The sequence below is a fragment of the Natrinema zhouii genome, from assembly GCF_013456555.2.
Classification (GTDB): domain Archaea; phylum Halobacteriota; class Halobacteria; order Halobacteriales; family Natrialbaceae; genus Natrinema; species Natrinema zhouii.
In genome coordinates, this window is record NZ_CP059154.1 from 57,672 (window position 1) to 506,012 (window position 448,341).

The window sequence follows — 448,341 nt, forward strand, 5'->3', positions numbered from 1 at the left end:
CGACATCCTGGGTCCTTGATTTGAAGATTCCGAGATAGCCTATGAAAACACATCTATGCTCTGACCTATAATAAGAAATCTCAATCTGACAATAGATCGAACTGGGAGAACGGTTTGTTGAAATCGTTTCGAATTAGCTTTTCAACATTGATTTCCGCTCCCAGCTCATCGACCTCGTGTGCGACCCGCGTAATGTCCTCAGTGTTCGTCCCGACACCCTCAATATAGATGTTCTCTTGGCCCGTCATGAATTCACGAACCTCGATCACCCCGGGAATACCGAGCGCGTCTCGTGTCATTTTCTCACGCTGACTGACGGGTGCCGTACACGTGAACGCGAAGTGCAGATCGAGGCCGGCTTCACGGTAATTGATATCGACGCTATACCCGTTGATGATCCCCTGTTCCTCGAGTCGTTCGATTCGGTTTCGAACGGTGTTCCCCGAGACGCCGACCTCGTTGGCGATGTCGGTGACGTTGTTGCGAGCGTTTTCCTGAAGGAGATGGAGGATGTGTTTATCGACATCGTCGAGCGATGAATCTACCATGTCAGTTCTTCCGGAAGGGCACTGAAGAGAATTTTTCTAGCAAGAACTAACGGTCACGTTATCGTGATGGTCTTCCCCCAAGGTCTATCGGACGATAGCGGACCAAACGTTCCTGACGCTTGGAGACAATCGATTGTTACGACTCGAGATCGCGCTGTCGGCCCTTCGGCACCATCGAGCGCAGTTCGCCGTGGACGTAGAGGCCGATGCCGAGGGGTTCGCACTCACCTCGCTCGACGGCCTCTTCTCGCGGGCTTCGCCCGCTCGAACTGTTCGAGGCGCTGCGCGCCTCGCTTTCGCCGTCTCGCACTGATCGGTCCTCGGACCCGGCCCCGACTTCGTGGGCGGCGATGAGATATCCCCAATCACCGTCCCACTCGAGTTCCTGGTCCTCACCGGTCGCGAACCGCCGGGCCTGCTCGCGCTCGAGTTCGATCACGCACTCGGTCGCGTGCTGGCCGAAGCGCTGGACGAAGTCCGTCGTGGGCTTCCAGTGTTCCTGTCTGGTCCGCAGGCAGGTCATGCCGATCGCTTCGATTCTGATCGGCGTCGGCGCGTCGCCGGCGTAGATCCAGATTTTGCCCGCGCCCTTCTCCCAGAACGTGTAGTCGGCGAACGTCTCAGGAGGAATTCCGAACCGATCGGCGAAGAGATCGACGACCTCCTCGCGCGTCGCCCGGCCCTCAACGGTTCGCTCCGCTTCAGTCGCGGGTAATCGATCGAACCGCTGACCGTCGTTCGTCTCTGAATAGCCGGCGTCGCGGTCGTCGCTCATTCGGCGGTCACCTCCAGTTTCGCGACGAAGAAGCCGCCCGTGTCGTTCTGGTGTGGGTAGATTCGTGCCGCGTTCACGAGACTCGAGTCGAACGTCTCGCCGTCCCACTCGGTCAGCCCCGGCGAGTGCTCGAGGCCAAGGTCGAAGTCGACGACGCGACAGGATTCGGTGTCAAGTGCGTGCTGGACGATGGCTTCGTTCTCCTCGGGTGCGAAGGTACACGTCGAGTAGACGACGGTCCCGCCCGCGCGAGTGGCCTGAATCGCTCGGCGGATGATCCCCTTCTGGATGCCCGCGACGGAGGAGATGTGGCCTTCCGACCAGTTGTCGAGCGCGTCGGGGTTCTTCCGGATCGTTCCCTCGCAGGAACAGGGAGCGTCGACCAGCGTGCGGTCGAACTCCTCGAAGTCGAAGCGCTCGAGCGAGTAGTTGCGCGCGTCGGCGTTGGTCACCGCGAGGCTGGTCGCACCGAGTCGCTCGGCGTTGAATCGCAGCGCCGAGATGCGCCCGAGGTTGTTATCGTTCGCGACGACCGTTCCCCGATCGTCCATCAGGGCCGCGATCTGGGTGGCCTTCCCGCCGGGGGCGGCACAGCAGTCCCAGACCCGCTCGCCGGGCTCGGGATCGAGAACGACCGGCGGCACCGCCGAGACCTCCTCCTGGCCGTGGGTAAAGCCGTGAAAGGAGGTCCACGTCGACCCCGGTGAGTCGGTCTCGAGGGTCAGAACGCGGGGGTTCCAGTCGGCCTGCTCGTAGCTGACGCCCTCCGCCGCGAGGGCCTCGAGCGTCCGCTCGACCGAGGCCTTGATCGTATTGACGCGGACGGCGTTGCCCAGCGGCCGCTCGCAGGCCGCCAGAAAGGCGTCGAAGTCGTCGATGATCGGTCGATACCGCTCGAGTGGCTCCATCGAGCGCGGATTCGAGCGCGCGGCGCTTGTGGGTTTCGAAGGCGAGAGAAACGGATCGTCCTGCGGTCGCGGCTGTATACCGCTGCATATCTCAGCGGATCTCTCAATAGACCTCCTAGAAACCGCTTTCAGCGAGGGCGAGAGACGTGCATTCGTATGTCAACGGGTTCACCGAGCGACGACGAATCGGCGCGAACACAGGCGATCCCGGAGTCGCGGGACCGTTCGACCGAGTGTCCCCTCTGTCAGCTGACCGGTGAGAGCCCGGATCACGTCTATCGCCACCTCCAGGTCGGCCACCGGAAGAGCGCGATCGCCGACGCGCTCGTCGACGCCGTGTCGGCTCGCGAGGAGGCACCTCTCTCCCCCGAGTGAGGGCGTCGAGCCGTCGGTGACGACGCCCGGTCGTTCGCATCGTCGTGCCGCCCTCGATTTTATGTCGCTGACAGTCATCGGTCTGAGCATGGCAGAAATTCGGATTCAGGGACCGGAAGCGGCGCTCGAGAACCCGACGCTCGTCGAGGGGTTCCCGGGCGTCGGCCTCGTCGGAAAGATCGCGACCGATCACCTCGTCGAGCAACTCGAGATGCGTTACTACGCGAGCGTCCACTGCGAGGGACTCCCCAGAATCGGCGTCTATCGCAGCGGTGACCGAACGGCGCGTCCCCCGGTGCGCCTCTACGTCAGCGAGGAACACGACCTCATCGCCCTCCAGAGCGACGCCCCGATCGCCTCGCAGGCCGTCGAGAGCGTCGCGGACTGTCTGACCGGCTGGATCGTCGATCAGGGAGCGACACCGATCTACCTCAGCGGGCTCCCCGCCGAGCGCGACGGCGAGGACCGACCCGCCCTCTACGGGATCGCGACCGGCGACGGCGGCGAGCGACTCGAGGCAGCCGATATCGCGATTCCGCCGGAGGACGGCGTCATCACGGGACCGACGGGAGCGCTCATTAACCGCGCCGCACAGGAGAACTACGACAGTCTCGGTCTCGTCGTCGAGTGCAGTCCGCAGTTCCCCGACCCCGAAGCCGCGAGCGTCCTGCTCGAGGACGGCGTCGGCCCGGTTGCGGACCTCGCGGTCGACGTCGGGGAACTCACCGATCGCGCCGAGGAGATCCGGGCGAAACGGGAGGAGTTGGCCCAGCAGATGCAGGCGATCGGCCAGGACGAGAGTTCGCAGGCCCAGCCGTTGCGGATGTACCAGTAGTCTCGCTCGATCACAACCGTTTATCTATAACAGTCCCTATGTCTCTGGCATGAATATTACAGACGCGCGCGCGGAATGCGACGCCGTCCTGGATGCCATCAGCGAAACCGTCATTGTGGACCGCGAGTTCCTCGAGACCGTCCTGCTCGGCGTCCTCGCACGGGGCCACGTGCTCCTGGAGGACGTGCCCGGAACCGGAAAGACGCTGACCGCGAACAGCCTGGCGTCGGCGCTGGGGCTGTCGTTCTCCAGGATCCAGTTCACACCGGACCTGCTACCGGCCGATGTCACCGGGACTCACGTGTTCGACGAGTCGGACGGGACGTTCGAATTCACGGCGGGACCGATCTTCGCGAACGTCGTCCTCGCGGACGAGATCAACCGCGCGCCGCCGAAGACCCAGGCCGCCCTGCTCGAGGCGATGGCGGAAGGACAGGTCACCGTCGACGGCGACACGCATCGGTTGCCGCAGCCGTTTTTCGTGATCGCGACGCAGAACCCCGTCGAGCAGGCCGGTACCTTCCAGTTGCCGGAGGCCCAGGTCGATCGCTTCCTCGTGAAACAGTCGATCGGCTATCCCGACGCGGACGGCGAACGGGAGCTGTTGCAGCGTCGACTCGGCCGCACCGACCGGAGCCCGAGCATCGACCCGGTACTGGACGGCGACCGCGTCCAAGCGCTCCGGACTGCCCCCGAGTCGGTCCGGGTCGACGACGACCTCGTGTCCTACATCGCCGCGATCGCCCGTGAAACCCGCACCCGCGGCCAGGTCGACGTCGGGGTCTCGCCGCGGGGGACCCAGCGCTTGCTCGAGGCGACGCGGGCCCGCGCCGTCATCGCCGGTCGCGACTACGTGACGCCCGACGACGTCAAACGCGTGGCTCGTCCCGTGCTGGCCCATCGACTCGTTCTCACTGCCGACGCCTCAGTCGACGGGGCCTCGAAGACGGCGATCGTTGACGAGGTGCTCGATTCCATCCCCGTCCCGACCCTCGAGTAGCGAGTGGCGATACCGACGGCTCGAGTGACTGCCATCGGTCAACGCGCCGTCGAGAACGATTATCGCTGTAACGCCGCCAGCAGGAGCAACGCCCCGAACAGCATGGCGATCACGGCCGCGACCGGCTGTCCGCTTGGACCGGCGACGAAGACCACGTAGCTCCCGACGGCGGCGACCAGTCCGACGAGGACCGTCGCGCCGACGTGGGGAAGTTCCGCCCTGGCCGTCGTCGCCTCCCGTCCGAGCTGCTCGCCGATCCCGATCGCGTGATGGCCAGCGTCCCATGCCAACACGGTCGCGGTAACGCTCGCGAGCATCGGCACCGGTGGGACGCCCTGAATGCCGCCACCAAGCAGCCCCGCGAGCGCGACGCCACAGCCGATCGTAACGGCCCGACGGGATCCCATCCAGAGACCGACACCGACGATCAACAGCGCAGCGACACCGCCGGCGAGCACGAACGATGAGTAGAGGGCGCTCGAGGCCACCCCGAGGCACAACGCGACGATCGAGAGCCCGCCGGTCAGGACCGCGGGTCTGTGATCGGGGTCGACCGCGTCGACGGCATCGGTCACGCCGACCACCGCCGGCGACTGCGCTCGAGCGTCGCCGCCAGCGATTCGTCCGTCGGCCAGTCGACGACCCGAATGCCCGCCGCTCTGAGCGTCGAGACGCGGACCGTTCGCTCGACCGCCGCGAGTCGTTCGCCGGGCGTGTCCCGCCCCGTCGGATCGGGGCTGACGACCGTCACGAGGTGGCCGTCGACCTCGAGCAACTGGGCGATGCGGACGATCCCGTCGTCGCAGAGCGGCGCGAACAGGATCACCTGGGAATCGGACGGCAGCCGCGAGCGGAATCGCTGGTGCTGGACGCGAAGCATGGCCGTCGACGACTCCGGCGGGGTCGGCGCGAACGCCGGATCGGTCGCGAGCAGTCGCCGGGCCGTCGCTCGATGGTCGCGTCCCGATCCCGGCGATAGCCAGCACTGATGCGGTCCGTAACTGGCGAGACCGACGCTGTTCCCGCCGGCGACGAGCGCGTCGAAAACGGCGGTCGCCGCCTCGGTGCTGCGACCGACCGCGTGGCGGGCCGTCTCGTCGGGACGACGGTACACCGCGGTTCGCGTATCGACGACGAGCATCACCGTCGCCGACCGCTCCTCGCGAAACGTCACCGTCGTCAGCTCCTCGCCGCGGGCCCGGCGGTTCCAGTCGATCCGAGAGAGCGGATCACCGCGGCGGTATTCCCTGGTCGCGTAGAACTCGAGGCCCTCGCCGCCGACGTCCGTCTCGACGCGACCCGTCAGCGGCAGCGTCAGCGACCGCAACGGGAGGTCGGCCGCCGTCTCCGCGGGGGGACAGCGGAGTTCGGTGTCGACGCGGATCCGCTGGACTCGCTCGACGGCACCGGCGAACCCTCGCGCGACGGCGACGACTGGTTCGAACGCGTGGGCCCCCTGGTAGGGGGTCACCGCGTAGGAGAACGTCTCCGTCTCGCCCGGCCGGAGCGCGGTCCCGTGTCTCGGCGATCCCTCGGTAACGACCAGTTCCGCCGGGACACCGTCGACGAGACGGAGGTCCGGAAGGATCTCGTCCCCGTCGTTGCGGACGCGCACCGTCACGCGAACCGGCTCGCCCGGCTCGGGGTCGTCCTCGAGTTCCCGGGTGATCGACAGCACCGGCTCCGGTGCCCGACTGGTCCGGGCGTAGGCCGCGTACGTGATTCCGACGACCGACGCCAGCAACAGCGCGGGCGCCGTGACGATGATTCCGACGGCCCCGAACAGCAAGGCGACGGCGGCAACGCCGGTCCAGCGATTCGTCTCCAGCGTAGTCGAATGGACGACGGATTCCCCAGCGTCCGTCGTCCCGGCATCGGTGTCGGATCGAGTATCAGCGTCGGTATCCGATCCAGTATCGGCGTCCGAGTGAACGCCGGTACCGGAGTCGGCGCCGGCTTCGGAGCGAGTGCCAGTCTCGATACCGACGGACTCGCCGCCGTCCGCTCTCTCGCCTCGAGCGTCAGTCGACCGCTGCTCGTCACGTCCCCTCATTCGTCGTCTGTCACCCCCGCGATTCGCGCGATTTCGGCTGCGGCGCGCCTAGCGCGGCGGGGACGGTTGCGACGTAGCGTCGCTCGGAGCCGGACCCGCCACGGCGTCCAGTCGGGCATGGTGTTCGTGAACTGCGCTGCCGCCCACGGATCGTCGGTCCAGGTTCCGTTCTCGAGCGCTTCTCGGGCCTCGTCCTCGGTCAGCCCCTCCGCGAGTACCAGCGCGTCGATGGCCGCCCGCTCGAGTCGCTCGCGCAGTTCCCTGCCCTCCCGTCGGTATCCCACCTGTCCCGAATCGATCGTCGCGTCGATCTCTTCGCCGGGGGTCGGAAGCGCCTGTGGCCGTTCCGGCGTCGGCAGTTCGGTCTGCCTGACGTCGGAGTGGCGCCGACTCTGTACCGTTCGAAGCCCCTGCAGGAGCGCGATCACGCCGATCAGAGACACGAACGACTCTCCGAGGCCGAGGGGACCCGTCAGTTCCGGGACCGCCACGAACGCCAGACCGATCAGGACCAGTCCGGCGCCGGCTATCGCGTACTTGTTCATGGGTACTCGTTCGTCATGGTGTGTCTCCGTTCGAGCGGTCGCGGTCGTCGTCACCGTAGGTCGCTTCGATCCGCCGCAGTAGCTCGACGGCGCGACGCTCGCGGTCGTCCGTGATGGGACGGTCGCCGTACCGGACGTCCTCGAACATCGTCCGCAACTCCTCGACGTGGGAGGGATCCAGTCCCGCGTCCCGCGCCGCGGCCGCGAACTCACCGGGCGTGCTCGAGGCGGGCCGATCGACCGCGAGCGGCTCCGTCAACTCGTGCCACGCTCGGTAGATGTCGTTCTCGAAGTCGTCTCCCGACTCGATCCGATCGGCGGCCTGTCCGGCCGCGCGGCCGAGGGCGCTTCGCTGAACGGCGTCGTCCGGTTCCGCGGACGATTCAGCCGATTCCCGGCTCTCGCTGCCGGTGTAATACAGCGCCGCGAACGCCCCGACGACCGTCACCAGCAGAACGGTCAACACGAGCAGCGAGGGCAGTGTCGGGCCAGGAACGGTGCTATCGCCGTCGCCACTGCCGAACGGACCGCCGGATCCGTTCTCCGCGGTGGGCGACAGATTAGCTGGAGAAGTCGGCGGTTCGATGGTCTGCGTCCCACAGCCGCTGGTGAGGACGATGAAGACGAGCACGGCCAGCGGGAGCAACGCGACCGAGAGCAGAATCGTCAGCTTGGCATCGTACGATCGCGTCGCCAGCGCGGCGATACCGACTGTCCCCAAAACGAGTCCGAGAAGTCCCAACCTCGAGTCGAGGAACCCGACGCACAGCCCCTGAAGACCGTACTGGATGTCACTCCCGGGGCCGGAATCGACCTCGGACGGCTCGTCCGATTCGTCGACGTCGCTACCGCCGCCGTCGGCACCGCCGAACCCGCCGCCGCCACCGTTCTCGACCATCGACGGTAACGTCGCCGCTGCGAGCACGATAGCGAGACAGCACAGGAGGGCGATCAGGACGACTCGACCCGTCTCTCGGTCCACACTCTTTCTTTCTCGTAATACCTAAAATAATTCACTCTTGTCCGGAGAAACCACGATCGCGCTCGAGTCACGGTACCGGTCGTCGAGTCGCCAGAGCGAAACCGCCGGCATACCGCCCGTTCCCGCCGTCGAGCCGCTCGTTGTCTTTCCGGAAGGCGCTACTGCAAACACAACCCCTTTTCGCGTTCTGTCCCTTGCCTCGCACATGAGAACGCGAGACGCCGAAGCGATCGCTCCCGGCACGTGTCCGACCATCAACGGCATGCCGATGCTCGGCCTCGGAACCTGGCAGAACGACGACCCCGAGCAGTGCGCCGAGAGCGTACAGACGGCCCTCGAAACTGGGTATCGACACATCGATACCGCCCAGGCCTACGGCAACGAGGCGGCCGTCGGCGAGGGCATTGCCGCCGCGGACACCGACCGCGAGGAGGTCTTCCTCGCGACGAAGGTCTGGCCCGAGAACCTCGCACACGACGACGTCCTCGAGACGGCGCGGGACAGTCTCGACCGGCTCGGCGTCGATTCCGTCGACCTGCTGTACGTCCACTGGCCGTCCCGGACGTACGACGCCGAGGAGACCCTCTCGGCCTTTTCCGAGCTCTACGACGAGGGGCTGATCGAGAACGTCGGCGTGAGCAACTTCCAGCCCGAACAGCTCGAGGTCGCCGTCGACGTCTGTGACGCGCCGATCTTCGCGAATCAGATCGAGTTCAGTCCGCTGCTCCCGCAGGAGGAGATTCGGGAGGCCTGTGACGACTACGATATCGAGGTCGTCGGCTACTCGCCGTTAGCCCGCGGGCAGGTCTTCCAGCAGCCCGAGATTCAGGACGTCGCCGAAAAACACGGCGCCAGCGAGGCCCAGGTCAGCCTCGCCTGGGCGCGCGAGAAGGGTGTTACCGTGATCCCGAAGGCGAGCGGTGCGGACCACATCGGCGACAACTGGGAGTCGCTGACCGTGGAACTCGATCGGGAGGATATCAACAGGATCGACGCTATCGACGAGACGAGCCGTCAGGTCGATCCCGGTTTCGCCCCCTGGAACTGATCGGCGACCCCGTTCCGTCGAGCACCGCTTTCATCGCTTTTTCCGAGCGAAGACGCGGCGTCACGAGACGAACGGAAGTAGCGTCTGGAGATATGTATGCTCGGAAGAATAAGCAGGAAAGTTTACGGTACACCGGCTTTTTGGCTCGCGTATGTCTACCCGCTCGCGAAGCGGTGGCGGTGGTGGGTTCGTCGGCGCGATTAGAGCCGACGTCCAGCGGTTACACGGTGCCTGGATGGAGATCGTCTTCCCCCGGCAGCGCGGCCGCGGCCACTCCGTCATGGGCAAGTGGAAGCCCGAGACCCTCCCCCAGAAGATCGGCTATCACGGCTGGAGCGTCCTCGGGGTCATCGGTCTGCTCGTCCTCTACCCGCTTACCGTCATCGGCCTCGCAACCCGCTACTATGCGGCGAAACTCGACTCGACGCGAACCCGTCTCGGCATCGTCGGCGTCACCGGCATCGCACTGCTCGGCTGGGGCCTGCTAACGATCGCCTGGGGTGCGATGTCGTACATGGATCAGGTCGAAATCCCACTCGAGGCGGTCCTCGCGGTCGCAGCGGCGAGCGGCGTCGCGACGGTTTCGACTGCGCTCGCCGCGACGTTCTCGAAGGTCGGCGGTCGCGCCGTAACGGTCGTTCTCGCGTACCCGTTCGCGATGACGGCACTGTTCCTGCCGCCCGTCGTCGCCGCGCTCGTGACGCCGTCGCTGCACCCGTACATCCTCGATCCGAGCTACGACTTCGCCGTCTGGGCGCTCGACAACGTGCTGTTCGTCGGCGGTCTGAGCGACTATCTGCGCGGCAACTTCACCCTCGAGGGGCCGGCCTACGCCGCGATGTGGGTCGGGATCTCGTTCCCGCTGGGCTGGTTCCTCGGGACCGTCGTCGCGCTGGCGAATCTGGTTCGGCCGTCGCAGTAGTTCGGTCGCCTCGTTTTCTTTTCCGTCCACCCGTCGTGAACGGGCTTTCCGATTCCCGATATCATTAGGCGTCCGCTTCCCAAGAGTCACGTATGGAGTTTGACCTCCCAACGACTGCGGCCGCGTTTATCGCCGTCATCGCAATCGGCGTCGTCGGCCTGATCGCCGCGCCAATGATGGCGATGGACACCGTATTGATGATGGTCGCACCGTCGATGCTCGTGTTCGGCCTCATCATGCTCGGACTCGGTATCAAACACGGTGAGTACCGGACGACAGGCCGGTAGTGACGGACAGGGAACTCTCTCGAGACGAACAGTCCCCTCGTATCGCTGGACTCGTATTGCCACTCCTTCGAGCGAACGAAAACCGAGAAATCGGTAGTTGCGTGTCAGTCAACGATCCACGGCGAGCGGCCTACATGTAACCCAGATCGCGCAGGCGCTCCATCAGGTCTTCCTTGTCCTGGGCGCGGCCCGCACGCTCGGTCGTTCCCTCGAGGTCCTGCAGCCAGGCGGGATCCTCGTTGGCCTTCTCCGTACTGACTTCGCTGCCCAGCGAGCGGAAGCCGGCGAAGTACTTCGGCGAGATCGGGATGTCGTCTTGCTCGACGCCCTCGGGGAGGTCGTCGTCGGCTTCGGGGACGTAGCCCTCGTCGGGGAAGTTCTCGACCGTGTCCGGCACCGCGAAGTTCCAGAAGGCGTCCCAGACGGCCGCCTCGTCGAACTGCAGGATGGGCTGGATGCGGTCGTGGGGCGGGTAGATGTCGGGATCGTGGCGCGGCGAGAAGAACGTCTCGTCGGCGCGGGCCTCCTGTTCGTCCCAGCGGACGCCGGAGATGACGCCGTCGATGTCGTGCTCCTCGAGCGCGTCGTTGAGCGCGACCGTCTTCAGCAGGTGGTTGCCGACGTAGGTGTCGAGCAGGAACGGGAACGTGTCCTCCTCGTACTCGAGGATGTCCTCGACGTGGTGCTGGTTGTGCTCGGAGAGCTCGGAAATGTCGATGTCGTCGCCGGGCTCGAGGCCGTGTTCGTCGACGTACTCGCCGACGTCCTCGTTTCGCGCGTAGATCACATCGAGGTCCCACTCGTCGGCCCAGTGGTCGACGAAGTCGTGGATCTCGTCGAAGTGCTGGTAGTGGTCGATGAAGACCGCCTGGGGCACCTCGAGATCGAAGCGGTCGGCGACCTCTTTGATGAAGTACAGCGTGAGCGTCGAGTCCTTGCCGCCAGTCCACATGACCGCCGGATTCTCGTACTCCTCTAAGCCATCGCGGGTGACTTCGATCGCCTTCTCGATCTTGTCCTGGATATGCGTGTAATCCTCCGGATCTTCGCCTTCGCCGTCGGAATAATCGACGTCTACGTACTCGGGGAAGTTCTCGGCCATCTCGTAATTAGATATAATTAGGAGAGGTAAATTCTTTGGGTCGCCGGAAAGCTCTGTCGGCATTCCGGACCGCGTGACGGTGTCTCTAGGCTGCCGGCGATCACTCCTCACGGGAGGGTTTCGCTCGCACAGTGGCCTGTACCGGCCACCTGCAACTCGAGTACTGGGTGCGGCACGTCGCGGCGTCTGAGATCTCGGCAAATTTCCCCGCTCGAGACGGCTCCGCCCAACGAGACAGTACGCTCAATTCCGACATGTCCCTGTTGGACGGACCGTCAGGACGACTTGAGTCGGTGTTGACAGCCGTGGCAATACGTCATCCCTGATCGATTCAATGTTCCACACGCCGGGCACCGGACGGTCGACGAACGGTCGGCCTCGACGCCCATCTCGTTGGCCAACACGGCGAGTACGTCATCGTGCTCCGTAATGTCGTGAACGTCGCTCCCTCTCGTCCGTGCCCACTCGTTGATCAGGTCGTCGTCCCGCAGCCGCTCGAGTCCCCGGACCAGTCCTAGAAAGCAAAGCGTCGGTGCGATCATGACGAAGATCGCCACGCCGAGACGACCGAGGAGCGCGTACGGTCCTGGTTCGTCCATATCCGTCGTTCGCCATCGGGCATACAAATCTCTATCGCTGGTAATGGGGCGTTGTGGGTGTCCTCGCGTAGGATTCCGTTTCTTGCGTGAAGACGAAATCGAGAGTCACGCGGCGGGGGCCGCTTGGTAGAGTCCATCGCCATCGGCTGGTAGAACGTTCCGTAGCGGGTTTCGGACGGCCTCGAGGGAGAAATAGCCTCTCCGGTCTGCGATGGCGCTGTTCGCACTCGACTATTCACAGGATCCAGTACTGGCCGATCGCTGACGTCGCCGCTGTTCACTCGGCGTCTCGGCTCGAGTCCTGATCCGACCTCAGTCCGTAATGAACTTGTTGTCCCGCCAGTTGACGCCGCCCTCGCCCGAGCCGCGGTCGCGTGGCCCTTCGACGACTTCGATGTCGGCGGGTCGGGGCTCACCGTCGACGATTCTGGTCGCGTTGAGATCCCCGTCGCGCTCCGAGATCGCGGTCAGGGTACCCTTTTCGGCCGCTTCGGCGATCTCACAGAGGACGAGGAACATCTCGTATTGCAGTAGTGAGTTCTGGAGGACGGTCTCCCGATCGCCCTTGAAGGCGGCGAACTCGACGAGTTCGGATTCGATCTCTTCTTCCTCGTCCTCGTCCCAGCTGAAGGACTTCTGTCGGCGCTCGTCGGGATCCTCCTCGTAGACCCGGTTTTCCGTGACGCTCGCCTTGAGCTGTGCCGTTGGCGTGTACTTGCTTACGGACTGGTCCTCGGCGACGGCCTTCAGAATGAGGGTGTTGTTCCGTCGCGTGATTTCGACGTCGGTGATTCCGTCAGGGAACTTCGCCTCGTCGATGTGCTCGCGAAGGTCTTCGAGGGGCAGTTCGAGTGTCGAGTGCAGCCGATATACGTGTCTGGATTCCTCTGTTGACATTGTGGGGAAGGTGTGTACGGCGATAGTCGTGGTCTTCTAGTATGCGGGCGTGACTTATATGACCTGCTATTAAATCTATGAAATATCAGATTCGATTAACGAACGGCGTATTCGACCGATTACGCCGCGTTGAGTGTCTCAGCGAGTTCGTCGCGCTCCTCGAGTTCCTCGAGGATGTCGGACCCGCCGACGAATTCGCCGTCGACGAACGTCTGCGGGATCGTCTCCCAGTCGCTGCGTTCCGACAGCGCCTGACGGAACTCGTCGAGTGACTCGAGGACGTCGACGGTCTCGTACTCGTCGCGGTGCTCACCGATCAGGCCGAGCGCCTTGCGGGAGTAGCCACACTGGGGCATCAGCTCCGTCCCCTTCATGAAGAGAACGACCTCGTTCTCCTCGAGTGCCTCGGCGACCTGCTCGTTGACCTCCTCCTGATCGAGACCCTGATTCGGTGGGAATTCCATACTCGTTCGTACGACAGTGAGCGGGATATGCCTTGCGTCATCATCACTCTCGATATCGGGGCGTCGCCGGTCGACTGATCGAACGGAGCGGACTCGCAGGTGGTAGGTGGTATCGCGGGTGGCGGGGTGTCGGCTCAGTCTGCCGATGCGGAGGACTCGAGGACATCCACTTTCTCGGCGCTGTAGCCGAAGACGTTCCGGTAGCCGTTCGACGACATGAGGACCGGATAGAACGATTCGGCTGCGACTTGCGCTTCGCCGTCAGCCGCGGCGAACGGTGCGCCGGCCTCGACTTCCGTGAAGTTGTCGACGAACACTTCGTAGGTGTCGGCCTGGTCCTTGCGGATGACGTCGGTGAGCCGATAGACCGGCAGATCGCGGCGGACGGTATCGCCGGGCAACGCCCCCACTGCGGTGAGAAACGCCCGTGTCAGTCGGTCGGCGTTTTCGGCGGCCGTCTCCGATCCCTGCAACCCGCACTCGACTTCGATGGTATCGATCGCGGAGAAGAGTCGCCCCTCCGCGAAGTTACTCGTCTCGACCATCGCCGCCACGGGTAGCTGCGGAACGATGTCTTTGGCCGTCTCGTTGACTCCGTTGACGATAGCGAAGGGATCAGCGTGGCTCTGGGTGGAGTGCATCGAGAAGGACAGACAGCCCTCGAGCTCGGTGACGAGTTCGTGTGCGAGCCGGCCTTCGTGTGTCTTTGCGTTCGGATCGCCGGGGAACGCGCGGTTGAGATCCTCGTCGACGAACCGCACCTGTCGCTCGAGCGCTTCTTCGTTAGCGACGATGAGTTTGACGGGGCGTTCGACGGCGGGACGGTCGTCGAGGAGTCGCTCGACGGCCCGGACGCCACAGGGTTCGTCTCCGTGGACGCCCGCGACGACTGCGATTTCCGGCGTTCCCGACCCCAGCTGTGCAACTCTCATTACTAGTTAGTTCGGCTGAAAGGGGAAAGGCGATTCGGTTGTTCACAGTGTCGATCAACTGATACCTGTCTCCGACCGTCCACTCGAGGAGCCGAACCACGATACACTCCAGACTGTGTCACTCCTCGAGCGCCTCGACGTACTCGTAGTCGGCGGCTCGAGCGATCGGTCGGTCGTCGTCCAGTCGAATCCGCCAGTCATCGATCCGTGTCGGCTCCTCGAGGGCGTTCGTCAGCGCGGTTCGGACCGCGAGCACGTCGACGCCGTAGTAGTCGTTCGGGACGCCGTGGAGGTACTGCAGCGCCGTCTCGAAGAGGCTCCGCATCCCGTCGTCGTTCTCGAAGTCGACGTGTTTGTAGGCCCCTGCGGCTACCTGGACCATCCCGTGGCAGAACTTGCTCTCCGTGGTGCCGGCTCCGTAGTTGTACCACTCCATCTCGAAACAATCGTGGGACTCGTGGAACGCACCGTCGTTGAACAGCCGAACGCCGTGGTCGGTCGCCCGGCGCAGCGTCGCGTGCTCCCAGCGACCCGCGGACGGGTCCCAGCCCGTCGGATTCCCGGCCGGTGGCTCGACGGTGGGGTCGCGGGTGTGGTCGTCCATGCTCGACTCGAGGGCCGTCGGGCGGGTAATTCCGTCGGTCAGGCCGGGGGTACCGCTTCGGAGCCCCGTCTCGACACGTTCTGTTACCGGTGAGGAATCGACCCGGAACCGGACGGGAATCGGACGATTTAACCCCTGCGAGGCTCTCAGACAGAGATGCGTGCGAGGGTAGCCAAGCGGTCAACGGCGGCGGACTCAAGATCCGCTCTCGTAGGAGTTCGTGGGTTCGATCCCCTCCCCTCGCACTCACCACAGTGCGCGGCAAGACGGAGCGTCTTGCCCTCGCAAACTTCTGATGACACTACTCTCGCTGAGTTGCGTCTCCGAACCCGGGTATGCTATCGGGCTGGGGGCTCGAGGCGTCCGTCACTGAAGTATCAGTTATCGAGTCGGTAGCCGACGGGTAGCACTCCTCGAGCCGTTCGGTTCCGGCACGATCGAGTCGCCGGAAAGTGTCCGGAGCGAAACCGGCCAGCGAGTCACCATCACGACCACTTTTCAGCCCGGATCACCGAGGAGAGCCAATGACCGAAGCCAGACCGGATCCCGACCGAGCGGCCGTCGCTGTTCGCGCGGCGGGCGAGGGTGCTGCCGTCGCGGCCGACTCGTTTCGAACCGAGCTCACCGTCGAGGAGAAAAACGGGAAGACCGACGTCGTGACGCAGGTCGACCGCGACGCACAGGAGACCGTCATCGAGACCATCCGCGAGGCGTTTCCGGACGATCCGGTCGTCGGCGAGGAGGAAGACGCGCTGAAGGCGGTGCCCGAAACAGGGCCGGCCTGGATCGTCGACCCCATCGACGGGACGAACAACTACGTCGACGGGACTCGAGCGTTCGGGACTGCCGTCGCGGCTGTCGTCGACGGCGAGCCAGTCGGTGCCGCGTTCGACTGTCCCGCCCTCTCCGATGTCTACCGCGTCGGCCCCGAGGGGGCGTTTCGAAACGATGACCCGCTGTCGGTCAGCGACTGCACAGACCCCGAGGTGGCTACCGTCTGCCCGACGTTCTGGTGGGACTTCGACCAGCGCGATCAGTACGCCGCGGCCACCCGCGCCGTCGTCGAGCGGTTCGGCGACATGCGCCGCTTCGGCTGTGCCCAACTCGAGCTGGCGATGGTCGCCTCGGGCGCGCTCGAGGGGACGATGACCAACCTCCGAGCGAACTCGTGGGACACCGTCGCCGGCGTCCAGTTGATCCGCGAGGCCGGCGGCGTCGTCACCGACCTCGAGGGCGACCGCTGGCGACACGATAGTACTGGACTCGTCGCCTCGAACAGCGGGATCCACGACGAACTGCTCGCGGCGGCTCGCGAAATCGAGGGCTAAGTGGCTTATCGGATGTGGTCGGGACCGACGGTCTGCGGGGAGGAGTTCCGATATCGCCATTCACTGGCTGCGTGAATGGAACAATAGGTTCTGGTGGGAGAGGATGAAAAGAAGTGTTCTGCTACCATGGCAACACGGGATCGCCACGCCCTCCCCATCCGATTCACTCGGTCGCTCCGCTCCCTCGCTCATCCCTCGCGTAATATCGTCAGCGAGGCGCTCCCGCTGGTCGCACCTCGCTGACAGCGCGCGCCACCGCACGCCGGTTGACCAGTCCGAGTGATGCGTTCTTCTCTTCTACTGAGACTCGTCGCCGAACCCAGTCGTATGGAACAGTCACGCGCGTTGAAAATCGGAAACGGTAAGCGCCCCCCACTACGGGATTCGGTATGGACGACTTCATCGACCGGTTCGGGGCCGAGCGGGTCTGGGCCGCGACCGTCGCGAGTCTCGCCGCCGTAGTGGTCCTCGGCGCGCTCCTGTTCCCACAGCGAGTCTACGCCGAGATCATCTGGCAGTACTTCTGGGGCCCCGTCGTCGCCGACGCCCACAGCTGGAACTGCGCCACGTTAGTCGACGGCCAGGCGGTGCCCTGTAACGATGCCCCCGCTAACGCCGGCCCGACCGCCGAACCCGGCTACACGTTCGTCTCCTACGCCGGCTACATCCCGACCCTGGTTCTGATGCTGACCGGGGTCATCTTCCTTATCCGCCGCCTCGAGATCGAGCGCTACCGCGCGGGCTTCTTCGCGCTGTTCCCGCTCATGCTCTTCGGCGGCGCGCTACGGGTCGTCGAGGACGCCAACGCCGCGGCCTACCAGTACACCGGAGAGATGGCCATCGAACTGCCGTGGTCCGGCTTCATTATCAGCCCGCTGATCTACTTCACCGTCTTCTTCGTCGCCCTGTTCGCGGTCGTGGCCTCGGTCTGGCTCGAACGCAACGACTACGTCTCGGGGTACGAGTACCCCTTGGCCGGGATCGGAACCGCCGCGCTGACGGTGACGCTCCTCTTTCTGGGCTATACGGCGGCGACGAAGCAGTATTCGGAATTCTACCCGCTGGTTCCGCTCGTTATCCTCGTCGGTGCGACGCTGACGACGGCGATCACGTGGGTCGCACTCGAGCGGTTCGCGCCGGAACTGAACCGCGGGACCGGATACATGGGGATCGTCGTCATCTGGGCGCACGCGGTCGACGGCGTCGCGAACGTGATCGGCCTCGACTGGGCGACTTCGCTCGGACTCCCGGCCAACCTCGTTCCGAAGCATCCGATCAACCGGGCGATCGCGAACACGACGGCCGACGTGCTTCCGGCTAATATCGTCTCGATTACCGGCTCGGCCTGGCCGTTCCTGCTCGTAAAGGTCGCCGCTGCCGTTTTCGTCATCTGGATCTTCGACGAGACGGTCTTCGAGGACAGCCCGCGCTACGCGATCTTGCTCATGATCACCGTCGTCGCCGTCGGTCTGGGTCCCGGCACTCGCGACATGCTGCGTGCGACGTTCGGTGTCTAATCGGCTCTTTCGGTTTTCGTCTCGAGTTTCCCATCTTTTCAGCCACTGCGTCGTCCGACGGCGGCCCCGCTCGAGCGGCGACGTGAACGGGGGCTTTAATCGCTCGCGGCGGGAACTGGCGTTCATGACCGATACGGACGGGTGGTTCGCGGCCGTCGACCGCGACGATCCCGACGCGATGGCGGCCGCGATTCGCGAGGGACGCGCCGACGGGCCCCGCGACTGGCCCGCCCTCGCGCTCGAGGCGGAGTTCGCGAGCGACGAGGACGAGTACTATGACGCCCTCGGGGAGGCGACCACAGCTGCGACGCGGGCCGCGGTGACCGAGCGCGAGCGGGCCGACGACCGCCAGCTCGTCCACGCAGTGCGGGCGATGGACGACTGCGATCGGACGGCCAACGAACTCGCCGAGCGACTGGCCGAGTGGGCCGGCACCGTCGACCCCAAGGCGGGAACCGGCGTCGAGTACGCTCGCAAACTGGCACGCGGCGAGACGGACGACGACCTCGAGGAGCCCGCGATTCGCTCCCTCGCCGAACGAGTCGCCGACCTCGCCGACGAGGCGGACGAACTCCGAGAGTTCGTGCAACGCCAGACGCCGGCCGTCGCGCCGAACCTCTCAGCGCTCGCCGAGCCCGTGCTCGCGGCCCGGCTAATCTCGCTCGCAGGGGGGCTCGAGACGCTGGCCAAGAAACCCAGCGGGACGATTCAGGTTCTGGGGGCTGAGGACGCGCTGTTCGCCCACCTACGGGGTCACGCGCCCTCGCCCAAACACGGGATCATCTACACGCACGACGCGGTTCGGGGCACCCACCCCGAGAACAGGGGCTCCGCGGCGCGCGCGGTCGCGGGCAAACTCGCCATCGCGGCCCGCGTCGATCACTACTCGGGCGAGTCGAAGCCGGAACTCGAGGCCGAACTCGCAGATCGGATCGAGACGATTCAGGCGCGGACGGTGGACGATGATGCGGGCACTGACGATGGAAGTGCCGATACTGGAGGTGCCGACGATGAGTGAGAACCTCCCGGCGGGCGTCGAGCGCCGCGCGTTCGACGGGACCGAGCGGCTGGCGACTCGAGGGGTGCCCGTTTACGGCGAGCCGACGGACGGCGAGTGGCGTGCCTGGAACCCGAACCGGTCGAAACTGGGTGCGATGCTCGAGCTGGGAATGGAGACGGGCCTCGAAGGCGGCGAAACCGTGCTCTATCTGGGTGCCGCGAGCGGGACGACAGTGAGCCACGTCGCCGATTTCGCCGGGCCGACCTACGCCGTGGAGTTCGCCGCGCGGCCGGTTCGGGATCTGCTCGAGGCCGCCGAGAGTCGCGATCGGCTCTTTCCGCTGTTGAAAGACGCCCGAAAGCCCGAAACCTACGCCCACGTCGTGGAGTCCGATGTCGACGTGATCGTCCAGGACGTGGCGACGCGGGGGCAGGCGCGGGTGGCGCTCGAGAACCGGCGCTTTTTGGCCGATGACGGGCGGCTACTGTTGGCTGTCAAGGCACGGAGTGAGGACGTGACTCGAGAACCGTCGGCCGTGTTCGAGGACGTTCGCGAGGAACTTTCGGAAGGGTACGAGATTTTGGAGACGCGGGGACTCGAGGCGTATCACGCGGATCATCTCGGGATCGTCGCGCGACCACGGTGAGTCGATCGGGTATCTCATTTGGTTACGTGGTGACCATGTTCTCCACATCGCCTCCGTTTGCATAACCTGAGAATCAGGCATTACAGAACGTGAGTCCACCGAAATACCCATATCGCCCTAGCTCTCAGACAGATACCGTATGGTCCGCTATGCCGAAGAGCCCTGCGCCGACTGTAATGGAAAGAAGATTCGACGGACGGACGGATCGGTGTGGTGCCCAAACTGCGCGTTATTCGATCCGCGTCAGCAGGCCACATGAGACGGTCGGCTGCGAGGGACAGCACGGTAGAGGCGTGAGCGACGTCCGACGCGATCCGCGGAGGGGCTGAAACGACTGTTAGATCTCGTGTGAACCGCTATCGCTCTCGCTCACCACACGACTAGAGACCGTGAACGAACGACGGGGGAGTCATGACCCTCCCCTCTCGTTCACTCGGTCGTCTCGTTCTGTTCCTCCTCGAGCGTGATCAGTGCGTCGTCAATCACTGGCTCGCCGTCAGTGATGTAGGGGTCGTCAGCCTCGGGGAACTCGTACGTCTGGTTGTCGTTGGTGTCCTGGTGGGCCATCGCGATCAACACCTGACTCTCCTCGAGGGACTCGTTGAGCTCGACGGTCACGTTCTCGTGCTCGCCGGAGTCGAGGTAAGTGGAGTTACCCAGGACCTCCCCGGGCTCGTACTCCTCGGACATGTTGGTCACGGTCTCGTTCTCAGTGGCGTTCTCTCCGTCCGTCGCGTTCTCGTCAGCAGGCGCGGCCGCGTGGACGACGGCGAAGCCGCCCTCGGGTAGCGTCGTGTTATTGACCGCGACTGCCGTTCCGTTCGACGTCTGGTTCTCGAACGTCACTGTGGCCGTTTCGTTTTCCGTTTCGTTCTCCGTCTCGTTGTCTTGGGTTGCCGTGCCGGCGTCGGTCGCGGCGAACGCGATGCTCGCCCCCGAGAGGAGGACGAGCGCCGCGATGACTGCGACGCCGATGGTTCTTGCACGTGACATTGCATCGATGGTACCGCCGTAGTTCGGCAAAAATCGGAAGATTCGTTCAGACGCTTCGGCGCTAGAAACGCTCGAATTCGGTAGAAGGGACGAGAGAAGTAATCGGATTCTTCCGATCGTTAGTCCCGCAATCGTATTTGTAATATCATATTCTATTGAAACGCCTTCTCGAGAGACACACTGGACTCACAGCAGTGTTCGGGGTGAGAGACAGTAGCCACCGACAGTTACTGCATATCCGATCGCACGACAGGAGTGCGGTTCGGAGCGATGCGCGGTTCGGAGCGAACACAGTGAGCGAGAACCGCGGGGATACGAACGGTGAGCGAAGCGAGCCGTGAGCGTGCACCGTGAGCGAGTGCCGCGGACTGCGCGATCGGCGTGTGAATCGTTCAGTTGCTACTATAACGGAGTACTGAACTGCTCCTCTCTTCCGGCTAACCCGGCGGACCTTCGAGACGATCCCGTGATAGTCAATCTCGGGTGTCGTCAGGACGCCTCGAGCGTGCAGCGCTGTCGGTGGCATCGTCGTGGGGCCGCGGTGACTCGATTGCCGTCTCAGTTGGTCACGTGGCGACCGTGTTATCCGTATCGACTCCGTCCCTGTAGCGCAAAAATTCGGCATTACAGAACGTGAGTTCCCCGAAATATCTATATCGTTCTCACTCCCAGACGGATATCATATGGTCCGCTATGCCGAAGAGCCCTGTGCCGACTGTTGTGGGAAGAAGATTCGACGGGCAGATAGTTCGGAGTGGTGCCCGAACTGCGCGCTGTTCAATCCGCGTCAGCGGGCGACGTGAGATGGTCAGCTGCGAGGGGAAGAGGAGAGCAGTGAGTGGCATCGGACGCAACCCGCTGCGCGCTCCGTTTCACGCCAACCGAATCCCGAATGTTTCCGGACCAGCGCGCGAAGACGGACTGGGTCGACGATGCGTTGATCGGAAGACCGATAAGATCCTCGCGGAACGGAGTCACTAATGACAGCAGCGTCACCCGGACGGCTCACTCGTTCGACCAGTCTCCGGGACCATCCCGAACTGGTGGCTGTGGTCGTGGTCGCATCCGTCATCGCACTCATCGCGATCCGGTATCTCGTCGTCGACCGTCTCGAGATAGACGCATCGACCTCGTACATGGCCGGCGCGTTCGTCGGGCTGTTGATCGCCCAGTTCATACGGCGCCTCTGTGACTGGTACGGCGTCGAGTGAGAAACTGCCAGCAGCTAGCACTGAGAACGGAGTGTGCTGCTGTCGGCCGCCGGCCGGCTCGAGACCGCAGCGTCGAGTGCTCCGGCGAGAGACGGCCCGCGAGACCCTGATTCCGTCCTCTCATCGTCGACCCAATCGACGAGTCCGTAATCGACGATCCGTCGTCTGCCCCGGTGACTGCCGGAACCGAAAACCCCGCTCGACTCCCGGAAGCATTGGCCGCCTACGGAACTGAAACAACCCGAGTATTGCTAGGCACAGCAACGACTCACCCGTGGCGCATCCGATACGAACGATCAAGCGGTACGCGAAGGAAACGACGGATGACCTGTGGGCCGGCGGGCGCGGCTGGATTCTGCTCGCCGTCGGCGCCGGGTGGGCGCTCTCTATCGGCGTTCGGTTCGTCTATCCCGCGCTCGTCCCCTACTTTCAGGACGACTTCGGGATCGGCCTGACCACGACCGGACTGCTGTTGACGCTGCTCTGGGGGGCGTACGCCATCGGTCACGTACCCGGCGGATTCCTCGGCGACCGGATCGGCGAGGGTACCGTGGTCGTCCTCAGCACCCTCATTTCGGCCGGAACCGTCCTCGTCGTCGCCACGGCGATAAACGTCTGGATGCTGTTCGCGGGAACGATCGTGTTCGGCCTCGCGACCGCACTGTACGGACCGACTCGGTTCACCATCTTCACGGACATCTATCCGAATCGGGCCGGCTCGGCCATCGGGCTGACGATGGCCGCGGGCAACCTCGGAAACACGGTCTTTCCCGTCGCGGCGGCCGTTATCGCTTCCTACACCACGTGGCGGTACGGGATCGGTTCGTTCAGCCCCCTCTTTCTCGGCGTCGCCGTCGGACTCTGGATGGCGGTTCCGAACCGCACGTCAGGTGGGGGAAGCGCGGTCGACGAACTCTCGAGCGACACGCTCGCGCGGATCAGAAGCGGGATCACTCGCGAATCCATCCCGATCGTCGTCGCGATTCAGGTGACCGCCTCGTTCGTGATACAGGGATTTTCCTCCTTCTATCCGACGTACCTCACGGTGACGAAGGGATTCTCCCCGGCGGTAGCAGCGACGCTGTTCGGACTGTTCTTCGCCGTCGGGGCGGTTATACAGCCCTTCTCGGGAACCATGCTCGACCGTCTCGGGGCGCGTCCGACGCTCGTCCTGTATTTCGGCGGCTGCGTCGCCGGGCTGTGGTTGCTGCCCTTCGTCGACGGTCTCGTCCCGCTCGTCGCGGCCACGGTTCTCATCAGTAGCTGGAACGGGTGCGGCGTCGTCACGCAGACGTATATCGCGGACTCGCTCCCCGACGATATGCAGGGAACTGGACTGGGGACGTTGAAGGCGGGCTGGATGGTCGTCGGTGCGACGTCGCCCCTGCTCATCGGTACGCTCGCCGATTACGGCTCGTTCGACCACGGATTCCTGCTACTGGCTTCGGTCGGGACCGTTGGATTGTTGCTCTCGATCACTCGGCTCTAGGCGCGGAACGGACCAGTTCCTCTCGATTTCGTTCCGTTGACGACGTTCGAATGCCGACGGTGATGGATGCCGTAAAGACGACGCTCGAGCCCGTCTCGCCCCTTTATCAGTCATCCACGGACCTCGAGGAGCACCGACGAGCGGGACGCTAGTCAGGCACTTTCCGACGCTAATCCCGGCGATATGCGGGAAGAGGTGCGATAAAGAATATATGCACCCCCGTGGTACACGGCCGTGGTATGTCAGAACACCCCACTATAGGCGACACTCTCGAGCAAACCGTCGACCGCCATCCCGAGCGTGATGCGATTATTTACCCGCGAAAGGACCAGCACTGGACCTACGCGGCGTTCAATGAGCGGGTAAATCGGCTGGCCAACGCCTTGCTCGAGGCCGGGATCGAGAAGGGGGACCGGGTCGCGACGGTGCTGTATAACGGCTCGGAGATGGCACTCACCGTCTACGCGTGCGCGAAGATCGGTGCCGTCTTCACCCCGTTGAACTTCCGCCTGCCAGCGGGAGAGATCGAGTACATCGTCACCGACGCCGACGCTGAAATGGTCCTCTTCGAATCCGAAACGCGGGAGGCCGTCGAGGGGGCGCGACCGAATCTCGGGTCCGTTTCGGAGTACGTGTTCATCGACGACGACCGCGCTGACGTGCCCACCTACGCGAGCGGATTCTACGACATGCTCGAGTCCGGCTCCGTCGACCGGCCCGACGTCCGCGTCGACGAAGACGACGTCTACGCCTTCATCTACACCTCGGGAACCACGGGTCGTCCGAAGGGGGTCGTCCACGAGCACCGGAACATGGTCGAACACGACCTGCTCTGTATCACGGAGATGAACATCACCCGCGACGACGTCGGCCTCTCGATGATGCCGCTGTATCACTGCGCCGAACTCCACTGTAACCTGTTCGCGCGGGTCCACCGCGGCGCGGCGAACGTAATTCACCACGAGTTCGAACCGGAGGCGGTGCTCGAGGCGATCGAGGAGTACGACGTGACGGTCCTCTTCGCGGCACCGACCGCCTGGAACGCGCTCGCGATGACCGCCGCCGAGTCGGATGTCGATGTCTCGTCGCTCCGGCTCGGGCTCTACGGGGCGGCCCCGATGCCCGAACAGGTGCTCGAGAACTGCATGGAACACCTCTGTGAGGAGTACGTTCAGGCGTACGGCATGACCGAACTCGGACCCGCGGCCGCCTTCCAGTCGCCGGCCGATCAGCTCCCGAAACAGGGGTCGGCCGGACTGGCCGCGCTCAATCACGAACTGCGCGTGGTCGAACCCGACGCGGCTCCGGATCGGGCGGTCGACGAGGGAGAGATCGGCGAGATCCTGCTCGCCGGCCCGTGTACCATGCGCGAGTACTGGAACCGTCCCGAGGCGACCGAGCGCTCGCTACGCGAGGCCGACGGGTCGACGTGGTACTACACCGGCGATCTCGGCTACCGCGACGACGACGGTTACCTCTACGTCGTCGACCGCAAGGACGACATGATCGTCTCCGGCGGCGAGAACGTCTACCCGGCCGAGGTCGAGGACGCCCTGTTCGGACACGACGCCGTCGAGGAGGCGGCCGTCGTCGGCGAACCCGACGAAGAGTGGGGCGAGACGGTCGTCGCCTACGTCGTCGCCGACGACGACAGCACCGCGGCGGACCTCGACTCGTTCGTCCTCGAGAGCGACCGGCTGGCCGACTTCAAGCGACCGCGGACGTACTACTTCGTCGACGAACTCCCCAAGAACCCCAGCGGCAAGATCCAGAAGTTCAAGCTCCGCGAGGACGAGGCCGACCTCGAGCCCGAGTCCGAAACCGTCGCGTCCTGATCGATCGACGACGGTCCCGGATCGTCTTCGGGCGTGGCGCCTGCCCTAGAACACCAGTAGCAGTCCCAGCACGACGGCCGAGACGTACAGCGTGATGACGCCGGCGTATTTCGCGAACTCGAGCCAGTCGAACCCCGAAATCGAGAGAATTCCGGCGAAGACGAAGCCGAGCCAGAGGTTCGAGACGCCGGCCGCGTACATCACCGAGACGAGTGCGGCCACGAGATCGACGTCGGCGGCCGCGATGGCTGGTCCCTGGATCACCCAGACGGAGCCCGGATCTGGAACGAGCAGCCCCAGGGCGAACGCGAGGGGGTACGAGGCCACGGCTGGTATCTGGGTGCCGGCGATGACGTCGCCGATCGGGCCGTAGAGCTCGGCTTCCGAGAGCAGGGCGACCACGCCCGCGTAGAACAGGAACGGGATCGCCACGTGATTCGTCCACCGCGTCGCGTCCCGCGTCTTCGACTTGAAGGCCATCGGCGGCCCCTGCACAGCCAGCCCGAGGATCATCAGCGTGAAGGCGAGCCACGGCAGGGTCAGCGCGCCGCCCGTCGCGAAGTGCCAGCCCGCCGACGCGAGCCCGATGACGACCGCGAGCAGGCTGATGCTCTCGGCGTTCTCGAGCCGATCGCCGAGTTCCCACGACTCCTCGTCCCGTGTCGGCGAGTAGTGGGCGAGCGTCTCGGCGATCGAGCCCTCGAGAATTCGATTTCGAGCGTCGAGTTCCCTGATGTCGGTGTCATCACTCGGAGCCAACGCCACCAGTACGAGCGGGATGGTAACCACGAAGAGCACGCTCGAGAGCAGGTTGACCGGGTGAAGGACGAACTCGGACATGGCGACGGAGCCCGCGTCCTCGAGCATGATGTTCGCCACTCCGCTCTCGTCTGCCATGAGCAACGCGCCGGGACTGGAGAGGCCCTGGTTCGCGACGACGAGCGCCGACAGCCCGCCGGTGAGGACGAGCGGGTAGTGAACCGCGATTCCGCGCTCGCGGGCGCGATGACAGAGTCGCTGGCCGACGAGAACGCCGCCGACGAGACCGAGCGCCCAGTTGAGCCATCCCAGCGACAGCGAGACGAAGGCGGTCGAGAAGACGATCCCCCGCTGACTCGCGGGGAGGACGGTCGCGAGTCGATCGAACAGCGCGCCGACGCGGGGCGATTCCACGACCGTCGCGGAGAGGAGCCAGAAGAGAATCAGGAACATCTGGAGCGAGAACAGGTCGTAGAACCCGGTTCCGAACAGCTCGAGCTGGGTCATGGGCTCGAGGAAGGGGACGGTCACGACCAGCGCCAGCACCGCGAGCAGGAGCCCCGTGACGAGCGATTCGGGGAAGTACTTCCCGAACGCCGGGACGAACGCGTTTCGGTCGGTGTCGGTCGCGGTCGGGGTGCCGCCGTCGGTACCGACGGCACGCTCGCGGTCGTCGTCGGAGGGGGAGTCGTCGGCCATCGTGATCACCCCACGACCCCCATCAGGAGCGCACCGCCGCCCATCACGAACCCGACGAAGACGAACAGAACGGCGACGTAGCCCATCATGTCGCGGATGGTGAGCCCGGCGATACCGAGCACCGGGATGGCCCAGAACGGCTGCACCATGTTCGTCCACTGGTCGCCCATCGCGAACGCGATCAGCATGTGGTTCATCTGGGTGCCCGGGATCTGCTGGGTAGCCGAGGCGTAGACTTCGCCCATCACCGTCCACTGGCCGCCGCCGGAAGGAACGAAGAAGTTGACGATGCCGCCGGAAATGAATACCAGCAGGTACCACGTCGTCTCGGTCGCGTACTGCGCCGCGGTGTTCGCGATCAGTTCGACCAGCCCCGAGTAGACCATGATGCCCATGATTCCGCCGTAGAACTGGAACTGGATGATGATCTGGCTGGCACCCTCGATCGCCTCGCGAAAGACGTCGACGTAGCTCCGCAGCGACGCGTGAGCGAGGAAGCCGAGGCCGAACATCGCGGAGATGAGGACGTTGATGTTGAGCACGTCCATGAACGGCTCCGTCGCGAACAGCGTCGCGAGGTAGATCCAGATGAGCAGCCCGGTCCCGACGCAGATGACGCTGCTATCGAGCAGGAACGCTTTCATTCGTGTCTCTCGAGCGTGGTGGGGCGCAGCGGTCCCTCCGCCGTCGGCGGCCGTCGGCTCGCGTGCGGCCCGCAGCGTCTCCTTGGGAACGGTCGTGATGTTCTCCCTCTCGGGAGCCATCAGCGGCATCAGGACCACGACGACCGCGATGACGCCGGCGATGAGCAGGAGGTTGAACGGGTGGAAGATCGTCTCGGAGACGGGAATTACGCCCATACTCTCCTCGGCGAAGTGGCCCTCGGTCGCGACGAGCAACAGCGACGCGGCCGACAGCCCCTGATGCCACGGTAACAGCCCGGCGTAGGCGGCCGCGACGAGCAGCGGGTAGTGAACGTCGACGTCCTTCTCTGCCATCGAGATGCCGACCTCTCGGGCGAGGATCGCGCCGGCGATCAACACGACGCCCCAGTGGAACAGCCCCAGCAACTGTCCGCACAGCGCGACGACGAACACCGCTCCGGTCTGGCTGTCGGGAACGGACGCGATCCGGCGAAGGACGCGTTTCACCGGCGGCGAATCCGCGAGCGCCCAGCCGGTCAGCAGCGCCAGCGTCGACTGCGTCGAGAACGTGATCACCTCCCAGAATCCCTCGCCCCAGTGGGCCGCGACGCCGCCGGGTCCCGTATCGGTGACGACGACCGCGATCGCCATCGTGAGGAACGTCAACAGCAGCGCGAAGATGAACGCATCTGGGAGGTATCGCTTGACCAGCCGGCTCGCGACGTCGCCGAGCCGAGTGAAAAAGTCGCGGACCGCTCCCGGCTCGCTCGAGGCTGGGGCACTCATGGTTTCCTCCGCTGTACTGGACACATCCCAGACCGTTTCGGAACCGGTCGCCGTTGGCGCTCGGTATCGAGCAACGACATAGATACTACCACGCAGATATAAGTAGAGTGAAAAAGTCTGTGTCAAAATACTTTATTACCCGACGAATTCGAGAGGCCTAGATCCAGTAGCCGCGACCAAACGGGCGGCACAGCGCCACCCTGCTGCCGGATCCGACCCCGGACGGGTCGTTCCGAGTCCCAACCGTATTTATCGCCGCGGACAAAACGGTGAGACGATGGAACGCGGGTCGAGAGAATCGTTTACGCGCATGGGGACGCTGGGGATCGAGGAGGAGTGCTTCGTCGTCGACGCGGACGGCCGCCCGACCAGCGGGACCGACGAACTCGTCTACGAACACGACCCGCCCGAGATCCTCGAGGGCCGGCTGGATCACGAACTGTTCAAGTTCGTCATCGAGACGCAGACGCCATTGATCGAGTCCCCCGACGACGCCCGCGACTCGCTGCTCGCGATTCGCGAGGCGCTGGTCGAACACGCTCAGAACTACGACTACCGGATCGCCGCCGCCGGACTCCACCCGCTCGCGAAGTGGCAGGAGCTCGAGCACGCGGAGAAACCCCGCTACCGCTCGCAACTCGATCGGATTCAGTATCCACAACACCGAAATACGACCGCCGGGGTCCACATTCACGTCGGCGTCGACGACGCCGACAAGGCGGTCTGGATCGCCAACGAACTGCGGTGGTACGTGCCGATCATGCTTGCGCTCTCCGCGAACTCGCCCTACTGGAACGGGTTCGATACCGGACTCCAGTCCGCCCGCGCGAAGATTTTCGAGGCGCTGCCCAACACCGGCATACCGACCCACTTCGAGGACTTCGAGGCGTTCGACCGGTTCGAGCGACTGATGCTCGAGACCGAGTCGATCAACGACCGCGGCGAACTCTGGTACGACGTGCGGCCCCACACCGCCCACGGGACGGTCGAACTGCGCACCCCGGACGGACAGGCAGATCCCGACATCGTGCTGGCGTTCGTCGAGTACGCTCACGCGCTCGTCGAGGCCCTCGCCGAGGAGTACGAAGACGGCGCGAGCGGCCACCGACACCGCCGGGAACTACTCGACGAGAACAAGTGGCGGGCGATCCGCCACGGGCAGGACGCGTCGTTCATCGACCGCGACCTCGAGGGAACCGTCGAGTTGGGCGAACTCGTCGACCGCGAGTGCGAGCGCCTCGACATCAACGGCATCAGAGACGTGTACGAGCGGGAAAACGGCGCGGACCGACAACGCCGTCTGCTCGAGGAAGAGGGACCCGACGCGCTGTGTGAGTCGCTCATCTTGCAGACGCAGTAGGTTCGTGGCGGTCGCTCGAGGGGTGAGCGTTCGCAGATACCTTTCGTAGCGCCGATCGTGAGTTCGCGTGCACGATCACCGATCGGTTCGTCTCGATTCGGATACCACGGGAGAGTCGTCCGTCGCGGTCTCGTTCAGTCGTCCGTCGCACTCACGGACTCGTCACCGAACTCGGCCGGTGCGTCGGCCCAGACGCCGTTCGTGAGATCGATCGCGTCGTTCCACTTCGCGACGACCGTGGTCACTGCAAGGTCGCCCGCGATGTTGTTCATCGTCCGAAGGCGGTCGAGCAGCGGATCGATACCCGCGATCATCCCGATGACCTCGAGCGGGAGTCCCACCTGCGTCAACACCGCAGTCATCATGACGAGGCTCGCACTGGGGACGCCCGCAGTGCCGATACTCGCGAGGAGTGCGGTAAGCAGGATGGCGAACTGTTCGGCCAGCGTCAGGGAGACGCCGACCATGTTCGCGGCGAAGACGGCGACAATGCCGAGGTACATCGACGTTCCGTCCATATTGATCGTCGCGCCAAGCGGGAGTGAGAAGCCGTACACGCGCTCTTCGACGCGGAGGTTCTCGTCGGCGTCCGACATCGAGACGGGAAGCGTCGCGGTAGACGAGCGGATACTGAGTGCCGTGATGAGCGCCTCTTTGATACCACGCAGGAAGTCCAGCGGTGACGCGCCGACTGCCCCTCGGATGAGCAGGAGGAGATAGACGAGGGTAATCTGGAGGCCGACAGCGATCACGAGAGTCATGGAGAGAGAGAAGTACGCCCGAATCGCTTGCACGCCGACTTCTCCGAACAACGCTGCCATGAGCGCGAACACACCGAGGACGCCGAACTCCATAATTCCCCAGACGATTTTGAACATGACCTCTGCTCCGGCATCGACGATGTCAAAGATGGTGTCGATGCCGTTCCGGACCGCCGAGTCCGGTTCGACTTCCGCTCGCACCATCGTCATCCCGAGGCCGAAGATGAGCGTGAAAAAGATGATCGCAAGGATGTTCCCCTCAGCTATCGCAGCGAACGGATTCTCGGGGACGATATTGAATACCTGGTCCACGAACGACGGTGTCTGTTCGGTCTGGACGTCCGTCTCCTCGATGGTCATCCCCGTACCGGGATCGATGAGATTGCTCACACCGAGTCCCATCGCGATCGCAACGACCGTCGTGACGATATACAGGAGCACGACCTGCCCGCCGACCCTCCCCAAGTTTTTCGGGGAGAGTTCTCGCGTCGCCATCAGCAGTGTGAAGATGATGATGGGGACGATGATCATCTCGAGTAATCGGACGAACAGATCTCCGACCGGCTGCAGTGACGTTGCCGGCTGACCGGCTATCAGTCCAACGAGAGCACCGAGAACGAACGCTGCTCCGATTCGATAAACGATTGGAACTGACCGGTATTGTTGCCATGCCGAGCGAAATAATCCAGCCATATCCTTCAATATGAAGATTTGGAATCAGGTAATAATACTTCCGAATTAGAACAATTATATTCACAGTGTTATAATAAATAGTTACTACCATTCTGTGGAGAGAAATAAATCCGTGGTAGAATACGCGATACGACGTTGATTTTCGGCTGTATACTGTCAACAAGCGGTAGACAGAATTCGGCTTACGTGGGAGGTCGAACTCGCCGGTCGTGTTCAGGAAAGCTGGTTCCAGACCAACGCGAATGCCGTGTGACAATACGTCGAAACCTTCACGCCCACTCCGTCGACCGTTCCTGAACACTGTCGAGTTAGCCCCACAAAGGTTTAACTCCGCTCGAGGCCTCATCCTGTACGAGAACCCACATGAGTTCCGACGACACAGACGAGCATCCGGTCGATACCGACGACGGAGACGAATCGCTCGAGGGACCGGACGACTTCGTCGAGCGCGAGGCCGGCCGAAACCCGGCCGTCGAGGAGCTCGACCAGCGGATCGTCGACCTGCTCTCGTGGATCCTGGACACGGAAACCCGCGCGAAGATCTACGTCTACCTGCTGGCGAATCCCGGAAGTACCTCCGAAGAGGTCGCGAAGGGGACCGGTCTCTATCCCAGCACGGTCCGCGAGGCGCTCGCGGAACTCCACGAGGAAGACCGCGTCTCGCGCGAGAAACGCGCCAGCGAGGGGGCCGGGAACAATCCCTACGAGTACACCGCGATCCAGCCCAGCGAACTCGTCGGCGGCGTCGTCGATCAGGTGCAACAGGAGCTGAACACCATCTTCACGCTCGATCGCGTCCTCGACCGCGAGGGCGATCGCGACGCTCGAGCCGAGCTCGAGGAGCACGTCGAACCGGTGAAGATCACCGTCGACGACACGGCACCGACGAGCGACGACGATTCAGCGATGGATGCAGATCCCGATACCGACCCGGACGCCGACGTTATCGAGTTCGAGGACGACATGCAGATCGACACCGTCGATACCGAATCCGACGAGGGCGACAACGGCGAGAGCCACGAGAGCAGCGAGAGCGACGATACCGGCGAGAACGGTGACTCCGACAGCCGCGGGACCGACGAATAGCCCGCGCCTGTTTGCCGTCCGTTTCCGCAGTGCTACCCCTCGAGTTCGAGTACGTCCGGCCGCTCGAGTTCGAAGTCACGATCGACCGCGGAGACGGTCGTCGTCGGCCAGCGACCCGTCGCCGTCAGCGTCTCGATTTCCTCGTCGGTGACCAGTGCGGTATCCTCGCTTTTCGCGCCCTGAACCGTCGGATTCCACGCGTAGGCCATCGGTGCTTCGACCGGCGCGTCGTGGCTCGGCGTAGCGATCCACTCGCGACCGGCAAAGCCGGCGGCCCCGCCCTGATGGTGGTGCTCCCACTCGCCGTCGTAGCCAACCGCGTCGTAGGCCTCCTGAATGGCACCGAAGACGTCACCAGCGGTGCCGTCGCCGTCGGCATTGCCGGTACTGCCGCGGCTCCCAGCTGCTGCTTGTGTTGCGGCCAGCGCCGTCGTCTCCACGCGAGCGGCGGCCTCGTGGCGCTCTGCGAGCCACGACGGGGGATCGAAGGCGACGGTCCGCGTACAGCTCGCGTGGAGGCCGGCCTGTTCGGCGGTGACTGAGACGAGCGCGTACTCGCCGAGTTCGGCGTCGGTCGGCGTGTAGTGTCGGTACTGCTGGACCCGCTCCGAGCCGCCCACGAGGACGACGGGAGCCTCGATGTCACGGGCCGAGAGGGCGACTCGCAAGGCCGACGCGACCTCGTGTTCCGTATCCTCACGCCGGAGTTCCCTGCAGACCGATTCGACGGCGGACGCCGTCTGCCCGCCGAGCTCGCGGTATCGCTCCCGGTCGCGCTCGGTCAGCGGCTGCCGCAGCGCGGTCGGATCGACGCGCTCGAGTCCGGGAACTTCGATGTCGATCGCAGCCCGTTCGTCCCCGACGCGCTCGGTGATGGCTTCGGCCAGCGACGACGCGTACCAGGGGAACTGCTCGACTGTGACCTCGTTTCGGTCGAAGTCGGGCAGCTCCTCGGCGACGATGCGCTCGGCTTCGATGTTGTTCGCTACAATCGTGATCTCGTCACCGTCGTAGCCGACGGCGGCGACGCCGGTGTCTCCCTCGCGGTCGATAACGTTGTTTCCGCCAGTGAGCCACGCAAACGAGTTCGGCCGGGCGAACCAGACCGAATCGAGCCCGTTGGACTCGAGGAAGGCCTCGAGTCGCTCGCGTTTGTCCATGTCGGGTGCTGGCAGGGACGGTTCTTGAATGCGGCGAACACCGGGCCGTCGGTCGGCGTGAGCATTCGAAGCGAGCGAGCACACCTCGAGCCGAAGCCGGTCGCTCAGCCGTCGTCGACGAACGCCCGATCCCCGTCGAATCGGACGACTCGGTCAACCTAAGTACGGGCCGTCCTAACCCTCGACAGAACGCCCGTGTCGTACGACAATCACGCGCCCGACTCGAGACTTCGGTCGTTGATCGATCGGTTCAGCTATCCGCACCTGCTGACCGCAACGCTCGCGCTGGTCGCGGCGACGATTCTGCTGGGCGTCGCGGCGAAGGCGACCGGTTCGGGGCTGGCCTGCGAGGCCAACTGGCCCCGGTGTGACGCCGGGCCGTACAACCTGCTCCCGGGGAGCATGCCGAGTTTCTACGAGTGGTTCCACCGCTTCGTTTCGATGTTCGCCGGGTTCGCGATCGTCGGCTCCGCGCTCGCAGCGTGGCGACTCCCCAATGTCGACCGGCGGGTCACCGGACTGGTCGTGGCCGGAATGGTCCTGACGCCGATTCAGGTCGCGCTCGGCCGCGAAACCGTCCAGCAGTACACGATGGACATCCTCTCCTTGCACTTCTGGACGGCCGTCACCATCTTCACACTCTTTCTGATCGCCACCGTCCTCGTCTGGGCACCGCGACTGACGGGAACGCACGTCACCGGCGCGCTCGCGCTCGGAATCGTTGCACTGCCCGCACATGTCGCCCTCAGCCCGGTCGTCGGCGCCGAGATTTCGAGCTACTCGCCGACGATGCAACTGATCCAGTACGCCGTGGCTCTCACGCTGCTCGGCGCGGCCATCGTCGCCGCGCTGATCGGTCGCCGGCGATTTACGGGACGGGCCGTAACCTCCCTGCTCGCGGCACCGCCGATCGTGGTTGTCGTTCTCTTCTTCGGTCGACAGGCGGCGAACCCCGCCGTCGAGATTCCGTATCTCGCCGCTGCCGTCGCGCTACTGGCGACGTTCGTCGCCGGAATCGTGCTTACGCGACGGGGATCCGCCTCGAGCGAGACGTCAGACACACTCTCACCGTAGCGTTGGAGTCGCGTTGCGAGGGATGAATCAGCCGAAGACGACGACGATTCCGATTCCTGCGAGAACGGCGACGACGCCCAGTCCGAGCAGTCCGTAGTTGGCGATCGGGTTCGCAGCGGTCGTCACCGAGAGGGAGTATCGACGGCGCGAGACCGGCCAGAGCGGACGGATCCCCATTGGCGTCAGCGCGTCCGCGAGGAGATGAGAACCGATCGAGATGACGCCGACGAGGAACGCGAAGCTCACGACCCCGGCGTCGACGAACGCGGAGGAAGCGTCGATGAGAGCGGCGGTCAGAGCTGCGAGCCCGGCTCCGACGAGGAGCGCGAATAGAACCGTGTGGGTCGGGCCGCGGTGTTCGATCAACGGGAGCCGGTGGTCGTAGTCCGGCAGCGTCGACAGGGCGACACAGACGAGGCCGCCGACGATCGCGATCTCGCCGTATCCACCCATCGTAACGACGGTGCCAAGCGGCGCGTACGCCGCGAGCGCACCGCCGTAGTGCCCCACCTGATACATGTACGACACGAAACACGCGAATGGAGTATAAACCCACCGCCATCCGACTGAGCGGCGCTCCCGGCTCGATAGCGGGTGCGAAAGCCGGACGACTTCCGGATCGGTCCGCCGCGACCGCTGGGGTTTTTGCCGCTGACGACGTTCTCCCGGTCGTGCGAAACGTCACCGACAGGACGAGCAACCCGTTCGGACTCCGACCGCCGTTCGACCGTTCCGACCCCGGTGATCGAACAGCCGTCTTCGGCTACGGTGACGCCAACGCCGATTTTCACGTGATCGGTGACTACCCCGGCATCCACGGGGGCGAATCCACCGGCGTCCCGTTCACCGAAACCGAGAGCGGGCTCGCGGTCCAGGACGTCCTCCGCGAGGTCGGCTTCGCGAGCGGACCCCGTGACGAACCCGTCCTCGAGAACTGCTTTCTGAGCTACGTCCACATGTGTAGCCTGCCGGACGGGGAGCCACCGACCGCCGAGGAGTATGCCGACCTCGAGCGCTTCTTCGACGCCGAACTCCGCGCGATCAACGCCCATATCCTCCTGCCGGTCGGAGCCCGGGCGACCGACCGCGTCCTCCGGGAGTACACGACCCAGCGACGACGGTTCGACCTCGAGATGGGAGCGCTCCACGCCGCCGAGATCCGCGGTCGCGGTTTCATGGTCGTCCCGATCAAGGATCCTGTGGAGTGGGTCGACGGCGATCGCGAGGCGATCGTCGCGCGACTCGAGGCGCTACTGGCCAGCGATTACCGGCAGACGAAGGGAATCGCGACGACGGTCGGGTGAGCGGTCCAGCACCGTTCGACCGAGCGGGAACCGGAGCGCTCGTTACGAGTCAATTTTCGGCGCGAAGACGAGCAGCGCCGTACTATCATCGATCGCGTGCGGGGAGATATCCTGATCGCCGTCGAACTGGGCGATATCTCCCGATTCGAGGGGATAGACCTCGTCGTCGAGCGTGAGTTCGATCTCCCCCTCGAGCAGGTGAAGAATCACGTTCGACTCCGGATGGCGATGCGCAGGTACGCGATCGTCCGCCTCGAGGCGTAATCGCACCGTTCGCGGTGTCCGTTCCTCGAATACTTCGGCGTGTGGCGTCGCCTCGAGTTCGTCTACCGACGTGATCGCTGGCATGATCGAACTGTGATGATTCTCCCAGTTGTACTTTCGGATGAACTCGTTCGGGGCGATTGGTACTGACTCGATGCTGTTCGAGAGCGACTGCCGATCGTTTCCGCTCGGACGTCTCGGCCCGACCGGCGTAACCACTAATCGTCTTCGCCATACACACTCATGCGTATGCAGGTGATCAATCCGGCGACCGGCGAGCGAGCGGAAACGGTCGAGGAGCACGACGCGTCCGACGTTCAGGACGCCCTCGAGCGATCGACGGCGGCGTACGAGGAATGGCGCGAACGTCCGATTCGAGAGCGCGAGGAACTGCTCGCAGCCGCGGGCGATGTCCTCCGCGAGAACGAACGCGAGTACGCGGAAACGATGACCCGCGAGATGGGCAAACCGATCTCGCAGGCGCTCGCCGAGATTGAGAAGTGTGCCTGGGTCTGTGACCACTACGCCCAACACGGGAGCGCCTATCTCGAGGCGGACTCCCATCCGAGTCCGCCGGGATCGGACGTCGAAACCGTCTACGATCCGCTCGGCCCCATCCTGGCGGTGATGCCGTGGAACTTCCCGTTCTGGCAGGTCTTCCGATTCGCGGCTCCGCACCTCACCTCGGGGAACGTCGGGCTGCTCAAACACGCCTCGAACGTTCCCGGCTGTGCGCAGGCCATCGAGGACGTGTTCCGCGAGGCCGGCTACCCCGAGGACGTCTTCCAGTCGTTGCTGATTCCGTCCGACCTGGTCGATGACATTATCGAGGACGAGCGCGTCAAAGCCGCGACCGTCACCGGCAGCGGTCCGGCGGGTCGCGCGGTCGCCTCGACGGCCGGCGACCAACTCAAGAAGTCCGTCCTCGAACTGGGCGGGAGCGACCCATTTGTCGTCCTCGACGATGCCGACATCGAGGACGCGGCCGAGACGGGCGCGTGGGCGCGCAACCAGAACGGCGGGCAATCGTGTATCGCCGGAAAGCGGTTTCTCGTTCATACCGACGTCTACGACGAGTTCCTCGAGCGGTTCGTCGCCGAGGTCGAATCGCTCACTGTCGGAGACCCGATGGACGTGGACACGGACGTCGGCCCGCAGGCCCGCGAAGACCTCATGGAAACCCTCCACGAACAGGTCGAAGCGAGCGTCGAGGCCGGTGCTCGAGTGCTCACCGGCGGCGAGCCGATGGACCGCGACGGCGCGTTCTATCCGCCGACGGTGCTCGCCGACGTCCCGGAGGGGTGTCCGGCCGACAGCGAGGAGACGTTCGGCCCCGTCGCCGCCGTCTACGAGATCGACGACGCGGACGGACTCCTCGCGAAGGCCAACGACACGGAGCTCGGTCTCGGCGCGAGCGTCTGGACGACTGACCGCGCACGCGGTCAACGCCTCGCCCGCGAGATCGACGCCGGCTGCGTCTACATCAATCAGCTCGTCAAATCCGATCCGCGCGTCCCGTTCGGCGGCGTCAAGGAGTCGGGCTACGGCCGCGAACTCGCCCGGGAGGGGATGCTCGAGTTCGTCAACCGAAAGACGGTCTGGACCGAGTAACCGACCGATTGCGAGCGCGGACGACGAGATTCGGGTGGTGTTCCTCGCTTCCGGACTGATACCCGCCAGGCGTGGGTATCGGCGGTCCGCCGCGGATTCGTTTAAATAGTAACGGTGAACATGTTCTCGAGACTTCCCGATCCGTAAGAACTAGCTCGACCCGTTATACATCGATACTTCGTAGGATGAGTTGTTATGAGTGATCGTATTGGTGCACCCGGACTGGGGCTATCGCGACGCGAATTCGTTGCTGCGACTGGCGGTGTGGCAGCGCTAACTGGCATGGCGGGCTGTATGGGTCAGGGGACTACACAGGATTCGGAGCTGTCGAATTCGTCCGAGGAGTCCTCGAGTGACTCCGGATCCGATCTCCCGTGGACGAGTTCCCCGGAGGTCGTGCAGGTCGACGAGCAGGGCGACAGCGTCACTCTACGGTCGGTGACGTCCCGACACGCCGTCCATCCGATGGATTCGATGGGCGGTCCGATAGAGCTCCCGAGCGTCTGGGCGTTCCAGGCCGACGACGGGAAGCCGAGCGTTCCGGGGCCGATCCTCCGGACGACCGAAGGCAACGACATCGAGGTGACGCTGGACAACTCCGACGCCAACATGCCACACACGCTGCACTTCCACGGCTCGCAGAAGACGTGGGAGAACGACGGCGTCCCGACGACGACGGGTGTCACGGTCAACGCCGGTGAGAAACACACGTACACCATCCCTGCGAACGTTCCGGGGACGCACCTCTATCACTGCCACTACCAGACCCACCGCCACATCGATATGGGGATGTACGGCATCTTCCGCGTCGACCCGAAGGGGTACGAGCCCGCGGACAAGGAGTACTTCTTCACCCTCAAAGAGTGGGACTCCCGCGTGAACCGACAGATGGCCGGCGAGGACGTCGACTACAGTCCCCGCAATCGCAATCCGGACGTGTTCACGATCAACGGAAAGAGCCTCCCGCGAACGCTTCACCCCGAAGACGGCTCGCCGATCATCGTCGACCACGGCGACACCGTTCGCCTCCACATGGTCAACGCGGGCTACATGTCCCACCCGATGCACACCCACAACCACCGGTTCCGACTCGTCGAAAAAGACGGCGGTCAGATTCCCGACGTGGCCCAGTACGAACAGGACGTCATCAACATTGCTCCCGCGGAACGATACACGGTCGAGTTCAAGGCCAATGCCGACCCCGGCATCTACCTCATGCACTGCCACAAGGTCAACCACGCGATGAACGGGAACTCCTACCCCGGCGGGATGGTCAACGCCATCGTCTACCGCGACGTGATGGATACCGACATCTTCGCGAACCTCATGGAGTACGCGGGCTACGAGGGCTGATTCCTCGAGCGATAGGACGCCCCGACATAGCTCCGTTCCCCAAAATAGCTCCAATCCAATCGTTTCCAATCGTTTTACGGTCGGCCTTTCGTTTCCGTCCGGCCATCCGATCCGCTGGGTGCCGGTTGCACGGCAGTAGCGAGCCGTCGACGGCCGGCCACGGTGATATTGTATCGGCCACAGCCGATCGAACGAATGTCTCCGTCATCGCGGAGGCGGTCGCACGCGTGTTCGACCGTTACCGGATGCTCGTCGACCGCCGCGGCGAGATCAACGACGTAGCGCGGAGCGCCATCGGCGAGCACCTCGAGTAGCTCCCGCTCGAGTTCGCGTCGGCTCATCGTCGGTCTCGAGTCTCCTCGTAGGCCGCCAGCAGTTCCTGGTATCGGTTTCGGACGGTGACCGAACTGACGCCGGTCTCGTCGCCGATGGTCTCCTGTGTGACCCGTTCGTTCGTCAGCCGCGCTGCGCCGTAGATCGCTGCAGCCGCCAGCCCGGCCGGGCTTCGACCGCTATGGAGGTCCCGCTCCATGGCCGCCTCGAGAATCTCTCGAGCGAGCCGTTCGGCGTCGTCGCTGATCTCGAGTTCGGAGGCGTACTGCGGGAGGTAATGGATCGGATCGGCGGGTTCGATCTGCAGGCCCAGTTCTTCTGAGAGATAGCGATACGCCCGCTGAACGGGGAGCTTCTCGACGCGACTCACCGAGGCGAACGCGACCAACGTCCGCGGCGTGCCGTGTTGCCGGGCGGCGGCGTACAGACACGCGGTCGTCATCGCCTCGATCGAGCGGCCGGGGAGCAGTCCGTCCTCGACGGCTCGGCGATACAGGACGCCGGCCGTTTCGCGACACGGCTTCGGCAGGCCGAGCGCCGACGCCATGCGTTCGAGCTCGCCGAAGGCCTGTTTGAGGTTGCGCTCCTGTGCGCTTTTCGCGGTGAATCGCTCGTTCCACGTCCGCAACCGGCGAAGCTGTTCGCGCTTTCGCTCCGAGAGATGGTTGCCGTAGGCGTCCCGATTCTCCCAGCCGATGGTCGTACTCAGGCCCTTGTCGTGTCGAAGCGGCGTCACCGGCGCACCGACCCGTCGTCGGTCGGTGGTATCGTCGAACGCCCGCCACTCGGGACCGTAATCGATCTCGTCCGCCTCGAGGACGAGGCCACACTCCCCACACGTCCGTTCGCCGTGTTCCTCGTCGTGCTGGATCGAGCCCGCGCATTCCGGACACTCGGATCCCCGTCGCTCAGGAGCGATCTCGCGCTCTCCGTTCCGGATCGATCCCTCGTCAGCCGTATCGACGATCGTCTGACTCATTGGTCTGTGTTCGCCGGAGTGCGTTCCGGCCGTGTGATTGCCTCGCTCGGATTTCCGTGGAGCAACGGTATCAACGACCTGTGGATTCCCAGACCCTGGGAACGGTCGGCGTCGTTCTTCTACTCCGGAATCGTGCCGTTCGACTTCGAGAGGAACAACGTTTATTCGCTCCGAGACGACAGCACAGACAGATGGATCGCGACGGGGACCGGACCGAACGAACCGAGTACGACGACGGTTCCGGCGTCGATACGGACCGCGAGACCAGCGACGACCGCGTCGAACTCGGGCTGGCGTTGCTCGCTCGGCTCGAGCACGAATCGCTCCCGCTGGCCGCGGTGATCGATCGGATCGAGACGGTTACGAGCGATCCGACGGTGATGCGGACGATCCTCGACCGTGCCGAGCTCCGCGGTCTCATCGAACGCGACGACGGGATCGTCCGCCCGAAGAGCCGTCAGTACGTCCGCTTCGAGCAGGACGTGATCACGAAAGAAGGCGAGTTCACCTGTCAACGCTGTGGCTCCGGGCTCTCGACCGGCTACTTCATCGATCTCGAGGCGGGCGAACTCGGCCCCTTCGGCTCCTCCTGTATTCGAAAAGTGACTGGACGCGACGATTAGCGGCCCTGCCGGAGTTCCGCGATCAGCTGCTCGATCATCTCTCCCTGTTTCTCGATGACCTCGCTCTGGCGCTCGACGGCCACCTCGAGCGCGTCGAGGCGCTCGAGGAGTTCGGGGTCGGTCTCGGCTGTGGCCTCGGCGGCGTCAGCGGCAGCTTGCGCCGTGGGATCGTCGACACCGGCTACCGCGTCGATATCGTCGTCCGCCTCGAAGAGGGAGCCGGTCTCCGCGGTTCCCACCGAGTCGTCACGGTCGCGGTTCGCCGGTGCCGACGCCTGCGACGTGGGCTGTCCGCCGTCGCTCCCACCCGACTGTCGTCCGGATTCGGCGGTCGCAACGCCGTTCGTTTCGCCGCCAGTGAGCGGATCCGCGGCTCCCGAATCGGTCGCGTCGCGAGCCCTCTCAGCGCTCGCATCGTGATCGTCCGGTTCGGGCGGGTTGGCATCGAGCGGGTCGACGCCGCCGCCGAAGTCGACGGACGCCCCACGACCGGCGTCGGTGTCGTCGTCTTCGTCCTCGCCGACCGTCTCGTTGAGTTCTTCGAGCGAGCCGACGTCGTGGTACTCGAAGAGGGCTCGCTGGAGCCGTTCCCGGAGATCGTTCGCCTGCTCGTTCGGCGCTTTGATCCGCTGGGGGCGTCCGTCGACGGTGAGGACGATCTGGGTGGCGACGCTGCCGTCCTCGAAGGCCAGCTTGGTCACGTCGTCGAAGTGGTACTCCTCGTAGTCGCCGTCCCAGACCGCACCGCCGATGTGCTTGACCAGTCGATCGCTCGTGATGATTAGGGTCAGCTCGCTGAACCGATAGGTCTTGACGACCGTCTCGCCGGGATCAGTGATTCCGTTACCGTTTAACACGCCGGCGAGGACGGGATGGAGCACGTCGTCGGTCGCACTCGAGGGAATCGTAAAGGTTCGTTCCCCGTCGAGTGCGTACTCGAGCGTGAACTTCGTCTTGCGCCGACCTTCGGAGAGCGTCAGTCGGTCGGCGTCGTGGGGGTATTCGTCAGCCGATTCGTCGCTCAGGAGGCCGTCGGCGCGGTAGACGATGGTCCGTGAGGGCGTAATGAAGAGCTCGTCGTCGCTGCCGAGAGAGACTCGCGCCGCAATCTCCTCGCCATCGAGAGTCGCGGTGACGATGCCGGGAACGCTCATGTCCTGCCGTTCGTAACACCGTATGATAAATCCGTGGGTCGACGTTGCACGGCGGCCTCGAATACAAAGCTTAAAGAAATGCACCCCACTACTCGTAACCGAGCCCGGGTGGCTTAGCTGGACATAGCGCCGCACTCATAGGGTTCAGAGATTCGGTGCGGTTTCGCCTTGGAAGCCTCCGTGTCCCTCGAGGACTCTGCCGAGCCTCGAACCTGGGACATGCGGAGATCGAGGGTTCGGAGCCCTCCCCGGGCACTCATCAAATTCTTCACATGACCACGTAAGAACCCCCTATAGTGGGCAGTCTGTACCGTATACTGGCGGTGTAGAAGCGCCGAAAACCATCGGATCGATCGAGACGACTGTTACATCTGCAGTCGCGGGAACCCGGACATCCTCGAGCGACACCACATCGTCCCGAAGCGGTTCGAAGGATCTGACGCCGACACCAACCTCGTTGACCTCTGCCCGTCGTGCCACCGTGCGATCGAGTCGCTCTACGATGAGCGATTCTGGGGCAAAGTTGGGTCGATCAGCGAGGAGAAGCAACTCGACCACATCGCCATCGACCTGCGAGCAAACCGTCGGTGGTCGGCACACTCAATCGAGCCGGATACGGCCTTGAGGAGATCTATCGAGCGTTCGAAGCCGCTCGTGGGAACGGGAACCTGTTCCAGATCACGGACGACGATGGTCGTACGTGGGGTCGGGATCAACAACCGATGGAAACCCCGTGAAAAGATCGAATCGAACCTCTCGAGAGTCGACGATCCGCGAGAGGAAGTGATCGGACTGGCGAACGACCGCGTCCAGCAACTCCGACTCCGGAGCGAGAATGATGAGTGACTTCTGCAGCCCGATCAACCACCATGATTGGGAAACGCGCCAGCATCCCTATTTAAGGGATAGCTAGTCATGCAACACGTTTCCGGCCCCTGGGTGTGGGGTGAAAGCGAAATTTCTGTTGATTGGGGCCGGTAAAGCGTACTCCATATTATTGGAAATAACTAATGCTTGCACAGTAGTCGCTGGATATAACGCTCTGCGATCAGTTGATCTAGGGACTAATCGCCCCGTCTCACAGTCTGAGAACTCTACGCGAACCGAAGGGGGTGATGACTCGTGACGACCGGCTACGTGGTCAACCTCGACAACGGCCATAACGGCTACTGCGTTGAGAGTCTCATCGGCGTCACGTACTGCGGACGGACGTTCGACCCCGAGGACGTCGATCGCGAACTCTACGCGATCAACCGAGGCCACGATCACCCTCACAACACGCTCTGTTTCGACTGCTCGAAGGTCGACTCGCGAACAGTCCGTGGTGCAGTTCGAGGTGAGAAAGCGTGAGCGTCTTCGAAGACAACCACGAACTCTGGCGAAACGCCCTCGAGCATGACGACGTCGCGATGATCTCCGGCCCACCGTCGATCGAGACGCTCCTGGAGGCACGCGACCACTTCGAGCAGCTGGGCAACGAGATCCACGACGGCGTCCTCGTCATCTCGATCGCCATGGCCCATGAGATCCCGCGGGGCTGGGTCGAGATCACGGGCCCGGCAGTTCCGTCGAACCACGAAGAGTTCCGGCCGTTCGACGACATGATCACGATCACCGAGCGAGTCGATGGCCGCGAGGCGTTGATCTGCCGGTCGGATGCCATCCGTCTGGACATGGAGATCCACGAGCCAGACGGCGTCGCGATCGACTTCGAGCAAGGTGGGTCCAATGACTGAACAACTCCCGTCGGTGATAACCGATCTCCTTCCGGGCGCAAAGCTCGTTTACAAAATTCTCGAGTACGAGGGTCCGCTAACGTATTCGGAGATCGTCTCCGAAACGAGCCTTCTGGAATCAACTGTGACTGATTCTCTCGATCGGCTTCGGAATCGCGATGCTGTGGTAAGTCAATACTGTGCCCACGATGCTTGGGTACACACTTATTCGACGGAATAAATCGATCGCACCGTATCTATTTAGGTAGGAATGTGTAATATCCTATTATGCAGCTCATTGAATCGATCACTCGGTTTATTCAGACAGCCCATGGAGTAGCGATGGATGGCGTCATCGCTTCTGGTCTCTGGCTGCTCTTCTTCAGGCTGACCGAGCACTTGATCCCTGCGGTTGCAGATGTGCTACCACATCCACGGAGCATCTCCCGATTCAATGAAAAGTTGGTTGGAGTCCTCCTCAACCAATTAGGCCCAAAAGTCGATGCCAGAACCCCTTCACAGACAATCACGGCCCCTCTACTTCTGTCTATAATCGGAACAATAGTAATTATCTCGATGGCTGTCGTTCAAATATCGTCTATGTCGGTAGCATGGGGTGGTGCCATAGTAACGTACTCCGCCATGGGCCTCACAATGCCGCTGGAAAACCTCTTCATGAGTATCGTAGTCTTATCCGCGTTATTCGCGGGAAGTGTTATGTTAGAAGCAAATCGACAAATTCAACGAGGCGTCCTTTACTCCTGAGATAGTTATCTAAAAAACGCCGAATATCGGTGTGGTCTGTTAGTTTATAGAACTATTATCACCTACTGTGACTGTAACGGTTGTCTCTACTTCGATCCCCGACCGAGGCAACAATGATATCGGGGGTCGGCTGACAGCCAGCGGATTCTCCTACCATGTTCATCACAGCTCACACCGTCGCCGAGGACCCCAGCGAGCAGCCGCCCCGATCGTTCGAACACGCGCTACGCTTGCTGATCCCATTCGATCGCGTCGACGTGATCGAGGAGGCCACAGAGGACGATGCCTGAACACGTCCCGAAGGAACTTGAGGCGATGCCGCCGACGGCAAAGCTCGTCTACAGGATCCTCGAGTACGAAGGGAAGCTCACCCAGCAGGAGCTCCGCAGAGAAACACTCTTGGCCCAGCGGACGGTCTACAATGCACTCCGGGACCTCAAGGAGCTCGACGCGATCGACAGTCACCCCAACTCACAGGACCTCCGTCAAACCATCTACTATACGAACAGTAGTTGATATCCCACTCTTTATACAGGATCTTGTTCCCTGTCTTTTCATAAGCATATACTCGCTTACCGCAAGATAATAGTCATTGAGAGATAATTTACTATAAAATGGATAGTAGCGCGGATAGGAATATCTCCATAGACCAATCAGAGGAAAGGTGGGACGTATTTTATGAAGAATTATGTAGAAGAATTGACCATCAGATATCGGAAAACTCCAGATTAGAGAATCAATCATTATTCATACTAAGGATAATACTGGCTACAATTGGACTCATTTTAACATCTTTTTCAGTAATCGCTTCAACGGGAAATCTCAATTCGGTGTATTCAACAATCAATTCTGTCGACATTACTAATATTTCAAGTGATATAGTAGCTATGCTGCCCTATTTTGGCGAAAACCAGAGGGAACTGGTAGTGGTCATTTTGACCACAATTTTTCTCGGTTATTTCATTAAATGTATCTTCTATCTCTTTATCCAGGTTCCAAGATATTCCTACAAAGTTCTTCAACCAACTGTTTTGGAACCGTCATCAGCTGCTCCAAAAATGGAAGCGTATTATAAAGAAGGTGTTGAGATGGAAAACATAAAACATTCAATCATAGAGGAATATTCAGACTTAGCTGAATCTAACCGGAACAAAATCGCATCTACACGAGCTAATTGGGAAAATTGTTACCGGGCAATTCGCAAAGGCACTCTCATATTGGGAATTTTTTCATTCTATCATTCGTTGTGTTCATGCTCGAGGCTATGATTCTAATGATGATGATCCCTATTTGGAAAGGAACCAACTTCATCTCAGAGATCGTATCTGGATTTAACCTTCCAAAGCTTCAAAGATGAGTTCTTATTCTTGAGACGTTTCCTGTTTTGAACAGAGTTCTACTTTTTTGCCGGCTTTAGAGGTTCAGGCAAATACTAAGAGGTAGAAGAGACTGCTGCTTCCTCACTTTTTAAGCGCAACAATCACTATACCTGATAATAACCCGTTTCTCCTGGAGTCGTTGGTAGCGGCCCGGGATCCCCATAGCCGTGTCTGTCCACACAACCACCCCAGAGCGTCGAGTGCGGACAGTGCAGCGATCAGTTCATCCTCCTCGCGGTTGAGGGCTCGTTCTGTTCGCCGGAATGCCACAACGAACACCGCCGCGAGAAGCTCGCAGATGGCTTCTTCGAGACTCTCGAGCACGGTTATCGCTTCTGCTCGACTTGCGGCCGGCAGCTCAAGGAGATTGAAAAGCCCCCGGAGCGCAACTCCGCAGGGAAGTCGATCACCAGCGCCGCGATCGGCTGGGAACACGTCACCGACCACGGAGAGTTCGGCATCAAGTCACATATCCGTGACGACGATCTCGACGTCCCCGATCTCGACTTCGAGGACGACCGACTATGATCGAGAACCTCACCGATATCGACGGCATCGGCCCAGCGATAGCTGAGGCGCTCGAGGAGGCTGGCTTCGAGACCGTCGACGATGTCCTCGTATTCGCTCGAGTTCATCGAAAATCATGAGGGCCGGGATGTTCTTGACTGCAGTCACCAGCGCAGTGATTAATTATTCGGCGTGTTCAGTGAGTTCCAGGAACGGGGAAACTATCTCCCGATCGACTGCTAGTTCCAGGAGTTCAGTTTCCTCCTCGTAGTGGACGAGACCGACATCACACAGGTATGGCAGGTGTCGGTGGTGAAGGTCAACGAGAATACGCTGATACCAATCGTATGATGGGTTGTTTTCCTTGAGCGAGATGTATTCGGCAAGGTCCCCGAGATGGATTGCCGCTGGTTTCTGAGCGAGATAAGTAAGCGCATACTGCCGCCGTTCTGCTGCAAAGGCGGCGAACAGCTCTGTTTTGGAAATGTTCGGTGTACCGGTCTCTGTGTCCTGTGAGGTTTGTGTATGCGGCTTCATGATGTCTGCGTACTTCACCTACATGCTGTTAACCGACCATGTCTCGCGTCGCGACTTCAGCAGAGTACACCGCGGTGTATGCTGGACACCCACATAACCTTTGTTGTGGGATGATTCCACTAGAAAAGAAACTGTGCGGTTCTTCTACTGGTTACTCCTCGAGGAACTCCGGTTCATAAGGTGATTCGTCATCGCTTTCGTGCTGTTCGATCGTAACTGACCAACGTGGGGCATCAGCGATAGGGAGTGTGATGTCCCAGGTACCTTCAATGACGGCACCTTGGCCAAATGCGGTTGCAAGAAGGTTGACGAGATCGTCTTCGAATGTATCCGTTATATCAGGGGAAGATGGAGGGTTCATGATGCAGGATGGAATTGCTGCCCCAATTCCTATACAGTTCAGGCTTGGCAGAGGGATAATGTTGTCTCTCCGCACGGAAGCACGCTAAGACATGCACGTCTCTCGAAGTCGACAGTGAGAAACCGCTTTGATTCCCGATCGAGAAAGCCGGGAGCCCACAAGGCCCGTTGGTGAGTCGAGTGCGATTGTCAATGTGGTTTATTTATCAATTAATTTATATATCTAGACATTATAGACGACGTGTAATAATACGTAGCTTAACTAGATCAGATCTCTAAAGAAGTGGATTTCAACAGAGCCGAAAGACCGTGTTTTCACGGTACCGTGCGCGTACCCGTCGGCTTTCATTGGATCCGTCCCGAGGTTCAGGGGCCACTTCAGAAGGTCTTCGCAGTGGGATCGATAGTCGTCCAGTTCCCGCTTCGACAACTGCTCTTCGGTGAACCCGGGAACGAGCTTGATGCCTCAACTGACATTGGTACAACAACTCCCTGTGATCGCACGACGACGTGGCTTTTGGGCAATACGGTGAATCGCGTTGGTTCTAACGGTGGACATGTGTTCGACTCCAGAGAACCAGAAAACCACCAGAAAGCGAGAGGAAGGAGTGCTCCGACTGGGATTCGAACCCAGGTCATTGCCGTGAGAGGGCAATATGATTGGCCGGACTACACCATCGGAGCGCAACGCGCCGTCTCGTTCCAGGCCCTGTCTTGCTGCTCGACAGGACATCGGAGCGGGCGTCGTCTCTATTCAATCGTTGCTCGGTACGATGTTTAAGGATTCCGTTTCGTTGCAGGGCTGTCGATCCCTGACACGCCAGAACGGGTCATTGATCAGTGGGTTGTCGGTGCCCGTCACTCCTCGAACGGTGACTTGGTCGCTTCGGGTTCGAAGCCCTCGAGGCTGATGATGTTTTCGCGGCCGACGCGGAGCTTGCTGATGGTGCCGTCGTCTTCCATATCGGAGAGCAGCATGCTGACCTTGGATTTCGACCAGCCGGTTTCCTCGACGATCTTGACCTGCTTCATCCGGCCGCCGTTCTCGCGGATGAGCGTGACGACGCGGTCCTCGTCCGTCATGAGTTCCTCGTCGGTGAGTAGCTCGGACTCGGCGGGGGACCCGGCGTTTGCATCGGCGGCTGCCGACGGCGTCGCCGATTCGTCGACGGAATCGCTAGCCGCGTCGGCGGTCCCATCAGCACCGGGCCCGTGTCGCCGGTACCAGACCACGGCTGCGATGGCGATGCCTATCAGGAGGAGTGCACCGACGAGATACCAGCCCAGTCCGATACCACTCATCGTCGCGAGCAGTCCGGCCTCGCCACCTCCGAGCGCGCCGGGGCGGTCGAACACCGCCCTAGGGCGGCCGTCGATGAACTCTCGCTGGCCGTTCCACTGCACGGAGTCCGCCTCCTCGATCGAGGTCCCAGCGTACTGTCCGTCGTCGGGCTCGATAGATCGGAACGTGAGGTCGCCGCCCGCCTCGATCACGATCGCCTGATTGGATGCGAGCGGGATGTTTTCGAAGACGTCACCGACGACGATCCGGTCCGGTTCGACGGCGGCGAACCCCTTCCAGGTAAACGACATTTCGACGATGCCCGTCGCGGTGGATTGGTTGCTAGCGCCCGTCGCGGTGAAGCGCTCTTCGACTTGCGCGGAGCGTCGGAAGTTCGTCGCTTCCATCTCCCGGCCGGTCTTCTGTGTGCCGATTTCGGTCAGCGTTCGTGACTGATTGGTGAACCTGTCGTACAGGTCCGTCTCGTTGGCTTCCAACTCCTCGGCGAAGCGCTCGAAGTTCTCCCTGGCGGCGGTCGCGTTGTCCTCGTTCGCAAACGACCGTTTGTACCTGAACGTCCACGTCGCACTGGCGTTCTCGTGAACGGTGATTTCGAACGTCGTATTGTCGAAATTCTGCGCTTCCTGAGCAACGAGCAGGCTCCCGTCCGACGGGGCGGCCATCTCCGCGGGTCGGGTTTCCATCGATGTCGGCTCCGTGGCCGACGGCGCGGCGGATCCAGTGTCGGCCATCGTGATCGGTCCGCTTACCCCGGCCACGAGAGCGAGGATGAGGAGAACGACGAATCCGACGGAGCCCGGCCGGTTCATTCGTCTACTCACTACGTGCCGGAGCTAAAAATCCTTGTGAATACTCGGATGGACGTGAATCGCGTCGCTGAACGAGCGAATCGCGTCACTGAATGATTGATCGGTGGAAGTGTCCCCGCGGGCAATCCGTCCAAAACCCTCGAAATGCCACGTACCGATATGTGCTCACCGCTCGCCCCGACTCGTGTCGATAGCCCCAAATCACTCGACCGTGTAGCGCCGGCCATGATCACGAATCTGGCGGCAGGCGTCCAGGCGTTTACGAGCAACGTCTTTCTCGTCTCCGGCGACCGGCCCGTACTCGTCGATACCGGTGCGAACTTCGACGTCGTCGACGCCGTCCGCGATCGAGTCGACGACATCGACGCCGTCATCCTGACGCATACGCACCGCGATCACGTCGGAAACCTCGAGGCGGCCAAAGACGCATTCGACGTCGACGCGTGGGGGTACGACCCCTCGATCGACGGTGTCGACCACGCGATCACGGACGAGGAGACGGTCCAGTTGGGCGACGACGACTACGTCGCGCTCCACACGCCGGGACACAAGGACGACCACCTCTGTTTTCACTCGAGCGACGCGAGCGTGCTGTTCGCGGGTGACCTCGTCTTCCAGAACGGAAGCTTCGGCCGGACGGACCTCGAGGAGGGCGATCGGGCGACCCTGATCGAGAGCATCGATCGCGTGCTCGAGCGGATCGACCCGGGGCTCGAGGCGATGCACACCGGTCACGGACCGAGCGTGACGACCGATCCCTACGAGCACGTCGAACTGTCGGCGCAGATGGCGCGACAGGCGTAGGTTCGGCTCGTCCGGTCTGGCGTTTGAGGGCTAAACTCTCGTTTGAGCGTCGGTAGACGCGTCGGAGAGCGTTAGACCGATACCCGTCCGACGGCGTCGAGTAACTCGTCGTAGGCGTGCTCGTACGCGCGGGCGATCCGTGCGGGATCGTCCCGTGCGTCGCTGTCGAGCGGTGGCAGCCGGACGCGCTCGAGCGGATCGAGATACTCGAGCACGTCGGGAACGCGTTTCTCGAGCGTTCCGTCGCTGGGGCTCGAACTGGTGATCTCGCAGGCCCGGCAGTAGCGATCGCCGGCATATATCCGGACGCGACCGGGTTCGACGGCCGCGACGGCGTCGATCGACGCCGGGTCCAGCGATGTGAGTGGGCGCGCGATGTCGCTGTAGGATTCGACGACGGCGATCTCCGTCGTCTCGATTTCGTCGGCCAGTCGTTCGAACGCGGGAACGTACTCCCGTTCGGCGAGGGCGTTGAGTTCGTCGACGGTCTCCACGGGAATCGCGTCCGCGAGCGGGAGCGCGTCGGCGACCGCGTCCGGTAGCTCGGCGGTCGTGTTGCGGACGAATAGCGGATCGTCGGCGCTGCGACCGATTCGGTCGACGACGAACTCTCGATCGGTCCGGCCGAGCAGGCCGCTTCCGCCGCCGGGTGCAGGTCGCCAGAGCCGGTGAACCGGATTGAGCCGTTCGGGCGGCCGCCCGCGACCGTCTGCTGCCGAGAGCCGCGCCGCGTCCTTGCCGTAGAGTCGCCCGTCGGCGAGTGCTCGCCGGCAGTCGTCGTGGTCGAACCAGAAATCGTTGCCGGCGCGGGGCTTGTAACCGACCGCGCCGGTCCGATCGAGCAGGCCGGCCGAGAACGTGGTCTTGCCGGCGTCGACGCGATCGGTACCGACCACGAGGAGCATCATTCCTTCAGGCCGTAGTAGCCGGGTTCGTCGTCGGACCGCGGCTCGGCGACCACGAGGTCATCCGCATTGGTCATGACCCAGGGAATCGCCCAGTCGAGCAGGACGTCCTCGGTCTCGGGCTCGATTTCGGCCTCGGGCTCGAGTCCCTGCAGGAGGCGCGCGATCTCATAGACGGTGTACATCTGGTCGTCCTCGAGTAGTTCTGCGGGCGTGTAGAAGTCACACGGCGGCAGCTCCTCGAACTCGGATTTCGGAACGGGCATACTCCCTCGTATCGGCGGCCGGTGCCTAAATGATTCGTTCGCGCTCGAGAACGCGCGATCGATACCGGATCGCGCCCGAGAGCGGTGGCCACAGTACTTTACACGGTTGCGACGAGAATCAGTGTGATGGCAATCGACCACGGCGTCATACTATCTCTCTATCTGCTGGCGACGGTGGTCAGTCTCGCGCTCAGTATCGTCGTCTGGCGCCACCGGGAGAAACCGGGGGCCATCCCGTTGGCGATATGTCTGTGTGCGACCGCACTCTACTCGGGACCGCTAGTTGTTGCGAGTGCCGTCGACGATTTCGCCGTCTCCCAGCAGATGGTCCGACTGCTGTACGTCGGGGTCGTGATCTCCGTCATGATTTTGCTTCGCTCCCGATCGCTGTACCGCGGACAGGCGGCGGCCGTGCTCGGGGCGACGCTGATTCCGTTGATCACGAGTGTCGCGGACGTCATCGGTCTATTCGACTTCGATCCGACTCCAATCGGGTTCCTTCTCGCTGGTATTCTGTTCACTGTCGCGATACTCCGGTACCAGTTGATCGATATCCTCCCGATCGCACGTGACCGCGTCCTCGATACCGTCTCTGACGGCGTCTTCGTCGTCGACACTCGGGATCGGCTTATTGATGCCAACCCTGCCGGGCGAGCCCTAATTGAGGATATCGAGGGCTCGCCAATCGGAACGGACGTCGACTCGCTGTTCGACGGCCTTCCCGAGTTACGCGACGAGTATCATGATCTCACGGCGCGTCAGGTTGGGGCTGAACGGGAACGAACACTGTTGGGTGGCCACTACCACGTCCGAACGACGCCGATCGAGGACGACCGCGATCGCCACGTTGGCTGGCTGTTTATCGTCCGCGATATCACCGAGCGCAAACGCCGAGAAACGCAGCTGCAGCGGCAGAACGAATGCCTCGAGCGGTTCGCTGACGTAGTCTCCCACGATCTGCGGAACCCGCTGAACGTCGCGGACGGCTACGTCGAGCTGGCCCGCGAGGCGGACGATCCCGAACCGTCTCTCGACGAGGTCGAGCGGTCTCACGATCGGATGGCGTCGATTATCGAGGACGTACTCGCGCTGGCCCGCGACGGCGGCGACGTCACCGATCCGGCGCCGACCTCGCTGGCCGCCGTCGCCGAAGCCGCGTGGGAGAACGTCGACACCGGTGAGGCGACCCTCGCAATCGTGTCGGACGCGACGGTGCTCGCGGATGCCGATCGGGTCACGCGCCTGCTCGAGAACCTGTTTCGCAATTCGATCGAACACGGTACTCCGGACGGAACTGAAGCGGGTGATGAATCGGCCCGGTCGGCGATCGAGGTCGAAGTCGGACGTATCGAAGCGAGCGCGGGTGATCGGTCGACGGGGTTCTACGTCGCCGACGACGGGCGCGGTCTCCCGGCCGACAGCGATCGGGTCTTCGAAGACGGCTACACGACCGACCCGGACGGCACGGGGTTCGGTCTAACTATCGCCGAGGGTATTGCGACGGCTCACGGCTGGACTGTCACCGCCGGCGAGAGCGAGCGCGGCGGTGCCAGATTCGAATTCCGCGGGATCGATTCGCCCTCCGCCTCGAGCCCGACGGATCCCGTTTCCGGAGCCGACATCGAGCCCGATTCTCTACTGGACTGAGCGGCTCGTTCGATTCGCTCCCATCGGACAGCACTCGTGATTCGTCCCGCCTCTCCCGTCATTCGTCTCGCGTCCCACCGTCCAGATAGTACCGGATCCGATCGCGACTCGACTCGGCCACCTTCACGAACTCAACGACGCGCTCGCCGTCCGTTCGGCGATCGGACTCGAACTCGAGGGTCAGTGATTGCTCGCGCAGGTGTTCGAGAAGTGCGTCGATCGTCTCGGGATCGCCCCTGACCGTGTGTCGTTCCCCGACGGTTTCGCCGTCCGCCACGTCCCGAATGGTCGAGACCATCGGCTCGAGGATCGACTCGCCGAGCGCGTGCGCCCGCGCTCTGAGCCGAGCATCGGTTTCGTCGAACTCGGCCGCCTGAAATGCGTCCCGAACGACTCGGGAAAAGACGAAGTCCCGGCCGTGATCGAAGGGAAGCGAGAAGGCGTACGCGAGCTCCTCGTGGTGCTGTGATTCGGTCGTGTACTTGACCATCGACTGCCCGTCAGCCGATTTCAGGACGACGCCCTCCCGTCCCACCGTATCCAGTTCGTCGATCGCCGCTTCGACCGTCGTACTCGCGATCGATGGCTCCATCCGTCCGAACTGCTGCGGTTGTCCGAATCCGTACTCCTCACAACAGGACCGTCGATCGGCGACGGCGAGGGGCGCACCGGACTCGCGGTCGCGGATGTCGAACACGCGGAACTCGTTGGTGTCGATGCCCTCGTAGTCGTGGGTCGTATACGGCGTCTCCGGCCCGATCAGTTCGGTACAGAGGACTTTCGCCGGATGGCTCGAAAAGAACTCTTCGAGCGGGAGGCGCTCTCGCGCTCGCGCCGTCGTGTACGGGCAGACGTAGCCGCTTCTGGTGAACGCGAGGGGCTCCTCGGAGCCCGCTCCGACAGCTGCGATGCGGACGTTGAACCCGTCGAGTTTCTCCTCGATCGCGACCGTCTCGCTCTCCTCGAAAAACGAGGGAATACCGGGCTCGAGAACGAGAATCCGCGGAACGCTCGGATAGCCGCGAACGACGACATCACTCTCCTCGACGATGACGGTTCCACGCTCCACGCCGTGGCGAGTCGCGGTGAGCACGTGGTGCGTCCGGCCGGCCGCCGACCGCTGCTCGAAGTGCTCGAAGAGGTCGGCGGCCTCCTCCGTGGTCGCCCCGAGTCGCTCGAGGTACTCGTCGCGGTCCATACGTCGTCCGACCACGTTCCCGATGAAAAACACCCGGTCGATCACCGATCGTCGATCGGTTCGGCCATCCGCCGCGCCGAATCGATCGCGGGATGAGGTCTATGTGGATTCCCGTTCAACTGACGACTATGCCCGGGGAACTGCCGCGCCAACAGTTCGTCCTCGACACGTCGCTGTTCATCACCGAGGAGATCCGTCGGGACGACGAATCGCTCGAGGACGCCGTGATTCGCTTGCTCGATCTCGTCGCGACCGCGCGGCTCGAACTCAACATCTCCTGTTACGTGCCGCCGTCGATTCACGACGAACTCGCGACGATGCTGCGCGAGCGGGACGTCGACGACGCCGTGTTCTCGCGGCTCGACACGTGGGTCGTTCGCAAGAGTCCCGACCGGTACGGCGTCACGATTCCGGCGAACATCGTCTACAACTTCATCGACGAGATGAACGACCGCGTGGACCGCGGTCTCCGCGTCTCGGAGAAGGCGATCCGCGAGGTCGAACAGCTCGATCCCGAGGCGCTTGCCGGCGGCTCGAACGCCGATGACGGGCGCGAGGAGTACATGACCGACGCCGATCGCATTCTCTCGGACATGCGTGACAAGTACCGTCGGGCGCTCCGGCAGGGCGTGCTCGACTCCCGCGAGGACTTCGACCTGCTGGTTCTCGCTCGAGAGTTGGACGCCGGCGTCGTCACCGAGGATCGGGGCATCATCTCCTGGGCCGACGAGTTCGGCCTCCGGTACGTCCGCGGGGGGCAGTTTCCGACGCTGCTCGAGGAGTACCTGCGGGCGACCGGCGTCGCAGACGACGACTGAGAACGTGGTGTGAGTCACCAGACCAGCCACTCGAGCGCGCAGACGAGGGCGGCGAGGAACACGTGTTCGCCGTCGACGACGAAGCCGTAGTACAGCGGGCCGCGCTCGGGCGTCGCGAAGGGAACGTACGCACAGACGTAGGCGTTCATCGCGAGCACGACGAGGAACTCGCGCGGTATCACGCCCGTCGCTACGAGGGCGACGACCGCGGCGGCGACGGCAATGGTTGCGACCAGCGACCCCACGCGCGTCGCTCGCGGGCCGAATAGGTTCGGAACCGTCGGAATGCCCGCTTCGCGGTCGCCCTCGATGTCCTTCACGTCGAAGATCACCGCGGCGATCGTGATCATGACCGTCACGTAGGCGAACAGGAACAGGATCTCGAGCGACGCGAGCCGGTCGTAGTAGTAGCCGACGCCCAGCGGGATCGCGCCCCACGCGAGGCCGACGACGAGGTTCTTCACGAGAAAGGTCCGTTTGACGCCGCCGAGGGAGTAGATCAGCGCGACCGCGAGCGGGAGGAACAGATACGCGGCCCCCGAGAGACCGAGCGCGACGGCGATCCCGATCGCGGTGACGTAGAGAACGATCCCGGCCGTCAGCCAGAGGCGGCCGTACCGCTTCGTAAACGCCGCGCGCCGCGGGACGTTTTGCTCGTCTTCCTCGAGATCCGTGAACCGATTGACGGTGTAGACGAACATCGTCGCCGCGAAGACGATGAACAGCGGCAGGGGATCGAGCGGGAGGTCCGCGAGGAGTATCGTCGTGACGGCCACGCTAACCGTCGCCAGCGAGATAAAGAGATTGCTGTGGACCAGAAACCGCAGCACGGCCGTTATCGACGACAGCCACCCCGACGATCGATGCGTTGCGGTAGAGTTGGTCACAGGGGTGGCCTCTAGGGGTCGTTCGGAGAGGCGAGCATTGAATGCTATGCTGGAGTTCACCGATCGACTCGACCACGAACCGTCCGGCTCCCAGTGCTGGCGGGCCGGGTGTGAATTTATGACACGGGGACGGAAACACAGTCGATCCGCTTGAGCCCCGGAGACGTCCGAACCGAGACCGAGCGGCTATCCAGTGACGATATTGAAAATCGACCACTCGTGCCGTCTCTGCGGGGTCGAGTTCGAACGTGTGGTTGCATCTCACCCACCTTCGATTGAAAATCCACACAAAGAAAGGAGAACGAGAACACGCTACGGGAGTACCAGCGGGAGTGTCGTTGATACATGTCGATGGATACGGGTAGCGAGTGGAAACTGGCAGGATTTAAGCAAGGTCGGAACGGCCGTTCGAATGGTATGAAATTACACGAGTACCAGGCGAAGCAGGTCTTCGCCGATGCCGGGGTACCGACGCCGGACTCGAAGCTCGCGTCCGACGTCGACGGTGTCGTCACCGCGGCCGAGGAGATCGGCTATCCAGTCGCGGTCAAGGCACAGGTACAGGTCGGCGGCCGGGGGAAAGCCGGCGGGATCAAACTCGTCGACGACGCGGACGAGGCCCGCGAGGCGGCCGAGTCCATCCTCGGAATGGATCTGAAGGGGTATCACGTGGATCGCGTCCTCGTCGAGGAAGCGGTCGACTTTACGAACGAACTCTATGTGGGGATCACGATGGACCGCGGCGAGGGCAAACCCGTCGCGATGGTCTCGACCAAGGGCGGCGTCAACATCGAGGAGGTCGCCGAGGAGGATCCCGACGCGATCGCTCGGGAACACATCGATCCCGCCTTCGGGATGCATCCCTACCAGGCCCGGAAGGCCGTCTACGACGCCGGCGTCGACCAGTCTATCGCGCGCGACGTCTCGAGCGTCCTCACCACGCTCTATCAGCTCTGGGACGACAAGGACGGCGCTGACGCCGAGATCAACCCGCTGATGGTCACCAGCGACAACGAGGTCATCGCGGCCGACGCCGTGATGAACATCGACGAGGACGCGCTGTTCCGCCAGCCCGAACTCGCCGAGATGGAGGAGGAAGCGGCCGGCGGCGGCGACGAACTCGAGCAGAAAGCCGACGAGTACGGCTTCGACTACGTTCGACTGGACGGCAACGTCGGCATCATCGGCAACGGTGCCGGCCTCGTGATGACGACGCTGGATCTGGTCGACCACTACGGCGGCGAGCCCGCCAACTTCCTGGACGTCGGCGGTGGCGCGAAGGCCGCCCGCATCGCGAACGCACTCGATATGGTGTTCTCGGACGACAACGTCGATTCGGTCGTCTTCAACATCTTCGGCGGGATCACCCGTGGCGACGAGGTCGCCCGCGGGATCAACGAGGCGCTCGAGCAGTTCGACGAGATCCCCAAGCCGGTCGTCGTTCGACTGGCCGGGACGAACTGGGAGGAAGGCATGGAGATTCTGAACGAGGACCTCGTGACGGTCGAACAGACCCTCGAGGACGCGGTTCAGCGTGCTGTCGAGTACGCTGGGGAGGTGAACGACCAATGAGCGTACTAGTCGACGACGACACGCGCGTCGTGGTACAGGGCATCACCGGCGGGGAAGGCAAGTTCCACGCCGAACAGATGATGGAGTACGGCACCAACGTCGTCGCCGGTGCAGTCCCCGGCAAGGGCGGGCAGGAAGTCAGCGGCGTGCCGGTCTACGATACGGTCCACGAAGCGGTCGACGAGGAGAACGCGGACACGTCCGTGATCTTCGTCCCGCCGGCGTTCGCCGGCGACGCGGTCTTCGAATCGCTCGACTCCGATCTCGACCTTGCGGTCGCGATCACGGAGGGCATTCCGACCCAGGACATGGCGCGAGTCAACAAGCGCCTCTCCGAGACGGACACGCGACTCATCGGCCCGAACTGTCCCGGCCTCATCACGCCCGGCGAGGCCAAGCTCGGCATTCTCCCCGGGAACATCTTCTCCGAGGGGAACGTCGGTCTGGTCTCCCGCTCTGGGACGCTGACCTACCAGGTCGTCGACAGCCTGACCAACCGCGGTATCGGGCAGACCACCGCCATCGGTATCGGCGGCGACCCGATCATCGGCACCGACTTCGTCGACGCCCTCGAGCTGTTCGAGGACGATCCCGACACCGACGCCATCGTCATGTGCGGTGAGATCGGTGGCGAGGACGAGGAAGAGGCCGCCGCGTTCATCGACGACTACGTCGACACACCGGTCGCGGGCTTCATCGCCGGTCGGACGGCCCCGCCAGGAAAGCGGATGGGCCACGCCGGTGCGATCGTCTCCGGCTCCGGGACCGGGACCGCGGAGAGCAAGATCAACGCGCTCAACGACGCCGGCGTCCCCGTCGGCGACACCCCCGAGGAAGTCGCCGACCACATCGAAGGCTTCCTCGACTAACGCCGCCTCGCTCTCGAGGCGGTCCGTGACCGACGCTGCGGGCTCTCTGTCTTTTCTTTCTCTCGTTTCGACGACTCGAGCGAATCCGTTGCTCGAGTGGCGAGTCGGATTGCAATTACCCGTCCGGAGTCGTCGACCCGTCGCTCTCCCGCAGTACGGTCTTGGGCGCGTCGCTCGTCAGCATCTCGTATGCCAGTCTGGATCGAGTGCGACAACTGTGGGGACGAGCACACGATTCCGGAGCGGGCCGACGAACCCGGCGGTGGGACGTGCTGTCCCAACTGTGGCGGGCGCCCGTACACGGTTCGGCGGGCCGATATCGTGTGGCACCCCGATCCGTAGCGTCTCGAGCGCACCACAGTTGAGCGCACAGAAACGGTCACTGATAGAATAGTCGATCACAGAACGGTCAAGCGCCCAAAAGGGGCGAGCGCACAGGAACGAACGCGTCTCGGTCGAACGAGTGCTTCCGTGACCGATTTCGAGGTCAGTTAGAAGAGCCCGCTGAGGATATTGCGGACTTTGGCCAGGAGACCGGCGGGGCCGTCGTTCGCTTCCGTGCGATCCGAATTGGCCTCGCTGTCGTCTCCGTCGGCGGCGGGTTCGGACGCGGTGTCGTCCCCCTCGAGATCGGGATCCACGTCGTCGCTCTGGTTCGCGTCGGCATCAACGCTCGAGTCCGCCTCGTCGATTTCGTCCGTCTCGGTATCGACGCTCGAGTCCGAAATCGTCTCGAGCCCGTCGTCGGAGCTGCGCTCGGTCGTCGACGTCGTGGCGGATTCGGCTGCTGCCCCGGTGTCGTTCGCGAAGGATTCCTCACTGTCGACGTCAGTGTCGTCCGTGACGGACTCGGCCGCGTCGGGTTGCTCATCGGGACCCGCAACGTCGGTTACGTCGTCGGACTCTCGGGTAGTCGTGTCCGCACTCGCCTCGAGCGGGCCTTCGTCACCCGTTACCGGATCGTCCGTCTCCGTATCATCCGCATCAGAACCGTCCATCTTCGTATCATCCGCATCAGAATCGTCCATCCTCGTATCATCCGCATCAGAATCGTCCGTCCCTGCGTCGTCCGCATCGGGATCGATCCAGAGGAACTCACCGTCGGTCTCCTTCGACCGGCCGGTGAGCAGCAGATCCGCGAGTTCGTCGTCGTCGGCCAGTAGATCCGCATCGACCGCCGCGTCGGGTTCGGGGTCCGGCTCGTCCGCGCTCGCGATGATGTCGTCCGGACTCTCGTCCGCGAGAATATCGTCGGCATCGCTCTCGTCGCCGGCGTCCGTCCGGAGCTGATTGAAGACGTCGGCGGCCGTTTGGTCTTCGACGGCGTCGGACTCCTCGCTGTCGTCGGTTTCGGCCCATTGGTCGCCGTCCGACTCCGCGTCCGACTCGATCTCCCCGAAGAGATCGTCGACGCTCGAGCCGACGTCGAACCCGTTGTCAGCCGACTGCGTGTCTGTTGTACTATCGGTCATGGACTCCTTCTCTGCTAGTATATTATCACGAGTCTTTAATTTTTGGAATTTTTTCAGTCACGTGAGATGAGAGTGATGACGTATTAGTGTACTGGCCATCAGCAGGGGTCGACGCGCGAAACGGTTGACAATCACCCACTGAAGCGCCGTCGAAGGTGTTGGTTCTGGAAAATCCGCTCCAGTGGGGCTGACTCGCGATTCGGGTATCGGGCCTTGAATCGAGTACGATGACTTTCTGGACCTCGGTGACGTCCCGAACACTGGAAACGAGCCCCTCGTCGTTCGACTGGTCGTTCGTTTCAGACACCAGGCCCGTATGGCTACCAGATACCATTCAAAAACTGTCTTCGCTAGCTCCAGACGAACGGTCACCAGCGGTTCGGCAGGGAGAGTCCACGGGAGGGCTCAGGTGCGATCGACGAAGTCGACGATGTGGTCGGCGATTTCCTCGCCGGCGTCCTCCTGCAGGAAGTGTGCGGCTTCGTCGATCCATACATCGGGCTGTTCGGTCGCAGTCGGAATGTGGTGTCGAAGCGGATCGCGGTCGTGGGACGTGATCGGATCCTCCTTCCCGAACAGGACGAACGCCGGTTTCTCCCACTCGCCGAGGCGATCCTGGGTTTCGGCGAGCAGCTCCGCCCCGGGATCGTCGGGTGACTGCGGGACGAGGCCGGGAAACGTCCGCGCGGCGGCCATGTATCGCTCGTCGGGGAACGGCGCTCGGTAGGCGTCGACCACGTCCGCCGAGAGATCGCGGTAGCAACCGTTTCGGACCAGTCTGCCGATGTCGAGGTCGTCAGCTGTCGCGACCATCTCGGCGAACTCGTGCCACCGCTCGCTCATCTCCTGGGACCCGTCCGGAACGCCGGTGTTCATCGGTACGAGACGGGCGAATCGTTCGGGCTCGTGCACCGCGAGCGGGAGCCCGAGGACGCCGCCCCAGTCCTGACAGACGAGCGTGATGTTCGTCAGGTCGAGCTCCTCGACGAACGTCTCGAGCGCGTCGTAATGCATCTCGACGGAGTACTCGTCTCGATCCTCGTACCGGTCGGAACGTCCACAACCGATCAGATCGGGGACGATCACGCGGCCGCGCTCGGCCAGCGTGGGCATCATCTTCCGGTAAAGGAACGACCAGGTGGGTTCGCCGTGCAGACAGAGAAACGTTTCCTCGACTTCGTCGCCGTCCGCACTGCCGCCGGTTTCCACGTACGCCATCCGTAACTCGCCGACGTCGACGTACTGCGGTTCGTAGTCGAAATCCGGCACGTCCCCGAATCGCCCCTCTGGAACACGAACGACCATACGCCGTGATATCACATACCACTATTCAAAGGTTGGGGAACCGATGTGAACGCTGTAAAAATTGTTCGAAACGACCGTTTCAACAGTAAACTCCACTCGTGGCTACGTGCCGGATTCACCCGAAGCGGACCGATCGAGGAGTATCCGACAACAGACACTACTATCCAAAACCATTATATTATCGTCAACCTATTCTAGTATTGTGGTTTACGAGACTGGAAACGAGACGGTCGACGACGCACTCGAGCGGGTCGTAGCCGGCGAGCAACTCGATCGGACGGACGGCATCGCGCTGCTGGCCCAGCCGGTCGATGCGCTCGCGGCGGCCGGCGCAGCCGTGCGCGATCACTTCGGCGACGGCACGGTCGACGCTTGCTCGATCGTCAACGCGAAGGCGGGCAACTGCGCCGAGGACTGCGGGTTCTGTGCGCAGTCGGTCCACTTCGACACCGGCATCGACACCTACGGCTTCCTCGGGCCCGAGAAGATCCTCGAGGCCGCAAAGCGAGCCGAACGCGACGGTGCCCAGCGCTTCGGTATCGTCGTCGCCGAGAAGGGCGTCTCGAAGAAGAACCGGCCCGAGGAGTGGGAAGAAGTCCTCGAGTCGATCCGACTCGTCCGCGACGAGTGCGATCTCGAGGTCGACGCCTCGCTCGGAATTCTCACTGAAGAGGAGGCCGCGATCCTCGCCGAGGAAGGGATCAATCACTACAATCACAACATCGAGACCTCCCCGCGGTACTTTCCCGAGATCGTCGGCTCTCACAGCTTCGAGGACCGGGTGGAGACGCTCGAGGTAGCCAAGGCGGCCGGGATGGACCTCTGTGCCGGCGTCATCCTCGGGATGGGCGAGACGCCGACCGACCGCGTCGAGGCCGCCATCGCGCTGCAGGATATCGGCGTCTCCTCGCTGCCGGTGAACGTCCTCAACCCGGTCGCGGGGACGCCGCTGGCTGAGCGGGGCGTCGAGATCAGCACCGAAGAAATCGTCGAGACAGTCGCGGTGTACAAACTGCTCCACCCCGACGCGCGGGTCCGCCTGACCGGCGGCCGCGAGGTCAACCTCGAGCCCGACGAACAGCACCTGCCGCTCGAGGCCGGCGCGGACGGCATCCTCACCGGCGACTACCTCACGACCGAGGGCCAATCGCCCGGCGACGACCTGGAGATCGTCGAACGCGCCGGTCTGGAGCCGAATATGGACACAAACGAGTTCGATCCCGAGGCGGTCAAGGCCCGCCACAGCGACGCTACAGAATCGTCGACCGACGGGACGGCGAGTACGGGCGCAGAACCGAGCGACGACTGACGACTATTCAGTAGATCCACCACGATACCCATGGACGAAATCACGTTTGCGGTACTCGGAACCGGCGGAATCGGCCGACGAGCACTCGAAGTGAGCCAGTACAAGGACACGCTGACGCCCGTTGCAGCGTGTGACCGCCACGGCGTCGCCGTCGATTTCGACGGCCTCGACGTGGACGAACTGCTCGCTGCGACGGAAGGAAATATCGACAGCGAACCGCGAGACGACGAGGTTGTGACGGACGGCGGAGCGGCGACGAGCACCGCTGAAGGCGGCGTCAAACAGCACGGCGAGGACAGGGGCGTCGTCGCCTCGAGTCAGGCCAGACCCAGCGAGGACCCCATTCAGGCGATCATCGACCACGGCGACCGGATCGACGCCGTCCTACTCGCCCTGCCGAACTACGAACACGACTTCATCCCGCGGACCGCCGACCGTTTCGCCGAGGGCGGCTACGCCGGGGTCGTGATCGACGTGCTCAAACGCTCGCGCGTGATCGACATGCTCGACGACCGCAGCGAGGCGTTCGAGGAGAGCGGTATCACGTTCATCTGCGGCGCGGGCGCGACGCCCGGACTGCTGACCGGCGCGGCCGCACTCGCCGCCCAGTCGTTCGTCGAGGTCACGGACGTCGACATCTGGTGGGGAGTCGGCCTCGAGTCCGGCTACGAGGACAACCGCGGCACCGTCCGCGAGGACATCGCCCACCTCCCCGAGTACGACATCGAGACCGCCCGCGAACTCTCCGAGGACGAGATCGAGGCGATCATCGACGACCGCGACGGCGTCATCGAGTTCGAAGACATGGAACACGCCGACGACGTCCTGCTCGAGCGCGCCGGCGTCTGCGACGCCGAGGACGTCTCAGTCGGCGGGATTCTCGACGTTCGTAACGACGAGAAGCCGACGACGACGACGGTCCGCGTCACCGGGAGGACATTCGACGGCGAGACGGCGACGAACACGTTCCGGCTCGGCGACGAGACGAGCATGGAAGCCAACGTCAACGGGCCCGCACTGGGATACCTCAAAGCCGGCGTCCGGCGGAACCGCGCCGGCGAGTACGGCGTCTTCGGTCCCGCCGAACTAATGCCGGGCTTCTGACCGATATGGACGCGATCGTTTTCCGCGAACGGAGAGTCCCGATCTCTCCGATACCGTCGCGTATCGGCCCGCTCGAGGCCAGAGCCAGCAGACTCCATCGACCGATCGGAATCGTGAAAGTCAAACCGTGGCGTTGAGTCCGTTTAGCCGAATGGCCGACCGCGGGTTCGACCTCAAGGCACGGATCGAGACCCTCGAGGCAAACGATTTGAAACGCGCGCTCTCGCCCGTCGATCGGGTCGCCGAGCGCGGCTACTTCGCCGAGCCGTCGGGTAGCGAGTTACCCGTCCTCGAAGCGGCCGAGGCGCTCGTCTTCGCCTCGAACAACTATCTGGGGCTGACCGACGACCAGCGCGTGCAGGACGCGGCTCGACAGGCCGCCGCGACCGTCGGTACGGGCGCCGGGGCGAGCCGGCTCGTTACTGGCGACACGATGGTCCACCGGGACTTGGAGCGCGCGCTCGCCGAGGTCAAGGGAACCGATCGCGCGCTGGCCTTTTCCTCGGGGTACGCCGCGAACGTGGGGACGATCACGGCGCTCGAGCCGGACGTCGTCTTCTCCGACGAGCTCAATCACGCGAGCATCATCGACGGCTGCCGACTCGCTGACGCCGAAACCGTCGTCTACGACCACTGCGACGCGGCGAGTCTGCGATCGAATCTCGAGGAGCGAGCCGACCGGGCAACTCAGGCCGGTCGCGAGCCGGCCGACGAATCGTGGCTGATCGTCACCGATTCGGTGTTCAGCATGGACGGGACCGTGGCTCCGCTGCGGGCGATCTGCGACGCTGCGGAGGAGCACGGCGCGTGGGTAATGGTCGATGAGGCCCACGCGACGGGCCTCTACGCGAACGGCGGCGGCGTCGTGCAGGCCGAGGGGCTCGAAGAGCGCGTCCAGATTCAGATGGGGACGCTCTCGAAGGCGCTGGCCAGTCAGGGCGGCTACGTCGCCGGCAGCGACGAACTGATTGAATGCCTGATCAACGACGCGCGCGCGTTCGTCTTCTCGACCGGGCTCGCGCCGCCGGCCGCCGCGGCCGCGAGCGAAGCGCTGCACGTCGCCCGGCACAGCGACGCGCGCGAGAAACTCTGGGCGAACGTCACACATCTCCGCGACGGCCTCGAGTCGATGGGCTTCGAGGTCTGGGGCGACTCCCAGATCCTCCCGGTGGTCGTCGGCGACCGGATGGATGCGATGACTCTCGCTGAGGGAATCTGCGAGCGCGACGTCGTCGCGCCGGCGATCCGGCCGCCGACGGTCCCCGAAGGGACCAGTCGGCTCCGCGTCGCCCCGATGGCGACCCACGATCGGGACGACGTCATCGACTGCCTCGAGGCGTTCCGGGCGGCGGGCGAGGAGACGGGGCTGTTATGACCGATGCCCGACCGACCGCAGTCGTCGGTACCGGAACGGACGTCGGGAAGACGGTCGTGACGGCCGGGCTCACCAAGCTGCTCCGGGCCGAAGGGTACGAGGCGCGGGTGATCAAGCCGGCTCAGACGGGCCATCCGCCCGACGACGACGCCGGGTTCGTCGCCGCGGCCTGTAACGATCCCGAGGCGGCGACCTGTCCGCACTTCCTCGAGCCGGCGCTCGCCCCCAGAGTCGCGGCCGAGGTGGCCGACGAGGAACTCGAGTACGAGACGATCCGCGCGGCCTGCGAGCGCGAGCTCGAGGGAACGCCGGTCCCGATACTTGAGGGAATCGGCGGCCTGCGGGTTCCGCTGGCCGGTGACCGGGAGGTGATCGACCTCGTCGCCGATCTCGAGGCCGCGGCGGTCCTCGTCGCGCGCTCGGGGCTCGGAACCCTCAATCACACCGCGCTCTCGATCGACGCGCTCGAGGCTCGCGGAATCGATATCTGTGGCATCGTCGTCAACGAGTACGCCGGCGAGACGGTTGCCGAACGGACGAACCCGGACGAACTCGAGCGGATGACCGGCTATCCGGTCGAGACGGTTCCATCACTGGACGAGGACTCGAGTGACGGGGTTTCCGAACCACGGATCCTCGCTGCCGGCGTCGTCGATGCGTTGTCGCCGGCGTTTCGCGATCGACTCCCGGTAGAAATTCCCTGATGGATCCCCGCGATCAGGCGGACGGTGCCGGTCGCTCTTCGTCGACGGTCGTCGGCTCGCGTTCGGACGAAATATCGGTTACCGCCGCGTCGAGTTCGACCAGATAGGAGACAAGTTCCGATTTCCGGTGTTCCACCTCGAGGTGGACCCGGAGATCCTTGTGGTCGTCGTACCTCTCCGTGCAGAGCGGGCAGCTATGTGTGTCTGTCATTCGTCACTCACCATGCGAGACTCTCATCGTTCATCGACGTAATAGTGTCGATCATCCTATGTATAGATATGTTCGCGATGAATAAAATGCGCCAGCGGGTTTCGGCGTTCTCGCACTCGTTCGTCCGACCCTGTGTCGTCGACGAACGACGAGCGATCGTCCCCGCTCAGAAAAAGTCACTCAACCCTGACTGATCGTCGTCGGGTTCGTCGGTTTCCGCCGCGTCATCCGATGCCGACTCGGTACCGCTCCCGTCGTCCGCCCCCGTGGCTGTGAGCGCCTGCTGCTCGTCGGACTCGTCGCTCTCCTCTTCGCTCTTGCCATCGACAGCGGGTCCCTCACTGTCGGCACTCGAGCGTTCCGCCTCGAAGAAGGCGTTGCCCGAGTGCTCGACCGCCGCTTCGGCTTTCAGCTCCGCGGCGTCTTCGACGATCGATTCGACCTTGTTGGTGTCCTTGCCGCTGCCGGTGACGAACGAGACCTCCGACTCGTCGAGATCGTAGGCCGCGGCCATCCGAACGGTGAGATCGCGGTTGTTGCAGTGGTGGGTCATCGCCGAGAGGAACGGGAGGATTTCCCGGCGGACCGTGGCGACGCTCGTCCCCTCCCGTTCGGCGATGCGTTCGGCGATCGAATCGCGGGTGTTTCGGGTTCCCTTGGTTCGACCGAGTTTCGACCAGTAGCTCGGCGGCCCGTAGCGGGTCCAGCCGCCCTTGTCGCCGCGGCGCGAGGCGGCCACGCCGGCGGTCATGTTGTCCGTCGCGTAGCGCCAGTAGGAGTAGTCCTGTGTGGCGCGCACCCGACCGAGCCAGCGGTCGGCGTTCGAGAGGAATCCGTAGGCGTCGGCCAGCTCCGCTCCCTCGTAATCCTTCGGAACGTTGTCCTCGATCCAGTTGAGTAGCTTGTCGGGAGTCTCGTCGACGTCGTAGGAGGCTCGCAGCGCGCCTTCGGCGTCTTTCTCCTTGATGAGTTCGTCGAGAAAGTCGAAGATGCCCTCGGTGGTGTCGCGCTCGCTCGTCACCACGTCCTCGACGGTCAGCCGCTCGGCCTCCTCGGCGACCGCCTGTAGGTCGTTGACCGCCGAGCGCAGGTCGCCGCTCGTCGATTCGGCGATCTTCTCGAGGGCCTCCTCCTCGAATTCGACGCCTTCGCGCCGGCAGATGTCCCGCAGCACGGGGACGATCGAGCGCTTCGAGACGTCCCGGAACTCGATGGTCTCGCAGGCGTTGCGCAGCGAGTTGCTCATGTCGTAGAATTCGTTGGCCACGAGGACGATCGGCTGGTTCGCGTCCTTGACGACACGCGTGACCTCTCGAGAGCCGCCGTAATCCGCGTTGCCGTGGAAGTTGTCCGCCTCGTCGAGGATGACCAGCCGGCGACCCGCTTCGCCCGCGGTGAGGGTCCCGCTCTTGGCGGCCTCGCCGGCGATCTTCTCGATGACGTCGGCTCCCCGGCTGTCGCTGGCGTTGAGTTCCATCACGGGCCACCCCATGTCGCTGGCCAGCGCGTGGGCGGCGGAGGTCTTCCCGACGCCGGGGCTGCCGTGGACGATCACCGACTTGCGGTGGTCGTCCCAACTTTTGGCCCACTCCTCGAGTTTGTCGCGGGCCTTGTTGTTGCCGCGTACCTCCGACAGCGTCGTCGGGCGGTACGTCTCCGTCCAGTCGGTCATTGGAGACAGGTTGGTGCGAGTCGCGTTTAGGGATTGCGGAGCGTCACTCCTCGCCGGCCGTTTTCAGGTCGAGATGGAGTACGGATGAGCTGCGTTACCCTCGAGAACCACCACTCGAGCAGACAGTCCCGCACCCTACCTCTAAGCGACTGGCCCCGCTGTGTTTCGATGATGGCGGCGTTCATCGACCTCGTCACGCGATCGCTCCGCGAGGAGACGCGAAACGAGTTCGACCGGCGCGTCGACGAGCAGGCCGCCCGTCTCACCGACGCCCTTCGGGCGGGGCGACTCGACAACCCCAGCTTCGGGCTCGGCATCGAACTCGAGGCCTACGTAGTCGACGAGGAACACCGACTCGCTCGAGTCCCGGACTCCCTGTTCGGGAGCCGCTGTGAGAGGGAATTCGGCCGACACAACGTCGAACTCCACACCGATCCGAACCCGTTCGACGGCGACGGAATCGAAACACAGGCGGCGACGCTCCGGCGGGACTATCGAGCCGTCCAGCGCGCCGCCGACCGCGAAGGGCTCGAGGTCGTGCTGGATGCGATGTGGACGACTCCGCCGCCGGACGGCAGCGACGACTACCTTACAGCCGTTCGCGAGAGCGAGGGGATGACGATCGCCGACAACATGACGCGGTCGCCGCGATACTGTGCGATCGACAACGACATTCTGGCGCGAGCCGGCGGATCGATCACCCTCTCGGTTCCGGGCGTCGAGCGCGCGTTTCCGTCGATCCTGTTCGAGTCGCTGGCGTCCTCGATCCAGCCCCACGTCCAGATTCCCGACGTCGAGGCGTTTCCGCGCTACTACAACACCGCGATCAGGACGCTCGGCCCGGTGCTCGCGCTCGCAACGAACTCGCCGCTGCTCCCCCCGGAGCTGTACGAGATCGACGATCCGTCCCGCTTGCTCGAGGAGACGTATCACGAGCTCCGGATTCCGGTGTTCGAGCAGTCCGTCAACCACGAATGGGAGAAGGTTCGCTTTCCGAACGGAATACAGGAGACGGTCGATACCGTCGACCGGCTCGTCGCCGACGGGACGTGCGCGCCGTTTCTCCGCGAGTGGCTCGAAGACGGGACTCGCGAGACGTTCGCGGCCCGGTTCTGGGAGCTCGATCACAAGCGGGGAACGTACTGGCGGTGGCTCCGCGCCGTCATCGGTGGACAGCCGGTCGAGCAGGGAGACCACTGGTCGGTTCGAATCGAATACCGACCGCTTCCCACGCAGCCGACCATCGCGGAGAACGTCGGCTTCCAGGTCCTGGTCGCGGGGCTCGTCCACGGCCTGTGTACGGCCGACCATCCGCTCTCGAGCCTCGATCGAGACGTCGCCGAACGAAGCTTCTACGCCGCCGTCGAAGATGGGCTCGACGCCGAGCTCGCGTGGGTCACCGCGGACGGTGATCGAACGACCGATCCGACCGTGATCTACGACGAACTCTTCGAGTTCGCTCGTCGCGGCCTCCGCGAGCAGGGGGTTTCGTCGGCGACCATCGAGGAGTACGTCGGACTGCTCGAGGCGCGCTGGACCGACCGGACGACTCCGAGCCGATGGAAACTGGCCCGCGTCGCGGACTATCTCGATGATGGCAAGCGATTCGACGACGCCGTGCACGAAATGCAAGCCGACTACGTTCGTCGAGCTGCGACCGCCGAACCGCTCGTTCAGTGGTCCTGAGTTGGGAGACGACCAGCGCTTCGTTCCAGCCGATTTCTTCGGTGCGTACTGCGGGCGAACGCGTCGGGACTAGGTGAGTCCCGCTCCGCTTTTGCCCAGTTACTCCCTTCCGTAGACGAGAACGGACCGCTCGGCCGCATCGTCGTCGGATTCGACGCGGACGGGGAACTCGTGATCGTTGTCGATATGGGGCGTTTCGTACCCCGTCGAGAGCTGGGTCCGCTCGCCGGCATCGAGGGACAGAGATCGCCGTTCGACCAGTTGTGCGCTGTCACCGACGAGTAGTTTGAGATCCTGCGTGCCGGCGGCCCCACCGGTGTTTTCGACCGTCACGCTCACCTCGAGGAACTCGCCGGCGTCGATCGGTGTGTTCGTCTCGAGCGAGCCGACTTCGAACGTCGCGTCGCCGCTGGTGTTGCTGTCGTTACTGTTGCCAGTGTCGGGCTCGATTTCGCTGAGACACTCGCCGGCGCGCGGATTCTCGTGCGTGGGTGACACCCGCTCGTAGTCCGCTCGCTTCGTCGTCAGCGACGTGAGGACGGTGCCGGTACTGCCGTAGTCCGGCACCTCGACGGTGATCTCGTCGGACCCCGCGCGCACGTTCGACCCGTCCGCGATCTCGAAGACGACCGTTCCCGAGAACGGGGCGGCGACGTCCTCGCCGAAGGTGATGCCGTCCTCGAGGATGGTGTCGCCGATGAGGCCGTCCTCGGCGTAGAACCCCGTGTTCGCGTAGGCGACGTCGCCGGCTTCGAACGTCCCGGTAACCGTCGCTCGAGAACAGGAGTCGAAGGTGACGCTCCGTTTCGTTTCGCCGTCCGAATCGTCGTCAGCCGCATCGCTTTCGTCCGAATCGTTGTCCTCCGATTCGGTGTCATCGTCCGTGCCGGTGTCGTCGGCCGAACTGTCGTTTTCCGCACCGGTGTCGGTCTCGTTCGTGCCCGAGCCAGTATCGGAACCCAGGCCCTCGGAACTCTCGTTCGTTCCGTTCTCGTCGCCCGTTTCGTTCTGGCTCGCGTCGAGACAGCCTGTCAGCCCGATTCCGACGCCGGTGGAAACGATGAGTGTTCGGCGGTCCATATCTGGACCAGTCCGTCCCGCACCATAAAGTGTCGCAAATATGTTATGTCCGATTACAGTCATCGATCCGGACGTGATGGTTCGGAGTGGCGTTCAGTCAGCTCGAGGCGAAACTCGTGGCTAGGATCTCAGTCCGTGGACCCCTCGGCCTCCGGAACGCCGTCACTGACGGTCACGCTCGAGATCCGCGTTCCCTCCACCTCCTCGACGGTCACCTCGTAACCGTCGGCTTCGATCGCGTCGCCGACCTCGGGCGAGCGGCCGAGCCGGCTCAGGACCAGTCCGCCGATGGTGTCGAACGCGTCGCTTTCGAAGTTCGTTCCGAGGGCGTCGTTCACCGAGCCCAGCGGGACACTGCCGTCCATCGCGTACCGGCCGTCGGTGAGTTCCTCGATCGACGGCTCCATCGAGGCGACGTCGAACTCGTCTTGAATCTCGCCGACGACCTCCTCGATGACGTCCTCGATCGTCAGGATCCCCTCGAAGGCGCCCCACTCGTCGATGACGACGGCCATCTGAATGTTTTCCCGGCGGAAATCGGCCAGTATCTCGTCGATTCGGCGGGTTTCGGGGACGATGAGGACCTCTCGAGCGAGGTCGCGTGCGGTCGGTTCGTCGGCTCGGTCATCGTCGGCCCGGTCATCGGCGTCTCGGTCATCAGTGGCCCGTTCGCCGTCGGAGCGGCCATCGCTCCCGTCTGCGTTCTCGATCGCTTTGAGCACGTCTTTCGCGTGGACGAAGCCGATGACCGGCTCGTCGTCTGTTTCGTCGACGACGGGGAATCGGGTGTAGGTCCCGCTCGCGGCGACGCCCCGGAGCTCCGAGAGGGGCATCCCGGCGCGGACGGTCGCCACGTCCGGGCGCGGGATCATCACTTCGCGGGCGATCGTATCGCCCAGATCGAAGACGGCCTCGATCATCTCGACTTCGTCCGCATCGACGGCTCCCTGTTCGCCCGACTGCGAGACGATGCGCATGATCTCCCGGGGCGTGTGGCTCTCGTCGCGTTCGGAGGCCGGCGCGACGCCGATGAGTCGCGTGAAGAAGTTCGCCGTCCCGTTGAACACGATGATGCCGGGGAGGAAGACGTAGTAGAAGAACTTCATCGGCGCGGCGACGAACAGCGCGATGCGTTCGGCGTCCGCGATGGCGAGCGTCTTCGGTGCGAGCTCCCCGAAGACGACGTGCAGGAAGGTGATGACGCTGAACCCAATGGCGATCGAGACCAGGTGCAACGTCCCCGCGGGCAACACCGGCCCTAACACGGGCTCGAGGAGCGAGGCGATGGCGGGTTCGCCGACCCACCCCAGTCCCAGCGAGGCGATCGTGATGCCGAGTTGGGTGGTCGCGAGGTAGTCGTCCAGGTTCTCCTCGGCCTCCTGGACCAGCTTCGCCGACGACCGGCCCTCCTCGACGAGCGTCTCGATCTGGGTCGATCGGATCCGGACGTACGCGAACTCCGCGGCGACGAAGAAGCCGTTCAGGAAGACCAGAAAGAAGGCGAAGAGGAGCCGCCCGACGGAAAAGAGGACGTCTACCATCGCGGGCTCGGAGTCGGGTCCGTTCGGCCCGGTGGGTTCTCGTCGGATTCGATTCGTGCTCGAGGACCGATTCGACGGGTCCGTCTCGTCGATCCGCCGGGGCGGCTATCGATCGGCGGGTGGGACGAACCGGTCGTCCCGTCGCCGGTGACTGTGATCATACGGATAGGTTGGCACACGAGTCACAAAACCGTGGCGCTGGCGACTGTGGGTTTGGTTGGTTCGCTCGAGAACGCGCTCAGATATCACTGATGGAATCTAGGGATCCGTAAGTCCGCTAGGGTGAGACCGATGTAGACTGAGAGTTCAGGAAAACACTTTCACTTACACTCTGCTATTTAATCGGTTTTATCACTGATACAATATATGTAGTAGATAACTCTTGAGCAAAAACACTATCAATTGAGAGGGATCATATCATACAATGTCACAACAGTCTTTCCAAGAACAAAATCCGCTATTGAAAGAGAGTCAATACTCTGGGAAAATATTTTGGCTCAATCGGCCGACCGGCTATACTCTTAGTCTGGAAAAATTATGTGATCAGATGAATGGACAAGATTTCTATGATGATATCTCTAGCGAGATAGATCGTGAAAATACATTCGTTCCAGAGGTTTTCGAGAAGAACAACCGGATTGTAAGGACAACAAGTATTGATAAAGCCCGCATTGCAAAAACTGACGAAGCGAAAATCTTAATCGGATCAATTACATTAGATGACGTCTCAAAAGTAAAATATCGTGATCAAAACATCCTTGTTCTTGGAACTACAGAAGCTGATTTCTTAGTTTTTGAATTTGATAGCCACTATTACTTTACAGTTCTTTCCCGACGTGAAACTTCAGAAAGCGTCGCTACTATTTTGCAAAGAGAGTATGATAAATTTGGATCAATGGTTAATCCAACTAGTTTTCCATCTGGATCAATAGAACGAATCAGGGAAAGTCTTGATGCCCAACTCCGGGACACAACGATTTCAGATTATCCTGAGGAGACTATTTCGCGTATTCAAATCACGGGTCAAGATTTGGAGGATGAAGAGGAGTTCAAACGTCAACGACGCCGTGGAAAAATCAAGACACATATGATTCAAACAGATATATTAACACCAGACGATAACGCTAAGACCATTAGCATCTCCCGTGATGGTCTAGTAAGAGTATATTCAAACGCCTCAATCGGAACATATGTTAATCTACTCACTAACCACATTCTACCAAATATACGCCGAAAAGTCGAATCATCTCCGTCAGTAAACGTATATCAAGGAACAGATGATGCCGAAAGCATATTCACTGATATAAATACAGAAGAGGACTGATAAATGCTCAACATTGGACTGGATGGTGGTTTAAGTGTTCTTGGGCTTGGTGTAGTCGCCTGGTTAGCTAGTAAAATAGTTGATCGAATACTTGATTGGGCTTTTGGAAAAAAGATCATTGAGCGCTGTATTAAGGAAGTCCGATGGAGAGTCCGTGCTTTCAAGACTCGAGGAGATCCACTTAAGATAACCTATGAAATCAAGTATTCACCAACATCCAACTACAGCGTCCGAGAGACTAAGAAAATAGTTTCTGAAGGTCTAAAGACAGCAGGAGAACATAGCAAAGGCCGTGCCGAGATCGATACGTTGGCTTGGGATGAACAGAGAGGTGAAAATGGGTTTGTAGAAATTGATTATATTGAGTGTGATTACCCATTCCAAATGGAAGTTTCTCTTATAGAGGATTTAGATAACTTGAGAGAGACCTTCTCTCAGCTCGGAGGAAAGAATAGTAGAATCAATCCACTTTAGTATCGACTTTAGCTTTGCTTTCGCAAATTTAGAAGAAACCATACAAAATCTAGGTGCTTTCGCGAGTTTTCTCCAGAAAGGGATGGAAAAGCAAGTCGAGGGGACATTTAGTCAAGGGCAGTTTGTAATCTATCCAGTTGAAAGTGATCTTACCCTTGACGAATGGATAAGGAATGAAGGCTTTGACGTGAGCCTTCTTCTTGCCAATACAGAGAGGATGACTCAAAGGACTGAAGTTGAGTTCTTCTCTGATAGAGCAGAAATTCATCCACCTCATTTAGAAATTGATTCAGAGACAACTCGTCATATTCGATTATTAATACTGAATTACTATTTGCAGAAAGAATGACGTCTGCCTAATAACTATTACACTAACATATTTCGTCCTTGATTACCAACATCCTGTAATATGCTCAAAGCGGAGATTAAGCAGGAAAATTTGCAGCAGATAATAGATTCATTATTCTTAGTCGATGAAGTGATGATTAATATATCTGAGGATGGGTTCACTACACGTGCTATAGATGAAGCAGCAGTTGCCAAGGTCGAACTAACTGTCAACTCGTCCGCATTCGAGAAATATGAAGCAACAAGCAGAACGCTTGGTGTTAGCTTAGAATCGCTGCAAAAAGTGGTGAACAAATCAGAGAAAGGGGATATGATTCACTTGAAATTAGTTGAAGAAGAGAAGACACTTAAAGTGAGGATATCTGAACATGAGTATTATTTAACACTCATTGATCCACGAACTATGGAACAACCCGGAAGTTTACCTGATCTTGAGGGATCTCTTCAAGTATCATTGGCTGCAGACAATTTCCAAAAAGGAGTTCGGGCCGCTAAAACCTTTTCAGACAAGATGACCTTCCGAACAAATTCAGAAAATAAACTAATTTTGGAATCTTCTGGTGATGATAATAAAACACGAACAACATTCTCAGAGGAACATTTCATTGAATCAAATTTAGGAACTGCAGATTCCGCATTTGGTTTGGGTTATTTGGATGGAATTCAACAGGCACTCAATGACACATCGTCAATTCGCTTAGCAATGGGCGTAGATCGCCCGGCACATATGGAATTTGATATTGCTGGTGGTGCAGGTAGAGTACAATATTTTATAGCACCAAGAGTCAGAAATAACTAATTATACGAAAGAGACTGCAACTCAGCCCGCTACTGGAAGAACGTACAGAGAAGACCGACGGGATTTGAACCACGGTCGCAGCGAAGCTGCTCCCTGATTCAAATCCCTCCGCTTGCATACCTGCCGCTCGCGAATTTGCTCGCGGCAGAGGAATGGGGTCGGAGGGATTTGAACCCCCGATCTACTGATATCTCCGGTGCGCCTCGGAACTCCAGAGGGTCATCACACGAGCACTGATCAGGTGCCCGATCAGTATATCAGTCTGGAGTGTCGTCCCGGGCGCGTTGCCTCTGGAGTCAGCCGCCATGCCTGGCTTGGCCACGACCCCTCGAGTCTCCGTTGGGCGATCCGACCTAAAGTGGTTTCGATTCGGTATAGAACCGCACTACAGCCACGGGGCCCGTCCCGCGGTATCCGTCCCGTCGTCGCCCGGATACGTCTCGGGCTCCTCGTCGGCCTCCGCGGCCGGCGGCTCGCTCGAGGCCTCGCTTTCACCGCCGTCGGCCACTGCGCCCATCTGCGCGGCCGCAGCGCCCGACTCGGTTCCGGAACTCGAGTCCGCGTCGGAGCCGCCCCACGGGAGGTCGACGGCGAACAGGGCGGCGACGATCAGCGCCGCGAGCGGGGCCTGTCCGAAGGCCATCCCGAGCAGGGACAGCGGCAGCAGCCCCAGCGCGACCGCGCTCCCGAAGCGGAACCGGTCGATGTCCATGTACTCCCGCAGGTACGGCCCGGTGAGGGCGATGGTCAGCGCGAACGCCACCCCGACGGCCGCCGCCAGCGTCGCGTGCACGACGAGGGCGGGATCGGTCATCACGACGAACGTCGCCCCTGAGGGATCGATACTCGCGACCAGCCCCAGGCCGATGACGACGATCGGGTTGGGGAGGTAGTCCCCGATGGTCGCGCTGGCGGTCTTGGCCGCGATGGCGGCGATCACCAGCGCCGCGAACCGCTCGAAGATGACGATATCGAGCACGCTCGCGATCGCCGGCGCGAGCGCGGCCTGGACCGCCGCGAGCAGTATGAGCGGGATCCCGACGAGCAAGACGACGATCGCCTGTTCTCGAGGCGTCCCGTCCATCTCCGCCAGGATCACGGCGACGGTCGCGCTCCCGCCGAAGATCAACAGGCCGACCTGAAACGCGCCCAGCGGCTCGTCGAGCGCGCCGGCCAGGATCAGCGCGGGGAAGACGCCGTCGACTAACGGCAGCATCATCACCAGCGCGAGGAGCCGTGCGTCACCGCCGACGATGCGCTCCATCTGGAGCGCAACTGGGTGCTGTGACGTACTCATCGGTCAGGGCCGATGGCCGTGACCCGAGGCCTGTGGGCGATATGACGGGCGATCCCGTACCGACCGGTTCGCACACCAGTCGATCGCATTGGGGTTGGGGCCTCGTGCTGTGAGTTTCTGTGTAAAATTCCCGAACTTGGCGACGAAGTCGAAACTCGTCCGGCCATCGGTTCGGGCGGTGGCTGCACTCACAGCGTACATACCCGAAGACACGAGCGGACCGTCAATAAACGTTGCGTGGGACTGCATTCCACGATCAGACAGTGTTTCAGCAGTAGCGCGCAGATCCGTACGAAAACGCACAGATCTGACACGGATGTGGGCACTCGTCGCTGGAATCGACGCGATTTGTGACACCGATTGCGACTCTCGCGCGGACGAAACGCCCGGGCGGGAACCCGGTTGCTCGAGGGCGAGTGCGGACGTCACGAGCGAGACCGATCCCGGAACACCGCTCGAGCGATGCCAGACGATGCGTGCTTGAGACGGGTGCCAGCGCGGCTAGACGATTCATCCACTGAGGCCCCCGTCAACCGTTATCACCCGTATATATCTCGCAATACTTTTTGCTCGGGGGTCCGGACGGTTTACATGGCGAACGACGTTCCAGAGCAAGAGCCCTATTCTTCGAAACTGCAGGTACCGGAAGCGCTAACCTTCGACGATGTCCTTCTCCGCCCCAAGGAGAGCCGCGTCGAACCCGACGACGCGGACCTCACGTCGAACGTCTCGAAAAACGTCGAGGTCTCCGTGCCCATCCTCTCGGCGGCGATGGACACCGTCACCGAGAGCGGCATGGCGATCGCGATGGCCCGCCACGGCGGCCTCGGCGTCCTCCACCGCAACATGAACATCGACCAGATGGTCGAGGAGATCGAGCGCGTCAAGAGCGCCGACGAACTCATCATCCCCCTCGATTCGGTCGTCACCGCCGATCCCGAGATGTCCGTCCGCGAGGTCGACGAGCGGATGGCTCGCAAGGGCGTCGGCGGCGCGCCCGTCGTCAACACCAACGGCGAGGTCCTGGGGATCATCTCGAGTACGGACATCCGGCCCCACCTCGAGGTCAACGAGGACGATCCGGTCACCGAAGCGATGACCGACGAGGTCATCACGGCCCCCGAGGACGTCGACTCCCGCGACGCCTTCGAGATGATGTACGACCACAAGATCGAGCGCGTCCCGGTCGTCGACGACGAGAACCTGCTCGTCGGCCTCGTGACGATGCAGGGCATCCTCCAGCGCCGCGAGTACAAGGAGGCCGTCCGCGACGATGACGGCCGCCTCTGCTGTGGCGTCGCCGTCAGCCCGTTCGAGCAGAATCGCGCCGAGGCCGCCGACGAGGCCGGCGCGGACGTCCTCTTCATCGACACCGCACACGCGCACAACCTGAACGTCGTCGAAGGCGCTCGCGAAATCAAGGAGTCCGTCGACGCGGACGTCGTCGTCGGCAACATCGGTACGCGAGAGGCGGCCGAGGACCTCGTCGACTTCGCGGACGGCCTCAAGGTCGGCATCGGCCCGGGCTCGATCTGTACCACCCGCATCGTCTCTGGGTCGGGGATGCCACAGATCACGGCCGTCGCGCAGGTCGCCGACGTCGCGAGCGAACACGACGTGCCGGTGATCGCCGACGGCGGCATCCGATACTCCGGCGACGCGATCAAGGCGGTCGCCGCCGGCGCGGACGCGGTCATGCTCGGCTCCTACTTCGCCGGCACGGAGGAGGCACCGGGCCGCGTCGTCACGATGAACGGGAAGAAGTACAAACAGTACCGCGGCATGGGATCGGTCGGCGCGATGAAGTCCGGCGACAGCGACCGATACCTCAAGGACGAACCCGACGAGGACGACGAGTACGTCCCCGAGGGCGTCGAAGCCGCGACGCCGTACAAGGGCACGCTCAAGTCCGAACTCCACCAGCTCGCGGGCGGCATGCAGTCGGGCATGGGCTATGTCGGCGCGGAAACCGTCCCCGAATTCAAGGAGCGCTCGGAGTTCGTCCGCGTCTCCGCGGCCGGCCAGGCCGAGAGCCACGCCCACGACGTCGTCATCACCGACGAAGCGCCGAACTACTCGCCCGATAGCGAGTAACGGACGCCGTTCCTCATTCGACGTCGGTTCACGCTAACTCCGTCCGACGAATTTTCCCCGTCGTGGTCGTTGGCAGCTCGTCGACGAACTCGATTTCACGCGGGTACTCGTACTCGGCGAACCGCTCGCGGACGAGGTCGCGGATTTCGCGACGCACTTCCTCCGAACCCGTCTCTCCACCGACTAGCTGCACGACCGCCTTGATGATCTCACCGCGGGTTTCGTCGGGAACGCCGACGACGCCGACCTGCTCGACGGCGGCGTGCTCGAGGATCGCCTCCTCGACTTCGCGGGGCGCGACGCGGTAGCCGCTCGTGATGATCAGATCGTCGTCCCGCGAGACGAACCAGAGGAATCCCTCTGTGTCGCGTTTCGCGAGGTCGCCGGTAAGGTGCCACTCCCCGAGCGTGACTGCAGCCGTCTTCTCGGGGGCGTTCCAGTACTCCTCGAAAATCACCGGATCGTCGCCGCGCCTGACCGCGATCTCGCCGATCTCGCCGGGTTCCACGGACTCGCCGCTATCCGGGTCGATGACGGCCACGTCGTGTCCGGGAACGGGTTTCCCCATACTGCCCGGCTTCGCGGGGAACCAGTCGCGACAGTTTGCAACCAGCAGGTTCGCCTCCGTCTGGCCGTAGAGTTCGTTGATGACCGTCCCCGCGAGCGCCTCGTCGGCCCACTCGAGGATCTCGCCCGTCAGCGGTTCGCCGCCCGAGCAGATCGCCTCGAGCGAGAGATCGTATCGCTCGCTCGGCTCGTCGATTTCCATGAGCATCCGGATCGCCGTCGGTGGAATGAACGCGTCGGTCACGTCGAACTCCGCGGCGATCTCGAAGGCGGTTTCAGGGTCGAACGACCCCATCGGATAGCCGACGACGGGCCGGCCGTAGTGCCACGCGGGGAAGACGAGATCGCCCAGTGCGCCGATCCACGCCCAGTCGGCGGGCGTCCAGTAGATCGAGTCGCCGCGGACGTCACGCTCGAAATACATGGAAAACGCCGGGCAGTGGCCGACCCAGACGTCGTGCGTGTGGAGAACCCCCTTCGGATCGCCGGTGCTCCCGCTCGTATACATGATGATCGCGGGCGTGTCAGCGTCCGTCTCGACGGGCTCGTACTCGTTCGAGCGGTCCGCAACGGCCGCCTCGAATGTGTGGACGGTCGCCGCTCCGACGAGATCCACCGCCGGATCGGCGTCGACAACCAGCACGTGCTCCAGCGCGGGACAGTCCGGCGCGACGGCCCGGATCGTCTCCCACTGGGCGGCGTCGACGACGGCGATTCGCGCCCCACTGTCCTGTAGACGATAGCGCAGCGCATCGTCGCCGAACAGCACCGACAGGGGGAGCGACACCGCTCCGCGTTTCCAGCACGCGAGGTGCGTGAGGACGTTCGCCGGTTTCTGTGGAACGACGACCGCGACCCGGTCCCCGTAATCGACACCCATCGACTCGAGGGCGTTTGCGACGGCGTTCGACCGCCGATCGAGGTCGTCGAAGGTGCGCGTCTCGCGGCGGCCGTCCGGGAACGCCTGGAGGAGTGCCGGCCGGTCACCGTCCGGGTGCTTGCCCACCAGATCGGTTGCCGCGTTGAACCCGGCCGGAACGTCCCACTCGAACGACTCGCGGGCCGCTTCGTACGAATCCGCCTCGAGCATAATGTGCCACGACATACCACGACGTACAACGAAGTCCGAAATAAACGGTCGGGAGAGACACAACTGACGGAGTGGTGACCCAGCGTTAGAGACGAGGGAACCGCGGCGTCTCGACGGTCACGTCGACCTCCTCGAGTCGCGGATCCGATCCCAGTTCGGTCACGAGTTCCCGCTGCGAGTCTGCGGTTCGCGACTGGAACAGGGTCCATTCGTCGGACTCGATGCCGCCGTCCGTCGCCCGCCATCCGACGACGAGTCGGGCCCGGCGAAACCGCGTCCCGGTAACGAGGTGAATTTTCTCGAGGAACTCGAGCGGAACACCGAAGTTCCGCTCGTCGAACGTCGCGATCGCTTCGGGGGGCAGATCTGCGACCACGGCCCGACCGCGCTCGCCCATGTCCGCCCGCAGGAGCAGCGAGCGGTAGGATTCACCGACGAAACACCACAGCAGCCGTTCGTCGGTTACCACGAGCTCCCAGAACTCGATCGAGTTCGGCCGCTGGCGGAACCAATGCGTGAGTCGAGCGATAACGGTCTCGTCTGGCATCGTCGTTTCGGTTACTGTCGGTTCCGGATCGGTGCGTTCGGCCGTCGTTCGGGGTATGCGGTCGGAGCTCATGTGATCAGCGCTCGAGCAGTGCGTGGAGATCCGCGGGTAGTTCGCTTCGGTGCTGGGTCAGCAGTGAGACGCCGATGAACAGGACGATCGCGACGAGGAGCGCGACGGTTCCGACCGGAAACACGTCGGGGAACGGATAGAAGCGCATGATGAAAGACGCAACTCCACCGTAACCGGCGACGTCTGCAGCCATCGGAACGGCACTGTAGAGAACGTTGACGAAGAGTCCCCCGAGAATAGCGACGATCGCGCCCCACTTCGTCGCTCCCTTCCAGTTCATTCCGAAGACGGCGATCGGGACGAACGCCGCGGCGAAGAAGCCCCAACCGATCGTCCCGAGGATGCCGACCAGCGCGTCAGAGAAGTAGACGACACCGGTCGCGAGCACCGTCAGGCCGGCCAGCGCCGCCTGCGTGACCCGGAGTTCCGTCTTGTCGTCATCGATCGGTTGTCCCATCGCTCGCGGAATGTCCCGAGAGATGGCCGCCGCGCCGATGTTGAGAAACGAGTCGCTCGTCGACATGATCGCAGCCAGCAGCGCCGCGAGGATGAGCCCGGCGACGATGCTCGGCGTGTACTCGAGGACGAAGACGGGGCCGACCTCGCTCGCGCTGAACGTCTCCTGAATCTCGCCGGCCTCGACCATCGAACGCATCGAGAGCCCCGCCGAGAAGGCGATCAGGCTCGAGACCGCATAGGAGAGGGCGGCAATCGGCGCGCCCCACTTCAGAATCTCGAGGTTGCGGCTCATGTAGAACTTCGTGATCAGATGCGGCTGGCCGGCGGCGCCGACCGAGAAGAGGATCCACCACGCGATAGCGACGAGAACGGCCGTCGTCGCCCCGCCCATCGCGCCGAACGGCGAAACGAGGGCCGGGTCGGCGGTCGCGAGATTGCGGGAGATGGTCTCCATCCCGCCGCCGAAGGACATCGCATAGGCGAAGACGAACACCGCACCGGTAATCATCGTCAGTGCCTGCAGGAAGTCGGTCCAGACGCCGGCGATCATCCCGCCGAGCATACTGTACAGCAGCAAGACGAGTGCGCCACTGACGAGGCCCCAGAGGACCGGAATTCCGAAGATTGCGCGCATGACGAACTGGAGCGCGGCGAGGTTGGTCGCCAGGTAGGCGATGACCCCGACGACGACGGCGAGGCCGGTGAGTCCGCGGACCCAGTCACTCTCGTATCGAACGTACATCCCGTCGGCGAGCGTCAGGACATTTCGGATGTCTGCGAGCAGGCGCAATCGTTTTGCGAGGACGACCCAGGTGATGAGAAAGCCCAGCGGAGCGGTAAAGAAGATCCAGAGAGACGTCGTTCCGAACTGGTAGACGAGTTCCGGGCCGCCGACGAAGCCGAATCCGGACTGGATGACCGAGAATGCGGTCATCGCCAGGACCCAGGTCCCGATGCTCTTACCGGTGATGAGGAAGTCGCCGGTCGTCTGCGTTCGCATGTACCCCCACGCGCCGATCAGGACGACGATCAGCAGATATGCCGCCCCGAACGCGAGGATGACCGGATCGTCCGCGACGGGGATTCCCTCGGACTGCAGCGGAACGAGCGGGACCGCGGCTGCGTCAATCATCGTCACCCTCTCCGTCAGCCGTTCCGTCGAACCCGTCGGTGCTTATCGTCCTGTCGATCTGCTTGGGTGCGAGGGGGAGTTCAGTTCGTTGCTGTCGTTCCCGTGCCTCGTCGATGATATCGCCGACGATCGCTTCGCTCCCGATTCGATCGAAGAGCAGTGAGTAGTAGATCGCCATAAATGCAGGGGCGAGCCAGAGGAGTCCGAAGTAAACGAGCGTCGGTATCGGGACACCGAGGACGTACGAGTAGCTGGTGACATCCGGGTTCCAGAGCAGCCAGATCCCCGTGAGTCCGACGAGAAACAATCCGGCGAGTCCGGCGACGAGACCGGTGTACGGCTCGAATACCGATCCGCGGTGTTCGATCGATGCGGACGCTACCACGGCGAGGATGAACGCCGCCGCAACGTACGAAAACGTTCGGTACAGTTCGAGACTCGCGGTGACGAGTGCCCCCACTGCGAGCAGACCGATCGCCGCCATCAACGTGTTTCGTGGCATGGCCGTCTCTCTCAGTCGTGGTCCCGGATGTCGCCGGTTCCGTCCCGCTCGAGTTTGGTCGTCCGTATCGGTCCGGGACGACGTGTGGGTACTCCCCGATCATCGCATCCACGACGCGTAGTAACACCGATCATGATCCCATATCGCACACGAAACGACGACCACCTATTTTACTAATTCGACAGTATCGTCGAGCGTCGCGAGTAAGTACAGCGTATCGACGATCCGGGCCGCGCCGGTCCGCCAATGATCGGTTCCGAAGGGTATCGAGTCGATCGATAGGGGTTGCAGTCCCATCGGTGACGGTGTTCCCGGCCGATACGTTCCGACGACATCCGTGACCCTATGGATCCATCTCGGGCGTGCGAAACGCCCCTTCGTCCGTCTCGGGATCGTACTCCTCGATCGCCGTTCGAACGATGGAGAACACGCCGCGCTTGCTCCAGCGGGCGGTATTGATCTGGAGGTCGTAGAACGTTTGGTCGGCGATGTCGATCTCGTAGTAGGACTGATAGCGGCCGGCCTCGCTGACCTCGCGAACGCGCATCTCCGCCTCGGTTTCGATACGGTCGTCGATCCGCTCGAGGCGGACGTCTTCGGGCGCGTCGAGCCAGATCCGCAGATCGGCGCGATCGCCGGCTAACCAGCCCGCCAGCCGGGACTCGAGGATGAACGGTTTGTTGGCCATCCCCCACTTTTCAGCGATCTGCTGGAGTCGCTGGTCGAGCGCACGGTCGATCTCGTCGGAGCCGTCGGCCTTCGCAGTGAGCTGGTTGAGGTTCATGTCGCGGTCGTCGGCGAGTTCGCGGAAGATGTCGCCGCCGGAGACGTACGGACAGCCCATCGCGTCGGCGAGGCGTTCACACAGCGTGGTCGCCCCACAGCCCGGCGGCCCGGAGACGGTAATGAACAGTGACGTGTCGATCCCCTCTGGTGAACCGTCTGTTGTGGCCATACGTTGCCCCACTCGCTCCCCCGTCAAAAGGGTCCGGCAACGACCGATCACTCAGCGCTCCCGAGCACGATGTCCTGTCAGCGAACGCGGGCCCGATTCGCGACTCCTCGAGTCCGTTCCCCACAGCCGGTCTCAGGTGGTAAACGAGTTGCCACACTCGGAACACGTCAGCCGGAAGTCCCCCTCGTCGGTGAGCTCGAGGCCGTGTCCGATCTCGGCCTCACAGGTCTGACAGTAGACCATCGACTCGAGCTGGTCCCAGTCGTGTTTCGATCCGGGAGCGCCGAAGGCGAAGCCGACGACTCGCTCGTCGGTGTCGTTGTAGCCGCGCTGGAAGTCCCCGGGCGCGAACCGGATCACCTCGTCCTCGTCGACCGTCACCTCACCGTCCCCGCTCGCGGTTTCACCGCTCGCGTCGGCCGCGTCGCGTTGCGACGCGCGCGTCTCGAACGTCGCGGTCCCCGCCTGGACGTAGAAGACCTCCTCCTGATCGTGATGAGTGTGAAGGCCGCCCGAAAAGGACTCGCCGGGCTCGAGTTCGAAGTAGTTCATCGCGAAGTCGGTAAATCCGAGTGCGTCCGAAATCGGCCGTCTGACCGAGTGGACATCCATCGGATTGGTTTCGATGTCGACGTCGTCGATAGCGACTTTCTCCATAGCTCGACGTTCGGTTCGGGACGCAAAAATCCCGTGGATGATGTTCTCTACCGCGGTCGGTTCCGTCGGCCCGACCGATCGGAATCGGAACTGGGGCCGAACAGCGGTGTTTCGACCCGAACCAGCGTCACCGACCGACCGCCGATCCGACGGAGGCTGCCCGGCCGGCCGGAAGAGAAACGCATACAGTCGTTCGACTCCGACGAGTAGACGTGAACCGTCGGACGGTACTTCGAACCGCGGGGGTGGCCGCGACGATCGGGCTCTCGGGCTGTACGGATGCGCTCCAGGAGCACTACGAGGGCACGCTCCAGGGCCTGGTCCCGATCGAGATCCACAGCGAAGCCGAAAATCACTACGACGTCACGCTCGAGGCGTACAAGCCGGAAACGAACCGTCAGACCTACGACGAGAGTTACACGATCACGGCCAATCAGTCGGTCTCGCCGCCCCATCTCGAGGCGAGCGAGCAACACTTTCGCGTGACCAAGTTCGAAGGGCAGAGCGAGGAACAGACCACCGAGGAGGCGACGATCACGCAGAACACCAAGTCTGTGACCGTCACGATCACCGACGACGATCTGACACTAGAACTCAGCAGCGACGACGGCGAATCGTCCGGGCCGACCGCTGAACCCGGAACGGACGGTCCAGAGACGGATGGACCGGAGACGAGTGATCCCGAACCGAACGAGTCCGCAGGGAGCGACGGCGGACCGAACGAGACTGATTCTGCGACGGATACCGACGAATAAGACTGATTCTGCGGCGGGTTCCGACGAAAAACGCGATTCGATATCTGCTCCCAACGAGCGATCGCCCCACGTTGGCGAACCACTCCGCACTCAGGGATACGGATGAAACGCCCGCTCGAGGTGCGGCTCGAAACCGAGGTCGTCGGGTACCGTCCGCGCGCGCTCGCCGAAGAACGGCTCGTCGGTAAACAGCGGCTGGGCACCGGGGACGACGACCCGGACCGCCTCGAAGCCGATCGCTTCGACGTCCCGGGTCGTGAGACGCGCCGCAAACGGCGTCAGCCCGGTGTCGGCCGTCCGCGAACACAGTGCTTCGAGGCGGTCGAGACCGGTCGGGACCGGATCGGGACCGACGCTCGCCGCGGGAACCGTCCGATCGGCGTCGACGAACGCCCGCGTGTGCTCTGGGAACGACGCGTACTCGCCGATCGCACCCCCGGCGTCGGCCGCCTCGTCGGGGCCGAGACTGCGCAGTTCCATCCAGTTTTGCAGCGCCTCCTCGAGCGCGCTCCTCGCGGCCGCCGCGGCGTCGAGCCCGGCCGCCGAGCCGACCGCGAAGGCGGGCCACGCGTCGTCGTCGGGCGAAATCGACTCGCCGTCCTCGAGCGCGTCCGGCTCGCGATGGACGGCCACGGCGACGACGGGGACGTCGATGTCCTGCGTGACGAGCAGCGGCGTTACTGACAGCCCCTCGCTTCGGGCGCGGCGCTCGAGCGTCGCGAAGGCGTCCGTTTCGACCGACAGTCCGAGCGGTTCGAACGTCGAGTACCACGCGAGCATCGTCGCGTCGCGCTCGATCACTTCCGTCAGTCCGGACACCAGCGCGTCGACCGTCGAGGAGCCGAGTCCCAGCCCGGTCGTGATCGCCGGAACCAGCGACGCGCCGGGCTGGGGGAACTGGACGGCCGCGGCGGGCAGGTGTACCGGCTCGCCGGTCTCGAGCGCTTCGCCCGGAACCCAGCGGTGTTCCGCGGCGGCGTCGTAGGCGGGTGCGTCGTCCGGCCGGACGAGCGCCGTCGGGGGAACCGCGTTCTCGAGGTCGTTCTCACTCGCGCGAACGAATTCGGAGTCGCGGTAGACCCCGGCGCAGTAGCGCTCGAGGCCCTCGCCGACGGCTTTCATCAGCGCGGCGTTCCAGTCGTCGGCGACCCCGGCGGCCTGTCGCGGCGCGCTCGCGTCGCTGAAGGCGGTCGTCTCCGCGACGGTCGCCAGATAGTAGGGCGCCGGGAACGACTCGACTTCGGCGATGCTCGAGACGGGGCCGACCCGGTCGTCGATCGCCCGTTCGGCGCGTTCGACCGCCGCATCGAGGCCGAGCGTCTCGGCGTCGCGCTCGAGCGACCGATCCCGTTCCGCCTCGGCGCACGCACAGCCCGGAACGGGAAGGAACTCCCGGCGGGCGTACGGGACTTCGCGAACCTGCCCGACGATCGACCGCTCGTCGCCCGAGAGGACGCCGACGCACTCTCGGCCGGCGACCGCGCCGGCGAATCGTGCCCCGGCGCGATCGGCTTGCGGGGCGTCGGCTCGCTCCTCGAGATTCGACGCGACGCGCGCGCGGAGACACTCGAAGCAGCCGGTTGCGGGCGCGAAGCCAGAGACGGCGGCGTCGACGTCCGAAATCGGGTGGCCGCCGACGCCGCCGATCTCGACGGCGATCCAGGGTGTTCTCCCCTTGAGGGCGGCCTCGTTCGCCCGGTCGAACGCCGCCGAGCCGGCGACGTCGCTGACGACCGCGAAGCGAGCGTCGGCGAGATCCGCGGGATTGGCGTCACGAACGCCGATATCGACGTCATCGAGTGCGGCGACGACCGCCTCGCGGACGGGATCGTCACCCACGACGTGGACTTGCATACCTCTCCCTGCTGGCGCGGGCGGCAAAAGCGCCCCGCTCGAGCGCGGCTGGGACGACGGCCGGCTCGGCGGGTGGCGACGAGCCGCGGCCGGCACTCAGTCCTCGGTCACGGCCGCCGAATCGACGTAGACGAGTTCGTCCGCCGACTCGAGCAGCCGCACGCCCCACGTAACGGTCACGGGGACGAGCGCGGTCGTGAAGACGGCGATGAAGACGAGTATCGAGAACATTTCCGCGTCGATGACACCGGCCTCGTAGGCGACCTGCGCGATGATGACCTCGACGGTCCCGCGGCCGTTCATCCCGAAGCCGACGACGAGGCCCTCGCGGGAGGTCAGCGACGTCGGCAGCGAGAACAGCCAGGAGCCGATGATCTTCCCGAGGAACGCGATGGCGACCAACACTGCGAGCACGACGAACGAGTCGAAGAAGACCCCGAACGTGATCTGGAAGCCGACCGTGACGAAGAAGACGGGCGCGAACAGCCCCATCGCGAGGTCGTACATGACCGTATGCATGTGCTCGTAGAGGCCGGGTTCCACGTCGGCCTGCCGGAGGAACATTCCGGCCATGAAGCCGCCGATGATCATGTGCAGGTCCGCGAGCGTCGCGAGCTGTGCGAACAGCAGGGAGACGAGCAGCGCGAACGTGAACGCGGTCGTCCGATCGACGAACCCGTACCGCTCGCGCTGGCGCTCGATGTACCGCCACGCGATCGGCAGGAAGCGGTAGCCGATCACGAGCGTCACCGCGAAGAAGCCGATCGCTTGCAGGAGAATCACGCCGATTTCGTTCGGATCGAGCCCGCCGGCGGTGACGTAACTATCGACGCCGGCGAACGCGATGAGCACGCCCACGTCGGAGGCGAGCGCGCCGCCGAGCAACACGTTCGCGATCCGGGTGTCCAGCAGCTCGAGGTCGGCGAGGATCCGGGACTTCGTCGCGAGCGACGTGGCGGCCATCGCGAGCCCGAGGAAGAGCGCCGCCCCGACGGAGACGCCGAGCCAGACGCCGGCCGCGTAGCCGAGTCCGAACGGGATGACGAAGGCCCCGAAGGCGATCAATAGCGACTGGGGACCAAGCTCGAACAGTTCGCGGAGGTCGACCTCCATGCCGACGTAGACCATCAGGAGGAACACGCCGAGTTCGGACAGCACCGAGAGCAGTTCCGAGGGGTGCAAGAGCCCGAGCAGTGCGGGACCGAAGGCGATGCCGGCGAACAGCTCCCCCATCATCGTCGGATAGCCGAGGCGCTCGGCGAGCGCGCCGAACACCCACGCGACCGAGAGGACGAGCAGCAGACTCAGAATATCGATACTAACGGTTTCGACCATCGGTCACCACCCCCTGTCGTCACTCGCGTAGCCAAAGTGCTGTTTCCGTCGGCCGACTTGCCAGTGTGGATGGTTCGTGGACTGTCCCATCGGAATTCGGCTCGGTCGATTACGTCGTCGCATGGGCACTTCACTGAAGGGGGTGGATCATCAGTCGTCGGTGCTGGCCTCCGTCTCGCCGACCTCGAGGTCGTCGCCGATCGCCGGTCCCGTCGGTCCCTCGGTGACGTCGGCCGTTCGCCACGTCCCCCGTCGGTACCAGCCGTAGGCGAGGCTGGCACCGACCACGTTCGAGACGGCGAACGCGAGCCAGATTCCGCGGTACTCCATCGTCGTCTGCGAGAGGAGCGCGGCGATCGGGAGGCGGACGACTGCGTAGGTCACGAGGACGATGGCCGCTGCGGTGAGCGTCTTCCCGGTACCGCGGAAGCTCCCGTTGTAGGAGCGCATCACGCCGATGAAGCCGAACGACGGGGCGACGTACCGGAGGAACGTCGTCCCGATTTCGACGACCTCCGGATCGGTGGTGAACACGGCGATGATCGGCCGGGCACCGATCCACGCGACGACGCCCAGCGCACCGAGGATAACGAACATGGTGCGGGCGGCGAAGTCGGCGGCGGCTTTCGCGCGGTCCGGTTTCTCGGCCCCCATGTTCTGACCGGTCATCGTTTCGACGCCTCGAGCGACCGCCACCGCCGGGAGGAAGATGACCGAGAACACGCGCGTTCCGACGCCGTAGGCGGCGACGACGGTCGACGGGAACAGTGCGACGATGACCAACAGCAGGTTGATCGACAGCGCTCGTCCCATCCCCTCGATCGACGCCGGAAACCCGATCCTGACGAGCTTTCGGGCGTACGAGAGGTCCGGTCGCATCTGGCGGAGTCGAATCCGGACGCCGCGCGTCCCGCGGAACATGATCGCCAGTCCGACGACGAGCGCGAGCCCGCGCGAGAGGACCGTCGCGATCGCGGCGCCCTGAATCCCGAGTTCGGGGAACGCGATCGTGCCCACGAGCGGTGCGTTCTCGACGACCGTCCACCCGAAAATCAGGAACGGGTCGAGGATAACGTTGAGAACGACCGAGCCGAACATCACCAGCATCGGCGTGATCGTGTCCCCGTAGCCCCGCATCAGCGCGATGAAGACGAAGAAACCGAACATGAATGGCATCCCGGCCGAGATGACCTCCATATAGTCGGTCGCCAGCGGCAACACGTCCGGCGACGCGCCGAGGAGTCCGAGCAGTTCCTCGACGAAGACGTAGCCGACCAGTCCGAGAATCCCCGCACCGAGCAACGACAGGGCGACGGTCTGCGAGGCGGCGTACTCCGCCTCCGATTCCTCGTCCGCGCCGATGTGCTGGGCGACGAGAACGCTCCCGGCGACCGACAGCCCCATGCCAACCGAGATGAGCAGGAAGACCATCGGGAACGCGAAGCTGATCGCCGCCAGCGCGTCCGTGCTGTACTGGCCGAGCCAGAACGTGTCGATGAGGTTGTACGCCGTCTGCATCAGGTTCGTCACCACGATGGGCAACGACAGGTAGAACAGCGGCTTCGCGATCCCGCCCTCGGTCAGATCGAACTCCTCCCGGCCCTTGAACAGCCCGGACAGTCGACCGAGACGACGCGAGAGCCACCCCACGAGTCGGTCGAGAACGCTCATTCGCCGGCCTCCGAATCCCCGTCAGTCGTCGGTGCGTCCTCACCGACCGCCCCGTCTGGTCGCAGGGTTTCGTCGATGTACTCGTGGACGTACTGGCGCGTCCGTTTCGGCGGGCGATCGACCGCGGCCGCTCGCGTCTGTGCGCCGTGAAACAGCGTGACAAGGAAGTCGGCCGTCTCGTCCGGATCGATATCCGCACGGAACTCCCCCGCCTTGAGGCCATCCGCAACGAGGGTCGCGATGCGCTCTCGAAGCGCGCGGTCGAACGCCCCGAGCTTTTCCTGGTATACCTCGTTGTACGGCGCTTGGGCCTTGATCTCGAGGATTGCCGTCCGGAACTCCTCGGCGGACTCCTCGTCCGCCGGCGTCAGCAGTTCCTCGAGGAACTCGTGGAGTCGTTCGGCCGGCGTCTCGCCGGAAATCGTCTGGGTTCGCTCCTCGAACCTGTCCAAGAGAAACTCCAGAAACGACTCGAGGAGGTCCTGTTTGCCCTCGAAGTGATAGTGGAGGGTACCCTTGCTCTTGTCCGATTCCGCAGCGATATCCTGCATCGTCAGTTCCGCATAGCCGTGCTTACAGAGCGCGCGATACGTCGCTTCCATAAGATCGTCAATCGTCTCGTCGGTCATTCAGTGGGTATCGAAACTTACTGACTGGCCAGTCAAAAGTCCTTCGTAACCGGTGGATTACAGTCGGTCAGTTGGACTGGTGAGCCGGGCCCGGAGAAGCGGATGTGACTGGATCGGTGAACCGTGCCAGTGGACGAGAACATCGAAATACGGGGGGATCGACTGTCGGCGCTGAACGGTAGCAATCGGCCAAAAGTCAGCGATCGATAGCGAGGACGGTTACTCCTGTTCGCGCAGTCGCTCGAGGACTTCTTCGGCGTTTTCGACGGCCTGTTCCTTCTTCGCCGGGTAGGCCTCGACCTTCCCGCGGAAGGTGATGCCCTGTCCGAGGCGGACGTCTCCGGCGAAGGCCGCCTGCTTGTCGAGGCGCAAGAAGAGCTCGGTGTTCTCGGTGACCCGCTCGTCGAGTTCGTCGATCAGTTCGTCGAAGGACTCGAGGTCGGCCAGCCGCGAGAGGACGTGGCGGACGTCGTCGGCCCTCTCGACGCGGGCCGAGAGGACGAGGATGCGGTCGCCGTAGTGGCCCTCGCTCTCCGCGCGCTCGATTTCGAACGGCTCGTCGTCGCCGTCGGGGAGGAAGGTTCGGAGCGCCTCCTCGACGCGCTTTTCGTCCTCGGTGGCGTAACAGAACGTCCGTAAATCGACGTAGTGAAGCGGGATTTGTGGCATCTGCGATTCGAAATTCGGTCTGGTGGGCGCGGTGGTGACGGTCGCCGAGACGGCTCGAGAGGTGAACCGACCCGCGAGCGGAATCTATTCTTCGTCGGCGTCTGCGTCTGTCTCCTCGTCGACGTCGTCGGCCGCCTCGAGGTCGTCCTCGGGAACGCCGGCCTCCTGGCCGTCGTCGAAGCTGATGGTGTAGGTGACGTCGCCGAACATCGACTCCATCGTCTGGGAGACGGTGCCGGTTTCGCCGTCGAACTCGCTGTGCTCGTCGTGGAGGACCACGCGGTCGTCTTCCTCGAAGCTCATGGATGGTGATTCCCTGTCTGCGTGTAAAAAGGGACTGATTCGCGGCAACGCGGGACGTCACGCGCGAGCGTCCATCGACCGCAGTCGAGAGATCGTCCTTACAGGCGTTCGCTCGAGCCGTCACCTCGCCGATCGCGCCACCACTCGTAGCCGGAGCCGACGGCGGCGGCGATGCCGCCAGTGCCGGCGAGGAACGGCGCCCAGTAGACCCAAAAATCGAGGCGCGGCGCGATGACGTTGCCGATCGCGGTCCCGATGGTATAGATCAGATATCCCGGGAGTGCGAGCGGCGAGAAGAGCCGCGTCTCGAGCCAGCCCAGTCCGAACGGAACGACCAGGAACGCGAACGTGGCGAGCGTCGCCGGACTCGTCGCGATCCGACGGAGCGAGAGACCGCCGCGCTCACCGTCGGTGGCCGCGCGTCGGTTTCTACCGGTCATGCGTCACCTCCGAGTTCGAGCAGTCCGTGCAACTCGAGGACGTGTGCGGCCGCCAATCGCGACATTTCGACCATCGTGGAGTGGTCGAGCAGGAACTCGGTGGTTTCGAAGATATAGGCGCTCGCCCCGAGTTCGCGTGCGGCGTGCTGGAAGAGCAACGGCCCGGAGAGGGTGCTCTCTCCGGGCGTAAACCTATGGAACGGCAAATACCACGGAACGGCATCCTCGTTGAGGCGGTCGGCGAGCCGCTCGCCGTGGGCGTCGGGCGAGTGAAAGATCGCCTGGCCGACGAACTCCTGATGGAGGCCGTAGATTCCGAGCGATCGGTGGAGGTCGAGCACGACGTCCGGCTGATAGGATTCGACGGCGTCCCAGATGCCCGCTGCGAGTTCGCTCTGGGGCCCACGGTCGGCCGGAAACTGTCGATTCAGGTTGCCGTCGACGCCGCGGCGATCGTCGTTCTCGACGGCCACGCGATTGGTCTCGGGAACGACGACGAGCGTCCCCGCGTCGGGATGCCAGTCGGAGATTTCGCGAGCGGCCTCGATCCCGTTCCGTTCGTCGCCGTGGACGCCGCCGAAGACCATCGCGGTCGGCCCGTCGTTCGGCGCGTCGAGCTCGTACAGCGACGTCTCGTGGTCGGTTCCCGAAAGGATCGTCTCCGTGTTCGAACTCCCTTCACCGGTACCGGACGGCTCGCGAGCCGCCTCGAGCAGGCGCTCGTTGCTCGGTGGCCGGCTCACAAGACCTGACACGGCGATCCCTGCGAGCACGCTCGCACCGCCGGCCAGATACGTCCGACGTCTCATTGGATGGGAGAAGAACGGATGACCTAAAATCCCTTCTCATTCGTGACGCGAACAGTGTCAACGGAAACCCAGGTCAACGCCGGCTGTTCGTCGCTTACCGCATGTTTTCGAGCGCGGCGGCGGTGTCCGACATGAGCCACGCGTCCTCGCTGTCGACGCGTTCGATACTGAGCGCGAAAAACGACTCCCGTCCGTTATCGACGGTGATGCGGTAGCCGTGACTCCGTACCGGACCGGTCTGTGCAGCGGTGTTCGATTCAGCGGGAACCACACGTTCCCCTTGGGCGGCGCGCGTATAACGGACTCGAATCGAGTGGCCCGTGAAGCCCGATCAGTTGTCCAGTTCCTCGAGCAGGGTGTCGGCCGCGGCACTCGAGGAGCCGGGGCCGCGGGCGGTGATGAGGTCGCCGTCGACGGTGACGCTCGTCTCGGACTCGAGTTCGGCGTCCCAGTTGCCGCCCGCTTCTTTCACTTCGTCCTCGACCCAATAGGGGAGCTTGCGGCCGTCGGGCATGCGGTCGGCCTCGTCGACGATATCTTCCTCCCATTCGTTGGGGAAGCCGGTTACGTCGCGGCCGTTGACGATGAACGCGCCGTGGCTGTCGCGGGCGAAGCCGAGCATGCCGACGGCGTGGCAGACGACGAGCGCCTTGCCGTCGTCCTCGACGATATCGCGGAGGAGTTGACGGGCGTGTTTGTCCTGATTGATGTCCCACTCGGTGCCGTGACCGCCGGGGAAGACGACGGCGTCGTACCCCTCGGCGTCGGCCTGTGCGGCCGGGATCGGATCGTTCAGTCGCTCATCGGTCTCGGCGACCTCCCGGACGTGTTCGGCGGTCTCCTCGCCGACCTGCTCCGGATCGAGCGATCGCTCGTCGACGACCGGCGGATCGCCCGACGGCGTCGCGACCGTGATCTCGACGCCCGCCTCGGTGAGCGTCTCGAGGGGCTCGACGCATTCCTCTCCCCAGTACCCTTCTTCGCTGACGACGAATAGTGCGTCCGTCATGCACGTCGTTACGTCCGGAAGCGTAAAAACGACCAGCCCACCCATCGGTTCTGCCGCTATTTTGCTGGGAAAATATTGAATTCACTGACAGTAACCGTCACTGAGGGTGGCCTTTTTCGCTGTCGAACGCCTCTGTTAGACAGGTGATAGCATGGCAGATCGACCTCGCCCGTTCGATGGGATCGACGAATTGCTCGACAGACTAAACCGGCGGATCGAGACGGCGGCACGGTCGTGGGAAACGGGGATGGACAACCGGAGCCAGCTCGATCTCTCGATGGGGGGCTCGGCGTCGAGTCTCGATCTCGCTGACGAGGGAGACGAGTTCGTGGTCACCGTCGACGTCCCCGGCTACGAGAGCGACGACCTCGAGTTACGGCTCTCCGGCGAGACGGTCGCCATTTCGGGTGAACGCGAGCATCGGGCGGAAAGCGGCGGTGACGACGAGAACTACATCCGGCGCGAACGGAAGACGAAATCGTTCAGCCGACAGGTTCGACTGCCCGAACCGGTCGACGCCGACGCGGTGCAGGCGAGCGTCAACAACGGCATTCTGACGATTCGACTTCCGAAACGCGAGCCCAGCGAGGAGGGTCACTCGATCAATATCGAGTGAGACGCTGCGAGCCGTACTGGCCGGTCGATGTCGGCGTCAATCGTCGAGGTTCAATGCATCGAAGAACCGTTTGGTGAGTCGCGAGCCGACGAACTCGAGCAGTTCGTCGGTGTCCTCGTCATTATCTGCGAACAGTCCGAGTTCGATCCGACCGCCGGCCATGTCGTGGTGGCCGCCGACCGCACCGAGTTCGTCGAACGCCGCGATGAGCGTCTCCCCCATGTTGACTCGCGGATCGATCGAGCGCCCGCTCAGACGGATCGCGTCGCCGACGATGCCGTAGGCTAACACCGTATCCACGCCCTCGAGATTGAGTAGATAATCCGCGGCCTGGGGCAGCGCGTCGGTCTCGGTCGTCTTCCCGACGCTCGCGATCAGCGCCGACCCTCGACGCTCGCGGCTGGCGATCGCTCGGCCGATCGCGTCGAGCGTTCCCGGGGTGAACGCACTGCCGTACAGTTGTTCTAAGATTTCGAGGTCTGCCTTCGGATAGACCGCCAGCGCGGCCTCGTACTCGCGTCGCGTGGGATCGCGGACGAAATCCAGCCGCTCGCGATGGAGGGCGAAGAGCAGCGCCGAAGCGAGCCGTGACGACAGGTCGACGTCGAGCTCGGACAGGTATTCGACGAAGATGGTCGCCGTCGCGCCGTACTCCGTTCGAACGTCCTCGAACGCGGCGTTGGCGGACTCGCCGGGATGATGGTCGATGACGATATCCGGGGTCACGCTCGTCGGAATTTCGGTGTTGGCTCCCGGTCTCGTGTGGTCGACGAAACTGACGCTCTCGTACTCGTCGACCGCAGTCTTCGAAAGCGTCTGCAGGGAGATGTCGAGCATGTTGACGAACGCGCGGTTCTGCTGATGCGAGATCTCGCCGCCGTAGGTGATCGTCAGCTCTCCCACGTCGTGGTCGTTCGCGATCGCCTCGAGCGCGAGCGCGCTGGCGAGACAGTCCGGATCCGGGTTGTCGTGGCAGACGATCGCCAGCGAGTCCGTCGCCTCGAGGACGGACACGAGCTCTGCCGCTCGGGACATACCTGAGATACGATGACGAGACGTTTGAATGTCGCGTCGCCTCTCACGGAGTACGAGCGGTCGCCGAATCTTCGGATGCGTTTTCCGCATCTGCCAACCGGTTAGTTGTGAGAACGTATTCCCGTGGTACGCTAAACACATAATTATAATATTTCCGACAGGTTATTACGTGCGAGAGAGTGCCTCCACTGTATGGGTCTTCGAAATTTCGATCCGGCTGTTCTTGCAACAGCGCTCGCAACGTTCGTTTCCTTCCTCGGAATCGGGATCGTCGATCCGATTCTGCCCAGTATCGCGCGTGAGCTGGGTGCGTCCCACTTCATGGTGATGTTCCTCTTCACGAGCTACCTCCTGGTGATGGGCATCGCTAACCTGGTTGCAGGTGCGCTTGCCACGCGAATCGGGAGCAAAAACACGATGCTCCTCGGGATTGCAACGGTTGCCGTTTTCGCGGGAGCGTGCGCGCTCGTGTCGACGATCGAATCCCTCGCGATTCTCCGCGGCTTCTGGGGACTCGGGAACGCGCTGTTCACCACGACGGCGCTCGCCATCATCGTCGGCGTGGCCGGCGGGAGCAGCGAGACGGCGATCACCCTCTACGAGGCGTCCCTCGGCTTCGGCATCGCCTGTGGGCCGCTCCTCGGCGGCCTGCTCGGTGCACAGTCGTGGCGACTGCCGTTCGCGGGGACCAGCATCCTGATGATTATCGCGTTCGCTTTCGTCGTCACCACGGTCACCGAACCGGACGCCGAACGCCAGCAAGGGATTCGCGACGTCGTCGGGACGTTCCGCCATACGGGCGTGCTCACGAACGCAGTCATCGGCATGCTCTACACCTTCGGCTTCTTCACGTTGCTCGCGTACACCCCGCTCGTCCTCGGCCTCGGTGCGCTCCGGATCGGTCTCGTGTTCTTCGCCTGGGGGCTGTTCGTGATCGTCGGATCGGCCGTCCTCTCGCCGCGCCTGAACCGGCGGTTCGGGACGCCCGAGGCAACCGGTGGCGCGCTCGCCGTCTTCGCGGGAATTCTGTGTCTGATGTGGCTTTCGAGCGCTACCGGGGTGCTCTCCGGACTCGTCATAATCGCCGGACTCCTCTGTGGAATGCTGAACGCGAACCTGTCGACGCTCGCGATGGGAATTTCATCCCACAGCCGGTCCGCCGCTTCGGGAGCGTTCAACAGTCTCCGGTTCACCGGCGGCGCGTTCGCACCGATCACCGCAGGGTATCTCGGCCAGCACTACGGTGCGACGGTCCCATACTTGCTCGGCGCGCTCGTCGTCGGAGTCGGACTCGTCGTACTGCTCGGTCGGTTCAGCGCGTTTCGGTTCTCCGAACCGGAACCTGCCACCGGCCACTGATAGTGTCCCGGTCGCAGCCTCTCCGACGATAACTGAACGCGAGAGGCGACTCGGACGGCAGAAACGTACCGGTGACGTATGGATCGATCAATACATTGCCTGTACGTACCGATGAAAGAACCGAATCCCTCACCTGCGACGGATTCCAAGAGATTCGGTTGTAATGCTTCTCTCTGCCCGCGACGACGAGTCTCCTCACTTTCGAGCGCTCAGTCTCCCGTCAGCGCCTCGCTCGCCGGTGCGAAATCGATCTCGGTCCCGCGCCCCTCGTCCCGTGCGCGCTCGTAGAGCAGGTATGCGGCCGCGACCGTCTCGATACCCGTCCCGCCACTGTCGAAGACCGTGATCTCGTCGTCGCTCGTTCGACCGGAGGCGTTTCCGGCGACGATCTCACCCAGCTCTGCGTGAATGTGATCCTCCGTAATGGCACCCTCCTCGAGCGCCCGCATGAACGACCCGGCGTCGAACGTCGCTCGCTCGCGGAGGTCGGGGACGTACGTCGCGTTCGCGACCGTCGTCGTATCCAGTTCCCGCTTGTCCGGCGAGTACTGCCCCATCGCCGTGACGTGCGTGCCGGGCTCGAGGTCGTCGCCATCGAAAACCGGCTTGCTCGCCTTCGTCGCGGTGATCACCACGTCCGCGCCGGTCACGGCGGCCGCGCTCGAGTCGACCGCTCGGACCGAGGCCTCGAGCGACTCGTCGAAATCGTCGGCGAAGGCCTCGCGATTCTCGGGCGTCGGCGAGTAGACGCGGACGTCGGCGAAGTCGCGGACCGTCGCGGTCGCGCGGAGTTGACCGCGCGCCTGGGCACCGCTGCCGATGACCGCGAGGGTGTCGGCGTCCGCGCGAGCGAGTTTGTCGACGCCGACGGCGCCGGCGGCGCCGGTCTTGTGCGGGTTCATGCTCGCACCGTCGAGCAAGGCGAGGGGCGCGCCGCTCTCGGCGTCGAACAACGGCGTCATGAACCAGGCGTCGGCGGCACCGAAGCCCGCGCTGTACATGTAGCCACCCATCGCCCCCGTTTCGGGAAGGATGGCGGCGTAGCTCGTGAACATCCCCTCGGGGTCGGCACGGAAGAACTTCGATCGCGGCTGTGCGGACGCGCCGTTTCCGCGCTGGCGATAGCCCTCGCGAACGGCATCGACGTATTCGGTCGGCGACGCGAGGTCGGCGACGGCGCTACTGCTCAGAAACAGCGTCTCGGTCATGTCCGATACGAGGAGGCGGAGGGTGGAAAAGAAACCGGAAGCGGATATGGAACGGAGAGCAGAGCGAAAACGGGAAGCAAAGCAGAGAAGAACGAACGGTGTTAGTCCGCGTGCGGGGGTCGCGCAGACCGAGACCGGGGCTCGTCGGCGACATCGGCCGGCGTATTGACGAACATCGCGTGCCCGATGATCGTCATCGCGACCAGCGAACCGACCGGTACCGCCGCAGTCAACGAAATGCCAACGAAGGTCAGGGCTGCGGTGATGCCGAGCAGTGCGACTGGGATGAGGCCGAGAACAATGTCGTAATATCCAGTCATAATGTATCCTATAGTATGTGGAATAACCATATAAGTGTTTCCCATAATCGGCTCGTGGTGGACCCATCCCCAATCGATATCCTCAGAATCAGATTTTCATAACTTATGGATAGGTTATTAAATGACGACGAACTCCCCCACGTTCGAAGATATTGTGATACTGATAAAAAATGAGGAAGTCTAAGATAGGTCTATAGGGGCTAGAAACGTGTTTGTAGGAGTAACCCAAAATCCATTCGTGCTGTCTGACGTTCGGTATCGGCCTGCAAGAACGGAGCCGGTCACGAACGACGTGACTTACCTCGACCGTGATAGGTACAGCGCGTATCCGAGTCGCCACCCGAGCAGGGCGACCAGAACGGTTCCGGTGATGACGACCGGAAACGGCCAGGTGGTGCCGCCCTCAAATAGTGGCGATCCACGAAGCATGAGGCCGACGTTCGCCGCCGCGATCCACGTGACGGCCGTTAGACGGAAGTCATCAGTTCCGGCGAACCGATTGCGCGTGTACACGCCTGCGAGCAGTGCGACGCCGACCCAGCCGATCACGAACGGGACGACGGTCTCGAGCGATGCGAGCGGTTCGGCGATCGGATTGCCGCCGTGTTCGACGTTCCCGAGGAGAACCAGGGCGACGACGATCACGAGGTCGACGACGCCCGTAACGACTCGTTCGCGGTCGACCGAACCGTCTCGAGAGCCGGTCTGAACTGCCGTGTCCATATCCGGTATTCGACAGCGAGATTATATTGGTTTCCCGATTCGGATCGACGAGAACGGACCTGACAGGAGAGGAGGAACTCGGCGACAGTGAGTCGCCGAGCACCGTCCAACGGACGGAGCGTCTCCGTGCGAGGGGTGCCTCGCACGATTCATCGCTCGATGGTCGGGCACTTTGTTATCGGTACCGTTCAGGGTCGGTCACTGAGCGAGGCGATTCCACCTCTCCGAGTAAGTAATAGCTACATCGGACGGTTACAGTAGTTCCCGATCGGACGATGCCGCGAAATGGATACCTATCGTGACTGTCAGCAGAAGAACTAATATAGGACGAACCCGAACCGATGTCGTGATGGCTGTCGTCGGCGACGATCAGCCCGGCTGTGACGGCTGTGGTCGAACGGTTGCACTCGAGGAGCTAACGACAGTGACGATGCCGGACGGCAACCAGGTCGTCTGCTGTCCGAACTGTGAGCCACACGCCAGAGCGATCGCCGAAAAAGGCGGTTCGCTCGATCAACGTCGTGACACGTGTGACGGCTGTACTGACACCATCCTCGTCGCCGAACTCGAGGACGTGGTGCTCGACGACGGAACCGTGCTGACCTGTTGTCCGTCGTGTGCCAGTGAAGCGCCGAGTCGTGACAGTGACGCATCGTCCGATCCTGACGACACGTCAACTTCCGACGCCTCGGTACCCGACTCCGGCCACACCGCCGATGCGGGGACGGACCTGGATCACCGCCGCTGTAGCCAGTGTCGCGAGCGGGGCTCCGAGGAACGCTTTCTCGTCACGACGATCGACGAGCGTACCGAACGGCTGTGTGCCGAGTGCAAGGCCGATGCTGAGGAGCGCGGTATCGTCGCGGCTGTGGAAATGCGAAAGACTAGGGCTCGCGAGGTGCTCGGCGTCGACGCCGATGCGACTGACGACACGCTCCGCGAAGCGTATCACAGTCAGGTCAAACGCGCCCATCCCGACCGATCAAGCGGTAGTATGTCCGCGTTCCAGCTCGTTACGGACGCTTACGAGCGGCTCCGGGACGGCGATTGACGTTCGATCCCGTCCTCGCGGCCCATGAAGCCGATCGTCGCCGGGTTGAAGTAGTACGTCGATTCACAGTCTGCACACGACGTCGTCAGATGTTTTCCGTGGGAGTGGAGTTTCCAGAGCTTCGTCTGTCCCTGCTCGAGTTCGAGCGTGACTGGATGGCCGCAGTCGGGGATCGTGCAGGGAAAGCGGATGTACCAGTTCGGGACGGAGAGCGCTCCCAGCGGCGCGAGCTCGCTCCGGAGCCGGGAGAGCAGGTTGAAAATCGTCACCGAGAGGTCCGTCCGATCGATCGTCACCCCCTCGACGTCGCCGATGTATCCGCGGCGGCTGACTCCCTCGTCGCGAAGCGGGACGATGGGGATTCCTTTGGCTACCGCATAGCCGATCTCTTGATCGATCCACGTGTTATTGACCGCGTCCTCCGTCAGCACCGCGACGACGACATCGCTGTTGGCGAGTCGCCCCTCGAGTCGCGTTCGCGATCGGCCGGACTCGATTTCTTCGAGCGCGAGATGGACGCCGAAGGGGAAGTTCTTGACCGTCGTGAACAGGTCCTGAACGAGTTCGAGATCACCGGGCGCGTGGGAAACGTACACCTGTTCTTCGGTCATGGAATCGTCTACGATAAGGAGGTGTGTCAACCGTTATTAATCTACCCCTGGGTAGTATTTAACTGCGGTTCTATTGCACCTGGTGATTTCTTACGGTATTTAGAACGCGCTGGGAAAACTCGAGTTGCGAAAGATCCGAACCGAGGCGCTCGAACCACTCGCGTTCGGCGTACCACCAGCCGCGGATGTCCCCATCGGTCGTCAGCGACGTCACCTCGAGGCGTCCCGGCGTCCACTCCCGTTCGTCACCGATCGTCAGCAGCGCCCGCAACACCGCGCCGACTTCGTCTCTCGTGACGCCGGGTGCCTGGGCGACGGCTTCGTACTCGAGTTCGATTCCGGCGCCGTCGTCCGCGGGCGATTCGTGCTCGTCCATCCACTCGAACGACGTTACGTAAATGCCGTGGCTCATCAGCCGATTCTCGAGCGCCACGGATACAGGTCGCTCCCCCGCTGCCGGATCACGTTCGGCGTCGGTTCCGTCGTCGATCATACCCCTTCCTTCGACGGAGAGGGAGAAAAGTCGGTCGGCGACGTGCGCCCGTTGCTCTATCTGCAACTCGTACCCCGATTCAGAGCGGCGCGACGAGATCTTCGAGGGCCGCTTTCGGGTCGTCGGCCTTCGCGACGCCGCTGGCGAGGAGGACGCCCTCGGCACCGAGATCGCCCGCCGCAACGACGTCGTCGCCCGTACTGATGCCCGCCCCACAGAGGACGGAGACGTCAGAGTCGACGTTCGCGGCGGCCTCGACGGCGTCTTCGACCACGTCGGGATCGGCCTGACTGACCGGTGTGCCGGTTCCGATGAGTGCCGGCGGCTCGACGGCGACGGCGTCCGGCCCCAGCGCCGCCGCAGCGCCGATCTGGGCCGGATTGTTCGCACAGACGACCGTCTCGAGGTTCGCTCGCTCGGCCGCTCGGACGGCACCGTCGATGTCCGCCAGCTTCGACCGTCGCTCGGAGTGATTGAGCAGGGTACCGACCGCGCCCGCGTCGGCGACGCTCTCGGCGAGGGTATGGCCGGTGTTGCTCCCGTGTTCGATCGGGTCGACGTGCTGGGCCCACGTCTCCGCACCCGTCTCGGCGACTCGCTCGAGATGAGCCGCCTGCGGCGCGATTGCCAGACGCGCGTCAGTCGTTTCGTTGACGTCACGGACGGCTTCCGCGACGGCGATCGGATCGCACGGATAGGTCTTCAGGTTAACGAGGACGAACATATCGGCAACCCCACCCGCACGAAAGAAATAGCTTGCGAGTCGGCGATGCGATCGAGGACGGGTGCCGGCGGTCCGTCTCATACGAACTCCTGTCCGTCAGTTCCGGCGCACTCGTGACCCGCCAGCGGGTGCGCCGGTACACAGGTACAGCGGACCGTCTCAGTCCTTGCGCTTGACGACGTCGCCCAGCGTGTAACTTCCCGTCGAGGAGCCGCCGGACCACTCCGAGTCCTCGCTGGAGCTTCCCTCGGCGTTCAGATTGATCTCGAGGAAGTCCTCGAGTTTGGTCTGTACCTGATCGCTCGGCAGGGTGTCGCCGCGCTCGATCTTGCGGACCAGACTGGCCTTCTCGTTGAGTTCGTTCGCGAGATCGGACTGACTCAGCCCCTTGTCCTCGCGAGCGTTACGCACGCGCTCGTCGTAATCGGTCGCGAGTTCGTCCATGTCGTCGAACATGTCCGACCGGCGCTGACTCGAGCCGCCCGAACTCGAGGAACTCGCGCTCGAACCGGTGGACTGGCCACCCCCACTCGACGAGGACGAACCCGAGCCGGTCGAGTACTTGGTCGACGCGCTCGAACTCGAGGTATCTTTGACTTCAGTGCCGAAGTCCGTGCAGTCCGAACACACGTCTAGCTTCGCGCCCTCGACTTTGATGGTTTTCGGGGACGACGTCTCGGCCCCACACATCTCGCACTGAACCATGTCCGTCTCTATATTCCGATGAGGGATAAAGGATGCGGCGCGGTTCCGTCCCGTAAAACGGCCCAGTTAGCGGGTGAAAACGCCGATTACTCGAGTGCGGCCCACGAGTAGTAAAAGCGCTGCAGCGCGGTCAGATGGCCGACGACCGCGAGGAAGACGAGCAGTAAGCCAACGAGGGTGAAATCGCCGACGATCGGCCCCGAGAGCGGGTAGGCCAGGAAGCCGGCGATGCCGATGATCGCCAGCCGGTCGGCCCGACCGACGAGCCCGCCGTAGACCCGGTCGAGGCCGACGGCCTGTGCCTGCGTTCCGAGATAGGAGGTCATCACGACGCCGGTCACTGCGGCAAAGCCCAGCAGGTAATCCTCGAGTCCCGCGGCCAGTCCGGCGATGACGACGATGTCTGCGTACCGGTCGAGGACGTGATCCAGCAGGTCGCCGCCGGCCGAGGCGACCTCCTGTTCGCGTGCGAGCGCACCGTCGATGATGTCGAGCCAGCCGTTCAGAAAGACCAGCGTCGCCGCGACGGCGTACCAGATCGGGTCCTCGAGTCCGCCGAGCGCGAACGCCACCGCGGCCAGGATCGCCATCCCGAACGCGACCACGCTCACGCCATCGGGCGTCATTCCGATGCGATCGAAGCCCTTGACGAACGGATCGAGGAACCGCGACACGTACGGGCGGAACTTATCGAGCGTCATGTGAGATACCCCATGTAGTCGACCTCGCCAGCACTCGGTTCGCGCTCGTCCGTCACGACCGCGACGAGTTCGTCCGCGACGCCGGCGGGCTCGCGCTCGGTCGTCTCGATCTCGTAGACCGACTCGAGGCCGTGTTCCTCGACCGCTTCGGATAGAATGACGTCCAGGGCCTCGCTCTCCGCGTTCTCCGCCGCCTTGGCATCTGTCTCGCCACGCTCGAGTAATCGGTCCTCGAGCGTGTCGGGGCGACACCGCAGGACGGCCACCCGATCGACGTCGAAGTGATGGGCGAGATGCGATTCGATCACGATGTCGTCGCGGCCCTCGAGCCACTCGCTCAGCGCCTCGAGGTCGGCGACCTTGCTCTCGCGGTCGGCGTCGACCTCGGTGTAGAGTTCCTCGTCCTCGAGGACTCGGTTGAGGTGGATTACCTCGAGGTCGGGCGTCAACTCGTCGTCCGTTGCGTCATCGGAATCGGCCAGCCGGGACTCGAGCAACTCGGTCGCGGTCGTCTTCCCGGTTCCGGGAGTGCCGGTGACGGCGACTCTCATTGATCGGCCACCTCCGCATCCGGGTCGTCGGCCTCGTCCGTCTCGAGTCCGAGATCGTCGAGGACGTCGTTGAGTGTTGCGACAGCCTGTTCGGTCTCCTCCTCGGTACCGCAGGTGATGCGGATACAGCCTGGGAGGCCGAAACTCGAGCAGTCGCGGACGATGATGCCGCGTTCTTGCATCTCCTCGGCGACGGCCGCGGCATCGCCGACGTCGACGAGGGCGAAGTTGCCCTCGCTCTCCCAGACGTGAGAATCGATCTGCTCTCGCATGTATGCGCGAGCGTCGCGCGCCGTCTCGACGGTGCGTTCGACGTGTTCCTCGTCGTCGATAGCAGCGAGACCCGCCCGGCAGGCGAGCTCGCTCGCCGCGAAGGGGGTGTTCACGCGGGCGTAGGCGTCGGCCCACTCGTCGGGGACGACGGCGTAGCCGAGTCGGACGCCGGCCAGCCCGTAGGCCTTCGAGAAGGTCCGCAGGACGGCGACGTCGTCGCGGGCGTCGAACCCGTCGCGGCCCTCGAGCAGGGCGATGGCGCTGTCTCGGTCGGCGAACTCGCCGTAGGCCTCGTCGACCACGACCAGCGTCTCGTCGTCGGTTTCGTCGGCGAGGCGCTCGACTTCTGCGAGCGGCATCGTCGAGCCGGTTGGGTTGTGTGGGCTGGTGACGAAGACCAATCGATCGCCGTTGTAGGCCTCGAGAACGGTCTCGGCGTTCTGGGCGAAGTCGTCGTCCTTCGAGAGTTCGTACTCGCGGACGTCGCCGTGGTGGTACCGGGAACTCATTCCGTAGTAGGCGAAGCCGGGCGAGGGGACGAGGACGGTGTCACCGGGTTCGATGACGGCCCGGTGGAGGTAATCGATCGCCCCGTCCCCGCCGTTGGCCAGCCAGACTTGCTCGTCGGTGACGTCCCAGCGGTCGGCGACGGCGCTCGTGAGGTCGGCGTGGGCGGCCTTCGGGTAGGAACTCACGCTCGAGGCCGTCTCGCGGATGGCCACGGCGGCGGCCGGCGAAGGGCCGTGCGGGTTCTCGTTCGAGGCGAGTTTGACGAACTCCGAGGGGTCGCGCCCGAGTTCGCGGGCGACCTCCTCGATGCCTCGACCCGCCTCGTATGCGACGTGATCGGACAGGTCGCGCGGTTGCATACGCGAATCCTGTTTCCCGTGGCTCTTAAGGGTGCTTACATGTGGTCAGTCGCTCTCGTTGACTGTCCACAAACTACCGTGCCTGCTCCCGTCCGAGGACGATTCTCTCACCCGGTCGCGTCGATTCGCGGCCGCGTTAGCCCGCCCGTTTCAGTATTTGCGGGACGACCGTAATCTCGAGCACTGCGAGACCGAGCACGAGCCATCGCATCGTTCCGTCGAGGAAGGCGAAGGCAACGACCGTCAGTATCGCGGCACTGCTGAGGCCCATACCGTAGCGGATCGCTGGACTGTCGAACACGGAGGACATACACAGTAATAATTGTCCTCTCTAATATATTATTTTATATTTAATTATCACCGACAGGTAGGCTCGGCGAGCCGCGATTACTGTGGCTGCAACCGCTCGAGGCGCTCGAGCGAATCCGCATCATCCGGGTCCTTGTCGGACCGAACTCCGACGAACCGCGGGAATCGCAGCGCGTACCCCGACGAGTACGTCGGCGAGGACTGGATCTCCTCGTAGCCGACCTCGAAGACGACCGCTGGCTCGAGTGCCGATCAGTTATCTTTACAACCCCAACCGAACGCCGTCCAGCCGCCATCGGCAGTGAGCACTTCGCCGGTGACGAAGTTGTCTCCCGAAGCGAGGAACTCGACGCAGTTCGCGACTTCGTCCGGCGTTCCAAACCGATCGAGCGGTGTCCGATCCCTGATGTCCTGTTCGTCGAACCCCGTCTCGTCTTGTGCCTGTTCGACCATCTCCGTCATGATGTACCCCGGTGCGAGCGCGTTCACGTGAATATCGTGCTCCGCCCACTCGACGGCGAGACACCGGGTGAGATTGTTGACGCCTCCCTTCGTCGTATTATACGGCGTTCGATCCTGTTGGCCCATACTCCCCATCATACTCGAGATGTTAACGATCTCACCGCCGTCGCCCTGTTCGATCATCCGGGCTCCGGCCGCCTGCGCACAGAAGAAGGGTCCCGTCAAGTTCACATCGATGACCTGCTGCCAGTCCTCGGGTGTCAGCTCCTCTGCAGGACCGCGGATGTTAATACCCGCGTTGTTTACCAGAACGTCGAGACGACCGAACCGGTCGACGGTTTCATCGATCAAGTTTTCGACGGACGATTTCTCGCTCACGTCGACTTCGACTGCGTGAGCGGTGCCCGCTTTCCCTTCGAATTCGTCGACGACCTGTTCACAGTCGTCGAGCGATCGCGAACAAATAACGACGTTATCGCCGTTTTCCACGAACCGCTCCGCGATACTCCGTCCTAATCCTCTCGTCGAGCCCGTTACGATAACCGTTTGCGTATCCGGTTTACTGGCCATGGTATAACCGATCCCCATGCAAACATCCTTAATTATTTTGATAATGAAACGAATATAGCGGTAGTTCGTGTGAATGATACTCGAGACGAGTTCGATGCTCGATTCGGGGAACGAATCGAGCGACTCGTCCCCCGTCGTTCAGTGACCACGTAGTCGCTCCAGTCGTTCGAGCGAGTCCGCGTCGTCCGGATCCTTGTCGTGACGCACGCCCTGAAACCGCGGGAACCGCAGCGCGTACCCCGACGAGTAGGTCGGCGAGGACTGGATCTCCTCGTAACCGACTTCGAAGACGACCGCTGGCTCGAGGTCGACTTCCTGACCCTCTTCGGCCGCGATGTGGGGCTCGAGCAGCTCCGTCAGCTCCGCGAGTTTCTCGTCGGTGATCCCGGTCGCGACCTTGCCGACCGTCTCGAGGGTATCTCCCGCTCGTACCGAGAGTTCGAAGGTCCCGAGGAAGGTCGCGCGCCGACCCTCTCCCCATTCCGCGCCGGTCACTACGCAGTCCAGCGTCTCCACGTCCGGTTTGCGTTTGCGCCAGTGCTTGCCGCGCCGGCCCGGCGAGTACGCGGAGTCGGGATCTTTGAGCATGATCCCCTCGTGGCCGGCCTCGAGGGCGTCGGCGTCGATCGACTCGATCTCGTCGGGATCGTCGGTGCGCCAGAGTAGCGAGAGTCCCTCGATATCCTCGTCGTCTGCGGATTCGGGGTCGGAATCGGCGCCCACCAACACCGACCGGAGCCGATCGTGTCGAACCGTCAGCGGGTCTGCGAGCAAGTCCTCCCCGTCGGCGTGCAGACAGTCGAAGAAGACCGGCCGCACCGAGACGTCCTCGCGGGCCTTCGCGACGTCGTGTTTCCGCCGGAAGCGCTTGAGCACCTCCTGAAACGGTAGCGGGCTCCCGCCTTCGTCGATCGCGACGACCTCGCCGTCGAGGATCGCGGGCTCCTCGAGCGTCTCCTCGGCGAACTCGACCACTTCGGGAAGCGCCTCGGTGACGTCTTCCATGTTCCTCGAGAAGACGCGCGTCTCCGCCGCCGACTCGCCCGCCGGCCCCGAATCACCGGGATCGTGGTGCAGTTGTATTCTGGCCCCGTCGTACTTCCACTCGACCCCGGTCTCCTCCCACTCCTCGAGCGCCTCCGTTACCGTCCCCGCCTGCGCGAGCATCGCCTGAACGGGTCGGCCGACCGCGAGGTCCAGCGCGTCGAGGCCGTCGACTCCCTCGTCCCGCGCGATCCGTGCGACTTGCCCGTAATCGTTCGAGACCTGCAGCGCGCGCTCGACTCGATCCTCGGGAACGTTGAAGGCCGCCGCGATGGCGTCCCGAACCGTCCCCTCGCCGACGCCGATGCGCATCTCCGAGAGCACGATTCGGGCGAGGTAGCGCGCTTCCTCGCTCGAACAGCGGTTGAACAGCCCGAAGAGCAGGTCGACCTTGCGATCCTGGCTGCCCGATCCCTCGGCAGCAGCGAGCTCCTCGAGGGTGTCGTAGACCTCGCGAACGGTGAGGCCACCGCTACTATCGCCGCCGGAATCGTCAGCGCCCCCGCCGGTGAACGCACCGAGTCCCTGCTGGCCGCCGAAATCGTAACTCGCCGCCACGTCGCCGATCTCGCCGATCTCCGCGAGACGGTCCTCGACGTCGTCGCTACTCACGTTCGTCCCCGCCGCGCGGGCGATCGCCTCGTAACACGCGCTCGGTCCGATATCGAGCGTCGTCGAGTCCCAGGCCGGAAACACTCGTCCCTGTGCGAAGCGCGCGACGATCTCGAGGGTCTGCGGTTCCCCCGCAGCGCCCGAAGAACGTCGTTCCTCGCTCTCGTCTCCCGCTTCGGCGAGCAGTTCCCGAACGTGAGCCACGATCTCGAGGTCCGCAGGCTCGGCGTCGATCGTCCCGGCGCGGTCGGCGAACGTGGCGAACTCCATCGCCGGAGTGTATCGTCGCGGCGAGTAAAACGGTTCTGAGACGAGCACGGATCCGACTGCTGATCGACGAGGTGCCGAAAAATGGTACCGGCCTTGGGTCGACTGTGATCCGGCTATGCGCTCTGCTCGGCGGTGTTACTTGCATCCTGAGAGATCGACAGCTCGCTATTGCCACCGTCGAGTACGGTCGCGGTCTGGATACCCGTGTTACTGGCATCCTGATCGGCGGTCTGTATCACGGGCGAATCAGCGTCGGAACTGGCGGTCTGTCCGGCGAGATTGCTCGCATCCTGATCGATAGTCAGGATCGCCGAGCCGTTCTGGACCTCCGCCCCCTGTTCGGCGGCGTTGCTCGCGTCCTGGTTGGTTGTCTGTTCGGTTCCTTCCTGTGCGGCCGCGGGACCGACGAACCCGGCGATCATCCCAACGGCGAGCACGACGGTCAACGTTGCGATCAATCTGGTTCTCATGGTGAAACGGCAGTGAGCATCAATCGACGGACTCTATTAAGCACACTACTGGAAATACCCATTGGTTATCTAACGATTTCAGGTCGATGTCGATACCGAACGCAGGAGTCGAGTTCGTCCTGCATCAGGTGCATGATAGCAGGACCGAACGGCGATGTCGTCGAAAACGCGCCTCGGACGTTCGCTATCGGTGCCGACGGGGAACTCCTATCAGGAGACGGTACCCGTTGTGACGAGAAACGTGCTTTCAAGGCGTTTGCGCGCGCACCCCGAGGTATGCCAGAGGAGGAACTCGCCGAACGGGTCGCGGCCGTCCTAACGGTCGATCCCGACGACTTCCGGGAGCAGGCCGAAGCGGACGCCGAGGTGATCAAAGACGGCGTCGAGGAGGGAGTGTTCGACAACCCGCAGGCGATCATCGGCCTCGAGTACGAGTTCTACGCGGTCAAGGCCGACGACTGTACGCTGCGGCGAGTTCCGCGTCGACTGCTCGAGCTAATCGGCTTCGAGAAGGAACTCGGACTGCACAACGCCGAGATGACGACGAGTCCCCAGCCGTTGAACGCCCACGGACTCTCAGCGCAGGAGTCGGAGGTAAAGTCCCGGCTCCGGACGGCACTCGACGTGACCCAGTCCGAGCGAATGCGACTGGTCAGCGACGGAATTTGGACGATCCCACCCGAGGGCGAGGAGGCGGGAACCTATCTCACGGACAGCGTCGAGCGGACGGCGGTCACACCGGACGGAACCGATCGTCCGATTCGTATCGCGACGAACATGAGCGACTCCGCCCGGTACCACGCGATGGCCAACACCGAGCAGGCCGACTCTGCTGGAATGTGTATCGACGCGCCACACGTCTCGTTGCAGGACGATACCGTCATGCCCGAGAGCCTCATCACGTCGATCCAGCCTCACTATCAGGTGGCCCACGCCCCCGACCTTCCGACCTACTTCAACTACGCGCTGCGGATCGCGGGACCGCTGCTCGCACTCGGCGTCAACTCCCCGTTCTTCCCTCCCGATCTGTACGACGAGGACGCGACCGCCGATGAAATCCTTCAGGATGGCTGGATGGAACACCGGATCAGTATCTTCGAGACCATGCTCAACGATCCCACCACGGGAGAAGGGAAGGTTCGCTTTCCACGCGACCTCACAACCGTCGACGAAGCGATCGATCGGATCGCGGCCGACGATACGATCGTCCCCATGCCGGTCGAGGCGGGCGAGCGCTTCGACGACCAGTTCCCCCACTTCAGCCGCAAACACGGGACCTACTGGCGCTGGGTCCGTCCGGTCTTCGGCGGGCCGACGCGCTCGGCCGCCAACGCCCGCATCGAGTTCCGACCGATCCCCGCCCAGCCCACGGTCCGCGATTCGGTCTCCTTCCTCGCCGCGTTCGCCGGCCTGATGGAGAGCCTGACCCGCCTCGAGCATCCCGTCGTCGAACTCGACTGGCAGCTCGCCCGCGAGAACTTCTACGACGCGATGGTCGACGGGCTCTCGGCCGAACTGACCTGGATCACCAACGACGGGAAGGAGACGACCGATCGGCTCGCGCTCTACGAGGACCTGCTGGCCCACGCCGAGGACGGCCTGACCAACCGCGGGCTGACCGAGGAGGATGCCGCGAAGTACCTCTACCCGCTCCGGCGGCGCGTCCGACAGTGCGTGACGCCGGCCAGTTGGAAGCGCGAGCAGGTCCGGGCGGCGCTCGAGGATGGCGACGACCTCGCCGACGCCATCGAGGGGATGCAACAACGGTACGTGGCTCAGCAGTCGGAAACGTTGCTCGAGGGGAGCTTCGCGGACTGGATCGGCGACTAACGACCGAGTGTGGTCAAACGGAGCGTCTGCGATGTCGCCGTCTCGATCCGACTCCGGTCGCGATGTAGCGCATACTATTGAAGACGATCGACCGCCTATACTCCGGCGGAGTCACGAATACCTGAGAGCTATCGCCGTTCAACGCAGGTGATCGAGCCATGGAATCCATGGAGGAACGCGTCTCAGGATTCGAGGTCAGTGGATCGTGGACGGACGTCGTCGAACTGGGCGAACGGATCACGGAAGCAATGAAGGACGCCGGCGTACACGACCCCGATCAGGCCTCCGGTGCCCACTTCGCTCGCGCCTTCGAGGAGTGGGAGAAGTGGCGTCTCAAGGCCCACGAACGACTCGACGAAGAGATGAGTTCGAAGACGTCGGCGCAGGCGAGCGTCGACGAAGGTGCCGGCGAGCGGTCGGGGACGTCGGCGAGCGCGGACCTTCACAACGCCGGCGAGAAGTTAGAAGCGGCGTCGGACGAACTCCGCGACGACGAGTCGACCGAAGCGATAGACCGAATGCAGGAGTCGCTCGGGCACGCGAAGCGCGCCGTCGATACGACCGGCCGGCAGACGCTGCGCTCGATCGAGGACTCGGTCTACCAGGACGTGATGACCCAGTTCGCACCGTACCACTTCGATAACGAACTCGTCAGTGCCAACATCCGGCAAACGAACCGGCTCGAGGACGGTGACGAGTTCGTCTTCGAAGTCAACATCAACGACGACGAGTTGAAAGCAGCGGTCAGCGATACCCTGTCGGAGTACGAGGAGAGCGTCGATCGCTGGCACATCGATATCCCGAAAGACACCTCGAGTCTCGAAGCGGCCGAAAACGCCGATGTTCCCGGATAACGGACCGTGAGACCCTCGGTATACTTTCCGAGGCGCCGGACACGCGCATCTCACGCGGGACTCGACACACCGTCTCGAGTTCCCTCGAATCGGCCGAAAGCGATTAAGTAGCCTCGCTCGAGAGTTGTGCGTATGGTAACCTTCCTCTCCGGGGGCACCGGAACGCCGAAGCTGTTGGACGGTGCAGCTGCCGCGTTCTCGCCGGAGGAGACCACGGTCGTCGCCAACACGGGCGACGACATCGAGCTCGGCGGGCTCTTCGTCTCGCCGGATGTCGATACGCTGCTGTTTCAGGGTGGTGGGATCCTCGACCGAGAGACGTGGTGGGGAATCGAGGGCGACACGCATCGAACCAACTCGGCGCTGCTGGATATCGCGACGGCCGCGGGGCTTCCCGACGGCCCGCAGTATCTCCCCGAGGAGCGACAGACCGCGGGCCGGCGACTCGCGAACTGGCGACGGTTTTCGGGGGTCGCCGAGTTCATGACGATCGGTGACCGCGACCGGGCCGTCCACATCACGCGGACGAGCCTGCTCGACGAGGGGAAGACGTTGAGCGAGGCGACCGAGCGGCTCGCGAGCGCGTTCGGACTCACGATCGATCTCTTCCCGATGAGCGACGATCCGGTCGCCAGCCTGGTTCACACGGACGAGGGGCTCATGCACTTTCAGGAGTACTGGGTCGCCCACCGCGGCGAGCCGACCGTCGATACCGTCGAGTTCCGGGGCTCCTCGAACGCCGAGCCCGCACCGGGCGTGCTCGAGGCGCTGTCCGATACCGTCGTCATCGGCCCGTCGAATCCGGTCACCAGCATCGGGCCGATGCTCGCGCTGCCCGGCGTGGCGGACGCACTCGCCCAGGCCACGGTGGTCGCCGTTTCACCGTTCCTCGGCGACGACGCCTTCTCGGGGCCCGTGGGCGATCTCATGGCGGCCGTCAATGCGGAGCCCAGCACCGCCGGGCTCGCGACCGCCTATCCGTTCGCGGACGCCTTCGTGATCGACGAGAGCGACGACGCGGACTTCGACCGGCCGACGATTCGAACGGACATCGAAATCGACTCCCGCGAGGACGCCGCACGAGTGATTCGTGCGGTCGACGACGCGATCGAGCGCGTGAGCTGAGATGACCGGACACGTCCCGTTCGCGCCGCCGCTCGCGCTCGCGAGCCTCAGCGGCGAGGCCGACGCCGACTGGGCGCGAGCCGGTGCTGACTACGCGGGTGCAGCGTTTCTCGGCGGAATCGCACTCGACGCCGACTCGAGAGCGGCCGCACGCGACCTCGTCGAACGGGATCGGAACGAGTTCCTGCCGGCCGATCCGCTCGCGTTCATCGACCGCGAACTCGAGGCGCTCGCCGACGTTCCGATCCAGCCGGCGTTCAACGTCCGGAGTGCGACCGTCGAACCGATCGCGGAGGCTGCCCGCGTCTGCCGGGATCGTGACGCCTTCCTCGAACTCAACGCCCACTGCCGACAGGACGAACTCTGCGCCGTCGGCTGCGGCGAGACGCTCCTGCGGGACGGCGACCGGCTCGCGGGATACGTCGAACGAGCGGCCGACACCGGCGCGACCGTCGGCGCGAAGGTCCGCGCCGAGGTTCCCGGCGTCGACCTGCCGGCACTGGCCCGAACTCTCGAGCGCGCGGGGGCTGACTTCGTTCACGTCGACGCGATGGACAGCGAGTCGGTCATCGCCGACGTTGTCGACGCGACCGACCTGTTCGTGATCGCCAACAACGGCGTCCGGGGCGACGAGACCGTCCGCGAGTACGTCGAGTACGGTGCCGACGCGGTCAGCGTCGGTCGGCCCAGCGACGATCCGAGAGTGCTCGAGCGGGTTCGTTCGGCCGTGGATCGGCAGTTCGGGCTCGAGACGGTCCGATAGCGGATAGCGATACCGTCACGGGGCAGGCGATCTACGACCGATACGAGCGCTACTCGGAAGTGAAACTCTCTCTATCGGTCATCTGGGGAAAGAGTTCGAGGAGTAAGCCGATCACGCCGACGAGAAACGCAAATATCAGGACCTACTCCAGCTCCCTCTGCACTGAGTTCGAGGACCCCTCCTAACAACATCACGAGTATCGCAAACCGCTGAAGTGCAGCGCCGATCATTACCGAGAAACTGATCGCATCTGGTCAAATCAGTTGTGTTTCTAACCAGTCGATCGCAGTCGCTATTCCGTTTCGAGGCCGCGGGCGAGCAACTCGACGGGATGTGCCGGCTGATCGTACCCCTCGAAGTCGCCGATCTGCGTCCGGCAGGAAGTTCCGGGTGCCACGACAGTCGTCCCGTCACGTTCGCCCGTCTCTGATCCACCGCGCGTGGAGCCGCGGTTCCGGCTCTCCTCGAGTTGGTCCCGCAGTAACGAACCGATCGCCTTCGAGAGGTCGTAGTGTTCGGCTTCGTAGCCGAAACTCCCGGCCATACCGCAGCAGCCGGAGTCGACGGGATCGACGGCGTAGCCCGCGCGTCGAAGGACGCCGACCGCGTGGTGGTCCGCGCCGCGAGCTTTCTGGTGGCAGTGGCCGTGAAACGTCAACTGCGCCGCTGCGGTCTCGCCCTGGTCGAACGATAGCTCCTCGTCGAGCCGGTTCCGATCGAGGTACTCGCAGACGCCGAAGGCGTTCGCTGCGAGCGTATCGACCCGGTCGTCCCCGAGCAGCGAGCGGTACTCGTCGACCACCATCGCGGCGTCGGAGGGTTCGACGAACAGAACCGACCAGCCGCGCTCGAGATAGGGCTCGAGGTCCTCGAGCAACGCCGCTCCCTCTTCGGCGGCGACGTCGAGCATCCCCGTGGAGTACGCCGCACGCCCGGTCGGCCCGAGATCGGGAATCGCGACGCGGATGTTCGCGGCCTCGAGCACCTCGACGGCGGCCTTCCCGACCGCCGGATTGGAGTAGTTGGTGTCCGTGTCGGGGAAGAGGACGACGCCCGCAGTGGCCGACTCGGAATCGACGCGAGGACCTCGCTTCGCTCGCGGCGCTGCCGCTCGCGTTTCCGAGGCTCCGAAGGAACCTCGCGACTCGAACCAGTCGACCAGCGACTCCCGCCGAAACGTCGGCAGCGTCCGGTCGGCCGCGATCCCGGCCGTCTTCTCGAGGGCCGTCCGCGCACCCGGCAATTTCGTGGCGCGGTTCGCCAGCGGCGCGAACGCGCTCCCCAGCGCCGCCAGCCGGTCGATGTCCGCGAACAGCCGCTCCCGGTGGCTCGTCCCCTCGCGGTCGTGGTACTGGTGTTTGACTTCGGCCTTGAGCTTCGCGAGGTCGACCCCCGTCGGACAGTCGCTCTGACAGCCCTTACAGCCGATGCAGAGGTCGAGCACCTCCTCCTGGAACCGCTCGCCGTACAGTTCCTCGGGATCGATCTCGCCGCTGATGGCCGCCCGGAGCAGGTTGGCTCGCCCGCGCGTGGTCGCGATTTCCTCCTCGGTCGCCCGATACGTGGGGCACATCACGTCACCGTCGGTCTGCCGGCAGGTGCCACAGCCGTTACAGAGCTCGACGACGTGCGAAAAGCCGCCCTCGTCGTCGAAATCCAGCGTCGTCCGCGGCTCGAGCGAGGTGTAGTCCGGACCGTATCGCAGATGTTCGCGGATATCCGTCGGCTCCTCCTCGCGGTAGACGACCTTGCCGGGGTTCATCCGCCAGTCCGGATCGAAGGTCGATTTGAGGTCCTGAAACGCGTCCCAGAGCTCGGGGCCGTACAGCTTGGGGTTGAACTCCGTCCGCGCGAGGCCATCGCCGTGCTCCCCGGAAAAGGAGCCGTTGTGCTCGTAGACGAGATCGGTGACGTCGTCGGCAATCGCACGCATCTTCTCGACATCGCCGCCCTCCTTGAGGTTCAGGACCGGCCGGATGTGGAGCGTACCGACCCCTGCGTGTGCGAAGTACGCGGCCGTGGTGTCGTGTTTCTCGAGGATCTCCTGAAAGCCCGCGACGTACTCGGCGAGTTCCTCGGGCGGGACGGAGGCGTCCTCGACGAAGGGGTACGGTTTCGGATCGCCCTCCATGCTCATCAACAGCGGAATCGCGGCCTTCCGGAGCTTCCAGAGCTTCTCCTGTTTCGCCGGCGTGAACGCCTCTATCGACCCGAACGCGCTCCCGCCCCCGACGAGATGGTCCGTGGCCGTAGCGATCGCGTCCGACAGGTCGTCGACGACTTCGGAGTCGAACTCGAGCATCAGCGCCGCCTCGGTCCCCTCGGGGATCGGTTCGGCGTACTCGGCGTACTCCGCCGACTCGGCGGCCAGCCGGAACACCTCCCGATCCATCAGCTCGACCGCGCTGGCCTCGAGCGCGAGGGCCTCGGGAACGGCGGTCAGCGCCTCGAGCAGGTCGTCGTAACAGCAGACGACCAGCGCCGTCTCGTTGGGTCGGGTCACGAGCGAGAGCGTGGCCTCGACGACGACGCCGAGGGATCCCTCGGCACCGACGAGCAGTTTCGAGAGATTCACGACTCGATTTCCGTCGGCGTCCGTCCGGATCACCTTCTGCAGATTGTAGCCGCTGACGCTGCGCTTGAGTTTCGGGTACCGCTCCTCGATCTCCTCGGCGTTGTCCTCGACCAGTCGTCGAACCGTTCGATAGATCGCGGCCTCGCGGTCGTCCGTCGAGACGATCCGGTCCCACTCGGGACTGTCGAGAACGATATCTCGTGTCCGGATCTGCGAGCCGTCCGCGAGGACGACCTCGCACTCCTCGACGTAGGCGTCCGTGATGCCGTAGCGAACCGAGTGCGCCCCCGTCGAGTTGTTCCCGATCCCGCCGCCGATCGTCGCCCGGTTCGAGGAGGCCGGATCCGGCGCGAAACGGAGCCCGTACGGCTCGAGCGCGGCGTCGAGATCGTCCTGGACCACTCCCGGCTGGACGACGGCGGTCTGCGCGTCAGGATCGATACTCTGGATGTCGTCCATGTGTCGGGACAGATCGAGGATCACGCAGCCCGGCCCGACCGCCTGCCCGGCGAGCGAGGAGCCGGCCCCTCGTGGTAACACCGGCGCGCCGTGATCGGCCGCGACACGTACGGCTGTGCGAACGTCGTCGGCGTCCCGCGGAAAGACGACGCCCGCGGGTTGTGCGCCGTAAATGCTGCCGTCCGTCGCGTAGAGGACGCGCGTGTACTCGTCGAATCGCACGTCACCGTCACAAGCGGCCCGAAGGTCGGCTGCGAGGGCCTCGCTTCCGTCTCTCGCTTCCGTCTCGAGCGGCGGTTGCTGTCGCTCTCGATCCTCGACCGTCGCGTCGACGCTGCTGTCCTCGGCGGCCATGTGCGCTGTGTGGTCGTGCCACATCCAGTTAAAGTATGGTAGTCGGTTACAGCGCGTGCGTCGGCCGACGACTGAACGTTCCGATCACTCATCGGTCGGCGGTTCCTGCTGCTCGAGCGGTCACACCCGCTGTCGCGTCCGCTATCCGCGAACGATCCGCAAGAAAAATTCGGGGTTGACTAACTCGCGCTTACTCGAAGTGATTGAGGCAGGTCTGGTACTCCTCTTCGGCCTTCTCCCAGTTGACGACGTCGAAGAAGGCGTCGATGAAGTCTCCGCGGTCCGGACCGTAGTCGTAGTAGTAGGAGTGTTCCCAGACGTCCAGCGCGAGGACGGGGTGGGAGCCCCAGAGTGCGCCCTGGTCGTGCTTGTCGACCGCGATGTTGCGAAGCTGCTTGGCAACCGGGTCGTATACGAGCAGTGCCCAGCCACCGGCGGCGCCGGCAGCGGCCTCGAACTCGCCCTTCCAGCCCTCGTAGGAACCGAAATCCTCCTCGATGCGGTCGGCGAGGTCTCCCTCCGGCTCGCCGCCGCCGTTGGGCGACATGTTCTCCCAGAACAGCGTGTGGAGATAGTGGCCACAGCCGTTGTGGGTAACATTCTTGAGGGCGCCGGGCGTGGAGCCGAAGTCACCCTCCTCGCGATTTTCCGCGAGGGTCTCCTCGGCGGAGTTGAGGCCGTTGACGTAGCCCTGATGGTGGGTATCGTGATGCCAGGTCAGTACCTGCTCGGACAGTGACGGTTCGAGCGCGTCGTAATCGTACGGAAGTGGTGGAAGTTCGTGATCAGCCATAGTGTGCACCTCACGTTCTGTATCGGTATCTCGCCTGTTAAGTTTTGAGGAGTGAGACGATATCACACCTCATAAAGTCACGGCCGTCTCGTCGTGCGATTTACCGACACTTCACTCCTCCCACCACGAACTGGGTATTAAAGCTTTCAACGATCGGTGGCCGATTGCTCCCCCAGCTGCCGTTCGTGGTTATCGGCCGATTCGGTATCCCCGCGATTACGCCGTTTCCTTGTGGTAGGCGTGCTCGAGCCACTCTTCGACCGACGGCTGGCTCCAGTATCGCACCGTCCCGCTTCGCCGATCGTGCTCGAGGAGTCCCGCATCCTCGAGCTTCGGCAGATGGACGTGCTGGAGTTCCGTTCGCACGTTCGTCTGCCGGTCCGTCGAGCCCCCCTCCTCCTGACCGGTTGTCGTTCGTGTATTGGCCGTTGTCTCTCCGTCGACGTCAGTCGCCTCCTCGAGAGCGATAACGTTCTCGACGAGGGTCTCAATCGTTGCGACGCCGTCCGGTTGGTCGTTGAGATAATAGAGCGCGTACCGCCGTCGACTATTCGAGAGGAGATTGAAGACGAGATCAAGCGACGGTGTCGCCTCCGATGTCAACCCTGTCCCCTCTCCCTCCGTTTCACGCATCCCCGAACCACCTACCGTGTGTTACCATTCGAAACCACCATGGGCCTCTTCTACAGCCGACACATTAGATGTTACGTCTCCCTAGAAAAATAGGTGTATTAAATACGTCGTTATTCCAAAGTAGTACAACTGGGAGAACGTCCGCACCTTGTCTACTATACACTCGTCTCACCGGTCGATACACGAGGCATCTCGACGGTCGCTCGAGACGCGTTCAACTGAGCGGAAAAATTCCGATCGAGAGCCGTCGTCCGATCGCGTTCAGTTACTCGTAGAGCCACTCGGCGTCGTGCTGATCGTAGTCGATCAGCTCGTCGTCGTCGAAGTGGATCCCGATTTCGCGTTCGTTCGCGCCCTCGTCCTCGTGGTCGGCGGCGTGAACGACGTTCCGACCGAGATCGAGGGCGTAGTCGCCCCGGATCGTTCCGGGATCGGCCTCGAGCGGGTCGGTCTCACCGATCATCTGACGGACCTGACGGGTCGCGTCCTGGCCCTCCCAGACCATCGGGACGACCGGTCCCGACGTGATGAAGTCGACGAGGTCGTCGTAGAACGGCTTGTCCTCGTGTTCGCCGTAGTGTTCCTCGGCCCGTTCGCGGGGCATGGTCTCGACCTTGATACCGACGAGCTTGAGCCCGCGGTCCTCGAGTCGGGAGACGACGGTGCCCACGAGCCCACGCGCGAAGGCGTCGGGCTTGACCATCACGAAGGTGCGCTCGTGATCGCTCATGCTTCCTCAGCTTCGGTCTCGGCTTCCTCGGCTTCGGATTCGGCTTCTTGCGTTTCGGTTTCCTCGGTTTCGTCGACGGTTTCGTCCCCGGCGGGCACGTCTTCGTCGTCTTCGTCGACGGCGTCGGTTTCCGTCTCGAGGTCCTCGTCTTCGCCGGCCTCGACCTGCTCGGTCTGGTCGACTTCCTCGTCAGCAGGCGTGTCAGCCTGTGCTGGACCCTTGCTGCGACGACCTTCTTCGGTCCACTCGAGGTCGCGCGGTTCGCGCCCGAGCTTGAAGTTTTTCTCCGCCTTGGAGTCGACGAAGTGGAGCACGGTACCGTTCGTCTGGACATACATGATGCCCGTGCCGGGTTCGATCTCTTCGCCAGTGTAGTCGCAGGTGCGTTTCTCGACCATTATTGTCCTCCGATGGAGTCGGCCTCCCGGGCGGTCTCGCGAAGCTGCAGTACGTCTCCTTCGCGAACCGGTCCGAGACAGTTGCGGGTAATGATACGTCCCTGATTCTCGCCCTCCTTGATTCGGCATTTGACCTGCATGGCTTCGCCGTGCATGCCGGTCTTGCCGACGACCTCGATAACCTCGGCGGGCGTCGAGCCGCTTTCTTCCTCTTCAGCACTCATCTCTGATCACCTCAGTCGAGGTCCTCGACCTTGTTGGCGATATCCTCGACGTCGTCTTCGGCTTCGCCGGTGTCGACGATCGCCGCGGCGGCCGAGCCGACCTCGAGGCCGGCGGCGTGGCCGACGTCGTCCTGCGTCTCGATGAAGACGACAGGAATGCCCTTTTCCTCGGCGAGTTCGGGGAGGTGCATGACGATCTCCTCGGGGGAGACGTCTTCGGCGACGTAGACGAGCTCGGCGTTGCCGCGCTCGATCGCCTTTGTGGTTTCGTTCGTTCCTTTCTTTACTCGGCCGGTGTCTCGTGCGACCTCGAGCGCCTCGAGGGCGTCGTCGGCGAGGTCGGCTGGGATCTCCGTGGTTACGTAAACTGACATTGGTTGTTCACCTCTCCTACACGTGGGCTCGCGCTCCCCTGCCGTCCGGGCACTGGGTACCCGTGCCGGGCCGATCCCGGCGGAAGTCCTGTGAAGCTAGGAGCATCATCAACCCCGCGTAGGGTGTACCCACGAATAGCGCTGCCCCCCTTAAAAGCGTGTTCAAACGTCTGAGGCTGTGGGAGGCCACCGCACGGACAGTTCGGACTCGTGAATCGTTCACCGTGAGCGCCGATACACGAATTAAATATTCAATGACACGAAGTACTGTCGCGGTTCGTTGCCTATTACTCTCGAGGCACCAACGCGAACACATGGACGTCGATCTCGTCGGCCTCGCCGAGTCGCTCGTCGCGGAAGCCGAACGGGCGAACGAGCGCCGACTGCTGGTTCTCTCCGGCCCTCACGAACGGGGGTACGATGCCCTCGAGTCGATCCTCGATACGCTCCCGGTCGGGATCACCGAGACGACGCTCGTCGGTCCCGACGACCGACTCCGCTGCGAACAGATTCCGCAGGTCAACGCGGGCGACCTCCTCGGGACGACGCGGGACGTAATCGCCATCGACGCTCACGAGGAACTCCAGCCGAACGCGCTCGGGAAAGTCGTCGGAGCGGTCGACGGCGGGGGGCTCCTCGTGTTACTCGTACCGCCGCTCGAGGAGTGGCCGAACCGCCGAGACGGGTTCGACGCGTCGCTGGCCGTCCCGCCGTTCGAACTGGACGACGTCACCGGCCGATTCAAGCGGCGGCTCGTCGAGACAATGCGAGCACACCGCGGCATCGCGATCGTCGATCTCGAGACCGATCGGGTCGAGTCCGACGGGCTAACCGATCCAGCACCGAGGCGAGCGAACGATACACCGACGCCGCCGCCGGACCACCGATTCCCGGCCGCCGCCTACGAGGCTTGCCTGACGACCGATCAGGTCGATGCCGTCGCCGCGTTCGAGTCGCTGTTCGAACGGGAGCGGGCAGTCGTGCTCGAGGCCGACCGCGGTCGCGGGAAGTCCAGCGCTGCGGGGCTCGCTGCGGGCGCATTTGCTATCGCCGGCGAGGACGTGCTCGTAACCGCGCCCTCATCCCGGAACGCGAGCGAGCTGTTCGAACGGGCGAGGGAACTCTGCGAGACGCTCGAGGGCGGCGCAGCCGAGGACAAACCGGCAGGGGACTCACTCCGGATCGAGACCGCGGCCGGCGGCTCGGTCCGTTTTCTCGAGCCGAGCGCGGCCATCGCGGCCCTCGAGTCGGCCGATATCGTCGTCGTCGACGAGGCCGCCGCGCTCCCGGTCGCCACCCTCGAGTCGCTGCTGGCCGCCAACCGCGTCGCCTTTGCGACGACGATCCACGGCTACGAGGGAGCCGGCCGGGGGTTCTCGGTCCGTTTCCGGGATCGACTCGCCGAGAGCGACCACGCGGTGACCGACTGTACGCTCGTGGAGCCGATTCGCTACGCGGCGGGCGACCCCGTCGAGGTGTGGGCGTTTCGCGCCCTGTTGCTCGACGCGCGTCCGCCCGTCGAACCGCTCGTGGCCGATGCCGTCCCCGAATCGGTCGACTACCGGCGACTCGAGGGCGACGACCTGCTCGCCGACGAGAGTCTGCTCCGCGAGGCCTTCGGGCTGCTCGTCCTCGCACACTACCGGACCGAGCCGAACGACCTCGCGCGATTGCTCGACGCGCCGAACCTCGAGGCCCGAGCGCTCGTCCACGACGGTCACGTGGTCAGCGTCGCCCTGCTTGCACGCGAGGGCAACCTTTCGGCGGAGACCCGCGCGATGATGTACGAGGGGGGTCGCGTCCGCGGGAACATGCTACCCGACATCCTGACGAGCCAACTTCGGGACGAGGCGGCGGGCGAGCCGGCGGGACTCCGTGTCGTCCGCATCGCGACCCACCACGCAGCGCGCTCGCGGGGGCTCGGCTCACGGCTGCTCGAGCGAATCGGGGAAGAGTTCACCGCCGGGGAGGGAAGCGACGACAGCGACGCGACGGGTGGGATCGACTGGCTCGGAACCGGCTTCGGCGCGACTCCCGGCCTCCTCGAGTTCTGGCGCGAGAACGGCTACCGGACGGTCCACGTCTCCACGACGCGCAACGACGCCAGCGGCGAGTACTCCGCGCTCATGCTCGCGCCGATCAGCGACGCCGGGCGAGCGTTACGCGACCGCCACGCCGACTGGTTCGTCCGGCGGTTCGCCGCCCTCAGTTCGGACGCGATCGACGACCTCGAGCCCGATATCGCCCGCGCGGTGCTCCGAAGCGTCGACGCCGACGCTGGACCGCCGCTCACACTGACCGATCACGAGTGGCGCGTCGTCGCGGGTGCCGCCTACGGACCGGGGTTGTTCGACGTCGATCCCGGCCCGTTCAGGGATCTCATCGTGCGGTATTTCGTCGACGATCCGGCCGCCGTCGATCTGACCGGTCGCGAGGAACGGTTGCTCGTCCTGCGCGCCCTTCAGGGACGGGACGCGGAGCGCGTCGCTGAACGGCTCGAGTATCACTCGTCGGGACAATGTATGCGAGCGCTCGGCGGCGCGTTCTGTCCGATAGTCGACCACTACGGGACAGATGTGGCGCTCGAGGTCCGCACCCGATTCGTCGACGAGTGATGCAATTATCGCCGTCTCCGCGATGTTCGAGCAGACACCGGTAACACGGAGAACGAGACGGGAGCGGGTCCGCGAGAGCGGTGACGCGATCACCGAGCGGCCGTATCGATTCCCTCACGGTCGGCCTCTTCCACAGCCGGTATCGTGAACGAGAACGTCGATCCGCCGCCGGGGCTCGACTCGACCCGAATCTCTCCGCCGTGACGTTCGACGATGCGTCGACAGAGCGCGAGTCCGATCCCCGTCCCGGAATGATCCTCGCGACTGTGGAGCCGTTGAAATACTTCGAAGATTCGATCGGTGTCGTCGGGATCGATGCCGATCCCCTCGTCGCGGACCGACACGTCCCACATCGCACCGCTTCGTTCGGCAGCGATCCGTATCCGAGGGGGTTCGTCGCCGCTGTATTCGATCGCGTTGTCCAACAGGTTCTGCAACACCTGCCGCAGTTGGCTGCGATCTCCCTCGACGCGGGGAAGCGATTCGGCCGTAATGTCGGCGTCGCTCTCCTCGATCTGGAGCCGGAGATCGGCCCGCACGTCCGACAGGACCGCATCCAGATCGATCGGCTGAAACGGATCGCCCTGCGTTTCGACCCGGGAGTACTCGAGCAATGCATCGATCATCTCGCGCATCCGCTCGGCGCCGTCGACGGCGAACTCGATGAACTCTCGAGCATCGTCGTCGAGGGCGTCGGAATATCGCTGTTCGAGGAGTTGCAGATAGCTCGTGACCATCCGCAACGGTTCTTGTAAGTCGTGGGAGGCGGCGTACGCGAATTGCTCCAACCGCTCGTTGGATTCCTCGAGTTTCTGCTGGTACGCCTTGCGCTCCGTGACGTCGCGGAAGTAGATCGACAGGCCCGTTTCGGAGGGATAGACGTTGAACTCCAGCCACGTGTCGATTTCCGCGACGTAGCGCTCGAACGTGACCGTTTCCTGGGTGTCCATCGCCGTCTCGAACTTGTCGCGATAGACGTTCGGTGCTTCGGGAAGTACCTCCCAGATCACCCGATCCAGTAACTCCTCTCTGGACCGTTGCAGGAGCTCGACGGCCTGGCCGTTGAGGTGCGTGAATCGCCACTCGTCGTCGAGCGCGTAGAAGGCGTCGGAAATCCGATCGAGAATTTCACTCAACTCGGTCTCGAGTTCCGTCTTTCGCTGCTCAAGCTGTCGCTCGCGCTTTTTGAGTTCGGTGATATCTTCGCCGGTCGTGATGACGCGTTCGATCGTCCCGTCGGTATCGAAGAGGGGAACGGCGTTGAGGCGAAATCGCATCCGTTCCCCGCTCGGTGGATCGATGATGATCTCTTCGTGGAGGACCGACTCGCCGGTCGCCAACGCGCGTGCTGACGGCGTTTCGGTCGGAGCGACCACGTCGCCGTCCGCATCGTAAATCTCCCACTCGTCGGCGTTATCCGGATTCTCGATGATTTCCTGCTCGGAGAGGCCGAGTGCCTCCTGGGCTCGTCCGTTCGCCAGCACGGTATTGCCCTCGGCATCCTGGACGGCGATCGCGATCGGTGCCGTTCGCAACAACTTCTCAGTCTGCTTGTACTCGCGGCGGAGTTGTTGCTCGCGTTCCTTCTGGTCGGTGATATCGTCTATAGAAGACACGACTCGGTCGGCGACGCCTCGCTCGCCCTCGACCGGAGCGGCATTGATCGAGAGCCACCGACGGCGACCGTTCGGAACATCGGTTTGGCACTCGTAATTGTAGATGGGGTCGCCGGTTTCGACGACTCGCGTCCATGGATACTCGTCGAGCGGAATCGGCTCTCCCTCGCTGTCGTAGATATCCCACGAGTCGACGGAGTACTCCGTGAGTTCGGATTCGTCGCTGTCGATCCGCTCGAGCGCTCGCTGATTCGCTCCGATGAACTCTCCGTCGAAATCGATCGTGTAGATACTGACCGGGACGGTTTCGAGGATCCGCTCCGTGAGGTCGCGTTCCCGGCGCAGTTGCTGTTCGTACTCTCGTCGCTCGGTCATGTCGCGCGTGACTTTCGTGAATCCCTGAAGCGTGCCGTCTTCGTTGCGAATGGCGGTGATCGTGACCGACGCCCAGAACCGCGACCCGTCCTTACGAACGCGCCAGCCTTCGTCCTCGACGCGGCCCTCCGTCGCGGCGGTTTCGAGGTTCCGTTCGGGCACTCCTTCGTCGATATCCTCGGCAGTGTAGAACGTCGAGAACCGTTCGCCGACGATTTCCGATTCCTCGTAACCCTTGATTCGTTCCGCTCCGGCGTTCCAGCTACTGATCGTACCGTCGGCCTTGAGCATGAAGATGGCGTAGTCTTCGACCGCGTCGACGAAGGCAGCGAACTCGCTTCGGTCGGAGCGGGGACCGATCGCCGCGCTCTCGTCGGGGCTCCACCAGACTCGGCTCGCCTCGTCGATTCGTTTCGATCGGAGTTCACCGCGCTCTGCGAGTTCCGTCAAGGTGGCCCGTGCAGCGTGTCGCTGGCAGTCCAGATCGGTGGCGACTTCCGCGGCAGTAATCGGTGTACACGGATGGTCCACCCGCGCGAAAAGATTCCGGACGTCGTCTCGAGTAACGCCCGGCGGTGACCCACTCATAGTGTCTAGCATTCGGTAGGGTTTACAAATGTGTACCGTTCGCAGGGATCGGCGTCCTCGAGCAGTCGATACAACGCGCCGACGATGATCGCTCCGCACTGGTGGGTCAGATTCCAGATGTTCGTTCCCCGACACGTATACCGTTCGCTGTCTGCCCACGACCGACTCCCGACGACCGACTCCGCCGGCACCCTGTGGATCCGTGAACTCGTTTCAGCGACCGACATACCAGTATCGAAGGCAGTACGCCTTTCCCGTGGTCCGTCGTCGCCACCGGTATGGTCGATCTCGTTACCGTCGCCGCGATCGCGTTGCTCGTCGGAGCTATCGTCGGGGCGGCCGTCCCGATGGTTCCGAGCGGCCTCCTCTCGCTCGCCGGACTCGGCGTCTACTGGTGGGGGGCCGGGCTCGCGGAACTGAGCGCTCTCACCTTCGTCGTCCTCGTCTTCATCGCCGTTATCACGACGCTCGTCGATTTCTTCGGCGGCTCGATCGCCGCGCGGGCCGGCGGTGCCTCCTGGCTGACGACCGCTGCCGCCGCCGTCGTCGGCATCGTCCTCATGGTCGTCACCGGCCCGCTGGGGCTGCTCGTCGGCCTCTTCGGCACCGTCTTCGTGCTCGAGTTCGTTCGAAACGGCGAACTCGAGGGGAGCACGCGATCGGCGGTCTACACGACGATCGGCGTCCTCGCGTCGACGGCGGTCCAGGTCCTGTTGACGGTGTCGATCCTGCTCGGCTTCGTCGTGGCCCTCTTCGTGCTGTGACCTCGGGGAAACACTGAAGCAGTGGGTATCGTTCACACAGACGGATGGAGTGTTCCGAGTCCGACTGCGAGCGCCCCGCTGCGGTCGAGTTGCACATCCCCTGGGACGAGAACCGACTGGTCTGTGCCGCCCACGCCCGCGTGCTGGGCCGTCAGGACGGCGTCGTGGCCGATCCGGATCCCGAACGGGGAGACGCGTTGCTCGAGGAAGAGTAATCCGCCGACGTGCGAGCACCAAATCGGGAACTGATCGGTTCGGGGACGGTCACTCGACGAGCGACGGAACCGTTTAGGGATGCGCGTAGTACGCGACCGTCTCTTCGTCCTCCTCGTCGTGCCGATCGATTCTCGCGAACCCGACCCGTTCGAACTGCACCATCTCGTCGGGAGCGAGGTCGCCGACGCCCGGTTCCGCGTGGCCCCGAACGTCGCCCTCCATCGTTCGCATGCGGACGGGGACGCGCTCGTCGGCCGGCACCCAGTGGACGACGTCCACGTCGCCCTCGCGGACCACGTCGATGTCCTCGGCGGTGTACTGGAGGACGTCGCGGGTGAACTGGAAACAGCCCAGGCCCTTGAGCCAGATGCGACCCTCGCGTTCTGGAAGGTCCTCGGGCTCGAGCATGACCGAATCGCCGACGGGAATTTCGCGAACGCCGCGCTCTTCGTGGTTGGGATGGAGCGGCGGATTCGCCTCGTCGGGCGGGCTCCCGCCGAGCGGGATCTGGTTGCCGTCGCGGACGAGGAACCGGCGGTCGGTCTCCTCGTCGATCAGGTCGCGGTTGTTCGCGTAGATCGAACTCATCGCGAGGTCGACGTCGGTGGTCGAGGTCCCGAGGCCGACCATCGATTCGACGATGGCCTCGCCGCGGATGCCGCGCCGGCGCAGGCTCTTCAGCGTCGGCGCTCGCGGGTCGTCCCAGCCGTCGAGTGCGCCGTCGTCGATCAGTTCCGAGATGGTCGACGTGCTCATCTTCACGTCGTAGTCGTCGAGCTGGACGTGGCCCCAGTGGATGACCTCCGGGTACTCCCAGTCGAAGTAGTCGTAGACGAACTGCTGGCGCTTCGCCGAATCCTGCAGGTCGATCCCGCGGATGATGTGCGTGATCTCGAGCAGGTGATCGTCGACTCCGGACTGGAAGTCGAGCATCGGCCAGCAGCGGTACTCGCTGGCCGCCTCGCGGGGGTGGGGCGTGTCGATCATGCGGAAGGCCACCCAGTCGCGCAGCGCCGGGTTCTTGTGCTCGATGTCGGTCTTGACCCGCAGGACCATCTCGCCGCTGCTGTACTCGCCGTCGACCATGGCCTCGAACTCCTCGAGCACGGTCGACTCGCCCTTCTCTCGGTGGGGACACGGCTCGGCCGAGTTCTTCAGGTCCGAGAACGCCTCGCCCGAACACGAGCAGGTGTAGGCTCCGCCCATCTCGATCAGGTCGCGGGCGTGGTCGTAGTAGGTCTCGAGGCGATCGCTCGCCCTGTAGGTCGCGTTCGGCTCGAAGCCGAGGTAGTCGAGGTCCTCGAGGATCGCGTCGTAGGCCTCGAGATCCGGCCGCTTGGTCTCGGGGTCGGTGTCGTCGAACCGGACGCAGAACCAGCCGTCGTAGCGCTCGCGGTAGGTGCCGATAACGGCGGGCATCCGGGCGTGGCCGACGTGCCACGGGCCGTTCGGGTTCGGTGCACACCGCATCCGGATCTCATCGTAGTCGTCGGCGTTGGGCAGGTCAGGGAGGTCGTGTTCGTCTTCCTCCTCCTCGGCCTCGATTTCGGCGAGTTCCTCGGGTGCCAGTTCCTCGAGGCGGGCGCGCTTGTCCGCGTACGAGAGGTCGTTGACCCGACCCACGACGCCGCCGACGACGCCGGGGACGGCATCGGAGTGTTCGCGAAAGTCGGGGTTGTCGCCCATCAGCGGCCCCATCACGGCACCGACAGCGGCGTCGCTCTCGTGTTTGACGGCGTTTAACAGCGCGTGCTTCTCGGCCTCGCGCTCGACGCGCTCGCGTAACTCGTCGTCCATTACCGATCGGTACTCGGTCCCGGCCCAAAACCTCCGCGATGTCCGCCAGCGGATCAGTTCTCGACGGTCGGTTCGTCGTCCCCGTCGTTGCCCCCCGTCTCGTTCGTTTCGGTAGACTCGTTTCTCTCGAGCGGATCCGTCGCTCTCGTCCGTTTCAGCCGACTCGATTCGCTGGCGGCCCGTATTCGACGACAGTACACCGTCGAGACAGCCGGCAGTGACGGCGATCGCTGCGGCTCCGGTTGCGCCGAGCAGCGATCGTCGCGAAAACCCGGAATTTGGCGGCCCGTGTTGCATACCCTCGAGTGAAAACGGACCGTGAACCCGTTCTCGGCCCGTCCGACGGCCTAGTAGCCGCGTTCGATCAGGTAATCCGCGAGTTGACAGAGGAGGTCGCGGGCCTCGTTGTCGGGTAGCATCTCGAGTCGCGCCTTCCCCTGCTCGACCAGCTCCTGGGCGGTCTCGTTCGCGTAGGCAATCGAGCCGGCCGCCTCGAGTTCGGCGACCGCCTCGTCGATCTCGGCTTCCGTGACCGCATCGACGTCGTCGGTGTCGACCAGTCCGTCGATGTCGACGCCTTGCTCGCGGGCGTGGACGGTGATCAGCGTCTGTTTGTTCTCGACGAGGTCGCTCCCCCGCTGTTTGCCCAGTTCCTCGCTGGGGACGGTCAGATCGAGCACGTCGTCTTGAATCTGGAACGCGCGGCCGATATCGAGCCCGTAGCCGTAGAGTTCGTCGATCGTCTCGTCGTCGGCCCCCAGCAAGATCGCGGGGAGACACGCCGAAGCGGCGTACAACACGGCCGTCTTCTGCTCGACCATCTCGAGGTACTCATCGGGCGAGACATCGGCTCGCTGCTCGAAGGTGACGTCCAGCGACTGCCCCTCGCAGATGTCCGTGCAGGTGGTGGCGAGGACGGAGAGCGCATCGACGATGCGATCCGACTCCGCCCCCGTCTCGAGCATGATCTCGAAGGCCTTCGAGTAGAGCGTATCACCCGCGAGGATGGCCGTCTCGAGATCGTACGCCTTGTGGACGGCGGGGACCCCTCGCCGGAGGTCGTCATCGTCCATGATATCGTCGTGGATCAGGGTAAACGACTGGATGACCTCGACACTGACCGCGGCGGCCATCATGTCCACCGGACTCCCGCCGTTGAGCGAGGGGAACGACCGGTACTCCGCCGAGAGCGGCTCGGTATCGGTCAGCGCCTCTCCCGTCGTCAGGAGGACGGTCGGGCGTAGCCGCTTGCCGCCCGCGTCCAGCAGGTACCGAGAGGCCTCGTAGAGCCGTTCGGGTCGCTGGATCGGTAACTCCTCTGGAATCGCGTCGTTGACCTGCTCGCGGCGCTGCCGGACCGCCTCGAGCACCGCCTCTTCGCGTGCCTCGGGACTCGTCATATCAGTCTACTAATTGGATGAGATTCCCGTTGCGCGTGACGTGGAGATCTCGGCCCATCTTGTACCCCTCGCTCTCACAGAGGTTGACGTAGCTCGAGTAGCCCTTCATGTCCTGGTGAGCGGGGATGATGTTCTGGGGCTGTAGTGCGTCGAGCATCTCGTAGTGACCCTCCTGGTTGAGGTGGCCCGAGACGTGGATGTCGTCGTAGACCCGTGCGCCCTGCATGCCGAGTAGCTTCTCGGCCTGATAGCGCTGGCCCTCGTTGGTCGGCTCCGGAATCACGCGGGCGGAGAAGACGACCTTGTCGCCGTCTTCCAGTTCGTATGGGGTCTCGCCGCGAGCCATCCGGGTGAGCATCGCGCGAGGCTCGCCCTGGTGGCCGGTGACGATGGGCAGGTAGTCGCCCTTGCCCTCGTTCATGATCCGCTTGAACGTGCGATCGACGGATTTGCGGTGGCCGAACATCCCCAGATCGGAGGGGAAGTCGACGAAGTCCAGTCGCTCCGCGGTCCCGGAGTACTTCTCCATCGATCGACCCAGTAGAACGGGCTGGCGACCGATATCGTCGGCGAACTCGACCAGCGACTTCACGCGGGCGATGTGGCTCGAGAATGTGGTGGCGACGATACCGCCGTCGTAGTCCTCCATGCTGTAGAGGACGTCCCGGAGGTGTTCGCGCGCGACGTTCTCGGAGGGCGTGCGTCCCTTCTTGTTCGCGTTCGTACAGTCCTCGATGTAACAGAGGACGCCCTCGCCCTCGCGACCGATCTCGCGGAAGCGCTCCATGTCGATCGGGTCGCCGATGACTGGCGTGTGATCCATGCGCTTGTCCAGCCCGTAAACGACTGCGCCTTCAGGGGTGTGGAGAACGGGGTTGATCGCGTCGATGATCGAGTGCGTGACGTTGACGAACTCCAGTTCGACTGCTCCGGAGTCGCCGATCGACATCGTCTCGCCGGCCTCCATCTTGACGAGGTCGTTCTCGACGCCGAACTTCTGTTCGCCCTCGATCTGCTGTTTGACCAGCTCGATCGTAAACGGCGTGGCGACGACCGGCGCGTCGTACCGGTGGGCCAGTTTGCTGATCGCGCCGATGTGGTCGAGGTGGCCGTGGGTCGGCACGATGGCCTTGACGTCGCCCTCGAGGTCGCTCATGATCCGGTCGTCCGGGATCGCGCCCATGTCGATCAGATCGAGACTGTGCATCCGTTCGGTTTCGACGTTGTCGTGGATCAGGACCTGCGAGAGGTTCAGACCCATGTCGAAGATAACGACGTCGTCGCCTGCGCGGACGGCAGTCATCTGCCGTCCGACTTCTTCGTAGCCGCCGATGGTTGCGATTTCGATTTCCATGGTTCCTTGTACTGAAAGCCGCTGAATGGACTCTCACCGAAATGGTCCGCGGACTCCCGGTTGTGCGGCCCCGGCGTCTTGCAGCGCGTCGGCCATCCCGCTATGCGCCCGGTACGACGGTGGCTCCGTCTTCGATAGCTCGCGACATCGCAAGCCCCGAACGCACTTGCCCGCGGGTTTCGCTACTGCTTCCTACACGCCCGGGTGTTAAAAACGCAGTGGGTTCTCTCGACCGGCGTAGTGTCGCCCGTGCTGTCGGTTTAGCGCGTTTTGGGCCCGCTCTCAGTTTCCTTTTGACACCGCAATTCATTTGCCGGTCGGCCCGAAATCGGTTTCAATAGCTATGATTTCGGAGGGACCGTCGTGTACGTAATCATCGTCGGGGCCGGCGAGGTCGGTCGTTCGATCGCCGCCAACCTGGAGGACACCCACGACGTTGCCCTGATCGATAGCGACGGCGACGTCACCGAGGAACTCACGTACTCGCTCGACGTGCTCACGATCCGCGGCGACGGAACCGACCTCGAGACGCTCCGCGAGGCCGGTCTCGAGCAAGCGGGGCTCGTCATCGCCTGTACGGATAACGACGAGACGAACGCGGTCGTCTGTGGCGCGGCGAAGGCCGCGGGCGACGTGTTTACCATCGCACGAGTGCGTCGCCGGACGCTGCTCGAGACGTGGCAGGGCTCGAAGGGAGCCTTCGGCGTCGATTTCATGGTCTGTACCGACCTCCTGACCGCCCAGGCCATCTTCCGGATTTCCGGGTTGCCGAGCGCGCACGACGTCGACACGTTCGCCGGCGGACTCATTCGCATGGCCGAGTTCGACATCCCGGTGGACAGCCCGATCGCAGATCGAACCGTCAGCGAGGCCGACTGTTACGATTCGCTCACGTTCGCCGCGATCTTCCGGGACGACGAGATGGTCGTCACCAGAGGTGACACCGTTATTCAGGCCGGGGATCGGGTCGTCGTGATCGGGAGCCCGGATTCAATCAACGACTTCGCCAACGAAGTCGCTATGACGCCCGAAGAAGCGGAGGAAGTCGTCATCGTCGGCGCCAGCGAGATCGGATATCAGACCGCCCGGGAGTTCGAGGACCACGGCTTTCGTCCGCGGCTGATCGAACGGGATCACGACCGGGCCCGCGAGGTCGCCGAGTCGCTCCCGAACACGATGGTCATGGAGAGCGACGCGACCAATCAGGAGTTCCTCGCCCGCGAGCACGTCGGCGAGGCCGACGTCGTGATCGCCGCCCTCGACAGCGACGAGAAGAACCTCCTCGTCTCCCTGCTCGCCGACCGCCTCGGCGTCGACCGCACCGTCGCGATCATCGAGAACCCCGAGTACGCCGACCTCTTCGAGACCGTCGGCGTCGACGTCGCGATCAACCCTCGAGAGGAAACCGCGGAGGAAATCGTCCGTTTCACCCGGACGGACAACACCGAGAAGGTGGCGATGCTCGAGCACGACCTCGCGGAGGTCATCGAGATCGAAGTCGGCCCGGAGAGCGTCCTCGTCGACCGAGAGATCGTCGATGCGACGAACGACCTCCCGGAGGGCGTCGTCATCGGTGCGATTTCGCGGGACGGGACGCACATCACGCCGCGCGGCGAGACAGTCGTTCAGTCCGGCGACCACGTGATCATCTTCGTCGCCGCGGATGCTCTCGACGAGGTCGTCGAACTGATCTAGGACTCGAGGGGGCACTCGAACTCTCCCTTCCGAAGGGGGTCGAACGGTCCCTAGTTGCGGACACCGCGGTAGAGGACGTATGCGGTGAAGAAAACGACATAGGAGAGTGCTAGTCCGGTAGTAAGGATCGATCGTCCAACGAGGGCGATGAAGAGGATCAGGAGCGGACCGACGAACAAGAGCGAATCGAAGACCCGATCTTCGGCACCCGATTCGAGCAGATCGCCGACGATCGGGAGGTCGTTGACCCTCATCGGTAGATCCCTCCGCGGCGGAAGACCGCTCGCACCATCACGAGGACGGGAATAATCTCGAGGCGACCGATCCACATGTTAAAGAGGAACATGATCTTCCCGAGCGTCGGCAGCGATTCCGGACCAGTGATCCCCGCGGAGAGGCCGACGTTCCCCTGTGCGCTGGCGACTTCGAAGATCACGTTCTCGAGCGTGTACGCTCCCTGCGGGAGTAGCAAGAGGAGAACGAACGTGCCGATACCGAGGAAGACGAACCAGAGGAACGCGATGATCGCTGCTTCCTCGAACTCTTGGCGCATTTCCCGTTCGTCGAGGCGGCGACCGTTGATTTTCAGTCGCCGGACGGCCGTTTCGGGGTAGAACACGTCCGAAATCCGGAACCTGATTCCCTTCAACAGCGTGAGCGCCCGGATCAGTTTGATTCCACCGACCGTCGATCCGGCCGCACCGCCGACGATCATGCCGAACGTCACGGTGAGCTGGGCCTGGGCCGTCCAGCGTCCCAGTGCCACGTTGGTCGCGTCGACGGCGGTCTGGAAACCGGCGCAGGTGGCGGCCGAAACGAACTGGAACGACCCGTACCGGAACGCGGTGAACACGGAGTCGTACGTGTCGCCGACGTACACTAATGCGGTGAGAGCGAGTGTTCCGAGGCTCATGTAAATGAACACCCACCGGGTCTGCAGGTCCGCGTAGAGGTTCCGTAGATCGCCCTGCAGAATGAGATAGTGAATCGGGAACGCGATACTGCCCAGCAGCATAACCGGCAGCAGTGCGAAGTCGATAGCCGCACTGTCGTAGGTGGCGATCGAGTTGTCGGTGATCGAGAACCCGCCGGTCGCCAGGCCCGTCATCCCGTGGTTGATCGCACCCCAGATCGGCATCCCGACGGTCCAGAGGAGCAGGATCGAGACGAACGTAAAGAGGATGAAGATCCACCAGATCGTCTGGACGGTAGAGACGATGCTCGGATGGATCCGCTCCGAGCGGGCCTCGCTCTCGTAGAGGGTCAACGAACCGCTCCCGGGACGCGCGAGAATCGCCGTCGTGAGGACAATCACGCCCACGCCGCCGATCCACTCGATGAACGAACGCCACCACTGGAGGGTCCGTGGCAGGACCTCCTCGTTGTCGGTCATCGTCAGCCCCGTGCCGGTAAAGCCGCTCATGCTCTCGAACAGTGCGTTGAGCGGATCGGTAAACGCCGCGAGCGTCGTCGTCTGGGAGGGTGCCCCCAAGAGCGTCGGCGAGAACTCAACGGTCCACGCGATGAGATAGAAGGGCAACGATCCGAAGACCGCGACGCAGAACCACCCTGCCGCGGCGATAATCATCCCGTGTAGCTTCCCGGGTTTGGTCGCCTCTCGAAATCTAGTCGTGAAGAAATAGCCGATGGCCAACGGAACCAGTCCGGAGACGATCAGTGCAGGAATCGCGTAGTATTCGCCCCAGACGATCGGAATGAGAAGGGAGACGAACATCAGGCCGGCCAGCGCCTCGAGCATTCGCCCCAGGTCCCGACCGATCGTTTCTATCGCCTCTTTCATGTGTCGCTCACTGCCCGACCCGGGATCATATACGCGTTGAAATCCCGCCGGTGTACGCGAATTCTGGCATCCGATACCGACCGGCGCGACCGACGGTTACGGAGCCGTCGTCCGCTCGATTCGGTCGTCATCGTACCCGGTCTTCTGGATGGCCGAATACATCCGTAAGCGACGGTTCTGCCCCGAATGCCGAATACACGGTGAGTAAATCGTCGGCCTCGATACGCGTATTTCCCCGCGGCGTAATCGGTGGATCTTCTCCTTCGCGTTCGATAGCAACGATCAGGACGTCCTCGGGGAGGAGATCCTCGTCCGCTGCCTCGATGAGATTCTTCCCGTCGATCGGCGCGTTTTCAGTGACGCGGATCTCGAATACCTCCGCTTCCTCTCCGATTCGCATGTAGTCGACGATCGCCGGGCGAGCCACCGATCGGTAGAGATACTCGGCGATGAGCTCCTGGGGGTTTTCCATCGTGTTGACGCCGATCTGGCGGAACACGTTCATGTGCTGGGGGTCGTGAACGACCGAAACGATATTGGGAACTTCGTGTTCCTGCGCGAGCAGACAGACCATGATGTTGGTCGCGTCCCGGTCGGTCGTACTGATCATGGCGTCCGCGTTCTCGATTCCAGCGTCTATAAGCGCGTTGTGAGCCGTCGCATCGTCGTTGAGAACCAGACAGTCGTATTCACCGGCGATCTCGTCCGCTCGTTCGGGATCGTTTTCGATGACGACGACCTCATTTCCCGACTGGGTCGCGATGTCGATGAGCGGCAACCCGATATCGCCCGCACCGACGATGACGATATACATTGCGTCGGTGTTCTTGCGTGACGATTGAAAATATATCGTTTCAGTGACCTCGATCGTCCCCCGTGACCTCGTGACGGGAGCGAAGCATCCGTCGATCGTCCAATCGATGCCGGATTACGGATGACGGGCCGCTCTCGCGAGTATAATCATTTCCACGGTGGACGCCGCCGCTGTCGCCGCCTCGATTGTTTGCTGGATTCCGCCAGAATCCGTTCGATCGCCCAGCCAACCCACAGGAAGATGATCGTCATGAAAACGGCCATTTCTAACCGGATGACCGATCCGTACCGAACGGCGAGAACGAGGGCCGTGATCGCCACCGCAGTGGCGACGACGCCAAATACGTCGTAAAAGGAGTGCGGATGACGAACGCTTGGTAACCGAACGCTCATGAGTCAACGTACGCACAGTTCGTATATATATCCTCGTCTCAGAGCGGAGTGTCAGAGACAGCTGCTCCGAGACGATCGATCGCCGACGTTATTCGCAGCCACCCGGACGAGAGCGCCGTCGCGACGGAGTAGCGCCTTACGATGGATTAATACGATCAAATCAAAATGCCATTAGATACCGTGTCCAGACGTGACTGCGCAAACGGGGTGTTCTATGCGGCTCCGAACTGACTGGCGCGCCAGCATCGCGCTCGTCGGAACCGTCTTGAAGTATCTCGCGGTCCCATTGGTGATCCCACTCGTCGTGGCGCTCGTCTACAGCGATCCCGTCTTCCCGTTCGTCGCGACGATCGCCCTCACGATCGCCGTCGGCCACGGCCTCGAGCGACTCAGTCCCGATCCGGACCTGCAGGTTCGGGAGGCAATGCTGTTCGTCGCGATCACGTGGCTCGCCGTCGCGATCGTCGGCGCAGTCCCGTACGTGCTCGCGGGCTGGGGTACCGAATCGACGCTCGCCCATCCCGTCAATGCGCTGTTCGAATCGATGTCCGGCTTTACGACGACAGGGGCGACCGTTCTCGGGAAAATCTCGCTCGAGCAACATTCACACGCCGTGATGATGTGGCGACAGCTGACCCAGTGGCTCGGCGGGATGGGGATCATCGTCCTGATGGTCGCGATCTTGCCGGAGCTCGCGGTCAGCGGCGCACAGCTCGTCGAGTCCGAAGCGCCGGGACCGCAGCTACAGAAACTCACGCCGCGAATCGCCGAGACGGCCCGCATCCTCTGGCTCGTCTACTTCGCCTTTACCGTCGTCTTCATCGCCATTCTCTACGGCCTCCATCTCGCGGGGATGGCCCCCAACATGGGGCTTTACAACGCCATCGCCCACGGGTTCACGACGCTCCCGACAGGCGGATTCTCGCCGGAAGCGAACAGCGTCGCGGCGTTCTCCGCGATCGTCCAGTGGACGTTCATTCCGTTTATCGTCATCGCCGGGACCAACTTCGCCCTGTTCTGGCACGTCTTCAGCGGCGAGCGACAGCGCTTCGTTCGCAACTCCGAGTTCCGCGCCTACATCGGAGCGATCGGCGGGTTGACAGTGCTGCTCGCGGCGATTCTCTATACCGGTGCCGCACCGTCACTGGCGGAACTCGGCGGCGTGACGGAGGGGACGTTCGAGAACTCGCTGCGACAGAGCGCCTTCCAGATCGCGTCGCTGTTGAACTCGACCGGCTACGCGACCAGCGACTTCGCCGAGTGGACCTCGACGGGCAAAATCGTGCTCCTCTTCGCGATGCTCGTCGGCGGCTGTGCCGGCTCGACCGGTGGTGGCGTCAAGGTCGTCCGGTGGCTAATCGTGTTCAAGATCCTGCGTCGGGAGCTGTTTACGGCCTCCCATCCCGAGGTCGTCCGGCCGATCCGCCTCGGCGGCAACGTCGTCGACGAGAACGCCGTTCGCGGCGTGCTCGGATTCACGTTCCTCTACCTGTTCATCTTCGGTATCGCCGCGCTGCTCATCGCACTGGATGCCAGTCGAATCGGGTACTCGCTGACGCCGCTCGAGGCGTTCAGCGCGAGTCTGGCGACGATCGGGAACATCGGTCCCGGATTCGGATCGCTCGGCCCCTTCGGGAGCTACCTCGCGTTCCCGACGAGTTCGAAACTCCTGATGATCTTCCTCATGTGGATCGGCCGCCTCGAGATCATCCCCGTGCTCGTCATGTTCACCGGCGGGTTCTGGACCCGCTGAGAGAAGCGCGTGGTAGTTCCCTTCCGTCTTCTGTATCGCCGTCAATCGATCGTCGTTCCCGGGTTCTCCCCCTCGAGGAACGACTCGAGCGCGTCGAGGCCGAAAATCGACGCCTCGGCCTCGAGAGCCAGCAGCGTTCGGACCTTGCCTGCCATCCCGCCGGTCACGTCGGTCGCGTTGCTGGCTCCGAGCACCGCGGCGACCGCGTCGAAGTCGTCGATCCGATCGATCACTGCGTCGTCTTCGTCCAGTACGCCGGAAACCGTCGAGCAGAGACCGACACGGTTCGCAGTGAGGTCGCGAGCGAGTGCCGTGACGAGCTCGTCGCCACTGATCACCGTCGCACCCGCGCCGGCGTGGGCGATCATGTCACCGTGGAGGACGGGAACGAACCCCTCCTCGAGCATCGTTTCGATCTGCCCGGTCGCCAGATCGAGTTGGCCCTCACCGTCGCGATGAGCCGCCGAAAACGGGTGGACCGGTACCGCATCGATGTCCCGCTCGAGCAATCGACTCAGAACGAACTGGTTCAGCGTTTTCATCGCCCCGTGGATGTCCAGCACTGCGCTCGCGTCGTGCGTCCCCTCGGTCGTACTGACGCCGTGTTCGCTGGCGTTGTAGTGGCCGAAGCTCCCGCCGCCGTGGACGACGACGAGGTCCTCGAGCCCCGCCTCGAGCGCCTGTGCGACCGCGTCGGCCGCCCGCTCGAGGGCCGCGCCGTCGAGCGTTTCCGGCCGATCCTTCTCGGTGATGACGCTGCCGCCGAGTTTCAGGACGATCATTCGAGCCGCTTCACCCCCTCGTCGGCGAGTTCGGCGCGGAACGCGTCCTCACAGCCCGGCGTAAAGGAGAGAGCCGTCTCGGTCTCGGGCGTCGGGTCCAGCGCGACGATGCAGCCGCCGCCGCCGGCACCGGTCAGCTTCGCGCCGTATGCGCCCGCGTCGCGGGCCGCCCAGACCATCGTCTCGAGCGAGCGCGATGAGACCCCCAGCGCGGAGAGCAGACCGTGGTTGAAGTCCATCAATCGACCGATCTCCTCGATATCGCCGTCCGCGAGCGCGTCTTCGCCGTTCCGGACGATATCGCCGATCGCTTCGACCGTGTCGGCCGCGAAATCGTACTCCGAACGGAGCTCGCGAACGCCGGCGACCAGCTGGCCGGTATCGCCCGCCCCACCGTCGAAGCCGATCACGATCGGCAGGTCCGGGGCCTCGAGCGTGCGACAGTCCTCGCCCTCGACGCGGACCGCACCGCCCGTCGTCGAACAGAACGTGTCGGCTCGAGAGGCCTGGCCGTCCTGCACGTGCGATTCCGTCTGATAGGCCCGCTCGGCGAGTTCCTCGGCCTCGAGGGTGACGCCCAGTTCTCGAGTCGCGGCGTCGATCGCGGCGACGACGACGGCCGCAGAGGACCCCAGTCCGGCACCGAGCGGAATGTCGCTCTCGATCGTCACGTCGAAGCCGGCCTCGTCCTCGCCGGTGACGTCGCGGACCTGCTCGATCGCGCCGTCGACGTACCCCATCGCGGCGCTGACCAGTGATTCCGAAACGTTGATGTCGGGTCCGTCCTCCGTCGTCCCGTCGTACTCGACCGTGAACCCGTCCAGACTGAGATCGTCCGCCCGAACGCGGAGTTTGCCGTCGTCGCGTCGTTGCACGCCGACCCGTGCCCGCCGCTCGATCGCACACGGGACGGCGGGCTCGCCGTAAACCACCGCGTGCTCCCCGAACAGGTATACCTTCCCGGGAGCGCTCGAGAGTGTCATGCCCGGCCGTTCGTCCGAGGGCAAGTAATACCTGTCTGTGTCGTCGCCATCGTCTCCACGGCTCGGTTGGCAACCGATCAGAGTCGGACTGTTGCTCCCACAGATGACCGTCGGTCAAACGGAGTTCGATTTCTCGAGTGAATTCGTTGTCGGGCGATTTTAGCTACTGTATGGGTGATGCTGGCTCAGATCACGAACTGCTCACACCGACCGTCACCGTAACGGCGTCGAGGACGGTCGCGTTCTCGCCGCATTCAATCCTGATCTCATACGTTGCAGGCGGTTCGTCCGGAAGTGGTGGGTTGACAGAAACTCCGGTGTGATACCTGTTCGGATCGAGGCTGTAGACCCCGTCCCATTCGAGCGAGCCGTTTTGGCGCTCGTACACGACGAGGGAGTACGTCGCGTTGTCGGTCGCGTTGATCGAGTAGTCCATATCGAAGCGAGCACCATCTAGCTGGTTGATGGTATCGACGGAGACGCTATCGATCACGTCGCCGGTCGACGGGTCGCTGATCGTCGACGTGTACTCGCTGCTGCTGCCGCTACAGCCGGCAACGAAAAGTGCGCTGACGACCATCGCAGTTGCGACGACGATCCGCCAGTCCCGGTTGGAGGGTGCCGAGGACATTGTTATTGTCTTCTAACAATTATGTATAAGTCTTATTATTCTACTGATTTATGAGGCCCGATTTAAACTCCCGTTTGGTAGCACTCGTCGGGTCGATCGGATACAGTTTCAGCTGTCTCACGCCGTCTAAGCAGAATATCTGCCGCTTGTCGGATTGCCGGAGATAGCACTCGAGAAAGAGACGGCGCGAAAACGAACAGCGTCGGTATCGATACCGTTAGACCGTACTCTCGAAGTCCTCGAGCGAGTAAGACGGTTCGGCACCGCGTCGATCGAGGACCTCGTTGGCGAGGAGCCAGTAGACGACCGAGAGGGCTTTTCGACCCTTGTTGTTCGTCGGGACGACGAGGTCGACGTTACTGACCTGGTTGTTCGAGTCACACATTGCGATGACCGGGATGCCGACCGTGATGGCTTCCTTGACGGCCTGCGCGTCGCCGATCGGGTCGGTGACGACCAGCACGTCCGGCTCGATGTAGCCGTCGTACTTCGGGTTCGTCAGCGTTCCCGGGATGAAGCGGCCGGTGCGGGCGCGTGCGCCCACTGCCTCGGCGAACTTCTCCGCCGGGAACCGACCGTACTGGCGCGAGGACGTGACCAAGATCTGCTCCGGGTCGTAGTTCGCGAGGAAGTCGGCGGCCGTGCGGATACGGCTGTCAGTCTTCGAGACATCGAGCACGTAGAGACCGTCGGTTCGGACGCGGTGGATGAACCGACTCATGTCCTCGGTCTTCTGTTGGGTCCCGATGTGGACACCAGCGCCGAGATAGTCCTCGACGGGGATCAACAGGTCCGCCTCCTCGTCGGACATAACGTCGTCGTCGAGGGTCGGACCGGCGTCTTCTTCCTCGGCGTCGTCGTCGGCTGGTTCAGCGTCGACCGCGGGGGCTCCCTCGGTGTCGGCGGGCTGTTCGTCTACTGGCTCGACATCCTCCTCGGCGGCGGGGCCAGCCCCTTCGGCTGGCTCCTCGTCGATTTCCTCCTCGGCGGCGTCGAGCCCTTCCTGGGTTGCGTCGTTTTCTGTCATGTCGCGTCGTCTGCGATTCGAATGAGCTCGTTGAGCTTTGCAGTTCGCTCGCCACCGACGGTACCCGTTTTGATGAAGGGAGCGTCGGTCGCAACGGCGAGGTGTGCGATTGTCGCGTCTTCGGTCTCGCCCGATCGGTGGGAGACGACCGAGTCGTAGCCGTTCTCCGTCGCGAGTTCGATCGCGTCGAACGCGTCCGACAGCGTCCCGATCTGATTCGGCTTGATCAGGATGCTGTTGGCCGCGCCGCGGTCGATACCCTCGACGAGACGGTCGGTGTTGGTGACGAACAGGTCGTCACCGCAGATCAGCGTCTGATCGCCGACTTCGTCCGTGAGGTCGGCGAAGGCGTCGTAATCGTCCTCGTCGAGGGGATCCTCGACGTAGACGAGGTCGTACTCCTCGACGAGGTCGGCGATGTATGCGATCTGCTCGTCCGTATCGCGGCTCCGGTCGCTGTACTCGTACGTTTCCGACTCGGAATCGTACAGTTCAGCGCCGGCGACGTCCAGTCCGAAGCCGATATTGAAGCCGACCTCGTCCTGGACCAGCGAGACCGCCTCGGCGACGATTTCGAAGGCCTCGCCGTCGTCGATCGACGGTGCCCACGCGCCCTCGTCACCCTTGCCACAGGGAACGCCGCGTTCCTCGAGCAGGTCGGCGACGGCGGCGTGGACGGCCGCGTTCGCGAAGACTGCATCTTCGACGCTCGGTGCGCCGACGGGTGCGGCGAGGAACTCCTGAATGTCGGTCGCGTCGGCGGCGTGTTCGCCGCCGCCGACGACGTTACCGAGCGGGATCGGGAAGTTCTCGCCGCGGAACGTGCCACCGAGGTGCTGAAAGAGCGGCGCACCGAGCACGTCGGCACCGGCTTTCGCAGCGGCCATCGAGATCGCGACCGCGCTGTTGGCACCGATCTCCGAGAAGTCGTCCGTGCCGTCGGCAGCGTGGAGTGCGGCGTCGATGTCGCGCTGGTTGCCAGCGTAGATCTCGCCGACGAGCCGGGGAACGGCGCGTTCCCGGGCCGCGGCGATCGCCTCGCCCGGCGGCCGTTCGACGGCCTCGTACTCGCCGGTGCTGGCACCGCTGGGTGCCGCGGCGCGCCCGAAGCCGCCGCTCTCGGTCACGACATCGGCTTCGACCGTCGGATTCCCTCGCGAGTCGAGGATCCGACGCAGCCGGATGTCGGTGATGAGCGTCATTTCCGGTCGTACCCCCGCTTGACGGTAAAGGGCAGCACGCCGGCGTCGTACTCCTCGGCGGCGATGAGGATCGGTTGGGTCTGCTCCGTCTCGATCAACACCGGCGCACCGTAGGAGACCTGCAGCGCTCGAGCGCCGAGGATGCGTGCCTTCTCGTAGCGGTTGTGCTGTTGTTGTTGCATTGTTACTGGTACGGGGAGACGACGTCGACGAGGTCCTTGTGACTGACGAGCATGCGCCGACAGCAGTAGCGATCGACGCCGAGCTCGTCGAGGACCATCTCGGGATCCTCGTCGCCCTCGTTCGCTCGCTCGTCGAACTCTTCCCAGTGTTCGGCGACGACGTTGCCACAGGTGAAACACCGGACCGGTACCATCATACTTGAATCACCTTAGCGGTAGGACTTCTGGTAGCGCGCCCGAGCGCCCGGGCCGCCCCACTTCTTCGGTTCGGACTGGCGAACGTCGTTGACCAGCAGCGAACGGTCGAACTCCATGAACGCGTCGCGGAGTTCGGCGTCGTTCGAGTGCTGGACGATCCCGCGTGCGACGGCGGTACGGACGGCATCCGCCTGACCGCTGATGCCGCCACCCTCGACGCGGACATCGATGTCCATCTCGCCGCGCAGGTCGTCGCCGACGATGCGGAACGGCTCGAGCATCTTGAGTCGGGACGTCTCAGGTTCGACCAGTTCGACCGGTTGCGAATTGATTCGAACGCGACCCTCGCCTTCGCGCACCGTGGCGCGGGCGACGGCCGTCTTTTTCTTACCACTCGTGTTGGTTACCATGTGACGTTAGCACCTAACTGTTCGGACACTTCGTGTAGGTGGACGAAGCGGATGTTCGACAGCCGATCCAGTGACGTCCCCTCGAGCACTTCCGTCTCGTGGTCGTCGTCGTTCTCGTAGGGGTTGCCGACGTAGACGCGGACGCTGTCGAGTGCCTCGCGGCCACGGGTTTTCTTGTACGGCAACATCCCGCGAACGGACCGCTTGAAGATCGTGTCCGGTCGTTTGGGATAGTAGGGTCCGCGGTCCGAACCCAGTTCTAGCCGCGTGCGGTACGTCTCGAAGATGTCTTCCTCGTCGCCGGTGATGACTGCGTCCTCGGCGTTGACGATCGCGACGCGGTCGCCGTCCAGCGCGCGCTGGGCGACCTCGCTCGCGACCCGACCGAGAATACAGTCCTGTGCGTCGACGACGAGATCTGCGTCGAACTCTGCGAGACTCATCGAATCACCCGGATGTTGGACCCTTCGGGGTTGTCCTCGAGCGCTTGCTCGAGCGGTACCGGTTCGCCGACCTGGTCGATCTTCGTCTCTGCGGACGAAGAGAACTTGACGGCGGCGACGGTGACGTTCTTCTGTAGTGCGCCGGATCCCAGCACTTTGCCGGGAACGACGACAGTCTCTTCTTCGCGTGCGTACCGCTCGATGCGGCCCAGATTCACCTCAGCGTGGGTGCGTCGGGGCTTCTCGAGTCGATCCGCAACGTCTCGCCAGACGTCGGCGTCCGTTTCGCGGGACGTCGACTTCAGCTCGGCGATGAGATCGTTGAGCCTCGGATTAGTCTTGCTACTCATTGGTTTCCTCCAAATACTGCAACTGCTGGAACGTCGACGACGCGAGATACTGCGCCGTCGACGGTGGAATCGATTTGAGAGAAGTGATGCAGGGAGCAGGATTTGAACCTGCGGACTCCTACGAGACAGCGCCCTGAACGCTGCGCCGTTGGCCTGACTTGGCTATCCCTGCTCGCACTTCCGTCTACCCGTCGCCCCTTCAAACCCCTTTCGATTCCAGCAGGCACGCTGTCGCCGGTCTCGTTGCTCACGGCGTCGGCGAGCGGCGTGCCTTGATCGGGTTGGGGGCGTCGGTTCATGTCTAAAGCTGTACTGCGTCTTCGAGTTCGGTTGCACGCGTCGCGAGCGTGTCCGCGGCCCGCGTGACCATCTCCTCGATCGGGAACGAGCCGTCCGTCTCCACGTGGAAGACGAACGCGTTCGGCACGTCCTCGATTCGGACTTCCTTGCCCGGGTAGCGGTTCGAGAGGTCGTGATCGAACTCGCTCGTCGACACGAGTTCGCCGTCGTCCTCGATGACGCCCCGGATGATCCGACTCTCCTCGTCCTCGAACTCGGGGAGATCACCGTCGACCTCCACGCGCTGGAGGTGTCGGTAGCCGACCGCGACCCCGCCCTGATGTTTGGCGTGGTCCTTGCCGCGGTCGATCACGGCGTCGGCCTCGGCCTCGAGGCGCTGGTCGTCCTTGAGTTCGATAATCGGAATGTTCTCGTCCGCGGGTTGGACGAGTTCGTCGCTCGAAACGAGATCGCCGGAGTAGGCGGTGTCCGGCCCTTCGACGTCGATCGAGAGCGTAACGGTATCGTCCTCGGCGAACTCGCCGACTGGCGGCGTCGTCAGCGGGACGAGCCCCAGTCGGAGCGCGAGTTGCTCGTCGAACATGACCGACGAGTTCTCGACGAACCGGACGGTGTCGATCGCCATCGTGGGTACGTCGGCGATCATCGCGCGGCGGATGCCGTTAGCGAACGCGGGCGTCACGCCGCGAACGAGGAACCGCGCCTCACGATCCTCGCGTTCGACGAACTCGACGTCGTACTCCTCTGTCATGGTCTAGTAGCCGCCCTTGCCTTTCGGTGCGCGCGATCCGTCGTGGGGGATCGGCGTGACGTCCTCGATGCGCCCGATCTCGATGCCCGAGCGGGCGAGCGCGCGAATCGTTGCCTGCGCGCCGGGACCGGGGGATTTCTGGAGGTTGCCGCCGGGGCCGCGCACGCGAACGTGCAGGCCCGTAATGCCGGCCGCTTTGACCTCTTCGGCGACGGACTCGGCCATCTGCATGGCCGCGTACGGCGACGCCTCGTCGCGGTTCTGCTTGACCGCCGTCCCACCGGAGGACTTGGCGATCGTCTCCGCGCCCGTGAGGTCGGTCACGGTCATGACGGTGTTGTTGAACGATGCGTGTACGTGGGCTACGCCCCATTTGTCGTCGTCCTGGCTCATTGGTTACCCTCCGCGCGTTCGGGGTGGAGTTCGTCCGCGAACGGACTGGTCTCGTCGAAAGCCACCAGATCCTCCTCGTCGATGTCGACGACGTAGGACGGAACGCGGTGGCGCTGTCCGTCGACCACGATGTGGCCGTGGATGATGAACTGGCGGGCCTGCTGTGGCGTGTTCGCCAGTCCGGTCCGGTAGACGACCGTCTGCAGACGGCGCTCGAGAATGTCCTCGACCTCGAGCGACAGGATGTCGCCGAGTTCGTCCGTCTCGTTGAGGATGCCGACTCGTTTGAGTCGGTTGAGGAACTCCTCGGAGCGACGAATGACGACTTCGTCGTCCTGCGCCTGGCCGAGCAGCTCTCGAGCCTCGCGCCGGTAGGAGCGAAGCTCGGACTGTGCTCGCCAGAGCTCTTCTTTGTTCGAGAGCCCGTAGCGGTCGACGAGGGAGTGTTCGGATGCAATGCGCTCACCCTGGTAGGGGTGGTTCGGCGTCTCGTATTGCTTGGTGTCAGTGCCGAGTGGCATTATTCACCCTCGTCCTCTTCTTCTTCGGCTGCGGCTGCGGCCTCTTCGGCCTGTTCTTCGCGGATCTCTTCGACGTTGACTCCGATGGTGCCCTCCGTTCGGCCGGTGGACTTGGTTCGCTGACCGCGAACCTTCTGGCCGCGCTTGTGGCGAGACCCTTTGTAGGAGTCGATCATCTTCATCCGGTTGATATCGTGCTGTCGGGTCAACTGGAGATCGTTGCCGATCTCGTGGGTTGTTTCGCCGCTGTAGAAGTCGCCCTGACGGTTGTTGAGCCAGTCGGGGACATTGTCGGCGTAGTTCTCCACGGCCTCGATGACGCCGTCGATGACGTCGTCGTCGAGTCGGCCGAACGTCGCCGTTCGGTCGACGCCCGCTTCTTCGGCGATGAGTCGGGCGGTCCGTCGACCGATCCCGTTCATCTCCGAGAGCGAGCGCTCGACGGACTTCGTCCCATCGAGGTCAGTTTGTCCGATGCGGACGAAGTAGCGGAGGTCTTCGTCGTCTTCTTGTTCTTGAGGTTCTTCCGCGCTCATGTATCGTGTATTGGTCTCTGGTCTGCGTGCGGTGCAAATCGACTGGCGGGAAAACGCCAGTGAGGTGTCCGACGTTGTGGCGGGGATTTGAACCCCGGAGGCTTGACGCCACATGGTTAGCAACCATGCGCCTTGGGCCGCTTGGCTACCACAACACCGTCTGTCTATCATCGCCCGTGTGGACTCGGGGATCACTCCCCTACACGTATTGCACCCGGACCTACCCCCGTCGACTACTTAAGGGCAACGAAAGGTGGCCGCCTATCGTTCGAGCCGATACCACCGTTGATCCCGTTCGAGTCCCGATGATTCGACTCGAGCAAATGCCGGAACGAACGTGAGTAAAAGGTGCCGCGGGCGGAATCAGGCTCCGGCGTACTCTTCGATGTACTTCTCGTTGACTTCCCACTGCCCCTCCTCGTTCTGGATCATGTATTCGCCGTAGTAGGGGACCCGGTCCGCGACGGTATCGCGAAAGGCCTCGCGGATCTCCGATTTAGTCATCTCGCCCATCGACTTGAGATCGTCGTTGCGGTTGAGACAGCCCTTCAGGTAGCCCTCGTGGGTGACCCTGACCCGATGGCAGTTCGCACAGAACGTCGGGTTCTCGACGGGATCGACGATTTCGACCATGCCACCGCTGTTCCCCTCGTCGCCGCCGATCCAGTAGCGCTTCCGGTCGTGCATCTCCCGGTGTTCGATCTCGTCGGCTTGCTCGGCCAGCCAGTCGTGGACTCGCTGGATATCGATGTTCCACTCCGGCTTCCCCGTCAGCTCGGGCATGTACTCGATCAACTGGAGCTGGAGCCCGTCGTTTTCCGCGACGTGATCGACCATCTCCGGTACGTATCCCGCCGTGTGCTCGAAGACGACCATATTGAGCTTGACCGGGTCCAGCCCCGCCTCGAGCGCCGCCTCGACGCCCTCGAGGACCTTCTCGTAGGCCCCGCTCTTCGTCACCGCGGCGAAGTCCTCCGGATCGAGCGCGTCCTGGGAGACGTTGACCCGCTCGAGACCGGCGTCCACGAGCGCCTCGGCGCGGCCGGGGAGGAACGTGCCGTTCGTAGTCAGCGAAACCTCCATCTGATCGGGCGTCCGCTCGATTATCTCCTCGAGATCCTGTCGCAGCATCGGCTCCCCACCGGTGAACTTGACCGCGTCGACGTCGAACTCGGCGGCGACCTCGAGAAAGCGAACGACGTCGTCGGTCGACATCTCGTCGTCCTGCGGATCCATCGGTCCGCGAGTGTCCCCGAGACCTTCGTTGTGACAGTAGACGCAGTCGAAATTACACCGATCGGTGAGAGAGACGCGAACCCCGGAGACCTCCCGCCCGAATTCGTCGGTGAGCATGCTACCGAGTTGCAGCCGGATCCGCTTAAACACGCCGGGGATTTCGAGGTCTCGTAACCTATTTTGGTTACCGAATGCTGCCTATGAGTGTCGGGTGTCGTACAGTATCTGGAATTTCCATGGCTCGACAGGAGCTGGAACTCCGAACGGAACGAGTAGCCGCACGGAACTATCACTCTCCCAGCCGACGGAAGACATACTTCGCTCACGCTCGAACGAGGCGCATATGGATGAGGACATGCTCGCGGACCAGCGTCGCCTCGTGGAACTCATCGAAGCGGAGGGATGGGACGTCACCGACCTCGAGCTCTCGGCTTACGACAGCCCGTGGGCCGACGAGGACGACCCCGAAGCGACCGTGACGATCACTGCGCGGAAACCGTACGAGAGCGAGGACGACGATGACGAGGACGACGAGAGTCCGTATCGGCTGAAGTAGGGACCGGATCCGATTCCGGCAGAAACTCCGTCTTTACCAAGGCCGTGCGAATCGAGATCCGTTACCCCTTGATGTTACAGACGGGGAACGTCCGTGCCACCTTGTCGCCGATACCGAGTTCGTCCGAGACGCGGACGACCTCGTCGACGTCCTTGTAGACGCCCGGCGCTTCCTCGGCGATCGTGGCGCCGGACTGGGCCTTGACGTAGATCGCCTGCTGGTCCTCGAGGTCCTGCTGGACGTCGCCGCCCCAGAACTCGTTTTTGGCCTGGGTGCGGCTCATCAGTCGGCCCGCACCGTGAGCAGTGGAGCCGAAGGTCAGCTCCATCGAGTTCTCGCCGCCGCGGAGGACGTAGCTGCCCGCACCCATGCTGCCGGGGATGATCACCGGTTGGCCGACGTCGCGGTATGTCTTGGGGACCTCGGGGTGGCCCGCAGGGAACGCTCGCGTGGCACCCTTGCGGTGGACGTAGAGCTCGCGTTCGTCGCCGTCGTCGTTCACGACGTGGGTCTCTTTTTTCGCGATATTGTGGGCCACGTCGTAGAGTAACTCCATCTCCATCGACTCCCAGGATCGATCGAACACCCGCTCGAAGACCTGCCGCGTGCGGTGCATGATCAGCTGTCGGTTGACCCACGCGAAGTTGATCGCCGCGTTCATCGCGCCGTAGTAGTCCTCGGCGAGTTGTGATCCCGCGGGCGCGGCCGCGAGTTCCTTGTCGGGCAACTGGTCCAGCAGTCCCTTGTGTTGTTGCTCGATCTTTCGGAGGTAATCGTTGCAGGTCTGATGGCCAAGTCCCCGGGAGCCACAGTGGATCAACACGACGATCTGGTCTTCCTCGAGCCCGTAGGCCTCGCCCACGCCTGAATCGAAGACGTCGGTGACGCGCTGGACCTCGAGGAAGTGATTCCCCGAGCCCAGCGAACCGATCTGGTTCTTCCCGCGGTCCTTGGCCTTCTGGCTCACCTTTTCGGGGTCCGCGCCCTCGCGCATTCCCTCGTCCTCGCAGTGCAGCAAGTCGTCCTCGACGGCGTGGCCGTTCTCGAGCGCCCAGTCGACGCCGCGGGCGAGGATTTCGTCGATCGCATCGACGCCAGCCTCCACGATCCCGCCGCCGCCGAGCCCCGACGGAATATTGGCAAACAGCGAGTCGACGAGCTCCTCCTCGTGGCCCTGCACCTCGTCGTAGGTCAGGTTCGTCCGCATCATTCGGACGCCGCAATTGATGTCGTAGCCGACCGCTCCCGGCGAAATACAGCCGTTCTCGGCGTCGAGTGCGCCCACCCCACCGACCGGGAATCCGTACCCCTGATGGGTGTCGGGCATACAGATCGCGTGGTTGGTAATTCCCGGCAGATGCGTCGTGTTTTTGATCTGCTCGAGCGACTTGTCTTCCTTGATCTCCTCGAGCAGTGCCTCGCTCGCCAGTACCCGCGCTGGGACGCGCATATCGCCCTCCTGGGGAATCTCCCAGACGTACTCGCGCACCCGCTCGAGCGTGATACCGTTAGCGTCGAAAGTGGTCATACGCGAAACTCGGACCGCAGTGATGAAAGATGTTCGTCTCGCGTCGCGAATCCTCCCGGCAGTCGATTCTCGCGTCGCCGGATCCACCGACCGGTCAGACGTCAAAGACGACGTACGCCTCCCAGCCGTCGTCGGTTCGCTCGAGGCGCATCTCCGAATACGTCACGGCCTTCACTTCGCGGGCGTCGACCGCGGCGAGCGGGATGCCGCGGGCGCTGGCCTCGAGTTGCCACGCGGCCTGTCCGTCGTCGCCGACGGATGGGTCGATCGATTCGACGCGATTGTCGATGGGAAGTTCCGATCGGGTGTCTCGCAGGTAGATCAGTTCGTCGAGGTAGTCGAACAACAGCGCCTCGCGGTTCTCGGCGGTGACCGTCACGGAAAAGCGATCGCCGACGCCGGTCGGAATCTCGTCGCACGACGCGGCCGCGAGACCGTCGGCGACGGCTCCGACTGCCGCCTCGAGCGAGTCGCCGGTCGCCGCCACCGCGACGTCGGCCGTATGATCGCGGAGTTCGAACCCCATCTCGACTATCGATTGTTCGACCGGCCTCCTATGTCCGTCGTTTCGGTCGCGTCCCACGATGTTTCGCTCACGGATCCCGGTCACGCTGCTGTCGTCGCCGCACATGTCACAGGTGTCTGACGTTCCGAAGCGTTGGCTGCCGGTGGAATTATATTGACGACGATGGTAGGCTGTGATAGTGAGCGTCAACATCGACAGTCGCGTCGTCGCCCCGGGGAGCGACGATTACGTCGACGAAGCCTGGCAGCTAAAGGAGGAGATCAACCGTCAGGAGGATGTGCTCAAACAGCGGTACGACTTCTTCACTGACGCGTATCGCCGGTCGAAGGTACACTGTTACGTCCAAGACGGAAACCTCATCGGATTCGCCGCGGTTCGACGCGACGGCTACATTCTCTTTCTGGCCGTGGACCCCGAGTACCGCGGTCAGGGGATCGGGAAACGACTCGTCGCCCACGTGGCGGAGGACCACGACACGATCACGTGTCACGCCCGGACGAGCAACGAGAACGCCCTGCAGTTCTACGAATACCTCGGCTTCGAGATCAAGCGGCGGATCGACAATTACTACGAGGACGGCGGCGACGCCTACTACCTGAAACTCGGCTCGGACGTCGGTATCGCCGACCGAATTTCCGACCTGATTCGACGCTGACTTCTCCTGTGACGACAGCCGTGGCTGTTAGCGCCGCCTCTGCCGAGCGCGACTGAGCCACTGGGACGGCTCCGCCATCGATACCGCCGACAAACGAACGCGTTACGACGTCACCGTCTTCACCCATCTAAACCGACTCCCTCGATCGATGCAGCAAGCGGAGCGACCGCGTATCGACATCGACTACCGACGGTCTCGACTGTGGAACTCCTCGTGGATTTCGAGCCCTTCGGGAGTTCTGATGAACTCCGCGATTGGCCGCTCGTCTCCGCAGTGCTCGCAGGTGAACTCGTTTGCGGGAGCCGGCAGGTCGGCCGGATTGCGCTCCCACTGTTCGCTACAGGACGGACACTCGAGCGGTATCCACGCCTCTCGCATACGGTTGACCGTTCGCGCTGATCCGTAATAACGCCGACGCCGGTCGACGTCGATACCGAAACCCTCGCCCTCGACGGCCGACGTCACGGATCCGACGTCCCGAAACGGGCTCGAGAACGCGCAACGCCTGATTGTGACGAGCGACGCCGGCTTCCACCCCCGGACCTCGAACGGCCGACCACCGAATTCGTTTCTTTCGGCAGGGTTATAGCCCCCCACCCACGACTACTCGAAGCGCATGGAGGAGCGAACGAGGGCCTATCTTCGGGGGCGATTTCGAGATCACTACCGGCGGACAGAGATCACGCCGCCGCCCGCGGCCAACGAACGCGAGTGGGGGTTCATCCCCTGGACAGACGGCCCTGACACGACGATGGTCCGCCACCGTTCGCTCCTCGAGCTGGGCGATCTCTCGGAGTTTCTCGTCCGAAAACGCCCACGACACGTGTATTTCTCCGCGGGGCGCTTTCGCGACCCCGGCGCGAGTTCGATGCGCGAGAAGGACTGGCAGTCCGCGGATCTCGTCTTCGACCTCGACGCCGACCACCTGCCGACCGTCACGCTCGGCGAGGACACGTACGCCGAGATGCTCGCGAAGTGTAAGGACGCCCTGTTTCGGCTGCTCGAGTTCCTCGAGGACGACTTCGCCTTCGAGGACCTCGAGATCGTCTTTTCGGGCGGTCGCGGCTATCACGTCCACGTTCGCGACGAAAACGTGCTGCACCTGGAGCGGGAACACCGCCGCGAGATCGTCGACTACGTTCGCGGCATCGGCCTCGAGTACGAGGAACTGATCGAGACCGAGACCGTCGCCGGATTAGGGCGGAAGACACCCACGGAACGTCGCACCCTGCAGATCGAGGGCGGCTGGGGCGCTCGGACGCACGACCATTTCATGGCCTTCGTCGACGAGCTACTGGCGCTAGAGGACGACGACGCCCTCGAGCGGCTCCAGGAGTTCGACGGTATCGGCGAGGGGAAAGCCAAAGCGACGCTGAACGCGGCTCGCAATAATCGGGAGCAGCTCGAAGCGGGTAACGTGACTGTCCACACTGCGATCTCGCAGTTAGCCGAGCGCTTCGCCGCCCGAGCGGTCGAACGCGACAACGCACCGATCGACGAACCCGTCACGACCGACACGAATCGGCTCATCCGACTGCCGGGGAGCCTCCACGGCGGGAGCGGGCTGAAAACGGTCCGTCTCGAGCGCGACGAGATCGCCCAGTTCGATCCGCTGGTCGACGCCGTCCCCGAGACGTTCACGGGCCACGAGATCACCGTCGACGTTACCGACGGCGGCGAGATCGAACTCGGTGGGGATAGCTTTACGGTCTCGGAGGGAGACCAGTCACTACCCGAGTACGTTGCCGTGTTCCTGATGGCACGCGGCCGCGCCGAGAAGGAGAAAGAATGAATCTAGACGAGTTGCGTTCGGTCCAGAGCAAGGAGCGCCAGAAGGACAGCCTCCAGAATCTGCGCCCCTCGTTCTACCAGGAGGTCGGCGACTACATCGCCGACCTCGAGGCCGAACGCGACCGCGCCGCCGAGCGGGCCGACGACCCTTTTTCCGCGCCCGAGGTCGGTCGGCTGACCGACGAGATCGAGACCGCCAAGGATGTCGTCGAAGCGATCTACGAGCGGCGGATGGGCAAACTCGTCAAGCAGGCCAGCCTCGCCGCGGCCGGGATGCCGGCCGACGACGAGGGACTGACCGCGGAGGAGGCTGACCTGTTCGACGATCTCGTCGAACGCATCGGATCGAACAAGACGCGCGTCTTGGATGTCCTCGAGGGCCTCGAGACCGCAACACCCGATTCGGGAGCGGACGCTCCTGAGTCCGATGCCGACTCGCAACCCGGAGGACCCTCATCCGGTCGATCTCCCGCGGACGACTCTCCACCGGCAGCGCCCGATGAACGGCCGGTGGACACCGATTCCGTCGCCGGCGAGGATCCGCAAGCGGACGCCTCGAGCGGCGTCTCCCCCGCGGACGTCATGGGCGGTGACGGCCCGTCGATTGGTGGCGCAGGCGGGGACGATGGGGGGCCCGCACCGAAGTCGACGGACGCCGGATCCGTGCAGTCGACGGATCACTCGAATGTTGACGATCGGGATGACTCGAACGCTGTTCCCGGCTCCGACCCTGCCACTGGTTCTGACTCGGTATCAGCGGCTTCCGGCGCTGATCAACACGACGGCGAGCAGGCCGACGATATCGACCGGGCGACCGTCAGAATTACCAGCGATATCGGCGCTATTCTCGGCGTCGACGACCGCGAGTACACGCTGGCCAGCGACGACGTCGTCACGCTCCCGGAGCAAAACGCCGCCCCGCTCGTCGAACGGGAGGCGGCCGAACGCCTCGAGTAAACGCGTCTCGAGTGAGCGCCTCGATTTCTGCTGGAAGTCACGGCGTCGGAGTGTCTCGCCGTGTGAAACCGTAACGTATACAGTAGCCGTCGCTAACTCCCGTGCATGCTCGATGTCGGCGACGAAGCACCGGAGTTCGAACTGCTAAACCACCGCGGCGAGACGGTCAGACGCGCCGATTTCGAGGGGAAACGGCTCGTCGTCTACTTCTATCCCCGTGCCAACACGGAGGGTTGTACCACCGAAGCCTGCGAGTTCAACGATGCGCTCTCGCAGTTCGCGGACCGCGACGCCGCGGTCGTCGGGATCAGCGACGACCCCGTCGACGACCTCGCCGACTTCGCGGCCGACTACGACCTCGAGTTCGATCTCCTCTCCGACGAATTCGGCGAAGTCGCGACGCTCTACGACTCCTACGGCGAGAAACAGATGTTCGGCAACACCTTCGATGGCGTCTTCCGAAACACCTACCTCGTGGGTCCGGACGGGCGGATCGAGGCGGTCTACGAAGGCGTCTCCCCCGACGGCCACGCCGACGAGGTTCTGGCGGACCTCGAGCCAGTCGACGCCGCGCACTGAGCGGAAACCGCTTATGAGTCGGCCGTAGAGAGCGGTCCAACGCCTCCAGGTAGTGGTTCCACGGTTAGTGGTCCGAATCTACGGACTCGCTCGGACCGAGAACGCGGACGCGGCCGTCATCCGTGATCCGAAGCAGGTACTCGTCGAGAGAGAGTTCGACGGTGACACTGCTGTCGTGTTCAGTCTGCGTAACGAGCGCATCGAGGGCGTCCGGGTCGATGTAATCGTACAGCGTGAATCCCAGTTCGGTCGTACAGTCGACCGGATCGGTATCGAGCGCGGCCGAGATCGCGTAGACGGTGGCGATACTGGCCGGCATTCCCTCATCGTGTGCGCGTTCAGCGAGGACCGGCCGGTCCCCATCCGCGGGATCCCGATTCGGATCGGACATTATCCACGTTCCCACTCGTCATCTGTTCGTCGGGTATCAGTCTCCGGATCATTGTCTTGGAGTGGTCCTTCCATTACCCGTGGTACCGAATCTGCCACTACGAAAGTTCGCCTTGAATAGGAGAGTTCAATCGACATACCCCGCTCGAGACGCTATCGCGGCACTGATCGTCGCCGCTGTCGGTCAGCGGAGACGCGCTCGGCCGACGACTTCCCGCGTTGCGCTCCGTACTGTCTACCAGCGGCCGCATGCTGGTTACAGGAGGGGGTACTTTTGAGCGCCGACCGTCAGCAGAAGTACACCCAGAACCGGTGATCGGCCGGACATTCGACAGTCGTATGATCGCCGTAGAGTGCGACGGAACGCCTGACCTCGAGTTCTACATCCCCGTCAGGAACCGAAACGGCCGTTTCCTGCTCGCAGTACGGACACGGTATCGCTGCCGTCTCTCGGCGTTGCGTTATCGCCATCGTTATTCTCCCATCTTGGTTGCCATATGCTCGAAGACTGCCGTGTGATCCTCGTGTGGGCTAAACAGGATGAACTCCGTGTCCTCGTCTACCCAGAGCGTGTGGCCCGGCGGCCAGTAGACGAGATCACCGGCTCTGTTTACTTCCTCTGACTCGTCGGAATACCGGACGGAAATCGCTCCGTCTATTACGTACCCCCAGTGTGGACACTGGCACGTGTCTTCGTGAAGCCCCTCCAACAGGGGCGTGAGATCGGTTCCCGCGCTAAGTTGGAAATGTTCCGCGGCCAAATTATCGTACTCGGTTGCCGCACCGAACCCGGTCTGGTGTTGTACCACCGCGTCCGGCGTTTCCATGACGACCGTCAGCTCTTCTTTGGATTGATGCATTGTTGTCCCTCGAGTTCCGCGGGGAGAGCTACGAGTCAGCGGGATATGTAGGCACCTAGCGGTAATCGGCCAGTCACTGACCGCCGTGCAGACGATGACCGATAGTCACCAACTGCACGTCTCGGCCCTGTTTAGACGCAGAATGATGGTAGCTTTGTCCCACTGCTGAGAGTCAGGTGGTCAATTTCCCTGTACAGTACAGTCATTTTCCCATAAAATACATACACTCCGACTTGAAACGGGCACTCGTATGCCCTCCAGACGAGCGTTCCTTAGCACGGTTGGAACTGGCGTACTGCTCGCCCTTGCTGGATGTCTGAGCTCTCCCCAGCGAGTCAAAGGGTACGTACAATTCAAAGTAATCGACGGCCTCATAGAGGAACCGGGCCAGACTACAGAGATCCCGATCATCAACGTCGATGCCAGTTATGAAAACGCAACACCCCCGGATCTCGTCCACCTCAACGAGGAGTGGGCAGACCACTTTCCGATACCCCGAATGCCGACCGTCTCGGATTCTCTTCACGACACGCTTACCGAACAGTTCAATTCTGTGCGCTATGTGATCGGAACGACCAGTCCGGAGTGGGCCGAAGACGACGCGTCGCTCGGTAGTTTTAACGTTGCGACGACACGGGAGAATTTTAATCGAGTACAAGTTCACTCCGAGGTTACCGCTTCGTCTGATGGCACATACCTCACAATCCACTCGGTTGGCGGACTATGGAATTTCGATCCGAACGACTGATAGACGCTCTATATTGCCCGGCGTTAGAGAGCGAGTTCGATATTTCTCACAGTCGCTTTCAGAACGAGTTCACTGAATCGCCCGACCCAAGTTCTGCGTTCAGTTCTCATCGAGACGGAACACGGTGCACCGGCTGGAACTAATTGCAAAGAAGAACTGCTATTCGCGAACCGGACGACGGCTGGCCGCAGCCGTCGACCTTACTGGAAGGTGCGGCCGAGCTGTTCGTCCTGTCCGGGTTCGGCCTGCTGGAACTCCTCTTCGAGCTCCTCGTACTGCTCCCGGGTTTCGGGGGCGACGCTCGGGTTGACCTCCTCGAGCGCGTGCTCGAAGTGCTCGCGGCCGATGCGGACGTTGCCGATCGTGTCGGCCATCTCCTCGGGGTCGACCGAGTTGATGAACTCGCGGCTGGCGGCCATCGAGGCCTCGCGGCAGACCGCTTCGATGTCGGCACCGACGTAGCCCTCCGTCCGACTGGCGAGCCACTCGAGGTCGACCGATTCGGCCAGCGGCTTGTCGCGGGTGTGGACGTTGAAGATCGCCTTGCGAGCGTCCTCGTCGGGGACGGGAACGTGGACGTGACGGTCCAGGCGTCCCGGACGGAGCAGCGCGCTGTCGATCAGGTCCGGCCGATTGGTCGTGGCGATCACGACGACGTCCTCGAGCTCCTCGAGGCCGTCGAGCTCCGTCAGGAGCTGGGAGACGACGCGTTCGCCGACGCCGGAGTCACCCTGGCGCTGGCCGCGTTCGCCCGCGATCGAGTCGATCTCGTCGAAGAAGATCACGGTCGGTGCGTTCGACCGCGCCTTCTCGAAGACCTCGCGGACGCCCTTCTCGGACTCCCCGACGTACTTGTTCAGCAGTTCGGGGCCCTTGATCGAGATGAAGTTCGACTGGGCCTCGTTGGCGACGGCCTTGGCGAGCAGGGTCTTCCCCGTGCCCGGCGGGCCGTACATGAGGACGCCCTTGGCGGCCTGCATGTCCATCTGCTCGAACACCTCGGGGTAGTCGAGCGGCCACTGGATCGTCTCGCGGAGCTGCTCTTTCGTATCGCCCAGTCCGCCGACGTCGTTCCAGGTGACGTCGGGGACTTCGACGAAGACCTCGCGCATCGCGGAGGGCTGGATACCCTTGAGCGCGTCCTTGAGGTCTCGCTCGGTCACTTCGAGCGACTCGAGGATGTCGGCGTCGATCTCCTCGGACTCGAGGTCGAGTTCGGGGCGGATGCGACGGAGCGCGTTCATCGCGCTCTCGCGGGCCAGCGACTCGAGGTCGGCACCGACGAAGCCGTGGGTGTTCTCGGCGTACTGATCGAGGTCGATCTCCTCGTCCAGGGGCATCCCTCGGGTGTGGACCTGCAGGATCTCCTTGCGGCCCTCCTTGTCGGGGACGCCGATCTCGATCTCGCGGTCGAAGCGACCGCCGCGCCGGAGCGCGGGATCGATCGCGTCGACGCGGTTGGTCGCGGCGATGACCGTGACGCGGCCCCGTTCCTCGAGGCCGTCCATCAGCGAGAGGAGCTGGGCGACGACGCGTCGTTCGACGTCTCCGCCGGCCTCCTCGCGCTTTGCCGCGATGGAGTCGAGCTCGTCGATGAAGACGATCGAGGGCGCGTTCTCCTCGGCGTCCTCGAAGACTTCGCGGAGCTTCTCTTCGCTCTCGCCATAGTACTTCGACATGATCTCCGGGCCGGAGATCGTCTCGAAGTGGGCGTCGATCTCGTTGGCGACGGCCTTGGCCATCAGGGTCTTCCCCGTGCCCGGCGGGCCGTGCAGGAGGACGCCCTTCGGCGGCTCGATCCCCAGTTGCTGGAACAGCTCGGGGTGGCGCATCGGCAGTTCGATCATCTCGCGGACCTGGTCGAGTTCGTCGTCCAGGCCGCCGATGTCCTCGTAGGCGACGTTCGGAACGCCCTCCGCGGAGGTCCCGGTGCCGGACTGGACCTGTTCGGCGGGCGTCTCGGAGATCTCGATGCTCGTCGAGTCCGTGATGACGACGGTGCCCGACGGCGAGGTGCTCGCGATCTTCAGCGGGACCGACTGGCCGGAGCTGGCCATGGGCCCGAACGAGAGCGAGAACGGTACCGTCTGACCCTCGGTGACGGCTTGCCCGCTCAGTTTGTCGCGGACGAGCGGACCGATGTCGCCGCGGATCCGCAGGTTCTGGGGCAGCGCGACGGTGACCGATTGCGCGGGTTTGACGTCAGCGGGTTCGATGGCGACGTTGTCGTCGATCCCGACGTCGGCCTCCTGGCGCAGGCGGCCGTCGATTCGGACGATTCCCCGTCCTTCGTCTTCGGGGTAGCCGGGCCAGACGCGAGCGACGGCCTGGCTGTCGCCTTTGCCCTTGATGACGATGTAGTCCCCGTTCTCGAGCTCGAGTTCGTTCATGGAGACGCGGTCGATCGCGGCCAGTCCGCGGCCGGCGTCCTTTTGTTTGAGTGGTTTGACAGTGAGTTTCATAGTTCCTCCTCCAGTTCGACAGTGAGAACGCCGTTTTTGATAAACGTGTGCGGGTTCTCGCTATTTGCAGGGAGTTCAATTTCGTACTGATCGTCGGCGAGGACGACGATAACCGTGTCGTCGACGACGTCGACAGACGCATCGGCCTCTTCGGTGCCGAAGTCGACAGCCATCACCGTGCTGTCGTCGTATTCGTATCGACGGGCCACCTGCCCCTCTTCGGGGGTGAATTGTTCGAGAGTCATGCTGTAACTAACCCAAGGTAAGCTCCACTACTATATAAATATTTCGCCGATAGACCGCATGAAGGCAGTGTATCGACTGGATAATCGATTGTTCGTAGTTCACGGCCATAGTGAGAGTCCCCGCGGTTATTCGATCGGTCCGGTGGTATTCATTGGTCCGGAACGATCATATCCTCGTTGCTGGCGTACTCCGGTTCCCACCGAATCGAGTCTTTATGCCGGTTCCGGTCGTGTCGTTCCGTATGGAATCGGTAACACATCACGGTCGGGAGACGGCATACGATGTCGTCGACCGGGGCGGTGACGGACCGCCGATCTGTTGTATTCACGGGAGCGGTGGGTCACGCGACGTCTGGGACGGCCAGCGACCGCTCGCGGACTACGCTCCGGTCGTCACGGTCGATCTCAGTGGCCACGGTGACTCGGACGATATCGATGCCAGCGCGGGCTACTCGACGCTATCGGCCTACGCTGACGACGTCCTGGCCGTCGTCGAGGCGACCGACGCGGCGGTCCTCGTCGGCAACTCGCTCGGCGGTGCCGTCGTCCTCCAGATCTTGCTCGAGCGCGAGTTCGATCCCGCAGCGGCAGTCCTGACGGGAACCGGCGCTCGGCTCGGCGTGCTCGAGGATCTACTGGCGTGGCTCCGGTCGGATTTCGAGCGCGCAGTCGAGTTCCTCCACGGACCGGATCGGCTCTTTCACGACCCCGACTCGGGTCTCCGCGAGCGATCGATGGAACGGATGTACGACACCGGCCAGGCGGTCACGCGCCGGGACTTTCTGACCTGCCACGAGTTCGACGTCCGCGATCGCGTCGACGAGATCGATACTCCCACGCTCGCAGTCTACGGGGAGTACGACCAGTTGACGCCGCCGTGGTTTCACGAGTACCTCGCCGACGAAATCGACGACGCCGGACTCGCCGAGATCGAGGACGCCGCACATCTGGCGATGGTCGAGCGGCCGGTCGCGTTCAACGCGGTCATCGACGAATTCCTGTCGGAGATCGATGTCGACCGAAACCGAGACTGGTACTGAGGCTCGACTCGAGACGGCTGTCGGACAGGTGGTGACGGATCAGTAGATGTCCTCGAGATCGCTCTCCTCGTGACTGTGTTCGTCGGCGGGGAACTCGCCGGATTCGACTGCCGAGACGTACTCCCCGACCGCGGATTCCATCTCCTCGCGGACGTTCCCAAACTGTTTCGAGAAGGAGGGCGACCACTCACTGAGCCCGATCGCGTCGTCGACGACGAGCACCTGTCCGTCGCAGTCTGGACCGGCACCGATCCCGATCGTCGGGATGTCCAGCGCCGCCGTCACGTCGGCCGCGAGGTTCGACGGCACGTGCTCCAAAACGAGCGAGAACGCCCCGGCCGCCTCGTGGGCCTCGGCCAGCTCGAGGATGCGCTCGGCACCGTCCTGATCCGTTCCCTGCCGCGGATAGCCGCCGTACTGATTGACGTGCTGGGGCGTCAGTCCGAGGTGGGCCATCACGGGGATCCCGAGCCGGACTAGCTTCTCCGTGAGATCGACGGTGTGAGGACCGCACTCGAGTTTGACCGCGTGAGCGTCGGCCTCCTTGAGCATCCGGCCCGCGTTCTCGACGCTCGCCGCCTCGTCGACGCCGATCGAGAGGAACGGCATGTCGGCGACGACGAGAGCGTCGTCCGTCGAGCGGGCAACCGCGGCCGTGTGACGGGCCATGTCATCGACAGTCACCGGGAGCGTCGTCTCGTAGCCCAGACTCGTATTCCCGAGGCTGTCTCCGACGAGGATAACGTCGACGCCAGCCTCGTCGACGACCGCCGCCGTCGGCGCGTCGTAGGCCGTCAGCATCGTGATCGGCTCTGCACCAGCCTTCGCTCTGAGATCCCGCACGGTAGGCATACCCATAGGTTGGCCCCCCACGATTAAACGTCGTTGCTCTTGGACCGATATCGCTCGAGTCGTCCGCTGGGGCCGCACCCGCGGCGCTTAAGAGGGACCGGTTGCCATACTCACGCGTGCCAGAACACGTCGAAACGACCTCGCCCGATGGCGTCGATTACGGCTGGGTGATGCAAACGACCTTCGTCGTCACCATCGTGGTCGGCGCACCGGTCGTCGCGCTGCTGTCGACGACGACGCCCCTCCCGACGTGGGCCGCTCGGGTCGAGTTCGCGATCCGGGTTGGTGCCCCCGTCTGGTTGCTCACGTCGGTCGTGGTCTTCGCGTACGCCAGACGAAACCAGACGTAACCGACTCAACCATTCGGACGGACAGAACGGTCTCAGTCACCGGACGGTCCGTCGCCGACGTACTCGAAATCGATACCCGCACGGTCTGCAGTCCGCTGGTCCCGCAGGGAGTCACCGATAAAGAGCGCCCGCTCCGGTTCGACCTCGAGTTCGCGGACGGTCGCGAGCAGCGGTTCGGGGTCCGGCTTCCACGTCCCGACCGTATCCCGGCCGACGACCGCGTCGACCGCCGCGGTGAGCCTGTGTTCCTCGATCGCGATCCGGCAGGCCCGCTCGCAGTTCAGCGAACAGACGCCCGTCGGCAGCGACCGCTCGAGCAGGTCGTCGGCGTGGACGAGGCGATCGGAGGTCCGCGCCCCGTCGTGTTCGTGGGCCGCGATAGCTGCCTCGACCTCGGTGGCCAGTCCCACATCGGCCGCGGCCTCGAGCAGCTCCCAGAGACCATCGCTCGGCGGTTCGACGTTCGCGCTGTCGTACACCTCGCGGACGTCGACGGCGACGGCGTTCCAGTCGACGTCGAGATCGACGAGGGTTCCGTCCAGATCGTAGACGACGGCGTCGTACTCGGTCACGGCCGCTGATACGCGCGGGAGGCGAATATACTGTTCGCTGTGTTGCGCCGCGATTTTCGATCCGGCCTCACTCGAGCAGCTCTCGAGCGATCACCGTCTTCTGAATCTCGGTTGTCCCCTCGTAGATTTCGGTGATTTTGGCGTCACGATAGAGCCGCTCGACCTCGCCCTCGGTGACGTAGCCGTAGCCGCCGTGGATCTGGACCGCCTCGTTCGTCACGAACATCGCCGCCTCGCTCGCGAAGTACTTCGCCATGCTCGCCTCGAGCGCTGCGCTCCCCGCGGCTCGCTTCCGGGCAGCGTCTCGCGTCAGCAGCCGCGCGGCCCGAATCCGGGTCGCCATCTCGGCGAGTTTGTGCCGGATCGTCTGGATGTCCGAAATGGGGCCGCCGAACTGGTCGCGCTCCTGACTGTAGGCCATCGCTTCGTCGAGCGCACACTGCGCGAGGCCGACGGACTGGGCGGCGATGGCGATCCGGCCGCCGGTGAGGATGTGAAACGCGGCCGAGAGCCCCTTTCCCTCCTCCGTGAGCCGGTTCTCGGCCGGAATCCGGACGTCGTCGAAGGTCAGGCTCGTGGTGTCGCTCGCGCGCAAGCCGAGTTTGTCCTCCTTCTCGCCGACGGTCAGCCCGTCGACGTCGCCCGGGACGAGGAACTGCGTCACTGTCGACGGATCGTCGCGGTCGGTCTTCGCGAAGAGGACGTAGACCCCCGCACGCTCGCCGTTCGTGATCCACTGCTTTTCGCCGTTTATGACGTATTCGTCGCCCTCGCGCCTCGCTTCCGTCGACATCTCCGCCGGATTCGAGCCCGCGTGTGGCTCCGAGAGCGCGAAGGCACCCACCGGTCGACCCTCGGCCATCTCGGGTAGCCACCGCTCTTGCTGGGCGTCGCTCCCGAACTCAGCGAGACAGGAGGTCGCGAGCGAATGGACTGAGAGGGCGGTCGCCACCGAGAGCATCCCATAGGCGACCTCCTCGTTAACGATAGCGGCCGTGACGGGGTCGGCATCGTAGCCGCCGTACTCCTCGGGAACAGTCAATCCCGTCAGATCGAGGTCGGCGAGCCCGTCCCAGACGGCTTCGGGAAACTCCTGATTCCTGTCGGCCTCGAGCGCGGTCGGCCTGATCTCCTCGCGCGCGAACTCCCGGACGACCTCGCGGACCGCTTCCTGTTCCGCAGTGAGTTCCATAGCGGCTATTGGACGGCCGTCGCAAAAGTCCCAGTGTCGGAATCCGGGCGCGAGCGCAACGGACGAAACTCAGAGTCCCTCGAGTTCCAGCGCCTGAAGCTCCTCGCGCATCTCTCGAGCGGAGTCGTCGTCTTTCAGCCGAAGCGGACTCCGCAGCGGGCCGGCGTCGAAGTCCCGCATTCGGAGCGCGGTTTTGACGCCGGACATGTACGCGCCGCCGCCTTTGAACGCGTCCCGTACGTCGAAGACCGTACTTTGTAGTTCGCGCGCACGCTCCTCGTCGCCCGCGTCGTAGGCCTCGTAGCAGTCGACGACGAGTTCCGGGAAGACGTTCGCGACCGCGCTCACGAGACCCGAGCAGCCGATCTCGAGGCCGGTGAAGAGCAGCGAGTCCGACCCCGCGAGGAAGGTCAGATCGGGATGAGCGTCGATCGCCTGCGCGAGCCACGGCACGTCCTTGCTCGAGTCTTTGACGCCCGCGAGGTTGTCGATGGTCGCGAGGTCGGCCAACGTCTCGAGGGACAGTTCGTTGCCGGTCTTGCTCGGGATGTGGTAGACGTAGACCGGCAGGTCGACGGCCTCGGCGACGCGGCGGTAGTGCTCGAGGGCCCCCTCGTGGTCCAGCGGGTAGTAGTACGGCGTGACGACGACGATGCCGTCCGCACCGACGGATTCGGCGTGTTCGGCGTGGGCGACGGTCCGATAGGTGCTCGGCGCGCCGACGCCGGCGATGACCGGGACCTCGCCGCCGACCTCGTCGACGACCGCTTCGACGACCCGGTCGCGCTCCGCACCGGAGAGGAGGGGGAACTCGCCGTTGGTTCCCAGCGGGAAGACGCCGTGGACCCCGCGGTCGACGACGAAGCGGGCGTGGGCTGCCGTCGTCTCGTAATCGACGGACTCGTCAGTCTGAAACGCGGTGACGGTCGGCGGCACGACGCCATGAAGCGACAGCGGATCGGCAGTTCCGGGCTCGTGAAACGACATGCACACCCCTCCGCCGGGCACGGCCAAAAAACACCTGCCGACAGCTCGGCTCGTTCGTCCGGTCGGCGGGACGTCGCCGGTCCTGAATCGATCGGTCGTTGCTCGTTGTCCGTTCCTCGCTGGCGCGCTCGAGCGCTAGTCCGGCGTCGCGACCTCGCCCGACGGATCGTCCAACTGTTCGCCCGCGAGGACGCGGTTCGCCCGACGGAGCCGCTCGGAGAGCGCCTGATGCGAGATATCGAGTTCGTTCGCGAGCTCCTCGAGCGAGATTTCGCGCGGGACGTCGTAGTAGCCCTGTCGATACGCCTCAGCGATCGCCTCCTGCTGGGGCTCGGTCAGCGCCGCCGTCGTCTCGAGTTCCTCGTCCTGTCCGGCCTCGACCATGCGTCTCACGTCGATCCGGACACCGCGGTCTTCTATAGCCGAGACGGCGTCCGACAGCTCCTCGCGGTGGGGAAAGAGGAGCCGAAGCGTCCACTGGCCGTCGGTCACCTGCGCGTCGAGAACCGTCCCGCTGTGCGTGTAGACGCAGTCACAGACCGACTCGACGTCCGCCGCGTACTCGAGGCGGTAGAACAGTTCGCCGTCCTCGGTGTTCTCGAGCAGCTGTCGGTGCTCGGCCACGGTCGGATCCGCCTCGAGGGTCGCCTCGAGTTCGTTGTGGTCGACGTTCGAAAACCAGACGAGCGGGACGGTCCGGGCCGGCCCCTCCGCGACGACGCTTTCGACGCGGACGTCGAGGGTCGGTAGTTGCTGGAAGGTCTCTGCGAGTGCGAACTCGTCCGTCGAAAGCGATAGTTCTGCGATCGTCGTCATTAGGTGGTCACCTCGTAACGGTTGCTCGAGTCCGGTCTGCGGCCGACGCTGCTGTCGTGTCGGGGCTGGAACTCGATTCGTTTCATAAGTATCCAGCCGATCCGCTCTGTGTCGTCGCGAACGTGTCGTCCGAAACGACTGTGAGGGCGCCGCTGACGACTACGCTCGTCCGGATCGTGCTGGTAGAACGGAGGTCTCGAATACGCATGATGAGCGGGCCTTTACACGCTGGCCGTTTAAGTGAGCACGTCACCCCTCGTGGACGTCAAAATACTGTAGTGGATCTGAACTCGGACGGTTTCGGTCGGACAACGGCCTCGATCGGGCGACGGTTTCACTCGAGCGACATTCGGTCGAATGCTAATTCGGATCAGGCGACGTCACTCACCCGAGACGAGCCAGCCGATTGAGTGCGTACACCGTCCGGAGCACGTCGACGCTCTTCCCGCGATCGAAGACGAGTTCGTCCGTCTCGAGGACGTGCTGAAAGGTCTCCTCGGAGGCGTGTTCCGGGGCGGCTGCGATCCCAGCATCGGTATCGGCGACCCACTCCATCACGCGCAGATCGCTCTTGGAGTCGCCCATCACGAGCGCGAACGGGTCGTCGACCCCGAGCACGTCCAGCGCGCGTTCGACGCCGACCACCTTGTTCAACTCGAGGCTGCCGATCTCGGCCGCGTCGGCCTCGTAGTAGGCGACGTCGATTCGCTCGAGGGTCGCCGCGAGCTCGCCGGGAACGTCGTCGGCCGCGAGATCGGGGTACGCGCCTTCGCCCTCGAGGACCGCCCTGATCTCGGGGTCCTGTGCGGCGTAGAAGGCGCGGGTCCAGTCGATGATTGTTTCCCCATTCAGTACCGTCTCACCGCGGTCATCGGCTGCCGACGGCTCACTCTCGCCGCTCGTCTCGTCGTCCGCTTCCTCGAGCACCCGTCCGACGGCGTGGGCGAGCAGGTCGATGAGGTAGACCAGCGCCTCGTCGATGATTTCGCGGGCGTCCGCGGATCCCGTTTCGTAGTTGGGTTTCATCGTGACGTTGAACTCGTTGCCCTGGAGGTGACAGCCCCGCCGGAGTCCCTCGGGTGCCTCGGGCAGGACGCGCGACCGGACGTCGTCGAAGACGGCCCGGATCGACTCGTCGAGATCTTCGTAGAGCAACTGTTTCGTCTCCGCGCCGTGGCCCGGCGTGAACACGCCGGTCCCCGCCTCGTAGACGATCGAGAGGTTCCCCGAGTGGACGATCTCGCTGCCCAGCCCCTGGATCGCGAAGCCCTTGACGTTCTCGAGGGTCTGGCCCGTACAGATGACGATCGGCACGCCGGCCTCGTGGAACTCGGTCAGGAGGTGCAGGGTCTCCCGGGGGATCTCGTTGTCCGTCCCGCCCGCGGAACGCAGCGTTTCGTCGACGTCGAGCACGAGGACGTTCACCGCCCGGCCGTACTTCGCCTCGAGATCGAGCGCGGTGAAGGCCTGATCCCGGGTCGCGCGGGCGGCGATCTCCGCGAACGTCTCGCCGGCCGCGAACGCCGACCGGATCTCGTCCTTGCGATCCTCGAGTTCCTCGGTCGCCTCCTGCCAGTGGTCGAGCGCGACCCGCGAGTCGACCGCGGGGAAGACGTCGACGAACTCCTGATACTCCCGCAGCGTCTTCGTGTCGTGCTCGTCGTAGAGCCGATAAACGAGATCGTACCGTTCCATGTGGGCTACAGGCATGGGCAGTCGGATAATCGTTTCCGGTCACGGACGGTTCGCCACTCGATCGGTCCAAGCAGGTCGCTCTGACGGGTCCGAAATTCGAACGTGTCGATGTTTACTCGGAGAGGAATAAATATTTATCCTCACGGTTCTTACTAGGGTGTATGAAAGCCATTGTCGTCCAGCCCGGAGCGGGGAGCCCGGTGGTCGTCGAGCGACCCGTTCCAGAACCAGCGTCCGGCGAAGCGCTCGTACGGATCTGTCGCGTCGGTGTCGACGGGACCGATTACGAGGTCATCGAGGGGAGCCACGGCGGCGTTCCCGACGGAGACGATCAACTGGTACTCGGCCACGAGGCCGTCGGCGTCGTCGAAGACGCGAACGGAACCGAACTCGAGGAGGGCCAGTACGTCGTCCCGACGGTTCGACGGCCTCCTGCGGGCGTCGAGACGAACGAGTACTTCGAGCGCGGTGAGCCGGATATGGCTCCCGACGGCGAGTACGTCGAACGCGGTATCGTCGGCGCACACGGGTTCATGGCGGAGTACATTACGAGTCCGGCAGCGGATCTCGTTCCGATTCCGGCCGAGTTAGCGGAGTGGGGGTTTCTCGTCGAACCGATCAGCATCACCGAGAAGGCAATCGAACACGCTCGCGCGACGCGCTCGGCGTTCGACTGGCGGCCCGAATCCGCGCTCGTCCTCGGTACCGGTTCGCTGGGGCTGTTGACCGTCGCGATGTTCGCGACGACGCTCGACTACGAGCGAGTCTACTGTCTCGGCCGGAAAGATCGGCCGCACCCGATGATCGACATCATCGAACGGCTCGGCGCGACCTACATCGACTCCCGCGAGACGCCGGTCTCCGAGATTCCGGGCGCATACGAGCCGATGGACGTCGTCTACGAAGCGACCGGGTACGCGAAACACGCCTTCGAATCGATCGACGCGCTCGCCCCCAACGGCGTCGCCGCCCTGCTCGGCGTCCCTAGCGACTGGTCGTTCGAGGTCGACGGCGGCCGACTGCACCGCGAACTCGTGCTCCACAACAAGGCCGTCGTCGGCAGCGTCAACTCCAACCGCCGTCACTTCGAAGCGGCCATCGACACCCTCGACGCGCTGCCCGACTGGACCCTCGAGTCGATCGTTACCGGTATCTACGGCCTCGAATCGGTCGACCGGGCGTTTCCGAAGGCGACCGCGCGCGTCGCGGCCGCCGGCCACGCGTCAGCGGGGGCTCCGGATGACGACACGACTATAAAAACGGCGGTCGAATTCAGGGACATATGAAAAACGTCGACGACCTGATCGAGAGCGCGGCCGAGCTCGCAGCCCGGGGCCTCTCGAAGGGCGAGATCGCAGACGAACTGAACGTCTCCCGGGAGACCGCGAGCTGGCTCGTCGAGCGCAGCGGAACCACCCCGCAGGCGACCGAACAGCCACCCCAGCGAACCGATGAGACCGCCGGTCCGAGCGGTCCACAGGACATCCACGTCGACTGGTCCGCGATCGGCCGGGACAGCAAACGGATGAGCGCCATCGCCGAGGCGATGGCCGACATGCTCGCCAAACACGGTGAGGACGTCGATCTGACGATCGGCATCGAGAAGGCCGGTGGTCCCATCGCGACGCTGGTCGCCCGCGAACTCGAGACGGATCTCGGAACGTACACCCCCGCGAAACACCAGTGGGAGGAGGGCGACATCGAGGATCTCGGCGGCACCTTCTCCAGAAATTTCGCCGGCATCCGCGATCGCGAGTGCTACATCGTCGACGACACCATCACCAGCGGCACCACCATGCGCGAGACGATCGAGGCGATCCGCGCCGACGGCGGCAAACCGCTCGCCTGCATCGTCCTCGCGGACAAACAGGGCCTCGAGGAACTCGAGGGTGTCCCGGTCTACTCGCTGTTGCAGGTCATCAGCGTCGGGACAGACGAGTAGCCGACGCAGTCGCTGGATCGGATTCTCGATGCGATAAAAACAGGAGTGGAAACGGCGTTCAGCCTAGCCGTGAATGCCCATCGCTTCGATCTGCTCCTGGTACCGGTTCCGGATCGTCACCTCGGTCACCTGTGCGACGTCGGCGACCTCGCGTTGGGTCTTCTTCTCGTTGCAAAGCAGCGACGCGGCGTAGATCGCGGCCGCGGCGTAGCCCGTTGGTGACTTGCCTGAAAGCAGTCCTTTCTCGGCCGTCTTCTCGATGATCTCGTTGGCCTTGGTCTGGACCTCTTCGGATAGTTCGAGTTCAGAACAGAAGCGCGGGACGTACTTTTTCGGGTCGACGGGTCGCATCTCGAGGCCGAGTTCCTGCGAGATGTATCGATACGTGCGACCGATTTCTTTGCGTTCGACGCGTGAGACTTCCGAGATTTCTTCGAGGCTTCGCGGAATTCCCTCCTTGCGACAGGCGGCGTACAGCGCCGACGTCGCGACGCCCTCGATCGAGCGCCCGCGGATGAGGTCTTCTTTGAGCGCGCGTCGATAGATGACCGACGCGACCTCGCGGACCGAGCGTGGCACACCGAGTGCAGAGGCCATCCGGTCGATCTCGCTGAGCGCGAACTGGAGATTCCGCTCGCCGGCGTCTTTGGTTCGAATGCGTTCCTGCCACTTGCGCAGCCGGTGCATCTGGCTGCGCTTTTTCGAAGAAATCGAGCGGCCGTAGGCGTCCTTATCTTTCCAGTCGATCGTCGTCGTCAGCCCCTTGTCGTGCATCGTCTGGGTCGTCGGCGCGCCGACGCGGGACTTTTCCTGCCGTTCCTGGTGATTGAACGCCCGCCACTCCGGGCCGGGGTCGATCTGTTCCTCCTCCACGACGAGCCCACAGTCTTCGCAGATGAGCTCTCCCCGGTCGGAGTCCTTGACGAGATTGTCCGATTCACACTCGGGGCAGGCACGTACCCCCTCTTGATCCTCGGTCTCGTCCGTCTCGCGCGTTCGCTCCCGCTGGCGGGTGGACCGTGTCATCGCACTTTTATAGTAGTCTCAGTATGGTATATAAATGTTTGGTCCGCTATTTCGACCGTCGGCCCGTATTGCTTGAAAACGGCACAGACAAGCGTTCACTCCTCACTTTTACGATACGGAACCGGAAAGTCTTTATCCGACTCTGGCCGATCACGGACACGAATGCCGGTCATCGAGTGCGACGTCGAGGCAGCTCGCGAACGACTCGAGGAGGCGGGCGTCACCGTCGACTCGGGAAACACTGACCACGAGCGCTGGCGGGCGAGCCGCGGCGGCGCGACGGCCGTCGCCTACGATAATAAGGTCGTGATTCAGGGGTCGGACCCGCGAGATATCGAGGCGTTGCTCCGCGAGGGCGGCGGGCGCGCCCACGTCTATTTCGACGGTGGCTCCCGCGGGAACCCGGGTCCCGCCGCGATCGGCTGGGTGATCGTCACCGGCGACGGAATCGTCGCCGAAGACGGCGAGACGATCGGAACGGCTACGAACAACCAGGCCGAGTACGAGGCGCTGATCGCGGCGCTCGAGGCCGCGAACGATTACGAGTACGACGAGGTTCACATCCGCGGCGATTCGGAACTCATCGTCAAGCAGGTCCGCGGCGAGTACGACACCAACAACCCGGAACTCCGCGAGAAGCGCGTCACCGTCCACGAACTGCTGCAATCGTTCGACGAGTGGACTCTCGAATACGTCCCTCGAGAGGCCAACGACCGCGCGGACGGCCTCGTGAACGAGGCGCTGGATCAGGCCTAGGGTCACTCAATTCAGGGCGGATACGTTTCATTCTGGACCAACCATCCGGCGTGCGGTGGCGCGCGCTGTGGCGCGGTGAACTGCGAGGCCTGAACGAAGTGAAGGCCTCGATGGTGTGAGCGGTGACCGCAGGGAGCCGCGAACCACCGGTGAGCCGCGGCCCGAAGCTGCGCGAGGGATGAGCGAGTGCAACGAGCGAATCGGCTGGGGAGGGCGTGGCGAGTCCCTGTTGCCACGATAGCAGGACACTTCTCCTCACGATCCCCAGCAGAACCTACTGCACCATTCACTACTCGATCGTATTCGCGCCATATCGGAGCTGAATCAGCAAGGGGAAAACCGCTCGAGTGCGTACGCCCTCCTATGACCGATCCGAACGCAGTCGAGGCCGACGGCGAGGACAACCAACAGGACGGGGACGGTGCCGACAACCTGAAAGACACGGACCTTCCGAGAGAGGTCGTCGATGAAGTCGAACGACTGACCCGACTCGAGCGCACCGCGGTCGACGAAAACGAGGTCGAGGCCTACGAAACCCGGTCCGAGGAACTGCTCGACGAGCACGACTTCACGTCCCGCATCCGCGACGATGACGGCGACGATGTCCTGGTCCTCCATCCCGAGGAGTGGCACGAGGACGGCGTCATCAGGACCGACTGTATCGAGGACATCGACCGCGCAGTGGAGATTCTGCTCGAGGGGACCGGGGATCCGGACGACTGGGAGTCCGTCGACGAGCACAACCGAGACCTCGTCGCGGCGGTCAGGGAGGATCACGGCGACGTCCACGGCGACAATGCGGCGATGCTGGCCGATTTCGCGGGCAATCACTACGCGAAGCCGATCGAGTCACTGACGAGCGACGAGCTCGCGGAGTTCCGGCGGGAGTACGTCGTCAGGAACACCTGGCCAACCGAAAAACAGCAAAATGTGCTCGAGGACTCGATCGAACTGATCCTCGAGACTGCTGGGTCGGTCCCAGACTCCGAGCGTTAGTAGCTGTTCTCGACGATGTCGCTGATCTCGTCGGCGCGGTCGTCACCGGTGACGACCTTCGAGAGGGTCCACTGGATGCCGTCGAGGACGGCGTCGTAGCCGTCGTCGGTCAGCGAGTACTGGTTCGTTCGTTTGTCGAGTTCGCTCTTCTCGACGAGGCCCAGGTCGACGAGCTCGTCGAGGTTCGGGTAGAGTCGTCCGTGATTTACTTCCGTCCCGTAGTAATCCTCGAGCTCTCGCTTGATCGCAAGACCGTACATTGGCTCCTTCGCGAGGATGACGAGGATGTTGTTCTGGAAGGCGGTGAGTTCGCGTGCAATACTCTGTTCGCCGGTGATTGATTGTGCCTCTGACATACGTGTGCAAATGTCACCAGACTATTTAAGACTTGTCAACTAACCCTTCGTATCAGCCGGTTGTACAACCCGTTTCCGGCCGCTACAGTGCCGGGCACCGGTGGATGTGCCCGATTCGTGTCTCTTGTAGATCTGGCAACCGTCGCATAGTTAGTGACACTCGATTACGAAAGTACTTTTTGATCGACCGTCGACTCTCCGGTACATGGTCAACCTCTGGGAAGACCTCGAAACTGGACCGAATCCGCCAGAAGAGATCTACGCCGTCGTGGAGTGTCTCAAGGGCGAGCGAAACAAATACGAGTACGACAAGGACGTCCCGGGCGTCGTTCTCGACCGCGTACTGCACAGCAACGTCCACTATCCGAGTGACTACGGCTTCATCCCGCAGTCGTACTACGACGACGAGGATCCCTTCGACGTGCTCGTGCTCGTCGAGGATGCGACGTTCCCCGGCTGCATTATCGAAGCCCGTCCCGTCGCGCTCATGAAGATGGACGACGACGGCGAACAGGACGACAAGGTCATCGCCGTTCCGAGCGAGGATCCGCGCTACGATCACATCGAGGACCTGGACGACATCCCACAGCAGGAACTCGACGAGATCGACGAGTTCTTCTCGAGCTACAAGAACCTGGAGGAGGGCAAGGAAGTCGAAACGCAGGGTTGGGAGGACAAACAGGCCGCCTACGACGCGATCGAACACGCCCAGGATCTCTACGACGAGAACTTCTAGAGCCGAACTGTCGACTGCAGTGCGATCGGCGGTGCGGTCCGTTTTCCCGTCTCGGCACCACGTCGATTCTCGAGAGTTATCTTCGACCGACCGGGACATGCATTATGAGCATGAGTAATTTTATCCCCGCTCCCGCCGTAGTTCTCCTTGTATGGCAGCATCCGATTCCGCCTCACAGGCGTCATCGTCGGCCGACGACGCAGCCGAGTCCGCTGCAGGCATGGCCCACCCCACTGTCGTCCCGACCAACTTCGATCCCGATGACTCGAGCGGACGCAGCGCGGAGTGATCCACGCACACGTAGCGCGTAACAACACTGACGAGCTGTCGGTCCCCGTCGTCCCGGATGGGTGACCACTGCGTTCACGACGACTGTCCGGCGGTGTCGCGACTGTCGTGTCAGTCATTCGCAAAACTCTGTCCCGAAACGAACCTTCTTGTATCCGGTTGAACTACGTCCGTTCATGGGTCTGTTCGATCGACTGCGGGGCGACGGCGACCCCCGAGTCGCGTTTATTGGGGTCGACGGCGTGCCGTATAGTCTCCTCTCGGAGAACGAGGAACTGTTCCCGAACTTCGCTGCGATCGCCGACGACGGGACCGCCGAGGAAATCTCGAGCATCGTTCCGCCGGAATCCAGCGCCTGCTGGCCGTCGCTGACGACCGGGATGAACCCCGGTGAGACGGGCGTCTACGGCTTTCAGGACCGAGAAGTCGGCACCTACGACACCTACGTCCCGATGGGTCGGGACGTCCAGGCCACCCGCGTCTGGGACCGCGTTCAGGAGAGCGGCCGCAAGGCGACGGTGATGAACGTTCCCGTCACCTTCCCGCCCCAGCGCGACGTCCAGCGGATGGTCTCGGGCTTCCTCTCGCCGGGCCTCGACAAGGCAGCCTACCCCGACGACGTCCGCGACTACCTCGAGACGCTGGACTACCGGATCGACGTCAATCCGAAACTCGGCCATCAGGACGACAAGTCCGAGTTTATCGAGGACGCTCACGCGACGATCGACGCGCAGTACGAGGCCTTCCAGCACTACATCGAGGAGGACGACTGGGACCTCTTCTTCGGCGTCTTCATGACGACCGACCGAGTCAACCACTTCCTCTTCAAGGACTACGAGCGAGACGGCGAGTACAAGGAGGAGTTCATCGAGTTCTATCAGAAGGTCGACGACTACATCGGCCGCCTACGCGACTCGCTGCCGGAGGACGTCACCCTGATCGTCGCCTCCGACCACGGCTTTACCAGCCTCGACTACGAGGTCCACTTCAACGAGTGGCTCATAGAGGAGGGCTGGCTCTCCTTCGGAACCGACGACCCCGAGGAACTGAGCGACATTTCCGACGACGCGAAGGCGTACTCGTTCATCCCCGGGCGCTTCTACATCAACCTCGAGGGTCGCGAACCCCGCGGGGCCGTTCCCGAGTCCGAGTACGACGCGGTCCGGGACGAGCTCAAGGCCGACCTCGAGGCGCTCGAGGGGCCCGACGGTAACAAAGTGGTCGACCGTGTCGTCGAGAAGGAGGAGGCCTTCCGCGGCGATCACGACGACATCGCACCCGATCTGGTCGCGATCCCGAACAACGGCTTCGACCTCAAGTCCGGCTTCAAGGCCGACTCCGAGATATTCGCCACCGGGCCGCGCGACGGGATGCACAGCTTCGACGATACGTCGCTGTACATCGATCGCCCGGACGCGACGATCGAGGACGCCGACCTGTTCGACATTACGCCGACGATTCTCGATCTGATGGAGGTCGAGTACAGCCGCGGCGATTTCGACGGCGCGAGTCTGATCTGAAGCGGCGACCGGTTCGACTCTGAGCGGCGATCGGTTCGACCAGCGGCACTTATTTATTCGGTGACAGTAATGCGATACGATGAACGATTCCGCTATCGTCGCAAGCTGTCTCGCCGGTGCGATCGTACTCGCCGGCATCGTCAGTGCTCTCACGGAGAGTCCGGCTGTTCTCGGGCTGACGGCAGTCGGAATCGCGATCTATCTGGCCGTCGGCGTTGGAATGCCCCAGTACGTGCTGTCGCGTCGAAGCGGCTCGTCCCTCCAGCTCGGGCTGGCCGCGTTCGCAGTCATCGGCGCGGTGATTGCGACTGCCGTCGAAATCGCGACGGGGTCTCTGCACGAGGAGTCCGGCATCGGACTCGTTTCGATCCTGCTCGTCGTCCTCCTCGGCAATGCGATCGGTGCCGGGGCCCGCGAATTCCGAGCGGGGTATCGCTCGGAATCGTAGCACCGTCACTCGAGGCTCGAGCCAGGACGAAACGCGACCCGCGACCGTTCCACAGCGCCGCTGTGCCGATCCGATTCGATCCCGTTTTCCGGCCGGCAACGAACCGCTCTCCATGGACGAGGTCATTCACGCTCGCGGCCACGAGAACGTCAGCGCCGAGCACGCGAGCACCTTCGAGGTGACGACCGACGACTATCTCACTCCGGCGGGCGACTGCATCCTCGCGATCGATGCCGATCGCGCGCCGGCGGACTTCGACCCCGAATTCGTCGCGGCCTGCCGAGACGCCGGCGCGACGATCACGGTCACCGTCGAGGCCGACGGCCACACGGCGTCCGTGACGGGACGCGGCGATCCGGCCCTCGAGTTCACGAGCGAGCGCAGCGCGGTCGGTCGGACGAGCGACTACGTCGACGATCGAACGATCGTGCTCGGAGCCGAGTTCGCCGCTGAGGGGTTCGACCGCGACCTCGTCGCAGCACTGGCCGACGGGGCCGAAGCGACGGTGACGATTTCCGTCGAGTGATCTCGGTCGCAGTACGGAACCGGTGGACTCGAGTCGGAACCGTCCGTCGCGGTTTTGGTCGCTGAGTCCGAACGGACGGCTATGAGCGACGATCCGGAGCCGACCATGAACATCAGCGGCGGCAGGGAAGGCGGTGGCGCGGCCGCTGAATTCGATCCCGCGACGGCTGACACTCGAGCGGAACGCGTCGTCGATCGGCTGGGCGAGCTATATTGGCAAAAGACCTACGGCGGACAGGACGCCTTCACCTGCCTCGTCCGGACGATTCTGAGCCAGAACACCAGCGACAAGGCGAGTCAGCCGGCCCACGACGCGCTGCTCGAGCGGTATGGCGGGAACAATGTGGATCTCGCCGGATCGCTCGCAAGCGCCGAGCAATCGATTCTCGCCGAAACGATCAGCGGTGCGGGGCTGTACAATCAAAAGTCTGAGACGCTCATTGACACCGCGGAGTGGGTCCTCGAGGAGTTCGGCTCCGCCGCGGCGTTCGACGCCTTCGTCAAGGACGAGGATCCCGAAACGGTTCGCGAGACGCTGCTCGAGGTCCGCGGCATCGGCCCGAAGACCGCCGACTGCGTCCTGCTGTTCGCGGGCGGTCGAGGCGGCGTTTTCCCCGTCGACACGCACGTCCACCGGATCTATCGGCGCATGGGGATCGCCCCGCCGAACGCGGACCACGAGGGGGTTCGGGCCGTCCTCGAGCGCGACGTGCCCGCGGCCAAGTGCGGGTTCGGCCACACGGCGACGATCCAGTTCGGTCGCGAGTACTGCACAGCGCGGAAACCGGCGTGTCTCGAGGATCCTGACGCCTGTCCGATGGCCGATATCTGCGATCAGGTTGGGGTCTACCCCGCGACGGATGAAGTCATCGACCCAGCCGAGACGCTCGAGTGACCGACTGACGGTCGAGTACGACGGTCCTGCGTTCGATAGCGTTCGAAGCCGTGCGTCGACGGCCAGTCACTGACTTTATACAACGCTGGTTGGAGAACTGAATCAATGGTTGCCTTCACGGAAGCGGAACGGGACGCGGTGTACAAGACGATCTACGCCCGGCGCGATATCCGGCGGTTTCGCAACGAACCAGTTCCGGACGAAATCCTCGAGCGACTGATTCGGGCCGCACACCACGCCCCGAGCGTCGGCTTTTCGCAACCGTGGGACCTCGTCGTCGTCAGCGACGACGGGACGAAATCTGCGATCGCCGAGATCGCGGCGCGCGCCATCGCAGCCGCCCGCGAGGGCTACGAGGAACCGGAGAAAAGCGAGTTCGCCGCGCTGAAACTCGAGGGGATCCGCGAGTCTCCGGTCAACGTCTGCGTGACCTGCGATCCGACCCGCGGCGCGCCCCACGTGTTGGGTCGCAGTTCGATGAGACAGACCGACGTGTACTCGACCTGTCTCGCGGTGCAGAACCTCTGGCTGGCCGCTCGAGCGGAGGGGGTCGGCGTGGGCTGGGTGAGCGTCCTCTACCCACACGAGGTTCGGGAGACCCTCGGAATTCCACCGCACGTTAAGCCGGTCGCGTACCTCTGTCTGGGCTATCCCGAGGACGGCTTCCCCGAGGAGCCGGTCCTCCAGCAGGAGGGCTGGCGCGATCGGCTCGAGGTGGAACCGCTCGTCCACGAGGAACGATGGGAGGACGAGCGGACCACCGACGACGGATAGGAGAGGACACTACTCAAGCCGTCACCTGCGTATCCCGGACGAACGTTTTTTCGCGTTGTTTTCGTACTGCCCGCAAGCGGTTGCTCCCGGCCGCCCACCACGATGGACGAGACACTTCGTCGTTCGCTCTACGATTTCGGCACGCTCGTCAAGATCTACGCCTTCTTACCGGCGCTCTCGACCGTCGTCGCGATCGCGTGGGGCGAGTTCTACGCGATTCCCGCCTTCCTGCTGACCGCCAGACTGGCGGCCGGGTTCGGCCTCGGTTTCGAGACCGTGTTCGACGCCCCGGAGGACGCGAACAGCATGTCCTCGGGCGTCATCACCGTTGCCGTCGGCTGGTTCGTCGCCGGCCTCCTGAGCGCCGTGCCGCTGTTGCTGGTTGCCTGGACGGTTCGGCTCCAGCCGCCGCTGGTCGCCGTCCCCGGAATGACGGGCTCGCTAGAGACGTTCCTCGCGCCGATCGACGCGGTTTTCGAGGGGATGAGCGGCGTCACGGGGACGGGATTCAGCATGGCGACCGATCCGGGTGAGCTACCGCGAAGCCTGCAGTGGTGGCGTTCGCTCGTCCAGTGGATCGGCGGCATCGGTGTTATCGTGCTCGCGGCGGCGTTCGTCAGCAGCGAGGAGAGCGATTCGTTTTCGGCCATTCACGGGAACATGGCACCCACGGAGGCGATTCGCTCGACGACTGCCGGGACGGCTGCGGCGCTGTGGTGGCTGCTCGCCCTGTTGACCGTCGCGAGCGCGCTCTTGCTCTGGCTCGTCGGAATGACGCCCTGGGCCGCGCTCAACCACGCGATGACTGGCGTCACGACCGGCGGGTTCACGATTACCGGCTCGAGTATCGAGTCCTACGACGACCCGATGATCGAACTCGCGTTGTTGCCCGTCATGATCGTCGGCGCGGTGTCGTTCAGACTCCTCTTTTTCCTCTTTCGTGGCGATCTCGACAAGGTCCGGGGAGACGCCAGACGACGTGGCTATTCGGCGCGCTCGGACTCGGAGCGGTCACGGCCGTCGGCTCGCTCGTCGTCACGGCCTCGTATCCGGACACCACTGCGGCGATCCGCTACGGCGCCTTCCAGCTGGTCTCGGGGCTGACCTGTACCGGGTTCCAGACCGATACCGGACTCGGCAACTCGTGGGCGGCCCCGGGATTGCTGGTCGTCACGCTGTCGATGATCGTCGGCGGCACGGCCGGCTCGACCGCCGGTGGCGTGAAGATCGTCCGCGTCCGCCGGATCCTGCTCGACGCATCCGAGCACGGTATGAGCGTCTACGAACCCAGCGACTCGAGTGCAGACACCGCTGGCGGTGCCTCGGCCGAGTTCGATACCGCCGCCGTCATTGCCGTGCTCTGGTTCGTCATGCTCTTCGTGACGAGTCTCGTCGCCCTGCTCGTCCTCCCTGCCGAGTACACGACCGCGAACGTCCTCTTCGAGGTCGCAAGCGTCCAGGGGAACGTCGGACTGAGTTCCGGAATCGTCGACGCGACCAACCCGACTTCGTTCAAGGTCGCGTTCGTTCTCGCGATGTGGATCGGTCGCCTCGAGATCATCCCCGTGCTCGTCACGGCCACACTCCTGTCCGAGGAGGTGTTCTGAGTGGTCGATTTCGAGCCGTTCCTCGAATCGCCGTTCGAGGAGGCCTCGAACGTCTCCTTCGAGGCGCTGCTCCTGTTCGGCATCGGACTGCTCGTAGCGGTGGCCGTTCTCGGCAGGTCGCCGGCGACGATGGCTGCCGTAGTCGTCTATCTCTGCTTGATTCCGGGCTACGTCGGCTACCGCGGCTGGATCTGGGACCGAGAAACGGCGACGACCGACGACCAGAGCGAGACGGACGATGAATCCAATATAAACGACGAGGACGTATCAGACACCTGATTCACCACTCCATTCCATCTCTTTGGTCTCGCTCGATCGATCCATCTGCGTCGGCCGACTCGAGTGCGCGCCTCGATCAGGAGGCGCGCGCTCGAGTCACGGGGAAGGGCAGGTCACCTGGCGCGGCGCGCAGATCTGCGCGCCGCGTTGCGGACCTGGCGGCCTGCGGAAATCGAAGATTTCCGGGCGACCGGAGCGCCGCAGGCGCTCCGGTAGAATTGAAAAGGGCGAGCGATCGCTGCCAAGCGATCGCGTGGGAGCTCAAAAATCGCTTCGCGATTTTTGGCTTCTCGAAAACGCTTCGCGTTTTCGGAGACTTTCAGAGGAAGCGGAAGGTCTCGAGGTTCTTCGGCGCGAAGGTGCGCATGTCGTAGTCGTGGTAGAGCGCCGAGGAGAGATCCTGCGTGGAGCGCTCGTCGCCGTGTACACAGAGTACCTTCTCGGGGCGCGGATTCATCGTTTTGACGAAGTTCTCGAGGCCGGCGCGGTCGGCGTGGCCGGAGAAGCCGTCGACGGTTTCGACGCCCATGTTCAGCGAGAGGGTGCCGCGACCGTCGCCGCCGCCCATAGCGCCGACTTCGCTGGTCGGAATCTCGTCCCAGCCGTTCTGGATGCGTCGGCCGAGGGTTCCCTGGGCCTGGTAGCCGACGAAGACGAGCGTCGAGTCCGGGTCGGGGCCGAGATGGCCGAGCCAGGACATAATCGGGCCACCGGTGACCATCCCGGAGGTCGAGAGGATGATGCAGGGTTCGCCGTCGGCGACCTCCTGACGTTCCTCCTCGCCGGCGTCGATGTGGTTGAACTGCTCGGCGAGGAACGGGTTCTCGTCCTCGTGGAAGATGCGGTCTCGCAGGTCGTCTCGGAGATACTCGGGGTAGGTGGTGTGGATCGCCGTCGCCTCCCAGATCATCCCGTCGAGGTGGACCGGCATCTCGGGGATGTCGCCGCTGCGCATCGCCTCCTCGAGGACGAGCATGATCTCCTGGGATCGACCGACCGCGAAGGCCGGAATAACGACCTTTCCGTCCTTTTCGTAGGTCTCCTTGATGACCTCCTTGAGGGTCCGCTCGGAGTCGGCCTGATCGGTCTGGTAGTCGTTACGACCGCCGTAGGTCGACTCGAGGACGAGCGTCTCGACCCGCGGAAAGTCGTTGACAGCGCCGTTGAACAGGCGGGTATCGTCGTAGTGAATGTCGCCCGAGAAGGCGACGTTGTAGAGGCCGTCACCGATGTGGAAGTGCGAGACGGCCGAGCCGAGAATGTGCCCGGCGTTGTGGAAGGTGAGTTTGACGTCCGGCGCGATGTCGGTGACGTCGCCGTACTCGAGGGGAATGCAGTGTTTGATGGCCTCGCGGACCTGTTCGCTCTCGTAGGGCGGGCTTCGGCCTTCCTTAGCCGCGACGTCGAGGTAGTCGAGCGTCAGCAGCCCCATCAGATCCCGCGTGGGCTCGGTACAGTAAATCGGGCCGTCGTAGCCGTACTTGAACAGCAGCGGAATCAGCGCGGAGTGGTCGAGGTGGGCGTGTGTGAGGACGACCGCGTCGATGGTCTGTGGCCCCGCTCCGAGTGCTTCGGGCGCGTGGAGATATGGTACTTCGCCCTCCGCACCGGGTTTGTCGCCGCAGTCGACGAGAATCCGTGTCTCGGGCGTCGAGAGAATGAACGACGCGCGGCCGACCTCGCGACAGCAGCCCAGCGTCGTGATGCGGACGTACTCGTCGTCGGACATCTCCTCGCGGTGGATCTGTCGGCCGACCTTCTCGAGGATATCGCGGCGGTCGTCGCGTTCCTGTTTCAGAAAGCTACGGACGTTCGAGACGGTCGAGGATTCGATCGGCGGCGTGCGGACGACTTCGGGCGTCCAGCCGACGGTCTTCGTTATTTCGCGGAGCGTCGACCCGTGACGGCCGATGACCATACCGGGCTTTTCGGCCTCGATGACGACTTCGCCGGTGTCGGCATGAAAGTCGAGATCGGTGACCCCTGCGTCCTCGGGGACGACGTTCATGATCTCCTCGCGCGCCTGTTCGGGTCGCGAGAGAACGCTGGGATCCGGCCGGACGGTGATCCGCTTGCGTAGCTTGCTCGCGAGCTGCCGAATGAGGTCTCCCTGCTGGGCGAACTTCTTCGGGTCGCGCGTATAGACCACCAGTTCTGGGCCTTCGTATTTCACCGAGGAGACCGAGATATCGCTCGGTAACTCGCTCGTGATCTGTGCCTCGAGATCGTCGAGTTGCTGCTCTACAGTGCTCATAGGTCGCCAATGTGGCTTGCGTGAACTCGCCGTCCGGGATCGAGTGCGCCGCCGGATGGGGCAGAATTGATAGGAGACCAGCGACGGATTGCAGTGTCGTGACGACCGTTGACCGGTGGCCGCCACGACATATGTGAGCGTTGTCCGAACGGGACAACGTAGCTCACACTCCGTCTCGTCTCCCGAATCATTGTATCCAACTCCATACCTGATGAAGACGCCCCCGGATCGGTTATCCTGGTACGTGCGGGACAATTCCAGGGAGAACCCGCTTACTCGAGGCTATTCTTTGCGTAGTATAAAAGCCTTCGCAAAACATGACCACAGCGGCAGTATACCGTCGGCAGCCAGTTACTGAACGCCCCACTGTGTCGTGATCACAACGCAGTCACATTCAGAGCGTGGTATGGTTCCATCGCACTCGTCGACGGCGCAGTTGTGACCGATGGTACAGCGTTTTGGTGACCGGTACCGTCTTCTCCGGTATCCCATCCCATGCACATCACGCCTGCTCGAGTCCGTGAGGAACGAAACTGGGTCGTCGACCGCGCCGATCGGATCGTCCCGCTCATCAACGACGTCCGCGCCGACCTCGGCGAGGTCTTCGGGACCGACGTGGACGCAGTAACAGCAGACCAGTATCGCGAGGAAGTCGACGCCGTCTTCGCCGACGGCGATCTGGCCGTCAACGTCGCCGTTCTGGTCGCAATCCTCAGAGACCTCGACGTGGAAAACGATTATCCAGGGTTCGTCGTCGATGAACTCCTCGGGCGGGAACTGGCTGCGACGATCGCCGGCAACCAGCCACTGCGGACGCTCGGCGAAGCGACCTTCCACTACGCCGATATCCAGGTCCACGGCGACGCGAGCGAGAACGCCGGTATCGACGATTGCGAGGCGGCGCTCGCTGCCGGCTTTCAGGAGCGACTCCCGGGCTGGAACTGGACCGAACGCGAGAGTCCGTTCGCTCTCGAGCGATAATTCAGGGGAAGGAGTAGCCGACTGTTGGCCGGTGGTCGAGTTACTCGGCCGTCTCGTTGCCGGAGTCGGGAGACTCGTTACCGGAACCGATCGTCTCATTACCGGAACCGGATTCGTCGGTCACGTTGCCGGAGTCGGAACCGTTCGTCTCGTTGCCCTCCTGTGCTTGCTGCTGTTCTTCGACTATCGCCTGTTGTTGCTCCTGGCGCTGCTGTTGCTGAACGAATAGTTCGTACTGCTCACCGGGATAGATGCCGCCGACGGCGCCGTTTTGAAGGGCATCCATGATCTCATCGTCGGGCCCCGTAACGCGGAGCAGTCCGTACTTCGGCTCCGACTCCTCGACCGAAATGTCGTTCTCGCCGGCCGATTCCTCGAACGACGTCGTGGCTTCTTTCGTCAATTCGCGTCGTCTCTCCTCGAACTCCTGGGCCGCCTCCTGATCGCTGAGATTGCCGTCGTCGATATCGGCTTGGATCTCTTCCTCGAGACTGGTCAGCTTCTCCCGGTCCGGCGTGACCGATAGCGTGACCGCGTTCGTCTCCTCGTCGTTCGACTGCCCCATCGAATCGAGTTGCGAACAGCCCGCGAGCGATGCGGCGACGCCGGTACCGGACAGTGCGAGGAACCCGCGACGGGTCGATAGGTTCGACATCGTATCGTGCGCGGGGACGAACGTGGATATACCTTCTGCGTTGGGCGGATTCGAGCCCGCCGAATCGCCGCGAATCCGCCCGACAGCGGGGTCCTTTTATCCGTCCCGGCGCTAGTACGGCCAGTGACGGACCCAGAGCACGCTCACCGAACGGAAACCCTCCAGGGGCCGACGCCGACGGCGGCCCGCGACGTGATCGCCCGCGGGATCGATCGCGACGCCATCGTGACCGTCTACGGGCGGTGTACCGTCGATTACGACGGCCGGGCGACGAGTTACCTCGAGGCGGGGGATCGCCACGTCATGCTCAAACCCGACGGCGCGGCGCTGGTCCACACCGACGAGGGCCAGCAGCCGGTCAACTGGCAGCCGCCGGGCTGTGCCCACGACGTGTCCTGTGCGGACGGGACGCTCGTCCTCGAGAGTCTCCGGTCGACGCCGGATGAACGGCTGTGTGTCAGGTTTCAGGAGGTGCTGCAGGTATCCGCGTTCTCGGGTACGGACGAGAACGAGCTCGCGCTCGTCGGGACCGAGGAGGATCTCCGCCAGCGGATCCTCGAGGACCCCGACCTACTCGAGACGGGGTTTACGCCGCTTGCGACCGAGCGGGACACGCCGGCCGGTGCGGTCGACATCTACGGCGAGGACTCGACTGGCCGAGCGGTCGTGGTCGAACTGAAGCGCCGCCGCGTCGGCCCCGACGCGGTGAGCCAGCTCCGGCGCTACGTCGACGCCCTCGAGCGCGATTTACACGCCGATGCGGCCGTTCGCGGGATACTGGTCGCCCCGTCGGTGACCGATCGCGCCCAGCGGCTCCTGACGGACCACGGCCTCGAGTTCGTCTCGCTCGAGCCGCCGGCCGAGTGATTTCGTTGCAACGCTGGGTCGAGTCCCGCTGCTCCGTCAGGCCGGATACGTTCCCTCGAGTTGCGCCCGTTCGATGACGTGACCGTCAATCGCCGACCCGAGGTCGTCCGCGCCGGCGTCGGGTCCGAGTTCGAGCGTCGTATCCAGCGCGAACAGTTTGAATCGGTAGGTGTGCTCTCTGTCCGGCGGATTCGGGCCGCCGTAGCCGGTCTCGCCGAAGTCGTTCGTCCCTTCTGTCGCGTCGTCCGGTGACCAGCCTGCCGAAATCGTCGTCGTCTCCGGCGGAATATTCCAGACGAGCCAGTGCTCCCACACTTTCCCGGCAGGCTCTTTCGCGTCGGGGTCGTCCACGATCAGCGCGAGCGAGTCGGCGTCGTCCGGAACGCCGTCGATCTCGAGGGGCGGGTTGACGTTGTCTTTCGTGTAGCCGTACTCCTCGGGGATTCGATCGCCGTGGTCGAACTCCGGGCTCTCGAGTGTGAGGTCTCCCATGTCGATCAGCTCCTTCGTGTAACGCCAGCGTTGGCCGTTCACCACCGGAATAGAAGAACCTTACAGCTCCTCGGGATGACGACAGTACCACCGGGGTTGTTGCAATCGAATTGGTTCCGGTCAGCGCAGATGTTACCGGCGAACAGTGAATATTATGATTCCCAGCACCAGCAGCCCGATTCCCCACATCCACGACTGCCCCGGAAGATACGATAGCAGTAGCGTGACGATGCCCGAGGTGATGAGCGACCACCCGATCGTTGTTCGATATGTCATGAATACCACGACAGCAGCGGGATAGTTGTGTATTGTGCTGGTCACTGCAGCCCGACAATGCACCAAACCAATGTCATTTTTCAGATCGGGTACACACTATTCGAGTATGGAGAACGATCCGAGGATCCGACGATATCGGCCGGAAGACGGCGATCAGGTCCGTGAACTGCACGAAACAGCCATGCGAGATGCGGGGGTCTACGTCGACACCGCTTCGGATACCGATCTCGAGCGAGTTTTCGAGACGTACGTTGACGGTGATGGGGAGTTCCTCGTCAGCGAACTAGACGGAAGTATCGTCGCGATGGGTGGGTTTCGTCCAGTGGAAGAGACGGACTACATCGCGAAGATCGTTCCCGACCTGATGGATGGCGCAGTCGAACTCACTCGAATGCGCGTCGACCCCGACTATCAGCGACGAGGATACGGTCGACGGATCTACGAGGAACTCGAGTGGCGCGCTCGATTACAGGCCACTCCCCAGATCGTACTCGACACGATGGCGAAACAAACCGCAGCGCGTCGACTCTACGAGGCACAGGGCTTCGAAGAAGTCCACCGCGAACGGATCGAGGGGTTCGACGATCCTTTCGAACTCCTCGTCTACCGGAAGCCGCTGGTCGACGACGGCTGAGGAAAGCGCCAGCCTCACTCCTCAAGCAACTGCTTCAGCCGATCGAGTTCCGTCAGCGCCTCGACGGGGGTGAGGTGTGCGAGGTCGAGCGCGCGGAGTTCTGCGGCTACGTCGGTCGGTACGTCGCCCCCATCTGCAGTAGCCGTCGACGCCGATCCGTCGTCCGGCTCGAGCGCCGTATCCTCGACCGTCTCGGCATCCGCGTCGGCGTCGGCGCCCGCCTCGAGTTCGCTGTCGTCCGCGTCCGCAACCAGATTCCGCGCGCGGTCGACGACGGAGCCGGGGACGCCGGCCGCGGTCGCGACCTCGACGCCATAGGAGCCCGTCGCCGCGCCGGGCGCGATTTCGTGGTGGAAGACGACCTCGCCGTCTACCTGATCGACCTCGAAGTGCAGCGTGAACGCGGCCTTGAGGTCGTCCGCGAGTTCGGTCAGCGGGTGGTGGTGGGTCGCGAAGAGGGTCGTCGCGCCGACCGCGTCGTGGAGGTGCTCGGTGATCGCCTGCGCGATGGCCGTCCCGTCGGCCGTCGAGGTGCCACGTCCGACTTCGTCCAGCAGGACGAGCGAGTGCTCGTCGGCTTCCCGCAGGATCGTCGCGAGTTCGTCCATCTCGACCATGAACGTCGATCGCCCGCCGGCGATGTCGTCGCTGGCACCGACGCGGGTGAAGATCCGGTCGACCGGCGTGATCCGGGCCGCGCTGGCGGGGACGAAGCTCCCGACCTGAGCCAACAGGACGATCTGCGCCACCTGACGCATGTAGGTCGATTTTCCGGACATATTCGGCCCCGTGATTACCGCCAGCCGCCGATCACGCTCGAATCGGGCGTCGTTCGGGACGAACGATTCCTGCGTGCGCTCGACGACGGGATGGCGACCGCCCTCGATCTCGAGGGTCTGGCTCCCATCGCGCTCGACGATCTCCGGCCGGCAGTAGTCGTACTGGGCCGCAGCGCTCGAGAGGGAGACGAGCGCGTCCAGCGTCGCGAGCGCCTCGGCGAGGTCCTGAACGCGTTCGACTTCATCCGCGATTTCCCGGCGGACCTCGCAGAACAGTTCGTACTCGCGCTCGTCCGCGCGCTCTTCCGCGCCGACGATCTGATCCTCGCGCTCCTTGAGCTCCGGCGTGACGAACCGCTCGGAGTTCTTGAGGGTCTGGCGGCGCTGGTAGTCGTCCGGTACCGACTCGAGGTTCGGGTTCGTCACCTCGATGTAGTAGCCGTGGACCGAGTTGTAGCCGACCTTCAGCGAGCCGACCCCCGTCCGCTCGCGTTCGCGCTCCTCGAGGTCGTCGATCCACTGTTTGCCGTCGCGGGCGGTCCCGCGCAGTTCGTCCAGATCGTCGTCGTACCCCTCGGCGATGATGTCGCCCTCGGTGATCTCGATCGGCGGCTCCGAGACGATCGCGTCCTCGATCAACTCGCGGACGTCCGTCAGCGGATCGAGCGCGGCGTGGAGCCGCCGGAGGCGGTCGCAGTCGGCATCGGCGAGTCCCTCGCGAACGTCGGGCACCACGGCGAGGGTGTCCCGCAGCGAGCGCAGGTCTCTGGCGTTCGCTCGCTCGCGGGAGATCCGTCCGATCAGTCGCTCGAGGTCGTATACCTCGCGCAGCCGGTCGTGCAGCCGCTCGCGCGTCTGGACCGCGCTCGTGAGTTCCTCGACGGCGTCCAGCCGCGCCTCGATCCGATCGGGCTCGAGCAGCGGCCGCCGGAGCCAGTCTCTCAGTTTCCGGCCGCCGAGCGCGCTGGCGGTCTCGTCGAGCACACCGATGAGCGTCGCGTCCTCCTGGCCGTGGACGGCCCGGGGTTCGAAGAGCTCGAGGCTCCGCAGGGCGACGGCGTCGAGCAGCAGGTACTCCCGCGGATCGTACCGCGTGAGGTGGGTGATGTACTCGAGGTGTGCGTCGTCGGCCTCGGTGTCGATTCCGTCGTCGTTCGTCTCGGCGTCGGCTTCGCCCGTGTCGGCTTCGTCGTCCGTCTCACCGCGCTCGCCCTCGTGTGTGCCGCCGCGAACGTACTCCGCGTAGGAGAGTAACGCGCCGCAGGCCCTGATTTCGGCGTCGCTCGCGAGCAAGGCGTCGGGGTTCCGGAAGTACGTCGCGAGTTTCTCACCCGCGCGGTCGCGGTCGAACGCCACCTCGTCGTACGGCGTGACCATACAATCCGTCGGGAAGACATCGGTGGGTGCCTCCGGTCCGACGACGGCCTCCGCGGGAGCGAATCGGCTCACCTCGTCCGCGACGGACTCCCTCGAGGTGGAACTCGTCGCGAGGAAATCGCCCGTGGAGACGTCGAGCAAGGCGAGCGCGAGTTCGCCGTCGCCGCTGCCGGAGTCGGATGCATCCCCGCGGGCAATCGCGGCCACGAAGTTGTTGTCGTCGCTCGCGAGCAGTTCGTCCTCGGTGAGCGTCCCCGGCGTAATAACCCGGGTGACGGCTCGCTCGACGACACCCGACGTCTCGCCGGGCTCTTCGACCTGATCGGCCACCGCGACTCGATAGCCCGCCTCGAGCAGCTCCTCGATGTACGACTCGGCGTTATCGATCGGGATACCGGCCATCGGGTACTCGCCGGTGTTGTCCTCGCGGCTGGTCAGGGCGATCTCGAGCAGGCGCGCGGTGCGTTCGGCCGCGCCGCAAAACGTCTCGTAGAAGTCCCCCACCTGGAAGAGGACGATCGCGTCGTCGTAGCGCGCACAGAGGTCGTGATACTGCGCCATCATGGGCGTCAGCTCGTCGCGCTTTGTGGCCATCGCCTCGGGCGGGCCAAGCGCCGGATCCATACCCGAATTCGGCCGCCCGACGCGGAAATACCTTGCTGGATTGGGCGCGTTCCGCACTCGAGAGCCTAGCTATCAGTTTCATGATTGTAACGAAATGGGAAACGGTAGTACGATCTGTCGTCCCTAGTCTCACGACAGCTATGGAGTCGGATTCGGATCAGTCGGTCACTCGAGGTCCGACGCCGCCGTCTCGAAGTACAGTTCGGCGTGGTTCGCACAGCTTGGATTGAAGGAAGCGTCGCAGGCCGGACACCTGTACTCGGCCTCGAGGTAGTCGGGAACGGTGAGTTCGGTCCCGCAGTCGCCACACAGCACGGACGGCTCGTCGAACCGGGCTCGAGGCCACGGCACGGCCTCGTGATCCGTCATTTCTTCGTGGCAGCGAAAACAGGGATAGTAGCGCTCGCAGCAGGCGAATTTGAATGCGACCACGTCGCGGTCCGTGTCGTAGTGGGCACACCGGGTTTCCGGACCGACCTCGACGCCGTGGACCGTGTGGCCTCCGATCGATTGCACGAGTGACTCGACGGCTAGGGCATGCTTCGGTTTTGTGGTTGGATGGGACCTCGATAACGAGTATTGTCGAGTCCGTTTAGGAGGGGAGAGATCAGGCTATGACCGAGCGGTAAGTACAGGTAGTGCTATTATCGGAGCACCCCTCGGTATCTCTGAATACTGTCAAAAACCTCGTGCTGCATACAGAGGGTGTATTCAGCAGAGTACGTATATTACCGGTCAGATTTTGTGAAGGGCTCAAGTGGAGCTGATTGGGTGGAGAGATGTGTATCCGTGAACCCGGACTCGAACTTGAGACCATAGCCGAATACTCGATCAGCGCCGATATGTCCAGCCCAAATTAGTGCGATGAGAAGAGCTATTCGGCTATCTGCCCAGAAACCGAAGGCACCGAGTACGAGCGGTAGTGTGTACGTGTGCACGATATTGTAGCTCAGACTTCCGAATCGCGGGCCTGCAAGATACCCGATCATGGACAAGTCAGGGGACAGCGCCAGAACTACCAGCATCCAAATTGGCCCGTCAAGCGTGAAATAGCTCCCCAACGCGATCCCCAGTGCGGCCAATCCTTCGATACGTAAGAGTGTCCGTGGCTCCATATGGGTCATCTTCTATCAGGGACGTGAAAAATATAGCAGGTCAATTGCTGACTATGCGCGTTCTATTCAGCACAGCCTCAGCAAATTATCTGGCAGCCGTCAGTAGACGTATGCGAGAGACAGTGGGTGAGTTTAGCACGACAGGTTCGCTTGTTTCGACACGAAACCTTTGAAACAACCACTCAGTAGACTTGCTAATCCAGTGCTTCGGTTACATTTCAAACTCAGTATTTATCCGGTTCCAACCACTGAAACCGATAATGGGACTCGAAAATCCGGAACAGCAGTTGCTGGTCGAGTACGAAATTCCGGAGGATGAATCTGTGAGTATGGCAGCTATCTATGCTGTAAGTTCACTAAAAGAGTGCGAGCCGTGGGAGTTGAGTCCATTATATAGGACGATTGATCCAGAAATGCTGGATGATCTATGCAAGTCACAGCAGAATGGGATCGTCAAATTCGTCTACAGCGACTTTCACATTACTGTTGAGCAGGGCGAGTATCTTTTACTTCGGCCAGCAGATTACGAGTGACTGTCACATTTGCGCTCTGTCTCTTGCACGATGCTACGAACATCATCTGAAATTGGCAGGAATTCCAGCAGTCAGTTCGCACACGTAGTTATGCGCGCTGTTCAGCAACCCTACGAGTAAATAGAAGATGGTGAACCACTGTTCCACTTCAACTGTCCTTGGGGTTGTACGTCGATAGAATCTGATCCCCGAATATGCACACGAGCTATCGATCGTTGTGTGTATAGTAACTCGAGATTGCCTACTGTCCCAGCATTGTACTGGCTCTACCGGCAGAATGTATAACCAGATACCGCTTAAAACCCCCGAAAAACCGAGGAATAGCGGGTCGTGTTCACGAGTATCGCTGCAAAAAGGAAACAACAGTGAGCGACAGTCGGCGTCGTCACTCGAGCCGGGACGACCGCGTTTCGAACCCGCGCTCGAGCGCGACTCAGTTACTCAAACTCGGTGGTATCGCCGCGGCGGTAGCGGTCGAGTCGGCGGTAGCCGTGGACGGTGGCCTCGGTGTCGAGTTCGATCTCGTAGCGGCCGATGATGTCCTGGGTGTCGGGGACGGCACGGCGTTCGACGACCTCGACGACGGCGCGCCAGCCGTCGTCGGTCGGGGAGATCTCGCTGACGCCGTCGAACTCGTGGCCGATGAGTTGACCGGCGGTCGACTGCACGGTGTTTCGGACCGCGAGGATGCCCGCGATCTCCTCCTGTTCGACGTCGGCCGCCTCGTCGACCTCCTCGGGATCGGTCTTCTCATCCGCAGTCATCGTGGTCGTCCCACGGGATCTGGGCTGCTCGACGTCGCCGCTTTCGGCCGTGTCGTCCGGTTGGTCGGCCTGTTCTTCCTCTTGGGCTGTTTGACTGTCGCTCACTGTTTGATCACTCTCGTCGTGTTGGTAGCAGAATCCGTTGTCCTGGGCCGGCCGTGAGCAGCGCTCGCCGTCCGTGGTGAGTGCCTTGCACTGCTCCTGTGATTGCGTGTCGGCTTCGGCCATTGGCCTGGGTTTGGTTCGTTCTGTCGTTCGTTCGGATCGGTCCGATCGCCGCCGTGTGGTTAGACCGTTTCGGTGATCTGCGATCGCAGGTCGTCGATGTCGCCGCCGTTCTCGCCTGCGATTTTCGGCGCGAGGACGTCCGTGAAGACGTTCGCCAGCGTCTCGTCGTCGAATTTACCGTCTTCGTCGTTTTCAGTGTTACCGTCGAAGACGGTCAGCCCCTTCGCGGCCGTGATCGCCGCGCGCGTGCCGACGACGATCTCGAGGTCGTCGCGAAGCGCTCGCGTCGTGTCGACGATGGTCGCGATCTCGTCTTCGGAGAGGTCGACGTGGGCAGCGACGATCTCGCGTTCGGTCTCGTCGTCGTAGTAGTCGACGTGGACGCCGATGAACCGATCGAGCAGCGCGTCCTGCTGTTCGTGGACGCCGGCGTACTCCACGTCGTTGGACGTGAGGATCGCCCGGAACTCCGGGTGGACGTCGATCGTCCGATCGTCGCCGTGTTTGCCCGGGCGCTCGAGGACGCCCTCCTCGAAGACCGAGAGGAGCACGTTGTGGGCGGCGGGATCGCTTCGCGAGAACTCGTTGTAGACGAGCGTCGCGCCCTCTCGCACCGCGACGGACAATGGGTTGTCTACCCAGCGTTCGCGGACGATCTCAGTCTTCTTGCTGACCCCGCTGACGAACTGATCGTTTTCTTCGTAGCGCTCGCCGCCGGCGTGGGAGCCGACGAGCGCGGCGGTGTCGACCGCTTCGTCACCGTTGAGCCAGACGACCGGCCGGCCGCGCTCCGCCGCGGCCGACAGCGCGAGGGCCGTCTTCCCGCAGCCCGTCGGTCCGATCAGGTGGACCGGCTGGTCCGCCTCGAGCCAGCCGTTGATCCGATCGCGCAGCGACCGAACCGCGTCGGTTTCGACGAACGGTTCGGGGACGACCGTTTCGGGATCGGAGAGGGGGCTGTCGCCGTTTCGTTCGCCTGCGTTCGATGCCGTTCGCGCGAGCTGTTTCTTCGCTTTGCGACCGTCCTTCTGCTCGCGGCTGGCCGTGATCTTCTTGCCACGGACCTTGCGCTTGCGCGAAGTGTCGTCGGCCATGGAGTGTTATTCCGCCGATTTCGGCGACGATTCGGGGCGGGGCTCGACCTCGAGCTCCTCGAGTTCGTCGAGGTCGCCCTCCGCCGTGGCTTGCTCAATTTTTGCGATCTCCTCCGCGTAGTGGAGGAAGGTGTCGACCGAGGCGACCACGACGCGGGCCTCGATCGTCAGCAGTTCGATCCCGACAACTGAGATGCGCGCCCAGACGTCGATGACGACGCCCTTGTCGAGGACGCGATCGAGTACTTCTGCCAGGCTCGAGGAATCGGGTGTTCGTTGGGACATAACACCTCCCCCTTGAGCGCCGTCTCGTAACACGGCTTGCGCTGCGTCTGCAAGTCTCCCTATACCAGCGGCCATTCGTCGGCGACGTGATTAGGCGGAGTAATACGGAAGGTTGCGTCTGCAAGCACCACGATAACCCGCAGCGGAACCGAACAGTCCGTGACGATACTCGAGTGCTCGTCACGGCGGCGCGCGATACCCGCGAGGAGCACAGCTATCGCAGCCCATGTCATCCAGACGTCCCATCACCGACCGAGCCGACGGATTACGCACGCGTCTATCGACCCGTGGGTCTCGGCAGCAGGTTCGTCGCGGGCGTCGGCTACTGGGCTCGAGTCAGCGACAAGGCAACGATATGACTAGTCAGCGAGTGATCTATCAATGAGCAATCGGTACGTCTACGGTATCGTCGAGTCGGACACCGTCGAATTCGAGACGGACGCAGTCGCGGGTGCCGAACGCGTTTATACGATCTCACACCGGCGACTCGGTGCCGTCGTCTCGGACATCGACACGACCGATCCCGAGGAGACGGACGAGGACGCCCAGATCCACGACGACGTCCTCCGGGAGATCATGGAGTACGACGGCGGAACGACCATCGTCCCCATGCAGTTCGGGATGGCCTTCGAGAGCGATCGAGCGCTGAAGAACGTTCTGCGCGGCGCGCGGCCGGCGTTCCGACGCGCGATGAACGATATCGAAGGCAAAATCGAACTCGGGCTCAAACTCGTCCGCGAGGAAGACGCCGACGTCGACCGCGAGACGATCGAGGCAGACGTTGCGGACCGTCTCGAGCCCATCGCCGCACAGTCCGTCGAAAACGACCTGTTCAGCGACCGGCTCGTCCTGAACCGCTCGTATCTCGTCGATGAAGACGAGCGCGAGGCGTTCGACGACGCGATCGCCGACTTCGAGGACGACCACGACGAGCTGATGGTCCAGTACACCGGGCCATTCGCGCCCTACAGCTTCGTCGACGTGAAAATCGGAGCTAAACAGTAACCATGTTCATCCTCGACGACCTCCTGTTCCGGCCGTTCGTCGGCATCGTCGACGCACTCCACTCCATCGCGCTCGACGAGATGTACGACGTGGAGGCCCTCGAGGCTGAACTCAAAGAGAACCAGCTACTGTACGAACTCGGCGAACGCTCCGAGGCGGAGTACCAGCGTCGCAAGGAAGAACTCGAGGCGGAGCTCGAGACCGCCCGCGAAGTGCACGAGCGGCTCTCGAGCGGCCGCGTAGAGGTGAAACGATAATGAGCGAACAACCCCCAAACGACGACCACGACGAATCGGACGACGATCGATCCGACGAGCACCGGACCGATGAGAGTCAGGTCGACGAGGACGATCACTGGCTCTCGAGCCTGCTGTCCGCCCTGGAATCGCTCGACGACGGCCCGGCGTCGACCTCAGGGCGGCGACGGAGCGACCGGACGGTCTTCGATTACGACATCTCGATCCGATCGGCCGACGATCTCGCGGACGAGTCACCGCTCGATCGGGATCGGTTCGGCGGGGACAGGTCGCGAGGTGGGAACGGCGATCGATCGCGGAAGCGCCGTATCCGATCGTCGGGTTCCTCGAGCGATCACCGCGTCGCGACCCGGAGCCGCGACGACGAACTGCTCGTCACCGCGGACGTCGCCGGTGCCGATCCGGACGACGTCACGGTCGGCTTCGACGACTCGATGCTCGTCATCGGTGTCGAGGAATCCGAACTCGATCGTATCGAGGTTCCCTGGCGGGAGACGGAATCGCAGGCGACAATCAAGAACGGAGTGCTGACCGTCCAGATCAGGCCGGAGCCGACGGAACGGACTGGCACTGAGAAGACGGACACTGCGGAAACGGAGGATGACGAATGAGTGACGCGGAATCCGAGGAGACGTTCGACGCGCTACTCGAGGACGCGACCGAGAGTCTCGGTCGACTCGAGGAGACCCTCGACGAGAGCGACGCGATCGACGATCTCGACGACGACACCCTCGAGACGGTCGTCGGCGACCTCGACAATCTCGTTCGGGTCGCCGAGGAAGTCGGCGAGTTACTCGAGGCGATGGATCTCAGCGACCTGCCCGAGGCGGTCGACGGGGACGAACTCCTCGACGCGATCGAACTCGGCGAGATTCCCGACGTGCTGGCGAACGAGGACGAAGGCGTCACTGAACTCGTCGACTTCACGGAGCTGTTCGACGCGATCAACCTGCTGAACGCCTGGAACGCCGCGGATCTGACCGATCTCTGGGAGAACAAACGTGAACTCGACGATGCCATGGACGATCTCGAGGACGGCGACGATGCCGGAATGGTCGAGGACGCCGTATCGGACGTCGCGAACGGCAACGAGGATGGCGATGGCCTGCTCGGAGACGAAGACGGGGACGGTGTGCTCGACACGGGAATGGACGCCGGCTCTGCTGCGAAGCAAGCGCTCGGTGACATCGACGTCGCCGAGGATCCGGAAGCGTATCAGGCAGCTATCCAGCAGCAGGCGATGGAAGGGATCGACGCCTTCCGGTCGGCGCTACTCGAGACACACGAGAAGTTCGAGCGACTCTACGAGTTCAACCGCGAGAAGATGCGCCGGCAGGACACGAGCACGAACTCGCGAAATCCGACGGCATCGTCGACGATTCCGACCGAACGAAACGATCTCGGTGGCGGTGCGCGCTATTCGACGGTGCCACAGGAGGTCAAGCTCTCGACCGCACCGACGCGGAAACGGATCTACGGCCGCCGGTTCGAACTCGAGCGGGAACGACAGCGGAGAAACAACAATGACTGACCCAACACTGCGGCGACTGAACGGCTGTGAGGGACGGACGACCACCCAGCGTTCGACGCCCGTCGGAGGTGATCGCGATGGTCGATGAGTTCCAGCCCAGTCGGCAGAAGGCCGACCTCGCCGAGGTCGTCGAGATGCTCCTGGACAAGGGAATCGTCATCAACGCCGACATCGCCGTCTCGATCGGTGACACCCAGCTGCTCGGCGTCCAAGTCCGGGCCGCGATCGCCTCCTTCGAGACCGCGGCGAAGTACGGCCTCGAGTTCCCCGAGGGGACGGACATGCGCCGCGTCGCCGAGGCGGTCGACGATCCCGAACTCGCGGAGACGGACCGACCGAATCCGGTGATCGACTCGACTCGAGGCGTCAACGTTACCGCCGATGAAGACGACGCTGACAGCGAAGCGAGCGCCGATAGCGGCCAGAACGACGCAAGCAAGAGCGGACGCGACGCAGACAGCGACGACTCGACCGAGAGCGAGCTGGCCGTCGGCGACGAAGAACTGGTGAGCGAACGGCTCGGTGCCAGACCGAATCCAGATCGACCGACCAGCGGCGGATTCGACCTGCTCAGTGACGAGTCGGACTCCGAGTCTGCGTCGGAGTCCGACACGGACTCGAGCGAGAACGAAACGGCATCAGCCGACGAGGAGTCAGCGGAGAACGAGGCCGCCCCAGAGGCGGAGCCGGAATCGGAGGGCGAGGAGTCATGACGGCGATCGACGTCGGCGACGGCGAGGACGCGCGACAGGGGCTCGTTACCCTTGTCATAACCGTTGTTGAAATCCTAATCGACGCCCTCGAGCGCGAGGCGGTCCGTCGAATGGAGTCTGGGAACCTGTCGGACGAGGAGATCGAACGCCTCGGAAGCCAGCTCGCAACGATCGAGGCCGAGATCGAACAGCTCAAAGCGGACGAGGAGATCGAGGACGGCGTCGACGATCTCCGGGGCGATCTGGACGGACTGGTCAACGACGCGATCGAACAGCTTCACGGCGAGCCGACCGCCACGCAGAAACCCGGCTACTCCGTGTTCGGAGGTGAGGGCGAATGAGCTCCGATGGCACGAACGACGGTGACGGTGCCGCCGAGAGACTCGAGGCGTTCGACGAGCAGCCGGCCGGCGAGGGAGCCGAGACACCGGCTATCGACGAGGGTCGCTACCTGTACTGTATCGTGCGGACCGACGAGGACGCCAGCCTCGAGACGACCGGCGTCGACGGCGAGCCCGTTTCGGTTATCGTCGAAGACGGAATCGGAGCCGTCGTCCACGCCTGTGAGGGGATCTACGACTCCGCGGACCTCGCACAGATTCGGCGCTGGCTCGTCCGCCACCAGACGGTCGTCGACGAGGCGGGACAGGCCTTCGGGACGCCGATCCCGTTCCAGTTCGACACGATCCTCCGGGGCGACGACGCCGCGGTCCGCGAGTGGCTCCACGAGGAGCGAGACACCCTCGAGCAGGCCCTCTCCGGGCTTGCAGACCACTGGGAGTACCGCGTCGAGGTCGTCGAAGTCGATCCGATTAGCGACGAGGCGCTGATCGAACGCGACGAACGACTGCGCGAACTCGACGAGCAGATCGGCGGCTCCGAGGAGGGAACGGCGTTCCTGCTCGAGAAGAAGTTCGACCAGCGGCTGACGGAGATTCGAGCCGCCCGTCGGGAATCGCTAACCGCCGATCTCGAGGAGCGACTGGCCGCCGAAGCGCGGGAGGTCCACGCGCTCGAGCGGTCGCCGAGCGCGAAACTCTCGGACGAGATGGCCGGTAGCGAGTCAGGGTCGGGCGGGGACTCGAGCGACGAATCGGGCGAGTCCGGCGATGGCGAAACCCTCTGCCGACTCACGTTGCTGGCCCACGAGGACGACGAGGGGGCCATCGGCTCGATACTCGACGACGTGGCGGCACACGAGGGCCTCGAGGTCCGGTTCACAGGCCCGTGGCCGCCGTACACGTTTGCACCGGAACTCGGCGGTGACGGGAACGCTGCGGACGAACGGGCGAACCCACAGCCATGAGACCGCAAAAGAACGACGACGCGCTCGTCGACGTGCTCGACGTGTTGCTCAGAGACGGCGCGATCCTCCGTGCCGACGTGATCGTCTCCGTCGCGGAGATTCCGCTGGTCGGGATCAAGCTCACGGCAGCCATCGCCGGCATGGAGACCATGACCGAGTACGGCCTCTTCGAGGAATGGGATGCCAGCCGCCGGAACGCGGCCGTCAGCCGACGACAGTACGACCGGTCGGTGCCCGACGAGGACCGTCCCGCGTTCGACGAGCTCGGTGTTGGAGCCTCTCACGAGGAAACAACGGACGGAGACGACGCGACGAACTGACTGGAAACCGGAAATACGCGACCAGCGAGACGGGAGAACCCGAACAGCGAGAACCGAGAGCCGCCACTGTACTCATGGACGGTCGATTCCGAGTTGGGCTGTAGACTGCCTGTGCCCCCGAGCGGGGGCCGGCAGTCAGGCGTACTTCGGGCGTTCGGTCGTGTGCTCGACCTCGCCCGTGACGGTCTCCTCGTCGCGATCGTCGTCGTAGACGTACTGGCCCGTTGCCCCACACAGGGTACACTCGTACGTTTCGGAGATTTCGTTGATCATTTCGCCGTCCTCGAAGTAGACGCGACTCTGCGTGATCTGCAGGAACTGGGCGGTCTCGCAGTTGGTGCAGGCGATCATATCCGATCGATAGCCAGCACCAGTTGTAGTTATCCGGCTTGTAACCGAAAGGCACGGACGACTATGAGGGTCTTACCGGGCTAGCGCTCTCGAATTGGGATCCGAGCACGTCCGCCCAATACTCGTGGCCACTCGAGCGGGAGTAATCGCGCTGTACCCCGGGTTGGCAGCGAAATCGACGCGATAGGCTGGCGACCGATCCGCGGGCGAAAAACCGTTTTTCCCGCGAAACGGGACGGTTATCGTGTCACTTATCGCCGTGAAAACGGGCTCGCAACGACCGCTGTTAGAAGACGGTTCGGAGCCGAGCGAAACGACACCGTCTCGCCGGTTGCACACCATTCGACGACCCGCCCATCGGCGACTACACCCATCGAGGAGGGCACGAACCAGCTTCACTGATCGACGACGACGCGCTCGCCCGTTCGTGCTGACTCGTATGCCGCTTCGGTCAAAGCCGTCACCCGAAGCGCGTCCCGAACTGTTGCCGGTGGCTCAACTTCCTCAGTGACACTTTCGAGGAACGCGTCGGCCCGGGTTCGCTCGCGACGGGGGTCGATGTAGGGAACGTGCTCCCCGGCGTCGGAATCGATCTCCAGGACCTCCCGCGGTCCCCACTGCGTTCCCTCGAGGTAGACCGCACCCTCGTCGTCCCAGAGGTGGATGTGCTCGCGGACCGATGGCGCGTCGCCGTGACACGAAACCGTCCCGGTCGCACCGTTTTCGAACCGGATGTCGAGGTGAGCGCGACGGTCGACCCGCCCGGCGTCGTCGTGGAAGTCCATGCTCGCGGCGACGGACGCTGGCTCGAGGCCGGTCGTCCAGAGGATGCCATCGAGGACGTGGCTGCCCGTGTCGTAGAGAAAGCCGCCGCCGGACAGGTCCGGATCGAGCCGCCAGGTTCCTCGCGAGTCGTCGATCCACCCCTGTGTAATCGAGGCGGTCAGCCATTCCGGTTCGCGCTCGACGAACCGTTCGCGAGCCGTTCGAAACGCCGTCTGGAGGTGGCGCTGGTAGCCGACCATCACGGTCCGATCGCTTCGCTCGACCCGATCCGCGAGGTCGCGGGCCTGCTCGAGGTCGGTCGTCAGCGGTTTGTCGCAGTAGACGTGACAGCCGCGATCGAGGGCGGCGACGACTTGCTCGTAGTGGAGGGTGTGTGGCGTGCCGACGAGCACCGCGTCGAGGGGTGCCTCCGCGAGCATCGTTTCGTACTCGGCGTACTGCCGATCGGCGGACACACCGAATTCGTGGCCCACTTCGTTGCGAAGTGTCGTATCGAGATCGCAGACCGCACTAATAGTCGCGTCCGGGCGGCGGTGAAACTGGCCACCGACGGTCGTCCCGATGTATCCCAGTCCGACGATACCGATCCGAATCGGCCGTGAGCCCTCGTCGTCGCTCATACGACCCTAAACAGGCTGCAGTCCCATCCCTCTAGAGGCGTCGCAAGCAAGCACCCACTGCCGGTCGACCATCGCGGACCGAGACCGGACGATCGGCTGGTCGTCTGTTTGCGTCTGTCTGGTCGTCCACTCGCGTCCGGCCGTCTACTCGAGCCCCTTTGGTCGCCTGCTCGAGTCCCTCCGCCCATCCGCTCGAGCCGATCCACTCATCCGATCGGGTCGATCCGGCTCGGTTTGTCGGTGTGAGAAAGGGAGTAGACGGGAAACGATCGGTTCGTCGCTCGGTAGCAGGGTGCTACGCGGAGAGTAGCCGGTGCCTGCGTGTGGTTCGGAGTTGCTACCAGGGACCAAGCGGCTGCATAACAATGGGTAACACGGGAAACATCCGATCTGCGGGGTTGCAAACCCCCACCGGGTACACGCTCGGCCCATCTGTGCGCTGACCGGCCGATTGCGTGCGTTCTGCCCGGATCGCTCGGACGTGGACTCGCCCCCGCTTCGAGTACGCTCATGTCTCTCACGCCCAGGGCGGTTCCCGCCCGCCCGGGTTTCACGAACCATGACCCAGACAGCGACGGCTCGCAGAGTCACAGCCCGTTAGTGGCCGCAGAGAGAGGAAATCGACCGCAGTTCGTATTCAGAACTCCGTGATGACCGGAATCCCGACCGTTTCGTAGTCGTCCATCGAGGCCAACGTTTCGGGTGCCTCCTCGAGCGAGAGGGTTTCACCGATGATTTTCTCGGGTTCGAGGGTTCCCTGGGCGATCAGACTGAACAGTTCGTCGTAGCGAACCAGCGGCATGCCGAAGGAGCCGTGGAAATCGATCTCCTGCATCGTCATGACATCGACGGGGAGGTCGATCTGCCCCTGTTCCTCGCCGGTCGTGAGCCCGACCTGCACGTGACTACCGCGCGTCCCGAGGCTTTCGACCGAGTTCTGGCAGGTCTCGGCGATACCCAGTGCGTCGATCGAGACGTCGGCACCGCCGTCGGTGATCGCCTTCACCGCCTGCGGTGCGCTATCGACCTCGGTACTGTTGATCGTCTCGACGGCGCCGAGTTCCTTGGCTCGCTCGAGTTTGCTGTCGAGGACGTCGATCCCGATCGGGTGTGCGCCCAGCGCCCGGGCGATGTGGATCGCGGAGAGTCCGACGCCGCCACAGCCGTGGATGGCGACCCAGTCGCCGGGCCGCAGACCGGCGCGGTCGGCCAGCGCGTGGTAGGCCGTCATGAACCGGCAGCCGAGACCGGCCATCTCCGTGTAGCCGACGGTATCGGGGAGTTTGACGCAGTTGAAGTCGGCTTCGCGAACGGGGAACGCCTCCGCGAACGCACCCTGAGAGTACTCCGACAGGCCGAGCGGAAGCACCGTCTCGCAGTTGTTCGCCCGCCCCTCCCGGCAGTGGGGGCAGGTCCCGTCACCGAGGTGAAACGGCACCGCGACGCGGTCGCCTTCCTCGAGCGTTTCGACGTCCGACCCGACTGCGGAAACGACGCCGGCCGGTTCGTGGCCGAGAATCTGGCCTTCGGGAACGCCCGCACCGACCCAGCTCCAGTCACCCTGCCAGAGGTGCCAGTCGCTGCGACAGATCCCACACGCCTCGGTTTCGACGATGACCTGATCCGGTGTCGGTTCCGGATAGTCGACGTTCGTGACCGCGAGCGGTTCGCCATGTTCCTCGAGTACGGCTGCTCGCATAGCTCAGTGGTTCAGCGGGGCAGTACAAAAAGAGTAGGCAGTGTGACCCGAAAGTACGGACGGTGGTCGGCGGAGGACGCTTCCACCGACCGTCTATGCGACCAGTTCCGAGCCCTCGGCGGAGAGCTCGACGGTCACGTCCTGACGCGTCTGGTCGCTGATCTGATCGATATTTCGCGTCAGCACCTCGAGAACGTCCTCGGGTTCGGGATAAACGAGCAGGTTTCCGTCCCCGTCTTCCATCACGAGCTGCGTGTCCGTGAGCGTCACCTGCTCGTTCTCGATTCGCGCGACGATCGCGGGCAACGCCTCCGCACCGCCGACGTCGCCTTCCTCGACTTTCGCGATATACAGCGAGTCGAGTCCGATCAGATCCTTGTACTCGCGGACGCGTTCCGCACACGCGACCATATCCCTCGTGATCGCCGTCTTCCGTTCGTTTCCGTGCGTCCCCTCGTAGCAGTGTTTGCAGACCCTGAGTTCCATCCGCATACACGGTGGTTCGCTCGCGGACTGCAAGCAATTTTTGCAGGAAATGGTGTCATTCCCCAAATTGCACGTATCGATACTTTCGTATTCGGTGTCGAAACACCGGATACCGTCCGTCCCGATCGGTAGTCGATCCGGAGAGTCACCGATCGGTTACGATTCCGGGGAACTGTTAAAGACCGCTCGGAGCGTATGTGCCAGTCAATGGCACGCGATGAACCAGCGCGCCTCCTCCGGGTGGATCTCTCGGCTCGCTCCGTCACCAGCGAACGGATACCGGAGGCGTGGCTCGAGGCGTACGTCGGCGGGAAGGGCTTCGGCGCGGAGTGGCTCGCCGCGGTGGGCCGGGAGTACGACCGCGAAGCGCTCGCGACCGCCGGCGAGCGAATCTGGACGCTCGTTCGACTCTTCAACGTCCGCGAGGGGTTCGATCGCACCGACGACGCGCTGCCGGACGCGATACTCGAGCCGAGTGCGGCGAGCCCGGACGACGGGCGATCGCTTGACGGAAACGCACTCGATACCGAGCGGATCCAGACGCTACTCGAGCGATATTATCGGTATCGAGGGTGGGACAGTGAGGGGCGACCGACGCGAGAAACGCTCCGTCGACTCGACCTTGAGGCCGCGGTCGACGACGCGACGGCCGTCCCCGAATCCGATCGTGACCCGGCCCGCACAGAGCGTCCCGCAGCGGTGAACGACGATGACTGACCGAATCGATCTGGACGGCCTCGAGACCGATGCCGACGAGGCAGCCGACGAAGGGACCGTCGGCGATCCGGTCTGGCGCGATGACACCGCCGGAGACGCCGCGACCGATCCCGACTCGCCGGCGGAGTTCGGCTCCGCCGGCAGTCGAGACCGTGCGGGAGTCGAGAGCGACGAGTCCGAGACGGAAAGCGACGAATCGGATCGCACTCGAGCGCCCACGCCCCACGTTCCCAAAACGGGCGACAAAACGCCGGCGGGGATCCCGAAACGAGGCGGTGATACCGACGGAACCGCGAGCGAGACGACCGACGGCCGGTCCAGCCAGACCGCTTCGCCGGAGACGCCGCGCCCGATGGGGTCCCAACCGAATTCGGGGTCGGAGCCGGCGTCCGGTCCACACGGCGGCGGTACGGACGAGATGACGATGGCGCTCACCTACGCAGCCGTGCGCCGGCTCGAGCACCCGCGGCGAGTCTTCGGCGACGCCGGCGGCTGGGCCGACTGGATCGGTATCGTCGGCGACGTCCCCGCACACGTCGTCCAGAAGTTCCAGCGAGAACACGGGATCGATGCCGACTTCTTCAACGGGACGGGGACGGACCCCGGCGAGCGCCTCGCCGAAATCGACCGAAATTCGATGTTTTACGCCGATCGGATGGTCGTCGTCGGCATCGCGGGCGAGGACGAACCGATCGCCGACGCGGCCGACTGGGAGTTCGTCCCCCTCGCAACGGCGGCCGAGAAAGCGGCGTGGGAACTCGAGACGGAACCGTAGATTGTAGCGAGATGCCGTCACCGATACGAGCGGTGGCGGAACCGGTCGGTATCGGTGATAGTCAGCATCGAGAGTCCGTCAGGGAAGCCATTTTACGCTGCGTGTGGTTGCCACGCACATGGGGATCCGCACTGCGATTGATCACAATCCGCTGCTCGCGTTCGGCTTGCTGATCGCCGCCGGTTGGACCGTCCTGGTCGGACTGCAGATCTTCACCGTAATGGGGAGCGTGACCGGCGGCAACTGGGTCGGGCGACACGGCCTCGGTGGCCTGATGGGACTGATCGTTCTGGCGGTCTTCCTCGGCGTCGTGATCGCCGCCTTCGGGGCCCTCAGCGAACCGGAACCGGCACCCGAGGAGTGGCCACCCGAGTAACGCCGTCGATCCGTCCCCGTTACTGACCACCAAGTAAACGCGACCCCGACACATCATGTATTACGAGTGCACTCGATGCGGCCACCTGGATCGATTCGGTCACCTCGAGCCCGACGAGGCGTCTCGCCCCTGTCCTCGTTGCGAGAATCACACCCGCCGGGAACCCGCGTTCGACGGAGAGGGGGTGTCGCCGTGACCCTCTCGATCACCGTCAGCGACCGGTTCCGCGACGCCGCGACGGCGTGGGGAGACGACCGGCTCATGGACGAGGAGGCGGCGCTGGAAACGAAAGCCGAGCAGGCCCTGCTCGAGATCGAACACCTCGTCTCGGGCGCGAACGAGGTCGAGTTCGACGTCGATGCCGCGAGCGGCGAGATCCACCACGAACCGACCGACGACCTCGAGGGGTACCTCGAGCGGCAGTCCGACGAGTTCGGCCTCGAGCCCGACGCGGTGCTGGCGCTGCACGTCGACCTGTTCGCGAGCGCGTTCCTCGACCGGGACGGTGGATCCGAGTCGTCGTCGGACCGGCCGGACGATCCGCGTCCGTACTGAAAATCGCGGCTAGTCGTCCCGTTGCCATCCTCCGACCGACGACGAGACGTATAGGCGAATCACGACAAAAGCCTAAGGCTATCAATCGTGCACATACAGCTATGACGCACACCGACTGGCGACCGGATCCGGAACTCGACAAGAAACGCGACAGGGAGGTCTGGACGCACACCGCGCCCCACCACATCAACGACGGCGAAATCGACGGCGATATTTCGTTCAGCGACGAGGTTCTCGAGCCGTTCGTCGACGACGAAGATACCGACGGCGACGAGTAACCGTCGCAACTCGAGCCGAGACGCGGCTCAGCCCATCTGCATCGCGATCTCTTCCTCGAACGCGATACAGCCCTCGAGCAGCGCCGCGACGGCCTCGTAGAACCGCTCGTCGGTTCGTTCGCGGACGTCTGCGGCGAGGTCGTCGATCCACTCCGAGAGGTGCTCCTCGTGGAAGACCCGCTGGTAGCCGAACGTTTCCACGTCTCCGCTGCGCTGCCGGCGAATCAGGTACCGGAGAAAGGCCAGTTCGACGGCGACGTAATCGTTCTCCTCGGGATACTCGTCGGGCGGCGACCAGCCGGCCGCGCCGTAACTCGCCTCGACGGTCGCCAGTCCTTCGCCGCGAAAGTCGGTGTCCTCGCGGTAGTAGGTCTCGTGGGGGAGGACCGGCGGTCGCGGGCCGACGAACAGCCGCGTGAACTCCCGCTCCAGGTCGTCCCGAACGGCGTCGGCCTCACGATCGCGGTTCTCGTCGATGAACGCCTCGAGCGCCGCGAATCCCCGATCGAGTCGGTCGCTGACGCTCGCGTCGGGGACCAGAACGTCCCCCGACAACAACGTCTCGACGAACGCCTCGGTCGGGACGTCCGCGAACGCGTCGATCAGGAAGTTCACCAGCTCGAGTCGGGCGTCGTAGAGGGCCTGTTGATCCATACTCATGATATCAGTCACCTCGGTCGTAGAGCAGTTGCGCGCGGCAGTCGCCGCAGTACTCGAAGATGCTCCCCTGTGCGCTCGGCGCGATGTCGGCGACGAGGTCGCCGACTTCCGCCTGGATCTTCCGGGCCGATCCCTCGCTCGCGAACGGCTTGCCGCAGTGGCGACACTCTCGCATCTCGCCGTCGAAGACCTCGGTCCAGGCGGGATCGTCGCCGTCGCGGTTCTCGGGCAGCAGTGACCGGTCGAGGCCGTCGCGCATCGTGATGACGTCCTCGACGCAGCCCTCCTCGCAGCACCCGCAGTTGACGCACTTCTCGTGGTTGAACTCGAGGGAGGCGTCTCGCTCGTTCCGGCGGATCGCATCGGTCGGACAGAGGTTCGAACAGGTCGGCGTGAGCGTACAGCCGTCGGCGACGTCCATGCGGCCGAAGTCTTTGAGACCGCGAATCACCTCGCGGGCCGGATCGACGTGCTCGAGGATCGCGCGAACGCTCTCGAGTGTCCAGCCGTGACTGTCGAAGGCGGGGTTGTCCCGGTCGGCGTCGATCTCCCCGGTCGCCTCGTGTTCGCCGACCGGAATCGGTGAGGTCGCGAGTTCGACGGCGAAGGTCGACATTTCCTCGACGAACTGGGCCGGTTCGTCCGGGTCGGGGGCGAAGAAGCCGATTCGCTCGCCCAGCTCGAGGTCCCTCGTGGCGCGGTTGAGCCGATCGACGAGGTCGGCCTTCGGCTCCGGGCCGGAGTGGTGACAGTCGCCGCCGCAGCCGACGATTGCGACGCCGTCCGCTCCGCAGGCCAGCGTGTGCATCGCGTGGGCCTCGCCGACGGTGTCCGTGCAGTTCACGCGAACGGGGAGGATCGGCGGGTACTCGATGGCCGCTTTCCCCGCAGCGGCTAACCGGCCGTACTCGGCGAGCGCGTCGTCGGCTTCCTCCGAGCAGACGAACGCGACGATGGCGGCGTCGATGTCCGACCCCGAGCGGTTCAGGAGCCATCCGCCCTCGTCGTCGGTCGGTCGGAGTAGCGCCTCGACCTCGCGGGCGAACCGCTCGTTCGACGGCTCCCGGAGCATCGTCGCCCCCGTTGGACAGGCGCTGGTACAGGCCCCGCAGTTCTGACAGGCCGCCTCGTGGAACTCGACCTCGTCGATCCGCGCCCGCTCGACTGCGTCATGGGGGCAGGCCTCGACGCACTCGTTGCAGCCCGGCTGGCTCGAGTTCCCCGCCGCGCAGACGTCCATCTCGAGGTCGAGGTGGGCCGGTTTCTCGACGCCGCCGAGCAGGTCTTTCACCGCGGCGATCGTCGCCGCATCGATTGGCGCGGTGTAGAAGCCGATCCGGCCGCCCCGCGTCGAACGGGTGGCCGCCGGGTAGACGATCTGGTCGAACTCGAGCGTCCGCTCGGTTCCCGTCATCTCGATCGCGTCGGTGGGACAGACGTCGGTCCACGCTCCGTCGGGCGCGTCGGGATCGATATCGACCGGGTAGCGCGTGACCATTCCGTCGGGTCCCTCGTGGACGCACTTCATACAGGAGATGCAGTCTTCCGTGACACGGGACTCGAGGCGGACGGTGAACTCTCCGAACCGTCCGTCGACGTCGACGACGCGTCCGCGCTCGATCGTCACGTCGTCGAGATCGGCCGCAGCGTCGACGTACTCGTCGCCGTCGGCGATCAGCGTTACGTCGGCGTCGTCGGAAAGCGCCGCTGCGGTCTCCGAATCGGCGACGACCGCGACGCGTTCGCCGGCCTCCTGGGATATCGTTCGGGAGACCGATTCGGCCTCGAGGCCCGCGTATCTGGCGTTGACCAGCCGTGCGGTCTTCGCCGTGGCACCGGCTTCGTCGTGGACCCACCCGGCGCCCTCGCGCTGGTCGACGAACGAGACCGCCTCCGAGTGTAACCCCTGCTGTTCGGCGACCCGCTCGAGCTTCCGCTGGGACCGCGACTCGGGACACGTGACGATCAGCTGGTCGAGGTCGTACTCGTCGATCACCTGCTCCATCGCGGGGAGGCCGTCCGCACAGAGCAGGCTCGAACTCGCCGCGACGTCGACGTGTTCGATCCCCTCTCGGACGCCCTCGAGATCGATATCACAGGTGTCCGCACACGAGCAGACGAAGCTCCCGACTCTCATCCTGTCGTGGTATACCGTGGCAATACAATAGTATTCCGTACGAATATGGTGAATGTACGGTAGAATACCAATACTACTCGGACTTAATCACGTATTTCGTTTCTTAACCGACGGAACGCTAGATCGAATACAAATTACCGAAAACCGTCCTTAGCAAATATTCATAGACCCCTTCGGTGAAGTGCGAACTATGGGCATGGGTACTGTGAACAAGGTGTTGCGAACGGATATCCGTCGAGCAGCGAGGTATCGCGTCCCATGAGTGCGGACGGCGACCCGGTAACGATCGACCTCGACCGTCGATCGTTCATGAAAGCGAGCGCGCTCGCCGGCGGATTGTTCCTCGGCGGCGGCGTCACCGGGCACGTCCTCAGTCAGGAAGAAGAGGGCGAGGACGGCGTCGTCGACGACGCCGACACGTCGAAGGTGATCTGCAACTACTGTGCCGTCGGCTGCGGCTTCAAGGCCGTCAAGGACGGCGATTCCTTCACGGCGATGGAGCCGTGGTTCGAGAACCCGATCAACAACGGCTCGCTCTGCTCGAAGGGCGCCGGTATTCTCGAGACCGAACACTCGGTCAAGCGGCTCAAACATCCGATGCAGAAGGTCGACGGCGAGTGGCAGAAGATCACCTGGGACGAGGCGTACACCGAGATCGCCGAGACCTGGGCGGAGACCGTCGACGAGTACAGCCGCGAGAGCGTCATGCTGCTGGGCAGCGCCCACCACGCCAACGAGGAGGCCTACGCCATCCGGAAGCTCGCGGCGTTTATGGGCACGAACAACGTCGACCATCAGGCGCGGATCTGCCACTCGCCGACCGTGACGGGACTGGCGAACACCTGGGGGTTCGGCGCGATGACGAACACGATCAACGACTACCGAAACTTCGACCTGCTCATCATCCTCGGACAGAACCCCGCCGAGTCCCACCCGATCGCGATGCAGCACATCCTCGAGGGCCAGGCCAGGGGTGGAACGATCGTCTCCATCGACCCGCGCTACACGAAGACGTCGGCTCACGCCGACTACTTCTACCGGCTGCGGCCCGGCACGGACGTCGCACTGGTCATGGGCCTACTCAACTACGTTCGGGATCGGGACGGACTCAACGACACCTTCCTCGATGAGCGAGTGATGGGCTGGCCCGACGTCGAACCCGAACTCGATCAGTACGACCTCGAGACGGTCTCGGACATCACCTGGATCGATCGGGGAGATCTCGAAGAGATCGGCGACCTGATCATCGAGAACGCGCCTCAGATACAGGTCGAGTGGGCAATGGGTGGCACCCAGCACAACAACGGGACGCAGAACATTCGCTCGTACGCCCTCTTCAGCCTCGCGACCGGGAGCGCGGCGCGTTCGGGGGGCGGTCTCCAGGTCATGCGCGGCCACGCGAACGTCCAGGGGGCGACCGACCTCGGCGTCGATGCCAGCATCCTCCCGGGCTACTACGGCGTCGATTCGCCGGGATCGTGGGAACACTGGGCGGACGTCTGGGACCGGAGCCCGTGGACCAGCGGGAGCACCTCTTTCGAGGAGCTGTACGACAAGTTCGAGATGATGCCGGAAGACATGTGGAGCGGCATGGAGACGCCGGCCGAGGCCGAGGCGGGGGGTGCGGGCGTCGACGTCGAGGAGGAGGAAGAAGGCGAAGGCGGCGAGGGAGCGGAGAGCGCAGGCGGTCAGGGAGACGAAGAGGAGGGCGAAGAGCAGGAAGGCGAAGACGACGAAGAGGGCCTGAACCAGGAGGCACCGATCGACGTCGACGAACGGTCGATGATGTTCCAGATCGGGCTGACCGTCGCCCGCTGGTACGAGGCCGCGCTCGGGCAGGAGGACCGCCTGCTCGAGTCGAACCTCTACCAGTCCGACCCGCTGAAGATGGCGTTCTTCTGGGGTCACTCGGCGAACTCCATCAGCGAGATGGACAAGATGAAGCGAGCGATGGAGTCGCTGGATCTGATGGTCGTCGTCGACGTCTTCCCCTCTGTCGCCGGCACGCTGCCCGACGATGCGAACGTCATCCTGCTGCCGGCCTCGAGCCAGTACGAACACGTCCGAACGGTGACGAACTCCCACCGCTCGGTCCAGTGGAGCGAGCGGGTCTCCCCGCCGGCGCACAACTCCAGGCCGGACCTCCGAATCATGCAGGAACTGGCACACCATCTGGGCTTCGGCGAGCACTTCGACTGGGGGAGCGGTCCGGAGGTCCACAACGGGCAGAGTTCCTACGAGGACGCGCTCAGAGAGATCAACCTCGGGACTCGATCGATCGGCTACCAGCAGTCGCCCGAGAAGCTCCAGCAACACCAGGAGTACGACTGGGCGTTCAACACGGACAACCTGCGGGCGGACACCAACGGACTGCCTGTCGACGGGGACTACTGGATGCTCCCCTGGCCGTACTGGGGCGACGACCACCCCGGATCGCCGATCATCTGGACGAAGGAGGCCGACCCCCGCGACGGCGGCCACGACTTCCGCGAGAACTGGGGCGTCAGAGCGCCGACCCCCGACGAGTGGAACGAACTCGGCATCGACAAGGACTATCCGCTCTGGCAGACCTACAACCGGGATGGCCTGGATGGACTCGATCTGATCGCCGGGTCGTTCGAAGCACCGTGGTGGGACGGACAGGAGATCAACGGCGTCCCCTCGTATCCGAACTACGCGACGATGCTGCCGGACGATCCGGCCAACGCGTCGACACAGACGCTGCCCGTCGAGTACGCGCTCGACGAGTCCGAGTCGGTGTACACCGCTGCACAGGCGCTCACCGATCAGTACGGGGACGAGGTCGACATCGACCCCGCGGCCTACGAGGAGTACGACTACGCTCAGCCCGACCCGCCGACGGGTCGCGGAAAGGCGCGCGGGGTCGTCTGGAACTTCCTCGATACGGTGCCCGTTCACCGGGAACCCGTCGAGAGCCCGCGTCCGGACCTCGTCGAGGAGTGGCCCGCCAACGGCGAACAGATCAACTTCTGGCGACTCGACCAGAACAACGCGTCGGTCCAGGAGACGGCGACCGAACGGGTCCACACCGAACTCGGCAGCGACGCCGAGAGCGGCCGAACGGTGATCTTGACCTCCGGCCGACAGGTCGAACACCAGGGCGGCGGTGCCGAGACGCGGAACAACGAGTACACCGCCGACCGCCAGCCACACATGTACGCCGAGATCAGCCCTTCGCTGGCCGAGGAACTCGACGTCGTCGGCGGCGACGATCACGTCGTCGTCACCTCCGCCGACAAGGGGTCGATCCTGGTGAAAGCGTACGTGACGAACCGGGTCAACCAGGAGGAGGTCTTCCTCCCCTACCACTGGGGCGGCGTTTTCCACGGCGAAGACAGGTCTGGTAACTGGCCCGAGGGAACTACGCCGCTGGCCATCGGCGAGAGCGCGAACATCATCACCCCCAGCGGGTTCGACGCCGAGACCCAGATGCAGGAGACCAAATCGGGCGTCGTTCACGTTCAGAAGGCTACGCAGAACGTTGTCGACGACCTCGAAATGGAGTTCATCGACTACCCGCAGGACGAGCACGGGCTCGGCGCACAGAAACGATACGACGTCCGCGAATGGGACATGATCGACGGAGGTGACACACCGTGACACAGGACGACCGATCCGGACAGGTGATGAGTCAGGGCGTGATGAGCACCGGCGAGGGGATGCGGATCTTCCCCGACGTCGAGGCCTGCATCGACTGCGGCGGCTGCGTCGTCGCCTGCAAGCGTACCTGGGACCGCGAGATACACAACCAGCGAATCGACATCACGACGATGGCCGAAGGGCAGGCCGGGCCACAGGGTGAGAACGCGAACAAGACGGATCGACTCGCTGCCGGTGAACGGCCCGGCGAGACGAGCCTCCCGATGCAGTGTTATCACTGCGAGAACGCGCCCTGCGTCTCCGTCTGTCCGACCAACGCGCTCCAGAAGGAAGACGACGGATTCGTGACGGTGACCGAAGACCTCTGCGTGGGCTGTCAGTACTGCCTGTCGGGCTGTCCGTTCGGCGCGCCGCAGTTCCCGGACAGCAACGAGGGTACGGCCCAGCTCTTCGGCACCGGCGGCATTATGGACAAGTGTACCGGCTGTCGCGAGCGCCAGGAGGTCCAGAAGGGACCGGCCTGCGCCGAGGAGTGTGCGACCGACGCGATTCTCGTCGGCAGCGCGGGCGAAATCGCCGACGAACTCGAGGCCCGCGACAGCGGCCCCTTCTTCAACGAGGAGGCCATGGAGATCATCTTCGGGGCGAACGACGCCCAACTGTTTAGTGACCAATGAGCGACGAACGACCACCCGATGGATCCCACGAGGGCGACGACGTCAAGGCCGCGAGGGACCGGGAAAAGACGACGGACGCGGTCGATCGAGCCGATCGCAACACAGCGGAGAACGGTCCGGGAGACGACGATCACGTCGGGGAATCGACCGACGAAACACGACCGGATCCCGACCGCGATCCGGGATCCGGAACGGGAACCGGAGGCGATAGGGGTGGCCGATGGGATCGGATCGCCTTCGTACTCAGCGCCGTCATCGGACTCGCGCTGGCGGGCGGTGCCGTCGCACTGGTCTCCGGCCGCGCACCGTTCTTCGAAGACCTGCTTCGCGTCCGGCCGACTGTTCAGGGCGGCGGCGTCGGCGCGGACTGGGTCTTCGGCAACACGGAGTCGGTCCTCGAGATCGCGATCGCGATCGTCCACTTCGCGGACGTCGTCGTGGGGATCTTCATCCTCCTGATGGTGTTCGTTCACTGGGCGGCGTTCCGGCGGCTGGCCGCGCGGATGCGGCCGCCGACGGCGACGGCCAGCGAGCGGGAATCGGCCGCGGCGACCGACGGCGGTGAGCCGAGCGGAACGGGACGGTCGTCGGCGGACTCGAGGGCCACCGCGGAATCCTGGTCGGACTCGACACCGAACGACGATCCGACTCGGTCCGACGGGGGTGGGCCCCGATGACGAACCTCGACCACGGAAAGTTCTCGCGCGTGACCACCACGTTCCACTCGTTGCTGGCGCTGACGGTGTTCTTCCTGTTCTTTACGGGATACGCCATCGCGTTCAACACGGAGCTGTGGTGGATGGTCGAACTGATGGGGGGCAACCGGGGCGTGCTCCTGATCCATCGGCTCGCGGGCTTCTCGCTGATCCTTCTGACGGGGTTCTGGGTATCTTACATGCTCCTGCGGTCGACGAGCCGGTCTAACTTCCGCAAGGTGCTGCCGAATCTCCGGACGGATCTGGCAGCGTTCATTCAGGACGTCAAGTTCGCGCTGGGGCGAGCCGACGAACGCCACCCGGCCGCCCGCCAGTTCGCGGGCTACAAGGCCGACGAGGTGCCGCTGCTGTCCTACGTCGGCAAGGGCGTCATCTGGATCTTCACCGTCGAACTCCTCCTGCTGATGATTTCCGGGCTCCTGATCTGGCGGAAGACCTGGCTGATCGACTTCTATAACTCCCAGTCGGTCGTCATGGCCTTCGTTGCCTTCCACGGCCTCCTCGGGGTTATCATGCTGATGGGCGTGATGTTCCACACCTTCGAGCACGGTTTCCATCCCGCCTTCTATCCGGTGGAGATGAAGGCCTTCCTGCCGAAGGACCGGACGCCGAACTTCCACGACGACCCCGACGAGTACGAGACCACCGGGATCGAGCGGCTCCGGCTTCGCCCCTCGTGGCGGTGGGCGACCAACGTGATGGCCGTGTTCGTCGTCGTCGGTATCGTCAGCGTGATGATGGCCAGCCTCTCGTACGGCGGCTATCCGGTTCCGGACCGATTGCAGTTCAACGAAGGGAGCGTCCTGCGAACCATCGGCGTCAACATCGGCATGCTCGTGTTACTCATCGGACTCGTGCTCTCGATGTACGGCAACGTCCTCCGAGCGCGATACATGCGCACGCGCAGGGAGACGGCCGAGCGTGCGACCGCGGCCGACGGCGGGGAATCCGACGCCGGACGAGACGGTGGCCTCGAGGACGGAACCCGAACCGAAACTGACGGTGGAACGGGAGCGACCGACGTTCGAGCACTGGGCGACGGGGAAACGGACCACAGTTCCGACGAGTAACTCCATCCCCGATTCGTCCGATTTCCAGTCACAGCCGGTTCGGACTCGAGACGACGGTCGATAGCAGCCTCCTGCTCCGTTTCTCGCGACTCGAGTCGCTTTCATCGCGTTCCAGTCGGATTTTCGACCGATCCAGCGGGGATTTAGGTAATTTCGAAGCGTACGTGACCACATGGCGGAGACACTGTACTCGATCTACGCCGTCGCGATCGTGATTGTGGCCGTCGGCGGTCTCCTCGGGGTCGTCTTCGCGACGCCGGATCTCGAGGGTCGCTCGGAGTACCGGTTCGAGGCACTCGCAGTCGTCGCAGCCCTCTTCGTCCTCGCGATGGTCGGCGGGTTCGTCCTGTAACGCGAGTCGAACCGAACCTGACGAACCCGTCGACCATCGCAATCGATAGGTCGTCCCGCTGACCGAAGTAGTGACACGCGCATTTCTTTGAGCGTGTATTTATATGATATCCCAGAACAATTAAATTATCCCAGAAGGGACAATTCGATCACATCGGGGCGTTTCCTCGCCGTTCAGATCCGGCGTCTGTTACGCAATCAAGTCCGATCGAAACCGGACACTGATACCGGCTGAAACGGCAGTAGTGGCGGAAACGCCGTTCGATGGCGGATGACGCGAGTACTACTCCGGATCAACAGCAACTCAAATCGTTGTAAACCGGTGACTGAGGTGAAACACCAATCGAACGAATCCGGCTCTCGTCGGTGATCCGTTCGAGATAACGCCGCTCGATTCGCGTCTGCTCAGTGTCGGTATTCAGAGTGGTTCCGTCAGACACCAACGATATTAGCAATCTGAGCGGGTGTATTTCGACAGCGGAATCACGAGTCGTGGGTCCGTAGAACCGCACTTCATCCTCGAAGTACGACCGAACACCTCTCCCCATCCTCACGCTGGCTGAGCGCCCCGATTGGGTCTCGTCTTCCATGACCGAAACTCTTTGATTTCTGACGTAAATAATCACGAATAACAGGATTGGATTAGTAACATACTTCTTATGCTACTCTCGAATGGACAGTATTTGTATATTTAGCAGCCGAATAGCTGATGATCTAAAGTTGTATATTAGATACAAACGATTTTGAAAGCAATCTATTTATTCCCCTATTTATTACCAAAGTCTAATATAATGGTATATTTGTGATGGTCTATCACTCACCATTTCAATTACTGAATCAGACTGCGACAGCTACCATTTTTCAATACTATTTGAATTTTAGACAACACTTCCAGTAAAGCGCCAACCATGGAATTACAATCATAGGTCCGTAATTCTCATGGAGCGGTGTCGTTCATGTCCTTTCGCACCGAAGCCATCACTGATTTCTTGTCTACGCCTCACCGACTGAACCACGCGATCGCCGCGCTCGAGCCGAGACAACCGTTTTCGCAGGACTCAACGGAGGTTATGTAATACCGAACACAGGGCGAGCGTTCGTCGTGCTCTCTCGGTCGAGCACCCGAACTTTCGACCCTTCCACGCTGAACACGCCCTTCAGCCGCCCCTCTCAAACCGACTCGAGTCGAACTACCGATTCTCGTCTGGTCTCGAGGACGTTCGCTCGCTATCTGAGATTTCTATACCGAAACAGCCGTTCGTCTTTAATGAACATATCTGTTTTCCCCTGATGAACGTTGTGAGAAGACACCGCACAGAGCTGCGGCGCCTCGGCTTCGTTTTGTCGCCGCTAATTCCGAACGTTCAGTTAGCAATCGGATCTGTCTGTTCGTGAATGATGAACACACAGATATTTATAGGAAACGCAGGATAGCTAGCATATGGGCAAACGAGCCAACAATCCAGTCAAATCGGTCGTCACGACGTTCGATATTCTCCAGACGTTGCGTCGGCTCGACGGAGCCGGTGTGACCGAACTCGCGAACGAACTCTCCCTGCCGAAGAGTAGCGTCTACAACTATCTCAGTACGCTCGAGCAGGAGGAGTACGTCGTCAAGGACGACGGGAAGTACTACCTTGGCTTGCGGTTTCTCGACTTCGGTCGATACGTCCGGCAGCGCGACGACCTCTACGAAACCGCTCGCCCGGAAATGGAATCGATCGCCGACGAAACCGGGGAACTCGTCAACTTACTGGTCGAGGAACACGGACAGGGCGTCTACGTCTGTCGGACTCGAGGCGATCAGGCCGTCAACGTCGCGGCGAGCACCGGCCATCGGGTTTCGCTGCACAACACGGGGCTCGGAAAGGCGATTCTTGCACATCTCCCCGAAGAACGGGTCGACGCGATCCTCGACGGTCACGGGATGTCGGCCGATACCGAGCACTCCATCACCGATCGGGACGAGCTCAAGTCCGAACTCGACGTGATACGGGATCGCGGCGTCGCGTTCGACCGCGAGGAGCGGATCGGCGGCCTCTGTTGTGTCGCGGTCCCGATTCTGGATCGCGATCGCAGGCCGATCGGGGCGCTCAGCATCGCCGGACCGACGAGTCGAATGAAAGGAGAGCGCTTCGAAACCGAACTCCCCGAACTCCTGGAGAGCGCGGCGAACGTGATCGAACTGAACATGACGTACTCCTGACTTCTCTGGGAGCGGAGCCCTCGCTAGTCGACTGCGCGAAATCCCGTTCAGCAATGACGAACGTTCAATTCACGTTCGACGCCACGCAACGACGCCGTCAGCCGTCGTTCGCTCGAGAATCCCGCGGTCGACGTGGACGGCGAAGTGACCGGACAAGGGATATGCGAGGTCGACGTCGAGTCCGTAGCTACCGCGACGGTCGACGACGGCGTCGACCGCCTCGCGCAGGGTGATCGTTCCGCACTCGTCGACGAGCATCGGTATCAGCGCGTCCAGTTCCGACGCAAAGGCCAGCGATTCGTCGAGGAAGTCCTCGACTCCGGTTCCTTCGAAGACCTCGTAGTGGGTCAGCGACAGCGCGTCCGGGTCGAGGGTCAGGAGCAGGTCGATCGTGTTCTCGTACGCAGGAGCACGGTAGTATGGCGGCGGCTGAATGTAGTCGCCGTCGACAGTACACACGCCCCGGCCGAAGACCGCGTCGCCGCCGATCACGATGTCGTGGCCGGGATCGTAGAGCGCGAGGTGGCCGCGCGTGTGCCCGGGCGTGTGCAGGACCTGGAGTTCCCGATCCGCGAGCGACAACCGCTCCCCGCCTCGAAGTCGCAGATCGATCCGCTCGCCGGGCCCCATCATCCCCTCGAGCCATTCGCTGGTGTCGTCGTCGTACGTGATTCCGTGCTCGCCGGCGAACATCCCATACCGCTCGCGCATGATCCGGTCGGTGCGCTCCATCAGGTCCGCGTCGGCGTCGTGGGCCGCGAACGTGACCGACGGCGCGTGCTCGCGGAGTTCGTGATTGCCGCCGTGGTGGTCGGCGTCGGCGTGGGTGATGACGGCGAGCGAAACGTCCGCGAGCGACCAGCCCCGGTCCTCGAGGAACGGCCGATACACCGTCGTCGGCGCGTCAATGACGCCGGGATCGACGATGATCGGGCCGTCGGCCCCCTCGAGGACGTGATAGCCGTGCAGTTTGTCGTCGATGACGGTCTCGATCCGATAGATTCCGGGCGCTAACGTCCGTGTCGCCATCTCTCGCATTCGTCGACTGATATTTATCGAGTGGCTACAAAAATGTTGGTCAGGTCAGAACGCGCTGTCGGCGAATCCGCCGTCGACTGTGACAACCTCCCCGGTTACGAACGATGCAGCATCGCTGGCGAGGTAAATCGCCGCGCCCACGATCTCCTCGCGGTCGGCGACCCGGCCGAGCGGGGTTCGATCGTCGATTCGTTCCCGCTTCTCCGTCCCGTCGGCGTACGTGTCCGCGTTCTGGGGCGTGATGACGAAGCCCGGTGCGATCGCGTTGGCTCTGATCTCAGGAGAGAGTTCCTTCGCGGACGCCCGCGTGAACGCTTCGACGCCGCCCTTGGCCGCGGTGTACGCCGGCAGGTTCGCCATCGAGAGCCGGGCCGACAGCGAGGAGATGTTGACGATCGAGCCACCCTCGTCCATCGACGGTGCGAACGCTTGGGTGACGCGACGGACCCCGTCGAGCGCGACGTCGGTGACGAAATCCCACTCCTCGTCGGAGATCCCCCGAACGGTCGCGCGCGAGATCGCGCCCTGCGACGCGACGACGATATCGACGCCGCCGAACTCCTCGACGGCCGTCTCACGGACGCGCTCGAGCGACTCGGGGTCGGTCACGTCGCACGTAACCCTCTCCGTCTCGACGCCACGATCCTCGATCGCCGTCGCGGTTTCCGCGACCTTCGACTCGTCGCGACTCGTCGCGATGACGTCGGCACCTTCCGCCGCGAAGCCGAGGGCGATCGCCTGTCCGATACCACTGGTCCCGCCGACGACGACCGCACGTTTGCCGTCGACGGTCACTGGACTGTGTTCGTAGTTGACCATACGGCTACCGTAACTGTCCGTCCCTATTACGTTTACCGTCCTAGGGCACACCGAATCGGGAAATCCCACAGAATTATAACTGCCCGCGAACGACCCGAAGACATGCGCGGATTAGCAAAGACCAGTCGGAGTCAGGGAGCCATGGAACTCGTCGACCGCGAGCGGCCCGAACCCGGTCCGGGTGAGGCGCTGATCGAAGTCGACTACGCGGGTCTCTGTGGGAGCGACGCGGGGATCTACGAGTTCGAGTCGGCGTTCGAACGGATGGAACTGCCGACTGTCATCGGCCACGAGTACACCGGGCGGATACTCGAAATCGGCGAGGACGTCACGAAGTTCTCGGTCGGCGACCGCGTCGTCGAACGTCCGATTCGCGGCTGCGGCGACTGTTACCAGTGCGAGATGGGTCAGGAGAACGTCTGCCAGAACGCCGTGATCACCGGCGTCGACCACGACGGCGCGTACGAGGGATACATCGCCGTTCCCGAGACGGCTCTCCATCCTGTCCCCGACGAGATGAATCCCAAACACGCAGCGCTCGTCGAACCGACGAGTATCGGGGCTCGAGCGGTCATCCAGAACTCGCGGGTACATCCCGGCGACCGCGTTATGGTCGCCGGCCCCGGTCCGATCGGCCAGTTGACGGCACAGATCGCACGGGCGCAGGGCGGCGACGTCGTCGTCGCCGGCGTCGGGTCGGACACCGAGTACCGACTCCCGCTTGCGGAAGAGCTCGGATTCCCCACGATCAACGTCGAGGCCGACGACCTCGAGGCGCGTCGCAACGAACTGACCGACGGCGTCGGCTACGACGTGGTCTTCGACACGACCGGCCATCCCTCCGGGCTGACGATGGCGGTCGACGAAGTCCGGAAGGGCGGCCAGATCGTCCTCGTCGGTCAGACCGGCGAGACGACGATGCCTTACTCTCCGCTCGTGCGCGCGGAGATCGACCTCCAGTGTTCGTACGCCTCGATGTACGAGGACTTCGAACGCTCGCTCCGGCTGATCGCGTCGGGCGATGTCGATCACGCGACCTTCCTCGACGACCGGTTCAGTCTACTCGAGGCCGACGAGGCGTTCGAAACCTTCATCGCGGGCGGGACCTGCAAGCCCGTCTTCGACGTGTCGGTTCTCCGCGACTGAGGGGCCGCGGGAAATTTTCTCGGCAAGCGATATCGTTTCAGACGGAAGTTTTAGTAGCACCTGCCGTGATTCACGACTGTCGATGGATTACAGACAGCTGTCCGACCCGAACGCAGAGTATACGATGCGCGACCTCTCCGCGGAGACGATGGGCGTTACCAACGCCCGCGGACCGCGCGACGTCGAGATCACTGACGTCCAGACGACTATCGTCGACGGAAACTACCCGTGGACGCTGGTACGCGTTTACACCGACGCCGGGCTCGTCGGCAACGGCGAATCTTATTGGGGTGTCGGCGAACGGGAGATCATCGAACGGATGGCTCCGTTCATCGAGGGCGAGAACCCGCTCGACATCGATCGACTCTACGAACACCTCGTCCAGAAGCTCTCCGGCGAGGGCTCGATCTCCGGGAAAGCGATCTCCGCGATCTCCGGCATCGAACTCGCACTGCACGACGTGGCGGGGAAGATTCTCGACGTGCCTGCCTACCAGCTGATCGGCGGCAAGTACCGCGACGAGATGCGGATGTACTGCGACTGCCACACCGAGGAGGAGGCCGATCCCGACGCCTGCGCCGACGAGGCCGAGCGCGTCGTCGAGGACCTCGGCTACGATGCCCTGAAGTTCGACCTCGACGTCCCCAGCGGCCACGAGAAGGACCGCGCGAACCGCCACCTTCGCGGCCCCGAGATCGAACACAAGGCCGAAATCGTCGAGAAGGTCACCGAACGCATCGGCGACCGCGCCGACGTCGCCTTCGACTGCCACTGGTCGTTCAGTTCCGGGAGCGCACACCGCCTCGCCGAGCGCCTCGAGGACTACGACGTCTGGTGGCTCGAGGACCCGATCCCGCCGGAGAACCACGACGTGCAGGAGGAGGTCACCAAGCGGACCTCGACGCCGATCACCGTCGGCGAGAACGTCTACCGGAATCACGGCAACCGTCGACTGCTCGAGAACCAGGCAGTCGATATCGTCGCGCCGGACGTGCCCCGCGTCGGCGGGATGCGCCAGACGCGCAAGATCGCCGACCTCGCGGACATGTACTACGTGCCGGTTGCGATGCACAACGTCTCCTCGCCGATCGGGACGATGGCTAGCATCCACGTCGGCGCGGCGATCCCGAACTCGCTGGCAGTGGAGTACCACTCCTACGAACTCGGCTGGTGGTCGGACCTCGTCGAGGAGGACATCATCGAGGACGGGTACGCCGAAGTGCCGGAAAAGCCGGGCCTCGGTATCACGCTCGACGACGACGCCGTCGAGGAGCATCTGGCCGACGGTGTTGAGATGTTCGATGCGGCGTAAGCCGAAATCGAGTTCACGAAGCAAAGCTTCGTGTCGTTTGACGAAGCGTGAAGATCGCCTCGAGCCGGTCTCCCTCGTGTCCGACGATCCTCGTCGCTGAACACTCAGCCCGACTCGACTACTGAACGCGCTCGCGAGGGCCTGTCCCGCGCTGTCGCCTTCGCAACAATCGCTTTTCCCGGACCCGCCGTCGTCTGCTATTCGCTCGACGCCGGTTTCCGATTCGGCGTCCGACCTAACTACTGCTATGATCGAGATGCGTTTTAGTACGCCTGTGACGGTAGTTTTATATATTTGTGCAGGTATTCACCAATAGACATGGTTGATGATAACACAGGAGTCACCGGTATCGATAGACGAACGTATCTCACGGGTATCGCAGCGGGCGGCGCACTCGGCCTCGCGGGTTGTCTGGGCGAAAGTTCCGATGAGTTCGAAGTACTACACGGTTGGACGGGCGGCGATGGGAGAGCGGCGATCAATGCACTCACCAGCGGATTCGAGGATGAACATTCGGACATCGACGCGAACTTTCAGGCCGTCGGCGGGGACGGAAACGTCGACCTGAACGCGACCATCATGCGCCAGTTGACGAACCAGAACGTGATGAGTTCGTTCGCAAACTGGCCGGGAAAGAACTTGGAGCGGTATCGTGACAGCCTGATGGACCTCGAGGAGGACGTCTGGGAGGCTGAGGGCTACAAGGAGGTCATGCAGGATCGCGTCATCGATTACTGTACGTTCAACGATAAGATGCCGGTGGTGCCGATCGGCTCCCATCGGATGAACAACCTGTTCTACAACACGTCCGTCTTCGAGGAGGTGGGCGTCGACGCCGAGAGCCTCAGTAGCGTCTCTGATCTCATGGACGCACTCGAGCGGATCGACCAGCGAACGGACGTCACGCCGTTCTCGCACGCGATGGTGGCTCCGTTTACCGGGCTCCAGACGTGGGCGCAGATACTCACGAGTCAGAGCGGCGTCGACGCGTACATGAACTTCATCGAGGGCAACGGCGACCGGGACGCAATGATCGATGCGTTCGATGTCCTGCAGGAGATCCGGGAGAACTACATTCCGGGGGACGCGTCCTCGATCGGTTACACGGATGCCGGACAGAAGATCATCGGCGATCTCGGGACCGACCAACCGCCGGAAGCCGCGTGTATTCACGGCGGTAACTGGCTGTACGGAATGTTCCGCGACGACGACAGCTTCAACTACGGCGAGGAGTGGGACTGGATCCCCTTCCCCGGGACCGAGGGCGTCTACTTCTATCACGTTGACTCGTTCGTCACGCCGACAGACAATCCCACCGAGGAGGAAACGATCGAGTGGCAGAAATACGTCGGGACCAAGGAGGCCCAGATCGAGTTCAACAATCCGAAGGGGTCAGTGCCGCTCCGGACCGACATCGAACCGGACGAGCTGACGGACTTCTTATCGATGACTTACGATCACCTCACCGACTCGGAGGAGTACCCGCCGACGATCGCCCACGGTCTCGCCGTCGAGCCCGAGGTCCTCGACCGGTGCAAGAGCGTGATCGGGAACAACTTCCAGAACCCGTACAACGCCGAAGATGCGGCCGACGGGCTGCTCGAGGCAGTCTCTCAGTAACACACCGAAACGGAGAATTTCACTAACAGAGTAAATAATAGTCAATCCAATGGCAACACAGGACACGTCGGAACCGACAGCAGCACCGACCGAGGAGGTGGTAGACTGGCAAACGAAGCTCAGGTACTTCCTGAACAGCGACTTCGTCCGATCGTCGCCGTACTGGGGAATCCCCTTCATCCTCATGGGGATCGCCGTTTACGGCGGTATCGGGTACAACGTCCTCATCTCTCTCACCGACTACGCGGGGATCAGCCAACCGTCGTACGACAGTTTCGACCTCGAGATGTACAGGACCGCGCTGGCGAACGAGGCGTTCCGCGAGGCCGCGATAAACAACCTCATACTGCTCGTGGCCTTTACGACGGTGTCCCTGGTGCTGGGGCTGTTCCTGGCGATCCTCCTCGATCACGGGATCAGGTACAAGGATAAGATTCAGACCGTTTACTTGCTGCCGATGGCACTGTCATTCGTCGTCACGGCACAGCTCTGGCGCTGGATGTACAACCAGGAGAGCGGGTTCCTCAACGTCATCGTGACGGGACTGGGGTTCGAGCCGGTCGACTGGCTGGGAAATCCGAAAATCGCGCTCGCGTCGGTCATCTTCGCGCTGGTGTGGCAGTTCAGCGGCTACGCGATGGTCGTCTATCTGGCGGGCCTCCAGTCGATCCCGTCGGACCAGTTCGAAGCGGCGAAGGTCGACGGTGCGAGTACGACCCGAACCTACCTGCGGATCATCGTCCCGCAGCTGAAGGAGTCGTCGGTCAGCGCCGCCGTCGTTCTGATGGTGTTCGCGCTCAAGGCATTTACCTTCCTCTACGCGCTCGTGGGACAGTACCGACCGCCGAACGGGACCGACATCATGGCCACGCTGATGGTCCGCCAGGCGTTCAAGTTCGGTAAATGGGCGTACGCAGCCGCGATTGCGACGATGTTGCTCCTGTTAGCATTGAGCGTCATCGCACCGTATCTGGCGTACCAGCACCGACAGGGGAGCCTCTAACGATGTCACAAGCAAGCTCCGATTCGAACCTCGACGTCGCATCGCTCGTGGAGAACGTGAATCTCAGGCGAGTCGGCCAGTACACGCTGGTCGTCTTCTTCCTGGGATTCTTCTTCGTCCCCCTCGAGACGGGAATCATGACGGCACTGAAGACCAACGAAGGTGTCGCGCGTTCGCTCCCGTTCGCACCGCCGGTCGGTGAGTCGGTCACACTATCGAACCTCCAGTTCGCGCTCGAACGGCTCTCGAGTTCGTTCGTAAACTCGCTGCTGATGGCGATTCCTGCGACGATACTCAACGTGTTGCTGGCGAGCATGGCCGCGTACGGCCTGACGATGGTGAGCTGGCGGGGCCAAATCGGGATGCTGTCGCTGTTTCTGGTCGGCGTCTTCGTGCCGTATCAGGCCGTTCTGGTGCCGCTGTCCCGGTTCTGGAACAATATCTTTCCGCTCGCGGACATGCTGGAGCCGACGTTCGCACTGATACCGCTGCTACAGGGGTATCACTCGCAACTCGTGCCGCTGATAATCACTCACGTCGCGTACGGGATCCCGATCTGTACGATCCTCTTCCGGTCGTACTACAAGGGAATGCCAAACTCGTACGTCGAAGCGGCCAAGATCGACGGAGCGAGCATCACGAAGATCTACCGACGAATCGTGCTGCCGATATCAAAGCCGATGTTCGGCGTGGTGTTCATCTATCAGTTCACCCAGATTTACAACGAGTTCCTGTTCTCGTTTACGCTCATTACGGGGTCGAACGCGGCTGCAGCACCGGTCACGTTGTTGTTGCCGGCAGTCGGCGCGTCGACGTCCGGGATCGACTACGGGATTCGGATGTCGGCGGCGTTCCTCGCGGCGTTGCCGACGATCATCCTCTACGTCGCGTTCGCCGAACAGTTCGCCAAAGGACTACGCACGGAGAGTGGATGACCGATGGGACGAATTCAACTCGATCACTTGACGAAGCGTTTCGGAGACACGGTCGCCGTCGAGGACGTGACCCTCGACGTCGACGACAGCGAGTTCCTCGTCCTCGTCGGCCCCTCGGGCTGCGGGAAGTCGACGACGCTGCGTATGATCGCCGGCCTCGAGTCGCCGACAACGGGGAACCTCTACATCGATGGCGACCACATGAACTATCGCGTCCCCCAGAACCGGGACATCGCGATGGTGTTTCAGGATTACGCCCTTTACCCACACATGACGGTCCGGGAGAACGTCCGGTTCGGACTGGAAGAGGAGGAAGGCTACACCGACGACGAGATGGACGAGCGGGTCGAAGCGGTCGCGACGGATCTCGGTATCGAGGACCTTCTCGACCGCAGACCCGGCGAACTCTCGGGCGGCCAGCAACAGCGTGTCGCGCTGGGCCGGGCGATCGTTCGCGATCCCGAGGTGTTCCTCATGGACGAACCCCTCGCAAACCTCGACGCGAAGCTCCGATCGCAGATGCGGGCGGAACTCCAGAACCTCCAGGACGATCTCGACGTGACGACGGTCTACGTCACGCACAACCAGACGGAGGCGATGACCATGGGCGACCGGATCGCGGTGCTGAACGACGGTCGCCTGCAGCAAGTCGGCGAGCCCCTGGAACTCTACCATGAACCCGCAAACCGGTTCGTCGCGGGGTTTATCGGCGAACCGATGATGAACTTCATCCGGGGGCATCGGTCCGACGAAGGGTTCGTCGGCGACTTCCTCGCGTACTCGTTCGACGAACGGCTCGAGGCCGCCAGCGGTAAGGGAGACGATCTCGTTCTCGGGATTCGACCCGAGGCGATCGACGTTCGACGGGCGGCCGACACGGCGTCGACGGCGCTCGGCGATCACGAGTTCCGGATGACCGTGACCGTCACGGAGACGCACGGGAACCAGAACGTGGTACATCTCGCACAGTCGGACGGTGCACCCGACCACGACGTCTTGCAGGCGGTGACAGACGGCATGCACGTCGTGGAGTCGGGCGAATCAGTCGTGATCACCATCGATCCCGACAGGGTCCACGTCTTCGACGGGACGAGCGGCGACGCGCTCTGTAACCGACGGCTCGAAACCGAACGCGAACTCACACAGGTGTAACATGGCAAGCGTAGAACTCGACGACGTAACTAAGGTGTACCGAGGCGGTGAAGCGAGTGTCGTCGCGGTCGAAGACGTCGCGGTCGAGATTCCCGACGGTGACTTTCTCGTTCTGGTCGGCCCCTCCGGCTGTGGCAAGTCGACGACGTTGCGCATGATCGCCGGTCTCGAGACGGCCACTGACGGCGAGATCAAACTGGGTGACAGGACGATCAACGACGTCTCCGCGCAGGACCGCAACATCGCGATGGTCTTCCAGTCGTACGCTCTGTACCCGCACAAGACCGTTCGAGCGAACATGGCGTTCGGGCTCGAGGAGTCGACGGATCACTCCAGTGCAGAGATCGACGAGACGGTCGAGGAGACGGCGGCGCTGATGGGGATCAACGACCTGCTGGATCGCAAACCGGGCCAACTGTCCGGCGGCCAGCAACAGCGGGTTGCGCTGGGCCGGGCGATCGTCCGCGATCCGGACGTGTTCCTGATGGACGAGCCGCTTTCGAACCTCGACGCGAAGTTGCGCGCGGAGATGCGCACGGAGCTCCAGCACCTCCAAGAGCAACTCGGCGTGACTACCGTCTACGTGACGCACGACCAGACGGAGGCGATGACCATGGGCGATCGGATCGCGGTGTTGAACGAGGGGGAACTCCAGCAGGTCGGCACGCCCCTCGAGTGCTACCACGAACCGAACAACCTGTTCGTCGCGGAGTTCATCGGCGAACCGTCGATGAACGTCTTCGACGGCCGTCTCGAGGGGGACGCGATCGTGACCGATTTCTTCGAGTATCCGGTGCCCGCGGACGTGAGCACGGATCGCGAGGACGGAAGTGGTCTCGTTCTCGGGATCCGGCCGGAAGATATCCTGGTCAACGAACGAGACGCTGGTGACAAGGGACTCGAGGCGGACATCTCCGTCGTCGAGCCGATGGGGAACGAGAACACGGTTCACCTTCGGTTCGCCGGTGGGGCGGACGGAGACGAGTTCCTCGCGACGACGGAGGGGATTCCAAACGTCAGTGCCGGTGATCGCACCACCGTCGAATTCCCGGCGGAAGCGATCCATCTTTTCGACGCCGAGACCGGGGCGGCGGTGAAGAACCGACGGCTGTCCTTTACGGACGCGGCCGACGGCACACGTCCGTAAGCGTCTCTCTCTCTCTCGCAACGGACGGCTTACGGCCGGTCCGCGATCGACTCCTACCGAGACGACGGTCCCCGGGATCGTCCGCGGTGAACGAAGTCGAATACGTGACGCTTCTCGTTCCATTTCGGTCGGACTGCCGTCTCGGCAGTACCGGTTTCGCGACGGAGACAGGACAGTCAAAGCGGTGAAAACCTGGCCGTTCTCAGGCCAGCGGCAGGACCGTCGAAAACGCGAGGGTGCTCAGCAGTCCGACGAGACCGATGAGGATGGTCGCGACCGTCCACGTCTTCAGCGTCTCGGCCTGCGTGAGGCCGCCGACCTCCTTGACGATCCAGAACCCGCTGTCGTTGTACCACGAACAGAACGACGCGCCCGCGCCGATGGACATGACGAGGTACGCGACGTTGACGTCGAGCCCGCTTGCTAACGGACCCATGATACCAGCGGTGGTGACGATCGCGACCGTCGCCGACCCTTGGACGACGCGGACGCCCGCGGCGATCACCCACGCCGTCACGAGCAGTCCGAGACCGACCCCTTCCAGGCCGTTCGCGATATACTCGCCGGCACCGGCCGCCTGGAGCATCGCACCGAACGCGCCACCGGCGGCGGTGATGGCGGCGATATTGCCGCCGCTCTTGAGCGCGTCCGTGAGCTCGTCGGAGAACGTATCGCTGTCGAGATCGCTCATCCGGTAGTACGTAAGCGCCGCGGCGAGCGCGGCCGCCGTGAGCGCGAGGTTCGGATTACCGAAGAAGCCCGTGATATTCCCGATCACCACGCTCTCCCCGAGATTCGGAAGACCGAAGAAGCCCATGAGATCCCCCACGGTCGCGTCCCCTCCGAGGAGCGTCTGGGCGGTCGTGTCCGCGGTCACGAGGAGGACGGCGAGAAGAATCGGGAGTAGCGACTCAAGCACACCGGGGAGCTGACGCGTTTCGATCTGATTCTTCTCCTCGAGCTCTTCGACGGTCGTCCCCATCGTGTCGCGGAGCGGAATCTCTATTCGTTGGTTGATCCAGTACCCGTAGCCCAGTCCCGAGACGAGCGCGGTCGGGAAGCCGACGAGGACGCCGACCATGATGGTGCTCCCGAGGTTAGCGTCGAACTCGTCGACGGCGAGCAGCGGTCCGGGGGTCGGCGGAACGAACCCGTGCGTGACTACGCCGGCGGCCCCCATGGCGACGATGTACAGCGCGTAGTTCTTCCCGTCACGCGCGCGAGCGGCCCGCGCCAGCGGTGCGAGCAGGTAAAAGACGTTGTCGAAGAACACGGGGATGGACATGATGAAACTGCTACCGAACAGCGAAACTTCCGTGTTATCCTCGCCGAAGACACTCGTGAACGCCCGCACGATTCGATTGGCGGCTCCGCTCTCGACCATCGCCTTGCCGATGATCGCCGCCATCAGAATGGGGATACCGATCCCGGCCATGTTATCACCGAAGGCCGCCGCGAGCTCCCCGGGCACGTCGGCGAATGCGATCGCCGGCGCGACGACGCCGACCGTAATCCCTGCGACGACGAGCGAAACGAACGCCGGGAGGTCGAGGACGACTAGCAGGAGTACGATTGCTACGATGCCCGCTATGAGCGAGACGAGTGGTGCCTGTCCGCCTAACTGTAGTACTGTGGTACCGAACATCACACACATATATATAACCATTATACTTCATTGTTTCTACTATCCTTATAGTAGTAATATGTAACACCAATCCCACCAACGACGGCCGCTACCCGCAGATGAGCGTTCGAGACGTTCCCACAGTTCCTTCGAGATGCGAACAAAAGCGGACGTACAGTGGATCAGGACAGTCGTTCGAGCAGCAGTCTCGTCGATCGCTCTACGGCGACGGGGCCATCAGGACATCGGTTCCGATTAGACTTCGACGACCGGGTTCGTGAGTTCGCCGATCTCGTCGATCGTGATACGGACCTCGTCGTCGGGCTGGAGCGTGAAGCCGTCGTCCGGAACCAGCGAGGTACCGGTGAGCAGGACGCCGAGTTCGGGAACGACGTCGTGGTCGCGCCAGTACTCGACGAGTTCGTCGCAGGTGCGAGCCATGTTGCCGATCGAGGTCTCGCCCTCGTAGAGGACCTCGTCGTCTCGAGTGATCTCCATCGCCATCGTCAGCTCGTGGGGGTCGCCGACCTCGGCGGCGGAGGCGACACAGGGACCGATCGAACAGCAGCGCTCGTACATCTTCGCCTGAGGCAGGTACAGCGGATTCTCGCCCTCGATCTCCCGGCTACTCATGTCGTTGCCGATCGTGTAGCCGACGATCGAGCCGTCGTAGAGGACGATACCGAGCTCCGGTTCGGGAACGTCCCACGCGGAATCCGCTCGGATCCCGACCGCCTCGCCCGGCCCGACCGTTCGGCTCGGCGTCGCTTTGAAGAAGATTTCCGGCCGTTCGGCCTCGTAGGCGTGGAGGTACATCTCCGGCATCCCGCTTTCGGCCTCGCGCGCCTCCTCGCTGATCTCGTAGGTGACGCCCGCCGCCCAGACTTCCTGGGGGACGAGCGGGAGCGTGCCGTCGGTAAGCGAATCGAGAGAGACAGTCGGGGCCTCGTCCGTGAGCTCGCTCGCCATCTCGTCGATCTCGAGGTCCGCGATATCCGCCGCGGCTGCGAGCTCCCCGAAGCCGTCCAGTCGTGGTTTCACGGCAGTCAGATCGTACGCTGTCTCGTCGTCGACAGCGATGAGTCTATGCTGGCCGCCAGTCGATAGGCGTTGATACCGCATGCAGACATCAACTACCTAATCCATTATAAATGTCTCGTCCCCGGACGATTTGATCGGGCCGGAAGCGTCGGAACGGCAAGAATTATGAGCGGACGGAGCCATCATTTACACGTATGGCAGATCAGCGGCTGAATTACGTTAACGGCGAGTGGACCGAGTCACGTACCGGCGAGACGTTTGAAACGACGGATCCCGCGAGCCCCGAGGAAGTCATCGCGACCTATCCGCAGTCCGATGCCGAAGACGCGGAACAGGCGATCGAAGCGGCACGCGACGCGAGCGACGACTGGGGATCGACCCCCGGTCCCGAGCGCGGACGGATCCTCGCGAAGACGGGATCGATCCTCGACGAGCGCAAGGACGAACTGACCGAACTGCTCGTCCGCGAGGAAGGCAAGACCCGAAGCGAGGCCGGCGGCGAGGTACAGCGCGCGATCGATATTTTCCACTACTACGGCTCGAAGGCCAGCGACATCGGCGGCACGGTCAAGAGTTCGAGCGCACGCGACACGAACCTCTACACGAAGACCGAACCCCTCGGCGTCGCGGGACTCATCACGCCGTGGAACTACCCCATCGCCATCCCGGCTTGGAAGATCGCACCGGCGCTGGCCGCGGGTAACGCCGTCGTCATCAAGCCCGCCTCGCTCGCGCCCGGCGTCGTCCACGAGATGGCGGACGCGCTCGAGGAAGCGGGCCTCCCCGCCGGCGTCCTCAATGTCGTCACCGGTCCCGGCAGCGAGGTCGGCGGCACCATCGCCAGTCACGAGGCCGTCGACGCCATCTCCTTCACCGGTAGCACGGCGGTCGGCAACACCGTCTACGACGCGGCGACCGAAGACGGCAAGCGCGTCCAGCTCGAGATGGGTGGGAAGAACCCGACGGTCGTCAGCGACAGTGCGAACGTCGAGGAGGCGGCCGATATCGTCGCCAACGGCGCGTTCGGCGTCACCGGGCAGGCGTGTACGGCCGCCTCCCGCGCGATCGTCCACGAGGACGTCTACGACGAGTTCGTCGACGCCGTCGTCGACCGCGCCGATGCGATCGACCACGGCCACGGGCTCGACGACCCCGGCATGGGCCCCCACGTCAGCGAATCCGAACTCGAGAGCACGCTCGAGTACGTCGACATCGCACAGGAGGAGGGCGCGACCCTCGAGTGCGGCGGGTCGGCGCTCGACCGCGAGGGCTACTTCGTCGAGCCCGCGGTCTTCTCGGACGTCGACTCCGAGATGCGCATCGCCCAGGAGGAGGTCTTCGGCCCGGTGCTCGCGATCATCCCCGTCAGTAGCTACGACGAGGCGATTCACGTCGCCAACGACGTCGACTACGGGCTCTCGGCGAGCGTCGTCACCGACGACCACACCGAGGCGAACCGCTTCGTCGAGGAGGTCGACGCCGGCGTCGTCAAGATCAACGAGAAGACGACCGGTCTCGAACTCCACGTCCCCTTCGGCGGCATGAAGGCCTCCTCGAGCGAGACCTACCGCGAGCAGGGCGACGCCGGTCTCGACTTCTATAGCATCACCAAGACGGTCTACGACAACTACTGAGGACTGTCGCCCGCTCGAGTGCGATTCCAACGCGACGCGATTTTTTTGGTGCCGCCGATCCGCCGATACTCGAGAGTGATCGTCGAGTGCGGCGAGCGCCAATCCGGAACCGAATCCGACAGAGCGTCAGCCCGCGTTTTTCAAGAACAGACCACCGTTATCTAATGACGAACAGACAGCGGCAATATCCTATATTTCGCGCATTATTTACAAACATACGATTGTAAGGAAAGTGCGCGGTGGCCGAAACACCTCTGCGGTGAAACGGACGCCCTTTACGAGTCGAGAGGGCGAAATTATGTGTTAAACGGCAATGTGACGGCCTGTTATGGGTGCTCGCCTGAGGCCGCTCCCGTTCAGCAATCATGGACGGAAATAGTAGCAGCCTGAAACTGCCTGCTCGAACATTCTCGCGAGGAACGGTGTCTCGTGGCATGTGATAGTCTCTCAATCGACGGGACCTAATACTGCCGTCTCAGCGATAGCGAAACAGCGTTTTCCATAGATGAACAGGCGATTAGCAGGGATGATACGCAGTTCGTCGGTGGGAAACCGTCTGACAGCGGAGACTAACGGTGCGCAGGCGACGGATGCGGCAGTGATGAATACCGCGCGGGAACGCAACCACGCGACTCCGAACGTCTGGGTATCGGCTACTCGGCTCCGGGACGACTCCGGGTAGCGATCCGTTCGACCGCGACGATCCGTCGGAGCGAATCCGAGTCCGAATTATTAAGCCATTGGCTTGGGAGAGTAGAGATGATGCAAGCTAGTTCAGACCGTGGCGTCAACGGGACGCCGACCGAGCGGCGCGTCGCGGCCCTCCTCGAGGAGATGACCCTCGAGGAGACGGCGGCGCAGCTCGGCTCCGTAAACGCTGACAAACTCATAGACGAGAACGGGGAACTCGACGACGAAGCCGTCGACGAGCACCTCTCGAATGGTATCGGCCACCTGACCCGTATCGGCGGCGAGGGGAGTCTCTCCCCGACCGAAGCGGCCGAACGGACGAACGAACTTCAGGCGTCTCTCCGAGACGAGACGCGACTCGGGATTCCCGCGATCCCTCACGAGGAGTGTCTCAGCGGGTATATGGGTCCGGAGGGGACGACGTTCCCGCAGATGATCGGGATGGCGAGCACGTGGTCGCCCGAGCTCCTCGAGTCGGTCACCGATACCATCCGCGACCAGTTGGAGGCCATCGGAACCGCGCATGCGCTCTCTCCGGTCCTCGATGTCGCCCGCGACCTCCGGTGGGGACGCGTCGAGGAGACGTTCGGCGAGGACCCGTATCTGGTCGCGGCGATGGCGTGTGGCTACGTCGACGGGCTGCAGGGGGACGGTGACGGCGTCTCCGCCACGCTCAAACACTTCGTCGGTCACAGCGCCGGCGAGGGCGGGAAGAACCGGAGCTCGGTCAACCTCGGACGGCGCGAACTCCGCGAGACGCACATGTTCCCGTTCGAAGCGGCGATCCGCACGGCGGACGCCGAGTCGGTCATGAACGCCTATCACGACATCGACGGGGTCCCCTGTGCCAGCGACGAGTGGCTCCTGACCGACGTGCTCCGCGGCGAGTGGGGATTCGACGGGACGGTCGTCTCCGACTACTACAGCGTCGAATTCCTCCGGAGCGAACACGGCGTCGCCGCGGACGAACGCGAGGCGGGCGTCGCGGCCCTCGAGGCCGGCGTCGATGTCGAACTCCCCTACACGGACTGCTACGGCGAGCACCTCGTGGACGCCGTCGAGGCCGGCGAACTCGCCGAGGAGACGGTCACCGAGGCGGCTCGTCGCGTCCTGACCGCGAAGGCCCGGAAGGGGCTCCTCGACGACTCGACGGTCGATCCCGAGACGGCAGCGGAGCCGTTCGGCACCGACGAGGCGAGAGCGGTCACCGAGCGTGCCGCCCGCGAGTCGATGACACTCCTGAAAAACGAGGGCGACCTGCTTCCCCTCGTCAGCGAGGAGACCGACTCCGTCGCGGTCGTCGGCCCGAAAGCCGACGATGCGCAGGAGCTCATGGGCGACTACGCCTACCCCGCCCACTACCCCGAGGAGGAAGTCGAACTCGAGGCGACGACGCCGCTCGACGCCGTCCACGAACGAAGCGACGAGTACGGGTTCGAGGTCCTCTATGAGCAGGGCTGTACGACGACCGGTCCCGAGACGGACGAGTTCGACGCGGCCGCGAACGCCGCCGCGGACGCCGACGTCGCCCTCGCGTTCGTCGGCGCACGCTCCGCCGTCGACTTCTCGGACTCGGATAAAGAGCGGGTCAACAAGCCCAGCGTCGCCACCAGCGGCGAGGGCTGTGACGTGGTCGATCTGGGGCTCCCCGGGGTCCAGCGCGACCTCGTCGAACGCGTGCACGAAACGGGAACGCCGGTCGTGGTCGTCGTCGTGAGCGGCAAGCCCCACTCCCTCGAGTGGATCGCGGAAACGGTCCCGGCCGTCGTGCAGGCGTGGCTCCCCGGCGAACGCGGCGGCGAGGGCGTCGCCGCCACCCTGTTCGGCGAACACAATCCCTGTGGCCACCTGCCAGTCTCCATTCCGCGCACGGTCGGGCAGCTCCCGGTCCACTACAACCGGAAGCCCAACACCGCGAACGAGGAGTACGTCTACACGGAGAGCGACCCGCTCTACCCCTTCGGTCACGGCCTGAGCTACACCGACTTCGAGTACGGCGACCTCTCGCTGTCGACCGACGAACTCCCGCCGGCCGGCACGATCACCGCGGCTGTGACCGTCGAAAACACTGGCGACACCGCGGGTGACGACGTCGTTCAGCTATACGCGAGTGCCGAGAATCCCGACCAAGCCCGTCCGGTGCAGGAACTCGTCGGGTTCGAACGCGTCTCCCTCGAGCCGGGCGAGACGAAGCGGGTCAGTTTCGAGGTCGACGCCTCGCAACTCGCCTACCACGACCGGGACTTCGACCTGACCGTCGAAGCGGGGCCCTACGAGTTCCGCGTCGGCCACTCGGCCGCCGAGGTGGCCGCGACAGCCACCTTTGAGGTGACCGGAACGAAGGAAGTACCGCGGACCAGTCGGACGTATTTCACCGAGACCGACGTCGCGAACGTCGAGTAACGACGGGACTGTTGAGCCCCTGTCAGGGCGTCTGGTAGCATAACCCACACGTATTTATCGCCCGATGCGTATCACACGGGTATGACAATGGACTCGTCAGTGCCGCTCGACGGAATCGATCCCGAGTCGATCACCCGGGATGACATCGACGACGCGGAGCTACGCGCCGCGCTCTCGTCATCGGACCCGCTAGTCCGACAGCGAGGCATCGACGTCTGTGAAACGCTCGCCGAGGAGGGAGTCGACGCCGTGCGACCGGTCCTCGACGAGGTCGCGTCGCTCGCCAACGACGACAACTCACCGATCGCACTGCGCGCGATCACCGTTCTCAGGACCGTCGCCGAACGCGATCCGGGGGCGCTCGAGGGGCGGCTGACCGACCTCGTCGACACCGCTGGCGCAGATATCGTGGACGTACAGCTGACCGGCTCGACCGTCCTCGCCGCGCTCGTCGTCGAGCGCCCCGATCTCGTTGCGCCGTTCGTTCGACAGTTGCTCGAGGGAATTCGAGTCACCGAGCCCGATCCGCAGGGCGAAGACCTCAGCGACGTGGTAACCGACGAGGTGACCCGGCGCACGATACAGGATCACGAGGACGAAGAGCGCAAGCGGCGAATATCCGCCCGCCAAACGCTGAGTAACGTCGTCGTTGCCGCCATCGAATCGGAGCCCCAGTCGGCGTTCGACGCCGTCGATGCGCTCGTCGCGCTGCTGGACGACGCGTATCCGGCCATCTCCGGCGGCGCGATCGATGCGCTCGCCCAACTGGCAGCGGCCAAGCCGGCGGTCGTCGCCCCGGTGAGGGACCGCCTGATCGACTGTCTCGACGACGACAGCGTCGTCGTGCGTGCGCGTACCGTTCGAGCGCTCGGCCACCTCGGGGATGACGCCGCCGTGCCGAAACTCCGGGACGTGGCTGCGACGGACGCCAACCGAGACGTTCGAGAACTCGCAGACGAGACCGCGAACTTCCTCGCTAACGCGTCGTAATCACGACTTCTCACGAACATCGCGAACGCGTCGTCATTCGGGACCGCGTCAAGAACTGGCTTCGAGCGAGCCGATTTATTCGTTCATCTCGCGTTTCGTGCAGTACCAGTACGCGCCGCTGAAGAAAATGAACGCGCCGACCACGAGAACGATATCGATGATGAGGATGGGATACGCCTGGTCACCGGGCCCGACGAACGCGGCCGAGAGCGCGAGGAGGAGCCCCGATATGATCAGCAGGGCGATGATGACCTTCATCTGCTCGCGCTGAGCGGCGATGAGGTCGAGCAGCGTCGACGTTTTCGACATGGTGTGTGAGTGGAGAACACATGTGAAAAATTTATCGGTAATCGCAGCGCGAACTCGAACTACTCGTCTCGAGCGCGCCCTCGCTCGTCGGGCATGCCCGAGTACTCCCGGACGGTCGACGTGAGCACGTCCTGCCATCGCTCGGCCTGTGCGACCTGTTCGTCGAACCGCTCGGCGACGTGGCGGTATCGCCGCTCATCGACGCGTCCCTCGAGCGAGTGCCACAGGTTCCGGAGCCGCTCGACCTCTTCGACGCCCGCGAAGCAGTTGTCGTAGAGTCGCTGGACGACGGTCGTCCCGTCCGCGAGTTCGTGGTCCCAGGGGAGGTGGTGGAAGAAGAGGAGCAACTCCTCCGGGCACGTTTCCACGGAGCCGTAGCGCTCGGCGACCGGATCCCGGTACTGGGTGACGTAGCCGCTCCCGCTCTCGGTTCGGTCGACGCCGATCCCGTCCTCGCTCGCGCCGTGGTAACCGGGCCACTCCTCGGGCGACGGGTAGTAGTGGTTCTCGAGGTACTCCTCGCCGTTGTGCATCATGTGCATGAGCCCGAGGCCGCCGGTCTCGTAGTCGATGCAGGCCGCCCACGAGTCGCGGAGGATCTCGGTGACGGTGTCGACGACGTCCTCGTCGGCACCGAACGTCAGTCGGACCCACTCGCGGGTGATCGCCTCGGCGGAGCGGTCGGGGTCCCAGGCCGCGCGACCGAACGCGTAGAGGTTCGCCTGGGCGAGGTAGTGTCCCGTCCAGTTGTAGTCCTCACCGACGTTGCCGACGCCGACGACGCCCTCCCCGTCGCCGCGGAAGAGCGAACGCACCGGCGTCCCCTCGCCGTCGGCGTGCGTGTCGAACTCGAAGATTTCCTTCCACATCGGGAGATGGTAGGTCGCGTGGACGCCCTGTCCAGTGTATTCCTGGGTGATCTGTAACTCGAGCCCCAGATCCGTTTCCGGCATCGCGCCGAACAGCGTCGACACGGGCTCGCGGGGCTGGAAGTCGATTGGTCCGTTCTTGATCTGGACGGTGACGTTCTCGGCGAACTCGCCGTCCAGCGGTTCGAACGTGTCGTAGGCCTGTACCGCCCGGTCCTCGTGTGAGCCGTAGACGAAGGCGCGCCACCAGACGCGCCCGCCGTGTGGCTCGAGCGCCTGTGCGATCGCGTTCGCGCCGTCCACGTGGTCGCGGTCGTAGTCGTACGGGCCGGCCTGGCCCTCCGAGTCGGCTTTGACGAGAAAGCCGCCGAAGTCCGGCACGAGGTCGTATATCTCGTCGGCCTTCTTCCGCCACCACTCCCGGACGTCCTCGTCGAGCGGATCGGCGGTGTCGAGATCGCCGACGAGCATCGGCGCTGCGAAGTTGACCGAGAGGTACGGCCGGATGCCGTACCGACGGAACAGCGATACGAGCCCGGTGAGGTCCTCGAGTCGCCGCGACTCGAGCAGTTGCCATCCTTCGAACGCGTCGAACGCGGCGTTCGCGCTCGCTCGCTGCGGCTTGGTCGTGTTGACGTTGTTGAGGACGATCCCGTTGATCCCGACGGAGGCCAACAGGCGGGCGTAATCCTCGTATCGCGACCGGAGGTCGGGCAGTCGTTCCCAGTCGAAGATCGACTCGCCGGCGTACCCCCGTTCGACCGAGCGATGGAACGGGGTGTCCCACTGGTTGAGCAGTCGGTTCGCGTACGCCGGCTCCTCGCGCACGTCGAGGTCGTCGATCGGTTCGCCGGTGCCGAGCAGCCGGAGGAGGTGGAACGTGCCGTACACCAGCCCCCGGTCGGTCGGGGCGGTGACGACGAGACAGTCCGCGTCGTTCCACGTGACCGACCGGATGAGGTAGCCTCCGTCCTCGAGGTCGGCGATGTCGTCGCCCGGAACCGACTCGGCGATCATCGCCATGTCGTCCGGCGTGCCGATGGCAAGGAATCCGTCGACCGTCGTCGGTGGATGCTGCCAGAAGTGAGGGTCCTCCCCGAGAAGTCCGGACAGTGCCCGTCGGAGTTCGTCCCGGACCGCGCCGCACTCGGGTGACTTTTCGGCGACGTACGCGTGTCTACACCGGCGTTGGTACGAGTCGAGTCGTTTGTCGCTCCCCACTCGCTCGTACCGAAGCCAGCAATCGTCGTACTGATTCATCGAGAGATGGTCGAGTCGTCGTCGGCGACCGATAAAACGATAGTGGTTGACCGATCGTCAGGTCGCAGCTCGTTCGCTTCCGATTCCAGCGTGTCGGTTGAGAGAACGGAACCGATGCATCGCAGAAGTCGTTCTCAGCGACGAATCATGCCAACTGTACATCACAATGTTTATTACCAACTATGGTTATCGTTCACGTGTATGGGAACAGATAGCAGTCCCGGTGACTACAGCGATGCGATTAGTCGCCGAAAAATGTTAACGGTGGCAGGAGCGTCAGGGGCGGCCGCGCTCGCTGGCTGTTTGGGTGGTGGATCGGAGGATGGCACGTTCGTCAACGCGTACACCGGCAATCCGGCCGATCTTCACTTCAACACGTCGGGCGTACAGAACTACCGCTGGCCCGCGGGGCGATCGGTATTCGCTCCGTTCCTGAAGTACTCGTTCAGCGATGACGAGTTCCTCCTCGGGGCGCTCGAGGACCTACAGATCGAAGAGGAGGAAGTGACGCTCACGTTCCGCGACGATCTGGCGTGGGACGACGGAGACGAATGGACGACCGACGACCTCGATGTCCAGCTCGAGTTGGCAGAGATGTCCGGCAGCTCGATCTGGGGATATCTCGATGACTACGAGATCGTCGACGAGAAGACCGCGCGCCTGCTGCTCTCCGGGCCGACGAACCCGCGAATCATCCAGTTCGAACTCACGAATTTCTTCGTCGATACGAAAGCGGACATTCACGAACAGTTCCTGGACCAGGACGTGTCGGAATTCCTCCAGTGGGCGTGGGAGGACCCCGTTGCCAGTGGGCCGTTCTCGTTCGTGAGCAAGGACGAGCAGGCGTTCGAGTTCGAGCAGAACTCCGAGTTCTACAACGCCGACAACGTCGACATCGAGAGGTTCATGATCGAGAGCTACGGTGGGAACAACGCCCAGCACCAGGCGCTCATGTCGGGGACGGACGTCGACGCCTCTCCGAGCCTGTTTGCACCACCGGATGTCGTCGACCAGTTCCCCGACCACGTCGTCGAGGTCCAGATCCCGGCCAAGTGGGGCTACGGTATCGTGTTCAATCACGACGATCCTCACTTCGGACAGCGAGCGGTGCGACAGGCGGTCGCACACGTCATCAACCGACAGAATCTCGTCGACAACGCCGGTCCGCGATCGAAGTTCGTGACGCCGTCGCCCTGCGGTATCGCACCCAAGGACCAGGAGTACTGGCTCGACGACTGGCAGGACGACTTCGAGACCTACGGCGCTGATGAGAGTCAGACCGACGAGGCGACTCAGTTACTCGAGGACGCCGGATACACGCTTGACGGCGGAACCTGGCAGGACTCCAGCGGTGACACCATCGGCGGACAGTACAACTCACCCTCGGGGTGGACTGACTGGACGACCATGACCAACACCGTCGTCACCCAGCTGAACGACTTCGGCTTCGACTTCTCGATCAACACGGTCCCGACGAACGACTGGTTCAATCAGTACTCCAACAGCAACTTCGCGATGGGGAGCCTCTACTGGCTGCCAGGGGGATCGCGATCGTCGTTCCCGTACTTCCCGCTGCGCTACCAGCTGTGGGAAGAGGAGATCGGCGGCGGCCACAACTACCGGGAGAAGGCAGAATCCGAGCAGACGATTCCCAGTAGAGACGGCGGAGAGATGTCGATCACTCCGCTCGAGACGGTCGATCAGATCGCACGGCAACCGAACGACGACGAGGCACGGCCGTACGTCCAGGAGGCGGCGTGGCACAACCACATCGAACTCCCATTCCTCGGGCTCGTGTCCAAGCACGAGCAATCCTGGGTGACTGACGACGAGTGGTCGATCGCCGACGAGGACAGCACCAATTGGCAAGTTAAGTGGCCACAGTTCTGGTGGCCCCACGAGGGCGAACTACAGTACGACGGTTGACCCGGCGACGCGATTCCGTTTTTATTATCATTCAAAATGAACTATTACCTTAAACGGACGTTACAAATTCCGCTGACTATCCTCGCAGTGGCGACGCTCAGCTTCGGCCTGATCCGGCTGCTTCCCGGCGGTCCGTTCACGCAGTTACGGCTCCAACTCCTCCAGCAAGGGGTCCCCGCCGAGCAGGTCGACGCACGTATCGAGGCACTGCAGAACATCAGACCTGACGCACCGCTCTGGCAACAGTACATCGACTACATGATCGGCGTCGTCCAGTTGGATCTGGGCCAGTCGATCTCGCTCAACGAGCCAGTCATGGCGGTGGTCGCCCGAGCGCTCCCCTGGACCGTCTTCCTCGTCGTGACGTCCACGATACTCATGTTCGTCATCGGCGTGTTGCTCGGCTCGATCCAGGCGTACTGGGAAGGCTCGCGGTTCGACCAGATCGCATCGGGCGGATCGATTCTCCTGATGTCGATCCCCTACTACATCTTCGCCGTGATCTTCCTGTTCTTCCTGGCGTTCCAGCTCCGCTGGTTCCCGACCGGGAATACTGTAGAGCGAGGCCTCGACGCCTCGCAGCCCCTCCTGTACTTCTCGAGCGTGCTCTACCACGCTGCGCTTCCGATTCTGGCGTTTACGATCGGCGGGGTCGGATCGACGGCCCTCAACATGCGCGGGAACGGCATTCAGGTGCTCGGCGAGGAGTACGTCGAAGTCGCCAGACTGCGTGGCCTCTCGGACAGCCGGATCGCCACTCGGTACGTCGCCAAGAACGCTATCCTCCCGATGTATACGGGGTTCATCCTGATAATCGGGTTCCGGCTCGGTGGGACCGTCGTGCTCGAGGAGATCTTCTCGTACCGAGGGATCGGCTACCGCATGATCGAGGCGCTCAGGGCAAACGACTACCCGCTGATGATGGGGTGTTTCCTGGTCATCACGGTCACGCTCGTCGTCGGGGTCTACATTGCGGACATGACGTACGGGCTAATCGATCCGCGTATCAGTGCAGGTGAGTCAGATGAGTACTGAACCCGATACCGCAGGCGACGGAATCGACTGGCGTTCGGAGACATCGGACGTCGAGATGAGTCGCCGCGATCGACTGAACGAGTTCTACGAACAGAAGATCTACGCGCCCGCCACCGTCGCGTGGTCTGACAGACGAACGCGGATCGGGGTTCTCATCCTGAGCGTCTACCTCCTCATGGCGGTCGTCGACCTGCTCGGACTCTGGCGCGATGCCAGTCCGAATCAGGCCGGGCCGTTACTCAGCCCGTTCGAGAACATGGCGTATCCGCTCGGGACGACCCGCTCGGGGGTCGATCTGCTGGCCCTGATCATCGACTCGACGCCGTTCATCCTCCAGATGGTGCTCGCGGGTGGAGTATGGGCGACTACTCTCGCAGTCATCGTGGGCACCGTCTCGGGGTACAAGGGCGGCACGATAGACACCGTCATCACGGCAATCTCCGACTTCTTCATGGCGATTCCGGGCCTCCCGCTCGTCATCGTCCTGGCGCTCGCACTGAGCCCGGAGAACCCGATTTTCCTCGGGGTCATTCTGACGATCAACTACTGGGCCGGGCTGGGTCGTTCGATCCGATCACAGGTCCTCTCGATCCGAGAGGAGAGCTACATCGAAGCGTCCCGTACGATGGGGACGGGTTCGATACGCATCATCATCAAGGACGTGCTGCCGAACATCATGCCGTACGTGATGGTCAACTTCGTGCTCGCCGCACGCTACACGATCTTCGCGTCCGTCGGATTGTACTTCATCGGCGCGTTGCCCTATACGGTGCAGAACTGGGGCGTTACATTGAATTACGGGTACGAGCAAGGTGGCCTGTTCTCGATGGGCGCCTTCCACTGGCTCCTCGTCCCGATCGTCGCCATCGTCGGGCTGGCCTTCGGGCTCGTCCTGCTGAGTCAGGGGATGGACCGGATCTTCAACCCCCGCGTCCGAACCCGTCTCACCGGAGAATCCGAGTCCATTGAAGAGGAAGAAACCGACACGACGACGGAGATGATATAATGGCTACCGACAGCACATCCAGCGATCGAGTCGTATCACAGGAGGCCGTCGAAGATCCGATCTTCGAGGTCCGAAACACGAGCGTTACCTACAACGAGGGCAAAACGCGCGTCCTCGAGAACGTCAACGTCAGCATCGAACGAAACGAGGTCCTCGGTATCGTCGGCGAGAGCGGGAGTGGGAAGTCGATGTTCGCCTCCGCACTGCTCGACGCCATTCCCGATCCCGGCGTCCTCTCCGGGCAGATTACGTACAACCGGCAGGACGGTTCGTCGGTCGACCTCCTCGAGCTGAGCGACGAGGAACTCCGACAGTTCCGCTGGGAGGAGGTGTCGATGGTGTTCCAGGGCGCGATGAGTTCGTTCAACCCGACGATGAAGGTCGGGGCCCACTTCACGGAGACGCTCAAGGCCCACGACAAGAACGTCTCGGAGGGACTCGAGTTCGCCCGCGAACTCCTCGAGAACCTCTATCTCGAGCCGGAGCGAGTCCTCGACGCGTATCCCCACGAGCTCTCCGGCGGGATGCAACAGCGGGCCCTGATCGCGCTGAGCATGGTCTTGGATCCGGAGGTGCTGGTGATGGACGAGCCGACGGCCGCGCTCGACTTGCTGATGCAGCGGTCGATTCTGACGTTACTCGACGACTTGCAGAGCGAGTACGACCTGACGATCGTCTTCATCACCCACGACCTGCCGCTGGTCGCGTCGCTGGCCGACCGGATGGCGATCATTTACGCGTTCCAGTTCGCCGAGATCGGGCCGCGCGACGAGATCATCGGCAACTCGGCGCACCCGTACACACGGAAGCTGTTGAACGCGACGCCGAACATCGATGCGCCGCTGGCGGAGATGCAGCCGATTCCGGGCGAAGGTCCCGCTCCGGTGAACCTCCCGTCCGGTTGTCGGTTCGAACCGCGGTGTCCGCTCGCAACGGAACAGTGTCGGACGGACGATCCGCCGTTAGCCTCGGTCGACCAGGACAACAGCGATCACCGATCGGCGTGTCACCACTGGGAGCAAGCCCGCGAAGAGATCGAGCTCAACTTCGGCAAGACGAGCGACGACTTCGAGAACACCGCTTCCGCCGAGACGGCGGAACCGATCGCAAAAACACGTCACGAAGAACCGGGCGAGACGCCGCTCCTCTCGCTCAACGACGTCGAGGTCCACTTCGAGGAAGAACAGGGACTGCTCGAGCGGCTCACCGAAGACCCTCGCGTCGTCCGAGCGGTCGATGGCGTCTCGCTCGATATCGAAGAACAGGATCTCGTCTGTCTCCTCGGTGAGAGCGGCTGCGGGAAGACGACGCTGGGGAAGACGATGATCGGCCTTCAGGAGCCGACCGGCGGCTCGATCGAGTACCGCGGCCAGGATATCTGGGACGCGAAAAAGGGTGGCGGCGATATTCCGTACGACGATATCCGGTCGGCGCTCCAGATCATCCACCAGGATCCGGGGAGTGCGCTCAACCCCAACCGACGCATCGTCAACATCCTCTCGGAGCCGCTCAGGCACACCCATCCGAACATCAACCGAACCGAGCGCCGGAGTCGGATGCACTCCCTGCTCGAGCGCATCGGCATGGCCCCGGCCGACGAGTTCCTCGACCGGTACCCCCACCAGCTCTCGGGCGGCGAGAAGCAACGCGTCGCACTCGCTCGCGCACTGCTGATGAATCCGGACGCGATCCTCGCCGACGAGGCCATCAGCGCGGTCGACGTCTCGTTGCGTATCGAGATCATGGACCTGATGTTGGAACTGCAGGAGGAGTTCGAAACCTCGTTCCTCTTCATCTCCCACGACCTCTCGAACGCGCGGTACTTCGCCGAACACGGCGACGGCCGAATCGCCGTGATGTACCTGGGCGAGATCGTGGAGATCGGCACCGCCGAGCGCCTCATCCACGATCCGCGCCATCCGTACACCGAAGTGCTTCGGTGGGCGACGCCGGACCTCGACCTCGATTCGATGGAGGCCAGCGAGCCACCGCTCAGAGAGGTCGACGTTCCGAACCCAGTCAATCCGCCCTCGGGCTGTCGGTTCCACACGCGGTGTCCCGTCGCTCGCGAGGCCTGTCGCGAGGAGCACCCGGACCTGCAGGAGGTCTCCGACGGGGACGGGAAGGCCGCCTGCTTCCGCGAGGATCCGAATCACGAGTACTGGGACAGCGAACCCCTCGAAGGGGCCGTCGAGACGCGCGAAGAGCTCGCGGAGCACTGAGACGCGCCGTCCCCCTCGCGTTCGGTCGCGTTCGATCGAGACCGATCGACTCTCCTCGGTTCTCGAGGATGCCCGACCGGCGACACCACTATTATTATGCGAGCGGCTGTATGCTCCACCGATGACACGCTACGAGCCGGATTCCGTCGACGGGACGCTCTTCCTCACTGCCGAGGACGACCGGATCGAAATCGGTGCGATCGACGACGTCGTCGACGCCATTGGTGACGAGACGCACTCGATCGAGTACGACCAGAAACAGCGGACGCAGCCGTGGCTGGAAACCGACGACGGCGTGCTCGAGATAGACGTTCGCGAGACGGTGACGACGTTGCCCCACACCGAAGAAACGGTGTCCGAGCTCCGCGAGTACGATATGGGAACCGAACGGTACGGGCTTCCCAGGCGAACCGTCGAGTTCGCGAACCGACTCGTCGAAATCCTCGAGCAACAGGGAGAGAACGAGCCGGCTGCCGGCGGACGGTAGCGACTACTGTGGTCGGCTATAGTAGCCACTGAAACGATTCACACACTGATCGTACCGCTGTCGCGCGATCAGGTGTGCATTGACTTTCAGTGCTACTATAGTCCGATTCGAGCCGTTCTGCTTATCGAACCGACACTTCGCTCCCGGTCTCGGCCGCCTCGTAGATCGCTGCGAGCGCCCGCATATCGACGAGCGCGTGGTCGCCGTCGGGCGAGATCGGTTCTCCTCGGAGGACGCGGTCAGCGAAGTAATCGAACTCCTCGGTCATTTCGTCGCCGAACACGTCGCGCCGACCGTCGTCGAGTTCAAGTTCCCGACCGTCCATCCGGAGGGTCAGTGTCTGGGGTGACTCACCGAGGAACGTCGGCTCGAGTAGCAACTCGCCGTCGGTACCGACGATCCGGAGGTGCCCCGAGAGGGCGGCGTGCTGGCTCGCCGTGCAGGCGGCGAACGTCCCGTCGTCGAACTCGATCGTGAAGGTGGCGTGCTGGTCGGGCACCTCTCGGAACGCCTCGTCGTCGGAGCGCATCTGCGCGGTCACGCTCACGGGATCGGTGTCGAGGACGAATCGGGCGGTGTTGAGCGGGTAGATGCCGAGGTCCATCACCGTCGCGCCGTAGCCCGCGAGGTCGGGGTCGAGCCGCCACTGGTCGGGGTCGCCGGAGACGACGTCGAGCATCTGCTGGCCCATGTGCCCGTGGACGGCCACCGGATCGCCGATCGCCCCGTCGGCGACGAGTTCGCGCATCCGGCGGACCCCCGGATCGGTCTGCATCCGGTAGGCGACCATCAGGGGGACGTCTTCGGCGGCCGCGACGAGTTCCTCGGCGCGCTCGGCCGTCGCCTCGAGCGGTTTCTCACAGAGGATCGCCTTCCCGTGCTCGGCGGCCGCCTCCGCGTACGGCAGGTGGAGCGCGTTCGGCGTACAGATGTAGACGGCGTCGTACTCGTCGACCGAGTCGCCGTCAACGAACTCGTCGTACGTGAGTGCGACCTCGACGCTCGGCGTCGTCGCGGCGACATCCGCGCCCTTCTCGTGGGTGCTGCTGACGACCACGGTCGTCTCGCAGAACTCCGACGCTTCGATGGCGGGGATCGCCTGTTCGCGCGTCCACCAGCCGAGTCCGACCACGGCGAGGCGAAGCGTTCCCGATTCTAGCTGTTGCCAGTCGCGTTCCCGCACCGTTTGTACGTACTCACGTATCGACATGGTAGGTAGTTCGCCGCAATCAGCAAAAGTCTAGTGAACTACCCGTGACGGAGAACGACGGAGCCGGTCGAACGGGCGTCCCCGCCGATCCTCAGACGAGCCTAGTATTATACGGAACGAGGACGTGACACACTCCATGGAAGACGCATTAGTCGTACTCAACGACCGCGATGGCGATCGAAACTTGCTCCGCGAAGCCGCAGCGTACGCGACCGGCGCGGACGCCAACCTGATCCTCTACTCACCGCTCAGCGAGGCGCAGTTCGAGGAATCGGTCTCGAGCCTCGATCAGATCGGTCGCATGGAGAACAAGGATTACAGCGACGAGGACGCGATCGGCGTCGCCGAACAGATCGCCGATTCGCTCGCGAGCGAGGCCCTCGAGGACTTCGATGTAGAGTGGTCCGTCGCGACTGACGTCATCGATGAACTCGACGCCAATCGCATCATCGACCTCGCCGAGAAACACGGCTGCGACCATCTCTTCACCCTCGGACAGCCGCGGTCCCCGACGGGGAAGGCAGTATTCGGCGACACGACCCAGAAGCTCATTCTGAACTTCCCGGGCTACGTGACGGTATCGATGAACTGACCCCGCTGCCTCGCCTCACCAGCAGTGGTGGATACCGCCTTTCACAGTGTCCGCTGGACGTGACAGCACGCCTCGAGAGACGCTTCGTTCGGGGGACAGCCGGCGCAGCAGTCGCGGCGAGCGACGAAACGCGTTCGAGGGGCACATCCGTCGTATCGCGACAGCCGGTGTCGTCGACCGCCGGAGAAAGCCACAGAACGGTCGATCGTCTTCGGATCTCCGTCCGCCTCGAGGGGAGGTCAGTGATCGAACATCAGGCGGTGATCAGTTGCAACCCTTCGAGCCCTTGCCCTTCGAACCCTTGTCGCCCTTCCCCGGTGGAGTGAGCTCGACCGTCACCGATTCCGTCTCGTCGTCCACGGTGACGGTCGTCTCGCCGGACAGGGCCCCCTTCTCGGCGGTGACCGTGTAGCTTCCCTTGAAGCCGCGCGTGGCGTAGACACCCTCGTCGTCAGTCTCGCCGGTCTCGTCGGTCCACCACTCCTCGAAGACGAGTTCCAGGAACTGCTCGCCGTGTGCCCGCAGGCTCCAGTCGGAATCGTAGTAGGCACCCGTCGGCCGCCAGTGGTCGTCCGCCCAGAAGCCCCACGAGAGGACGCCTTCCACGGCTTCCTTGCTGAACGCCACCGTGAGGAAGTCCCGGAGGTAGTCCGCCTGGACCGCGACGTCCTGTGCGTTTCGCCGGTCGAATATCTCGATGTCGAACTCGGTGACGAGGAGCGGGAGCCCGAACTCCGCGAACTGGTCGAAGCCGGCGATCATGTCCGCCACATCGAGCATCTGGTTGTACTGCTGCTGGTGGTGGCCCATGAATCCGATTCCGTCGATCGGGTACTCGTTCTCGACCAAGTAGGAGATGTAGTCGTAGTACTGACTCCGCTGCCACTGGCCGCCGATGGCACCCATTTCGTTGGTGTAGAGTCCGGCGTCCGTAGCCTCGTCGGCGACCGACCACCACCGGTCGACGGCGTCCCATCCCAACTCGTCGTCGTCGCGGAAATTGGACTGCCAGATCGGGTGGTTGTGCATGTCCCAGTCGGAGACCTGGCCCTCGAACTCGGTAGCGTGGCCTTCGATCTTCTCTGAAATCTCCGCCTCGATCTCCGCGGCGGACTGGTCGGGGTCGACGTTCATCCCGCCGCCGCCGGCATTGCTATACTCCTCCCACAGGAGATAGTGGCCGCGCGTGGGGATGTCGCGCTCGTTGAGCCACTCGAGCGTCGCCCTGGTCGCGTCGTTGTCGATGTCCCAGTCGCCCTCCCAGGCGGGATACTTCAGCCCGTTCTCGACGACGGCCCTGTTGAAGTTCTCGAGGAACGTCTCCCGGTAGATCTCGTCGTCCTCGCTCTCGCCGGTGACGTGCTCGACGGAGACGGCGCTGCCGAAGTCGAACTCGTGGTCGGTCATCTCGAGGTCGACCGTCGCACCGTCCATCGGCTGGCCGCCGGGATTGAGAACCTCTACCTCGATGTCCGTCTTCCGGATCTCCTCGATGCGTTCGTGAGCGGCCTCGCGCCACTCGGCGTCCTCGGCTCGTCCCTCGTAGTGATACGGCGGGAGCGTCTCGAGCGAGACGTCCGAATCACCGTAATCGAACAGCGCGATCCCGCCGAACTCGATCGTCTGCTCGGCGTAGCCAGTGTGGAACTCGAGCGCCGGGACCTGGTCCGAGCCGGCCGGTTTCGCGCCAACCTCGATGGGGAAGAAGTATCGCATCCACTCGCCGCTCGGCTCGATAGCCGCGCCGCGCTGGACGAAGTTGTCGCCGGACGCGGTGGCCCCGTCTGAATCCGAATCTCGATACCCGAACGCCGCGTTCGCTTCGGCATCGTCGGACTCGCTTCGCATGTACGCGACGGCCAGGAGCAGATCCCCCTCGTCGAACGACCGGTCGGTGATCTCGCCGCGATACGCGTACTCCGCCGGGTCGTCGCTGGCGTCGGGAATCTCGAGCCGTTCGGCTTTCGTGATCGGGACGGCGTCCGTGTCGACCTGAATCTCCGTCTCCGTCCCGCCTCCTTCGAGCGAGAACGCGTCGATCGCCGCCTCCTCCGTCGTTCCGTAGACGTACGACCCCGCCGGCAGTTGCTTCTGTTGGCGGCTCGAGGCGGTGAGTTCGTCTCGGAGCGCCTGATGGTAGTCCGTGGCTGAGTCGGCCGATTCCTGTGCCGTTACGGCGGGGCCGGCGGCCGCCGCCGAAACGCCGAGGACGCCGAGCGATTTCAGGAAGGTCCGTCGTCTATTCTCGTTGCTGGGGAAATTCTCTAGCATGGGTACTGTTACCGCATCTGAACCGTTCCACAGCTTGCTATTTAATAGTGAGGGAGAGGTACCGAAACGCTCCGTTTGTGCGGTCGTCTCCCCGGATTGTCGCTCGGTTTGCCGGTGGTAATCGTGCCACTCGATCGACGATGCATCGCACAACAACTATTATCGGGCTTTCCGAAGGGACCGTGTGAACACGACGCTCATGCTCCCGCCGTCTCCCGACCGGCGGTGGACGCTCGCCAAACAGCTCGGATTGTCGACGGCCGAGCGCGACCTCGGCTGGACGCCCGAACACACCTGGCGCGAGGCCGAAGACGAAGCCGTCGAGAGGCCGAATTTCGAGTAGCGCGTCGAAAGCGGTGGATCACGCGGTGAACGAAAGAGATAGATTTTAGCGGTCTCGAAGACGGCGAGTATACGTTGGTACCTCGCACGAACCCGCTCCAGTTGCTCCTGCTCGGTATCGGGACGTTGCTCGCTCGCCTCGGGATCATCTCGCTCGAGCGGGCGCGCGAAACGACGGATCTGGCCTGGCCGCGAATCGTCACCGGCCTCGCCCGGATGTCGAAAGGCGTCGCCGACGTCGCCATGGTCGGCGTCGTCCTCGGACCGACGGCAATCGCGGGAATGGGATTCGCCGGACCGTACTGGGGGATGACGTTCGCCATCGGTGGCGGGATGGCGGCGGGAACGATCGCCCTCGTCTCCCAGCGATACGGCGCATCGGCGTACGACGAGATCGGGCAGGTCGTCCGGTCCAGTGCGTTCCTCGTCACGGCGGTCGCTCTCCCCGTGAGCGCGCTGTTCTGGGCCGTGCCGGTCGAACTCGTCTCGTTGCTGAGCGACGATCCCGTCGCGATCGGCTACGGCGCCGACTACCTGCGCGTCCTCGCGCTCGGCGTCCCGTTCGCCATTCTCAACCAGATCGGGAGTCGCGCCCTCGTCGGCGCAGACGACGCGTGGACGCCGATGGTCGTTCGGTCCAGCGGCGCACTCATCAACGTCGTCCTCAACGCGGTGTTCATCTTCGCGCTCGACATGGGCGTCGTCGGCGCGGCGCTCGGGACCGTCATCGCCAGTATCTGCGTCACGACCGCGTTCGCGCTCGGTCTCGCGCTCGGTCGCCTCCCGGGCGTCGGCGAGTTCCCGATTCGGGTTCGCTGGATCGACCGGTACCTCGAGCGGAAGATGCTCGCGGACCTCGTCGCCATCGGACTGCCCGTCGTCGGTCGCAGTTCCGTCTGGACCGTCGCCCGGTTTCCGATCCTCGTCTTCGTGGGTCTCTTCGGCTCGCACGTCGTCGCGGCCTACATCATCAGTCGACGCATCTGGGGGTTGATGAACACGCCGGGATGGGGATTCGGTCTCGCCGCGAGCAGCCTCGTCGGGCAGTCCCTCGGCGCCGACGACGAGGAGACGGCGGCGCAGTACGGGCGCGAGATAACCGTCTTCACTGTCGTCGTCTATCTGTTCGCAGCGGTCGTCGTCGCGCTCTTCGCGCATCCGATCGTCCGACTCTTCGTCGACGACCCCGCGTCGCCCACCGTTCCCGTCGCCGTCGCGCTCGTGTACACCGCGTGCATCGCCGTCGTTCCGCAGGGCATCACGAGTAGCGTCGCGGGCGCGCTGGACGCGACCGGCGACACGAACTGGCCGTTCTACGGCCGCGCGATCGGGATGTTCGGCTTCGCCATTCCGCTGGTCTACCTCGGCGCGACGACGTCGCTCGGCCTGTTCGGTCTCTACCTGTCCTTTCTCGCCGAGAGCGTTCCGGGCGCGCTGATCAACTACTACCGGTTCCGCTCCGGGAAGTGGAAGGCCATCAGCCGCGGCTACCGGCCGGGAGAGCCCGCAGTCGACGACTGACGCGCGCGGCGCGTCGGTGAGACGGTTGATAACGTTTATAGCGCTACGGTAACACCTCACAACCAATGGACGATCGATCCGAGACGCCGACGTACCGCCGGGAGTCGGCACCGACGTCGGAGCGCGTAGCGGACTTGCTCGAGCGAATGACCCTCGCCGAAAAGGCGGGCCAGGTGACGGGGTCCTGGGGCGGGAGTTTCAGGGAGGATCTCGACGTCGAGGACCTCGTCGAGACCGTCGCGCGGGACGGAATTGGTGCCGTCGCGCCGTTCGGCTGGGCCGGGTCGCTCACCAGCGATCCGGCCGAGGCGGTGCGGATCGCCAATCGACTCCAGCGCGTCGCCGTCGAGGAGAGCCGACTCGGCATCCCGCTGCTGTTGAACGTCGACGCGGTCCACGGTCACGCTTACATCACCGGCGCGACGTCGTTTCCGAACGGACTCGGGGCGGCCGCGACGTGGGACCCGGAGTTGCTCGAGGACAGCGCCGAAATCACCGCCCGGGAAATCCGTGCGACCGGCGCTCACCAGAACTACGGTCCGACCGTCGATGTGGGCCGCGAGCCGCGCTGGGGGAGAGTGTTCGAGACGTTCGGCGAGAGCCCGCACCTCGTCGGCGAACTGGCCGCCGCGAAAGTCAGGGGATACCGCGGTGACGGGGTCGGTGATCCCGAGGGCGTGCTCGCCACTCTCAAACACTTCCCCGCCTACGGGGAGCCCGAACGCGGCGAGGACGCGTCGCCGGTCGATATCTCCGAGTACAAACTCCGGAACACGTTCCTCCCGGCGTTCGAGCGGGCGCTCGCCGCCGGCGCGGACTCCGTGATGCCGTCGTACAACTCGATCAACGGTGAGCCCTCCCACGGGTCAGCCGCCGCCCTCACGGAACTCCTCCGCGACGACCTCGGCTTCGAGGGCCACGTCGTCTCGGACTGGGACGGGATCCGCCACCTCCACGAGGACCACCGGACGGCTCGCGACCATGCCGACGGCGTGCGACAGGCCCGCGAGGCCGGTGTCGACGTCGCGTCGGTCGGGCACGTCGACCACGCCGACCGCGTCGTGGAACTCGTCGAATCCGGGCGGCTCGAGGAGTCGGTCGTCGACGCGAGCGTGGAACGGGTGCTCCGCGCCAAGTTCGAACTCGGCCTGTTCGAGGACCCCTCCGTCGATGAGGGGGAGGTGATGGAAACGCTCGGGTCGGAGGACCACCGCGAGACCGCTCGCGAGGTCGCCAGCGAGTCGATGACGCTGCTGAAAAACGAGGGGGTCCTCCCGCTCGAGGACGACGAGGACGTCTTCGTCGGCGGGCCGAACGCCGACGACATGGTCCACCAGCTCGGCGGCTGGTCGGTCAGTCGCGACGACGGGCTGCCGGGGACGACGATCCTCGAGGCGATCACCGAGAGCACCGACGGCACGGTGACCCACGCGGCGGGGACGACGCTCAACGAACCCGTCGACGTCGACGCGGCGGTCGAGAAGGCGGCGGACGCCGACGTCGCCGTGCTCGCGCTCGGCGAGGGCTGGTATCTTCACGAGTTCGGTCCGCAGGCCGAGGCGGGCGTCGCAACCGGGGAGTGGCCCACACGGAGCGACCTTCGGCTGTCGGACGCCCAGCGCGAGCTCGTTCGGCGGGTTCACGAGACCGGGACGCCCGTCGTCGGCGTGCTCGTGACCGGTCGGCCGCTGATCGTCGACTGGATGGCCGAGCACGTCCCGGCGATTCTCATGGCGTACTTCCCGGGAACGGAGGGCGGCGTCGCCGTCTCGGAGACGCTGTTCGGCGAGAACGATCCGAGCGGCCGGCTCCCGATTACGATGCCGAAATCCCACGGTGATCTCCCGCAACACCACGACGCGCTCGCTCATCCGACGCCGATCGGCGACCACGAACACCCCGATTCCTACGACCCGCTGTATCCGTTCGGCCACGGACTGAGTTACACCGAGTTCGACGTCGACGACGTCGCGGTCACGGACGGGTCGGGCACGTCGTCCGATGACGGCGGACCGGCGGCGACGGTCAGCGTCACGCTCTCGAACGTCGGGGACCGCCCCGGAACGGAGACCGTACAGGTGTACGCGACGCAGACGAACGCCTCGCGCGTCAGGCCTGAACGCTCGCTGGTCGGGTTCGAACGGGCTGACCTGGACCCCGGCGAGTCTACGACGGTCGACGTCGGGATCGATCCGTCCGCGCTCGGCTACTTCGACCCAGATCGAGGACACGTACTCGAAACAGGCGAGTACCGGTTCCACGTCGGTGAGCGGACGGAGTCCACTCGTATTAGCGGGGACGACTGAACGTCACACCGCGGGAGCAAAGCGGTTACAGCCGATTACGGACTGACTCATGTAATGCACTCGAGCCGTCGTTCGAAACGAATGACGTTTTTCACCGACTGCAGTCCGGTCATCGGTAGTATTCGATCGACTGATAGCGGCGTCGCTCCCTCGGTGAAACGCACTTGATCAACGGACGAATTTCGGAGTTCTCTCCTCGTTTCTCAGGACTGGGTTGCCGTTATGTAATGACGAACAGAATGTGCGTGGGTTTCACATGCGAGCAAGCGTGTTACAGTCTTATGTCTGTAATCGCGGAATCTGTCCGAAACACTTCTCTCAGGAGTAGCGCCGGTTATGCACTCGGTCTGAGATACTACTCAGGGAGAGCGCAGACGACTCGAGCGGTCGCCATCGACCGAGCGTAGTTATTCTTGTTTAGCAATCACGGACGGAACGGTGCCGTGAGTGCGGGGGCTGAATCGCCGTAACGGGGCGGGTTGTCGCATTCGAGAGCGTCTCTGACAGAATCAGTCGACACTCACCCCCACAATGACAGCGAACGATCGTTCGGCATTACTGAATCGTGGAAATGTGCCGGGATCGACAGCGTAGATTCACTCGGAAGCCACACGAGATTGATACGGTTCGGTTCCATCAGCGTTCTATCAGTTGCCGTGAACGCGGTCTCGCCGATCTCGAGGACCGAGCGGCGAGCGTTCAGCCGTTCGCTCGTGGTCGTGGAGATCAATAGCTATCCCGTCCGCGAGTAGCGAATCTCTGCGCGCCCGATCGATATCGTCAAGCGACCCGACACGACGCAACCACCGGTCGTTTTTTATCAGGCTGGTGACTAGGTCCGCTATGATCGAGTGGCTCGACAGCTACGAGGGGCGAACGTGGCAGACGACCGAGAGCGGCACTATCAGATACGCTTTAATCGGCCTTGGTTGGTGGACGACCGACCTCGCGCTCCCGGCGATCGAATCGTCGGATCTGGGCGAGGTGACGGTCCTCGTCAGCAGTTCGGCGGAGAAGGCGACACGAGCGGCCGAGGAGAACGGCGTCGAACGCGGGATCAGTTACGACGAGTTCCACGACGGTGCGGCCAGCGACGAGTACGATGCGGTCTACATCGGCACGCCCAACGCCACCCACCTCGAGTATGCCGAGACCGCGGCCGGTCTGGACAAGGCGGTCCTCTGCGAAAAGCCGATGGAGGCGACCGTCGAGCGCGCCGAACGGATGGTCGCGACCTGCGAAGAAGCGGACGTGCCCCTGATGATCGCCTATCGCATGCAGACCGACCCGGCGGTGCAACGGGCCCGCGAGTTGATCGCCGACGGCTTCCTCGGGGAGCCGGTGTCGGTCTACGGCCACAACAGTCAGCACCTGCTCGAGATGATCCCCGACCCCGATCAGTGGCGTCTCGACGCCGATCTGAGCGGGTACGGCACCTCGGTGATGGACCTGGGAATCTATTCGATCAACACGACCCGGTTCCTGCTCCGACGCGACCCCGTCAGCGTGCAGGCCGAGATGGTCTCGAACCACGAGGCGTTCGCCGACGTCCCGGACGAGCGGTCCTCGTCGCTGCTGGTCTTCGAAGACGACGTGCAGATGATCTCGACCTCGAGCCAGCACGCCCACGAGGACACCCATCTCAAGATCACGGGAACCGAGGGACGAATCGAGCTCCGGCCGGCGTTCCACGGGGAGTGTTCGCTGCACCTCTCGCGGGGCGACCTCTCGGTCACGGTCGAACACGGAAGCTTCGACGCGGAGCGCGAGATGGAGGAGGGGTTCGACTACTTCGCGGACCGACTTCTCGGCGACGGCGACCTCTATCCGGACGGTCGACACGGCTTGCGGGACATGCGTATCATCGAAGCGCTCCACGACTCCGCGGAACGAGGTGAGCCGGTCGACCTCTAACGGATTGCGATAGTTCCATCTCGCGTTCGACGGATACCACGCGAGGAACGGCCCATATCGGGTAGTGACCGGTGTGAGAGTCCAAACGCTTATTGGAGCGATAGCCATGCTACGTGGTATGTGTCCGCGAAGCCACCGAGCGGCGAGTGCTATCGACGGGACCGACATGACGATTACCTATATCGGCGGCGGGAGTCGCCAGTGGGCACCGAAGTTCGTTCGGGATATGGCCCTCTCCGAGCTCGACGGCGAGGTTCGGCTGTACGACGCGAACTATGAGGGCGCCGCGCTGAACGCGCGCTTCGGCAACTGGGTTCAGGACGAACACGAGACCAGCGGCGAGTGGACCTACGAGGCGGTCGACGCGCTCGACGCGGCGCTCGAGGGTGCCGACGCCGTGATCACATCCACGCAGTTCGATCCCACGGAGACGTTCGTCCACGATATCGATATTCCACAGAAGTACGGCATCCACGGCCCCGTCGCAGCGACTATCGGGCCCGGCGGGATCTTCCGAGCGATGCGCACGATCCCGCTGTACAGGGAGTTCGCTGCCGCGATTCGCGAGCACTGCCCGGACGCGTGGGTGTTCAACTTCACGAATCCCGTCCACTTCGTCACCCGCGCGCTCTACGACGAGTACCCCGATATCAACGCCGTCGGACTCTGTCACGAAGTAATGGGAACCCGATCGTACCTCGCATCGCTCGCGAGCGAGCAGCTGGACATGGAAGCGACCCGCGAGGACATCACCTGCAACGTGAAAGGAATAAATCACTTCACGTGGATCGACGAGGCTCGCTGTCAGGGAGTCGACCTCTGGCCGCTGTTCGAGGATTTCGTCGACGCCGAGGAAGCCAACCGAGTCTTCGAGCCGGCAGCCCTCGAGGACGAGTCCGTCTTCGTCGACAACCAGCAGGTAACGTGGGAACTGTTCCGACGCTTCGGGATCTTCCCCGCGGCCGGAGACCGCCACCTGGTCGAGTACGCGACGTGGTTCCTCAACGGGAGCGACGCCGACCTCGAGCGCTGGGGAATCACGTACACGGGAAGCGACTACCGATCGAAGCACTGGACGCCGGCCGAATCCGAGCAGACGACCGACGTGACGGCCTGGCTCGAGGGCGACCGCGAGTTCGAACTCGAGTCCTCCGAGGAAGTGTTCGCCGACATGCTCGAAGCGCTCGCAGGGGGAGAGTCGTTTACGACGAACGTCAACATGCCGAACGTCGGCCAGGTTTCTGACCTCGAGGACGGAGCTGTCGTCGAGACGAACGCACTCGTTCGAGAGAACGAGATCAGACCGCTCGCCGCCGGCGGCTTCCCGCGACAGGTGCGCTCGCTGATCACTACCCACGTCGATACGATCGAAACGATCGTCGAAGCCGCACGAACCGACGACGTCGACGAGGCGTTCGCCGGCTTCCTGCTCGACCCGCAGGTCCGGACGCTCCAGACGGAGCGAGCGCGCGAACTCTTCGCGGAACTGGTCGCTGCGGAGGAACGGTATCTCACGGACTGGGACCTCGACGGATCGGCGGTACTCTCGGAATCGTCGGCGTACGATAGTAGCCACTGAAACGATCACCCTGCGCGTCCACTGTTCCACGGCCGCGAGGTTCACGGTGTCGCACAAACCGGTTTGCCGCGGGAGCGTTGCTCTCGCCGGTCCGTTACTACTCCGTTCATGAAGACGCCGAAAATCTGCCCGCACCCTGTAGTCGCTTGCGGAAGTTACTCTTCCTGCGCGTCGACGGTCGCGACGGCCGCGAGGTTCACGATGTCCTTGACCTCGTCGCCTCGCTGCAGGACGTGGACCGGTTCGTCCATGCCGACGAGCATCGGGCCGATTGCGTCCGCGCCGCCGAGTCGCTGGAGCAGCTTGTAGCCGATGTTGCCCGCCTCGAGGTTCGGGAAGACGAGCACGTTCGCCGGCTTCTCGAGGTCGCTGAACTCGTAGGTCCCGGTCAGCATCTCCTCGACGACGGCGGTGTCGGCCTGCATCTCGCCGTCGACGGGGAAGTCGACGTCGGGGTCCTCGCGGAGGCGACGGGCCGCCTCGCGCGGTTTGCGGGTTCCCTCGTTGTCGACGCTGCCGAAGTCCGAGTACGAGAGCAGGGCTGCGCGGGGTTCGATGTCGAACCGACGCGCGAGGTCGGCGGTGTGGCGGGTGACCTCCTCGAGGACGTCCTCGTCGGGGGCCTGATTGACCGTCGCGTCGGCGACGAAGACGACGCGGTTCTTGAACGTGAGCATGTAGACGCCCGCGGCGTAGTTCGCGTCGTCGGCCGTGCCGATCACCTGCAGCGGCGGCCGCAGCGCCGACGGGTAGTGGTTCGTCAGCCCCGTGAGCATCGCGTCGGCGTCGCCGCGATCGACCATGACGCTACCGAAGTAGTTGGTATCATCGCGGATCATCGACTCGGCCTCGCGGCGGGTGATCCCGCTTCGCTTTCGGCGCTCGTGGAGGTGGTCGGCGTACGCCCCGTACTCGCCGCTTTCGGGATCGACGACGTCCGGTTCGAACTCAAGGCCGAGAGCCGTGACCGTGGCCCGAATGTCGTCCTCGTCGCCGATCAGGACCGGCTTCGCGATGTTTCGTTCGACGATTTGCGACGCCGCGCGGACGATCGTCTCATCAGTCCCCTCGGCCAGCGCGATCCGCTTCGGATCGGATTTCGCCTTGTTGATCACGACCCGCATCATCTCCCGGGACTTGCCCAGGCGCGCCTCGAGCGCTTCGACGTACTCGTCGACGTCGAGGTCGGCGCGGGCCGCGCCCGACTCGATCGCTGCCCGCGCGACTGCGGGAGCGACTTCGAAGAGGACGCGCGCGTCCAGCGGCTTCGGAATGATGTAGTCCGGCCCGAACTGCAGCGGCTGGTCGCCGTACGCCTTCACCACCGAGTCCGGGACGTCCTGTTTGGCCAGCTCGGCCAGCGCCGACGCCGCCGCGACCTTCATCTCCTCGTTGATCTCGGTCGCGCGGACGTCCAGCGCGCCGCGGAAGATGAAGGGGAACCCGAGCACATTGTTGACCTGATTGGGGTAGTCCGAGCGACCGGTGGCCATAATGACGGTATCGTCGCGGGCCGATTTGGCGTCCTCGTAGTCGATCTCCGGATCGGGGTTGGCCATCGCGAAGATGATCGGATCGTCTGCCATCGATCGGACCATCTCCTGGCTGACGATGCCGCCGGTCGAGAGGCCGACGAAGGCGTCCGCGCCGGCCATGGCGTCCGCGAGGGCTCCCTCGGGGCGATCCTGCGCGAACTCTCGGTTGTACTCGTTCAGGTCGCCGGATTCCGCCCGCCCCGTGGTCAGAATCCCGTCGATATCGCACATCGTAATGTTCTCCCGTTTGACGCCCAGCGAGACGTAGAACTTGGCCGTCGCGACCGCGGCCGCACCCGCGCCCGCGAACGTGACCTTGAGCGATTCGAGGTCCTTGCCGGAGATCTCGACGGCGTTGAGCAGCGCGGCACCGCTAATGATCGCGGTGCCGTGCTGGTCGTCGTGGAAGACGGGGATCGACAGGCGCTCGCGGAGGCGTTCCTCGATTTCGAAGCAGTGTGGAGCCGCGATGTCCTCGAGATTGATCCCGCCGAAGGTCGGCTCCATCGCCGCGACTGATTCGACGAACGCGTCCGGATCGTCGAGATCGAGTTCGATGTCGAAGACGTCGATATCGGCGAAGCGCTTGAACAGGACACCCTTCCCTTCCATAACCGGCTTTGAGGCCTGTGCGCCGATGTCGCCGAGTCCGAGCACGGCCGAGCCGTTCGAGACGACGCCGACGAGGTTGCCCTTCGTCGTGTACTGGTAGGCGTCGTCCGCGTCCGCGGCGATCTCTCGACACGGCGCGGCGACGCCCGGCGAGTACGCCAGCGAGAGGTCACGTTGCGTGTTCGTCGGTTTCGTCGTCGAAATCTCTATCTTCCCCGGTGGATCGGCACGGTGGTACTCGAGCGCGTCTTCGTCCATTGTTGTAGTCGTGTGTCGCCAGCGGACCGACAAAAGTGTACGCTTCTGATCGACCGGTTTGGGCCGGCAGAGCTCCGATCTATGCCGAAAATACGTTATCAATCCGCGGCATGACGCGGAACGTGACCGCAGTCCGCACACTGCCACGAACGCCGTTCGAACGAGAGCGAGCCCTCGCAATCGGGACATCGATACGTCTGTACCACTAGCTCTTCGGGAGCTGTCATAGCACCCCCTTTGGGGAGGGCCATGTTAAACTTACTCCCCGTCTGCCCGCGACGGACGTGAAACGAGATCGCCACGACGACGAACGGTGATTGGCGTTCGATCTCGCACGAAACGTCTGCCATCGCTCGCCGACTGGGAGCCGTCGTGGGTCAGCCGGTCGAATCGAGGCGACTGGCTCGAGCCGACCGGGTCGCGAACCGTTCGGTAATGGGAAACAAACGTTTTGGTCTCGCCGGTTTCACTGGCGAGCCAGTCGGCGGGGGCGGACACTGTCTGTCGGGAGCAGGTGTCCGACTCGCGGTGGTCGAACCGGTGACCTGCGACGCAGTCTTCGCCGCCACCCTGCTCGTTGAGAGGCCGGTCGCCGCTCGACGCCGAGAACTGGGCAATCGGATTGGAAGCCGAACGAATGCGACAACCCGTTCGGACACCGTGAACGCACCGTTCGTCAAGGCCAGCAGCAGATCGGACTCAGCATACAACCGTGCAAACGGAACTATTGCGTTCGAACGGTAAAAACGGCGGTTCGTCCGCCAACCGTCATAGAACCGTCTCGAAATAGAACCGCAACCGAACAAGCAAAATTACACCCCTATCCCTGTAATCTCAGGGAGCCAGCAAACCGCAGGGTGGCGAATAGGTTGTCACCGAATGACACGACCTCTGCTTCTCTCTCACGGGACTCATTTGACCGTTCCGACGAATCAGACTACAGTTGAGAAGTCAGCGCACACATACTGAGAGTACAATACGTGACAGTACTCCTCCTCTGTCGGACCGCTTCAATCCTGTCGCAACCGCACTCACACGTTTCATCGAAGCTCTCCAGCGTATAGTCATGTACGTGTGTTGTAAATAATCGGTCTCCGCTATGAAGGGTGTCTTATAGCAGCATAATTCGAACTGGTTTCGATGGAGAGATGCTACTTGAGTACGTCTGTGGCCGGTTGCGGTGCGGTAACCGCAACATTTGTACGATAGGCGTCAGTGAGTACCGGTATGACAGACGACTCGAGCGGCGGTCGTCGAACCAAGATCGAGCGGGTGATGGACGAGTACGACCTCGAGTCGTGGGGCGATCGCCTCGAGGCCGAGTGGATCGGCGACGGGACGGACCGAACGAGTCTCCGCGATCTCGCGACCGAGTTCAACAAGGCCGTCCTTCGAGCGGCCATCCGTGATGCGGGCGGATCGGTGCTCGATTCCGATATCGAAACCCTCTATCGAACGCTGACGGACGACGACGTATCGCGCTCCGACGCGGTCAGAAAGCGACGCGAACTGGAACGATCGGGAATCGACATCGACGACGTCCGCTCCGATTTCGTCACTCACCAGACGATCTATACGTATCTCACGAACGTCCGCGATGCGTCCCTCCCCGAAGAGGACACCGAAGACCGACTCGAGCGGAAGAAAGAGACCGTCCAGCGACTCGCCGGTCGAACGCAAGTCGTCACCGAATCCACGCTCGAGGAACTGGGGAACGCAGGGGAAATTACGGATCGAGAGTACGACGTGTTCGTCGATGTCCGCACCATCTGTGGGAACTGCGGAACCGACTATTCCGTCGCCGAGTTACTCGACCAGGGTGGCTGTGATTGTGACGTCACAGAGGGCGACAGTCGCCGCTAAACGTCGCTGCACGTCCGATCGTACGGCGACTGTGCGATCGGTGTGTCCGTCGTTTCAACTGAGGTTGTACGAAAGTGTCACGTCAAAAACCGGCCGTTACCGCATAGCATTTATAGCCATCGGCGTGAAACAACAATTATGTCATCTCCAGAGTCAGTTATTTCGTCGATCAGCGTTCTCGCGGAGAATATCGGCGGTATCGATCGCACCGAGGTAACGCTCGAACCCGGCGTAAACGTCCTGACCGGCCGGAACGCGACGAACCGAACCTCGTTCCTCCAGTCGATCATGGCGGCACTGGGCAGTCGGCACTCCTCGCTGAAAGGCGATGCGGACGCCGGACGCGCCGAACTGGAATTCGACGGGAATCAATACGACCGATACCTCGAGCGACGCAACGGCGAAGTGGTCTTCGACGGCGATCCCTATCTCGACGATCCGGAACTCGCGGATCTCTTCGCCTTCCTGCTCGAGTCCAACGAGGCGCGTCAGGCCGTGCGACGCGGTGACGACCTCCGCGAACTCATCATGCGTCCGATCGATACGGACGAGATCGAAGCCGAAATCTCCACTCTCGAGGCCGAAAAACGCGACCTCGACGATCGTCTCGAGCGGCTCTCGCAGCTCGATTCTGAACTCCCCGGGCTCGAGGCGAAGAAACGAGAACTCGAAGCCGAGATCGAATCGATGACCGAGCAAATCGCCGACCTCGAAGCCAACCTCGAGGCGTTCGATCTCGACGTCGAGGCGAGTCGCGACCGGAAAGAAGAGATCGAGTCGGCGTTTGCGGATCTCCAGGCGGCGCGGACCGAACTCGAGTCCATCGAGTACGATCTCGAAACGGAACGGGAGAGCTACGCCGAACTCGAGCGGGAACGCGACGAACTAGTGGCAGAACTCGAGGCATTCGACGACGATCACGAGTCGCCAGATCGGCTCGAAGGGCGAATCCAGGAGCTTCGCGCCCGGAAGCGGTCGCTCGATTCGACCGTGAGCGAACTCCAGAGCGTGATCCGATTCAACGAGGAACGGCTCGATGGCGACGGGTTCGAGCTGGATCTCGAGGACCCGGTCGAGTCGGCGGACGATGGCGACGGCGACATCACCGAACAGCTGCTCGCGGACGACGACGTCGTCTGCTGGACGTGTGGCTCGCAGGTCGGCCGCGACCGGATCGAATCGACGCTCGAGCGATTGCGATCGCTCCGTCAGGACCAGCTCGACGAACGGAGCGAGCTGCAAGCACAGATCGACGACCTCTCCTCGCGTCGGAAGGAGCTTCGCGAGCGAACGCAGCGACGCGGTGAGATCGAAACGCGACTGTCGGCGATCGACGATCAACTCGAGCGCCGAGAAGAGCGTATCGAGGAACTCGAGGCCGAACTCGCGGACCAACAGGACCGGATCGACGACCTCGAGTCAGAGGCCGAAACGTTCGAGAACGCGGAGTACGGCGAGGTTATCGAGACCCACCGCGAACTGAACCGGCTCGAACTCGAACGGGAGAATCTCGAGGACGAACGCGACGACGTCCAAGCCCGAATCGAGGAGATCGAGGGGACGATCGAGGAGCGCAGCGAACTCGAAGAGCGCCGCGAGCGCGTCGAAGACGAACTGACGGATCTCAGGACTCGCGTCGACCGGATCGAAGAAAACGCCGTCGACGCGTTCAACGAGCACATGCAGTCGATTCTGTCGCTTCTCGAATACAGGAATATCGATCGCATCTGGATCGACCGTCGTGAGAAAACGGTCCGGGAGGGCCGGCGGAAGGTCACGCGGACCGCGTTCGACCTGCACATCGTCCGCTCGACCGCCGACGGAACGACGTACGAGGACACCATCGATCACCTCTCGGAGAGCGAGCGCGAGGTCACCGGACTCGTCTTTGCACTCGCGGGCTATCTGGTTCACGACGTCTACGAAATCGTTCCGTTCATGCTGCTGGATTCGCTCGAGGCGATCGACTCGAACCGGATCGCCGACCTCGTCGAATACTTCGAGGATCACGTCGACTGTCTCGTCGTCGCCTTGCTCCGCGAGGACGCCGAAGCACTCTCGGACGAGTACGCGTACGTTCAGGAGATATAGACCGCTGTGCACGGTGGAGGCAGAATGTCTGTCTCAATCCGTCCAATACATTCTGAGATGCAGATAATATCCTGTTCACATCATCTCTGTTATAGTACTTCGAGCGGAACGATTCCGGAGAAACTCCTTCGGATCGTCTGATCGAAACCGTCAGTATGGAATCGCTCGCAGGTGGAATTAATCCGTCGACGGTATGCTCTCGATGAACTGAGTGAGCTCTATGGTTTCTTCACCTTCTGTCTAGTTAGAGAGGCCGAGCCCACGACAGTACTGTAGCGAAGAATGTTCGTACAACGGAGACAGATAGTCTACGTATCACTGTCATTGTGCAGAGATGTGGTTGATGAAGCACTGGCTAGTTCAGCACCTCCTCAGCCGGCATTCGTCCATTGAGCGCTTGATTCGGTCGATCGTGGTTATAATGGTGTCTGAAACGTTTCAGCCAGCGGCGTGCGCTGGCTGGACTGCCCCGCCAGGACGAGTGAAAGCGGTCGATCCTCATTGAGACAGTCTGAAACCACTTTTCGACGTGGTTTCGATCGCTGTAGTTGAGCTGACCGCTCAATTCATGACGAGCGAGGGCAGTCAGATAGCCGCCAGCATCTACGAGAAACTCTGTCTCGACAATATCGTGTTTCTCGATGAGTCGGTGCAGGAACGCCGCCGCGGGGTCAGTCTCGCGGCGGCTGAACACGTCGATTTCGAGTAGTAGCTTTGATTCTGTGTCGATCGCGGCGTACAACCACTTCTTTTCGCCGTCTACCTCGATCTGTTTCTCGTCGACCGCGACCCGCGACGGTTGCGCCGTCCTCAGAACGCGAAGCGTTCTGATGGGCCGCACGAGAGCTTTGCTCTCGTGGACGTCGGCGGGTCGCTCTGGGCCTCCGACAGTTTGTGCGTCCAGTTCCAAATTGCGCCGTGCGAACGGTCAATACCAAGTAATTCGAGCACTGCGACGACCTCCCGAACTGACAACCCTATCGAATGCAATCGCACCCCGAACACCCTGACGGGCGTCGGGGTGCGCTCGTTCTCCCAAACCTCATCACAGTCTACGTCTAAGGTCTCTCTGAGCAGGTTGGCGAACTGCATGGACACTTCTCGCCACCACCTGCTCGTTCGTCAAACTCTCATCTAGACAGTGCCAAATATGTCATGTATTTATTATCTAGTTCAAGGTGGTCGCATGTGCCCAACCGGTCGGCCCATCGTCGAACTCAACCTTCACCCAAGTCTCGTACTGCGTAGTCCAGGTCTCGACAACAGTCCCTACCATATTTCGGTGTACTCGTTCATCGACATGATCCCAGTTATCGGCGGGAGGATTCTTGAACAACCTCATAGTGGATCCACAGTCCAGACACGGCCATGCTGCCACGGTTTCACCAGTCTGATAATCTGTTTGGTCTGGAGAAGCGGAAGCGTTTCCGGAAATACCTGCGATACCAGCAACACTAGCTAATCCGACACTAGCCTTTCGAAGAACATTTCGCCGATCTACATCCGAATCATCATCGGCCATTGCGATTGGATATTATTAGCGGCCTTATTTATATTTTATTGTTAATCAATAACGTACTATTATTAACCAATACCGAGATTTTTGATTAAGACTTAGATATGACCGAAATCTACACGCGCACAGTCTAGTTGAGCCAGTTTGAAAATCAAGCAGGCCATTGAGTGAATTGGCTAAGATGTTCGCAGACCTGCTCAGCGAGAGCAATGAGACGGATTTAGAAGAATCTTGGGGGAAAGAGCGAATGGTGACGCCCGTCAAGGCGTTCGCAGTCCGTCTTCATCAGACCGGTTGTTTGCTTCGGGAGACAACGACGATTCTTGCTGAATTAGGCGTTGAAAGCTCTCACGGAGGTTCGGAACTGGATACATCGGTTGGCTGACAGCGGGCGCGATCCGCCGACGGCATCGCCGTGGGCCGATCGCTGTCGACGAGATCGCTGTCAAGACCAACGGCGAGTGGTTTTGGTTGTATGCTGCAATAGACCTCGGGACAAGTTTCTTGTCGATCAATCCGCCTATCGGACTCCCCTCTCGGTTAGGATTGAGCGGACAGGTCAACTTTGCCGTCCGAAGCCTAATCGAAAAGTGGTATCACACCCTCAAAATGTGTCTCGACGGCTTCCATAATTCGTGGGTGGGCAGTCGGTCGAGCGTACGAGAGTGAATTGAACGGTTTGTACATTACTACAACTACCAAAGACCACATCAATCTCTCGACGAAAACGTGCCAGTCAAGGGGTGTAGAACTAGACAATGCCTTGATGACTGTCTGTCTCTTCTCGAGCCAGTCTCCGAATCCGACATGAAAAATCGGGTCGATATATGTCGTACACTGCGACTATCGCGACCTATCGGTTCCGTTCACTGCCTGTATTGGCGATTGGGTACCGCGAGGGGTTGCATTTGCAGTTGTAAGATACAATATCGTCGTCGTCCTGTTTGTCGTGTCATCATGAGCGATCACGAAACGGAGCCGGTTCAGGACGATGCCGACGGTGAAATGACCGAACAGAAACGCGCTCACGTCGCCCAGTCTATTGGTCGCGGCGAACGACTGGCCACAACTGCCGTCGGCGGCGTGTTGCTGGCTGCCGGTCTCAGACGTCGATCGCTCAGTGGCGGAGCGATGGCAGTCGGCGGCGGCTGGCTCGTCGCTCGAGGCCTCAGCGGGACGGGTCGTCCCCTCCGGACGCTCGGTTCGGCAGCCACTGGAGAGCGGGATGAAGCGGCCCCCACCGATGGTACAGAACCGCTGACGGTCGACCGGGTGATCACGGTCGGCGTCCCTGCGGACGAACTCACAGCGTACTGGCGCGACCCCGAGCAGTTGACGCGGATCATGGGCCCCGTCGCGGAGGTGACGGGGGCCGGCGAGGACCGCCACCACTGGGAACTACAGCCGCCGCGGGGACCGAGCCTCTCCTGGGAGACGGAAATCGTGGATGACCGGCCCGGAGAACGCCTGCGATGGGAGTCGCTCGAGGGGGCGACGATCCCCACCGGGGGCGAAGTGCGCTTTCGACCGGCACCGGGGGATCGAGGGACGGAGGTGACGCTCCGGTTGCAGTTCGATCCGCCCGGCGGCAAACTGGGGGCTGCAGTGGTGCAGCGACTGGGGATCGTTCCGAAGACAATCGCGGAAACGGCGCTGCGTCGATTCAAGAGTCTCGCCGAAACGGGCGAGATCCCGTCGACTGAGGCCAATCCATCCGCGCGCGGGAGCGGTGATCTCGTGTGAAAACTGGCTACTGACACGACGGAACTTCCCGCGTGTTTCACCGCCCCGGTCGATAATCGGTGGTGGCGACCAGCGGTGACGCCACGAGACGGACGACTGCCTGTTATTCGGACTGCAAATCGGGGGTCGACGACGGGCTTTCCTCGACCGGTGTCATGTTCTCGAGGAGGGAGTCACCGAGTACGAGTACGAGAAGCGCGCCGACGAGATCGAACACGAGGTCGAAGAGCGTGTCGGTCTTCCCGTAGGAGACGAGGACGGGCTCGAGTCCGAGGCGAGTGGCCGTCGCGTGGATACCGTACTCGGCGAGTTCCCACAGCACTCCGGCACAGGCAACGACGGCGACGACTCGAGGACGGGGATCGCGGCCCCGTCGGCGGGCCGCGGCGAAGGTTACGCCGCCGAGCAGCGTCGCCGAGTGCGTGTGGGTCATATGGTCCCACCACCAGACATCATCGTACGGCCCCAGCATCCCGACGGCGTGGGTGAGCATCGCCGTACTCAGATACGCGCGTTGCCACGGTCTGAACGTCACGTCGTACCGGTGTTCCACGGCTCCGGGCAGGTACGTCGCCGCGAGCGCGACGATAGCGTTGCAGACCGCTCCCGGATCCCGCTGGCGGACGCCGACGACGAAGACGGCGAGGATCGCACACCGGATACCGCGTTCGGCCTCCCTGGATACCGTCGTCTGCATGCGTTTGGTGGCAACTTGCAGCCGAGACGCATAACGATACTGAACGAAGACGAGGTCGCGGCTTCCGACGGTCAGTGGTCACGACCGTCGCGGCTGACAGTTATTTGCCGCGCTCGAGCCCGTACCGAGCGGGCAACACAGCCAGGAGGCGATCCGGGAGCGTCCGGACGAGATATCCCGTGATGACTACTTCCGCGATCGTCGGGAGCAGCCGTCGGACGGCTGTGTACACGACCGCGACGACTACGGCGGCGGCGACGATCGCCCGGAGAACGCCGTCGAGAGCGAGCAGGAGGGGGACAGCAATGACTGCGGAGAGCAGCAAGTCTTCGGGCGCACCGTCGTACCGAATCCAGCGACGCGGCGCGAGCCACCGCCCGCGATGGTGGTCGTAGACGGCGCGACTCGAGGTCGCCTCCCACGGCCGCAGTTCCAACCCGCCGCCGAAGACGTCCATGACGCTGTGGACGGCCGCGCCGAGCAACAGGAACGTCGCGGCGACCATCGCCGCCGTCGGGACGAGCACCGCGACCGGGGCTGCTACGAGGGCGAGTGCCGAATAGTAGACGGGATAGTGGAGTGTCTTCCGGTGGCCAACGTACATATCCAGATCCGGGAGGATACCACCGAGCAAGCCTGCGGTGAGCGCGATATCGGCGAACTCGGGGGCGATGACGGAAACGGGGAGGGCAAGCGCCAGCCCGATGAGCGCGTGCGTTGGCAGCATCATTGTGTTGTACTCCAGGCAACACAGCCGTTTGAAGATGTCGGTCACTGGCGTCGACGTCAGAAACCCCTGACCGTCGAATACCGCGCTTTCGAGCTCTCAATTATCAGCTCCTCAGGAGTGCCCGAGCCATCGTACCGGCTTTTCCGTGACAGCTACTCCGACAGTTCGTCGGAAAACGGCAACCCGCGATCGTCGAGGGCGACCTTTGATGAGGATCGATGCAGAACCGCAACGTGATGGCCACCGACGATCGATACAAACTATTAGGCGTCTACCTGTCGGAGGACGTCTTCGACGCACTCGACGACTTCCTGTACGAAACCGCCGGTGTCGTCGACTACGAGGAGTACTTCGATTCGTCCGCCTCGACGATCCCCGCGGGCGATCCGGGTGCCGATGCGACCGATAGACTCCTCTCGGCGGTCGTCACGGACTTCGCCGATCTGTACGACGAGGCAGCTTTCGACGCCGCTCGAGGCGTCGATCCCGACGCGTTCGTCCTCACCCAGCTGGCAGCCGAGCCCCAAACGATAACTAACGCCCGCGAACGGTTTCAGGCGGCCGCCACGATCCGAGAGGCAGACCTCCGAACGGTTCACACCGCGATTCTCTCGGCGTTTCTCTCGCGAGAACCCGAACTCGAAACGCGGTAACGCTCCGCGCTGGCGGGACTCTATCGGTGAGTCAGCAGTCCCGTCGATCGACACTAGTCACCTAGTGGTCGACGGATTCGGCCCTCGTGGTCGCTGGCATCCTGTTCGTCTCGGTCTGCTCAGTGCACTCGTGCTCGAGGTCGCAGTTGCCCCACTGAGCCAGTATTGCATGGAACACACGTCGCGTTCGAATGGGCCGAACGGCCGTCGCTGGTACTACGAATGGGGGCGTATGTTTCAGTTACCGAGTCACTCAGCACGAAGCGAATTGATCGTTGCGGCGGAACGGTCGATTCAGGGAGTTCGATCGCTCGAGAGACGGCTCTAGCGATCGGTGAGTGGGCCGAGTCGTGGGAAACTCCGGACGCTTCGAATCCCGAGCGACGAGACGCCGTACCGACGGGGACGCCCATCGACAGAAACGGTTCGTAGCGCGGTGTTCTCGTCTCAGATCGGCTAGCGGCCGGCTTCGAAAGGACTGCTGTTGCACTCGTGTAGAGAGCAGATAGTTCCGTGTTGTGGTGAAACTACCAGTAACGGTCGGCCGTTCGATCCGTGATAATCGGTCGCCGATCGGGGTGGTTTTTCGTACACTGTCGTCTCTCGTTCGACAGTGAGAGAGTCCTCGAGGAAGTGATCGACGTCAGCGGTAGCGGTTCTATCGATGTTTGCGGTTTGCCGTGCCAAGTAGTACTGACATCGTCGTCTCGCACCATGACAGGAAGTGTTTTTCGACTGTCTCGTATATGTAAGATACGCAGAAAATGGCTGAACGCTGGATTGGTGGTACGCAGACTGAACAAATTGTACGAGTGAAATAACGAATACCTGAACGCTGTGACGATAGTGCTGTGTTCGACTCATGGAGAAGGTGACCGACGTTCATCGAGATTTCTCGGCTGTACTCGCAGTCACCGGTCGATTCTCCGGTCATCGAAACGAGGGAGCGACGGGCCGAGGAGTACGCGATCGGTCCGCGGAGTGGTGTCAGTCCCGGATGAGCGTCGGACGCGACGACCGCCCGATTCTACTGGGGGGTTGGACCGATGTATAGGCAACAGACGGTCGGCGTCGTCGTTCCGGCGTACAACGAGGAAGGGTTCGTCGGCGAAGTCCTCGAGACGATGCCCGAGTACGTCGACCGGATTTACGCCGTAGACGATACGTCGTCCGACGGGACGTGGGAAGAGATCCGTCGGACGGCGGCGAAACTGAACGAGAAGGCGCGAGCCGACGAAACACCACCCGTCACGGCGGACGGAGAGCTGGCGAGACGACGCGACGACGAGGCGACCACTGCCGCGACCGACGGCGGACCGGTGTTCGACCGTCGTGTCGTTCCGATCCGTCACGAGACGAATCGAGGCGTCGGCGGCGCGATCAAGACGGGCTACCTCGAGGCGCTCGAGGACAAGATCGATATCACGGCGGTGATGGGCGGCGACGGCCAGATGGATCCCGACATCCTGCCGCGGTTTCTCGATCCGATCGTCGAAGGCGAGGCCGATTACACGAAGGGCAATCGGCTCCTCCACCAGGAGTACCGCCAGGGAATGTCGCGGTGGCGGTTCTTCGGAAACTCGATCCTGACGTTCCTCACGAAGATTGCCTCCGGCTACTGGAAGACGATGGATCCCCAGAACGGGTATACGGCCATCTCCTATCACGCGCTCGAGACCGTCGGGGTCGAAGAGATGTACGAGTACTACGGCTACTGTAACGACCTCCTCGTGAAACTCAACGCCCGCGGGATGCGGGTCGCGGACGTCGCGATGCCAGCCGTCTACGGCGACGAGGAATCGAGTATCGAGTATCCGACGTACATCCGGAAAGTGTCGGGAATGCTGCTCCAGAACTTCTTCTGGCGGCTCAAGACCCGATATCTCGTTCTCGATTTCCATCCGCTCGCGTTGTTCTACCTCTTCGGTGCGTCGACCTGTGGCGTCGCCGTCGCCGGCCTCCTGTGGTCGCTGTACGCCTGGTTGATGCTCGCGTATCCGCTCTTCGTCCGCGGCTCGCTGAGCCTCCTCCTGTTTATCACCGGGAGCCTGTTCGTGCTGTTCGCGATGCTGTTCGACATGCAGGTCAACGAGTCCCGAGAGGTCCAGCTCCATGACTGATCGCGACCGCGTCGTGGTTACGATCCAGCACCCGGCTCACGTCCACTTCTTCAGGAACGCCATCGCGGTCCTCGAGGAACGCGGCTACGACGTATCCGTCTTCGCCCGCGACAAGGACGTGACCTGTGAGCTCCTCGAGGCCTACGGGATCGAGCACGAGGTGCTGGCGGGGACCGCCGACTCGCCGCTCGAACTCGCGAAAGTGCAGGCGGTCTACGAGTACCGGATCCTGAAACGCGTTCGGCGACTCGAGCCCGACGCGCTGCTCGCAATCGGCGAACCGGCGGTCGCACACGCGTCCTCGTTCGTCGACGGATACAGCGTGCTGTTTACCGACACCGAACACGCGACCCTGCAGAACGCGCTCGCGTTCCCGTTCGCCGACCTCGTCTGTACGCCGCGAGCGTTCCGGGACGATCTCGGGGCCGCTCAGTACGTCTACGACGGCTATCACGAACTGGCGTACCTCCCCCCGGACCGATTCACGCCTGATCCAACGGTGCTCACCGAACTCGAGGCACGGCCGAACGCTCCCGCGGCCGCCCCCGGGTCCGCTACTGGGTCAGCTTCCGAGGCTGCCTCTGGGACAGCCGCTGAGGCCGATTCGGGGACCGCGACCGACGGCGCTGGTGACGACTCGCTGGTCGTCCTCCGTCTGGTGTCGTGGAATGCCGCCCACGACTTCGGACGGCACGGCATGGACGGAATCGAACACCTCGTCACCGAACTCGAGCGCGCCGGCGCGACCGTCCTCGTGTCGGCCGAGGGCGACCTTCCGCCGGCGGTAGCCGATCGGCAGTTCGACCTGCCGCCCGAGCGGATGCACGACCTGCTCGCTCGCGCCGATCTGTTCCTGGGCGAGAGCGCCACGATGGCCATCGAGAGCGCCGTCCTCGGAACGCCATCGCTGTACGTGTCGGATCTCGACGCGGGCGTTCTCGAAGAACTCGAAACGCGGTACGGACTGTTACAGCGGCGCTCACGGGATGTCGGCCCTGACGCGATCGCCGACGCCGCTCGAGCGCTGCTGGCGACCGACCCGTCGACGTGGGACCGACGCCGGCAGCGACTCCTCGAGGAGACCGTCGACACCACGGCGTTCGTCGTCGACACCGTCGAGCAGGTGACCGGTCGATGATGGCGGCTCAGTCGTTCGATAGCGGCGAGTACGAGTTCGCGCTCTGTCTGACCCACGACGTCGATCGGGTGTACAAAACGTTTCAGGCGCCGTACTACGCCGTCACCGAACGCGATCCGTCCCACCTGAAATCGCTCGTGACCGACGAGCGGCCGTACTGGAAGTTCGAGGAGCTCATGGCGCTCGAGGATGAACTCGACGTCCGGTCGGCGTGGTACTTCCTCGACGAGAAACGGATCTGGGAGCAGGCGCCGGCCGACTGGCTCGATCCCCGCAGCTGGATGCTGTACACCGGCCGCTACGACGTCCGCGATCCGGAGATCGTCGACGTCATCCGGACGCTCGACGACGGCGGCTGGGAGGTGGGCCTGCACGGCTCCTACGACTCGTACGACGACCGGAAGCGACTCCGAGACGAGAAGGACACGCTCGAGGACGTGCTCGGACGGCCCATTCGGGGGGGCAGACAGCACTATCTCAACACGACCCAGCCCGACACGTGGGAACACCACCGATCGATCGGGCTGCAGTACGACGCCAGCTACAGGGCGAGCCCGACGTACGGGTTCGACGGCCAGTACGACGTCCTCCGCCCGTTCGACGACAACTTCGTCGTGTTCCCGCTCACGATGATGGAGATCGATCTGCGCTCGAACACGCCCTCGCTCGATGCGGCGTGGCGCGAGTGTCGTCGGCTGCTCGCGGAAGCCAGGGAACACGACGCGGTCATGACCGTCCTCTGGCACCCGCGGTACTTCAATTCGGACGAGTTTGAGGGATATCGGACGCTCTACGAACGGACGATCCGAGAAGCGAAGGCGATGGGCGGGTGGGTCGGGCCGCCCGGCGAGTGTTACGAACAGTTCGTGACGGCGACGCCGCGATAGGCAGTCTCGAGGGACGACCAGTTAGTCTCCGAGTGGCCGTCTCACGGCGAGGCCGTCATCGTGACATACCCAGGTCGATCCGCGTCTCAGTTCTCGAGTGCCGCGCGTGCCTCCTCGCGACCCATATTGAGACAGATATCGTGTTCGTCGTAGTAGAGCGACCCGGTGCCGTTGCCGACGACGTAGCCCATCGGGCCCACACCTTCGATCCGATTGTCGTCGCTGGTGGTAAAGCGCATCTCGGTGTTCTCGAACGCGAGCTCCCCGTTGATCCAGTAGCGCATGATCCCGTCGGGATTCGCCGTTCCGTTCTCGTAGGAGTTGACCTTGACGTGGGCCTCGATCTCGTTCCACTCGTCCATCTGTATGACGGCGTCGGTCATCTGGAAGTCGCCGGAACCGGAGTTGTCGAGGTGGTAGCAGTAACTGAAGAACTTGTAGCCCTCCGGCGCGGGTGAATCGTTCCGGTTGGCGAAGCCGATCGCGTTCGACCAGCCGTTGGTGCCGTCGGTCGCGCCGCCGCCGGACGACCCGGGCCCGTTCGTCAGCGGGGCCCAGAAGATCCGGATCGTGTCGTCCTGATTGAGGTCGAAGTTCTCCGGATAGAGCTTGAACCGCGTGTACACTTCGTCCTGATAGTCACCGACATGTTCCGGGAATCGGTACTCACAGTTGGCGATCTTCTGGTCGCCCGTGAACTGCAGACAGAGCGAGCTGTCGCCCGTCGTCGCTCGGTCCGACACGAACTGCGGCGTGTAACTTCCCCGAACGTCGTTGACGTCGTAGACGGCGCTCGGATCGCGATACTCGTCGTAGTCGACGGTGATCGTGTCTCCGCCGGAAGCCCCGTCGGTTGCCGCGCTCGCGACTCCGGAAAGTCCGAGTGCGGCCGCCGCCGATCCGGCCGCCGTGAGATAGGACCGACGTCCGAGCGTCGCCTCGGTGGCGCTGCGCCGCTCGTCACTGTCGGCCGATCGATCGCCGTCGAACTCCGATTGATCGCTCGTCATGCAACCGGGAAGTGAGATTATGGGATTATAAGCCTTTATTACTCATTAAAGTAATGTATTGGAGATAGTACGGGTATTTTATTTTAAATTTGGATATAGTACTGGTATCGATATTGTGTTGTAAATATGTTATTGGCAGATCGGAAAAACAGTATTACTCGCGGAACGAACACGGAACAGACCGGTTTCGGCGAGGGCTGACTCTCCTCGCCATCGAGTCGTGAAGTGGTGGGGCAGGTCGTCGCCCTACTCGGCCGGATCCACGGGCTCGCCGTTGACCGACACGCGGGCCGATCCGTCGACGGTCACTCGCTCGAGGTCGCCCGAAAAGCGGAACGGGTCTCGCCAGCCGGCGACCGAGCCGGTAACGTGTCCGGCTTCGATGACGTCCTCATCGCTGATCGACCCCTGCGCCTTCTTCGTCTGCGGGCGTATCCGGATAGTCGTCGGGATCGATCTGTTCGCCCGAGACCCACAGCTGGGACGGGCTCGGATCGGCGGAGATGGCGACGATCTCACCGTCGAAGAAGTAGCCGTCGACCGTGCCGGGCTCCGCCACGGCCTCGACGACCGCGTACTCGTCGGCAGTGATTTCGACCGTGTCGTTGTACGTCGCCTGTCCCCAGTCGGACTGGACGATGTCACCGTCGACGTACAGTCGATACTGGGCCTCCTGATCGACGTTTCTGTACGTGAATCGCTCGTCGTACTGATCCCGATCACCGGGTTCGATCAGGTTTGGATCGTCGTCGTACGGTGAGGAATCGTCCCTGTCCGCCGGCATTCCACCGATCGCGATCTCGTGGCCGTCGTAAACCAGGGCACCGCCCGAGAGGTTCGAACCGACGACGTAGCCCAGCGGGCCGACGCCCTCGATGCGGTTGTCGTCGCTCGTGGTAAAGCGCATCCCGGTGCGCTCGAAGGCCAGTTCGCCGTTGACCCAATAGCGCATGACGCCGTCCCGATTCGCTTGCCCGTTAGAGACGGTGTTACACCGGACGTAGCCCTCGACCTCGTTCCACTGGTCCATCCAGATCGGGGCGCTCGTCATTTCGAAATCGCCCGAACCGCTCCGGTCCATGTGGTAGCTGTAGCTGAAGAAGTTGTAGCCGTCCGGTGCCGGCGAATCGTTGCGGTTTGCGAACCCGATCGCGTTCGACCAGCCGTTGGTGCCGGAGGTGCTGTCGCCACCGGACGACCCGGTTCCGTTCGTGAGCGGGAGCCAGAAGATTCGGACGGTGTCGTTCGCCTCGAGCCGAATCCCGTCGGGATAGATGTCGAACCGCGTATACACCTCGCTCGGCATGTCGTAGCCGTTTTCTTCGAACCGATACTCCAGATTCGCCGTCTTCTGGGCGCTCGAGAACTCCGTTCGCAACGACTGCTCGGAGTCGGTCGTCGGCGAGGAAACGAACTCCGGCGGAATCCCGCTCCGGTTGTCGTCGACGTTGTACACGTCCGATGGGGTGCTGTACTGGCCGTAATCGAGGTCGATCAGTTCCATGCCGTCGGAACTATCGGTAGGTGCAGCGCTCGAGACGCCCGCGGACGCGCCGAGTACCGCCGCGGCTCCGCCGGCGAGTTTGAGGACGGACCGTCGGCCGACCGCTTCAGGTTCGGAATCGTCTGCACCGGATGACGAGTCATCCAGTCCCGGAAGTTTGCGTGCCATATACGGTGGGTAATACGAAGTTACCAGCATAAACTTTCTGTCTTTATTTAATCATAATTTCCGCACATTATTTCTATACATTACATTTCTACAATACCTATGTAGCGATATACATGGTATTTTTAATTTCAAGAATCTGTTATCGTAAGTGCGTTTTACCGGGGCTTCGAACCGCTTCTTTCGCCCACAGCAGTTACCGCGGAGTCCTCAAACACGGAGTTCTTGCAGGAAGTGTCGAACGACCACCGACAGCATCCGTGATCGTCCCCGGAAGTCGTTCGTCTCGAGTCACCGGTTCCCTGCCGGTCGCAGGAACAGTCCGTTTCGACCCGCGAGCCGCGGCTACGTCCGTGTATGGCTGACATTACAAAGCGGCTATAACTCCAAGTACGGCGAGAGTCTCGCTTGCGGCGACCGGACTTCCGTCGCAACGATATGCTGATCAACAATGAGTATTACAGTTTCGACAGCTGATCCGTCAGAACAGGACACGTGGGATCAATACGTCGAACGATCCCCCCAAGGAACCGTCTTTCATCGATACGGTGCGCTCGAGAGTATGCGGAATCACTCCGGCGGGACGCTCTATCCGCTAATCGGGTACAAGGGACAGGAACCGGTCGGGATCTTCCCCATTTTCGAACTGAACAGCGGCCCGGTCACGCTCGTCTTCTCTCCGCCCTACGAACTCGGGATTCCCACGCTCGGCCCCGCCTTGTTGAACATGGGGAAACTGAAGCAGCGAAAGCGGGAGAAACGACACGCCCGCTTCGTCGAGAGCTGTCTCGAGTGGATCGACGACGAGATCGACCCGCACTACACGTACGTCGAGACCGACTGGAACTACGACGACACTCGCCCGTTCGTCTGGAACGATTTCGACGTCTCGCCCGCGTATACGTACGTCCTTCCGCTCGGTGATCGACCCAGCGAGGAGGAACTTATCGGCCGATTCAGTTCGAGCCCTCGCCGGCGCATTCGGGACCACCTGGACGAGGAGTACACCGTCGAAATCGGCGGTCGTGACGCTATCGAATGGATCGTCGACCGGGTAACCGAACGGTACGAAGAGCAGGATCGGACGCCCCATTTTACCGTCGACTTCGCGCTCGAACTCTCCGAACGCCTTCCGGACGGCGCGGTTCGGCCGTACCTCCTCTCGATCAACGGCGAACCCGTGACGGGCTGTCTCATCCTCGAGCATGACGGGACCGCGCACCGCTGGCAGGGCGGCGCGATCCCCGACACCGACTTCCCCGCAAACGAGGTCCTCGAGTGGCACATGATGCTCGATGCGATCGATCGCGGGATCGATACCTACGAACTCGTCGGGGCGAACACGCCGCGGCTCAACACCTGGAAGGCGAAGTTCAGTCCCGAGATCAGGACCTACTACTCCGCGAAGCGATCGTCGACGAGCATGGACATCGCTGAGAGTCTGTACCTCAATCTGCGCGATAAGAGTTCCCTGCTCACCAGTCTGGCCCCGTCGACTGAGTCCGCGTCGAAAGGGAAATAGAGCGCTATGTGCCGGCATACGCGCGAATATCGGCATCGCCGACGCGAATCAGCCGTCGAACGACGACCGCTCGAGCTACCATAACCGTGTCAGAACTCGACCCAACCCTGTACCGAACTGTCGAATCGATCAACGAAAACCAGTGGAACAACGTCGTGACTCAGTCCGATCGAGGGACCGTCTACCATCGGGCCGGCTGGACTCGAGCGATCGAGGAAGGGTTCGACTACGACGGTCACCATGTCGTCGTCGAAAAAGGAGGGAACCCGGTCGCGCTCATGCCGAATTTCGCGGTCGAGCTTCCGATTCCCGACTCGGTCAGGGAGCGCCTCCCCGTCGCGGTCCCGCTGAAACAGCTGGTATCGGTCCCCACCGGGTTCGGCGGCCCGGTCGTCCTGACCGACGAGGCCGAATCGCTCGACTTGCTGTTCGAATGCCTCGAGGCGACTACCGGTCGGAGCGTCGTCAGCCACGCCATCGAGACGTACGACCTCGAGTACATTCGGTACGGACAGTACCTCCAGACCCGCGGATACGAGCCGACGTTCGAGTCGTGTCTCTTCCTGCTGGACCTGCGGGACGGCTGGGACGCCATCCTCGACGGGATGGACAAGGGACGCCGACGTGGCATCCGGAAGGGCAACGAGCAGGAGTATCGAATCGAGATCGATCCGCTCGGAACCGGCCTCGAGACGACCTACGACTGGTACGTCGAGAACCTGGAGCGAGTCGACGGCTCGCCGCTCCCGAAGGCGTTCTTCGAGGCGCTGGTCGACCACCTCGAGGATCGGATTCGCGTGTTCAGGGCGATCATCGAGGGTCGTGAGGTCGGCCGATACGTCTACCTCCTCGACGAGGAGGGCAGTGTCTTACACCACTGGTTGTCGGCGATTCCGAACGCGGACGACTACGAGTACTATCCCTCGGAACTCCTCCACGAGCGCGCAATCAACTGGGGGATCGACCGGGGCTACGAGCGGTACAACTTCGGGAAGACGGGCTCGCACTTCTCGAACTCCGTCTTCCGTTTCAAACACAAGTACGGGGGGTCGGCCGTCCCGGTTTTCAACGTCGAAAAAGGGTATTCGCGGCTGGCGTGGCCGATGTACCAGTTCGGGCGGGACAAGTACGTCGAGAAATCGCTCTGAGCCGGACAGCGCGTTGCGCTGAATCCTCGCTCACTCGCTGGGGGTGGACGGATACTCGGCTGGATCGACCCGGTCGCCGGAGAGCCACAGTTCCGCGAGCCCGGGATCGGCGTCGACGGCGACGAGTTCGCCGTCGAAGAGGTAGCCGTCAGCGGTGTCCGGACCGGCCTCCGCGTCGACTGTCACAGATCCGTTTTGGGTGTTATCGGCCAGGGAAATCTCGACCGCGTCGTTGGGTGATGCCTCACGACCGTCGACATTGTCCCACTGTGTGTGAACGATGTAGCCGCCGATATACAGCCGGTACGTCGTTTCTGTGTCGGCGTCGGTCACGATAGTAAGACGTCCCTCGTACTCGTCCATATTGGCCGGCTCCTCGACGAACGGTCCACGATACCGTGCCGATCCATCGGCGGCGTCGTTTCCCCGGAGTTCGTGGTCGTCGTAGTAGACGGCGAGATCGGTCGGTGCGGTCTCGCTCCCGCCGTAGCGGACCAGCGGGCCGGCGTACTCAATCGCCTGCGCCTCGGTCGTCGTCCAGCGGAAATCGGTCCGCTCGTAGACGAGGTTGCCGTTCACCCAGCAGCGAACCACACCGTCGCGTTCCGCCGTTCCGTCGGTGACCGTGTTCATTCGAACGTACGTCTCGAGTCGGAACCACTTCCCGGCGGGAATCGGCGCGTCGATGAGCTCGAACTCGCCGCTGGCACCCTGCTGGTCCATGTGGTACGTGTACGCGCCGAGATTGTACAGGTCGTCACCGTCGGTCCCCCTGTCGGTTACGGCGAGCATCGTCGACCAGCCGTCGTTGCCCGACGGCTTGCCGCGCCCCCCGGAGCCGTGCGTACCCGCCGCCGTGTTCAGTCCCGCGGACCAGAACCGACAGATGTCCCCGTCGGCCATCGTCCAGTTCTCGCTCAGCCGAATCATCGAGCGCTGAGCGACCTCGCGGGGTTGTTCGTATCCCTCGTCGGGAAACCAGAACATCGCGTTGCTTCCGTCGCTCGCATTCACCGGGATCGTACACCGCAACGCCGTCTCTCCCGTGTACGCTTCGTCCTCGACGAACGAAAACCGGCGCGGATAGCCCGTCCAGACGCGATAGATCTCGGTCGGATCGGCGGACGCTCCGTAGTCGATGTCGATCGATTCGAACGTTTTTCCGTCATCGTCGATACCCCCATCGCCCCCGTTTCGTGAGATGAGCGCGATTCCGCCCGCCGTTATACCCGCTGCGGCGGCCCCTCCGGTACACTTCAACAGCGACCGTCGCGTTACCATTCGTTTCCCTCTCCATGTTCGATGCCCGTAGTTACGCTCCGAAATCGGACGGCGATTCCGAGCGGAGCAGTCGCCGATCCGGGATATGTTCGGCCTACTCCCGATAGGAGACCAGGCCCGTGGCATCGGTTCGTTTCGTTGAGTCCCGAACGCGGTCCGTACCTGCTGTTCCCCGCTGTACAATAATCAAGGAGACCTGCCAGTATTGATTTTTGCCAGACATAATCTGCCATATATACCGGATAACATTCAAGAATACGATACTGAAATCGCGTGTGTTAGTAGCGGTATCTGCAATTCTTCTCCGTCATTCTCACGATTTGTGAACGGTGTGAAACGCTTAACGAAGCCCGTGGTATTAGACGCTGACAGATGATCTGTCTCACAGCGTGGCGTCTTCCGACGGTCGTGCGTCGGTCCCGGCCGCGAGCCGAACCGAAACGGGAGCCGATACCGATCGGTGAGACTCCGTGAGACGAATCACCCACCAGCTATACGGCATCTCGTCGATCGCGCTGCCGGTGCTAGCCGTGATCGGCATCAGCGTCCCCCTGCTACTCGGATCGGCGAACCTGGCGATCCTGGGGCTCTACTTCGCTATCCCGATGATCGCAGCGCCGGTGGTGGTTCGGGCGCTCGGCTCCGACCGATCGCTTCTCGAGCGCGGCGACTGGCACGTTCCACAGGTCGATTGGCGAGTGTGGTCGATCGCCTTCCACCTGCTTCTGAGCGGCCTGATCGCGTTGCTCGTCGTCACCGACGTCCGCCCGCTGTCCTTCTACGCGGGGGTCGCACTCGCGTACGTGCTCTGCTTTCTGCTGATAATGACGACGCCGTCCACTCGAGGCCGACACGTGATCTGCCTCTATCATCTGATGGCTATCGCGACCCTCGTCATCTACAGCGTGACGCTGAACTACGATTTCTTCGTCGGCCACGGAGACCTGACTACTCACGTCGCGCTGGTGTCGTCGATCGTCGAGACGGGCCGAACGGCGACGTTGTTACCCGAGTACGAGGCGTTCCAGCTGTGGCACATCTACGCCGCGGTGTCGTCCCAACTGTTCGGCGACTGGGTCGCCCATCACACGACGATGTACATACTCTCGGGCGGCGTGTTCGCCGCGGCGATCGGGCTCATGTACGGCGTCGCGCGGCGCGTCTATCCGAACGAGACGGTCGGCTTGCTGTCGTGTCTGGTGTTGATCTCGTTCCCGCTGTACCTCTTCTACGGCATGTACTCGATCCCGCGCAGCATCACGTCGATTCTCTTCCTCGCGCTCGTGCTCACGCTCGTCGATCGCCCGACGGCCGGGATGCGAATACTCGGCGTCATCTTCGTCGGTGCGATCGTCGTCTACCATCCCGTCTCGATCCCGTTCGTCCTCGCGATTCTCATCGTCCTCTCTCTCATTGAACTGACGATCGAAACCCCCATCCGCGTCGTCGATACCTACGTCCTCTCGGTGACGGCGCTGATTACGGCCGTCTACTGGCTCTACAACGCCGAGTTCATCGTCGGCCGGATCATCGACACCATCGCCGTGAGCTTCTTCGGTTCAGCGCCGTCCTCGGGGACACCCCAGGGCGTGATCTCGAGTCCCTGGATCGAAGTCGCCAACTACGCGTCCTACGCGTTCGCGCTGTTTTTCGTCCTCGTCGGCTTCCTGTTCTGGCAGCGGCGGATGGCGACGAGCGGTGCGGACGAGACGGCCCAGTCGCGACGAGGGCTCTGGCCGAGTCGAAGCGTCCCGCTGGCGACGTCGCTCGGCATCCTCACTGTCGCGCTCGTGCCGTTGGCCTTCCCCGGCCCGACACTCCTGCTCGACGCGCTGGCGGGTGTCAACGTCAGCCGATTCGGCCATTACAGTTTCATGTTCATCGCTCTGATCGCCGGCTACGGGCTGTACGAACTGCTCGATCGCGGCGGCGTGGCCGTGTTCCTCGCCCTCCTCGTTCTCACCTCCGGGTTCGCGGTTACGGCCGTCTCGAACGACTTCACCGCCTCCGACAATCCGGTCGTCGAGCGGCCGTTCTACACGTTCTACCTCACCGACAACGAGCGAGCGTCGTTCGAGGCGATCGACGCCGGCTACGACGGGGAGATCGCAAGTGATCGGATCAGCTGTCGGTATCTGAGCGCGCTCCACTCGTCGTCGTGTTCGGTCGTTAGCGTCGGCGGGGAGGATGGTCTGTTTACCGGCTACGACGGCGTCATCATCAGGGAAGGTGAGCTCGAGGACCGGGGTCGACCGTTGCAGTTCTCCGAGTACGTCGAGCGGGAATCGATTCCCGAGAACGAACTCGCGGAGCGAGACAGGGTGTACGATTCCGATGAGGTCGCGTTCTACGGCTGATCGGCGGGCCGTCGATCAGCCCCTGAGCTGGTCCGCGACCCGCCCGACGTTGATGAGATCGAACGCGTGACAGGCAACGAGCCAGACCACGCCGCTCGCGCCGATGGCGATCACCAGCCCACCGAGGCCCGAGACGACTCCTAACAACGCGTGGACGACGGCCGCCATGCCGACGGAGATCGCGGTCGCCGTCGCGAACGACCGGCCGACGGCTCGGACGTCGAACGGCAGTTCGGTCGAGACGATCCCCACCGACAGGATCGCGTACGTCCCGTACGTGATCACGGTCGCGATCGCGGCACCGACCGCTCCGAACCGGGGGATCAGAAGGACGTTCAAGACGACGTTCGCGATCGAGGTGATCGCCTTGAGGACCGCGCGGGAACGGGCCCGGCCGAGGTAATCGAGTGCCGGCCCGGAGATGTTCTCGAGCGCCTCGAAGAGGACGAACAGCGAGAGGACCTGCACGACGAGAACGCCGCCGGCGTACCCCTCGCCGAAGACGGTGACGATGGCCGGGTCGGCGACGACGAAGAGTCCGACGCAAACGGGCACGTACAGCGTCAGCGTCTTGGAGAGGCTCTCCTGATAGACCGACGTGGCGGCCTCGGTCCGTCCCTCCGCCGTTTCCGCGCCGTAGGACGGCGACAGCGCGAATCCGATCGACGCCGCGGGGACGCGCGTGAACTGACTGATCTGCTTGCCGATCGTGTAGAACGCGACCTGCGTCGGGTTCGTCAGCGCGCCTACGAGGATCACGTCGAGGTGGCCGTCGACTTCGGCGGACAACCGCGTGACGCTGAGCGGCACGTTGTACCGGAGGATGTTCAGTCGGACATCACTGTCTCTGGTAATGCTCGATCGCTCGAGACCGCTGACCTGCCAGACCATCCAGTGGCCGAGCAGCGTCGCGATGCCGAACGCGAGGACGTAGCCGACGATGGCCGCCGTCGGAGTCCGCCAGAGCAGGACGGCGACGGTAACGAACAGCAGCGTCAGGAGCCCCTTTATCGCGTGGAGCTTGGCGGTGGCCGTGATCGCCTCGTACCCCTGTAAGATTCCCCGGTTGTACCGGTAGAGCGTGTAGAACAGGACGTACGCGGACCCGACGAGCAACAGCCCGCCGAGCCCGGCCTCACCCACCAGCGTCGCGATGAACTCGGCACCGATCGCCAGCGCGACCGCGACGATCACCGAGGCGACGACCACGAGGATCCACGACTCGACGACCGCCGCGACGGCTCGCTCGGACGCGTCGTCGTTGTCCGCTGCGATGTATCTCGCGGCCGCCCACGGCAGCCCGGATTCGCTGAGGAACCGGGAGAACGAGAAAATCGAGAGCGCGAGCGCGAGCAAGCCGTACGACTCCGGCCCGAGCGCTCGAGTGAGCACGAGCAAGAGGATCCCGGTCGATGCGACGTGAACGACGCGGCCGCCGAAATCGGAGACGATGTTCGATATCAGTCTGTTCGCCATGGGGAATGTGGGGCCATCGTATCGTCGCTGCAACGATCAGTCAGCACCGTCGTTCGGAACCCGATTCTCGGTCCGCGATACCATCCCGTCACGTGTTCTAACAACTCGTCATGGCGCGGGTGCAATACCGCGCCATCCGGACACTGCATCAGCTAGTCGCTCTGACCGTTTCTGCGAAGAGGATGCGAGACGTGATCGAATCTGAAGACAACTGTGTTCGTGCAACTGACGTTCTCATGATGAATACGGGACGTAACCATCATTGCTATTCACTGCCTTCACTTCCGGCTGAACGCGTAAGCGCGGGATTCCGTCATGCCGCTCTCTCGGGTTGTATCAGAAATTGGAAAAACGATCACCAATTGATATGGCTTCGAACGCTCTCTAGTTGCCACGATGTCTCTCATCAGTAAGGCTAGGAAGGCGAAGCTCGATCTCGCCGTCTACAGGTTCGCGGGCGACCTCCCGAGCGAGTCGTACGCGTCGACGGAGTACGAGCTGAGCATGGTCGACGACGCGGATGCCGTCCACCGATTCTTCGGAGACGACTCCCAATGGCGAGACCGGTACCTCGAGTACCTGGACGACGGGTACGTCGGCACGGTCCTCCACGACGGGGACGACGTGATGAGCTACGGCTGGATCCTGACGCCGGAGTCAAAGCGCGCCCCGCGAGCGCTGCCGGACTCTATCTGCGAGGAGGACTGGTACTGGCTGTTCGACGCGAGGACGATGCCCGAGTACAGCGGGATGGGCCTGTTCAAGGAGATCAACCGCGTCCGAACCGAATGGATCCTCGAGCGCGATCCGGACGCGACCATCTACACCGACACCGGCGTCGACAACGTCGCCCGGTACGGCATCGAGTCCTCAAAGTTCGAGCCGTACGGAACGATGTCCCTATTTAGATTCGAACTCCCGGGAACTTCACTCTGGAAGTGGTCGCGATGGGATCGACACACTGAGCACCCGGCGATGCCGGAGTAGGCCACTGTACCGACGGATAACCGACTGGTTCGTCGCCGACGACCGGTCAGCAGCGCACGTACTGATTCATTGCTACCAGTATACTGATTCGTCGCGACTAGTTGGGCGAACGGATTCGTCAGTGACGGCTGATTCGATATCGAAGTTGTACGAATCGATTACTGGTCGGTTGCAGTGAGTACTATCGCATGACTTTATGTCAGTACTCGTGATAGGTCGTCGGCAATGTCGACGCCGCTTCGCCACAGGTTCGTTCACGCACAGATCGCCTGGCTACTCGGGGTCGTGCTGGCGCTCACGATAGCGGACGCGTTCTCGTTCACGCTGTTTGCCCTGCTCGGGGTCATCGGCTTCATCACGATCATCGAACTGCTGACGCCGGCTGACGTCCCCACGCGCTGGCGCGACGACCTCGACGTAGTGGTCACAGTTGCACTCCTTGTTGCCGTGGTCGCCGTGAACGCCCGACTCGTGCAGCTGTTCGCGCCGGATGTGCTTCCCTGATCCCTACTCGCAGGTCGGTTCGGACGGTCGTCCGCATCGCTTGCGGTGAACTACAAATGTGGTCACCCACCGACGAAGACGACTGCGGCACAATCGTGTCAACCCAACCGCTCGCGGACCGAATCGGTCGAATCAAAATCGAGGTCAGATGCTGACTACACGCATAGTCATCCCTCGCTTCCCCTCACTCCGCCATCTGCTTACTCCTGGTCGGTGTTCGGCTCCCAGTGACAGCTAACGAGCCACTCCCCGCGATCCGTCTCGTCGGTCACCTCGAGTCGAACGGGTCGCTCGAGGTGCGTCGCGAGGCCGACCGCGAGGATCGAGGCGACGGGATGGTCGAACCGATCGACGGGCCCGAAGGCGCTGCCGGAGACGGCGACCTCGGCTCGCCCCGCTTCGACGATAGAATCGGTCGCCGCGACGAACTCGAATCGGTCCTCGAGCGCGTCGGTCAGTTGCTCGACCATCGCTGCCGGCGTCGCCAGCATCGCATCGGCCACCGCCCCCTCGACCTCTCGAACGAAGCCGTTACCGATCGGCTCGAGGACAAGTCCCTGCCGATCAGCGTCGCCGGCGACCAGCGCGTCGCCTGACTCAGGGAACTCGTCCGACCGGCGCGGAACGAACAGTCTGATACGACCGTCGTCACCCGGAAGATAGAGTCTATCCTCGGCGTGGTCGAACGTCGCGATCATCGCGTCGTAGTTAGCGGCACAGGCCGCGTACACCTCCTCGGCGTCGCCGCGTTCGATGAATTCACCCCGCGCCACCGCGTTGCTGAGCACGACGCCAGTGATGCCGATTCCAGCGATGGCGAGGAGCACGCTCTGCGCACTCGGAACGACGAACGCACCGACGGCACTCAGCACGCTCAGGCCGACGAATCCGAGCGTCGACGGGATCGCGCCACTTCGGTCAATCCATCCGACGTGGTCGTGAAGCCGCTCGTTTCGGGCCGTCAACCGATCGATCCGGTTCTCGAGGTCGGCGAGTCTATCCCGTGACAGGTTCCGGGGTCGTTCGACGCCGGCAAGGTTCCGGTCGACGTTTTCGTCGGGATTGTCGGACTTCATGGCTGGGTTCGACCCGTATTCGACTGCCTGGCCCGCCGTCGGCCACCGTGACGGTACGGATCGGGATGATCCGATTGACGGTCACCTCCCTCGGTAACGGCAAGCGTCGGGCCGCTAACTGGCGTAACCAACAACATTCGTCACGAATCTAGTGCTACTCCAGTTGAAAGTAATGGACGTGCTACGCTCTCGTCGGCTTGAAGGGCGCAACGGCGATGTAACTCGAGACAACCTCTTCTGGTCGTTTTTCGCGGCGCTCACCGCCTTCTTTCCGGTCAGTGACGGCTCCCGCCGTTACTCGCCTCCTTCACCGCTCGGACGGAAGGTTGGCGACCGATGCAGTGACATTTCGACTCCGTTAGACGGTCATGAACGAGCGAAAGTCATTGCAACCGTCCCCCCGATTTACGTGCGAGACGTTGAACGGGGAGTAAATGACTGACAGCAGTGCGTCCCAGAATGACCCCGCTCGGAACGGCCGGTCGCTCCCGGGGGACCTCGCCGCCGTCCTCGTCGCGACGGCGCTCGTCATCGCCGTGGCGTTCGCGCCGGGCCTTCGAGAGACGCCGTTGCGCGTTCCGGTCGGGATCGCGTTCGTTCTCTTCGTTCCGGGGTACGCGTTGGTCGCCGCATTGTTTCCGGAAGGCGACCGGTCCGTCGACACGGACTCCGGCGACGATCCCACTGGGACGACTGACGACGGAACCGACCGACTGCGCTGGTTCGGAAACGGGAACGGGATCGACGTCGTCGACCGATTTTCGCTGTCGATCGTCCTCAGCGCCGTCATCGTTCCGACGATCGGACTCGCGATGAACTACACGCCGTGGGGAATCCGGATCAACCCCGTCGTCGCCGCCGTGTCGGCCGTGACGGTCCTCGTAACGATCGTCGCTGTCTACCGACGGCGAGCCGTCGTGCCGGCCGCCAGGTTTTCCGTCCTCGGCCGGGAGTCGAGAGCACGGATCCGGCAGTCACTGATTCCCCGGAACACCCGTTCCGACGCCGTGTTGAACGGACTGTTGGCCATCGCCGTCGTCCTCGCCGTCGCGAGCGTCGGCTTCGCCGTCGTCGCCCCCGGACTCAGCAACGATGTCAGTGCCAGTTCCGACGACGGGTTCTCGGCGATCTCCCTCCTCGACGACGATGGCGACCTCCTGACCAATAGCTCGGCCGACGACGGGACCCCCGACGAGTTCACCGTCGGAATCGAAAACAACGAACAGCGAACGGTCACCTACACGGTCGTCGCTGTCGAACAGGAACTCGCCACGAACGAGTCGTCCGATACCGTCTCCGTCGAGGGTCAGCGGGAACTCGAGCGGTTCGAAACCGAACTCGCACACGGCGAAACCGGAACGATCGAGCACGAACTTGAGCCCGCGGACGAGGCGACGCGACTCGTCTGGCTGCTGTACCCGGGCGACGCCCCCGAAGAGCCGACCCCATCGAACGCCGATTCGTACGTCACGTTCTCGCTCGATGACGATGATGGGTGAGCCGCTCGAGGGGGTGCCAGCGCCGTCGTATCAGGCTAAATCATCGGACTTCACGCGCCAGTCTCCACTGCGCCCCTACTTACAATCATTATCACGATCATCTACTACTTATTTAGAATTAGATCTGGTGGACGTTAGCCGTCGAATTGCTCTCTACGGTTCGAGAATACTCGTAGATCATGGTCTACTTGCCCTAACAAGACGCTGGGATCATGTTCCCACAGCTATATTAGTAAGAATGCTACTCAATCTATCAAATACATCGGTAGTAAGAAATATATGGTTTTAATGAGAGTTTGCATGTAGTCTATGGAAATAACGCTCACTCTTAACCGTGGCCCTCTTGATGCCGAATTCAAGGGTGAAGACTTGACGGAACTTGAAGAGAACCTTCTCCAGTTCATGGAATTCTTGGAAAAAAATGAAGAGACACTCGAAGGTGTTGAACTCACCTACAACGAAGTTGATACAGAAGACGAACCTGGACTTGACGCTGATCATTGGGAGAAAAAGCAGGAAGAGTCTGCTCAAACCACACAAGATGATGACATACCAAGTCAAGGTTCAGTTGCGGTAAACTCGGATCTTAAAGCCATAGTAAAAAGAACCGACTTCTCCCCCAGTACGATTGATAACTATTTTGATATTGATCCAGAGGGAGAAGAACCACCTTACCTGAATTTTGATGTGGAGACACTAGGTGAATCGGGTAATAGTCGAAGTGAGAAACAAATGCGTGCTTCGCTTATTCTCTTAACACTTTGGCGAGAGTGTAATAAGATTGAAGAAGTGAGATCGCCATCTCTCAAGGACGCTCTACGCATTTCTGGTATAGATGACACTGATACGTTCAACATGTATCAATTCAATGATGGAGAAGGTGACCGTTATTTCAGACGAGACGGAAGCGGCGCCAACACGGATATTAGTCTAACCATGCCGGGTAAACGAGAAGGATTCGATCAAATCCAAAGAACAGTTGAACGATTGGAAGGCGAGGCTGACGAATAGATGGAGTACGACTATCTGTTAAGACATTTTGATAGTGGCGCTGGGCAAAAAGAGCAGGTAGCCCTAATAATATACTATCTAGAAAATGATAAGAATAAAACATCAATAAATCAATCAGATGCTAAAACCCTAATCCAACACTCCCGATCAACGGTTTCTCCCTCAAGCACTTCTACTTACTTCAGTCGGCTTAGAGAAACAGGCTGGATCACACCAACAGAAAATGAGGGATATCGGCTAACTCATACCGGGGAAAGAGAGGTTGAAGCTCTACTGGATGACGACGCTCTTGACGCTCCCCGAGATGAGAGCGATTGGTTCATCGATTCAGATGTCTTTGAAGATAACCATTATCAGAAACTGGTTGACGATATAAACAGGTCGTACCGGTATCGCATTTACGACGGGACGATGGTCCTCACTCGAAAAATGTTTGAGAATCTGGTCTTTGAGATTCTTAGAGGGGAGTACGCAGGCGATGATGTCCAGATGTTCTTTGATCAAGAGAATCAGCGCCATTATAGCTTTGACGAATTGCTCAACAATCTCAAAGTAGGAGTTCCAAATCTGAAGAGGTTCACAAAAGAAGGATTTAATCGGGAGATGGTAGAAAGCATCCGCAATATGAAGGATAAAGGAAATAGGAGTGCACACTCTATCCGAGTGGATTTCGATGAGGGAGAAATTGAAAGTATATCTGAAGACGCTACCGATCTTGCTGAAGTTCTATACGAAGTTTGGGAAGGAGTTCAGAACGCTAATGGTGAATAAGGCTAACAATAGGTGATTCTCTAATTAAATATTGATCAACTCATTTTCAACGTATTCCTCTCCTGTGATTGTTACGTGATATGTGACATCTCCATCTCTCTCCCCAACTTCGGCAAGATGACCGTCTTCAACTTTATAATTGAGATCACGACCTACGTTTGCTCCTAAAGTGAGCTTAGCTGATTTTGCTTTTTCTTCTATTTCCTTACGAGTAAAGTCGTCTCGACCCTCCTGTATCTCAAGATACCACCCAGTCAAGAAAGCAGTATCTTTCTTTGTTATACCATCTGTCATTTGATAGAACTCAGTAAGAGTCCGATTTTTTTGTTTAGCACCACCATTTGCTCTTGTACTTGTTGGATTATCCTGGTTGTTCGATTCAGAACCATTGCTGTGACCCGAAACTGCTCTGCTATCAAGATTGGTAAGATGGTCTTCTTTTAGGGCTTCAAACCATGTTTCAGCTTCATCAAGGGGTCCTTTAACCTCAACAGTTACATCACCTACACTCACGTGCAGATAGAGCTCCTCTTCTTCAGTTTCTTCTTCCATATTGACTGTTAGATAACAATACTACTTATCTGTTCCTCATCTTTACTATATTTGCTTGAAGGATTAATAGTAATATAATACAATACTGTATTTTATAATAGAAGTAAAATTATTATTAAATAATAGCAACTTATAGATATTAAAAATATACTATAATATATGGTGTATGTTGACACGGAGTCTCTGCTTGAAGATGAGCTTAAGCGCATTTAGAGCTCTTCGATATTTATGAATATAATTATTTTTTACTACTGAAAAACTCACTAATGTATGTTTGGAGGTGTGAATTGTCATACATCTTTCTGTGTACCAGTATATCGCTGAAGCCAACGATAATGAGACACTTGGGCACCTATACGGTCATTTTTATGAAAGAATCGATGCTAGTGACAGCACTATTAGAGGCTATTTTAGCAATTTGTATATGGGTTATCGTTCGCGAGAATGAAAAAGGAGAACAAAAACCAATTATTGACCGACTTAGTGAGATTGTCAATCAAATTGAATTCAAAATTGCTGAGAAAGAAGACTAAGGGGTGGGATTGATATTCTGCCAATCAGTTTTCCTCACATCTATCCCCTTCTCAGCTAGGTACTGTGTACTCTCGCGACCCCAGTCTTCTTCGCCTGAGCCTTCAGTGAGAATAATATATACATTCGCATCTCCTAATGGTCGCATTGTTCGGCCTGCTCGTTGCCCCGTTTGTGAGCGAGAGGATCCCATTGTCGATGCGATTATAGCCACCTCGGCATCAGGAAGATCAATCCCCTCATCACCGACTCGTGAGATAATTAACGCATCAATCGTCCCTTGGCGGAAACGGTCATATATCTCCTCTCGTTTGACGTGATTGGTCTCACCATATATAAATGGCAAATTGAGTTCTTCTGCAAGTTCTTTCCCTTGCTTAATCCAGTCAACGAATATGAGTTTCTTTTGCCCAGGGTGTTCTTTAAGGATAGAATTGATAACTTGCTGTTTCTTTGGGTTTCGAGCGGCTTCGATAAGACGTTTACTTCCTGAGGCACGCTGATATCGTTCGCGTATCTTGCTACTTGCCCATGGCACTGTGATGAGTTCGACATCAGGTTTCTCAACCCAGCCATCAGCAAATAGTGAACCCCAGTCTGTACCAATTGGAGGCCCGATGAGAGTATAGATTTCCTTTGGATCGTCAGCCTCTCGAACAGGAGTTGCAGACAATCCAAGACGCGCTTTCGATTGAATCTCACGAAACCGCTTCCAAGTTGAGGCTACTGAATGATGACACTCGTCAGCAATTACAAGTCCCCAATCACGTTCATTGAATAGTTCTCTGTGACGACTCATCGATGCTGTATCATATGTTGCAATGGTAACTGGACGAATTTGCTTTGTACCACCATGGTACTGTCCAACTTTTTGGGGTGCAAGGGTTGTCTTCTGTACTATTTCATCTTCCCACTGCTGAGCTAGCTCACGGTTAGGGACAATGATGAGTGTCTCTCCTCCGATCACTTCTATTGCACCTAGTGCGGCTATGGTTTTTCCACTCCCTGGTGGTCCCACGAAAACGCCAGATTGCCGTTCTGCAAAGTGATTGACCCATTTACTTTGATAGTCTCGGAGTTTGATATCCCCAGACAGCGAGATCTCGAGTGAGGCACCTTCCTCAAGTTTTCGTTCATCGATAACCGGATATCCAGCATCGTAAAGAGTTTCTTTTATACTAGACTCCTCCCCATTTGTAACCCTCATTTCGATTTCAGAAAGAAACTCGGAATAATGAGATCCGTACTCTAATTTCCTTTTTGCAACATTCTCAAAGACATCTACGTCCTTCGCTTGAAGGACCGAGTAGCCATCTTGATGGGTTCGAAGACGAAATTGATGAGCTCGATCCCAATCATCTTCAACCCGACTTTCGAATCCTCCATCCCATTGCTCCTCTCCAATAAGCCTAATTAGGTCGTCGCGGAGATCAGAAAATGAATCATAGGGAGCGTTCCAGATGTCAGTCTCATCAATCTTGTAAAGATATCCCTTTCCGGTTGAATCAACCAAATGAGATGTTTGAGCTAAAATCTGTTGGCTTCTATCGGTTGGTGAACCTACGACTACTTCACGCCGACTTGGAAAGAAAAAGACTCTCTCATCCTCTTTGCTTTCCAGAACGTGATGTCTTGAATTTTGGGGTGTGCCACCTCGGTTGCTCTCCCCCCTTGCATTTTCAACTACTGCCTTCTTCGAAGAGGCACTATCGTATTGCTGTGAGCTGACCCATTGAGGAGAGTACCAAACTTTTGCTCGTCCACCCACCCGTTGAGACTTCAGGACCCCTTGACTGACTAATTGTGTGAGTTTTACCCGTGCAGTCTCACGCGAGCAGCCAATTATTTTAGAGATAGCCTTGGTAGTGACGAAAGGTCGAACCTCATGTATCTCTTCCACCGCATCTTTTACTTCGTCGATGGTGAATTGTATTCTATTAGACATAATTCTAAATCCCGCTGTCTTCAGTTGATTTTGTGTCGCGCCACTTTGATAATTCCTTTGCTAAATCTCTTTCCCAAAAGCTTAGAAGAATAGATATAAACTTGAATATCAGATAAATTTGGAAATATATATAATTTTGAGTTTAATCTGTTTGGTACTCATTGTACATAGTAGAGCGAATCGCGCCATAGCAGAGGGCCGCCATCGTGAACCTGGTGAAATAGCGTCTCGGGATCTGAGAGTATATATAAGCACTCTCCGCCATCCCGTAATTCGTCAGGAATAGAATTCCGAGTGGGTTGGGGCGGATTTGAACCGCCGACTTCCTCCGTGTGAAGGAGGTATCATAACCAACTAGATCACCAACCCGCACGAGGGGATTCCCGTGCGTCCGACTTAAGGCTTCCTTTCAGCGATCGTCGGCGCTCGCGTTCGAGCGACCTACGCGATCGCGAGCGGAATCGACCGCCCCGAACAATTTCGTTTCGGCTCGTCGCTCGAGGGCGGTCACGTCCTCGCGGACCCGGTCGACGCGGCCGGGCTCCGGCTCGTGCTCCCGACCGAGGACCGACCGGACCTGATCCGTGTACTGGGTCGTCTGCTCCGTCACACCGAGTCGGGCGTGTTCGGCGGCTCGTCGCAGGTAGTACAGGCTGTCGTGGAAGTGTTTGTTCATGTGATGCTCTCCCATAGAGAGGCCGAGCGAGGATATAGTTCTTTCGCAGACAACAGAATCCGAAAGTGCGGCACAGCGCTGAGATCGAACGAGTCTCGAAACGGCAAACACGTCTCGAATCCGACCCAGTGTGACGAACCGACTGCTGGCAGAGGAGCTACTCCGAGACCCAATTCATCACGTGAACTGGTCCTCGTCTGCGAGCCATGGGACGACGTGAGCGAAACAGCGACCTCTAACGGCACCTGATCGGTTCGTAGCGGGGTCGTATTTGCTGTTTAGAAACCCATACCGGCCAGCGATCGGCAGTGAAATCCAACTTCTTTTGGGGGACAGTTCAAGCAGTCGGTCGTCGACTAGTCCTGTATGGCAACGAAAGAGACGGCCTCGAGTCACGAAGAGACGAAACGGTTCCTCGTGGAATGCAACGGGTGTTCGTACGAGCGATCGGCTGACGGCCGTCTGGAGGCGACGCGGATCGGAAACGACCATCGCCGAGAGACGGGGCACGAACTCGTCGCCATCGAGTTACCGCCGACGAGCCGGAACGCGTAATCCCCGCCGGTGCTCGGCTCGCGAACTCCCTGATGACAGATCCGACTCGAGCCCGTTTCGACACTGAACTCTGTGTCCCGCGTTCGACCCCCGTGATAGCAGCGGACGGATCGATGTTGCGACGGGACAGCTAGTACTCCGGCGCTTCCTCCGGTTGCCCGTCGCGAGCGTTGACGACGCGCGCGAACGTGAACAGCCCGTCCGAGAGCCGGTTGAGATACTGGACCGCGTCCTCGTTGATCTTCTCCTCGCCGGCGAGCGCGACCGCCCGCCGTTCCGCTCGTCGGCAGACGGTGCGAGCGTGGTGGAGCGCCGCCCCGCGTTCGCTCCCGGTCGGGAGGATAAAGGAGGTCAGCGGCTCGAGTTCCTCGTCGTACTCGTCGATCCAGTCCTCGACGGTCTCGACGTGGTCGGCGCGGATCGCGGGATCGTCCTCGTCGGGATCGGGATTCGCGAAGTCCGCCTGCACCACGTGGAGGTGGTTTTGAATCGCCGACAGTCGGTCGTCGATATCGTCGTGCTCGGTCGGCCGGATCGTGCCGAGCAGGGCGTTGAGTTCGTCGACGGTTCCGTAGGCTTCGATGCGTGCACTGGACTTCGAGACGCGAGTCATGTCCCGGAGATCCGTCTGTCCGTCGTCGCCGCGACCGGTGTAGATCGACATGGGTGGACCGACGGAGGGGTTCCACTTAACTTCCCTGTCACTCCCAGTGGTGCAGTCTCCACCGCCTCGAGACTCGAGCCGAATCCTGCGGGAATCAGTACGTTAAACTCGCTTCGCTCAGTAGGGGCAGGTATGGCTCTGGAACTCGATCACGAGTGTCCCGACTGCGGGAGCGAAAAGACGTTCTACCGCGCCGCGAGTACGACGCTCCATCTCGGGACGAAGGTCAAGTGGCACTGCCCCGACTGTGACTACGGCTTCGTCCAGATCGGCGACAACGGCACCGCCGTCGACTCGAGTAGCGCATAAGGCCGTTTCACTCCAGTTTCTTCTCCACGCTCAGAGAACTGTGAACCGCCGTTCTCTCGCGGTATAACTGCTCGAACGCCTCCAGTTTCGACTTCCCATCACGACGATACCGCTCGTCACCGGGTGGTACTGTCGAACGGCTACGGAATCGAAAACTGATCGTTCGTCGGCCTACGAATCGTCCGCGAGTGCCTGCCAGGACAATCGCGGGTTCCGCGCGGCGCTCGTCTGGTCTATCCGGCGCGCGGTGGTTCGCTCCGGCGCGTCCTCGAGCGTCGCGTCGTCCTCGCCGGCGACGGCGTTGAACGCGGCGGCGAGTCGGTCGAGCGTGTCCTTGCTCTCGACTTCGGTCGGTTCGGTCATCAGCGCCTCGGGGACGATCTCGGGCCACTTCGTCGTCGGCGGGTGGACGCCGTAGTCGAGCATCCGTTTCGCCACGTCGGCCGCGTCTTGCTCGCCCGCACTGGCGACGAACTCGTGGTGGAACGGGCCGTAGGGAACGTCGTACTCGATTTCCTCGGCGAGGTAGTTCGCGTTGAGCACCGCGGAGGCGCTGGCGTCCGCGAGCCCGTCGTCGCCGAGGCGGGCGATGTACGCGAAGGCCTTGACGAGCACCAGCCAGTTGCCGTCGAACCCGTGGACCTTGCCGATGGTGTGGTCGGACTCGAAGCGCTCGTAGACGGCTTCGTCCGCTTTCGATCCCTCGTCGCGCTCGCGGACGCGCGGCGCGGGCAAGAACGGCGCGAGTTCCTCGACGACGCCGACCGGGCCTGCACCCGGCCCGCCGCCGCCGTGGGGCGTCGCGAACGTCTTGTGGACGTTGTAGTGCATCACGTCGAAGCCCATATCGCCCGGCCGCGCGCGGCCGAGCAGCGCGTTCAGGTTCGCCCCGTCGTAATAGAGCAGTCCGCCGACATCGTGGACCATGTCGGCGATTTCCGTGATATCGCGCTCGAACAGCCCCAGCGTGTTCGGGTTGGTCAGCATCAGTGCGGCCGTCTTCTCCCCCAGGGCAGCCTCGAGCGCCTCGAGGTCGACCCGGCCCTCGTCGTCGCTGGGCAGGGAGACGACGTCGTAGCCGCCCAGGGCAGCGGTCGCGAAGTTGGTCCCGTGGGCGCTCTCGGGGACGATGACCTCGTCCCGGTGTCCCTCGCCGTTGTGCTCGTGGTAGGCCGCGGCGACGCGGATACCGACGAACTCGCCGGCCGCGCCGGCGGGCGGCTGGAGCGTCACCGCGTCCATCCCGCCGATCCGGCCGAGGTAGTCCTGCAGCCGATAGAGGAGCTCGAGGGTGCCCTGCACCGACTCCGCGGACCGATCGGGGTGGACGGCCGCAGACGGTAGCGCGGCCACGTCCTCGGTGAACTTCGGGTTGTACTTCATCGTACACGACCCCAGCGGGTAGGGGCCGCTGTCGATCCCGTAGATCATCTGCGAGAGCCGCGTGTAGTGGCGAGCCAGTTCGGGTTCGGAGAGTTCGGGCAACTCGAGTGAGTCACGCGTCAGGTCGTCGGGGAGCGGCGAACCGTCGGCATCGCCTCGGCCATCGTCACTGCTACTGCCACTGTCTCCATCGCTGATCTCGACTCGCGTCAGATCCTTCTCGGAGAGCAGCGGTTCGTACTCATCGTTCTCGATGTATCGGGCCTGATCGTAGCGCGACTGTGCCGCGTCGCGGTCGTCGGATCCCTGGTCACTCATCGCGCCACCTCCTCGAGGGCCTCGGCGAAGCGATCGATCCGGTCGTCGGAAACGCCGGCGACGCAGACCTGAATCTCGTGGTCACCGAGGACGTGAACCGCGAAGCCGAGTCGCTCGAGGTCGTTAGCGATGGCTCCGGCCGGCTGGTCGACGCGAGCGACGAACTCCCGGACGTGGTGTCGGTCGTGAACCGGCGCTTTGACGCCGACGATGTCGTCCAGGCGCGCCGCGAGGTCCCGCGCTCGCGTGACGTCGCGTTTCGCGAGGTCGACCATCCCGGTCGGCCCGAGGACGGCGGCGTGCATCGCGGTTCGGAGCGCGACCCAGGCCTGATTCGTACAGATGTTACTCGTCGCGCGTTCCCGGCGGATGTGCTGTTCGCGGGTCTGGAGAGTGAGCGTGAACGCCCGCCGGTCGGTCGCGTCCTCGCTGACGCCGACCAGTCGGCCGGGAACCTGCCGGAGGTACTCCTCTCGAGTCGCGAAGAGGCCGAGCCCCATTCCGTAGCTCGTCGGGAGCCCGAGCACGCTCGCGTCGCCGACGACGACGTCGGCACCGATGTCCGCGGGTCGCTCGAGCAGCGAGAGCGCGATCGGATCCGAGCCGAGCACGAACAGCGCGTCGGTCTCGTCGGCGAGGTCGCCGACCGCCGTGAGGTTCTCCTCGATCGTCCCGCGGACGGTCGGATTCTCGGCGTAAAGCATCACGACCTCCTCGTCGACGCGCTCCTCGAGCGCCGCGAGGTCGACGTTTCCGTCGTCGACCGGGTACGTTTCGACCTCGAGATCGGTACCAGCGACGTAGTTCTCGAGCGTGCTCCGCCGTTCCTCGCGCAGCAACTCGGGGACGAGCACGCGGTTCCCCGTCGTATCGCGGACGCGGTCGGCCAGCGTGGCGGCCTCGCCGAGCGCCGTCGCGGCGTCGTACATCGAGCAGTTCGCGACTGCGAGGCCGGTCAGTTCGACCAGCAGCGACTGGTACTCGAACAGGGCCTGCAGGAACCCCTGGGAGATCTCCGGCTGGTACTGCGTGTACGACGTGAGAAACTCCGAGCGGTCCGCGAGGTGATCGACCAGCGACGGGATGTAGTAGCCGTAGTGGCCGCGGCCGAGCAGTTCGGTCAGATCGTCGTTGCGACCCAGCATCGAGCGAACCAGTCGTCGCGTTTCCCGTTCCGTTCGCGCGTCGATGTCGAAGCGTCCGTCGAACGCGACGTCGGCCGGAACGTCGAAGAGTTCCTCGACGCTGTCCGCGCCGACCGCCTCGAGCATCGCCGTGCGGTCTTCGTCCGTGTGGGGAGCGTACGGGCTCCCCGTTGCGTGTGATCCGTGCATGACTAGCGGTGGTCTCGATCGATCGCTTCCGTTCGCCCCCACCCGCGTCGATTGCGGCGTTCGATTCGAGACACGATACATGTCTCTAGCGGGTACGGGGTAATGAACACACTCGTTTCGGTGCGATTGACCGGTGCTCACGGACTCGTCCACTTCGCCCTCGGTCTCGACCCTGCAGTCGCTACACGGACCACTATGCACGACCCCGGTGTCGGAGGGGCGCATGCCCGACGAACGTGAGACGGCAGATGCGAGCGATCGCGAGGATCGAGACGGGCCGCTCGATCGCGGCGATCAGGAGATCGGCGCGGCGGCCGCGGACGACACCGACTCGCTACTCGGCGTCCTCCCACACTTCTACCGCGGCGAGGTCAGTCAGGCGAACAGCGCACAGGACCGCATCGACCGCACGACCGACTGGGCGATCACGCTCCTCGCCGCGTTGCTCTCGATCGTCTTCTCGAGCCGGAACATGCCGGCGTTCTTGCTCCTGATCGGGATGTTCGTCCTCTCGATCTTCCTCTTCTACGAGGTTCGACGCTACCGATTTTATGACCACTGGCGTGCCCGCGTCCGCTTCATTCAGGAGAACGTGTTTGCCAACGCCTTCGAACCCGTCGGCGTCGAACATCCGGCCTGGCGCGAGGAGTTGAGCGACGATCTCCGGAATCCGACGTTCAAGGTGTCGACTCGAGAGGCCCTCTCTCGGAGGATTCGGCGCGTGTACGGGCTCCTGTTCACGGTGGCCGGGGTCGGCTGGGCGTTCAAAGTCACGATGTTCACACCGGAGCAGCAGTGGACCGAAGCCGCCGAACTGCCGGGAATCCCCGGTTCGCTCGTGGCGGCGCTCCTCGGACTCTTCTTCGTGAGCGTGATCGCGCTCGGCCTGTGGCCGGGCGGACGGGAAGCGAAAGGAGAGATTCACGGCGAGAAGCCAGGCCAGTGGAAAAACGAGTAACGGCGTCGATACTGCGGTTACGAGTCGGAATTCGGGTCGTCCGACTCGGTAGTCGATGTGGTATCGACGCCTTCGGTCGTCTCGGTCGCTGGCGTGGTATCGACGCCCTCGGTCGTTTCGGTCGCTGATTCAGTCTCGTCCGGATCAGTCACCGACTCGGTTTCGCCGGCCGAATTCCCGGTACCGACTCCCGTTCCCTCGCCTTCGGTGACTACCCCGCTGATCGGCTCATCGGTGCGTGCTCGAGCGAAGCAATCGAGGGTGAGTTTCGCGCCGCCGAGGACGACGGGGCCGATGAACAGTCCGACGGCACCAAAGGCGATGAGACCGCCGAAGATCCCCACGACGACGATGGCGGAGTTGAACGCGCTGGTATGGCCGATCAGCGCGGGACGCAGGTATGAATCCGAGAAGGTGACGAGCAGTCCGTAGACGGCCATCACTGCGCCGGCGGTCGGCCGCCCCATCACGACCAGATAGGCCGCCGCCGGGATCCAGATCCCGAACGCACCGACGAGCGGGAGCAGCGTCAGGACGAACGTCGCGACGGTGAGAAAGACGACGGCGGGAACGCCGGCGATCGCCAACCCGATACCGAGCATCACTGCTTGAATGGCCGCGACGGCGACGTTTCCGACGACCGACGCCCACATGAGCTGATCCAGTCCCGTTCGAAGTTCGTCCGTAATCTCGTCGTCGATCGGCAACACCCACTGGATCCACGCGACGAGTCGGTCCCCGTCCCGCAACAGTGCGAAGAGAACGAACAGCGCCACTGTCAGGCCAATAAATATATTGGGCAAACTGCCGACGACGTTGATCGCACCTGACGTAATCTCCTGAATGCCCGTCGCGATCCGATCCTGATTCGATTCGTACAGATCCACGAGATCGATCGCGTAGCCGTTGGTCTCGAGCATTCCTTCGATCGTCTCGACGTCGATCTCTCCCTGTCTGATAGACTCGACGACTCTGAGCGATTGGTCAACCGCGACCGAGATGACGTAGACGAGTGGGATCAGGACGACGAGTAAGGTCCCGATCACCACCGCGACCGCCGCGAACGTCGGTCTGATGTACTGCTCGAGTCGGCGCTGGACGGGCAACAGAATGTACGCGAGAACGACGCCGAAGAGGACGTACTGGAGATACGGAAGGAGAACGAACAGCGCGAGGAGAGCGCTGAGCAATGCGAGCGCGGTCAAGCCGGGTCGCTCGACGATCCAGTCCGGCGGATCGGGACTGTCTGGCATGTCCAGGTATGCAACACCCCTATAAATTAGTCCATTGATACGATTTGCCAGCCGTTCGGTTCTCGAGACCTATGAAACGACTTACAGACTCTCCACACGCCTCCTAGCGAAGGCTTGGTTTAGCCTAAGGAGTTCCGCTGCGGTCGAATCACAAGGAGTGCACCCGCGAGCGAGCGGCCTTTTTAGCGTAGATTTTTGGAGTTGAGCGGGACCAGAGGTCCCGCTGACCGTGCGAACGGGCGCTTCGCGCCCGTGAGCAGAGAGCGGTGAGCGAGCGACGCGAGCGAACCCGACGAGAAAAAGGTACTTCTGCTACTCTACGTATCGATACTTCCGTTCTCCCATACGGCCCCAGCCGTCGAAGACGAACTCCTCAGTGGGCGTCGTGAACTCCTCGACGTCGACGTCCATCTCGTGGTTGTGGGCGTCGTGGATCTCCTCGTAATCCTCCCAGGTCATCTCGTAGCGATCGGCGAGCTGTTCGTCGACGTTCAGGGCCTCGATCTCCTCGGCCCACCCCTCTCGAACCGTTTCGGCGTGGATTTCCGCCTGTGCACCGCTGCCGTAGGAGCCGATGAGCATTTTCTCGCCGGTCATCTCGCGCCCCTGCTCGTAGGCGTATTTGAGCGCGCTCGCGCGGGCAACGTGGACGGAGCCGGTGTACCAGTTGCCGACCTCGCGGGCGATTGTCAGCGTCGGGTCGATCGTCGTGTCGTACCACTCGGCGTAGCGGTCGGTGTCCTTGAGGAGGTCCATGTACTCCCGGAGCGCATCGCGGTACTCCTCGTCGGAGTCGAACGCCTCGGGACGGGGCTGGCGACCGATCTCCTCGGCCAGTTCGTCCTCGACTCCCGTATTTCGAGTGATGTGGCGGTAGGCGAGCAACGCGGCCTTCCGGACCATCCCCGGGAACGGCGTGTGGAAGGGGGCGTAGACGAAGTCCTCTTCGTGAACCTCGCCCGCGACGCTCTCGAAGTCCTCGAGGGCCTCGCGCATCCGCGCGAGGTAGACCTGCACGGAGCGCTTGCCGTCGACCGACGGGAACTGCTGGTTTGGCTTGAGGAAGTCGGTCTCGTCGGCCGAGCCGTAGCCCTGTTCGGCGGAGAGTTCGACGAGGTTCGGATCCTCGCTGATGAGCATCGCGACGGCCCCGGCGCCCTGGGTCGCCTCGCCGTCGTCACCGCGCGCGTAGAGTGCGGTGTCGGTCGCGATGACCAGCGCCGAGCGGCCGCGATTTCGGCCCGCACGGATCCAGTTGTATGCGTCGTCTAAGCTCTGGGTCCCCGCGATACAGGCGAACTTCCGCTCGCCCTTGTTCGCGTGATGGAAGTCGTCGTCGTACACCTGCTCGAGGCAGCCAGCGACGTACGTCGAAACCGGCTTCGAATTGTCGAACGCGCTCTCGGTGGCGACGTCGATTCGACCGATATCGTTCGGCTCGAGGCCTTTGCGTTCCATCAGCCGATGGGCGGCGTTCGCCCCCATCGTGACGATGTCCTCGTAGCTATCGGGGAACGAACTGACGTTGAGGCCGAGTCCCTTCGTGTACTTTTCCGGGTCTTCGCCCTTCTCGGGGGCGAACGTGCCGGGAAGGTCCAGTTTGAGATTCCCGGTCCAGATCTCGACGGCGTCGATACCGACTGCGGTCATGCATTGTCAATGCAGGTGATGATACAAGGTATTGTCGTTCGACGTTTCGACGGCTGTCGAAGTATCTTACTCTCCTTAGCAGGATCATCATCCGTGTGATTGACTCAGTAGACCAAGAATCGTAGACAACTACCGTCTATAGCAGCAACGGAGATCTAACTAGAAGAGATCAACCGCTGATAGTATACCAGCATCTGTTGGTAGCTACCTCCCTCTCGCTCGTACATGACGTTCAATTCCCCGTTTTCCTGAACGGAGGTCATCGCAGCGTCATTCAAATCGAACTCTAACTGTGCAGTTTCGCCTCCCCAGACGATCTCAGTGATCGGTTCACGCTGAAGTTCAGTCCCTTGCTCGTCAACGACGACGATTTCAAAGTCTCCGGGGTTGGCATCGTTCTGATTGTAGAACCGGTATTCAATCTGCATCAGATAACTATCGGCAGTAGTCGGGACGTTTGATGTTCGAGTCCCGAGTTCCATATACTGATTATCGGAAACGTATTCCGTTTTCAAGAGTGCAGAATCCCCAGCATCCCACGGGCCGTCGCGCTCTGGGTCCAGCATCGCTCCGAAATCGTCCATGACGCCTTTGGCTTCCGGGCCAGGGGGAATCGTCCCGTCATAGTACGGATCAGTCGAACCGCCACTACCATCGTTATAGCTCGTTACGTAGGAGATCTGTCCTGAATTGCTATCATCTATGTTGTAGGATCCGCTACCGTTCGCGTCAGCTGTTATCGAGGCGAATCCCCGTAGTCCTTCCTCATCAGTCGCTTCGATTTCGATTTGATATCCGGAACACGTGCCGTCATTTGTTTTGCACTCGTGTTCTAAGACCGTCGTTCCGGATTCCGAACTACCAGTTGACGAACCGGCGATCTCGGAATCAACGGTCGCACCCGTCTGATCACGTAACCGGATAGTAATATTACCCATATCATTGTTGGAATCGGAAACAGTCCAATCTACATTAAATGCAACGTTGTAATTCGGGCTCCCTTGTTGTTGCGTCTGATCAACCACGTCGAATTGCTCGATTGTAGGCCTGTGCTCATCAGTAGACCCATTCTCGCCAGTAGACTCGTTCTCATCACCTTCCCCAACTACCTTATTTAAGTCGGTACCAGGCACATTCACAGTAACGTTGTCATCCGTATCGACTTCAAGTCGGATCTGACCGTTACTACCTGTCGTCGTCGGTTTCTTGCGTTCTTCTCCGTTGACTTTTACTTCGACTGGAGTGTTTTGTACTGGATTGTTGAATACATCTCGCACCTCAACGGTGACAAAAGTATCTTGTCGGCCCACGTAGATGTATTCGGCACGCTCGACTGAATCGCTACGACTCGCGTCTCCAACACCAACCTCCGCCATCTGTAGGCTGTACTCTCCAGGTTCTAACTCGAACGTGACCCATTGGGTGCCTTCCACGATACTGCTTTTATCGACTTTCTCCGCGTCGGATAGCGTCTCATTCCAGTGCCGGGGACTCAAGGTCGGGAGCGTAATACTGATGTTCTCATTTGTACTCTCATTCTCGATACTGATCGTATTCGAAGATGTACTAAACGCTCGAGCATCGACAGAGATTGGATTAGTTCCAGATTCAGAGATGTTCCCTTGCAGCGTTACGAGCGTAATCTCGCTGCCATCGATCACGAGTTGGTCGCTAACAGGGAGGACAGCATCGTTTGGATGGGAATTGAACAGCGAGCCATGTTCGTAGACGGTTTCGGGTGCCGTACGATACTCGTTATAGCCCGGTGTGTACGTCAGCCCGTACGTCTCATACCCGTCACTCCAGACGTCAGAGAGTTCTCCCGAATCGCCAGCAACCGTCGCGTTCTGAATCCGTAGCTCTCCGACCGGTTCGGCCCGTAGCGATCCAGACATCGGGCCAGGGTTGAGCGAAAACGTTCTCTCGGGATAGGTTGCACCGAGCGTAACGGTATTCGAACCGCCGCTATTCCCACCTGAAACAGAGACGATCGTATTTCGGACATCCAAGAGCTGTGTCTGGACCTCTTGATTGTGATTGAATTCGACTTCGTGGTTCTCCGCGGGCACGGCGTTGACCTGATAGAGCGCGAGCGCGGCGAAGATGATGGCGAGCAACAGCACCGCCCCGATCTGGACGGTTACTGCACGCTCGTCGCTCCGCAATGACATAGCCGAGGATAGTCGTGATAGCGTAAACGTCTGGTGGCTACCGATCGGCGGACCCGTCGCCCGGGCCGAGAAAGAGTCCGCCCCGCTGTGCGTGCTCGTTACTCGTCCTCTTCGACGACTTCCGGATCGCTCATCGCGCTCTGAAGGCTATCAAGGCCGTTGATCCACTCCGTGACCAGTCCGTACTCGAGGTCCTCGGCGACGGTCATGTCGAGTTCGTCGCCGTCGATGATGAGCGTCCCCGCCTGGGCCGCGTAGCCGAGTGCGGCGTCGAGGTCCTCCTCGGCCTCCGCGTCAGCCGCAGCGCCGAGGTAGTCGCCGACGCTGCCCTCTTCGGCGGGCCCGTTGGCGACGTACTCCTCGGCCGCGAAGAAGACGCAGACCAGACTCGTCTGGACGCCGTCGACGAGGATCAGCTTCTCCTCGTCCTCGATGTCGACCTCGCTGAGGACGATCTCGCGAACGTCCGCGATCTCTCCGAGCGCATCCTCCTGATCGAGTTCGTCGTCGTCGTAGGCGGCGACGATCTTCGCGATCGCGATCGCCGTGTCGTCCTGCAGATTGAGCAGGAGCCGCGCCGACGATTCGTCTTCCGGATCGATGTCTTCGTCTTTGATTCGACCGATCCAGTTCTGCCAACGTTCCTCCGAGTAGAACTCGGTCGGGGGATTGCTCATACAGACACCTACACCGGCCGCTTGAAATGCCTTTCTCTACACTAGCCGCCTCGAGGGACTGTTTACGAGATCAATATAAAAACGAAATACCCGCCTACGGCGGCGATTGGGCCCCAAATACGCCGACTCCCGCTTCTGATTTCCCGAATCGGCGAATCGTAATCAATTGTTACTTCGTCGGCTCGAGCGTCGCTTCCGTGTCGATCCCGTAGACTCGCTTCGGCGTCTCGACGTGGGCGATCCGAACCGCAGTATCGTGACCGTTCTCGAGCAGCCACCGGACCCGCCGGGGGACCGTCTTGGGGCCGAGGACGGCGCCCGGCCGGTCCGGGTCGTCGATGTAGTCGGTCTCCATCAGGAACGGCTCGCCGCGCTCGGCCGCGGTCTCGAGGCGATCCTTTTCGCACATCACGCTCGGCGTCGGTCCCTCGAGCCGGCCGCCCGCGTAATGTTTGACGACGCGGTGGGCCGGCATGCCGGCGTCTTCGGCCCACTCCGCGACAGCCGACAGGTCCTCGCTGGCCTCGGTGTGGAGCTGGACGGCACACTCGAGGTCGGCCCCGTGTTCGAACGCGCGGCGCATGACCGCGTTCGAGGCGGCCCAAACGTCGTCGTCGACCTCGTAATGGGGTCGGCCGGATTTCAGCGCCAGTGCATCGCCCGACTCGACGTACTCGGCGGCGACGTCGATCCCGGCCTGCATGAGGTCTCGAGCCTCCGCGGGCACGAAGTCGCGGTCGTCGACCAGCCGTGAGATCAGGCCCGGGTGGACGCCGAGGACGGGCCACGCGCGGCCCTCGAGTTCACTCGAGGCTTCAGTGACGATTTCGATGGTGCGCTCGAAGACCTCGCGGAAGTCCTCGCCGGACTCGGCCTCGACGCCGAGGTGCCAGGAGGGTTTGTTCACCACGAGCAGGTGGGTGCCGCCCAGCCGAGCGAAGTCCCGAACGGCGTCGATACCGCGGTGGTTGTCCGGATCGAGATGGAGGTGGTCGTCTAGGACCGGCGTCTCGTCGATCATAGACGCTACTGGGCGGTCCGCGCTGGAAAATTCTCCGACTTCCGCGGAGTGTGGCGGTGGTCGCGCGACGGCCACTGAAAGATCGATGGATGACCGATCGAGATCCGAGCGGAATTCGATAGATAAATCACAACCTTCGGCCGTACTGAGTAAAGGATTGATACCGATCGACCGTCGAATTGGACGATTCTGTCAACAATAGTTATTATGACCCATCCAGATAGTGAGAATGTGTCACAGTATGAGTGATCAAGTATGAGTGCGAACGGAGAGTCGCCGTCCGACGAGGGGGCGGCCGACCAGTTCATTAGCGGCGAGACCGAGGGCGGTCCGACGGTCGAGTTCTACGGCGGCCGCGGGATGAGCGCGTTCCCGATCGTGTTCTTCATCCTCTGGGCCATCGTTCAGACCGCGCTCTGGCGAATCGGCGATACCGGCGGCCTCATCGTCGGGATCCTGGTCGGATTGATCCTCGGGATGTTCTTCGTTCGGGGGAACTGGCAGTCCTACGCCAACACGATCTTCGAGGGGATGACCCAGCCCGTCGCGGTGACGGCGATCGTGGCGTGGATCTGGGCCGGCATGTTCGCCCAGCTCCTGCAAGACGGCGGCTTCGTCGGCGGGCTGGTCTGGCTGGCCGACACCGCGGGCGTCGGCGCGGCGTTGTTCCCGGCGATCACGTTCGTCCTCGCCGCCGTCTTCACGACCGGAATCGGGACGGGCTACGGCTCGAGCGTCGCCTTCGTCGGCCTGTTCTTCCCGGCGGGCGTCTTGCTCGGTGCGAACCCCGTCTTGCTGTTCGGCGCGATCCTCTCGGGGGCAATCTTCGGCGACAACCTCGCGCCCGTCAGCGACACGACGATCGTCAGCGCCGTCACGCAGGACGCCGACATCGGCGGCGTCGTCGCCTCGCGGTTCAAGTACGTCATCGTCGCCGCCGTCATCGCCTTCGTCGGCTACGTCGTCGCCGGCGGGATGATGGGGGGCCTCGAGATCGGCGCGGAGGCCCAAGAAATCTTCCTCGAGAGCAGCGAGGCCCTCGGCCTCGTCCACGTGATCTCGATGCTGGCCGTGATCGGCGCGGCCGTCGCCGGCCGCCACATCGTCGAGGCGATCTCGTGGGGGATCGTCATCGCGATTGTCTTCAATCTCGTCTTCGGTCTGGCGAGCCTCGGCGAAATCGTCATGTTCAACGCGCCCGAGGACGCGCCGCTGGCCCCGCCGTTCGAGTCCCTACCGATCCTCACGATCGTCGAGGACCCCGACGCGGTCGGCGTCACCGGGAGCCTGATGGACGGCGTGGCGGGATTCCTCGAACTCTCGATCCTCGTCCTGCTGATCATCGGCGCGGCCCAGATCATGATCCGCGGCGGCGCGTTCGAGGTGCTGCTCGAGTGGTCCATCGAAAACCTCGCGACGAACGTCCGTAACGCCGAACTCACGATGGTCGGCACCGCGGCGCTGATCAATGCGATCATCACGATCAACACCGCCGCCGAGGTCGCGATCGGCCCCTACATCTCGAAGATCGGCGAGCGGTTCAACCTGAACGGCTACCGCCGGGCGAACATCTTGGACGGCCAGACCGCCGCCATGGGCTACATCTTCCCGTGGTCGGGCGGCGTCCTCGCCGCCTACGGGGCGATGCAGCAACTGCCCGGCGACTACGAGTGGTTCGAACAGTCGATGGTCGTTACGCCGATCGACGTCGTCCCGTACGTCTTTCAGGGATGGCTGTTGGTCGCCGTCTTCGTCGTCGCCGCGCTGACCGGCTTCGGCCGCGAGTACGTGACCGACCGCGAGACCGAGGAGGTGGCTCGCGTATGAGCCTCCTCGGAAAGTACTTCAAAGGGTGGCGGTTCCGCACGTCGCGGCCCGCCCTCGAGCGGGGAAGCGAAGTCAACGTCTTCATCGCGGAGTCGAACGGCACGTCGGGCCGCGCCTACATCGGCGACACCGAACTGGTCGTCGAGGGCGCCGGGCCGAACTGCGTCGAGAAGCAAGTGCGGGTCCGCGTCACGGAGTTCGACGAGGTGGCCGCGAGCGGTCGCGGCGAGTTCGTCGAGGTCGTCGGCGAGAGCTCCTACGACGGGTAGCTCATCGCAAAATCCGCGCGATACTTCGTTTTCAGCGATTCGAGAGTCGTCTCACGGCTCGAGCGTAACCGCCTCGTCGGCCGCGTTCCGGAGCGCGTCCGAGCGGCCGTGGGAACCCGGCGCGATCGCGATCGTTTCGATGCCGACGGTGCCCGCGTACTCGAGGACGGGTTTGAAGTCGGTGTCGCGCGAGGCGATCGCGAGCCGATCGATGGTGCCGTCGCTGGCGAGCGCGGTTGCGTCAACGGCGAGTTTGACGTCGACGTCGCCGCTCGTGACGATCACCTCGAAGCCGCGGGCCTCGGCGGCCTGGATGAGACCGGGCGTGGCGTGTTCGTCGAGATAGAGTCGGATAACGCCGACGCGGCCGAGTTCGCGGGCCGCGTCGCGAAGCTCGTCGAGATCCACGTCGAACTCGTCGCGGAAGACGTTCGGCCCGTCGACGAACAGACCCACTGTCGGCTCGGCGCTGGTCTGTGCGTCACCGAGTCGGGCGAGACGGGCGCGAACGCGGTCGAACATACCCGCCTTTTCCGTGGCCGCGAGATAGATGTGACGAAACGCGGCGCGACCGCGACGGTCTCGCGGACGGGACGCGCCCTGCGGTCGGACCACCGGCCGATCGCCGTTGACGCGGATCGGTTATACTCACCGTCTCGCTCGAGTGTGTGGTCTCCTTATACGGCACACAACCCAGTAGTGGAGTCCGGTATCGAAGTGAACGAATCAGTCGCGACGGGTACCGACTCGCCCGTCCGCGAACCGTTCGGGTCGATTTCTGGGAGGCCATCGATCGGTTCGGCCGACGAAAAGACATTACTACTCCGCGGGAGATATCTCGAGTATGCCGCTTCAGACGCCGCCGTTACGTGGGTTACACGACGAGCGCGGAGCGAAGTTCACGGAGTTTGGCGGCTGGGATATGCCGGTCGAGTTCGATTCGATTCAGGCCGAACACGCCGCCGTCCGGGAGGATGTCGGAATCTTCGACGTCTCGCATATGGGCCAGATTCACGTCACCGGGCCTGATGCGACGGCGTTGATGCAGGGGCTGACGTCGAACGACGTCTCCCGGCTCTCCGTCGGCGACTCCCAGTACGCCGCCATCACCGACGAGGACGGGATCATCCTTGACGATACGGTCGTCTATCGGCTCCCCGACGAGCGAGACAATTCGACCTACCTGTTCGTTCCCAACGCCGGCACCGACGAGACGACCCACGAACGGTGGATCAGCTACCGAAACGAGTGGGACCTCGAGGCGACCGTCGATAACCGGACCGACGAGTACGCGATGTTCGCTGTGCAGGGCCCGAACGCCGCGGACAGAGTTGATGGCGTCACCGAGGAGTCGGTGAGCGACCTCGAGCGGTTCGAAGCCCGGTACGCGACGATCGAAGGGAACGACTGCTGGACGGCCCGGACGGGCTACACCGGCGAAGACGGCTTCGAACTGATCGTCCACTGGGCGGCGGCGGAAGAGATCTGGACGGCCCTGGACTGCCAACCCTGCGGACTCGGGGCCCGCGACACGCTCCGCATCGAGGCCGGCTTGCTGCTCGCCGGACAGGACTTCAACCCCGAGTCGAACCCGCGGACGCCCTACGAGGCCGGCATCGGCTTCACCGTCGCGCTCGAGACCGAGTTCGTGGGACGAGACGCCTTAGCGGAGGTCGAGGCGGCGGGCGTCGACGAACGACTCGTCGGCTTCCAGTTGATCGACCGCGGCGTTCCCCGACACGGCTACGACATCACGAACCCCGAGAGCCGGGTCATCGGCACCGTCACCAGCGGCACGATGAGCCCCTCCCTCGAGCGACCGATCGGACTCGGTTACGTCCCGGTCGAGTACGCCGAGCCGGGGACGACGCTGCAGGTGGTCGTCCGTGGGCAGTCGAAGAAAGCAAGAGTTGAAACCACACCCTTCATCGACACAGTACAATGAGCTTCGACGTTCCCGACGATAGACGGTATCTGGAATCGCACGAGTGGGCACTCGAGACAGACGGCGTCGTCCGCGTTGGCATCTCCGACTTCGCACAGGACGAGCTCGGCGACGTGGTCTTCGTCGAACTCCCCGACGAAGGCGACGAACTCGAGGGAGGCGGCGAGTTCGGCGTCGTCGAATCGATCAAGGCCGTCTCCGACCTCTACGCGCCCGTCGGCGGCGAGGTCGTCGCGATCAACGACGACCTGTTCGACGCCCCCGAACTCGTCAACGAGGATCCCTACGGCGAGGGCTGGATGCTCGAGATCGAGGCCGACGACCTCGACGAACTCGAGGACCTCCTCTCCGCCGACGAATACGAGGAGCAGATCGCCTGAACGCGGCTGCGATGGCGGATCCGTTTTAGCGACTATCCCATTCGTCGGGAACGCCAGGTGACGCCCCGAAACCGTCGACTGAGCAGTTGTTCACACGACGGCGTTCCGAGCTACTCGAGCGTCACGAGGTGTTCGAGCACGTCGTCGAGCGGAGCCGAGGTGACGGCCAGCGAGTAGCCGTCGATGCGCGCGAGTTCCCGTGCGTGATCCCAGAGGTCCGCTTCCTCGAGTCCGTGGAGAATAACGGCGTTCGGCGTCGGGTTGATCATCCGGAGGGCGATGCCGACACCCTCCCCGCGCGTGACGTTGGTGAACACGAGCACGCGGCTCGTACTCTGCCCGTAGAGGCGGAAGAACTCCTCGCTCGAGAGGCGGGTAATCGCCTCGATGCTGTCGATGACCGTGTGGCCGCTGACCTGATCGGTGCCGCTCGAGGCGACTTCGGTCGCCTCGAGGTCGTCGTACAGCCGCGTGAGGGGAAGCGAGGTGGCGTACTCCCGGAGGTCGTAGACGATGTCGCTATCGAATCCCGCCGAGAGGACCCGACCGTACTGTCGAATGCGCTCGCCGCCGCGCTGCTCGTCGATCGTGAGTAGCCCCTCGACGAGTCGGCCGACGACGCCGATACCGGGGCTCTCCCGGCGACCGCTCTCGTAGTCGGAGATAACTGACGACGAGACATCGAGTTCGGCCGCGAGATCGGTCTGTGAGACGTTGAAATCCGTGCGCCACTTCCGTAGCGTGGCACCGGGGTCCTCGCTCAACGTGATCTCCCCGGCGATCTTCTCCGCGAGTTCCCGTTTCGGTCCGCGTCCGCTCATACCCGACGGTTGCCCGGTCGGGCCAAGTAGCTACCGGAGACGGGACGGGTCGGCCGCTCGAACAGCGGAGTTGACGACCGATGCCAGTACAGTCCGTCGACACCGTATCGGCTCGAGCACCCAACAGTCAAGCCCCCGCGGTTCGAGTCGGCGGAGTATGCCATCGACCGTGGTCCACGTCGCGTTCGCGGGACTGCTCGGTGTCGCGTTGCTCGGCGACGAGTTCGACACTCGAGCGATCCTACTCGTGATGGGTTGTAGTGCCCTCCTCGATCTGGATACGCTGATCGGGATCGTCGTCCCCGGAACCCACCGCGCGGCGTTGCACAACGTCTGGCTCGTGCTCGTCCCCGCTGCCGTCTTGCTCTGGGACGGCGCGGTCCGCGAGGAGTCGATCGCCCGAAAACGGTGGGGTGAGTCAGCCCCTCGCATCGCGTGGGTGACGCTCGCTGCGTTGTTGTTCGCACACATCCTGTTCGACGCCTTCTTCAACGGCGTCAATCTCCTCTGGCCGGTTCACGACCGGTTCTACGATCTGTCCGGATCGCTGCTCGTGACTGACCAGCGCGGACTCGTCCAGACGTTCGTCGAACTCGATCCCGGGGGCCTCGCCGAGTCGACGGCTCGCGGGACGACCGAAAACACCCACTACAGAACGGGGTTCGATCCCGCGCGAGACGAACCGGCAACGGGCGTCGAGCGGATCTTCCCCATCGCGGCGACCGGCGAACGGTTCGTGCTCACCGTCGCCGGCTTCACGGCAGTTATCGTTCGGATCGCCGAGGACCGATGATCGGACTGAGAGAACGGTTCTCCACTCGGAGACCACGATAGGTATCCTGCTGACCTGAGACCGGGATTGCGACGCTGTCGGTCCCTCGTCCGAGATACCTATTCGGCTTCGCCCTCACTCGAGGACGGCGGCGCTATCGTCTCGACGTGCTCCCGAAGCCACGCCAGAGCGACCTCGACCGTCGCGAGGTCGGTGCTGGAGACGCGAATCCGGCCGGGCCGGTTCTCGCTGCGGGGATAGCTCCCGACCGCGACGTCGAACCGGTCGCTGACTCCCTCGAGGGCCTCGTGGAGCGATCCCTCGGGTGCCGGCGTGTACAGCGTTCGAGCGACCGCATCGCCCTGGAACTCGTCGGCGACCGCCTCGAACATCGCTTTCATCTCGTCGGGGATGCCGGCGAAGACGTAGACGTTCTCGACGATGCAGCCGGGAGCCCACCCCTCGTCGACGACGATCGGCGTCGCGCCCTCGGGGATCGACGCTGCGGCGTCGATGTCGAGCTGGAGGTCGTACTCCTCGACCATCTCGGGGTTCTCGTCGCGGAACGCGGCCGCTTTGTCGACTAACCGCTCTCTGATCTCGCCGTGGACGACGAACTCGCGCTCGAGGCCGTCGGCGACGGCTTCGACGGTCACGTCGTCGGGAGTCCCACCGATACCGCCGGTGACGATCACGGCGTCGAAGGCGTCGCTCCAGCGGTCGACGTACTCCGCGATGAGTGCGCGGTCGTCGGGGATCGTCAGGATCCGCTCCACCGTGCTGCCGCGTTCGGTGATCCGTTCGGCCAGCCACGACGCGTTCGTGTTGGTCGTCGATCCCGCGAGAATTTCGTCGCCGACGGTAACGATCGCGACGTTCATAGACAGTCTTCGAACTCCGGCCAGTTATCGGCACCGGGAGCCGACCGGCGGTCAGCGGTGATCGCACGGCCGTCGTGCGATCGGGTCCGTCGTAGCAGCAGTAGCTACTCGAGGGCTGAGACATCAACTGATGGCCGAGACGCCAACCGATCCTGGAAAACGTGCTCGAGCGCGCTGTGAAACGGGTATCTTACCACGTTACGAGTCTGTGGGTGTGCAAACCGGACGGAGCGAGACTAGTCGCCTCGGAACAACACCTGTCGTCAGTTGACCGGAGCGGTGACTCAGGCGCTGTGATCGGGTCTGACGATCGCGAACCAGAAGTCCTCGATCGAGTGGACGAATTCGACGAACTCGTCGGCTTCCACCGGTTTCCGAATGTACTCGTCCGCTTCGAGACCGTGCGATCGTACGATGTCCTCGCCCATCTCCGAACTCGTGAGGACGACGACGGGAATCTCGCTCAGCGCCGGTTCGTTGTTCAGTTCCGAAAGGACCTTCATGCCGCTTATTCCGGGAAGTTGGGGCTCGAGCAGGATAAGATCCGGCTGTGGTGCGTCGTCGTAGCTGCCGCGTTGATGGACGAAATCGAGCGCGTCCTCCCCATCGGAAACACAGTGAATCGCGTTCACGATTTTCCCCTCCTCGAAATTCTCCTCGAAGAGCCGAACGTCGCCGTGATTCGGCTCAATCAATAGAATGTCGATCACCTCCCCTATCTCAGTATCATCCGTCTCGTCTGCCGAAGCCATACCTGACTATGCAGCCGAAAGGGTAAAACTGCAACTAAACGCCCCTCCAGACTGTTATCTAGCCGTTTCAGTGTCCAACAGCGGTGTGCCCCTCGTTCGGCTGACCAGCCGTCCGTCATCTAGTGGAGTGAGACGGATCCGCTCCGCTCTATCGACGACTATCAGTCACTTGTCCGACGACCAGCCCCTCGAGGCGCTCGATGCGCGTGTCGGTACTGGGAATGGTCTCTGGTGAAACCCGACTCCGTCGGGACGGTTGGTCGTCCAGGGAAGCCCTTAACCTGCGTCCCACGAAATGTACACCGAATGACTTCATCGTCCGGAGCGGATCTCGATCCGTCGGAACGTGCCCATATCCGCCGGCAGGAAGTCGTCGCCGAACTCGGAAAACACGCGCTCGAGACCGACGACCTTGAGGGCCTGCTCCACGAGGCCACCGCTACGATCACCGAAACCCTCGAGACCGAGTTCGCGGCGGTGCTCGAGTCGCTCCCCCTCACCGACGAGTGCGTCCTTCGGCAGGGCGTCGGGTGGCGCGACGACTGCGTCGGGACCGCGACGATATCGACGACTCCCGACTCGCAGGTCAGCCGCGCACTGCGTTCCGAACGACCAATTGTTGCCGACGATCTACGTACCGACGAGCGGTTTTCCGATCCCGACTCCCTCACCGATTACGGCGTCGTCAGCGGAATTGCCGCCCGAATCGGCCCGGCCGAGGAGCCGTGGGGCGTCCTGGCAGTCCACGCGACCGACCGACGGCAGTTCACGGAACGCGACGCGACCCTCGTCCGGAACGTCGCGAATATCCTCGCGATGGCGATCGAGAACGAGCGGACGGAGCGGCGATTCGAGGCGGTTTTCGACGACCCGAACATCCTCGTCGGGCTGCTCGAGCCGGACGGAACGGTGATAGATATCAACCGGACGGCGATGGAGTACATCGACGCCGACCTCGCGGACGTAACCGGCGAGCAGTTCTGGGAGACACCGTGGTGGGGAGACGGCGGCGACGTCCGCTCCGACGTGAAAGCGTGGACCGAGCGAGCAGCGACCGGCGAATACGTCGAGTTCGAGACCGATATTTTCGAACCTGATGGGACGGAACACACGATTAACGGCGTCTTCAGACCCGTTACGAACGACGACGGAGACGTCGTCTCGATCGTCGTCTCCGATCGGGATGTCACCGAACGCAAGGCGCACGAACGGTATCTTCGCGACGCGAAGGCGCAACTCGAGGCCGCGACCGAAGCCGGTGCAGTCGGGACGTGGGAGTGGCAGATCCCCGAAAATCTGATGACTGTGGGGACGTCGTTCGCCGAAACGTTCGGTATCGATCCCGTCGACGCGCGTGACGGCGTTCCGCTCGAGTGGTTCATCGATGCGATTCACGAGGACGATCGCGACCGCGTCGAAGCGGCGATCGAGGACGCCGTCGAACGCTGCGGTGAGTACGAGGCGGAGTATCGCGTCTGGAACGCGGACGGCGAACTCCGGTGGGTCGTCGCCCGCGGCCACGTCGAGAGCGACGAGGACGGCAATCCCGTCACGTTCCCCGGCGCGCTCACGGACATCACGGAGCGAAAGCGAGCCGAACTCGAGGTCGAAAAGCAACGGAAAGAGCTCGAGACGCTCTTTCAGGTGTTACCCGTCGGCGCGGTGGTCGCGAACGAGGACGGCTCGCTGCTCAGAGCGAACGACTCCGCGAAGGAGATCTGGGGCGGTGACGTCTTCGACGCGGAATCGATCGCGGAGTACGAGAAGTATTCGGCAGTGTGGGCGGAAACGGGCGAACCGGTCGAGCCCGAGGACTGGACGATGGCGCAGGTACTGCGGGGCGAGGAAGTCGCGGAGCCGAACGTCTACGAGATCGAGACGTTCGACGGTGACCGGCGAATCATTATGGAACACGGGATGCCGGTCAGGGACGACCGCGGGAACGTGAGTCGTGCCGTCGTCACGCTGACCGACATCACCGAACGACGAGAGTTCCAGCGAAAACTCGAAGAAACGGTCGAACAGGTCGAGGAGTCGAACGAGCGACTCGAGCAGTTCGCCTACGCCGCCTCGCACGACTTACAGGAGCCCCTGCGGATGGTGACGAGCTATCTCCAGTTGCTCGAGAGTCAGTACAGTGACGCCTTCGACGAGGACGGTCAGGAGTTCCTCGCATACGCCGTCGACGGTGCCGAGCGCATGCACGAGATGATCGACGGCCTGCTCGAGTACTCCCGCGTCGAGACGCGAGGCGATCCGCTCGAACCGATCGACCTCGAGACCGCGCTCGAGGACGTGATCGACGATCTGCAGTTGCAGATCGAAGAGACCGACGCCGAGATCACGGTCGGCGACCTTCCCGTCGTCGAAGGCGATGCGAGCCAGTTGCGACAGGTCTTCCAGAATCTGCTGGATAACGCGCTCACGTATTACGACGACGACCCGCCCCGGGTTCACGTCGACGCCGAGCGCCGGGGCCGGGAGTGGGTGCTCTCGGTTCGTGACGAGGGGATCGGCATCGACCCCGAGAACCAGGACCGCGTGTTCACCGTCTTCGATCGACTACACAGTCGCGAGGAATACGAGGGGACGGGAATCGGGCTCGCGCTCTGTCAGCGGATCGTCGAACGCCACGGCGGCGAGATCTGGGTCGACTCCGAACCGGGCGACGGAACGACGTTTTCGTTGATGCTTCCGGCCCGAGACGAGTCGTAGCGTTCGAGCTATGAAACCGACCGAAACGGTTCACACCTCGATCGGCCGGCTCTCAGCCCGTGACACTCGCGGACCGCATTGCTCACGGGTCATTTCTCTCCGCTCGCGTCGCCGAAATCGTCACCCCGTTCCAACCTCGTGTTACTCTCCGGTCGCGTGGGGACAGCGCGCGCTACCGCATAGTCAACCCGCTGATATCGTCTCGCGGTCGCCCTTACCCCCGTGTATTGATATCGTTGAACTCGTGCCAGACACCGATTAGCGCGCCGATAAAGAGCAGAACGAGGACGGCGAGACCGACGGTTTCCGTCATGCCGCTCATCTCCGCTACGATATATCCTCCGAGCCACGCGACGATCATGCTGCCGAGGCCGACGACCGCGATGATCAGGATCAGGAGTCGATCAGTGAACTCGCTCATGGAAAAACGTTCATCCCCGACTTCGATAAGCGGCAAGTCTGAATTGGCACCGTTAGCGGAACCACCGCTGAGACGGCCGCGGAGCCACTCGAGATCGTGTCCGCTGTCCCGAGAACTATCGGGCCGCTGAAACCCAATATACACCATCGCACGGTGGCAATACGGCCGGTACGTGATTGGTTCCGTCAGTCGGAGGGACGCACTCCTTCATCGATTCCGCCAACGTATTGGATTTTATATGTTGTCGGTGGCCTCAAATACGAAGCGCTCGTTTGATTGCGTATGAGCGGAACACGGTCCGCGGACGATTCGTCAGTACTCGTCGAACGAACGGCCGGGTTGACGGCGGTACTCGGTCTGTTTATCATGGCGTCGACGATCGTCTTCACGATCTCCGGAACAATGGGGATCCACAACGTCCTCGTCGGCGCTGTGACGGTAATACTCGCCTCGGCTCACGCGTACCGGACCGGCGAAATGCGCTCACCGAGCATCGTCATCGCAGCGATTCTCGCACTGATCGGGATCTGGATTGCGGCGTCGCCGTTCGTGTTCGGCATCGACCGTAGCCTGGTAGTCGGAATCAACGGCATCAGTGGTGCGATCATCGCGATCCTCTCGCTCGTCGGTGCGTACGGGAGCGTTCAAACGTCGAACGCGACCGCAACGAGCGCGTAATCCGAACGCACTCGTTTTCGTCGCCGTTCGGTCACAGCCTCGCTCGAGTGACACCGAAAATCTGCGCTCGAGAGAGAGAGAGCGATGCGGATCACCTCAAAAATAGTCACTTTCGGGCGGCTTTTCCCGCACCCGGTCGTCCGAAGGGCCATGAGCGACAGCGACGTCCACGTGGCAGCACTCTGTGGCAGTCTCCGCGATGACAGCCACACCCGGACTGCACTCGAGGTCACCCTCTCGGCCGCACAACGGGCCGGCGCGACGACCGAGTTACTCGATCTCCGGGAGTACGAGTTACCGATCTTCGACGCGGACCGCGACCGCGAGGATGCGGGCGATGCCGAGGCGCTGGCAGCTCGAGTCCGTGACGCCGATACGATCATCCTCGGCTCGCCGATGTACCACGGGTCGTACGCTTCGCCGCTGAAGACCGCGATCGACTACTGCGGGTTCGACGAGTTCGCGGACGCGACCGTCGGGCTCCTCGCCGTGTCGGGCGGTGCCTTTCCCGTGACGGCTTTGGAACACATGCGATCGGTCTGTCGGGCGCTAAACGCGTGGGTGATCCCCCACGAGGCGGCGATTCCGAACGCGAGCGCCGCGTTCGAGGACGGCGAGTTCGTCGATCCGAAACTCGAGAAACGGATCACGACGCTGGGGCGACGGGCAGTGCAGTACGCGGCGATCGAGCCCGATCCGGACTCCTTCGAGAGCGACCAGAACGTGGGTGCTCAGGGAAAGTAATCGGTCGAGCACCGCTCGAATCATCCGTATCAGGGATCGAGAACCCGCTGAAATCGACGCTGGTGGGCGAGGAAGGTGAAGAGTCCGAAGACGAGCACGCCGATGTGGAGCGCCTCGATCTCGATGACGATCGTCGTGACACCGAGCGCGATCGGTGGGGAGGCGAGCCCCCAGTCGGTGAACCAGGCGGTCGCGAGGAGCGCCGACGCGCCGACGGCCATCAACAGTCCCGGAATCATCGGCGTGAACGTCACGCTCGCGGCCGCGTAGCGCCTGAACACGCGTCTCTCGAGGAGGAACTGTCCGGTGAGGATGCCGGTGAGTACGGCTGTCGCGACGACGATGCCGAGGCCGCCGCCGATCAGTTCGGCCACGAGTAACCAGACGACCCAACCGGACGTGAGCGCGACCGCCACGCTGAGCCGCCGCGGTTCCAGGAAATCGCCGAGATTGTTGACCGTCGCGCCGAAGACGCCCGCCCTGAACAACGACCCACAGAAGAGCAACCCGAGCCCCGCGAGCGCGGTCGACGTCGTCCGCGGGCCGGTGATGAGACCGAACCAGCAGCCGACCGCGAGCGCTTCGACGGACGCGGCCGAGAGCGCTGCGGTGACGCCCATCACGCGCCGCCGCGTCGTCCGGCCGAGAATCCCGGGCTGGCGGAAAACGCTCATGTCCTGACCTCTTTCGGAGGAATCCCTTTCGTTATGGAAGGCGTTCTGCGCCAGTACTGGGCGCTCGTTGCACTGATACGTCCTTATAGCACAGGAAGCAGTCCGTTTATCCATCGTCGACGCGATCAGACCGGTTGTAGTATCGCCCATATCGGTCGGTGATCGGGCGATGACTCGTAATCGACCGCGCACGCACGAACGAAACGTGCTCGAGGCCGACTCGAGACGCGTTCAAGCACAGGTTTCGACGACGAATCTGCGTCGAGACCGGATCTCCGGACCGTTCAGCCGTTCGTGATACGAATCATGGGTCGGGGTAACTAGTCACGGTGATAGGGGAGTTGATCGGTCGATATGCTGGGAAACAACTAGTTAAATAGCTCCTATTGTCGGACCGGCTGCTGAAACGATACGACGCGACGGAGCCAACAACGGAAACGGTGAACAGAACTATGTACGGCGGTGTGGTCGAGCGAATTATGCCCGAGATGGAACAACAAGACAAAACGTTGTCCGAGATTATCGTCAAAGAAGCAATCAATAAAGGAATGGACTCGTCGATGCGCGAGTCGATTCTCGAGGCGGTCGAGGAGTCGGAAGGGTCTCAGTCGGGTGGGCGGCTTCCGCTCGCGGGGGCGCTGTTCGGCCTCGGTGCTGCCGTCGGCTATCTCGTGGGCCGCCAGGCGCCCGAACTCGAGGACTCGCCGATCGAGGACCTCGAGGAACCGGAGATCATCGAGGACGTCATGGAGGCGGCCGAGGAGACCGGTGAGACGACGTCCGAGATGGACGACGAGTCCGAGGGAAGCTCCACATCGCGGCTGCCGCGACTCCTGCTCGCGGTCGGTGTCCTCGCTGGGGCCGCCTTCCTTCGTCGTCGCCTCGCCTCAGGCGAGGAAGAAGAGTGGGAGCCGATCGAGGAGTTCGAACCGGCGACGGGCGGTGACGCGGAAGAGGAAGCGGAGTCCGAAGCGGGTGAGGAAGCCGAAGCTGAGGCCGAGGAGACGGACGAAGAAAGCGAGGAGTAACGCGGAGAAGTGAGGTGGAGACCGAAGAACGGGAAGAGCGACGAATTTTTCGCTTGAGCGGATTCGGCCGATCCGATCGATGGCTCGGACGAGTCGTGCAAACCGTTTCGTCCTCGGCGGACAGGACCCGCGAGCCGCCGCTACAGCCGTTTCTCTGATCGTGAATCTTAGACTGTCGCGCTCGGTACGCGCGCACGGCGATCGGGACTATCACAGCAGGCGGTATCGACTTTTGGCGGTCGGTACCACTCACGAACGATGTGTAATCGCCCACCAGCGGAACCCGACGTCCGAGTGTCCGCTGGCGAGCAGGGCTATGAACCAGGAACTGTATGGGAACCTGATAGCAGAGCCCGTCGCGTCACTCAGACGCGACAGGCGTCGATTCGTGATTGAGGACTATTAACTCCACGCTCGGCGTGTCTCGCTCGAGAGACGGTGTCTCGAAAACACCGCGAGCGGCACGAGGGGAGATTGAAACGCCCGCTCGCGGATGACTGGGTCGGGGTGCGTCGCGTACTCGGGAACGCGACAGGTCATTCAAGGACTGCCGACCGCTTGAGTCCGATGCCAATAGAAATTGGGAGTCCCAGCTCGGCCCGCCACTACGACGGCTCGCAAAGCGCGCTCGGAAGTGACGAACAGCCCAGACGAGCGTTTCGAATCCACGCCGTTGTCGTGACGAAGGAGCTAAGGGACAGACGCCGACAGTATACGGTCAATGGAGACGACCCACCGTGTTTTCGTCGGTGATTCTCGAGATCTCTCGCGTGTGGACGATGAGTCCGTCGAACTCGTCGTCACGTCGCCGCCGTATCCGATGATCGAAATGTGGGACGACCTCTTTACCGACCTCGATCCCGCGATCGGCGGCGCCTTAGCCGACGACGACGGTCAGGCCGCGTTCGACGGGATGCACGCCCAACTCGAGGCCGTCTGGGACGAGCTCGAGCGGGTGCTGATCGACGGCGGTATCGCCTGCATCAACGTGGGCGATGCGACCCGATCGGTCGACGGGAGCTTTCGGGTCTATCCGAACCACGCCCGCGTGCTCTCGGCGTTCGAGGAGCGGGGATTCGAGCCGTTGCCAGACGTGCTCTGGCGCAAACCGGCGAACAGCGCGGCCAAGTTCATGGGCAGCGGGATGATCCCGCCTAACGCCTACGTGACGCTGGAACACGAGTACATCCTGGTCTTCCGAAAGGGAGACGCACGCCGCGAATTCGAGCCGGGAGCCGACCGGCGCTACGAGGCCGCGTTCTTCTGGGAGGAGCGCAACCGCTGGTTCTCGGACGTCTGGACCGACGTCACGGGTGAGTTGCAGGGCCTCGAGGAGACCGACGACGAACTCCGAGAGCGGTCGGCGGCGTACCCGCTGGAGATTCCGTACCGTCTAATCTGTATGTACTCCGCTTACGGCGATACTGTTCTCGACCCCTTCTGGGGCACCGGAACGACCACGCTCGCAGCGATGTGTGCCGGCCGCAACTCGGTCGGGATCGAACTCGAGGACGCCTTCCTCGAGGTGTTCGACGACCGGATCGACGACGTACCGGCGCTGTCGCGGTCGGTCGGTCGCACGCGCCTCGAGCGCCACCGGGCGTTCGTCGAGCGCCGCCGTCAGGACGGTGAGGCGTTCGAGTACGAGGCCGACTACTACGAGACGCCGGTCATGACGGATATGGAACGGGGCCTCCGGCTCCGAGAAGCGCGCGCTGTCGAGGAATCCGACGACGGCTACCTGGTCGATCACGGTCCGCTCGCTCTCGAGTAACCCGCTTCTCGACGCGCCACTGACGCGAGCTTTTTCCCTCCGCCGCCCCCAGCAGGTGTATGGCTCGCAGTCTCGCAGACCCCGAGCGGACGCCCGTCCGCGCCCTTTCCGTCGGCTCCTCCGAGTGGATTCGGACGGCGACGGCGGGGCTCTCGGACGAAACGGTGTCGATCACGGGGCCCGTTCCGACCGCGTCCGACCTCACGGACGACCGACTCGAGGCGGTCGATTGCGTTTTGACCGACGACCGCGACGCTCTCTCGGCCGTTGACGGGGCGTGTCCGGTCGTCTACGCGATCGATCCGGCTGCAAACGAGTCGATCGATCGACTCCGCGACGAGGGGGCGACCGAAATCGTCGCCGCGACGACCGGCCAGGAACTCCCGTTGCTCTCGCATCGACTCCAGCAGACGGCCGAGTGTACCACGATGGAGCGATCGGCCGACCATCGGGCGGCATTCTATCGAAGGTTGATCGAACAGTCCTCGGACCAGTTGCTCGTCCTCGACGAGACGGGCGCGGTCACCGACGTGATTCCGGCAGCCGAACGCGTTGGGGGGTTTACCGCGGATGAACTGGCCGGGACGAACATACTCGACTACGTCCACCCCGACGATTCACAGGCCGTAAAAGCCGAATTCGACGCCGTTTGTGAAGCGGAACCCGGATCGACGCGGACCATCGAGTACACGTGCAAGCACGCGAGCGGCTCCTGGCACGTCCACGAGGCCGTTCTCACGAACCGACTCGAGGACGATCTCGTCAACGGTGTCGTCGCGTCGATCCAGGACGTCACGGAGTTCCACCGTATCGAACAGGAGCTGAGTCAGTCGTTCAAACGCGTCACCGACGCGTTCTACGCCCTCGACTCGGACTGGCGGTTCACCTACGTCAACGATCGCGCGCTCGAGAAACTCGATCTCGAGCGATCCGATCTCGTCGGTCAACACATCCTCGACGTCTTCCCGGAGATGGCGGGGACTCCGTTTCAGTCCAGCGCCATCGAGGCGATGGAAACGCAGGAACCGCGGACGGTCGAAGGTCATTTCGACCCCTACGACACGTGGATCGAAGCCCGAATCTACCCCTCACCGACGGGAATATCCGTCTACTGGCGGGACGTGACCGAGCGCGTCGAGCGCAAACGTAATTTGACCGAACGGACGGAGCGATTACAGACGCTCGTCGAGAACGTCCCTATCGTGCTGTTCGTTCTCGACGATAGCGGGACCTTCACGCTCTCGGAAGGACAGGGACTCGCCAACGTGGGCTTCGAGTCCGACGAGGTCGTCGGTCGATCGGTCTTCGACCTGTTCGAGGACTACCCCGAGGTCCGTGCCGACGCGAGGGATGCGCTCAATGGGGTGGCGGTCACCTCGCGCAGACGGCTCGGAGACCGTCTCTTCGAAATCGCCTACCGCCCGATCACTGACGACGGTGTCGTCGATCGCGTCATCGGCGTCGCCAACGATATCACCGAACGGGTCCAGTATCAGGAGACGCTCAACGCGCTCCACGAGGCGACCAGTCACCTGTTGACGGTCGACTCGAAGGAGGATGCGTGCGAGTACATGGTCGACATCGCGGCGGACGTGCTCGAGCTCGAAACCGTCGTCTACCGATTCGACGAGGCGACGAACGAACTGTTGCCGGCGGCGCACTCGCCGGTCCTCGAGTCGACGTTCGGCTCGCCGGATTCCGTCCAGCCCGGCGACAGCGATCCGTGGCAGGCGTTCGTCGCCGGCGAGCCGATGGTTCACGACGACGGACGTGCGGGCCCGATCGACTGCGATGAACTGGCCGACGCTCGAAGCGGTCTCTCCGTTCCGCTCGGCGAACACGGGGTTCTCGTCGCACTCTCGACCGAAGCCGACGCGTACGACGACGAGACCGCCGAACTCGCCGAGCTGTTCGCGACGACGGCTGAAGCCGCACTCGACCGGATCGGGCGGAGCCGCCGACTCCGCGAACGCGAACGCGAACTCGAGCGGCAGAATCGGGATCTCGAGCGGCTCAACGACGCCAACGAGGTGCATCAGGAGGTCGAACAACTGCTCCTGATGGCCGACTCCCGGAACGAGATCGAACGCGGGGTTCCCGAGTGTCTGGCCGAACTCGAGTCGTGTTCGCTGGCCTGGTTCGGCGAACCCGATCCGAGCGGAAACAGTCTCGAGCCGCGACACTACGCCGGGTTCGAACGGGGGTATCTCGACGCGGTGACGATAACGACGGTCGACGAATCGGCCGCCGAACCGGCGGGTCGGGCGGCTCGAACGCGCACCCCAGTTTACGTCGAAAACGTCGCCGCGTCGGTTCACGACGGCGAGTGGCGGGGTGACGCGCTCTCGCGAAACGTCCAGTGCGTGTACGCGGTCCCGCTGGTCTACGACGGGTTTCTCTACGGCGTCCTCTCGATCTACGGGGAGCAACGGGACGCGTTCGACGAAACGCTGCGGTCAACGCTCGCGGAACTCGGCGAGACGATCGCGTACGCGATCGATGCCGTCAAACGAAAAAACGCGCTGTCCGGTGAGGGCCGTACCGAAGTGGAACTCGAGGTCGCGGCGGACGCGACGCTGTGTCGGCTGGCCGCGTTCCTCGACGAGCGCGTGAGCTACGAGGGCGCGACGGCGCGAGCCGATGGGGGCCAGTTCGTGTTCGTAGCCGTCGAGGAGTCGGTCGACGAACTGCTCGAGGACGTCGATTACACCGCTATCGAGGGGATCAGCGAGATTACCATAATCGCCGATAACGAGGACGAGACGCTGCTTCAACTCCGGATCTCCGATTCCTTCCTGGGTTCGATCACTGACACCCACGGCGCACGGTTGCGGGAGTTCGTGGCCGACGCGTCGAGCGGTCGCGCGATCGTCGACGTTCCGGACGCGGTCGAGATCCGTACCGTGTTGTCTGGTATCAGTCGAAGCGGCCCCTCGGTGTCGATGGTCGCGCGACGTGAGGGAGTCGACGATCGATCGACGGTCAGTAGCCGCGCGCGAAGCGCCCTGCTCGAGACGTTCACCGAGCGCCAGCGCGAGGTCGTTCAAACGGCCTATCACGGCGGGTTCTTCGAGTGGCCTCGCCGAGCGAACGGCGAAGAGATCGCGGCCTCTCTGGACATCTCCTCGCCGGCCTTTCACAAGCACGTTCGATCCGCCGAACGAAAGCTGTTCACGGCGCTGTTCGAGGGGGCCACCTCTTCGAAGGTTAATTGATTAACCGGGAGCTGTGAGGACCATTACACAGTTAACGATCAGGCTCTTTGCAACGACCCCTGAATCAGCGGACGACTTCCCACTGACGTACTGGGGGGTACGTACAAACATGACAGAGATGAGTTCACGATCACCATCAGCCGAAAGGGGGGATCACTATTCCGTACAATACGACAGACTCGATGACGAACCACTCAGCGTCGCCGTGGCGGATGCCGTCGCGACGTTTCGTAACAAAGACGTAACCGAACTCGAGCCACTCCATTACTCGATCAATGCCGATTCGCTCGAGCGGCTGTTCGAACCGCGTGCGAACGGACTCCGCTCCGGCGGCTCGGTGACGTTCGAGTACAGTAATTGTCTGGTGACTGTTACTGCGGACGGCGAGATTCGCGTCGACTCCAGCTAGCGATCCGATATCGTTGCAGATCGGCGCTCGCACTCGTTCTTTTGGCGCATCGAAACGACAGGCGAGCAACGGCTCGGCCGTGGCTTCGCTTGGTCCCACAAACTAAGCGGGTCCGCATCGAACGGCCGGCTATGCCAAACCGTCTCCTCGTCCCGACCGACGGAAGCGATTCCGCGACGGCCGCTCTCGAGCACGCACTTGACGTCGCCGCCGAGCGAGAGGCAACAGTTCACTTGCTCAACGTCGCGGATACGAAGGAACCGAGCCTCACGCGACTCGGCACTGATGTCGTCGACGTACTCGAACAGGAGGGTAACGACATCGTTTCGGATGCCGCCGCGATGGCCGAGGACCGCGGCGTGTCCGTCGTGACGGACGTCGTTCAGGGCGATCCGCGGCAGGTAATCGTCGAGTACGCCACTACCGAGGAGTTCGACCTCGTCGCGATGGGTGCGCACGGACGGCGCGGACTGGGGGAGTACGTCCTCGGAAGCGTCACGGATCACGTCGTGAACAGGAGTTCCGTTCCAGTCTTGACCGTTCGTGCAGCCGACGAAGTGACGCCGAGGTTCCCCTACACGGACGTCCTCGTTCCGACCGACGGAAGCGGCCACGCGACGGCGGCGCTCGAACTGGCAGCGACAGTTGCTGACCGACACGGCGCGAAGCTACACCTGTTATCCGTCGTCGACGAACTTCCGGAAGTGATCGACGCGGGGTCGGCAGCACTTTCTGAGCAACTCGAGGACAACGTCCAGCAAGTTCTGGACGATGCAGCGTCGACCGCCACGCAGGCTGGCGTCGACGACGTCACGACCACTATCGCGGCCGGATCGGTACCGCGGGAGGTCACGACCTACGCCGACGAGGAAGGGATCGATCTCATCGTGATGGGGACACACGGCCACACCGGTCTCGACCGGCACCTGCTGGGGAGCTTTACCGAGCGCGTGATCCGCACGTCTCCGGTTCCCGTCCTCACCACGCAGACGCACGATGCGGCGTGACCCACGAACCGATGCGCCGACTCAGTCTGATACCACGACGTGGCTCACCCCCACGACGCGTCTCGACCGTCTCGACTTCGCCTCACCCTCATCTCGGCCGTCGAGACGGGTTCTCGAGTCGCAGCCACGGTAGAAAAGGGACGACTCTCTCGGTTCGGAAACTGAGAACGATAGGTCCCCATACGGTGGTTCGGGACGATGTGGTGATCGAACTGTGACCGACAGCTCGCTGCCATCGCTCGATCGTGTCCGATCGGAGATTACGAGAAACAGGCTCCGAGCCGCGTTCGCCGTCCTCATCCTCATTTCGGCCGCCGCCGTCGTCAGCGCCGCGGGCGAGGGGGTTTCGACGGCGTCGAAGGAAGACGTTCCCGACGCACCGGAGACGGAGAACCACACCGTCGTCACGGAATCGGGCCGTGCCGGGACGATTACGGCCTACCAGCCCGACGGCGAGGTCCTCTACTACAACAACTCGCGGACGAAGTACTTCGACGCCGACCCGGTCGAGGGCGACCCGCTGACCGTCGAGTACGCCGCGACGGACACGATTCACACGGAGGGGTCCAACTGCGGCGCGCCGCCGTGTACCCGTAACGTCATCGAGCGGGCCGACCTCGAGACCGGCGAGGTCGAGGTGCTCTACGAGCGATACGACTACAAGGAGTACGCCGGCGAGTGGCACGACGTCGACCGCACCAACGAGACCCACTTCGTCGTCGCCGACATGGTCGCCGACCAGGTGTTTATCGTCAACACCGAGACGGAGGTCGTCGAGTGGCTCTGGGACGCCCAGAGCGACTTCCCGCTCGAGGGCGGTCACTCGTGGCCCCGCGACTGGGCACACATCAACGACGTCGAGTACATCGAGGAGGGCCAGATGGACGGTCGAATCATGGCCAGTCTGCGGAATCAGGACCAGGTCGTCTTCCTCGATCGAGAGGAGGGCCTGCTCGAGAACTGGACGCTCGGCTCCGAAAACGAACACGATGTCCTCTACGAGCAGCACAATCCTGACTACATCCCGGAGAGTCAGGGCGGCCCAGCAGTCCTCGTCGCCGACTCCGAGAGCGCCCAGATCAAGGAGTTCCAGCGCGAGGACGGCGAGTGGAACCGAACCTGGCTCTGGGAAGACGACCGGATCCAGTGGCCCCGCGACGCCGACCGACTCCCGAACGGCAACACGCTGATCTCCGACACCCACGGCAATCGCGTCATGGAGGTCACCCAGTCCGGCGACATCGTCTGGGAGGTCGCGTCATCGCTCCCCTACGAATCCGAGCGCCTCGAGACCGGTGACGAAAGCGAGAGCGGCCGGAGCGCCCAGGAACTCGGCCTCGAGTCTCGAACGGCGGCCGAGAGCAGCGGTGGCGGCGGGGGCGACGGCGGCTTCGGCTTTGCACCCCTCGGGTTCATCGGGGATCTCATCGAGTCTCTCCTCCCACACCGGATCTACAACGCCCTCCTCTTCGTGACTCCGGTCTGGATTGGGGCCTCGGAGTTCGCCGCCATCGGCGTGGCGCTTCTGACCGGCCTGACGTGGGCTACCATCGAGATCAAGTGGCAGCTCCGCGATAGAGGCATCAGGTTCCGCCTCCCGGTCTACCGACAGGGCGGTAACTGAGACGAAGCGAGAGCGCTTTTGCGGTATTGTATTTTTGTAGCCTGTCGAACCAGGAACGGGAACTATCGTTCCAGCGCGGCCGAATCCGTTACTCGGTCACGCCAGCAGGTGGCCGCCGAGGAGGTAGAGTGCCGCGAGGATCGACTGGAAGGACAGCGAGCCGACCGCCGATAGCGTGACGAACGATCGGCCGTCCATCTCCGAGAGTCCGGCGGGAACGGTCAACAGCCCGCGAACGAACAGCATCGTGTTGCTCACCGGGATGGCCAGCCTGCCCCAGCGATCGAACCAGCCGTCGAAGCGCTCGAGTTTCGACTCGGTGATCGGAAACCAGCGCTTTTGCAGGACGTACTCCCGGCCGGCGCGACGGACGAGACAGAAGAGCCCGAACTGGCCGACGGTCGTTCCGACCACTGCGATCGCAACGATCCCGATCACCTCCGGAATTGACGAGCCGATCAGCGCCAGCGCGGCCGGCACGACGAGCTCGCTCGGCATGAATCGCAGGAGCATCGCCCCCTCGAGGACGCAGATCCCGAAGAAAACCGCTAACGCGAGTTCCGACGTCAGCATCGACTCTACCCAGGGCGGCAGCTCTTCGATTTGCAGCGGGCCTGCGCCCAGTCTGTGAGTTGTTCCGAACGGAAGCATTGGTAGTTCGCCAACGGCAGCGATCGCGGCAGTACGAGTGGATCCAGCGTTCGGGAACTAAGTTATGCAGGGGGTTCGGTCGACGCCGTGAGCGATGGATCCGGAACAAGCGTTGGTTCATCGCGAGCACGTTTGAAAGTCACGCGTTCAGTGGTGACATCCTCGTTCGAGAACTCACTGCCGCCGTTCCGCGGATCGGAACGCGTCGGATTCCACCCTGATGCTGCCTTCCTCGTTCCCTCGGAGTGAGGATGGCTGTTTGTTCATCGCTGTATAACACCCATTCCCCCGTGCACGCTCGCGGTTCTCGAGCAAACACGCGACGCGAAGCCGCCGTGAGAGCACGATCCGTGCGGACCGATCAGCCTGTCGGGGTGACCGCTGCCGGCAACCACACGGTCAGCAGCAGCGACGTGAACAGGGCGACCGATCCGACGAGCAGGAGCGCGCGATTGATCCGGCCGTTCTTGGATTTGAACCAGCCGAGCGTGACGTGGGCTCGCCAGACGGGAGCGAACGGACTGATTCCCATCGGGGTTACGACGTCGCCCGCGAGATGGGCGAGGATACCGCATGTACCGACGACGAACCCGAACGCGAACGCATCCGGCGTCGAGGGGACGATGATGGCGGTGGCGATGCCGGCGACCAGCCCGACGAGGACGGCAAACCAGACGGTGTGTGTCGGCCCGCGGTGTCGGAGTCGCGGCAGTGGCTGATCGATATCCGGGAGGTTGGCCACGCCGACGGCCACGAGTGCCCCGATCAGCGCCAACTCGAGCGACCAGACGTGACTCACCAGGGGCAGAAACGGCGCGTACAGCAGCGCGTTGAATCCGGAGTGACCTTCTTGGTACATGCCGGCCGATCGACCGACCATCGGGGCCGGACGGAAATTAACCGCTCGATTGTCGCCGCGGGCAAGCGATCACTGCAGCACTCGAGCATCGCAGCAGGCGGTCACTGCGGCGCCCGGTTGTCCGAGTCCGTCACCGCACCGCCCGAACACCGAACGTCGACACGGCCAGGCCGCCGATCAGAATCGGCAGCCAGTAGGTCGAACCGCGGAAGATGAGGACGACCGCGGTGATGGCCGACGCCTGAATACCGGTCGTGGGAACGAGCAGCGTGACGAACGCGGCCTCGATCCCACCGAGTCCCCCTGGAAGGGGTGCAGCGCCTGCAAGGTTCGCTAGCGGAATCGCGAACAACAGGACGTATACCGGGACGCTGTAGCCCAGCGCGGCGAACGCGACCGTGAGCGCGGCGACCTGAAAGAGCCAGCCACACAGCGACAGCCCGACGACGGCGGCCAGTCGCCACCGGTCCGTTGCCACGCGCTCGATGTTCTCGAAGAATCGTCCCAGTCGATCCGTGAGGTCGTCCTCGAGCGTCTCGGAATCGAAGCGGTCGAGTCCAAGCCGACTGAGTCGGGGGGCGACGATGCTGGGCAGTCGGTCGATGATCGTCTGGTGGTATCGCCATACCAGTCCGATCACGAGGACGATAGTGGCGATCAGCACGATCGCCGATCCGACGGCCGTCTCGAGGCGATCGCCGAGCGCGGCGGTCGTCGTATAGTAGCCGACGCCGACGAGAATGAGCGAGATCGAGGGGATGACGTTGAGGATGTCGACGCTCGCGATGCCGACGAGGCTGGTTTCGTAACGGGCGTCGGAAGTCTTCGAGATGAGTAGCGCCGCGACCGGTTCACCCCCGGCTTGTCCGAAGGGGGTGATGTTGTTCGCGAAGACGGTCCCTGCATAGATGAAAAACGACTTGCTGATCGGAACGATGACGCCCAGCGAGACGAGGATGGTCCGGAGCATCAGGCTCCAGGCGGCCAGCCAGCAGAGTGCGAGGACGAACGTCGCCGCGACCAGCGACGGCTTCGCCGATAGCAACGAGTCGACGATGTCGCGGGCGCCGACGACGAAAAAGAGAACGGCAAAGACCGCGACCGCCCCGGCGGCCCCGATGATGAAAGCCCGCCGATTTCGCTCCTCCATGACTGATATAAATCATTAGTGAACTTGAAACACATGATCGTTGTCGGCCGGAGAACACGATCGGAACGGTACTCGGACAATCTTGTCAGAAAAGTCATGGCCGCGTGAGGACTCTCTCAAGCCCGCACTAACTCCAGGGAACGAAACACAGCGGCTGAAGGTGTGACTCTCGAACCGATGATTAGCGCCCGATCGTCCCCTGACGGGTGATCGGGGCGTCAGGGTTGAGACAGAAGGCGACGATGATCGACTCCTCGGTGGCCGTTACGGATACGTCGTCCTCAGCAGTCACGAGTCCGCTTTCGGTGTAACCGATCTCTGTCTCGTCATCGCCGGCTGTCACCGCGCCGTCGAACACGTAGAGATAGGTGTCCCACGCTGGACGGGACGGGAGTGTGACGGTTGCGCCGGCGTCGAGCCGACAGTCGTAGAAGTTGACGTCGTTCCGGACGGATAGCGGTGCGTCACCGTCCTCGGGGCCGAACAGGTGACGCCATTCGTTGGGGACTGCGTCGGGAATCGGCTCGTGCTGGATGTCGGGCTCGAGGTCGAGACTGTGCGGACGGACGAATATCTGAAGCATCCGTAGCGGCGGGTCGTCCGCGAACGTCTCCTCGGCGTGCCAGAAGCCGCTGCCGGCGCCCATCACCATCAGGTGGTCCGAATCCGTGACCAGTTCGTTGCCTTGACGGTCGTCGTGGCGCATCACACCGTCGGGGACCCACGAGATGATCTCCTCGTTGCGGTGCTGGTGCATCCGAATCAGTGTTCCCGGGTCCATGAACGACTCGACGACCGTCGCCAGCGGCCCGTAGCCGTGATCATCGTGGTCTGGAACGGCGCGACCGGGGAAGTTGAGATGGATTCTGAACTGCCCCTGATTTTGTGAAACATCCGTCCGTGGGGCCGTGTAGATCTGTGGCTGTGTTCGTGTCGGCGCAGAATCGTCCATTACGAATACGAGATGCTCGAGCGCTAAATGCGTTCTGAGCGTCGGGATTCTGGGCGGCGGGGTTTGAGACAGAAACTGAAAGATGTGGGCGTAGATCGAACCCGAAGTTTAAGCCGCCCTGCCACTGTGACCGTTCGCCTCGGAAGGCCGTCGTCCCGTGGTGGCGGTTGCCGACCCACAGCACGTCCTCGAGCGTGGTCCCAGGATCACTCATCACGAGCCCGTCGAAGCGCGAACTCTCTCGTCCACTCCGATATATTTCTGCCTACAGTGGCTGTATATTGGTGGACTTAGGAACGTAAGGCCATCAAAACCGCTCTGTAGGGTTCTCCAGAGACGACTAAAACATGCTCACGGTAGTAGTACGGAGATTTATAAGTCTTAAATACGTCTTTTTAAGCGACCGATGACGGACCCGAAGGAATCCATCAACATCGAAAACGTCGTGGCGTCGACTGGTATCGAACAGGAACTCGACCTGCAGAGTGTCGCAATGGATCTCGAGGGGGCCGACTACGACCCCGAGCAGTTCCCCGGTCTCGTCTACCGCACCCAGGACCCCAAGTCAGCTGCACTGATCTTCCGCTCGGGAAAGATCGTCTGTACCGGCGCGAACAGCACTGACGCTGTCCACGAGAGTCTCGAGATCGTCTTCGACAAACTCCGTGAACTCAATATCCCGGTCGCGGAGGATCCCGAGATCATCGTCCAGAACATCGTCAGCAGCGCCGACCTCGGACGGACGCTCAATCTGAACGCCATCGCGATCGGGCTCGGACTCGAGAACATCGAGTACGAACCGGAGCAGTTCCCCGGACTGGTGTACCGACTCGACGAGCCGGAGGTCGTCGCCCTCCTCTTTGGCTCCGGAAAACTGGTAATTACTGGCGGGAAGCAGGTGGAGGACGCCAAACAGGCCGTCGACGTGATCGTCACCCGCCTCGAGGAGCTCGGGTTGCTCGAGTAGCAGGTCACTGCATCGAGAGACGGAGCAGTCTCACGGAAGACGGAGCGGCCTCGAGGGGGACCTACTGATCGTCGCGGTCGGTTTCGGACTCTCTGTGTCGCTCGAGTAGCTGTTGCACTCCGGCCCGGAGTGCTTCGCTCCGGGAGTGGTAGATATCGGCGTCGACGAGCGACTCGAGGGCGGCGAGCTGTTCGTCGGTCGCTCGGAACGTCACACGATCGAGCGGCTGACCGTCCGCCAGTCGGGAGTGGTCAGGTTCGATCACGATGTCGTCGGATGGCGAGCTACGCGACACCACTGCTCACCTCGTTCCGGTCGCGACCACGGCGCGACGCCGCTCTCGTCTCGATTTCTGTGACTGTGAGTCCCGTTCTATTTTTCGCGAGGACCATGTGATGAGAAGGAGACGGCCAGTAAAAAGGGCTCGCGTAGCGCGGTGAAAGTGAAACTATTCGACTCTGACGTTGACAGTCAGAAAGACGTCGGTTTCGGTTATCACGGAACGTCGTCTAACCAGTCCAAAGCAGCGGGGCGGCTCACGCGATCCCGGCACGACGGACAGCGTTATGCTCGTTCGGCCCTTGCACGTGACGCGGGCAACCGCAGAAACACACCATGCCCGAAGAGACGAATTCATCCACCCGGAGCAGTGTATCCGAGTCCGATCGGTTCGAGCGACTCGAGAGCGCCGAGTACGACCGCGTCAACGAGTTCCTTCGCAATCGCGTCGCCTTCACGGCCCGCGAGTGGGCGATCGCTCGCCTCGGGGCCGACTTTCGGACCGGGACAGGTATCGAGATGACGACCATCGGGGAGAACCTCCCCGACCTCGTTCCCTTCATGGACGACCAGTACACGCGCCAGGCCGTCTACCAGTCGCGGAAATCCTTCGAGGAGAAGGTGCGAAAAGCGGGTGCGACGTTCCTCTATGGCGCCTCTGCTGATTTCTTCACGGCCGACGAACTGGACGACATCGCCTACGAGGCGACTGAGACAGCACGGTTCCTGATCGAAGTCGAAGGGGCCTCTCTTTCGCACGAGACCGAACTGGACGCGGAAGAACGGGTCAAAGCGGCGATGGAGGCCGTCCATCGGGCGAGCCTCGAGCTCCGCTACGACCGCTGTCCGAACTGCGGTGAGCGACTCGGTGAGGACGCGATTGAATCCGAGTGACCGCAGCGAGCACGCCGACGAGCCCACTCCCGTCGCAGACGTGCTGGTCACGCGTCTCCGGATCTAGTCACGCGGATCGAACAGTCGACGTCGATCTGGTGTGGCTCGCTCGTCTTCCCGACGGTATGCGCGTTACTCCGATTCCGAGAAGAACCCGCCGATGTACTGTTCTTCCCACTCCCGACGCGCCTCGAGTTCACGGCGGCCACGAGCGGTGATCGTGTAGTAATTCGTTCGCTGGTCGAGTTCGCCTTTCTCGACGAGCCCTTTGTCGACGACTTTGTCGAGGTTCGGATAGAGCCGTCCGTGATGGATCTCTTTCTCGTAGTACTCCTCGAGTTCGTCTTTGATCGCGAGCCCGTGTGGTTCGTCCTGTCCGGCGATCGTGTACAGCAGGTCCCGCTGGAAGCCGGTCAAATCGTACATATCCGAATTCCGTCCTATCCGTGTATAAGCATTCCGTGAACAGGTTGGGGAGGGGATATCGCGACCCTGTCCGACCGTTGAGTGAGAGGGACGCTACCACGGGAACACCGGCGGGAGGCGGTACGCCACCGCTGACGCCGTCAGTTCGTCGCCGTCCTCGCCGTCCATCATCGCCGGGGAGGGCCCGAACGAGGTGGCGTGGGCAATGTACTGCTCGTAGCCCGACCGGGTATGGGGGGAGAACGGCGACCGAAGGTCCTGTTCCTCGAGCACCCACTGGCCGAACCGTTCGTTGACGTTCTCGTTCTCACGCCACTCGCCGCCCGAGAGCCGGCTACCCTTCTCGAACTCGGTCTCGTCGCGCTTTCGTCCGTCGACGTAGAGGTAATGCTTGGGATACGGGCTGACGTCCCAGACTCGAGCGAGCGTCGTTCCGTCGGCCATCGCTGCGAGCTCGAGGAACGTGTACATGGTCGGCGGCTGGATGATGAACGCGGGCACGACCGCCACGTCCATCCCCGTCGCCTCCAGGAACGCGACCGGACCGAGTTCGTAGAACTTCTCGCGCATGATCTCGATGTACGTGTCGCTCCCGCCGAAGAGGACGGAGGCGCGAACGCCTTCGACGCCGTTTACCTCCTCGTGCACGACATCGCTCTCGAATCGCTTGTCCGCTACGTCGGCCCGGAGCTTGTCTTTCCCGCCGAACCAGTCGAGATCATCGCGCTCGATGATGTCCCTGACGACGTTCTCCTCGCCCGGTTGGCCCTCGACGCCGACGTACGGCGGCGTTTCGTTCGCGTTCGTCTCAACGGTGACGCTCTCCTCCACGACGCGCCGGCCGTCGGGCGTGGCGAAGGAGAGGTCGATGTGGTTCTTCAGCCGGTACTGCCGGAGCCCGTCATCGTACTCCAGAAGCTGCTTGCGCATCGCCTCCACCTCGGCGAGGTCGTCCGGGAGGTCCGTGACCTGGTCGGCGACGAACCAGGCGTCGAGGGACTTCCCCCGTAGTCAGGCATCGCGCTGTTGCGGTCGTCGCCGCCGTTCGCGCTGTCCTCGCTGCCGCCGGGCAGGAGCGTGATCGTCGTCGCTGACGTCGAGTGGTCGACCATCAGAACCACCCGCCTCCGAGTTCGATCTCGGTGTCTGCGATCGTGAGCCGAACCGTGTCCGCGGCGAGGGTCTCGAATCGGTACGGTTCGGTCGCACCGCCGGCGAAGACGAGGGTGCCTGCCTCCCCGGTGTCGAACTCGTCGGTCACCTCGGTCCGGACGTAGGCGCCATGGTCGAACTGGAGGTCCCGCATCGTCGCTGCAATCCGGGCGCTCCCGACGGGATCGATCAAGGCGGTCGCATAGATCGAGTTGAAGACGACCCCGCCACGGTACGCGAACGTCCCATCCGTCGAATCAGGGTCGCGATCGGCCGGGTACCAGCTGATCTCGAGGCGGCCGGCCACGTCGAGGAGACCGGTTTCCACATCGCTCGCGTTCCAGTAGATGCGGCCCGGCGTGGCCTGCCGAACCGTCACCGGGTCGGACTCGGCGACCGGCTCGAGCGTCGATCCGACATCGAGTCCGTCCGTCAGTTGAGAGAGTCGAAATCGGAAGACGATAGGTGCGTCGGTTCCGTCGACCCGACCTGGTGTGACGTCGGCGACGAAGTACGGGTGCGCCGAAAGCTCGAGACCGGTTACCGACCGCGAAATCGCCGGAACCGGGTCGCCGTCGACGGTGACGTTGAGTGCATATTCGCCTTCAGTAACGGCGACCGGACGGTCGCGTCGGGTGACTCTCGATAGCGCGACATCGCCGTCTGTCTGCCAGCCGTCGAGTGTCGACTCGAAGGTCCCGAGCGGGAGTACGTCACTCGAGTCGGTCGCAGTCACGTCGGCGGCCGCGGGTTCCGGCGCAAACGCGCCGAGGGCGGCGACGCCAGTTCCAGCAAACGCTGACAGCACACCCCGGCGCGACGTCCGGAATGGCCGCTCGTGTTCGGGCATATGACTACCAGCTGAACGTGGTAGTCATATTAATTTTTATTACTAGGGGTGTGTTTCGCCCTCAGTCCCTCTTCCCTCCCACGCCGTCGCTCCTCTTTCGAAGACTGATCGGCTGTGTAACCGTAATTCGATGAATACGTCTCGTAGCCGTTTGGGTGTTGACGATCGACGTCTGGCCCCGGTTCATGTTTGATCGTCGTACGATTCGTTCGATGACTGAAGTCATACGCTCGCAGTCGCAATGCATGTCAGTATCCTCGTTCGCCCGTGAGACGACCTGATCGCTGTTCGACGACCGGCCGCCTCGGAGCCATAAGCTATATTCGAACCTCGTCCGAGCATCGAACAATGGATCCAGGGCGGATTTTCTTTCTGACGGTGGCGTTTGCGACGCACGCCGTCGTCGGCGTCGCGCTCGCTCGCGGATTCACCGGCGTCGACCAGCGGACGGGGACCGGGTTCGGTATCGTCTTCGGGCTGCTTCCGGACGCGGACTTCCTCTTCCCAGCCGAGTGGGGGTGGCCGTTCGTCCACCGCGGGATCACCCACTCGCTGCTGTTCGCGCTGGCAGTCGTTGTCGGCGTGTACGCGATTCGACGAACGCGCGAGGCCGCACTCGCCGCCGCGCTCGCGATCAGTTCACATCTCTTCATCGACTCGCTGTCGCTGGGAATCCAGTGGTTGTTCCCGATCAGAACGACCTGGAGTCCGGGTCTCGACGTCCACGGCGTGATCGGGACGACCCTGTGGTGGTCGGTTTCGATCGGCATCCTCGCGTGGCAAACGGACGATCTGAGCGCGATCAGACGTGGGTTCCCTCGCGACCGGTAACTATCGGTTCGACCGACAACGGCCACGCGGTTCGACCCTGCGGTACAGGCCCGAGACGTCACCGGTGCTCTCGAGCGGGACGAACGGCGCATAACGGGGGCACGTTGAATCCGACGTGGCCGTTTCGGTACATCGTTCCGGGTGGTCGTTCGCCGTCGGATCCCCGATTGGGTACCCCCTCTGGACCGGATCCGTGCTCTCCTACTTGATGGTCCGTATTCCGAACGCCGACACCGAGGCACCGCCGATCAGTATCGGCAGCCAGTAGACCGCTCCCCGGAAGATCAGGACGGCCGCGGTGACGGCCGATGCCGCGACCCCCGTCGTCGGGACGAGCAGCGTGACAAACGCGGCCTCGATCCCGCCGAGACCGCCGGGAAGCGGGGCTGCACCGGCGACGTTCGCGAGCGGGATCGCGAACAGCAGGACGTACACCGGGACGCTGTGTCCCAGCGCGGCGAACGCCGCCAGCAGCGCCACGGTCTGAAAGAGCCACCCGCACAGTGACAGCCCGATGATCGCGCCGAGACGCCACCGGTCCGTCGCGATCCGCTCGATGTTCTCGAAGAACCGCCCCATTCGATCCGTGAGATCATCCTCGAGGGTCTCCGAGTCGAAGCGACCGAGGCCGAGTCGGCCGATGCGGGGCGCGATAATGGCCGGCAGTCGATCGATGATCGCGTCCCGGTACCGCCAGAGCAGCCCCATGGCGAGCACGATTCCACCGATCAACACGACCGCCGATCCGACGGCCGTCTCGAGGCGTTCGCCGATGGCGGCGGTGGTCGCGTAATAGCCGACGCCGACGAGAATGAGCGAGATCGAGGGGATGACGTTGAGGACATCGACGCTGGCGATGCCGACGAGGCTCGTTTCGTAGCGAGCACCGGAGACTTTCGAAATAAGCAGCGCCGCGATCGGTTCGCCGCCGGCCTGCCCGAACGGGGTGACGTTATTGGCGAAGACGGCACCGGAATAGACGAAGAACGATCTGACGAGGGGGAGATCGACGCCGAGCGTGCCGAGGACGGTTCGAAGCATCAGGCTCCAGGCGGCCAGCCAGCAGAGCGCGAGGGCGAACGTCGCCGCGACCAGCGACGGCTCCGCCGAAAGCAACGAGTCGACGATCGGCCGTGCTCCCACGATGAAGAACAGGACGGCGAGGACAGCGATCGCCCCGAAGCCACCGATGAGAAACGCGGGCTTGTTTCGCTCGTCCATGGCTGGTATGAATCGTCAGTTGACTTGAAACGTCTGATTGACGTCGGTCGCTGATCGCGCAGGTCGTCGCGACCGGTCTCGTCCGACCGAAACAGCCGATCTCTCGCGGTCGATCGAGTCGGGAAGGGGCGATTGTCACCCTCTAATCGACGGTTATCCGCTTTCTCGACAGCAGAACGCTCCCCGTCCGACAGAGGTCGATGGCGACCGCTACCAGTTGTTCAATGATTCACTACGACAGTGTGTAGCTGATTTCGGGTCCTGTACCTGCTTCATAACGATTGCGGACCGGTCGAGTGAACGCAGTACGTTCCATGACTGCTCCGACTGTCCCGGCAGCACCGTCTCTCCTTCGCAGCGACGACGCGTACTCACGGTCGACGGCTCGAGCGACCGCGGCCGGGCGGGGGACGGCCGACGGGACCGATCCCCGCCCGTCGAACGTCCTCTTCGTCGTGCTGGATACAGTTCGGAAGGATCGCCTCGAGCCGTACGGCTACGAACGGGCGACCACGCCCGAATTGTCGCGGTTCGCCGAGGAGGCGACCGTCTTCGAATCGGCGGTCGCGCCCGCACCTTGGACCCTCCCGGTCCACGCCTCGCTGTTTACCGGCCGCTATCCGAGCGAGCACGGGGCCGATCAGGGGAGTCCGTACCTCGACGACGCGACGACCCTCGCGTCGACCCTCTCGGCGGCGGGGTACGACACGGCGTGTTACTCCTCGAACGCCTGGATTACACCCTATACCGGACTCACTGACGGCTTCGACGATCACGATTCCTTTTTCGAAGTGCTCCCTCGAGACGTGCTCTCCGGGCCGCTGGCCAGCGCGTGGCAGACCGTCAACGACAACGACTACCTCCGGGAGATGGCATCGAAAATAGTCAGACTCGGGGCGATGGCCCATGAGCGACTCGCCAGCGGCGAGGGCGCCGATACGAAGACGCCGTCGGTCATCGACCGAACGAAGTCCTTCATCGGCGACAGCGAGAGCGGCCGGGGCTGGTTCGCGTTCGTCAATCTGATGGACGCCCACCTCCCGTACTACCCGCCTGAGGAGTACCGCGAGGAGTTCGCACCCGGCGTCGATCCCGATAGCGTCTGCCAGAACTCGAAGGAGTACAACGCCGGCGTTCGCGATATCGACGACGAGGAGTGGGACGATATCCGGGGCCTGTACGACGCCGAGGTCGCCCACATGGACGCCGAACTCGGCCGACTGTTCGACTGGCTGCGTGCCACCGGCCAGTGGGAAGACACCGCGGTCGTCGTGTGTGCCGACCACGGCGAACTCCATGGCGAACACGACCGCTACGGCCACGAGTTCGCGCTCTATGACGAACTGATCAACGTCCCGCTGCTGGTGAAACACCCCGACCTCGAGGCCGAGCGGCGCGACGACCTCGTCGAGTTGCTCGACTGCTATCACACGGTATTGGATGCGCTCGACGTCGATCCCGATACCGTCGTCGGCACCAGCGGGAACGATGGTCCCGTCGCACGCGATCCAACGCGCTCGCTGCTCTCGAGTGAGTATCGAGCGTTCGACGGAGTCGCGGATCCGGACCCCGGTCAGCGGGCCGTCCTCGAGGCGGATGACGACGCCGATTACGCGTTCATGGAGTACGCCAAGCCGGTCATCGAGCTACACCATCTGGAGCAAAAGGCCAGCAAGGCTGGAATCACGCTCCCGGCGGATCACCCGGCCTACTCGCGACTGCGCGGGGCGCGTCGCACCGACGCGAAATACATCCGTGCGGACCTCATCCCCGACGAAGGCTATCGGCTCGACGACGACCCGTCCGAGCAGTCGCCCGTCGATCCGGCGGTTGACAACGCCGTCGCCGCGACCGAACGGGCACTCGCTCGGTTCGAAGACGCCGTCGGTGGCGCATGGACGGATCCGAGCGAGACGGACACCGACGCCGACGCGCTGGCCGAGGCCGACGAGGCGACCCAGGATCGGTTGCGCGAACTCGGCTATCTCGAGTGAGGCAACTCCATCGGTCTCCCGGAGAAAACGCGGGCGAACACGACGAGAGACGGTCGATTGGAGCGGTGGCGGTGACTTTCAGGAACCAATAAGAATACAGTGGTCGAATCGAAAGGTAGCCCAACGAATGGACGACCAGCACTTCCTCGAGTCGGAGTGGGATTACTGTCTGGTGCTGGATGCGTGCCGGTATGACGTGTTCAGTGACGTGTACGACGAGTACCTCGACGGGACGTTGGAGAAGCGCTGGAGCACCGGATCGTCGACCCCGGAGTGGGCCTACCGGACCTTCACCGACGAACACGATATCGCGTACTTCTCCGGAAACCCATTCATCAACGATCTGGGGATCCCGCTGAACGAACTCAAGTGGGGTGCCAGTTGCGACTACGAGTGGTCCGCCTCGGAGCACATCAGTGACGTCTTCGACGTGTGGAAATCGGGCTGGGACGACGATCTCGGGACGGTCCCGCCGGACAGTCTCGGTGCGGCCTTTCACGACAATCAGGACGCCGTCGAGCGAGCTGACCGGACGGTGCTCCACTACATGCAGCCGCACGCGCCCTACCTCTCCCGCGGGAAGGGGCAGAAACTCAAACAGATCCAGAAAGGAATCCGGAAACAGGAGGAAGCCGAGAAGGAAACCGACGGCGGGGATAGTGGTGCCCTCTCCTCGCTCGGGGATACGATCCGTCCGAAAGTCGAGGACACGCTCGAGGGCAGCGAACTCGCCCAGAAGGCGGGCCTCTGGCTCGAGCTCGACCCCGCCGACCTCGTCAAGAACGGCACCCGTGAAGCGGCGATGGCGCTCTACGAGGAAAACCTGCGGATCGCACTCGAGTCCGTCGCCGACGTGGTCGAAGAGCTCGATGGGACGGTCATCGTGACCGCAGATCACGGGGAAGCCTTCGGCGAGGAGGGCGTCTGGGAACACCACATCGAGACGCACATCCCAGCGCTCATGGAGGTTCCGTGGCTCGAAGTCGAGTAACGCCGTGCCCGGACGGCGACGAGAACACTATGTACCAATTCGCGGCGGCAGTCTCGAGCGGCCGGCGGTAACCGCATCACACAGGGGGAGTCCGGTATGAAGATCAGCCACTACTTCGAATTCGAAACGCACGTCACCGGCGGCATTCACGAGTCCGTCGTCCACCAGCGGAAGATGCTGGACCGGCTCGGTGTCGCGTACACGACGGCGCCGACGCTCGAGGCCGACGTTTTTCACTGTAACCTCATGGGACCGCGATCCGTCTGGTACGCGGCGAGAGCGCAGCGACGAAGCATTCCCGTCGTCGCGAACACGCACGTGACCGCGGAGGACTTCGGAGAGAGCTTTCGATTCACGAACGCCCTCGCAAAGCCCCTCAAGCCGTATCTCCGGAGGGCCTACGGGTTGGCCGACGCGCTCGTCTGCCCGTCGGAATACAACCAGCGCCTGCTCGAGACGTACACCGACACACCGACGACGGTCATCTCGAACGGCGTCGACCGCGAGAAACTCGCGGGGTTCGAATCCCTCGAAACCGAGTACCGCGACCGGTACGACCTCGAGTCACCTACCGTCTTTCTCGTCGGCCACGTCATCAAGCGCAAGGGCCTCGAGACGTTCGTCGAACTGGCCCGCCGGCTGCCCGAACTGGATTTCGCGTGGTTCGGCCCGCTGGACCTCTCCCTGAAAGGCCGGGAGACGACGCAGTTGATCGAGGAGTCCCCGGCGAACTGCACGTTCACCGGCTACGTCGACGACATCCGCGGCGCGTTCGCAGCGGGCGACATTTTCTGTTTCCCCACGCACGAGGAAAACGAGGGGATCGCGTTGCTCGAGGCGATGGCCGCCGGCAAGCCGGTGCTCGTTCGGGACATCGAGACGTTCTCGTGGCTCGTAGACGGCGAAGACTGCCTGAAGGTGGCGGGAGCCGGCGTCGACGGGTTCGAGGACGCCCTCGAGCGACTCACGGATCCCGACCTTCGGGATCGGCTCGGATCGAACGCGGCCCGACGGAGCGAGGAGTTTTCGCTCGAGACGGTCGCGAAGCAGTATCAGTCGCTGTACGACGAGGTGGCCTGAATGAAAATCGGATTCTTTACGGACAGTTATTTCCCCGAGATTGACGGCGTAACGTATACGATCAAGCTCTGGCGCGAGGAGCTAGAACGGAAGGGCCACGAGGTGTACGTCATCTACCCGGACGGCGACTACGAGCCCGGTGAGCGCGAAGTCCCGGTCAAATCGCTGCCGAACCCGTTTTACGCCGGTTATCGGATCCCCCTCACCCGACGGCCGTCCACGCTTCCCGAGCTGGATATCGTCCACTGTCACGGGCCCGCACCGATCGGCATCCTCGGCCGATACTACGCCTGGAAACGCGATCTCTCGACGATCTACACGCATCACACCCCGCTTGAGGAGTACTTCCACCAGAGCATCAAACTCGAGTCCGTCGCGGCTCTGCTCTCGAGCCTGTACGTCCCCGTCGAGAACGCGTTCCTCGAGAGCTTCGACGTCGTCACCGCGTCGACCGAGCGGATCGACCGCGACGTCGAACACGTCCAGCTCCCGGTGGGAATCGACATGGACTTCTTTCAGGCGACCGAGGCGGACTGGTATCCCGACCGGACGGTGATCGGCTACAGCGGCCGGCTCAGCATGGAGAAAAACGTCAGCGAGATTCTGCGGGCCGCCGAGGAGTTGCCGGAATACGACTTCGTCATCGTCGGTGAGGGCCCCTACCGCGACTGTCTCGAGCGCAACGCCCCGGAGAACGTCGAGATCCGAACGTTCCTCCCCCGGGAGGAGCTGCCTGCCTTCTACTCCTCGATCGATACCTTCGTCACCGCCTCGACCGCGGACACGCTCGGCCTCTCGACACTCGAGGCCAACGCCTGCGGAACGCCCGTCGCCGCCGCCGATGTCCCGCCGTTCGACCACACGATCGGCCCCGACAACGGCGAGCGGTTCGACTACGGCGATCTCGAGTCGATGGTCGACGCCATCGAGACCTGTCTGGCGACCGATCGCGAGACCAGAGCGGGCGTCGAACGCTACGCGGTCGAGTACACGATGGACCACCTCGAGCAACTCTATCACAACGTGGGGCTCTCGAAAGACGAGGCGGTCGTCGACGTCGAGAGCCCGTGGCGGTTCTCCGAAGAAGAACGCAGCTAACCACCGGTTCGCGAGTGCAGTCTTTTGTTCTCGATCGATTTCGATGTCCTCGAGTGACGAACCAGCCGCCGCAGGAACCACGTTCGATCAGACCTCGAAACGGTCTGAAATGGTGATATTCAGGGATAGGGGTCCTGACGGAGTCGACGAGAAGGCCTATAAGCGAACCGAACGGGGTGCCACATAACCCAATGGGCGGCTTCGCTCCGTCCGGTCCCACGATGGCAACTCGAACACGTACTGACGGGGGTGACTGGCTATCGACCGACGGACGCTGATCGCGTTCGGTGCGTTAGCACTCGTCCTCGTCGTGCTCGTCCTCGGCTCGTCTGCGACCACGCCGTCCAGCGGCGCCGCGGTCGACCGACAGGAGCAGTTGGTGACGGTGGACGAGGACTCGTCGCTGTGGCCGTATACGAGTAGCGCGACGAAATTCGAGGAGCGGACGCTCGCGCTCAACGTCGTAGTCGCCGGTGATCCGGCGGACACCCGTCGGCACCTGAAACAGCGAAGCCGCGGCGGCTGGAACGAAACCGCTCCCGAACAGGAGGACGTCAGCGCCGCCTCGAGCGACGAAGCCGTCGGAACGTCGACGGCCTGGGGGAGCGCCGACGGCTCGACTCGGTACGTCTACGTCGCTTCCGACGACGATCCGAGCAGCGGGCGATGGCTCGACGAGAGCTACCAGTTACACGACGGCGAGTATCTCGGCTCGCGCCACCACATTCGGGCCTACGCGTCCCCTGACGACGGAGACGAGTGGACGGCGATGCAGGCCCATCGAGAACACTGGGACTGGTTTCGGCTCAGCCACACGGTCACCAGCGCGGAGGACTCACAGCAGTACGTCGAACGCGAGTTCATGGGCCGTCGATACGTCTCGAACGTTTCGCGCGACTATCTGGGGAACGACCGCGGCTTCGATTCCGACGGCTGGGTGACGAGTATCGAGATAGATACCGATGTCGGGAATGACGGCGACGACACCGATGACGGCTCGCCGGTTCACCTCGCGATGATCGGGCTCCTTCCGGGCGCGCTGCTCGGCGGTCGCGTCGCATCGCGGACCGTGCCTCGAGAGTTCGATTCCCTGCGTGTCCGCCACTCGTTCCTCCTGGCTGGTTCGCTGATCGGACTCTATCTCTTCGTCCGATTCGGTGCGATCGCCGTCGAGGCGCGCCTCGGTTCTCTCGATCCGCGATTCATCGCGGGCGCGTTCTACCCACTACTCGTCATCGGGTTACCGGTCTGTACGTACTACTTCGCCCGCCCGCTCGATCGGCCGACGGCCTTCGCTGTCAGTTCAGTCGGCTTCGCGACGGCAATCTTGCTCGATTACACCGCACTCGGCGTGACACGGCTGCCGGTCACCGTCTTCGTCCACCGGTTCTCGACGGCGATCGCCCTCGGCTTCATCGCCGTCGGTGCATCACACGCGGAACGAATCGACCCCGAAGATCACGGCTTCGTTCGAATGGGGGCGCTCCTCTGGGGCGTCACGCTACTCGTGCCGCTGCTCCGATTCCTGTAGCGGTCGCCCGTCCGCTGACTACCTCCCGAAATCGTCGGGACTCACGTACGGCCGCGTCCACGATGTCGTCGCCTGCGTGTACCCGACGACACCGACGAAGGTGACGACGTAACACAGCCAGCCCGGGAGACCGAACCCCCGTATCCAGACCGTCATCACCAGCGCCCAGGTCACGAGCACTGCCGTATCGCGACAGATCCGTTCCCCGTTGTGCCGGCAGTACGCGATCAATCGGTGGCGTCGTGACTCGAGCAACGGTCCATCGTCGCGGCTGGATTTAGCCCCGTCGCGGTCCGCTCTGGCGGGATCGAGTTTCGTTCGAGCCACCGTTGCTCGGTGGTTCGGGAGCGCTGGAATACGCTTTTTGGTTCGATCCGTCCGTCGCGGCTTCGATTCGATAGCCGTTCGGAGTTCGGAAGTTCCTCGAGTCAGGCGCTTGTACTGGCGACTCAGTCACCGCCCGGGTTTCGACGCGCGATCATGCCGAGCGCAATCCAGGAGATGACGACATTGCCGTCCTGCGTGACTCCCTCGAGGAGGCTATCGACGTAGCCTCGTTCGGGGTCGCTCTCCGAGACGCGCTTGTCGATGACTTCGGTCCGGATCGAGAGCGTGTCCCCGGGTTTGACCGGTCGTTTCCACCGGAGTTCGTCGACGCCGCGAGCGCCCATGCTAGCGCGGTCCTGCATCGGGCCGTCGACAAGCAGCCGCATACACATCGCGGCGGTGTGCCAGCCGGAAGCGACCAGTTCGCCGAACGCCGAGTCCTCGGCGGCGTCCGCGTCGGTGTGGAACGACTGCGGGTCGTACTGCTCGGCGAACTCGAGGATTTCTTCTTTCGTGACGTGATACTCGCCGAATTCGTGGGTTTCGCCGACCTTGATATCCTCGTAGTAACGCATCGGCATGTCCTGTGCCATGTATCGGCAAGAACCTGTGGGATGAGGCAGTGGAGACGGCAGGGGCGGCTGCTCGGCCGTTCCGCGTCGGCCCCCGACTGGGGCGGGTCGTGTTGCCGGCAGTCCGCTCTCACCGGCATTGTCTCGCCACCGTCGGTGCTGCGTCATCGTCGTTGCTGGAACTTCCAAACACCTTTGCGTCGGCGAACGGGCTGTTTCGGTATGACGCTCGAGGGAGCCACCGTTCTCGTCACCGGCGGTGCGGGATTTATCGGATCGAATCTGGCGAACCATCTCGCGGAGTCGAACGACGTGACCGTCGTCGACGACTGTTATCTGGGAACGCCCGAAAACCTGTCCGACGACGTCGAGTTCGTCGACGCGAGTGTGCTTGCGGACGACCTGCCGACGGATGTCGACGTCGTGTTCCACCTCGCGGCGCTGTCGTCGTACGCGATGCACGAGGAAGACCCTACAACGGGGGCCAGGGTCAACGTCGAAGGGTTCGTCAACGTGGTCGAACAGGCCCGTCAGGACGGCTGTGAGACGGTGGTGTACGCCTCGACCTCGTCGATCTACGGGAGCCGGACGGAGCCGTCGCCGGAGGATATGCCGGTAAGCGTCAACACCGGCTACGAAGCCTCGAAGCTCGCTCGAGAGCGCTACGGCGAGTACTTCTCGAACCACTACGGGATGACCGCGGCCGGCATGCGCTTTTTCTCGGTGTATCAGGGTTACGGCGGGGCAGAGGAGCACAAGGGAGAGTACGCCAACGTGATCGCCCAGTTCGCCGACGACATCGCCGACGGGGAGTCGCCGGTCCTCTACGGCGACGGCACCCAGACGCGGGACTTCACGCACGTCTCCGATATCGTCCGCGGCCTCGAGGGGGCCGCAGTCCACGAACTCGACGGGATCTACAATCTTGGGACCGGCGAGGCGTACGATTTCGACACCGTCGTCGAGATGATCAACGACGAACTCGGCACCGACGTGGAGCCGGAGTACGTCGAGAACCCGATTCCCGATTCGGTGTACGTCCACGATACCTGCGCCGACGCGTCGAAGATTCGCGAGGAGACCGGCTGGGAACCGCGGATCGACTTCGAAGAGGGCATTCGGCGCGTTTGTGCGCAGTACACGGACCAGTAACGCTATTTCTGCGTCGGCTTTCACGGATCGGAGTAGTGGCGATTTCGCGAATTAGAGTCCGAGAAACGGAAGCGACGGGGAACGCCGTAACTGTACCGGCGCGATCCGTGCTGTGATAGCCGGGCCGGTGTGCCGGCTCGAGCCTCGATCGGATCAGCGTCGGATTTGGGGACCCATCGACTTCCGTGCGAGATGTATCTGGGGGAAATAATACGTGGTCGCAACGCACTCGCCGTTCGAAATTGAATGCTGCTCCCGTGAGTATATCCCGTCCCCTATTCGACCAGATTGAAAATGATTTACAATCGTAGTGAATTTTACTGCAAGGGTGGTGATACCGATAGTCAACGGACCGCTGAGCGGACAGGTCGACAGCGCTCGTGCGACGGTCGAATATCGGCACCGGTAACTGTCACGGAAAACGATGTATGAGACGATCAGCGCACCTGCTAGGGGTTTTTACCGTGGCACGAACATCCACACGATATGCGACTTCACAACAGGGACGTCAGACAGGACGTCCGCGAACTCGGCGCGTTACTCGGCGACGTCCTCGAGGACCAGACGTCCCGCAGGTCGTTCGAGACGGTCGAGTCATGTCGTCAAGCCGCGATCGACTACCGAGCAGGGAAACTCGAGTCACGCGAACCGCTCGTGACGGAACTCGAGGGACTGTCGCCTCACCAACAGCGGATCGTCGCCCGCGCGTTCACGACCTATTTCGAGTTGATCAACCTCGCCGAGGAACGCGAGCGGGTCCGGACGATCCGCACGGGGTCTCAGGACGGAACACTCAGCGATAGTCTCGAGACCGCAGCCGAGGAACTCGGCGAGGCCGACGTCGAGACCGTCAGGCAGATCCTGGACGACGTGCTGATCGAACCGACCTTCACCGCGCACCCGACCGAGGCCCGCCGCAAGACCGTCAAGTCCAAACTGCGAGAGATTTCGACGTACCTCGAGACGCTGGACGAACGGCTGCTGACCGACAAGGAGAAGGGACAGGCCTGGCGGGACATCGACGCCGAGGTGACGAGCCTCTGGCAGACCCCGCAGGTTCGAAACCGCCAACCCGAACCCGAAGACGAGGCGCGCAACGTCCAGTGGTACCTCGAGAACACGCTGTTCGAGGTCGTCGGCGAGGTGTACGACGAACTCGACGATGCCATCGACGAGGAAGTCGCCGGCTCGCTCGACATCCCGAAACTCTTCGAGTTCCGTTCGTGGGCGGGCAGCGACCGCGACGGCAATCCGTACGTGACTCCCGAGGTGACCGCGAACACGCTCGAGCGCCAGCGATCGGTCATCATCGAGCGCTACCACGAACAGCTCAAGCGCCTCTCGGGCGTCCTGAGCCAGGACGGCAGCCGGATCGACGCCGGCTCCGCGTTTCAGGCCTCGCTCGAGCGCGACCGCGACCGGCTACCCGGCAGCGCCCGCACCGCCGAGGAGCGCTACCCCGGCGAGCCCTACCGGCAGAAACTCAAGCTCATGCGCGAGCGACTCCGCCGCGTCGGCGACGTCCGACCCGGCGGGTACGACGAGGTCGACGACCTCCTCGCCGATCTCGAGGTCATCTCGAAGAGCCTGCGCAACAACGGTGCCGAGAGCGTCGTCGACGCCCACGTCGACCCGATCCGCAGACAGGTCGCCACGTTCGGCTTCTCGCTGGCGAGTCTCGACCTGCGAGAGCACCAGCAAAAACACACGGACGCCATCGCCGAAGCGCTCGAGGCCGAGGGTGTCGACTACCACGACCTCTCGGAAGACGACCGCGCCGAGTTCCTGACCGACGCCATCTTGCAAGACGAATCGGTGATCGATCTGAGCGACACCGACGAGCTCTCGGACGATTCGGCGCGCGTCCTCCGCCTGTTCGACAGCCTCGCCGACTGGCAGACCGAGTACGGCAGCCACGCCATCGACACCTACGCCATCTCGATGACCGAGGAACCCAGCCACGTCCTCGAGGTGCTCTTCCTGGCCGATCAGGCCGACGTCATCTCCCTGCCCGAACACGCCGGGATCGACATCGTTCCGCTGCTCGAGACCGAGTACGCCCTCTCGGGTGCCCGGCGGATCATGGGGACGCTGTTCGAGAACGACGCGTATTCGCAGGTCCTCAAGGCGCGGGGCCAGACGCAGGAGATCATGCTCGGGTACTCGGACTCGAACAAGGAAAACGGCTTCCTCGCGGCCAACTGGTCGCTGTACAAGAACCAGCGCCGCCTCGGCGAGATCTGTGACGATCACGACGTGACGATGCGGCTGTTCCACGGCCGCGGCGGCTCGATCTCGCGGGGCGGCGGCCCGATGAACGAGGCGCTGCTCGCGCTGCCGAACTCGACTGTGACGGGCCAGGTCAAGTTCACCGAACAGGGTGAAGCCATCGCCGAGAAGTACGGCAATCCCCGCATCGCCGAACGAAACATCGAACAGATGCTCAACGCCCAGCTCCGGGCGCGCAAGCAGGCGATGGACCAACCGGAGGAGGAGGTCCGCGACGAGTGGGTCGACGCGATGGAAACCATGGCCGACGCCGCTCGACGGGAGTACCGCGACCTCCTCGAGAGCGAGGGATTCGTCCGGTACTTCGAGCAGTCGACGCCGATCACCGTCATCGAGGACCTCGATCTGGGCTCGCGGCCGGCGTCGAGATCGGGCGAGCGCACCGTCGAGGACCTCCGGGCGATCCCGTGGGTGTTCTCGTGGACGCAGTCGCGGTGTATCCTGCCGGGCTGGTACGCGATCGCGACGGGCGTCGAGGCCTACGTCGACGACGGCGGGTCGATGGAGACGCTGCAGACGATGTACGAGGAGTGGCCGTTCTTCCGGACGACACTGGACAACGCCGCCCTTTCGCTGTCCCGCACCGAACTCGAGATCGCCGAACGGTACGCGGACATGGCCGAACCGGAGCTTCGCGATCGGTTCTTCCCACGCGTAACCGACGAGTACGAGCGGACCGCCGACCTCATTACGGAAATCGGGCAGCGCGATCGGCTCCACACCCGTGACTGGCTCGGGGAGAATTTGGAGCGCCGGAATCCCTACGTCGATCCGCTAAACATGCTGCAGGTCTACTTGCTCAACCGAACCCATCGAACGGACATCGAGGAACGAACGCTGCGGCTGACGGTCAAGGGGATCGCGGCCGGCATGAAGAATACCGGCTGATCGAGACGGAGCGATCGAGCGGTACGCCAGCGGGTACCGGTCCGTGTTCGGCCGCTCGAGCCGATCGATTCCGCCGCTTTTCTCGGACGTGAATCGATCACAGGGAGCGCCACGGATCGAAACGGGTAAAAACGTCTCTCGAGTAGAAACGGATGAGCCGAGATAGCCTAGCCCGGCCAAGGCGGTAGATTCGAAATCTACTGTCCTCACGGACTCGGGAGTTCAAATCTCCCTCTCGGCGTTTTCACGACGACAACGACGGTGAGCGGAGCGAACCGTCTGTCGTCGTAAAACCCATACGGAGATTTGAATCAGGGAGTGAAGCGAAGCGAAACGACCGTGGTTCAAATCTCCCTCTCGGCGCTTTTGCAGCAACAAACTGATGAGCGCCGCGTAGCGGCGCGAATCAACTTCCGTTGCTGCAAAGTGGTAAACGGGAGATTTGAACGAGACAAGTCGCAGTTCGCGCAGCGAGAGGGCGGTCGCTTCGCGACCGCGATTGCGAACGGCGAAGCCGTGAGCGAGTACGTCTTGGCGTTGTTCAAATCTCCCTCTCGGCGTTTTACAGCAACCACACCCGACGAGTGACGCGTATCGGCTCGAGTTATCCAGTTCCTGGAACCGACATCTTGAAAATGTACACAGAGAGAGTCAGCCGCTGCCGGTTTCGACGAACCGCTGATTGGAGTCGAGACGTGCGAATCGACGATTAGGGCTCCCGCATCTGCGTGGGAGTTTTCTGACCCCGTTGAACCGACCGGAACCCCATCACTCGCAAGGGGGACCACTATGCAAATTCTTGCCGTATGTGATGTGTCACGAGATACCAATGAACGTAACGATAGAGCTGACAGTTCTGACCGGGTGGGCGCGATGAATGCTGACGAACCGGGAGACGATTCGACCGCGAGTGACGAGACGTTTCACCCGCTCGGCGACGAGTGGCAGGACGACCTCGAGGACGTGCTCGACGACACCGAGTACGACACCGAACTCGGAATGGAAATGGGGAGGGACGCCATGCGGGTCACGAAAGGCGACCTCTCGGAGGAGGAGTTCCACGAGCGCTATCACGAGGACGTGATGGAGGAGTTCGGTGAGGACGAACGGCCGATCGCCAGCCCGGACGATATCGATGAGGAGTCGGAGTCGCTGCTCTCGTCGCTCACTGGCGACGAGTCCCGTCGGGAAGTACTCAAGAAGGGAGCCGCCGGTGCCGGGTTCGCCAGCCTCGGGTGGGGTGCGGTCGACCAGCAGGAGCCGGAGCAGCCGGCCGTCGAAGACCCGGGGGAAGTACACCCCGACGAGGACGCGACGCAGTGGGGAATGACGATCGACCTCGAGCACTGTGACGGCTGTCTCTCCTGTGTAACCGCCTGTAACGCGGAGCACCAGTGGGACGAGGGGGCGAACTGGATGTACGTCCTCGCCTTCGAGGACGGCAACGTCGAGTCGCCCGAACCCGACGAGTACGAGAGCGTCCACGACTTCAACTACCTCGTCCGGCCGTGTCAGCACTGTACCGACGCGCCCTGCGAGAAGGTGTGTCCGACGACGGCCCGTCACACGCGCGACGACGGGGGGCTCGTGCTGACCGACTACGAGGTCTGCATCGGCTGTCGGTACTGTCAGGTTGCCTGTCCATACGGCGTCAACTACTTCCAGTGGGACGAGCCGGACGTAGAACGGGAGGAGCTCAGCGAGGAGGGGGTCTACGACTACCGCGACCGGCCCGTCAGCCGGCGTGCACCTCGCGGGGTCATGTCCAAGTGCGTCTTCGATCCGGCTCGTCAGGACGGCAATCACGGCGAGGAACTGGTCGGCACGACCGCTTGCGAACAGGCCTGTCCGCCGAGCGTCATCCAGTTCGGCGACATGAACAATCCGAACAGTGATCCGCAGCGCTACGATGAGAACCCGGCCAGAGCGCGAACGCTGATCCGGGTGAGTACGGGGCTTCCGTCGCCCGACGACCTCCCGTCGATGCTCGAGGGAGTGGACTCGAACCTGGACGCGGTCACCGAGGCCGTCGACGGCCTCACCGAGGACTCGATCGCCCTCGCGGTGGCGGTCCAGCTCACCCAGGAAGACTACGAGGAGGAGGCACCGGCGGGCGACACCTTGCCAGATCAGGAGCAAACGATCCTCGATGTCGTGTCGGTCCTTCAGGACCACGGGCTCGACCTTACCAGCGAGGAGACGCTCTCCCAGCTCGGTCTCACGGTCGACCAGTTCGAGGGGCCGTCCGAAGACGTCGAGGTCTCCGACAATGCAGATGTCGCGCAAGAACGGTTCGAGGACTACATCGATGCGCCCGAAGAGCGGTTCGAACTCCTCGAGGGCATCGGGACGAATCCGAACGTCACCTATCTCGGCACGCAGCCGGGTCCGAACGCCCATCAGGTCGAAGGCCCGACCTCCTACGAGGAGGTCGACATGCTCGACAGGCGACAGGAGGCCCTCGACGACCAGACCGTCGGTCTCGGGCTCCGTGACGATTGACGCGTCCCAGTGGCTCGTCACCGCCACTGCTTCCCGACCGTCGATTAGACTTCGAAGCCGAAGTTGAAATCACCCTGCCACTCCGCTCGTTCCCCACTGAAGTTGGTCTCACCGTAGTGCCGATTGCCGACCCACAGCACCGACGAGAGCGTCGTGTCGGGGTCGCTCATCACGAACCCGCGAAGAACGAGCTTTCGACGGAGTGGTCCGCACCGCTCTCGGCGAACCGGAGGCTCGCGCCGTCGGCGCCGATCGTACAGCTATCGAGCCTCGCCGGCAGACGGGAGGCAGGAGGCAGGTGGCGTTACGACTGGTTGATCGTCGGGGGTCGGGACCGCTCGCGATCGGCGACTGCTGACTCGGGCTCGGCAGCGTCCCGAGAGAGGGCCGCGACGAGCGTCAGCAGTAGGTACTGCTGGTGGGTGTTGTAACCGCCCTGCGACCAGGTGATTCGCCGGACCGCCTCGCTCGAGAACGGGCTGGCCAGCTCGTCGGGTTTGCTCGTCGCGTCGACGAGGGCGGTCGGTGGTTGTCCGGACGAGCTGCCGCCTCGCCCCAGCATCTGGAGGACCCGTTTCTTGAGTGCGGGGTGCTCGGACAGCCACTCGTAGCCGGCGTGTTTGACGCGGTACTCGAGGGAATTGATGGGCGCACCGTAATCGACGTACTCGACGTCGAGGGTGTCCGGATCGAGCGCGGCGAGGAATTCCCGGTAGAGGTTCGTCCGCCGCTTCTGTTCGGGCGGACACGCCATCGCCTCGGTGAAAAACGGGAGGGAGTAAAACGGCGTCGTCGACCACATGTAGTATCGCGTCCGGTCTTCGCCGGTGTTGAGGTAGTTGAACCCGCGCTCGCGAACGAGGAAGTGAACGAACTTCCCGTCGTAGTCGGATTCGGGATACGAGACGAGTCTGTCCCGGATCGACGCGCGGAGCGTGTCCGGATCGGCGTCGATGAGGGAAGCCACGTCCTCGAGCGAGTACACCTGCTGATAGTCGAGAACCGCGTCCACGAGTTCGTCGATCGAATCGACGTCTTTCGACGGTGTCAGGTCGGGGAACGCCTTGTCGCCGCCGTCACCAGTGATGAACGTGGCGCGGGGATGGTCAACCGACACCTGTTCGGCGAAGTTGAGACCCAGGGACATGCTCAAGTTGTTCATTCCCTGCGTCATGTCGAGCAGCGTTTCGCGGTGGTGATCGGTCCTGTCGACGACGTACGACTCCCAGGGAACGTCGAGCGCGTTCGCCACCTGTCGTGCAACGTTGACTTCGGCGGTGTTCGCGCCGTCCGCTCGCATCGATGTCGCGGCCGTCAGTTTCCCATCGACGCGAGTGTACCCGGCGATCGCCGCCCGCGAGTCGAGGCCACCGCTGAGGGAGATGAGCGTTTCCTCGGAGACGCTGGCGCGGTTTTCGCACGCCTCGACGAATTGGTCCCGGAGCCGTCGGGCGTTCGCCTCGACGCTTCGATTCCCGTTCGCGTGGACGTCGAACTCGAACTCGTGTGTCGACGTCACCGACTCCGCGCCGACCTCGATCAGCGATCCCGGCGGAAGCCGTTCGACCCCCGCGTACAGCGTTCGCGTCCCGAGCGGGTAGCCGAGGAGCAGCAACTGCCCGAGGCCGATCGGGTCGGGCTCGAGTTCGTCGCCGAGTGCCCGTCCCAGTTCCCGAATGACCTTGAGCTCGCGCGTGACGACCGTCGTCCCGTCGATCGTCGCGCGATAGGTCGGCAGTCGTCCGAACGCGTCGTTTACGGCCCACATTGTTCCGTCCGCGTCGTCGATAACGAGGAGCAGGAAGTCGCCGTCTCTGGCGGCCACCCACTCCGAGAGCGCCTCGGTGTCGCCTTCCCGTATCAGCGTCGCGGCTTCCGAGACCGCCGCGTCGACGTCTGCGGTACCGTAGAGATACCCTTCCAGCACAACCGTCGATGCCTCCGTTTCGAACACGGATACCGGATACTCGTCGTACTTCGTGTACGCGACGACGGGGTCATCGGTCCGGACGTCGTGGCGCTGATAGGCGTCGGTAAACCGAACGGAATCGAGAACGTCGTCGACGACGTCGTTGGCAGTCGGCTCTCCGAGAACCGTAATTCCAGGCATACCGGAGTGGAGCCACTTGAGGGGGATTATTATTCACCAGTTAAATCCGTCGAACGGATCTCTCACGGTGATTCGACCGAACTGGCCGGTTCGACGCGGTGTCGCAAAAGCGGGTTGACTCCCTCGCAGTACCCTCCCGATCACCGATCGACGGGCCCGAGCGGACGCGGGCGGTGCGTCGGAGGCGATGCCCGACGGTCGGCGAGCGCGGGACTAGAGCTCGTACCCGAAATTGAAGTCGCCCTGCCACTGCACCCGTTCACCGCGGAAGTTGGTTTCGCCGTAGTGGCGGTTCCCCGTCCACAGCACGTTCGAGAGTTCCGTATCGGGATCGCTCATAACGAGCCCGTCGAAGAACGAGCTCTCGACCGAGTGATCGGCCCCGCTCTCGGCGAACCGGAGGCTCGCGTCGTCGGAATCGATCGAACAGCCGTCGATCCTGATCCGATTAATGCTGCCGTCACCGTCGGTGACGAAGAGACCGTGGCGATCGGTAGACGACTGCGACGAAACGTCGAACTCGCAGTCGGTGAACGTCACCCGCGACGATCGGACGGAGACCGCGTAATCGGAAACCGACGGGCTCGTCCGATCCCTCAGCGAGCAGCTGTCGAAGACCGCCTGTGCATCACCGCTGTCGTCGATACGAATGGCGCGGCCGTCGGTTCCCTCGTCGGTGAGGGACACGTTCGTCAAGCGGGCTGGACCGTCCTGTGTCAACCGAACCAATTCGGTATCCTTCCTGACCTCGTTCGTCACGTTCAGTCCGTCGATCCGTTGGTTCCCGCCGTCCTCGAGCCAGAGGCCAGTCCACGCAACCCCGGGGTGTTCAGTCATTGAAATCCGGCAGTTCCGTGCCGAATCGTTCGTTCCGAGCCGGATATGCGCGGCGGCACAGTTGTGCGTGTGGCAGTCGGAGAGAACGTTTCGACCGGAATCGTGCGAGAGGTAGAACCCGTGAGAGATGTACCCCGCCGCCTTGCAGCTCTCCCAGTGGTTCGTCCCCCTGTTGTAGATTTCCGAGGCGAAGGGGATCGCGAACCCGAAGTGGGAGTCCCGATCGTAGTACGTGTCACCGTTGACGAGGTGACAGTTTCTGATGACGTTCGTCGTGGTCGGTAGCCTCCCGTCGACCATGATCGTGTGGAGGTCGCCACCGTAGGTCGGCTCCCGCCTGTTGCGCTGCCCGCGCATGGAGACGTTCTCGATGAGGCCGTACCTGTAGGTGAACCAGCGACAGATGCCGGCGTCGTACTCGCCGCGGATGTCGACCTGAACGTTCCGAAGGACCGTTCGCTGGGCGTTCGGAAGCGACGTGTCGATGGTTCCGACGGTCATCAGACGGTCGACGTCCTGATCGGTCACTTCGAGGACGGCGAACGGTTCGCCGACGATCCCCAGAAACTCGTGGGCGTCGAAGTGGACGTTGTCGGTGTCGACGTGCCACGTCCCCGCGGGAATCTTGTAACAGTGGTTTCGTTCCGTTGGCTCGAACGAATAGTAGTGATCTTCGATCGCGCCCCATAGGTCGTCCGCCTCGGGTTCGACGCCGAGATCGTCGCGGACGTCGACGACGTTCGGGTTTGTCTCGCCGCGAACGGTGACGGTGTCCATATCGGTGTCGGTCACCGAGATCGACTCTCCGAAATCGAGGTGCGACACGTCGTCGTCGACCGTCGTTCCCGAGTCGCTCACGGCTATCGACGCGGCCTCCTGACTCTGGGCCGCGGCGATACCGGCGTTCCGCGAATTCGTCGCGGCGACACCGCTGAGAGCGCCACCGAGCCCCAGGGCACCGAGCATTCGTACGTACGAACGACGCGACGTCTCACCGATAGCGCTTCCCGATCGATCTTCCTGATTGTCTTCGTCCATCACGAGCATACCGTCACGAATTCCCGGATTTGTTATGTTCATTCTACTGATAATTGTGCGCCAGCGAACATTGGCCAGTCCGTTTCCTCCCTGCAACGGTCGCTGAGGCGGTCGGTAGGTAGTCCCATCCGAGAAGTGATCCACCCCGTCGCCGTCGGCGAGAAACCGACGGCTATAGCCAGTCACGATTCCGACAGCCCGAGCGTACGAAGTACGTTCTCGTTCGAACGTATCCGAAACCAAATGTATTTCAAGTGATGCGAGCCGAACTATCGACCATGGACCGTCGAAAGCGACTGATCGTCGGAAGCCTCTGGATCGGGGTCGCGGCCGTAATGGCGACGACGCTCGACCTCGGTGTGCCGTCCTCGGCGAGCGAGATCGCTCGCCTGTTCGTCGTCGCCGTCGCCCTGTTTCTGGCGGGCGTCTACGTGTTCGATCCGTGGAACCTCGTTAGCGATCCCTTCCGGCAGGGCTGAACGCGATCGGCCAGGCGGCGCCGCTCCGACTGCCCGTCCGAATCGTGAAAAACGAGCCGCTCAACCGCCGGCTGACTCGCTCCCGGTCAGTCGTCGGCCGGTGCGAGCGGCTGCTGGTCGGCCGCGAGCAATCGATCCAGTGCGTCGACCATCGCTTTCACGCTCGCACGGGTGATGTCGGCCTCGCTGCGGGCGACCGTCACCGAGCGATCGTTGCGAGCCATCGTCACTTCGACGGTGACGACGGCGTCCGTACCGCCCGTCACCGCATCGACGTGGTAGGACTCGAGTTCGGCGTCGGCCATCGATCCCAGCGCCTCGCGGACGGCGGAGACTGCGGCGTCGACGGGGCCGGACCCGGTGCCGCTGGCGACGCGTTCCTCGCCGTCGACGGCGAGACGGATGCTCGCGGTCGGGACGGCACCGCCGCTGGTGGCGGTGAGATCGAGCAGTTCCACGACGCGCTCGCGGTCCTCGCCGGTGACGTCCTCGGCGATGGCCAGCAGGTCGGCGTCCGTGACTCTTCGGCCGCGGTCACCGAGTTCGGTCACCCGGTTCGCGATTTCGGCGACCTCGTCGTCGTCGGCGTCGACGCCGTGTTCCTCGAGCGTCGCCGCGACGCCCGCGCGGCCGGTGTGTTTGCCGAGCGCGAGCCGGCGCTCGCGGCCGACGGTCTCGGGCGCGTAGGGCTCGTACATCTTGTCGTCTTTGAGCGTGCCGTCGGTGTGGATCCCGCTCTCGTGGGTGAAGGCGTTCTCGCCGATGACGGCCTTGTTCGGCGCGAGCTGGATCCCCGTCGCTCGCGAGACGATCTGAGCGAGGTCGTAGAGCTCCTCGAGTTCGAGCGTCTCGAGATCGTACACGTGCGAGAGGGCGATCGCGACCTCCTCGAGAGCGACGTTACCGGCGCGTTCGCCGAGCCCGTTGACCGTGCAGTGAACGAGGTCGGCACCCGCCGCGATGGCCGCGAGCGCGTTGGTTACGCCCAGCCCGAGATCGTCATGCGTGTGGGCGCTGACCGGGCCGAGCTCGGCGAGCCGAGCGACGGCCTCGTAGGTGTGTTCCGGGCCGGTGTGGCCGACGGTGTCGGCGAAGCAGAAGCGATCCGCGCCCGCCTCGAGGGACGCCTCGGCCAGCTCCTCGAGGTAATCGAGATCGGCCCGGGAGCCGTCCTCGCCGATGACCTCGACCCAGAGGTCGTGGTCTTTCGCGTAGGCCACGAGTTCGGCGGTCTTCTCGAGGTTGTCTTCGCGGGAGGTACCGACCTTGCCCTCGACGTGGCGGTCGCTGGCGGGGACGACGATGTGGACCCCGTCGACGTCGCACTCGAGCGCGAGGTCGATGTCGGTCGTGATCCCGCGACAGAAGCTGGTGACGCGAGCGTCTAGATCGAGGTCGGTCACCCGTGAAATAGCCTGTCGCTCACCCGCGCCGGTACAGGCGCTGCCGGCCTCGATGACGGAGACGCCGGCTCGCTCGAGCGAGCGAGCGATCTCGACTTTCTCGTCGGGCGAGAGCGAGACGCCGGGGGCTTGCTCGCCGTCGCGAAGCGTCGTGTCGAGAAGGCGCACTGTACGGTCCGATGCTATCGTCTGTTCGGGGGTGTGAGTTACAGGCAAGAGTGGTGAAGGCGGGTTACGTTCGTCGGAGAATTTCGCATCCAGCCGGGTCGCCCCGACTTCCTCTATCCTCGGCGTGCGGCGTTGAGATGGTATCTCGTGCCATTGTACTGTGGGCTAACGTATCATGCCGACTTAAATCCGCCGATCGCGGCTCGATCGCTCGCTATCGATTTCGATCGTCCTCGAGCACCAGCCGATCGCCGGGCTCGACGTCGGCTGCGGTGCCGGCGGGGAGTTCGACGATCAGGTTGGCCTTCTCGCGAGCGAAGCTCCGCCACGGACGGAGGGTCTCAACCCGTTGAACGACGCCGTCGACGATCCAGACGGCGTCGATCGGGAAGAAGACGAACAGCATGTGGAGGTCGCGAGTCTTCGTCGAGTCGAACTGGAACGCGAGCGCGTAGTCGTCCGGCACGGATCGTCGAAACATGAGCCCCCGCGTCTGGCTCACGATCGAGTCCGCGAGATCGACCGCCGTCGCCAGGATCTCGCGGTCGGTCCCGTCGCCGGACGGACTGTCGGCAGCCGGATCGTGGACGAGTCGCACGCCCTCGAGTGAGAAGCCGGACGCAAAAAGTCTTCTCGCCGCAGCACTCTTCGAGTCGATACCGGCCACCCGAGTCGTCAACTCGGAACCGCGCCAGAGGATTCAAATCGGCTCGCGCGTAACCCGCCGTACGCGCATATGGAGAAAACCCCGCAGGGAACCTCGGTCGGCGTCGACGACCCCTACGAGTTCGCGGGCGTCTGCGACCACCTCACCGGTGAGGGAAAGTGCCGGTACGCCTTCGACCACTACGAGCACGACCCCGAGTTCGCTCGCGAGCGCGCGGACGACGACTACGATTGTCCCGTCGTCGACCCCGAATCGAACTGGTCGTGGGCCGACTGTCCCCACTTCCGGTCGCGCAACCGCGACCGCGAGTGCGTCCGCTGTGGGCTCGAGGAAAAGCGGATGGCTCACGACGACGAGCGACCGCTGCTCGAGGAACATCACCTCTCCTACGCTCGCGACGGCGAGAGCCTCACCCACGAGATCACGATCTACCTCTGTCGGTGGTGTCACGCCAAGGTCCACAACTCGTGGGCGCGGATCACCGACGACGCCGCGCTCGATCCGGAGGCGATCGCAGCGCTCGAGGAACGCCGGGGTCGCGAACAGTCGGAACTCGGGTTCGAGTCGGCGGCGGAGCGCTACGACGACGAGCGATGACTTTCGCGGCTGCGCGCCGGAGCGGAAATCAGGCCAGTTTTCGGAGGATGCCGTACACCGCATCGCGAAGTCGGTCGGGAAGGTAGCGAGCGTAGAGGCCGTACTGCGCCAGCGGCCCAACGGGATACCGCGCCGGCGGGTCGGGGCTGGTCGCCGACTCGAGAATCGCCTCGGCGACGTCCTCGGGATCGGAGGCGAAGGGGCCGCCGCTCCCGCCGCCGATCAGTTGCGCGTCATCGTACAGTTCGTACAGCGCCTCGTAGGCCGGCGTTCGCTCGTCCTCTGGGAGTTCGTCGTCGACGCGGTCGGTGAAGTTCGTCTCGACCGGTCCGGGTTCGACCACGATGACGTCGATCCCGAACTCGTCGACTTCCCCGCGCAGGGCGTCGCTCATCGCCTCGAGTGCGTGTTTCGAGCCGGCGTAGGCACCCGCGCCGGGCATTGAGATCCGGCCGATGACGCTCGAAACGTTGACGATCCGGCCCTCGCCCTGGGCGCGCATGTGCGGCAGGGCGGCGCGAGTGAGCCGGTGGGGGCCGTAGACGTTGACGTCGAACTGCCGGTGGAGATCGACTGTGGCAACGTCCTCGAGGGGCCCCATCTGGGCGTAGCCGGCGTTGTTGACGACGCAGTCGATTGAGCCCGCGATGTCGACAGTCTCCTCGACGACCCGCGCGACCTGCTCGGGATCGGTGACGTCGAGCGCGAGCGTCTCGCAGCCCGCCTCCTCGAGGGCTTCGATGTCGTCGACGTTGCGCGCCGTCGCGAAGACCTGCCAGTCCTCGGCGAGGAAGGCTCGGGCGGTCGCCCGGCCGATTCCCGACGAGCAGCCGGTGATGAGGACCGATTTCTTGCGCGTGAAACGATCGGAATCGGTCGTAGCTGTCGTCTCGCGACCGCGGTCGTCCTCGACGACGGTCCCGTCCGGCCCGTCATCGGCTGTCCTGTCGACGTCCTCAGCGGTGGCCATACGTGACCGGTTCGAGAGACGATACCTAAGTATCGACGGTTTGTCGCGCTCATCGTAATTTTCTGGTTGAGTACGTATACGGGGGAGTAACCGTCTGGGATGGACCGCAATGACGCCGAAAGCCCCTGGTTCGCTGGAGTCCCAGGACTCGTTGCGCGCTTCCCTCACTCCGTTCGGTCCAGTGCTTACGTCGTCCGGGTTCCCCCAGCGAACCAGCCCCTTTCAGTCCCGCCCACCGCAGGCGGTTGGTCGGGCGGCTGTAGCCGGTGGATGGTCGAGCTACTCGGTGAGTTCCTGCTTGGCCTCGTCGGCGTACTTGTCCGCCAGCCGAACCGGCTCGGGGAGTTTGTACGACGAGGCGAGCTCGAGGACGATCTCGGCCGCCGTCTCGGGGCCGACGCGGTGGCCGGAGCTGACGTACAGCGGATTGATGTACTGATTCGGCGAGTCGTACTGTCGGGTCTGGACGGCGTAGCCGATGAGGGTACCATCAGACGCGTCAACCCTCGAGTTGGATTCGATGGCGACTGTCGACCCTTCGGGGAGGTTATTTGTGTCCTCCCGCGGCGTTCCACAGAGCAGGCTCTTCGCGACGCCGATGCTCGGCACGTCCCGAACCACGCCCATGTGCGTCGCGATCCCGGCCTGTCGGAAGTGAATCCGACCGCTGCCGTCGAAGAGGAGGAGGTCGGGGTCGACGGACAGCTCCTCGAGTGCCGCGAGGATCGGCCCGCCCTCGCGAAAGGAGAGGAGGCCGGGGATGTAGGGAATCTCGAGGGGCGTCACCGCGTGGACGCGCTCGACGACCTCGCCGCCGCGCATCGCGACGACGGCGCTCAGTGCGCGATCCTGGTCACCGTCGTCGTTCGTGAGAAACGACTGATCGACGCCGACGACGACCGGTGGGTCGCCGGCGCTGGCGGTTGTCGCGAGCGGGTTCGAGAGCGCGGCGGGATCGAACGCGAACTCGTCTTCGAAGACGGCGACCGACGCGATTTCGCGCTGGAGGGCTTCCATTTCTTCGCGCGAAAGTCCAGAACCGGGTGCGAGATCGGGGCGGGGAGTACTCATCGATGTGGCGGTACTAAACGGCGGGCGAAAATCAGTTGCGGGGTTGTAGCAGAGAACGTGGGTGGCCGATCAGAATCGACCGCGGCCTGGACCGCCCGGGCCGCCAGGTCCACCGGGGCCGCCACCGCCGAACTCGAGGCGGTTCGGGGCGCTGACGTTTCGGTTTTGCTTGAGGTACTGTCCGTATGCGAGGCCGATCACGAGGCCGACGAGGTGGGCCATGTGTGCGATACCAGCCCCGAACCCGCCGCCAGCACCAGCGAGGAAGAAGACGCTGATGAAGGCGTAGCCGGCGGTGAGGAGCCAGATCGGGACGGGGATGATGAAGTAAAGGTACACCTTGAGATCTGGATTCAAGATTGTCAGGACACCCAGAATAGCGAGTGCAGCACCGCTGGCTCCCACGACACCGGAGGTGAACGGCGTTATCGGACTCACCTCTATCATCTGGATCGTTATCTGTCCGAGCCCGGCAAGTGCGCCACTCACGAGGAACAGAATCGCAAACTTCCGCGACCCGACGTAGCGCTCGACGAGCGGGCCGAAGAAGAATATCACGATACTGTTCCCGACGATGTGCATGAATCCTCCGTGAGCGAAAATCGAAGTGAACCACGTCCAGACGTACTCCGGATGATAGGGGCGAAGAACGAATATCGAGCTATAGGCCTCGTAGCTGAGGAACTGTTGCAAGATTAACTGACTGAGAAAGGTCAGCCACATCAGCGCGAGGACCGTGTACGTCATATTTCCGCGGAAGTACGCCAGCGGTCCGCCCGTGCCCGTATTGATCGGAATTTTGTCGGTGAGACTCGAGGCTCGTGACGTACTCCCGCCCGAATTGACGTTGTCGTCGAAGCCGCTATCGAAGACGCCCTTCGGGTCGTTCCAGTTCTCGAGTCCCGTACAGTTGTGGTTCTCGGGGAGCCGATGGTCGCCACAGTACGTGCCACCGCAGTGCCGACAGTTGTACGGCATGTTTTCGTCCTTCCCACACACGTCGCACTTGGCCATTGACCGGGGGTATGTGCGGAGTCGCTAAGGGATTTGGGGTTTTCACCGGATTATTTCGGCGCGGCCGATCCAATCAGTAGGCCCGATGGACGGTTCAGTACGCTCTCGCTACCGATCGACTGGAAGCCCAAACAGCGGCGAGTAACAGGGTATTGCTGTGAGGAGTCACATCCGGTATTCCCATCGATCCGAAATCGACGGAACGGTCAGGTCCCCACTGATCGACAGCGTGGACTGTACATTTTTGGCTCCCCACCACCATATCCGACTGTGCAAGAGTACGAGCGCAAGCAACTGCTCGAGCGCGTCGAGCGCGATGGGGCGACCGTCGGCGCGGACATCCCGGAGACGATCACGATCCAGGGGGAGGAGATCGACCTCCGGACGTTCGTCTTCGAGATCAAACGCCGCGAGACGATCCCGTCCGGTGAGCGCGAGCGCGTCGAGCAAGCGAAGAAGAACCTGCGTCGCGAACGGCTCGAGCGACTCGAGCGGATCGAGGCGGGCGATATCGCCTGGGACGAAGGCGAGGAACTCGCCCGGAGCATCATTGGCATCGACCGGGCGCTGAACGCCCTCGAGAGCCTGGGGCCGACGGATCTCGAGCGTGAACAGCAGGTCCAGCAGGCGCAGGACCGCAAACGCTGGATGTCGTTCCTGAAGAAGGCGCTGGGGCAGGAGGACGACGCCAGCGCGCGGAGGGGCCGATGACGACCAACGCCGAACTCGCCGCTCGCTTCGAGGAGTTCGCGGACCTGCTCGAGGCCGACGACGTCGAGTACAAGCCGCGCGCGTACCGCCGGGCGGCCGAGAACATCCGCGCGCATCCGTCGCCGATCGCCGATCAGATCGCGGCCGGCGACCACGAGGCCGTCGAGAACATCGACGGCGTCGGCGACGTCATCTCGTCGAAGATCATCGAGTACGTCGAAACCGGCGAGATCGACGAGCTCGAGGAGCTCCGTGCCGAACTCCCGATCGACATCGCTGACATCACCCGCATCGAGGGCGTCGGCCCCAAGACTGCAGGAACGCTCTATCGCGAACTCGGGATTCAAACCCTGGACGATCTCGAGGAGGCGGCCGAAGCCGGCGAGATACAGTCCGTGAAGGGGTTCGGGCCGAAAACGGAGCAAAACATACTCGAGAACGTGGAGTTCGCCCGGACCATCGGTCAGCGCCAGCTGCTCGGCGAGGCGCGGCCGCTCGCCGACGACGTGCTCGCGTTCCTCGAGTCGATCGACGCGGTCGAGCGCTGCGAAGTGGCGGGCTCGATCCGCCGGTGGCGTGAGACGATCGGCGACGTGGACGTTCTCGCGGCGACGAACGCCGGCGAGGACGTGGTCGAGCAGTTCGTCGCGTGGAGTTCAGTTGACGACGAGATCGAGTCCGGCCCCGAGAAGGCGAGCATCCGAATCGGCGAGATTCGCGTCGATTTGCGCGTCGTCGTTCCCGAGGAGTTCGGTTCCGCGCTCCAGTACTTCACCGGGAGCAAGGACCACAACGTCAGCCTGCGCAACTACGCGATCGACCGCGAGATGAAGCTCAACGAGTACGGAGCCTTCGATGTAAGCGGAGTACCGGACGAGGCGGAGGGACAGCGAGTCGGCGACCGCGTCGCCGGCGAAACCGAAGCGGGCATGTACGAAGCGCTCGGCTTGCCGTGGATTCCACCGGAACTCAGGACGGATCGGGGCGAAATCGCCGCCGCGGAAAACGGGGAGCTGCCGGACCTCATCACGCGCGACGACATCCGCGGCGACCTGCACAGCCACACCGACTGGTCCGACGGCAACACGTCCATCGAGGCGATGGTCGACGCCGCCGCGGAACGCGGCTACGACTTCTTCGGCATCGCCGACCACGCCGAGGGCCCCGGTATCGTCGGCGGCATGGGCCTCTCCGATACCGAGATCCTCGAGCAGGTCGAGGAGATCCGCGAGGTCGGCGCTGCAGCTGAGATCGAGGTCTTCGCGGGGATCGAAGCCAACGTCGACGCCGCGGGCGAGATCGACCTCTCCGAGGCGGTGATCGATGCCCTTGACGTGATCGTCGCCTCGACGCACAGCGCGCTCGGGCAGGACGCCGAAACCGCCACGGAGCGACTCGTCCACGCCCTCGAGAACCCGGCGATCGACGTGCTCGGCCATCCCAGCGGCCGGCTGCTCAACGACCGATCCGGCCTCGAGTTCGACGCGACCGCGCTCGGACGGGCCGCCGCCGAGCACGACACCGCCCTCGAGGTCAACAGCAATCCCCGCCGGCTCGATCTCTGGGGAAGTGCCGTCCAGGCCGCCCTCGAGGAGGGTGCACCCATTTCGGTCAACACGGACTCCCACCAGCCCTCGACGCTCGAGTACATGCGCTGGGGCGTCCACACCGCGCGCCGGGGCTGGGCCGAACCGACCGACGTGATCAACACGTGGGAACTCGACGACCTCCGCGAGTTCCTCCACTAAGCAACGGCATCTCGTCTACGAACTCATATGCGCTTGCTCGTCGACGTCATGTGCGGCGGCATCGTCTCCTCTCTGCGAATGTGCAATCACGACACCGCGTACGCCGGCGACCGCGGACTCGAGGCCGACGATTCCGTTCTCGCCGTCGCTCGGGACGAAAACCGGACGGTCGTTACGCGCGACAAACGGCTTGCAGCCCGCGCTGACGAGGCGGTCCTCCTCGAGTCCCGAGATACCGAGGCCCAACTCGAAGAACTGGCTGCGGCGGGCGTCGACCTCTCGCTGGCGGACGAGCCCGCCTTCTGCGGCCGGTGTAACGGCCCACTCGAGAGCGTCGATTCGACGGCGTCGACGCCGGAGTACGCGCCCGACGCGGCCGACGTCGAGGTCTGGATCTGTCGCGACTGCGGCCAGCACTTCTGGCGCGGCAGTCACTGGGATCGGGTTGGGAAGACACTCTCGAGGGTATCCGACTCTGACGAGGAATAGGGCGGTCCGGACGGGTCAGTACGAAATACGATTCGGTTCTCCGCCTAGAGCTCCACGTCGTCAAATCGTCCGTCGTACGCGATATGCTGGGGATGGGTCGGCTCCGTCCCCGACAGGAACAGTCGATCGAGCTTCTTCCACGTGTTCTCGTAGACGAGATGGCCGAGTTCCGCCGCCGTCGTCGTCCACCGCTCGAGGCCGTCGTCGTACACGACCCGGCGTGCGAGTCCGTCTTTGATCGCAGTCACCAGATCGCTCTCGCTCCCGATCGCCGTCTGGAACGCGGTGTGGGCGACGCCGACCGTTCGCGGGAGGTGGGCGTACGAAGAGGTAAACGGCGGTACAGAAAACGTCTCGGCGAGGCGGCGCGCGCGGCTGTTGTGCGGTGGGAAGTGTCTCGGGTTGTAAATCTCGAGCGCGTCGATCGTCTCCGCGTGCGTTTGCAGATCGGGCTTCTCGAAGCTCACGTTCGCGAACGTCGGATGCGGGACGAGCACCGCTGCGTCCTGTCGATCGAACTCGGCCATCGCCGTCTCGAGGGGGATGTAATCCGGGACGGGCTCCTCGAGCCCGATTGCGAGGACGTGTCTGCGCCGTCGCCACGATCCGGTGAACACCTCGCGGGCGGGGACGACCAGTAGCTCGTCGTCGGAGTGGGCCGCCGCGCGCTCACGAATCTCCGGAAGTCTGGTGAAGTGAGGCGCGTAGACGATCGCGTCGAGCCCGGCCCGTTTCGCACGCTCGACCACGCGGTCGTCGAGCACCTTCACGTGACAGTCGACTCGGAACGTCACTCCATCGGTCACGATACTCACTTTCGCAAGCGCCGAGTTATGAATTCTGATTTGCCGGCCACTCGAGCGTGGCCTTGATCGCGTCGACGATCGGGACGACCGGCTCCGCCGGATCGACCGAAATGAAGAGGCCGTCGTCGCCGACGTAGACGCGGAGAATCTTCAGGAAATCCATCGATGTCGTGATGTACTCGACGCGCTCTGCCTCCGGAAACAACGTGTTTCGGAAGAGTTTGCTCTGCATGAAGTCCATGTGGACGTTCGTGTGAATTTTCTCGAAGTGCTCGAGCATCGCGTCTCGACTGTCGTACGTGGAGACGGTGTCGTCGCTGAGGTAGAGCGGTCGAAACGACTCCGTGTTGTACTCACAGAACGCGTACAACGGCCCGGAAATCGTCTCCTGGACGGCCTGCCGTACGCGATCGGCGTCGAACGCCGCCAGCTCCGAGCGATTGGTCGCCGGCATACCCCGAGGTGAGGATCTCGAGGGCTGAAGCTCTGTCGGGCACGTGTCTTCTATAGTACCAACTGAAACGATTTACATACCGATCGTGCAGTCCGCGATTCTCGCTCACGTTGTTCGCTCCGAACCGCGCTACCGTCGAGCGGTCGGATGTGCATCGACTTTCAGTTGGTACTATAGCCGACGAACGTCGCTGCGAAAGGATGATTAGGGCGGCCGCCCGATTGCCAGTATCGAATGGCCTGGAAATGTGGGATCGACGGCTGTGGCTCAGTGTTCGAGGACGTCGAGTCCGCCGTCGTCCATCAGGCGGCGGACCACCAGCGCCGCGAGTGTAAGGTCTGTGGCACCATCGTTCCGGACGGCTATCTCGCCATCCGCCACGCCTTTATCGAACACAGCCGCGCCGAATACGTTCGCGCCTACGGTGCCAGTTCCGAAGCGGTTCGGGAACGCGAGGAGTTGCTCGAGGAGATCGAGTCCGTCGCGGATATGCAAACGATCGCCACGGAACTGAAACGCTAACGAAGCGATAGTAGCTCCCTGAGAGCCGTCAGTCTTGATCTCGGTATCAGTGGCCACTGATGGCGAACGATATTTTACCCCGATCTCAGTGTCAAACCACTAGTACTCTTCTCGTAGCGATTGAGACCGACAGCGCTCGTAGCGGTAGCAACCGACAGCGAGGGCTCATGTCGATGTCCGTATCGCTGGCCTGCGTGATGCACCCGGAGAATCAACAGCCGCGATCGACCGGACCGTCTCGAACCGCGCGATACCGTCCGTGCTCGAGTAGAAGGTATATCAGTAACTGAGAAGCGCGTTAGCGCTCGTCACTGTCTGCTCACGGCCACGAAGTGGCCGTTCGCATGGTCCGACGAACTATCGTTCGTCGCTATCCAGCACGCGAATCTGGTCGCCACGAACCGTCACCGGAATCGGGACCGTCGCTTCGTACAGTTCGACCGTTACTTGATCCTTCCCTTCGTCGATGCGCTGGACCTGTGCTTTCTCGCCCTTGAACGGACCGGCGATGAGTTCGACGATGTCGCCCTCGGCAATCCCCTCGACGTCCGGCTTCGGCGAGAGGAAGTGTTCGACCTCGGAGATGTCGGACTCGCCGGGAACGATGCTCCGCGCGTGGGGAATGTCCTCGAGCACGCGGTTGAGAGCCGCGTTGCCTTCGGCTTCGACCATCACGTAGGAGGTCAGCGAGTCGGGCGCGAGCGCGGCGTGGATATCGGGCTCCTCGCGGTTGATGATCATGTCTGCGACGGTGCGCTCCTGGCTCGCCGTCGTTTTGACAGCGAAAATGCCCATTAGATGCCACCACCGCTGGTCAGGAACACCATGATCGTACCGATGAGGAATCCGACGAGACCGATCAGCAGGACTCCTGCACCGGCGATTTTCGACACCTGAAGGAACTCCTCAGTAGTGGGTGTCGTCGCCATTTTCAACACCCGAACGTACGAGGTGAGGTCGTACGGAACGTCCATGTATGTCTGTTTACAGCGCGGGGTCTTTTATCTGTCTTTCGTGTCCGCCGACGGATCGCGGTCGTCCCGGGCTCAAAACGGCGCTCGATCGGAGTCAGCAGCGACGTTGCACTCGACGGCCTCGCGCCCAAACCGCTTGGCAACCAATCAGGTCATATGGCAGAAGACGACGCCGACAGAGCGAACGAGTACGAGGCGGAACGAGAGGCAGAGATCGACGACGAACTCGAGCGGATCGACCGCGATCCCGACGAGGTCGACGAGGGCGACGACGACCTCGGGACCCAGAACGCGCCCCGCGAGGACGCGGACGATCTCGAGGACCTCGAGGAGGAGGAACCGGAAGAAGCAGATCGAGAAGCGCCCGAAGAGGAGTGAGCAGACGGCGGAACCGGCGGAGAGCCGCTGACGGCGGACTCAGAACGACGGGAATACGTTTTCCTCGTAAAATTCGACGAACTCCGCCTGGTTCGAGCCGATCTGATGGACGACGACGCGGTCGTACCCCGCGTCGACGTACTCCTCGAGCGCGTCGACGTGTTCGTCGGGATCGTCACCGCAGACGATCAACTCCCTGATATCGTCCTCCGAGACGGCCTGCGTCGCCTGTTCCAGGTGGACTGGGGTCGGTAACTCCCACATCAGTTCGCCCGGGAGCCCCTCGATGGCCCAGATCTCGTGTGCGCGTTCGACCGCTCTGGCCTCGTCTTCGTCGTAACAGACGGTGATCTCACCGTATCGCGGCCCGTCGCCACCCGCTTCCTTGAACGTCTCGAGCAGCTCCGGGTCGGGGCTGACGCCGACGAAGCCGTCCCCGAATTCGCCCGCAAAGCGGGCCGCGTTCGGCCCGTCTGCGGCGATCGGAATCGGCGGGAGTTCGTCGGGGAGCGTGAACAGCCGCGCGTTCTCGACGGTGTAGTACTCCCCGTGGAAACTGGTCGTCTCGCCCTCCCAGAGCGTGCGGATGATCTCGATCGCCTCCGCGAGCATCTCGAGTCGGACGGCGTGTTCCGGCCATCGATGGCCCAACACGTGTTCGTTCAACTGTTCACCAGCGCCGACGCCGAGGAAGAATCGGCCGGGAAGCATCGTTGCGGCCGTCGCTGCCGCCTGTGCGACGATCGCCGGATGAACGCGGATGATCGGACAGGTGATTCCGGTCCCCAGCCGCAGGTCGTCGGTTGCCTGCGCAATCGCGCCGATCACGTTCCAGACCAGCGGGCTCTCGCCCTGACTCGCGAGCCAGGGGTGAAAGTGATCGGAGATCATGGCGAACTCGAACGCGGAGTCGTCGGCGAGCTGTGCGTACTCGACGAGATCGTTCGGACCGTGCTCCTCACAGATGAGTTTGTGGCCGATTTCGGTCATGGTTCCGTCGGGGGTCGTTCGCCCGGCGTTCCCGGAATCGGTGTCTGTGGGAGCTGGGATTCCGGCCGCGTCTCGAGCGTCACCTCCACCGACTCCTGCTCACCGTCCCGGACGACCGTGAGCTCGACCGTGTCACCGGGCGACGTCTCGAGCGCGAGATACGAGAGGAGCTGCGACTGATTCTGGACTTCTTCGCCGTCGATGGCGACGATTACGTCGCCGCTTCCGGGCCGGGTGGGGACCGCCGGCTGGAGAACGCCGTCGGCGGGCGCGTTCGGCACGACTTCCGTGACGAGGACGCCGGTAGCCGACTCGAGTCCGACCGCCTCGGCGATGTCCGGCACGACGGGCTGGACGCCGACGCCCAGGAACGGGTGCTCGTACGTGCCGTCCTCGATGAGCGCGGGGATGACCCGATTCGCGAGGCGGGAGGAGATCGCGAAGCCGATCGTCTGATCGGCTCCGGCGAAGACGACGCCGAGCACCTCTCCCTCGAGGCTCACCAGCGGGCCGCCGCTGTTGCCGGGATTGACCGATGCGTCGGTCTGGATCGCGGCCGGGATCGAGAAGCCGACCGGGCTGGGCAGCACTCGATCGACGCCGCTGACGATGCCCTGTGAGATCGAGGCATCGAGTCCGAGCGGATTACCGAGGACGAGCACCTCCTGTCCGATTGCGGGCTCGCGATCGACGATCGACAGTCCGGACGCACCGTCGGGCAACTCCTCGACGCGAAGGACGGCGAGATCGCTGTAGGGATCCGTTGCGACGATCGACGCGGTCCGCCACTCCTCGTTGCTGAACTGCAGTTCGACGCCGCCCTCGGTCGCGCTCTGGACGACGTGGTTGTTGGTTACGACGTGCTGCTCGTCGATGACGAATCCCGATCCCAGTCCGCCACCGCCGCGAGGGCCGGAGACAGTGACTAGCACGACGGACCCGATAGTGTCGCGATACGTCGCCGTATACGGACTGTCGACACCGTCGTCACCTTGCCCGCTCTGTCCGTCCTGCCCGTTCTGCGCAGCACTCGAGCCGACCCCGAGGCCGCCGATCGCCGCGGTGGCCCCGACCGCTCGCAGGACTCGTCTGCGCGTGCGCTGATCTGGAGTCACGCCCATAGCGACCCCGACAAGTGGTATAAAACGGCAACCAGCACACTCAGACGGTCATACTGCGGCCGTCCCGGGAGAAGCACCGCCGAGAGCGCCGCCGTCCGACTACTCGCTGCGCGCTGCTTCGACTGCGTCGACGAACGACGCCGCCGTCGCTCGAACCTGATCCATGTCGCCGTCGGCAATGGCCGCGTCGTCCACGATCGCGCCGCCGGCACCGACGGCCACGGCGCCGGCGTCGAAGAAGTCGGCGACGTTGTCGCGCGAGACGCCGCCCGTCGGAACGATGTCGACGTCGCCGAGCGGCCCCGCGAGCGCGCCGATGTGGCCCGGCCCGACCGTCGACGCGGGAAACATTTTGAGGAGATCCGCACCGGCTTCCATCGCCGTCACGGCCTCGGTGGGCGTCATCGCTCCGGGTGCGACGAGGACGCCGTGTCGGTTGCAGGTTCGGACCACGTCCGCGTCGGTATGAGGCGAGACAACGAACGACGCGCCCGCGTCGATCACCGACTGTGCGGTCGGCGCGTCGAGGACGGTTCCCGCGCCGACGACCGCATCAGTGTCCGCGAGTTCCCGGTCGACGGCCGCGATCTGCTCGGCCGCGCGCGTCCCGTCGGCCGTGATCTCGAGCGCGTCCACCCCCGCGTCGTACATCGCGCGGGCGACCGGGACGATTTGGTTCTCATCGACGCCGCGGAGGACCGCAATGACGCCGCCGTCGACGATCCGTTCCCTGACGACCCGTTTCTCGGTCATCCGTGCAGCCCTCCCGCAGCCGCCGTTCGATCCTCGGTTGCGATCCCGCCGCTGCTGAGACGATCCGTCATAGGTGAGCGTTCGCCCCTGGCCCACATAAATTCACTCATGGACGAAATAATCCGAATTTCAGACCGCTCACTCCTCGAGCGGGCGAATCGTGACGGACTCCGCCTCGTAGTCCTCGAGGAACGCGCCGGTGCCGCCGATGGTGTACCGGTCGCCGTCGACCTCGAGTTCGAACGCGTTCTCGATCGGAAGGGTCGAGGTGACGGGCCGGACGAGGCTCTGTCGGACGTCGACGACCTCGCCGGAGAGCGACGACGGGAGGTCCCGGTCTCCGACCGGCGAGCCGGTAACGGCGGCCTCGATTCGCGTGTCCGTCGCGCGGTGGAGCGCGATCTGGAAGACGGCGTTCCGGAATCCCTCGTAGGTACGGGGCAGTTCGTTCGGCGTGGTGACGTATCGCTCCTCCGCGGTGGGCCAGTAGTTCGCCAGGAACGAGCCGGCGAGGACGGGAGCGAGTTGCTCCTGCGTGATGGAGATTGCCCGCGTGTCGCTCGCGGATGTCGTCAGTATCTGACTCGGTGCGAGCAGTCCGTGCCGCCCGTCGACCGTCAACATCGTCGGCACGAGGGCGTCCCAGGTACGGACGGTGCTGGCCGTGCCGGCCAGTGACGCGATGTCCTGGTCCCCTTCGGTCGCACCAAGCAAGAGGAGAACGAGGACCCCTCGATCGACCGTCTCCTCGAGCGTCGATCGGACGCGCGGGAGTATTTCCGCGGGTAAGGAGAGTGTCACTTCCGTTTCGGCGCCGGCCAGCAGGCTCTCGATTCGCTTGAGCACCGTCTGTCTGGACTTGATGACCTCGAACTGTTCGTCCGAGCGCTCCGTCGTCGTGTACCGCGCCTGTAGCTCCGGTTCGATCTCCTCGACGCTGTGCGTGAGTCGCTCGACGACCGTTTCGGGCTGGACGGGACGGATCACCGTCGGCACCGAGTGGTCGTCGACCTCGACGAACCCCCGTTCCTCGAGTTCCTCGCTGATGCTGTAGACGTAGCGCTTGGACACGTCGGCGGCGTCAGCGATCGCGCTGGCCTTCGACTCCCCGTGGTCGAGAATCGCGAGGTAGGTGTCGGTCTCCTTCTCGGAGAGGCCGAATCGCTCGAGCAGCTCGGCGAGCTCGTCATCATCCATGTGTATTCGTTACGTCACAGATTGATCGGTCGATGTAAAATATGCTCGGTCCGACCACCCGTCCGCGTCCGTTCCGATCGATGTGACGAGCGCCCGGTCCGTTGACCGGAACGCGATGCGATCGTACGACTGGAAAAGTGAGAATACATTTTTCAACAAAGTTTATTGCCTCGGGAGTGAACTGAGAGAACGATGGAACTACACGGTGCCCTCAACGATTTTAAGCGGACGAAGGGCGATCCGCGGCGGTTTCCCGGCGAGCGCAGATCGACGGCGGGACTCTTCTCCGGGCTCGATGAACGACTGGTTCACGTCGCACCCGACGGATCGATCAGGGACTACTCCTACCCGCTCTCGGGGCTCGCCGGCATCGAACGCTCTCGGTTCGGGCTCGAGGCGGATGGCGACGTCCGCTGGTTCGACGACGGCGAGCAGCGCTACGTCGACGATACGGCGGTCGTCGAAACGACACACGCGGTCGGCGACGCGGCCTGCGTCCAGTACGACGTCACGATCGGTCGACTCCACCTAACCCACTTCGTGCTCGAGGAGGACAGCGACATCGCGACCGACGTCACCCTCCGCGCGTGCGTCGGGTTCGCCCCGGAAGGGAGAGCGGGACGAGTCGGACAGCTCCGCCACGGCGACGTCGTCGAGGTCCACCACGACACCGAGCACGACTTCCTCGCGGCCTCGACGACACTGTCCGTGACCGGGCAGGTCCCCGAGCGATTCGCGGAGTTACTCGCGGCGGAGCCGACCGATTTTCCGCGCTCACCGACCGACGACCGCTACGAGGAGGCCCGCCTCAGTCCGATCGCGACGACCGAAATCGATCTCACTGGCTCGTCGCCGAGCGCGACCGTCGCAACGTTGCTCTCGGACGGCGACCGGACCGACGCGCTCGAGCAGGTTCGGACCGATGTGGCCGAGTACGCCGACCGCGAAGCGATACTCGAGGCGGGCCGCGAGCAGGCTCGCGATCGGCTTCCCGATCCCGATGGCGGCGTCGAGGGCGGTTTCGCGGACCTCCGTGCGCTCGCGCTCCTGCGTGCGCCGACGGGTGCGCGGATGGCGGGCCCGGAGTTCGACCCGTTCTACCGGTACTCCGGCGGCTACGGCTACACCTGGTTCCGCGACGACGCCGAGATCGCCCGGTCCCTGCTCGACGCCGACCGGCGGCTGGCACTCGGGCTCGAGGCGTGGCACGCGAAGAGCGCCCGCTTCTACGTCGACGCGCAGCTGTCCGACGGCACCTGGCCCCACCGGGTGTGGCCGCACAACGGCGCGATCGCACCCGGCTGGGCGCACGGACGGGTAGAGGAGGGCCAGTCCGAGTCCGAGGAGTATCAGGCCGATCAGACCGCGAGCGTCGCGGCGTTTCTCGCGGCGTATCTCCGTCACGTCGACCCGGCCGACGAACGAGTCCGGGAGGCCCTCGCGGCGGCCCTCGACGGGCTGGACGACTCCCTCGCGGTCGACGGCCTGCCCGAACGCGTCCAGAACGCCTGGGAGAACATGACCGGCCGGTTCACGCACACGGCGGCGACGTTTCTCGAGGCCTACGCCGCGATCGCTCGGGCACCGGTCGACGAGGCGCTCGCGGCTCGGGCTCGAGAACGTGCACGAACCGTCTACGACGCCCTCGACGAGCTCTGGGTTCCCGAACGCGGCGTCTACGCCATGCGGACCGACGACGGTGCGGTGGACGACCGACTCGACGGGAGCACGCTCGCGCTGGCCGCGGCCCACCGGGAGTACGACGCCCTCGAGGGAGTCGACGACGACCGGCTCGACCGACTCGTCTCGCACGTCGAGACGACGCTCGACGGGCTCTACCGCGATCCCGAGGGACCGGTCGACGGACTCGCTCGCTTCGAGGGGGATCCCTGGCGAGTCCGCGAGCAGGACGGCGAAAAGATCTGGACCGTGACGACCGCTTGGGGCGCACACGCCGCCGTTGAACTTCGCGACCTCCTGGCGGCGAGCGACCGCGAGGAGACCGCCGGATTCGACGAACGCGCGCGCGACCTGTTCGAACTGGTCGGTCCCGACGGAGCGCTCCGGCGGCCCGGTGGCTACCTTCCCGAACAGGTGTTCGACGACGGCACGCCGGACAGCGCCACGCCGCTGGGATGGCCCCACGCCGTCCGACTGGCGACCGCGAGCGCCCTCGAGGAACCCGCATCGTCCGCGCTCGCGGACGCCGAGGGTCGCGCACCGCTGCAGGACTGAGGCGGGGGCGGGGACGGCGGCTCGATAGAAGTAGTGGTTCGATTATTCTGTTCGATGATCGACGGCGCTTCGCACAGCGGAACCAAACGAGAAATGGGCCGTTTAACCGCCGATTCGACCGCTTCAGGGCGTGACGGTCGGGGAATCGCGGTCGCGGGTGAGGACGTTGCGACCGGTTTCGGAATCGAACAGGTGGACGTCCGCTTCGTCGAACGTGAGCGTCACCCGGTCGCCGGGATCGAAGTCGACGTCCGAGTCGACGCGGGCGATGAACTCGTCGCTCAGATCGAGGTGGAGGAAGTTGTCCGAGCCGACGGGTTCGACCACGTCGATGGTCGCCGTGATCGAGTTAGCCGCGCCTTTATCGGTGATGGAGACGTTCTCCGGTCGGATTCCGAGCGTGTACCGACTCGAGTCGAGGGCGTCCTCGTGGCGGCCGACGTACGCCGCGGAGAGGTCGAACTCGAACCCGCCGTCGGGACCGGCCAAGCGGAGCCGGTCACCGTCGGATTCGACGGCGACGTCGACGAAGTTCATCGATGGCGACCCGATGAAGCCGCCGACGAACTCGTTGACTGGATTCTCGTAGACCTCGGTCGGCTTCCCCTGTTGCTGGAGTTCGCCGCCGTCGAGGATGACGATCCGATCGCCCATCGTCATCGCCTCGTGTTGATCGTGCGTGACGTAGACGGCCGTGATCCCGAGCTCTCGCTGGAGCCGCTGGATCTCCGCGCGCATACTCGTTCTGAGCTTGGCGTCGAGGTTGCTGAGCGGCTCGTCGAACAGGAACAGGTCGGGCTCCCTGACGATCGCGCGCCCGAGCGCGACGCGCTGTTTCTGGCCGCCGGAGAGTTCGTCCGGTTTGTCCTCGAGCAGGTCCTCGATGCCCATCATTTCGGCCGTTTCGACGACCCGTCGCTCGCGCTCGGTTTCGCTCAGATCAGTGCTCATCCGAAGCCCGAACTCCATGTTCTCGAAGACGGTCTTGTGGGGATAGAGCGCGTAGTTCTGGAACACCATCGCGATGTCCCGGTTCTTCGCGTGAACGTCCGTCACGTCCTCCTCGCCGATCCGAATTCGGCCGGACGTGGACTGCTCGAGGCCGGATAACATTCGGAGCGTCGTCGTCTTCCCGCAGCCAGACGGTCCGACGACGGTCACGAACTCGCCGTCCTCGATCTCGAGGTCGAGGCCGTCGACGGCGACGACCGACCCGGTGTCGTATTCCTTCCGGAGCGATTCGACCGTTACTCGTGCCATTTCCCTGTTCGTTCGACGAGGGAGGGTAAAACCTTTTCCCAAAATTAGGAATTTGAGAAGTAATATTACACCAAATATATACTTCCCTGTTGATTGCGATGTAATCGGATTCTCAGTCGAGGAAATTCGACGCCAGATAGCGACGCTTCAGCTCGTTGAAGGTGCACAGAGAAACCGACCTTGTTCCCTAAAAGGTCGATATGTAGCATATACTGTCCGCTAAAGTGATCGCGATCCGGTCCGGTGAGGCTCCATCCTAACAACTAAATATGTGAAGATATTATTCATCACCGTTTACCATGACACTGCATCGCAGGAACGCGCTCAAGGGTATCGGCGGGATTACGACGCTGACAGTCGCGGGCTGTCTCGGTGGATTGCTCGGCGGTGGCGACCAGGGGACGATGCTGTGGACGCAGTTCGAAGCGGGCGAGGAGAACTCGCTCGAGGAGCATCTCGGTACGTTCAACGAGGGGCGGGACGACGAGATGAACGCCGAGAACATCTCGGAGATGGAATCGCAACTCGAGACGGCGTTACCGGCGAGCAACGGACCACACACGTTCGCATGGGCCCACGACTGGATCGGCCAGTACCACGAACAGGACTTCGTCTACGACGCCGCTGACGACATCGGAGTCGACCTCGAGAGCACGTTCACGGAGGCCGCCGCACAGGCGGTTCAGTGGGACGGCGCGGTACACGGGCTCCCCTATGCGGCCGAGACCGTTTCGCTCATGTACAACCCGGACCTGGTCGACGGACCGCCGGAGACGCTCTCGGAGATGGTCGAGGTAATGGAAGATCACTACGATCCGGACAACAACCAGTACGGTCTCTCGGTGCCCGCGATCGAGACCTACTTCGTCAGCGCGTTCCTGAACGCGTTCGGCGGGACCGTCTTCGACGAGGAGAACGGCGAACTCGGTATCGAAGACGACGCGTTCATCGAGGGGATCGAACTCCTCGAGAGTTCCATCTGGCCGTACGTCGCGGAGGATCCCAGTCCCGAATCACAGATCCCGACGTTTTCCGAAGGGAACGCGCCGTATGCGATCAACGGGCCGTGGCAAATCAGCAGCTTCCGCGATGCCGGTGTCGACGCGACCGTCGCACCGCTTCCCGACATCGACGGCGGGGAGCCGTCGCCGTACACGGGCGTCCAGACGTGGTACTTCACGACGCAACTCGAGTCCGCGGACGACACGGCGCTCGAGACGACGCTCGAGTGGGCCGAGTGGTACACGACCACCGAAGACGTGATCCTGAGCAATGCCCAGGACCACGGGCTGATCCCGGTCCATCAGGAGTACACGCAGTCCGACGAACTCGGCGACGACGTCGAAGCGTTCGCCCAGACCGTCGAGATGGGCGTTCCCCTGCCGACCGACCCGAAAATCGGCGACGTCTGGACGCCGGTCAAGGACGGCCTCCAGCGGGTTTTCAACGGACAGTCGAGCGCCGACGAATCGATGGCAACCGCCGCCGAGGAGATTCGGAGCCGCTGGGACTAACTGACCGCGTTTGACACTGCCATCCCATGTCCACATCGTCATTTCTCAGACGCGTGTCCGAACGCGGTCGGCGCCGACTGCCGACCGGCCTCCGGGAGTACGATCTGTTCGGGATCTTGCTCGTGCTACCCGGAGTCGTCCTGTTCGGCTCTTTCATGCTGTTCCCGATCACGTTCCTGCTCTACCTGTCGGTGACCGACGCGACTCACGCCGGCACGGTCATCGGGGGCGGCTCGAGCGTGATCGGGGTCGACAATTACGTCGAACTCTTCTCCGATTCGCAGTTCTGGACCTCCCTCGGAGCTACGTGGCTGTTCGTCGCGGTGAGCCTAGTAATCAAAATCGCGCTCTCGCTCGGGCTCGCAATGGTCCTCACTCACGCCCGCGTGCTCGGAAAGCGGTACCTCCGAGCCGCGGTCATCATTCCGATGGGGTTCCCGACGATCTTCACGATCACGGTCTGGCGGGGCATATTCAGCGGCGCTCGGTTCGGGCCGTTGAACGAACTGCTCTACAGATACAACGACGCCGTGCTGTCGGTCACGGGGCTGTTCGATGTCGCGGCGCCGGAACTACTGCTGCTGGAGCTGCCGATCGGCTGGCTCAGCGGTCGGTGGAGCGCCTTTTTCGCCTATATCACGACGGAGGTCTGGCTGGCGTACCCGTTCATGGTGATCATCATCGTGAGCGCGCTTCAGGACGTCTCGGCGGAGCTCCACGACGCGGCGAAAGTCGACGGTGCGGGCTTCCTGAGCCGGTTCCGTCACGTCACGCTCCCGTCGATCAAACGGCCAGTCATGTTCGGATCGATCCTGACCGCGGCGACGTCGTTTCAGCAGTTCCTCATCCCGTGGGTCTTCAATCAGGGCGGTCCGTCTCGGCAGAACGAACTCATTATCGTGTACGGCTTCCGCGAGGCCTACGAACTCAATGAGTACGCGTTCGGGTCAGCGATCATGGTAACTGCTATCGCGTTCATCGGCGCGTTCATGTGGCTCGCGGTGAAGAAGGGCAATCTCGCCGAAGGGGTGAACACGTAATGACAGCATCCGAATCGGAAACGGAAGTCGGCGATCGAGACGAGAGTAGCGGGCGGAGTCCGCTGGATATTGCCAAGACAGTCGCCGCGACCGGCGGTGCGATCGGTATCCTGGTGGTCCTCATGTTCCCCGTCTACTGGATCTTCGCGGCCTCGCTCTCACAGGGGTCCGGGCTAATGAGTTCCGAAGGCATCTTCGCCGATCCGTCGACCTACAACCTCGAGGCCTACCGCTGGGTGATCCTCGAATCGGACTTCTCCGAGGCGCTGGTCAACAGCCTGATCGTCGTCTTTGTGACCGTCAGCGTCTCGATGTCGGTGGTCGTCCCGGGTGCGTACGCGCTCTCACGGCGGGACTTCGTCGGCCGGGAGAAGGTGCTCTACGGCTACGTCCTGTTCACGCAGGTCGGTGCCGGCCTCTCGGTCGCGACCCTCGTCGCGCTGTACGCCCTGTTCGTCAACCTCGGGCTGAGCAACAGCCTCCTCGTGCTCGGACTGTTCTACGCGGCGGGAGCGATCCCGTTCAACACGTGGTTGCTCAAGACCTTCATGGACAACATCCCGGTCTCCTACGAGGAGGCGGCGATCGTCGACGGCGCGGGGCGGTGGGACGTCATCCGCGAGGTGATCCTGCCGCTCTCGAAACCCGGCATCGCCGTCGTACTGGTCTTTACCTTCCTGGCGGGGTGGAACGAGTTCATCGTTGCTCGAACGCTGCTCCGGCCGGACAACTACACGCTCTCGGTCGAACTCTACTCGCTCGCGACGGCCGGGCGCTACGAGACGCCGTGGACCGAGTTCTCGGCGTTCGCGCTCCTGTTCGCGCTGCCGGTTGCGATCATCTACTTCTTCGCACAGAGTTACGTCGAGAGCGGCCTCTCCTTCGGTGGGATGGACGGCTGAACCCTCTCACTACTGTTGTTACCGTTTCGCTGCATCCCGACCGGATTTCCCTGTGCTTGCAGTGTCGCTCTCGAGCACGACGGCAGTGTCCACGGCGAGCGCGTGCGTCCACGAGTCGGTTCCGTTACCATTGTCGCTATTGACGCCCTCGTCACCATTGCTACCATCGTCGCCGTCGTTACCCTCCTCGCCATTGTCACCATCGTCGCCATCATCACCCTCCTCGCCATCATCACCCTCCTCAATACACGCCTCGCCAGTCAGCAAATCGATCCCGTTGATGGACTCGCCGATCCGCACCGTCGCCGCGCCGTCACCGAAGTGCAACGCGACGACGACTCGGCGATCGCTCGCCGGATCCTCCCTGGCGAACGCAACGGCGTCGGTCTCGCTCTCGTACGGGATTCGCTCGAGGTCGGCGGCGGATCGGAGCGCCGGTTCCGACTTCCGAAGATCGATCAGTCGCCGGTAGTGCGCGAGTAGTTCCCCGTCGAACGATCCCCAGTTCATCGGCTCACGTCGTCCGGTCACGCCGGTCTCCTGCCCGTAGTAGAGCATCGGCGACCCGGGGAGAGTGAACGTCGCGGCGCTCGCGGCCAGTTGCGCCGCCCGTCCGTACTCGGTGAGATAGCGATCGGTGTCGTGGTTCTCGACGTACAGCAGCCACTGGGAGGCGGGGTGGGCACCCCTGCGCTGCCGTTCGTCGATCGCTTCGAGGATCGCATCGGCGGTCGTCGTGTCCAGCCCGGCCGCGGAATCCGCAAACTCGTCTGCGACCGCGTCCCCCTCGATAGGTGCCGCCATCTCGGCGGTGCGCTCGTCCCCGTCCTCGTCCGCGGTCGACTCGCCCAGTCGCTCGAGCGTCTCGTGAAGCACGTCGTCGTGGTGCATGTGGAACCGGCCGCCGCCCATCTCGACGTCGGACGGCAGCGTCTCGTCCAGCAGGAAGAAGTCGCTGTCCGTGCCGCTCACCCGGTCGTAGACCTCGGTCCAGAAGCTCAGGGGGACACCCCAGGCGACGTCGGCGCGAAAGCCGTCGACGCGCTCGGCCCAGAAGTCGACGACCGAGAGCAGATACTCCCTGACCGCCGGATTGGCGTAGTTCAAATTGGGAATGTCGTCCCAGCCGAAGTAGGTGTCCGGGTCGCGGGCGTCGAAATCGTCCCAGCGATACCAGTCGCGGTAGCGCTCGTGCTCGGGATGCGTCTCGTCAACGGCGGCCTCGTAGAAGGGGTGCGCGTCCGCCGTGTGGTTGATCACGAGATCGAAGACGACTCGAATATCGCGGTCGTGACAGGCGTCGACCAGCGCCTTGAAGTCGGCCATCGTCCCGAGAGCCGGATCGACGCTGAAGTAGTCCGTCGTGTTGTATCCGTGTGGACCACCGTGCTCCATCGGCGTCCCGAACCCGCTTTCTGCCTCGAGAAACGGCGTCAGCCAGAGCACGTCGATGCCGAGGCGCTCGAGGTGGTCGAGCCGGTTTGCGATCGTCTCGAACGTGGGTTCGTCCGAATCCGGAAATCGCCGTGTGAAAATTTCGTAGACGATCGAATCGACGGCCCACTCGGGCGGTTCGAAGGGGTGGACGACGCTGACGGCCGGCTCGTCGTCACGGGGCACTAGATCGATCGCGTCCGGAACGGAGTGGCGCTCGTCGACCGCGACGGCGTAGATGCGGACCGGTTCGTCGATCGCAGCGACCGGAATCGTCCCGTCCGACTCGAGCACGTCCTCGTTCCGATCGTCGACGACGTACTCGACGGTCGGCTCCCCGTCGCCGACGACGCTCGCGGTCGCCGAGAGCCGGACCCGACCGTCCGCGACCGTCGCGTCCAGTTCGACCCGCGGTCGCGGCGCGTCCGCGTCGGCCGCGGGAAACGCGCGGACCGTCAGTTCGTGCGTCCCGTCGGGTGCCTCGAGCGCGAGCGTGTACTCGCCCGGAACGTCCGGTTCGAACTCGGCGACCGGAGCGTCGGTCGGTGCCGCGGTCGAACCGTCGGGAGCCTCGAGCACCCGCCACGCGTACGTCCCGTCACTGTCCGGGTTCCGCGGTGCGAGATCGTCGCGGCTCTCCATCTCGTTCCCGTTCGGATCGACGATTCCATCGCCGACGGTGACGAATCGCGGCGGACCGGGGTGGTGCGATCCGTCGCCGCTCCGAAACGTGCGATCGGACTCGGCTTCGCCCCCGTCTGCGCGCAGTCGTCGCTGATCCATGGGATTCCTTCCGGCTCGGGTGATAAATTTGTGGTGTAGTAGTACACCACAATTGTAACAGAGCGGGTTTGCAGTCACCGTCGCTGTCAACGACGGTGCGACCTCGTCGTTCGTCAAACGGCGCGAACCGGAGATTGGCTGGTTCGATGTCGGCTTACGCTTCGTCGAACAACGCAAATCAGAGATTTGCTGGCTCGACGCGGCTTACGCCGCGTCGAACAACGCTGAGCGTTGCTCAGCGAGCGTGACGAAGCTCACGCTTCGTCAAACAACTCCTCGCCCTCGACCATGTGTTCTTCCACGGTCTCCATGTCCAGCGTGACACCCAGGCCGGGTTCCTCCGGGACCTCGATGTAGCCGTCCTCGATGACGTCCTCCTCGACGAGGTCCGACCACCAGTCGAGCTCGTAGGAGTGGTACTCCACCGCGAGCGAGTTCGAGATGGCCGCGCCGACGTGGGCGCTGGCGACGGTCGCGACCGGCGAGGAGACGTTGTGCATCGCGACCGGCACGTAGTACATATCCGCGAGGTCGGCGATTTTCTGCGTCTCGCGCATGCCGCCGATCTTGGGCATGTCCGGCGCGACGATATCGACGGCCTGCTCCTCGAGCAGGCGGCGCTGGCCGTGTTTCCGGTAGACGTTCTCGCCGACGGTGATCGGCGTCGTCGTCGACTGGGTGACCTCCCGCTGGACGTCGTGGTTCTCCGGCGGGACGGGGTCCTCGAGCCACCAGACGTCGTACTCGTCGAGGCGCTCCGCGAGTCGTTTCGCACTGCCGCCCGAGAAGCTCCAGTGGCAGTCGAATGCGACGTCGGCCCGCGAGCCGACGCGCTCCGTGACCTTCTCGACGATTTCCGCCTTGTGTTCGATCTCGGGGTCGCGGAGGTGTCGGTTCGCGCGGTCCTTCTCGTGACCGCTGGGAACGTCGAGGTCGAACTTCAGGGCGTCGTACCCCAGTTCCTCGACGACGCGCTCGGCTTCGTCGGCGCAGGCGTCGGGATCGGCTTCCTCCTCGGTGTGACAGTCGCAGTAGACCCGGACCTCGTCGCGGTACTTGCCACCTAGCAGCTGGTAGGCCGGGACGCCGAGGATCTTTCCGGCGAGGTCGTGCAGCGCGACCTCGATACCCGAGATCGCGGTGACCGTGACGCCGCCGATCGAGCCCTCGCCGGACATCTTCTGGACAAGGTGCTCGGTCAGCCGGTCGATGTCCAGCGGGTTCTCGCCCTGCAGGAAGGGCGTCATCCGCTCGATCAGTTCCGGCACGCCGGCTCCCCAGTAGGCTTCACCGGTGCCGGTAATCCCCGCGTCAGTGTAGATCCGTACCAGCGTCCACGGGAAGTTGCCGTCGATCATCGTCGTCTGGATGTCGGTGATCTCGACATCCCGGTCGCCGCCGCGTTCACGGGTGACTCCCATCGTCTCGCTCGAGAGGTCACGCATCGTATACTCAGCGTTCGGATCGTGCAGCTGTGAGTAATCGATTCCCATAAGGCGGATTTTCACTCCTAAGGTAGTAATAGTTTCTACCTTCCGTGAGCAAGGTCCGGGGGTGCGCGTGGTCGGTGATTGGGAATCAACGGAAATGAACCCACCGCTTGCGAACGGCACCGCCGCTCGATCGAGCCAGAATCGCCGACCGAAGTCGTCCCTCACACCCGCTCGAGTTCGTCGATCACGTCCTCGAGATCGACGTCTAACGCCGACATCGCGGCGAAGGCGGCCCGCTTCTCGGCCGTTCGACGATCGATCGCTCGTGGGCCGACGGCGAATTCGATCCGGCAGACTCCCTCCGACGGGCTCGAGTGGCCGAGCACGGTGACGGGGCCGACCTCGCGGGTATTTCGAACGTGGGTCCCGCCACAGGCCGCCACGTCCCACGGGTCCGTCTGACCGGTCATTCCGGAGAGCCGGTTCCCGTTTCGGGTGTCGGTTTCGTCCTCGATCGTGACGATTCGGACCCGGCCCTTCTCGACGGCGCCCTCGTCGGCCTCAGCGTCGAACGCGACTTCCTCGCGCTCGCGCGCCGCCGAGATCGGCACGTCGTCCCACGACACCGGCCGCGACTCCCAGATCACGCGATTGACCGTCTCATCCAGTTCGATCAGCATTTCGTCGTCGACGGTCGCGGCCGTCTCGAGATCGACCCGGACCGTCTCCGGGCCGATCTCGAGCCCGGCGTACGAGCCGTCCTCGAGCAGGCGCCGCGCGGCCCCCGTGAGTATGTGGCTGGCGGTGTGGGCCCGCATGCAGTACATCCGGAACGACCACTCGACCGAACACAGCACGCGGTGGCCCGACCGAAACGACGGCTCCTCGGCCAGCACGTGGACCTGCTCGCCGTCGACCAGTTCGACGTCGCTCACGGTGAGATCGCCGATGGTCCCGCGATCGGCCGGCTGGCCGCCGCTCGCGCCGTAGAAGTGACTCCGCTCGAGCCAGACGCGCCGGCCGTCGATCGACGTCACTTCGGTCTCGAACCGCGTGGCGTACGGCTCCGCCGCCGCCCGTTGCCCGGTCATCGGTTGGAGTCTGTCGTCAGCCACTAAAAGTCTGCTCGCCGGGGGTGTCACCGAATCCGAAAGAGCGGTCGATTACTCGGCGAGCGTGACGTCCAGTCGCTCCTCGAGCGCCTCGATCAGGCCGCCACCGATGCCGGCCTGCGTCGCGCGTCCCTGTTCGACGGCGAGAAGGTCTTTCTCCGGTGCGCCGAGTTCGTCGGCGAGTTCCTCGCGCTGGAGACCGGCATCCCGTCGGGCCTCGACGAGCGTCTCGCCGTAGTCCGAGACGAGATACGGTAGCTGATCGTCGTCGTAGTTAGTCCCCTCGCTCTCCCAGTGTTTGGAGTCGCCGTCCCAGACCGGGTTCGCCTTCGCGACGTTCTGAGCCGCCTTCTGCTTGCGGCTGAGTCCGTCGTTCGAGGACCCGCCGGACGAACCGCTCCCGCTCGAATTCCCGCCGCTCCGGTTCCGGTCCCCGCCGTGGGTCTGCGAATCGTCGTGTGGCGCACAGTCCGGGCAGACCTCGAGTTCGGCGCCGGCGACCGTTGCGAGCCTGAGCGAGGGACTCTCGGCCCCACAGAGTTCGCAGTTCGTCCCGCCACCGCTGCCGGACGAACCGGTCGAGTATTTGGCCATGCGACACATTGGCCACTTGCGCATTTTAACCGTTCGGTACGGGGGATGGCGGACGGTAGCGGCTCGGCGGCAGTCACTCGAGCCGACTCGCTGGAGCGGTGAGAAATCAGCGGCCGAAGTGTTTCCTGATGGTCGTCCGCACGGGTAACGCCAGCCCGCCGACGAGCGGACAGAGCACGAACGCGGCGAGATCGACCGGAAGCGAGACCACACCGGCCGCCGCAGCACCGAAGCCGGCGGCCGGCGCGAGCACGGGGACTACGTACAGATACGACGGTGCCCAGCCGGGCAGCCGCTTTGTATGGCGGATGATCACGGCGAACAGGAGCGGCATGAGTACCGCTCCCGCGAGCAGGGGACCGCCGACCAGCGTCGTCGTGGTCGCCACCGCGACGGCGACGACGATCGTCTCGTTGATCGTCACCGCGCCCCACGTGTCTTCCCGGCGGACGGCGCGAGTCACCAGCAGCGCGGCCAGCGCGAGCGCGACGACGCCCGCCAGGGCAGCGTACCACAGCGTCGGCTCGAGCGGCGGCGTCACGAACTCGACGCGCTGGACGAACGCCGTCATCGTCTCGATTCCGTGGTGGCTCTCCGTGAGCAGCGCCCAGATCCCCGAGGGGTTCGCGCCGATCGCGCGTCCGTCGGCCCAGAGCGATCCGAGGGACTCCCCGTTCGCGAGCGCGAAGTCGATGATACCGGCGGCGTAGACGATTACTGAGAGCCAGATCAGCGGTAGCGAAAAGTTCTGTCGCCGCCACCAGCGAACGAGCGGATTGGCAGTCGTCGTCGATCGAGATCCGGACGCTGTTCCGGTTCCGGTCCCGGCCGACCCGCCGGTTCCAGTAGTCGTTCCGCCGCCTGCGCCACCGGTCTGACCGGCCGTTCCCGAGGCGCTTCCGCTCGCGGTTCCGGCGCCCGTTCCGGTTCCAGCGCTCGTTTCGTTTGTCCTCGAGGCCCCGCTTGCGGTCCCGGCTGCGGCTCCACTTGCTGTCGAAGTCGTTCCGCCAGCGCCGGCCGTCGCGGAGCCAGCCGTTCTAGAGCCGGACGTTGCGGACGAGGTCGACGCGGAAGCGGATGCCGTCTCCGATGCCGCCGATTCCGAGTAGCTCAGTTCCGTCCCGTCGGCCTCCTCGTCGTCGCCGTCGCTCTTCCAGACGTCCGGCGAGGGAAGGCCGCTGGTCCGTTTCGCGACGTAGTCCTTGTGCCCGAGTCGGTCGTAGGCCTGTCGCTCGACCGGGTCGCCGAGAATGTCGTAGGCCGTCTTGACCGCGGTGAACTGGGCCCGTGCGCGGTCGTCGTCGTTCAGGTCTGGGTGGTAGACCCGAACCTGTTCGCGGTAGGCGTCCTTGATCTCGTCCTGAGCGGCGTCGGACGGGATCTCGAGGAGGTCGTAAAAGTCATCTGTCATGTGAATGTGGGGACGGTGTGGTCTGTGACGAAGATTGTCGGGGAGGGTTATAATTTCAGTGTTCTTTCCGGTTCGGTTACGAACCCTCGTCACTCGAGGAACGTGGGTATTTCGGCCGACTGCGTGAGACGCCGCTTACGAGAAATCCGCGAGCGACGACTGGCCGGCCGATCTGTCGTCGCGGATCGGCTCCGGCTCCGCTTCGGTCGACTGACCAGCCGAATCGGTCGCGGAGCCGTCCTCACTCCGTTCCCAGCTCTCGAGACTGGCCTGATCGGCGGCCACGAACTCGAGGTTTGCCACCCGAACGCCGAGTTTGCGCACGGGGTCGGTCTCGAACTCGGTGAATAGGTCGCGAGCGATGCGGTCGACGAGATCGGGGTCGTCGATCGGCCCGGGAAGCGACCGCTCGCGCGTGTTGACGTCGTAGGGCGGCGTGACCGCCTTGACGCCGATGGTCCGGTACAGTGCGCCCTCTCGCTGTGCGCGATCCGCCACGGCCCCTGCGAGCGTCTCGATCAGTTCGTACTTCGGATCCGGCGCTTCGACCGGCTCGGCGAACGCTGACTCCCGGGAGAAGCTCTTGGGGTCCCCCTTCGGCTCGACTCGACGGTCGTCCTCGCCGCGGGCGCGGTCGTACAGCTCTCGGCCGCGCTCGCCGAACGCCTCGACCAGTGGCTCCGGGTCGGCCGCGGCGACGTCACCCGCCGTCTCGAGGCCCATCTCCCGAAGCTCGCGGGCGGTCACGGGACCGACGCCGTGGAGCAGGTCGACCGCGAGCGGCGCGAGAAACTCCCGAATGTCGCCGGGTTCGACGACCGTGAGCCCGTCGGGTTTGTCGAAATCGCTCGCGATCTTGGCCGTGCTCATCGTCGGGGCGACGCCGACGCTGACGGTGACGCCGACCTCCCGACGGATGCGATCCCTGACGTGGCGGGCGAAGCCGTCCGCGACCTCCCAGGCGGTCCGTTCGGTCACGTCGAGATAGGCCTCGTCGATGCTGACCTCGCGGACCACGTCGGCGCAGTCGTGGAGGATCTCCCGAACGTCGGCCGCGACCGACTCGTAGTAGTCCATGTCCACCGGCCGGTAGTGGCCGGTTTCCTCGCGCTCGATCTCGTCCACTTCACCGGCCTCGTCGGCCGCGCGCCTGGGGAGTCGCTCGAGGGCCGTCGAGATGGCTTGCGCGCTCTCAACGCCGAACTCGCGGGCCTCGTAGCTCGCGGTGGCGACCGCGCCGATGGTGTCGCCTTCCTCGTACCCCATCCCGACGACGAGGGGTTCGCCGCGGAGCTCGGGCTCGCGCAGTCGCTCGCAGGAGGCGTAGAAGCAGTCGGCGTCGACGTGGCAGACGATACGCTCCTCGTCGTCCTCGTCGTCGACGCCCGGGAGCCGCGGCCCGTCAGACATTCGTCTACCGGTGGATTCGTCCGGACCGATGTGAACGTTGCGTCCCGGTTCGAGGGTCGGGGGACGGGCCATGCTCGGTCACGGTAGCAACGCTACAGCTCGTAGGCCATCATCACTTCGTCGACGTACTCGCCGTCGATCGTGTAGTGGTCCTTCCGGATCGCCTCCGTGTTCCAGCCGTGAGCCGTCAGGAACTCGAGTGCGGTCTCGTTGACCACGGGGATGCTGTTGTAGAGTTTCCGATACCCGTTCGCTTCGGCCCATTCGACCCCTCGCTGTAGGAGCGTGCTGCCGATCCCGTATCCCCGATAGGTGTCGCGGACGCCGACGGTCTGTTGGGCGACTTCACGAACCGGGTCGACCTGCTGAAGATCGAGGTGGGTCCATCCGATGACGTCCCCGTCGACAGTCGCGACGAAGAACCGCCGGGACTGCACCGCGTTGTGTCTGGTAACGGCGGTTTCGTACAGGAGTTTCTCGGCGATCGTCTCGGCGACGACGTAGGTCTCTTCGGCCGTGACGTCTCGGATCGTCTCGACGAGACCGTCGAAGTCCCGCTGACGAGCGGGGCGAACGGTGACGGTGAACTCGTCCAGGTCGTGCTTTTCGACGGCACCGAACTCGAGTGCGATCCGGAGGGTTCCGCCCGCCTCTTCCAGGTAACCGTCCGATTTCAGTTGCTCGAGACACGTTCGAAACTCTTCGGACGGGAGGGAGACGATGTCCGGTAATTTGCGTCGTTCGGCGGTCCCGTGCCGTTCGACGTACTCGTAAATGCGCCTGCTGGCATCGGAGGCGAACGCCGGCTGTTCTCTCGCGTCCATACACACACTACAGGCCGCTCTCGCTTATTCCTTGTTCATTGGTAACTCATCTCATTCCGTCCAGCTCGGTCACAGTTCGCCTCGGTACGATCCACCAACGATCCAGCCGTGAAAACGCATCTCGACCGACTATTCCGCCGGCGGTTCGGGGAACTCCACCAGTAACCGTTTGCTCTCGGGCATGAGATCGTCCCAGCTGACGGACCCCTGCTCTGCGATCGTCGCCGGTTCCAGCATCGAATCGCCGTACACTAGCGCCGCGGTGAGCGCCGGTGGGCGAAGTTCTACCTCACCGCCTTCGGTCTCTACGGTACCCTCCGGGCCGAATTCCGCCGTCGGTTCCCCGACGACGATCCGCATCACCATGCCGAATATCTCGTGGGGCGCACAGAGCACGTCGTAGACGCCCGGTTCGTCGAAACGGTACAGCCAGAACGCGTTCATCCCCAGTACCGGCGAGGAAAACGGCGGGACGCCCTCCGGAACGCGACGCTGGCGACCGAGCCGTGGATGGTACGCGGTGACGGTGTGATCCGGCGTCGCGAGATTGAATCGCACGATGTCTCCGGTCTCGACGAAGAGTCCCGTCGGCTCGAAGTAGAACTCCGGCACCGGTCGCCCCTCCTGCGGGCGCGTTTCCAGATCGACCTCGTGGTCGGGCTGTAACGGCTCTGGAAGTTGCCCGTCGCCCTCGAGGCCCGAGTAGCCGAGCACCGGATGGATGCAGTTCGGCTGCTGACACGACCGCCGCTTCGGGCCACCCCGATCGTCGTCCCCACTCGCTGCACCGAGTCCGGACGCGAACGGAATCGTCGACGTTACACCGGCCGCTTTCAGAACCTGTCGTCGATCCATGTTCGCCATCTGCTCGACCCCAGATTAGTTATGAAGGGGCATTGGGCGGCTAATCCGTTCTTGTGAACGGATCGTCACTTGAAGCTGTACATTATCGTTCCGTAGTCTCGAGTACCCGATGGAACGTCTCGAAGTCGAAATCAGTAGTATACGCACGTGTCTCGACTCGAGTCACGGAAGTAGTGCTCGAGTCACGAAATCAGTTGTACTCCCGCCATCGGTACCCGCACTCGGTACACTTGAAAAAGCGCGTCGGCGGTTCGTCGGCCGAGGCGGTCTGCTTGAGCGTGTACCACGCCTCCTCGGCACCGCACTCGTCGCAGATGACGTCCGTCGCCTTCGGTTTCCCCTCGAAGTTGGCCTCCTCGCTGGATTCGATCACCTCGCCGTCGGTCTGTGACTCCGTCGTGACGAACGCGTCTTCCTGCTCGCGGTCCCGTTCGCTCGAGGCCCCGCAGTCGTCGTTCGTACAGACCATGCGGTCGCCGCGGGCTTTCATCATCGAACCGCAGTCGTCGCAAAACTGCATATCGGACAGCTACGAACTCGGGACGCAAAAAGTCACCACTTCGCCCGATCCGCGGCGTCAGTGCCGTTTCTCGAGCGCTTCGTCCTCGAGCACGAACGGGCAGTCCGCGACCCGGAACGTCTCGGTCGACGTGACGGCGAGAATTTCGGTCCCGTCGCGAGTGCAGGCGACGGCGGGCGGGTCGGCGAAGTGCTCACAGCCCTGGCAGTACGAGCGTTTCTCGACCTCCCGAATCTCCCGGTTGACCGGTCGGAACTCGCTGCCCGGTTCGGCCGATTCGGGAGAATCGCTCGGCCCGTTCGTCTCACTTGACTCAGCTGCATCAAGCGATCGGTCCACAGATTCCGACTCGTCCGTCCGATCCGCCTCGAGTCGCTTCCAGAGGCGGTCGCCGTCGATATCGGCGGCGTCGTGTCGGTCGAACAGCTCGTCGAAATCGGATGTACTCGAGCGCGATCGGTCAGTGCCGTTCGCGACGGTTTCGGCGAGATCGTCGAGCGGATCGGATCGATCGCTCGCGTTCTCGTCCGGGTCCGCTGCTGGATTGCTGTTCTCGTCCGTATCCACCACCGGATCATCGTCCTCGTCGTGGATGAACTCCGTTCCGTTCGCGTCGTCGTCCGCCTCGTTCCGACTCGCTTCGTCGGTCATCGGTCAGCCTCTCCGGACTCGCTCTTCTCGGCTACATCGTCCCCGTCTCCGTCGCTACGGGTCGTGTTTCCGGATTCGGTGTCCGCCTCGATGGCCTCGAAGAGCTCGTTGCTCGCCGATCCAGTCGGGCTCTCGACGCGCCCCTCGAGCGCCGGCGGGTCGCCGGTCTCGAGCCGGTGGGAGCCGAAGATCGACGAGCGCTTCGCGATATCCGAAACCCGGCTCGCGCAGTGAGGACACGCCGGAGCGGTCAACAACGCGAGGTCGACGCTCGAGCCACAGTCGGCGCAGGTCGCCGTTCGAATTCCGAGCTGGTTCGCCGCGCGCTGGAGCCGTTCGGTCGCTGCTCGTTGTCGCCGTTGATCGGCGAGTGCATCCCGCTGCTCCCGAAGCTCGATCACTGCCCGTGCGAGCAGCGTCGACCGATCGTCGAGTTCGTCCGTCGTCTCGAGGAGGCTCTCGAGAACCGCCTCGTAGTTATCGAACCCGCGATCGACGCTCTCCTCGAGGGCAGCGAGATCGTCGCGAATCGCCCCGAGGTCGTCGGCGGTCGCGTACGCGGGGTGGTCGTGATCGGTCAACGCCTTCCCGTCGGTCTCGCGTTTGACCTGAACCACGCGGGACCGAACGTCCTCGAGCAGGCCCGTGAACTCCTCGCGCTGGGCCTCAAGCTGGCTCCGTACCGCAGTCAGCTCGTCGGGATCGGCCACCTCGAGGGTGTCGTCGGTCGCGACGGTGTGCGCTGCGGTTAACAGCTGCCGACAGACGTCATCGCGACTCTCGTCGCGTCGAGTCGCCTCCGCGGTCAGCCAGTCGTCGACTTCGGCAGGCAGTGGGAACGAAAAGCCGCCGTCGTCGTGGTCCTGGCTCGACATCTGGTCGTAGTAGGCTGATTAGTCGGATAAGTATTGGTTCGAACTCAGCTGCTGAGTCGGGGCAGTGAGAGGCTGTTGACGCCCGCTGCGACGCTCACCACTCGCCGGCACCCCACCGCCGCGTTCGCCGACACTCCACCACCACGTTCGCCGCCACTCCACCGCCACGCTCACCGCTGGAAACCCTATCGGATTTTCCGGACGTTGCTGATATCGAACCCGCCGTCGTGGATCTCGGTCTCGAACCGGACGATATCTTCGTCCTCGAGCCGGGAGAGCACGCCGCGGAACTGCTCGACGACGAGGGTGCGGGACCGCTCCGAGCCGCCGCTTTCCCACTCGAACAGCAGCGTGCCGTCGGTAGCTTCCTTGATCCGCCCGAGCTCCGTGGGCTCGAGGAGATCCGAGTTGATGAGCAACAGAATCACGCCGCCCCAGCGGTGTGACGCTCGTTTGAGTCCCTTCAGCAGGACGGTCAGATCCGACAGCCCGAGCCGGTCGTCGGCCACCGCGACGAGATCGGTCAGCGAGTCGATCACGACGAGGTTCCCCGTCGCGTGCTCGGTGAGGTACTCGCCCAGCGCCTCGAGGACGTCGGTGCGCTCGTTGTGAGAACCGAGTTCGGTGATGTCGGCCATCTCCTCGGCGTACCAGTCGGTCGGAACCGGCGTCAGCTGGAAGTACTCCTCGGCGAGTTCGACGAACGAGACGTCGTCCGTCCCCGCCCGGACGAGTTCGTCGTCCATGACGAACTCCATCTCGCTGACGATCGCGCGTTGCTCGTCCGTAAACGAGACGTAGTGGACGGCCTCGGGGACAGTCGCCCCCGGCTCGAGGTCGCCGTAGTAGAGGTCGAACAGTTCGGGATCGGCGTCGACGAGCCCGTTCATCGCGGCGCTCGTGTAACAGAACTCCCGCGCGCCGGCACCGGATTCGCCGGCGAGGAGGACGACGCTCCCGGTCGGTGCGCCGCCGCCGATCATCCGATCGAGCCGTGAGATTCCGAGCGGCATCCGCTCCATACCTGTCCGTTCGGACGGACCGAGTTACCTGTTGTGGCAGTTGCGGGCGGAGAGCGGACCGAGTCGACCGGCCCCCATCAGCAAAGCCGGTGGGGCGCGTACCGGTCGCATGGCCATCATCGCCGAAATATCGATCGAGGCCGACGAGTTCCTCCTCGGCCAGATCATCGCCGAGTACCCCGGCCTCTCCGTCGAGATCGAGCGCGTCGTCCCCGCGGCCAAGCGGGTCATGCCGTACATCTGGGGGTATGGATCGGATCTGCGATCGTTCGAAGTCGCCATGAGCGAGAGTCCGAACGTCAGATCAATCACCGCGCTCGACGAGTACGACGATCGGGCGCTGTACAAGATCAAGTGGGAGGACCCGGCCGAGCAGCTGATCACCGGCATCGCGCAGACGGATGCAACGATCCTCGAGGCCCACAGCGACGAGGAGTGGCTCTTTCGGATCCGCTTCGAGGAACACGCCGGGCTCGCACGCTTCAATCAGTACTGTACCGAGCACGACATCGCGTACCGGCTCAACCGAGTCTCGTCGCTGGCCGACATCGACGCCAACGGGGACGATTACGAACTCACGGAGGCTCAGTACGAGGCGGTCTCGCTGGCCGTCGAGCGGGGCTACTTCAAGGTCCCTCGCGAGGTCGAGTACGAAGAACTCGCCGACGAATTGGGTGTCTCAGTGCAGGCGTTCTCGGAGCGGGTGCGCCGTGGGGTTGACAAAGTGCTTCAGGCCGTTTTCCTCCGCCCGAATTCGAGAAATCCTTAATCGGATCTTCAGAGACGCCATTACTACTGAGATAAAGGTCATGAGTAGCCCGGCGGACAGGCTATCGTCGTCCCGAACTACTGACCGAGCATGGTAGAACGACTCCGGCTCGAGCAGGTAGACACGCCCGAATTCCTCGACGGGATACACGCGCTGCTGGCCGATTCGACGCGGCGGAACGCGCTCCGACACCTGACGACGTACAGCGGCCCGGTGACCGTCTACCGACTGACGACCGAACTCGCGGCGGCCGAATACCGGATACCGACAACCGACGTTCAGCCGGAACAACGACGGGAGATCGATCTCCTCCTCCGGCACGCACACCTGCCAGTGCTTCGCGACGCAGGCCTGCTCGAGTGGGACCGAGACCGCGATCTGGTTTCGCTGACGTCGCTGCTGGATCACCTGTCGGTAACAATTGCAAGCCCGCACAACGTGCTCGACATCTCGGTTTCCTCACGCCTAGAACTGTCCTGAGTGCGGCCACGTTCGAACCCGAGGTTCCGCCGATATCGCGAGGACGTTCTCTCCGTTACTCGTCGAATCCGCACCGAGCCCCGCCCTCCGCTGGCTCCGCGAGAATAACCCGGCCCTCGAGCCCGCGATCGGCGAGCGCGTCCGCGGCCGCGGCTTCGGCCTCGTCGGCGTGTCCGGTATCGGTCACGCCGTAGACAACCGGTCCCCACGACGACTGGCCGACGCCCGAGAGGACCTGACATTCCTCGAGCGCTTCGACGAGTTCGCCCGCAGGCGGCCGGAAGACGCCGCCCTGTGCATCTGCGTACCAGGCACCGTTCTTGCGGCCGATTTCGGCGACGGCCTCGCCGAACGGCTCGAGGCGGCCCGCGGCGGCGGCCGGCAGCAGTTTGCGGGTGACGACGCCGGCGATTTCGTCGGCGATGGCCGGATCGGCTCGCTCGACGACCGCCCGCATGCTCGCATCCTCGTCGTCGCCGCTGCGGCCGGGGTCGGCGTCGGGGACGACGACGAGGAATCGCCAGTCAGCGGGCAGGTCGTGGCGGGCGACGACCGGCGGCACCGTCCAGTCGCCTTCCGCCGGCGGCTCCGTCGTAAAGCGGTTCGTCGGGTGACCGGCGTCGACGACGAACCCGCCGCTCTCGAAGGTCGCGACGCCGACGCCGCTGCGACCGCCCCGCCCCATCGCCGGTGCGTGGGTCCGCACCTGGGGCTCGAGGCCGTGGGCTCGCGCGGTCGCCGCGAGCACGGCCAGTGCGAGCTGGGTGCCGCTGCCGAGACCGACGTGGCGGGGTAAGGACGCCTCGAGCGTGATCGCGACGCCCGAGACGTCGAGGACGTCGACGGCGCGGGTCGCGTACGTCCGAACCAGCGGATCGTCGGCCGTGACGGCGGCGGCCGGTTCGGCGGTGACGGTCACCCGGGGCTCCGCGAGTCCGACACCGATACCGCCGTAGAGCCGCTCGCGAGCGAGTGAGAGGTTCTGAAAGCCGACGTGAAGTCGCGCACCCGCGCTGACGGTGGCAGTCGCCATGATGCTATCCACCGCTACGAAAGCCCCCGGCAAGGGGGTTTCGACGGTGGCAACGACTGGGATCGTCGTGACAGTGTCACCGCTGCCCACGCGCTCGAGTCGACGGGACGCAGCGGTTATGTCGTTCCCGCCGACACTCCCCGACGATGCGGATAGTCGACGCCTCGGTCGTCGTCCCCGCCCGCGACGAAGGGAAGCGGCTCGAGCGAACCCTGGACTCGCTCGCCGCCCAGCGGTTCGACGGCGGTCTCGAGGTAATCGTCGTCGCGACCGGCGCGAAAACGGTGCGGATCGCTCGAGCCCATCCGACCGTCGATCGGGTGCTCGCCGACGACCGCAGGGAGGGTCCCGGCTCGGCCAGAAACCGAGGCGCAGCCGTCGCCACTGGCGATGTTCTCCTGTTCACGGACGCCGATACGGTCGTCCCGCCGTCGTGGGTTCGCCGCCACTGCCGCCACTACGCCACCCCCGAGGTCGTCGGCGTCGGCGGGCCGCTTCGCCCCCTCGAGAACGGACTCCGTCACCGAGCGTGCTTTCGGATTCTCTCGGACTGGTGGTATCGCGCGTGCTGGCCGATCGGCTTCGTCCAGCAGCCGGGGTGTAACTGCAGCGTGCGACGGAGGGCGTTCGAGGCGGTCGGCGGCTTCGACGATTCCCTGGGATACCTCGAGGACACGGACCTCTCGTTGCGACTGCGCCGCGAGGGGACCGTCGCGTACGATCGCACCTGTCCCGTCGACACGTCGACTCGCCGGCAGGAACGGGTCGGCTACGGACGGCTCTGCTGGACGTATCTCGTCGGCTACCTCGAGTACGCACTGCCCGGTCTGTCGCCGACTCGAGAGTACTTTTAGTCCCTGCGGCGACCGTTACTGACGCGGGAGTCGGTCGGAAGCGGGCACCGACGCGACCGATTCGATCGGTCCGAACGAGCCGAACGTCTATCCCTCCCATCGAACCGAATGAGTTCGGTCGAACCGCAACCCCGGGAACGATTGACCGGGAAAGGACGACTTATGCCCCTTCGACGCAAGATCCGACCATGAGCAGCGACGACGAGTTCGACTACGGAAAAGACGAGCAGTTGCGGAGTCGCGAAGTGACGGAGGGGCCCGACAAGGCACCCCACCGCGCGATGTTCCGTGCGATGGGGTTCGACGACGAGGACTTCGGCGCGCCGATGATCGGCGTTCCGAATCCGGCGGCCGACATCACGCCGTGTAACGTCCATCTCGACGACGTCGCCGACGCGGCGCTCGAGGGGGTCGACGAGGCCGGCGGGATGCCCATCGAGTTCGGCACGATCACGATCTCCGATGCCATCTCGATGGGGACCGAGGGGATGAAGGCTTCGCTGATCTCTCGAGAGCTGATCGCCGACTCCGTCGAACTCGTCTCGTTCGGCGAGCGCATGGACGGGCTGGTCACCATCGGCGGCTGCGACAAGAACATGCCCGGAATGATGATCGCCTCGATTCGGACGGATCTCCCCTCCGTGTTTCTCTACGGTGGGTCGATCATGCCCGGCGAGCACGAGGGACGAGAGATCACCGTCCAGAACCTCTTCGAGGGCGTCGGTGCCGTGGCGGACGGCGAGATGTCCGGCGAGGAACTCGACGAGATGGAGCGCAACGCCTGTCCCGGTGCGGGTTCGTGTGGTGGCATGTTCACCGCCAACACGATGGCCTCGATCTCCGAGGCGCTCGGCTTCGCACCGCTGGGCAGCGCCGGCCCGCTCGCCGAGGACGAAGCGCGCTACGAGGTCGCCCTCGAGGCCGGCGAACTCGCCGTCGAGGTCGTCGAAGAACAGCGCAAACCCTCCGACTTCCTCAGCAAGGAGTCGTTCGAAAACGCCATCGCGCTGCAGGTCGCCATCGGCGGCTCGACCAACGCCGTCCTCCACCTGCTGGCGATGGCCGCCGAAGCCGGCGTCGACCTCTCCATCGAGGAGTTCGACGAGATCAGCCAGCGGACGCCGAAGATCGCAAACCTGCAGCCCGGCGGCACGCGGGTCATGCAGGACCTCCACGAGGTCGGCGGCGTCCCGGTCATCCTGAACGCCCTCTACGAGGCGGACCTGCTCCACGGCGACGCGCTGACGGTCACGGGGAACACGATCGGCGAAGAACTCGAGCGGATCAACCCGCCGACGATTGAGGAGCTCGACGCCGACTTCCTCTACACCGTCGACGAGCCGAAAAACGAGCAGGGTGCGATCCGGATCCTGACCGGAAACCTCGCGCCCGGCGGCTCGGTCCTCAAGGTCACGGGTGACGACGAACTCCACCACGAAGGACCCGTCCGCGTCTTCGAGGACGAAGAAAACGCTATGCAGTACGTTCAGGAAGGACACGTCGAGAGCGGCGACGTGATCGTCATCCGCAACGAGGGACCACAGGGCGGCCCCGGAATGCGCGAAATGCTGGGCGTCACGAGCGCGGTCGCCGGTCAGGGTCACGCCGAAGACGTCGCGCTCATCACCGACGGTCGCTTCTCCGGCGCGACGCGGGGGTTCTCCATCGGCCACGTCGCCCCCGAGGCGTTCGCCGGCGGTCCCATCGGTCTCATCGAGGACGGCGACGTGATCACCATCGATATCGAGGATCGCACCCTCGCAGTCGACGTCAGCGACGAGGAACTCGAGGCGCGCCGCGAGGAGTGGGACCGACCCGAACCCAACTACGAGACCGGCGTCCTGGCGAAGTTCGCTCGTGACTTCGGCTCGGCCGCCAACGGTGCCGTGACCAACCCCGGCGTCAAAGAGGACTGATCGTCGGACGTGTCCGGTCGTATCGATTTACCCGTCTCCGGGTGACAGCTTCGCGATACCACTCCCTTCGCTTTCCTGCACGAGTCTTTCCCGCCTTTGTGACCGACTACCAGCTAGACCGACCGATGAGTAAGTACTGCCTCGAGTGTGACTGGCAGATCAGCACCGCCGACGGCTACACCGAAGCGGAGGTCTCCGAAAAGGCGATCGAACACTTCGTCGAAACGGGACACACGGTCGATTCGCTCCGCCTCCCGCCGCCGGTCGTCCTCGAGAACTGAACCGAGTCTATTCGAGATCGTCCCCGTCCGGGCGGACCGTCTCGACGGGTTCGTTAGCCTCGTCGCGCGAGAATCCGCTCGATGATGAGCCGCGTCGAGAGCAGTTGCTCGTCGTCGGCCGGTTCCCGAGCGCTCGCCCGACGAACGTCGCAGTCGATCCCGCGGCGCTCGAGTTCGGTTGCGATGGCCTCGTCGTCGTGGTGCTGGTCGTGGCCGAGCGCGATCACGTCGGGATCGATCTCCTCTATCGGAACGAAGATATCCGTCTCGTGGCCGAGTATCGCTTCGTCGACGGCCTCGAGCGCGTCGACGACGTCCCGCCGCTGCGTCGCGGGGCAGACCGGCGCTTCCTTGTGGTCGACGTTCGTCACTCGGGCGACGATGACGTACAGTTCGTCGCCCATCGCGGCGGCCTCCTCGAGGTAGTGGACGTGGCCGGGATGGAGGATGTCGAAGGTTCCCTGGGCGATGACCGTCCGCGTCATGACCGTCTCGCCCTCGATCCGGCGGCGTGCGGTTTCCGCGTCGATCCCGTCATCTGTGGGTCGGTAGTCACTGGTGGCATCGTCTCGAGTCTCACAGCGCTCATCGTCGCAGTTCCTCGTCGATATCTGCCTGCGTGAAATCGAAGAAGTCCTCGGTCTCGGGGAGGTCGACGTCGATCACGTTGAGTTGGGTCGGCTTACCCTGTGAGTCGAACGCCTTCCAATCTGTTTCACGGTAGGGTGCGCCGATAATGACGTGGACGCTCCCGCGACCGAACGTGTCCAGATCCGCGTTGCTCGGGCGGATCACGCCGTTGGGATGGGAGTGAATGCTTCCCAGCGCCTTCACGTCGTTCGGAATCTGGTTCGTCTTGACGGTCGCGCTGACGCTGTTGGACTCGGTGCCGGGCACCACGAGAATATCCGTGATGACCAGGCCCTCTCGGTCCAGATCCAGCCGATCGGCCTCGGTCCCCCGGAGAAACCCCATATACTCGTTCGGATGGGTCGCCTCCGAGGACTCGAGGGCGAACTCGAGGGTCTCCTCGGCGATGCCGAGAATCTCGCTCGAGCGAAACAGCGCGTCGAACAGCCCCATATCCCCACCTGCGGCCTTGCGGTTGCTAAACGTTCCGATGCGTGGGTTTGCCTCGACCCTCCAGTACACCCCTATTCGTCGGCCGAAATCGCATCTTTCGGAATGAGACCGTCGATCTCGGCTCGCATTACATCCTCTCCGTCCTCGTTCTCACAGACCGCTGTACTCTCCACGTCGTAGTAGCCGTCGCGCTCAGTTACCGACTCGAGTCGAACGGTACAGCGGATTCGCTCGCCGGTGTAAACGGGTTCGACGAACTCGAGCTCCATACCGCGTGCGATGTAGTTGAGATCGCCGCCGATCTTCGTCGGGAGCGTCGCAGTGAGCAATCCCTGAACGGTCAGCCGACCAACCTCGTCGGGCTCGGTGTGAATCGGTTGCTGGTCGCCCGAAATCTCGCCGAACTCGCGAACGTCCTCGTGGTCGAACGTCCGTTCGAAAGTGTACTCGTCGCCCTCCGCCGGTGGGAGCGAAACATCCATGGACGGATAACCCGGGCGATATCTGTTGTAGCTACTGGTTGCAGGTGGACTGGGTGATTTGGTGGCCTACTCGGGCGCGAGGTGGTGTCGAACCCGATTCAGAGAACGTCTGCACCTCGTTTCGAGAGCGTTTCAAACGTGGTCTCGAGGGCACGCTCTGAGTCGCCATCGCTTCTTGACAAGGGTTATACGCGACCACCCCAAACCTTCCACTCAAGATGACGCGTGACTCCGCCGGGGAACCCGGCGCAGACGACGGGGATTCCGTCGTCTACGATCTCGCTCCCGATTGTACCGCCGACGATGTAGTGCAGGGCCGCTCCTATCTCGCCGAGATTAACGGTATCGTCGATTACGGCGTCTTCGTCGATCTCTCCGATTCCGTCTCCGGACTCGTCCACGAATCCGTCCTCGAGGGCACCTACGGCGTCGGCGACGAACTCGTCGTCGAACTCGAGAGCGTCCGTGAGAACGGCGATCTGGCCTTCGAACCGGTCGACATCGACGACTACACAGTTGAGACCGTCTCCCACGACTACTCGCTGACCGGCACCGACCGCCTCGAGGCCACGCTGGGCGAACAGATCCACCTCGAGGGCGTGGTGACGCAGGTCAAACAGACCGGCGGACCGACGATCTTCCACGTCGCCGACGAGAACGGCGTCGTGCCCTGCGCCGCCTTCGAGGAGGCCGGCGTCCGCGCCTACCCCGCCATCGAAGTCGGTGACGTGATCCGCGTAACGGGAACGCCGGAACACCGCGAGGGCTCGGTCCAGATCGAGGTCGACGGCCTCTCGAAACTCGAGGGCGAGGACGCCGCCGAGGCCCGTGACCGTCTCGAGGGCGCCCTCGAAGCCCGCGCCGAACCCCACGACGTCGAACCGCTGATCGACTGGCCGGCGTTCGAGAAGCTCCGGTCCGACCTCGAGGAAGTCGCCCGACTGCTCCGCCGGACGGTGCTCGAGGGCCGTCCGATTCGCGTGCGACACCACGCCGACGGCGACGGCATGTGCGCCGCCGTCCCCGTCCAGATCGCGCTGCAGCGGTTCATCGCCGAGGTCCACGAGGACGAGAACGCGCCGCGCCACCTCATCAAGCGCCTCCCCGCGAAGGCTCCCTTCTACGAGATGGAAGACGCCACGAGGGATCTGAACTTCGCGCTCGAGGACCGCGAGAAACACGGCCAGCAACTACCGCTCTTGCTCATGCTGGACAACGGCTCGACGGCCGAGGACGTTCCGGCCTACGAGACGCTGGCCCACTACGACATCCCGATCATCACGGTCGACCACCACCACCCCGATCCGGACGCGGTCGAGGACCTGCTCGACGCCCACGTCAATCCGTACCTTCACGACGAGGACTACCGGATCACGACGGGGATGCTCTGCGTCGAACTCGCGCGGATGATCTACCCAGATCTGGGCGACGAACTCCGCCACGTCCCCGCCGTCGCCGGCCTCTCGGATCGATCGAAGGCCGACGCGATGGACGACTACATCGATCTCGCCGCCGAGGAAGGGTACGACGAGGATCGCCTCCAGGACGTCAGCGAGGCGCTGGATTACGCCGCCTTCTGGCTGCGCTACAACTCCGGCGACCAGCTGATTCAGGACCTCCTGCAGGTCGACAGCGACGACGAACAGCGCCACCGGGACCTCGTCGAGTTCTTCGCCGACCGCGGCCGCGAGGAAGTCGACGAACAGCTCGACGCCGCGATGCCCCATCTCGAGCACGAAACGCTCGAGAACGGCGCGCATCTCTACCGAATCGACGTCGAGAACTACGCCCACCGCTTTACCTACCCCGCACCGGGGAAGACCACGGGCGAGATCCACGACCGCAAGATCGAGGAGACCGGCGACCCGGTCATCACGGTCGGCTACGGCCCGGACTTCGCCGTCCTTCGCTCCGATGGGGTTCGACTGGACATTCCGAACATGGTCTCCGAACTCGAGGCAGAAATCGCGGGCGGCGGCGTCTCCGGCGGCGGTCACCTCGTCGTCGGCTCGATCAAGTTCGTCACCGGCAAGCGCGAGGAAGTGATCGACGCCCTGGTCGAGAAGATGGCCGAGGCCGACATCGACGAAGCGCTCTCGAGTGCAGCGCCGATCGACGACTGAGAGCGCGAGCGCCTATTTCGCCAGTCGTTCCGAGTCTGTCAACTGGGTAGCGACTGCTATCCGTTTACCTGTGGATCAATTTGCCTGTAAATCTCCGGGAAGCGGCCGATCTGCGTCGCGCTCGAGCCATTCTCGCCGTCTCCCGGTAACTATCTCGATCTGGGGAACAGTGGTACTACGAATCGTAGTTAATTTTTAGTGGACGTATCAGGACGTACGAGTGAGTATGGTTGATGAAAGATCACACCAAACATTCGGACGATATCGACGGCGCGGACTGCTCGGCGGCATGGCATCGCTGTTCGCGGCGACGGCCTACTCGCTGAACGTTTCCGCGGAGACTGCTTCGCCGGTCGACGAGGGCGATGACTCGACGACGCAGACGGTGTCATCACCGGGCGGGAGCGTGACCCTCAGCATCGACGTCGACGACGGAACGCCGACGTACAGCGTCTCGTTCGAGGGGACGACCGTCATCGACGCCTCGCGACTCGGGTTCGAGTTCCGGAATCAGCCGGCCTTCGGCGTCGGCAGTAACGCGGCCGACCTCGAGGTCACGGGGAGCGAGTTGAATCGGGTCGATACCACCTGGGAACCGGTCTGGGACCGGTACGACGAGATCGAGGAGCAATACACCGAACTCCGACTCGGTCTCGAGGAGACCGCGGACCCGGGCAGGGGCGGCACCCTCGAGATTCGGGTGTTCGACGACGGGGTCGGGTTCCGGTTCCTCTTCGACGAGCGCTTCGGCGAGCAGTTCGTCATCACCGCCGAGCGGACCGAGTACTCTTTCGCCGACGACTACGAGTCGTGGTGGATCCCCAACGACTACAACAATTTCGAGGTCGAGTACGAGGAGACGTCGCTGAGCGAGATCGAACCGACGCTCGAGTCGGACCTGGGCGGCGAGTTCGACGGCGTCCACACGCCGATGACGATGCGGACCGACGACGATCACTACGTCAGCGTCCACGAGGCGAACCTCGACGACTACGCGTCGCTAGCGATCGCGCCGCGGGAGGGCGGTGAGACCGCCTTCGAGTCGACGCTTGCGCCGCTTCCCGACGGGACGAAGGTGTCGGCGTCCGCGCCCCACCTGACGCCGTGGCGGACGATTCAACTCGGCAGGCGGCCAGGAGATCTCGTCGAATCGAACCTCATCGTCAACCTCAACGAGGACTACAGCGACGACGTCTTCACGCAGGGCGTCGACTGGATCGAGCCCCAGAGGTTCATCGGCGTCTGGTGGCTGATGATCACCGGCCGCGCCGACTGGGAGTACCAGGGTCCCCAGACCGGCAACCACGGCGCACAGACCGGCCGGGCGAAGCAGTACATGGACTTCGCGAGCGAGCACGGCATTTCCGGCGTGCTCGTGGAAGGCTGGAACCAGGGCTGGTCGAGCTACCCGGGCGACGGGAGCGACCTCAACTTCACGGAGTCGTATCCCGACTTCGATCTCGAGGGGGTGACGAGCTACGGCGCGAGCCTCGAGCCGCCGACGCAGATGACGATGCACAACGAGACGGCGGGGGACTTCCGGAACTACGAGTCACAACTCGAGGAGGCGTTCGGTCTGTACGACGACCTCGGCATCCGGACGATCAAGAACGGCTACGTCGCCGACAGCGGGAATCTCGCCGGGGAAGGGTACAGCCACCACAATCAGGTGCTGGTCAACCACCACACGCTGGTCGCGGAGACGGCGGCGGCGAATCGGCAGATGCTCGACGTTCACGAGCCGATCCACCCGACGGGTCGCCGCCGAACCTATCCCAACCTGATGACTCGCGAGGGCGTGAAGGGACAGGAGTACGACGCGTTCGGCGACGTCAGCCCCAGCCATCACGTGACATTTCCGTTCACGCGTATGCTCGGCGGCCCCGTCGAATACACGCCGGGCATCTTCGACACGGACTCCGGCTCCGGCGGCATCGAGACCACGCGGGCCAAACAGCTCGCGATGTACCCGACCTACTTCAGCGGGCTCCAGATGGTCGCCGACCTGCCGAGTTCGTACCTGGCCGACCGCCCCGCCACTCTCGAGATCGGCGAGGTCGCCCAGGCCCAACACGCCGAACTGGACGGCTTCGTTACGCAGTCCGAGTGGGCCAATGCACAGGGCGAGGCGTACGTTCCGTTCGACGCCACCAGCGCCGACAGCGGTGCGACGGTCAGCTGGACCCTCGAGGGCGCCGACGCCGGCGAGTACGACGTCCACCTCCGGGTCGCTAACTACGAGGCCGACAACGGGCTCGCCGAGGGCGTCGACGCGATGGCCACACTCCGGGTCGACGGGGAGCCGATCGAGCAGCTATCGATCCCCGGAACGGACTACTGGGACGTCTGGACCGCGACGGCGACGGCCGTCTCGCTCGAGTCCGGCGATACCGAACTCTCCCTCGCGCTAACCGACGAGGACACCGGCGGCTTCAACCTCGATTCGATCACCGTCACGGAACAAGGCGCGTCGATGCCCGAACCCGAGGAGCCGCCGATCACCGGGCCGACCGTCCCCGCGTTCCAGTTCATCGAGGACGTCCCGGCAGCGGGGTGGGACGAGACGCGAGTTATCGACTCCTCGATCGGCGAGTACATGGTCACCGCCCGGCAGAGCGGCGAGGAGTGGTACGTCGGCGCGATGACCGACGAGCACGGCCGCGCGCTCGAGGTGCCGCTCGACTTCCTCGAGTCCGCACCCGGTCGACGGCGCGGCCACGAGAAGGAAACGGAGAGGGGACATGAACGGGGCCGAGATCACGAAACGGGCCGCGGAAACGGTCACGGAAAGGGCCACGCGAAAGGCAAGTACGTCGCCGAGATCTACTCCGACGGCATCGACGCCGGCTACGACGACGAACTCGAGGCCGTTCGCATCGACGAGGCCGTCGTCGACGACTCGACGACGCTGCTGGCATCGACGGTCGGCTCGGGCGGCACCGCCGTTCGGCTCCGCCCGGCGACGCGGGAGGACCTCGAGACGCTCCCAGACTACGAGCGGCCCTCGCAGGACATCGACGTGTCGATCGATGCGGAGACGTTCGTGCGGGAGCCGTTCGTCGCTGCAACCGGCTCCAACGACAGTGACTACATCGGCGGAACGAACGTGGAACTCGTCGTCGACGGCGACGTCGTCGCGCTCGAGAACGTCCGGTTCGGACCGGGAACGAACGAGGGAACGTTCGCGTTCGGTGCGACGATCGACGAAGCGGGAACCTACGAGGTGACCGTCCGGACGCTCGAGGGGGAGCCCCTCGCCAGCCGAACGGTAACGGTAACGCCGCCGGAAACAGTCGCGTCGATTACCGATCCGAGCGGTGACGACCGCGGTCCCGGAGAGTACGCGTATCCGACCGCCGACGCGTTCGCGGACGGCGTCTTCGACCTCCGGTCGTTCGAGGTGACTCGGACCGCGAGCAGGGTCCAGTTCACCTTCGCGGTCGAGACCCTGAACAACGCCTTCGGAAGCGATCGCGGCTTCTCGCCACACATGTTCGTACTGTGGCTCCGCGATCCGAACGCGGACGGTGGCGCGACGTCCGAAGTCGGCGATCTCGGGCTGGCCGCCGACTTCGAGTCGGCGTGGCACTACCGCCTTGAGGTCAGCGGCTTCACGAAGAGCGGGGTCGACGCCGGGGGGAACTCGCTGACCGACGCCGACGGTAGCGAGATCGCGGTCCGGGACGTCGTGGACACCGACGCGAACACCGTGACGCTCGCCGTCGATCGGGCGGCGTTCGGCGGGACCGATATCTCGGAACTGGAAGTCGTGGCGATGGTCCAATCCGAGGATCGGGGCGCACTCCGTCCCGTCGCTGAAGACGCCGAAGCGTACGTGTTCGGCGGTGCTGTCTCCGGTGCGGCCGAGAACGCACCGCGCGTGATGGATCTGGTGACGCCTGCGGGCGTCACCCAGTCCGAGGCGCTGGCCTACTCGACGGACGAGCGGGCGACGCTCCCGTTCGTCCCGCTGAGCGACGCCTAATCGAAACTCGGTCGCGTGAACCCGAAGTGGGAAACGGTGAGGGCCCGCACCCGACCGCGACGCGCGGATCTTCCTCTCATCGTCTCAGAAAGAACGGAGTAGCGACGAACGCACCTCGAGAACGGTCGTAATCGAAACGATTCAACGGGGGGTTCGTTTAATCGGCACCGTGACGCGGCGTGTAGCCGCAGTCGTCACAGGTGAGTGATTCGTACTGAGCAGAGAGCGATCCCGCACATTCCGGACAGTGGTATTCGGATTCGAGTGAATGTTTGCTGATTGCCATGTGCGACTCGAGGAACTGAACACTGATAAGCTCGCCTATTATGAGGGTTGAATTATGCCGTGAAACTAGAATGCATACGACTACCACAATCGAACCGACAGCGAACCGTGGTGTTTTACCGGCGAGTCGTCAGTGAGCTCGTAGCCGCTAGAACTGATATCGTCGCTCGTCGTCCATCGACGGATACTGATCCGCACCGGTCATTTCCTCGAATGTCATGCCCGAAAGATACTCGTCATAGGTTACGTCGTATGCCGATCGCAGCTGGAAATCCAGTTTGCCGGTATCGACGGTCGACTGAAAGAGCATGTGAATCGCCCGACGGACCAGTTCGTCCGTCTCCTCGGGCTCGAGAGCGGTCTCGAGCAAGGCGAGTTCGTTGCGCGTTTCGCGATCGAGCGAGACGGTGAGGTCGTCGCCGATACCGGTATACGAGTCCGTCACTTCGTCGGTGAGATCGTCGAGGCTCATAGGGGAGGGAACTCGAGCGCGCCGGATAGACCTTTCGTGGTCACTCCGAACGAAGAAACGGCGTCCCGGGCTGCCGCGCTCGCTCAGCGGACGGCTCCGCAGTGTTCGCAGGTATCGGCGTCGGCATCGATCCGCGCACCGCAGTCGGCACAGTTGGTCCGCTCGAGGTGGTCACCATCGTCGTAACTGGGGGCCTCTCGCAGAGAGACCGCGATCCCGACCACGATGATCGACCCGCCGATGAGCAGCCATCCGACGGGACCGATCGCCAGGAAGAACATGACGACGAACGGGACGACGATTACTGCGAATCCGACACCGATCAGTGTCGGGCCGAGCGACTGCGAATTCATGATTATGAACTATCGACTCTCTGGAGAAAAATATACAGGTAATTCCGGCTTCGACTCCTCGTCGCTACTCCATCGCTTCTCGCGACCGTCGACTGTGATCGGTTGTAGATCCGTCAAGAGCGTCGGTGAATTGCGACACTGACTTACAGCCGACGGTGTAACCCCCGTCGATGACAGCAGGGGCCCAGGAGTGGGCGTTGCCCGACGACCCGGCGGCCGTTCGCGAGGCGCTGATCGGGTGGTACGAGGACGACCACCGCGACTTCCCGTGGCGGCGGACCGATGATCCCTACGAAATCCTCGTCAGCGAGGTGATGAGCCAGCAGACCCAGCTCGGCCGCGTCGTCGAGGCCTGGGAGGCGTTCCTCGAGCGCTGGCCGACGACCGCCGAGCTGGCCGACGCCGATCGTGCCGACGTCGTGGGCTTTTGGACGGACCACAGTCTGGGGTACAACAACCGGGCGAAGTATCTCCACGAGGCCGCTGGGCAGGTTCAAGAGGAGTACGACGGCGACTTCCCCGAAACCCCCGAGGAACTGCAGGAACTGATGGGCGTCGGTCCGTATACGGCCAACGCGGTCGCGAGCTTCGCCTTCAACAACGGCGATGCCGTCGTCGACACGAACGTCAAACGCGTCCTCTACCGCGCCTTCGACGTGCCGGACGACGATGCGGCCTTCGAGGAGGCCGCGAACGAACTCATGCCCGACGGTCGGTCTCGAGTCTGGAACAACGCGATCATGGAACTGGGTGGGATGGCCTGCGAGCAGACGCCACACTGTGACGAAGCGGGTTGTCCGTGGCGGGAGTGGTGTGGGGCCTACGCCAGTGGCGACTTCACCGCGCCCGACGTACCCACGCAGCCGAGTTTCGAGGGGAGTCGCCGCCAGTTCCGCGGCCGCGTCATCGGCACCCTCCGAGAGTACGACGAACTCGAGATAGACCCGCTGGGCCACCGTATTCGCGTCGACTACACTCCCGACGGCGAGTACGGCCGTGAGTGGCTCGAGGGCATTTTGGCTGATCTCGAATCGGACGGGCTGGTCGAACTCGACCGTGACGGTGATGTACCTATTGCACGGCTCCGCCGCTAGAACAGTCACACATCGAGACAAAACGCCGAGCAGCCTGCATTCCCTGTCAGCCAAATTTTGGTCTTTGGCCAGTCGAAAGGATGTTACGATCCTACTTGTACCTGACCGAGAGTTACAGGAACTGAGAACACGCTCGGAATCCGCTTCGATGCCGTTTGACGTTTTATTGTCATAGGACGTTGGAATCGAGCAGACAATTCTCGTCTCGCGAGACGAGAGCTGCTATTGGAAAGGCGACTATTGCATCCGTCTCTCTCAGCAACGACTACTCAGTGGAATAGTTCGGCGATTGCGACAGTCATCGGGATTGGGTGGCGGGAAAGGCTACCGGAAACCAAACCCGTCTATACGTCATCGTGGTGGACTTTGGTGATGACCACAGTCGTCGAACTCGAGGTTCCGGCTGCGCGGCTCGGATTCGCTCGGACGTTCGATCGCGTATCGACGTTCGAGTTTCAGGTCGGCGGAATGATCGGTGGCTCGTCACCGCTCGTCTGGACCAACGGCCCGGATCGCGAGACGATCGAGCAGGCACTCGAGGCGGATCCGTCGGTCGAAGTGATCACGCGCGTGGCCGACGGAGACGAAGAGCCCGCGACGGAAGACGGAGCCGCGACCGGCCAGAACGACCAGTGGCTGTTCCGACTCGAGTTCGGAGACGGCGTGAAGCTATTCAAACAGATCGTCACCGAGACCGACGGGGCGATCCTGACGGCTCGGGGCGCTGACGGACGGTGGATGCTGAAGTTACTGTTCGACGATCGAAAATCGGTGTCGACCTGTCACGAGTTGTTCGAGCAATACGAGTATCAGGTCGCCGTCACTCGAATCAGCGGCATCGACGATCTCGCGAGCGCACAGACACCTCTGACCGAAACCCAATACGAGACGATCTGCAAGGCTCACGAACTCGGCTACTTCGACGTCCCGAGGGGAGTAACGCTCAAGGAGCTGGCTGCGGAGCTCGACATCTCGCATCAGGCGCTCTCGGAGCGACTCAGGCGAAGTCACGCGGCGCTCGTCAGTGCGGAACTGTCCGAGCGAACCGCACCGATGGCGATCGATCCCTGAGCCGGTCCGCCGGCTCGACCGCGCTTGAACCCGATCCGTCGGATGACCCACACGCTGTCGCCGAGCGATCTGTCTCACGAATGAACGAGTGCGTAGATTTATCTGTTGGACAGGAATACTGTTGGCCGTGAACCCGAGTGTTCGAACGCAGCCAGACGGATGGCGTCAGTGAATCACCGCACGCATCTGCTGTCATCGACGATCCGTCTGACCTCTCACTCGACGATATTTACCATCTTCTACAGACGAAGCGCCGTCGGGACGTGCTCCGATACCTGCACGAGGAGGGTGGGCGGGTGCGGTTGCGCGACCTCGCCGAACAGGTCGCCGCCTGGGAGCAAGAGACGGCCGTCGAAAACCTGAGTTCCGACGAGCGCCAGCGGGTTTACATCTCGCTGTATCAGTCACACCTGCCGAAACTCGACAATCACGGAATCGTCAACTACGATAAAGACCGCGGTTGGGTCGAGCCGACGCCGCTCGTGGCACGGCTGCAGCCCTATCTCGAGCCACCGTATCGGACCCAGTCGTCCGAACGGTGGCCGCGACGGTACGCGGTGACGATCACCCTTTGCGGGCTATTTCTCGGGGCGATCGCAGCGGGGATCGTTCCGGTTTCCGGACTCGTCGGGGCGGGACTCGTGCTCGTCGCGTTCACCGTCGTAACGGGTGCACACGCGTGGTCGACCGATGCATTCCATCGATAACGATACCGTTTCGGCAGACACGTTCCGCCGATAGCGCTCCAGTGCTCTTCGAACACGATAGCCGAACGACGACCGTCAATCGGCGCGGGAGGGGGCGATCGCATTCGTTTCGCGGGACCGCTCGAGGAGCTCGGAGGTGTGGAACGCGACCGAAAAGTCCTGCGGGCTGGGGAGCGCACAGGCGAGCCAGCCGATAGTCGCGGCGGCGATGATCGGCGTGTCGCTCGTCACGTAGCCAGCGAACGCCAGCCCGAAGGCGGGGATCGCGAGGAGGGCGGGTGCGAGTGCGGCAAGGCGCAACGCCCAGGGAGATTCGGTCCCGGTCGGTCGGGGGTAGACGGCGGCCCACGGACGGGTCGTCACTAGCGCGACGAGTCCGTCGGGACGGCCGGGAAGATAGGAGACGGAGTACTCGACGTGTGCGAGTCGAAGAACCGTCGCGTGTGCCCACTCGTGGGCCACCAGTCCGACCGCGACCGCGAGGGCAAGCGCACAACCAGCAACCACCAGAGTAGAGCCGATCATAGGAACGCGAGATGTAGGCTGTGAGGACCCGTCAGCCGGGATGAGGTGCACATCTCGCGCACTCGAGTCGACGAACCGTCGATGGAAGGTCCTCCGGCTGTACCAGTTGCCGTCTTAAGGTCCGATCGCGTCCCGAATCGGATCGTCCGTCAGTCTAGGGCTAGTGTCCGGTCGGAACCGAATCGGTCGGCCAACAGTTAAGTATTGTCTCGTGGTACCGCATAGCATGGAATCAGCAGAAACGCTCGAGTTCGGCCACGCTGACCGAAAAGAGATATACGAGTACGTCGAGCGCCGCGGCGCGGTCGATCCGGAGGAGACGCGAGACCGGCTGGGCCTCGATCCCGGCGGATTCCGCCATCACGTCGCGATCCTCAAACGAGACGGCCGAATCGAGGAGGAAGAGGGGACGCTTCGAGTTACGATCGACGCAGGTGCAGAGGAGGAGTACGTCTCCGAAGCGCTCGAGTTCCACATCCGGCCGGCGCGACAGGAGGATCTGACGGGGATCGTCGGGGCGATCCGCCAGGTCGCCGAGGAGAAGACGTATATCGAGGCGGAAAGCGTCGCCGACGAAATCGATCACGAGAACGCGTTACTCCGCCACAACGAACTCCAGTCGCGGATGTTCTTCGTCGCCACGGTCGACGACGAGGTCGTCGGCTGGGTCCACCTCCACGCGCCGGAGTTAGAGAAGCTGAGCCACACCGCCGAACTCACCGTCGGCGTCCTGGAGGAGTACCGCGCTCACGGAATCGGTTCACATCTCCTCTCGCGCGGTCTCGAGTGGGCCGGCTCCAACGGCTACGAGAAGGTCTACCAGAGTGTCCCCTCGACCAACGAGGAGGCGATCGCCTTTCTCGAGGAACACAACTGGGAGACCGAAGCAGTGCGCGAGGACCATTACAAACTCAACGGTCATTACGTCGACGAGATAATGATGGCTGTCGAACTCTGAGTTGACAGTTCGATTTATGTAACCGTCCCCGAAACGGAAGGGTATGCGATACGATACCCCCGTGCGGTTCGAGCCCGAGGGCTGGGGGGAATCGACGGCGGCCATCGTCGGGATGGGACTCGTTCTCTCGATCGCCGGCATCGTCCAGACGCTCGGCACGCCGGCCGCCCGGCCGGTCGTCGCGTACGAACTGTTCGTCTCGTTGCTCGTCCCGACCGGACTGGCCACCGGCGGCTACTGGCTGGCCGATCGAAACGTCTCGTCGGCCGATCGCTGGCGGGCCGTGACGAAGGTGTCGGTCGGGATCGTTCTCGCCTGCGTGCTCGCGCTCTGGCTGACGGGATACGTCGCCCTCGAGAGCAGTGCGATCCGTGACCCGCTGGGGCTGACGACGACGCTGGCCGGCGTCGGCGGTGCGACCGGCTTCGTGAGCGCCGTGCGTGAGCTGCCAGACGAGTCGATCGGCTCGAGCGGACCGCCGAGAGCGGCCGGTGTCGCGCTGTCGGCACCGACTGACCCATCCGACTCGACGGCGACGGCCACTGCGTCGAACGAATCGACGACGACCACTGCGCTCCCGTCGACCGCGCTCGAGTCGCAGAGCGACGTGCCGGCGATACCTGAGACGACGACCCCGCTCTGGACCGACGTCGATCCGCTCGGACGGGCCGGCGCTCCCGCGCGACCCGTGGAACCGTCCGAACGGACCGCGGTCGACGGTACCTTCCCCGACGCGTTCGAGGCGTCCGTCCGCGATGTGTCGGCCGATCCCGTCGGCTCGCACGACTCGCTCAAGTCGCCGACGGCGGCGCGGGATCCCGGCGTCGACGCCGTCGCGGCCGTTCCGTCGACGGCCGAGACGGTCCTCGGCGTCCTCCGGCGCGAGCGTGCCCGCATCGCCCTCGCGGTCTTGTACCACGAGTGGGACGGTGCGGAGCGATCGGTCGAGGCTCTCGCCAGCGCCGTCTCGTATCACGTAGACGACTCGGCCGATGCCGTTGCGGTCGGACTGCGACACGCGACGTTGCCCGAACTGGCGGAGATTCGAGCCGTCGACTGGGACCGTCGTACCGGTCGCGTCTCGGCGTCCGACCACGCCGTCTTCGAAGAGGGCGTCCGCGAAGCGGCGGTGCTGCTCGAGTCGTTCGAACCGGGGACGAGATAGCGCTCGGGGAGACTGTCGGCCGCTCGGCGGGTCGAGCGGTCGGCGAGGTCGGTCGAATCGAAAGACAATTCCTCCGGACGGCGCTACCGAAAGGCATGCTTTCGATTGCACTTGCCGGGAAACCGAACGCCGGCAAGTCAACGTTCTACACGGCGGCGACGATGGCGGAGGTAGACGTCGCCAACTACCCGTTCACGACGATCGACGCCAACCGCGGGGTGAGTTACGTCCGGACCGAGTGCCCCTGCCTCGAGCGCGACGAACGCTGTAACGCGGACAACTGCGAGGATGGCAAGCGCTACGTTCCGATCGAACTCCTCGACGTGGCAGGACTCGTCCCCGGCGCTCACGAGGGGAAGGGACTGGGCAACCAGTTCCTCGACGAACTCACGAACGCGGACGTGATCGTCAACGTCGTCGACGCCTCCGGCGGGACCAACGAGAAGGGCGAGCCCGTCGATATCGGCGATCACGACCCGCTCGAGGACATCGACTTCATCGAGGAGGAGATGGACCTCTGGCTGGCCGGCATCGTCGAAAACAACTGGGAGTCAGTCGAGCGCAAGTCCCGTTCGCCCGATTTCGATATCGACGACGTGCTGGCGGACATGCTCTCGGGCTTCGGCGCGTCGCCAAAGCAGATCGCGATCGTCCTCCGCGATCTGGACTACCCCGACGACCCGATCCAGTGGGAGGACGAACACCGCGAGGCGCTCGCGCGCGACGTCCGCCAGCGGACCAAGCCGATCGTCGTCGCGGCGAACAAGATCGATATTGCTCCCGAAGAGAACGTCGAACGCCTGCTCGATCTGGACAAGCCGGTGATTCCCACCACCGCAGAGGGCGAACTCGCGCTTCGCCGGGCCGCCGACAACGGATTGATCGAGTACGACCCCGGCGATGAGACGATCGAAATCGGCGACGACGTCAACGACGCCCAGCGCGAGGCGCTCGAGGGGCTCGCGGACACCATGGCCGAGTGGGGCGGCACCGGCGTCCAGACGGCGCTCGACTACGCGGTCTACGACCTGCTCGACCACCTCACCGCCTATCCGGTCGAAGACGCCTCGAAGTGGTCCGACGGCAGCGGCAACGTCCTGCCAGACGCCTTCCTCTTACCCGACGAATCGACTCCGGTCGACCTCGCTTACACCGTCCACTCCGACATCGGCGACGGCTACCTGCACGCGGTGAACGCGAAGTCGAATCGCGAGATCAGCGAGGAGTACGAACTCGAGGAAGGTGACGTGATCAAGATCGTGAGTACCAACTGATGGTTCCGAATACAGGCACTATCTAGTTCTGCACCTCCTCGACTGGTACGTTTCCGTCAAGCCGTGGATCAGTGCGAGGCGCTTCGGCTTGCGATGAGCACGCTGCAGCACCGAGCAGCTTCAATATCGGTGTCACGAACTACAGTTACGAGGCCGTCGAAGGCGAGCGAATCTTCGAAGTCGGCGACGTACTGGAGAAGTGGTCGCTCGAATTCGAGCCTCGCGGATACAGACAGACGTATGCGATTTTCGACCTGCCTGTGGGCGAATACGAGTGGACGGTGAGCATCGGCGAGGATTCCATAAGCGGTCACATTCGAGTCGTCCCCGGTGAGGAAGACTGTTAGGTCCGTCCGAACTGGGACTCCTCTTTTCGATTGGGATCTGTTTCAGAAACAGTGATCCAGTACGTCCGGCAATTGTCGCCTTGGTGTCGACTTCATCCCCGCTGTGAACGGCGAAGTTTTCCCCTCGATTTCTCGTAAAAGATGACGGAGAAACCGGACCGTTTGATGGTGATCTATCTGTTATAGACGCCTGTATTGGACTAGTGCGACCGTTGCGCATCGACTGATAAGTGCCGATAGTCACCGCGAGAGTCAGACGAGAGTAGATTGAAATTCAGGAGGTGTGTACACTGGGAGGACTCAGTATCTGTAATCGAAACGATATCCCGTAACGCCCCACCTCTGCCGGATCTGAGTACCGGAGGCCTTTTGTAGCGATAGCCAAGAAAAGGTGGTAGGCGGCACGGTCAGGCAGCACCTTTCAGCCCGCGTGGTTTCCACGTGAGGCTCTGTTGACTGACCTACCCCGTCTCTCTAATACCCGTGAGCGGCCGCTATCGCTCCTGCAGAGGGACGCTGATGGACGGGTTTTAATATCTCTCCTCGAGTTCGGAACATAAATCTCACCCGAGAGCCGGTAGCCAGCCGCTAGGAGTCTCACGAGGGCTGTCGCGTAGAGATGAGCTTTTGCTCACTGGCGTTCTACCTCACCCATGACGCCCCGTTCCACCCGCGTTCCCCGCCCACGTCGCGAACCCGAACCCTCGGATCAGTTGGCCGTTCTCGCGGATCGCCTGGATGCGACGGAGCGTCGACAGCAGCAACTGCAGAATACGGTCGCCGCGCTCGCTCGAGAAGTCGGCGTCTCGGTCGGCGGCCTGTGTGGGCACTGTGGGGAGAGCCATATGCTCATCAAAGACGGGAGCATGTACTGTCCCCGGTGTGGACACCGCCGATCGCTGTAGGATCGGCTCGAGACACCGGTCCGCTGTCCGTCAATCGACGTCGCAGACCAGCCGACACCCTCAGACGAGTTGCCCAACGGGGTCGAACCGGACGGCCGCAACGAGGACGGCGAGGAAGACGTACGAGCCGCGGATGAGTAACATGGTCGCGAGTTCGGGGTCCGCCCGTCGCGCGACCCCGGCGACCGCGGCGAACGCGAGCACCGCGAGGAGGGACGTGAGGGGGAAGAGGCGAGCGATGGCGAAGGCGACTACGACCAGGAGTGCGACAGTCATCAGCCCGTATGCGACGCCGTACGCACGGTCGGGACCGACCGAGACCGCGACAGTCCGTTTCTCGATCGACCGGTCATACGCGTAGTCCTGCGCATCGTCGATCACCTTGATCCCCGAGAGGAGCGTGAGGAAGACGATCGCGAAGCCGAGCGGAACGGCCGTGATCGTCGCGGCCTGCACGTAGAATCCCCCGAGCACGGAGAGCGAGATGCCGAGCGGGTAGCCGGTCGTCGCCGTCACGGGATTCATATCGAGCTGTGGCGCGTGATGGTAGGCGATCACCCAGGTCGGAACGACCAGCACGAACGCCAGTACGTCGACGAGAACGGCGAGTAGCACGCTACACAGCAAAAAGACCGCAGTCGAGAGAACGAGCGCGATTTGACACCCCGAGGCAGTCAACGGATGGTCGTCGTCCTCGCCCCGGAGGTGGAAGTCGACGTAGCCGTCTTTCACGTGGGCCGTATACACCGCCGCGAACATCGCGATGACGTGGATCGCTGCGAGCAACGGATCGACACTCCCAGCAAGGATCGCGCCGAACAGCGACGCGGCCAGCGGCGGTGTCATAAAAACGGGATGGACCTGCGACCAAAGCGCTCGAGCGGTCGCATCGATCCCGGTGCCGTCCCTCGCGAAGGCCATATGCGTGCGACAACGAACCGATGTATAATACCTAGGCCGGAGACGAACGCGTTGGAACTGCCGTCCGAACGCAAAAACTGGCGTCCGGAACACGAAAACCGGCGTCCGAGACGCGACGTTCGACCCGCTGGAACACACAATTTGATGTGAGTTGCCGTACCACGAGGGAGCATGACGAACGAATACACCGGAGCGGATCTCTTCACTGACGCGCTCGAGTCATACGACGTCGATTACGTCTTCGGTAATCCGGGGACGACCGAACTGCCGATCATGGACGCGATCAGTCGAAGCGACCTCGAGTACAGGCTCGGGCTCCACGAGGATATCGCGGTCGGGATGGCCGGTGGCTACGCTCAGCGGCGGCGGTATCACGCCCATCACGACGACTCGATCACTCCGGTCGGCGTGGCGAATCTCCACATCGCACCCGGATTAGCGCACGGCCTGGGCAACCTCTACGCGGCCAAGATTGCCGGCGCGCCGCTTGTCGTGACGGCGGGGAACCACAGCACCGACTTCCGCCACGAGGAGCCAATCCTCTCGGGCGATCTGGTCGACATGGCCGAGCAGTTCTGCAAGTGGTCCGACGAAGTACTGGACGTCGCGGCGCTGCCGACGATGCTCCGCCGAGCCTTCCGCGTCGCGATGACGCCCCCGACCGGCCCCGTCTTCCTCGGACTGCCCCTCGACGTGATGCTGGCCGAAACCGACGCCGAGCCGGAACGACTGGGTCCGATTCCCAACGCAGGAAGCGGCGATCCCGCTCAACTCGAGCGCGCGGCCGACCTGCTCGCCGAGGCCGACGATCCGGTGCTGGTCGTCGGCGACCACGTGGCCCGTTCGGGTGCCGACGCCGTCGCCGCGGCGGTCGAACTCGCGGAGGCGACGGGCGCTCGCGTCCACGGCGAGATCCTCTCCTGCGAGGTCGACTTCCCCACCGACCACGACCAGTGGGTGTCCTACCTGCCGACCAACGAAGGGCTCGCCGCGATGCTACTGGACACCGACACGATACTCTTCGCTGGCTGTTCGACGAACACGACGCTGACCCGTCACGAGGAGGCGTTAGTCGATCCCGACACAACCTGTCTCCACCTCAGCGACGACACGTGGCAGATCGGGAAGAACCAGCCCGCTGACGCCGCCGTGATCGGCGATCCGGGGCTCGTCATGCAGGGGATCACCGAGCGCGTTCAGGGGAAACTCTCGGACGACATCGTGGCGGATCGGCTCGAGGCGGTCGCCGAGATCAAAGCCCTGGCCGAGGAGAAGATGGCCGGCTACGGCGAAGGCAACGTGGAGGACGATCCGCGCGCCTCGAAGGCGGAGCTGGTCGACGCCATGGAGCGCGTGGCCGGCGACGCCGCCATCGTCGACGAGGGCGTCACCTCGAAGTACGCGATGCTGACCCGCTGGGACCTCGCGCCCGAACAGTACATCTCGAACAAGGGCGGCGGCCTCGGCTACGGCCTCCCGGCGGCGGTCGGCGCCGCCGTTGCGGAAGCCCAGCGAGAGGACCCCAGCGACGTGGTCGGCTTCATCGGGGACGGCTCCTATCAGTACTACCCACACTCGATCTACAGCGCCGCCCGCTACGATCTGGACCTGACGGTCGTCATCTCGGACAACCGCAACTACCGCATCCTGAAGGACAACACGCTCAATATCATGGGCGGCGAGGAGGACGACTACGAGTTCGTCGGGATGGACTTCGAACCCGCGGTCGATCTGGTGAAAAACGCCGAGAGTCACGGTGCGCGCGCCGAACTCGTCGAGACGCCCGACGAAATCGAAGGTGCGCTCGAGGACGCGCTGGCCCGCGACGGAACGGACGTGCTCGACGTACTGGTCCACGACTGAGTCCGGCGGTCGAACGACTGATTCTCGGCCGCCGTTACGACCGCCAGTACGACGGCGTCAGGATGACCAAGACGGAGAGGATCTCGAGCCGACCGATCCACATGAGGAAGGTCATGTACAGCTTCGCGGCGTTCGAGAAGGGCTCGTAGCTGTTCATCGGTCCGACGACGCCGACGCCCGGGCCGACGTTCCCGAGCGTCGCGATCGTCGCGCTGATCGCCTCGAGCCCCGATAGCGAGAGGTCGGATGTTCGGTGCGCATCGAGAAAGAGCAGGACGGTCGAGACGACGAACAGCACCAGAAAGAGGAGAACGAAGACGAAGATGCCGTGAATCGCCTCCTCGTCGATAACGTCGCCCGTATCACCCATCCGAACTGGCCGGATCGCCTGCGGGTGGACGGTCGTGAACAGTTCTCGCTGAATTGACTTCCCGACGACGTACCAGCGGATGATCTTGATCGATCCGGCCGCGGAGCCCGCGGAGCCGCCGAGGAACATCGCGAACAGGAGGATCACCTGCGTCGACTCGCTCCACGTGTTGAAGTCCATGCTGGCGTAACCCGTCGTCGTCACGATCGCGAGCGTCTGGAAGAGCCCGTGGCGCAGCGAGCGCTCGAGGCTCCCCGGAACCGCAGCGACGTTCTCCGGCACCGTCTCGAGGCCGACCCCGAGGAAGAGCAGCACCGAGAGGAGGGCACCGACGACGCCCATCGACAGGATATACGATCGGAACTCGGCGTTGCTCGTCAGGCGGTCGGGACGGCCGCGCCAGGCGTACCAGTAGAGCGCGAAGTTCGTCCCAGCGATTATCATGAAGGGCATGACCGCCCACTGGACGATCGGTGCGAAGGCCTCGATGCTGCGTCCCTCCGGCGAAAACCCGCCGGTCGGCAGCGACGTGAGCGCGTGAGCGACGGCGTTGTAAAACGTCATGTTCGGGGCCAGCCCCGCGAGGTGCAGGGCATAGTAGACGAGCACGGCGGCGAGCGTGAACCAGACGTAGATCAGCCAGAGTGCTCGCGCCGTCTGTTCGATCCGCGGGGTGAGCTTCTCGACCTGAATGCCCGGCGCTTCCTCTCGAATGATCTGTGTCCCGCCGACGGAGAGTTCCGAGAGGATCGCGACCATGAGCACGAGAATCCCCATCCCGCCGAGCCACTGGGTGAGCTGCCGCCATATCATGATCGACCGCGAGTGGGTCTCGACGGAGATTTCTCCCATGACCGTCGCGCCGGTCGTCGTGAACCCGCTCATGCTCTCGAACAGTGCGTTGACGGGGTTTGCGATCGTCCCCGTCCCGGCGACGAGATACGGGATCATCCCGACGAGCGGGAGTACGAGCCACGTCAGCGCGACGAGCAGGAACGCTTCGCGGTGCTCGAGAGTGGGATCGGGCTCGAGGCGCTCGAGCCCCGTTCCAACGGCGACGGCGACGACGAGTGCGACGAGGAACGGCAGCAGGCTCTCTCGATAGTACAGCGCGACGACGGTCGGAAACAGAAACGTCAGAGAGAGGTATTTCAGTACTGTGCCGAGTAGACTGCAACTAGAGCGGACATCGACGTGAATCCTGCGTGTCATAGGTATCGAGTTCCGTCCGAATCAGGGACCATCGCTATGGCGACCGAACGCGAGTATCTACTCGGATTAGTTGAGTCTCAATAAATACTGCGTTATACCCGGTTCACAATGTGCAGTGACGATTGGCTGCCAATATGTAGTGATGAGTGGCTCACAACACGCTGTGTCGACGGGTTCGTAGTGCGGGTTACTGCTCCGAATCGCGGACCCGCTTGCCATCAGCCGTTTCGGGGAATAGCTTCCCCGGATTGAGCGTGTCGGTCGGATCAAGCGCCCGCTTGATAGTTCGCATGGCCTCGACCGCACCGGCCCCGTGTTCGGGCTCGAGGTATTCCCGTTTGCCCTGGCCGATGCCGTGTTCGCCAGTCGCGGTCCCGCCCAGCTCGATCGCGAGTTCCACGATCTCTCGAGAGAGGCGCTCACCGCGTTCGACCTGCTCGGGATCGTCGGGATCGACGAGGGCGCTGTAGTGAAGGTTGCCGTCGCCCGCGTGACCGTAACAGGGAACGAGGAGGTCGTACTCGTCGGCCAGCCGCTTCGCCTCGTGGACGACCGCGGGATAGGAACTGATCGGCACCGTCACGTCACCGGGGTGAAGCGGCTCGAGGGCGGGATCGTAGCTCACGACGGCGTAGGCCAGTTCCCGACGCGCTTGCCAGAGAGCGTCCATCTCGTCATCGTCGTCGCTCATCTCGAAGCGGGCGACGTCGTGATCCTCGAAGATCGTCCGGCAGAGGTCGATCTCTTCCTCGATGCCGTGGTTGGCGTGAAACTCGAGGAAGACCATCGGCGCGTCGGGGAGCTCGCTCCCGAGATACTCGTTGGCCATCGTCGCGCTCAGCCCGTCGACGAGTTCGATCCGGGCGACGCCGACGTCGGTCCGAACCGCGTCGAAGACGGCCTCGGCCGCGTCGTCGAGCGTCTCGAAGATCGCTCGGCCGCCGCGGATCTGTTCGGGGCGGCCCGCGAGTTCGAGCGTCGCCTCGGTGACGACGGCCAGCGTTCCCTCGCTGCCGACGATGAGATCGGTCAGGTTGTAGCCGCTCGAGGTCTTGATCGCCCGCGACCCCGTCTGGACGACCGTGCCGTCGGCGAGCACCGCCTCGAGGCCGAGCACCCAGTCGGCGACCTCGCCGTACCGAACCGTCTGCATGCCGCTGGCGTCGGTCGCGATCATCCCGCCGATGGTCGAGATGTCGCCCGAGGAGGGCAACGGCGGGAAGAAGAGGCCGTCGGCGGCAACGTGCTCGTCGATGTCCGACCCGATGAGCCCCGGACCGACATCGATCTGGACGTCGTCGGGCCGGTAGTCGACGACATCGTCCATCCGCGTGAGATCGAGGCTGATGCCGCCGTGAGTCGGGACGGCGTTCCCCTCGAGCCCCGTTCCCGCGGCGTAGGGGGTCACGGGAACGCCGCGGTCTGTCGCCGCGGCGAGCACCGCCGAAACGTCGGCCGTCCCTTCGGGCCAGACGACGGCGTCCGGGAGAACGCCACGACCGTCCTTTTGCGCCGTTCCGAAGTCCGTTGCGTGTGATTCTCGTCGTCCGTCCGCGAACGAAACCTGGCCGTCCCCGAGCTCGAGCGCCTCGAGGAACGAACAGTCGTGTGTCATACGCCCACGTTGGCCACGACCGGTATCAACGTTTCCCACTGTTTCGACGGCTGTTGAAGGGTACCACTACGGAGCCCGCTGTCGTTCCCTTGAGTATGACCGATGAGACATCCTCGCCACCGGATTCGGACACCGGTGGTGCGGCCGACGGCTCGCGTTCCGAGACGACTCAACAGTTACACCACCACCTTGCGGCGACCGCCGAGTTACCGATCGATCGCGGGGCCAATCGCTGGCTCGGGGAGGCCGAAGCGATCGCCCGCGACGTCGCGATGAGTGACCTCGACAGCGAGACAATGCTCGAGCGCGTCGAGAAGATCCAGCGGTTGCTTTCCGAAATCGACCGGACTGGCAATGAGGAAGCCGACGATCACCTCGAGACGGCACGGCGGCTGTGTGCAGAGATCCTCGACGAGTGACTCCCGCTCGTCGCCTCCGTTCTCGCCACCTCCGTCCGTACCGCCCCCGTTCTCGCCCCGGATTGGACGGAAACGCTACAATTTTATGTGAGTGCATACCGCGGTGTGCGGTGATGACACTGCGACGCGCGACTCGAGCGCCGACGCGGAGGGGAGCACTGTGAACGCCGAACTGGACCTGCTGGTGCGACTCGGCGACTACGATCGGCCACAGGGCGTCGCCGAGCGCGCCGTGCAGGCGGAAGAACTCGGCTTCGACCGGATCACGGTCGGCGAGACGACCGGCTGGAACATCGTCCCGCCGCTGACGCTGGCGGCCGACCGCACCGAGGAACTGGGTATCTCCAACGACGTGATCTCGCCGTACGGGCGAACGCCGTCGATGCTCGCCCAGACTGCGCTCACCATGCAGGACGCTGCGGACGGACGATTTCGGTTCGGGATCGGTCCGAGTTCGCCCGCGATCACCGAGCGCTGGCACGGACAGGAGTTCGACCGGCCGCTCCGGCGGACCCGCGAAGTGATCGAGATCGTGCGCGCGGTCTCCGACGACGGCGATCCCTCGTACGACGGCGAGATCTTCGAGATCTCCGGACTGGGTTACGAGCGCGGCCCCCACGAGAACCCGCCGCCGATCGACGTCGGCACCCTCGGCCCCAAAGCCACCGAGATGGCCGGCCGCTTCGGCGACGGCTGGGCGCCCCAACTGTTCACGAAAGGCGGGCTCCGGGACCGACTCGAGGATCTGGAACGCGGTGCTGACCTCGCCGACAAGGACCTCTCGGACCTGCGGGTGGCACCCATCGTCCGCGGGATCGCCGCCGAGGACCGCGAGGAAGCACGCGCGAAGGCTCGCAGCACCATCGCGTTCATGCTCGGTGCCTACGGGCCCTACTACGGGAACTCGGTCGCCGAGCAGGGCTATTCCGACGTCGTCGAGGAGATCCGGGCCGCGTGGGATGACCGGAATACGGACGCGATGGCCGACGCGTTGCCCGACGACGTTCTCGACGAACTCGCTCCCGCGGGCACGCCCGACGAGGTCCGCGACTGGGTCGAGGCGTACAGCGAGATCGAGGGTGTCGACGCCGTTCGAGTCGGATTCGTCGATGGGATGACCGAGGACGACAAGCGAACGACGATGGAAGCGGTCGCCGACCTCGCGTAGTCGGTGCCGACCTCGTCTCGAGAAACAGCGGGAGTGTTTCGATCGGACTCACACGCTGTATAAATACCGTCTGGCACCTAGTGGGAGTATGATCCCGCTACTGAACTCACCCGAGAGCCTCACCGCATTTGGCGATTCACGTGCTGACGCCGTCGATACGGCGATGGATCTGCTGTCGAATCGACGCCGCCGTGCGATATTGGACTCTCTCGAGGAGAGCGACGGCTCCGCCACACTGACGGAGCTCGCAGTGGAGATCGCGGCACAGGAGGCGGGCTCCGAGCCGAACGCGATCTCGGATCACGGTGACGTCTCGGCGAGAGACCGCCGGGCCGTTCGGATCTCGCTCCACCACACGCAGATTCCCAAACTGGCGGCCGCGGAGGCCGTCGACTACGATTCCGCGACGGAGACGGTCACGCTTCGCGATCGCGGACGGGCGCTGCTCTCCCGGCAGGAGGCCGTTCGCGGCCCCCCGCAGGAATCCCGATAGCGGCCCGGCATGAATAGGCCCGTAGTATACCCGTCCGATTCCCTAGAAATGGGCATGTATGCCCACCGAAAGTCAGGCGGTGCGGCTCCTCGACGACCTCGGCCTCACTGAGTATGAGGCCCGCTGTTTCGTCGCACTCTCGCGCGTCCAGACAGCGAGCGCGTCCGAGATCCACACGCTGTCGGACGTCCCTCGTTCTCGCGTGTACGACTCCGTCGAATGACTGCACAGAGACGGACTCGTCGACATCCAGCAGACCGAACCCCGCAAGTACCGAGCACTTCCCCAGGATGTCGTCCTCGATCGGCTTCGCGAACAGTACGCGTCCATGCTCGAGGCCACCGACGACGCCCTTTCGAAGCTCCGCCGATCGAAAGGTCTCGAGGAGCAGGGCGCGTGGGCGATCGCCGATCACGATAACGTGACCGATCGCCTCGGGCTCCTTCTCGAGGATGCGACCGACGAGATTTACGTGCTCATCGCCGACGAGGACACGCTCGACGACGAACTGTTCGATCGGCTCGCAGCGGCGTCCGAGTCGGGCGTCTCCGTCCTGATCGAAGTCCCGTCCGAGGAGACGGCAGCACGGATTCGATCGCGCGTTCCCGATGCCGCCGTGGCGACGACCGCGCTCGCGGCGGACCCGGCGCGACTCGAGGGCAAGTGGCTGAGTCGGATCCTGCTGGTCGACCGTCGAGCGGTCCTCCTCAGCGCGCTGTCGGACGGGACGCGACCGAGTAACACGGAAGAGACGGCGCTCTGGGCTGAGGGCCCCGATCACGGGCTCGTCGTCGGCATTCGACAGCTGCTCGGCACGCGGCTCGATCGCGGCTCGGTGTTCGACTGATCGCTACGGCTCGATGACGAGTTTCCCGAGGAAGCTATCCGACATGACGGTCCGCTGGGCGTCGGCGGCCTCCTCGAGGTCGTACGTCCGCGCGATTTCGATCGAGAGCGCGCCGGTATCCATGAGGTGGGCGACCCCGCGCAGCGGCGCGCGCAGATCCGGCGTGTTGAACATGCTCATAAACTGGTAGGAGACGTCCTTCGATCGGGCCGCGCCGTCGTTCGTAAAGCCCGGATCGGGACTGTTCTCGCCGATGCCGACGACTCGAGCAGCTTCTGCGGCCACATCCGCGTCGAACTGCAGGTAGTCGTCGAGGCGGTGATCGAGAACCGCATCGACGCCGCCCTCGGAGGCCTCGAGCACGGCGTCGGCCAGATCGTCGCTGCCGTAGTCGAGCACCGTCTCGGCTCCGTAGTCGGCGAGGGCGTCGTGGTACTCCTCGGACGCGGTCGTAATCACCCGCGCGCTCACGGCGGCCGCGATCTGGACAGCCGCGTGGCCGACGCCGCCCGATCCGCCGTGGACCAGACAGTGTTCGGCCGGCTCGAGGTCGGCGTGATCGATCAGGGCGCGCCAGGCGGTGACGGCGGCGACGCCCGCGGCTCCCGCCTCGGTCAGATCAGCGTCGTCGGGGAGGTGGACGACGCGATCGGTCGGGACCGTCGCGTACTCCGCGTACGCACCCTGCGCGGCCGCCCCGCCGATACCGGTACCGTAGACGCGGTCGCCTTCCTCGAAGTCGTCGACGGCGTCTCCCACCTCGGCGACGATACCCGAAAAGTCGACGCCTGGCGTAAACGGCACGTCGACCGGCGTGTACGAGCCGTCCCGGAAGTAGGTGTCGACGGGGTTGACGCCCGCGGCGGCGACCTCGATCAGTAGTTCGTCCGCGGTTGGCTCCGGTCGGTCGATCTCGTCAACCTGCAGTACGTCCGCATCGCCGTGCTCGTGAAGGCGTACAGCGCGCATATCGTTCGAGACCACGGATCGGGGCCGTAAAATGGTACACGTGACGGCAGGGGAGACGGGGTCCTCGGAGCGGTCTCCCTGGTACTCGAGCGCGCCGCGTTGATCAGAGCGCTGCCCGGTCGTTTTGCACCAGCAAGTACAACCCTTGTCTGCACGAGCGCACTCGCTTTCAGTATGAGCGAATCTGGCCAGCAGCCGCTCGAGGAGACGACCGTCGGAATCTTCCTCGCACCGGAAGGCACCGAAGAGATCGAGTTCACCGAACCGAAGGAGACGGTCACCGACGCCGGAGCCACCGTCGACGTGCTCGGCAGCGAGACCGGCGAGGCGCAGACGGTGAACAACGATCTCGAGTGGAGCGACAGCTACGAGGTCGAGAAATCGTTCGACGAAGTCTCGGCGGACGACTACGATGCACTGATCGCCCCCGGCGGGACCGTGGGGGCTGATACGCTCCGAACCGACGAGGACGGCGTAGAACTCCTGCAACAGCACGTCGGGGACGGGAAGCCGGCGGGCGTGATCTGCCACGGCCCGTGGACGCTGGTCGAAGCCGATGTCGTCGACGGCAAGACGCTGACCTCCTACCACAGTCTCCAGACCGACATTCGCAACGCCGGCGGCGAATGGGTCGACGAGGAGGTCGTCGTCGACGAGGGCCTGGTGACGAGTCGGAACCCGGACGACCTCGAGGCGTTCTGCGAGACGATCGTCGACGAATTCGCGTCAGCACAGCGCTGAAAGCTCCCGGACTTTTCTCCGCCGTTTTGGGATCGGACACGTGGCTACTGCGAAAGCAGGAGCGTTCAGCGTCGATGGTCCCTGTATCGCTCAGACTAATCAACCGACGTGCGGTGGCGCGCGCTGTCGGTCGGCCGAACGAAGGTGAGGGCGACCGACGACATTGTGCGAGGGATGAGTGAGTGAACAGCGTGAACGAGCGAATCGGCTGGGGAGGGCGTGGCAATCCCCTGTTGCCACGACAGCAGGACGCATTTTTCACCCAACCGCCTTCAAGAATGCTGTTCTATATACATGTTAACTGATCGATTGACATAGAAAAACGAGAATGAGGCGGAGCGTCCTGCTCATCGTGGCAGCACGGAGTTGCCTCGCCCTCCCCAGCCGATTGCGGTCCTCGCTCCCCCGGGTCGCTGCGGTCCTCATCCCTCGCACGACATTGTCGGCCGCTCTCGCTGTGCTCACGGTTCCCTACGGTCACCGTTCGCTTTCCGAGGCGCTCACTGTGTTCGCGCCTCGCGACGCTCGCTCGGCCGACAGCGCGCGCCACCGCACGCCGGTTTCCCGGTCCGAAGTGAATATACAGCTCGTCTCCACAGCTCGTTCGATGGAAGACGCAGCGGAGAGAGAGAGAACCGACCCACAGAGACCCGCCGATGTACTGGTAACAGCAGTCGGCTCGAGAAAATCCTATCGAACGGCTCGAGTCGCGTCGTCGATAATCTCGAGCGCCTCCTTCAGTTCCTCGGTCCCGGTCGCATAGGAGAGCCGTGCGTAGCCCTCACCGTTCGCACCGAAGGCATCGCCGGGGACGACGACGACGCCGCGCTCGAGCACTTCGTCACACCAGCCGTCGGGGACCTTCGGCATGACGTAGAAGGCTCCTTCGGGGGTTGGCACCTCGAGGCCGGCATCGGTGAGCCCGTCCAGCACGAGGTCCCGCCGCTGTTCGAAGGTGTCGACCATCTCCTGGACCGGCTCCTGTGGACCCGTCAGAGCTGCTTCGGCGGCGTACTGTGCGGGCGCGGAGGCGCAGGCCTGCCCGTACTGGTGGACCCGAAGCATGCGCTCGATCCGTCGGTTGGAAGCGACGACCCAGCCGAGTCGCCAGCCGGTCATTGAGTAGGTCTTCGAGCAGGCGCTGACGACGAGGACGTTGTCCGTCTCGGCGAATTTCAGCGGCGAGTGGTGCTCGCCCTCGAAGACGATGTGCTCGTAGACCTCGTCGGAGATGCAGAGCACGTCGTGCTCGTCGGCGATGCGGGCGAACTCGCGCATGTCGTCTTCGCTCTGGACGGCCCCCGTCGGGTTCGCGGGGCTGTTAACGATAAACGCGGCCGTCTCGTCGGTGATCGCGTCCTCGACCGCCGCGGGATCGAGCGTCAGATCCTCCCGCAACCCGACGGGCTTCGGCGTACCGTCGGCGATGTGCGTCAGTGCATCGTAGGAGACGAAACCGGGGTCGGGGAAGATCACTTCCTCGCCGGGGTCGACGTGGGCCTCGAGCGCGAGATGGAGCGCCTCGCTGCCGCCCGAGGTGGCGATCACGTCTTCGGGGTCGACTTCGAGGCCGTAGTCGCGGTCGTACTTCGCCGAAATCGCCTCTCGAAGCTGTGGCGTGCCCTTGTTCGAGGTGTAGGCGTCGGCCCGCCCGGCTTCGATCGCCTCGATCGCGCCGCGGCGTGCGTGGGCGGGTGTCGGAAAGTCCGGCTGGCCGAGTCCGAGGTTGATCGCGTCCTCGTCGGCGGCCTCGAACACTTCGCGGATGCCACTGATCGACACCTGCTCGACTCGCGCTGCGAATTCGGTCATGGCTAAACGGGGGCAGTCGATCCCGATAACTCTTCATGTGTTCGTCGGCCCGTGGTCGCCGTTCGAGCGATCCCGACGAGCTGTCGATTCTGTCAACGAATCTATGGAGGCCACAAGGGATATGCCGCTCGTAGCGAATCTCTCCGATAATGACTATTTCCCGCCGATCGTTGCTCGCTGCGGGCGCGACCGGCACCCTCGCGCTGACGGCCGGCTGTATCGACGTCGTTCTCGGCAACGGGCCACTCGAGTTCGATTCCGACCGCGTCGCCCCGACCGACGGCGCACTCGAGGCGGCCGGCTACGAGGAAAGCGGCGTCAACAACGACGCGATCGAGCGAACGGTCGAGCTTCCCGGCGGCGTCGAACGCGACGTCCGAGCCGGAATCTGGCGTTCGGTCTACACGAAGGCGGTCGACTATCTGGGCGGAACGCACGAGGGTGCCGCCTTCGCCGCCGTCTCGATCCCCGGCATGACGGTCGCCGGTCGATCGCTCAACCCGCTCGACGATATGTCGAACAAGGAGCTTCTCGAGCGGTTCCTGAGCGAGGTGCCCAGCGATAACGGGGATATCAGGAACATCCGGCACGACGAGTCGTTCGGTCTCGATATCCTCGGCGACGGCCGCGAGGTGGATCTGTTCGTCGGCGAGAGCGACCTCGAGGGAGAGACGGTCGATATCGAGATCAAGCTGACGTCGTTCGATCACGACGGCGATCTGCTCGTGATACTCGGGACCTATCCCAGAATGCTCACGGCGGAATCCGCGAACGTCGAGGAACTGATGGAGTCCGTCGAGCACCCCGTCGAGAGCTAACGAACGGTGCAGCGTCTCGGTTCGCGATACCAATAGATCGTCGTCGAATCGAACGAAACCGAACGAGACACAGGCGACCGCGTTTTCGGTTGCACTGAATTAAACGCGAATAGCTGCTGGAGTGAGCCGCGAGTAACGTCCGGAGTGAACCGCAAATAGCGCCCACCGCAAACAGCGAACGCGGCGCGCAAAAATGACTAACGAACGGCGGCCTCAGTAGAACTCGCGGACGAGGTCCATCGCGTCCTCGGGTGCACCGTCGGGAATCTCGGACATGTCCTCGGTGACGCCGTGTTGTTCGTGGTACGGCACGGAGTTTTCGTCCTGATACATGATGCCCTGGTACTCCTTGTCGCTGTCGAGGATGACTTCCTTGGCAGCCTCGTAGTCGTTCGGATCGTGGTCCTCGTCTTCCTGCAGGTCGACGAGGTTGTCGCGGAAGTAGTCGTAGGTGTCGACGTCGTTGAACGTGACACACGGGCTGAAGATGTTGACGAACCCGAATCCGTCGTGTTCGATCGCCTCCTGGACGATCTCGGCGTGACGCATCGCGTCCGAGCTAAAGGACTGGGCGATGAAGCTCGCACCGGACGCGAGCGCGAGGGCGAGCGGGTTGACCGGCGGCTGCTTCGACCCTTCGGGGGTCGTCGAGGTCTCGAAGTCCGATCGCGAGGTCGGCGAGGCCTGCCCCTTCGTCAGCCCGTAGATGCGGTTATCCATGACACAGTAGGACATGTCGACGTTCCGCCGGACGGCGTGGACGAAGTGACCGGCACCGATCGAGTAGCCGTCACCGTCGCCGCCGGCGACCATGACCTCGATATCGGGGCGGGCCATCTTGACGCCGGTCCCGACCGGGAGCGCACGGCCGTGGACCCCGTGAAGGGCGTAGCTGTGCATGTAGGTCCCGATCTTGCCGGAACAGCCGATCCCCGCCACCACGAAGGTGTTGTCGGGGTCGTTGCCGGTGTTCGCGAGGGCTTTCATCATGCCGTTCATCGTCCCGAAGTCGCCGCATCCGGGACACCACGTTGGCTGCTTGTCGGATTTGAAGTCGGTGAATCGTACGTCGGAGCTCATTATGCTGGTACCTCTTCGGTGAGTTTGTCGGTGATGTCGTCTGCGAGTTCGTCCGCCTTGAATCGAACGCCTGTATACTTGTTAATGCGTTTCACACGGGTAAGTACGTCGTGTTCGATCACGTCGGCGAACTGCCCGGTCGCGTTACACTCGACGACGATCGTCTCGTCTGCGGCCTCGATATCCTCGGTCAGGTCCGGCCGGGGGAAGATGTAGGGAACCGAGATGACGCGGACGTCGATGCCGTCTTCCTCGAGGTAGTCGAGGGCTTCGATGAGCGCGCCCTCGTTCGATCCCCACGAGATGATGAGATTGTCGGCGTCCGGGTTCCCGAACTCGCGGTAGTCCCAGTCTTCCTCGTTCCGTGCGGTCTCGACCTTGCGATATCGCTTGTCGACCTGGTGGACGCGCTCGTCTTCTTCCTCCGTCCGGCGGCCGAGCTCGTCGTGCTCGAGGCCAGTGGACATGTGTGCGGCGTCGGTCGTGCCGGGGATGGCGCGCGGGCTGACGCCGTCTTCGGTGACGGCGTGAGCGCGGAAGTGACCCTGTGCGTCGAGCCACTCGTCGACGCCGTCTTCGTCGACGAGCTTGCCGCGATCGATCTCGACGTCGTCCATGTCGAAGACCTCCGGCGGGAACGTCTGTTCGGTGACCGACATCGCCAGATCGGAGACCAGGAAGACCGGCGTCTGGTACTTCTCTGCGAGGTTGAACGCCTCGACAGTCTTCCAGAAACACTCAGTGATCGACGTGGGCGCGACGACGAACCGCGGGACTTCCCCGTGGCCGGCGTACAGCGCCATGTTGAGGTCGCCCTGTTCCTGTTTCGTCGGCATCCCAGTGGAGGGACCGGAGCGCTGCACGTCGGCGATGACCAGCGGCGTCTCGCTGGTCGCGACCAGGCCGAAGGTTTCGGTCATGAGGTCGATCCCGGCTCCCGACGTCGCGGTCATCGATCGGGCACCGGCGCGTGCGGCCCCGAGCGACATGTTGATCGCCGATAACTCGTCTTCCGCCTGCACGACGTGACCCCCGTAGTCCTCGATACGCTCCGTCAGATACTCCATGATCGACGTCGCGGGCGTGATCGGATAGCCGGCGTAGAATCGGCAGCCGGCTGCGATGGCACCCATCCCGATCGCCTCGTTGCCGTTGAGGAGGACGTAATCGTTGTCGGTCGTGTCGATGTTGTAGCCGAGGTGGTCCAGATCGTAGTTCTCCTGGACGTACTCCTGTCCCGCCCGGGCGGCCGCCTTGTTGTTCTCGACGATCTTCGAGCCCTTCCCACCGAAGCGCTTCTCGAGGGCCTCGTCCAGATACTCGACGTCAAAATTGGTGATTTCACACGCGGCACCGAGCGCGACGATGTTGCGCATGATTGCGCCGCCAGCCTCTTCGGCCAGCGACTTCAGCGGAACGTCGACTGCGGTCGCCTCGTCGGGAATCTCGGCCTCCCACGAGCGCTCACCGTCGTAGATGATGACGCTGCCGTCGTGAAGTTCGTCGAGGTTTTCGTCGATCGTTCGCTGTGTGAGCGCGACGAGAATGTCCAGTCGATCGACGACGCTCTGGACCTGCTCGACCGACGTCCGAATCTTGTAGGCTGTGTAGCCGCCGCGGATTCGCGACGCGAAGTCTTTCGACGTGAATACGTGTCGTCCGGCTCGGGAAAGGGCCTGAGCGAATATTTTACCTGTGGAGTCGATACCGTCGCCGGCCTCGCCCCCTACCGCCCAGTTGAGATCCTCTGCCATGTTATGCTGAGGGTTACCCCCCACAAATGAAAAGGCTTCTGAAACCCCAGTCGAACGACCGCAATAGCGGGAACGATGTTCGAGCGGGAGAACCGTTCTGCGGTGGTCGGGAACGAATTCGCGGCGACGATTCGCGCAGGAGGAGAACGGTACGAAAACGCGTGAGCGGTGTGGCGTCGTCGCTCTCATCCGCGCGATTCGCCCGGCCGTGACAGCACAGTGGCGTCCGCCGGGATGGAACGGAACGCCTTTTCAATCGGCTTTCGAACAGGTTCGACATGGAAGGGACGTCAGTCACCGTCGCATCGGTCAGCGAAGTCGGTCCGGACACCGTCGCACTCGAGCTCGAAACGCCCGATGGGTTCGACGCCCATCCGGGACAGTTCGTCTTGCTGCGGGCCAGTCCCGACGGCGAGGAGGTTTCGCGTCACTACACGCTCTCGTCGCCGGACGTCGGAACGACGTTCGAACTCACGGTCGGCGTCGATCCCGACGGCGATCTCTCGCCGTGGCTCGCCGACCTCGAGGGCGGTGAAACCGTCACCGTCGAGGGGCCGTTCGGCACGATCACCTACGACGGCGAGGACGACGTCGTCGCGGTCGCCGGCGGGCCGGGGATCGGTCCCGCGGTCGCGATCGCCGAAGCGGCCCACGACGCGGGCCGCGACGCCGTCGTGATCTATCAGGCGGACGAACCGGCCCACACCGACCGTCTCGAGGCGCTCGAGGACGCCGGCGCGACGGTCCGGTTCGTCGGCGATGACGCGAACGACGAACTGGCGGACGCGATTGCCACGCACCGCGAGGCGGGCCAGCTATACGCGTTCGGCTTCGACGACTTCGTCACGTTCGTCGCCGAGGCGATCGACGACGCCGGCGGCGATCCGGACGAGGCGTTGATCGAGAACTTCGGCTGACGACCGACGGCAACTGCCGCCGACTGCCACGAGACTGGCCGCGAGGTACCGATCGGTCGAACTCACGCGTCGGATTCCTGCGCACGTCCCAGTTTCAGAAACGCGAGCGCCGCTCCCAGCAGGGCGGTGTTCTTCAAAAAGTCGGTGAGCTGCTGTTGTTTCTCCTCGGGATCGTCGACGTTCCAGAAGTCGTGCATCACTGGGGTGACGCTGGCGAAGAATCCAGCGATTGCGGCGGCGGACGCGGCCGGCACCCGCCACAGCGCGACCCCGATACCGCCGAACAGGAGGCCGCCGCTTATCGCCGGAACCGAAAACGACGGGGCCGGCGCGTTTTTCATCTCGGCGTACTGAACGCGACCCTCGAGGTTTTGGAGGTTGTCCGTCGCCATGAACGCGAGGACGGCACCGAACAGGACGCGTGCGATCCGAAACAGTCCGCTTTCGGCTATCGAACTCCCGTCCGTCTCCGACTGTCGACGCGTTCCGCTGGTACCGTCGGGCCGTTTCTCACGCTGCAGGAGGCTACGCATACACTGGCGTATACGCGCGGCGGGTTTCAGTCCGACCGTGACATTTGCCTGTCCCAGGAGAGCCGATAGTCGCTCTAGCGTATAGGTTAGAACGCGTGACAAAGGTGTTTATGCCGCTTTGTGGTGGAATCGCGTATGCGACGAAGAGACCTCCTCGCCGGCACGACCGGCGCGGTCTGTGGACTGGCCGGCTGTACGGGTTCGACGTTCGAACGACTGCAGACGGACCGTTCCAGTACCGACGACGATCCTGCTGGCGACTCGAGCGATACTACCCAATCGAACTCGGGCGACACGATCGAAGTCGGCGACCCCGACGAGGTTCCGTTCCCCGACGCCCACCCGCCACACGAGTTCGAACTGCGAAACGAGGGCAAGACCGATCGAACGGTCTCCGTTACGATTACGGCCGACGGAGATGACGACAACGGAGACGATGACAGAGACGGCGAGACCGGCGCATTGCTCGAGCGCGACCTCGAGCTGGCGGCGGGCGACGGACTCACGCTCGTCCTCGTCGAACCACGATCGTACACGGTCACCGTCACGACGAGCAGCGACGACGGCACGAGCGAGTCGACCGTAACCGACGGAGTCGACCGCGACCCTTTCGACTGTACTCGCTCTCGAACGACCCTGACGCTTCGCGATACCGGCACGCAGACGGAGTCGACCTCGACCTCGATCTCCTGTCCGGTTCCGGCGGTTGCAGACGCGTCTCTCGAGGTCGGCGAGCGAGAGTGTGCAGCGGAGACGGACGACGACAGTGCCACTGTCGAGTTCGCGGACGAAACGGTGATCGTCGACGGCGAGATCACGACGCCGACGCCGTGTCACGGCCTCTCGCTGGCCGAGACGGACTACGACGAGCGACGCGATATCCTCTCGATCACCGTCGCGGTCGGCGACCAAGAGAGCGACACCTGTACCGACTGCCTCGGCACTGCCGACTACGAGGCACAGATCGGCCTCGAGGGGCGGTATCCGGGGCACGTCGAAATCTACCACGAGACTCGTGACGAGACGCAGCGGATCACCGCGGCCGAGCATTGAGTGTTCAGCGGACGAGGAAACCGGGAGCCGAGGCGATCAGTGCTCGACGAGTTCGATGAGGATTCCACCGGTATCCTTCGGATGCAGGAACGCCACCGAGTGACCCCACGCGCCCGGTCGCGGCTCCTCGTCGATCAGTGCCACGTCGTGGTCGCGGACCGTCTCGAGGGCCCCCTCGAGGTCGTCGGTCGCGAGCGCGAGGTGGTGGATTCCCGCACCGTTGTTCTCGAGGTAGCGAGCGATCGTCCCGTCCGCTTCGAGCGGCTCGAGCAGTTCGAAGTAGCCGTCGCCGCAGTCGAGGAAGACGACGCGCATGCCGTCGAACTCCTCCTCGTGGACGACCTCGAGGCCAAAGAGGTCGCCGTACAGTGCTGCGAGGTCCGCTGCGTCGTCGATCGCGATTCCGGCGTGATCGTAGTGCATCGAACTATACTGTTCGGAGCGGCCGTGTTACTGTTATGATTTTTCGTCCGGTTCGATCGCACTCGAGGTGCGGGACCACCGCCTCGCGTCGGCCGTCACTCCAGCTGCAACTGGTCGGCCAGCCGATCCGACGGGCCGCCGTCGAGGTCGAACACCGCGCGCATCTCTTCGGGTGAGAGTTCGAAGTCGAAGACGTCCGCGTTAGCCTCGATATGCTCACGGCTCGCCGCTTTCGGAATCGCCGCGACGTAGGGGTGCTGGATCAGCCACCGCAGGGCCACCTGCGCCGCCGACTTGTCGTGGGGCTCGCCAATCGACTCCAGTCGGTCGTCACCGACGACGGCTCCCTCCGCGAGCGGACTGTACGCCGTCAGGAGAATCTCGTTCTCCACGCAGTACGCGATGAGGTCGTCCGGCTGGTGGTACGGATGGTACTTCACCTGGTTCGTGACGATCGGCGTCTCGGATTGCTCTATCGCATCCTCGAGCCCCTCGATCCCGAAATTGCTGATCCCGACGTGCTCGACCAGCCCGTCGTGCTGGAGTTCGTTCATCGCACCGATCGTCTCCTCGAGCGGTGCCTCGTCGCTCGGTCCGTGCAACAGGAGGAGGTCGACTGTCTGGAGCTCGAGCCGCTCGAGGCTCTGTTGGGTTGATTCGTGCACGTCCGCTCGAGCGGCGTTATCGGGATGGACTTTCGTCACGACGAAGACGTCCTCGCGGTCGACGTCGCTCTCGGCGACTCCCCGACCGACCGCGGCCTCGTTGTCGTACAGCTGGGCGGTGTCGATATGACGGTAGCCGACCGCCAGTGCGGTTTCGACGGCCCGCTGGCAGTCGTCGCCGGTCATACCCGCGGTGCCAAGTCCGAACACGGGTATCTCGGCCCCCTGTGCGATGACCGTTCCGCTCGTGGAAGTCGTGCTCATAGCAGGCGGTTCACCGCCACTCAGCATCAAGGTCCGGCCAGCAAGGAACGACCAGCGAGCCCGTCGCTACTCGAGGGATCCCCGACTGTCCGCTGAGAGCGCTATACTCGCTCCGCAGTTCACCTTCCGAAAAAAGCGGTCGATGGCGCGAGTGGATCGTCTTTCGATCGAGACCAGCGGCTCGAGTCGTTACGCGTCCTCGGATGTCGCGTTGTCGTCGGTCGCGGTGTCGTTCATCCCGCTTTCGTTATCCGCGGTCTCGTTGCCCTCTTCGATGGGCTCGTCCTGCGTGTCCTCCGTCGCGTTCTCGTCGGCCTCCTGCTCTTCCGGACTGCCGTCGTCTCCCTCGGGCATCGAGAGGGAATCTCCCTCGCCCGGTGGAACGATTTGCATGACCGCGCCCGTGTCTCCTTCGGGGACGCCCACCTGGTTCGCGAGGACGTACACGTTGCCGTCGTTGTCCTGCCCGAACTGCCGGACGAAGTAGGGGAACGAGCCGTCTTCGGTTCCCGCGACCTGAAGTTCCTCCATATTCCAGAGTTCGTCTCTCGGGACGACCTGTTCTTGACCGCCGGCACCGGCGTTCGCTGCTCCGTCACCGGCCGTCTCGTTGGTCGCGTTCGTTTCGTTCGTCCCGTCGGTTTCGTTATCGAATCCCTCGTCTTCGATACCGTTCTCGGCCGCCGTTTCGTTATCGCTGGCGTTGGTTTCGTTACCTCCGCCGATCGGCTCGTCCTGCGTGTCTTCGGTCGCGTTCTCGGGGGCCCCCTCCGCATCGGGACTAACCCCTTCCGTCTGATTACCGCCGTCTTCACCGGTCATCGGTTCGCCGTCGTCGTCGGGTTCCGAGGCGGCGAGAAGCCGTCCCTGCGGTGACTCCCGCGCCGGGTCCGCCGTCCAGTCGCCGAAGATGTACTTGCCGTTCAGCTCTTGGACGGCATCGGCTTCGTACACGTGGCCGCCGATGATCGTGATGCCGACCGTCTGCTCCTGATAGACGTGGGGATACTCGACGATCGGATCCTGCAGCTCTTGGCCGTTGTATGGAGCTTCGTCGGGGGCCGAATCGGGACAATCCTCCGGCGGCTGGCTCGGACTGTCCGTGCTGAAGCAGTGGGTGCCTTCCTTGACGTTCCAGCCGTAGTTGCCGCCCGCCTCGACGAGGTTCGCCTCCTCGAAGAGGTCCTGTCCGGCGTCAGAGACGAACAGCCGGTCGTTGCTATCGAACGAGATGCCGAACGGATTGCGCATTCCCCATGCGTAGTACTCGGGGAGGGCGTCTTCTTCGTCAACCAGCGGGTTGTCCTCAGGAATGCCGTACGGGCGGTCGTCACCCTCCGAATCGACGTCGATTCGGTGGACGCCGCCGAGCAGGTTCTCGCTGACATCCTGCCCGTTCCCGCCTTCGTTGTCGTCGTACCAGTCCTCGACGTGGCCCTCCATATTATCGTTCGCACCGCCACCGTCCCCCATCGGGACGTACAGGTAGCCGTCCGGGCCGAACGCCATCGGTCCCGCGTCGTGGTTGTACTGGGGCTTCTGGAACTCCATCAGGACCCGTTCGGACTCGGGATCGCCCTGACTCATGTCCTCGTTGGCCTGGAACTCGGAGACGACCTCGACGTGGCTCCAGCCGTCGGGCGTCTCGTCGTTCGGCGGCGCGCTGTAGTGAACGTAAAATCGACCGTTCTCCGAGAACTCGGGGTGGAACTCGATTCCGAGCAGTCCGCGTTCGTCGTAGTCCTGATTCGGATCCGCGTAGTCACCCTCGAACGTGCCGAGTTCGACGAGTCGATCGCTGATATCGAGGAACGGCTCGTCCTGCAGGCCGTCGTCGGTGACGACCCAGAGCTCGCCGGTCTGGTCGGCGACGAAGTATCGGTCCTGGTCCTCGTCGGCGACCGCCATGTCCGTCGGCGCGGTCATCCCCTCCGCGAGGGTCTGGACGCCAATCTCCGTCCCCGACTGGAAGAAGGCCTGGCCCTGCCCGTCTTCCGACTCTTCGGTCCCGTTACCGCCGCCGACCGAGACCTCCCCGCGCATCGTCGCCGAGTGGGGCTCACAGTAGTACTCCGCCATCTCGCTCGTCGCCTCGAACTCGAGCGTTTGGGTCTCGCCCTGCTGGCTCATGAGCTCGGTCCGCTCGAGGTCCTCGCCGTCCTCGCTTTCGATGACGAAGTTGTGTGAGAGTCCGTCGAGATTCTCCCACGTGACCTCGTACGTGGTTCCCTCCTCGAGTTCCAGCGTCGGGTTCGTCTCGCCGGAGATCGGGTCGGGCGAGACGCCCTGCCACCCGCTCGTTTCGCCGCCGAGTTCGATCGTCTGAGACTCGAACTGGGCGACGCCGATCCCGCTCAGACCGACGACTCCGCCCGCGGCCGCGGCGGCCTGTAGCACACGGCGGCGCGAGGTCGATGGATAGTCGTCCGATTCCGATACGGGGGTCGATCGCTCGTCGGGTTGCTCGCTCATAGTGCGCTCACGACAGGTGGTCGCCCGATATAAGGATAAACTGGTCCGGCCGTTCCTCCGAATTTCCCGTTTAATCAGGTGTTGTCCTCGAATCACCTGACGGGACCGGTCGTAAAACGGTATTACGCAAGTCCACCGATGCGATTACCCGACTCTAATTCGACGTTCAGTCGCTCACACCGCGCCGCCGGGTTGGTACTCCCCGAACTCGTCGCGCATGACGTTACAGATTTCGCCGACCGTCGCGTAGGCCTTGACCGCGTCGATGATGTACGGCATCACGTTCTGCTCGCTCTGCGCCGCGTCGCGCAGCGCCTCGAGGGCCGCGTCAACGGCCTCGTCGTCGCGCTCCTCGCGGACGGACTCGAGGCTATCGATCTGTCGCTGCTGATCTTCCTCTGTGACCTCCTCGACGTCCATCTGGGGGTCCTCGTCGACTTCGAACTCGTTGACGCCGACGATGATCCGCTCTTTGTCCTCGATCTCCTTCTGGCGGTCGAAGGCCGTGTCCTGGATCTGTCGCTGAACCCACTGCTGTTCGACGGCATCGCGCATGCCACCGCGGTCGTCGACCTCCTCTAGGATCTCGTAGGCCTCTTCCTCGACCTCGTCGGTCAGGGATTCGACGTAGTAACTGCCGGCGAGCGGGTCGATGGTGTCGGCCGCGCCGGACTCGTGGCCGAGGATCTGCTGGGTCCGCAATGCGGTGCGAACGGACTCCTCGGTCGGCAGGGCGAGGGCCTCGTCCTTCCCGTTGGTGTGGAGACTCTGGGTGCCGCCGAGAACCGCTGCGAGCGCCTGATAGGCGACGCGGACGACGTTGTTCTCGATCTGCTGGGCGGTCAGCATCGAACCCGCCGTCTGGGTGTGGAACTTGAGCTGTTTGGACTTCGGATCGTCCGCATCGAAGCGCTCGTCGATGATGTCGTGCCACATCCGGCGAGCCGCGCGGAACTTGGCGACCTCCTCGAAGATGTTGTTGTGGCCGTTGAAGAAGAACGACAGCTGGGGTGCGAAGTCGTCGACGTCGAGGCCGGCCTCGATCGCCGTCTCGACGTACTCGATGCCGTCGCCCAGCGTGAAGGCGAGTTCCTGGGCAGCCGTCGAGCCGGCCTCGCGGATGTGATAGCCCGAGATCGAGATGGTGTTGAACTTCGGCGTCTCGGAGGCACAGAAGTCGAAGATGTCCGTGATGATCCGCATCGACGACTCGGGCGGATAGATGTACGTGTTGCGCGCGATGTACTCCTTCAGGATATCGTTCTGGATGGTTCCGCGAAGCTCCTCGCGGTCGACGCCCTGCTGGTCGCCCACCGCGATGTACATCGCCAGCAGCACCGATGCGGGCGCGTTGATCGTCATCGACGTCGAGACCTCGTCGAGCGGGATGCCGTCGAAGACGGTTTCCATGTCGTCGAGCGAGTCGATCGCGACGCCGGCCTTGCCGACCTCGCCCGCGGCCATCGCCGCGTCCGAGTCGTACCCCATCTGCGTGGGCAGGTCGAAGGCCATCGAGAGCCCGGTCTGGCCTTGGTCGAGCAGGTAGTGATAGCGTTCGTTCGTGTCCTCCGGCGTCGAGAACCCGGCGTACTGACGCATCGTCCAGAGTCGCCCGCGGTAGCCGGTCGAGTACACACCGCGTGTGTACGGCGGCTCGCCGGGATTCCCCAGATCCTCTTCGTAGTCGAGGTCGGCGACGTCCGCCGGCGTGTAGAGTCGATCGACCTCCTGGCCGCCCGTATCGGTCGTAAACGTTTCCTTGCGCTCGCCGAACCGCTCGAGGACCGGCTCGACTTCCTCCTCGTGCCACTCTTCCTTGCTGGCACGGATCTCCTCGAGTTCGTCGGGATCGAACATTATGGTTACCGTGGACCGGCCGGGGCTTGAACTTTGATGAACGCGCCGCGTTTGCGCGGCCGTCCCGCCGACCCGCGTTCCGGTCGTCTCAGACGCTGTCGGTCGGATCGTGTTGCGCTGCCATCCGCGATGCTTCGTCGGCGTATCGCGCTCGCGTCTCCGGATCGTCGACGGTCCCCAGCGCGTCGGTTGCGACGAGCAACCCGGCTTTCGTCTCCCGCGCCGGCCCCGTAAAGCTCGTCAACGCGCGCTCGCGGCGGTGGTATCGCCGGCCGTCTTCGGTCGCGTACACGAGGATGATGAGATTGAGTTCGTCGTCGCCGTACGTTCGTTCGACGAGCCAGACGCGAACCTCGTCGCTGTCGTCACCGTTATCACTCTCGTCGGAATCGATACGCGAAGTCGCTACTTCTGATTGGTTTGAATCCATGAGTATCACTCCTCTCATCACAACCGCTTATGTCTCGCGCCGTCGATGCCTCGGTCATGGCAACGGAACTGACGGGCGGGTCCGACGATGCGGGTGATCGCCGTCGCGCCGCCCGCTACGTCGCGCCGTTTCTCGCGCTCGGATTGGTGAACCTCGGGCTCTTGCTCCGCTGGGGGCTGGATCCGCTGTGGGCCTTCGCCATCCTGCCCCCGATGCTGTTTCTCTCCGGCATCGGCTGGATCGCGTTCCGCCACGGCTTCCACGAGCGGTCGGCCGGCCCGGGTCCGAATCGGTGACTCGAGCGGGGACGCCACCGCCGTCGGCCCCATCGCTACCGCCCCATCGCTACCGGCCCGTATCGTACTTGTACGTCGCCGAGTCGGGGTCGATCCCGAAATCCTCCGGCGACTCCTCGTCGTCCGCGTCCTCCCGCCCGTCGGGAGCGTTCTTGAACGCGTCCCGAAGCCGGTCGGGCACTCGGAACTCGGCGACGTCGATCGAGAACGCCACCGCATCCGGGTCGACGCCGTCGCGTTTGGCCTCGAGTCGGTCCTGCAGAACGTCCGGGAGGCTCGATTCGTCGATCCGCTGGAAGCCGAACTGGGCGAGATATCTTCCCTCGCCGGTCAGGGAGTAGACGGTATCGAACCCCTCGTCGCTCGCGTACTCCACGAGCCGTTCCACGACGTGGGCCCCGACGCCCTGCTCGCGCCAGCCCTCAAGGACGCCGATGCTGGTCAGTTCGCAGACGTCCGCCTCCTCGTCGGGCTTGTGGACGCGGATGCGGCCGAAGCCGGCCTTCTCGCCGGACTCCTCATCGACCGCGACGACGTAGTCGCGCGAGCGGAACGCCGTCTCGTCGAGACCCATCGATTCGATGTGATCCAGCAACCAGACCTCCTCCCTGTTTTTCGCGTCCCGCACGTACATGACTCGATATAGGCGGCGTGCAGCCAAAAGGGTTTGTGGGATACCACGATCCCGCAGCGGGGCGACGGGGGATCGAAACCGTTACTCAGGTGTCTTCGACGTTGCTAGAGTAGGCTGCAGTCGAACGAGCTTCGACTGAAAACACGTTGCTGACGGCGAAACTCGTCTACCTCTTCGAGTCGTCACCGAACCGATTCCTGTACCCGACCGCTGGCTGCCCGCGCCTGCTCGAGCAGTCGCTCGATCCGATCGTCCGTCGAGGGGTGCGTCGAGAGGAGCCGAGTCCACGGATCCTCATCCTCGGTGTGGACGTACAGGGGAGAGAGCAGTCCGTGCGACGGCTCCGCGGCGCGCTGGATCGTCCGGAGCGAGCGGGCGAGCGCGACCGGTTTGCCGGTGACTGCGGCGGCGCGGTCGTCGGCGGCGTACTCTCTGCGACGCGAGTGTGCGCGAACGACCAGCGTCACGAGCAGCAAGCAAAGCAGTACCCCGCTCTCGATGATCCCCAGCAGCCGGCCGAACACGGTCCGCGACCACGATCGAGGGGTTCCGCGTATCCACGCGATCGCTCGAGCGGCCCCCGCGATCGGCAACAGGAGCGGGGTCAAAAGCATGAAGACGAAGCCGACGATCGTCCGGAAGACGCTGTACGCGAGCGTCTGAACGAACGCGTCGTTGCGCTCGAGGTGGGCGAGTTCGTGGGCGACCAGCGCCTCGAGGCCGTCGAGCGACAGCAGGCGAAAGAGCGAGCGGTCGAGCACGATCACGCCGTTGCGGCCGCTCCCCAGTGCGAACGCGTTGGGAACCGGCAGCCGCGCGATCATGACGGTCGGCGAGTCGACGTCCATTCGGGACTCGAGGTGATCGAGCCGTCGGTAGAACGCCGGCGCGTGCGACCGCGGCAGTTCGACCGCCTCGATGCTCGAGAGGAGCTGTTTCGTCCCGAAGCGGTAGCTCAGGTAGCCGAGGAGGAGGGCGATGCCGGCAATCGACAGGAGCGTCGTCGCGGGGTCGGGTGCGGAAACCCGGAGCAGCGACAGCGCCCAGTAGCTGACGGCTGCCAGGCCGAGATACCACACCAGTACCAGGCAGCCGACGAGCGACATCAGGAGTCGGGTTCCGATGCGACGGGCGCACATCGTTGTCGAACCGACCTACGGGCGGCCGATTGAAACGGGTATCGGACGGTTCTCCCGAGCGTCCCACCGTTCCCCTCGAGCACTTATCCCGCCGACAGCGCCTCTTCGAGCCGGTCTTCGATCTCGTCGAGTTCGTCGCGTAGCTCCTCGCCCTCGGCACCCTCGAGCTCGTCGATCCGGTCGGCGATCCCCTGCAGTCGCGAGTACTTCTCGTCCTCGTCGACGCCGGTCTTCTGCACGTAGACGTCCTCGTCGACGTCGTAGACCTCGTCCTCCTCGAGGTCGGTCACGGCGAGAACGACGTCTAGCTTGTCCCGATCGATGCCGGTGACCCACTCGCGCGGGATGCCGTGCTGGTCGAGGGCGGTGAAGACCGTTTCCGCGTCCTTCGGCCGCCGGCGCTCTCGCGTCGTTCGCCGGACGGTTCCGTACCGCCCGTGGAGTCGCTGCTCCGGGCCGAGTCGCTCGAGCAGCGGCTCGCGGGCCGACCGTCGCAACCGATCGGAGCCGTGCTGGACGTCCGACGCGAGCACGTACAGATCCGTCAGCGAGTCGGTGTCGAGCGCCGACGGCTCGTCGGCGTCGATCTCCTCGAGCAGCGCCGCGAACACCAGTGCGTCGTCGTGGACGCGTTCGGGCGGGTCCCGCGCGTCCGCCGCCGGGACGAGAAACGGGCTCTCCCCGCCAGCGGCGTCGGGGTCGTACCCGATCGTCTCGTCGTCGGCCGTATACGCGCCGGCGAGGGTCACGACGCTGGCGTACGGCTCGACACCCGGCTGGAGCTGGTCGATGGCGATCGACCCCTCGTCGAGGCGCTCGAGGAAGACGACGAACTGCTCCCGCCAGAGCGGCCGCCGCTCGCCGCTGTCCCCGAACCGGACGACGATCCGATCCTCGGCCGTCCGTTCGATCCCGAACGGCCGCTCGGAGACCGGCGTGAGCAGTTCCGCACCGGGCTCGAGGGCTTCACACTGTTTTCTGAGTGTGGTCCAGATGTCGTCGGGTTCCATACCTCGAATACGACGAGCGGGCGGAAAAAGCGCGGCCACGAATCTGCCATCCGAACCCGACCCGTTACCGCTCCCGCCTTGAGTCGTTGCCCGATCATCGGGTCGATCACTGCCTACCGAAGCATCGAGGGCAGTCGCGAGAGCGACGAGCAGTGATAGGTCGGCTCCACGTCCAGCTCAGCCGGGTCTCGATCCGCGGAGCGCGAGAGCAGTACCGAATCGATACCCGCGTTATCAGCCGCCCGGACGTCGACGGCCCTGTCACCGACGTAGAGCGCCGACTCCGCCTCGAGGTCCGCGACCGCGGCCTCGATGTTCGTCGGGTCGGGCTTGCGACGGGACAGCCCGTCGGGAGTCAGCGGACAGCCGTAGACCGTCTCGAAACTGGACCGGAGCCCGAACCGCTCGAGCAGCGTCGAGAGGACGACCGGATGGTTGTCGCTGACGATCGCGAGGGGCTGCTCGAGCGACCGAACCGCGGAGATGTCGTCGTAGACCGATCGCAGCCCGCGTTCGACCGCGTCGCACTGGGTCCGGACCATCTCTCGGGCGGCCCGTGCACAGAACGCGTCCGTCTCGATGCCGAGGCCGTGACACCGCCGGGCGATCGACTCGAAGTCGCCGGACGTGAACGCACGGAGCGTCTCGGCCGCCGGCCCGGCACACTCGAGTTTCTCGTACGTTCGACCGAGCGCGGCGGACAGCCGCTGGGAGGAGGGGGTCTCGACCACGACCCCGTCGAAGTCGAACAGGACCGCATCGTACACCATACTGCCAGGGCGTTTTCCCGCAGCGAATATAATTCTGTTGAGCCGATTGGCACCGCTGGCACTCTCAAATAGTCCGTCGAACGGATCCAGAGCTAAGAGGCTCCTCGTGGAATGGGGTAGCATGCTCCACGCAGACGGGCCACTCCTCTCCATCGATGTCGGCGAGCGAACGGCGACCGAGACGACCATCGACGGCGTTCTCGAGGCGGCCGTCGGTGGGCGGGCAGCCGCGACCCGACTGGCTCACGAGCGAATCCCGTTCGACGCGGATCCCTTCGGCCCCGAGAACCGCGCGTATCTCGCCACGGGACCGCTCCAGCAGTCCCGAATGTCCTTTACCGGCCGAATGAACATGACCGGGCTCTCGCCGCTGACCGACGGACTGGTCTCGACCAACGCGGGGGGCTACCTCTCGCGGAACTTCGTCGGAACGGGGATCAGCGTCCTCGAACTAGCGGGGCAGAGCGACGAGTTGCTGGCCGTCCACGTCACGGATGGCGAATCACTCTCGTCGGGCAGCGAAGCGGCGTCGCGTCCGCGCGTCGCGTTCGAGGCGGTCCCCGAACTCGAGGGAGCGACGGTTCCGGAGACCTCCGCGTATATGGCCGAACACCACGATCTCGGCCCGGACAACTGCATCGCGATCGGTCCCGCCGGCGAGAATCGGGTTCGGTTCGCCTCGGTGATGACGTTCGACTCGCGAGCGTTCGGGCGCGGCGGGCTGGGCGCTGTTCTGGGATCGAAGAACGTCAAGTGCGTCACCTTCGACGGGGACGCCGCGCCGCCGATCGAAATCCCGAACCCGCCGGAGATGGACGTTCACCGGGAGGCGGCACAGTCGGACGACCTGCTGCGACGACGGGGGACGACGGGCAGCACCGAGTTCATCAACGACAACTTCTCGCTGCCGACCAGATACTTCAGCGAGTACGGGTTCGAACACGCCGACCGAATCGGCGGTGCCGCCGTCGAGGAGAAGAAGTACGAGAAGGGCGCGTGCTCGGCCTGTGCGTACGCCTGCAAGCTCCCCACTCGGGACGAGGAGACGGGCGTCGAAACCGAGGGACCGGAGTTCGAAACCGTCTACGCGTTCGGCTCGAGCCAGGGTGTCGACGACATCGTCGACGTAATGAGAGCGAACGAGCTGTGTGACTCCCTCGGAATGGACACGATCTCCGCCGGGATCACCGTCGCAGCCTACCTCGCGAGTGAAGACGAGTTCGGCAACGCGGACCTCGCTCGTGAGCTCACGGAGCAGATCGCGTACCGCGAGGGGATCGGCAACACCCTCGCCGAGGGCCTCGACCGCTGCCACGACGAGCTTGACGTCGACAACTACACCGTCAAGGGGCTGGAGTTCGCCGCCCACGACGGGCGCGTTCTCCATGGGCAGGGGCTCTCCTACGCCGTCGCGAACCGCGGCGCGGACCACATGTACGCCGGACTGATGAACCTCGAGTATAGCGGCGAACTCGATCCGGAGGGAACCCTCGGAAAGGTCGAACGACTCGTCCGCGAGGAGAACGCGGCGGCGTTCCGCGATACGGGCATTATCTGTGCGTTCGGCAGCAGCTATGTCACGGAGGACCGTCTGGAAGCGCTGTTCGACGCCGACTACGAGGACCTCATGGAGATCGGGGCGCAGACGGTTCGCCTCGAGCGCCACTTCAACAACCAGCGCGGCTTCGACCGGGGCGACGACGAGCTGCCGTACGAGATCCCGGACCTCGAGCGGGCGATCGACGAGTACTACGCGACGCGCGGCTGGACGGACGACGGAATCGTTCCGGACGCGGCGCTCGAGTCGGTCGTGCCCTCGGCGGACTGAGAGCGGGGTAGCGCGAGAGGCTGAATCACACCCGCCCGCTCACCCGCCGTACACCGATGGAACCAGCCGAATCACGGCGTCGTCCGTCAGTTCCGTCTCGAGGCCATCGATGTGGACGACGTTCTTCGTGTCCCTGGTGACGACCGTGTCTCCCGCCAGCCCGTCCCCGTCGTCTGCCACGAGTTCGCCCTCGAGCGGGTACGCGTCCTCGAGTTCGGCCAGGAGTTCGCCGACGGTTTCGGCCTCGGTTTCGTGGGACACGGTCTTCTCGCCGACCGCGTCCCGAAAGGGGCCGAAGAAGACGCACTCGAGTTGCACACCGTCCCGTTCGACGTGATCGGTCTTGTAGGCGAGGGTTCGGTGGATGACCGTCGACAGAGCAGGAAGAAGACTGGTGATCGGTCGTCGCCAGTCGGGGTTATCGCTCGAGAAACGAGCGAGCCCGCGAATCGAACGTCCGTTTCCGTTCGTGGAACGCGGCGTGTTTCGCGCTCGGCGCGAGCGTCACGCTCCCGTCCGGAATCCGCTCCGCGGTCTCCCGGGTGATCGGCGGCGGGAAGACCGGATCGCGGCCACCGCCGAACACGAGCGTCGGCCGATCGATCTCCTCGAGTCGGTCGCGGCTATCGAATCCCAGTGCGAACTCGAGCGATCGCCACACGTCAGCGGGTTCTGCCGGGCGGGGCTGGAGGAATCGACCGACGGTCTGGACGGTAAGCGGATACGCGATCGCCCGACCGTCCGAGAACATCACGGTGGCGAGCGTCGACCGGATCGACGCCCAGTCGTGCTCGCGAGCGGAGCCCTCGAGCCGTCGGACGGTCGGGTGAGCGTCCTCGTCGATACGACAGCCGCTGTTCGCGAGCACGAGCCGGTCGATCAGTTCGGGGTGCCGGCGAGCCAGTTCCTGGCCGATCATCCCGCCCATCGAGACGCCGACGATGTCGACCGCTTCGTACTCGTCGGCGATTTCCTCGAGTGCTTCTCGATGTGACTCGACGGCGTCGTCAGCGTCGTATCCCGCCGGCAGACCGCGCGGCCGGCTGAGGAGGTAGACCGTGTACTCGTCGAGGTAGCGCGCGAAGTACGGTGCGAGCCCCCAGCCCGTAAACGGCGGATACTCTCCCGGAAACATCGCGTCGCCGATCCCGGGGAGGACGACGAGCGCTCGCGAACCGCGTCCGGTCCCGGCGCTCACGTAGGGGTGAGAACCGGGAAGCTCCCCGGTATCGCTGCGTATCACGAGTTACGACGGCGTCAGCCGATCCCACAGGGACTTCATGTCCTTCGCGGTCGCCAAGGTTTCGAGTTCGCGGAACGCGGATTTCTCCTCGTCGTAGTTCGACTCGAGCGGCTGTTGGACGTCGTTACCGAGTTCGAGTTGCTCCCCGAGCGTCGTCAGCCCCTCGTAGGCCGTCATCTCGACGCGCTCGGTCATCATCCCCGCGTTCAGGTAGACCATGTTGAGCAGTTCGTCGTCCTCGATCTCGGCCTCGAGTTCGCGCCGGTCCTCCTCGAGCCCGTCGAGGATGGCGCAGTCCCGCGCTTCCGCGGGTCGGTCGAGCGCCGCGAAGACGTCTTCGAGGCGCTGGACCTGCGTGCGCGTCTCGTCGCGGTGGTCGGCGAAGCCCTGACTCATCCGGTCGTTGGTGGTGTTGCGGGCCATCTCGTCGAGCGTCTCGACGAGTTCCTGTTCGATGTAGTACTGTTGGGCGAGCTTGTGTACGAACAGCTCGTGGAGATCGTTCATTGTCATACAAGTAGACTTTAGTGACCAGTTGCTTAGTCGCACGCCCCGAACACGCAGGCGTGGCGCTGTCGGCCGATTTCACTGCCCGGCTGCCGACGAACACCGACCGAGTTCCCCGCTTTGCCGTTCGATCACGGGACGTCGTCCGGAACGTCGAAATCGTGGAAGTGCTCGCCCTTCTCCTTGCTGAGAATGTCCAGCGCCGCCGACGCGCCGTCGCCCGCGGCGATCACGGCCTGCCACTCCTCGTCCCGGACCATCGCGCCCGTCGCGTACAGGTCCTCGATGCTCGTCTCCGTGTCGAGATCGACGTCGACAGTGCCGTCGTCGGCGAAGTCGACCTCGAGGTCCTCCGCCATCGAGCGGTCGGCACCGGTCGCGAGTACCGCGTAGTCCGCTTCGTACTCGCCGTCCTCGGTCTCGACCCGGAAGCCGTCGTCGCCGGGATCGACGTCGGTGACTTCCTCGCCGACGCGGACGTCGGCTCCGCGGTCGCGGACCTGTCCGCGCGTGAGTTCCATGAACTCGCTGCCGCTGATGCTTCGAATCCCGGGATAGTTGAACAGGTGGGCCTTGTGCATCCACGTCTCGTCCGTGTCGAAGACGACCGTCTCGAGGCCGTTCTTCGCGGTGAACAGCGCTGCGCTCAGGCCGGCGGCACCGCCGCCGACGATTGCGACGTCTGGCATGGCACCAACGACCAGCGGCGTACCGATAAAGCATTCCGTCAGTCGCGATGACAGACACGTATTACTGAGCCACGGCCGCGTCGGGACGGCCGTTTCGGGGACCTCGACCCCTGAGACCTTTTGCCTCGAACGTGATAGCGAGAGCCGCTGATTCCAATGTCGGACTCACCCGAATCCCCGCGCGAAGAGTCGCTGTGGCTGGCCACGACGCCGACGACCGAGTACGAACCGCTCGAGGACGGCCTCGAAGTCGACGTGGCAGTCATCGGCGGCGGCATCACCGGGCTGACCGCGGCGATCGAACTCCGAGAGGCCGGTCGCTCCGTCGCGGTGCTCGAGTCGGATCGAATCGTCGAGAGCACGACCGGTCACACGACGGCCAAACTCACCTCCCAACACGGACTGATCTACGATACGCTCGTCTCCCAGTTCGGCGAGCGGAAGGCGCGGCAGTACGCCGACGCGAACGAGGCCGCGATCGATTACGTGGAGCAGCGGATCGAGGAAGCGGATATCGACTGCGACTTTCGGCGGACGGAAGCGTACACGTACGCCGCATCGCCGGACGACCGCGGGACGATTCGAGACGAGGTCTCGACCGCCCAGCAAGTCGGCCTCCCCGCCTCCTTCGTCGATGAGACGCCGCTGCCGTTCGACACCGCCGGTGCGGTCCGCTTCGACGAGCAAGCCGAGTTCCATCCGCGGAAGTACCTGCTGGCGATCGCGGAACGGGTCCACGGCGACGGGAGCTACGTGTTCGAGGAGACGCGCGCGCTCGAGGTCGATCCCGGCTCACCGTGTCGCGTCGAAACCGAACACGGTGAGGTCGTCGCCGATGACGTGGTGGTCGCGACGCACTTTCCCGTCCTCGATCGCGCCGGCTACTTCGCGCGGATGCATCCCCACCGCGCGTATCTGCTCGCCGTTCGGGTCGCGGAGACGCCCCTCGAAGGGATGTTCTACAGCACCGATTCGCCGCCGGCGACGATGCGAACGTATTCACCGAGCGCGTCGGCCAGCGGCGGTTCCGACGACGGCGAGCTCCTCTTGGTCGGTGGGCAGAGCCACAAGCCCGGAATCGATGGCCCGCCGACCTCCGAACGGTATCGGCGTTGTGAGGCGTTTGCCCGCGAGCACTTCGACGTCGAGTCGATCGAGTACCGCTGGTCGACGATGGATTACTCGCCGGTGGACGACGTCCCCTTCATCGGGAAGATCGATCCACTGTCGGAGCACGTCTACGTCGGCACCGGATTCGGCGGCTGGGGGATGACCAACGGCACCGCCGCGGGGATGATCCTCGCCGATCTGATCGTCGAGGACTCGAACCCCTGGGCCGACGTGTTCGACCCCCAGCGGTTCACGCCGAAAGCGTCGGCCAAGAGCTTCCTCGAGGAGAACGCCACAGTCGGCGGCAGTTTCGTTGGCGATCGGATCAAATCGCTGCTCGCCACGCTCGGAGCCGACGGGACGGCCGATCTGCCCCCCGGCGACGCCCATGTCGTTCGGCGCTCGAGCCAGCCGGTCGGCCTCTACCGCGAGGAGGACGGAACGACCCACGCCGTGTCGGCGACCTGTCCGCACATGGGCTGTCTCGTCCGCTGGAACGACGCCGAGGAGACCTGGGACTGTCCCTGTCACGGCTCGCGGTTCACTCACGAGGGCGAGGTGCTGTCGGGCCCCGCCGTTGAGGACCTGTTGTACCGAGAGCTCTGATCGTCGCAGTGAGAATCGATCGCCGTTAGGGAAGCGTCACCGCATCGAGATCGATGCGGTTCGGTTCGGGAACCGACTCGAGAGGTTTGCTCGAGACGGCAAAATCTCCCCGTTCGACCATCCGTTCCTCCTCGTTGTCCGGGAGTACGATCACGCCCTTTGCCAGCAACGGCGCGAGTATGCCCGCCGCCACGGTCCGGGGGTCAGACAGCGGCGCTCGAACGACGACGCGATCGTCCGTCTCGAGCCCGGTCTCTTCGAGCACCGCGTGTGCGGCCTCGAGCAATTGTCCGTGCGTAACGGTTCGCTCACCGTCGGTCAGGATCGCCGTCTCGGGATCGATAGTTAGCGGCGGAAACGACGGGTTTTCGGTCCAGATGCCGGCGTCGAAGTGGTGGACGTCCGGCGCGTCGGGGTTCGATCCGTAGCCGACGCGCTGTGCGCCACGCGGGAGGTCGTACTCCTCGAGGGCCGAAACGGGTGCGACGAGGGCCCGAAAGTCGTCCGCGTCCGCGAGGTCAGTCGGCGGCTCGAAACGGGTGGTTCCCTCGAGTAGCGTCGTCCCGAAGAAGGCGAGCAGGGCGAGCGGGCCGTCGCCGACGACGCCGACGGTGACGCCCTCGCGAACGCCCGCGTGGCGCAGGAAGTTCCCGGCCTGCCACGAGGAGGTACACAGCCAGTGGTAGTCGTACTCCCGACCCGTCGCGTCGACGAGTCCGATCCGGTCGTCGCGGAGCTCCCGGGTGAACAGCTCGTCGACCGTCCCAGCGTTCATACTCGAGACTGGGCACCGGGGCGGAAAAAGGACGCCGACTCGCGTCGCCGGCGTCGCCATCGCAACCCGCCGTACGGCGGGCTGAGGTCAGTCGTCCGCGGCCGCCGGCTCTGCGTGGTCGATGTCCGTCCCGAGACACTCGAGGAACTGCGCGAGCCACTCGGGGTGGTCCGGCCACGCCTGTCCCGTTACGAGATTTCCATCGCGCGTGACGCCGTCTTCCCAGGTGCCGCCCGAGATCCGGACGTCCGCCTCGAGGGCCGGATAGCCGGTACAGGTCCGTCCCTCGAGCACGTCCGCCGCGGCGAGGATCTGGATTCCGTGACACAGCGCCGCGACCGGTTTGTCCGCCTCGAAGAAGTGGCGGGTTATCTCGAGCACCTCGTCGTACGTTCGGAGGTACTCGGGTGCGCGCCCGCCCGGAACGACGAGCGCGTCGTAGTCGGCGGGATCGATGTCCTCGAAGTCGTGGTTTAGTTCGAATTGGTGCCCCGGCTTCTCGGTGTAGGTCTGGTCGCCCTCGAAGTCGTGGATAGCGGTCGGACAGGTGTCCCCGGTTTCCTTCTCCGGACAGACGGCGTGGACCTCGTGGCCGACCATCTGGAGCGCCTGAAACGGGACCATGATCTCGTAGTCCTCGACGAAGTCACCGGCGAGGAGCAGTATCTGTTGTGCTGACATGGGTATCCTCGTCCGATCGTTCGGTCGCAACAGCCATAGTCTATGCTGTACGATACCGTAACACTCATAACAGCAGCCAACCCGCTCCCTCGACCGCTCGAGGGCGGCTGCTCGAGCGAAATCGCGTGACGAGTGTCCGAGAGGTGAATCACTCGAGCGCCGTCAGTCTCCTCAGACGACGCCGTGATCCCGGTAAAACCGTCGCGTTCGATCGTCAGCGAGCAGCGGTCGGTGTACCTGGAGCGATGCGACGCCCGGATAGCTGTTGGCCTCGATGATCTGGAACTCGCCTTCGTCGGTGACGACCAGATCCCAGCCGACGTAGGGTGTGTGGGAGAGCGTTTCCGCGATCTCGAGCAAGCGGTCTCGCGTTTCCTCCCAGCCGGGAATCTCTGTTCCCTCGATACGAGCGCCGGTCTCGGGGTGACTCTCGTGCCAGTCGACGATACCGTCGTGTGGATACTCCGCACCCACACTGAGCGCGCCCGTCTCGCGATCGATCTCTGCGCTCAATCCGCCGTTCGAGAAGTTGTCCACGGGGACGGAGTCCCCCGTTCCGATCCGTTGAATCGCGATCGGGATGAACGCCTCTCCCGCCCGCTCGTCGTACATCGTCAGGACCCGGAGCGTGTTCACCGTGTCGGGGAACAACTCGTCCGCGTAGTCGGCCTGTTGGACGAACTCGCAGACGAGGTAGTCCTCGAGGCCCGCGAGCGTCTCGACGAGGTCGGACTCGCTCGTCCGCTCGCCGTCGAACCGGTATTCGCCGTCCACCCGCTCGAGGAAGTGAACGTTGTTCCCGCCGCCGCCGCTGAACCACTTCAACACGAGCCGGTCCCCGTCCGAGAGGGCGTCGTCGAGCCAGTCGATCGGTTCCTCGGTCGGCCGCGTCGTCGCCGATCCGGGCGAATGCTCGAGTTCGATGCCCCCGTCGGTCAGCGCCGACTCTTCGGCGGGATCGAACGTGTGAAAGCGCCCGTCGTTGAGCAGCCCGTACACGGTCGGACGGTGAGCCGGGAACTCCCCGAGGACCCGGTGGAAGGCGAGTTTGTTGTCGATCAACGCGTTCCAGTGGCCGTTGATTCGCTTCGTTCCGACGAAGCGCTGGTAATCAGTGAGATAATCGGCGGGGTCGTTCGACTCGAAGTCGTAGATAACGCCGGACTTGCTCAGAAAGCCGCGTCGATAGAGCTGGAGTCGGCGACGGGGGGAAAGATCGAACGATGACCCGGACCGCCGTTCCGCCCGGAGTAGCTTCCGCAGCCGATTCGCCGACCGGTAGGTTCCAACGATGTTCATCACCGACGACTGACGGGCCCCAGCCCATATTTATCGGTGAGATAATGGTCGTGCCCGCTGTGGAAACTGTCCGCTCGCTAGAACGCGCGCTTGATCTTCTCGAAGAAGCCTTCCTTCACTTCGATCTCGTCGCCGCCGGCCTCCGCGAACTCCTCGAGCGCGTCGCGCTGATCCTCGTTGAGACCCTCGGGAGTGACGACCTGAACCTTCACGAAGAGGTCCCCCTGTCCGCGACCGCGAAGCCGGGGAATGCCCTTGCCCTCGAGGCGGAACGTCTCGCCGCTCTGGGTTCCCTTCGGAATCTCGAACTCGGCACCGCCCTCGAGCGTGGGGACCTCGACAGTGTCGCCGAAGGTGGCCTGCGGGAACGAGATCGGCAGCCGATACTGGAGGTCGTCGCCGTCGCGTTCGAACTCGTCGTGCTCGCTGACGGTCACGTCGATCAGCAGGTCGCCGTGGGGACCGCCCTCGGGGCTGGGTGCCCCCTCGCCTTCCATCCGAAGGGTCTGTCCCTCCTGAATGCCGGCCGGGATCTCGACGGTCAGCGTCGCCTCGTTTCGGACGTAGCCCTCGCCACGGCACTCGCCGCATGTCTCAGAGTACAGCGTCCCCTCTCCCTCACAGCGAGGACAGGCCGTCGTCTGCTGGACGCGACCCAGTGGCGTCTGCTGGACCTGCGTCACCTGTCCACGTCCCTGACACTGCGGACAGGTCTCAGCGTCAGCCTCCGGCGGATGACCCTCGCCCTCGCAGACGTCACACTCCTCGGGCCGCTCGACGGTAAATTGCTTTTCCGCGCCCTCGTAGGCCTCTTCGAGGTTGATCTCGAGTTCGGTTCGCAGGTCGCGTCCCTTGCGGGGTCGACGACGGCCGCGGCCGCCGCCACCGCCGCCGAAGACCTGTTCGA

At 63.4% G+C, this 448,341-nt stretch carries 442 protein-coding genes, 8 tRNA genes and 3 pseudogenes (1 of these 453 cut by a window edge); 209 read left to right on the forward strand and 244 right to left on the reverse strand.

All coding sequences use genetic code 11. The features are described 5' to 3' along the window. Positions 1-80 precede the first annotated feature (80 nt). The 3 genes from HYG81_RS18975 to HYG81_RS18985 form a co-directional block, all read right to left on the reverse strand. Positions 81-548 (reverse strand): Lrp/AsnC family transcriptional regulator, encoded by a 468-nt coding sequence (locus tag HYG81_RS18975; RefSeq protein ID WP_180841289.1) that lies wholly within the window; start codon positions 546-548, stop codon positions 81-83. Positions 549-684: 136 nt separating this feature from the next. Continuing rightward, the gene (locus HYG81_RS18980; RefSeq protein WP_180841290.1) at positions 685-1,323 is read right to left on the reverse strand and encodes a DUF7122 family protein; all 639 of its coding nucleotides are present in this window, start codon (positions 1,321-1,323) and stop codon (positions 685-687) included. Further along, positions 1,320-2,231: an RsmB/NOP family class I SAM-dependent RNA methyltransferase gene (locus HYG81_RS18985; RefSeq protein WP_180841291.1), complete on the reverse strand. Its 912-nt coding sequence runs from the start codon at positions 2,229-2,231 to the stop codon at positions 1,320-1,322. The genes HYG81_RS18980 and HYG81_RS18985 overlap by 4 nt, the downstream gene beginning before the upstream one ends. A gap of 156 nt (positions 2,232-2,387) precedes the next feature. Between HYG81_RS18985 and HYG81_RS18990 the strand changes: the two genes are divergently transcribed. From HYG81_RS18990 to HYG81_RS19000, 3 genes are all read left to right on the forward strand, one after another. Next, complete coding sequence (locus HYG81_RS18990) at positions 2,388-2,606, forward strand: hypothetical protein (protein WP_180843069.1); 219 nt, start codon at positions 2,388-2,390, stop codon at positions 2,604-2,606. Between the two features lie 88 nt (positions 2,607-2,694). After that, complete coding sequence (locus tag HYG81_RS18995) at positions 2,695-3,441, forward strand: proteasome assembly chaperone family protein (RefSeq protein ID WP_180841292.1); 747 nt, start codon at positions 2,695-2,697, stop codon at positions 3,439-3,441. Between the two features lie 49 nt (positions 3,442-3,490). Next, positions 3,491-4,441 carry an AAA family ATPase gene (locus HYG81_RS19000; RefSeq protein WP_180841293.1) on the forward strand — a complete coding sequence of 317 codons (951 nt, stop codon included), beginning with the start codon at positions 3,491-3,493 and terminating at the stop codon, positions 4,439-4,441. Between the two features lie 59 nt (positions 4,442-4,500). Here HYG81_RS19000 and HYG81_RS19005 read toward each other — a convergent pair whose 3' ends face one another. The 4 genes from HYG81_RS19005 to HYG81_RS19020 are packed head-to-tail and all read right to left on the reverse strand — an operon-like array spanning position 4,501 to position 8,021. Then, entirely contained in the window at positions 4,501-5,016 is a 516-nt protein-coding gene (locus HYG81_RS19005; RefSeq protein WP_226375987.1) for a DUF7519 family protein, read from the reverse strand. Continuing rightward, positions 5,013-6,494, reverse strand: coding sequence for a DUF58 domain-containing protein (locus tag HYG81_RS19010; protein WP_180841295.1), 1,482 nt, complete (start codon positions 6,492-6,494; stop codon positions 5,013-5,015). Before HYG81_RS19010 ends, HYG81_RS19005 begins: the two co-directional genes overlap by 4 nt. Further along, a complete protein-coding gene (locus tag HYG81_RS19015; protein ID WP_180841296.1) occupies positions 6,491-7,039 on the reverse strand; it encodes a DUF7269 family protein in 549 nt (182 codons plus the stop codon). The genes HYG81_RS19010 and HYG81_RS19015 overlap by 4 nt, the downstream gene beginning before the upstream one ends. Positions 7,040-7,052: 13 nt before the next feature. Further along, positions 7,053-8,021: a DUF4129 domain-containing protein gene (locus tag HYG81_RS19020; protein WP_226375988.1), complete on the reverse strand. Its 969-nt coding sequence runs from the start codon at positions 8,019-8,021 to the stop codon at positions 7,053-7,055. 205 nt (positions 8,022-8,226) lie between these two features. On the opposite strand from HYG81_RS19020, the gene HYG81_RS19025 reads away from it, so the two are divergent. The 3 genes from HYG81_RS19025 (at position 8,227) to HYG81_RS19035 (ending at position 10,278) form a co-directional block, all read left to right on the forward strand. Continuing rightward, the gene (locus tag HYG81_RS19025) at positions 8,227-9,069 is read left to right on the forward strand and encodes an aldo/keto reductase (RefSeq protein WP_180841297.1); all 843 of its coding nucleotides are present in this window, start codon (positions 8,227-8,229) and stop codon (positions 9,067-9,069) included. A 151-nt stretch (positions 9,070-9,220) separates the two neighbouring features. Then, positions 9,221-9,991 carry a hypothetical protein gene (locus HYG81_RS19030; RefSeq protein ID WP_180841298.1) on the forward strand — a complete coding sequence of 257 codons (771 nt, stop codon included), beginning with the start codon at positions 9,221-9,223 and terminating at the stop codon, positions 9,989-9,991. Positions 9,992-10,083: 92 nt separating this feature from the next. Continuing rightward, positions 10,084-10,278, forward strand: a complete 195-nt coding sequence (locus HYG81_RS19035) for a DUF7333 family protein (protein ID WP_180841299.1) — start codon at positions 10,084-10,086, stop codon at positions 10,276-10,278. Between the two features lie 130 nt (positions 10,279-10,408). On the opposite strand, the gene HYG81_RS19040 is transcribed toward HYG81_RS19035, so the two are convergent. The 6 genes from HYG81_RS19040 to HYG81_RS19065 all read right to left on the reverse strand — a co-directional run bounded on the left by HYG81_RS19040 (position 10,409) and on the right by HYG81_RS19065 (position 14,876). Beyond that, positions 10,409-11,380: a phosphoadenosine phosphosulfate reductase family protein gene (locus HYG81_RS19040; protein ID WP_180841300.1), complete on the reverse strand. Its 972-nt coding sequence runs from the start codon at positions 11,378-11,380 to the stop codon at positions 10,409-10,411. A gap of 275 nt (positions 11,381-11,655) precedes the next feature. Beyond that, on the reverse strand, positions 11,656-11,979 hold the full coding sequence (locus HYG81_RS19045) for a DUF7577 domain-containing protein (RefSeq protein WP_180841301.1): 324 nt from the start codon (positions 11,977-11,979) through the stop codon (positions 11,656-11,658). A gap of 312 nt (positions 11,980-12,291) precedes the next feature. Continuing rightward, positions 12,292-12,876, reverse strand: coding sequence for a DUF7110 family protein (locus HYG81_RS19050; RefSeq protein ID WP_180841302.1), 585 nt, complete (start codon positions 12,874-12,876; stop codon positions 12,292-12,294). Between the two features lie 119 nt (positions 12,877-12,995). Continuing rightward, positions 12,996-13,340, reverse strand: a complete 345-nt coding sequence (locus HYG81_RS19055; RefSeq protein ID WP_180841303.1) for a glutaredoxin family protein — start codon at positions 13,338-13,340, stop codon at positions 12,996-12,998. A gap of 134 nt (positions 13,341-13,474) precedes the next feature. Next, positions 13,475-14,272, reverse strand: coding sequence for a M14 family metallopeptidase (locus HYG81_RS19060; protein ID WP_180841304.1), 798 nt, complete (start codon positions 14,270-14,272; stop codon positions 13,475-13,477). A 118-nt stretch (positions 14,273-14,390) separates the two neighbouring features. Continuing rightward, entirely contained in the window at positions 14,391-14,876 is a 486-nt protein-coding gene (locus HYG81_RS19065) for a DUF309 domain-containing protein (protein WP_180841305.1), read from the reverse strand. Between the two features lie 162 nt (positions 14,877-15,038). On the opposite strand from HYG81_RS19065, the gene HYG81_RS19070 reads away from it, so the two are divergent. The 5 genes from HYG81_RS19070 (at position 15,039) to HYG81_RS19090 (ending at position 19,367) form a co-directional block, all read left to right on the forward strand. Beyond that, positions 15,039-15,121: transfer RNA gene (locus HYG81_RS19070), tRNA-Leu, on the forward strand. Positions 15,122-15,400: 279 nt separating this feature from the next. Continuing rightward, positions 15,401-16,204, forward strand: a complete 804-nt coding sequence (locus tag HYG81_RS19075) for an inositol monophosphatase family protein (protein WP_180841306.1) — start codon at positions 15,401-15,403, stop codon at positions 16,202-16,204. 389 nt (positions 16,205-16,593) lie between these two features. Continuing rightward, positions 16,594-17,721: a DUF63 family protein gene (locus HYG81_RS19080; protein WP_180841307.1), complete on the forward strand. Its 1,128-nt coding sequence runs from the start codon at positions 16,594-16,596 to the stop codon at positions 17,719-17,721. Positions 17,722-17,845: 124 nt separating this feature from the next. Next, on the forward strand, positions 17,846-18,739 hold the full coding sequence (locus HYG81_RS19085; protein WP_180841308.1) for an NOP5/NOP56 family protein: 894 nt from the start codon (positions 17,846-17,848) through the stop codon (positions 18,737-18,739). Next, on the forward strand, positions 18,732-19,367 hold the full coding sequence (locus HYG81_RS19090; RefSeq protein WP_180841309.1) for a fibrillarin-like rRNA/tRNA 2'-O-methyltransferase: 636 nt from the start codon (positions 18,732-18,734) through the stop codon (positions 19,365-19,367). The genes HYG81_RS19085 and HYG81_RS19090 overlap by 8 nt, the downstream gene beginning before the upstream one ends. A gap of 429 nt (positions 19,368-19,796) precedes the next feature. Here HYG81_RS19090 and HYG81_RS19095 read toward each other — a convergent pair whose 3' ends face one another. Beyond that, positions 19,797-20,360: a DUF7282 domain-containing protein gene (locus tag HYG81_RS19095; protein WP_425607531.1), complete on the reverse strand. Its 564-nt coding sequence runs from the start codon at positions 20,358-20,360 to the stop codon at positions 19,797-19,799. Positions 20,361-21,340: 980 nt separating this feature from the next. On the opposite strand from HYG81_RS19095, the gene HYG81_RS19100 reads away from it, so the two are divergent. The 3 genes from HYG81_RS19100 to HYG81_RS19110 all read left to right on the forward strand — a co-directional run bounded on the left by HYG81_RS19100 (position 21,341) and on the right by HYG81_RS19110 (position 24,895). After that, positions 21,341-21,571 carry a hypothetical protein gene (locus HYG81_RS19100; protein WP_180841310.1) on the forward strand — a complete coding sequence of 77 codons (231 nt, stop codon included), beginning with the start codon at positions 21,341-21,343 and terminating at the stop codon, positions 21,569-21,571. A 274-nt stretch (positions 21,572-21,845) separates the two neighbouring features. Then, entirely contained in the window at positions 21,846-23,060 is a 1,215-nt protein-coding gene (locus HYG81_RS19105; protein ID WP_226375989.1) for an MFS transporter, read from the forward strand. Between the two features lie 239 nt (positions 23,061-23,299). Then, positions 23,300-24,895, forward strand: coding sequence for a fatty acid--CoA ligase (locus tag HYG81_RS19110; RefSeq protein WP_180841311.1), 1,596 nt, complete (start codon positions 23,300-23,302; stop codon positions 24,893-24,895). 45 nt (positions 24,896-24,940) lie between these two features. Here HYG81_RS19110 and HYG81_RS19115 read toward each other — a convergent pair whose 3' ends face one another. Further along, positions 24,941-26,353 (reverse strand): TIGR00366 family protein, encoded by a 1,413-nt coding sequence (locus HYG81_RS19115; protein ID WP_180841312.1) that lies wholly within the window; start codon positions 26,351-26,353, stop codon positions 24,941-24,943. A 5-nt stretch (positions 26,354-26,358) separates the two neighbouring features. After that, complete coding sequence (locus HYG81_RS19120) at positions 26,359-27,783, reverse strand: short-chain fatty acid transporter (protein ID WP_180841313.1); 1,425 nt, start codon at positions 27,781-27,783, stop codon at positions 26,359-26,361. Positions 27,784-28,060: 277 nt separating this feature from the next. Between HYG81_RS19120 and HYG81_RS19125 the strand changes: the two genes are divergently transcribed. Then, positions 28,061-29,143 (forward strand): glutamate--cysteine ligase, encoded by a 1,083-nt coding sequence (locus tag HYG81_RS19125; protein ID WP_180841314.1) that lies wholly within the window; start codon positions 28,061-28,063, stop codon positions 29,141-29,143. A gap of 134 nt (positions 29,144-29,277) precedes the next feature. Here HYG81_RS19125 and HYG81_RS19130 read toward each other — a convergent pair whose 3' ends face one another. Beyond that, positions 29,278-30,597 carry a dicarboxylate/amino acid:cation symporter gene (locus HYG81_RS19130; protein ID WP_180841315.1) on the reverse strand — a complete coding sequence of 440 codons (1,320 nt, stop codon included), beginning with the start codon at positions 30,595-30,597 and terminating at the stop codon, positions 29,278-29,280. Positions 30,598-30,960: 363 nt separating this feature from the next. Between HYG81_RS19130 and HYG81_RS19135 the strand changes: the two genes are divergently transcribed. Then, entirely contained in the window at positions 30,961-31,683 is a 723-nt protein-coding gene (locus HYG81_RS19135) for a helix-turn-helix domain-containing protein (RefSeq protein WP_180841316.1), read from the forward strand. Between the two features lie 32 nt (positions 31,684-31,715). Here HYG81_RS19135 and HYG81_RS19140 read toward each other — a convergent pair whose 3' ends face one another. Next, a complete protein-coding gene (locus tag HYG81_RS19140; protein ID WP_180841317.1) occupies positions 31,716-32,843 on the reverse strand; it encodes a M24 family metallopeptidase in 1,128 nt (375 codons plus the stop codon). Between the two features lie 195 nt (positions 32,844-33,038). Between HYG81_RS19140 and HYG81_RS19145 the strand changes: the two genes are divergently transcribed. Then, positions 33,039-33,917, forward strand: coding sequence for a COX15/CtaA family protein (locus tag HYG81_RS19145; protein WP_180841318.1), 879 nt, complete (start codon positions 33,039-33,041; stop codon positions 33,915-33,917). Between the two features lie 27 nt (positions 33,918-33,944). Here HYG81_RS19145 and HYG81_RS19150 read toward each other — a convergent pair whose 3' ends face one another. Continuing rightward, the gene (locus tag HYG81_RS19150; protein ID WP_180841319.1) at positions 33,945-34,436 is read right to left on the reverse strand and encodes a metal-dependent hydrolase; all 492 of its coding nucleotides are present in this window, start codon (positions 34,434-34,436) and stop codon (positions 33,945-33,947) included. 152 nt (positions 34,437-34,588) lie between these two features. Between HYG81_RS19150 and HYG81_RS19155 the strand changes: the two genes are divergently transcribed. After that, positions 34,589-35,221, forward strand: coding sequence for a uracil-DNA glycosylase family protein (locus tag HYG81_RS19155; RefSeq protein ID WP_226376057.1), 633 nt, complete (start codon positions 34,589-34,591; stop codon positions 35,219-35,221). A 42-nt stretch (positions 35,222-35,263) separates the two neighbouring features. Here HYG81_RS19155 and HYG81_RS19160 read toward each other — a convergent pair whose 3' ends face one another. Next, positions 35,264-35,569: a cupin domain-containing protein gene (locus HYG81_RS19160; RefSeq protein ID WP_180841321.1), complete on the reverse strand. Its 306-nt coding sequence runs from the start codon at positions 35,567-35,569 to the stop codon at positions 35,264-35,266. A gap of 165 nt (positions 35,570-35,734) precedes the next feature. Here HYG81_RS19160 and HYG81_RS19165 point away from each other — a divergent pair, with 165 nt between their 5' ends. Together HYG81_RS19165 and HYG81_RS19170 are read left to right on the forward strand one after the other, a co-directional pair. Beyond that, entirely contained in the window at positions 35,735-37,096 is a 1,362-nt protein-coding gene (locus tag HYG81_RS19165; RefSeq protein ID WP_180841322.1) for an NAD-dependent succinate-semialdehyde dehydrogenase, read from the forward strand. Between the two features lie 195 nt (positions 37,097-37,291). Beyond that, positions 37,292-38,449 (forward strand): multicopper oxidase domain-containing protein, encoded by a 1,158-nt coding sequence (locus HYG81_RS19170; protein ID WP_180841323.1) that lies wholly within the window; start codon positions 37,292-37,294, stop codon positions 38,447-38,449. Positions 38,450-38,523: 74 nt separating this feature from the next. Here HYG81_RS19170 and HYG81_RS19175 read toward each other — a convergent pair whose 3' ends face one another. Further along, entirely contained in the window at positions 38,524-38,790 is a 267-nt protein-coding gene (locus HYG81_RS19175; RefSeq protein WP_180841324.1) for a MarR family transcriptional regulator, read from the reverse strand. Next, positions 38,787-39,761: a transcription initiation factor IIB gene (locus tag HYG81_RS19180; RefSeq protein ID WP_180841325.1), complete on the reverse strand. Its 975-nt coding sequence runs from the start codon at positions 39,759-39,761 to the stop codon at positions 38,787-38,789. The genes HYG81_RS19175 and HYG81_RS19180 overlap by 4 nt, the downstream gene beginning before the upstream one ends. A 191-nt stretch (positions 39,762-39,952) precedes the next feature. Between HYG81_RS19180 and HYG81_RS19185 the strand changes: the two genes are divergently transcribed. Beyond that, complete coding sequence (locus tag HYG81_RS19185; protein WP_180841326.1) at positions 39,953-40,384, forward strand: DUF5830 family protein; 432 nt, start codon at positions 39,953-39,955, stop codon at positions 40,382-40,384. Here HYG81_RS19185 and HYG81_RS19190 read toward each other — a convergent pair. Then, a complete protein-coding gene (locus HYG81_RS19190; protein ID WP_180841327.1) occupies positions 40,381-41,538 on the reverse strand; it encodes a DUF7115 domain-containing protein in 1,158 nt (385 codons plus the stop codon). The genes HYG81_RS19185 and HYG81_RS19190 overlap by 4 nt on opposite strands. A gap of 102 nt (positions 41,539-41,640) precedes the next feature. On the opposite strand from HYG81_RS19190, the gene HYG81_RS19195 reads away from it, so the two are divergent. The 8 genes from HYG81_RS19195 to HYG81_RS19230 all read left to right on the forward strand — a co-directional run bounded on the left by HYG81_RS19195 (position 41,641) and on the right by HYG81_RS19230 (position 45,286). Continuing rightward, positions 41,641-41,793, forward strand: a tRNA-Met gene (locus HYG81_RS19195). 435 nt (positions 41,794-42,228) lie between these two features. Then, positions 42,229-42,384, forward strand: a complete 156-nt coding sequence (locus tag HYG81_RS19205; RefSeq protein WP_226375990.1) for a hypothetical protein — start codon at positions 42,229-42,231, stop codon at positions 42,382-42,384. 276 nt (positions 42,385-42,660) lie between these two features. Further along, positions 42,661-42,888 carry a hypothetical protein gene (locus tag HYG81_RS19210; protein WP_180841328.1) on the forward strand — a complete coding sequence of 76 codons (228 nt, stop codon included), beginning with the start codon at positions 42,661-42,663 and terminating at the stop codon, positions 42,886-42,888. Then, positions 42,885-43,274 carry a hypothetical protein gene (locus HYG81_RS19215; RefSeq protein ID WP_180841329.1) on the forward strand — a complete coding sequence of 130 codons (390 nt, stop codon included), beginning with the start codon at positions 42,885-42,887 and terminating at the stop codon, positions 43,272-43,274. Before HYG81_RS19210 ends, HYG81_RS19215 begins: the two co-directional genes overlap by 4 nt. A 267-nt stretch (positions 43,275-43,541) precedes the next feature. Then, a complete protein-coding gene (locus HYG81_RS19220) occupies positions 43,542-44,018 on the forward strand; it encodes a hypothetical protein (RefSeq protein WP_180841330.1) in 477 nt (158 codons plus the stop codon). 155 nt (positions 44,019-44,173) lie between these two features. After that, complete coding sequence (locus HYG81_RS45335) at positions 44,174-44,308, forward strand: hypothetical protein (RefSeq protein WP_255647638.1); 135 nt, start codon at positions 44,174-44,176, stop codon at positions 44,306-44,308. Beyond that, positions 44,301-44,534: a MarR family transcriptional regulator gene (locus HYG81_RS19225; protein WP_180841331.1), complete on the forward strand. Its 234-nt coding sequence runs from the start codon at positions 44,301-44,303 to the stop codon at positions 44,532-44,534. Before HYG81_RS45335 ends, HYG81_RS19225 begins: the two co-directional genes overlap by 8 nt. Positions 44,535-44,632: 98 nt before the next feature. Next, complete coding sequence (locus tag HYG81_RS19230) at positions 44,633-45,286, forward strand: hypothetical protein (RefSeq protein ID WP_180841332.1); 654 nt, start codon at positions 44,633-44,635, stop codon at positions 45,284-45,286. A gap of 192 nt (positions 45,287-45,478) precedes the next feature. On the opposite strand, the gene HYG81_RS19235 is transcribed toward HYG81_RS19230, so the two are convergent. Continuing rightward, positions 45,479-45,844, reverse strand: coding sequence for a hypothetical protein (locus HYG81_RS19235; protein WP_180841333.1), 366 nt, complete (start codon positions 45,842-45,844; stop codon positions 45,479-45,481). Between the two features lie 77 nt (positions 45,845-45,921). On the opposite strand from HYG81_RS19235, the gene HYG81_RS19240 reads away from it, so the two are divergent. After that, positions 45,922-46,044: a helix-hairpin-helix domain-containing protein gene (locus HYG81_RS19240; RefSeq protein WP_180841334.1), complete on the forward strand. Its 123-nt coding sequence runs from the start codon at positions 45,922-45,924 to the stop codon at positions 46,042-46,044. A 43-nt stretch (positions 46,045-46,087) separates the two neighbouring features. Here HYG81_RS19240 and HYG81_RS19245 read toward each other — a convergent pair whose 3' ends face one another. The 3 genes from HYG81_RS19245 to HYG81_RS19255 all read right to left on the reverse strand — a co-directional run bounded on the left by HYG81_RS19245 (position 46,088) and on the right by HYG81_RS19255 (position 48,913). Continuing rightward, the gene (locus HYG81_RS19245) at positions 46,088-46,459 is read right to left on the reverse strand and encodes a DUF7344 domain-containing protein (RefSeq protein ID WP_340674429.1); all 372 of its coding nucleotides are present in this window, start codon (positions 46,457-46,459) and stop codon (positions 46,088-46,090) included. 951 nt (positions 46,460-47,410) lie between these two features. After that, positions 47,411-47,485 (reverse strand) — tRNA-Glu (locus HYG81_RS19250). A 174-nt stretch (positions 47,486-47,659) separates the two neighbouring features. Beyond that, positions 47,660-48,913 (reverse strand): helix-turn-helix transcriptional regulator, encoded by a 1,254-nt coding sequence (locus tag HYG81_RS19255; RefSeq protein WP_180841335.1) that lies wholly within the window; start codon positions 48,911-48,913, stop codon positions 47,660-47,662. Positions 48,914-49,138: 225 nt separating this feature from the next. On the opposite strand from HYG81_RS19255, the gene HYG81_RS19260 reads away from it, so the two are divergent. Next, positions 49,139-49,717 (forward strand): MBL fold metallo-hydrolase, encoded by a 579-nt coding sequence (locus tag HYG81_RS19260; RefSeq protein WP_180841336.1) that lies wholly within the window; start codon positions 49,139-49,141, stop codon positions 49,715-49,717. 71 nt (positions 49,718-49,788) lie between these two features. On the opposite strand, the gene HYG81_RS19265 is transcribed toward HYG81_RS19260, so the two are convergent. Continuing rightward, positions 49,789-50,625 carry an ATPase gene (locus tag HYG81_RS19265; protein ID WP_180841337.1) on the reverse strand — a complete coding sequence of 279 codons (837 nt, stop codon included), beginning with the start codon at positions 50,623-50,625 and terminating at the stop codon, positions 49,789-49,791. Next, complete coding sequence (locus HYG81_RS19270; protein WP_180841338.1) at positions 50,622-50,888, reverse strand: DUF5827 family protein; 267 nt, start codon at positions 50,886-50,888, stop codon at positions 50,622-50,624. Before HYG81_RS19270 ends, HYG81_RS19265 begins: the two co-directional genes overlap by 4 nt. 126 nt (positions 50,889-51,014) lie before the next feature. Between HYG81_RS19270 and HYG81_RS19275 the strand changes: the two genes are divergently transcribed. Then, positions 51,015-52,535 (forward strand): sensor histidine kinase, encoded by a 1,521-nt coding sequence (locus HYG81_RS19275; protein ID WP_180841339.1) that lies wholly within the window; start codon positions 51,015-51,017, stop codon positions 52,533-52,535. A 58-nt stretch (positions 52,536-52,593) separates the two neighbouring features. On the opposite strand, the gene HYG81_RS19280 is transcribed toward HYG81_RS19275, so the two are convergent. Beyond that, a complete protein-coding gene (locus HYG81_RS19280) occupies positions 52,594-53,733 on the reverse strand; it encodes an RNA ligase (RefSeq protein WP_180841340.1) in 1,140 nt (379 codons plus the stop codon). A 128-nt stretch (positions 53,734-53,861) separates the two neighbouring features. On the opposite strand from HYG81_RS19280, the gene HYG81_RS19285 reads away from it, so the two are divergent. After that, positions 53,862-54,551, forward strand: coding sequence for an RNA ligase partner protein (locus HYG81_RS19285; RefSeq protein WP_180841341.1), 690 nt, complete (start codon positions 53,862-53,864; stop codon positions 54,549-54,551). Positions 54,552-54,565: 14 nt separating this feature from the next. Here the strand turns inward: HYG81_RS19285 and HYG81_RS19290 are convergent, their stop codons facing one another. Next, complete coding sequence (locus HYG81_RS19290) at positions 54,566-55,438, reverse strand: UbiA family prenyltransferase (RefSeq protein ID WP_226375991.1); 873 nt, start codon at positions 55,436-55,438, stop codon at positions 54,566-54,568. Between the two features lie 417 nt (positions 55,439-55,855). Between HYG81_RS19290 and sucC the strand changes: the two genes are divergently transcribed. The 3 genes from sucC to HYG81_RS19305 all read left to right on the forward strand — a co-directional run bounded on the left by sucC (position 55,856) and on the right by HYG81_RS19305 (position 58,221). Further along, the gene (gene sucC / locus HYG81_RS19295; protein WP_180841342.1) at positions 55,856-57,010 is read left to right on the forward strand and encodes an ADP-forming succinate--CoA ligase subunit beta; all 1,155 of its coding nucleotides are present in this window, start codon (positions 55,856-55,858) and stop codon (positions 57,008-57,010) included. Further along, positions 57,007-57,879 carry a succinate--CoA ligase subunit alpha gene (gene sucD, locus HYG81_RS19300; RefSeq protein ID WP_180841343.1) on the forward strand — a complete coding sequence of 291 codons (873 nt, stop codon included), beginning with the start codon at positions 57,007-57,009 and terminating at the stop codon, positions 57,877-57,879. The genes sucC and sucD overlap by 4 nt, the downstream gene beginning before the upstream one ends. 189 nt (positions 57,880-58,068) lie before the next feature. Beyond that, complete coding sequence (locus tag HYG81_RS19305) at positions 58,069-58,221, forward strand: hypothetical protein (protein WP_180841344.1); 153 nt, start codon at positions 58,069-58,071, stop codon at positions 58,219-58,221. 149 nt (positions 58,222-58,370) lie between these two features. On the opposite strand, the gene HYG81_RS19310 is transcribed toward HYG81_RS19305, so the two are convergent. Together HYG81_RS19310 and HYG81_RS19315 are read right to left on the reverse strand one after the other, a co-directional pair. Further along, complete coding sequence (locus HYG81_RS19310) at positions 58,371-59,351, reverse strand: hypothetical protein (protein ID WP_180841345.1); 981 nt, start codon at positions 59,349-59,351, stop codon at positions 58,371-58,373. Positions 59,352-59,756: 405 nt separating this feature from the next. Further along, positions 59,757-60,656: a haloalkane dehalogenase gene (locus HYG81_RS19315; RefSeq protein ID WP_180841346.1), complete on the reverse strand. Its 900-nt coding sequence runs from the start codon at positions 60,654-60,656 to the stop codon at positions 59,757-59,759. 202 nt (positions 60,657-60,858) lie between these two features. Between HYG81_RS19315 and bioB the strand changes: the two genes are divergently transcribed. From bioB to bioD, 4 genes are all read left to right on the forward strand, one after another. Further along, the gene (gene bioB, locus HYG81_RS19320) at positions 60,859-61,965 is read left to right on the forward strand and encodes a biotin synthase BioB (RefSeq protein WP_180841347.1); all 1,107 of its coding nucleotides are present in this window, start codon (positions 60,859-60,861) and stop codon (positions 61,963-61,965) included. 30 nt (positions 61,966-61,995) lie between these two features. Continuing rightward, positions 61,996-63,069: a (S)-8-amino-7-oxononanoate synthase BioU gene (gene bioU, locus HYG81_RS19325; protein WP_180841348.1), complete on the forward strand. Its 1,074-nt coding sequence runs from the start codon at positions 61,996-61,998 to the stop codon at positions 63,067-63,069. Between the two features lie 151 nt (positions 63,070-63,220). Beyond that, positions 63,221-64,444 carry an aminotransferase class I/II-fold pyridoxal phosphate-dependent enzyme gene (locus HYG81_RS19330; RefSeq protein ID WP_180841349.1) on the forward strand — a complete coding sequence of 408 codons (1,224 nt, stop codon included), beginning with the start codon at positions 63,221-63,223 and terminating at the stop codon, positions 64,442-64,444. Beyond that, positions 64,441-65,148 (forward strand): dethiobiotin synthase, encoded by a 708-nt coding sequence (gene bioD, locus HYG81_RS19335; protein WP_180841350.1) that lies wholly within the window; start codon positions 64,441-64,443, stop codon positions 65,146-65,148. Before HYG81_RS19330 ends, bioD begins: the two co-directional genes overlap by 4 nt. A 13-nt stretch (positions 65,149-65,161) precedes the next feature. On the opposite strand, the gene HYG81_RS19340 is transcribed toward bioD, so the two are convergent. Further along, complete coding sequence (locus HYG81_RS19340; protein ID WP_180841351.1) at positions 65,162-65,359, reverse strand: hypothetical protein; 198 nt, start codon at positions 65,357-65,359, stop codon at positions 65,162-65,164. Positions 65,360-65,525: 166 nt separating this feature from the next. Then, positions 65,526-67,031 carry a replication factor C large subunit gene (locus HYG81_RS19345; protein ID WP_180841352.1) on the reverse strand — a complete coding sequence of 502 codons (1,506 nt, stop codon included), beginning with the start codon at positions 67,029-67,031 and terminating at the stop codon, positions 65,526-65,528. 171 nt (positions 67,032-67,202) lie between these two features. Between HYG81_RS19345 and HYG81_RS19350 the strand changes: the two genes are divergently transcribed. Continuing rightward, complete coding sequence (locus HYG81_RS19350; protein WP_180841353.1) at positions 67,203-68,717, forward strand: glutamate-cysteine ligase family protein; 1,515 nt, start codon at positions 67,203-67,205, stop codon at positions 68,715-68,717. Positions 68,718-68,816: 99 nt separating this feature from the next. Here the strand turns inward: HYG81_RS19350 and HYG81_RS19355 are convergent, their stop codons facing one another. The 3 genes from HYG81_RS19355 to HYG81_RS19365 form a co-directional block, all read right to left on the reverse strand. Continuing rightward, complete coding sequence (locus HYG81_RS19355) at positions 68,817-69,797, reverse strand: hypothetical protein (RefSeq protein ID WP_180841354.1); 981 nt, start codon at positions 69,795-69,797, stop codon at positions 68,817-68,819. A gap of 128 nt (positions 69,798-69,925) precedes the next feature. Beyond that, positions 69,926-71,338, reverse strand: coding sequence for a hemolysin family protein (locus tag HYG81_RS19360; protein ID WP_180841355.1), 1,413 nt, complete (start codon positions 71,336-71,338; stop codon positions 69,926-69,928). Continuing rightward, complete coding sequence (locus HYG81_RS19365; protein ID WP_226777509.1) at positions 71,332-71,499, reverse strand: hypothetical protein; 168 nt, start codon at positions 71,497-71,499, stop codon at positions 71,332-71,334. The genes HYG81_RS19360 and HYG81_RS19365 overlap by 7 nt, the downstream gene beginning before the upstream one ends. Before the next feature lie 263 nt (positions 71,500-71,762). On the opposite strand from HYG81_RS19365, the gene HYG81_RS19370 reads away from it, so the two are divergent. From HYG81_RS19370 to HYG81_RS19385, 4 genes are all read left to right on the forward strand, one after another. Continuing rightward, on the forward strand, positions 71,763-72,662 hold the full coding sequence (locus HYG81_RS19370) for a hypothetical protein (protein ID WP_180841356.1): 900 nt from the start codon (positions 71,763-71,765) through the stop codon (positions 72,660-72,662). A 3-nt stretch (positions 72,663-72,665) separates the two neighbouring features. Then, positions 72,666-73,136, forward strand: coding sequence for a hypothetical protein (locus HYG81_RS19375; protein ID WP_180841357.1), 471 nt, complete (start codon positions 72,666-72,668; stop codon positions 73,134-73,136). An 82-nt stretch (positions 73,137-73,218) separates the two neighbouring features. After that, complete coding sequence (locus HYG81_RS19380; RefSeq protein WP_180841358.1) at positions 73,219-73,485, forward strand: hypothetical protein; 267 nt, start codon at positions 73,219-73,221, stop codon at positions 73,483-73,485. Positions 73,486-73,545: 60 nt separating this feature from the next. Then, positions 73,546-74,283, forward strand: a complete 738-nt coding sequence (locus tag HYG81_RS19385; RefSeq protein WP_180841359.1) for a beta clamp domain-containing protein — start codon at positions 73,546-73,548, stop codon at positions 74,281-74,283. A 153-nt stretch (positions 74,284-74,436) separates the two neighbouring features. Here HYG81_RS19385 and HYG81_RS19390 read toward each other — a convergent pair. Together HYG81_RS19390 and HYG81_RS19395 are read right to left on the reverse strand one after the other, a co-directional pair. Further along, positions 74,437-74,611 (reverse strand) — tRNA-Trp (locus HYG81_RS19390). A 57-nt stretch (positions 74,612-74,668) separates the two neighbouring features. After that, on the reverse strand, positions 74,669-75,580 hold the full coding sequence (locus tag HYG81_RS19395; protein WP_180841360.1) for a DUF5794 domain-containing protein: 912 nt from the start codon (positions 75,578-75,580) through the stop codon (positions 74,669-74,671). Between the two features lie 591 nt (positions 75,581-76,171). Between HYG81_RS19395 and guaB the strand changes: the two genes are divergently transcribed. Continuing rightward, a complete protein-coding gene (guaB, locus tag HYG81_RS19400) occupies positions 76,172-77,674 on the forward strand; it encodes an IMP dehydrogenase (protein WP_180841361.1) in 1,503 nt (500 codons plus the stop codon). Positions 77,675-77,702: 28 nt separating this feature from the next. Here the strand turns inward: guaB and HYG81_RS19405 are convergent, their stop codons facing one another. From HYG81_RS19405 to HYG81_RS19430, 6 genes are all read right to left on the reverse strand, one after another. After that, positions 77,703-79,346 carry an AMP-binding protein gene (locus HYG81_RS19405; RefSeq protein ID WP_180841362.1) on the reverse strand — a complete coding sequence of 548 codons (1,644 nt, stop codon included), beginning with the start codon at positions 79,344-79,346 and terminating at the stop codon, positions 77,703-77,705. Between the two features lie 70 nt (positions 79,347-79,416). Next, entirely contained in the window at positions 79,417-79,878 is a 462-nt protein-coding gene (locus tag HYG81_RS19410; RefSeq protein ID WP_180842933.1) for a hypothetical protein, read from the reverse strand. Between the two features lie 76 nt (positions 79,879-79,954). Beyond that, positions 79,955-81,541 (reverse strand): sodium/proline symporter, encoded by a 1,587-nt coding sequence (locus HYG81_RS19415; RefSeq protein ID WP_180841363.1) that lies wholly within the window; start codon positions 81,539-81,541, stop codon positions 79,955-79,957. Then, positions 81,534-82,043: a hypothetical protein gene (locus tag HYG81_RS19420; protein ID WP_180841364.1), complete on the reverse strand. Its 510-nt coding sequence runs from the start codon at positions 82,041-82,043 to the stop codon at positions 81,534-81,536. Before HYG81_RS19420 ends, HYG81_RS19415 begins: the two co-directional genes overlap by 8 nt. Before the next feature lie 343 nt (positions 82,044-82,386). Next, entirely contained in the window at positions 82,387-82,998 is a 612-nt protein-coding gene (gene cmk, locus HYG81_RS19425) for a (d)CMP kinase (protein WP_180841365.1), read from the reverse strand. 132 nt (positions 82,999-83,130) lie between these two features. Continuing rightward, the gene (locus HYG81_RS19430) at positions 83,131-83,655 is read right to left on the reverse strand and encodes a cupin domain-containing protein (protein ID WP_180841366.1); all 525 of its coding nucleotides are present in this window, start codon (positions 83,653-83,655) and stop codon (positions 83,131-83,133) included. 212 nt (positions 83,656-83,867) lie between these two features. Between HYG81_RS19430 and HYG81_RS19435 the strand changes: the two genes are divergently transcribed. Continuing rightward, the gene (locus tag HYG81_RS19435; RefSeq protein WP_340674430.1) at positions 83,868-84,410 is read left to right on the forward strand and encodes a hypothetical protein; all 543 of its coding nucleotides are present in this window, start codon (positions 83,868-83,870) and stop codon (positions 84,408-84,410) included. Positions 84,411-84,500: 90 nt separating this feature from the next. Here HYG81_RS19435 and HYG81_RS19440 read toward each other — a convergent pair whose 3' ends face one another. The 10 genes from HYG81_RS19440 to HYG81_RS19485 form a co-directional block, all read right to left on the reverse strand. After that, complete coding sequence (locus HYG81_RS19440; protein ID WP_180841367.1) at positions 84,501-86,264, reverse strand: YcaO-like family protein; 1,764 nt, start codon at positions 86,262-86,264, stop codon at positions 84,501-84,503. 96 nt (positions 86,265-86,360) lie between these two features. After that, positions 86,361-87,599: a cation:proton antiporter gene (locus HYG81_RS19445; RefSeq protein WP_180841368.1), complete on the reverse strand. Its 1,239-nt coding sequence runs from the start codon at positions 87,597-87,599 to the stop codon at positions 86,361-86,363. 150 nt (positions 87,600-87,749) lie between these two features. Then, complete coding sequence (locus tag HYG81_RS19450; protein WP_180841369.1) at positions 87,750-89,270, reverse strand: MATE family efflux transporter; 1,521 nt, start codon at positions 89,268-89,270, stop codon at positions 87,750-87,752. Next, positions 89,267-89,899 (reverse strand): TetR/AcrR family transcriptional regulator, encoded by a 633-nt coding sequence (locus tag HYG81_RS19455; RefSeq protein WP_226375992.1) that lies wholly within the window; start codon positions 89,897-89,899, stop codon positions 89,267-89,269. Before HYG81_RS19455 ends, HYG81_RS19450 begins: the two co-directional genes overlap by 4 nt. 219 nt (positions 89,900-90,118) lie before the next feature. After that, the gene (locus HYG81_RS19460; RefSeq protein ID WP_180841370.1) at positions 90,119-90,568 is read right to left on the reverse strand and encodes an RNA-binding protein; all 450 of its coding nucleotides are present in this window, start codon (positions 90,566-90,568) and stop codon (positions 90,119-90,121) included. 84 nt (positions 90,569-90,652) lie between these two features. Next, positions 90,653-90,871, reverse strand: coding sequence for a DUF1918 domain-containing protein (locus HYG81_RS19465; RefSeq protein WP_180841371.1), 219 nt, complete (start codon positions 90,869-90,871; stop codon positions 90,653-90,655). A 98-nt stretch (positions 90,872-90,969) separates the two neighbouring features. Continuing rightward, complete coding sequence (locus HYG81_RS19470; protein WP_180841372.1) at positions 90,970-91,311, reverse strand: hypothetical protein; 342 nt, start codon at positions 91,309-91,311, stop codon at positions 90,970-90,972. Next, entirely contained in the window at positions 91,308-92,120 is an 813-nt protein-coding gene (locus HYG81_RS19475) for a succinylglutamate desuccinylase/aspartoacylase family protein (RefSeq protein ID WP_180841373.1), read from the reverse strand. The genes HYG81_RS19470 and HYG81_RS19475 overlap by 4 nt, the downstream gene beginning before the upstream one ends. A 94-nt stretch (positions 92,121-92,214) precedes the next feature. Continuing rightward, positions 92,215-92,391, reverse strand: a complete 177-nt coding sequence (locus tag HYG81_RS19480; protein ID WP_180841374.1) for a hypothetical protein — start codon at positions 92,389-92,391, stop codon at positions 92,215-92,217. 60 nt (positions 92,392-92,451) lie between these two features. Then, positions 92,452-93,129: a type 1 glutamine amidotransferase domain-containing protein gene (locus HYG81_RS19485; RefSeq protein WP_180841375.1), complete on the reverse strand. Its 678-nt coding sequence runs from the start codon at positions 93,127-93,129 to the stop codon at positions 92,452-92,454. 151 nt (positions 93,130-93,280) lie between these two features. Between HYG81_RS19485 and HYG81_RS19490 the strand changes: the two genes are divergently transcribed. Continuing rightward, positions 93,281-93,745 (forward strand): Hsp20/alpha crystallin family protein, encoded by a 465-nt coding sequence (locus HYG81_RS19490; protein WP_180841376.1) that lies wholly within the window; start codon positions 93,281-93,283, stop codon positions 93,743-93,745. A 36-nt stretch (positions 93,746-93,781) separates the two neighbouring features. Here HYG81_RS19490 and HYG81_RS19495 read toward each other — a convergent pair whose 3' ends face one another. After that, a complete protein-coding gene (locus HYG81_RS19495; protein WP_180841377.1) occupies positions 93,782-94,780 on the reverse strand; it encodes a DHH family phosphoesterase in 999 nt (332 codons plus the stop codon). A gap of 192 nt (positions 94,781-94,972) precedes the next feature. Between HYG81_RS19495 and HYG81_RS19500 the strand changes: the two genes are divergently transcribed. Beyond that, positions 94,973-96,139: an MFS transporter gene (locus tag HYG81_RS19500; RefSeq protein ID WP_180841378.1), complete on the forward strand. Its 1,167-nt coding sequence runs from the start codon at positions 94,973-94,975 to the stop codon at positions 96,137-96,139. A gap of 209 nt (positions 96,140-96,348) precedes the next feature. On the opposite strand, the gene HYG81_RS19505 is transcribed toward HYG81_RS19500, so the two are convergent. The 3 genes from HYG81_RS19505 to HYG81_RS19515 all read right to left on the reverse strand — a co-directional run bounded on the left by HYG81_RS19505 (position 96,349) and on the right by HYG81_RS19515 (position 98,390). Then, a complete protein-coding gene (locus HYG81_RS19505) occupies positions 96,349-97,347 on the reverse strand; it encodes an ornithine cyclodeaminase family protein (protein WP_180841379.1) in 999 nt (332 codons plus the stop codon). A gap of 101 nt (positions 97,348-97,448) precedes the next feature. Continuing rightward, positions 97,449-97,667, reverse strand: coding sequence for a DUF8015 family protein (locus HYG81_RS19510; protein WP_180841380.1), 219 nt, complete (start codon positions 97,665-97,667; stop codon positions 97,449-97,451). A 297-nt stretch (positions 97,668-97,964) separates the two neighbouring features. Further along, the gene (locus HYG81_RS19515) at positions 97,965-98,390 is read right to left on the reverse strand and encodes a DUF3054 domain-containing protein (protein WP_180841381.1); all 426 of its coding nucleotides are present in this window, start codon (positions 98,388-98,390) and stop codon (positions 97,965-97,967) included. Positions 98,391-98,739: 349 nt separating this feature from the next. Between HYG81_RS19515 and HYG81_RS19520 the strand changes: the two genes are divergently transcribed. Then, the gene (locus HYG81_RS19520) at positions 98,740-99,441 is read left to right on the forward strand and encodes a J domain-containing protein (protein ID WP_180841382.1); all 702 of its coding nucleotides are present in this window, start codon (positions 98,740-98,742) and stop codon (positions 99,439-99,441) included. Here HYG81_RS19520 and HYG81_RS19525 read toward each other — a convergent pair. From HYG81_RS19525 to HYG81_RS19580, 12 genes and pseudogenes are all read right to left on the reverse strand, one after another. Continuing rightward, a complete protein-coding gene (locus tag HYG81_RS19525) occupies positions 99,414-100,052 on the reverse strand; it encodes a toll/interleukin-1 receptor domain-containing protein (protein ID WP_180841383.1) in 639 nt (212 codons plus the stop codon). The two genes, HYG81_RS19520 and HYG81_RS19525, sit on opposite strands and share 28 nt — an antisense overlap. Before the next feature lie 70 nt (positions 100,053-100,122). Beyond that, the gene (locus HYG81_RS19530) at positions 100,123-100,545 is read right to left on the reverse strand and encodes a DUF8159 domain-containing protein (protein ID WP_180841384.1); all 423 of its coding nucleotides are present in this window, start codon (positions 100,543-100,545) and stop codon (positions 100,123-100,125) included. Positions 100,546-100,624: 79 nt separating this feature from the next. Beyond that, positions 100,625-101,269: a triose-phosphate isomerase gene (tpiA, locus tag HYG81_RS19535; protein ID WP_180841385.1), complete on the reverse strand. Its 645-nt coding sequence runs from the start codon at positions 101,267-101,269 to the stop codon at positions 100,625-100,627. Between the two features lie 159 nt (positions 101,270-101,428). Continuing rightward, on the reverse strand, positions 101,429-101,974 hold the full coding sequence (locus tag HYG81_RS19540; RefSeq protein WP_180841386.1) for a multiprotein bridging factor aMBF1: 546 nt from the start codon (positions 101,972-101,974) through the stop codon (positions 101,429-101,431). Between the two features lie 86 nt (positions 101,975-102,060). Then, positions 102,061-102,675: a CDP-alcohol phosphatidyltransferase family protein gene (locus tag HYG81_RS19545; RefSeq protein ID WP_180841387.1), complete on the reverse strand. Its 615-nt coding sequence runs from the start codon at positions 102,673-102,675 to the stop codon at positions 102,061-102,063. Continuing rightward, positions 102,672-103,226: an adenylate kinase family protein gene (locus tag HYG81_RS19550; RefSeq protein ID WP_180841388.1), complete on the reverse strand. Its 555-nt coding sequence runs from the start codon at positions 103,224-103,226 to the stop codon at positions 102,672-102,674. The genes HYG81_RS19545 and HYG81_RS19550 overlap by 4 nt, the downstream gene beginning before the upstream one ends. Then, positions 103,223-104,368, reverse strand: coding sequence for a histidinol-phosphate transaminase (gene hisC / locus HYG81_RS19555; protein WP_180841389.1), 1,146 nt, complete (start codon positions 104,366-104,368; stop codon positions 103,223-103,225). Before hisC ends, HYG81_RS19550 begins: the two co-directional genes overlap by 4 nt. A 136-nt stretch (positions 104,369-104,504) precedes the next feature. Then, positions 104,505-104,678, reverse strand: coding sequence for a hypothetical protein (locus HYG81_RS19560; protein ID WP_180841390.1), 174 nt, complete (start codon positions 104,676-104,678; stop codon positions 104,505-104,507). Positions 104,679-104,755: 77 nt separating this feature from the next. Beyond that, positions 104,756-104,923 (reverse strand): annotated as a pseudogene (locus tag HYG81_RS19565) (ATP dependent DNA ligase); the annotation flags it as partial. 6 nt (positions 104,924-104,929) lie between these two features. Next, complete coding sequence (locus HYG81_RS19570) at positions 104,930-105,709, reverse strand: SDR family NAD(P)-dependent oxidoreductase (protein WP_180841391.1); 780 nt, start codon at positions 105,707-105,709, stop codon at positions 104,930-104,932. A gap of 138 nt (positions 105,710-105,847) precedes the next feature. After that, the gene (ligA, locus tag HYG81_RS19575) at positions 105,848-107,635 is read right to left on the reverse strand and encodes an ATP-dependent DNA ligase LigA (protein ID WP_180841392.1); all 1,788 of its coding nucleotides are present in this window, start codon (positions 107,633-107,635) and stop codon (positions 105,848-105,850) included. Between the two features lie 113 nt (positions 107,636-107,748). After that, the gene (locus HYG81_RS19580) at positions 107,749-108,105 is read right to left on the reverse strand and encodes a hypothetical protein (RefSeq protein ID WP_180841393.1); all 357 of its coding nucleotides are present in this window, start codon (positions 108,103-108,105) and stop codon (positions 107,749-107,751) included. A 276-nt stretch (positions 108,106-108,381) separates the two neighbouring features. On the opposite strand from HYG81_RS19580, the gene HYG81_RS19585 reads away from it, so the two are divergent. The 4 genes from HYG81_RS19585 (at position 108,382) to HYG81_RS19600 (ending at position 112,677) form a co-directional block, all read left to right on the forward strand. Continuing rightward, a complete protein-coding gene (locus tag HYG81_RS19585) occupies positions 108,382-109,935 on the forward strand; it encodes a glutamate-cysteine ligase family protein (RefSeq protein ID WP_180841394.1) in 1,554 nt (517 codons plus the stop codon). 167 nt (positions 109,936-110,102) lie between these two features. Next, a complete protein-coding gene (locus HYG81_RS19590) occupies positions 110,103-110,789 on the forward strand; it encodes a DUF5828 family protein (protein ID WP_180842936.1) in 687 nt (228 codons plus the stop codon). A 132-nt stretch (positions 110,790-110,921) separates the two neighbouring features. Continuing rightward, positions 110,922-111,914, forward strand: a complete 993-nt coding sequence (gene cofD / locus HYG81_RS19595; RefSeq protein WP_180841395.1) for a 2-phospho-L-lactate transferase — start codon at positions 110,922-110,924, stop codon at positions 111,912-111,914. A 1-nt stretch (position 111,915) separates the two neighbouring features. After that, positions 111,916-112,677 (forward strand): tRNA-dihydrouridine synthase, encoded by a 762-nt coding sequence (locus tag HYG81_RS19600; protein ID WP_180841396.1) that lies wholly within the window; start codon positions 111,916-111,918, stop codon positions 112,675-112,677. Between the two features lie 292 nt (positions 112,678-112,969). Here HYG81_RS19600 and HYG81_RS19605 read toward each other — a convergent pair whose 3' ends face one another. The 7 genes from HYG81_RS19605 to rpl7ae form a co-directional block, all read right to left on the reverse strand. Then, positions 112,970-116,065, reverse strand: coding sequence for an FAD-binding and (Fe-S)-binding domain-containing protein (locus HYG81_RS19605; RefSeq protein ID WP_180841397.1), 3,096 nt, complete (start codon positions 116,063-116,065; stop codon positions 112,970-112,972). A 190-nt stretch (positions 116,066-116,255) separates the two neighbouring features. Continuing rightward, positions 116,256-116,858 (reverse strand): superoxide dismutase, encoded by a 603-nt coding sequence (sod, locus tag HYG81_RS19610; RefSeq protein ID WP_180841398.1) that lies wholly within the window; start codon positions 116,856-116,858, stop codon positions 116,256-116,258. A 216-nt stretch (positions 116,859-117,074) separates the two neighbouring features. Next, positions 117,075-117,491: a DUF7344 domain-containing protein gene (locus HYG81_RS19615; protein WP_180841399.1), complete on the reverse strand. Its 417-nt coding sequence runs from the start codon at positions 117,489-117,491 to the stop codon at positions 117,075-117,077. 265 nt (positions 117,492-117,756) lie between these two features. Beyond that, positions 117,757-118,221: a nucleoside-diphosphate kinase gene (gene ndk / locus HYG81_RS19620; RefSeq protein WP_180841400.1), complete on the reverse strand. Its 465-nt coding sequence runs from the start codon at positions 118,219-118,221 to the stop codon at positions 117,757-117,759. Continuing rightward, positions 118,218-118,619: a 50S ribosomal protein L24e gene (locus HYG81_RS19625; RefSeq protein ID WP_180841401.1), complete on the reverse strand. Its 402-nt coding sequence runs from the start codon at positions 118,617-118,619 to the stop codon at positions 118,218-118,220. Before HYG81_RS19625 ends, ndk begins: the two co-directional genes overlap by 4 nt. Continuing rightward, positions 118,619-118,843, reverse strand: coding sequence for a 30S ribosomal protein S28e (locus tag HYG81_RS19630; RefSeq protein WP_006184658.1), 225 nt, complete (start codon positions 118,841-118,843; stop codon positions 118,619-118,621). The genes HYG81_RS19625 and HYG81_RS19630 overlap by 1 nt, the downstream gene beginning before the upstream one ends. An 11-nt stretch (positions 118,844-118,854) precedes the next feature. Continuing rightward, positions 118,855-119,217, reverse strand: coding sequence for a 50S ribosomal protein L7Ae (rpl7ae, locus tag HYG81_RS19635; protein ID WP_180841402.1), 363 nt, complete (start codon positions 119,215-119,217; stop codon positions 118,855-118,857). A gap of 314 nt (positions 119,218-119,531) precedes the next feature. Between rpl7ae and tmcA the strand changes: the two genes are divergently transcribed. Then, positions 119,532-121,832 carry a tRNA(Met) cytidine acetyltransferase TmcA gene (tmcA, locus tag HYG81_RS19640; RefSeq protein WP_180841403.1) on the forward strand — a complete coding sequence of 767 codons (2,301 nt, stop codon included), beginning with the start codon at positions 119,532-119,534 and terminating at the stop codon, positions 121,830-121,832. Positions 121,833-121,921: 89 nt separating this feature from the next. On the opposite strand, the gene HYG81_RS19645 is transcribed toward tmcA, so the two are convergent. Continuing rightward, positions 121,922-124,411 carry a PAS domain-containing sensor histidine kinase gene (locus tag HYG81_RS19645; RefSeq protein ID WP_219628705.1) on the reverse strand — a complete coding sequence of 830 codons (2,490 nt, stop codon included), beginning with the start codon at positions 124,409-124,411 and terminating at the stop codon, positions 121,922-121,924. A 278-nt stretch (positions 124,412-124,689) separates the two neighbouring features. On the opposite strand from HYG81_RS19645, the gene HYG81_RS19650 reads away from it, so the two are divergent. Then, entirely contained in the window at positions 124,690-125,175 is a 486-nt protein-coding gene (locus HYG81_RS19650; RefSeq protein ID WP_180841405.1) for a DUF456 domain-containing protein, read from the forward strand. A gap of 44 nt (positions 125,176-125,219) precedes the next feature. Continuing rightward, the gene (locus HYG81_RS19655) at positions 125,220-125,390 is read left to right on the forward strand and encodes a DUF8014 family protein (RefSeq protein WP_180841406.1); all 171 of its coding nucleotides are present in this window, start codon (positions 125,220-125,222) and stop codon (positions 125,388-125,390) included. Positions 125,391-125,463: 73 nt separating this feature from the next. Here the strand turns inward: HYG81_RS19655 and HYG81_RS19660 are convergent, their stop codons facing one another. The 3 genes from HYG81_RS19660 to HYG81_RS19670 all read right to left on the reverse strand — a co-directional run bounded on the left by HYG81_RS19660 (position 125,464) and on the right by HYG81_RS19670 (position 129,942). Continuing rightward, a complete protein-coding gene (locus tag HYG81_RS19660) occupies positions 125,464-127,188 on the reverse strand; it encodes a glutamate--tRNA ligase (RefSeq protein ID WP_180841407.1) in 1,725 nt (574 codons plus the stop codon). Positions 127,189-127,535: 347 nt separating this feature from the next. Beyond that, positions 127,536-128,588, reverse strand: a complete 1,053-nt coding sequence (gene idsA3 / locus HYG81_RS19665) for a geranylfarnesyl diphosphate synthase (protein WP_180841408.1) — start codon at positions 128,586-128,588, stop codon at positions 127,536-127,538. A 1-nt stretch (position 128,589) separates the two neighbouring features. Beyond that, a complete protein-coding gene (locus HYG81_RS19670) occupies positions 128,590-129,942 on the reverse strand; it encodes a ribonuclease J (RefSeq protein WP_180841409.1) in 1,353 nt (450 codons plus the stop codon). 363 nt (positions 129,943-130,305) lie between these two features. Here HYG81_RS19670 and trkA point away from each other — a divergent pair, with 363 nt between their 5' ends. Beyond that, entirely contained in the window at positions 130,306-131,637 is a 1,332-nt protein-coding gene (trkA, locus tag HYG81_RS19675; RefSeq protein ID WP_180841410.1) for a Trk system potassium transporter TrkA, read from the forward strand. A gap of 50 nt (positions 131,638-131,687) precedes the next feature. Here the strand turns inward: trkA and HYG81_RS19680 are convergent, their stop codons facing one another. The 4 genes from HYG81_RS19680 to HYG81_RS19695 form a co-directional block, all read right to left on the reverse strand. Next, positions 131,688-131,891: a hypothetical protein gene (locus HYG81_RS19680; protein ID WP_180841411.1), complete on the reverse strand. Its 204-nt coding sequence runs from the start codon at positions 131,889-131,891 to the stop codon at positions 131,688-131,690. Continuing rightward, positions 131,888-133,438 (reverse strand): TrkH family potassium uptake protein, encoded by a 1,551-nt coding sequence (locus tag HYG81_RS19685; RefSeq protein WP_180841412.1) that lies wholly within the window; start codon positions 133,436-133,438, stop codon positions 131,888-131,890. The genes HYG81_RS19680 and HYG81_RS19685 overlap by 4 nt, the downstream gene beginning before the upstream one ends. 127 nt (positions 133,439-133,565) lie before the next feature. Continuing rightward, a complete protein-coding gene (locus HYG81_RS19690) occupies positions 133,566-134,252 on the reverse strand; it encodes a potassium channel family protein (protein ID WP_180841413.1) in 687 nt (228 codons plus the stop codon). A 146-nt stretch (positions 134,253-134,398) separates the two neighbouring features. After that, entirely contained in the window at positions 134,399-134,644 is a 246-nt protein-coding gene (locus tag HYG81_RS19695) for a hypothetical protein (protein WP_226777510.1), read from the reverse strand. Between the two features lie 214 nt (positions 134,645-134,858). Here HYG81_RS19695 and HYG81_RS19700 point away from each other — a divergent pair, with 214 nt between their 5' ends. Continuing rightward, positions 134,859-136,397, forward strand: a complete 1,539-nt coding sequence (locus tag HYG81_RS19700) for a TrkH family potassium uptake protein (RefSeq protein ID WP_180841414.1) — start codon at positions 134,859-134,861, stop codon at positions 136,395-136,397. A 41-nt stretch (positions 136,398-136,438) separates the two neighbouring features. Here the strand turns inward: HYG81_RS19700 and HYG81_RS19705 are convergent, their stop codons facing one another. The 17 genes from HYG81_RS19705 to moaA all read right to left on the reverse strand — a co-directional run bounded on the left by HYG81_RS19705 (position 136,439) and on the right by moaA (position 146,459). Continuing rightward, entirely contained in the window at positions 136,439-137,179 is a 741-nt protein-coding gene (locus tag HYG81_RS19705; RefSeq protein ID WP_180841415.1) for an isopentenyl phosphate kinase, read from the reverse strand. Further along, positions 137,176-138,162, reverse strand: a complete 987-nt coding sequence (gene mvk, locus HYG81_RS19710; RefSeq protein WP_180841416.1) for a mevalonate kinase — start codon at positions 138,160-138,162, stop codon at positions 137,176-137,178. Before mvk ends, HYG81_RS19705 begins: the two co-directional genes overlap by 4 nt. A 190-nt stretch (positions 138,163-138,352) precedes the next feature. Beyond that, positions 138,353-138,793, reverse strand: a complete 441-nt coding sequence (locus HYG81_RS19715) for a hypothetical protein (RefSeq protein WP_180841417.1) — start codon at positions 138,791-138,793, stop codon at positions 138,353-138,355. Positions 138,794-139,010: 217 nt separating this feature from the next. Continuing rightward, positions 139,011-139,820: a 30S ribosomal protein S2 gene (rpsB, locus tag HYG81_RS19720; RefSeq protein WP_180841418.1), complete on the reverse strand. Its 810-nt coding sequence runs from the start codon at positions 139,818-139,820 to the stop codon at positions 139,011-139,013. Continuing rightward, the gene (gene eno / locus HYG81_RS19725) at positions 139,817-141,022 is read right to left on the reverse strand and encodes a phosphopyruvate hydratase (RefSeq protein ID WP_180841419.1); all 1,206 of its coding nucleotides are present in this window, start codon (positions 141,020-141,022) and stop codon (positions 139,817-139,819) included. The genes rpsB and eno overlap by 4 nt, the downstream gene beginning before the upstream one ends. Then, positions 141,019-141,204 (reverse strand): DNA-directed RNA polymerase subunit K, encoded by a 186-nt coding sequence (locus HYG81_RS19730; protein WP_006184680.1) that lies wholly within the window; start codon positions 141,202-141,204, stop codon positions 141,019-141,021. Before HYG81_RS19730 ends, eno begins: the two co-directional genes overlap by 4 nt. Positions 141,205-141,206: 2 nt before the next feature. Continuing rightward, entirely contained in the window at positions 141,207-141,401 is a 195-nt protein-coding gene (locus tag HYG81_RS19735) for a DNA-directed RNA polymerase subunit N (RefSeq protein WP_180841420.1), read from the reverse strand. A gap of 12 nt (positions 141,402-141,413) precedes the next feature. After that, the gene (locus tag HYG81_RS19740) at positions 141,414-141,812 is read right to left on the reverse strand and encodes a 30S ribosomal protein S9 (protein ID WP_098726866.1); all 399 of its coding nucleotides are present in this window, start codon (positions 141,810-141,812) and stop codon (positions 141,414-141,416) included. Further along, on the reverse strand, positions 141,806-142,255 hold the full coding sequence (locus tag HYG81_RS19745) for a 50S ribosomal protein L13 (protein ID WP_180841421.1): 450 nt from the start codon (positions 142,253-142,255) through the stop codon (positions 141,806-141,808). Before HYG81_RS19745 ends, HYG81_RS19740 begins: the two co-directional genes overlap by 7 nt. Continuing rightward, positions 142,252-142,605, reverse strand: coding sequence for a 50S ribosomal protein L18e (locus HYG81_RS19750; RefSeq protein ID WP_180841422.1), 354 nt, complete (start codon positions 142,603-142,605; stop codon positions 142,252-142,254). Before HYG81_RS19750 ends, HYG81_RS19745 begins: the two co-directional genes overlap by 4 nt. Positions 142,606-142,692: 87 nt before the next feature. Continuing rightward, positions 142,693-142,777: transfer RNA gene (locus HYG81_RS19755), tRNA-Leu, on the reverse strand. A 129-nt stretch (positions 142,778-142,906) separates the two neighbouring features. Next, positions 142,907-143,656: a DNA-directed RNA polymerase subunit D gene (locus tag HYG81_RS19760; RefSeq protein ID WP_180841423.1), complete on the reverse strand. Its 750-nt coding sequence runs from the start codon at positions 143,654-143,656 to the stop codon at positions 142,907-142,909. A gap of 3 nt (positions 143,657-143,659) precedes the next feature. After that, positions 143,660-144,049 carry a 30S ribosomal protein S11 gene (locus HYG81_RS19765; RefSeq protein WP_148860386.1) on the reverse strand — a complete coding sequence of 130 codons (390 nt, stop codon included), beginning with the start codon at positions 144,047-144,049 and terminating at the stop codon, positions 143,660-143,662. Then, the gene (locus tag HYG81_RS19770; RefSeq protein WP_180841424.1) at positions 144,046-144,570 is read right to left on the reverse strand and encodes a 30S ribosomal protein S4; all 525 of its coding nucleotides are present in this window, start codon (positions 144,568-144,570) and stop codon (positions 144,046-144,048) included. Before HYG81_RS19770 ends, HYG81_RS19765 begins: the two co-directional genes overlap by 4 nt. Beyond that, positions 144,570-145,106 carry a 30S ribosomal protein S13 gene (locus HYG81_RS19775; protein ID WP_180841425.1) on the reverse strand — a complete coding sequence of 179 codons (537 nt, stop codon included), beginning with the start codon at positions 145,104-145,106 and terminating at the stop codon, positions 144,570-144,572. Before HYG81_RS19775 ends, HYG81_RS19770 begins: the two co-directional genes overlap by 1 nt. A 72-nt stretch (positions 145,107-145,178) precedes the next feature. Further along, positions 145,179-145,261: transfer RNA gene (locus tag HYG81_RS19780), tRNA-Ser, on the reverse strand. Between the two features lie 208 nt (positions 145,262-145,469). Continuing rightward, positions 145,470-146,459: a GTP 3',8-cyclase MoaA gene (gene moaA, locus HYG81_RS19785; RefSeq protein WP_180841426.1), complete on the reverse strand. Its 990-nt coding sequence runs from the start codon at positions 146,457-146,459 to the stop codon at positions 145,470-145,472. 226 nt (positions 146,460-146,685) lie between these two features. Here moaA and HYG81_RS19790 point away from each other — a divergent pair, with 226 nt between their 5' ends. Further along, complete coding sequence (locus HYG81_RS19790; RefSeq protein ID WP_180841427.1) at positions 146,686-146,898, forward strand: hypothetical protein; 213 nt, start codon at positions 146,686-146,688, stop codon at positions 146,896-146,898. 61 nt (positions 146,899-146,959) lie between these two features. Here HYG81_RS19790 and HYG81_RS19795 read toward each other — a convergent pair whose 3' ends face one another. Then, the gene (locus HYG81_RS19795; RefSeq protein WP_180841428.1) at positions 146,960-148,426 is read right to left on the reverse strand and encodes an RtcB family protein; all 1,467 of its coding nucleotides are present in this window, start codon (positions 148,424-148,426) and stop codon (positions 146,960-146,962) included. 94 nt (positions 148,427-148,520) lie between these two features. Next, complete coding sequence (locus HYG81_RS19800) at positions 148,521-148,952, reverse strand: archease (protein ID WP_180841429.1); 432 nt, start codon at positions 148,950-148,952, stop codon at positions 148,521-148,523. A gap of 178 nt (positions 148,953-149,130) precedes the next feature. Here HYG81_RS19800 and HYG81_RS19805 point away from each other — a divergent pair, with 178 nt between their 5' ends. After that, positions 149,131-149,607, forward strand: a complete 477-nt coding sequence (locus HYG81_RS19805) for a GNAT family N-acetyltransferase (protein WP_180841430.1) — start codon at positions 149,131-149,133, stop codon at positions 149,605-149,607. Between the two features lie 183 nt (positions 149,608-149,790). Here HYG81_RS19805 and HYG81_RS19810 read toward each other — a convergent pair whose 3' ends face one another. Further along, positions 149,791-149,985: a DUF7836 family putative zinc-binding protein gene (locus HYG81_RS19810; protein ID WP_180841431.1), complete on the reverse strand. Its 195-nt coding sequence runs from the start codon at positions 149,983-149,985 to the stop codon at positions 149,791-149,793. 238 nt (positions 149,986-150,223) lie between these two features. Here HYG81_RS19810 and priS point away from each other — a divergent pair, with 238 nt between their 5' ends. From priS to HYG81_RS19825, 3 genes are all read left to right on the forward strand, one after another. Further along, positions 150,224-151,399, forward strand: coding sequence for a DNA primase small subunit PriS (priS, locus tag HYG81_RS19815; protein WP_180841432.1), 1,176 nt, complete (start codon positions 150,224-150,226; stop codon positions 151,397-151,399). Continuing rightward, entirely contained in the window at positions 151,396-152,355 is a 960-nt protein-coding gene (locus tag HYG81_RS19820; RefSeq protein WP_180841433.1) for a DNA replication complex subunit Gins51, read from the forward strand. The genes priS and HYG81_RS19820 overlap by 4 nt, the downstream gene beginning before the upstream one ends. A gap of 105 nt (positions 152,356-152,460) precedes the next feature. After that, the gene (locus HYG81_RS19825) at positions 152,461-152,934 is read left to right on the forward strand and encodes a peroxiredoxin (RefSeq protein ID WP_180841434.1); all 474 of its coding nucleotides are present in this window, start codon (positions 152,461-152,463) and stop codon (positions 152,932-152,934) included. A 64-nt stretch (positions 152,935-152,998) separates the two neighbouring features. Here the strand turns inward: HYG81_RS19825 and HYG81_RS19830 are convergent, their stop codons facing one another. The 3 genes from HYG81_RS19830 to HYG81_RS19840 all read right to left on the reverse strand — a co-directional run bounded on the left by HYG81_RS19830 (position 152,999) and on the right by HYG81_RS19840 (position 154,184). Further along, on the reverse strand, positions 152,999-153,325 hold the full coding sequence (locus HYG81_RS19830) for a HalOD1 output domain-containing protein (protein WP_180841435.1): 327 nt from the start codon (positions 153,323-153,325) through the stop codon (positions 152,999-153,001). 287 nt (positions 153,326-153,612) lie between these two features. After that, on the reverse strand, positions 153,613-153,795 hold the full coding sequence (locus HYG81_RS19835) for a hypothetical protein (protein WP_180843070.1): 183 nt from the start codon (positions 153,793-153,795) through the stop codon (positions 153,613-153,615). 2 nt (positions 153,796-153,797) lie between these two features. Continuing rightward, complete coding sequence (locus tag HYG81_RS19840; RefSeq protein WP_180841436.1) at positions 153,798-154,184, reverse strand: cupin domain-containing protein; 387 nt, start codon at positions 154,182-154,184, stop codon at positions 153,798-153,800. Positions 154,185-154,434: 250 nt separating this feature from the next. Here HYG81_RS19840 and HYG81_RS19845 point away from each other — a divergent pair, with 250 nt between their 5' ends. Then, entirely contained in the window at positions 154,435-154,932 is a 498-nt protein-coding gene (locus HYG81_RS19845; RefSeq protein ID WP_180841437.1) for a hypothetical protein, read from the forward strand. 200 nt (positions 154,933-155,132) lie between these two features. Here HYG81_RS19845 and HYG81_RS19850 read toward each other — a convergent pair whose 3' ends face one another. After that, positions 155,133-157,394, reverse strand: coding sequence for a CDC48 family AAA ATPase (locus tag HYG81_RS19850; protein WP_180841438.1), 2,262 nt, complete (start codon positions 157,392-157,394; stop codon positions 155,133-155,135). Further along, positions 157,391-157,639 carry a DUF7127 family protein gene (locus HYG81_RS19855; RefSeq protein WP_180841439.1) on the reverse strand — a complete coding sequence of 83 codons (249 nt, stop codon included), beginning with the start codon at positions 157,637-157,639 and terminating at the stop codon, positions 157,391-157,393. The genes HYG81_RS19850 and HYG81_RS19855 overlap by 4 nt, the downstream gene beginning before the upstream one ends. 242 nt (positions 157,640-157,881) lie before the next feature. Between HYG81_RS19855 and HYG81_RS19860 the strand changes: the two genes are divergently transcribed. Next, on the forward strand, positions 157,882-158,679 hold the full coding sequence (locus tag HYG81_RS19860) for an alpha/beta fold hydrolase (protein WP_180841440.1): 798 nt from the start codon (positions 157,882-157,884) through the stop codon (positions 158,677-158,679). 39 nt (positions 158,680-158,718) lie between these two features. Here HYG81_RS19860 and panB read toward each other — a convergent pair whose 3' ends face one another. Beyond that, positions 158,719-159,531, reverse strand: a complete 813-nt coding sequence (panB, locus tag HYG81_RS19865; RefSeq protein ID WP_180841441.1) for a 3-methyl-2-oxobutanoate hydroxymethyltransferase — start codon at positions 159,529-159,531, stop codon at positions 158,719-158,721. 116 nt (positions 159,532-159,647) lie between these two features. Here panB and HYG81_RS19870 point away from each other — a divergent pair, with 116 nt between their 5' ends. Continuing rightward, the gene (locus HYG81_RS19870; protein WP_180841442.1) at positions 159,648-159,881 is read left to right on the forward strand and encodes a DUF5822 domain-containing protein; all 234 of its coding nucleotides are present in this window, start codon (positions 159,648-159,650) and stop codon (positions 159,879-159,881) included. Between the two features lie 32 nt (positions 159,882-159,913). Here the strand turns inward: HYG81_RS19870 and HYG81_RS19875 are convergent, their stop codons facing one another. From HYG81_RS19875 to HYG81_RS19895, 5 genes are all read right to left on the reverse strand, one after another. Then, positions 159,914-160,453: an HAD family hydrolase gene (locus HYG81_RS19875; protein ID WP_180841443.1), complete on the reverse strand. Its 540-nt coding sequence runs from the start codon at positions 160,451-160,453 to the stop codon at positions 159,914-159,916. 67 nt (positions 160,454-160,520) lie between these two features. After that, complete coding sequence (locus HYG81_RS19880) at positions 160,521-161,645, reverse strand: acyl-CoA dehydrogenase family protein (protein WP_180841444.1); 1,125 nt, start codon at positions 161,643-161,645, stop codon at positions 160,521-160,523. A gap of 69 nt (positions 161,646-161,714) precedes the next feature. Next, entirely contained in the window at positions 161,715-162,632 is a 918-nt protein-coding gene (locus HYG81_RS19885; protein WP_180841445.1) for a dihydrodipicolinate synthase family protein, read from the reverse strand. 135 nt (positions 162,633-162,767) lie between these two features. Then, complete coding sequence (locus tag HYG81_RS19890; RefSeq protein WP_180841446.1) at positions 162,768-163,448, reverse strand: helix-turn-helix domain-containing protein; 681 nt, start codon at positions 163,446-163,448, stop codon at positions 162,768-162,770. Between the two features lie 384 nt (positions 163,449-163,832). Next, on the reverse strand, positions 163,833-165,143 hold the full coding sequence (locus tag HYG81_RS19895) for an HAD hydrolase family protein (RefSeq protein ID WP_180841447.1): 1,311 nt from the start codon (positions 165,141-165,143) through the stop codon (positions 163,833-163,835). A 161-nt stretch (positions 165,144-165,304) separates the two neighbouring features. Here HYG81_RS19895 and HYG81_RS19900 point away from each other — a divergent pair, with 161 nt between their 5' ends. Continuing rightward, on the forward strand, positions 165,305-166,429 hold the full coding sequence (locus tag HYG81_RS19900; protein ID WP_180841448.1) for a glucose 1-dehydrogenase: 1,125 nt from the start codon (positions 165,305-165,307) through the stop codon (positions 166,427-166,429). Next, on the forward strand, positions 166,426-167,085 hold the full coding sequence (gfcR, locus tag HYG81_RS19905; protein ID WP_180841449.1) for a transcriptional regulator GfcR: 660 nt from the start codon (positions 166,426-166,428) through the stop codon (positions 167,083-167,085). The genes HYG81_RS19900 and gfcR overlap by 4 nt, the downstream gene beginning before the upstream one ends. 63 nt (positions 167,086-167,148) lie before the next feature. Here gfcR and HYG81_RS19910 read toward each other — a convergent pair whose 3' ends face one another. After that, positions 167,149-168,111, reverse strand: a complete 963-nt coding sequence (locus HYG81_RS19910) for a transcription initiation factor IIB (RefSeq protein ID WP_180841450.1) — start codon at positions 168,109-168,111, stop codon at positions 167,149-167,151. A gap of 162 nt (positions 168,112-168,273) precedes the next feature. Between HYG81_RS19910 and rnhA the strand changes: the two genes are divergently transcribed. Continuing rightward, entirely contained in the window at positions 168,274-168,867 is a 594-nt protein-coding gene (gene rnhA, locus HYG81_RS19915; protein ID WP_180841451.1) for a ribonuclease HI, read from the forward strand. Positions 168,868-169,230: 363 nt separating this feature from the next. Then, positions 169,231-169,863, forward strand: coding sequence for a DUF7108 family protein (locus tag HYG81_RS19920; protein ID WP_180841452.1), 633 nt, complete (start codon positions 169,231-169,233; stop codon positions 169,861-169,863). On the opposite strand, the gene HYG81_RS19925 is transcribed toward HYG81_RS19920, so the two are convergent. Next, positions 169,860-170,219, reverse strand: coding sequence for a PadR family transcriptional regulator (locus HYG81_RS19925; RefSeq protein ID WP_180841453.1), 360 nt, complete (start codon positions 170,217-170,219; stop codon positions 169,860-169,862). The genes HYG81_RS19920 and HYG81_RS19925 overlap by 4 nt on opposite strands. A 205-nt stretch (positions 170,220-170,424) precedes the next feature. On the opposite strand from HYG81_RS19925, the gene HYG81_RS19930 reads away from it, so the two are divergent. From HYG81_RS19930 to HYG81_RS19975, 10 genes are all read left to right on the forward strand, one after another. Further along, positions 170,425-170,955, forward strand: a complete 531-nt coding sequence (locus HYG81_RS19930; protein ID WP_180841454.1) for an inorganic diphosphatase — start codon at positions 170,425-170,427, stop codon at positions 170,953-170,955. Between the two features lie 151 nt (positions 170,956-171,106). Then, positions 171,107-171,244 carry a hypothetical protein gene (locus HYG81_RS19935; RefSeq protein ID WP_180841455.1) on the forward strand — a complete coding sequence of 46 codons (138 nt, stop codon included), beginning with the start codon at positions 171,107-171,109 and terminating at the stop codon, positions 171,242-171,244. Positions 171,245-171,419: 175 nt separating this feature from the next. Further along, positions 171,420-172,763 (forward strand): alkaline phosphatase family protein, encoded by a 1,344-nt coding sequence (locus HYG81_RS19940; protein WP_180841456.1) that lies wholly within the window; start codon positions 171,420-171,422, stop codon positions 172,761-172,763. 79 nt (positions 172,764-172,842) lie between these two features. Continuing rightward, on the forward strand, positions 172,843-173,211 hold the full coding sequence (locus HYG81_RS19945; RefSeq protein WP_180841457.1) for a hypothetical protein: 369 nt from the start codon (positions 172,843-172,845) through the stop codon (positions 173,209-173,211). 112 nt (positions 173,212-173,323) lie between these two features. Continuing rightward, entirely contained in the window at positions 173,324-173,737 is a 414-nt protein-coding gene (locus HYG81_RS19950; protein ID WP_180841458.1) for a DUF371 domain-containing protein, read from the forward strand. Between the two features lie 81 nt (positions 173,738-173,818). Then, positions 173,819-174,631 (forward strand): endonuclease III domain-containing protein, encoded by an 813-nt coding sequence (locus tag HYG81_RS19955; protein ID WP_180841459.1) that lies wholly within the window; start codon positions 173,819-173,821, stop codon positions 174,629-174,631. 105 nt (positions 174,632-174,736) lie between these two features. Continuing rightward, on the forward strand, positions 174,737-175,405 hold the full coding sequence (gene bluB / locus HYG81_RS19960; RefSeq protein ID WP_180841460.1) for a 5,6-dimethylbenzimidazole synthase: 669 nt from the start codon (positions 174,737-174,739) through the stop codon (positions 175,403-175,405). 102 nt (positions 175,406-175,507) lie between these two features. Next, positions 175,508-176,509, forward strand: a complete 1,002-nt coding sequence (locus HYG81_RS19965) for a potassium transporter TrkG (protein WP_226375993.1) — start codon at positions 175,508-175,510, stop codon at positions 176,507-176,509. Then, positions 176,473-177,012, forward strand: a complete 540-nt coding sequence (locus HYG81_RS19970; protein WP_226376058.1) for a potassium transporter TrkG — start codon at positions 176,473-176,475, stop codon at positions 177,010-177,012. The genes HYG81_RS19965 and HYG81_RS19970 overlap by 37 nt, the downstream gene beginning before the upstream one ends. Continuing rightward, entirely contained in the window at positions 177,013-177,291 is a 279-nt protein-coding gene (locus tag HYG81_RS19975; protein WP_180841462.1) for a hypothetical protein, read from the forward strand. It begins immediately after the preceding gene. Positions 177,292-177,610: 319 nt separating this feature from the next. On the opposite strand, the gene HYG81_RS19980 is transcribed toward HYG81_RS19975, so the two are convergent. Next, the gene (locus tag HYG81_RS19980; protein WP_180841463.1) at positions 177,611-179,545 is read right to left on the reverse strand and encodes a beta-CASP ribonuclease aCPSF1; all 1,935 of its coding nucleotides are present in this window, start codon (positions 179,543-179,545) and stop codon (positions 177,611-177,613) included. A gap of 495 nt (positions 179,546-180,040) precedes the next feature. On the opposite strand from HYG81_RS19980, the gene HYG81_RS19985 reads away from it, so the two are divergent. Next, positions 180,041-180,526: a DUF7984 family protein gene (locus tag HYG81_RS19985; protein ID WP_180841464.1), complete on the forward strand. Its 486-nt coding sequence runs from the start codon at positions 180,041-180,043 to the stop codon at positions 180,524-180,526. Positions 180,527-180,566: 40 nt separating this feature from the next. On the opposite strand, the gene HYG81_RS19990 is transcribed toward HYG81_RS19985, so the two are convergent. After that, positions 180,567-181,181: a hypothetical protein gene (locus HYG81_RS19990; protein WP_180841465.1), complete on the reverse strand. Its 615-nt coding sequence runs from the start codon at positions 181,179-181,181 to the stop codon at positions 180,567-180,569. Between the two features lie 123 nt (positions 181,182-181,304). Between HYG81_RS19990 and nucS the strand changes: the two genes are divergently transcribed. After that, positions 181,305-182,048 (forward strand): endonuclease NucS, encoded by a 744-nt coding sequence (nucS, locus tag HYG81_RS19995; RefSeq protein ID WP_180841466.1) that lies wholly within the window; start codon positions 181,305-181,307, stop codon positions 182,046-182,048. Between the two features lie 36 nt (positions 182,049-182,084). On the opposite strand, the gene HYG81_RS20000 is transcribed toward nucS, so the two are convergent. Both HYG81_RS20000 and HYG81_RS20005 read right to left on the reverse strand, forming a co-directional pair. After that, positions 182,085-182,540, reverse strand: a complete 456-nt coding sequence (locus HYG81_RS20000) for a YbhB/YbcL family Raf kinase inhibitor-like protein (RefSeq protein WP_180841467.1) — start codon at positions 182,538-182,540, stop codon at positions 182,085-182,087. Between the two features lie 132 nt (positions 182,541-182,672). Next, positions 182,673-182,816 (reverse strand): hypothetical protein, encoded by a 144-nt coding sequence (locus tag HYG81_RS20005; RefSeq protein WP_180841468.1) that lies wholly within the window; start codon positions 182,814-182,816, stop codon positions 182,673-182,675. Between the two features lie 106 nt (positions 182,817-182,922). Here HYG81_RS20005 and HYG81_RS20010 point away from each other — a divergent pair, with 106 nt between their 5' ends. Then, on the forward strand, positions 182,923-183,450 hold the full coding sequence (locus HYG81_RS20010) for a GNAT family N-acetyltransferase (RefSeq protein WP_180841469.1): 528 nt from the start codon (positions 182,923-182,925) through the stop codon (positions 183,448-183,450). Positions 183,451-183,464: 14 nt separating this feature from the next. On the opposite strand, the gene mutS is transcribed toward HYG81_RS20010, so the two are convergent. The 3 genes from mutS to HYG81_RS45680 form a co-directional block, all read right to left on the reverse strand. Beyond that, positions 183,465-186,230 (reverse strand): DNA mismatch repair protein MutS, encoded by a 2,766-nt coding sequence (gene mutS / locus HYG81_RS20015; protein WP_180841470.1) that lies wholly within the window; start codon positions 186,228-186,230, stop codon positions 183,465-183,467. 165 nt (positions 186,231-186,395) lie between these two features. Then, positions 186,396-186,746, reverse strand: coding sequence for a CHY zinc finger protein (locus tag HYG81_RS20020; RefSeq protein ID WP_180841471.1), 351 nt, complete (start codon positions 186,744-186,746; stop codon positions 186,396-186,398). Positions 186,747-186,958: 212 nt separating this feature from the next. Further along, entirely contained in the window at positions 186,959-187,354 is a 396-nt protein-coding gene (locus HYG81_RS45680; RefSeq protein ID WP_345779638.1) for a DUF4260 domain-containing protein, read from the reverse strand. Between the two features lie 251 nt (positions 187,355-187,605). Here HYG81_RS45680 and HYG81_RS20030 point away from each other — a divergent pair, with 251 nt between their 5' ends. Further along, a complete protein-coding gene (locus HYG81_RS20030) occupies positions 187,606-187,878 on the forward strand; it encodes a HalOD1 output domain-containing protein (RefSeq protein WP_180841473.1) in 273 nt (90 codons plus the stop codon). Between the two features lie 437 nt (positions 187,879-188,315). Here HYG81_RS20030 and gvpO read toward each other — a convergent pair whose 3' ends face one another. Genes gvpO through gvpA form a run of 3 tightly spaced genes read right to left on the reverse strand, consistent with a single transcriptional unit; the run spans position 188,316 to position 190,249 of the window. Continuing rightward, complete coding sequence (gene gvpO, locus HYG81_RS20035) at positions 188,316-188,870, reverse strand: gas vesicle protein GvpO, halophile-type (RefSeq protein WP_219628706.1); 555 nt, start codon at positions 188,868-188,870, stop codon at positions 188,316-188,318. 59 nt (positions 188,871-188,929) lie between these two features. Continuing rightward, positions 188,930-189,964, reverse strand: coding sequence for a gas vesicle protein GvpN (gene gvpN / locus HYG81_RS20040; RefSeq protein ID WP_180841474.1), 1,035 nt, complete (start codon positions 189,962-189,964; stop codon positions 188,930-188,932). A 6-nt stretch (positions 189,965-189,970) separates the two neighbouring features. After that, positions 189,971-190,249 carry a gas vesicle protein GvpA gene (gvpA, locus tag HYG81_RS20045; RefSeq protein WP_098726914.1) on the reverse strand — a complete coding sequence of 93 codons (279 nt, stop codon included), beginning with the start codon at positions 190,247-190,249 and terminating at the stop codon, positions 189,971-189,973. A 381-nt stretch (positions 190,250-190,630) separates the two neighbouring features. Between gvpA and HYG81_RS20050 the strand changes: the two genes are divergently transcribed. The 8 genes from HYG81_RS20050 (at position 190,631) to gvpM (ending at position 195,381) form a co-directional block, all read left to right on the forward strand. Continuing rightward, entirely contained in the window at positions 190,631-191,254 is a 624-nt protein-coding gene (locus tag HYG81_RS20050) for a GvpL/GvpF family gas vesicle protein (protein ID WP_180841475.1), read from the forward strand. Between the two features lie 2 nt (positions 191,255-191,256). Beyond that, positions 191,257-191,511, forward strand: a complete 255-nt coding sequence (gene gvpF, locus HYG81_RS20055) for a gas vesicle protein GvpF (RefSeq protein ID WP_180841476.1) — start codon at positions 191,257-191,259, stop codon at positions 191,509-191,511. Further along, the gene (locus HYG81_RS20060; protein ID WP_180841477.1) at positions 191,511-192,122 is read left to right on the forward strand and encodes an Hsp20/alpha crystallin family protein; all 612 of its coding nucleotides are present in this window, start codon (positions 191,511-191,513) and stop codon (positions 192,120-192,122) included. Before gvpF ends, HYG81_RS20060 begins: the two co-directional genes overlap by 1 nt. Next, positions 192,119-193,042 (forward strand): hypothetical protein, encoded by a 924-nt coding sequence (locus HYG81_RS20065; RefSeq protein WP_180841478.1) that lies wholly within the window; start codon positions 192,119-192,121, stop codon positions 193,040-193,042. The genes HYG81_RS20060 and HYG81_RS20065 overlap by 4 nt, the downstream gene beginning before the upstream one ends. A 77-nt stretch (positions 193,043-193,119) precedes the next feature. Next, a complete protein-coding gene (gvpJ, locus tag HYG81_RS20070) occupies positions 193,120-193,755 on the forward strand; it encodes a gas vesicle protein GvpJ (RefSeq protein ID WP_180841479.1) in 636 nt (211 codons plus the stop codon). Further along, positions 193,752-194,096 (forward strand): gas vesicle protein K, encoded by a 345-nt coding sequence (locus tag HYG81_RS20075; protein ID WP_098726920.1) that lies wholly within the window; start codon positions 193,752-193,754, stop codon positions 194,094-194,096. The genes gvpJ and HYG81_RS20075 overlap by 4 nt, the downstream gene beginning before the upstream one ends. Beyond that, on the forward strand, positions 194,093-195,061 hold the full coding sequence (gene gvpL / locus HYG81_RS20080; protein ID WP_180841480.1) for a gas vesicle protein GvpL: 969 nt from the start codon (positions 194,093-194,095) through the stop codon (positions 195,059-195,061). Before HYG81_RS20075 ends, gvpL begins: the two co-directional genes overlap by 4 nt. Beyond that, positions 195,058-195,381, forward strand: a complete 324-nt coding sequence (gene gvpM, locus HYG81_RS20085) for a gas vesicle protein GvpM (RefSeq protein WP_180841481.1) — start codon at positions 195,058-195,060, stop codon at positions 195,379-195,381. The genes gvpL and gvpM overlap by 4 nt, the downstream gene beginning before the upstream one ends. Before the next feature lie 135 nt (positions 195,382-195,516). On the opposite strand, the gene HYG81_RS20090 is transcribed toward gvpM, so the two are convergent. From HYG81_RS20090 to HYG81_RS20105, 4 genes are all read right to left on the reverse strand, one after another. After that, complete coding sequence (locus HYG81_RS20090; protein WP_180841482.1) at positions 195,517-195,732, reverse strand: hypothetical protein; 216 nt, start codon at positions 195,730-195,732, stop codon at positions 195,517-195,519. Positions 195,733-196,127: 395 nt separating this feature from the next. Continuing rightward, entirely contained in the window at positions 196,128-197,138 is a 1,011-nt protein-coding gene (locus HYG81_RS20095; RefSeq protein ID WP_180841483.1) for a Gfo/Idh/MocA family protein, read from the reverse strand. A 637-nt stretch (positions 197,139-197,775) separates the two neighbouring features. Beyond that, a complete protein-coding gene (locus HYG81_RS20100) occupies positions 197,776-198,837 on the reverse strand; it encodes a zinc-dependent alcohol dehydrogenase family protein (RefSeq protein ID WP_180841484.1) in 1,062 nt (353 codons plus the stop codon). A gap of 93 nt (positions 198,838-198,930) precedes the next feature. After that, positions 198,931-199,329, reverse strand: coding sequence for a hypothetical protein (locus tag HYG81_RS20105; protein WP_180841485.1), 399 nt, complete (start codon positions 199,327-199,329; stop codon positions 198,931-198,933). Between the two features lie 201 nt (positions 199,330-199,530). Here HYG81_RS20105 and HYG81_RS20110 point away from each other — a divergent pair, with 201 nt between their 5' ends. From HYG81_RS20110 to HYG81_RS20130, 5 genes are all read left to right on the forward strand, one after another. Next, complete coding sequence (locus HYG81_RS20110) at positions 199,531-200,040, forward strand: aldehyde ferredoxin oxidoreductase C-terminal domain-containing protein (protein ID WP_226375994.1); 510 nt, start codon at positions 199,531-199,533, stop codon at positions 200,038-200,040. Then, a complete protein-coding gene (locus HYG81_RS20115) occupies positions 200,033-200,815 on the forward strand; it encodes a DUF7124 domain-containing protein (RefSeq protein ID WP_180841487.1) in 783 nt (260 codons plus the stop codon). The genes HYG81_RS20110 and HYG81_RS20115 overlap by 8 nt, the downstream gene beginning before the upstream one ends. 118 nt (positions 200,816-200,933) lie before the next feature. Beyond that, a complete protein-coding gene (locus HYG81_RS20120; protein ID WP_180841488.1) occupies positions 200,934-201,191 on the forward strand; it encodes a hypothetical protein in 258 nt (85 codons plus the stop codon). Positions 201,192-201,383: 192 nt separating this feature from the next. Then, on the forward strand, positions 201,384-201,746 hold the full coding sequence (locus tag HYG81_RS20125) for a hypothetical protein (RefSeq protein ID WP_180841489.1): 363 nt from the start codon (positions 201,384-201,386) through the stop codon (positions 201,744-201,746). 101 nt (positions 201,747-201,847) lie between these two features. Beyond that, the gene (locus HYG81_RS20130) at positions 201,848-202,024 is read left to right on the forward strand and encodes a hypothetical protein (protein WP_180841490.1); all 177 of its coding nucleotides are present in this window, start codon (positions 201,848-201,850) and stop codon (positions 202,022-202,024) included. Positions 202,025-202,051: 27 nt separating this feature from the next. On the opposite strand, the gene HYG81_RS20135 is transcribed toward HYG81_RS20130, so the two are convergent. Further along, positions 202,052-202,684: a TorD/DmsD family molecular chaperone gene (locus tag HYG81_RS20135; protein WP_180841491.1), complete on the reverse strand. Its 633-nt coding sequence runs from the start codon at positions 202,682-202,684 to the stop codon at positions 202,052-202,054. A 4-nt stretch (positions 202,685-202,688) separates the two neighbouring features. Continuing rightward, on the reverse strand, positions 202,689-204,821 hold the full coding sequence (locus HYG81_RS20140) for a hydrogenase iron-sulfur subunit (RefSeq protein WP_180841492.1): 2,133 nt from the start codon (positions 204,819-204,821) through the stop codon (positions 202,689-202,691). A 258-nt stretch (positions 204,822-205,079) separates the two neighbouring features. On the opposite strand from HYG81_RS20140, the gene HYG81_RS20145 reads away from it, so the two are divergent. The 6 genes from HYG81_RS20145 (at position 205,080) to HYG81_RS20170 (ending at position 213,462) form a co-directional block, all read left to right on the forward strand. Next, positions 205,080-208,442, forward strand: coding sequence for a molybdopterin-dependent oxidoreductase (locus HYG81_RS20145; protein WP_180841493.1), 3,363 nt, complete (start codon positions 205,080-205,082; stop codon positions 208,440-208,442). A 26-nt stretch (positions 208,443-208,468) separates the two neighbouring features. After that, the gene (locus HYG81_RS20150; protein WP_180842938.1) at positions 208,469-209,119 is read left to right on the forward strand and encodes a 4Fe-4S dicluster domain-containing protein; all 651 of its coding nucleotides are present in this window, start codon (positions 208,469-208,471) and stop codon (positions 209,117-209,119) included. Next, complete coding sequence (locus HYG81_RS20155; RefSeq protein WP_180841494.1) at positions 209,116-209,796, forward strand: hypothetical protein; 681 nt, start codon at positions 209,116-209,118, stop codon at positions 209,794-209,796. The genes HYG81_RS20150 and HYG81_RS20155 overlap by 4 nt, the downstream gene beginning before the upstream one ends. Next, positions 209,793-210,905 carry a cytochrome b/b6 domain-containing protein gene (locus HYG81_RS20160; protein ID WP_180841495.1) on the forward strand — a complete coding sequence of 371 codons (1,113 nt, stop codon included), beginning with the start codon at positions 209,793-209,795 and terminating at the stop codon, positions 210,903-210,905. Before HYG81_RS20155 ends, HYG81_RS20160 begins: the two co-directional genes overlap by 4 nt. A gap of 172 nt (positions 210,906-211,077) precedes the next feature. Continuing rightward, a complete protein-coding gene (locus HYG81_RS20165; RefSeq protein ID WP_180841496.1) occupies positions 211,078-211,257 on the forward strand; it encodes a hypothetical protein in 180 nt (59 codons plus the stop codon). Positions 211,258-212,697: 1,440 nt separating this feature from the next. Then, positions 212,698-213,462, forward strand: a complete 765-nt coding sequence (locus HYG81_RS20170) for an IclR family transcriptional regulator (protein WP_180841497.1) — start codon at positions 212,698-212,700, stop codon at positions 213,460-213,462. A 69-nt stretch (positions 213,463-213,531) separates the two neighbouring features. On the opposite strand, the gene HYG81_RS20175 is transcribed toward HYG81_RS20170, so the two are convergent. Together HYG81_RS20175 and HYG81_RS20180 are read right to left on the reverse strand one after the other, a co-directional pair. Beyond that, complete coding sequence (locus tag HYG81_RS20175) at positions 213,532-214,491, reverse strand: MBL fold metallo-hydrolase (RefSeq protein ID WP_180841498.1); 960 nt, start codon at positions 214,489-214,491, stop codon at positions 213,532-213,534. Positions 214,492-214,545: 54 nt separating this feature from the next. Then, the gene (locus HYG81_RS20180) at positions 214,546-215,319 is read right to left on the reverse strand and encodes an SDR family NAD(P)-dependent oxidoreductase (RefSeq protein WP_180841499.1); all 774 of its coding nucleotides are present in this window, start codon (positions 215,317-215,319) and stop codon (positions 214,546-214,548) included. Between the two features lie 102 nt (positions 215,320-215,421). Between HYG81_RS20180 and HYG81_RS20185 the strand changes: the two genes are divergently transcribed. The 7 genes from HYG81_RS20185 (at position 215,422) to HYG81_RS20215 (ending at position 223,634) form a co-directional block, all read left to right on the forward strand. Continuing rightward, positions 215,422-216,465 (forward strand): zinc-dependent alcohol dehydrogenase, encoded by a 1,044-nt coding sequence (locus HYG81_RS20185; protein ID WP_180841500.1) that lies wholly within the window; start codon positions 215,422-215,424, stop codon positions 216,463-216,465. Between the two features lie 76 nt (positions 216,466-216,541). After that, entirely contained in the window at positions 216,542-217,777 is a 1,236-nt protein-coding gene (locus HYG81_RS20190) for a mandelate racemase/muconate lactonizing enzyme family protein (protein WP_278002169.1), read from the forward strand. 318 nt (positions 217,778-218,095) lie between these two features. Beyond that, positions 218,096-219,397 (forward strand): ABC transporter substrate-binding protein, encoded by a 1,302-nt coding sequence (locus HYG81_RS20195; protein ID WP_180841502.1) that lies wholly within the window; start codon positions 218,096-218,098, stop codon positions 219,395-219,397. Between the two features lie 49 nt (positions 219,398-219,446). Then, positions 219,447-220,400 carry a carbohydrate ABC transporter permease gene (locus HYG81_RS20200; RefSeq protein WP_180841503.1) on the forward strand — a complete coding sequence of 318 codons (954 nt, stop codon included), beginning with the start codon at positions 219,447-219,449 and terminating at the stop codon, positions 220,398-220,400. 2 nt (positions 220,401-220,402) lie between these two features. Beyond that, positions 220,403-221,335, forward strand: a complete 933-nt coding sequence (locus tag HYG81_RS20205; protein WP_180841504.1) for a carbohydrate ABC transporter permease — start codon at positions 220,403-220,405, stop codon at positions 221,333-221,335. Between the two features lie 3 nt (positions 221,336-221,338). Continuing rightward, complete coding sequence (locus HYG81_RS20210) at positions 221,339-222,487, forward strand: ABC transporter ATP-binding protein (RefSeq protein WP_180841505.1); 1,149 nt, start codon at positions 221,339-221,341, stop codon at positions 222,485-222,487. Position 222,488: 1 nt separating this feature from the next. Further along, the gene (locus HYG81_RS20215; RefSeq protein WP_180841506.1) at positions 222,489-223,634 is read left to right on the forward strand and encodes an ABC transporter ATP-binding protein; all 1,146 of its coding nucleotides are present in this window, start codon (positions 222,489-222,491) and stop codon (positions 223,632-223,634) included. A 202-nt stretch (positions 223,635-223,836) separates the two neighbouring features. Here the strand turns inward: HYG81_RS20215 and HYG81_RS20220 are convergent, their stop codons facing one another. Beyond that, entirely contained in the window at positions 223,837-225,279 is a 1,443-nt protein-coding gene (locus HYG81_RS20220) for a GntP family permease (RefSeq protein ID WP_219628707.1), read from the reverse strand. A 234-nt stretch (positions 225,280-225,513) separates the two neighbouring features. Then, entirely contained in the window at positions 225,514-226,380 is an 867-nt protein-coding gene (locus HYG81_RS20225; protein ID WP_180841507.1) for a fumarylacetoacetate hydrolase family protein, read from the reverse strand. 113 nt (positions 226,381-226,493) lie between these two features. On the opposite strand from HYG81_RS20225, the gene xacF reads away from it, so the two are divergent. The 3 genes from xacF to HYG81_RS20240 all read left to right on the forward strand — a co-directional run bounded on the left by xacF (position 226,494) and on the right by HYG81_RS20240 (position 232,016). Continuing rightward, positions 226,494-227,933, forward strand: a complete 1,440-nt coding sequence (xacF, locus tag HYG81_RS20230; RefSeq protein WP_180841508.1) for a 2,5-dioxovalerate dehydrogenase — start codon at positions 226,494-226,496, stop codon at positions 227,931-227,933. Between the two features lie 762 nt (positions 227,934-228,695). Continuing rightward, a complete protein-coding gene (locus HYG81_RS20235; protein ID WP_180841509.1) occupies positions 228,696-231,026 on the forward strand; it encodes a glycoside hydrolase family 3 N-terminal domain-containing protein in 2,331 nt (776 codons plus the stop codon). Between the two features lie 81 nt (positions 231,027-231,107). Beyond that, positions 231,108-232,016 carry a HEAT repeat domain-containing protein gene (locus tag HYG81_RS20240; RefSeq protein WP_180841510.1) on the forward strand — a complete coding sequence of 303 codons (909 nt, stop codon included), beginning with the start codon at positions 231,108-231,110 and terminating at the stop codon, positions 232,014-232,016. A 75-nt stretch (positions 232,017-232,091) separates the two neighbouring features. On the opposite strand, the gene HYG81_RS20245 is transcribed toward HYG81_RS20240, so the two are convergent. Then, positions 232,092-232,325 carry a hypothetical protein gene (locus tag HYG81_RS20245; RefSeq protein WP_180841511.1) on the reverse strand — a complete coding sequence of 78 codons (234 nt, stop codon included), beginning with the start codon at positions 232,323-232,325 and terminating at the stop codon, positions 232,092-232,094. A gap of 59 nt (positions 232,326-232,384) precedes the next feature. Next, the gene (locus HYG81_RS20250; protein WP_180841512.1) at positions 232,385-234,454 is read right to left on the reverse strand and encodes an alpha-glucuronidase family glycosyl hydrolase; all 2,070 of its coding nucleotides are present in this window, start codon (positions 234,452-234,454) and stop codon (positions 232,385-232,387) included. 255 nt (positions 234,455-234,709) lie between these two features. Between HYG81_RS20250 and HYG81_RS20255 the strand changes: the two genes are divergently transcribed. The 5 genes from HYG81_RS20255 (at position 234,710) to HYG81_RS20275 (ending at position 241,130) form a co-directional block, all read left to right on the forward strand. Then, on the forward strand, positions 234,710-236,380 hold the full coding sequence (locus tag HYG81_RS20255; RefSeq protein ID WP_180842940.1) for an ABC transporter substrate-binding protein: 1,671 nt from the start codon (positions 234,710-234,712) through the stop codon (positions 236,378-236,380). A gap of 36 nt (positions 236,381-236,416) precedes the next feature. Then, entirely contained in the window at positions 236,417-237,415 is a 999-nt protein-coding gene (locus HYG81_RS20260) for an ABC transporter permease (RefSeq protein ID WP_180841513.1), read from the forward strand. Next, entirely contained in the window at positions 237,405-238,421 is a 1,017-nt protein-coding gene (locus HYG81_RS20265; protein WP_180841514.1) for an ABC transporter permease, read from the forward strand. The genes HYG81_RS20260 and HYG81_RS20265 overlap by 11 nt, the downstream gene beginning before the upstream one ends. Then, entirely contained in the window at positions 238,421-240,643 is a 2,223-nt protein-coding gene (locus tag HYG81_RS20270; RefSeq protein WP_180841515.1) for an ABC transporter ATP-binding protein, read from the forward strand. The genes HYG81_RS20265 and HYG81_RS20270 overlap by 1 nt, the downstream gene beginning before the upstream one ends. Before the next feature lie 121 nt (positions 240,644-240,764). Next, positions 240,765-241,130, forward strand: a complete 366-nt coding sequence (locus HYG81_RS20275; RefSeq protein WP_180841516.1) for a hypothetical protein — start codon at positions 240,765-240,767, stop codon at positions 241,128-241,130. A gap of 121 nt (positions 241,131-241,251) precedes the next feature. Here the strand turns inward: HYG81_RS20275 and gfo6 (HYG81_RS20280) are convergent, their stop codons facing one another. Then, the gene (gene gfo6 / locus HYG81_RS20280; RefSeq protein ID WP_180841517.1) at positions 241,252-242,340 is read right to left on the reverse strand and encodes a D-xylose 1-dehydrogenase Gfo6; all 1,089 of its coding nucleotides are present in this window, start codon (positions 242,338-242,340) and stop codon (positions 241,252-241,254) included. A 136-nt stretch (positions 242,341-242,476) separates the two neighbouring features. On the opposite strand from gfo6 (HYG81_RS20280), the gene HYG81_RS20285 reads away from it, so the two are divergent. Further along, positions 242,477-242,932 carry a universal stress protein gene (locus tag HYG81_RS20285; protein WP_180841518.1) on the forward strand — a complete coding sequence of 152 codons (456 nt, stop codon included), beginning with the start codon at positions 242,477-242,479 and terminating at the stop codon, positions 242,930-242,932. 264 nt (positions 242,933-243,196) lie between these two features. Here HYG81_RS20285 and HYG81_RS20290 read toward each other — a convergent pair whose 3' ends face one another. Then, positions 243,197-245,203: an endo-1,4-beta-xylanase gene (locus HYG81_RS20290; protein ID WP_180841519.1), complete on the reverse strand. Its 2,007-nt coding sequence runs from the start codon at positions 245,201-245,203 to the stop codon at positions 243,197-243,199. A gap of 184 nt (positions 245,204-245,387) precedes the next feature. On the opposite strand from HYG81_RS20290, the gene HYG81_RS20295 reads away from it, so the two are divergent. The 5 genes from HYG81_RS20295 to HYG81_RS20315 all read left to right on the forward strand — a co-directional run bounded on the left by HYG81_RS20295 (position 245,388) and on the right by HYG81_RS20315 (position 252,865). Further along, positions 245,388-245,546 (forward strand): hypothetical protein, encoded by a 159-nt coding sequence (locus HYG81_RS20295; RefSeq protein ID WP_180843071.1) that lies wholly within the window; start codon positions 245,388-245,390, stop codon positions 245,544-245,546. 74 nt (positions 245,547-245,620) lie between these two features. After that, entirely contained in the window at positions 245,621-247,066 is a 1,446-nt protein-coding gene (locus HYG81_RS20300; RefSeq protein WP_180841520.1) for an MATE family efflux transporter, read from the forward strand. Positions 247,067-247,131: 65 nt separating this feature from the next. Beyond that, positions 247,132-249,372, forward strand: coding sequence for a glycoside hydrolase family 3 N-terminal domain-containing protein (locus HYG81_RS20305; protein WP_219628709.1), 2,241 nt, complete (start codon positions 247,132-247,134; stop codon positions 249,370-249,372). Between the two features lie 843 nt (positions 249,373-250,215). Beyond that, positions 250,216-251,286 (forward strand): D-xylose 1-dehydrogenase Gfo6, encoded by a 1,071-nt coding sequence (gene gfo6, locus HYG81_RS20310; RefSeq protein WP_180841521.1) that lies wholly within the window; start codon positions 250,216-250,218, stop codon positions 251,284-251,286. A 118-nt stretch (positions 251,287-251,404) separates the two neighbouring features. Beyond that, a complete protein-coding gene (locus HYG81_RS20315; protein ID WP_180841522.1) occupies positions 251,405-252,865 on the forward strand; it encodes a family 4 glycosyl hydrolase in 1,461 nt (486 codons plus the stop codon). A gap of 155 nt (positions 252,866-253,020) precedes the next feature. Here the strand turns inward: HYG81_RS20315 and HYG81_RS20320 are convergent, their stop codons facing one another. Then, positions 253,021-255,270: an NADP-dependent malic enzyme gene (locus HYG81_RS20320; protein ID WP_180841523.1), complete on the reverse strand. Its 2,250-nt coding sequence runs from the start codon at positions 255,268-255,270 to the stop codon at positions 253,021-253,023. Positions 255,271-256,497: 1,227 nt separating this feature from the next. On the opposite strand from HYG81_RS20320, the gene rdfA reads away from it, so the two are divergent. Together rdfA and HYG81_RS20330 are read left to right on the forward strand one after the other, a co-directional pair. Further along, on the forward strand, positions 256,498-257,133 hold the full coding sequence (gene rdfA, locus HYG81_RS20325; RefSeq protein WP_180841524.1) for a rod-determining factor RdfA: 636 nt from the start codon (positions 256,498-256,500) through the stop codon (positions 257,131-257,133). Positions 257,134-257,271: 138 nt separating this feature from the next. Then, positions 257,272-259,224, forward strand: a complete 1,953-nt coding sequence (locus HYG81_RS20330) for an archaea-specific SMC-related protein (protein ID WP_180841525.1) — start codon at positions 257,272-257,274, stop codon at positions 259,222-259,224. A gap of 355 nt (positions 259,225-259,579) precedes the next feature. Here the strand turns inward: HYG81_RS20330 and HYG81_RS20335 are convergent. Then, a pseudogene (locus HYG81_RS20335) lies at positions 259,580-260,316 on the reverse strand (IS6 family transposase). 605 nt (positions 260,317-260,921) lie between these two features. Between HYG81_RS20335 and HYG81_RS20340 the strand changes: the two are divergent. Both HYG81_RS20340 and HYG81_RS20345 read left to right on the forward strand, forming a co-directional pair. Beyond that, positions 260,922-261,481 (forward strand): annotated as a pseudogene (locus tag HYG81_RS20340) (integrase core domain-containing protein); the annotation flags it as partial. Positions 261,482-261,697: 216 nt separating this feature from the next. Beyond that, positions 261,698-262,483, forward strand: a complete 786-nt coding sequence (locus HYG81_RS20345) for an SRPBCC family protein (protein WP_180841526.1) — start codon at positions 261,698-261,700, stop codon at positions 262,481-262,483. A gap of 103 nt (positions 262,484-262,586) precedes the next feature. On the opposite strand, the gene HYG81_RS20350 is transcribed toward HYG81_RS20345, so the two are convergent. Both HYG81_RS20350 and HYG81_RS20355 read right to left on the reverse strand, forming a co-directional pair. After that, positions 262,587-263,180 carry a DUF2238 domain-containing protein gene (locus HYG81_RS20350; RefSeq protein WP_180841527.1) on the reverse strand — a complete coding sequence of 198 codons (594 nt, stop codon included), beginning with the start codon at positions 263,178-263,180 and terminating at the stop codon, positions 262,587-262,589. 100 nt (positions 263,181-263,280) lie between these two features. Further along, on the reverse strand, positions 263,281-263,910 hold the full coding sequence (locus HYG81_RS20355) for a metal-dependent hydrolase (RefSeq protein ID WP_180841528.1): 630 nt from the start codon (positions 263,908-263,910) through the stop codon (positions 263,281-263,283). Between the two features lie 236 nt (positions 263,911-264,146). Here HYG81_RS20355 and HYG81_RS20360 point away from each other — a divergent pair, with 236 nt between their 5' ends. From HYG81_RS20360 to HYG81_RS20375, 4 genes are all read left to right on the forward strand, one after another. Continuing rightward, entirely contained in the window at positions 264,147-264,563 is a 417-nt protein-coding gene (locus HYG81_RS20360) for a hypothetical protein (protein ID WP_180842942.1), read from the forward strand. A 1,046-nt stretch (positions 264,564-265,609) separates the two neighbouring features. After that, complete coding sequence (locus tag HYG81_RS20365) at positions 265,610-266,683, forward strand: glycosyltransferase family 2 protein (protein WP_180841529.1); 1,074 nt, start codon at positions 265,610-265,612, stop codon at positions 266,681-266,683. Next, positions 266,676-267,821 (forward strand): DUF354 domain-containing protein, encoded by a 1,146-nt coding sequence (locus tag HYG81_RS20370; RefSeq protein WP_180841530.1) that lies wholly within the window; start codon positions 266,676-266,678, stop codon positions 267,819-267,821. The genes HYG81_RS20365 and HYG81_RS20370 overlap by 8 nt, the downstream gene beginning before the upstream one ends. Beyond that, positions 267,818-268,708 (forward strand): polysaccharide deacetylase family protein, encoded by an 891-nt coding sequence (locus HYG81_RS20375; RefSeq protein ID WP_180841531.1) that lies wholly within the window; start codon positions 267,818-267,820, stop codon positions 268,706-268,708. Before HYG81_RS20370 ends, HYG81_RS20375 begins: the two co-directional genes overlap by 4 nt. Before the next feature lie 86 nt (positions 268,709-268,794). On the opposite strand, the gene HYG81_RS20380 is transcribed toward HYG81_RS20375, so the two are convergent. Both HYG81_RS20380 and HYG81_RS20385 read right to left on the reverse strand, forming a co-directional pair. Next, entirely contained in the window at positions 268,795-269,718 is a 924-nt protein-coding gene (locus HYG81_RS20380) for a hypothetical protein (RefSeq protein WP_180841532.1), read from the reverse strand. Positions 269,719-270,109: 391 nt separating this feature from the next. Beyond that, positions 270,110-271,390 carry a hypothetical protein gene (locus HYG81_RS20385; RefSeq protein ID WP_226375998.1) on the reverse strand — a complete coding sequence of 427 codons (1,281 nt, stop codon included), beginning with the start codon at positions 271,388-271,390 and terminating at the stop codon, positions 270,110-270,112. 559 nt (positions 271,391-271,949) lie between these two features. Here HYG81_RS20385 and HYG81_RS20390 point away from each other — a divergent pair. Together HYG81_RS20390 and HYG81_RS20395 are read left to right on the forward strand one after the other, a co-directional pair. Continuing rightward, complete coding sequence (locus tag HYG81_RS20390; RefSeq protein ID WP_226375999.1) at positions 271,950-272,909, forward strand: GNAT family N-acetyltransferase; 960 nt, start codon at positions 271,950-271,952, stop codon at positions 272,907-272,909. Between the two features lie 86 nt (positions 272,910-272,995). After that, positions 272,996-274,057: a GNAT family N-acetyltransferase gene (locus tag HYG81_RS20395; protein ID WP_180841534.1), complete on the forward strand. Its 1,062-nt coding sequence runs from the start codon at positions 272,996-272,998 to the stop codon at positions 274,055-274,057. A gap of 30 nt (positions 274,058-274,087) precedes the next feature. Here the strand turns inward: HYG81_RS20395 and HYG81_RS20400 are convergent, their stop codons facing one another. Beyond that, the gene (locus HYG81_RS20400) at positions 274,088-275,338 is read right to left on the reverse strand and encodes a heparin lyase I family protein (protein WP_180841535.1); all 1,251 of its coding nucleotides are present in this window, start codon (positions 275,336-275,338) and stop codon (positions 274,088-274,090) included. Positions 275,339-275,808: 470 nt separating this feature from the next. On the opposite strand from HYG81_RS20400, the gene HYG81_RS20405 reads away from it, so the two are divergent. Further along, complete coding sequence (locus HYG81_RS20405; protein WP_180841536.1) at positions 275,809-277,695, forward strand: hypothetical protein; 1,887 nt, start codon at positions 275,809-275,811, stop codon at positions 277,693-277,695. Between the two features lie 15 nt (positions 277,696-277,710). Here HYG81_RS20405 and HYG81_RS20410 read toward each other — a convergent pair whose 3' ends face one another. Then, positions 277,711-279,171 carry a flippase gene (locus HYG81_RS20410; RefSeq protein ID WP_180841537.1) on the reverse strand — a complete coding sequence of 487 codons (1,461 nt, stop codon included), beginning with the start codon at positions 279,169-279,171 and terminating at the stop codon, positions 277,711-277,713. Positions 279,172-279,567: 396 nt separating this feature from the next. Between HYG81_RS20410 and HYG81_RS20415 the strand changes: the two genes are divergently transcribed. Beyond that, positions 279,568-280,158 (forward strand): hypothetical protein, encoded by a 591-nt coding sequence (locus HYG81_RS20415; RefSeq protein ID WP_180841538.1) that lies wholly within the window; start codon positions 279,568-279,570, stop codon positions 280,156-280,158. A 225-nt stretch (positions 280,159-280,383) separates the two neighbouring features. Next, the gene (locus tag HYG81_RS20420) at positions 280,384-280,662 is read left to right on the forward strand and encodes a DUF8044 family membrane protein (protein WP_180841539.1); all 279 of its coding nucleotides are present in this window, start codon (positions 280,384-280,386) and stop codon (positions 280,660-280,662) included. A 200-nt stretch (positions 280,663-280,862) separates the two neighbouring features. Here HYG81_RS20420 and HYG81_RS20425 read toward each other — a convergent pair whose 3' ends face one another. Next, complete coding sequence (locus tag HYG81_RS20425) at positions 280,863-281,738, reverse strand: DUF7982 domain-containing protein (RefSeq protein ID WP_180841540.1); 876 nt, start codon at positions 281,736-281,738, stop codon at positions 280,863-280,865. Between the two features lie 434 nt (positions 281,739-282,172). Between HYG81_RS20425 and HYG81_RS20430 the strand changes: the two genes are divergently transcribed. From HYG81_RS20430 to HYG81_RS20440, 3 genes are all read left to right on the forward strand, one after another. Then, complete coding sequence (locus HYG81_RS20430) at positions 282,173-283,237, forward strand: DUF1616 domain-containing protein (RefSeq protein WP_180841541.1); 1,065 nt, start codon at positions 282,173-282,175, stop codon at positions 283,235-283,237. A gap of 309 nt (positions 283,238-283,546) precedes the next feature. Continuing rightward, on the forward strand, positions 283,547-284,248 hold the full coding sequence (locus tag HYG81_RS20435; protein WP_180841542.1) for a hypothetical protein: 702 nt from the start codon (positions 283,547-283,549) through the stop codon (positions 284,246-284,248). Next, positions 284,249-285,019 carry a hypothetical protein gene (locus HYG81_RS20440; protein WP_180841543.1) on the forward strand — a complete coding sequence of 257 codons (771 nt, stop codon included), beginning with the start codon at positions 284,249-284,251 and terminating at the stop codon, positions 285,017-285,019. Positions 285,020-285,043: 24 nt separating this feature from the next. On the opposite strand, the gene HYG81_RS20445 is transcribed toward HYG81_RS20440, so the two are convergent. Further along, entirely contained in the window at positions 285,044-285,571 is a 528-nt protein-coding gene (locus HYG81_RS20445) for a hypothetical protein (protein WP_180841544.1), read from the reverse strand. A 368-nt stretch (positions 285,572-285,939) separates the two neighbouring features. Here HYG81_RS20445 and HYG81_RS20450 point away from each other — a divergent pair, with 368 nt between their 5' ends. Then, positions 285,940-286,104, forward strand: a complete 165-nt coding sequence (locus tag HYG81_RS20450; RefSeq protein WP_226777511.1) for a hypothetical protein — start codon at positions 285,940-285,942, stop codon at positions 286,102-286,104. On the opposite strand, the gene HYG81_RS20455 is transcribed toward HYG81_RS20450, so the two are convergent. The 3 genes from HYG81_RS20455 to HYG81_RS20465 form a co-directional block, all read right to left on the reverse strand. Then, positions 286,101-288,047: a DEAD/DEAH box helicase gene (locus tag HYG81_RS20455; RefSeq protein ID WP_180841546.1), complete on the reverse strand. Its 1,947-nt coding sequence runs from the start codon at positions 288,045-288,047 to the stop codon at positions 286,101-286,103. The genes HYG81_RS20450 and HYG81_RS20455 overlap by 4 nt on opposite strands. 295 nt (positions 288,048-288,342) lie before the next feature. Further along, positions 288,343-288,416, reverse strand: a tRNA-Val gene (locus tag HYG81_RS20460). A gap of 40 nt (positions 288,417-288,456) precedes the next feature. Continuing rightward, positions 288,457-288,723: a DUF7553 family protein gene (locus tag HYG81_RS20465; protein ID WP_180841547.1), complete on the reverse strand. Its 267-nt coding sequence runs from the start codon at positions 288,721-288,723 to the stop codon at positions 288,457-288,459. A 366-nt stretch (positions 288,724-289,089) separates the two neighbouring features. Here HYG81_RS20465 and HYG81_RS20470 point away from each other — a divergent pair, with 366 nt between their 5' ends. Continuing rightward, the gene (locus HYG81_RS20470; RefSeq protein ID WP_180841548.1) at positions 289,090-289,278 is read left to right on the forward strand and encodes a hypothetical protein; all 189 of its coding nucleotides are present in this window, start codon (positions 289,090-289,092) and stop codon (positions 289,276-289,278) included. A 130-nt stretch (positions 289,279-289,408) separates the two neighbouring features. Here HYG81_RS20470 and HYG81_RS20475 read toward each other — a convergent pair whose 3' ends face one another. Further along, positions 289,409-289,942: a cob(I)yrinic acid a,c-diamide adenosyltransferase gene (locus HYG81_RS20475; RefSeq protein ID WP_180841549.1), complete on the reverse strand. Its 534-nt coding sequence runs from the start codon at positions 289,940-289,942 to the stop codon at positions 289,409-289,411. A gap of 132 nt (positions 289,943-290,074) precedes the next feature. On the opposite strand from HYG81_RS20475, the gene HYG81_RS20480 reads away from it, so the two are divergent. Then, complete coding sequence (locus tag HYG81_RS20480) at positions 290,075-290,251, forward strand: DUF7838 family putative zinc beta-ribbon protein (protein ID WP_180841550.1); 177 nt, start codon at positions 290,075-290,077, stop codon at positions 290,249-290,251. Positions 290,252-290,422: 171 nt separating this feature from the next. On the opposite strand, the gene gcvPB is transcribed toward HYG81_RS20480, so the two are convergent. Continuing rightward, on the reverse strand, positions 290,423-291,952 hold the full coding sequence (gene gcvPB / locus HYG81_RS20485) for an aminomethyl-transferring glycine dehydrogenase subunit GcvPB (RefSeq protein ID WP_180841551.1): 1,530 nt from the start codon (positions 291,950-291,952) through the stop codon (positions 290,423-290,425). Continuing rightward, a complete protein-coding gene (gene gcvPA / locus HYG81_RS20490) occupies positions 291,949-293,286 on the reverse strand; it encodes an aminomethyl-transferring glycine dehydrogenase subunit GcvPA (RefSeq protein WP_180841552.1) in 1,338 nt (445 codons plus the stop codon). Before gcvPA ends, gcvPB begins: the two co-directional genes overlap by 4 nt. A 223-nt stretch (positions 293,287-293,509) precedes the next feature. On the opposite strand from gcvPA, the gene HYG81_RS20495 reads away from it, so the two are divergent. Next, the gene (locus tag HYG81_RS20495; protein ID WP_180841553.1) at positions 293,510-294,244 is read left to right on the forward strand and encodes a DUF2270 domain-containing protein; all 735 of its coding nucleotides are present in this window, start codon (positions 293,510-293,512) and stop codon (positions 294,242-294,244) included. 17 nt (positions 294,245-294,261) lie between these two features. Here HYG81_RS20495 and HYG81_RS20500 read toward each other — a convergent pair whose 3' ends face one another. The 5 genes from HYG81_RS20500 to HYG81_RS20520 form a co-directional block, all read right to left on the reverse strand. Then, positions 294,262-295,497, reverse strand: a complete 1,236-nt coding sequence (locus tag HYG81_RS20500; RefSeq protein WP_180841554.1) for an AI-2E family transporter — start codon at positions 295,495-295,497, stop codon at positions 294,262-294,264. A 312-nt stretch (positions 295,498-295,809) separates the two neighbouring features. Next, positions 295,810-297,147, reverse strand: a complete 1,338-nt coding sequence (hmgB, locus tag HYG81_RS20505; protein ID WP_180841555.1) for a hydroxymethylglutaryl-CoA synthase — start codon at positions 297,145-297,147, stop codon at positions 295,810-295,812. Between the two features lie 155 nt (positions 297,148-297,302). Further along, positions 297,303-299,318: a hypothetical protein gene (locus HYG81_RS20510; RefSeq protein WP_180841556.1), complete on the reverse strand. Its 2,016-nt coding sequence runs from the start codon at positions 299,316-299,318 to the stop codon at positions 297,303-297,305. Between the two features lie 98 nt (positions 299,319-299,416). Beyond that, entirely contained in the window at positions 299,417-299,995 is a 579-nt protein-coding gene (locus tag HYG81_RS20515; RefSeq protein ID WP_180841557.1) for a DUF2150 family protein, read from the reverse strand. A 169-nt stretch (positions 299,996-300,164) separates the two neighbouring features. Further along, positions 300,165-301,016: a TatD family hydrolase gene (locus tag HYG81_RS20520; protein WP_180841558.1), complete on the reverse strand. Its 852-nt coding sequence runs from the start codon at positions 301,014-301,016 to the stop codon at positions 300,165-300,167. A 255-nt stretch (positions 301,017-301,271) separates the two neighbouring features. Between HYG81_RS20520 and HYG81_RS20525 the strand changes: the two genes are divergently transcribed. Together HYG81_RS20525 and HYG81_RS20530 are read left to right on the forward strand one after the other, a co-directional pair. Then, positions 301,272-302,843 (forward strand): Na+/H+ antiporter NhaC family protein, encoded by a 1,572-nt coding sequence (locus HYG81_RS20525; RefSeq protein WP_180841559.1) that lies wholly within the window; start codon positions 301,272-301,274, stop codon positions 302,841-302,843. Then, complete coding sequence (locus HYG81_RS20530; protein WP_180841560.1) at positions 302,840-303,112, forward strand: DUF7513 family protein; 273 nt, start codon at positions 302,840-302,842, stop codon at positions 303,110-303,112. Before HYG81_RS20525 ends, HYG81_RS20530 begins: the two co-directional genes overlap by 4 nt. A 51-nt stretch (positions 303,113-303,163) precedes the next feature. On the opposite strand, the gene HYG81_RS20535 is transcribed toward HYG81_RS20530, so the two are convergent. Beyond that, complete coding sequence (locus tag HYG81_RS20535; protein WP_180841561.1) at positions 303,164-303,634, reverse strand: NYN domain-containing protein; 471 nt, start codon at positions 303,632-303,634, stop codon at positions 303,164-303,166. A gap of 322 nt (positions 303,635-303,956) precedes the next feature. On the opposite strand from HYG81_RS20535, the gene gcvT reads away from it, so the two are divergent. Both gcvT and gcvH read left to right on the forward strand, forming a co-directional pair. Then, positions 303,957-305,057 (forward strand): glycine cleavage system aminomethyltransferase GcvT, encoded by a 1,101-nt coding sequence (gene gcvT, locus HYG81_RS20540; protein ID WP_180841562.1) that lies wholly within the window; start codon positions 303,957-303,959, stop codon positions 305,055-305,057. Then, on the forward strand, positions 305,054-305,437 hold the full coding sequence (gcvH, locus tag HYG81_RS20545) for a glycine cleavage system protein GcvH (RefSeq protein ID WP_180841563.1): 384 nt from the start codon (positions 305,054-305,056) through the stop codon (positions 305,435-305,437). The genes gcvT and gcvH overlap by 4 nt, the downstream gene beginning before the upstream one ends. A 110-nt stretch (positions 305,438-305,547) precedes the next feature. Here the strand turns inward: gcvH and HYG81_RS20550 are convergent, their stop codons facing one another. Beyond that, positions 305,548-306,258: a helix-turn-helix domain-containing protein gene (locus HYG81_RS20550; RefSeq protein WP_180841564.1), complete on the reverse strand. Its 711-nt coding sequence runs from the start codon at positions 306,256-306,258 to the stop codon at positions 305,548-305,550. Positions 306,259-306,415: 157 nt separating this feature from the next. Between HYG81_RS20550 and HYG81_RS20555 the strand changes: the two genes are divergently transcribed. Then, a complete protein-coding gene (locus tag HYG81_RS20555; RefSeq protein ID WP_180841565.1) occupies positions 306,416-307,051 on the forward strand; it encodes a metal-dependent hydrolase in 636 nt (211 codons plus the stop codon). 98 nt (positions 307,052-307,149) lie between these two features. On the opposite strand, the gene HYG81_RS20560 is transcribed toward HYG81_RS20555, so the two are convergent. Further along, positions 307,150-307,911, reverse strand: coding sequence for a competence/damage-inducible protein A (locus HYG81_RS20560; RefSeq protein WP_180841566.1), 762 nt, complete (start codon positions 307,909-307,911; stop codon positions 307,150-307,152). Between the two features lie 284 nt (positions 307,912-308,195). Then, positions 308,196-308,663 carry a response regulator gene (locus tag HYG81_RS20565; RefSeq protein ID WP_180841567.1) on the reverse strand — a complete coding sequence of 156 codons (468 nt, stop codon included), beginning with the start codon at positions 308,661-308,663 and terminating at the stop codon, positions 308,196-308,198. A gap of 306 nt (positions 308,664-308,969) precedes the next feature. Between HYG81_RS20565 and HYG81_RS20570 the strand changes: the two genes are divergently transcribed. Further along, positions 308,970-311,378: an ATP-binding protein gene (locus tag HYG81_RS20570; protein WP_180841568.1), complete on the forward strand. Its 2,409-nt coding sequence runs from the start codon at positions 308,970-308,972 to the stop codon at positions 311,376-311,378. 214 nt (positions 311,379-311,592) lie between these two features. Here the strand turns inward: HYG81_RS20570 and HYG81_RS20575 are convergent, their stop codons facing one another. Continuing rightward, positions 311,593-311,799, reverse strand: a complete 207-nt coding sequence (locus tag HYG81_RS20575; RefSeq protein WP_180841569.1) for a hypothetical protein — start codon at positions 311,797-311,799, stop codon at positions 311,593-311,595. A gap of 282 nt (positions 311,800-312,081) precedes the next feature. Here HYG81_RS20575 and HYG81_RS20580 point away from each other — a divergent pair, with 282 nt between their 5' ends. Continuing rightward, positions 312,082-312,477: an SPW repeat domain-containing protein gene (locus HYG81_RS20580; RefSeq protein ID WP_180841570.1), complete on the forward strand. Its 396-nt coding sequence runs from the start codon at positions 312,082-312,084 to the stop codon at positions 312,475-312,477. 150 nt (positions 312,478-312,627) lie between these two features. Continuing rightward, the gene (locus tag HYG81_RS20585; RefSeq protein ID WP_180841571.1) at positions 312,628-313,221 is read left to right on the forward strand and encodes an NADPH-dependent FMN reductase; all 594 of its coding nucleotides are present in this window, start codon (positions 312,628-312,630) and stop codon (positions 313,219-313,221) included. A gap of 29 nt (positions 313,222-313,250) precedes the next feature. Here the strand turns inward: HYG81_RS20585 and HYG81_RS20590 are convergent, their stop codons facing one another. Next, complete coding sequence (locus HYG81_RS20590; RefSeq protein ID WP_180841572.1) at positions 313,251-313,895, reverse strand: hypothetical protein; 645 nt, start codon at positions 313,893-313,895, stop codon at positions 313,251-313,253. 479 nt (positions 313,896-314,374) lie between these two features. On the opposite strand from HYG81_RS20590, the gene HYG81_RS20595 reads away from it, so the two are divergent. From HYG81_RS20595 to HYG81_RS20620, 6 genes are all read left to right on the forward strand, one after another. Continuing rightward, positions 314,375-314,923 carry a hypothetical protein gene (locus HYG81_RS20595; protein ID WP_180842943.1) on the forward strand — a complete coding sequence of 183 codons (549 nt, stop codon included), beginning with the start codon at positions 314,375-314,377 and terminating at the stop codon, positions 314,921-314,923. A 721-nt stretch (positions 314,924-315,644) separates the two neighbouring features. After that, positions 315,645-316,697 carry a DNA-methyltransferase gene (locus tag HYG81_RS20600; RefSeq protein WP_180841573.1) on the forward strand — a complete coding sequence of 351 codons (1,053 nt, stop codon included), beginning with the start codon at positions 315,645-315,647 and terminating at the stop codon, positions 316,695-316,697. A gap of 59 nt (positions 316,698-316,756) precedes the next feature. After that, positions 316,757-319,912 carry a PAS domain S-box protein gene (locus tag HYG81_RS20605; RefSeq protein ID WP_180841574.1) on the forward strand — a complete coding sequence of 1,052 codons (3,156 nt, stop codon included), beginning with the start codon at positions 316,757-316,759 and terminating at the stop codon, positions 319,910-319,912. A gap of 109 nt (positions 319,913-320,021) precedes the next feature. Next, complete coding sequence (locus HYG81_RS20610; protein WP_180841575.1) at positions 320,022-320,321, forward strand: HalOD1 output domain-containing protein; 300 nt, start codon at positions 320,022-320,024, stop codon at positions 320,319-320,321. Positions 320,322-320,452: 131 nt separating this feature from the next. Further along, positions 320,453-321,328 (forward strand): universal stress protein, encoded by an 876-nt coding sequence (locus HYG81_RS20615; RefSeq protein ID WP_180841576.1) that lies wholly within the window; start codon positions 320,453-320,455, stop codon positions 321,326-321,328. A 214-nt stretch (positions 321,329-321,542) separates the two neighbouring features. Then, the gene (locus tag HYG81_RS20620) at positions 321,543-322,952 is read left to right on the forward strand and encodes an aryl-sulfate sulfotransferase (RefSeq protein WP_180841577.1); all 1,410 of its coding nucleotides are present in this window, start codon (positions 321,543-321,545) and stop codon (positions 322,950-322,952) included. A gap of 96 nt (positions 322,953-323,048) precedes the next feature. On the opposite strand, the gene HYG81_RS20625 is transcribed toward HYG81_RS20620, so the two are convergent. The 4 genes from HYG81_RS20625 to HYG81_RS20640 form a co-directional block, all read right to left on the reverse strand. Next, on the reverse strand, positions 323,049-323,603 hold the full coding sequence (locus HYG81_RS20625; RefSeq protein WP_180841578.1) for a DedA family protein: 555 nt from the start codon (positions 323,601-323,603) through the stop codon (positions 323,049-323,051). Between the two features lie 361 nt (positions 323,604-323,964). After that, complete coding sequence (locus HYG81_RS20630) at positions 323,965-324,462, reverse strand: metal-dependent hydrolase (RefSeq protein ID WP_180841579.1); 498 nt, start codon at positions 324,460-324,462, stop codon at positions 323,965-323,967. A gap of 130 nt (positions 324,463-324,592) precedes the next feature. After that, positions 324,593-325,612: a lysylphosphatidylglycerol synthase transmembrane domain-containing protein gene (locus HYG81_RS20635; protein WP_180841580.1), complete on the reverse strand. Its 1,020-nt coding sequence runs from the start codon at positions 325,610-325,612 to the stop codon at positions 324,593-324,595. A 181-nt stretch (positions 325,613-325,793) separates the two neighbouring features. Further along, positions 325,794-326,564 (reverse strand): pirin family protein, encoded by a 771-nt coding sequence (locus HYG81_RS20640; RefSeq protein WP_180841581.1) that lies wholly within the window; start codon positions 326,562-326,564, stop codon positions 325,794-325,796. A gap of 406 nt (positions 326,565-326,970) precedes the next feature. On the opposite strand from HYG81_RS20640, the gene HYG81_RS20645 reads away from it, so the two are divergent. Further along, complete coding sequence (locus tag HYG81_RS20645) at positions 326,971-327,531, forward strand: TATA-box-binding protein (protein ID WP_180841582.1); 561 nt, start codon at positions 326,971-326,973, stop codon at positions 327,529-327,531. Positions 327,532-327,592: 61 nt separating this feature from the next. Here the strand turns inward: HYG81_RS20645 and HYG81_RS20650 are convergent, their stop codons facing one another. Next, complete coding sequence (locus HYG81_RS20650; RefSeq protein ID WP_180841583.1) at positions 327,593-327,826, reverse strand: ribbon-helix-helix domain-containing protein; 234 nt, start codon at positions 327,824-327,826, stop codon at positions 327,593-327,595. A gap of 320 nt (positions 327,827-328,146) precedes the next feature. Between HYG81_RS20650 and HYG81_RS20655 the strand changes: the two genes are divergently transcribed. After that, the gene (locus HYG81_RS20655; protein WP_180841584.1) at positions 328,147-328,704 is read left to right on the forward strand and encodes a DUF5806 family protein; all 558 of its coding nucleotides are present in this window, start codon (positions 328,147-328,149) and stop codon (positions 328,702-328,704) included. Positions 328,705-328,836: 132 nt separating this feature from the next. On the opposite strand, the gene HYG81_RS20660 is transcribed toward HYG81_RS20655, so the two are convergent. From HYG81_RS20660 to HYG81_RS20670, 3 genes are all read right to left on the reverse strand, one after another. After that, positions 328,837-329,130, reverse strand: a complete 294-nt coding sequence (locus HYG81_RS20660; RefSeq protein WP_180841585.1) for a PadR family transcriptional regulator — start codon at positions 329,128-329,130, stop codon at positions 328,837-328,839. A gap of 93 nt (positions 329,131-329,223) precedes the next feature. Further along, positions 329,224-330,060 (reverse strand): hypothetical protein, encoded by an 837-nt coding sequence (locus HYG81_RS20665; protein ID WP_226376000.1) that lies wholly within the window; start codon positions 330,058-330,060, stop codon positions 329,224-329,226. Positions 330,061-330,241: 181 nt separating this feature from the next. Then, a complete protein-coding gene (locus HYG81_RS20670; RefSeq protein ID WP_226376001.1) occupies positions 330,242-331,132 on the reverse strand; it encodes a hypothetical protein in 891 nt (296 codons plus the stop codon). A gap of 348 nt (positions 331,133-331,480) precedes the next feature. On the opposite strand from HYG81_RS20670, the gene HYG81_RS20675 reads away from it, so the two are divergent. Beyond that, the gene (locus HYG81_RS20675; RefSeq protein WP_180841586.1) at positions 331,481-331,963 is read left to right on the forward strand and encodes a metal-dependent hydrolase; all 483 of its coding nucleotides are present in this window, start codon (positions 331,481-331,483) and stop codon (positions 331,961-331,963) included. A 201-nt stretch (positions 331,964-332,164) separates the two neighbouring features. Here HYG81_RS20675 and HYG81_RS20680 read toward each other — a convergent pair whose 3' ends face one another. Beyond that, entirely contained in the window at positions 332,165-333,184 is a 1,020-nt protein-coding gene (locus HYG81_RS20680; protein ID WP_180841587.1) for a lysylphosphatidylglycerol synthase transmembrane domain-containing protein, read from the reverse strand. Positions 333,185-333,498: 314 nt separating this feature from the next. Here HYG81_RS20680 and HYG81_RS20685 point away from each other — a divergent pair, with 314 nt between their 5' ends. The 5 genes from HYG81_RS20685 (at position 333,499) to HYG81_RS20705 (ending at position 339,878) form a co-directional block, all read left to right on the forward strand. After that, positions 333,499-335,178, forward strand: a complete 1,680-nt coding sequence (locus HYG81_RS20685; protein ID WP_180841588.1) for a sulfatase — start codon at positions 333,499-333,501, stop codon at positions 335,176-335,178. A 127-nt stretch (positions 335,179-335,305) separates the two neighbouring features. Continuing rightward, the gene (locus tag HYG81_RS20690; protein WP_180841589.1) at positions 335,306-336,169 is read left to right on the forward strand and encodes a hypothetical protein; all 864 of its coding nucleotides are present in this window, start codon (positions 335,306-335,308) and stop codon (positions 336,167-336,169) included. A 96-nt stretch (positions 336,170-336,265) separates the two neighbouring features. Beyond that, positions 336,266-337,249, forward strand: coding sequence for a glycosyltransferase family 4 protein (locus HYG81_RS20695; RefSeq protein ID WP_180841590.1), 984 nt, complete (start codon positions 336,266-336,268; stop codon positions 337,247-337,249). After that, positions 337,250-338,347: a glycosyltransferase gene (locus HYG81_RS20700; protein ID WP_180841591.1), complete on the forward strand. Its 1,098-nt coding sequence runs from the start codon at positions 337,250-337,252 to the stop codon at positions 338,345-338,347. Between the two features lie 310 nt (positions 338,348-338,657). Beyond that, entirely contained in the window at positions 338,658-339,878 is a 1,221-nt protein-coding gene (locus tag HYG81_RS20705) for a hypothetical protein (protein ID WP_226376002.1), read from the forward strand. Positions 339,879-339,896: 18 nt separating this feature from the next. On the opposite strand, the gene HYG81_RS20710 is transcribed toward HYG81_RS20705, so the two are convergent. Beyond that, positions 339,897-340,205: a DUF8119 family protein gene (locus HYG81_RS20710; RefSeq protein ID WP_180841592.1), complete on the reverse strand. Its 309-nt coding sequence runs from the start codon at positions 340,203-340,205 to the stop codon at positions 339,897-339,899. A gap of 122 nt (positions 340,206-340,327) precedes the next feature. After that, positions 340,328-340,780: a MaoC family dehydratase gene (locus tag HYG81_RS20715; protein ID WP_180841593.1), complete on the reverse strand. Its 453-nt coding sequence runs from the start codon at positions 340,778-340,780 to the stop codon at positions 340,328-340,330. A gap of 219 nt (positions 340,781-340,999) precedes the next feature. Between HYG81_RS20715 and HYG81_RS20720 the strand changes: the two genes are divergently transcribed. The 4 genes from HYG81_RS20720 (at position 341,000) to HYG81_RS20735 (ending at position 347,608) form a co-directional block, all read left to right on the forward strand. Further along, positions 341,000-341,929, forward strand: coding sequence for an NAD-dependent epimerase/dehydratase family protein (locus HYG81_RS20720; protein WP_180841594.1), 930 nt, complete (start codon positions 341,000-341,002; stop codon positions 341,927-341,929). A gap of 486 nt (positions 341,930-342,415) precedes the next feature. Beyond that, positions 342,416-345,106 carry a phosphoenolpyruvate carboxylase gene (gene ppc, locus HYG81_RS20725; protein ID WP_180841595.1) on the forward strand — a complete coding sequence of 897 codons (2,691 nt, stop codon included), beginning with the start codon at positions 342,416-342,418 and terminating at the stop codon, positions 345,104-345,106. A 156-nt stretch (positions 345,107-345,262) separates the two neighbouring features. Then, positions 345,263-345,347, forward strand: a tRNA-Ser gene (locus tag HYG81_RS20730). 632 nt (positions 345,348-345,979) lie between these two features. Then, positions 345,980-347,608 carry a 4Fe-4S ferredoxin N-terminal domain-containing protein gene (locus HYG81_RS20735; protein WP_180841596.1) on the forward strand — a complete coding sequence of 543 codons (1,629 nt, stop codon included), beginning with the start codon at positions 345,980-345,982 and terminating at the stop codon, positions 347,606-347,608. A 44-nt stretch (positions 347,609-347,652) separates the two neighbouring features. Here HYG81_RS20735 and HYG81_RS45340 read toward each other — a convergent pair whose 3' ends face one another. The 3 genes from HYG81_RS45340 to HYG81_RS20745 all read right to left on the reverse strand — a co-directional run bounded on the left by HYG81_RS45340 (position 347,653) and on the right by HYG81_RS20745 (position 351,602). Then, on the reverse strand, positions 347,653-347,778 hold the full coding sequence (locus HYG81_RS45340; RefSeq protein ID WP_255647639.1) for a hypothetical protein: 126 nt from the start codon (positions 347,776-347,778) through the stop codon (positions 347,653-347,655). A 134-nt stretch (positions 347,779-347,912) separates the two neighbouring features. Then, a complete protein-coding gene (locus HYG81_RS20740) occupies positions 347,913-349,718 on the reverse strand; it encodes an asparagine synthase-related protein (RefSeq protein WP_180841597.1) in 1,806 nt (601 codons plus the stop codon). Positions 349,719-349,931: 213 nt separating this feature from the next. After that, positions 349,932-351,602 carry a hypothetical protein gene (locus tag HYG81_RS20745; RefSeq protein WP_180841598.1) on the reverse strand — a complete coding sequence of 557 codons (1,671 nt, stop codon included), beginning with the start codon at positions 351,600-351,602 and terminating at the stop codon, positions 349,932-349,934. Between the two features lie 269 nt (positions 351,603-351,871). Here HYG81_RS20745 and HYG81_RS20750 point away from each other — a divergent pair, with 269 nt between their 5' ends. Next, complete coding sequence (locus tag HYG81_RS20750; protein ID WP_180841599.1) at positions 351,872-352,072, forward strand: hypothetical protein; 201 nt, start codon at positions 351,872-351,874, stop codon at positions 352,070-352,072. Positions 352,073-352,158: 86 nt separating this feature from the next. On the opposite strand, the gene HYG81_RS20755 is transcribed toward HYG81_RS20750, so the two are convergent. Both HYG81_RS20755 and HYG81_RS20760 read right to left on the reverse strand, forming a co-directional pair. Next, positions 352,159-353,643: a 2-isopropylmalate synthase gene (locus tag HYG81_RS20755; protein WP_233289906.1), complete on the reverse strand. Its 1,485-nt coding sequence runs from the start codon at positions 353,641-353,643 to the stop codon at positions 352,159-352,161. A gap of 214 nt (positions 353,644-353,857) precedes the next feature. Further along, complete coding sequence (locus HYG81_RS20760) at positions 353,858-354,241, reverse strand: DUF192 domain-containing protein (protein ID WP_180841601.1); 384 nt, start codon at positions 354,239-354,241, stop codon at positions 353,858-353,860. 138 nt (positions 354,242-354,379) lie between these two features. Here HYG81_RS20760 and HYG81_RS20765 point away from each other — a divergent pair, with 138 nt between their 5' ends. Beyond that, positions 354,380-354,907 carry a DUF7097 family protein gene (locus HYG81_RS20765; protein ID WP_180841602.1) on the forward strand — a complete coding sequence of 176 codons (528 nt, stop codon included), beginning with the start codon at positions 354,380-354,382 and terminating at the stop codon, positions 354,905-354,907. A gap of 28 nt (positions 354,908-354,935) precedes the next feature. Here the strand turns inward: HYG81_RS20765 and HYG81_RS20770 are convergent, their stop codons facing one another. The 3 genes from HYG81_RS20770 to HYG81_RS20780 all read right to left on the reverse strand — a co-directional run bounded on the left by HYG81_RS20770 (position 354,936) and on the right by HYG81_RS20780 (position 357,962). Then, on the reverse strand, positions 354,936-355,877 hold the full coding sequence (locus HYG81_RS20770) for an SDR family oxidoreductase (RefSeq protein WP_180841603.1): 942 nt from the start codon (positions 355,875-355,877) through the stop codon (positions 354,936-354,938). Positions 355,878-356,156: 279 nt separating this feature from the next. Beyond that, positions 356,157-356,948 carry an endonuclease V gene (locus HYG81_RS20775; RefSeq protein WP_180841604.1) on the reverse strand — a complete coding sequence of 264 codons (792 nt, stop codon included), beginning with the start codon at positions 356,946-356,948 and terminating at the stop codon, positions 356,157-356,159. A 69-nt stretch (positions 356,949-357,017) separates the two neighbouring features. Beyond that, on the reverse strand, positions 357,018-357,962 hold the full coding sequence (locus HYG81_RS20780; RefSeq protein WP_180841605.1) for a rhomboid family intramembrane serine protease: 945 nt from the start codon (positions 357,960-357,962) through the stop codon (positions 357,018-357,020). Between the two features lie 270 nt (positions 357,963-358,232). Here HYG81_RS20780 and HYG81_RS20785 point away from each other — a divergent pair, with 270 nt between their 5' ends. From HYG81_RS20785 to HYG81_RS20795, 3 genes are read left to right on the forward strand one after another with little or no spacing between them, the layout of a single operon-like run. Then, positions 358,233-358,673 (forward strand): DUF5788 family protein, encoded by a 441-nt coding sequence (locus tag HYG81_RS20785; RefSeq protein WP_180841606.1) that lies wholly within the window; start codon positions 358,233-358,235, stop codon positions 358,671-358,673. Beyond that, positions 358,670-360,421 carry a DNA polymerase/3'-5' exonuclease PolX gene (polX, locus tag HYG81_RS20790; RefSeq protein WP_180841607.1) on the forward strand — a complete coding sequence of 584 codons (1,752 nt, stop codon included), beginning with the start codon at positions 358,670-358,672 and terminating at the stop codon, positions 360,419-360,421. The genes HYG81_RS20785 and polX overlap by 4 nt, the downstream gene beginning before the upstream one ends. A 27-nt stretch (positions 360,422-360,448) precedes the next feature. Continuing rightward, positions 360,449-360,910 carry a DUF5615 family PIN-like protein gene (locus HYG81_RS20795; protein WP_180841608.1) on the forward strand — a complete coding sequence of 154 codons (462 nt, stop codon included), beginning with the start codon at positions 360,449-360,451 and terminating at the stop codon, positions 360,908-360,910. A gap of 44 nt (positions 360,911-360,954) precedes the next feature. Here HYG81_RS20795 and HYG81_RS20800 read toward each other — a convergent pair whose 3' ends face one another. Then, entirely contained in the window at positions 360,955-361,704 is a 750-nt protein-coding gene (locus HYG81_RS20800; RefSeq protein ID WP_180842946.1) for a PHP domain-containing protein, read from the reverse strand. A gap of 37 nt (positions 361,705-361,741) precedes the next feature. Next, the gene (locus HYG81_RS20805) at positions 361,742-362,170 is read right to left on the reverse strand and encodes a hypothetical protein (RefSeq protein WP_180841609.1); all 429 of its coding nucleotides are present in this window, start codon (positions 362,168-362,170) and stop codon (positions 361,742-361,744) included. A gap of 234 nt (positions 362,171-362,404) precedes the next feature. On the opposite strand from HYG81_RS20805, the gene HYG81_RS20810 reads away from it, so the two are divergent. Further along, positions 362,405-362,692, forward strand: a complete 288-nt coding sequence (locus tag HYG81_RS20810; protein WP_180841610.1) for a DUF7565 family protein — start codon at positions 362,405-362,407, stop codon at positions 362,690-362,692. Between the two features lie 357 nt (positions 362,693-363,049). Here the strand turns inward: HYG81_RS20810 and HYG81_RS20815 are convergent, their stop codons facing one another. Beyond that, a complete protein-coding gene (locus tag HYG81_RS20815) occupies positions 363,050-363,487 on the reverse strand; it encodes a transcription elongation factor Spt5 (protein WP_180841611.1) in 438 nt (145 codons plus the stop codon). After that, a complete protein-coding gene (locus HYG81_RS20820) occupies positions 363,487-363,666 on the reverse strand; it encodes a protein translocase SEC61 complex subunit gamma (protein WP_180841612.1) in 180 nt (59 codons plus the stop codon). The genes HYG81_RS20815 and HYG81_RS20820 overlap by 1 nt, the downstream gene beginning before the upstream one ends. A 156-nt stretch (positions 363,667-363,822) precedes the next feature. Here HYG81_RS20820 and HYG81_RS20825 point away from each other — a divergent pair, with 156 nt between their 5' ends. Further along, positions 363,823-364,044 carry a hypothetical protein gene (locus HYG81_RS20825; protein ID WP_180841613.1) on the forward strand — a complete coding sequence of 74 codons (222 nt, stop codon included), beginning with the start codon at positions 363,823-363,825 and terminating at the stop codon, positions 364,042-364,044. A gap of 39 nt (positions 364,045-364,083) precedes the next feature. Here the strand turns inward: HYG81_RS20825 and HYG81_RS20830 are convergent, their stop codons facing one another. The 4 genes from HYG81_RS20830 to HYG81_RS20845 form a co-directional block, all read right to left on the reverse strand. Continuing rightward, the gene (locus HYG81_RS20830; RefSeq protein ID WP_180841614.1) at positions 364,084-365,034 is read right to left on the reverse strand and encodes a TIGR03557 family F420-dependent LLM class oxidoreductase; all 951 of its coding nucleotides are present in this window, start codon (positions 365,032-365,034) and stop codon (positions 364,084-364,086) included. Continuing rightward, positions 365,031-366,155 carry a S1C family serine protease gene (locus HYG81_RS20835; protein ID WP_180841615.1) on the reverse strand — a complete coding sequence of 375 codons (1,125 nt, stop codon included), beginning with the start codon at positions 366,153-366,155 and terminating at the stop codon, positions 365,031-365,033. The genes HYG81_RS20830 and HYG81_RS20835 overlap by 4 nt, the downstream gene beginning before the upstream one ends. 99 nt (positions 366,156-366,254) lie before the next feature. Further along, positions 366,255-366,908, reverse strand: coding sequence for a bifunctional 4-hydroxy-2-oxoglutarate aldolase/2-dehydro-3-deoxy-phosphogluconate aldolase (locus tag HYG81_RS20840; protein WP_180841616.1), 654 nt, complete (start codon positions 366,906-366,908; stop codon positions 366,255-366,257). A gap of 138 nt (positions 366,909-367,046) precedes the next feature. After that, entirely contained in the window at positions 367,047-368,105 is a 1,059-nt protein-coding gene (locus HYG81_RS20845; protein ID WP_180841617.1) for a TrmB family transcriptional regulator, read from the reverse strand. Between the two features lie 192 nt (positions 368,106-368,297). Between HYG81_RS20845 and HYG81_RS20850 the strand changes: the two genes are divergently transcribed. Next, a complete protein-coding gene (locus HYG81_RS20850) occupies positions 368,298-370,340 on the forward strand; it encodes a DUF7997 domain-containing protein (protein ID WP_180841618.1) in 2,043 nt (680 codons plus the stop codon). 123 nt (positions 370,341-370,463) lie between these two features. Here HYG81_RS20850 and HYG81_RS20855 read toward each other — a convergent pair whose 3' ends face one another. Further along, a complete protein-coding gene (locus HYG81_RS20855) occupies positions 370,464-371,600 on the reverse strand; it encodes an ABC transporter ATP-binding protein (RefSeq protein ID WP_180841619.1) in 1,137 nt (378 codons plus the stop codon). A gap of 299 nt (positions 371,601-371,899) precedes the next feature. Between HYG81_RS20855 and HYG81_RS20860 the strand changes: the two genes are divergently transcribed. Genes HYG81_RS20860 through HYG81_RS20870 form a run of 3 tightly spaced genes read left to right on the forward strand, consistent with a single transcriptional unit; the run spans position 371,900 to position 375,056 of the window. Further along, the gene (locus HYG81_RS20860; protein ID WP_180841620.1) at positions 371,900-373,114 is read left to right on the forward strand and encodes an extracellular solute-binding protein; all 1,215 of its coding nucleotides are present in this window, start codon (positions 371,900-371,902) and stop codon (positions 373,112-373,114) included. A 26-nt stretch (positions 373,115-373,140) separates the two neighbouring features. Beyond that, positions 373,141-374,154, forward strand: a complete 1,014-nt coding sequence (locus tag HYG81_RS20865) for a carbohydrate ABC transporter permease (RefSeq protein WP_180841621.1) — start codon at positions 373,141-373,143, stop codon at positions 374,152-374,154. Beyond that, positions 374,154-375,056, forward strand: a complete 903-nt coding sequence (locus HYG81_RS20870; protein ID WP_180841622.1) for a sugar ABC transporter permease — start codon at positions 374,154-374,156, stop codon at positions 375,054-375,056. Before HYG81_RS20865 ends, HYG81_RS20870 begins: the two co-directional genes overlap by 1 nt. Before the next feature lie 18 nt (positions 375,057-375,074). On the opposite strand, the gene HYG81_RS20875 is transcribed toward HYG81_RS20870, so the two are convergent. From HYG81_RS20875 to HYG81_RS20930, 12 genes are all read right to left on the reverse strand, one after another. After that, positions 375,075-377,273, reverse strand: a complete 2,199-nt coding sequence (locus HYG81_RS20875) for an alpha-amylase family glycosyl hydrolase (RefSeq protein WP_226376003.1) — start codon at positions 377,271-377,273, stop codon at positions 375,075-375,077. A 254-nt stretch (positions 377,274-377,527) separates the two neighbouring features. After that, positions 377,528-378,766, reverse strand: a complete 1,239-nt coding sequence (locus HYG81_RS20880; protein ID WP_180841623.1) for a mandelate racemase/muconate lactonizing enzyme family protein — start codon at positions 378,764-378,766, stop codon at positions 377,528-377,530. A gap of 161 nt (positions 378,767-378,927) precedes the next feature. Then, positions 378,928-379,797: an alanyl-tRNA editing protein gene (locus HYG81_RS20885; protein ID WP_180841624.1), complete on the reverse strand. Its 870-nt coding sequence runs from the start codon at positions 379,795-379,797 to the stop codon at positions 378,928-378,930. A 72-nt stretch (positions 379,798-379,869) separates the two neighbouring features. Then, positions 379,870-380,412 carry a helix-turn-helix domain-containing protein gene (locus tag HYG81_RS20890; protein WP_180841625.1) on the reverse strand — a complete coding sequence of 181 codons (543 nt, stop codon included), beginning with the start codon at positions 380,410-380,412 and terminating at the stop codon, positions 379,870-379,872. A gap of 106 nt (positions 380,413-380,518) precedes the next feature. Continuing rightward, positions 380,519-381,823: a J domain-containing protein gene (locus HYG81_RS20895; RefSeq protein ID WP_180841626.1), complete on the reverse strand. Its 1,305-nt coding sequence runs from the start codon at positions 381,821-381,823 to the stop codon at positions 380,519-380,521. Positions 381,824-381,958: 135 nt separating this feature from the next. Continuing rightward, positions 381,959-383,233: a DNA polymerase IV gene (gene dinB / locus HYG81_RS20900; protein ID WP_180841627.1), complete on the reverse strand. Its 1,275-nt coding sequence runs from the start codon at positions 383,231-383,233 to the stop codon at positions 381,959-381,961. Between the two features lie 92 nt (positions 383,234-383,325). Beyond that, complete coding sequence (locus HYG81_RS20905; RefSeq protein WP_180841628.1) at positions 383,326-384,057, reverse strand: GNAT family N-acetyltransferase; 732 nt, start codon at positions 384,055-384,057, stop codon at positions 383,326-383,328. A 129-nt stretch (positions 384,058-384,186) separates the two neighbouring features. Next, a complete protein-coding gene (locus HYG81_RS20910) occupies positions 384,187-384,912 on the reverse strand; it encodes a cupredoxin domain-containing protein (protein WP_180841629.1) in 726 nt (241 codons plus the stop codon). Positions 384,913-385,111: 199 nt separating this feature from the next. Beyond that, entirely contained in the window at positions 385,112-385,441 is a 330-nt protein-coding gene (locus HYG81_RS20915) for a transcription factor S (RefSeq protein WP_180841630.1), read from the reverse strand. 57 nt (positions 385,442-385,498) lie between these two features. After that, the gene (locus tag HYG81_RS20920) at positions 385,499-386,092 is read right to left on the reverse strand and encodes a DUF8135 domain-containing protein (RefSeq protein WP_180841631.1); all 594 of its coding nucleotides are present in this window, start codon (positions 386,090-386,092) and stop codon (positions 385,499-385,501) included. Continuing rightward, entirely contained in the window at positions 386,089-386,967 is an 879-nt protein-coding gene (locus tag HYG81_RS20925; RefSeq protein ID WP_180841632.1) for a hypothetical protein, read from the reverse strand. The genes HYG81_RS20920 and HYG81_RS20925 overlap by 4 nt, the downstream gene beginning before the upstream one ends. Positions 386,968-387,152: 185 nt before the next feature. Then, entirely contained in the window at positions 387,153-387,989 is an 837-nt protein-coding gene (locus HYG81_RS20930) for an RAD55 family ATPase (protein ID WP_180841633.1), read from the reverse strand. A gap of 109 nt (positions 387,990-388,098) precedes the next feature. Here HYG81_RS20930 and HYG81_RS20935 point away from each other — a divergent pair, with 109 nt between their 5' ends. After that, entirely contained in the window at positions 388,099-388,758 is a 660-nt protein-coding gene (locus tag HYG81_RS20935; protein WP_180841634.1) for a helix-turn-helix domain-containing protein, read from the forward strand. A gap of 90 nt (positions 388,759-388,848) precedes the next feature. Beyond that, a complete protein-coding gene (locus HYG81_RS20940; RefSeq protein WP_180841635.1) occupies positions 388,849-389,238 on the forward strand; it encodes a DUF7344 domain-containing protein in 390 nt (129 codons plus the stop codon). Between the two features lie 55 nt (positions 389,239-389,293). On the opposite strand, the gene HYG81_RS20945 is transcribed toward HYG81_RS20940, so the two are convergent. Next, on the reverse strand, positions 389,294-390,271 hold the full coding sequence (locus HYG81_RS20945; protein WP_180841636.1) for a beta-ribofuranosylaminobenzene 5'-phosphate synthase family protein: 978 nt from the start codon (positions 390,269-390,271) through the stop codon (positions 389,294-389,296). 146 nt (positions 390,272-390,417) lie between these two features. Here HYG81_RS20945 and HYG81_RS20950 point away from each other — a divergent pair, with 146 nt between their 5' ends. The 3 genes from HYG81_RS20950 to HYG81_RS20960 all read left to right on the forward strand — a co-directional run bounded on the left by HYG81_RS20950 (position 390,418) and on the right by HYG81_RS20960 (position 393,322). Further along, positions 390,418-391,125: a glycosyltransferase family 2 protein gene (locus HYG81_RS20950; protein ID WP_180841637.1), complete on the forward strand. Its 708-nt coding sequence runs from the start codon at positions 390,418-390,420 to the stop codon at positions 391,123-391,125. Between the two features lie 188 nt (positions 391,126-391,313). Beyond that, complete coding sequence (gene ilvD / locus HYG81_RS20955; RefSeq protein WP_180841638.1) at positions 391,314-393,041, forward strand: dihydroxy-acid dehydratase; 1,728 nt, start codon at positions 391,314-391,316, stop codon at positions 393,039-393,041. 125 nt (positions 393,042-393,166) lie between these two features. Next, entirely contained in the window at positions 393,167-393,322 is a 156-nt protein-coding gene (locus HYG81_RS20960) for a hypothetical protein (protein WP_180841639.1), read from the forward strand. Between the two features lie 53 nt (positions 393,323-393,375). On the opposite strand, the gene HYG81_RS20965 is transcribed toward HYG81_RS20960, so the two are convergent. The 3 genes from HYG81_RS20965 to HYG81_RS20975 all read right to left on the reverse strand — a co-directional run bounded on the left by HYG81_RS20965 (position 393,376) and on the right by HYG81_RS20975 (position 394,887). Further along, positions 393,376-393,807 carry an FAD synthase family protein gene (locus HYG81_RS20965; protein WP_180841640.1) on the reverse strand — a complete coding sequence of 144 codons (432 nt, stop codon included), beginning with the start codon at positions 393,805-393,807 and terminating at the stop codon, positions 393,376-393,378. Positions 393,808-393,907: 100 nt separating this feature from the next. Further along, complete coding sequence (locus HYG81_RS20970) at positions 393,908-394,405, reverse strand: Mov34/MPN/PAD-1 family protein (protein WP_180841641.1); 498 nt, start codon at positions 394,403-394,405, stop codon at positions 393,908-393,910. A 71-nt stretch (positions 394,406-394,476) separates the two neighbouring features. Then, the gene (locus tag HYG81_RS20975) at positions 394,477-394,887 is read right to left on the reverse strand and encodes an FAS1-like dehydratase domain-containing protein (RefSeq protein ID WP_180841642.1); all 411 of its coding nucleotides are present in this window, start codon (positions 394,885-394,887) and stop codon (positions 394,477-394,479) included. 218 nt (positions 394,888-395,105) lie between these two features. On the opposite strand from HYG81_RS20975, the gene han reads away from it, so the two are divergent. Beyond that, the gene (gene han, locus HYG81_RS20980; RefSeq protein WP_180841643.1) at positions 395,106-397,010 is read left to right on the forward strand and encodes a Hef-associated nuclease; all 1,905 of its coding nucleotides are present in this window, start codon (positions 395,106-395,108) and stop codon (positions 397,008-397,010) included. Positions 397,011-397,236: 226 nt separating this feature from the next. Next, positions 397,237-400,995: a glycoside hydrolase family 97 N-terminal domain-containing protein gene (locus tag HYG81_RS20985; protein ID WP_180841644.1), complete on the forward strand. Its 3,759-nt coding sequence runs from the start codon at positions 397,237-397,239 to the stop codon at positions 400,993-400,995. Between the two features lie 433 nt (positions 400,996-401,428). On the opposite strand, the gene HYG81_RS20990 is transcribed toward HYG81_RS20985, so the two are convergent. Together HYG81_RS20990 and HYG81_RS20995 are read right to left on the reverse strand one after the other, a co-directional pair. Next, positions 401,429-401,752, reverse strand: coding sequence for a ribbon-helix-helix protein (locus tag HYG81_RS20990; protein ID WP_180841645.1), 324 nt, complete (start codon positions 401,750-401,752; stop codon positions 401,429-401,431). Between the two features lie 83 nt (positions 401,753-401,835). Next, the gene (locus HYG81_RS20995) at positions 401,836-402,105 is read right to left on the reverse strand and encodes a hypothetical protein (RefSeq protein ID WP_180841646.1); all 270 of its coding nucleotides are present in this window, start codon (positions 402,103-402,105) and stop codon (positions 401,836-401,838) included. A gap of 170 nt (positions 402,106-402,275) precedes the next feature. On the opposite strand from HYG81_RS20995, the gene HYG81_RS21000 reads away from it, so the two are divergent. The 3 genes from HYG81_RS21000 to HYG81_RS21010 all read left to right on the forward strand — a co-directional run bounded on the left by HYG81_RS21000 (position 402,276) and on the right by HYG81_RS21010 (position 404,977). Beyond that, positions 402,276-403,199, forward strand: coding sequence for an HhH-GPD family protein (locus HYG81_RS21000; protein WP_180841647.1), 924 nt, complete (start codon positions 402,276-402,278; stop codon positions 403,197-403,199). A 372-nt stretch (positions 403,200-403,571) separates the two neighbouring features. Next, positions 403,572-404,270, forward strand: a complete 699-nt coding sequence (locus tag HYG81_RS21005) for a helix-turn-helix domain-containing protein (protein ID WP_180841648.1) — start codon at positions 403,572-403,574, stop codon at positions 404,268-404,270. A 137-nt stretch (positions 404,271-404,407) separates the two neighbouring features. Further along, the gene (locus tag HYG81_RS21010) at positions 404,408-404,977 is read left to right on the forward strand and encodes a DUF7344 domain-containing protein (RefSeq protein ID WP_180841649.1); all 570 of its coding nucleotides are present in this window, start codon (positions 404,408-404,410) and stop codon (positions 404,975-404,977) included. A 75-nt stretch (positions 404,978-405,052) separates the two neighbouring features. Here HYG81_RS21010 and HYG81_RS21015 read toward each other — a convergent pair whose 3' ends face one another. Next, entirely contained in the window at positions 405,053-405,502 is a 450-nt protein-coding gene (locus tag HYG81_RS21015; protein WP_180841650.1) for a hypothetical protein, read from the reverse strand. 226 nt (positions 405,503-405,728) lie between these two features. Between HYG81_RS21015 and HYG81_RS21020 the strand changes: the two genes are divergently transcribed. The 4 genes from HYG81_RS21020 (at position 405,729) to HYG81_RS21035 (ending at position 409,246) form a co-directional block, all read left to right on the forward strand. Then, positions 405,729-406,460, forward strand: a complete 732-nt coding sequence (locus HYG81_RS21020; RefSeq protein WP_180841651.1) for a GNAT family N-acetyltransferase — start codon at positions 405,729-405,731, stop codon at positions 406,458-406,460. A gap of 43 nt (positions 406,461-406,503) precedes the next feature. Continuing rightward, positions 406,504-407,625: a hypothetical protein gene (locus tag HYG81_RS21025; protein WP_180841652.1), complete on the forward strand. Its 1,122-nt coding sequence runs from the start codon at positions 406,504-406,506 to the stop codon at positions 407,623-407,625. A gap of 95 nt (positions 407,626-407,720) precedes the next feature. Continuing rightward, positions 407,721-408,899 (forward strand): redox-regulated ATPase YchF, encoded by a 1,179-nt coding sequence (locus tag HYG81_RS21030; RefSeq protein WP_180841653.1) that lies wholly within the window; start codon positions 407,721-407,723, stop codon positions 408,897-408,899. Between the two features lie 71 nt (positions 408,900-408,970). Then, positions 408,971-409,246: a hypothetical protein gene (locus tag HYG81_RS21035; RefSeq protein ID WP_226777512.1), complete on the forward strand. Its 276-nt coding sequence runs from the start codon at positions 408,971-408,973 to the stop codon at positions 409,244-409,246. A gap of 647 nt (positions 409,247-409,893) precedes the next feature. On the opposite strand, the gene HYG81_RS45535 is transcribed toward HYG81_RS21035, so the two are convergent. Beyond that, a complete protein-coding gene (locus HYG81_RS45535; RefSeq protein WP_180841654.1) occupies positions 409,894-410,091 on the reverse strand; it encodes a hypothetical protein in 198 nt (65 codons plus the stop codon). Positions 410,092-410,211: 120 nt separating this feature from the next. After that, positions 410,212-411,072, reverse strand: a complete 861-nt coding sequence (locus tag HYG81_RS21045; RefSeq protein WP_180841655.1) for a UbiA family prenyltransferase — start codon at positions 411,070-411,072, stop codon at positions 410,212-410,214. A 171-nt stretch (positions 411,073-411,243) separates the two neighbouring features. Between HYG81_RS21045 and HYG81_RS21050 the strand changes: the two genes are divergently transcribed. Then, positions 411,244-412,935 (forward strand): thiamine pyrophosphate-binding protein, encoded by a 1,692-nt coding sequence (locus tag HYG81_RS21050; protein ID WP_180841656.1) that lies wholly within the window; start codon positions 411,244-411,246, stop codon positions 412,933-412,935. A 34-nt stretch (positions 412,936-412,969) separates the two neighbouring features. Here the strand turns inward: HYG81_RS21050 and HYG81_RS21055 are convergent, their stop codons facing one another. Both HYG81_RS21055 and HYG81_RS21060 read right to left on the reverse strand, forming a co-directional pair. Beyond that, positions 412,970-414,517, reverse strand: coding sequence for a TrkH family potassium uptake protein (locus HYG81_RS21055; RefSeq protein WP_180841657.1), 1,548 nt, complete (start codon positions 414,515-414,517; stop codon positions 412,970-412,972). Between the two features lie 187 nt (positions 414,518-414,704). Continuing rightward, positions 414,705-416,132 carry an FAD-binding oxidoreductase gene (locus tag HYG81_RS21060; protein ID WP_180841658.1) on the reverse strand — a complete coding sequence of 476 codons (1,428 nt, stop codon included), beginning with the start codon at positions 416,130-416,132 and terminating at the stop codon, positions 414,705-414,707. Positions 416,133-416,227: 95 nt separating this feature from the next. Here HYG81_RS21060 and HYG81_RS21065 point away from each other — a divergent pair, with 95 nt between their 5' ends. The 5 genes from HYG81_RS21065 to HYG81_RS21085 all read left to right on the forward strand — a co-directional run bounded on the left by HYG81_RS21065 (position 416,228) and on the right by HYG81_RS21085 (position 419,059). After that, positions 416,228-416,551 carry a DUF8152 family protein gene (locus HYG81_RS21065; RefSeq protein WP_180841659.1) on the forward strand — a complete coding sequence of 108 codons (324 nt, stop codon included), beginning with the start codon at positions 416,228-416,230 and terminating at the stop codon, positions 416,549-416,551. Positions 416,552-416,711: 160 nt separating this feature from the next. Next, a complete protein-coding gene (locus HYG81_RS21070) occupies positions 416,712-417,719 on the forward strand; it encodes a TIGR04024 family LLM class F420-dependent oxidoreductase (RefSeq protein ID WP_180841660.1) in 1,008 nt (335 codons plus the stop codon). Positions 417,720-417,807: 88 nt separating this feature from the next. After that, complete coding sequence (locus HYG81_RS21075; RefSeq protein ID WP_180841661.1) at positions 417,808-418,212, forward strand: DUF7344 domain-containing protein; 405 nt, start codon at positions 417,808-417,810, stop codon at positions 418,210-418,212. A 58-nt stretch (positions 418,213-418,270) separates the two neighbouring features. Beyond that, positions 418,271-418,435 carry a helix-turn-helix domain-containing protein gene (locus tag HYG81_RS21080; protein WP_226376006.1) on the forward strand — a complete coding sequence of 55 codons (165 nt, stop codon included), beginning with the start codon at positions 418,271-418,273 and terminating at the stop codon, positions 418,433-418,435. 105 nt (positions 418,436-418,540) lie between these two features. Further along, a complete protein-coding gene (locus HYG81_RS21085) occupies positions 418,541-419,059 on the forward strand; it encodes a phospholipase D-like domain-containing protein (protein WP_226376007.1) in 519 nt (172 codons plus the stop codon). Between the two features lie 3 nt (positions 419,060-419,062). On the opposite strand, the gene HYG81_RS21090 is transcribed toward HYG81_RS21085, so the two are convergent. Continuing rightward, entirely contained in the window at positions 419,063-420,028 is a 966-nt protein-coding gene (locus HYG81_RS21090; RefSeq protein ID WP_180841662.1) for an alcohol dehydrogenase catalytic domain-containing protein, read from the reverse strand. Positions 420,029-420,202: 174 nt separating this feature from the next. Between HYG81_RS21090 and HYG81_RS21095 the strand changes: the two genes are divergently transcribed. After that, on the forward strand, positions 420,203-420,769 hold the full coding sequence (locus HYG81_RS21095) for a type 1 glutamine amidotransferase domain-containing protein (RefSeq protein WP_180841663.1): 567 nt from the start codon (positions 420,203-420,205) through the stop codon (positions 420,767-420,769). 690 nt (positions 420,770-421,459) lie between these two features. On the opposite strand, the gene HYG81_RS21100 is transcribed toward HYG81_RS21095, so the two are convergent. Next, on the reverse strand, positions 421,460-422,581 hold the full coding sequence (locus HYG81_RS21100; RefSeq protein ID WP_180841664.1) for a pyridoxal phosphate-dependent aminotransferase: 1,122 nt from the start codon (positions 422,579-422,581) through the stop codon (positions 421,460-421,462). 149 nt (positions 422,582-422,730) lie between these two features. On the opposite strand from HYG81_RS21100, the gene HYG81_RS21105 reads away from it, so the two are divergent. Next, the gene (locus tag HYG81_RS21105; protein WP_180841665.1) at positions 422,731-423,399 is read left to right on the forward strand and encodes a DUF6517 family protein; all 669 of its coding nucleotides are present in this window, start codon (positions 422,731-422,733) and stop codon (positions 423,397-423,399) included. 213 nt (positions 423,400-423,612) lie between these two features. Here the strand turns inward: HYG81_RS21105 and HYG81_RS21110 are convergent, their stop codons facing one another. Then, the gene (locus HYG81_RS21110; RefSeq protein ID WP_180841666.1) at positions 423,613-424,479 is read right to left on the reverse strand and encodes a 2-oxoacid:ferredoxin oxidoreductase subunit beta; all 867 of its coding nucleotides are present in this window, start codon (positions 424,477-424,479) and stop codon (positions 423,613-423,615) included. Continuing rightward, positions 424,479-426,233, reverse strand: coding sequence for a 2-oxoacid:acceptor oxidoreductase subunit alpha (locus tag HYG81_RS21115; protein WP_180841667.1), 1,755 nt, complete (start codon positions 426,231-426,233; stop codon positions 424,479-424,481). The genes HYG81_RS21110 and HYG81_RS21115 overlap by 1 nt, the downstream gene beginning before the upstream one ends. A gap of 278 nt (positions 426,234-426,511) precedes the next feature. Here HYG81_RS21115 and HYG81_RS21120 point away from each other — a divergent pair, with 278 nt between their 5' ends. Further along, on the forward strand, positions 426,512-427,150 hold the full coding sequence (locus tag HYG81_RS21120; protein WP_180841668.1) for a ferredoxin--NADP reductase: 639 nt from the start codon (positions 426,512-426,514) through the stop codon (positions 427,148-427,150). A gap of 62 nt (positions 427,151-427,212) precedes the next feature. On the opposite strand, the gene HYG81_RS21125 is transcribed toward HYG81_RS21120, so the two are convergent. After that, positions 427,213-427,683: a DoxX family protein gene (locus tag HYG81_RS21125; protein ID WP_180841669.1), complete on the reverse strand. Its 471-nt coding sequence runs from the start codon at positions 427,681-427,683 to the stop codon at positions 427,213-427,215. A gap of 135 nt (positions 427,684-427,818) precedes the next feature. On the opposite strand from HYG81_RS21125, the gene HYG81_RS21130 reads away from it, so the two are divergent. Continuing rightward, positions 427,819-428,736, forward strand: a complete 918-nt coding sequence (locus HYG81_RS21130) for a hypothetical protein (RefSeq protein WP_180841670.1) — start codon at positions 427,819-427,821, stop codon at positions 428,734-428,736. A gap of 36 nt (positions 428,737-428,772) precedes the next feature. On the opposite strand, the gene mce is transcribed toward HYG81_RS21130, so the two are convergent. The 5 genes from mce to HYG81_RS21155 all read right to left on the reverse strand — a co-directional run bounded on the left by mce (position 428,773) and on the right by HYG81_RS21155 (position 434,847). Continuing rightward, positions 428,773-429,159 (reverse strand): methylmalonyl-CoA epimerase, encoded by a 387-nt coding sequence (mce, locus tag HYG81_RS21135; RefSeq protein WP_180841671.1) that lies wholly within the window; start codon positions 429,157-429,159, stop codon positions 428,773-428,775. Between the two features lie 95 nt (positions 429,160-429,254). Continuing rightward, entirely contained in the window at positions 429,255-430,088 is an 834-nt protein-coding gene (locus tag HYG81_RS21140) for an aldo/keto reductase (RefSeq protein ID WP_180841672.1), read from the reverse strand. 189 nt (positions 430,089-430,277) lie between these two features. After that, a complete protein-coding gene (locus HYG81_RS21145) occupies positions 430,278-432,560 on the reverse strand; it encodes a PQQ-dependent sugar dehydrogenase (RefSeq protein WP_180841673.1) in 2,283 nt (760 codons plus the stop codon). A 174-nt stretch (positions 432,561-432,734) separates the two neighbouring features. Then, on the reverse strand, positions 432,735-434,417 hold the full coding sequence (locus tag HYG81_RS21150) for an acyl-CoA mutase large subunit family protein (RefSeq protein ID WP_180841674.1): 1,683 nt from the start codon (positions 434,415-434,417) through the stop codon (positions 432,735-432,737). An 88-nt stretch (positions 434,418-434,505) separates the two neighbouring features. After that, positions 434,506-434,847, reverse strand: a complete 342-nt coding sequence (locus HYG81_RS21155; RefSeq protein WP_180841675.1) for a DUF7967 family protein — start codon at positions 434,845-434,847, stop codon at positions 434,506-434,508. 56 nt (positions 434,848-434,903) lie between these two features. Between HYG81_RS21155 and HYG81_RS21160 the strand changes: the two genes are divergently transcribed. Next, complete coding sequence (locus HYG81_RS21160) at positions 434,904-435,143, forward strand: DUF8142 family protein (protein WP_180841676.1); 240 nt, start codon at positions 434,904-434,906, stop codon at positions 435,141-435,143. A 49-nt stretch (positions 435,144-435,192) separates the two neighbouring features. Here the strand turns inward: HYG81_RS21160 and HYG81_RS21165 are convergent, their stop codons facing one another. The 4 genes from HYG81_RS21165 to HYG81_RS21180 all read right to left on the reverse strand — a co-directional run bounded on the left by HYG81_RS21165 (position 435,193) and on the right by HYG81_RS21180 (position 438,696). Next, the gene (locus tag HYG81_RS21165) at positions 435,193-435,777 is read right to left on the reverse strand and encodes a GNAT family N-acetyltransferase (RefSeq protein WP_180841677.1); all 585 of its coding nucleotides are present in this window, start codon (positions 435,775-435,777) and stop codon (positions 435,193-435,195) included. 182 nt (positions 435,778-435,959) lie between these two features. Then, the gene (locus tag HYG81_RS21170; protein ID WP_180842947.1) at positions 435,960-436,883 is read right to left on the reverse strand and encodes a M48 family metallopeptidase; all 924 of its coding nucleotides are present in this window, start codon (positions 436,881-436,883) and stop codon (positions 435,960-435,962) included. Between the two features lie 116 nt (positions 436,884-436,999). Continuing rightward, entirely contained in the window at positions 437,000-437,926 is a 927-nt protein-coding gene (locus tag HYG81_RS21175) for a DUF7983 family protein (protein WP_180841678.1), read from the reverse strand. A 113-nt stretch (positions 437,927-438,039) separates the two neighbouring features. Beyond that, a complete protein-coding gene (locus tag HYG81_RS21180; protein WP_180841679.1) occupies positions 438,040-438,696 on the reverse strand; it encodes an HAD family hydrolase in 657 nt (218 codons plus the stop codon). 121 nt (positions 438,697-438,817) lie between these two features. On the opposite strand from HYG81_RS21180, the gene HYG81_RS21185 reads away from it, so the two are divergent. Then, positions 438,818-440,524, forward strand: coding sequence for an aldehyde ferredoxin oxidoreductase C-terminal domain-containing protein (locus HYG81_RS21185; RefSeq protein WP_180841680.1), 1,707 nt, complete (start codon positions 438,818-438,820; stop codon positions 440,522-440,524). A 39-nt stretch (positions 440,525-440,563) separates the two neighbouring features. Here the strand turns inward: HYG81_RS21185 and HYG81_RS21190 are convergent, their stop codons facing one another. From HYG81_RS21190 to HYG81_RS21205, 4 genes are all read right to left on the reverse strand, one after another. After that, a complete protein-coding gene (locus HYG81_RS21190; RefSeq protein ID WP_180841681.1) occupies positions 440,564-440,842 on the reverse strand; it encodes a MoaD/ThiS family protein in 279 nt (92 codons plus the stop codon). A 100-nt stretch (positions 440,843-440,942) separates the two neighbouring features. Next, positions 440,943-441,767: an alpha/beta fold hydrolase gene (locus HYG81_RS21195; RefSeq protein ID WP_180841682.1), complete on the reverse strand. Its 825-nt coding sequence runs from the start codon at positions 441,765-441,767 to the stop codon at positions 440,943-440,945. Positions 441,768-441,770: 3 nt separating this feature from the next. Beyond that, the gene (locus tag HYG81_RS21200) at positions 441,771-442,274 is read right to left on the reverse strand and encodes a YciE/YciF ferroxidase family protein (protein ID WP_180842948.1); all 504 of its coding nucleotides are present in this window, start codon (positions 442,272-442,274) and stop codon (positions 441,771-441,773) included. A gap of 131 nt (positions 442,275-442,405) precedes the next feature. Further along, entirely contained in the window at positions 442,406-442,963 is a 558-nt protein-coding gene (locus HYG81_RS21205; RefSeq protein ID WP_180841683.1) for an FAD-dependent oxidoreductase, read from the reverse strand. Positions 442,964-443,119: 156 nt separating this feature from the next. Between HYG81_RS21205 and HYG81_RS21210 the strand changes: the two genes are divergently transcribed. Next, on the forward strand, positions 443,120-444,679 hold the full coding sequence (locus HYG81_RS21210; protein ID WP_180841684.1) for an FAD-dependent oxidoreductase: 1,560 nt from the start codon (positions 443,120-443,122) through the stop codon (positions 444,677-444,679). Positions 444,680-444,704: 25 nt separating this feature from the next. On the opposite strand, the gene HYG81_RS21215 is transcribed toward HYG81_RS21210, so the two are convergent. From HYG81_RS21215 to dnaJ, 4 genes are all read right to left on the reverse strand, one after another. Then, complete coding sequence (locus tag HYG81_RS21215) at positions 444,705-445,454, reverse strand: hypothetical protein (protein WP_180841685.1); 750 nt, start codon at positions 445,452-445,454, stop codon at positions 444,705-444,707. Positions 445,455-445,541: 87 nt separating this feature from the next. After that, positions 445,542-446,135: a DJ-1/PfpI family protein gene (locus tag HYG81_RS21220; protein WP_180841686.1), complete on the reverse strand. Its 594-nt coding sequence runs from the start codon at positions 446,133-446,135 to the stop codon at positions 445,542-445,544. Positions 446,136-446,306: 171 nt separating this feature from the next. Then, positions 446,307-447,434, reverse strand: a complete 1,128-nt coding sequence (locus HYG81_RS21225) for a sugar-transfer associated ATP-grasp domain-containing protein (protein ID WP_180841687.1) — start codon at positions 447,432-447,434, stop codon at positions 446,307-446,309. 77 nt (positions 447,435-447,511) lie between these two features. Then, positions 447,512-448,341 carry the 3' portion of a molecular chaperone DnaJ gene (dnaJ, locus tag HYG81_RS21230; RefSeq protein WP_180841688.1) on the reverse strand. Its footprint extends 349 nt past the window's final position, so 830 of the gene's 1,179 nt are visible here — the last part of the coding sequence; the start codon falls outside the window, past its right edge; its stop codon occupies positions 447,512-447,514.

Bases quoted from the DNA above. Each gene is read 5' to 3' on its own strand.
- HYG81_RS19660 (WP_180841407.1), bottom strand. From the start codon at position 127,188: ATGGACGACGAGTTACGCGAGCGCGTCGAGCGCGAGGCCGAGAAGCAC.
- HYG81_RS19230 (WP_180841332.1), top strand. From the start codon at position 44,633: ATGGATAGTAGCGCGGATAGGAATATCTCCATAGACCAATCAGAGGAA.
- HYG81_RS19135 (WP_180841316.1), top strand. From the start codon at position 30,961: ATGAGTTCCGACGACACAGACGAGCATCCGGTCGATACCGACGACGGA.
- HYG81_RS19500 (WP_180841378.1), top strand. From the start codon at position 94,973: ATGGGTCTTCGAAATTTCGATCCGGCTGTTCTTGCAACAGCGCTCGCA.
- han (WP_180841643.1), top strand. From the start codon at position 395,106: ATGACGCGTGACTCCGCCGGGGAACCCGGCGCAGACGACGGGGATTCC.
- HYG81_RS20450 (WP_226777511.1), top strand. From the start codon at position 285,940: ATGAAAGAATCGATGCTAGTGACAGCACTATTAGAGGCTATTTTAGCA.
- HYG81_RS19630 (WP_006184658.1), bottom strand. From the start codon at position 118,843: ATGAGTGCTGAAGAGGAAGAAAGCGGCTCGACGCCCGCCGAGGTTATC.
- HYG81_RS20925 (WP_180841632.1), bottom strand. From the start codon at position 386,967: ATGTCGAGCCAGGACCACGACGACGGCGGCTTTTCGTTCCCACTGCCT.
- ppc (WP_180841595.1), top strand. From the start codon at position 342,416: ATGCGACTTCACAACAGGGACGTCAGACAGGACGTCCGCGAACTCGGC.
- bioU (WP_180841348.1), top strand. From the start codon at position 61,996: ATGGACGAAATCACGTTTGCGGTACTCGGAACCGGCGGAATCGGCCGA.
- gvpN (WP_180841474.1), bottom strand. From the start codon at position 189,964: ATGGCCGACGACACTTCGCGCAAGCGCAAGGTCCGTGGCAAGAAGATC.
- HYG81_RS19910 (WP_180841450.1), bottom strand. From the start codon at position 168,111: ATGACACGGTCCACCCGCCAGCGGGAGCGAACGCGCGAGACGGACGAG.
- HYG81_RS20905 (WP_180841628.1), bottom strand. From the start codon at position 384,057: ATGGACGCGAGAGAACAGCCGGCGTTCGCCTCCGATGCCAGCAGGCGC.
- HYG81_RS20950 (WP_180841637.1), top strand. From the start codon at position 390,418: ATGCGGATAGTCGACGCCTCGGTCGTCGTCCCCGCCCGCGACGAAGGG.
- HYG81_RS21150 (WP_180841674.1), bottom strand. From the start codon at position 434,417: ATGTTCGATCCCGACGAACTCGAGGAGATCCGTGCCAGCAAGGAAGAG.
- HYG81_RS19790 (WP_180841427.1), top strand. From the start codon at position 146,686: ATGGATGAGGACATGCTCGCGGACCAGCGTCGCCTCGTGGAACTCATC.
- hmgB (WP_180841555.1), bottom strand. From the start codon at position 297,147: ATGACCGCAGTCGGTATCGACGCCGTCGAGATCTGGACCGGGAATCTC.
- HYG81_RS19585 (WP_180841394.1), top strand. From the start codon at position 108,382: ATGCCAGAGGAGGAACTCGCCGAACGGGTCGCGGCCGTCCTAACGGTC.
- HYG81_RS19160 (WP_180841321.1), bottom strand. From the start codon at position 35,569: ATGCCAGCGATCACGTCGGTAGACGAACTCGAGGCGACGCCACACGCC.
- HYG81_RS20265 (WP_180841514.1), top strand. From the start codon at position 237,405: ATGAGTACTGAACCCGATACCGCAGGCGACGGAATCGACTGGCGTTCG.
- HYG81_RS19605 (WP_180841397.1), bottom strand. From the start codon at position 116,065: ATGGCCGCCGAGGACAGCAGCGTCGACGCGACGGTCGAGGATCGAGAG.
- HYG81_RS20345 (WP_180841526.1), top strand. From the start codon at position 261,698: ATGAGCGATCACGAAACGGAGCCGGTTCAGGACGATGCCGACGGTGAA.
- HYG81_RS19365 (WP_226777509.1), bottom strand. From the start codon at position 71,499: ATGATCACAGTCACCGGCGACGGGACGACCGGTTCGTCCCACCCGCCG.
- HYG81_RS19830 (WP_180841435.1), bottom strand. From the start codon at position 153,325: ATGTCCGATCCGAATCGGGATCCCGCGGATGGGGACCGGCCGGTCCTC.
- HYG81_RS20920 (WP_180841631.1), bottom strand. From the start codon at position 386,092: ATGACCGACGAAGCGAGTCGGAACGAGGCGGACGACGACGCGAACGGA.
- HYG81_RS19485 (WP_180841375.1), bottom strand. From the start codon at position 93,129: ATGACGGACGCACTATTCGTCGTCAGCGAAGAAGGGTACTGGGGAGAG.
- HYG81_RS21015 (WP_180841650.1), bottom strand. From the start codon at position 405,502: ATGATCGGCTCTACTCTGGTGGTTGCTGGTTGTGCGCTTGCCCTCGCG.
- HYG81_RS19885 (WP_180841445.1), bottom strand. From the start codon at position 162,632: ATGTCGTTTCACGAGCCCGGAACTGCCGATCCGCTGTCGCTTCATGGC.
- HYG81_RS20440 (WP_180841543.1), top strand. From the start codon at position 284,249: ATGGAGTACGACTATCTGTTAAGACATTTTGATAGTGGCGCTGGGCAA.
- HYG81_RS19270 (WP_180841338.1), bottom strand. From the start codon at position 50,888: ATGCCCGTTCCGAAATCCGAGTTCGAGGAGCTGCCGCCGTGTGACTTC.
- HYG81_RS20820 (WP_180841612.1), bottom strand. From the start codon at position 363,666: ATGGACGTTCCGTACGACCTCACCTCGTACGTTCGGGTGTTGAAAATG.
- HYG81_RS20775 (WP_180841604.1), bottom strand. From the start codon at position 356,948: ATGAGTACTCCCCGCCCCGATCTCGCACCCGGTTCTGGACTTTCGCGC.
- HYG81_RS19055 (WP_180841303.1), bottom strand. From the start codon at position 13,340: ATGGAATTCCCACCGAATCAGGGTCTCGATCAGGAGGAGGTCAACGAG.
- HYG81_RS20180 (WP_180841499.1), bottom strand. From the start codon at position 215,319: ATGGTCAACTACGAACACAGTCCAGTGACCGTCGACGGCAAACGTGCG.
- rdfA (WP_180841524.1), top strand. From the start codon at position 256,498: ATGACAGACGACTCGAGCGGCGGTCGTCGAACCAAGATCGAGCGGGTG.
- HYG81_RS19475 (WP_180841373.1), bottom strand. From the start codon at position 92,120: ATGAGACGTCGGACGTATCTGGCCGGCGGTGCGAGCGTGCTCGCAGGG.
- HYG81_RS20005 (WP_180841468.1), bottom strand. From the start codon at position 182,816: ATGACATATCGAACAACGATCGGGTGGTCGCTCATCACCTCGGGCATC.
- HYG81_RS19065 (WP_180841305.1), bottom strand. From the start codon at position 14,876: ATGGACGACCACACCCGCGACCCCACCGTCGAGCCACCGGCCGGGAAT.
- HYG81_RS19375 (WP_180841357.1), top strand. From the start codon at position 72,666: ATGCTCAACATTGGACTGGATGGTGGTTTAAGTGTTCTTGGGCTTGGT.
- HYG81_RS20885 (WP_180841624.1), bottom strand. From the start codon at position 379,797: ATGACCGGGCAACGGGCGGCGGCGGAGCCGTACGCCACGCGGTTCGAG.
- HYG81_RS21145 (WP_180841673.1), bottom strand. From the start codon at position 432,560: ATGAGCGAGCAACCCGACGAGCGATCGACCCCCGTATCGGAATCGGAC.
- HYG81_RS19350 (WP_180841353.1), top strand. From the start codon at position 67,203: ATGGCGGCGTTCATCGACCTCGTCACGCGATCGCTCCGCGAGGAGACG.
- gvpA (WP_098726914.1), bottom strand. From the start codon at position 190,249: ATGTCCCAACGAACACCCGATTCCTCGAGCCTGGCAGAAGTACTCGAT.
- HYG81_RS20075 (WP_098726920.1), top strand. From the start codon at position 193,752: ATGACGGCGATCGACGTCGGCGACGGCGAGGACGCGCGACAGGGGCTC.
- HYG81_RS19075 (WP_180841306.1), top strand. From the start codon at position 15,401: ATGACCGAAGCCAGACCGGATCCCGACCGAGCGGCCGTCGCTGTTCGC.
- HYG81_RS19920 (WP_180841452.1), top strand. From the start codon at position 169,231: ATGACCGATCCGAACGCAGTCGAGGCCGACGGCGAGGACAACCAACAG.
- HYG81_RS20605 (WP_180841574.1), top strand. From the start codon at position 316,757: ATGGCTCGCAGTCTCGCAGACCCCGAGCGGACGCCCGTCCGCGCCCTT.
- HYG81_RS19340 (WP_180841351.1), bottom strand. From the start codon at position 65,359: ATGACAGACACACATAGCTGCCCGCTCTGCACGGAGAGGTACGACGAC.
- HYG81_RS21140 (WP_180841672.1), bottom strand. From the start codon at position 430,088: ATGAGCACGACTTCCACGAGCGGAACGGTCATCGCACAGGGGGCCGAG.
- HYG81_RS20855 (WP_180841619.1), bottom strand. From the start codon at position 371,600: ATGGCACGAGTAACGGTCGAATCGCTCCGGAAGGAATACGACACCGGG.
- HYG81_RS19280 (WP_180841340.1), bottom strand. From the start codon at position 53,733: ATGGACCGCGACGAGTACCTCGAGCGACTCGGGGCGACCACGGAGGAG.
- gvpM (WP_180841481.1), top strand. From the start codon at position 195,058: ATGAGACCGCAAAAGAACGACGACGCGCTCGTCGACGTGCTCGACGTG.
- HYG81_RS20610 (WP_180841575.1), top strand. From the start codon at position 320,022: ATGACAGAGATGAGTTCACGATCACCATCAGCCGAAAGGGGGGATCAC.
- HYG81_RS20870 (WP_180841622.1), top strand. From the start codon at position 374,154: ATGACAGCATCCGAATCGGAAACGGAAGTCGGCGATCGAGACGAGAGT.
- HYG81_RS19190 (WP_180841327.1), bottom strand. From the start codon at position 41,538: ATGAGCGTTCCCGGCATCGTCACCGCGACTCTCGATGGCGAGGAGATT.
- HYG81_RS19650 (WP_180841405.1), top strand. From the start codon at position 124,690: ATGGTCGATCTCGTTACCGTCGCCGCGATCGCGTTGCTCGTCGGAGCT.
- HYG81_RS20160 (WP_180841495.1), top strand. From the start codon at position 209,793: ATGACGAACCTCGACCACGGAAAGTTCTCGCGCGTGACCACCACGTTC.
- tpiA (WP_180841385.1), bottom strand. From the start codon at position 101,269: ATGTTCGTCCTCGTTAACCTGAAGACCTATCCGTGCGATCCGATCGCC.
- gvpO (WP_219628706.1), bottom strand. From the start codon at position 188,870: ATGGCCGAAGCCGACACGCAATCACAGGAGCAGTGCAAGGCACTCACC.
- HYG81_RS21025 (WP_180841652.1), top strand. From the start codon at position 406,504: ATGCGATACGATACCCCCGTGCGGTTCGAGCCCGAGGGCTGGGGGGAA.
- HYG81_RS20845 (WP_180841617.1), bottom strand. From the start codon at position 368,105: ATGGATGATGACGAGCTCGCCGAGCTGCTCGAGCGATTCGGCCTCTCC.
- HYG81_RS19470 (WP_180841372.1), bottom strand. From the start codon at position 91,311: ATGACCGGTAGAAACCGACGCGCGGCCACCGACGGTGAGCGCGGCGGT.
- HYG81_RS19775 (WP_180841425.1), bottom strand. From the start codon at position 145,106: ATGAGCGCGGAAGAACCTCAAGAACAAGAAGACGACGAAGACCTCCGC.
- HYG81_RS20365 (WP_180841529.1), top strand. From the start codon at position 265,610: ATGTATAGGCAACAGACGGTCGGCGTCGTCGTTCCGGCGTACAACGAG.
- HYG81_RS20360 (WP_180842942.1), top strand. From the start codon at position 264,147: ATGGCCACCGACGATCGATACAAACTATTAGGCGTCTACCTGTCGGAG.
- HYG81_RS19895 (WP_180841447.1), bottom strand. From the start codon at position 165,143: ATGGAACGGTACGATCTCGTTTATCGGCTCTACGACGAGCACGACACG.
- dinB (WP_180841627.1), bottom strand. From the start codon at position 383,233: ATGTCTGACGGGCCGCGGCTCCCGGGCGTCGACGACGAGGACGACGAG.
- HYG81_RS45680 (WP_345779638.1), bottom strand. From the start codon at position 187,354: ATGACCCATATGGAGCCACGGACACTCTTACGTATCGAAGGATTGGCC.
- HYG81_RS19095 (WP_425607531.1), bottom strand. From the start codon at position 20,360: ATGTCACGTGCAAGAACCATCGGCGTCGCAGTCATCGCGGCGCTCGTC.
- HYG81_RS19940 (WP_180841456.1), top strand. From the start codon at position 171,420: ATGGGTCTGTTCGATCGACTGCGGGGCGACGGCGACCCCCGAGTCGCG.
- HYG81_RS20765 (WP_180841602.1), top strand. From the start codon at position 354,380: ATGGAGAAAACCCCGCAGGGAACCTCGGTCGGCGTCGACGACCCCTAC.
- HYG81_RS20260 (WP_180841513.1), top strand. From the start codon at position 236,417: ATGAACTATTACCTTAAACGGACGTTACAAATTCCGCTGACTATCCTC.
- HYG81_RS20290 (WP_180841519.1), bottom strand. From the start codon at position 245,203: ATGCTAGAGAATTTCCCCAGCAACGAGAATAGACGACGGACCTTCCTG.
- HYG81_RS20430 (WP_180841541.1), top strand. From the start codon at position 282,173: ATGACTGACAGCAGTGCGTCCCAGAATGACCCCGCTCGGAACGGCCGG.
- HYG81_RS19045 (WP_180841301.1), bottom strand. From the start codon at position 11,979: ATGGACGAACCAGGACCGTACGCGCTCCTCGGTCGTCTCGGCGTGGCG.
- HYG81_RS19590 (WP_180842936.1), top strand. From the start codon at position 110,103: ATGGAGGAACGCGTCTCAGGATTCGAGGTCAGTGGATCGTGGACGGAC.
- HYG81_RS21060 (WP_180841658.1), bottom strand. From the start codon at position 416,132: ATGACACACGACTGTTCGTTCCTCGAGGCGCTCGAGCTCGGGGACGGC.
- HYG81_RS20685 (WP_180841588.1), top strand. From the start codon at position 333,499: ATGACTGCTCCGACTGTCCCGGCAGCACCGTCTCTCCTTCGCAGCGAC.
- HYG81_RS20270 (WP_180841515.1), top strand. From the start codon at position 238,421: ATGGCTACCGACAGCACATCCAGCGATCGAGTCGTATCACAGGAGGCC.
- HYG81_RS19285 (WP_180841341.1), top strand. From the start codon at position 53,862: ATGCCCGGGGAACTGCCGCGCCAACAGTTCGTCCTCGACACGTCGCTG.
- HYG81_RS20525 (WP_180841559.1), top strand. From the start codon at position 301,272: ATGAGTGCGAACGGAGAGTCGCCGTCCGACGAGGGGGCGGCCGACCAG.
- HYG81_RS20960 (WP_180841639.1), top strand. From the start codon at position 393,167: ATGAGTAAGTACTGCCTCGAGTGTGACTGGCAGATCAGCACCGCCGAC.
- HYG81_RS19415 (WP_180841363.1), bottom strand. From the start codon at position 81,541: ATGATTGACGCAGCCGCGGTCCCGCTCGTTCCGCTGCAGTCCGAGGGA.
- HYG81_RS19840 (WP_180841436.1), bottom strand. From the start codon at position 154,184: ATGCATCAATCCAAAGAAGAGCTGACGGTCGTCATGGAAACGCCGGAC.
- HYG81_RS18985 (WP_180841291.1), bottom strand. From the start codon at position 2,231: ATGGAGCCACTCGAGCGGTATCGACCGATCATCGACGACTTCGACGCC.
- HYG81_RS20630 (WP_180841579.1), bottom strand. From the start codon at position 324,462: ATGTACCAAGAAGGTCACTCCGGATTCAACGCGCTGCTGTACGCGCCG.
- HYG81_RS20995 (WP_180841646.1), bottom strand. From the start codon at position 402,105: ATGAATTCGCAGTCGCTCGGCCCGACACTGATCGGTGTCGGATTCGCA.
- HYG81_RS21175 (WP_180841678.1), bottom strand. From the start codon at position 437,926: ATGGAACCCGACGACATCTGGACCACACTCAGAAAACAGTGTGAAGCC.
- HYG81_RS20030 (WP_180841473.1), top strand. From the start codon at position 187,606: ATGGGACTCGAAAATCCGGAACAGCAGTTGCTGGTCGAGTACGAAATT.
- HYG81_RS19930 (WP_180841454.1), top strand. From the start codon at position 170,425: ATGGTCAACCTCTGGGAAGACCTCGAAACTGGACCGAATCCGCCAGAA.
- HYG81_RS19695 (WP_226777510.1), bottom strand. From the start codon at position 134,644: ATGAGCGTTCGGTTACCAAGCGTTCGTCATCCGCACTCCTTTTACGAC.
- HYG81_RS20990 (WP_180841645.1), bottom strand. From the start codon at position 401,752: ATGAGCCTCGACGATCTCACCGACGAAGTGACGGACTCGTATACCGGT.
- HYG81_RS20600 (WP_180841573.1), top strand. From the start codon at position 315,645: ATGGAGACGACCCACCGTGTTTTCGTCGGTGATTCTCGAGATCTCTCG.
- HYG81_RS18975 (WP_180841289.1), bottom strand. From the start codon at position 548: ATGGTAGATTCATCGCTCGACGATGTCGATAAACACATCCTCCATCTC.
- eno (WP_180841419.1), bottom strand. From the start codon at position 141,022: ATGACGCTCATCACCGACATCCGGCTGCGTCGGATCCTCGACTCGCGA.
- HYG81_RS20645 (WP_180841582.1), top strand. From the start codon at position 326,971: ATGACGGACCCGAAGGAATCCATCAACATCGAAAACGTCGTGGCGTCG.
- HYG81_RS20825 (WP_180841613.1), top strand. From the start codon at position 363,823: ATGGCAGAAGACGACGCCGACAGAGCGAACGAGTACGAGGCGGAACGA.
- HYG81_RS19420 (WP_180841364.1), bottom strand. From the start codon at position 82,043: ATGCCACGAAACACGTTGATGGCGGCGATCGGTCTGCTCGCAGTGGGG.
- HYG81_RS19080 (WP_180841307.1), top strand. From the start codon at position 16,594: ATGGACGACTTCATCGACCGGTTCGGGGCCGAGCGGGTCTGGGCCGCG.
- HYG81_RS19545 (WP_180841387.1), bottom strand. From the start codon at position 102,675: ATGACGCTCGATAAGTTCCGCCCGTACGTGTCGCGGTTCCTCGATCCG.
- HYG81_RS19760 (WP_180841423.1), bottom strand. From the start codon at position 143,656: ATGACAGAGGAGTACGACGTCGAGTTCGTCGAACGCGAGGATCGTGAG.
- HYG81_RS19260 (WP_180841336.1), top strand. From the start codon at position 49,139: ATGATCACGAATCTGGCGGCAGGCGTCCAGGCGTTTACGAGCAACGTC.
- mutS (WP_180841470.1), bottom strand. From the start codon at position 186,230: ATGGATCCGGCGCTTGGCCCGCCCGAGGCGATGGCCACAAAGCGCGAC.
- HYG81_RS19130 (WP_180841315.1), bottom strand. From the start codon at position 30,597: ATGGCTGGATTATTTCGCTCGGCATGGCAACAATACCGGTCAGTTCCA.
- HYG81_RS20940 (WP_180841635.1), top strand. From the start codon at position 388,849: ATGGTAGAACGACTCCGGCTCGAGCAGGTAGACACGCCCGAATTCCTC.
- HYG81_RS20935 (WP_180841634.1), top strand. From the start codon at position 388,099: ATGGCCATCATCGCCGAAATATCGATCGAGGCCGACGAGTTCCTCCTC.
- HYG81_RS19370 (WP_180841356.1), top strand. From the start codon at position 71,763: ATGTCACAACAGTCTTTCCAAGAACAAAATCCGCTATTGAAAGAGAGT.
- HYG81_RS20480 (WP_180841550.1), top strand. From the start codon at position 290,075: ATGGCTCTGGAACTCGATCACGAGTGTCCCGACTGCGGGAGCGAAAAG.
- HYG81_RS20140 (WP_180841492.1), bottom strand. From the start codon at position 204,821: ATGAGAGTCGGGAGCTTCGTCTGCTCGTGTGCGGACACCTGTGATATC.
- HYG81_RS19140 (WP_180841317.1), bottom strand. From the start codon at position 32,843: ATGGACAAACGCGAGCGACTCGAGGCCTTCCTCGAGTCCAACGGGCTC.
- HYG81_RS19745 (WP_180841421.1), bottom strand. From the start codon at position 142,255: ATGAGTCTCGCAGAGTTCGACGCAGATCTCGTCGTCGACGCACAGGAC.
- HYG81_RS21130 (WP_180841670.1), top strand. From the start codon at position 427,819: ATGCGACGAAGAGACCTCCTCGCCGGCACGACCGGCGCGGTCTGTGGA.
- HYG81_RS21075 (WP_180841661.1), top strand. From the start codon at position 417,808: ATGATCCCGCTACTGAACTCACCCGAGAGCCTCACCGCATTTGGCGAT.
- HYG81_RS19310 (WP_180841345.1), bottom strand. From the start codon at position 59,351: ATGACCGATAGTACAACAGACACGCAGTCGGCTGACAACGGGTTCGAC.
- HYG81_RS19810 (WP_180841431.1), bottom strand. From the start codon at position 149,985: ATGCGAGAGGCGTGGATACCGCTCGAGTGTCCGTCCTGTAGCGAACAG.
- HYG81_RS20850 (WP_180841618.1), top strand. From the start codon at position 368,298: ATGGAACTACACGGTGCCCTCAACGATTTTAAGCGGACGAAGGGCGAT.
- HYG81_RS20500 (WP_180841554.1), bottom strand. From the start codon at position 295,497: ATGCCAGACAGTCCCGATCCGCCGGACTGGATCGTCGAGCGACCCGGC.
- HYG81_RS19845 (WP_180841437.1), top strand. From the start codon at position 154,435: ATGCCCTCCAGACGAGCGTTCCTTAGCACGGTTGGAACTGGCGTACTG.
- HYG81_RS19460 (WP_180841370.1), bottom strand. From the start codon at position 90,568: ATGCCACAAATCCCGCTTCACTACGTCGATTTACGGACGTTCTGTTAC.
- HYG81_RS19950 (WP_180841458.1), top strand. From the start codon at position 173,324: ATGGACGAGGTCATTCACGCTCGCGGCCACGAGAACGTCAGCGCCGAG.
- HYG81_RS20050 (WP_180841475.1), top strand. From the start codon at position 190,631: ATGAGCAATCGGTACGTCTACGGTATCGTCGAGTCGGACACCGTCGAA.
- HYG81_RS20385 (WP_226375998.1), bottom strand. From the start codon at position 271,390: ATGGCACGCAAACTTCCGGGACTGGATGACTCGTCATCCGGTGCAGAC.
- HYG81_RS19685 (WP_180841412.1), bottom strand. From the start codon at position 133,438: ATGAAAGAGGCGATAGAAACGATCGGTCGGGACCTGGGGCGAATGCTC.
- HYG81_RS19110 (WP_180841311.1), top strand. From the start codon at position 23,300: ATGTCAGAACACCCCACTATAGGCGACACTCTCGAGCAAACCGTCGAC.
- gfcR (WP_180841449.1), top strand. From the start codon at position 166,426: ATGAAAAACGTCGACGACCTGATCGAGAGCGCGGCCGAGCTCGCAGCC.
- HYG81_RS20880 (WP_180841623.1), bottom strand. From the start codon at position 378,766: ATGGGAATCGATTACTCACAGCTGCACGATCCGAACGCTGAGTATACG.
- HYG81_RS20720 (WP_180841594.1), top strand. From the start codon at position 341,000: ATGACGCTCGAGGGAGCCACCGTTCTCGTCACCGGCGGTGCGGGATTT.
- gvpJ (WP_180841479.1), top strand. From the start codon at position 193,120: ATGGTCGATGAGTTCCAGCCCAGTCGGCAGAAGGCCGACCTCGCCGAG.
- gfo6 (WP_180841517.1), bottom strand. From the start codon at position 242,340: ATGTCGATACGTGAGTACGTACAAACGGTGCGGGAACGCGACTGGCAA.
- HYG81_RS19985 (WP_180841464.1), top strand. From the start codon at position 180,041: ATGCACATCACGCCTGCTCGAGTCCGTGAGGAACGAAACTGGGTCGTC.
- HYG81_RS20695 (WP_180841590.1), top strand. From the start codon at position 336,266: ATGAAGATCAGCCACTACTTCGAATTCGAAACGCACGTCACCGGCGGC.
- HYG81_RS20655 (WP_180841584.1), top strand. From the start codon at position 328,147: ATGCCCGAAGAGACGAATTCATCCACCCGGAGCAGTGTATCCGAGTCC.
- HYG81_RS19570 (WP_180841391.1), bottom strand. From the start codon at position 105,709: ATGGCCAGTAAACCGGATACGCAAACGGTTATCGTAACGGGCTCGACG.
- HYG81_RS20330 (WP_180841525.1), top strand. From the start codon at position 257,272: ATGTCATCTCCAGAGTCAGTTATTTCGTCGATCAGCGTTCTCGCGGAG.
- HYG81_RS20380 (WP_180841532.1), bottom strand. From the start codon at position 269,718: ATGACGAGCGATCAATCGGAGTTCGACGGCGATCGATCGGCCGACAGT.
- HYG81_RS20355 (WP_180841528.1), bottom strand. From the start codon at position 263,910: ATGATGCTGCCAACGCACGCGCTCATCGGGCTGGCGCTTGCCCTCCCC.
- HYG81_RS20470 (WP_180841548.1), top strand. From the start codon at position 289,090: ATGGCAACGAAAGAGACGGCCTCGAGTCACGAAGAGACGAAACGGTTC.
- HYG81_RS20435 (WP_180841542.1), top strand. From the start codon at position 283,547: ATGGAAATAACGCTCACTCTTAACCGTGGCCCTCTTGATGCCGAATTC.
- HYG81_RS21080 (WP_226376006.1), top strand. From the start codon at position 418,271: ATGCCCACCGAAAGTCAGGCGGTGCGGCTCCTCGACGACCTCGGCCTC.
- HYG81_RS21180 (WP_180841679.1), bottom strand. From the start codon at position 438,696: ATGGTGTACGATGCGGTCCTGTTCGACTTCGACGGGGTCGTGGTCGAG.
- HYG81_RS19945 (WP_180841457.1), top strand. From the start codon at position 172,843: ATGAACGATTCCGCTATCGTCGCAAGCTGTCTCGCCGGTGCGATCGTA.
- HYG81_RS19255 (WP_180841335.1), bottom strand. From the start codon at position 48,913: ATGAACCGGCCGGGCTCCGTCGGATTCGTCGTTCTCCTCATCCTCGCT.
- HYG81_RS19525 (WP_180841383.1), bottom strand. From the start codon at position 100,052: ATGACCGAAGAACAGGTGTACGTTTCCCACGCGCCCGGTGATCTCGAA.
- sod (WP_180841398.1), bottom strand. From the start codon at position 116,858: ATGGCTGATCACGAACTTCCACCACTTCCGTACGATTACGACGCGCTC.
- mvk (WP_180841416.1), bottom strand. From the start codon at position 138,162: ATGACACTCTCGAGCGCTCCCGGGAAGGTATACCTGTTCGGGGAGCAC.
- mce (WP_180841671.1), bottom strand. From the start codon at position 429,159: ATGCACTACGATCACGCCGGAATCGCGATCGACGACGCAGCGGACCTC.
- HYG81_RS20415 (WP_180841538.1), top strand. From the start codon at position 279,568: ATGTCTCTCATCAGTAAGGCTAGGAAGGCGAAGCTCGATCTCGCCGTC.
- HYG81_RS19505 (WP_180841379.1), bottom strand. From the start codon at position 97,347: ATGACCGAGACGCTGTTTCTGAGCAGTAGCGCCGTCGCCGACCTCGCG.
- HYG81_RS20585 (WP_180841571.1), top strand. From the start codon at position 312,628: ATGAGCGACAGCGACGTCCACGTGGCAGCACTCTGTGGCAGTCTCCGC.
- HYG81_RS20965 (WP_180841640.1), bottom strand. From the start codon at position 393,807: ATGACGCGGACGGTCATCGCCCAGGGAACCTTCGACATCCTCCATCCC.
- HYG81_RS20715 (WP_180841593.1), bottom strand. From the start codon at position 340,780: ATGCGTTACTACGAGGATATCAAGGTCGGCGAAACCCACGAATTCGGC.
- HYG81_RS20100 (WP_180841484.1), bottom strand. From the start codon at position 198,837: ATGCGAGCAGCCGTACTCGAGGAACATGGCGAACCGCTCGCGGTCACG.
- HYG81_RS19220 (WP_180841330.1), top strand. From the start codon at position 43,542: ATGCAGCTCATTGAATCGATCACTCGGTTTATTCAGACAGCCCATGGA.
- HYG81_RS20770 (WP_180841603.1), bottom strand. From the start codon at position 355,877: ATGGCCACCGCTGAGGACGTCGACAGGACAGCCGATGACGGGCCGGAC.
- HYG81_RS20945 (WP_180841636.1), bottom strand. From the start codon at position 390,271: ATGGCGACTGCCACCGTCAGCGCGGGTGCGCGACTTCACGTCGGCTTT.
- HYG81_RS19410 (WP_180842933.1), bottom strand. From the start codon at position 79,878: ATGCCAGACGAGACCGTTATCGCTCGACTCACGCATTGGTTCCGCCAG.
- HYG81_RS20510 (WP_180841556.1), bottom strand. From the start codon at position 299,318: ATGTCATTGCGGAGCGACGAGCGTGCAGTAACCGTCCAGATCGGGGCG.
- HYG81_RS20130 (WP_180841490.1), top strand. From the start codon at position 201,848: ATGACGCACACCGACTGGCGACCGGATCCGGAACTCGACAAGAAACGC.
- HYG81_RS20865 (WP_180841621.1), top strand. From the start codon at position 373,141: ATGTCCACATCGTCATTTCTCAGACGCGTGTCCGAACGCGGTCGGCGC.
- HYG81_RS19955 (WP_180841459.1), top strand. From the start codon at position 173,819: ATGAGCGACGATCCGGAGCCGACCATGAACATCAGCGGCGGCAGGGAA.
- HYG81_RS19315 (WP_180841346.1), bottom strand. From the start codon at position 60,656: ATGGTCGTTCGTGTTCCAGAGGGGCGATTCGGGGACGTGCCGGATTTC.
- HYG81_RS20590 (WP_180841572.1), bottom strand. From the start codon at position 313,895: ATGAGCGTTTTCCGCCAGCCCGGGATTCTCGGCCGGACGACGCGGCGG.
- HYG81_RS21160 (WP_180841676.1), top strand. From the start codon at position 434,904: ATGGCAACGGAACTGACGGGCGGGTCCGACGATGCGGGTGATCGCCGT.
- HYG81_RS20640 (WP_180841581.1), bottom strand. From the start codon at position 326,564: ATGGACGATTCTGCGCCGACACGAACACAGCCACAGATCTACACGGCC.
- HYG81_RS19770 (WP_180841424.1), bottom strand. From the start codon at position 144,570: ATGCCACTCGGCACTGACACCAAGCAATACGAGACGCCGAACCACCCC.
- HYG81_RS20985 (WP_180841644.1), top strand. From the start codon at position 397,237: ATGGTTGATGAAAGATCACACCAAACATTCGGACGATATCGACGGCGC.
- HYG81_RS19345 (WP_180841352.1), bottom strand. From the start codon at position 67,031: ATGACCGACTGGACGGAGACGTACCGCCCGACGACGCTGTCGGAGGTA.
- HYG81_RS19445 (WP_180841368.1), bottom strand. From the start codon at position 87,599: ATGGTCGAAACCGTTAGTATCGATATTCTGAGTCTGCTGCTCGTCCTC.
- HYG81_RS20185 (WP_180841500.1), top strand. From the start codon at position 215,422: ATGCGCGGATTAGCAAAGACCAGTCGGAGTCAGGGAGCCATGGAACTC.
- panB (WP_180841441.1), bottom strand. From the start codon at position 159,531: ATGCCTACCGTGCGGGATCTCAGAGCGAAGGCTGGTGCAGAGCCGATC.
- HYG81_RS19000 (WP_180841293.1), top strand. From the start codon at position 3,491: ATGAATATTACAGACGCGCGCGCGGAATGCGACGCCGTCCTGGATGCC.
- HYG81_RS20815 (WP_180841611.1), bottom strand. From the start codon at position 363,487: ATGGGCATTTTCGCTGTCAAAACGACGGCGAGCCAGGAGCGCACCGTC.
- HYG81_RS18990 (WP_180843069.1), top strand. From the start codon at position 2,388: ATGTCAACGGGTTCACCGAGCGACGACGAATCGGCGCGAACACAGGCG.
- HYG81_RS45335 (WP_255647638.1), top strand. From the start codon at position 44,174: ATGTTCATCACAGCTCACACCGTCGCCGAGGACCCCAGCGAGCAGCCG.
- HYG81_RS20570 (WP_180841568.1), top strand. From the start codon at position 308,970: ATGACTTCATCGTCCGGAGCGGATCTCGATCCGTCGGAACGTGCCCAT.
- HYG81_RS20495 (WP_180841553.1), top strand. From the start codon at position 293,510: ATGCCCGACGAACGTGAGACGGCAGATGCGAGCGATCGCGAGGATCGA.
- HYG81_RS20670 (WP_226376001.1), bottom strand. From the start codon at position 331,132: ATGCCCGAACACGAGCGGCCATTCCGGACGTCGCGCCGGGGTGTGCTG.
- HYG81_RS20375 (WP_180841531.1), top strand. From the start codon at position 267,818: ATGATGGCGGCTCAGTCGTTCGATAGCGGCGAGTACGAGTTCGCGCTC.
- HYG81_RS20150 (WP_180842938.1), top strand. From the start codon at position 208,469: ATGAGTCAGGGCGTGATGAGCACCGGCGAGGGGATGCGGATCTTCCCC.
- HYG81_RS20795 (WP_180841608.1), top strand. From the start codon at position 360,449: ATGCGCTTGCTCGTCGACGTCATGTGCGGCGGCATCGTCTCCTCTCTG.
- HYG81_RS19465 (WP_180841371.1), bottom strand. From the start codon at position 90,871: ATGAGCTTCGAGGAAGACGACCGCGTGGTCCTCCACGACGAGCACAGC.
- HYG81_RS19185 (WP_180841326.1), top strand. From the start codon at position 39,953: ATGGATCGCGACGGGGACCGGACCGAACGAACCGAGTACGACGACGGT.
- HYG81_RS21210 (WP_180841684.1), top strand. From the start codon at position 443,120: ATGTCGGACTCACCCGAATCCCCGCGCGAAGAGTCGCTGTGGCTGGCC.
- HYG81_RS19360 (WP_180841355.1), bottom strand. From the start codon at position 71,338: ATGGTAGACGTCCTCTTTTCCGTCGGGCGGCTCCTCTTCGCCTTCTTT.
- HYG81_RS21120 (WP_180841668.1), top strand. From the start codon at position 426,512: ATGGAAGGGACGTCAGTCACCGTCGCATCGGTCAGCGAAGTCGGTCCG.
- HYG81_RS19550 (WP_180841388.1), bottom strand. From the start codon at position 103,226: ATGAGAGTCGCCGTCACCGGCACTCCCGGAACCGGGAAGACGACCGCG.
- HYG81_RS20975 (WP_180841642.1), bottom strand. From the start codon at position 394,887: ATGGATGTTTCGCTCCCACCGGCGGAGGGCGACGAGTACACTTTCGAA.
- HYG81_RS20425 (WP_180841540.1), bottom strand. From the start codon at position 281,738: ATGAAGTCCGACAATCCCGACGAAAACGTCGACCGGAACCTTGCCGGC.
- HYG81_RS19175 (WP_180841324.1), bottom strand. From the start codon at position 38,790: ATGAGCCGACGCGAACTCGAGCGGGAGCTACTCGAGGTGCTCGCCGAT.
- HYG81_RS19600 (WP_180841396.1), top strand. From the start codon at position 111,916: ATGACCGGACACGTCCCGTTCGCGCCGCCGCTCGCGCTCGCGAGCCTC.
- HYG81_RS20255 (WP_180842940.1), top strand. From the start codon at position 234,710: ATGTTAACGGTGGCAGGAGCGTCAGGGGCGGCCGCGCTCGCTGGCTGT.
- rnhA (WP_180841451.1), top strand. From the start codon at position 168,274: ATGCCGGTCATCGAGTGCGACGTCGAGGCAGCTCGCGAACGACTCGAG.
- HYG81_RS21185 (WP_180841680.1), top strand. From the start codon at position 438,818: ATGCTCCACGCAGACGGGCCACTCCTCTCCATCGATGTCGGCGAGCGA.
- HYG81_RS20665 (WP_226376000.1), bottom strand. From the start codon at position 330,060: ATGCGCAAGCAGCTTCTGGAGTACGATGACGGGCTCCGGCAGTACCGG.
- gcvPB (WP_180841551.1), bottom strand. From the start codon at position 291,952: ATGAGTGACCAGGGATCCGACGACCGCGACGCGGCACAGTCGCGCTAC.
- HYG81_RS20120 (WP_180841488.1), top strand. From the start codon at position 200,934: ATGGGGATCCGCACTGCGATTGATCACAATCCGCTGCTCGCGTTCGGC.
- HYG81_RS19750 (WP_180841422.1), bottom strand. From the start codon at position 142,605: ATGAGTAGCAAGACTAATCCGAGGCTCAACGATCTCATCGCCGAGCTG.
- HYG81_RS20225 (WP_180841507.1), bottom strand. From the start codon at position 226,380: ATGCGGTATCAACGCCTATCGACTGGCGGCCAGCATAGACTCATCGCT.
- HYG81_RS20970 (WP_180841641.1), bottom strand. From the start codon at position 394,405: ATGGGGCTGTTCGACGCGCTGTTTCGCTCGAGCGAGATTCTCGGCATC.
- HYG81_RS20240 (WP_180841510.1), top strand. From the start codon at position 231,108: ATGACAATGGACTCGTCAGTGCCGCTCGACGGAATCGATCCCGAGTCG.
- HYG81_RS21205 (WP_180841683.1), bottom strand. From the start codon at position 442,963: ATGCCAGACGTCGCAATCGTCGGCGGCGGTGCCGCCGGCCTGAGCGCA.
- gvpL (WP_180841480.1), top strand. From the start codon at position 194,093: ATGAGCTCCGATGGCACGAACGACGGTGACGGTGCCGCCGAGAGACTC.
- HYG81_RS20235 (WP_180841509.1), top strand. From the start codon at position 228,696: ATGCAAGCTAGTTCAGACCGTGGCGTCAACGGGACGCCGACCGAGCGG.
- HYG81_RS21090 (WP_180841662.1), bottom strand. From the start codon at position 420,028: ATGCGCGCTGTACGCCTTCACGAGCACGGCGATGCGGACGTACTGCAG.
- sucC (WP_180841342.1), top strand. From the start codon at position 55,856: ATGAAATTACACGAGTACCAGGCGAAGCAGGTCTTCGCCGATGCCGGG.
- HYG81_RS20750 (WP_180841599.1), top strand. From the start codon at position 351,872: ATGGACCGTCGAAAGCGACTGATCGTCGGAAGCCTCTGGATCGGGGTC.
- HYG81_RS19040 (WP_180841300.1), bottom strand. From the start codon at position 11,380: ATGGCCGAGAACTTCCCCGAGTACGTAGACGTCGATTATTCCGACGGC.
- HYG81_RS21030 (WP_180841653.1), top strand. From the start codon at position 407,721: ATGCTTTCGATTGCACTTGCCGGGAAACCGAACGCCGGCAAGTCAACG.
- HYG81_RS45340 (WP_255647639.1), bottom strand. From the start codon at position 347,778: ATGAGCGACCCCGACACGACGCTCTCGTCGGTGCTGTGGGTCGGCAAT.
- HYG81_RS20165 (WP_180841496.1), top strand. From the start codon at position 211,078: ATGGCGGAGACACTGTACTCGATCTACGCCGTCGCGATCGTGATTGTG.
- HYG81_RS19120 (WP_180841313.1), bottom strand. From the start codon at position 27,783: ATGAGTGCCCCAGCCTCGAGCGAGCCGGGAGCGGTCCGCGACTTTTTC.
- HYG81_RS20200 (WP_180841503.1), top strand. From the start codon at position 219,447: ATGGCAACACAGGACACGTCGGAACCGACAGCAGCACCGACCGAGGAG.
- HYG81_RS19490 (WP_180841376.1), top strand. From the start codon at position 93,281: ATGGCAGATCGACCTCGCCCGTTCGATGGGATCGACGAATTGCTCGAC.
- HYG81_RS19655 (WP_180841406.1), top strand. From the start codon at position 125,220: ATGGAGTGTTCCGAGTCCGACTGCGAGCGCCCCGCTGCGGTCGAGTTG.
- HYG81_RS19180 (WP_180841325.1), bottom strand. From the start codon at position 39,761: ATGAGTCAGACGATCGTCGATACGGCTGACGAGGGATCGATCCGGAAC.
- HYG81_RS19800 (WP_180841429.1), bottom strand. From the start codon at position 148,952: ATGGGGTTCGAACTCCGCGATCATACGGCCGACGTCGCGGTGGCGGCG.
- HYG81_RS21020 (WP_180841651.1), top strand. From the start codon at position 405,729: ATGGAATCAGCAGAAACGCTCGAGTTCGGCCACGCTGACCGAAAAGAG.
- HYG81_RS20910 (WP_180841629.1), bottom strand. From the start codon at position 384,912: ATGGATCGACGACAGGTTCTGAAAGCGGCCGGTGTAACGTCGACGATT.
- HYG81_RS19510 (WP_180841380.1), bottom strand. From the start codon at position 97,667: ATGACTGGATATTACGACATTGTTCTCGGCCTCATCCCAGTCGCACTG.
- HYG81_RS19670 (WP_180841409.1), bottom strand. From the start codon at position 129,942: ATGGAAATCGAAATCGCAACCATCGGCGGCTACGAAGAAGTCGGACGG.
- HYG81_RS19050 (WP_180841302.1), bottom strand. From the start codon at position 12,876: ATGTCAACAGAGGAATCCAGACACGTATATCGGCTGCACTCGACACTC.
- HYG81_RS20305 (WP_219628709.1), top strand. From the start codon at position 247,132: ATGGACGATCGATCCGAGACGCCGACGTACCGCCGGGAGTCGGCACCG.
- HYG81_RS19850 (WP_180841438.1), bottom strand. From the start codon at position 157,394: ATGAAACTCACTGTCAAACCACTCAAACAAAAGGACGCCGGCCGCGGA.
- HYG81_RS20445 (WP_180841544.1), bottom strand. From the start codon at position 285,571: ATGGAAGAAGAAACTGAAGAAGAGGAGCTCTATCTGCACGTGAGTGTA.
- HYG81_RS19825 (WP_180841434.1), top strand. From the start codon at position 152,461: ATGCTCGATGTCGGCGACGAAGCACCGGAGTTCGAACTGCTAAACCAC.
- HYG81_RS19980 (WP_180841463.1), bottom strand. From the start codon at position 179,545: ATGAGCACTGTAGAGCAGCAACTCGACGATCTCGAGGCACAGATCACG.
- HYG81_RS20000 (WP_180841467.1), bottom strand. From the start codon at position 182,540: ATGGGAGACCTCACACTCGAGAGCCCGGAGTTCGACCACGGCGATCGA.
- HYG81_RS20370 (WP_180841530.1), top strand. From the start codon at position 266,676: ATGACTGATCGCGACCGCGTCGTGGTTACGATCCAGCACCCGGCTCAC.
- HYG81_RS19450 (WP_180841369.1), bottom strand. From the start codon at position 89,270: ATGAGCGTTCTCGACCGACTCGTGGGGTGGCTCTCGCGTCGTCTCGGT.
- HYG81_RS19165 (WP_180841322.1), top strand. From the start codon at position 35,735: ATGCAGGTGATCAATCCGGCGACCGGCGAGCGAGCGGAAACGGTCGAG.
- HYG81_RS20105 (WP_180841485.1), bottom strand. From the start codon at position 199,329: ATGCGGATGGAACTCAGGGTCTGCAAACACTGCTACGAGGGGACGCAC.
- HYG81_RS20220 (WP_219628707.1), bottom strand. From the start codon at position 225,279: ATGTTCGGTACCACAGTACTACAGTTAGGCGGACAGGCACCACTCGTC.
- HYG81_RS19855 (WP_180841439.1), bottom strand. From the start codon at position 157,639: ATGACTCTCGAACAATTCACCCCCGAAGAGGGGCAGGTGGCCCGTCGA.
- HYG81_RS21110 (WP_180841666.1), bottom strand. From the start codon at position 424,479: ATGAGCTCCGACGTACGATTCACCGACTTCAAATCCGACAAGCAGCCA.
- tmcA (WP_180841403.1), top strand. From the start codon at position 119,532: ATGGACGTCGATCTCGTCGGCCTCGCCGAGTCGCTCGTCGCGGAAGCC.
- HYG81_RS19205 (WP_226375990.1), top strand. From the start codon at position 42,229: ATGGTCGTACGTGGGGTCGGGATCAACAACCGATGGAAACCCCGTGAA.
- HYG81_RS20675 (WP_180841586.1), top strand. From the start codon at position 331,481: ATGGATCCAGGGCGGATTTTCTTTCTGACGGTGGCGTTTGCGACGCAC.
- HYG81_RS19835 (WP_180843070.1), bottom strand. From the start codon at position 153,795: ATGGCGATAACGCAACGCCGAGAGACGGCAGCGATACCGTGTCCGTAC.
- idsA3 (WP_180841408.1), bottom strand. From the start codon at position 128,588: ATGACGAGTCCCGAGGCACGCGAAGAGGCGGTGCTCGAGGCGGTCCGG.
- HYG81_RS21050 (WP_180841656.1), top strand. From the start codon at position 411,244: ATGACGAACGAATACACCGGAGCGGATCTCTTCACTGACGCGCTCGAG.
- HYG81_RS20410 (WP_180841537.1), bottom strand. From the start codon at position 279,171: ATGGCGAACAGACTGATATCGAACATCGTCTCCGATTTCGGCGGCCGC.
- HYG81_RS20155 (WP_180841494.1), top strand. From the start codon at position 209,116: ATGAGCGACGAACGACCACCCGATGGATCCCACGAGGGCGACGACGTC.
- HYG81_RS19330 (WP_180841349.1), top strand. From the start codon at position 63,221: ATGGCCGACCGCGGGTTCGACCTCAAGGCACGGATCGAGACCCTCGAG.
- HYG81_RS20135 (WP_180841491.1), bottom strand. From the start codon at position 202,684: ATGAGTATGGATCAACAGGCCCTCTACGACGCCCGACTCGAGCTGGTG.
- HYG81_RS20740 (WP_180841597.1), bottom strand. From the start codon at position 349,718: ATGCCTGGAATTACGGTTCTCGGAGAGCCGACTGCCAACGACGTCGTC.
- gcvH (WP_180841563.1), top strand. From the start codon at position 305,054: ATGAGCTTCGACGTTCCCGACGATAGACGGTATCTGGAATCGCACGAG.
- HYG81_RS19645 (WP_219628705.1), bottom strand. From the start codon at position 124,411: ATGAGTGGGTCACCGCCGGGCGTTACTCGAGACGACGTCCGGAATCTT.
- HYG81_RS20110 (WP_226375994.1), top strand. From the start codon at position 199,531: ATGGCACGCGATGAACCAGCGCGCCTCCTCCGGGTGGATCTCTCGGCT.
- HYG81_RS20555 (WP_180841565.1), top strand. From the start codon at position 306,416: ATGCCATCGACCGTGGTCCACGTCGCGTTCGCGGGACTGCTCGGTGTC.
- HYG81_RS20810 (WP_180841610.1), top strand. From the start codon at position 362,405: ATGGCCTGGAAATGTGGGATCGACGGCTGTGGCTCAGTGTTCGAGGAC.
- HYG81_RS21105 (WP_180841665.1), top strand. From the start codon at position 422,731: ATGACTATTTCCCGCCGATCGTTGCTCGCTGCGGGCGCGACCGGCACC.
- HYG81_RS21005 (WP_180841648.1), top strand. From the start codon at position 403,572: ATGACCACAGTCGTCGAACTCGAGGTTCCGGCTGCGCGGCTCGGATTC.
- HYG81_RS19580 (WP_180841393.1), bottom strand. From the start codon at position 108,105: ATGAGAACCAGATTGATCGCAACGTTGACCGTCGTGCTCGCCGTTGGG.
- HYG81_RS20465 (WP_180841547.1), bottom strand. From the start codon at position 288,723: ATGAACAAACACTTCCACGACAGCCTGTACTACCTGCGACGAGCCGCC.
- HYG81_RS20250 (WP_180841512.1), bottom strand. From the start codon at position 234,454: ATGAATCAGTACGACGATTGCTGGCTTCGGTACGAGCGAGTGGGGAGC.
- HYG81_RS19530 (WP_180841384.1), bottom strand. From the start codon at position 100,545: ATGATCGACGACGGAACCGACGCCGAACGTGATCCGGCAGCGGGGGAG.
- HYG81_RS20010 (WP_180841469.1), top strand. From the start codon at position 182,923: ATGGAGAACGATCCGAGGATCCGACGATATCGGCCGGAAGACGGCGAT.
- HYG81_RS20690 (WP_180841589.1), top strand. From the start codon at position 335,306: ATGGACGACCAGCACTTCCTCGAGTCGGAGTGGGATTACTGTCTGGTG.
- HYG81_RS19925 (WP_180841453.1), bottom strand. From the start codon at position 170,219: ATGTCAGAGGCACAATCAATCACCGGCGAACAGAGTATTGCACGCGAA.
- HYG81_RS19540 (WP_180841386.1), bottom strand. From the start codon at position 101,974: ATGGTTCAGTGCGAGATGTGTGGGGCCGAGACGTCGTCCCCGAAAACC.
- HYG81_RS19890 (WP_180841446.1), bottom strand. From the start codon at position 163,448: ATGACGACGATCGCAGAACTATCGCTTTCGACGGACGAGTTCGCACTC.
- HYG81_RS21115 (WP_180841667.1), bottom strand. From the start codon at position 426,233: ATGGCAGAGGATCTCAACTGGGCGGTAGGGGGCGAGGCCGGCGACGGT.
- HYG81_RS21085 (WP_226376007.1), top strand. From the start codon at position 418,541: ATGCTCGAGGCCACCGACGACGCCCTTTCGAAGCTCCGCCGATCGAAA.
- HYG81_RS20890 (WP_180841625.1), bottom strand. From the start codon at position 380,412: ATGGCCAAATACTCGACCGGTTCGTCCGGCAGCGGTGGCGGGACGAAC.
- HYG81_RS19170 (WP_180841323.1), top strand. From the start codon at position 37,292: ATGAGTGATCGTATTGGTGCACCCGGACTGGGGCTATCGCGACGCGAA.
- HYG81_RS19060 (WP_180841304.1), bottom strand. From the start codon at position 14,272: ATGAGAGTTGCACAGCTGGGGTCGGGAACGCCGGAAATCGCAGTCGTC.
- HYG81_RS20065 (WP_180841478.1), top strand. From the start codon at position 192,119: ATGAGTGACGCGGAATCCGAGGAGACGTTCGACGCGCTACTCGAGGAC.
- HYG81_RS19265 (WP_180841337.1), bottom strand. From the start codon at position 50,625: ATGATGCTCCTCGTGGTCGGTACCGATCGCGTCGACGCCGGCAAGACC.
- HYG81_RS19100 (WP_180841310.1), top strand. From the start codon at position 21,341: ATGACAGCAGCGTCACCCGGACGGCTCACTCGTTCGACCAGTCTCCGG.
- HYG81_RS20170 (WP_180841497.1), top strand. From the start codon at position 212,698: ATGGGCAAACGAGCCAACAATCCAGTCAAATCGGTCGTCACGACGTTC.
- HYG81_RS20565 (WP_180841567.1), bottom strand. From the start codon at position 308,663: ATGGCTTCGGCAGACGAGACGGATGATACTGAGATAGGGGAGGTGATC.
- HYG81_RS19010 (WP_180841295.1), bottom strand. From the start codon at position 6,494: ATGAGGGGACGTGACGAGCAGCGGTCGACTGACGCTCGAGGCGAGAGA.
- HYG81_RS21055 (WP_180841657.1), bottom strand. From the start codon at position 414,517: ATGACACGCAGGATTCACGTCGATGTCCGCTCTAGTTGCAGTCTACTC.
- HYG81_RS19935 (WP_180841455.1), top strand. From the start codon at position 171,107: ATGGCAGCATCCGATTCCGCCTCACAGGCGTCATCGTCGGCCGACGAC.
- HYG81_RS21100 (WP_180841664.1), bottom strand. From the start codon at position 422,581: ATGACCGAATTCGCAGCGCGAGTCGAGCAGGTGTCGATCAGTGGCATC.
- HYG81_RS20835 (WP_180841615.1), bottom strand. From the start codon at position 366,155: ATGGGCGTGACTCCAGATCAGCGCACGCGCAGACGAGTCCTGCGAGCG.
- HYG81_RS20595 (WP_180842943.1), top strand. From the start codon at position 314,375: ATGCCCGAGATGGAACAACAAGACAAAACGTTGTCCGAGATTATCGTC.
- HYG81_RS20060 (WP_180841477.1), top strand. From the start codon at position 191,511: ATGAGCGAACAACCCCCAAACGACGACCACGACGAATCGGACGACGAT.
- HYG81_RS19520 (WP_180841382.1), top strand. From the start codon at position 98,740: ATGGCTGTCGTCGGCGACGATCAGCCCGGCTGTGACGGCTGTGGTCGA.
- sucD (WP_180841343.1), top strand. From the start codon at position 57,007: ATGAGCGTACTAGTCGACGACGACACGCGCGTCGTGGTACAGGGCATC.
- HYG81_RS19495 (WP_180841377.1), bottom strand. From the start codon at position 94,780: ATGTCCCGAGCGGCAGAGCTCGTGTCCGTCCTCGAGGCGACGGACTCG.
- HYG81_RS20090 (WP_180841482.1), bottom strand. From the start codon at position 195,732: ATGATCGCCTGCACCAACTGCGAGACCGCCCAGTTCCTGCAGATCACG.
- HYG81_RS19860 (WP_180841440.1), top strand. From the start codon at position 157,882: ATGGAATCGGTAACACATCACGGTCGGGAGACGGCATACGATGTCGTC.
- HYG81_RS45535 (WP_180841654.1), bottom strand. From the start codon at position 410,091: ATGGCTCTCCCCACAGTGCCCACACAGGCCGCCGACCGAGACGCCGAC.
- HYG81_RS19035 (WP_180841299.1), top strand. From the start codon at position 10,084: ATGGAGTTTGACCTCCCAACGACTGCGGCCGCGTTTATCGCCGTCATC.
- HYG81_RS20515 (WP_180841557.1), bottom strand. From the start codon at position 299,995: ATGAGCAATCCCCCGACCGAGTTCTACTCGGAGGAACGTTGGCAGAAC.
- HYG81_RS19125 (WP_180841314.1), top strand. From the start codon at position 28,061: ATGGAACGCGGGTCGAGAGAATCGTTTACGCGCATGGGGACGCTGGGG.
- gcvPA (WP_180841552.1), bottom strand. From the start codon at position 293,286: ATGCACGGATCACACGCAACGGGGAGCCCGTACGCTCCCCACACGGAC.
- HYG81_RS20400 (WP_180841535.1), bottom strand. From the start codon at position 275,338: ATGGTAACGCGACGGTCGCTGTTGAAGTGTACCGGAGGGGCCGCCGCA.
- HYG81_RS19240 (WP_180841334.1), top strand. From the start codon at position 45,922: ATGATCGAGAACCTCACCGATATCGACGGCATCGGCCCAGCGATAGCT.
- HYG81_RS19085 (WP_180841308.1), top strand. From the start codon at position 17,846: ATGACCGATACGGACGGGTGGTTCGCGGCCGTCGACCGCGACGATCCC.
- ilvD (WP_180841638.1), top strand. From the start codon at position 391,314: ATGAGCAGCGACGACGAGTTCGACTACGGAAAAGACGAGCAGTTGCGG.
- HYG81_RS19560 (WP_180841390.1), bottom strand. From the start codon at position 104,678: ATGTCCTCCGTGTTCGACAGTCCAGCGATCCGCTACGGTATGGGCCTC.
- HYG81_RS20895 (WP_180841626.1), bottom strand. From the start codon at position 381,823: ATGACAGATGACTTTTACGACCTCCTCGAGATCCCGTCCGACGCCGCT.
- HYG81_RS20535 (WP_180841561.1), bottom strand. From the start codon at position 303,634: ATGTTCGACCGCGTTCGCGCCCGTCTCGCCCGACTCGGTGACGCACAG.
- HYG81_RS20860 (WP_180841620.1), top strand. From the start codon at position 371,900: ATGACACTGCATCGCAGGAACGCGCTCAAGGGTATCGGCGGGATTACG.
- HYG81_RS18995 (WP_180841292.1), top strand. From the start codon at position 2,695: ATGGCAGAAATTCGGATTCAGGGACCGGAAGCGGCGCTCGAGAACCCG.
- HYG81_RS20215 (WP_180841506.1), top strand. From the start codon at position 222,489: ATGGCAAGCGTAGAACTCGACGACGTAACTAAGGTGTACCGAGGCGGT.
- HYG81_RS21170 (WP_180842947.1), bottom strand. From the start codon at position 436,883: ATGTCGCTCGTCGGCTGCCTGGTACTGGTGTGGTATCTCGGCCTGGCA.
- HYG81_RS19455 (WP_226375992.1), bottom strand. From the start codon at position 89,899: ATGACCGACGAGACGATTGACGATCTTATGGAAGCGACGTATCGCGCG.
- HYG81_RS19025 (WP_180841297.1), top strand. From the start codon at position 8,227: ATGAGAACGCGAGACGCCGAAGCGATCGCTCCCGGCACGTGTCCGACC.
- HYG81_RS19965 (WP_226375993.1), top strand. From the start codon at position 175,508: ATGGACGAGACACTTCGTCGTTCGCTCTACGATTTCGGCACGCTCGTC.
- HYG81_RS19715 (WP_180841417.1), bottom strand. From the start codon at position 138,793: ATGTCCTCGGCACCCTCCAACCGGGACTGGCGGATCGTCGTCGCAACT.
- HYG81_RS20145 (WP_180841493.1), top strand. From the start codon at position 205,080: ATGAGTGCGGACGGCGACCCGGTAACGATCGACCTCGACCGTCGATCG.
- HYG81_RS20615 (WP_180841576.1), top strand. From the start codon at position 320,453: ATGCCAAACCGTCTCCTCGTCCCGACCGACGGAAGCGATTCCGCGACG.
- HYG81_RS20660 (WP_180841585.1), bottom strand. From the start codon at position 329,130: ATGTACGATTTGACCGGCTTCCAGCGGGACCTGCTGTACACGATCGCC.
- HYG81_RS19305 (WP_180841344.1), top strand. From the start codon at position 58,069: ATGCCAGTCTGGATCGAGTGCGACAACTGTGGGGACGAGCACACGATT.
- HYG81_RS21000 (WP_180841647.1), top strand. From the start codon at position 402,276: ATGACAGCAGGGGCCCAGGAGTGGGCGTTGCCCGACGACCCGGCGGCC.
- HYG81_RS20285 (WP_180841518.1), top strand. From the start codon at position 242,477: ATGGAAGACGCATTAGTCGTACTCAACGACCGCGATGGCGATCGAAAC.
- HYG81_RS19765 (WP_148860386.1), bottom strand. From the start codon at position 144,049: ATGAGCCAGGACGACGACAAATGGGGCGTAGCCCACGTACACGCATCG.
- HYG81_RS20830 (WP_180841614.1), bottom strand. From the start codon at position 365,034: ATGACCGAAATCGGCCACAAACTCATCTGTGAGGAGCACGGTCCGAAC.
- HYG81_RS19615 (WP_180841399.1), bottom strand. From the start codon at position 117,491: ATGCGTGAAACGGAGGGAGAGGGGACAGGGTTGACATCGGAGGCGACA.
- HYG81_RS19430 (WP_180841366.1), bottom strand. From the start codon at position 83,655: ATGGAGAAAGTCGCTATCGACGACGTCGACATCGAAACCAATCCGATG.
- HYG81_RS19355 (WP_180841354.1), bottom strand. From the start codon at position 69,797: ATGGACCGCCGAACACTCATCGTTTCCACCGGCGTCGGAATCGGGCTG.
- HYG81_RS19380 (WP_180841358.1), top strand. From the start codon at position 73,219: ATGGAAAAGCAAGTCGAGGGGACATTTAGTCAAGGGCAGTTTGTAATC.
- HYG81_RS19795 (WP_180841428.1), bottom strand. From the start codon at position 148,426: ATGACCACTTTCGACGCTAACGGTATCACGCTCGAGCGGGTGCGCGAG.
- bioD (WP_180841350.1), top strand. From the start codon at position 64,441: ATGACCGATGCCCGACCGACCGCAGTCGTCGGTACCGGAACGGACGTC.
- HYG81_RS19030 (WP_180841298.1), top strand. From the start codon at position 9,221: ATGTCTACCCGCTCGCGAAGCGGTGGCGGTGGTGGGTTCGTCGGCGCG.
- HYG81_RS20805 (WP_180841609.1), bottom strand. From the start codon at position 362,170: ATGCCGGCGACCAATCGCTCGGAGCTGGCGGCGTTCGACGCCGATCGC.
- HYG81_RS19820 (WP_180841433.1), top strand. From the start codon at position 151,396: ATGAATCTAGACGAGTTGCGTTCGGTCCAGAGCAAGGAGCGCCAGAAG.
- HYG81_RS19730 (WP_006184680.1), bottom strand. From the start codon at position 141,204: ATGCAACAACAACAGCACAACCGCTACGAGAAGGCACGCATCCTCGGC.
- HYG81_RS19225 (WP_180841331.1), top strand. From the start codon at position 44,301: ATGCCTGAACACGTCCCGAAGGAACTTGAGGCGATGCCGCCGACGGCA.
- HYG81_RS18980 (WP_180841290.1), bottom strand. From the start codon at position 1,323: ATGAGCGACGACCGCGACGCCGGCTATTCAGAGACGAACGACGGTCAG.
- xacF (WP_180841508.1), top strand. From the start codon at position 226,494: ATGGCAGATCAGCGGCTGAATTACGTTAACGGCGAGTGGACCGAGTCA.
- HYG81_RS20930 (WP_180841633.1), bottom strand. From the start codon at position 387,989: ATGGAGCGGATGCCGCTCGGAATCTCACGGCTCGATCGGATGATCGGC.
- HYG81_RS21165 (WP_180841677.1), bottom strand. From the start codon at position 435,777: ATGTACGTGCGGGACGCGAAAAACAGGGAGGAGGTCTGGTTGCTGGAT.
- moaA (WP_180841426.1), bottom strand. From the start codon at position 146,459: ATGCTCACCGACGAATTCGGGCGGGAGGTCTCCGGGGTTCGCGTCTCT.
- ndk (WP_180841400.1), bottom strand. From the start codon at position 118,221: ATGAGCGATCACGAGCGCACCTTCGTGATGGTCAAGCCCGACGCCTTC.
- HYG81_RS20700 (WP_180841591.1), top strand. From the start codon at position 337,250: ATGAAAATCGGATTCTTTACGGACAGTTATTTCCCCGAGATTGACGGC.
- hisC (WP_180841389.1), bottom strand. From the start codon at position 104,368: ATGCAACCGCGCGACCTGTCCGATCACGTCGCATACGAGGCGGGTCGA.
- HYG81_RS20195 (WP_180841502.1), top strand. From the start codon at position 218,096: ATGGTTGATGATAACACAGGAGTCACCGGTATCGATAGACGAACGTAT.
- HYG81_RS19740 (WP_098726866.1), bottom strand. From the start codon at position 141,812: ATGGTAACCAACACGAGTGGTAAGAAAAAGACGGCCGTCGCCCGCGCC.
- HYG81_RS19880 (WP_180841444.1), bottom strand. From the start codon at position 161,645: ATGGAACTCACTGCGGAACAGGAAGCGGTCCGCGAGGTCGTCCGGGAG.
- HYG81_RS20245 (WP_180841511.1), bottom strand. From the start codon at position 232,325: ATGTCGAAAACGTCGACGCTGCTCGACCTCATCGCCGCTCAGCGCGAG.
- HYG81_RS21125 (WP_180841669.1), bottom strand. From the start codon at position 427,683: ATGCGTAGCCTCCTGCAGCGTGAGAAACGGCCCGACGGTACCAGCGGA.
- HYG81_RS21200 (WP_180842948.1), bottom strand. From the start codon at position 442,274: ATGAACGATCTCCACGAGCTGTTCGTACACAAGCTCGCCCAACAGTAC.
- gfo6 (WP_180841521.1), top strand. From the start codon at position 250,216: ATGATCGAGTGGCTCGACAGCTACGAGGGGCGAACGTGGCAGACGACC.
- HYG81_RS20350 (WP_180841527.1), bottom strand. From the start codon at position 263,180: ATGCAGACGACGGTATCCAGGGAGGCCGAACGCGGTATCCGGTGTGCG.
- priS (WP_180841432.1), top strand. From the start codon at position 150,224: ATGGAGGAGCGAACGAGGGCCTATCTTCGGGGGCGATTTCGAGATCAC.
- ligA (WP_180841392.1), bottom strand. From the start codon at position 107,635: ATGGAGTTCGCCACGTTCGCCGACCGCGCCGGGACGATCGACGCCGAG.
- HYG81_RS20315 (WP_180841522.1), top strand. From the start codon at position 251,405: ATGTGTCCGCGAAGCCACCGAGCGGCGAGTGCTATCGACGGGACCGAC.
- HYG81_RS21225 (WP_180841687.1), bottom strand. From the start codon at position 447,434: ATGAACATCGTTGGAACCTACCGGTCGGCGAATCGGCTGCGGAAGCTA.
- gvpF (WP_180841476.1), top strand. From the start codon at position 191,257: ATGTTCATCCTCGACGACCTCCTGTTCCGGCCGTTCGTCGGCATCGTC.
- HYG81_RS20420 (WP_180841539.1), top strand. From the start codon at position 280,384: ATGTCGACGCCGCTTCGCCACAGGTTCGTTCACGCACAGATCGCCTGG.
- gcvT (WP_180841562.1), top strand. From the start codon at position 303,957: ATGCCGCTTCAGACGCCGCCGTTACGTGGGTTACACGACGAGCGCGGA.
- HYG81_RS20320 (WP_180841523.1), bottom strand. From the start codon at position 255,270: ATGGACGAAGACGCGCTCGAGTACCACCGTGCCGATCCACCGGGGAAG.
- HYG81_RS20550 (WP_180841564.1), bottom strand. From the start codon at position 306,258: ATGAGCGGACGCGGACCGAAACGGGAACTCGCGGAGAAGATCGCCGGG.
- HYG81_RS20625 (WP_180841578.1), bottom strand. From the start codon at position 323,603: ATGCTTCCGTTCGGAACAACTCACAGACTGGGCGCAGGCCCGCTGCAA.
- HYG81_RS19690 (WP_180841413.1), bottom strand. From the start codon at position 134,252: ATGTATATCGTCATCGTCGGTGCGGGCGATATCGGGTTGCCGCTCATC.
- HYG81_RS20745 (WP_180841598.1), bottom strand. From the start codon at position 351,602: ATGCTCGTGATGGACGAAGACAATCAGGAAGATCGATCGGGAAGCGCT.
- HYG81_RS20915 (WP_180841630.1), bottom strand. From the start codon at position 385,441: ATGCAGTTTTGCGACGACTGCGGTTCGATGATGAAAGCCCGCGGCGAC.
- HYG81_RS20210 (WP_180841505.1), top strand. From the start codon at position 221,339: ATGGGACGAATTCAACTCGATCACTTGACGAAGCGTTTCGGAGACACG.
- guaB (WP_180841361.1), top strand. From the start codon at position 76,172: ATGGCGAACGACGTTCCAGAGCAAGAGCCCTATTCTTCGAAACTGCAG.
- HYG81_RS19015 (WP_180841296.1), bottom strand. From the start codon at position 7,039: ATGAACAAGTACGCGATAGCCGGCGCCGGACTGGTCCTGATCGGTCTG.
- HYG81_RS20520 (WP_180841558.1), bottom strand. From the start codon at position 301,016: ATGATCGACGAGACGCCGGTCCTAGACGACCACCTCCATCTCGATCCG.
- HYG81_RS19115 (WP_180841312.1), bottom strand. From the start codon at position 26,353: ATGGCCGACGACTCCCCCTCCGACGACGACCGCGAGCGTGCCGTCGGT.
- HYG81_RS19395 (WP_180841360.1), bottom strand. From the start codon at position 75,580: ATGAGTACGTCACAGCACCCAGTTGCGCTCCAGATGGAGCGCATCGTC.
- HYG81_RS20095 (WP_180841483.1), bottom strand. From the start codon at position 197,138: ATGAGCGACGACGAGGGCTCACGGCCGATTCGGATCGGTATCGTCGGA.
- HYG81_RS21155 (WP_180841675.1), bottom strand. From the start codon at position 434,847: ATGGATTCAAACCAATCAGAAGTAGCGACTTCGCGTATCGATTCCGAC.
- HYG81_RS19625 (WP_180841401.1), bottom strand. From the start codon at position 118,619: ATGGTCGAGAAACGCACCTGCGACTACACTGGCGAAGAGATCGAACCC.
- HYG81_RS21220 (WP_180841686.1), bottom strand. From the start codon at position 446,135: ATGTCAGCACAACAGATACTGCTCCTCGCCGGTGACTTCGTCGAGGAC.
- HYG81_RS20875 (WP_226376003.1), bottom strand. From the start codon at position 377,273: ATGGATCAGCGACGACTGCGCGCAGACGGGGGCGAAGCCGAGTCCGAT.
- HYG81_RS19440 (WP_180841367.1), bottom strand. From the start codon at position 86,264: ATGCAAGTCCACGTCGTGGGTGACGATCCCGTCCGCGAGGCGGTCGTC.
- HYG81_RS20390 (WP_226375999.1), top strand. From the start codon at position 271,950: ATGCGGAATCACTCCGGCGGGACGCTCTATCCGCTAATCGGGTACAAG.
- HYG81_RS19515 (WP_180841381.1), bottom strand. From the start codon at position 98,390: ATGGACACGGCAGTTCAGACCGGCTCTCGAGACGGTTCGGTCGACCGC.
- HYG81_RS19680 (WP_180841411.1), bottom strand. From the start codon at position 131,891: ATGAGGGTCAACGACCTCCCGATCGTCGGCGATCTGCTCGAATCGGGT.
- HYG81_RS20455 (WP_180841546.1), bottom strand. From the start codon at position 288,047: ATGTCTAATAGAATACAATTCACCATCGACGAAGTAAAAGATGCGGTG.
- HYG81_RS19735 (WP_180841420.1), bottom strand. From the start codon at position 141,401: ATGATGGTACCGGTCCGGTGTTTCACCTGTGGCAACGTCGTCGCCGAA.
- HYG81_RS20475 (WP_180841549.1), bottom strand. From the start codon at position 289,942: ATGTCGATCTACACCGGTCGCGGCGACGACGGACAGACGGATCTCCGG.
- HYG81_RS21095 (WP_180841663.1), top strand. From the start codon at position 420,203: ATGAGCGAATCTGGCCAGCAGCCGCTCGAGGAGACGACCGTCGGAATC.
- HYG81_RS20530 (WP_180841560.1), top strand. From the start codon at position 302,840: ATGAGCCTCCTCGGAAAGTACTTCAAAGGGTGGCGGTTCCGCACGTCG.
- rpl7ae (WP_180841402.1), bottom strand. From the start codon at position 119,217: ATGTCAGTTTACGTAACCACGGAGATCCCAGCCGACCTCGCCGACGAC.
- HYG81_RS20735 (WP_180841596.1), top strand. From the start codon at position 345,980: ATGAATGCTGACGAACCGGGAGACGATTCGACCGCGAGTGACGAGACG.
- HYG81_RS20780 (WP_180841605.1), bottom strand. From the start codon at position 357,962: ATGGCCAAGTGCGACGTGTGTGGGAAGGACGAAAACATGCCGTACAAC.
- HYG81_RS21045 (WP_180841655.1), bottom strand. From the start codon at position 411,072: ATGGCCTTCGCGAGGGACGGCACCGGGATCGATGCGACCGCTCGAGCG.
- HYG81_RS20175 (WP_180841498.1), bottom strand. From the start codon at position 214,491: ATGGCGACACGGACGTTAGCGCCCGGAATCTATCGGATCGAGACCGTC.
- HYG81_RS20635 (WP_180841580.1), bottom strand. From the start codon at position 325,612: ATGGAGGAGCGAAATCGGCGGGCTTTCATCATCGGGGCCGCCGGGGCG.
- HYG81_RS19385 (WP_180841359.1), top strand. From the start codon at position 73,546: ATGCTCAAAGCGGAGATTAAGCAGGAAAATTTGCAGCAGATAATAGAT.
- HYG81_RS21215 (WP_180841685.1), bottom strand. From the start codon at position 445,454: ATGAACGCTGGGACGGTCGACGAGCTGTTCACCCGGGAGCTCCGCGAC.
- HYG81_RS20680 (WP_180841587.1), bottom strand. From the start codon at position 333,184: ATGGACGAGCGAAACAAGCCCGCGTTTCTCATCGGTGGCTTCGGGGCG.
- HYG81_RS19090 (WP_180841309.1), top strand. From the start codon at position 18,732: ATGAGTGAGAACCTCCCGGCGGGCGTCGAGCGCCGCGCGTTCGACGGG.
- HYG81_RS19700 (WP_180841414.1), top strand. From the start codon at position 134,859: ATGCGGCTCCGAACTGACTGGCGCGCCAGCATCGCGCTCGTCGGAACC.
- HYG81_RS19150 (WP_180841319.1), bottom strand. From the start codon at position 34,436: ATGTATCAGGTGGGGCACTACGGCGGTGCGCTCGCGGCGTACGCGCCG.
- rpsB (WP_180841418.1), bottom strand. From the start codon at position 139,820: ATGACAGAAAACGACGCAACCCAGGAAGGGCTCGACGCCGCCGAGGAG.
- HYG81_RS20275 (WP_180841516.1), top strand. From the start codon at position 240,765: ATGACACGCTACGAGCCGGATTCCGTCGACGGGACGCTCTTCCTCACT.
- HYG81_RS20560 (WP_180841566.1), bottom strand. From the start codon at position 307,911: ATGAACGTCGCGATCGTTACCGTCGGCGACGAAATTCTCGCGGGATCG.
- HYG81_RS19705 (WP_180841415.1), bottom strand. From the start codon at position 137,179: ATGATCGTCCTGAAACTCGGCGGCAGCGTCATCACCGAGAAGGATCGG.
- HYG81_RS21065 (WP_180841659.1), top strand. From the start codon at position 416,228: ATGACCGATGAGACATCCTCGCCACCGGATTCGGACACCGGTGGTGCG.
- cofD (WP_180841395.1), top strand. From the start codon at position 110,922: ATGGTAACCTTCCTCTCCGGGGGCACCGGAACGCCGAAGCTGTTGGAC.
- polX (WP_180841607.1), top strand. From the start codon at position 358,670: ATGACGACCAACGCCGAACTCGCCGCTCGCTTCGAGGAGTTCGCGGAC.
- HYG81_RS19405 (WP_180841362.1), bottom strand. From the start codon at position 79,346: ATGTCGTGGCACATTATGCTCGAGGCGGATTCGTACGAAGCGGCCCGC.
- HYG81_RS20205 (WP_180841504.1), top strand. From the start codon at position 220,403: ATGTCACAAGCAAGCTCCGATTCGAACCTCGACGTCGCATCGCTCGTG.
- HYG81_RS20840 (WP_180841616.1), bottom strand. From the start codon at position 366,908: ATGACCGAGAAACGGGTCGTCAGGGAACGGATCGTCGACGGCGGCGTC.
- cmk (WP_180841365.1), bottom strand. From the start codon at position 82,998: ATGGCCACAACAGACGGTTCACCAGAGGGGATCGACACGTCACTGTTC.
- bluB (WP_180841460.1), top strand. From the start codon at position 174,737: ATGGTTGCCTTCACGGAAGCGGAACGGGACGCGGTGTACAAGACGATC.
- HYG81_RS20580 (WP_180841570.1), top strand. From the start codon at position 312,082: ATGAGCGGAACACGGTCCGCGGACGATTCGTCAGTACTCGTCGAACGA.
- HYG81_RS19990 (WP_180841465.1), bottom strand. From the start codon at position 181,181: ATGTCGAACCTATCGACCCGTCGCGGGTTCCTCGCACTGTCCGGTACC.
- HYG81_RS20575 (WP_180841569.1), bottom strand. From the start codon at position 311,799: ATGAGCGAGTTCACTGATCGACTCCTGATCCTGATCATCGCGGTCGTC.
- HYG81_RS19275 (WP_180841339.1), top strand. From the start codon at position 51,015: ATGGCAATCGACCACGGCGTCATACTATCTCTCTATCTGCTGGCGACG.
- HYG81_RS20115 (WP_180841487.1), top strand. From the start codon at position 200,033: ATGACTGACCGAATCGATCTGGACGGCCTCGAGACCGATGCCGACGAG.
- HYG81_RS19900 (WP_180841448.1), top strand. From the start codon at position 165,305: ATGAAAGCCATTGTCGTCCAGCCCGGAGCGGGGAGCCCGGTGGTCGTC.